Origin of the sequence: Pantoea anthophila (assembly GCF_006494375.1) — a bacterium.
Taxonomy (GTDB): Bacteria; Pseudomonadota; Gammaproteobacteria; order Enterobacterales; family Enterobacteriaceae; genus Pantoea; species Pantoea anthophila.
This window is the reverse complement of record NZ_VHIZ01000037.1, coordinates 1-398,993: the sequence shown is the minus strand read 5'-3', so window position 1 is coordinate 398,993 and position 398,993 is coordinate 1. Positions and strand designations below refer to the sequence as shown.

The 398,993-nt window shown below is 55.9% G+C and carries 379 protein-coding genes, 7 pseudogenes and 2 riboswitches; of the genes and pseudogenes, 185 read left to right on the top strand and 201 right to left on the bottom strand.

What is annotated here, in order from left to right; all coding sequences use genetic code 11:
• Both FJW00_RS09035 and FJW00_RS09030 read right to left on the bottom strand, forming a co-directional pair.
• Positions 1–371, bottom strand: a 371-nt coding sequence (locus tag FJW00_RS09035) for a toll/interleukin-1 receptor domain-containing protein (protein WP_140923684.1), incomplete at its 3' end; no start/stop codon positions are given.
• A 77-nt stretch (positions 372–448) separates the two neighbouring features.
• Positions 449–864: pseudogene (locus FJW00_RS09030) on the bottom strand (phage virion morphogenesis protein).
• Between the two features lie 671 nt (positions 865–1,535).
• Between FJW00_RS09030 and FJW00_RS09025 the strand changes: the two are divergent.
• Complete coding sequence (locus FJW00_RS09025) at positions 1,536–1,805, top strand: hypothetical protein (RefSeq protein WP_140923681.1); 270 nt, start codon at positions 1,536–1,538, stop codon at positions 1,803–1,805.
• A 301-nt stretch (positions 1,806–2,106) separates the two neighbouring features.
• The gene (locus FJW00_RS09020) at positions 2,107–2,403 is read left to right on the top strand and encodes a hypothetical protein (RefSeq protein WP_046102796.1); all 297 of its coding nucleotides are present in this window, start codon (positions 2,107–2,109) and stop codon (positions 2,401–2,403) included.
• A gap of 107 nt (positions 2,404–2,510) precedes the next feature.
• Here the strand turns inward: FJW00_RS09020 and FJW00_RS09015 are convergent, their stop codons facing one another.
• The 4 genes from FJW00_RS09015 to FJW00_RS09000 all read right to left on the bottom strand — a co-directional run bounded on the left by FJW00_RS09015 (position 2,511) and on the right by FJW00_RS09000 (position 5,328).
• Entirely contained in the window at positions 2,511–3,077 is a 567-nt protein-coding gene (locus FJW00_RS09015; RefSeq protein ID WP_140923679.1) for a GNAT family N-acetyltransferase, read from the bottom strand.
• Between the two features lie 159 nt (positions 3,078–3,236).
• Positions 3,237–3,662 (bottom strand): glutaredoxin-dependent arsenate reductase, encoded by a 426-nt coding sequence (gene arsC, locus FJW00_RS09010; RefSeq protein WP_140923677.1) that lies wholly within the window; start codon positions 3,660–3,662, stop codon positions 3,237–3,239.
• Positions 3,663–3,674: 12 nt separating this feature from the next.
• Positions 3,675–4,964, bottom strand: a complete 1,290-nt coding sequence (locus FJW00_RS09005) for an arsenic transporter (protein ID WP_140923675.1) — start codon at positions 4,962–4,964, stop codon at positions 3,675–3,677.
• A 43-nt stretch (positions 4,965–5,007) separates the two neighbouring features.
• Positions 5,008–5,328 (bottom strand): transcriptional regulator, encoded by a 321-nt coding sequence (locus tag FJW00_RS09000; protein ID WP_009092791.1) that lies wholly within the window; start codon positions 5,326–5,328, stop codon positions 5,008–5,010.
• Positions 5,329–5,897: 569 nt separating this feature from the next.
• Here FJW00_RS09000 and FJW00_RS08990 point away from each other — a divergent pair.
• The gene (locus FJW00_RS08990; RefSeq protein WP_140923673.1) at positions 5,898–6,716 is read left to right on the top strand and encodes a helix-turn-helix transcriptional regulator; all 819 of its coding nucleotides are present in this window, start codon (positions 5,898–5,900) and stop codon (positions 6,714–6,716) included.
• Here FJW00_RS08990 and FJW00_RS08985 read toward each other — a convergent pair.
• Positions 6,687–7,325: a LysE family transporter gene (locus FJW00_RS08985; protein ID WP_058957053.1), complete on the bottom strand. Its 639-nt coding sequence runs from the start codon at positions 7,323–7,325 to the stop codon at positions 6,687–6,689. The two genes, FJW00_RS08990 and FJW00_RS08985, sit on opposite strands and share 30 nt — an antisense overlap.
• A gap of 344 nt (positions 7,326–7,669) precedes the next feature.
• On the opposite strand from FJW00_RS08985, the gene FJW00_RS08980 reads away from it, so the two are divergent.
• Positions 7,670–8,689 (top strand): alpha/beta hydrolase, encoded by a 1,020-nt coding sequence (locus FJW00_RS08980; RefSeq protein WP_140923671.1) that lies wholly within the window; start codon positions 7,670–7,672, stop codon positions 8,687–8,689.
• 395 nt (positions 8,690–9,084) lie between these two features.
• On the opposite strand, the gene FJW00_RS08975 is transcribed toward FJW00_RS08980, so the two are convergent.
• The gene (locus FJW00_RS08975) at positions 9,085–9,546 is read right to left on the bottom strand and encodes a GNAT family N-acetyltransferase (RefSeq protein WP_309147967.1); all 462 of its coding nucleotides are present in this window, start codon (positions 9,544–9,546) and stop codon (positions 9,085–9,087) included.
• Positions 9,547–9,855: 309 nt separating this feature from the next.
• Here FJW00_RS08975 and FJW00_RS08970 point away from each other — a divergent pair, with 309 nt between their 5' ends.
• Entirely contained in the window at positions 9,856–10,119 is a 264-nt protein-coding gene (locus FJW00_RS08970) for a hypothetical protein (RefSeq protein WP_140923669.1), read from the top strand.
• Positions 10,120–10,300: 181 nt separating this feature from the next.
• Here the strand turns inward: FJW00_RS08970 and FJW00_RS08965 are convergent, their stop codons facing one another.
• Positions 10,301–11,551 carry an MFS transporter gene (locus FJW00_RS08965; protein WP_140923667.1) on the bottom strand — a complete coding sequence of 417 codons (1,251 nt, stop codon included), beginning with the start codon at positions 11,549–11,551 and terminating at the stop codon, positions 10,301–10,303.
• 316 nt (positions 11,552–11,867) lie between these two features.
• Here FJW00_RS08965 and FJW00_RS08960 point away from each other — a divergent pair, with 316 nt between their 5' ends.
• The 5 genes from FJW00_RS08960 to FJW00_RS08940 all read left to right on the top strand — a co-directional run bounded on the left by FJW00_RS08960 (position 11,868) and on the right by FJW00_RS08940 (position 21,015).
• Positions 11,868–12,293: a VOC family protein gene (locus FJW00_RS08960; protein ID WP_140923665.1), complete on the top strand. Its 426-nt coding sequence runs from the start codon at positions 11,868–11,870 to the stop codon at positions 12,291–12,293.
• A 498-nt stretch (positions 12,294–12,791) separates the two neighbouring features.
• Positions 12,792–16,823, top strand: a complete 4,032-nt coding sequence (locus FJW00_RS08955) for an Ig-like domain-containing protein (RefSeq protein ID WP_140923663.1) — start codon at positions 12,792–12,794, stop codon at positions 16,821–16,823.
• A gap of 404 nt (positions 16,824–17,227) precedes the next feature.
• Positions 17,228–17,932, top strand: coding sequence for a gluconate 2-dehydrogenase subunit 3 family protein (locus FJW00_RS08950; RefSeq protein ID WP_140923660.1), 705 nt, complete (start codon positions 17,228–17,230; stop codon positions 17,930–17,932).
• Positions 17,929–19,704, top strand: coding sequence for a GMC family oxidoreductase (locus tag FJW00_RS08945; RefSeq protein WP_046102809.1), 1,776 nt, complete (start codon positions 17,929–17,931; stop codon positions 19,702–19,704). The genes FJW00_RS08950 and FJW00_RS08945 overlap by 4 nt, the downstream gene beginning before the upstream one ends.
• A gap of 12 nt (positions 19,705–19,716) precedes the next feature.
• Positions 19,717–21,015 carry a c-type cytochrome gene (locus FJW00_RS08940; protein WP_140923658.1) on the top strand — a complete coding sequence of 433 codons (1,299 nt, stop codon included), beginning with the start codon at positions 19,717–19,719 and terminating at the stop codon, positions 21,013–21,015.
• 133 nt (positions 21,016–21,148) lie between these two features.
• On the opposite strand, the gene FJW00_RS08935 is transcribed toward FJW00_RS08940, so the two are convergent.
• Genes FJW00_RS08935 through FJW00_RS08920 form a run of 4 tightly spaced genes read right to left on the bottom strand, consistent with a single transcriptional unit; the run spans position 21,149 to position 24,598 of the window.
• Positions 21,149–22,009 carry a metal ABC transporter permease gene (locus FJW00_RS08935; protein WP_140923656.1) on the bottom strand — a complete coding sequence of 287 codons (861 nt, stop codon included), beginning with the start codon at positions 22,007–22,009 and terminating at the stop codon, positions 21,149–21,151.
• Positions 22,009–22,869 (bottom strand): iron/manganese ABC transporter permease subunit SitC, encoded by an 861-nt coding sequence (sitC, locus tag FJW00_RS08930; protein ID WP_140923654.1) that lies wholly within the window; start codon positions 22,867–22,869, stop codon positions 22,009–22,011. The genes FJW00_RS08935 and sitC overlap by 1 nt, the downstream gene beginning before the upstream one ends.
• A gap of 2 nt (positions 22,870–22,871) precedes the next feature.
• Positions 22,872–23,687, bottom strand: coding sequence for a manganese/iron ABC transporter ATP-binding protein (locus tag FJW00_RS08925; protein ID WP_140923652.1), 816 nt, complete (start codon positions 23,685–23,687; stop codon positions 22,872–22,874).
• Positions 23,684–24,598: a metal ABC transporter substrate-binding protein gene (locus FJW00_RS08920; protein ID WP_140923650.1), complete on the bottom strand. Its 915-nt coding sequence runs from the start codon at positions 24,596–24,598 to the stop codon at positions 23,684–23,686. Before FJW00_RS08920 ends, FJW00_RS08925 begins: the two co-directional genes overlap by 4 nt.
• A 458-nt stretch (positions 24,599–25,056) precedes the next feature.
• Here FJW00_RS08920 and FJW00_RS08915 point away from each other — a divergent pair, with 458 nt between their 5' ends.
• From FJW00_RS08915 to FJW00_RS08900, 4 genes are all read left to right on the top strand, one after another.
• Positions 25,057–25,350 (top strand): hypothetical protein, encoded by a 294-nt coding sequence (locus FJW00_RS08915; RefSeq protein ID WP_009092773.1) that lies wholly within the window; start codon positions 25,057–25,059, stop codon positions 25,348–25,350.
• A 245-nt stretch (positions 25,351–25,595) separates the two neighbouring features.
• The gene (gene ycgZ, locus FJW00_RS08910) at positions 25,596–25,841 is read left to right on the top strand and encodes a regulatory protein YcgZ (RefSeq protein WP_009092772.1); all 246 of its coding nucleotides are present in this window, start codon (positions 25,596–25,598) and stop codon (positions 25,839–25,841) included.
• Between the two features lie 176 nt (positions 25,842–26,017).
• Positions 26,018–26,314 (top strand): hypothetical protein, encoded by a 297-nt coding sequence (locus tag FJW00_RS08905; protein WP_009092771.1) that lies wholly within the window; start codon positions 26,018–26,020, stop codon positions 26,312–26,314.
• A 162-nt stretch (positions 26,315–26,476) separates the two neighbouring features.
• Entirely contained in the window at positions 26,477–26,731 is a 255-nt protein-coding gene (locus FJW00_RS08900; RefSeq protein WP_009092770.1) for a biofilm/acid-resistance regulator YmgB/AriR, read from the top strand.
• A 431-nt stretch (positions 26,732–27,162) separates the two neighbouring features.
• On the opposite strand, the gene FJW00_RS08895 is transcribed toward FJW00_RS08900, so the two are convergent.
• A complete protein-coding gene (locus tag FJW00_RS08895; protein WP_140923648.1) occupies positions 27,163–27,357 on the bottom strand; it encodes a glycogen/starch/alpha-glucan phosphorylase in 195 nt (64 codons plus the stop codon).
• Between the two features lie 367 nt (positions 27,358–27,724).
• On the opposite strand from FJW00_RS08895, the gene FJW00_RS08890 reads away from it, so the two are divergent.
• Positions 27,725–28,741: a substrate-binding domain-containing protein gene (locus FJW00_RS08890; protein ID WP_140029295.1), complete on the top strand. Its 1,017-nt coding sequence runs from the start codon at positions 27,725–27,727 to the stop codon at positions 28,739–28,741.
• Positions 28,742–28,764: 23 nt separating this feature from the next.
• Here FJW00_RS08890 and FJW00_RS08885 read toward each other — a convergent pair whose 3' ends face one another.
• On the bottom strand, positions 28,765–29,676 hold the full coding sequence (locus FJW00_RS08885; protein WP_140923646.1) for a LysR family transcriptional regulator: 912 nt from the start codon (positions 29,674–29,676) through the stop codon (positions 28,765–28,767).
• A 99-nt stretch (positions 29,677–29,775) separates the two neighbouring features.
• Here FJW00_RS08885 and FJW00_RS08880 point away from each other — a divergent pair, with 99 nt between their 5' ends.
• Complete coding sequence (locus FJW00_RS08880) at positions 29,776–30,501, top strand: SDR family oxidoreductase (RefSeq protein WP_140923644.1); 726 nt, start codon at positions 29,776–29,778, stop codon at positions 30,499–30,501.
• A 47-nt stretch (positions 30,502–30,548) separates the two neighbouring features.
• Here the strand turns inward: FJW00_RS08880 and FJW00_RS08875 are convergent, their stop codons facing one another.
• The 4 genes from FJW00_RS08875 to FJW00_RS08860 all read right to left on the bottom strand — a co-directional run bounded on the left by FJW00_RS08875 (position 30,549) and on the right by FJW00_RS08860 (position 33,744).
• Positions 30,549–31,289 carry a YoaK family protein gene (locus tag FJW00_RS08875; RefSeq protein ID WP_009092765.1) on the bottom strand — a complete coding sequence of 247 codons (741 nt, stop codon included), beginning with the start codon at positions 31,287–31,289 and terminating at the stop codon, positions 30,549–30,551.
• A gap of 187 nt (positions 31,290–31,476) precedes the next feature.
• Positions 31,477–31,806: a DHCW motif cupin fold protein gene (locus FJW00_RS08870; protein ID WP_140923642.1), complete on the bottom strand. Its 330-nt coding sequence runs from the start codon at positions 31,804–31,806 to the stop codon at positions 31,477–31,479.
• Positions 31,807–31,824: 18 nt separating this feature from the next.
• Positions 31,825–32,517 (bottom strand): aspartate/glutamate racemase family protein, encoded by a 693-nt coding sequence (locus FJW00_RS08865; protein WP_009092763.1) that lies wholly within the window; start codon positions 32,515–32,517, stop codon positions 31,825–31,827.
• Positions 32,518–32,568: 51 nt separating this feature from the next.
• Positions 32,569–33,744, bottom strand: a complete 1,176-nt coding sequence (locus tag FJW00_RS08860; protein WP_140923640.1) for an MFS transporter — start codon at positions 33,742–33,744, stop codon at positions 32,569–32,571.
• 135 nt (positions 33,745–33,879) lie between these two features.
• On the opposite strand from FJW00_RS08860, the gene FJW00_RS08855 reads away from it, so the two are divergent.
• From FJW00_RS08855 to FJW00_RS08845, 3 genes are all read left to right on the top strand, one after another.
• Positions 33,880–34,380, top strand: coding sequence for a MarR family winged helix-turn-helix transcriptional regulator (locus tag FJW00_RS08855; protein WP_140923638.1), 501 nt, complete (start codon positions 33,880–33,882; stop codon positions 34,378–34,380).
• Between the two features lie 194 nt (positions 34,381–34,574).
• The gene (locus FJW00_RS08850; protein WP_140923635.1) at positions 34,575–34,895 is read left to right on the top strand and encodes a hypothetical protein; all 321 of its coding nucleotides are present in this window, start codon (positions 34,575–34,577) and stop codon (positions 34,893–34,895) included.
• A gap of 49 nt (positions 34,896–34,944) precedes the next feature.
• A complete protein-coding gene (locus tag FJW00_RS08845; RefSeq protein WP_046102823.1) occupies positions 34,945–35,322 on the top strand; it encodes a RidA family protein in 378 nt (125 codons plus the stop codon).
• A 20-nt stretch (positions 35,323–35,342) separates the two neighbouring features.
• On the opposite strand, the gene FJW00_RS08840 is transcribed toward FJW00_RS08845, so the two are convergent.
• Genes FJW00_RS08840 through FJW00_RS08830 form a run of 3 tightly spaced genes read right to left on the bottom strand, consistent with a single transcriptional unit; the run spans position 35,343 to position 36,564 of the window.
• Positions 35,343–35,870, bottom strand: coding sequence for a DUF4865 family protein (locus FJW00_RS08840; RefSeq protein ID WP_140923633.1), 528 nt, complete (start codon positions 35,868–35,870; stop codon positions 35,343–35,345).
• A complete protein-coding gene (locus FJW00_RS08835; RefSeq protein ID WP_046102825.1) occupies positions 35,867–36,259 on the bottom strand; it encodes a tautomerase family protein in 393 nt (130 codons plus the stop codon). Before FJW00_RS08835 ends, FJW00_RS08840 begins: the two co-directional genes overlap by 4 nt.
• On the bottom strand, positions 36,259–36,564 hold the full coding sequence (locus FJW00_RS08830) for a carboxymuconolactone decarboxylase family protein (protein ID WP_046102826.1): 306 nt from the start codon (positions 36,562–36,564) through the stop codon (positions 36,259–36,261). The genes FJW00_RS08835 and FJW00_RS08830 overlap by 1 nt, the downstream gene beginning before the upstream one ends.
• Before the next feature lie 96 nt (positions 36,565–36,660).
• Between FJW00_RS08830 and FJW00_RS08825 the strand changes: the two genes are divergently transcribed.
• Positions 36,661–37,542, top strand: coding sequence for a LysR substrate-binding domain-containing protein (locus FJW00_RS08825; RefSeq protein ID WP_058957262.1), 882 nt, complete (start codon positions 36,661–36,663; stop codon positions 37,540–37,542).
• Between the two features lie 7 nt (positions 37,543–37,549).
• Here FJW00_RS08825 and FJW00_RS08820 read toward each other — a convergent pair whose 3' ends face one another.
• Entirely contained in the window at positions 37,550–38,095 is a 546-nt protein-coding gene (locus FJW00_RS08820; RefSeq protein ID WP_009092756.1) for a TetR/AcrR family transcriptional regulator, read from the bottom strand.
• 98 nt (positions 38,096–38,193) lie between these two features.
• Positions 38,194–38,757 carry a GNAT family N-acetyltransferase gene (locus FJW00_RS08815; RefSeq protein ID WP_046102828.1) on the bottom strand — a complete coding sequence of 188 codons (564 nt, stop codon included), beginning with the start codon at positions 38,755–38,757 and terminating at the stop codon, positions 38,194–38,196.
• A 273-nt stretch (positions 38,758–39,030) separates the two neighbouring features.
• On the opposite strand from FJW00_RS08815, the gene FJW00_RS08810 reads away from it, so the two are divergent.
• Positions 39,031–39,648 (top strand): pyridoxamine 5'-phosphate oxidase family protein, encoded by a 618-nt coding sequence (locus FJW00_RS08810; protein ID WP_009092754.1) that lies wholly within the window; start codon positions 39,031–39,033, stop codon positions 39,646–39,648.
• Positions 39,649–39,716: 68 nt separating this feature from the next.
• Here the strand turns inward: FJW00_RS08810 and FJW00_RS08805 are convergent, their stop codons facing one another.
• Positions 39,717–40,109, bottom strand: coding sequence for a VOC family protein (locus FJW00_RS08805; RefSeq protein ID WP_140923631.1), 393 nt, complete (start codon positions 40,107–40,109; stop codon positions 39,717–39,719).
• Between the two features lie 214 nt (positions 40,110–40,323).
• Here FJW00_RS08805 and FJW00_RS08800 point away from each other — a divergent pair, with 214 nt between their 5' ends.
• The 3 genes from FJW00_RS08800 to FJW00_RS08790 all read left to right on the top strand — a co-directional run bounded on the left by FJW00_RS08800 (position 40,324) and on the right by FJW00_RS08790 (position 47,075).
• Positions 40,324–41,517: an MFS transporter gene (locus FJW00_RS08800; RefSeq protein ID WP_140923629.1), complete on the top strand. Its 1,194-nt coding sequence runs from the start codon at positions 40,324–40,326 to the stop codon at positions 41,515–41,517.
• Positions 41,518–41,627: 110 nt separating this feature from the next.
• Positions 41,628–46,160 (top strand): ATP-dependent helicase, encoded by a 4,533-nt coding sequence (locus FJW00_RS08795; protein WP_140923627.1) that lies wholly within the window; start codon positions 41,628–41,630, stop codon positions 46,158–46,160.
• A 60-nt stretch (positions 46,161–46,220) separates the two neighbouring features.
• Complete coding sequence (locus tag FJW00_RS08790; RefSeq protein WP_140923625.1) at positions 46,221–47,075, top strand: aldo/keto reductase family oxidoreductase; 855 nt, start codon at positions 46,221–46,223, stop codon at positions 47,073–47,075.
• Between the two features lie 40 nt (positions 47,076–47,115).
• Here the strand turns inward: FJW00_RS08790 and FJW00_RS08785 are convergent, their stop codons facing one another.
• From FJW00_RS08785 to FJW00_RS08765, 5 genes are all read right to left on the bottom strand, one after another.
• Complete coding sequence (locus tag FJW00_RS08785) at positions 47,116–48,615, bottom strand: alpha/beta hydrolase (RefSeq protein WP_140923623.1); 1,500 nt, start codon at positions 48,613–48,615, stop codon at positions 47,116–47,118.
• A 476-nt stretch (positions 48,616–49,091) separates the two neighbouring features.
• Positions 49,092–50,540: a sugar porter family MFS transporter gene (locus FJW00_RS08780; protein ID WP_140923621.1), complete on the bottom strand. Its 1,449-nt coding sequence runs from the start codon at positions 50,538–50,540 to the stop codon at positions 49,092–49,094.
• Between the two features lie 1,211 nt (positions 50,541–51,751).
• Entirely contained in the window at positions 51,752–52,723 is a 972-nt protein-coding gene (locus FJW00_RS08775; RefSeq protein ID WP_140029285.1) for a ParB family protein, read from the bottom strand.
• Positions 52,724–52,730: 7 nt separating this feature from the next.
• Complete coding sequence (locus FJW00_RS08770) at positions 52,731–53,930, bottom strand: AAA family ATPase (protein ID WP_009092746.1); 1,200 nt, start codon at positions 53,928–53,930, stop codon at positions 52,731–52,733.
• 1,611 nt (positions 53,931–55,541) lie between these two features.
• On the bottom strand, positions 55,542–56,471 hold the full coding sequence (locus FJW00_RS08765) for a RepB family plasmid replication initiator protein (RefSeq protein WP_009092744.1): 930 nt from the start codon (positions 56,469–56,471) through the stop codon (positions 55,542–55,544).
• A 459-nt stretch (positions 56,472–56,930) separates the two neighbouring features.
• Between FJW00_RS08765 and FJW00_RS08760 the strand changes: the two genes are divergently transcribed.
• Positions 56,931–58,301: an aldehyde dehydrogenase family protein gene (locus FJW00_RS08760; RefSeq protein WP_140923618.1), complete on the top strand. Its 1,371-nt coding sequence runs from the start codon at positions 56,931–56,933 to the stop codon at positions 58,299–58,301.
• 3 nt (positions 58,302–58,304) lie between these two features.
• Here the strand turns inward: FJW00_RS08760 and FJW00_RS08755 are convergent, their stop codons facing one another.
• Both FJW00_RS08755 and zigA read right to left on the bottom strand, forming a co-directional pair.
• Positions 58,305–59,483, bottom strand: coding sequence for an NAD(P)/FAD-dependent oxidoreductase (locus tag FJW00_RS08755; RefSeq protein WP_140923616.1), 1,179 nt, complete (start codon positions 59,481–59,483; stop codon positions 58,305–58,307).
• A gap of 93 nt (positions 59,484–59,576) precedes the next feature.
• A complete protein-coding gene (gene zigA, locus FJW00_RS08750; RefSeq protein WP_058957251.1) occupies positions 59,577–60,806 on the bottom strand; it encodes a zinc metallochaperone GTPase ZigA in 1,230 nt (409 codons plus the stop codon).
• Between the two features lie 90 nt (positions 60,807–60,896).
• Here zigA and FJW00_RS08745 point away from each other — a divergent pair, with 90 nt between their 5' ends.
• Complete coding sequence (locus tag FJW00_RS08745; protein ID WP_046102837.1) at positions 60,897–61,235, top strand: ASCH domain-containing protein; 339 nt, start codon at positions 60,897–60,899, stop codon at positions 61,233–61,235.
• Here the strand turns inward: FJW00_RS08745 and FJW00_RS08740 are convergent, their stop codons facing one another.
• Entirely contained in the window at positions 61,236–61,784 is a 549-nt protein-coding gene (locus tag FJW00_RS08740) for a helix-turn-helix domain-containing protein (RefSeq protein ID WP_046102838.1), read from the bottom strand. It lies immediately after the preceding gene.
• Between the two features lie 111 nt (positions 61,785–61,895).
• On the opposite strand from FJW00_RS08740, the gene FJW00_RS08735 reads away from it, so the two are divergent.
• The 3 genes from FJW00_RS08735 (at position 61,896) to FJW00_RS08725 (ending at position 63,712) form a co-directional block, all read left to right on the top strand.
• Positions 61,896–62,564 carry an AzlC family ABC transporter permease gene (locus FJW00_RS08735; protein ID WP_181161934.1) on the top strand — a complete coding sequence of 223 codons (669 nt, stop codon included), beginning with the start codon at positions 61,896–61,898 and terminating at the stop codon, positions 62,562–62,564.
• Positions 62,561–62,884, top strand: coding sequence for an AzlD domain-containing protein (locus FJW00_RS08730; RefSeq protein WP_009092737.1), 324 nt, complete (start codon positions 62,561–62,563; stop codon positions 62,882–62,884). Before FJW00_RS08735 ends, FJW00_RS08730 begins: the two co-directional genes overlap by 4 nt.
• A 99-nt stretch (positions 62,885–62,983) precedes the next feature.
• Positions 62,984–63,712: a DJ-1/PfpI family protein gene (locus FJW00_RS08725; protein WP_140923614.1), complete on the top strand. Its 729-nt coding sequence runs from the start codon at positions 62,984–62,986 to the stop codon at positions 63,710–63,712.
• Here FJW00_RS08725 and FJW00_RS08720 read toward each other — a convergent pair.
• Genes FJW00_RS08720 through FJW00_RS08710 form a run of 3 tightly spaced genes read right to left on the bottom strand, consistent with a single transcriptional unit; the run spans position 63,662 to position 68,731 of the window.
• Positions 63,662–64,627, bottom strand: a complete 966-nt coding sequence (locus FJW00_RS08720) for an acyltransferase family protein (RefSeq protein WP_140923612.1) — start codon at positions 64,625–64,627, stop codon at positions 63,662–63,664. The genes FJW00_RS08725 and FJW00_RS08720 overlap by 51 nt on opposite strands.
• Positions 64,620–67,688 carry an efflux RND transporter permease subunit gene (locus FJW00_RS08715; RefSeq protein WP_140923610.1) on the bottom strand — a complete coding sequence of 1,023 codons (3,069 nt, stop codon included), beginning with the start codon at positions 67,686–67,688 and terminating at the stop codon, positions 64,620–64,622. The genes FJW00_RS08720 and FJW00_RS08715 overlap by 8 nt, the downstream gene beginning before the upstream one ends.
• Entirely contained in the window at positions 67,688–68,731 is a 1,044-nt protein-coding gene (locus FJW00_RS08710; RefSeq protein ID WP_258317026.1) for an efflux RND transporter periplasmic adaptor subunit, read from the bottom strand. Before FJW00_RS08710 ends, FJW00_RS08715 begins: the two co-directional genes overlap by 1 nt.
• Here FJW00_RS08710 and FJW00_RS22335 point away from each other — a divergent pair.
• Together FJW00_RS22335 and FJW00_RS08705 are read left to right on the top strand one after the other, a co-directional pair.
• A complete protein-coding gene (locus FJW00_RS22335; protein WP_258317028.1) occupies positions 68,652–69,059 on the top strand; it encodes a hypothetical protein in 408 nt (135 codons plus the stop codon). The two genes, FJW00_RS08710 and FJW00_RS22335, sit on opposite strands and share 80 nt — an antisense overlap.
• Before the next feature lie 227 nt (positions 69,060–69,286).
• Positions 69,287–72,007 carry a cation-transporting P-type ATPase gene (locus tag FJW00_RS08705; RefSeq protein WP_140923605.1) on the top strand — a complete coding sequence of 907 codons (2,721 nt, stop codon included), beginning with the start codon at positions 69,287–69,289 and terminating at the stop codon, positions 72,005–72,007.
• On the opposite strand, the gene FJW00_RS08700 is transcribed toward FJW00_RS08705, so the two are convergent.
• A complete protein-coding gene (locus FJW00_RS08700; protein WP_140923603.1) occupies positions 71,996–73,027 on the bottom strand; it encodes an AI-2E family transporter in 1,032 nt (343 codons plus the stop codon). The genes FJW00_RS08705 and FJW00_RS08700 overlap by 12 nt on opposite strands.
• Positions 73,028–73,197: 170 nt before the next feature.
• On the opposite strand from FJW00_RS08700, the gene FJW00_RS08695 reads away from it, so the two are divergent.
• The 7 genes from FJW00_RS08695 to FJW00_RS08665 all read left to right on the top strand — a co-directional run bounded on the left by FJW00_RS08695 (position 73,198) and on the right by FJW00_RS08665 (position 79,267).
• The gene (locus FJW00_RS08695) at positions 73,198–73,812 is read left to right on the top strand and encodes a TetR/AcrR family transcriptional regulator (protein WP_140923601.1); all 615 of its coding nucleotides are present in this window, start codon (positions 73,198–73,200) and stop codon (positions 73,810–73,812) included.
• 51 nt (positions 73,813–73,863) lie between these two features.
• Positions 73,864–74,760: an alpha/beta fold hydrolase gene (locus FJW00_RS08690; RefSeq protein ID WP_140923599.1), complete on the top strand. Its 897-nt coding sequence runs from the start codon at positions 73,864–73,866 to the stop codon at positions 74,758–74,760.
• A gap of 241 nt (positions 74,761–75,001) precedes the next feature.
• Positions 75,002–76,192: a M20 metallopeptidase family protein gene (locus FJW00_RS08685; RefSeq protein ID WP_140923596.1), complete on the top strand. Its 1,191-nt coding sequence runs from the start codon at positions 75,002–75,004 to the stop codon at positions 76,190–76,192.
• A 13-nt stretch (positions 76,193–76,205) separates the two neighbouring features.
• Complete coding sequence (locus FJW00_RS08680) at positions 76,206–77,054, top strand: ABC transporter substrate-binding protein (protein WP_181405368.1); 849 nt, start codon at positions 76,206–76,208, stop codon at positions 77,052–77,054.
• 6 nt (positions 77,055–77,060) lie between these two features.
• Positions 77,061–77,786, top strand: coding sequence for an ABC transporter permease (locus FJW00_RS08675; RefSeq protein WP_181405367.1), 726 nt, complete (start codon positions 77,061–77,063; stop codon positions 77,784–77,786).
• Positions 77,787–77,795: 9 nt separating this feature from the next.
• On the top strand, positions 77,796–78,482 hold the full coding sequence (locus FJW00_RS08670) for an ABC transporter permease (protein WP_140923592.1): 687 nt from the start codon (positions 77,796–77,798) through the stop codon (positions 78,480–78,482).
• Entirely contained in the window at positions 78,479–79,267 is a 789-nt protein-coding gene (locus FJW00_RS08665) for an ABC transporter ATP-binding protein (RefSeq protein ID WP_058957239.1), read from the top strand. Before FJW00_RS08670 ends, FJW00_RS08665 begins: the two co-directional genes overlap by 4 nt.
• A gap of 135 nt (positions 79,268–79,402) precedes the next feature.
• Here FJW00_RS08665 and FJW00_RS08660 read toward each other — a convergent pair whose 3' ends face one another.
• Positions 79,403–80,065, bottom strand: a complete 663-nt coding sequence (locus FJW00_RS08660) for a glutathione S-transferase (RefSeq protein ID WP_140923590.1) — start codon at positions 80,063–80,065, stop codon at positions 79,403–79,405.
• Between the two features lie 181 nt (positions 80,066–80,246).
• On the opposite strand from FJW00_RS08660, the gene FJW00_RS08655 reads away from it, so the two are divergent.
• Positions 80,247–80,822, top strand: coding sequence for a TetR/AcrR family transcriptional regulator (locus FJW00_RS08655; RefSeq protein ID WP_140923588.1), 576 nt, complete (start codon positions 80,247–80,249; stop codon positions 80,820–80,822).
• A 76-nt stretch (positions 80,823–80,898) separates the two neighbouring features.
• Here the strand turns inward: FJW00_RS08655 and FJW00_RS08650 are convergent, their stop codons facing one another.
• Entirely contained in the window at positions 80,899–81,498 is a 600-nt protein-coding gene (locus FJW00_RS08650) for a TetR/AcrR family transcriptional regulator (protein WP_140923585.1), read from the bottom strand.
• 141 nt (positions 81,499–81,639) lie between these two features.
• Here FJW00_RS08650 and FJW00_RS08645 point away from each other — a divergent pair, with 141 nt between their 5' ends.
• Positions 81,640–82,032 (top strand): RidA family protein, encoded by a 393-nt coding sequence (locus FJW00_RS08645; protein WP_046102853.1) that lies wholly within the window; start codon positions 81,640–81,642, stop codon positions 82,030–82,032.
• 367 nt (positions 82,033–82,399) lie between these two features.
• On the opposite strand, the gene FJW00_RS08640 is transcribed toward FJW00_RS08645, so the two are convergent.
• From FJW00_RS08640 to FJW00_RS08625, 4 genes are all read right to left on the bottom strand, one after another.
• Positions 82,400–83,332 carry an arginase family protein gene (locus tag FJW00_RS08640; protein WP_140923583.1) on the bottom strand — a complete coding sequence of 311 codons (933 nt, stop codon included), beginning with the start codon at positions 83,330–83,332 and terminating at the stop codon, positions 82,400–82,402.
• A 226-nt stretch (positions 83,333–83,558) separates the two neighbouring features.
• Positions 83,559–84,872 carry an NAD(P)/FAD-dependent oxidoreductase gene (locus FJW00_RS08635; protein WP_140923581.1) on the bottom strand — a complete coding sequence of 438 codons (1,314 nt, stop codon included), beginning with the start codon at positions 84,870–84,872 and terminating at the stop codon, positions 83,559–83,561.
• A gap of 156 nt (positions 84,873–85,028) precedes the next feature.
• Positions 85,029–85,715 (bottom strand): dTMP kinase, encoded by a 687-nt coding sequence (locus FJW00_RS08630; RefSeq protein ID WP_373682546.1) that lies wholly within the window; start codon positions 85,713–85,715, stop codon positions 85,029–85,031.
• A 13-nt stretch (positions 85,716–85,728) separates the two neighbouring features.
• The gene (locus tag FJW00_RS08625; protein WP_140923576.1) at positions 85,729–86,412 is read right to left on the bottom strand and encodes a hypothetical protein; all 684 of its coding nucleotides are present in this window, start codon (positions 86,410–86,412) and stop codon (positions 85,729–85,731) included.
• Positions 86,413–86,691: 279 nt separating this feature from the next.
• Between FJW00_RS08625 and FJW00_RS08620 the strand changes: the two genes are divergently transcribed.
• Positions 86,692–87,003 (top strand): cupin domain-containing protein, encoded by a 312-nt coding sequence (locus FJW00_RS08620; RefSeq protein ID WP_046102857.1) that lies wholly within the window; start codon positions 86,692–86,694, stop codon positions 87,001–87,003.
• Between the two features lie 110 nt (positions 87,004–87,113).
• Here FJW00_RS08620 and FJW00_RS08615 read toward each other — a convergent pair whose 3' ends face one another.
• Positions 87,114–88,232: an ABC transporter ATP-binding protein gene (locus FJW00_RS08615; protein ID WP_046102858.1), complete on the bottom strand. Its 1,119-nt coding sequence runs from the start codon at positions 88,230–88,232 to the stop codon at positions 87,114–87,116.
• Positions 88,233–88,554: 322 nt separating this feature from the next.
• Here FJW00_RS08615 and FJW00_RS08610 point away from each other — a divergent pair, with 322 nt between their 5' ends.
• From FJW00_RS08610 to FJW00_RS08585, 6 genes are all read left to right on the top strand, one after another.
• Positions 88,555–89,775 carry an extracellular solute-binding protein gene (locus tag FJW00_RS08610; protein ID WP_111207195.1) on the top strand — a complete coding sequence of 407 codons (1,221 nt, stop codon included), beginning with the start codon at positions 88,555–88,557 and terminating at the stop codon, positions 89,773–89,775.
• Between the two features lie 41 nt (positions 89,776–89,816).
• Positions 89,817–91,124 (top strand): carbohydrate ABC transporter permease, encoded by a 1,308-nt coding sequence (locus FJW00_RS08605; protein ID WP_140923574.1) that lies wholly within the window; start codon positions 89,817–89,819, stop codon positions 91,122–91,124.
• Positions 91,125–91,134: 10 nt separating this feature from the next.
• A complete protein-coding gene (locus FJW00_RS08600) occupies positions 91,135–91,986 on the top strand; it encodes a sugar ABC transporter permease (RefSeq protein ID WP_046102861.1) in 852 nt (283 codons plus the stop codon).
• A gap of 3 nt (positions 91,987–91,989) precedes the next feature.
• The gene (locus FJW00_RS08595) at positions 91,990–93,183 is read left to right on the top strand and encodes a glycoside hydrolase family 53 protein (protein WP_140923572.1); all 1,194 of its coding nucleotides are present in this window, start codon (positions 91,990–91,992) and stop codon (positions 93,181–93,183) included.
• Positions 93,184–93,224: 41 nt separating this feature from the next.
• Positions 93,225–95,285, top strand: coding sequence for a beta-galactosidase (locus FJW00_RS08590; RefSeq protein WP_058957227.1), 2,061 nt, complete (start codon positions 93,225–93,227; stop codon positions 95,283–95,285).
• A gap of 226 nt (positions 95,286–95,511) precedes the next feature.
• Entirely contained in the window at positions 95,512–95,826 is a 315-nt protein-coding gene (locus FJW00_RS08585; RefSeq protein ID WP_046102864.1) for a PTS sugar transporter subunit IIB, read from the top strand.
• A gap of 105 nt (positions 95,827–95,931) precedes the next feature.
• Here the strand turns inward: FJW00_RS08585 and FJW00_RS08580 are convergent, their stop codons facing one another.
• Positions 95,932–97,194, bottom strand: coding sequence for a maltoporin (locus tag FJW00_RS08580; protein ID WP_046102865.1), 1,263 nt, complete (start codon positions 97,192–97,194; stop codon positions 95,932–95,934).
• A 265-nt stretch (positions 97,195–97,459) separates the two neighbouring features.
• On the opposite strand from FJW00_RS08580, the gene FJW00_RS08575 reads away from it, so the two are divergent.
• The gene (locus FJW00_RS08575; protein WP_140923570.1) at positions 97,460–98,530 is read left to right on the top strand and encodes a LacI family DNA-binding transcriptional regulator; all 1,071 of its coding nucleotides are present in this window, start codon (positions 97,460–97,462) and stop codon (positions 98,528–98,530) included.
• Between the two features lie 124 nt (positions 98,531–98,654).
• Here the strand turns inward: FJW00_RS08575 and FJW00_RS08570 are convergent, their stop codons facing one another.
• Entirely contained in the window at positions 98,655–99,428 is a 774-nt protein-coding gene (locus tag FJW00_RS08570; RefSeq protein ID WP_140029265.1) for a COG4705 family protein, read from the bottom strand.
• 393 nt (positions 99,429–99,821) lie between these two features.
• Here FJW00_RS08570 and FJW00_RS08565 point away from each other — a divergent pair, with 393 nt between their 5' ends.
• Positions 99,822–101,069: a sensor domain-containing diguanylate cyclase gene (locus tag FJW00_RS08565; protein ID WP_009092713.1), complete on the top strand. Its 1,248-nt coding sequence runs from the start codon at positions 99,822–99,824 to the stop codon at positions 101,067–101,069.
• Between the two features lie 71 nt (positions 101,070–101,140).
• Here FJW00_RS08565 and FJW00_RS08560 read toward each other — a convergent pair whose 3' ends face one another.
• Positions 101,141–101,521, bottom strand: a complete 381-nt coding sequence (locus tag FJW00_RS08560) for a winged helix-turn-helix transcriptional regulator (RefSeq protein ID WP_140029264.1) — start codon at positions 101,519–101,521, stop codon at positions 101,141–101,143.
• Positions 101,522–101,619: 98 nt separating this feature from the next.
• Between FJW00_RS08560 and FJW00_RS08555 the strand changes: the two genes are divergently transcribed.
• A complete protein-coding gene (locus FJW00_RS08555) occupies positions 101,620–102,348 on the top strand; it encodes an SDR family NAD(P)-dependent oxidoreductase (protein ID WP_140923567.1) in 729 nt (242 codons plus the stop codon).
• A 77-nt stretch (positions 102,349–102,425) separates the two neighbouring features.
• Here the strand turns inward: FJW00_RS08555 and bla are convergent, their stop codons facing one another.
• Complete coding sequence (gene bla / locus FJW00_RS08550; protein ID WP_140923565.1) at positions 102,426–103,322, bottom strand: class A beta-lactamase; 897 nt, start codon at positions 103,320–103,322, stop codon at positions 102,426–102,428.
• 160 nt (positions 103,323–103,482) lie between these two features.
• On the opposite strand from bla, the gene FJW00_RS08545 reads away from it, so the two are divergent.
• Positions 103,483–104,352, top strand: coding sequence for a LysR substrate-binding domain-containing protein (locus FJW00_RS08545; RefSeq protein ID WP_111207188.1), 870 nt, complete (start codon positions 103,483–103,485; stop codon positions 104,350–104,352).
• 72 nt (positions 104,353–104,424) lie between these two features.
• On the opposite strand, the gene FJW00_RS08540 is transcribed toward FJW00_RS08545, so the two are convergent.
• Together FJW00_RS08540 and FJW00_RS08535 are read right to left on the bottom strand one after the other, a co-directional pair.
• On the bottom strand, positions 104,425–104,910 hold the full coding sequence (locus FJW00_RS08540) for a glutathione peroxidase (RefSeq protein ID WP_140923563.1): 486 nt from the start codon (positions 104,908–104,910) through the stop codon (positions 104,425–104,427).
• 184 nt (positions 104,911–105,094) lie between these two features.
• The gene (locus FJW00_RS08535; RefSeq protein ID WP_140923561.1) at positions 105,095–105,895 is read right to left on the bottom strand and encodes an SDR family oxidoreductase; all 801 of its coding nucleotides are present in this window, start codon (positions 105,893–105,895) and stop codon (positions 105,095–105,097) included.
• A gap of 355 nt (positions 105,896–106,250) precedes the next feature.
• On the opposite strand from FJW00_RS08535, the gene FJW00_RS08530 reads away from it, so the two are divergent.
• Positions 106,251–106,715: a GNAT family N-acetyltransferase gene (locus tag FJW00_RS08530; RefSeq protein WP_181405371.1), complete on the top strand. Its 465-nt coding sequence runs from the start codon at positions 106,251–106,253 to the stop codon at positions 106,713–106,715.
• Positions 106,716–106,779: 64 nt separating this feature from the next.
• Here the strand turns inward: FJW00_RS08530 and FJW00_RS08525 are convergent, their stop codons facing one another.
• Positions 106,780–107,250, bottom strand: coding sequence for a DUF1203 domain-containing protein (locus tag FJW00_RS08525; protein ID WP_140923718.1), 471 nt, complete (start codon positions 107,248–107,250; stop codon positions 106,780–106,782).
• 138 nt (positions 107,251–107,388) lie between these two features.
• Positions 107,389–107,871, bottom strand: coding sequence for a DUF2938 domain-containing protein (locus tag FJW00_RS08520; protein ID WP_140923557.1), 483 nt, complete (start codon positions 107,869–107,871; stop codon positions 107,389–107,391).
• A 73-nt stretch (positions 107,872–107,944) separates the two neighbouring features.
• Between FJW00_RS08520 and FJW00_RS08515 the strand changes: the two genes are divergently transcribed.
• Positions 107,945–108,343: a MerR family transcriptional regulator gene (locus tag FJW00_RS08515; RefSeq protein WP_140923716.1), complete on the top strand. Its 399-nt coding sequence runs from the start codon at positions 107,945–107,947 to the stop codon at positions 108,341–108,343.
• Between the two features lie 338 nt (positions 108,344–108,681).
• A complete protein-coding gene (locus FJW00_RS08510; protein WP_033736842.1) occupies positions 108,682–110,022 on the top strand; it encodes an MFS transporter in 1,341 nt (446 codons plus the stop codon).
• A gap of 551 nt (positions 110,023–110,573) precedes the next feature.
• Here FJW00_RS08510 and FJW00_RS08505 read toward each other — a convergent pair.
• Entirely contained in the window at positions 110,574–111,524 is a 951-nt protein-coding gene (locus tag FJW00_RS08505) for a hydroxyacid dehydrogenase (RefSeq protein ID WP_140923555.1), read from the bottom strand.
• Positions 111,524–112,216: an RraA family protein gene (locus FJW00_RS08500; RefSeq protein ID WP_046102875.1), complete on the bottom strand. Its 693-nt coding sequence runs from the start codon at positions 112,214–112,216 to the stop codon at positions 111,524–111,526. The genes FJW00_RS08505 and FJW00_RS08500 overlap by 1 nt, the downstream gene beginning before the upstream one ends.
• 172 nt (positions 112,217–112,388) lie before the next feature.
• Between FJW00_RS08500 and FJW00_RS08495 the strand changes: the two genes are divergently transcribed.
• From FJW00_RS08495 to FJW00_RS08475, 5 genes are all read left to right on the top strand, one after another.
• The gene (locus FJW00_RS08495; protein WP_009093107.1) at positions 112,389–113,099 is read left to right on the top strand and encodes an IclR family transcriptional regulator; all 711 of its coding nucleotides are present in this window, start codon (positions 112,389–112,391) and stop codon (positions 113,097–113,099) included.
• Between the two features lie 338 nt (positions 113,100–113,437).
• Entirely contained in the window at positions 113,438–114,421 is a 984-nt protein-coding gene (locus tag FJW00_RS08490) for a DUF1852 domain-containing protein (protein WP_140923553.1), read from the top strand.
• Positions 114,422–114,444: 23 nt separating this feature from the next.
• Complete coding sequence (locus FJW00_RS08485) at positions 114,445–115,476, top strand: methionine synthase (protein WP_009093105.1); 1,032 nt, start codon at positions 114,445–114,447, stop codon at positions 115,474–115,476.
• A 306-nt stretch (positions 115,477–115,782) separates the two neighbouring features.
• Positions 115,783–116,412: a LysE family translocator gene (locus FJW00_RS08480; RefSeq protein ID WP_009093104.1), complete on the top strand. Its 630-nt coding sequence runs from the start codon at positions 115,783–115,785 to the stop codon at positions 116,410–116,412.
• A gap of 141 nt (positions 116,413–116,553) precedes the next feature.
• On the top strand, positions 116,554–116,991 hold the full coding sequence (locus tag FJW00_RS08475; protein WP_140923551.1) for a GFA family protein: 438 nt from the start codon (positions 116,554–116,556) through the stop codon (positions 116,989–116,991).
• Between the two features lie 42 nt (positions 116,992–117,033).
• Here FJW00_RS08475 and FJW00_RS22680 read toward each other — a convergent pair whose 3' ends face one another.
• On the bottom strand, positions 117,034–117,363 hold the full coding sequence (locus FJW00_RS22680) for a DNA topology modulation protein FlaR (protein ID WP_309147966.1): 330 nt from the start codon (positions 117,361–117,363) through the stop codon (positions 117,034–117,036).
• 441 nt (positions 117,364–117,804) lie between these two features.
• Here FJW00_RS22680 and FJW00_RS08465 point away from each other — a divergent pair, with 441 nt between their 5' ends.
• From FJW00_RS08465 to FJW00_RS08440, 6 genes are all read left to right on the top strand, one after another.
• Positions 117,805–118,923: an alkene reductase gene (locus FJW00_RS08465; protein ID WP_140923547.1), complete on the top strand. Its 1,119-nt coding sequence runs from the start codon at positions 117,805–117,807 to the stop codon at positions 118,921–118,923.
• A 16-nt stretch (positions 118,924–118,939) separates the two neighbouring features.
• Positions 118,940–119,257 carry an ArsR/SmtB family transcription factor gene (locus tag FJW00_RS08460; RefSeq protein WP_009093099.1) on the top strand — a complete coding sequence of 106 codons (318 nt, stop codon included), beginning with the start codon at positions 118,940–118,942 and terminating at the stop codon, positions 119,255–119,257.
• Positions 119,258–119,364: 107 nt separating this feature from the next.
• Positions 119,365–119,485, top strand: a riboswitch (TPP riboswitch).
• Between the two features lie 84 nt (positions 119,486–119,569).
• The gene (locus FJW00_RS08455) at positions 119,570–120,553 is read left to right on the top strand and encodes an FAD-dependent oxidoreductase (protein ID WP_181405366.1); all 984 of its coding nucleotides are present in this window, start codon (positions 119,570–119,572) and stop codon (positions 120,551–120,553) included.
• Positions 120,543–120,740 carry a sulfur carrier protein ThiS gene (gene thiS / locus FJW00_RS08450; protein WP_140923545.1) on the top strand — a complete coding sequence of 66 codons (198 nt, stop codon included), beginning with the start codon at positions 120,543–120,545 and terminating at the stop codon, positions 120,738–120,740. The genes FJW00_RS08455 and thiS overlap by 11 nt, the downstream gene beginning before the upstream one ends.
• Positions 120,741–120,742: 2 nt before the next feature.
• On the top strand, positions 120,743–121,501 hold the full coding sequence (locus tag FJW00_RS08445; protein WP_140923543.1) for a thiazole synthase: 759 nt from the start codon (positions 120,743–120,745) through the stop codon (positions 121,499–121,501).
• Between the two features lie 9 nt (positions 121,502–121,510).
• Positions 121,511–122,479 carry a HesA/MoeB/ThiF family protein gene (locus tag FJW00_RS08440; protein WP_140923541.1) on the top strand — a complete coding sequence of 323 codons (969 nt, stop codon included), beginning with the start codon at positions 121,511–121,513 and terminating at the stop codon, positions 122,477–122,479.
• 8 nt (positions 122,480–122,487) lie between these two features.
• Here the strand turns inward: FJW00_RS08440 and FJW00_RS08435 are convergent, their stop codons facing one another.
• Positions 122,488–122,901, bottom strand: coding sequence for an ASCH domain-containing protein (locus FJW00_RS08435; RefSeq protein ID WP_009093094.1), 414 nt, complete (start codon positions 122,899–122,901; stop codon positions 122,488–122,490).
• 237 nt (positions 122,902–123,138) lie between these two features.
• The gene (locus tag FJW00_RS08430; protein ID WP_140923539.1) at positions 123,139–123,681 is read right to left on the bottom strand and encodes a DsbA family protein; all 543 of its coding nucleotides are present in this window, start codon (positions 123,679–123,681) and stop codon (positions 123,139–123,141) included.
• Between the two features lie 318 nt (positions 123,682–123,999).
• Here FJW00_RS08430 and FJW00_RS08425 point away from each other — a divergent pair, with 318 nt between their 5' ends.
• The 6 genes from FJW00_RS08425 (at position 124,000) to FJW00_RS08400 (ending at position 130,467) form a co-directional block, all read left to right on the top strand.
• Positions 124,000–124,269, top strand: coding sequence for a hypothetical protein (locus FJW00_RS08425; protein ID WP_046102883.1), 270 nt, complete (start codon positions 124,000–124,002; stop codon positions 124,267–124,269).
• 454 nt (positions 124,270–124,723) lie between these two features.
• Positions 124,724–125,314 (top strand): fimbrial protein, encoded by a 591-nt coding sequence (locus tag FJW00_RS08420; RefSeq protein ID WP_009093091.1) that lies wholly within the window; start codon positions 124,724–124,726, stop codon positions 125,312–125,314.
• Between the two features lie 54 nt (positions 125,315–125,368).
• Positions 125,369–126,037, top strand: a complete 669-nt coding sequence (locus tag FJW00_RS08415; RefSeq protein ID WP_033736783.1) for a fimbrial biogenesis chaperone — start codon at positions 125,369–125,371, stop codon at positions 126,035–126,037.
• 141 nt (positions 126,038–126,178) lie between these two features.
• A complete protein-coding gene (locus FJW00_RS08410; protein ID WP_140923712.1) occupies positions 126,179–128,623 on the top strand; it encodes a fimbria/pilus outer membrane usher protein in 2,445 nt (814 codons plus the stop codon).
• A gap of 16 nt (positions 128,624–128,639) precedes the next feature.
• Complete coding sequence (locus FJW00_RS08405) at positions 128,640–129,749, top strand: fimbrial protein (protein ID WP_140923537.1); 1,110 nt, start codon at positions 128,640–128,642, stop codon at positions 129,747–129,749.
• A 190-nt stretch (positions 129,750–129,939) separates the two neighbouring features.
• On the top strand, positions 129,940–130,467 hold the full coding sequence (locus tag FJW00_RS08400; RefSeq protein ID WP_009093087.1) for a sterol desaturase family protein: 528 nt from the start codon (positions 129,940–129,942) through the stop codon (positions 130,465–130,467).
• On the opposite strand, the gene crtB is transcribed toward FJW00_RS08400, so the two are convergent.
• The 6 genes from crtB to FJW00_RS08370 all read right to left on the bottom strand — a co-directional run bounded on the left by crtB (position 130,406) and on the right by FJW00_RS08370 (position 136,915).
• Positions 130,406–131,335, bottom strand: coding sequence for a 15-cis-phytoene synthase CrtB (gene crtB, locus FJW00_RS08395; protein WP_046102888.1), 930 nt, complete (start codon positions 131,333–131,335; stop codon positions 130,406–130,408). The two genes, FJW00_RS08400 and crtB, sit on opposite strands and share 62 nt — an antisense overlap.
• On the bottom strand, positions 131,332–132,810 hold the full coding sequence (locus tag FJW00_RS08390) for a phytoene desaturase (protein ID WP_058957209.1): 1,479 nt from the start codon (positions 132,808–132,810) through the stop codon (positions 131,332–131,334). Before FJW00_RS08390 ends, crtB begins: the two co-directional genes overlap by 4 nt.
• Complete coding sequence (gene crtY, locus FJW00_RS08385) at positions 132,807–133,967, bottom strand: lycopene beta-cyclase CrtY (protein WP_140923535.1); 1,161 nt, start codon at positions 133,965–133,967, stop codon at positions 132,807–132,809. The genes FJW00_RS08390 and crtY overlap by 4 nt, the downstream gene beginning before the upstream one ends.
• Entirely contained in the window at positions 133,954–135,246 is a 1,293-nt protein-coding gene (locus tag FJW00_RS08380; protein ID WP_140923533.1) for a glycosyltransferase, read from the bottom strand. The genes crtY and FJW00_RS08380 overlap by 14 nt, the downstream gene beginning before the upstream one ends.
• Positions 135,247–135,255: 9 nt before the next feature.
• On the bottom strand, positions 135,256–136,164 hold the full coding sequence (locus FJW00_RS08375) for a polyprenyl synthetase family protein (protein WP_140923531.1): 909 nt from the start codon (positions 136,162–136,164) through the stop codon (positions 135,256–135,258).
• A 220-nt stretch (positions 136,165–136,384) separates the two neighbouring features.
• The gene (locus FJW00_RS08370) at positions 136,385–136,915 is read right to left on the bottom strand and encodes a YtfJ family protein (RefSeq protein WP_009093080.1); all 531 of its coding nucleotides are present in this window, start codon (positions 136,913–136,915) and stop codon (positions 136,385–136,387) included.
• A 171-nt stretch (positions 136,916–137,086) separates the two neighbouring features.
• Between FJW00_RS08370 and FJW00_RS08365 the strand changes: the two genes are divergently transcribed.
• On the top strand, positions 137,087–137,314 hold the full coding sequence (locus tag FJW00_RS08365) for a hypothetical protein (RefSeq protein WP_009093079.1): 228 nt from the start codon (positions 137,087–137,089) through the stop codon (positions 137,312–137,314).
• Positions 137,315–137,408: 94 nt separating this feature from the next.
• On the opposite strand, the gene FJW00_RS08360 is transcribed toward FJW00_RS08365, so the two are convergent.
• The 3 genes from FJW00_RS08360 to FJW00_RS08350 all read right to left on the bottom strand — a co-directional run bounded on the left by FJW00_RS08360 (position 137,409) and on the right by FJW00_RS08350 (position 140,405).
• Positions 137,409–138,086 (bottom strand): pirin family protein, encoded by a 678-nt coding sequence (locus FJW00_RS08360; RefSeq protein WP_140923529.1) that lies wholly within the window; start codon positions 138,084–138,086, stop codon positions 137,409–137,411.
• A gap of 126 nt (positions 138,087–138,212) precedes the next feature.
• The gene (locus FJW00_RS08355) at positions 138,213–139,943 is read right to left on the bottom strand and encodes a DUF2534 family protein (protein WP_140923527.1); all 1,731 of its coding nucleotides are present in this window, start codon (positions 139,941–139,943) and stop codon (positions 138,213–138,215) included.
• A gap of 69 nt (positions 139,944–140,012) precedes the next feature.
• On the bottom strand, positions 140,013–140,405 hold the full coding sequence (locus tag FJW00_RS08350; protein ID WP_140923525.1) for a DUF2946 domain-containing protein: 393 nt from the start codon (positions 140,403–140,405) through the stop codon (positions 140,013–140,015).
• Between the two features lie 221 nt (positions 140,406–140,626).
• Here FJW00_RS08350 and FJW00_RS08345 point away from each other — a divergent pair, with 221 nt between their 5' ends.
• Positions 140,627–141,565 carry a D-2-hydroxyacid dehydrogenase gene (locus tag FJW00_RS08345; protein WP_140923523.1) on the top strand — a complete coding sequence of 313 codons (939 nt, stop codon included), beginning with the start codon at positions 140,627–140,629 and terminating at the stop codon, positions 141,563–141,565.
• A 28-nt stretch (positions 141,566–141,593) separates the two neighbouring features.
• On the top strand, positions 141,594–141,707 hold the full coding sequence (locus FJW00_RS22845) for an Rpn/YhgA-type helix-turn-helix domain-containing protein (protein ID WP_502172355.1): 114 nt from the start codon (positions 141,594–141,596) through the stop codon (positions 141,705–141,707).
• Between the two features lie 121 nt (positions 141,708–141,828).
• On the opposite strand, the gene glsB is transcribed toward FJW00_RS22845, so the two are convergent.
• The 5 genes from glsB to fucO form a co-directional block, all read right to left on the bottom strand.
• Positions 141,829–142,794 carry a glutaminase B gene (gene glsB, locus FJW00_RS08340; protein WP_140923710.1) on the bottom strand — a complete coding sequence of 322 codons (966 nt, stop codon included), beginning with the start codon at positions 142,792–142,794 and terminating at the stop codon, positions 141,829–141,831.
• A gap of 52 nt (positions 142,795–142,846) precedes the next feature.
• On the bottom strand, positions 142,847–144,046 hold the full coding sequence (locus tag FJW00_RS08335; RefSeq protein ID WP_140923521.1) for a CynX/NimT family MFS transporter: 1,200 nt from the start codon (positions 144,044–144,046) through the stop codon (positions 142,847–142,849).
• A 170-nt stretch (positions 144,047–144,216) separates the two neighbouring features.
• Positions 144,217–144,387 carry a YdgH/BhsA/McbA family protein gene (locus tag FJW00_RS22330; protein ID WP_009093072.1) on the bottom strand — a complete coding sequence of 57 codons (171 nt, stop codon included), beginning with the start codon at positions 144,385–144,387 and terminating at the stop codon, positions 144,217–144,219.
• A gap of 103 nt (positions 144,388–144,490) precedes the next feature.
• Entirely contained in the window at positions 144,491–144,664 is a 174-nt protein-coding gene (locus FJW00_RS08330; RefSeq protein ID WP_009093071.1) for a GhoT/OrtT family toxin, read from the bottom strand.
• 303 nt (positions 144,665–144,967) lie between these two features.
• Complete coding sequence (gene fucO, locus FJW00_RS08325) at positions 144,968–146,116, bottom strand: lactaldehyde reductase (protein WP_140923519.1); 1,149 nt, start codon at positions 146,114–146,116, stop codon at positions 144,968–144,970.
• 264 nt (positions 146,117–146,380) lie between these two features.
• Here fucO and FJW00_RS08320 point away from each other — a divergent pair, with 264 nt between their 5' ends.
• The gene (locus FJW00_RS08320; RefSeq protein ID WP_140923517.1) at positions 146,381–148,021 is read left to right on the top strand and encodes a dihydroxyacetone kinase subunit DhaK; all 1,641 of its coding nucleotides are present in this window, start codon (positions 146,381–146,383) and stop codon (positions 148,019–148,021) included.
• A 110-nt stretch (positions 148,022–148,131) separates the two neighbouring features.
• Positions 148,132–148,680, top strand: coding sequence for a YbhB/YbcL family Raf kinase inhibitor-like protein (locus tag FJW00_RS08315; protein WP_140923515.1), 549 nt, complete (start codon positions 148,132–148,134; stop codon positions 148,678–148,680).
• A gap of 51 nt (positions 148,681–148,731) precedes the next feature.
• Here the strand turns inward: FJW00_RS08315 and FJW00_RS08310 are convergent, their stop codons facing one another.
• Positions 148,732–149,598 carry an alpha/beta fold hydrolase gene (locus FJW00_RS08310; protein ID WP_140923513.1) on the bottom strand — a complete coding sequence of 289 codons (867 nt, stop codon included), beginning with the start codon at positions 149,596–149,598 and terminating at the stop codon, positions 148,732–148,734.
• A 178-nt stretch (positions 149,599–149,776) separates the two neighbouring features.
• Here FJW00_RS08310 and FJW00_RS08305 point away from each other — a divergent pair, with 178 nt between their 5' ends.
• On the top strand, positions 149,777–150,367 hold the full coding sequence (locus tag FJW00_RS08305) for a CGNR zinc finger domain-containing protein (protein ID WP_140029233.1): 591 nt from the start codon (positions 149,777–149,779) through the stop codon (positions 150,365–150,367).
• 85 nt (positions 150,368–150,452) lie between these two features.
• Here FJW00_RS08305 and proP read toward each other — a convergent pair whose 3' ends face one another.
• Positions 150,453–151,919 (bottom strand): glycine betaine/L-proline transporter ProP, encoded by a 1,467-nt coding sequence (proP, locus tag FJW00_RS08300; protein WP_046102904.1) that lies wholly within the window; start codon positions 151,917–151,919, stop codon positions 150,453–150,455.
• A 464-nt stretch (positions 151,920–152,383) separates the two neighbouring features.
• Between proP and FJW00_RS08295 the strand changes: the two genes are divergently transcribed.
• From FJW00_RS08295 to FJW00_RS08270, 6 genes are all read left to right on the top strand, one after another.
• Positions 152,384–153,403 carry an isopenicillin N synthase family dioxygenase gene (locus FJW00_RS08295; protein WP_140923511.1) on the top strand — a complete coding sequence of 340 codons (1,020 nt, stop codon included), beginning with the start codon at positions 152,384–152,386 and terminating at the stop codon, positions 153,401–153,403.
• Positions 153,404–153,424: 21 nt separating this feature from the next.
• Positions 153,425–154,228 carry a MetQ/NlpA family ABC transporter substrate-binding protein gene (locus tag FJW00_RS08290; RefSeq protein ID WP_033736835.1) on the top strand — a complete coding sequence of 268 codons (804 nt, stop codon included), beginning with the start codon at positions 153,425–153,427 and terminating at the stop codon, positions 154,226–154,228.
• Positions 154,221–155,009, top strand: coding sequence for a methionine ABC transporter ATP-binding protein (locus tag FJW00_RS08285; RefSeq protein ID WP_140923509.1), 789 nt, complete (start codon positions 154,221–154,223; stop codon positions 155,007–155,009). Before FJW00_RS08290 ends, FJW00_RS08285 begins: the two co-directional genes overlap by 8 nt.
• Positions 154,997–155,665: a methionine ABC transporter permease gene (locus FJW00_RS08280; RefSeq protein ID WP_033736777.1), complete on the top strand. Its 669-nt coding sequence runs from the start codon at positions 154,997–154,999 to the stop codon at positions 155,663–155,665. The genes FJW00_RS08285 and FJW00_RS08280 overlap by 13 nt, the downstream gene beginning before the upstream one ends.
• A 136-nt stretch (positions 155,666–155,801) precedes the next feature.
• A complete protein-coding gene (locus tag FJW00_RS08275; protein ID WP_058957798.1) occupies positions 155,802–156,398 on the top strand; it encodes an NAD(P)H-dependent oxidoreductase in 597 nt (198 codons plus the stop codon).
• The gene (locus tag FJW00_RS08270) at positions 156,395–157,006 is read left to right on the top strand and encodes a TetR/AcrR family transcriptional regulator (protein WP_140923507.1); all 612 of its coding nucleotides are present in this window, start codon (positions 156,395–156,397) and stop codon (positions 157,004–157,006) included. The genes FJW00_RS08275 and FJW00_RS08270 overlap by 4 nt, the downstream gene beginning before the upstream one ends.
• An 81-nt stretch (positions 157,007–157,087) precedes the next feature.
• On the opposite strand, the gene malG is transcribed toward FJW00_RS08270, so the two are convergent.
• The 3 genes from malG to malE all read right to left on the bottom strand — a co-directional run bounded on the left by malG (position 157,088) and on the right by malE (position 160,858).
• Positions 157,088–157,978: a maltose ABC transporter permease MalG gene (malG, locus tag FJW00_RS08265; protein ID WP_009093054.1), complete on the bottom strand. Its 891-nt coding sequence runs from the start codon at positions 157,976–157,978 to the stop codon at positions 157,088–157,090.
• Positions 157,979–158,084: 106 nt separating this feature from the next.
• Positions 158,085–159,611 carry a maltose ABC transporter permease MalF gene (malF, locus tag FJW00_RS08260; RefSeq protein WP_140923504.1) on the bottom strand — a complete coding sequence of 509 codons (1,527 nt, stop codon included), beginning with the start codon at positions 159,609–159,611 and terminating at the stop codon, positions 158,085–158,087.
• A 56-nt stretch (positions 159,612–159,667) separates the two neighbouring features.
• A complete protein-coding gene (malE, locus tag FJW00_RS08255; protein WP_009093050.1) occupies positions 159,668–160,858 on the bottom strand; it encodes a maltose/maltodextrin ABC transporter substrate-binding protein MalE in 1,191 nt (396 codons plus the stop codon).
• A gap of 362 nt (positions 160,859–161,220) precedes the next feature.
• Between malE and malK the strand changes: the two genes are divergently transcribed.
• From malK to malM, 3 genes are all read left to right on the top strand, one after another.
• Positions 161,221–162,330, top strand: a complete 1,110-nt coding sequence (gene malK / locus FJW00_RS08250; RefSeq protein ID WP_009093048.1) for a maltose/maltodextrin ABC transporter ATP-binding protein MalK — start codon at positions 161,221–161,223, stop codon at positions 162,328–162,330.
• Positions 162,331–162,372: 42 nt separating this feature from the next.
• Positions 162,373–163,680: a maltoporin gene (locus FJW00_RS08245; protein WP_140923502.1), complete on the top strand. Its 1,308-nt coding sequence runs from the start codon at positions 162,373–162,375 to the stop codon at positions 163,678–163,680.
• 104 nt (positions 163,681–163,784) lie between these two features.
• Positions 163,785–164,726: a maltose operon protein MalM gene (malM, locus tag FJW00_RS08240; protein WP_140923500.1), complete on the top strand. Its 942-nt coding sequence runs from the start codon at positions 163,785–163,787 to the stop codon at positions 164,724–164,726.
• 218 nt (positions 164,727–164,944) lie between these two features.
• Here malM and malQ read toward each other — a convergent pair whose 3' ends face one another.
• Positions 164,945–167,014 carry a 4-alpha-glucanotransferase gene (malQ, locus tag FJW00_RS08235; RefSeq protein WP_140923498.1) on the bottom strand — a complete coding sequence of 690 codons (2,070 nt, stop codon included), beginning with the start codon at positions 167,012–167,014 and terminating at the stop codon, positions 164,945–164,947.
• A gap of 8 nt (positions 167,015–167,022) precedes the next feature.
• A complete protein-coding gene (gene malP / locus FJW00_RS08230; RefSeq protein ID WP_140923496.1) occupies positions 167,023–169,428 on the bottom strand; it encodes a maltodextrin phosphorylase in 2,406 nt (801 codons plus the stop codon).
• A 283-nt stretch (positions 169,429–169,711) separates the two neighbouring features.
• Between malP and malT the strand changes: the two genes are divergently transcribed.
• The 4 genes from malT (at position 169,712) to yfiB (ending at position 174,842) form a co-directional block, all read left to right on the top strand.
• Positions 169,712–172,414 carry an HTH-type transcriptional regulator MalT gene (gene malT, locus FJW00_RS08225; protein ID WP_140923494.1) on the top strand — a complete coding sequence of 901 codons (2,703 nt, stop codon included), beginning with the start codon at positions 169,712–169,714 and terminating at the stop codon, positions 172,412–172,414.
• Positions 172,415–172,595: 181 nt separating this feature from the next.
• The gene (gene yfiR / locus FJW00_RS08220; protein WP_140923492.1) at positions 172,596–173,156 is read left to right on the top strand and encodes a regulatory sequestration protein YfiR; all 561 of its coding nucleotides are present in this window, start codon (positions 172,596–172,598) and stop codon (positions 173,154–173,156) included.
• Between the two features lies 1 nt (position 173,157).
• On the top strand, positions 173,158–174,372 hold the full coding sequence (gene dgcN, locus FJW00_RS08215) for a diguanylate cyclase DgcN/YfiN (protein ID WP_058957810.1): 1,215 nt from the start codon (positions 173,158–173,160) through the stop codon (positions 174,370–174,372).
• Positions 174,369–174,842, top strand: coding sequence for an outer membrane lipoprotein YfiB (yfiB, locus tag FJW00_RS08210; protein WP_140923490.1), 474 nt, complete (start codon positions 174,369–174,371; stop codon positions 174,840–174,842). The genes dgcN and yfiB overlap by 4 nt, the downstream gene beginning before the upstream one ends.
• Positions 174,843–174,928: 86 nt before the next feature.
• Here yfiB and FJW00_RS08205 read toward each other — a convergent pair whose 3' ends face one another.
• A complete protein-coding gene (locus FJW00_RS08205) occupies positions 174,929–175,831 on the bottom strand; it encodes a LysR family transcriptional regulator (protein WP_009093037.1) in 903 nt (300 codons plus the stop codon).
• Positions 175,832–175,931: 100 nt separating this feature from the next.
• On the opposite strand from FJW00_RS08205, the gene FJW00_RS08200 reads away from it, so the two are divergent.
• Positions 175,932–176,999 (top strand): SDR family oxidoreductase, encoded by a 1,068-nt coding sequence (locus tag FJW00_RS08200; RefSeq protein ID WP_046102918.1) that lies wholly within the window; start codon positions 175,932–175,934, stop codon positions 176,997–176,999.
• 75 nt (positions 177,000–177,074) lie between these two features.
• Positions 177,075–177,731 carry an SDR family oxidoreductase gene (locus FJW00_RS08195; RefSeq protein WP_140923488.1) on the top strand — a complete coding sequence of 219 codons (657 nt, stop codon included), beginning with the start codon at positions 177,075–177,077 and terminating at the stop codon, positions 177,729–177,731.
• A 270-nt stretch (positions 177,732–178,001) separates the two neighbouring features.
• On the opposite strand, the gene fumA is transcribed toward FJW00_RS08195, so the two are convergent.
• Both fumA and FJW00_RS08185 read right to left on the bottom strand, forming a co-directional pair.
• Positions 178,002–179,648: a class I fumarate hydratase FumA gene (fumA, locus tag FJW00_RS08190; RefSeq protein ID WP_009093034.1), complete on the bottom strand. Its 1,647-nt coding sequence runs from the start codon at positions 179,646–179,648 to the stop codon at positions 178,002–178,004.
• Positions 179,649–179,804: 156 nt separating this feature from the next.
• Entirely contained in the window at positions 179,805–181,313 is a 1,509-nt protein-coding gene (locus tag FJW00_RS08185; protein WP_033736769.1) for a DASS family sodium-coupled anion symporter, read from the bottom strand.
• Between the two features lie 589 nt (positions 181,314–181,902).
• On the opposite strand from FJW00_RS08185, the gene FJW00_RS08180 reads away from it, so the two are divergent.
• Together FJW00_RS08180 and FJW00_RS08175 are read left to right on the top strand one after the other, a co-directional pair.
• Positions 181,903–184,683 carry a flavocytochrome c gene (locus FJW00_RS08180; RefSeq protein ID WP_140923486.1) on the top strand — a complete coding sequence of 927 codons (2,781 nt, stop codon included), beginning with the start codon at positions 181,903–181,905 and terminating at the stop codon, positions 184,681–184,683.
• A 63-nt stretch (positions 184,684–184,746) separates the two neighbouring features.
• Entirely contained in the window at positions 184,747–185,709 is a 963-nt protein-coding gene (locus tag FJW00_RS08175; RefSeq protein WP_140923484.1) for an FAD:protein FMN transferase, read from the top strand.
• Here FJW00_RS08175 and dcuR read toward each other — a convergent pair.
• A complete protein-coding gene (gene dcuR / locus FJW00_RS08170) occupies positions 185,703–186,422 on the bottom strand; it encodes a two-component system response regulator DcuR (protein WP_009093030.1) in 720 nt (239 codons plus the stop codon). The two genes, FJW00_RS08175 and dcuR, sit on opposite strands and share 7 nt — an antisense overlap.
• Positions 186,419–188,053, bottom strand: a complete 1,635-nt coding sequence (locus FJW00_RS08165; protein WP_140923482.1) for a sensor histidine kinase — start codon at positions 188,051–188,053, stop codon at positions 186,419–186,421. Before FJW00_RS08165 ends, dcuR begins: the two co-directional genes overlap by 4 nt.
• A 304-nt stretch (positions 188,054–188,357) precedes the next feature.
• Here FJW00_RS08165 and mqo point away from each other — a divergent pair, with 304 nt between their 5' ends.
• From mqo to FJW00_RS08150, 3 genes are all read left to right on the top strand, one after another.
• Positions 188,358–190,007 carry a malate dehydrogenase (quinone) gene (gene mqo, locus FJW00_RS08160; RefSeq protein WP_140923480.1) on the top strand — a complete coding sequence of 550 codons (1,650 nt, stop codon included), beginning with the start codon at positions 188,358–188,360 and terminating at the stop codon, positions 190,005–190,007.
• A gap of 313 nt (positions 190,008–190,320) precedes the next feature.
• On the top strand, positions 190,321–190,737 hold the full coding sequence (locus FJW00_RS08155) for a GNAT family N-acetyltransferase (RefSeq protein WP_140923478.1): 417 nt from the start codon (positions 190,321–190,323) through the stop codon (positions 190,735–190,737).
• Between the two features lie 149 nt (positions 190,738–190,886).
• Positions 190,887–191,198, top strand: coding sequence for an antibiotic biosynthesis monooxygenase (locus FJW00_RS08150; RefSeq protein ID WP_140923475.1), 312 nt, complete (start codon positions 190,887–190,889; stop codon positions 191,196–191,198).
• Positions 191,199–191,341: 143 nt separating this feature from the next.
• Here FJW00_RS08150 and FJW00_RS08145 read toward each other — a convergent pair whose 3' ends face one another.
• The 5 genes from FJW00_RS08145 to FJW00_RS08125 all read right to left on the bottom strand — a co-directional run bounded on the left by FJW00_RS08145 (position 191,342) and on the right by FJW00_RS08125 (position 195,016).
• Positions 191,342–191,944 (bottom strand): site-specific integrase, encoded by a 603-nt coding sequence (locus FJW00_RS08145; protein WP_118891880.1) that lies wholly within the window; start codon positions 191,942–191,944, stop codon positions 191,342–191,344.
• Positions 191,945–192,124: 180 nt separating this feature from the next.
• Positions 192,125–192,472, bottom strand: coding sequence for a hypothetical protein (locus FJW00_RS08140; RefSeq protein ID WP_004114521.1), 348 nt, complete (start codon positions 192,470–192,472; stop codon positions 192,125–192,127).
• 23 nt (positions 192,473–192,495) lie between these two features.
• Positions 192,496–192,723 carry a type II toxin-antitoxin system Phd/YefM family antitoxin gene (locus tag FJW00_RS08135; RefSeq protein WP_004114519.1) on the bottom strand — a complete coding sequence of 76 codons (228 nt, stop codon included), beginning with the start codon at positions 192,721–192,723 and terminating at the stop codon, positions 192,496–192,498.
• 461 nt (positions 192,724–193,184) lie between these two features.
• Entirely contained in the window at positions 193,185–193,787 is a 603-nt protein-coding gene (locus FJW00_RS08130; protein ID WP_140923473.1) for a cysteine hydrolase family protein, read from the bottom strand.
• 17 nt (positions 193,788–193,804) lie between these two features.
• Positions 193,805–195,016 carry an MFS transporter gene (locus FJW00_RS08125; RefSeq protein WP_140923471.1) on the bottom strand — a complete coding sequence of 404 codons (1,212 nt, stop codon included), beginning with the start codon at positions 195,014–195,016 and terminating at the stop codon, positions 193,805–193,807.
• Between FJW00_RS08125 and FJW00_RS08120 the strand changes: the two genes are divergently transcribed.
• A complete protein-coding gene (locus FJW00_RS08120) occupies positions 194,987–195,757 on the top strand; it encodes a GntR family transcriptional regulator (protein WP_258317024.1) in 771 nt (256 codons plus the stop codon). The genes FJW00_RS08125 and FJW00_RS08120 overlap by 30 nt on opposite strands.
• A gap of 267 nt (positions 195,758–196,024) precedes the next feature.
• Here FJW00_RS08120 and FJW00_RS08115 read toward each other — a convergent pair whose 3' ends face one another.
• Together FJW00_RS08115 and FJW00_RS08110 are read right to left on the bottom strand one after the other, a co-directional pair.
• Complete coding sequence (locus FJW00_RS08115; RefSeq protein WP_140029212.1) at positions 196,025–196,774, bottom strand: HD domain-containing protein; 750 nt, start codon at positions 196,772–196,774, stop codon at positions 196,025–196,027.
• Between the two features lie 27 nt (positions 196,775–196,801).
• The gene (locus tag FJW00_RS08110) at positions 196,802–197,500 is read right to left on the bottom strand and encodes a DJ-1/PfpI family protein (protein WP_140923469.1); all 699 of its coding nucleotides are present in this window, start codon (positions 197,498–197,500) and stop codon (positions 196,802–196,804) included.
• 89 nt (positions 197,501–197,589) lie between these two features.
• On the opposite strand from FJW00_RS08110, the gene FJW00_RS08105 reads away from it, so the two are divergent.
• Together FJW00_RS08105 and FJW00_RS22560 are read left to right on the top strand one after the other, a co-directional pair.
• Positions 197,590–198,519 carry a GlxA family transcriptional regulator gene (locus FJW00_RS08105; RefSeq protein WP_140923467.1) on the top strand — a complete coding sequence of 310 codons (930 nt, stop codon included), beginning with the start codon at positions 197,590–197,592 and terminating at the stop codon, positions 198,517–198,519.
• A 6-nt stretch (positions 198,520–198,525) separates the two neighbouring features.
• Positions 198,526–198,645, top strand: a pseudogene (locus tag FJW00_RS22560) (GNAT family N-acetyltransferase); the annotation flags it as partial.
• A gap of 149 nt (positions 198,646–198,794) precedes the next feature.
• On the opposite strand, the gene FJW00_RS08095 reads toward FJW00_RS22560, so the two are convergent.
• Positions 198,795–199,469 carry a DUF2625 domain-containing protein gene (locus tag FJW00_RS08095; protein WP_140923465.1) on the bottom strand — a complete coding sequence of 225 codons (675 nt, stop codon included), beginning with the start codon at positions 199,467–199,469 and terminating at the stop codon, positions 198,795–198,797.
• Positions 199,470–199,799: 330 nt separating this feature from the next.
• Here FJW00_RS08095 and FJW00_RS08090 point away from each other — a divergent pair, with 330 nt between their 5' ends.
• The 3 genes from FJW00_RS08090 to FJW00_RS08080 are packed head-to-tail and all read left to right on the top strand — an operon-like array spanning position 199,800 to position 201,995.
• Complete coding sequence (locus FJW00_RS08090) at positions 199,800–200,606, top strand: DcrB-related protein (protein WP_046102947.1); 807 nt, start codon at positions 199,800–199,802, stop codon at positions 200,604–200,606.
• Positions 200,603–201,766, top strand: a complete 1,164-nt coding sequence (locus FJW00_RS08085; protein WP_140923463.1) for a PAAR domain-containing protein — start codon at positions 200,603–200,605, stop codon at positions 201,764–201,766. Before FJW00_RS08090 ends, FJW00_RS08085 begins: the two co-directional genes overlap by 4 nt.
• A gap of 1 nt (position 201,767) precedes the next feature.
• Complete coding sequence (locus tag FJW00_RS08080) at positions 201,768–201,995, top strand: Imm74 family immunity protein (RefSeq protein ID WP_111207136.1); 228 nt, start codon at positions 201,768–201,770, stop codon at positions 201,993–201,995.
• 372 nt (positions 201,996–202,367) lie between these two features.
• Here the strand turns inward: FJW00_RS08080 and FJW00_RS08075 are convergent, their stop codons facing one another.
• Positions 202,368–203,042 (bottom strand): GntR family transcriptional regulator, encoded by a 675-nt coding sequence (locus FJW00_RS08075; protein ID WP_140923705.1) that lies wholly within the window; start codon positions 203,040–203,042, stop codon positions 202,368–202,370.
• A 114-nt stretch (positions 203,043–203,156) separates the two neighbouring features.
• On the opposite strand from FJW00_RS08075, the gene FJW00_RS08070 reads away from it, so the two are divergent.
• The 4 genes from FJW00_RS08070 to FJW00_RS08055 are packed head-to-tail and all read left to right on the top strand — an operon-like array spanning position 203,157 to position 207,118.
• A complete protein-coding gene (locus FJW00_RS08070; protein WP_140923461.1) occupies positions 203,157–203,837 on the top strand; it encodes a DUF2848 domain-containing protein in 681 nt (226 codons plus the stop codon).
• A gap of 11 nt (positions 203,838–203,848) precedes the next feature.
• A complete protein-coding gene (locus FJW00_RS08065; protein ID WP_140923459.1) occupies positions 203,849–205,180 on the top strand; it encodes an amidase in 1,332 nt (443 codons plus the stop codon).
• The gene (locus FJW00_RS08060) at positions 205,180–205,815 is read left to right on the top strand and encodes a DUF4286 family protein (RefSeq protein ID WP_181405364.1); all 636 of its coding nucleotides are present in this window, start codon (positions 205,180–205,182) and stop codon (positions 205,813–205,815) included. The genes FJW00_RS08065 and FJW00_RS08060 overlap by 1 nt, the downstream gene beginning before the upstream one ends.
• Entirely contained in the window at positions 205,808–207,118 is a 1,311-nt protein-coding gene (locus FJW00_RS08055; RefSeq protein ID WP_009093021.1) for an MFS transporter, read from the top strand. The genes FJW00_RS08060 and FJW00_RS08055 overlap by 8 nt, the downstream gene beginning before the upstream one ends.
• Before the next feature lie 187 nt (positions 207,119–207,305).
• Here the strand turns inward: FJW00_RS08055 and FJW00_RS08050 are convergent.
• Positions 207,306–207,518 (bottom strand): annotated as a pseudogene (locus FJW00_RS08050) (VF530 family protein); the annotation flags it as partial.
• Between the two features lie 205 nt (positions 207,519–207,723).
• Between FJW00_RS08050 and FJW00_RS08045 the strand changes: the two are divergent.
• Positions 207,724–209,028, top strand: coding sequence for an MFS transporter (locus FJW00_RS08045; protein WP_140029203.1), 1,305 nt, complete (start codon positions 207,724–207,726; stop codon positions 209,026–209,028).
• A 356-nt stretch (positions 209,029–209,384) separates the two neighbouring features.
• On the opposite strand, the gene FJW00_RS08040 is transcribed toward FJW00_RS08045, so the two are convergent.
• From FJW00_RS08040 to FJW00_RS08030, 3 genes are all read right to left on the bottom strand, one after another.
• Entirely contained in the window at positions 209,385–210,851 is a 1,467-nt protein-coding gene (locus FJW00_RS08040; protein WP_058957822.1) for a pyridoxal phosphate-dependent decarboxylase family protein, read from the bottom strand.
• A 14-nt stretch (positions 210,852–210,865) separates the two neighbouring features.
• Positions 210,866–212,251 (bottom strand): diaminobutyrate--2-oxoglutarate transaminase, encoded by a 1,386-nt coding sequence (locus FJW00_RS08035; RefSeq protein ID WP_140923457.1) that lies wholly within the window; start codon positions 212,249–212,251, stop codon positions 210,866–210,868.
• A 474-nt stretch (positions 212,252–212,725) separates the two neighbouring features.
• On the bottom strand, positions 212,726–213,301 hold the full coding sequence (locus FJW00_RS08030) for a TetR/AcrR family transcriptional regulator (protein ID WP_058957823.1): 576 nt from the start codon (positions 213,299–213,301) through the stop codon (positions 212,726–212,728).
• A gap of 95 nt (positions 213,302–213,396) precedes the next feature.
• Between FJW00_RS08030 and FJW00_RS08025 the strand changes: the two genes are divergently transcribed.
• The 7 genes from FJW00_RS08025 (at position 213,397) to FJW00_RS07995 (ending at position 220,982) form a co-directional block, all read left to right on the top strand.
• Positions 213,397–214,290, top strand: a complete 894-nt coding sequence (locus FJW00_RS08025) for an ABC transporter six-transmembrane domain-containing protein (protein WP_140923455.1) — start codon at positions 213,397–213,399, stop codon at positions 214,288–214,290.
• 156 nt (positions 214,291–214,446) lie between these two features.
• Positions 214,447–215,643 carry an MFS transporter gene (locus FJW00_RS08020; RefSeq protein ID WP_140923454.1) on the top strand — a complete coding sequence of 399 codons (1,197 nt, stop codon included), beginning with the start codon at positions 214,447–214,449 and terminating at the stop codon, positions 215,641–215,643.
• Between the two features lie 423 nt (positions 215,644–216,066).
• The gene (cspE, locus tag FJW00_RS08015; protein ID WP_003855207.1) at positions 216,067–216,279 is read left to right on the top strand and encodes a transcription antiterminator/RNA stability regulator CspE; all 213 of its coding nucleotides are present in this window, start codon (positions 216,067–216,069) and stop codon (positions 216,277–216,279) included.
• A gap of 301 nt (positions 216,280–216,580) precedes the next feature.
• The gene (locus FJW00_RS08010) at positions 216,581–217,492 is read left to right on the top strand and encodes a DMT family transporter (RefSeq protein ID WP_140029199.1); all 912 of its coding nucleotides are present in this window, start codon (positions 216,581–216,583) and stop codon (positions 217,490–217,492) included.
• 142 nt (positions 217,493–217,634) lie between these two features.
• Positions 217,635–218,864 carry an MFS transporter gene (locus FJW00_RS08005; RefSeq protein WP_111207127.1) on the top strand — a complete coding sequence of 410 codons (1,230 nt, stop codon included), beginning with the start codon at positions 217,635–217,637 and terminating at the stop codon, positions 218,862–218,864.
• 26 nt (positions 218,865–218,890) lie between these two features.
• A complete protein-coding gene (locus FJW00_RS08000; protein ID WP_140923453.1) occupies positions 218,891–219,955 on the top strand; it encodes a sugar phosphate isomerase/epimerase family protein in 1,065 nt (354 codons plus the stop codon).
• 46 nt (positions 219,956–220,001) lie between these two features.
• Positions 220,002–220,982 carry a LacI family DNA-binding transcriptional regulator gene (locus FJW00_RS07995; RefSeq protein WP_140923452.1) on the top strand — a complete coding sequence of 327 codons (981 nt, stop codon included), beginning with the start codon at positions 220,002–220,004 and terminating at the stop codon, positions 220,980–220,982.
• A 129-nt stretch (positions 220,983–221,111) separates the two neighbouring features.
• Here FJW00_RS07995 and FJW00_RS07990 read toward each other — a convergent pair whose 3' ends face one another.
• Genes FJW00_RS07990 through FJW00_RS07975 form a run of 4 tightly spaced genes read right to left on the bottom strand, consistent with a single transcriptional unit; the run spans position 221,112 to position 225,901 of the window.
• Positions 221,112–221,933 (bottom strand): alpha/beta fold hydrolase, encoded by an 822-nt coding sequence (locus FJW00_RS07990; RefSeq protein ID WP_046102644.1) that lies wholly within the window; start codon positions 221,931–221,933, stop codon positions 221,112–221,114.
• Positions 221,934–221,983: 50 nt separating this feature from the next.
• Positions 221,984–223,612: an MFS transporter gene (locus tag FJW00_RS07985; RefSeq protein WP_140923451.1), complete on the bottom strand. Its 1,629-nt coding sequence runs from the start codon at positions 223,610–223,612 to the stop codon at positions 221,984–221,986.
• Positions 223,599–224,021, bottom strand: coding sequence for a DoxX family protein (locus tag FJW00_RS07980; protein WP_033736826.1), 423 nt, complete (start codon positions 224,019–224,021; stop codon positions 223,599–223,601). Before FJW00_RS07980 ends, FJW00_RS07985 begins: the two co-directional genes overlap by 14 nt.
• A 2-nt stretch (positions 224,022–224,023) precedes the next feature.
• The gene (locus FJW00_RS07975; RefSeq protein WP_009093004.1) at positions 224,024–225,901 is read right to left on the bottom strand and encodes an amidohydrolase; all 1,878 of its coding nucleotides are present in this window, start codon (positions 225,899–225,901) and stop codon (positions 224,024–224,026) included.
• Positions 225,902–226,188: 287 nt separating this feature from the next.
• On the opposite strand from FJW00_RS07975, the gene FJW00_RS07970 reads away from it, so the two are divergent.
• The 5 genes from FJW00_RS07970 to FJW00_RS07950 all read left to right on the top strand — a co-directional run bounded on the left by FJW00_RS07970 (position 226,189) and on the right by FJW00_RS07950 (position 233,386).
• Positions 226,189–226,881, top strand: a complete 693-nt coding sequence (locus tag FJW00_RS07970) for a hydrolase (protein WP_010670331.1) — start codon at positions 226,189–226,191, stop codon at positions 226,879–226,881.
• 63 nt (positions 226,882–226,944) lie between these two features.
• Entirely contained in the window at positions 226,945–227,163 is a 219-nt protein-coding gene (locus FJW00_RS07965; protein ID WP_140923450.1) for a DUF1427 family protein, read from the top strand.
• A 7-nt stretch (positions 227,164–227,170) separates the two neighbouring features.
• Entirely contained in the window at positions 227,171–227,425 is a 255-nt protein-coding gene (locus tag FJW00_RS07960; RefSeq protein ID WP_009093001.1) for a XapX domain-containing protein, read from the top strand.
• Between the two features lie 43 nt (positions 227,426–227,468).
• On the top strand, positions 227,469–227,852 hold the full coding sequence (locus FJW00_RS07955) for a response regulator transcription factor (protein WP_009093000.1): 384 nt from the start codon (positions 227,469–227,471) through the stop codon (positions 227,850–227,852).
• Positions 227,852–233,386, top strand: a complete 5,535-nt coding sequence (locus FJW00_RS07950) for an ATP-binding sensor histidine kinase (RefSeq protein WP_140923449.1) — start codon at positions 227,852–227,854, stop codon at positions 233,384–233,386. Before FJW00_RS07955 ends, FJW00_RS07950 begins: the two co-directional genes overlap by 1 nt.
• Before the next feature lie 25 nt (positions 233,387–233,411).
• Here FJW00_RS07950 and FJW00_RS07945 read toward each other — a convergent pair whose 3' ends face one another.
• Positions 233,412–234,032: a response regulator transcription factor gene (locus FJW00_RS07945; protein ID WP_140923448.1), complete on the bottom strand. Its 621-nt coding sequence runs from the start codon at positions 234,030–234,032 to the stop codon at positions 233,412–233,414.
• Between the two features lie 833 nt (positions 234,033–234,865).
• Between FJW00_RS07945 and fdhF the strand changes: the two genes are divergently transcribed.
• Both fdhF and FJW00_RS07935 read left to right on the top strand, forming a co-directional pair.
• Positions 234,866–237,838, top strand: coding sequence for a formate dehydrogenase subunit alpha (gene fdhF / locus FJW00_RS07940; RefSeq protein WP_140923447.1), 2,973 nt, complete (start codon positions 234,866–234,868; stop codon positions 237,836–237,838).
• The gene (locus tag FJW00_RS07935; RefSeq protein ID WP_140923446.1) at positions 237,838–238,323 is read left to right on the top strand and encodes a helical membrane plugin domain-containing protein; all 486 of its coding nucleotides are present in this window, start codon (positions 237,838–237,840) and stop codon (positions 238,321–238,323) included. The genes fdhF and FJW00_RS07935 overlap by 1 nt, the downstream gene beginning before the upstream one ends.
• 15 nt (positions 238,324–238,338) lie before the next feature.
• Here the strand turns inward: FJW00_RS07935 and FJW00_RS07930 are convergent, their stop codons facing one another.
• The 5 genes from FJW00_RS07930 to FJW00_RS07910 form a co-directional block, all read right to left on the bottom strand.
• On the bottom strand, positions 238,339–238,746 hold the full coding sequence (locus FJW00_RS07930; RefSeq protein WP_140923445.1) for a GFA family protein: 408 nt from the start codon (positions 238,744–238,746) through the stop codon (positions 238,339–238,341).
• 150 nt (positions 238,747–238,896) lie between these two features.
• On the bottom strand, positions 238,897–239,538 hold the full coding sequence (locus FJW00_RS07925; RefSeq protein ID WP_140923444.1) for a DUF1109 family protein: 642 nt from the start codon (positions 239,536–239,538) through the stop codon (positions 238,897–238,899).
• Positions 239,525–240,079, bottom strand: coding sequence for a sigma-70 family RNA polymerase sigma factor (locus tag FJW00_RS07920; protein ID WP_140923443.1), 555 nt, complete (start codon positions 240,077–240,079; stop codon positions 239,525–239,527). Before FJW00_RS07920 ends, FJW00_RS07925 begins: the two co-directional genes overlap by 14 nt.
• Before the next feature lie 47 nt (positions 240,080–240,126).
• Positions 240,127–241,368, bottom strand: coding sequence for a protein-disulfide reductase DsbD family protein (locus FJW00_RS07915; RefSeq protein ID WP_140923442.1), 1,242 nt, complete (start codon positions 241,366–241,368; stop codon positions 240,127–240,129).
• Positions 241,369–241,392: 24 nt separating this feature from the next.
• On the bottom strand, positions 241,393–241,950 hold the full coding sequence (locus tag FJW00_RS07910; RefSeq protein ID WP_009092991.1) for a peroxiredoxin: 558 nt from the start codon (positions 241,948–241,950) through the stop codon (positions 241,393–241,395).
• Positions 241,951–242,315: 365 nt separating this feature from the next.
• Here FJW00_RS07910 and FJW00_RS07905 point away from each other — a divergent pair, with 365 nt between their 5' ends.
• Both FJW00_RS07905 and FJW00_RS07900 read left to right on the top strand, forming a co-directional pair.
• Entirely contained in the window at positions 242,316–243,524 is a 1,209-nt protein-coding gene (locus tag FJW00_RS07905) for an aldose 1-epimerase family protein (RefSeq protein WP_009092990.1), read from the top strand.
• Positions 243,525–243,728: 204 nt separating this feature from the next.
• The gene (locus tag FJW00_RS07900; protein ID WP_140923441.1) at positions 243,729–244,814 is read left to right on the top strand and encodes an alpha/beta hydrolase family protein; all 1,086 of its coding nucleotides are present in this window, start codon (positions 243,729–243,731) and stop codon (positions 244,812–244,814) included.
• Here FJW00_RS07900 and FJW00_RS07895 read toward each other — a convergent pair.
• The 4 genes from FJW00_RS07895 to FJW00_RS07880 all read right to left on the bottom strand — a co-directional run bounded on the left by FJW00_RS07895 (position 244,720) and on the right by FJW00_RS07880 (position 248,232).
• Positions 244,720–245,751: a helix-turn-helix domain-containing protein gene (locus FJW00_RS07895; protein ID WP_140923440.1), complete on the bottom strand. Its 1,032-nt coding sequence runs from the start codon at positions 245,749–245,751 to the stop codon at positions 244,720–244,722. The genes FJW00_RS07900 and FJW00_RS07895 overlap by 95 nt on opposite strands.
• Positions 245,752–245,872: 121 nt before the next feature.
• Complete coding sequence (locus FJW00_RS07890) at positions 245,873–246,391, bottom strand: GrpB family protein (protein ID WP_140923439.1); 519 nt, start codon at positions 246,389–246,391, stop codon at positions 245,873–245,875.
• A 68-nt stretch (positions 246,392–246,459) separates the two neighbouring features.
• The gene (locus FJW00_RS07885) at positions 246,460–246,855 is read right to left on the bottom strand and encodes a DUF4440 domain-containing protein (protein ID WP_140923438.1); all 396 of its coding nucleotides are present in this window, start codon (positions 246,853–246,855) and stop codon (positions 246,460–246,462) included.
• Positions 246,856–246,858: 3 nt separating this feature from the next.
• The gene (locus FJW00_RS07880; RefSeq protein WP_140923437.1) at positions 246,859–248,232 is read right to left on the bottom strand and encodes an MFS transporter; all 1,374 of its coding nucleotides are present in this window, start codon (positions 248,230–248,232) and stop codon (positions 246,859–246,861) included.
• 124 nt (positions 248,233–248,356) lie between these two features.
• Here FJW00_RS07880 and FJW00_RS07875 point away from each other — a divergent pair, with 124 nt between their 5' ends.
• The 3 genes from FJW00_RS07875 to FJW00_RS07865 all read left to right on the top strand — a co-directional run bounded on the left by FJW00_RS07875 (position 248,357) and on the right by FJW00_RS07865 (position 251,341).
• Positions 248,357–249,265, top strand: coding sequence for a LysR family transcriptional regulator (locus tag FJW00_RS07875; RefSeq protein ID WP_140923436.1), 909 nt, complete (start codon positions 248,357–248,359; stop codon positions 249,263–249,265).
• Positions 249,266–249,431: 166 nt separating this feature from the next.
• Positions 249,432–250,202 carry an ABC transporter substrate-binding protein gene (locus FJW00_RS07870; protein WP_058958086.1) on the top strand — a complete coding sequence of 257 codons (771 nt, stop codon included), beginning with the start codon at positions 249,432–249,434 and terminating at the stop codon, positions 250,200–250,202.
• Between the two features lie 35 nt (positions 250,203–250,237).
• Positions 250,238–251,341 (top strand): DUF2817 domain-containing protein, encoded by a 1,104-nt coding sequence (locus FJW00_RS07865; protein ID WP_140923435.1) that lies wholly within the window; start codon positions 250,238–250,240, stop codon positions 251,339–251,341.
• Here FJW00_RS07865 and FJW00_RS07860 read toward each other — a convergent pair.
• Positions 251,300–252,073, bottom strand: a complete 774-nt coding sequence (locus tag FJW00_RS07860) for a HalD/BesD family halogenase (RefSeq protein ID WP_140923434.1) — start codon at positions 252,071–252,073, stop codon at positions 251,300–251,302. The genes FJW00_RS07865 and FJW00_RS07860 overlap by 42 nt on opposite strands.
• 100 nt (positions 252,074–252,173) lie before the next feature.
• Between FJW00_RS07860 and FJW00_RS07855 the strand changes: the two genes are divergently transcribed.
• Positions 252,174–253,076, top strand: coding sequence for a LysR substrate-binding domain-containing protein (locus tag FJW00_RS07855; protein ID WP_140029179.1), 903 nt, complete (start codon positions 252,174–252,176; stop codon positions 253,074–253,076).
• Between the two features lie 41 nt (positions 253,077–253,117).
• On the opposite strand, the gene uca is transcribed toward FJW00_RS07855, so the two are convergent.
• The 7 genes from uca to FJW00_RS07820 all read right to left on the bottom strand — a co-directional run bounded on the left by uca (position 253,118) and on the right by FJW00_RS07820 (position 261,837).
• A complete protein-coding gene (gene uca, locus FJW00_RS07850; protein ID WP_140923433.1) occupies positions 253,118–256,723 on the bottom strand; it encodes an urea carboxylase in 3,606 nt (1,201 codons plus the stop codon).
• A gap of 164 nt (positions 256,724–256,887) precedes the next feature.
• Positions 256,888–257,523, bottom strand: coding sequence for an urea amidolyase associated protein UAAP2 (locus FJW00_RS07845; RefSeq protein ID WP_140923432.1), 636 nt, complete (start codon positions 257,521–257,523; stop codon positions 256,888–256,890).
• Between the two features lie 10 nt (positions 257,524–257,533).
• Positions 257,534–258,262, bottom strand: a complete 729-nt coding sequence (locus tag FJW00_RS07840) for an urea amidolyase associated protein UAAP1 (protein ID WP_140029177.1) — start codon at positions 258,260–258,262, stop codon at positions 257,534–257,536.
• Positions 258,259–259,044 carry an ABC transporter ATP-binding protein gene (locus FJW00_RS07835; RefSeq protein ID WP_111208723.1) on the bottom strand — a complete coding sequence of 262 codons (786 nt, stop codon included), beginning with the start codon at positions 259,042–259,044 and terminating at the stop codon, positions 258,259–258,261. The genes FJW00_RS07840 and FJW00_RS07835 overlap by 4 nt, the downstream gene beginning before the upstream one ends.
• Positions 259,041–259,856, bottom strand: a complete 816-nt coding sequence (locus tag FJW00_RS07830; protein WP_009092975.1) for an ABC transporter permease — start codon at positions 259,854–259,856, stop codon at positions 259,041–259,043. The genes FJW00_RS07835 and FJW00_RS07830 overlap by 4 nt, the downstream gene beginning before the upstream one ends.
• Before the next feature lie 24 nt (positions 259,857–259,880).
• Entirely contained in the window at positions 259,881–260,939 is a 1,059-nt protein-coding gene (locus FJW00_RS07825; protein ID WP_140923431.1) for a putative urea ABC transporter substrate-binding protein, read from the bottom strand.
• 60 nt (positions 260,940–260,999) lie between these two features.
• Positions 261,000–261,098: riboswitch (guanidine-I (ykkC/yxkD leader) on the bottom strand.
• Positions 261,099–261,450: 352 nt separating this feature from the next.
• Positions 261,451–261,837, bottom strand: coding sequence for a cupin domain-containing protein (locus tag FJW00_RS07820; protein WP_140923430.1), 387 nt, complete (start codon positions 261,835–261,837; stop codon positions 261,451–261,453).
• A 290-nt stretch (positions 261,838–262,127) separates the two neighbouring features.
• Between FJW00_RS07820 and FJW00_RS07815 the strand changes: the two genes are divergently transcribed.
• Positions 262,128–262,925 carry a MetQ/NlpA family ABC transporter substrate-binding protein gene (locus FJW00_RS07815; RefSeq protein ID WP_009092972.1) on the top strand — a complete coding sequence of 266 codons (798 nt, stop codon included), beginning with the start codon at positions 262,128–262,130 and terminating at the stop codon, positions 262,923–262,925.
• Positions 262,926–263,076: 151 nt separating this feature from the next.
• Here FJW00_RS07815 and FJW00_RS07810 read toward each other — a convergent pair whose 3' ends face one another.
• The gene (locus tag FJW00_RS07810; protein ID WP_009092970.1) at positions 263,077–263,784 is read right to left on the bottom strand and encodes a phage antirepressor KilAC domain-containing protein; all 708 of its coding nucleotides are present in this window, start codon (positions 263,782–263,784) and stop codon (positions 263,077–263,079) included.
• A 377-nt stretch (positions 263,785–264,161) separates the two neighbouring features.
• Here FJW00_RS07810 and FJW00_RS07805 point away from each other — a divergent pair, with 377 nt between their 5' ends.
• Complete coding sequence (locus FJW00_RS07805; protein ID WP_009092969.1) at positions 264,162–264,596, top strand: 6,7-dimethyl-8-ribityllumazine synthase; 435 nt, start codon at positions 264,162–264,164, stop codon at positions 264,594–264,596.
• Between the two features lie 63 nt (positions 264,597–264,659).
• Positions 264,660–265,133 carry a nuclear transport factor 2 family protein gene (locus FJW00_RS07800; RefSeq protein WP_009092968.1) on the top strand — a complete coding sequence of 158 codons (474 nt, stop codon included), beginning with the start codon at positions 264,660–264,662 and terminating at the stop codon, positions 265,131–265,133.
• A gap of 44 nt (positions 265,134–265,177) precedes the next feature.
• Here the strand turns inward: FJW00_RS07800 and FJW00_RS07795 are convergent, their stop codons facing one another.
• Positions 265,178–265,573 carry a hypothetical protein gene (locus FJW00_RS07795; protein WP_140923429.1) on the bottom strand — a complete coding sequence of 132 codons (396 nt, stop codon included), beginning with the start codon at positions 265,571–265,573 and terminating at the stop codon, positions 265,178–265,180.
• Between the two features lie 362 nt (positions 265,574–265,935).
• Here FJW00_RS07795 and FJW00_RS07790 point away from each other — a divergent pair, with 362 nt between their 5' ends.
• The 3 genes from FJW00_RS07790 to FJW00_RS07780 all read left to right on the top strand — a co-directional run bounded on the left by FJW00_RS07790 (position 265,936) and on the right by FJW00_RS07780 (position 268,950).
• Positions 265,936–266,706, top strand: a complete 771-nt coding sequence (locus tag FJW00_RS07790) for a MerR family transcriptional regulator (protein WP_140923428.1) — start codon at positions 265,936–265,938, stop codon at positions 266,704–266,706.
• 124 nt (positions 266,707–266,830) lie between these two features.
• Positions 266,831–267,220 carry a DUF1090 domain-containing protein gene (locus FJW00_RS07785; protein ID WP_009092965.1) on the top strand — a complete coding sequence of 130 codons (390 nt, stop codon included), beginning with the start codon at positions 266,831–266,833 and terminating at the stop codon, positions 267,218–267,220.
• A gap of 455 nt (positions 267,221–267,675) precedes the next feature.
• The gene (locus FJW00_RS07780) at positions 267,676–268,950 is read left to right on the top strand and encodes a Glu/Leu/Phe/Val family dehydrogenase (RefSeq protein WP_009092964.1); all 1,275 of its coding nucleotides are present in this window, start codon (positions 267,676–267,678) and stop codon (positions 268,948–268,950) included.
• A 40-nt stretch (positions 268,951–268,990) separates the two neighbouring features.
• Here the strand turns inward: FJW00_RS07780 and FJW00_RS07775 are convergent, their stop codons facing one another.
• Complete coding sequence (locus tag FJW00_RS07775; protein WP_009092963.1) at positions 268,991–270,160, bottom strand: ROK family transcriptional regulator; 1,170 nt, start codon at positions 270,158–270,160, stop codon at positions 268,991–268,993.
• A gap of 293 nt (positions 270,161–270,453) precedes the next feature.
• Between FJW00_RS07775 and FJW00_RS07770 the strand changes: the two genes are divergently transcribed.
• The 5 genes from FJW00_RS07770 to FJW00_RS07750 are packed head-to-tail and all read left to right on the top strand — an operon-like array spanning position 270,454 to position 275,483.
• Positions 270,454–271,701 (top strand): extracellular solute-binding protein, encoded by a 1,248-nt coding sequence (locus FJW00_RS07770; protein ID WP_009092962.1) that lies wholly within the window; start codon positions 270,454–270,456, stop codon positions 271,699–271,701.
• 9 nt (positions 271,702–271,710) lie between these two features.
• A complete protein-coding gene (locus FJW00_RS07765) occupies positions 271,711–272,619 on the top strand; it encodes a carbohydrate ABC transporter permease (protein WP_009092961.1) in 909 nt (302 codons plus the stop codon).
• Entirely contained in the window at positions 272,609–273,448 is an 840-nt protein-coding gene (locus tag FJW00_RS07760) for a carbohydrate ABC transporter permease (protein WP_046102671.1), read from the top strand. Before FJW00_RS07765 ends, FJW00_RS07760 begins: the two co-directional genes overlap by 11 nt.
• A 2-nt stretch (positions 273,449–273,450) precedes the next feature.
• Entirely contained in the window at positions 273,451–274,398 is a 948-nt protein-coding gene (locus tag FJW00_RS07755) for a carbohydrate kinase family protein (RefSeq protein WP_140923427.1), read from the top strand.
• A gap of 2 nt (positions 274,399–274,400) precedes the next feature.
• The gene (locus FJW00_RS07750) at positions 274,401–275,483 is read left to right on the top strand and encodes an ABC transporter ATP-binding protein (protein WP_140923426.1); all 1,083 of its coding nucleotides are present in this window, start codon (positions 274,401–274,403) and stop codon (positions 275,481–275,483) included.
• A gap of 121 nt (positions 275,484–275,604) precedes the next feature.
• On the opposite strand, the gene FJW00_RS07745 is transcribed toward FJW00_RS07750, so the two are convergent.
• Positions 275,605–277,545, bottom strand: a complete 1,941-nt coding sequence (locus tag FJW00_RS07745) for a methyl-accepting chemotaxis protein (RefSeq protein WP_140923425.1) — start codon at positions 277,543–277,545, stop codon at positions 275,605–275,607.
• Between the two features lie 519 nt (positions 277,546–278,064).
• On the opposite strand from FJW00_RS07745, the gene FJW00_RS07740 reads away from it, so the two are divergent.
• A complete protein-coding gene (locus FJW00_RS07740; protein WP_140923424.1) occupies positions 278,065–279,192 on the top strand; it encodes a Fic family protein in 1,128 nt (375 codons plus the stop codon).
• 65 nt (positions 279,193–279,257) lie between these two features.
• Here FJW00_RS07740 and FJW00_RS07735 read toward each other — a convergent pair whose 3' ends face one another.
• From FJW00_RS07735 to FJW00_RS22455, 4 genes and pseudogenes are all read right to left on the bottom strand, one after another.
• Positions 279,258–280,652: a glycoside hydrolase family 1 protein gene (locus tag FJW00_RS07735; protein ID WP_140923423.1), complete on the bottom strand. Its 1,395-nt coding sequence runs from the start codon at positions 280,650–280,652 to the stop codon at positions 279,258–279,260.
• 12 nt (positions 280,653–280,664) lie between these two features.
• On the bottom strand, positions 280,665–282,527 hold the full coding sequence (gene bglF, locus FJW00_RS07730) for a PTS beta-glucoside transporter subunit IIABC (RefSeq protein ID WP_140923422.1): 1,863 nt from the start codon (positions 282,525–282,527) through the stop codon (positions 280,665–280,667).
• Between the two features lie 136 nt (positions 282,528–282,663).
• Positions 282,664–283,497, bottom strand: coding sequence for a BglG family transcription antiterminator LicT (licT, locus tag FJW00_RS07725; RefSeq protein WP_009092953.1), 834 nt, complete (start codon positions 283,495–283,497; stop codon positions 282,664–282,666).
• Between the two features lie 162 nt (positions 283,498–283,659).
• Positions 283,660–283,776, bottom strand: a pseudogene (locus FJW00_RS22455) (hypothetical protein); the annotation flags it as partial.
• A 413-nt stretch (positions 283,777–284,189) separates the two neighbouring features.
• On the opposite strand from FJW00_RS22455, the gene FJW00_RS07715 reads away from it, so the two are divergent.
• The gene (locus tag FJW00_RS07715; RefSeq protein WP_009092952.1) at positions 284,190–284,465 is read left to right on the top strand and encodes a hypothetical protein; all 276 of its coding nucleotides are present in this window, start codon (positions 284,190–284,192) and stop codon (positions 284,463–284,465) included.
• A 64-nt stretch (positions 284,466–284,529) separates the two neighbouring features.
• Here the strand turns inward: FJW00_RS07715 and FJW00_RS07710 are convergent, their stop codons facing one another.
• The 15 genes from FJW00_RS07710 to FJW00_RS07640 form a co-directional block, all read right to left on the bottom strand.
• Entirely contained in the window at positions 284,530–286,155 is a 1,626-nt protein-coding gene (locus FJW00_RS07710; protein ID WP_140923421.1) for a cholesterol oxidase substrate-binding domain-containing protein, read from the bottom strand.
• 28 nt (positions 286,156–286,183) lie between these two features.
• A complete protein-coding gene (locus tag FJW00_RS22740; RefSeq protein ID WP_369750608.1) occupies positions 286,184–286,414 on the bottom strand; it encodes a phage holin family protein in 231 nt (76 codons plus the stop codon).
• 1,032 nt (positions 286,415–287,446) lie between these two features.
• Entirely contained in the window at positions 287,447–287,773 is a 327-nt protein-coding gene (locus tag FJW00_RS07700; protein WP_046102677.1) for a YebG family protein, read from the bottom strand.
• Positions 287,774–287,890: 117 nt separating this feature from the next.
• Positions 287,891–288,307, bottom strand: coding sequence for a hypothetical protein (locus FJW00_RS07695; protein WP_140923420.1), 417 nt, complete (start codon positions 288,305–288,307; stop codon positions 287,891–287,893).
• A gap of 23 nt (positions 288,308–288,330) precedes the next feature.
• The gene (locus FJW00_RS07690) at positions 288,331–289,125 is read right to left on the bottom strand and encodes an SIR2 family protein (RefSeq protein ID WP_140923419.1); all 795 of its coding nucleotides are present in this window, start codon (positions 289,123–289,125) and stop codon (positions 288,331–288,333) included.
• Positions 289,122–289,682: a non-canonical purine NTP pyrophosphatase gene (locus FJW00_RS07685; RefSeq protein WP_009092945.1), complete on the bottom strand. Its 561-nt coding sequence runs from the start codon at positions 289,680–289,682 to the stop codon at positions 289,122–289,124. The genes FJW00_RS07690 and FJW00_RS07685 overlap by 4 nt, the downstream gene beginning before the upstream one ends.
• A 156-nt stretch (positions 289,683–289,838) precedes the next feature.
• Positions 289,839–290,690 carry an ABC transporter substrate-binding protein gene (locus tag FJW00_RS07680; protein ID WP_369750607.1) on the bottom strand — a complete coding sequence of 284 codons (852 nt, stop codon included), beginning with the start codon at positions 290,688–290,690 and terminating at the stop codon, positions 289,839–289,841.
• A gap of 53 nt (positions 290,691–290,743) precedes the next feature.
• Positions 290,744–291,538 (bottom strand): amino acid ABC transporter ATP-binding protein, encoded by a 795-nt coding sequence (locus FJW00_RS07675; RefSeq protein ID WP_009092943.1) that lies wholly within the window; start codon positions 291,536–291,538, stop codon positions 290,744–290,746.
• The gene (locus FJW00_RS07670) at positions 291,522–292,454 is read right to left on the bottom strand and encodes an amino acid ABC transporter permease (protein ID WP_046102680.1); all 933 of its coding nucleotides are present in this window, start codon (positions 292,452–292,454) and stop codon (positions 291,522–291,524) included. The genes FJW00_RS07675 and FJW00_RS07670 overlap by 17 nt, the downstream gene beginning before the upstream one ends.
• A gap of 9 nt (positions 292,455–292,463) precedes the next feature.
• Positions 292,464–292,976 (bottom strand): GNAT family N-acetyltransferase, encoded by a 513-nt coding sequence (locus tag FJW00_RS07665; RefSeq protein ID WP_009092941.1) that lies wholly within the window; start codon positions 292,974–292,976, stop codon positions 292,464–292,466.
• Positions 292,977–292,985: 9 nt separating this feature from the next.
• Positions 292,986–293,927 carry an ABC transporter substrate-binding protein gene (locus FJW00_RS07660; protein WP_140923417.1) on the bottom strand — a complete coding sequence of 314 codons (942 nt, stop codon included), beginning with the start codon at positions 293,925–293,927 and terminating at the stop codon, positions 292,986–292,988.
• An 11-nt stretch (positions 293,928–293,938) separates the two neighbouring features.
• Entirely contained in the window at positions 293,939–295,252 is a 1,314-nt protein-coding gene (locus FJW00_RS07655; RefSeq protein ID WP_140923416.1) for an LLM class flavin-dependent oxidoreductase, read from the bottom strand.
• Between the two features lie 84 nt (positions 295,253–295,336).
• Positions 295,337–296,488 (bottom strand): amidohydrolase, encoded by a 1,152-nt coding sequence (locus tag FJW00_RS07650; protein WP_140923415.1) that lies wholly within the window; start codon positions 296,486–296,488, stop codon positions 295,337–295,339.
• Between the two features lie 23 nt (positions 296,489–296,511).
• A complete protein-coding gene (locus tag FJW00_RS07645; protein WP_140923414.1) occupies positions 296,512–297,510 on the bottom strand; it encodes an MsnO8 family LLM class oxidoreductase in 999 nt (332 codons plus the stop codon).
• 260 nt (positions 297,511–297,770) lie between these two features.
• The gene (locus FJW00_RS07640) at positions 297,771–298,505 is read right to left on the bottom strand and encodes a GntR family transcriptional regulator (protein ID WP_009092935.1); all 735 of its coding nucleotides are present in this window, start codon (positions 298,503–298,505) and stop codon (positions 297,771–297,773) included.
• A 418-nt stretch (positions 298,506–298,923) separates the two neighbouring features.
• On the opposite strand from FJW00_RS07640, the gene FJW00_RS07635 reads away from it, so the two are divergent.
• From FJW00_RS07635 to FJW00_RS07605, 7 genes are all read left to right on the top strand, one after another.
• The gene (locus tag FJW00_RS07635; RefSeq protein ID WP_046102686.1) at positions 298,924–299,373 is read left to right on the top strand and encodes a PTS sugar transporter subunit IIA; all 450 of its coding nucleotides are present in this window, start codon (positions 298,924–298,926) and stop codon (positions 299,371–299,373) included.
• Positions 299,374–299,421: 48 nt separating this feature from the next.
• Entirely contained in the window at positions 299,422–299,703 is a 282-nt protein-coding gene (locus FJW00_RS07630) for a PTS sugar transporter subunit IIB (RefSeq protein WP_009092933.1), read from the top strand.
• A 29-nt stretch (positions 299,704–299,732) separates the two neighbouring features.
• Positions 299,733–301,106: a PTS ascorbate transporter subunit IIC gene (ulaA, locus tag FJW00_RS07625; protein ID WP_140923413.1), complete on the top strand. Its 1,374-nt coding sequence runs from the start codon at positions 299,733–299,735 to the stop codon at positions 301,104–301,106.
• A gap of 510 nt (positions 301,107–301,616) precedes the next feature.
• Positions 301,617–303,179 (top strand): pyridoxal phosphate-dependent decarboxylase family protein, encoded by a 1,563-nt coding sequence (locus FJW00_RS07620; protein WP_009092931.1) that lies wholly within the window; start codon positions 301,617–301,619, stop codon positions 303,177–303,179.
• Between the two features lies 1 nt (position 303,180).
• Positions 303,181–304,473, top strand: coding sequence for a lysine N(6)-hydroxylase/L-ornithine N(5)-oxygenase family protein (locus tag FJW00_RS07615; protein ID WP_046102688.1), 1,293 nt, complete (start codon positions 303,181–303,183; stop codon positions 304,471–304,473).
• A gap of 1 nt (position 304,474) precedes the next feature.
• Positions 304,475–306,829, top strand: coding sequence for a GNAT family N-acetyltransferase (locus FJW00_RS07610; protein WP_140923412.1), 2,355 nt, complete (start codon positions 304,475–304,477; stop codon positions 306,827–306,829).
• 79 nt (positions 306,830–306,908) lie between these two features.
• The gene (locus FJW00_RS07605; RefSeq protein WP_009092928.1) at positions 306,909–308,144 is read left to right on the top strand and encodes an MFS transporter; all 1,236 of its coding nucleotides are present in this window, start codon (positions 306,909–306,911) and stop codon (positions 308,142–308,144) included.
• 71 nt (positions 308,145–308,215) lie between these two features.
• Here FJW00_RS07605 and FJW00_RS07600 read toward each other — a convergent pair whose 3' ends face one another.
• A complete protein-coding gene (locus FJW00_RS07600) occupies positions 308,216–309,646 on the bottom strand; it encodes an FAD/NAD(P)-binding protein (RefSeq protein WP_140923411.1) in 1,431 nt (476 codons plus the stop codon).
• A 358-nt stretch (positions 309,647–310,004) separates the two neighbouring features.
• Here FJW00_RS07600 and FJW00_RS07595 point away from each other — a divergent pair, with 358 nt between their 5' ends.
• Both FJW00_RS07595 and FJW00_RS07590 read left to right on the top strand, forming a co-directional pair.
• Positions 310,005–311,144 (top strand): amidohydrolase, encoded by a 1,140-nt coding sequence (locus tag FJW00_RS07595; RefSeq protein WP_140923410.1) that lies wholly within the window; start codon positions 310,005–310,007, stop codon positions 311,142–311,144.
• Positions 311,141–312,010, top strand: coding sequence for a VOC family protein (locus tag FJW00_RS07590; RefSeq protein ID WP_507236334.1), 870 nt, complete (start codon positions 311,141–311,143; stop codon positions 312,008–312,010). Before FJW00_RS07595 ends, FJW00_RS07590 begins: the two co-directional genes overlap by 4 nt.
• A 55-nt stretch (positions 312,011–312,065) precedes the next feature.
• On the opposite strand, the gene fhuE is transcribed toward FJW00_RS07590, so the two are convergent.
• The gene (gene fhuE / locus FJW00_RS07585) at positions 312,066–314,288 is read right to left on the bottom strand and encodes a ferric-rhodotorulic acid/ferric-coprogen receptor FhuE (RefSeq protein WP_140923409.1); all 2,223 of its coding nucleotides are present in this window, start codon (positions 314,286–314,288) and stop codon (positions 312,066–312,068) included.
• A gap of 434 nt (positions 314,289–314,722) precedes the next feature.
• Here fhuE and pagP point away from each other — a divergent pair, with 434 nt between their 5' ends.
• A complete protein-coding gene (gene pagP / locus FJW00_RS07580; protein ID WP_258317023.1) occupies positions 314,723–315,301 on the top strand; it encodes a lipid IV(A) palmitoyltransferase PagP in 579 nt (192 codons plus the stop codon).
• An 8-nt stretch (positions 315,302–315,309) separates the two neighbouring features.
• Here the strand turns inward: pagP and FJW00_RS07575 are convergent, their stop codons facing one another.
• A complete protein-coding gene (locus FJW00_RS07575; protein WP_140923696.1) occupies positions 315,310–316,359 on the bottom strand; it encodes a tyrosine-type recombinase/integrase in 1,050 nt (349 codons plus the stop codon).
• A gap of 371 nt (positions 316,360–316,730) precedes the next feature.
• Between FJW00_RS07575 and FJW00_RS07570 the strand changes: the two genes are divergently transcribed.
• Complete coding sequence (locus tag FJW00_RS07570; RefSeq protein WP_181405363.1) at positions 316,731–318,905, top strand: TonB-dependent siderophore receptor; 2,175 nt, start codon at positions 316,731–316,733, stop codon at positions 318,903–318,905.
• An 87-nt stretch (positions 318,906–318,992) separates the two neighbouring features.
• On the opposite strand, the gene FJW00_RS07565 is transcribed toward FJW00_RS07570, so the two are convergent.
• Positions 318,993–320,102 carry an SDR family oxidoreductase gene (locus FJW00_RS07565; RefSeq protein WP_140029146.1) on the bottom strand — a complete coding sequence of 370 codons (1,110 nt, stop codon included), beginning with the start codon at positions 320,100–320,102 and terminating at the stop codon, positions 318,993–318,995.
• A gap of 571 nt (positions 320,103–320,673) precedes the next feature.
• Here FJW00_RS07565 and FJW00_RS07560 point away from each other — a divergent pair.
• Together FJW00_RS07560 and FJW00_RS07555 are read left to right on the top strand one after the other, a co-directional pair.
• Positions 320,674–320,895, top strand: coding sequence for a hypothetical protein (locus FJW00_RS07560; protein ID WP_009092919.1), 222 nt, complete (start codon positions 320,674–320,676; stop codon positions 320,893–320,895).
• 378 nt (positions 320,896–321,273) lie between these two features.
• Positions 321,274–321,630: a hypothetical protein gene (locus tag FJW00_RS07555; RefSeq protein ID WP_140923407.1), complete on the top strand. Its 357-nt coding sequence runs from the start codon at positions 321,274–321,276 to the stop codon at positions 321,628–321,630.
• A 54-nt stretch (positions 321,631–321,684) separates the two neighbouring features.
• Here the strand turns inward: FJW00_RS07555 and FJW00_RS07550 are convergent, their stop codons facing one another.
• Positions 321,685–322,302 (bottom strand): TetR/AcrR family transcriptional regulator, encoded by a 618-nt coding sequence (locus FJW00_RS07550; RefSeq protein ID WP_111208755.1) that lies wholly within the window; start codon positions 322,300–322,302, stop codon positions 321,685–321,687.
• Positions 322,303–322,467: 165 nt separating this feature from the next.
• Between FJW00_RS07550 and FJW00_RS07545 the strand changes: the two genes are divergently transcribed.
• The 3 genes from FJW00_RS07545 to FJW00_RS07535 all read left to right on the top strand — a co-directional run bounded on the left by FJW00_RS07545 (position 322,468) and on the right by FJW00_RS07535 (position 325,895).
• Positions 322,468–323,667 (top strand): MFS transporter, encoded by a 1,200-nt coding sequence (locus tag FJW00_RS07545; protein ID WP_140923406.1) that lies wholly within the window; start codon positions 322,468–322,470, stop codon positions 323,665–323,667.
• 711 nt (positions 323,668–324,378) lie between these two features.
• Positions 324,379–325,089 carry a bacteriorhodopsin gene (locus FJW00_RS07540; protein ID WP_058957156.1) on the top strand — a complete coding sequence of 237 codons (711 nt, stop codon included), beginning with the start codon at positions 324,379–324,381 and terminating at the stop codon, positions 325,087–325,089.
• Positions 325,090–325,112: 23 nt separating this feature from the next.
• Positions 325,113–325,895 (top strand): Brp/Blh family beta-carotene 15,15'-dioxygenase, encoded by a 783-nt coding sequence (locus tag FJW00_RS07535; RefSeq protein ID WP_140923405.1) that lies wholly within the window; start codon positions 325,113–325,115, stop codon positions 325,893–325,895.
• A gap of 7 nt (positions 325,896–325,902) precedes the next feature.
• Here FJW00_RS07535 and FJW00_RS07530 read toward each other — a convergent pair whose 3' ends face one another.
• A complete protein-coding gene (locus FJW00_RS07530) occupies positions 325,903–326,793 on the bottom strand; it encodes a LysR family transcriptional regulator (RefSeq protein WP_140923404.1) in 891 nt (296 codons plus the stop codon).
• Between the two features lie 116 nt (positions 326,794–326,909).
• On the opposite strand from FJW00_RS07530, the gene FJW00_RS07525 reads away from it, so the two are divergent.
• Positions 326,910–328,442 carry an MFS transporter gene (locus tag FJW00_RS07525; protein ID WP_140923403.1) on the top strand — a complete coding sequence of 511 codons (1,533 nt, stop codon included), beginning with the start codon at positions 326,910–326,912 and terminating at the stop codon, positions 328,440–328,442.
• Positions 328,443–328,445: 3 nt separating this feature from the next.
• Positions 328,446–329,147: an O-methyltransferase gene (locus tag FJW00_RS07520; RefSeq protein WP_058957138.1), complete on the top strand. Its 702-nt coding sequence runs from the start codon at positions 328,446–328,448 to the stop codon at positions 329,145–329,147.
• Here FJW00_RS07520 and FJW00_RS07515 read toward each other — a convergent pair.
• Positions 329,134–330,159 (bottom strand): zinc-dependent alcohol dehydrogenase family protein, encoded by a 1,026-nt coding sequence (locus FJW00_RS07515; RefSeq protein WP_058957137.1) that lies wholly within the window; start codon positions 330,157–330,159, stop codon positions 329,134–329,136. The two genes, FJW00_RS07520 and FJW00_RS07515, sit on opposite strands and share 14 nt — an antisense overlap.
• A gap of 105 nt (positions 330,160–330,264) precedes the next feature.
• Here FJW00_RS07515 and FJW00_RS07510 point away from each other — a divergent pair, with 105 nt between their 5' ends.
• Both FJW00_RS07510 and FJW00_RS07505 read left to right on the top strand, forming a co-directional pair.
• Positions 330,265–331,185 carry a LysR family transcriptional regulator gene (locus FJW00_RS07510; RefSeq protein ID WP_140923402.1) on the top strand — a complete coding sequence of 307 codons (921 nt, stop codon included), beginning with the start codon at positions 330,265–330,267 and terminating at the stop codon, positions 331,183–331,185.
• Between the two features lie 439 nt (positions 331,186–331,624).
• Entirely contained in the window at positions 331,625–332,245 is a 621-nt protein-coding gene (locus FJW00_RS07505) for a protein phosphatase CheZ (protein WP_009092907.1), read from the top strand.
• A gap of 54 nt (positions 332,246–332,299) precedes the next feature.
• Here the strand turns inward: FJW00_RS07505 and FJW00_RS07500 are convergent, their stop codons facing one another.
• From FJW00_RS07500 to copM, 4 genes are all read right to left on the bottom strand, one after another.
• On the bottom strand, positions 332,300–332,788 hold the full coding sequence (locus FJW00_RS07500; RefSeq protein ID WP_140923401.1) for a DinB family protein: 489 nt from the start codon (positions 332,786–332,788) through the stop codon (positions 332,300–332,302).
• A 129-nt stretch (positions 332,789–332,917) separates the two neighbouring features.
• The gene (locus FJW00_RS07495) at positions 332,918–333,430 is read right to left on the bottom strand and encodes an anti-virulence regulator CigR family protein (protein WP_140923400.1); all 513 of its coding nucleotides are present in this window, start codon (positions 333,428–333,430) and stop codon (positions 332,918–332,920) included.
• 288 nt (positions 333,431–333,718) lie between these two features.
• A complete protein-coding gene (locus tag FJW00_RS07490) occupies positions 333,719–334,069 on the bottom strand; it encodes a DUF3147 family protein (protein ID WP_009092904.1) in 351 nt (116 codons plus the stop codon).
• Between the two features lie 132 nt (positions 334,070–334,201).
• Positions 334,202–334,537, bottom strand: coding sequence for a CopM family metallochaperone (gene copM / locus FJW00_RS07485; RefSeq protein ID WP_370462009.1), 336 nt, complete (start codon positions 334,535–334,537; stop codon positions 334,202–334,204).
• A 175-nt stretch (positions 334,538–334,712) separates the two neighbouring features.
• Between copM and FJW00_RS07480 the strand changes: the two genes are divergently transcribed.
• On the top strand, positions 334,713–335,096 hold the full coding sequence (locus tag FJW00_RS07480; RefSeq protein WP_140923399.1) for a Rid family hydrolase: 384 nt from the start codon (positions 334,713–334,715) through the stop codon (positions 335,094–335,096).
• A 13-nt stretch (positions 335,097–335,109) separates the two neighbouring features.
• On the opposite strand, the gene FJW00_RS07475 is transcribed toward FJW00_RS07480, so the two are convergent.
• Positions 335,110–336,030 (bottom strand): AraC family transcriptional regulator, encoded by a 921-nt coding sequence (locus tag FJW00_RS07475; protein ID WP_140923398.1) that lies wholly within the window; start codon positions 336,028–336,030, stop codon positions 335,110–335,112.
• A 105-nt stretch (positions 336,031–336,135) separates the two neighbouring features.
• Here FJW00_RS07475 and FJW00_RS07470 point away from each other — a divergent pair, with 105 nt between their 5' ends.
• Positions 336,136–336,969 (top strand): oxidoreductase, encoded by an 834-nt coding sequence (locus FJW00_RS07470; RefSeq protein ID WP_140923397.1) that lies wholly within the window; start codon positions 336,136–336,138, stop codon positions 336,967–336,969.
• On the opposite strand, the gene FJW00_RS07465 is transcribed toward FJW00_RS07470, so the two are convergent.
• Positions 336,966–338,444: an MFS transporter gene (locus FJW00_RS07465; RefSeq protein WP_140923396.1), complete on the bottom strand. Its 1,479-nt coding sequence runs from the start codon at positions 338,442–338,444 to the stop codon at positions 336,966–336,968. The two genes, FJW00_RS07470 and FJW00_RS07465, sit on opposite strands and share 4 nt — an antisense overlap.
• Before the next feature lie 97 nt (positions 338,445–338,541).
• Positions 338,542–339,288 (bottom strand): SDR family NAD(P)-dependent oxidoreductase, encoded by a 747-nt coding sequence (locus FJW00_RS07460; RefSeq protein WP_140923395.1) that lies wholly within the window; start codon positions 339,286–339,288, stop codon positions 338,542–338,544.
• A 124-nt stretch (positions 339,289–339,412) separates the two neighbouring features.
• Here FJW00_RS07460 and FJW00_RS07455 point away from each other — a divergent pair, with 124 nt between their 5' ends.
• Positions 339,413–340,273, top strand: a complete 861-nt coding sequence (locus FJW00_RS07455) for a LysR family transcriptional regulator (RefSeq protein WP_058957126.1) — start codon at positions 339,413–339,415, stop codon at positions 340,271–340,273.
• Positions 340,274–340,297: 24 nt separating this feature from the next.
• Here the strand turns inward: FJW00_RS07455 and FJW00_RS07450 are convergent, their stop codons facing one another.
• From FJW00_RS07450 to FJW00_RS07415, 8 genes are all read right to left on the bottom strand, one after another.
• Entirely contained in the window at positions 340,298–340,915 is a 618-nt protein-coding gene (locus FJW00_RS07450; protein WP_258317022.1) for a DUF308 domain-containing protein, read from the bottom strand.
• A gap of 29 nt (positions 340,916–340,944) precedes the next feature.
• Positions 340,945–341,577, bottom strand: a complete 633-nt coding sequence (locus FJW00_RS07445; protein WP_140923394.1) for a hypothetical protein — start codon at positions 341,575–341,577, stop codon at positions 340,945–340,947.
• Between the two features lie 150 nt (positions 341,578–341,727).
• Positions 341,728–342,318 (bottom strand): TetR/AcrR family transcriptional regulator, encoded by a 591-nt coding sequence (locus tag FJW00_RS07440; RefSeq protein ID WP_140923393.1) that lies wholly within the window; start codon positions 342,316–342,318, stop codon positions 341,728–341,730.
• A gap of 54 nt (positions 342,319–342,372) precedes the next feature.
• Positions 342,373–342,954, bottom strand: coding sequence for a cytochrome b (locus tag FJW00_RS07435; protein WP_140923392.1), 582 nt, complete (start codon positions 342,952–342,954; stop codon positions 342,373–342,375).
• Positions 342,954–343,997 (bottom strand): catalase family peroxidase, encoded by a 1,044-nt coding sequence (locus FJW00_RS07430; RefSeq protein ID WP_140923391.1) that lies wholly within the window; start codon positions 343,995–343,997, stop codon positions 342,954–342,956. Before FJW00_RS07430 ends, FJW00_RS07435 begins: the two co-directional genes overlap by 1 nt.
• A gap of 312 nt (positions 343,998–344,309) precedes the next feature.
• The gene (locus tag FJW00_RS07425; protein WP_140923390.1) at positions 344,310–344,879 is read right to left on the bottom strand and encodes a DUF4142 domain-containing protein; all 570 of its coding nucleotides are present in this window, start codon (positions 344,877–344,879) and stop codon (positions 344,310–344,312) included.
• A gap of 93 nt (positions 344,880–344,972) precedes the next feature.
• Positions 344,973–345,158 carry a con-10 family general stress protein gene (locus FJW00_RS07420; RefSeq protein ID WP_072215481.1) on the bottom strand — a complete coding sequence of 62 codons (186 nt, stop codon included), beginning with the start codon at positions 345,156–345,158 and terminating at the stop codon, positions 344,973–344,975.
• A 599-nt stretch (positions 345,159–345,757) separates the two neighbouring features.
• Positions 345,758–346,450: an SOS response-associated peptidase family protein gene (locus tag FJW00_RS07415; RefSeq protein WP_140029123.1), complete on the bottom strand. Its 693-nt coding sequence runs from the start codon at positions 346,448–346,450 to the stop codon at positions 345,758–345,760.
• A gap of 135 nt (positions 346,451–346,585) precedes the next feature.
• Between FJW00_RS07415 and FJW00_RS07410 the strand changes: the two genes are divergently transcribed.
• A complete protein-coding gene (locus FJW00_RS07410; RefSeq protein WP_140923389.1) occupies positions 346,586–346,789 on the top strand; it encodes a hypothetical protein in 204 nt (67 codons plus the stop codon).
• 98 nt (positions 346,790–346,887) lie between these two features.
• Here the strand turns inward: FJW00_RS07410 and FJW00_RS07405 are convergent, their stop codons facing one another.
• From FJW00_RS07405 to FJW00_RS07370, 8 genes are all read right to left on the bottom strand, one after another.
• Positions 346,888–347,580, bottom strand: a complete 693-nt coding sequence (locus tag FJW00_RS07405) for an amino acid ABC transporter permease (protein ID WP_140923388.1) — start codon at positions 347,578–347,580, stop codon at positions 346,888–346,890.
• A gap of 16 nt (positions 347,581–347,596) precedes the next feature.
• The gene (locus tag FJW00_RS07400; protein WP_009092884.1) at positions 347,597–348,286 is read right to left on the bottom strand and encodes an amino acid ABC transporter permease; all 690 of its coding nucleotides are present in this window, start codon (positions 348,284–348,286) and stop codon (positions 347,597–347,599) included.
• 79 nt (positions 348,287–348,365) lie between these two features.
• Positions 348,366–349,181, bottom strand: a complete 816-nt coding sequence (locus FJW00_RS07395) for a transporter substrate-binding domain-containing protein (protein WP_058957115.1) — start codon at positions 349,179–349,181, stop codon at positions 348,366–348,368.
• 20 nt (positions 349,182–349,201) lie between these two features.
• Entirely contained in the window at positions 349,202–349,939 is a 738-nt protein-coding gene (locus FJW00_RS07390; protein WP_009092882.1) for an amino acid ABC transporter ATP-binding protein, read from the bottom strand.
• A gap of 12 nt (positions 349,940–349,951) precedes the next feature.
• Positions 349,952–350,518 (bottom strand): peroxidase-related enzyme, encoded by a 567-nt coding sequence (locus FJW00_RS07385; RefSeq protein WP_140029120.1) that lies wholly within the window; start codon positions 350,516–350,518, stop codon positions 349,952–349,954.
• Entirely contained in the window at positions 350,515–350,997 is a 483-nt protein-coding gene (locus FJW00_RS07380; RefSeq protein ID WP_009092880.1) for a CMD domain-containing protein, read from the bottom strand. The genes FJW00_RS07385 and FJW00_RS07380 overlap by 4 nt, the downstream gene beginning before the upstream one ends.
• Complete coding sequence (locus FJW00_RS07375; protein WP_140923387.1) at positions 350,994–352,448, bottom strand: NAD(P)-binding domain-containing protein; 1,455 nt, start codon at positions 352,446–352,448, stop codon at positions 350,994–350,996. The genes FJW00_RS07380 and FJW00_RS07375 overlap by 4 nt, the downstream gene beginning before the upstream one ends.
• A gap of 346 nt (positions 352,449–352,794) precedes the next feature.
• Positions 352,795–353,754 carry a LysR family transcriptional regulator gene (locus FJW00_RS07370; protein ID WP_046102728.1) on the bottom strand — a complete coding sequence of 320 codons (960 nt, stop codon included), beginning with the start codon at positions 353,752–353,754 and terminating at the stop codon, positions 352,795–352,797.
• Between the two features lie 246 nt (positions 353,755–354,000).
• Between FJW00_RS07370 and FJW00_RS07365 the strand changes: the two genes are divergently transcribed.
• Positions 354,001–354,720 (top strand): aspartate/glutamate racemase family protein, encoded by a 720-nt coding sequence (locus FJW00_RS07365; protein ID WP_140923386.1) that lies wholly within the window; start codon positions 354,001–354,003, stop codon positions 354,718–354,720.
• Between the two features lie 74 nt (positions 354,721–354,794).
• On the opposite strand, the gene FJW00_RS07360 is transcribed toward FJW00_RS07365, so the two are convergent.
• On the bottom strand, positions 354,795–356,273 hold the full coding sequence (locus tag FJW00_RS07360) for a SulP family inorganic anion transporter (protein WP_140923385.1): 1,479 nt from the start codon (positions 356,271–356,273) through the stop codon (positions 354,795–354,797).
• Between the two features lie 520 nt (positions 356,274–356,793).
• Here FJW00_RS07360 and FJW00_RS07355 point away from each other — a divergent pair.
• Positions 356,794–358,077, top strand: coding sequence for a DUF2254 domain-containing protein (locus tag FJW00_RS07355; RefSeq protein ID WP_373682543.1), 1,284 nt, complete (start codon positions 356,794–356,796; stop codon positions 358,075–358,077).
• A gap of 173 nt (positions 358,078–358,250) precedes the next feature.
• On the opposite strand, the gene FJW00_RS07350 is transcribed toward FJW00_RS07355, so the two are convergent.
• Positions 358,251–358,430 (bottom strand): con-10 family general stress protein, encoded by a 180-nt coding sequence (locus FJW00_RS07350; protein ID WP_009092874.1) that lies wholly within the window; start codon positions 358,428–358,430, stop codon positions 358,251–358,253.
• Positions 358,431–359,559: 1,129 nt separating this feature from the next.
• Between FJW00_RS07350 and FJW00_RS22325 the strand changes: the two genes are divergently transcribed.
• The 5 genes from FJW00_RS22325 (at position 359,560) to FJW00_RS07325 (ending at position 362,225) form a co-directional block, all read left to right on the top strand.
• Positions 359,560–359,928, top strand: coding sequence for a hypothetical protein (locus FJW00_RS22325; protein WP_158000260.1), 369 nt, complete (start codon positions 359,560–359,562; stop codon positions 359,926–359,928).
• Between the two features lie 64 nt (positions 359,929–359,992).
• Positions 359,993–360,286: a hypothetical protein gene (locus FJW00_RS07340; RefSeq protein WP_071987830.1), complete on the top strand. Its 294-nt coding sequence runs from the start codon at positions 359,993–359,995 to the stop codon at positions 360,284–360,286.
• Entirely contained in the window at positions 360,283–360,591 is a 309-nt protein-coding gene (locus FJW00_RS07335; protein ID WP_140923382.1) for a hypothetical protein, read from the top strand. The genes FJW00_RS07340 and FJW00_RS07335 overlap by 4 nt, the downstream gene beginning before the upstream one ends.
• A gap of 149 nt (positions 360,592–360,740) precedes the next feature.
• The gene (locus FJW00_RS22320) at positions 360,741–360,968 is read left to right on the top strand and encodes a hypothetical protein (protein WP_181405362.1); all 228 of its coding nucleotides are present in this window, start codon (positions 360,741–360,743) and stop codon (positions 360,966–360,968) included.
• A gap of 360 nt (positions 360,969–361,328) precedes the next feature.
• A complete protein-coding gene (locus FJW00_RS07325) occupies positions 361,329–362,225 on the top strand; it encodes a hypothetical protein (RefSeq protein ID WP_140923381.1) in 897 nt (298 codons plus the stop codon).
• Positions 362,226–362,434: 209 nt separating this feature from the next.
• Here the strand turns inward: FJW00_RS07325 and FJW00_RS07320 are convergent, their stop codons facing one another.
• Together FJW00_RS07320 and FJW00_RS07315 are read right to left on the bottom strand one after the other, a co-directional pair.
• A complete protein-coding gene (locus FJW00_RS07320; protein ID WP_373682545.1) occupies positions 362,435–364,492 on the bottom strand; it encodes a pyrroloquinoline quinone-dependent dehydrogenase in 2,058 nt (685 codons plus the stop codon).
• 49 nt (positions 364,493–364,541) lie between these two features.
• Positions 364,542–364,907, bottom strand: coding sequence for a hypothetical protein (locus FJW00_RS07315; protein WP_046102734.1), 366 nt, complete (start codon positions 364,905–364,907; stop codon positions 364,542–364,544).
• 340 nt (positions 364,908–365,247) lie between these two features.
• Here FJW00_RS07315 and FJW00_RS07310 point away from each other — a divergent pair, with 340 nt between their 5' ends.
• Positions 365,248–365,574 (top strand): four-helix bundle copper-binding protein, encoded by a 327-nt coding sequence (locus tag FJW00_RS07310; protein WP_140029438.1) that lies wholly within the window; start codon positions 365,248–365,250, stop codon positions 365,572–365,574.
• Positions 365,575–365,673: 99 nt separating this feature from the next.
• Here FJW00_RS07310 and FJW00_RS22735 read toward each other — a convergent pair whose 3' ends face one another.
• Positions 365,674–366,444, bottom strand: a complete 771-nt coding sequence (locus FJW00_RS22735) for an AraC family transcriptional regulator (protein WP_258317021.1) — start codon at positions 366,442–366,444, stop codon at positions 365,674–365,676.
• A 99-nt stretch (positions 366,445–366,543) separates the two neighbouring features.
• Between FJW00_RS22735 and FJW00_RS07300 the strand changes: the two genes are divergently transcribed.
• Positions 366,544–366,930, top strand: coding sequence for a nuclear transport factor 2 family protein (locus FJW00_RS07300; RefSeq protein ID WP_167428710.1), 387 nt, complete (start codon positions 366,544–366,546; stop codon positions 366,928–366,930).
• A gap of 128 nt (positions 366,931–367,058) precedes the next feature.
• Here FJW00_RS07300 and FJW00_RS22555 read toward each other — a convergent pair.
• The 3 genes and pseudogenes from FJW00_RS22555 to FJW00_RS07285 all read right to left on the bottom strand — a co-directional run.
• Positions 367,059–367,268, bottom strand: a pseudogene (locus tag FJW00_RS22555) (hypothetical protein); the annotation flags it as partial.
• Positions 367,269–368,274: 1,006 nt separating this feature from the next.
• Complete coding sequence (gene umuC, locus FJW00_RS07290) at positions 368,275–369,537, bottom strand: translesion error-prone DNA polymerase V subunit UmuC (protein ID WP_140923378.1); 1,263 nt, start codon at positions 369,535–369,537, stop codon at positions 368,275–368,277.
• Positions 369,538–369,539: 2 nt separating this feature from the next.
• The gene (locus FJW00_RS07285) at positions 369,540–369,917 is read right to left on the bottom strand and encodes a peptidase (protein ID WP_009092864.1); all 378 of its coding nucleotides are present in this window, start codon (positions 369,915–369,917) and stop codon (positions 369,540–369,542) included.
• A gap of 266 nt (positions 369,918–370,183) precedes the next feature.
• On the opposite strand from FJW00_RS07285, the gene FJW00_RS07280 reads away from it, so the two are divergent.
• Both FJW00_RS07280 and FJW00_RS07270 read left to right on the top strand, forming a co-directional pair.
• Positions 370,184–370,822, top strand: coding sequence for a TetR/AcrR family transcriptional regulator (locus FJW00_RS07280; protein WP_140923689.1), 639 nt, complete (start codon positions 370,184–370,186; stop codon positions 370,820–370,822).
• A 499-nt stretch (positions 370,823–371,321) separates the two neighbouring features.
• A pseudogene (locus FJW00_RS07270) lies at positions 371,322–371,585 on the top strand (DDE-type integrase/transposase/recombinase); the annotation flags it as partial.
• On the opposite strand, the gene FJW00_RS22550 reads toward FJW00_RS07270, so the two are convergent.
• Entirely contained in the window at positions 371,493–371,906 is a 414-nt protein-coding gene (locus tag FJW00_RS22550; RefSeq protein WP_258317020.1) for a hypothetical protein, read from the bottom strand. The pseudogene FJW00_RS07270 and the gene FJW00_RS22550 sit on opposite strands and share 93 nt — an antisense overlap.
• 115 nt (positions 371,907–372,021) lie before the next feature.
• On the opposite strand from FJW00_RS22550, the gene FJW00_RS07265 reads away from it, so the two are divergent.
• From FJW00_RS07265 to FJW00_RS07250, 3 genes are all read left to right on the top strand, one after another.
• Positions 372,022–373,950, top strand: coding sequence for a methyl-accepting chemotaxis protein (locus tag FJW00_RS07265; RefSeq protein WP_140923375.1), 1,929 nt, complete (start codon positions 372,022–372,024; stop codon positions 373,948–373,950).
• A 659-nt stretch (positions 373,951–374,609) separates the two neighbouring features.
• Complete coding sequence (locus tag FJW00_RS07255; protein ID WP_140923374.1) at positions 374,610–374,870, top strand: hypothetical protein; 261 nt, start codon at positions 374,610–374,612, stop codon at positions 374,868–374,870.
• Between the two features lie 74 nt (positions 374,871–374,944).
• Complete coding sequence (locus FJW00_RS07250) at positions 374,945–375,136, top strand: hypothetical protein (protein ID WP_140923373.1); 192 nt, start codon at positions 374,945–374,947, stop codon at positions 375,134–375,136.
• A gap of 56 nt (positions 375,137–375,192) precedes the next feature.
• Here the strand turns inward: FJW00_RS07250 and FJW00_RS07245 are convergent, their stop codons facing one another.
• The gene (locus FJW00_RS07245) at positions 375,193–375,402 is read right to left on the bottom strand and encodes a hypothetical protein (RefSeq protein WP_140923372.1); all 210 of its coding nucleotides are present in this window, start codon (positions 375,400–375,402) and stop codon (positions 375,193–375,195) included.
• Positions 375,403–375,846: 444 nt separating this feature from the next.
• Here FJW00_RS07245 and FJW00_RS07240 point away from each other — a divergent pair, with 444 nt between their 5' ends.
• The 4 genes from FJW00_RS07240 (at position 375,847) to FJW00_RS07225 (ending at position 378,046) form a co-directional block, all read left to right on the top strand.
• Positions 375,847–376,227: a SecDF P1 head subdomain-containing protein gene (locus FJW00_RS07240; RefSeq protein ID WP_140923371.1), complete on the top strand. Its 381-nt coding sequence runs from the start codon at positions 375,847–375,849 to the stop codon at positions 376,225–376,227.
• Positions 376,228–376,399: 172 nt separating this feature from the next.
• Positions 376,400–376,693, top strand: coding sequence for a hypothetical protein (locus FJW00_RS07235; protein ID WP_140923370.1), 294 nt, complete (start codon positions 376,400–376,402; stop codon positions 376,691–376,693).
• Positions 376,694–376,965: 272 nt separating this feature from the next.
• Positions 376,966–377,112 (top strand): excisionase, encoded by a 147-nt coding sequence (locus FJW00_RS07230; RefSeq protein ID WP_140923369.1) that lies wholly within the window; start codon positions 376,966–376,968, stop codon positions 377,110–377,112.
• A 199-nt stretch (positions 377,113–377,311) separates the two neighbouring features.
• Positions 377,312–378,046, top strand: coding sequence for a tyrosine-type recombinase/integrase (locus FJW00_RS07225; protein ID WP_140923368.1), 735 nt, complete (start codon positions 377,312–377,314; stop codon positions 378,044–378,046).
• A gap of 639 nt (positions 378,047–378,685) precedes the next feature.
• On the opposite strand, the gene FJW00_RS07220 is transcribed toward FJW00_RS07225, so the two are convergent.
• Genes FJW00_RS07220 through FJW00_RS07190 form a run of 8 tightly spaced genes read right to left on the bottom strand, consistent with a single transcriptional unit; the run spans position 378,686 to position 385,651 of the window.
• A complete protein-coding gene (locus FJW00_RS07220) occupies positions 378,686–379,795 on the bottom strand; it encodes an iron-containing alcohol dehydrogenase family protein (protein ID WP_140923367.1) in 1,110 nt (369 codons plus the stop codon).
• A 42-nt stretch (positions 379,796–379,837) separates the two neighbouring features.
• On the bottom strand, positions 379,838–382,183 hold the full coding sequence (locus FJW00_RS07215; protein WP_140923366.1) for a molybdopterin-dependent oxidoreductase: 2,346 nt from the start codon (positions 382,181–382,183) through the stop codon (positions 379,838–379,840).
• Between the two features lie 16 nt (positions 382,184–382,199).
• Positions 382,200–382,283, bottom strand: coding sequence for a hypothetical protein (locus tag FJW00_RS22730; RefSeq protein ID WP_373682544.1), 84 nt, complete (start codon positions 382,281–382,283; stop codon positions 382,200–382,202).
• Between the two features lie 55 nt (positions 382,284–382,338).
• Positions 382,339–382,674, bottom strand: coding sequence for an SDR family NAD(P)-dependent oxidoreductase (locus tag FJW00_RS07210; RefSeq protein WP_181405360.1), 336 nt, complete (start codon positions 382,672–382,674; stop codon positions 382,339–382,341).
• A complete protein-coding gene (locus FJW00_RS07205) occupies positions 382,674–383,138 on the bottom strand; it encodes an S-ribosylhomocysteine lyase (protein WP_140923365.1) in 465 nt (154 codons plus the stop codon). Before FJW00_RS07205 ends, FJW00_RS07210 begins: the two co-directional genes overlap by 1 nt.
• A 17-nt stretch (positions 383,139–383,155) precedes the next feature.
• On the bottom strand, positions 383,156–383,824 hold the full coding sequence (locus FJW00_RS07200; protein ID WP_140923364.1) for a methionine ABC transporter permease: 669 nt from the start codon (positions 383,822–383,824) through the stop codon (positions 383,156–383,158).
• Positions 383,817–384,842 (bottom strand): methionine ABC transporter ATP-binding protein, encoded by a 1,026-nt coding sequence (locus FJW00_RS07195; protein ID WP_140923363.1) that lies wholly within the window; start codon positions 384,840–384,842, stop codon positions 383,817–383,819. Before FJW00_RS07195 ends, FJW00_RS07200 begins: the two co-directional genes overlap by 8 nt.
• Positions 384,839–385,651 (bottom strand): MetQ/NlpA family ABC transporter substrate-binding protein, encoded by an 813-nt coding sequence (locus FJW00_RS07190; RefSeq protein WP_140923686.1) that lies wholly within the window; start codon positions 385,649–385,651, stop codon positions 384,839–384,841. The genes FJW00_RS07195 and FJW00_RS07190 overlap by 4 nt, the downstream gene beginning before the upstream one ends.
• Before the next feature lie 240 nt (positions 385,652–385,891).
• Here FJW00_RS07190 and FJW00_RS07185 point away from each other — a divergent pair, with 240 nt between their 5' ends.
• Positions 385,892–387,070 carry an aminotransferase class I/II-fold pyridoxal phosphate-dependent enzyme gene (locus FJW00_RS07185; RefSeq protein ID WP_140923362.1) on the top strand — a complete coding sequence of 393 codons (1,179 nt, stop codon included), beginning with the start codon at positions 385,892–385,894 and terminating at the stop codon, positions 387,068–387,070.
• Between the two features lie 343 nt (positions 387,071–387,413).
• On the opposite strand, the pseudogene FJW00_RS07180 reads toward FJW00_RS07185, so the two are convergent.
• Positions 387,414–387,571: pseudogene (locus FJW00_RS07180) on the bottom strand (ASCH domain-containing protein); the annotation flags it as partial.
• 59 nt (positions 387,572–387,630) lie between these two features.
• On the opposite strand from FJW00_RS07180, the gene FJW00_RS07175 reads away from it, so the two are divergent.
• The gene (locus FJW00_RS07175) at positions 387,631–388,278 is read left to right on the top strand and encodes an Ail/Lom family outer membrane beta-barrel protein (protein WP_140923361.1); all 648 of its coding nucleotides are present in this window, start codon (positions 387,631–387,633) and stop codon (positions 388,276–388,278) included.
• A 35-nt stretch (positions 388,279–388,313) separates the two neighbouring features.
• On the opposite strand, the gene FJW00_RS07170 is transcribed toward FJW00_RS07175, so the two are convergent.
• The 11 genes from FJW00_RS07170 to FJW00_RS07120 form a co-directional block, all read right to left on the bottom strand.
• The gene (locus tag FJW00_RS07170) at positions 388,314–388,739 is read right to left on the bottom strand and encodes a tail fiber assembly protein (protein ID WP_140923360.1); all 426 of its coding nucleotides are present in this window, start codon (positions 388,737–388,739) and stop codon (positions 388,314–388,316) included.
• A 2-nt stretch (positions 388,740–388,741) separates the two neighbouring features.
• On the bottom strand, positions 388,742–390,160 hold the full coding sequence (locus tag FJW00_RS07165; protein WP_140923359.1) for a gp53-like domain-containing protein: 1,419 nt from the start codon (positions 390,158–390,160) through the stop codon (positions 388,742–388,744).
• A gap of 49 nt (positions 390,161–390,209) precedes the next feature.
• Positions 390,210–390,872, bottom strand: coding sequence for a UCP028438 family phage-derived protein (locus FJW00_RS07160; protein ID WP_140923358.1), 663 nt, complete (start codon positions 390,870–390,872; stop codon positions 390,210–390,212).
• Positions 390,873–391,982, bottom strand: coding sequence for a baseplate J/gp47 family protein (locus FJW00_RS07155; protein ID WP_140923357.1), 1,110 nt, complete (start codon positions 391,980–391,982; stop codon positions 390,873–390,875). It lies immediately after the preceding gene.
• 4 nt (positions 391,983–391,986) lie between these two features.
• Positions 391,987–392,352, bottom strand: a complete 366-nt coding sequence (locus FJW00_RS07150; protein WP_140923356.1) for a phage tail protein — start codon at positions 392,350–392,352, stop codon at positions 391,987–391,989.
• A 3-nt stretch (positions 392,353–392,355) separates the two neighbouring features.
• Positions 392,356–392,967: a phage baseplate assembly protein V gene (locus tag FJW00_RS07145; protein ID WP_140923355.1), complete on the bottom strand. Its 612-nt coding sequence runs from the start codon at positions 392,965–392,967 to the stop codon at positions 392,356–392,358.
• A complete protein-coding gene (locus tag FJW00_RS07140; protein WP_258317019.1) occupies positions 392,964–393,911 on the bottom strand; it encodes a phage late control D family protein in 948 nt (315 codons plus the stop codon). The genes FJW00_RS07145 and FJW00_RS07140 overlap by 4 nt, the downstream gene beginning before the upstream one ends.
• Positions 393,912–394,081: 170 nt before the next feature.
• A complete protein-coding gene (locus FJW00_RS07135; protein WP_140923353.1) occupies positions 394,082–395,071 on the bottom strand; it encodes a LysM peptidoglycan-binding domain-containing protein in 990 nt (329 codons plus the stop codon).
• Positions 395,072–395,213: 142 nt separating this feature from the next.
• Complete coding sequence (locus FJW00_RS07130; RefSeq protein ID WP_140923352.1) at positions 395,214–395,906, bottom strand: thioredoxin domain-containing protein; 693 nt, start codon at positions 395,904–395,906, stop codon at positions 395,214–395,216.
• Between the two features lie 169 nt (positions 395,907–396,075).
• Complete coding sequence (locus FJW00_RS07125; protein ID WP_140923351.1) at positions 396,076–398,355, bottom strand: hypothetical protein; 2,280 nt, start codon at positions 398,353–398,355, stop codon at positions 396,076–396,078.
• A 140-nt stretch (positions 398,356–398,495) separates the two neighbouring features.
• Complete coding sequence (locus FJW00_RS07120; protein ID WP_140923350.1) at positions 398,496–398,768, bottom strand: zinc ribbon domain-containing protein; 273 nt, start codon at positions 398,766–398,768, stop codon at positions 398,496–398,498.
• Positions 398,769–398,993: the final 225 nt, after the last annotated feature.

The window sequence follows — 398,993 nt, the reverse complement described above, 5'->3', positions numbered from 1 at the left end:
GAATTCAGGTTACACATCGGTTGTGGCAATGCACTGGGATGGATTCCTGAATGACAAAAAGGCATGGCTGGAATTTCCTCATTACCGCTGTCTTCGCTAATAGCACTGCGAGACCAGACAGCACCTAATTCAAAATTTATCCATGGTCTCTTAACGGATTTAGGGCTAATCAGATAAATTGCAGCAATAGACTTTGTTAATCCTTTTCTAATCGCATTCAGGAAGTTACTACCGATTGGTATGGATGAACCATCTGATGAAACAAATACCGTTACGAATCCAGAAAACTCATTTTCAATTGTCTCTTGCAATAAGATTGCAAGCTCCTTCTCCTCGTGAATATGGGAAAGGAATATCATTTTTTCTGCCATATTTAGTCAATCTCCAGTGAAATGTCAATTTTCTAACATCACTGAATTTAATGTTTTTCTTAATATTTATCCACTGACTAGCCCAAAATCCAACGAAGCAGAGTTTCACGCACCGTGCTTTCCACATCACCGTTCACGCCCAGCAGCGGACGTTCTGCATATTTCACTATCGGGCCGCGACGGCTTACCCGGTCCCGCAGGCCGTAGTGATGGACGCGGGCCAGCTTCTGCACTCTCGGAACAAAGGCAACTTCAGCAGCGTCTAAACCCGCCTGCGCCTTCAGATACTTTGTAGTTTTCAGCTTCGCAAACATGCCGCGACGGATGCGCCCCTTTTTGCTTCGGGCGGTTACGCGGCACGGCTCCCATGCGGTGCCTTCCGGGGAACGCTGCGCAGTGATGTTTGCCTGCTGAATCCGGCGCACGTCGCATGCCACCTCGCGCAAAATTTATCTGGGGCCGCTGGTTCCAGCTTCGACAGCCAAAGAGACACCTTTTCGTTAGTGCTATTTCAGTCGACAAGCCGTGTGGAAAAGGTTTGAAAGTATGCCCAACATTTTTCCATGACGGCACGGCATAATAAGAAAATAGCTTTATTCGAGTTTGTACATGATGACAAAAAATTCACTGAGTGGATGCTATGCTTGTTAAATATTAAGCAGCTAATTATTATCAGATTATTGATATGAGACTTTATTTTTTACCGCTGATTTAGTCGCTGACTGTCATTTAAGCATCATGGTTGTGTTTCATGTAACACCCTGAAATAACGCTACACGATATAAAAAAGAATGAAACATCAAACTCAGCTTTTGTGAGTATATTTCCAAACGTGACTTACGGTAGTTTAAGTCACAATGACTTAATACCTGCTTTACGCAATGCGTTTCCGGTTCTGTTAATGCGCTCAGGATTATTCTGAAAAAGGAAGGTGCCCGCTTTGTCAGTGATGACCCTGACCGCGCCGCGCCAGTCATATAATCTGAATAACCATACACTGTAAGTGACTTAATAAAATTTCATGGCAGACATGCTTATTAACCGGCTCCTGCCTGCTATGGCTTATATCGCGTGTTCTGCGCTCAGATTTATGATTTTTTTCCCACGCGCTGCGCTCAACTCAGAGCTGACAGCGTCCCATTACTCAAGCTAAGAGGATTTATTATGTCGGCATCTGTGATTAAAAACGCGCTTAAAACGACAGCTTTAGCAGCAGTCGTCATGGCCGGTATACAGGGCGCTTCGTTTGCCAAAGAGCAGCCTTCTCAGATAACCCCTGATTCAGCTTCAGCCGGAAGCGTTTCTGTAAAAAAACCGGGGGCTTCTGTTGATGCAAGCGCGGTAAAACTGGCCGCCTGGCATCACCATCTGGAGATTAACAAAAGCTGTGACGATCCGTCACTGGGTGTGGGTTGCGGAGATGGCGACGCATAACGTCTGAAAAGTGCAGACACCTTGCAGAGGTGTCTGCACTGATGTGCATCAGATAAAACATTCTGCCTTCGGCCCCTTCGCCTCACTCCATCATTTACGCCGGCCTTGTCAGCATCTTAAATTCGTACTGAGTGTTATTTCAGAGGTGCTCAGAGAAGAAACGTATCCGCGAATTTAAAAAAATCCTCGCTATAAATGTCATAGCCTGGCGAAAAGTGGTCTTTTGCTAATTTACTAAAAATAAAGTGAGTATGCTTTGGCGGGTCGTTTTTATGAAAACTACCACAACAGGATGGATGAGATGAAACAGGTCAGGATTTACACACTCAAAGACAGACAGTCAGCAGAAATTTATTTCCGTACACACTGGCCCCGGCATATGATTTCTCTTCCCGCTTTTAATATATATGTCAATCATGTCTATCTGAGTGATGAGTGTCAGGTCATTGCCACCGTGACCTATCAGGAGGGAGCCGACATACAGGCTATAAATCAGGAGTATATGACCAGCGAGGCCTTCAGGTCTGACATGAAAGGTTTCGACATGTCCTCAATCCTTCGGGTAGAGGAAATCAGCATTAAAGAAGCCCTTTTCTGACTTCGCGATTTTCTCAGCCAGCATACATACACACCCCTGGCCGTGAATGCTTACCCAGGCAGCGTGCAGGCGACTGGCCCGCTTCTGGCACTCCGGACCCGACATCACTATTCCGCAGGTCCCTCTGCCCTGCTCGCAGGCCAAATCGGTGCGACAGCCTGACCGGCAGAGTCGCCAGACAGTGCCGGACTGCCGGAAGCCAGTTCACTGAGGAGGTGACCATGAAGATAATAATTCACGATATCGCTATTTATTTTGCCCCCTAATGACTGATAAAAACCGTTTGCTTCAGCGTTTGATTTCTCGGCATTCCAGCTGAGGCTACGACACTCATGCTTCAGAGCGAGTTTCGCCATAAAACGCATGAGGGATTTACCCGTGCCCTTACCTCTCTCACGCCGGGAGACATACAGCTCTTTAATGTGCATTTCGCCACTGTACCGCGGCGAGGGATAGAGAATAGTGCAACACGCCAGCCCAGTGACTTCAGCATCGCGACGCGCCCTGAGCACCAGCGTAGCGGAGAGCGGACTGAAGAGTCGGTTACTGAGATAATGCTTCAACAGTGCTTCCTGAATAATGCCCTTACCATAGTAGTGCTCTTCCATCTCGGTAAAAATTTTCACCATGGATTCCCATTCATCTGGCGGACATATTTCTACTGTTACTTCCATGTTTACTCCCTGTCACTGAAAAAATGCCACAGTCGAGCCGGGGTTTAGCCCAACCACAGCCCTTAACTCTTTGGCCCCATATATAAATGAGCTTAGCCTTGAGCGAAAAGCGGACGCCCTATAGCGTCACCAGGCGTCCGTTCACCTGAAGTGGACGGATTACTTTACCCGCTTCCCCGTTTCGTCAATAACCTTCTCGCCATCCTCTTTTGTAAACGCGCCTTTCTGACCTTCCGGCAGAATATCCAGCACGATCTCTGAAGGGCGGCAAAGACGAGTGCCCAGCGGCGAAACCACTATCGGTCGATTAATCAGAAGCGGATATTGAAGCATGAAATTAATCAACTGCTCATCACTGAATGTCTCTTCATCAAGACCCAGACGTTCATAAGGCTCAACGTTTTTACGCAGCAAGGCGCGCACCGTAATCCTCATATCTGCAATAAGTTTGACCAGCTCATCACGGGCCGGGGGCGTGTCGAGATAATAAATTATTGCAGGTTCGTTGCCGCTGTTGCGGATCATTTCCAGCGTGTTGCGTGAGGTGCCACAGGCTGGATTGTGATAGATGGTTATGTTGCTCATATCAGTATCTCATTACAAAGTGACAGAGAGCCGCCACGCCAGCGCCGCCAGAGTGACAAACAGGACGGGCACAGTCATGACAATGCCGGTTCGCACGTAATATCCCCAGGTAATCGTGATATTTTTCCGGGCAAGCACGTGCAGCCACAGCAGGGTAGCCAGACTGCCAATCGGGGTGATTTTCGGCCCTAAATCGCAGCCAATCACGTTGGCATAAATCATTGCCTCTTTGACGACACCGGTCGCCGTGCTGCTGTCAATCGACAGCGCGCCAATCAGAACTGTCGGCATATTGTTCATCACTGATGAGAGAAACGCCGTCAGGAAGCCGGTACCGAACGCCGCTGTCCATAAACCCTTGTCTGCCAGCAGATCCAGCACGCCAGACAGGGTCTCCGTAAGCCCTGCATTGCGCAGGCCATAGACGACCAGATACATGCCAAGCGAGAAAATAACGATCTGCCAGGGTGCACCGCGCAGGACTTTCCCGGTGTTAATGGCATGACCTCTTTTCGCCACCACAAACAGCACTGCTGCGCCAGCCGCTGCTATCGCACTGACCGGGATCCCCAACGGTTCCAGAACAAAGAAACCGACAAGCAACAATAACAGGACGATCCAGCCCGCCCTGAAGGTTGCCAGATCTTTTATCGCACTGGCTGGCGTCTTCAGCAGCGAAACGTCATAGGTCGCCGGAATATCCCTGCGGAAGAAGAGATGCAGCATGACCAGCGTGGCCACAATCGCTGCCAGATTCACGGGCACCATAACGGCGGCGTACTGCGTAAAGCCCAGGTCAAAGAAGTCTGCCGAGACGATATTGACCAGGTTAGAAACAATGAGCGGCAGACTGGCCGTATCTGCAATAAATCCTGCCGCCATGATAAAGGCCAGTGTTGTGCCCTGGCTGAATCCCAGCGCGAGCAGCATCGCAATAACAATTGGCGTCAGGATCAGCGCGGCACCGTCATTGGCAAACAATGCAGCAACAGCGGCACCCAGCAGGACTATCCAGGTAAACAAAAGGCGGCCACGTCCGTTACCCCAGCGGGAGACATGCAGAGCGGCCCATTCAAAGAAGCCGGACTCATCGAGCAGCAGGCTGATGATGATGACCGCAATGAATGCCGCTGTCGCATTCCAGACGATATTCCAGACGACGGGAATATCAGCGATATGGATGACGCCGGTTCCGAGCGCCAGCGCAGCTCCAATACTTGCGCTCCAGCCAATACTCAGCCCTCTGGGTTGCCAGATCACCAGTATCAGCGTCAGTAGAAATATCCCTCCAGCCAGTAACATTTCAGACTCCATTACATATGATTACGTGAATATGTTTCCAGCCTCAGCAGGAGGTGCAGGCCGATTTTGCCAGCCATTCTCGCACCTCCTCCCGCAGGCACTGCCAGGACGTCGTGATTGTCTCAGCGGCCCACGCCGGTATATGCGGTGACAGACGATAGTGGACCCACTTACCTTCACGACGATCAAGCACAAGCTTCGCCTCGCGAAGAAGCGCCATATGGCGTGATATTTTGGGCTGTGATTCGGCCGTGGCTGCACAGATATCGCATACGCACAGTTCTCCGGATTCCCGCAGAAGCATCACGATGGCGAGCCGTGTTTCATCCGACAGGATTTTAAAAAGCTGAACAGGCTGTAGCATTTTCCACTCCGCGCCTTCGAAAACATATATGTTAGTTCATATGTGTTGAGTTTAAAATCACCCAATTCCTCAGCAGAAGAAAATGGAACAATTTTCAGCCTGGACACTGAATGCTTTGATCAGCGCATTGCTGAAGCGGGAGCCACCATCAATCCTGATCTTTTATGGCTCAGCTATGCCACAGAGTAAGCCGGTCGTCTGCTGACGGCATGGGCGCGATGGTGGAAATCCTGAATCCCTCTGATTTACCCCTGCCTGATGATGCGCCGGAATCGCAACCCAACGTTACCGGGGTGCGCAGTCTGGTCAGGTGGTTAAAGCATGGCAAAAGTTCGACAAAAAGGACGAATGAGACCTTCTTCATGGCATGACCTCATCGTCGATGCATTAAACATTCTCCCATCCCAGACTGACTATCGACAGACGTATCTAATTCTGGGCAGTCGTCCAGAGCTGGCAATCTCCTGACACCAGTGGACCGTGCCTGAAGGAATTACATCTATTGATAAGGCACTCAGTAAATGGTTTTATCAATAACTATTCCTGAATGCTGAATAAGGCCAGAAGCATTGTCATTAGAATCCGCAGAGTGGTTTAGCCGGAATGGCATAGAGTGTTCACGGGTCAGAGCCCGTAACTCTGGCTTTCCGAAACATCTCCACGATGAATATGTCATCAGTGCAAACCTGACGGGGGTAGAGGAAATCTGGCTGGCGGGAAAAACCGCTTATGTCAAAAGTGGACAGGTTACCTTATACAATCCGGGAACGATTCAGGCTTCACGTTTTGATACTCACGCAGTTGAATTTGTCAGCGTACACATACCTCAGGCTCTGATAAAAAAGCTGGCTGAGGAGGAGAATTTCAATAGCGCTCACGAAGCCCCGGTTCTGCGCGAAGGCATAATCAACAACACCCGCCTGTTTGACGCGCTGACCCGTTTTGCATCATCGGCCCGGCTTGGTCGGGGCATGGATGAGGAGCAGGAACTGATTTTACTTTGTGGTGAACTGCTTGAGTCGCCAGCTCTTATTCAGCAGGGGGACGAGCAGAAAATCAACCTTGTTATTGGCTACCTGCGGGAGCATCTTAGCGTAAGACCGCAGCTGGAGATGCTCGCTCAGCTGGCAGGTCTGAGTAAATATCATCTCGTTCGCGCCTTCACCCGGCACACAGGTATGCCGCCTCTGCAATATCACATGCAGCTTCGTCTGCACCATGCCCGCGACCTGCTTCGCAGAAATGTGCATCCGCTTGATGCAGCTCTCAGGCTGGGATTTTACGATCAGAGTCATTTCATTAATGCATTTCGCAAAGTGATGGGAATTACCCCCCATCACTATGCTTCGCAGGTCAGATCAGGCCACTATAAATTCCCGGTACCCTGAGACAATCACGTAAAGCGCAAAATAGCTGAATATGATCGCCGAGGCGATAAAGGAATATTTAAGCAGGCGTTGACCCAGCAGTTTGCCGCCAAAACTTCCCACCAGGCACAGGACACACGTCCAGAACATGCCCGCAATGAAAAATCCTCCCAGAAACCAGGAGGTAGCGGCAACATTGTGCGGACCCATCCGGGAGATCAGCGCACCGCCCACGGTCGCAAACCAGAGAATGGCCGAGGGAGACGACATGGCGAGCACTACACCGCGCCCGAATTCACGTATGAGCGGGCGGGAGTGATGCGTTTCGCTCACGTCAGGCTCCGAAGCGTTTCTGAAAGCAGCTATCAGCATTTTGCCTGCGAACCAGAGAAGCATCGCGCCACCCCCGATCCACAGTATCCAGCGCACGACTTCATACTGAAGCAGTACGGCCATGCCCGCCAGCGCCAGTAGTGCATATGCCAGATCACCCACACACGTCCCCATTCCCAGCCAGAAACCATGAAAATATCCGCGTTGCATGGCAAGGGTGATCATCGCAATATTGGCAATCCCGATATCAAGACACAATGAAAGGCTCAGTAAGAAGCCATTCGAAAACTCGATCATAATGTAAAGCCTCTAATCGTCTTAACATCCCCGTTTACCCGACCAGTTAAGCAGCCGATCGGTAATTCGTATTGGAAGAAATTGCGCGAAGAGGCAGAACGAAGGACACATTGTATCCTTAATCAACAAATTAGCTGAGCCGTAAAGTTTAACCGGTCCGCATGTCTGGTCGCGCCCCTCTCCTGTCTTGTCCGGACGGGAATCAGTCCGAAGTGTTCCTTCTGTTGCGATAACATCACCATCTACATCGCTCGCTATTTAATAGTTTACAACAAGGTCATTTGCTGTCAGTGTAGCCAAAGTAAATAGCACACTACTTAATAGCAAACATAAGAAAAGCCGTCATGAAAGTGAAAATTACCGCAGGTGCTTTATTGTTAGCCAGTCAGATGACGTCAGCCTGGGCAGATTCTGCTGAAAACGTGCCGCAACCTACCGCTGGCGTGGCGACGTTCCTCAGCGCACTGAACAGCAGTGGCGGAAAGCCCATGGAGACCTTATCCCCTGAAGAGGCCCGCGCAGTACTGACCGGGGCGCAGAAAGGTGCCCCACTGCCGCCCGCCCGGATCGCTGAAAAAACCATCACGGTGATGGGTAAACCGCTGACGCTGACGATAGTGAAACCTGCCAGTGCCTCTGGCGAGTTACCGGTGTTCATGTTTTTCCACGGCGGTGGCTGGGTACTGGGTGACTTTCCTACACACGAGCGTCTGGTTCGCGATCTCGTTAATGAGTCCGGTGCAGCGGCGGTATTTGTGAACTACACACCTTCACCTGAAGCCCGTTATCCGGTTGCGATTACGCAGGCTTACGAGGCAACAAAATGGGTGGCCGAACATGGCAGTGAAATTGGCGTGGACGGTAAGCGTCTGGCACTGGTGGGGAACAGCGTGGGCGGAAATATGGTTGCTGCCGTCGCGTTACAGGCTAAACAACATAAATCACCGGCAATTCGCTACGACGTGATGCTGTGGCCTGTTACCGATGCTCATTTCGATGATGCCTCTTACCAGCAATTCGCCAACGGCTATTTTCTGACGCGAAACATGATGAAGTGGTTCTGGGACAACTACACCACCTCAGAAAAGGAGAGGAGTAACATTCTGGCCTCGCCGCTGCGCGCAACCAAAGCCGAGCTGGCGGGTTTACCGCCAACGCTGATTCAGACTGCCGAGCTGGATGTACTGCGTGATGAAGGGGAAGCATTTGGCCGAAAACTGGATGCTGCTGGTGTGCCGGTAACCGTCACGCGCTATAACGGCATGATCCATGACTTTGGTTTGCTGAATGCCCTGAGTAAAGAGCCAACGGTGCGAACGGCGATTAGCCAGGCGTCAGCAGAGCTGAAGGAACATCTTAAATAAACGACGTGATTCATTCGTTGTAAAAGGGCGAATCAGCCGGCCAGCGCCGGCTGACTTCTCAGGCTTCAATGCAGTCAGGCATCAGCGACTTATGACTCGTCTCTGTGCAACCTGAATAAGCGGCATACTCTGGCTTTGTAGTCGTGTAAGGGTTAATGCCCAGAATAGCCCGGTTGTCACTGTCATCGCGCTGGTTCAATGGAATAAATGCGAGTACACATGCGCGTTAGCGGCTACTCGAGGAATCTCGCTTAAGAAATATATTAAGAAGTCCGCTTCTGGCACAAAATGGCATTCTTATAGGTTGAAGGTCCGCTATAAGTGAAAAGCGAACGTCATAAACTCGACGTCAGATTATTACCACCACATTGAAAGATTACAACCCGGCTGCGAACTCAGATAGGCATCCCCATTATCTTTAGCGTGCTCTGTTGGGAAGCTGTGCTGAGAACTGTGTCTTTGACATGTAGCATCCCCTGTTTTTCATAGAATCTGTAAGCACGCTCATTCTGCTCAAGTACTTCCAACCACAGGTACTTTTTTCCACGGTTTTGCGCAATTGCTATGAATCTTTCAAACATCATCTTTCCGTAGTTCTTACCCGTCTCTGTGGGTATCAGATATAGCTTATTAAGTAAGACACCTGAAATAGAAGTCTCTGGTATACAGCTTTCCCAGGTGATCTTTGCAAAGCCGATAGGGTGATGTGCTTCTGCCAGATACCACGATGTGCTGGGATCTTGCAGACTTTTTTCAAGCGCAGGATACGAGTACTCAGCATCTAGAAATACATTCATTTCGGATTCTGAAATCCACATGTGGCTTAGGAGAGCAATAAATGTTGTAGCCGAGCTCATTCAATATTCCTGAATCCGTCAGATCCGCATCCCGTATGTTAAATATCATGAATTAAATCCCCTGTTTAACGTTTGCTCTTAAATCCCTGAACTGCGGGAGCATTTTGGAATATGTCAGGTTCTGTACGTTGGGTTTAACATAAAATTGCTGTCAGGCTGTCCTCTGCAGCCTGCCCGAACTCAAATCCCTGTGCATAACCGCAATAGGGTTCTCAATTTACACCAGGTCTTATCCTTGCTATATCTTATCTCAAATCAGCTGGCACCCTGTCCTCTCAGTCAGACCATGCGTTTATAGGGGGTATCGAAATGAATCAGACCCACACCGTTCCGGAAATTTATAATCCTGAAGTGCCGTACGCAGTGAAGTGCGAGATCGTGACCCAGTTGTGCCGGGCACTGGCTGCCCATAAAAACATGACCCCGGACGATCTGAGGAAGTATCTTCTGGATAAGCTTCATGTGGATTTCGAAAATCTGGATGATAATCCGGTAGGAATGCTGCTCTTATACGAGTACCTCTATTCTCAGCGTCCCCCGGCCTGTGCCGAAGTGAAAAAAAACCTCCACTAAGAATAACCTCTGGCGGGGAATTTATTTACCGCACCACCCCGCCTGCGAACGCGCCTGTCAGCAATAAAAAACCTCACCCGATGCCGAACGTGGCCGGTTATTTCACTCTGATCAGAAGATACTGCCCCACTGCGCTTCTGCATAACCCGGGCGCCCCCCGGGCCGCCAACGCCTGTTGAGATCACTCCGTCAGACGCGCCAGCATTTTACCTCTGTAAGTATAAATAATTGCGCATATCAGCAGGCTAAGCAAAGCCGTGCAGATGAAGACACCCGCGCCAGTCATCGCCAGCATTACCCCACCGATTAACGGCCCGACAGAAATTCCCAGAGACGACAGCATTGAGGCACCCAGATAAGCCCCCCGATGCGCTGCCGGTGCCAGTTGATCAAGCAGGATGTTCAGGTTCGGCATCAGGATCGCTTCTCCGACACTGAACAAACTGGTCACTGTCAGCCAGAGCCAGATCTCCGTCGAACGCGTACAGAAAAAGCAGATTTGCGAAAGTGCGAAAATTACCCCGCCCAGAAGAATGCGTTTTGGCAGGGAAACCGGTGCCAGAAACCGCATGATAAACGTCTGAAAGAGCAGCACGGTGCAGGCATTCGTCACCAGTATCAGAGTTACCAGTTTTATGGCGGCGTCCCCATCCAGTAAAAGGAGATACTGGGGCAGGATGGCTTCGTAATGGATGAATACAATACTGCACAAAATGCTGCACAGCAGCGCGGCAATATAGATTTTGTCCCTGGCAATAATACGTACGACCTGATGCAGTTTTAATGAAACCTCACTGCCAGCCTGTGGCGCTTTCAGCAATTTGCCCGCGGGCACAAATAGCAGGACGTAAACGAAAAAAGGGATATACGACAAACCCGTAATCAGGAATGTGCCCTTCTGAGAGGTAAGCCCGAACGCAATTCCGGTCAGCGGACCAAATACCGCGGCGACGTTGATAAGGTAGTAGCGCATTTGCAGGGCAAGCGCTCTGCGGCGGCGGTCCACCAGCAAATCACTCATGAGTGCGCGCAGAGGAGGGTCAACCCAGGCAAAGGAAATGCCGATGATCATCAGGCCAATGAAAAACAGCCCGATGCCTGCGGCCTGAGCAAGAATGATATAGCCCAGCGCAGAAAAACCACAGCCCATGAGGAGAATGACGCGTCGACCCAGCCTGTCTGAGATCTGCTCGCCATACATACCCAGCACCACTGAAAACAGTGCGCTGCTGGTCATCGCCACGCCAATCGCAATCGGTGACATATGATAATGCTGTGCCATGATCACGGAGATAAAAGGCCAGGCCATGAAATAGCTGAAGCGGATGACCAGCGTAAAAAAGAGCAGTGCATGAACTGTTGCCGGAAAAGATTTCAGCGTCTGAATTAATCCTGGCGCCGCGCCCTCCTCTGCGACGGGTTTAGTTGTCATAAATCTCCTTATTCTGTTTTATGAATGCATCCCGCGCGCAGCAGCGCATAAGTGATTAAATAGTAATAAAATTATTTCACATGTCGTGCAATACAAATGTTAAAGAAAGGTTTTATTCGCCATCTTATAAAGCAAAGACTCTTTATCTGAGAGCAATGTAAGGGAATGCGCAAAGCAGATAACAGAAAGCCGACGTTACTGCTGATATCAGGTCAGCCCTCACCCCAAACCGTTAACAGGCATATCAGAGGAAATTATTGGTTGCTACTCTGAAAGGTAAAAGGTCTGCTCACAACCGGTAACAGGAGGCAAGAAAATGCTGGCTTATATCACGACAGGAACCAATAACTTTCAGCGCTCCGTTGACTTCTATAACGCTCTGTTCGACGTCCTGGGCTATGAACGGCAGCCTGCCTGGACAGAAGGCTGGGCAATGTGGGGGAAAGGAAATAATCCGGATGAAGGATTCAGCTTCTGCCTCTGTCCTACCTTTGACGGTCAGCCCGCAACGGCGGGAAACGGAACAATGTTCGCTTTCAGCGCCGATAACGCCGACACTGTCAGACGGTTTCATGCCGCTGGCCTCCTTGCGGGAGGAAAGAATGAAGGCGAGCCAGGAACACGATCCGCGTACGGACCCGATTTCTATGTTGCCTATCTGCGCGATCCTGACGGACATAAGCTGGCATGCGTTTATCAGTACTATTCTCCTGAAAAAGATAACCCTGCAGCGGAAGAATAGTCACAGGACGGATAAGATTTTATGGTTTTAACGTCCGGGAAATTCAGCCGTGAAATGAAAAGCTTCCGGCTAATTTTTCAAAGAATATTTAAACCACCCTGAAGCATTAACGCAAAACGGGAAAATTCCAGATTTTCCCTAATAGCCACGCATGCAGACGGGGATTAGTTTATCTCTACCCAGCGTCAACCGTTCACGTTTTTAATGACGAGAAGTCGTTAAAGTCTATAAAGCTTAAATGAGCCGACGCCCGACCTCTTGCAATGAGTGGTGCTATTTTATCTTGCCAGCAGATAAATTCTCTCTTCCAAACGGAATAGTTAATCTGGCTCTGATTTTAACCCTTATCCTTGCTGCGGATGATGTCTGATCCGTTGAGTACCGGGCCCGGCTCTATAACTTTATTGGGCGCTGGCCGTTGCGTGCCTGAAATAAATAAAGTCGCGCTTTATTTTAAAGGCACCGCCTACTCACAACCTGGTATATACGGAGATTTCCATGGCATTTTCAGGCACGGGCCGCGTCACGGTTGTTTCGCTGACAAACGGTCAGACACTGTCTCAGTTTACTGCAGACAAATTACACTCTGTTCTGAATGAACCCGCGATTATTACGCTTCAGGGCCCGCCGTCTCAGGTTTCCTCTTATCAGAAACAGGGGCAGGACCTCATTCTCAACCTGCAGGAAAGCGACTCGCTTCGCTATCAGAACTTCTTCACTGATTTTGCAGGCCAGCAGAGTACGCTGCGTTTTCAGGAGGGAAATTTACTGCATCAGGCGCAATTTGGCCGGGATGTCACAGCCGATACGCAGAGTGTCGCCACGCTTACACCAGAGTGGCATTCTTCTGACCATGCGAAATCCTTAACGCCCCTCCCGACCCAGCCTGTGGCAGAGCCTGAGCCCGCCTTATCAACGGTGGAAACCACAGAAAGCCTCTACCTGGCTCCGACAGATCCGGCGTTAAACGGTGCAACTGTCACTCCGGGGGTTAGCAGCAGCGAAAAAAACGCAACCTTAACGCTGGCGTCCGCTGCTGAAATTTCCACTTTAAGCGCGCACGCTGCGTCTGATGACGTGAAGGCAACCACTGCCGCTATCCCGTTACCGGCGCTGACACTGGATCCCGTTACCGGCGACAATGCAGTGAGTTACCAGGAGGGGATCTACGGCATTCTCTTCACCGGCACCGCCGCGCACCTTGCCTCCGGCACTCCGATTGAACTGACGCTGGACGGCAGAACCTGGCAGGGCAGTGTCTATCAGGATAAGTGGCAGGTTCAGCTTTCTGACAGCGACGTCAGGACTATCCAGGACGGCAACCACCTTATAAAAGTCAGCGCAACGGACCCGGAGGGTAACAGTACCAGCCTGAGTCAGAATCTGCTGCTGATCACCCACTACAATGGCAGCAATCCAAAAGTCACCGTTAATAACATCACGCTGGCGGATGCGGTACAGCATGACGGAGACACCTGGTATCTCCTTAGCGGCACCCTAAAAACATCGCTGCCGCTCAAAACCTTTGCGGTGCAGGTTGATGATACCTTCCACTGGAATTATGCGGTGATCCAGCCGGATGGCAGCTGGCGGGCGGAAATCAGCGCGTCGGAGCTGTCTCAGGGTGGCAACAGCCTGTCGTTTGGCGTGCTGGATGGTGCGGGAAACTGGTTTGAACAGAGTGGTTATGTCACAGCTGACCTCACCACGCCGGTTGAGGGCGGGGGTGGCGTTCCGCCGATAACCGACGACAATCCAGCGGATGGCGGCAATACTCCACCAGCCGACGGTGGCACGCCGGTTCCGCCCGTGAGTGCCCCGCCATCTTTAACCATTAACAGCTTTACCGGTGACGGCGTATTAAGCGCCGAAGAGAAACTCACATCACAAACGTTCAGCGGCACCACAGAAAATCTTGCCGCAGAGAGCACGCTGACCATTATGCTGAATGGTCAGTCCTATACGACAACCCTGGCAGCGGATGGCAGCTGGAGCGTCATCCTGCCGGCTGCCGATCTGCAGGCGCTGCCGGTCGGATCTAACCGCATCAGCGTCACCTTTGAAAACAGCGCTGGCGGTACGACTACCGCCAGCAAAGCGATCACCGTCGAGCCGTCAGTTCCGCCGTCTGATGCAACCCCGCCTCAGCCGACCATCGACACGCCGTTTGGCGATGGACTGATGAACGCCAGTGAGCGCTTTGAGCCCGTAACGCTGAGCGGCTCTACCGGCGTGACCGGGGCGGGCCAGAAGATCACCCTTGACGTGGATGGGGTTAACTATGCGGGCACCGTGGACAGCCTGGGCAACTGGTCAGTCTCGCTCTCTGCCCTCCAGCTGGCCGACGCAGAGTTAGCAGAGGGGAACCATACCATCACGGTGACCGCCACCGATCGCTGGGGCCAGTCTGGAACCAGTGAGGCAACCTTTATTACCGATACGCAGGATCCGCTTGTCAGGATTGATCCGCTGGCCGGGGATGGAGTGATCGATAGTCAGGAAATCAACAGCGCGCTGGTGATCGCCGGGAGCAGTGAGGCGGGCAGCACGATTGAGGTTACCTTTGGCGCCCTGCACTGGAGTGGCATCGTCGATCAGAACGGTCAATGGCAGTTCCCGGTGCCTGCAGAAACGCTGCAGGGGATGGAGGAAGGCAGTTACTCTGTCGTGGCCAAAGCAACCGATGAAGCGGGTAACAGCCGCTCTGCCTCAGCAGGCGTGCAAATCTATGCGTCTGATGCGTTACCGCAGCTGACGCTGGATCCGGTCACCGGCGACAATGCGGTGAGTTATCAGGAGGGGATGTACGGCATTATCTTCTCCGGTACGGCTGCCCATCTCCCCTCCGGTACCCCGGTTGAACTGATCCTGGACGGCAGAACCTGGCAGGGCAGCGTCTATCAGGATAAGTGGCAGGTTCAGCTCTCTGACAGCGACGTCAGGACTATCCAGGACGGGAACTACCTCATTAACGTCAGCGCAACGGATCAGAATGGTAACAGTACCAGCCTCAGCCAGGATCTGCTGCTGATTACGCATTACAACAGCAGCAACCCAAAGGTGACGGTCAACGACATCACTCAGGCAAATCAGACAGAGCATGACGGTGAGACCTGGTACGTCATCAGCGGCACGCTTGAAGCGCCGCTGCCGCTCCAGACCTTTGCGGTACAGGTTGATGATACCTTTCACTGGAATTATGCGGTGATCCAGCCTGATGGCAGCTGGCGGGCAGAAATCAGCGCGTCAGAGCTCTCTCAGGGCGGCAACAGCCTGTCGTTTGGCGTGCTGGATGGCGCGGGAAACTGGTTTGAACAGGGTGGCTACGTTACGGTCGACATGACTTCACCGGTCAGTGACAACAGCGGCGACCCGGTGCCGTCAGTGCCCGATAATCCCACCGACGGCGGCAGTACCCCGCCCGTGGTGGATCACCCCGGCGAGCCTGACCCTGTCATTGATACCCCATTTGGTGACGGCTGGCTCAATCGTGCAGAGAAAAAAGAGGGCGCAACGCTGACCGGCACTACTGGCGTAACCGGTAGTGGTCAGACGGTCACCGTGATGACTGGCGGCAAACATCACCTTGCTGAAGTCAGTGACGACGGTCACTGGAACCTGTCCCTGACGCCGGAGACAATGAAAAAAGGGTTCGGTCATGGTCAGCACGACATTGTCGTGACCGCGACTGACGCAACAGGCCACACGGCTACGATAACCACGACCTATCAGGCAGATGCCTGCGCCCCCAGAATCGCTTTTACCCATCTGACAGAAGGACAGAAAATCGATCTTAATGCTGGCAGCCTGCAGCAGCGGATATCTGGCACAGGTGAAGCGGGCGATATCGTCACAGTCAGTCTGGGTGACCACCAGTGGCAAACCACCGTTACCAGCAAAGGCAAATGGTCCGTTCAGCCTGAGGCGCTGAATACGCACACCGCTGAACCGGGCGAGTATATGCTTACCGCAAGCATTCGCGATGCGGCAGGTAACGTTAACCACGTTTCGCACGTCGTCGAGCTTTATACGTCCGATCCACAGCCAGCACTTGCGCGCGCGATGGATAGCACTTCCTTTCATCACAACAGTGATGGCCATAGCGACACACCAGAGACACCAAGCGGTGAAACGCCCTCGTCTTCTCTGTTAAATCTGCTTACCCATCTGGACAGCGTTGCCGGTCACGACACCCTGATGCCAAACGGCTCGCACGAGGCGCTGGACTTTGCCTCGCTCGGGCTGTCAGTCATCAATAGCGGGGTCATCGACCTGAATGCCTTCAGCAGCAACAGCGTTACGCCGGAGCAAAAAGAGCAGTTACCGCTGACTGGCGATACCCGTGAGTTGATGACGATAAAAGAGGCAGAGGGCAATCCGGTCACGCTCAGTACCACCGAAGGCGGTGTCTGGAGTGAGGATGGGCAGCGAAACATTGAAGGCCATCAATACGATCTTTATCACACCCCCTCTGCCAGCCATGAGGGTTCGCTGGCTGATCTCCTCATTCAGCATAATCTGTACGCTTAACTGATCTGATCCAGCAGGCCAGGGTGGATTTACTGCCCTGGCCTTTTGCTGTCAGGCGGCTGGTGGTGTTGTGAAAAATCCCGCCTGTCGTCAAGCCTCCGCAACAAACTGACAACATTAATAACAAAAAAACATCCTTGTTAAACTTATGTATAACAAAACTCACCTGTTTCACTAGGCGAAACGGTGTTTTACTGGATAAAATCAATGGAAACAGCAGGGATTCATTTTTATGTCCGCCAGGAAGGCTCAGACACAATCTGAAGTTGATGATTGCACAACAAAAATTACGCAACGTTATTAATTATGTCCTTTTTCAGATAAGGGCGAGCAAAGGAAACGGGTACAGAAAGGAATATCTCTGTGCTCAGGAAGAATCGGTATAAATTTTAAAAGAGCGCCAGATGAAGTCATCCAGACGATCATTTCTTCGGAAAACATTTTCACTCATTCCCATTGCCGCGGTCGCGGGAACAACAGCAGTCAGCGCGGTCGCATCGGCCAAAGAAAAAGGGGAAACGTTTCATTACGTCCCGGTATTTTTTAATAATGACGAGTGGCGGTTCATTTTAGCGGCTACCGACCTGCTGATCCCTGAGGATGAGTTCGGCCCCGGGGCGGTAAGTGAAGGTGTCCCGGTCTACATCGACAGACAGATGGAACTCCCCTACGGTCATGGCTACCTGTGGTATATGAGCCCCCCTTTTCAGGAGTCGATTCCGGAAATGGGCTACCAGACTAATCTGGTGCCGCGCGATATTTACCGCAGAGGGATCGCCAGCCTGAATAAATATTGCCGCGATAATTTCCAGCATAATTTTGCCGATTTAGCCAGAGACAAACAGGAAACCATTTTACATGACCTGGATGCCGGCAAATTAAGCCTCGACGCTCTCTCCGGAAAACTCTTTTTCTCTCAGTTATTACAAAACACGAAAGAGGGCTATTTAGCCGATCCCGTACATGGCGGTAATCAGACCATGGCATCCTGGAAACTGATCGGTTTTCCGGGCGCACGCGCGGATTTTATTCAGGTGATGGAGAATCCAGACAAACCTTATCCCTTAGGTCCGGTCAGTATTTCTGGTAAGTATGGTGCATTAAAATGACGATTAAAAAAGAACCGGTTGATGTAGTCATTGTTGGCTTTGGCTGGGCGGGCTCGCTGATGGCGATGGAACTGGCGTCAACGGGATTGAAGATTGTCGCGCTTGAACGGGGTGAGCAACGGGACACTTATCCAGATTTCGCCTATCCGCGCATCGTTGATGAGTTAACCTACGGCGTAAGACTTAAACTCTTTCAGAACATTTCAAAAGAGAGTGTCACGGTCAGGCACACCACTAAAGATACGGCTCTGCCCTATCGCCGTATGGGCTCTTTCCTGCCGGGCGATGGTGTCGGCGGAGCGGGCGTTCACTGGAATGGATTATTGTGGCGTCCTCTGGAAGCCGATCTCAGACTGAAAACGGTCGTCACTGAGAAATATGGTGCCAGCTTTATTCCGGGGGATATGACCCTTCAGGATTACCCTTTCACCTACAGTGAAATGGAACCCTATTTCGATAAGTTTGAGCGGATCTGCGGGGCTTCAGGCCAGGCCGGAAATCTTAATGGAGAGCGCATTGACGGCGGTAACCCGTTCGAAGCGCAGCGTGCGAATCCTTTCCCGACTAAACCGCTGCTTTATCAGTACTCCGCCATGCTGTTTGAAAAAACTGCGAAAGAGATGGGATATAACCCCTTCCCCGGCCCGGCGGCGATATGCACCGAAGCCTACACCAACCCCTATGGTGTCGCACTCGGCGTCTGCAACTATTGCGGTTTTTGTGAAAAATTTGGCTGCTACAACTACTCAAAAGCGTCACCGCAAACCACGATTATTCCGGCGCTCAGGCAGTACGACAACTTTGAGCTGCGCTGTAAATCGCATGTGTTACGCGTCAACAAAGACAGTTCGGGCAAACTGGCCACCGGCGTCACCTATATCGATGAAAATGGCCGTGAGGTCGAGCAGCCCGCGTCCGTGGTCATTCTCAGTGCCTTCCAGCTCCATAACGTCCGGCTGCTTTTGCTCTCTAAGATTGGCCAACCCTACAATCCGGAAACCGGCGAAGGCGTGGTTGGAAAGAATTATGCCTATCAGATGCTGGGTGGCGCCAAACTCTTCTTCAATGAAAAGACGTGGTTTAACCACTTTGCCGCTACCGGTGCCTCAGGGGCCTATATAGACAATTACAACAGTGAAAACTTCGATCACGCCGGAGTGGGCTTTATCGGCGGCAGCACCGTCTCTGCCCATGTGACCGGTGGCCGCCCGATTGAACAGACGGTCACGCCGAAGAGCGCGCCCAAATGGGGAACGGGCTGGAAAAAGGCCATCCGGGACAGCTATTTACATAACATGAGCATTGGCGTCAGCTCCTCCGTTATGCCTTACAAACAGTGTTACCTCGACCTCGATCCGACCTACAAAGATGGTTACGGACTGCCGCTGTTAAGGATGACCTTTGACTGGCAGCAGAATGAACTCAGGATGACCCAGTTCATGGCGGGCAAAACGGAAAATATCGTCAAAGCGATCGGACCTGACTCTTACGATATGGGGTTCAAGTCCCTCTCTGCCCACTACGACGTTCGCCCTTATCAGTCCACTCACACCACAGGCGGCGCCATCATGGGAGACAGCCCGGCGACCAGCGTGGTGAATAAATATCTTCAGTGCTGGGACGTTTCCAACGTTTTCGTGGCTGGCGCAAGCTGCTTCCCGCAAAACCATGCCTATAACCCAACCGGAATCGTCGGCGCGACCACGCTCTTTTCAGCGAACGCCATAAAAACGATCTACCTGAAGAACCCCGGCCCGATGGTTCAGGCTTAAAGGAATAAGACGATGAAGATAACCTGTGTAAAGTTACTGCCCTTATTAACTTTATTGTTTAGCTTCGCCTCTGCTGCGGAAGAGACTGCGCCGGATAACATCAGCAAGGGGAAATATATTGCTACAGCGGGCGACTGCGTTGCCTGTCACTCCATTGCGGGCAGGGCGAGCTTTACCGGGGGGCTGAAGATGTCGACGCCAATTGGCGCGATCTACTCAACCAATATCACCCCCGATAAAGAGACCGGCATCGGTGACTATTCCTACGACGATTTTGCCAAAGCCTTACGCGAGGGCATTGCGAAAGATGGACGTCATCTTTATCCGGCGATGCCCTACACGGCCTATGCCAAAATCAATGATGAGGATATGCATGCGTTATATGACTATATGATGCATGGCGTTCAACCCGTACACCAGCAGAACATAAAAAGCGACATTCCCTGGCCGCTGAATATGCGCTGGCCTCTGGCCATATGGAACAGCGTTTTTCACGACGATAAGGTTTACGCGCCTGACACCACGAAAAGCGACGCGTGGAACCGGGGTGCCTACCTTGTCCAGGGATTGGGTCACTGTGGCACCTGCCATACGCCGCGCGGCATTGCTTTTCAGGAGAAAGCGCTGGATCAGCAGGGAAAAAGTTATCTGACCGGCGGAACACTGGAAGGCTGGCACGCGCCCGATCTGACGGGAAATGTTAAGTCGGGACTGGGCGGCTGGTCGAACGAGGATATCGCGCTATTCCTGAGAACAGGTCGCACCAACACCTCGGCTGCTTTTGGTTCAATGACCGACGTGATTGAGCACAGTACGCAATACTGGAGCCAGTCCGATCTCAATGCGGTTGCAACCTATCTGAAATCAATCGGCTCATCGGCGTCGGAAACGCCTCCTGCACCCCGCAAAGATGCGACAACCGCCGCACTCATCAGGGGCGATGTCAGCATGCCGGGCTCCAGACTCTATATGGATAACTGTTCTGGTTGCCACCGTCTCGATGGCAAGGGGTATGCAAAAACCTTCCCTTCCCTTGCCGGTAACTCTGCGGTCCTGAGTGATGACCCTTCGTCGGTTATCAGCATTGTGCTGCGAGGAGGCAAAATGGCGGTTACAAAGGATGCGGTGACCGGGCTGGCGATGCCAGATTTTGCCTGGCGTCTCAGCGACCAGGAGGTGGCTGACCTGGTGACGTTTGTCCGCAATAGCTGGGGTAATCAGGCTCCTCCAGTGAAAGCGGAACAGGTCGAAAAACTACGTAAAGAGTTGCCCGAACCGACAAAGCCCACCCCTGAAAACCGGAATCAGTAAGCAGCAATAAAAAAACGTCGCGTCCCCTCCGGGCGCGACGTTTTTGTTCACAGGCACCTGCACTGATCTGCTGCCGTCTGCAACCGACAACGCTCCCGAACAGATTCGCGCCCGGATGATGGCCGGTTCGGCTTCAGCCCGTTTCCGCATCGCTGCCGTGATGATGACCTTTAAGACGCTCGCGCTGCCGTGTTTTTCGGCCTGTCACGACCATCGCCACGATAAATACCGCGGCAAACAGCACCACAATGGTCGGCGCGGGCGCGCTGTCGATGAAGAACGAGAGATAAACCCCGCTCAGCGACACCAGCACGGATACCCCGGTTGCCACCAGCAGGGCATGTGAAAAGCGTCGGGTCAGCAGAATCGCGATCGCGCCGGGCGCAATCAATAGCGAGATCGACAGAATAATCCCCACCGCTTTCAGGGTAGCGACGATGGTCAGCGAGACCATACACAGTAAGCCGTAATGCAGCCAGCGCACGGGCAGACCGCTTACCTGTGCCTGCTGCGGGTCGAAGCTGAACAGCATAAAATCACGCCATTTCACCACAATCACCAGCACGATAAGCACGGCGATAATCAGCGTCTGAATGAGGTCCGCTCTGTTAATACCGAGCATGTCCCCGAACAGAATATGGTCGAGATGCACCTCTGGTTTCACCGCGACATAAAGAATCAGCCCCACCGCAAACATGCCTGAGAACACAATCCCCAGCACCGTATCCTGCTTTATACGACTGTTATCCTGCAAAAAGCCGCTGGCGACAGCACAGAACAGCCCCGCCACAAACGCGCCTGCCGCCAGCGGTGCCCCCACCATCCAGGCCAGCACAATACCGGGAAAGACCGCATGACTCATGGCATCACCCATCAGCGCCCAGCCTTTCAGCACCAGAAACACCGACAGCAACGCGCAGGGTATGGATACCACCAGCGCGATGAGTAGCGCATTGTTCATAAATGCGAACTGAAAAGGTTCAGCTATCCACATCAGCCTGCCTCCTTTTTAGCCTGATGCCGGCCACGACGCCGGTTAGCCAGCAGACCATGTCGCGGTGCAAAGATGAATGCCAGCAGAAAGAGCAGCGTCTGGGCGACCACAATAATGCCGCCCGTCGCGCCATCCAGGTAGTAACTCGCCCATGCGCCGAGGAAACTGGTAAGGCTGCCAATCGCCACCGCAATGACCAGCAGACGCGGGAAGCGGTCGGTCAGCAGCCAGGCCGTTGCCCCCGGCGTCACCACCAGACAGATCACCAGAAACGCGCCGACCGTCTGCAGTGCCGCCACGGTTGAGACCGCCAGCAGGATAAAGAAAAGGATTTTCAGCCGTTCAGGCTGCAGACCAATCGCCCGGGCGTGCTGCTCATCAAAGAAGGTCACCATCAGATCCTTCCATTTAACCAGCAGAACCGCGATCGAGATGCCGCCAATCAGCGCCAGCTGCAGGATATCCGCAGGCGCAATGGCCAGAATATTGCCCAGCACAATGGTCTGAATGTTTACCGCTGTCGGGTTGAGCGACACCATAAACAGGCCAAGACCAAAAAAGGAGGAGAAGATCAGACCGATGATCGCATCCTCCTTCAGGCGGGTGCGCTGATTCAGCAACAGCATGCTGCCCGCCGCCAGGCCACCGGAGAGAAACGCCCCCAGTGCGAAGGGCAGGCCCAGCATATAAGCGCCCGCCACACCAGGGACAATGGAGTGTGACAGCGCATCACCGATCAGCGACCAGCCTTTCAGCATCAGATAACAGGAGAGAAAAGCGCAGAGTCCCCCGACCATGGCGGAGATCCACATCGCATTGAGCATATAGTGGTAACTGAAGGGCTCCAGCAACAGTTCCATGGTCAGCGCCCCTCCTGGTGTGCACCGCGCGGCGCAATAAAGGGACGCTCATCGTCGGTGATGATCTGATCATCCAGCCCTTTCACCATAACGTGACGCAGCACGCCGCTGAATGCGCGTTCGAGGTTAGCAGCCGTGAACGTCGTCTCCGTTGGACCGCTGGCCAGAATGGTGCCTTTTACCATCACGGTGTAGTCGCAGAATGCGGTCACCGACCCCAGATTATGCGTGGAAACCAGCATGGTCTTGCCTTCATGGCGCAGTTCGCCCAGCAGGCTGATGATTCTGGCCTCGGTCTGAACATCCACGCCGGTAAAAGGCTCGTCCAGAAGGATCACACTGCCCTGCTGGGCAATAGCGCGCGCCAGAAAGACCCGCTTCTTCTGGCCACCGGAAAGTTCACCAATCTGGCGATGCCGGTATTCGAGCATATCCACCCGCGCCAGCGCCTCCGTCACACTCTGCCGGTCGTGCGCTCTGGGGCGACGCAGCAGGCCCATGTGACCGTAACGCCCCATCATCACCACATCCTCTACCAGCACCGGAAAAGACCAGTCCACCTCTTCCGACTGCGGCACATAGGCCACCAGACTCTGACGCAGCGCCTGGCGGGTAGGCATGCCCAGAATCGAGATGCGGCCGCTGGCGAGCCGGACAAATCCCATCAGCGCTTTGAACAGGGTGGATTTCCCCGAGCCATTCACACCCACCAGCGCCGCAATCGATCCACCCGGCACGCTGAAGCTGGCATCCCGCAGCGCGGTATGGCCGTTGCGCCAGGTGACGGTAACATCGGACACCACGATAGCCTCTTTCATTGCGCGGACTCCCCGGCTTTAAGGCCTTTCACCAGCGTCTCCGTCGTCACGCTGAGCAGATCCAGATAGGTTGGCACCGGCCCCTGAGTCTGACTCAGGGAGTCAACGTAAAGCACCCCACCATAATGTGCGCCGGTTTCTCTGGCGACCTGACGGGCAGGCTTGTCGGAGACGGTACTCTCACTGAACACTGCGGGGATGCCCTGCTTCCTGACCTGATCGATCACTTTTCTGACCTGCTGCGGCGTCCCCTGCTGGTCAGAATTGACCGGCCACAGGTAGAGCTCTTTCATCCCCAGATCGCGAGCCAGGTAAGAAAAGGCCCCTTCGCTGGTCACCATCCAGCGTTTGTTCTCCGGGATCCCGGCTATCTGCTGGCGCAGAGGCGCGATCGCAGCACTGATTTTCTGCTTATAGGCGGCGGCATTCTGGCGATAGGTTTCCGCGTTCGCCGGATCATATTTCACCAGCGCATCGCGAATGTTATCGACGTAAATCAGCGCATTGTCCGGTGACATCCAGGCGTGTGGATTCGGTTTACCGTTATAAGGCCCCTCGCCGATCCCGATTGGCGTGATGCCGGCAGAAACAATCACCTCCGGCACCCCCTCCAGGTGCTGATAAAACCGCTCAAACCAGCGCTCCAGATTGAGGCCGTTCGCCATGATGAGCTGTGCGCCCTGCGCGCGTTTTATATCGCCCGGGGTTGGCTGATACTCATGTATCTCAGCCCCCGGTTTAGTGATTGAGGTCACCTCCGCAGCGTCACCCGCCACGTTCTTCGCCATATCCGCGATGACAGTGAACGTCGTCACGACCTTAAATTTTTCTGCAGCATTACTGCTGGTGGCCATCAGTGTGGTCAGCAGCGCACTCAGTAATATCGCGGTGATTTTTTTGAATGGGGCCATACGGCACTCTCCGGAGGTGATTAAAAACAGAACACAAATAGCCTGAGCTATTTTTTATAGCACAGGCTATACCTGTGCGAAAGCTCACCTGTGTGAAGTTTCTTCAGCGGCGGGTGTCAGATGTGAAGTTATGTAAATACCATGATTAAGATAATGAAAAAGAATGCTTTATTTCTGCACCCCGGGGGCAGTCAGTGAGAATGATGCTGGCAGAAAACAGGCTGTTTATGCCGTTTCGCTTTAAATGGAGAGCGGGTTAAGCGAATCGGCAAAAATAAGTTGATTCGGAAAAGGCAATTCAGCCGGATATCGCCCGTCATGGCACGAGCGTCAGAACGCTTTATCCGTTCAGGAAATGGACAATTAATATTATCTTATCGATAGGCTGAATTGATTAAGTTTCTTAATTTTTTTTGCTACAGTTAAAGTTACTTACCGCAATCACCCAGGAGGATATTGTGTATTTTTCCAGCGATGAAAAAGCAAATGTCATCATTGGCGAAGCTGCAATGAACCTGTTTACTGCCGGTCAGGAAGTCAACGTTGAACTGCTGATAAATGAGCTACAGGTCATGGCTAACTCGGAAGTTAATGAGATTCGCCTTGAAAAACTGAAATGTGCGCGTCAGTGGCTGATGGGCTTTAAAACCATCGGTTCGCGCGGCAATGCCCCGGCAAACTGGCTTTCCCGATCGTTCGGTAAAGAGTCAGCCATTCCCGCACCGGCGGATGACATCGTCATTAAACACTGAGCATCGTACTTATCTCCCTGCCGACCTGCTTGTACAGGTCGGAGCGTCCGGGGGTGATATCGATACAAAATTCTGGTACAATTTTTACCTCGCCTGACATCCTCGTAACATGCTGTTTTAAAAGCGATAGCATTTTTTGCACAAAAAAATTAACGCTAAAAATTCAAAATCCTGTACAAGTTTTGGAAAGGTGTATAATTTGCATATCCAGAGCGTGGCATTTTTAATCACTCGAGGACATCAACATGCGTCAGAACGGTCAAAGCCCGGAAACGATCAGCGATATTGCCCGTTACTTCAATCAGGCCAGCTCACCTTCCCAACAGGAGACGCTAGGATCGGTTGTCGTTGAAATTCTGCGCGCAGGCCAAAGCCTCAGTCGCAAAGCGATCTGTAGCAAGCTTCTGCGTCGCCTCGAGTTCGCCGCCACACCGGAACAAGAGAATCATTTGCATGAATTGATCGCGATGCTTTTTCGCCGCGAAGATTAATGCCCTACCACGGCCCGCAGAGTAACTCAGGACGTCTGCTTTCAGCCCTCGTTCAGGAAGATTCAGTTTAGTTAAGAAGCCCAGCACTGCCTCCCCGTATCAGGTGCCCGCAATCGCACCTCCTGACGGATACGGGCCCGCAGCATGGCCATTGATTCGTAATCAGAGAAGCCAGTATGTACAGAAGTGAAGACGAGAAACTGACAGATGTCATGATCGGCGAAGCCGTTCTGACATTACTTAAGTCAGACAAACCGGTATCCAGCAATGCCCTGATCGCACAGCTTGAAGTGATGGCCGCTGCTGCCAATGATGATGCCGCGAAGGTTTCGATTATTCGCAAAGCTATCATCGAAGTCCGTAACGGTATGGTTGCAGCACGCAAACGTGTGAAGGGTGACGTTACCGAACGTGAAAATACTGCACATCGTATGAACAGTGACGGGCCGCCTGACGGCTCCAAAAAACACTGATTGAAAAATGTTGCGTATTTGATGTGCGCGGCTGACTTTAAGCGAAGCGGCAGCCACATTAAAAAAATTTTAGGCCGGCTGGGCAAAACGAAAACAGCGTCTACACTCGTTTTTGACTTCAACCATTGCGTCTGACTCCTTTTCTTTAGAGAAAGAATAACCATGCAACACTCTTCAACAGATTCATCCATCATTGAGTATTTCCGTAGTGAAGGCGATCTGCTTGCTCAGGAAACTGAACTTTTGGGCGCAATCATTCGCGACATTGTGGCTGACCAGGGACGCGTAACAAATAAAGCCATCATCCTCTATCTGATTGCAGAGCTGGAATGCACTTCTGACGTAGTCAGGGGTGATGTGTTGCGTAAGACACTGGAAATTGTGGTAGGCCGCACACCTGACGATGCGGGCATCTGACAGGCGGCCCTGCGCTGCATCGGTAGCGCAGGGTATCTCATTCTCCCCCATCGCTGATTATTGATTATTCCTGGCTTTTGATTATTACTCCCTTTGACGGCATGTCAGAGCGGATGACTTTATGAAAATACAATTGATATTAATTATCGTATCGCTTTCGCCTATCGTGTGAAGCCGGTAAGGCAGAATGAATGATTATGAGCGCTGCAAATATAATGATGCAGAGAACAGGTAGCCTGAAATAGAGCCTCTCTCCGGCAAAAGTTACCGCAGCGTGATAATCAGATATCTAATAACAGGCGAGAACGGTCAGACAGCCCTTTCAGATTAATCGCTGAATACTTTGCCGGATATTCTCAGGCCAGGTGAAGGTGGCGGGGTCAGAATAGAAATGAGGCTGGAGATGGCACCCCTGACTGGTGCCATCAGCCTTAATGCATTTTGCGGGTAAAGAAGCTGATTGCTTCCAGACACAGTGCTTTCAGCCGCCTGTCACGCGTCTCTTCGCTCAGGCGAAACAGCGCGTCCGTGATGTCGTGAAAATTAACCGGCTCTCCCGCCTTGATTAAATCACTGACTACCGCGCCAACCAGTGCACGGATCTCGCTATCGTTGTCGTACTTCACACGACCTCCCAACGGTGTATGAATGTACAGTCTATCATTAGCGAGAAGTAAAAAACAAAAAAGCCGTTACAGCGGAAATATAAGCGAAGCGGCAGAATGTCTATTATTTAGCCAACATCAGAATCCTCCCGGGCATTATTTCCGGCTAAGATAACAACGGCGTTTTGAATAGCAAAGGCGGCACAAGGGTTAGCGCTTTGCTTATATTCAGGCGATAAAGCCCTGGCTGAACAGCTTATTTACACGTTTCCGGCTTATTCATTTCCCTGCCAGCCTGCACCACCTCTCATACTTCAACATAACCCATTCGGGTAATATCATGCAGTATGATAAAACAGACTTTATTCTCCGGCTAACGGGCGGGCACATGGCAAAATTCACCCTGAAACAGATCGCTGCCCAGTCGGGACTGAGTCTGGCAACCATCGATCGCGCGCTGCATCAGCGCGGCAACGTGCATGCCCGCACAGAACATCGTATTCAGCAGGCAATAGCCGACCTGGAACTGATGCACAAAGCGGGACTGGCCAGAGGGCGAACGATCTATTTTGACGTCATCATGCATACTCCTGACCGGTTCCAGCCTCTAATCCGTGAGGCTCTCAGCAGCCAGATCGCCAGCTTTGCCGCGTTTAAACTTCAGCTGCGTTTTCACCTCGGGGCAAATCTCACAACAGAGGGGATTAACGCGCTGCTGAATAAAAATGCGCTTCACAGTCACGGGGTCATTCTTAAAGCCGCCTGCGCTGAAGCGCTCTACCCTACCCTTGAAGCCCTGCTGAAACAGCGTGTGCCGGTGGTCACCATGATGAGCGATCTGCCCGGCAGCGCGCGCCTGCGCTACATCGGTATGGATAATTTTGATGCCGGAAAGGTGGCGGCCTTTCTGATGTCAAAATGGCTGCGGGTGACCCGTTCGCACATCCTGGCAGTGACCGGCAGCCATGACTTCATCGGTGAAAGGGAGCGAATCGACGGTTTTCAGCGTGCAATAGCGCAGTTTGCTCCTCAGCATCAGGTGAGCGTGGTCGCTGGCGGATATGGGATTGATGACCGGATGCATCAGTCGGTGACGCGCTTTTTGCAGCAGCATCCGGATGCAGATGCGGTCTATACCGTGGGCGGCGGGAATCCCGGCATTCTGCGCGCTTTTGCCGGAGAGAAGCGCACGCTGAACGCCTTTATCGGGCACGATCTTGATCGCGAGAACTGTGCGCTACTGCATCAGGGTAAAATCGATGCCCTGATCGAGCATAATTTACAGCTCGATGCGCTGCACGCCTTCAGAACCCTGCTGGCGTTTCATGGATTCCTGCCGGCATCTGAGCCACCCGCGCCCTACTCCAGAATCAACATCATCACCCGTTACAACATGACGGCCTGAAAAGCCTCCTCCCGGATAAAAAATCAGCGCTGAACCGGGGCCGGCTGGGGTGACAGCCTGACGTGGTCAATCAGCGCCCGCAGCTTGGGAGCCAGATTTTTGCGGCTCGGAAAGTAGAGATAGAAACCGGCAAACGTGGGCAGCCATTCGTCGAGTAACGTCACCAGCTCGCCCCGATCGATGTAGGGCCGGAAAGTTTCCTCCATCCCAAAACTGATGCCGCCGCCAGCGCAGGCGGTGCGGATCATCACGCCCATATCATTGGTCGTCAGTTGCGGATTGACGGCAACATCAAACTCGCGCCCCTGCTCAGCAAACTCCCAGCGGTATGGGGCCAGGCCCGGTTCCTTGCGCCAGCCGATGCAGCGATGATGCACCAGTTCCTGCGGATGTTGCGGCGTCCCTGCACGCGCCAGATAGTGCGGTGACGCCACGGCAACCTGACGCTGAGCAACCGAGACCGGCACCGCAAACATATCCTGAGCAATCACCTCCCCCAGTCGCACCCCCGCATCATAACCCTGCCCGACAATATCAAACTCTTCATCGGTCACGGTGATGTCCAGCTCAACGTGTGGATAGGCGGTGATGAAGCTCGCCAGTAGCTCGCCCCCCAGCATGCGTTCCGCGATAGAGGAGATCGCCAGCCTCAGCTGTCCTCGTGGCTCTGCCGCCAGTTCTGCAATGTCGTTAACGGCGCGATTCAGCGCGCTGATGGCCGGGGCCACCTCGGCATAGAGTCGCTGTCCCGCTTCCGTCAGCTGAACCGACCGCGTCGTGCGCTGCATCAGCGTGATATTGAGCCGGTCCTCCAGCCGCCGCAGACTCTGACTGATGGCCGGACGCGTGACGCCCAGCTGTTCTGCCGCCAGCCGGAAGTTGCGCGTCTGTGCCACGATAACAAAAATTTCGAGCGCATTTTTATCACTGTTCATTAGTTAGTTTCAGTTACCAGTCTGTAAAGCGGTTGGTGGATTATCTTTATAATCGACCCGTCGTAAGATTGCCACTCACAACCTGAGTGGAGAAAAAAGATGACGCAGAAAGTGATTTTAATTACCGGAGCATCCAGCGGTATCGGTGCAGGCATTGCACGCGAACTGGCGAAGAGCGATGCCATTCTGCTGCTGGGTGCACGTCGTGAAAGTCGTCTGGCTGCCCTGGCGGAAGAGCTGCGCTTTAATGGTTCTGAGGTGGCAATTAAAGCGCTGGATGTGACACGCCGCGATGACGTCACGCAGTTCGTTGACTATGCGCTGGAGAAATGGGGCCGGGTGGATGTGATGATCAACAACGCCGGCATTATGCCGCTGTCGCCGATGGCGTCGCTGCGGGTGGAAGAGTGGGATCAGATGATCGACGTCAATATCAAAGGCGTGCTGTATGGCATTGCGGCGGTACTGCCGTCCATGCTGACCCGCCAGTGTGGTCACATCATTAACATCGCATCCATCGGCGCGCTGGCGGTGTCGCCGACCGCGGCAGTCTACTGTGCCACGAAGTTTGCAGTGCGGGCGATTTCCGATGGGTTGCGGCAGGAGAACAGCGAGCTGCGCGTCACCTGTGTTCACCCCGGCGTGGTCGAAAGTGAGCTGGCATCAACAATCACCGATCCGGTAGCGGCGGAGGCGATGCAGCAGTATCGCGCCATCGCGCTGCAGCCGGACGCCATTGGTCGCGCCGTGCGTTATGCGATTGAGCAGCCGCAAGAGGTGGATGTGAACGAAATTGTGGTGCGGCCAACCCGAACCCGGCAGTAAGCAACCGGCCCGATGCACAGAGGACACCGGGCCGGCGCTTTTTTCTGTCAGTAGAGTACTCTGCGGGTACGCTGTACGGTGACGGCGATCGCCGTCAGCGCTACCAGCATCAGGAAAACCCCAAGGCCAACCATGGCATTAAATCCATAGGCCTTGAAGAGCAGCAGTCCGGCGATACAGCCGCTTAAGAAGGAGAAGACCGTGGTCAGATGGGTATGCAGCACCTTCTGGAAAAAGCGACGGTCGTCCGTCTCAAGATGTACAGCATGTGAAGTGTGAGCAAAAATCCATGAACCCAGCGCAATACCCGCATCGGTCAGCGTCCCGGTAATGTGGGTCGATCTGACACGTCCGTTGGAGAGCTGCGTCGAGGTGGCGTTGTGAATCCCCATCAGGAAGCCCAGCACGATCAGGATCTCTCCGTTGTAACTGGGCCGATAGTACATCAGCTCGAAGATCGAGGCCGCCGTCAGTGCCAGCCCCTCCGCCAGAATGATCAGACAGAAAATAGTGCGTAACCGGTATTTATGCCCCACCACCACTGCCAGCCGCGCAACGGTACAGCCAAAAACGAAGGCAATAATCAGTGCCATCAGAAACAGCATGGTGTGGAGATCGCTGGTGGTAACTTCGGCAGAGATCTGCGAGGTGTTGCCGCTCATGTGCGAGGGGAAAAACCCAAACGCCCCCAGCGCCATGGCATTAAGGATACCGGCGGTGGTGGCAAGCACCAGCGCCAGCAGTCGATCTTCGGTATGCGAACGCACTTTCTTCTTTTTTATCAGCACAGGCTACCCCACATCAGGTGATTGCAATAAATCCATAAAACCTAAAGCATACAGCCTGATACGAATAATTCCTGTCAGAACCAGATAACTCTGATGAAATAAGCCATTAATTTTGCTGATTTTTATAAAGCAGATTCAGTTTACTTTTAAAAGTGTCAACGACGCGATGAAACACCGGAGCGCAATCTCAGTCTACGATAAAGAGCTGCGCGCCAGCTGACGTAAAGGAACGGTGCGGTTCAGCGTCATCTGCCACCTGATAACTGACACCCGGCGTCAGAACGAAACGGCGGCCATCGGCCAGTTCGGTGTGCAGCTCACCCGACAGGCAGAGCAGAATATGCCCTTTGGTGCACCAGTGATCGGCGATATAGCCCGGTGAATAGTCCACCATCCGCACCCGGATATCGTTGAACTTCACGGTTCGCCAGCTCGCATGCCCCTGCTCGCCGGGATGGATCGTCTCTTCAATCTGATCCCACTGGGTCAGACCAAAGGGCAGATTTTCAATTTTCATCTGTTTTCCTCGCTGACGTCAGGCCAGTGCCTGAATGACCGCCTCTTCAGCGTGGATGAGCGTAGTATCGAACAACGGGACGCTGGCATCGGTGGCATCCACCAGCAGGGTGATTTCGGTACAGCCCAGAATAATGGCCTCCGCCCCCTGCCCGACCAGCCGTGCCATGATCTCTCTGTAACGGCGACGCGAAGCGGGATTGATCTCGCCCAGACAGAGCTCGTGGTAAATGACCTCATGCACAAAGTGACGATCCTCTTCATCCGGCGTGATCACCGTCAGATCGAATTGTTCCTGAAGCCGCCCGCGATAGAACGCCTGCTCCATGGTGAATCGTGTCGCCAGTAAACCGACCTTACGCAACCCCGCCTGCCGGATACGGCGTCCCGTGGCGTCAGCGATATGCAGCAGCGGTATCGTTGTTGCCGCACTGATTTGCGCGGCCACTTTATGCATGGTGTTGGTACAGAGTACGATGAATTGCGCACCGGCCCGTTCCAGATTGCGCGCCGCGTCGGCCAGTATCTCACCCGCCTGCTGCCATTCTCCCGCCGCCTGCAGCTGCTCAATGCGCTGAAAATCGACGCTGTAGAGCACCAGCTCTGCCGAGTGCAGGCCGCCCAGCCGTTCTTTAACCTGCTGATTGAGTATGCGGTAATAGAGCGCGGTAGATTCCCACGACATACCGCCTAACAGACCGATGACTTTCACGATGCTCTCCAGATTCAGGGATGAATTCTCAGCATGCCAGATCGGCGGGGTTCAGCAATCGGTTTGTTCAGATGCAGCATTCAGCGGCCTGAAACGCCAGGCCATGATCATCAGCATCACGACGCCCGCGCTCATGATCAACCATGCCAGGGAGAGCGATGCGCCGCTGTCGCGCACCCCGCCCGCCACCAGCGGCATCAGGGCCGCAATCAGATATCCGCCCCCCTGCACACGTGACAGCAGAATAGCCGCCTCTCTGGCGTCACGGGCATGATCCAGCGTAACAATCAGCGACAGCGGGAAGAGCGCACCGATACCCGCTCCCAGCAGCAGCGTCGGGATCAGCGGCAGCCTGTCCGGACAGAACACCAGAGTCAGCAGTCCTGCCAGCAGCAGGGCCAGCACACCGAGCAGCAGCGGTCGGCGATCGGTAAAGCGATGTAACATTGCCGACACGATAAAGCCTGCAGCCACTTCGGTTAATGTCAGGATGGCGAGCAGATAGCCGCTATGACGCGCACTCCAGCCCTGCTGAATATAAAAGGGAGGCAGCCAGGCCAGCACCAGCGTATAGGCCCCAGTGCCAATACCGAAAAAGATCGTCAGCAGCCCGATCCGCCTGACAGGCAGGTGTCCGGGTTTTGTCGCCGACACACTCGTTTGTGGCGCACGCCTGACAACCCCCTGCCAGATGAGCAGCGTCACCAGCGCCATGCCGCCGGAGAGCGCCAGCGCAGGCTGCAAACCAAGCCAGGAATAGAGCGGTTCGGCAGTCGCGGCGGTCAGCGCCGCCCCCGCCATGATGCCGGTGCTGAATAGCGCCATCAGCGTTGTTGCAGCGTCAGCAAAGCGTTGCCGGATCAGCGCCGGCATCAGCGCCTGAATCACACCAATCCCTGCCCCGCCCGCCAGCGCGGTAAAGATCAGCTGAGGTACACTCAGGCTAAAACCCCGCCACAGGCAGGCCACCGCCAGACAGAGTAAACCGGCGGCGATGCCCGATACCGGCCCGAGCCGGGCGATCAGCCAGGGACCGGAGAGCGCAGCCACCCCCATCATCGCCACGGGCAACGTGGTCAGCAGACTGAAGGTCGTCGCTGACAGCCCGGCCTGCAGTTGCAACGCCGGAAACAGCGGACCGATAATAGCCAGCATCGGTCGCAGGTTGAGTCCGATAAGAAAGGCAATGGCGGCAAACAAAATGGGAAACAGTGTTGTATTTTTCATCATTGAGGCCCTGAGAGGATTCACAATGACAGCCGCAGGCCGCCATGATTTATCTTAACGTTAAGATAAATCATGGCCGGTTTTAAGCCGTAGCGCACAACCCGACAACATAACCTCAGCAACTACAGGTGATTCATGCAGGACCATATTGATTTCGTTGTCAGCCAGTGGGACAGCGCGATGCCCGAACTCGACGCCTCTTCTATGCAGATTTTCGGCAGGATGCTGCGTCTGATGAAACATCTGGCGAAGGCGCGCAGTCAGGCGCTGGCGCCTTTTGGCTTTCAGGAAGGTGAATTTGATGTGCTGGCTACCCTGCGCCGGGCGGGTTCACCCTGGCGTCTGTCGCCAACCCAACTCTATCAGTCCCTGCTGGTCACCTCCGGGGCGATGACGAATCGTCTGAACCGGCTGGAACAGCAGAATCTTATTGAGCGTGTGGCTGCCGCAGGGGATAAGCGTAGCCTGCTGGTCGGGCTGACACCCCACGGGCAGCAGCAGATTGAACGCGCACTGGCAATCCACACCGCCACGCAGGAGGCCGTGCTGGCACCGCTGACAGCGAAAGATCGCGCTGAGCTGGAAAGGCTGCTGAAAAGCTTACTGCTGGCGTTTCCCGGCGAAGCGATGAATTAAAAATGTCTGGCAATGCCTGCGTGCCGTTCACAGTGAACATGACCTTTTGCGCTCGCAGGCGCGGGTACGATGCTCAGCAGGCCAGGCATAAATTTTGCCGAACGGCGTGACCCGTGCGCAGACTCTGTGGCAGGATACGCGGCCTGCGTCCTGCCCTATCCGGCAGACTGATTTTCACCCAACGCGTGACTGACATGACAAAAATAAAATTCATTCTTCCCCTCCTGCTGATTCTGGCCGCCGCGGCCTGGTGGCTGATGCCGCATGAGAGTGATGAAGAGACGGCCTATTACATCGCCGTGTTCTGCGCCATCAGTCATAAAGATGAACAGCAGCTGGCGCCGCAGATGCAAAAGGTAATCGAGGGCAGTAATTCTGACTATGCGCTGCAGAAAAACAGTTATAAACCCGCGCTGGGCAGCAGCGTGATCGGTCGCTGGCAACAGCTGACGCCTGATGCAAAACAGCGCGCCGCAGAGGACAGCGCGGCCTGTCAGGAATTATTAAAGCGCTAAGCCATAGCGGGCGTTATTATCAGATCATTCAGATAACGAGGGATCGATGATGACACAGCCAGAACGAAAAAATTATCCGCAGCTGGGCGAAGTGAAAGCGCCCTATGTGCATGCTGTGAAGCATGCGTCCACACTTTACGTGTCAGGACTGACGGCATTCGGTACAGCGGCTCAGAATGGAACGATTGATGAACAGGCGGACGCCATTTTCGCTCAGCTTAAGGTGATAGCCGCCGCTGAGCAGACGTCGCTTGCCGCGCTAATCAAGGTCACCCTGTTTATCACCTCTTTCGCAGAGATCACCGCCTTGCGGGAAGTGCTCTATCGCCATTATGGTGAGCATCTCCCCGCCAGCTCGCTGGTGCAGGTCAGCGGCCTTTTCTCGCCTGACCTGCGGGTTGAGATTGAAGCCATTTTCGCGCTGTAGAGACTGCCCCCTCTCTCTCGCTAAAGCAACATTTCTGCCGCGGCAGCCCCGCGTGCGAGATAGCCAATGCGATAGCTCTCCTGCCCGTCTGCTGGAGGCTGAACGCTGGCCGAGATCTCCACGCCCTGCCAGCGGCTGATGTCCCAGGCATTAAAGTCCTCCCTGACCGGCAGTGCCGCCAGGTCGGAGTGGGGAGCGATCGTCCAGCGCTTCAGCGTCATAAACCGCGCGTCGGTCAGATGCCTGACCACAGAGTGCCCCTCTAACGCCAGCCAGCTTTCGATGATCGGCCAGCCAAAGTCACTGACCAGGGCGGCAAAACCGGGACTTTGCAGGAAGCGCTGCATCGCACTGGCCTCCTGCCAGAAATAGAGCGGTGCATAGCGATTTTCATGCAGCGTGCCTTCACTCTGACAGCTGTAAAGAAACGCCTTTGCCACCAGCCCCGGAAATCCATCCAGCCGGGCGCCATTCTGTCTGATGCGCTCTTTGATGATCGCCATGTCATAATCCGCTGGCAGGGTAAACCGGTAGTGCATCGCAATCATCGCGCCTCCTCCTCTGCCAGCATCCGGCCACCGCTAAAGCTCCACTCCTCGGTGCTGTTGAACTGAAGAATGATCATCACATCGTCAGGGTCGATGGCCATCTCCGCCTGAAGCGCCGTGCAGAGCGCGCGATAAAAGCTCTGCTTCTGATGCCGGGTGCGTGGCCTGCCCGCCAACACCTGAAACAGCACAAACCTGTCACTCCGTCCGCCGCTCAGGTAGTGCCGGTCAAAGACCCGCTGACTGGCCGGCAGCCTTTCTGTCACCTGAAAGCAGTCACGTTCAGGCACATCAAATTCTGCAACCAGCGCCTGCTGAAGGAGGATAGAGAGTTGCGTCAGCGCGGTGTCGCTGTAACTCTCACCTAAGGTAATCCGGGTAAATGGCATCAGGCATTCTCCTCCAGATAGCTCAGGGCGGTAACCGCGGCGGGCCAGCCGGCATAAAAGGCCAGATGGGTGAAGCTCTCAATCAGTTCCTCCTGCGACAGCCCGTTTTGCCGGGCGAAATCGAGGTGCCAGGGCAACTGCTGCACACGTCCCAGCGCCGTCAGCGTGGCCAGCGTCAGCAGGCTGCGCTCTCGCGGAGACAGCACGCCGCGCTGCCAGATATCCCCAAACAGCACCTGCTGCGTCAGTTCAGCCAGTTTTGGCGCGCGCTGCGCCAGGGTTTCCCGATCCAGTGAATTTTTCATTGCGCTCTCCTGTGTTGTCAGCGAGAGTGTCGCCTGAGGATATCATCCTGAAAATCAAATTAATCCGCACTTACCATCCACGTTAACAGGACAGTCATGAATAAAGTGCCCGAGTGTCTCGATATGGATGCGCTGCGCAGTTTCGTGGCGGGCATTGACGCAGGCAGTTTTGCCTCCGCGGCGCAGCACCTGTGCCGATCGACGTCCGCCATCAGCGCACAGCTTAAAAAACTGGAGCAGCAATGCGGAACAGCACTGGTGATGAAAAAAGGGCGACACCTGCAGCTGACCCGCAGCGGTGAGCAGCTGATGAGCTACGCCAGACGCCTGCTGTCACTGAATGATGAAACCTTGCGGGCCGTGCGAGGCGAAGCATTGCAGGGTGAAATACGCATCGGTATGCAGGAGGATTTTGGCGAGGCGCTGATGCCCGCGATTCTGGGCGCCTTTAACCGGCAGCACCCGGAGGTGATGCTGACCGCCCGCGTCGACAGAAATCTGCCACTGCTTACGGCGCTGGCGCGTCATGAACTGGATCTTGCCCTGCTCTGGCAGGCGGAACCGCAGGCTGGCACGCCGCTGATCGGTCAGTGTCCGTTAGCCTGGATTTACCATCCGGACGTTGACCTGGCGGGCATGTTACAGCGCGGCGAGCCTTTGCCGCTGGTGGTGTTTGATGCGCCGTGTGTGATGCGTTCGCGAGCCATCGACGCGCTGGACGCAGCCGCTATTCCGTGGCGGGTGGTATTTACCAGTCACAGTCTTAGCGGGATCTGGGCAGCGTTGCAGGCCGGTCTTGGCGTGACGCTCCGCACCCGCGCCGGTATGCCCGACAGGCTGGTGACGGAATCACAGCGGCTGCCTCCGCCTGGCACACTGGGCATCGCGCTCGCCCGCGCAGATCGGGGCGAAGATCCGGCGCGCACGCTGTTGCAGCAGCTGATCGCTGAAGCTGCTCTGCCGTTTGTTCAGCGCTGACCCGCCGTCAGAATGCCCGCGTAATCAGTGAAGCACAGTACTCCGCAGAGACGTCACGATCGCCGAACAGAATATGGTACATGACGGGCGCCACCACCACATCCATGACGCGATCGATGTCAAAGCCCGCTTCGCCACGCGCGACAGCACGGTTGTGCAGGGTTTCGAGATGCTGATAGGTAAACCCGCAACATTTCTGGCTGGCCTCCTCCGCATGACTGTTCATCACGTCGGCCAGCATGTCGCGGCCGACTTTTGACGACATCTCTTCCGCATACTGCTGGATAAACAGGGTAAGATCGCCGGTCATCGACCCGGTATCTTCCGGCTCAGCAATGGGCCGCATCCGCGCCACTGCCACGTCGGCCAGCAGCTGCGTCAGATCGCCCCAGCGCCGGTAAATCGTGGAGGGCGTCACGCCTGCCTGTTCGGCTATCATCGGCACCGTAATCGCGGAGCGGTCAAGTGTCTCAAGCAGCCGGTTCACGGTGTTGTGCACTTCCGCCTGAATACGCGCACTGCGCCCGCCCTGTCGGACCATCTCCCTCGCCATCTTTTCCTCCTGGCTCATCAGCTTCAGATGTAAAATTAAAGCAACGAAATTGCATTAACGGATTATCGCAGTGTACCGCATCTGAAATTTTACAGGCGTTAAAGCGTGCTACCGGGAGAGGAAGGCGCGTTGCCTGCCCTGAGCCAGTCGCTGCGGGTCAGGGTAAACATCAGGCTCGGCGAGAAGCCCTCCAGATCGTTGACCTTTTTCAGGAAGGTTAATCCGGCCTTCTCCAGCACCCGTCGCGAAGCGAGATGATTTTCGCGCACCACACCCGTAATGACGCTGAGTTCAGCTTCTTCAAAGCCATAACGTATGGCCCGGCGGGAGAGTTCGGTGGCATAACCTTTTCCCCAGGCGGCTGGCTCAAAACGATAGCCGAGATTATTGGTCTGACGGCCATCGAACTGGCTTCTGAAGACGCCGCCAAAGCCGATAATTTTTTCCGGGTTCGCTTTTTCAAATATCGTCCAGTCGCCAAACCCCTGTTCCCGGTACCCCTGCAGGATGCGCTCCATGGACTGCAGAGCATACGATCTGTCGGGCCACGGGCCGCGCGGATTAAATCTGTGTGTTTCAGGGTCGCTGTAGATTCTGAAGAGGTCGTCAATATCTTCCTGGCGGGTAAATCTGTAGAGCAACCGCTCTGATTCCCAATACATTTTCTGCTCCTTGTGGGGACGGAATACGCCGCGGCTTACTTTTATATCAGCAATGTCTTTGGTAACCAACACCGCGCAGGTCAGCCTCCTCTCAGGAGAGAGCAGCGGAATGCCTTCAGCGCTTTACAGACGGGCCGGTATCACAAATGACAACATAGCTGTTCTGACGCTGCGGTTATTAGTGTTAAATTTCTGTTTCATCTGACGCGCCCGGACGTTGGCGTGTCGCCACGGCATCATGGACATTCTGACTGATGAGGAGGATGGAGCAACATGACGGAACAGAGCAGCGTCATCACTGAACTTACTGAACTAGAACGTCTTTACGGCACGGTAGCCCGGCCGTCGATCGCTAAGGTGACGGATCATATCCACCCCGCCTATCGTCCGTTTATCGACGCTTCGCCGTTTGTTGCCCTGGCCACATCGGGACCTGACGGGCTGGATGTGTCACCGCGCGGCGATCCGGCCGGCTTTATCGACATTGAGGATGACAGAACACTTCTGCTGCCAGACCGGCGCGGCAACAACCGCATCGACAGTCTGCGCAACATTCTGTATGACAATCGGGTGGCGCTGCTGTTTCTGGTCCCCGGTATTGGCGAGACGTTGCGGGTAAACGGCACAGCCGCAATCAGCACCGATCCGGCGCTGCTGGAACGTTTTGCCGTCAACAACCAGCTGCCAAAGACGGTGCTGCGTATCGCCGTCGACACTGTTTTCTTTCAGTGCAGCCGGGCGATTCTCCGCGCCGGACTCTGGGATGTGACAACGCAGATCCCGCGGCAGAGCCTGCCCAGCACCGGCTCCATTCTCCGGCAGATTGCGGAAATTGATGGTGACGCTTATGACAAAGCGCTGCCAGAGCGCCTGAAGAACTCGCTCTATTGATCCTTCGTGCCTGCCGATCGCGTTTCAGGGATCAGCAGGCTCATTGCTGAGAGCAGGAAGGGATAGCGTCAGGCGAAGCGCGCCAGAATGCTCTTTGCCTGACTGTAGTCGTAAGAGGTGACTTCAATCTTATTTTCGCTGGGGTCGTTGAAATAGACCGACATCGACACCTCATGGTCACTGATGCTGAACGGGATGCTGTTCTCTCTCAGGACGGGAATCAGCGTGCTGAACGCCGGGGCGGCCACGCTGAACGCGACCGTATGGCCGGGAGGCTGGGTGGTTCTGAGGAAGAGAGAGAGTGATGCTCTGTTATTCCTGATAACCCGCGGCCCACCCTGTTCAGCCCAGAAACCGAGCGAAACATCGCGTGAAAAGCCCAGCACTGCGTTATACCACTGTTCGGCCTGTGCAATATCTTCAACGTACAAATGAATATGATCGATCTCCGCTATTTTCATGTTCAGGCCTCCTCAAACCCGGTTTCCGGGATACTCACTTAGATTGATTTAATAACATTTCCCCCGCCTCTGGCCGTCTCAGCGTCAGATGATCAACGCGACGGAGAGGCGTGTCATTCAGACAGCAGGATTCGTTAAAGCAAAGATATTGCATTAAGCTCTGAGTGGGCGTATACCTCTTTTAAAGCTAATATTTTGCATTAAGGGACTTATCATGACCCATGCTCTGACGCCTCAGGCCGCAACCCGCACCACGATCTTCAGCTTTACCAGCGCCGCGCTGATCTCCGCCACCAGCAGTGCGCCCACACCGCTCTATCCCCTTTACCGGACGCTTTTTCACCTGACGCCAACGATGCTGACGCTGATTTTTGGTGCCTATGCTTTCGCGCTGCTGGCGGCGCTGCTGACGGTAGGGAAAGTGTCCGACTATACCGGGCGACGTCCGCTGATGTTGCTGGCGCTGGCGCTCAACGCCATTGCCCTGGTGATCTTTATGACCGCCGGGTCGGCGGCAACCCTGATTGCAGCCCGTCTGGTGCAGGGATTTGCCACAGGAGTAGCGTTACCGACATTCGGTGCCAGCCTGCTGGATGCCAGCAAAACACGCGGGCCGCTGCTCAACTCGTTTACCGCGTTTCTGGGGATGACGCTGGGCACCCTCGCGGGCGGCATTCTGGTGAGTCTGGCCCCCTATCCTACCGTAACGCTGTACGCACTCCTGTTGTTACTGATGCTGATTGCCATGACACTGCTGCCACTTATCCCTGAAACCATTTCGCCTCAGCCGGGCGTGCTGGCCGCTCTGCGCCCTCAGGTCAGCATACCGCGCCGTGCGCTCGGCCCGTTATTAAAAGTGGCACCGGTGAATATCGCCACCTGGATGCTCGGCGGTTTCTACCTCTCTCTGATGCCCACGATGGTGGCAAACGCCACCGGACTCACCTCGCCCTTCATCGGCGGATCGGTTGTTGCGACGCTGATGCTGAGCGCAACGGCAGCGGTCTTTCTTTTTCGTCCGCTGCCGCCCGCCCGCGCACTGGTCATCGGGACGCTGATGCTGATGACCGGCGTGAGTGTGACGCTGACCGGCCTTTCGCTGCATAGCGTGGCCTGGCTTTATATCGGCACCGCCCTTGCGGGCCAGGGGTTTGGTTCTATTTTCGCTAACGTGCTGAAGATCATCATGCAGTTAGCGGAAAGTCATGAACGCGCGGGCCTCTTCTCCGCCTTTCTGATCAAAAGTTATCTCGCGTTTGCCCTGCCCGCGATTGCCGCCGGTATTGTCGCGCCGCATCTCGGACTGACCCGGACGGCCTGGTGCTACGGGATGACCATCCTGGTGCTGGCGATGGTGTCGCTGCTGGCAGTAAGAGGCCGTGCGCTGGCGGGCGCAGCCGGTTCCTGATCCCTGGATGACGCGGCCGGTTAGCAGCCGCGTCATCCACAATCGGCGATTTTCACTTACACTCAACGCATTAATGTCTGGTGCAGTTGCTGTGCGATGCCGTGAGAATGATGCCGAAATCCCAATCCGTTCCGGTCCTGGACCGCTTTTCCCCTGCTACCCGGCGCTGGTTTTCTGCCGCCTTTAAAGCCCCGACCCCGGTACAGCAGGCGGCATGGCAGGCCATCGCCAGCGGAGCGCATGCGCTGGTGATTGCCCCTACCGGCTCAGGAAAAACGCTGGCCGCCTTTCTGACCGCCATTGATGCCCTGTTTCAGATCCGGGCAGAACAGCCCGCACCCTCACGTGAAACCACGACCCGTGTGCTCTACATTTCGCCGGTCAAAGCGCTGGCGGCGGATGTGCAGCGCAACCTGACGCTTCCACTTGCCGGTGTCTGTGCTGAGCGGCAGGCGCTGGATGAGCCCGCGATCACCCTGACTGTCGGAATGCGTTCCGGCGATACGTCGAGTGCAGAGCGCGCCCGGCTGCTGCGCCGCCCACCCGATATTCTGATCACCACCCCGGAATCGCTGTTTCTGATGCTCACCTCAAAAGCGCGTACGACGCTGCAGGGTGTCACCACGGTTATTGTTGATGAAGTGCATGCTGTAGCGGGTTCAAAACGCGGCTCTCAGCTCGCCCTGAGTCTGGAGCGGCTGGATGCACTGCTGCCGCGGCCCGCTCAGCGCGTGGGGCTCTCCGCCACGGTGCGACCGGTTGAGCGTATTGCTGCATTCCTGGGAGGCAGCCAGCCCGTCCAGGTGGTTAACCCCTCCTCCGATCGCACCCTGCACCTGACTATCGAAGTGCCGGTGCCGGATATGACGGACATCGCCAGTGACAGCGACCTCAGCGGCGAAATGCCGTCAGCCAGCGGATCGATCTGGCCGCATATCGAAGCACGCATTCTGCAGCAGGTGATGGCCCACCGCGCCACGCTGGTGTTTGTTAATTCGCGAGGGCTGGCTGAAAAACTTACTGCCCGTCTCAATGCGCGTTTTTTTGAAAGGCAGGCGGCGGCGGAAGATCCGGATACCGCAAGCAGCGACAGACGTGCTGACCCTATCGCCCGCTCGCATCACGGTTCCGTTTCCAAAGAGCAGCGCGCCGGGATCGAATCGGCACTCAAGGAGGGCAGCCTGCGCTGCGTGGTCGCCACCTCCAGCCTTGAACTTGGCATCGATATGGGGCCGGTGGATCTGGTGATTCAGGTAGGCGCTCCGCTGTCGGTCGCCAGCGCTCTGCAGCGCGTGGGGCGAGCCGGACATCAGGTTGGCGGCACGTCAACCGGCATCCTGTTTCCCCGGACGCGACACGATCTGCTGGATGCCGCTGTCACCTTACAGTCGATGCGTGCCGGCCAGCTCGATGCGCTTAGCCCGCCCCTTAATCCGCTGGATATTCTGGCGCAGCAGACGCTGGCAGCCGTTGCCATGGACTCCCTTCAGGCCGAGGCATGGTACAGCCTCGTCTGCAGGGCCGACCCGTTTCGCGGGCTGTCGCGCCGCCTGTTTGACGCCACGCTGGATATGCTGGCCGGGAAATATCCCTCGGAGGGTTTCGCGCAGCTACGGCCACAGCTGATCTGGGATCGAGAGAGCGGTCTGCTGAGCGCGCGTCCCGGCGCTCAGCACCTGGCCGTGACCAGTGGCGGCACCATTCCCGATCGCGGCATGTTCAGCGTGATGCTGCCGGAAGGCGAAGAGCAGGCTGGCTCGCGTCGCGTCGGGGAGCTGGATGAAGAGATGGTGTATGAGTCGCGCATCAATGACATCATCACTCTGGGCGCCTCCTCCTGGCGGATTCAGCAGATCACGCACGACCAGGTGGTGGTGGTGCCTGCTCCGGGCCGTCAGGCTCGTTTGCCCTTCTGGCGGGGAGAAGGGGTTGGCCGGTCGGCCGATGCCGGAGCCAGCCTCGGGCTGTTTCTGCGCCAGCTGAATAACGTCTCCCCGGCTGAGGCGGAGAAACAGCTGCTGTCACTGGGCCTGAATCCCCATGCAGTGACCAATCTGCTGGCCCTGCTGGCGGATCAACGCACCGCAACCGGCGTCATCCCGGACGACCGTACGCTGCTGATCGAACGCTGCCGTGATGAACTGGGTGACTGGCGGGTCATTCTCCATTCGCCGTGGGGAAAGCGGGTCAATGCTCCCTGGGCACTGGCCATTGCTGCACGTATTGAGCACCGGATGGGCCTGGATGCCTCTGTGGCGGCCAGCGATGATGGCATCGTCGCCCGCTTCCCCGCCAGCGAGGAGGAGCCACCGGGCGCGGAACTCTTTGTCTTCGGGAGTGACAGGCTCACGCAGATCGTTACGGAGAGTGTGGGTCACTCTGCGCTGTTCGCCGCCCGCTTTCGTGAGTGTGCCTCGCGCGCGCTGCTGCTGCCCAGGCGCAATCCTGGCAAGCGTTCCCCGCTCTGGCAGCAGCGGCTGCGCGCCGGTCAGTTGCTGGCGGTTGCCAGCGCGCATGATGACTTTCCGATCCTGATCGAGACCGCACGCGAATGTCTGCAGGATGTTTATGACCTGCCTGCCCTGCACCATTTAATGGAGCAGATTGCGCAGGGCGAGGTGCAGTTCAGCGAAGTCACCACCGGACAGCCCTCCCCTTTCGCCGCTCCGCTGCTGTTCGGTTATGTCGCTGAATTTATCTATGCCAGCGATGCCCCTCAGGCGGAACGTCGTGCCTCTCTGCTGTCACTCGACAGCAACCTGCTGGGTGAACTGCTTGGTCAGACCCGCAAGCGTGACCTGCTGGAACCCGCTGTCGTCGCCGGGGTTGAACAGGCGTTACAGCGCCGTGATCCCCGCTATCAGGCACAGCACGCCGAAGGCATCATCGATCTGCTGCGCGATCTCGGTCCGCTCTCCGTAACGGAGATACGGGCACGCTTCAGCGGGGATGCACAGCAGGTCACCGGGGCGTTAACGCAGTTTGCGGCTGCGCGGCGCATTATTCCGGTCATTATCGCGGGTGAAGATCGCTGGGCCGTCATTGAAGATGCTGCCCGGCTGCGCGATGCGCTGGCGGTAGCGTTACCTGATGACCTGCCAGCAACATTTCTGTTACCACCCGCTGCCCCGCTGCATGATCTGATCGGCCAGTATGCACGCACCCATACGCTGTTCACCACCCGGTCACTGGCAGCCCGCTATGGTCTGGGTGTCGCCGTGGTGAATGAGGTACTGCTGACCCTGCTCCAGCAGGGCAGCCTGCTGAATATGGGATCGGCAGCAGGCGAATCGGAACCGGCGTGGGTTGCCGCCGATATCTTCTCGCGGCTGCGACTGCGTTCACTGCAATCAGCACGTGAAGCCACGCGCCCTGTTCCGCCCGCTGTCTGGGTCACTCTGTTGCTGGAGCGCCACGGCGTGCTGAATGAACGGCGTCAGGAGCAGGAGGGTGCCGAGGGCGTGTTGCGGGTCATTGAGCAGCTCGCCGGCGTGCCGTTACCCGCCTCGCTCTGGGAGTCGCAGATCCTGCGCGCCAGAGTGGCCGACTATCAACCCGCCATGCTTGATGAACTGCTCAGCCGTGGCGAGGTGATCTGGTGTGGTCATAAGGCGCTGGGCCACAACGATGGGCTGATCTCGCTGCACCTGACGGAATGTGCCGCGGAGACGCTGCCGGTCATTGACACCACCCAGCCTGTCACACCGCTGCAGCAGCAGATTATTGACGCACTCAGCCGGGGTGGCGCCTGGTTTGTTCATGAGATCATGGCGCAGCAGGGGGAGGCAGAGTTGCCGTCTGACAGCCTCTGTGAAGCGCTGTGGCAACTGGTGTGGCAGGGTTATGTCACCGCAGACAGCTGGATTGCGGTGCGGGGCCTGCTCACGACACCCGGTGCATCCCGTGCGCGTCCGGCACGTACCCTGCGCACGCGTTTTGGCCAGCGCTTTACACCTGGCGCGCTGACGGCCCGCAGACCGGCGGTCAACACTCTGGCCGGACGCTGGTCGCGGCTCCCGCGTCAGCCGGTTGCGCCTGCCCGACTGGCCCTGTCGCTGGCGGAGAACCTGCTTGACCGCTATGGCGTGATCACCCGCGGCAGCGCGGTTGCTGAACAGATCCCGGGAGGGTTTCCGGCTCTGCAGCCGGTGTTGCGCAGTATGGAAGATGCCGGCCGGCTGTTACGCGGACGTTTTGTCGACGGTGCGGGCGGTGCACAGTTTGCCGATCAGCAGACGATTGAACGACTGCGCAAACTGGCAGAGAACCCGGTCGCTGAGGCTGACGCCGTCGTACTGGCGGCACCCGATCCGGCTAATCCGTTTGGCGCGATGCTGAGCTGGCCGGTTCATGGCAGCGGTACACGCCCCACCCGTCGTCCGGGCGGACGCGTGGTGATTGCCGGTGGCGCACTGCTGCTCTACCTGACCCCCGGCGGTAAAGAGTTACTGACCTTTACCGACGATCCCGCACGGCAACAGGCGGCGGTGGCGGCGCTGGGTGCGGCGCTGCAACGGGAAAACTCCGCCATGTTTACGCTGGAGCGGGCAGATGGCAAACCGGTAACCCAGTCTCCCCTGCTTAACGCTTTACGCCACGCCGGTTTTTCGCGGGTGCCACAGGGTCTCAGCTGGTATAGCTGAACACCTGCTGGATCGCTGAATCACCATTACACTTAATCGACATCCACGCAGGAGGTTTTCATGTCAGATACCACCATGACTTTCAAGTTAGGCGATCGCGAAGTTAACCGTCTTGGCTATGGCGCTATGCAACTGGCCGGGCCTGGCGTGTTTGGCCCGGTTAAAGATGAAGCGCGCGCGATACAGGTTTTACGTGACGCCATTAAGGCTGGCGTCAACCACATCGACACCAGCGATTTTTACGGTCCGCACGAAACCAACAAATTAATCAGGAAGGCGCTCCATCCCTATCCGGAGGATCTCTGTATTGTCACCAAAGTGGGGGCACGTCGTGATGCCAGAGGCGGCTGGCAGGCGGCGATGGAGCCGGAGGCGCTGACTCAGGCCGTAGAAGATAATCTCCGCCACCTTGGCCTGGACGTTCTTGAGGTGGTGAATCTGCGCAGTATGCTGCATCCGGCTAAACCCAAAGAGGGCTCTCTTGCCCCTCAACTGGAGGCACTGCTGGCGTTGCAGGCACGCGGGCTGATTCGCCACATCGGTCTGAGTAATGTCACGGCTACGCAGATCGCAGAGGCCAGGGCGATGACGCCGATTGTCTGCGTACAGAACATGTATAACCTCGCGCATCGGCAGGATGATGAGCTGGTGGATCAGCTTGCTCAGCAGGGCATCGCCTGGGTGCCTTTCTTCCCGCTGGGCGGTTTTTCTCCCCTGCAGTCGGAGCAACTTAATGAGGTGGCTGCGTCCCTGAACGCCACCCCTATGCAGGTCGCCCTGGCCTGGCTGCTGCGACGTTCGCCCAATATTCTGCTGATACCGGGCACCTCCTCCCCCGCGCATCTGCAGGAGAACCTTGCCAGCCGCAGCCTGGTGCTGTCAGACGAGGTGATGGCAAAACTGAATACGCTATAAATCCCGGCCTGCACGCTGCAGGCCGGTTGTGATCCTGCATTCAGAAGTCACTGAGGCAGGCTGCCAGTGGGGGCCTGTCACTGCAGTCAATGTGATGCGTGATGCGCGTGATCATGTAAGGATAGAACGGGTTAGAGGTCGCACGCATAATCGAGTCCAGCCCCACGATCAGCACGGCACTCTCACCGCGCAGCGACAGCGTGCCAAAACTGATGCCGAATTCATTTTTCCTTTCAGGCGCACTGCCATACAGCCCATCCTCCGCCGGAAACGGAATAGCGACATGTGACAGAGAGTAGAGGCCGGCAGGATAGTCGATCGCCAGTGGCGCCCTCTTCTCCTGCGTCTCTCCCGCAGGCACGCTTCGGGTCACCATTTTGAGCGAGGTGGGTGATGCGTTAGTGATGAGGGTCGTGGCGTAATCCCGACGCGCCTCTGGCAACAGCTGACTGACCGCGGTGTAGGAGGAGCGGCGGAATAACGGACTAACGCTGACCGCCTGATTGATATCAAACAGCACCAGCTGACTGCCATTTTCCGGCAGGTAGTGATAGAGCGATCGGATGACCGAAGGCGTACTCACGGTCGAGTCCATCACGGACTGAAAGGTCAGCACCGGCGGGAAATCTGACAATCGCTGGTCACGGGCATGCTGCTGAATCTCCTTCTGCAGCGCCTGCGTCAGCAGCCAGGTCTGGCGGGCTGCGTGTATCGGGAAGGAGTTATATTTAAACGGGTTAAACTCCGGCACGATGTTCAGCCAGGCCGTTTTCGAAAAGGCCGGTAACACAGAGGGCAGACCGGCCATGCCCGCGAAGCGGGCAAAACGGGTTACGCCGATCATCGGCGATAACAGAATCAGCTGCTGCGGCTGACGCAGCGTGGGATCATTCTGGCTGTCGAGGGCATATTTTACGGCCAGCGCCCCGCCGTTCGAGAATCCCACCAGATGCAGAGGCGTCTGCTTGCCTGCCAGCCGCGTCGCCTCTCTTACCGCCAGACGTGTCGCAGCCATCCAGTCCTGCCAGTCAACATCGGTCAGCCCTGCGGGCACCGTACCGTGACCCGGTAACCTTATTGCGACCGCCACATAGCCCTGCTGACGATACACTTCTGCAACGTGCCGCAGGCTATAGGGACTGTCGGTCAGCCCATGCAACAGGACAACGCTTCCACGGGGTTTGCCGGTCGGGTGCAGAATATAGGAGCGGTTCCAGTCCCGAGTAAAATGGCCCGGATAGATCATGCTGTCGGCAGAGTAGCGGTTGAGCGGGGTTTTCTCATCATCGCTGAGCTGGTCAGTGACCTGCTGCTTCATCTCATCGAACAGCCGGTTCTCTGCTCTGAGATAGTCGGCATAGCTCGCCTTGTCGAGCGCTTCAACGGTCAGCTCATGCGGGACCCAGGTATGCCAGCGCTGTAGCTCAGGTCCGCGTTCTGCTTCATAGATACGAAAAATCAGTAACAGAAGTATCAGCCCCCCAGCCACCAGGATGACATGCCATAGCCTGCGGGAAATGGTTTTCAGCTTCCGGGTCATAGTTCCTTTCCAGAAAAATCAGAATGTACAGCGAACCCTGCGAACGGCACATTGCCGTTACTGTGATGGCCGGGAGTATGAGTAAACGGCCCGTTCAGCGCCTGAGACTCTCTGAATAAAAGCGAGCCAGAACAGCAGCGTTTTCTGAGCCCTCCGCACGGTGAACCCCTTACGGTTGGTATGCAGAGCAGATGACAAGGGAGTATAGCGCAGCGCCTCAGGCAATCTTTGTCTGCGGTCATGCTTCATCTGACTGACCGTTTCTGTAATAGCTACCGGGAGTGTAATGCGTTGTTTTCTGGCGATTTCAGCCTGAAATCGCCAGAGCGGTATAAAAAAAGACCACACCTCTGAGCTGATTACAGTGAACGTCTGTTCTGATGACGTATCAGCCGGAGGAAGAAAAAGACAGATTGAGGGGAATGCGGAGAGGAAAACCGGATTCGGCGCGTGTGCCGAATCCGGGGGTGGAATTATCAGGCTTCAGCCGCTTTCTGCTTTTCGCCAAACTTCTCTTTCATGTGCGATTCGATTTCTTCCAGACTCTTTCCGCGCGTTTCCGGCACCATCGCCATCACGAAGATAAGCGATCCGACGTTGATCGCGGCAAAGATAAAGAAGGTGGTGCTGCCGGCATATTCCATGATCGGCGGGAAGCCAAACGCGACTACCGCGTTGAAAATCCACTGAAGTGACACTGCACCGCCCGTCAGGACGCCGCGCAGCTGCATCGGGAACAGCTCCGACATCATCAGCCAGTAGACCGGCGAGATGCACATCTGCATGCAGAACAGGAACAGCAGAATACAGGCCAGCGCCAGATAACTCTGCATCAGGCTGGTGCTCATAAAGGTCAGCACGCTCCCCAGCAGAATCTGCGCGGTGACAACCAGGCAAAGACCGGTGATCAGCATGGTGCGACGCGGGAAGCGACTGATAGCCCAGATGCCGACAAAGGTGGCCAGTACCGATACCACGCCGTTACCGATGGTAGCGGCGATCGAGGCACTGGTGCCCAGACCGGTCGACTTCAGGATAATAGGCGTGTAGTACATAAACCCGTTAACGCCGGTAAACTGCGCGACGAAGCCCAGACCGACGCCGATGATCATCAGCCGGATGACCCATTTCTCACGGATCAGGGTTTTTGCATCAGGACCCCGCTCTGCCGCCTTCGCCTGCTTCTTCATCTGCGCCATCTCATGGCGCACCTCACGCGGCGTCTCGCGCAGGTACTTCAGGATCTTTTTCGCCTCTTTCAGTCGACCTTCCGCCACCAGCCAGTGTGGTGATGCAGGCACAAAGAAGGTGCCGATAAACAGCAGAAGCCCCGGCACCATCGCAATCGCCAGCATATAGCGCCACAGGTGCTCATCATGCAGCAGATAGCTCAGCAGCGTACTGGCAACGTAGGCGACCAGCTGCCCGGTCACGATCATCAGCTCGTTACGGCTGACCAGTGGCGCACGCAGGCGCGGCCCGGCAATCTCGGCGATAAACACCGGCACAGTCGACGAGCCACCGCCGACAGCGATACCCAGCAGGAAGCGCATTGCCACCATGACGTTGACCGAAGGCGCCAGCGCAGTTCCCAGTGAACCCAGCACGAAAATCACCGCCAGTGAACGTAACGTAATACGGCGACCAAAGCGGTCAGAGAAGAAACCACTGAGGAAAGAACCGATCGCGGCCCCGAATACCAGCGAAGAGGCGACCAGTCCTTCAGTGAAGGAGTTGAGCCCCAGCCCGCCCTGAGCAGGCGGGGACGTCATATAAGGTAATGCACCTGAGATAATCCCGGTGTCGTAACCAAAAGCCAGCGCACCCATCGTCGCCACCAGCACCACCAGAAAAATACGCTGGCGAACCGTATCGGCTGGCGCGTGGTCGCCCGTATCACCCGAGTCTGAAGTATTAATACTCATCATATCCCTGTCATAAAAGTTAAGCGGCCCGCCTGATTAAATTTCATACGGACCAGAAATGGAACATTCGCACCAATTGTGTAAAGAAGTGTAGACGGTATTCTGGAGTTAGCTCTTGCAAAGCACTTTTTATAAAGCGTGACTTTTAAACAGGTTAATCAGCGTGATAGTCGCGCTGACTGACTAATCCTCTGCCGGTGTGATGACATCGCTCATGGTGATGCTGTCCGGCGGATACCGCGTCAGCTGGCTGGCAGAAATGTGCATTTTCCGATCTTATCCTGACAACCCGGAATGACACCTGAACGGCCTTTTACTGATTGCAGTGGACAGTGCAGGTGGAATATCGACGCACTATCGTTATGAACAGATCGGATGATTGCGCTACCTTCTCGACGCCAGTGTCCAGGGGCGAAGTGTGGCGGTAAGTGCAAAGGGACAGCCGTGGGAAGGAGGGCGTAAAGTCTGTCGTTGCAGTCCCCGGAACCGTTGACTTCCCGATTCACTGTAAACAGTAGCAGGCTTATTGCCGGAGAAAAAAGTTATCCACTTTTTCTGTGGATAACTGAGGGATATTTTCTGAGTATCTTTTCATACTGGCTGACCTTCATCCGGCTATGACTAAGACAGGCTTCGTTTCTCCTCCTTTCTGTTCGTTTGTAAACACCACGCTGGTGATGGGGTAGTGGCGCAAATGGCGATTTCAGGCTGAAATTCTCAGTACATAAAGATTAAATACAACGGGTTAAAGTCAGAATCACCACGCAGACAAGCGCACTTTAACTGAAGGTTCGCCTGGCGGCGCTGAATAATTCTGAGCTAAGGCACAATGACTCAAAATCAGTCAGGCCGGGCTGGTCACTAATGAAGCACCTTAGCGACAGCAGTATGCCGTTACGCTGACCAGGCGGCCCGAACCGGAGCAATAAAAAGTTAAAGCAGAGAAAGGCGAGGTTATGCCCTCAGCGTAAACCAGGCGGCAACGAAGCGCGCGTCAAAGGGGCTGATGACGTGGCGATTTCATGACGGTTGAAAGCAGACAATTCATCAATAAATACATGCTATTCAACAGGTTAATTATCACACACACGCTGAAATTATGGCGATTTCAGCCTGAAATTCGGCTTTAAGTCGTCTGTCAGACGGCGTATGCAGGGATAACCATAAAAAAAAGCCAGCCCCGAAGGCTGGCTGATGAGAAAAGCATGAACTCAGCGGTTGAGATATTTTTTTAGCGTCTCGGCGATGACTTTATCCAGTTCTTCCTGCAGCTCTTTCGACTGACGGTTAAACTCATAGCTGAACATCCGGCCACGCACCTTTTTGCGGGCAAAGCGATCTTTGTCTGCAAATGACCAGAGCGCCACAGAGTGCGTTTTATCTTTCTCCGGTTCCTTAATCAGCGTCTGGCTCCCCTGACGAATCAGTCGCAGGATGTGATTTTTAATCTCATCCTCCGCCAGACCTTCGCGAGCGCACACCACATCAATTTCCATCGAGATGGCTTCAATCAGCGCCTCTGTGCTTTGTCCTGACTCGTTCAGCTTCTCCGCTGCCTGTAATAACGCCTTATAGTCCGGATAGGTGAGTTCAGCCTGATTAGGGAATAGCGAAATCAGATCGGCAGGCACGCTGGCAGCCTGAAGCGCACGCGTGACTTTTGCCTGAGACAGCCCCTGATTTTCGGCAATCTCTTTTTGTGATAATCCGCCATCCTTCAGCGTCAGCAGTCGCATCCCCACTTCACGCAGGTTATGCTCCCGGGCCGTCTGAATATCCTGCGCCAGTCTGCGCGCCTCATCGGCGGTGACAGGCGATTCGGTTATCAGGACATCCAGACCGGTCTTGCAGTAAAGCGCAGCGGCACGGCGACGTGAGCCGTCAAGGATCTCAATGCGTCCGTCACGCATCACACCAATCGCAGGGAAAAACTGCTGCAGTTTAATGGTGCGGATAATGTCACGCAGGGAATCAGGTGTCAGTCCTGCCTGATCGCGTCCGTTGGTTTCCATCGTGACAAAGGTTTTGCTTTCAACATCGCCTGCGGCAATGCGTTCAAAACGAAACTGCGCACGCTTGCCGGTGGCCAGCACGAAAGTCTGGCTGTGCTGGCTGTCAGGTGCATCATTTTCCAGTGGCGTCTGGCTGAAGGTTCTGCCAATCGTAATTCTTTTTGCGCTCATACAAACCTCAGTTCAGGCGAATAAATTCGATACGGTCGAAAACGGCTTTTGCAAAATCCTCTGCGGCGGAGCGCGCATTTTTCAGGGCTTCGCTGCTGCCAACATAGGTCGACGGGTTCGCGGAAATGACCGTATCAAAGGATTCACCACAACGTTCAAAACCATCCAGGCGGGGAAGGGCTGCATCAAGCATATCGCCACCAAAAATCTCTTTTGCCAGGCTGTGGCAGAGTTTATGGTCTGCTTTATTTGAGAGCTTGGACATAAAGCCGATGTTGCCCTGTAAGCGGCAGGTTGCGCCGGAATCTTCAATAATCGCGATCAGCTCTGGCAGGCGAGTCAGATATTTAAGCGTTGAGTGGAAGTCAACCTGGGCCGGAGGAACCGGCGTCATCAGCAGGTCAGAAGCTGCGATGGCGTTCTTGAGAAACGCATCCAGATGCGGCCCGCTGTCGACAAAGATAAAGTCATAATCTTTTTTCAGCTTAGCGATAACGTTGTCATACAGCACGGCGTGAACGTTCTGCTGTGGCAGATGCTCAGCGCAAAGCTCATCCCAGCGCGAAGCGATAAAGGCATCGTCAATCGAGGCTGGGAGCACATCAACGCCGGGAATGATTGAAGGAACGATAAATTCGTTAACCAGCTCATCCCGCGAGACATTCTGCAGCATCGCCTGTGCAGCCGTCGCCTCTACCAGCCCCACTGAGCGCTCGTGGTTCAGAAACATCGTGGCTGAGGACTGCGGATCGAGGTCAATAACCAGGATACGCAAGTCTTCAAACAGCAGATGGGGGTGGGCGCGCAGCGCGTGCGCCAGGGAAACGGTAGAAACGGTTTTGGAAACGCCGCCCTTCAGATTGCCGACAAAGAGGGTGTAGGCTTCACCATGGCGGTCGCGATACTTCGGCACGCCACGATGATGATAAATATCGATAATATTCTGGATCGACATGGCGTACTTAACAGACGTCCCTGCGGCGCGTTTATCAAACTGATAGCCACTCTCTTCCATCTCATTGACGGCATAATCGACGCTGGCTCGGGTCAGTTTAGGCAACTTGGCTAACGCCGCCTTGGCGTAGACCTGATAATAGGTATTTTCATGCAGTTCCTGCTTCTGCGCCTGAATCTGCTCGGTGAGGCTGAGCAGCATGCGTTCTGAACGCTGTGCAACCTTCATCACCTGCTTGTCGTCGTTAGCCATAGTTGCTCCAGATATGTAGGATTTACGACTTTATACAGAAATCCTGCACATGAGGCAATAAATTATCTTCTCAACATAATCTGCGTTTTTATGTAACAGCACGGGTTATAGTGAGCTTCATCACACTATTGCTGCAGAGCGGAACGATATCGCGCGCTCAGAACCGGAACATTCACTGTAATCAGCACAACGTTCACTGTAATGAGTGAACCGCTTAAGGGTAAGCAGTGCATCATTGCAATGACAGACAAGAGGGAAAAACAGCAGGCACAGGAAGATAAGCGGAAAACATTCACTGTAATCAGCAGCAGCCTAATCATAATGCCGATAGCGATCGGCAGGATGGTTCGCCAGATCAGAATTGTGCAACCTGCAGATATCTGCCTTTAGCGGGAAGAAGTCGCTTTCGTGGCTCAGCCAGCAAAAAGCAAAACGTTCACTGTAATCAGTAGCGTTCAGTCTGCCGACGATGACCAGTCTGATGTTCACTGTAATCAGCAGGGGGATGTTATACGCCAGGTCAGGCAGAAAGGGCAAGGCAAAGATTCACTGTAATCAGCAATAGTCTGCTGACCTTCTTCGCGGAGGGCAAACATGGCGCGGAACAGCAGATAAAAGGTGAAACTGTCACTTCACCGGCGGATAGCTAACTGCGTGTGGCTGGTAACGTTTACTGTAATCAGTCGCGCCCACTGTGGGATACTATTCACTGTAGTCGGTAAGTGAACAAAGTCCAGGCTGACATTCACTGTAATCAGCAGAAATGTCAGATCCGGTTTGGCCGCTGTAAGGATTAATCAGGGCCCTGCCTGACGCAGTAACTGACAACGTCCTGCAGGGTATCTCTGATTCCCTGCTAACGTTCACTGTAATCAGCAAACAGGAGCAGCAGTTGTTCGTTAACTGCCAGGCATTCACTGTAATCAGTACAACATTCACTGTAGTCAGTATAACGCTTCCGCTCGTCTCCTGATCAGCATGCAAGCTTCAGGCAGGCGTCAGAAACATTCACTGTAATCAGTACAACATTCACTGTAGTCAGTATAACGCTTCCGCTCGTCTCCTGATCAGCATGCAAGCTTCAGGCAGGCGTCAGAAACATTCACTGTAATCAGTAGCGGTCACGCAGCAATCCGCCACCCTGTATAACGGCAGCCTTAGCCTGTTACTGTTCACTGTAATCAGTAACGCAACCCCGCTGTTCTGACCCTGGCGGCAGAGGATCATAGCGCGCTGAACCGGTGCATCATCATCACGCTGCTTTAAAGCAGGGAGAGATTGCTGCATTCACTGTAATCAGCAACAGGGGATAAGAGGACGGCCCGGAACGTTCACTGTAATCAGTAAACGTCAGCGCAGAGAAGATGACGAGAAATGTATGTGAGTACACACTTTCGTTAAAGCCCTGAAACGGTGGCATCTGCAGGAAAAGGATTATCGCTGTTATCGTTCTGAGAGATAAAAGGCTACTGATTACAGTGAACGTTGCTGAATACAGTGAATGGGTGGTGGTGACTGATTACAGTGAATGGTGAGGAGAGGCTCGCTTCCCACAGGCAGCGGGAAAGTGACACTGCCACGCGGTCTGCTGATTACAGTGAACGCGAGCCGTTAGTCATCAAATTCGATGTCATCCAGGGAGTCGATACTCTCCAGATTGCTGATGCCATCCAGCTTTGGCGTACGGCTGTGGATAATGAAAAAGACTGAGCGACCACGCTTTACTTCTGAATAGTCCAGATAACCAATCTCTTTCAGCTGCTCCATCGCACGTCGTACCACGTGGTTCTGCGTCGTGGTCTTGGAGCCCAGATTCAGGCGCATGCGCAGGCGTGCCAGTGAGATAGGGGCAGGATTGGTGGGCAGACTCTCCAGGAAGGTATAGAGCGCCTGAGCAGACTCCTTGCGCTTCAGACGGGATATCGCACGCAGCTGAAGCAGGACTTTATGATCAAAGTTATAGAGTTCGAACAGCTTTGGGTCAGCCTGAATACGCACGATATCCTTTTCGCGATCGTAATAAGCAGACTGAACAAGGTGGGTGTGATACGCCTTGCCATTGCCTTCAAAGGAGAGGGTATTGGTCGCGATACGGCGTAACGACGCGTCCAGGCGCTTACGCAGTGCGGCTGAAGAGTTTGCCGAGGGAATGCCGCACATCTTCACAAAGTCGATAAAGGGGAGTGTGACGGTATCGCCTTTGGTGGGATAGCGGGAGAACGACTGAATGATGCCCGCCCAGGTTTTGAAATCGTTATCCATATCCAGCCGCGCGCCGGTAATGGTAATCTTTTCGTACCCTTCGGCTTTCACCAGCGTCAGGTTCTTCAGCTCTTTAGTCGCATCCGTTGAGGCCATCGCACCGGATTTACCGCGTGCCGTCGATTTCAGGGTCGGCACGAACAGTCCCAGACGCATTAAGGCGACCGGCTGAACGGTATTATTCTTGTTGGGATGAAGCTGAATAACTTCACCACTGTTTTTGGTCACTGACAGAAAAGGTTCTAGCAACGCTTTGTTTTCATTGTCTTTATCTGCCATGGCGTAGGATCTTCATTCTGTGGATGAAAGGGATCGTTTTCTGACTACAGTGAACATTAGCACTGTTTACAGTGAACATGCTACCTGGTACAGTGAATAAAGTACTGATTACAGTGAACACTTTACTGATTATAGTGAACGCGATCACCCTTTCAGCCCTTGGTGGGTGCGGCCTGCGACGATCGGGGATCTCTTAGGATCTCTATATGATCTATTAAGGATCGTTTTTTAGGATCGGGTCACTGTATAAGTGGATAACTTCCTCATTCGCTTATGCTTCAGAAGCGTTTATGCTGCATCTCGTCTCTCTCTGTACATTTCGCGCCGGAAGCCGCTTCGCAGCAATCCTGCCACCTGCATTCTCGAAAAATAAACAACTTCCTCACTATTATTCATTTTTCATCATCAACTTCAGCGCGTATCGTCTTTTCATCACTGAAAGAATAAGGAAAGGGCACCATGACTGAACATGTACTCTCACGCAATCCGGCAACCGGCGAAATTCTGGCTCGTTATCCTCTTCAGAGCCCTGCAGAACTTGAACAGGCACTGACAAAAAGCGCCTCTGCCTTTGCCCTGTGGCAGCGCAGCAGCATGGACGATCGCGTTCATGTCCTGCGTCAGCTGGGCGAACAGATCCGACTGCGGGAAAACGATCTCTCCCGCACCATTACCCTCGAGATGGGCAAACCGATTGCTCAGGCGCGCGCAGAGGTTCTGAAATGCGCGAACCTGTGCGACTGGTATGCTGAACATGGCCCGGCTATGCTGGCCGATCAGCCGACGCAGGTTGCCGATGCCTGGCAGCGGTTTCGTCCTCTGGGCGTCATCCTGGCGGTGATGCCGTGGAATTTCCCGCTGTGGCAGGTTCTGCGCGGTGCAGTAAGCATGCTGCTGGCCGGGAACACCTACCTGCTGAAACACGCGCCAAACGTCATGGGAAGCGCCACGCTGATGGCGGAACTCTTTGAAGCAACCGATCTGCCAGCTGGTGGCTTTAACCTGATTAACGTCGACAATGATGGGGTCTCCGTCGCCATCAAGGATGACCGGATTGCCGCTGTTGCGGTGACTGGCAGCGTTCGGGCAGGTGCCGCCATTGCCGCACAGGCGGGCGCAGCACTGAAAAAGACCGTGCTGGAACTGGGCGGATCCGATCCCTTCATCGTACTGGCAGACGCCGATCTTGATGAAGCCGTGAAATCAGCCGTCATCGGACGTTTCCAGAACACCGGACAGGTCTGTATGGCTGCCAAGCGCTTTATTGTGGAAGCCCCAATCGCAGAAGCGTTTGAAAAACGCTTCACCGCAGCCGTGCAGGCCCTGACGATGGGCGATCCGCTGGACGAAAAGACGTTCCTCGGCCCGATGGCACGCGCCGATCTGCGCGATGAACTGGATGGTCAGGTTAAGGCGACACTGCGTGAAGGCGCCCGTCTGGTACTGGGCGGCGAGAAGGTAGCAGGGGAGGGGAATTATTATGCTCCGACTATTCTTGCCGATGTTACGCCTGCCATGACCGCTTTCAGAGAGGAGCTGTTCGGCCCCGTCGCCGCCATTGCGGTCGCACGCGATCCACAACATGCACTGGAGATCGCCAACGACAGCGACTTTGGCCTCAGCGCCACCGTCTGGAGCGGCAACGAAGCGATCGCCGATCAGCTGGCGCTGCAGCTGGAAGTCGGGGCCGTCTTTGTGAATGGCAACGGCGCGTCCGATCCGCGTGTCACCATCGGCGGCGTGAAAAAAAGCGGCTACGGCCGTGAACTGTCACATTTCGGCGTACATGAGTTCTGTAACGTCCAGACCGTGTGGAAGAATCGCCGCTAAGCGTTACTGAGCAGCCGGAAGATAGGCAGGTGCGGGTCTGGAACCCGCACTGAGCGGACGCAGCAGCCGATGCGGAGCAAAAGCACTCAGCATCGGTGAAGCTGTTCCGCTCAGCATCGCCTCTGCCACCAGCCTGCCCAGCAACGGGGCAAGGGTCATCCCGCTATGGCTGACCATCAGGTAGACACGTGAAGCATCACTGATATACCCCAGCGCAGGCAGTCCATCGGACGGCCGCGACCGCTGTCCCGTTTCTATCCGCTCAATCCTCGCGCCCTCGCACTGCCTGAAAAGCCGCTGCAGGCGTCGCAGCATCTCTTTTCCAATCAGCCCATCAGGAGAAGCCAGACGGGCCGGATCGGCGTGCTGATCCAGATCCAGTGCCTGCAGCATCAGACGACCCGCGCCATCCGGGCGCACATTAAGTTCCGGCGTAATCAGATTGCAGTTGAGTGAGACGGGTAACGGCTGCGTCTGTGCCAGAAAACTGCAGGCAACAGGATCGGCCCGGTTCGCATCGGTCATCGCCAGTTGCAGCCCGCACTGGCTCATCAGTTCCGGGGCCCAGCGGCCGGAGGCCAGCACCAGCTGATCCCCCTGCCAGGTTTCACCGCTGGCCAGGGTCAGCTGAACATCGCGGTCTGATTCGGTCAGCGTGGTCACCTCATTGTTGCAGACCAGCTGGCCACCACTGGCCCGCAGGTCGGCTATCAGAGAGGCGATAAACAGGCTCGGATAGAGCAGGCATTCCGAAGGAAAAAACCATCCCTGCTGAACGCGGGGATCGAGCCGAAGCTCCGGCAGTGCGCTCAGCAGCGCGGCACGATCGCGGGTTACGACGGGATAGTGCAGGGCGGAGAGTTTCGCGGCTCGCTGTTCCAGCTGACGCTGAGTGGCTTCATCGCTCGCCCACTCCAGCGTACCGGTTTCCAGCAGCCACTGTGGCGATGACGGGTGTGCAGCCTGCCAGCGCTTGTGTTCGTCAATCGCAGCGGCATTAAGCTCATGGTAACGGGCGGGATCTTTGCCGTTGGCGTTAACCCAGGCATAGCTGATCTGGCTGGTGCCGCAGCCGGGAAGGTTTTTATCAAAGACCGTCACCTGCGCGCCGCGGCGGGAGAGCGACTGCGCAACGGCTAAACCCAGCACGCCGGCACCGATAACGGCAATACGTTGTGGCATAGTTGGCTTCCCCGGAATGAAGATCGGCGGGCGAGGGTCGCCCGCCGGGTCAGTTCACTATTACGGAGCCCGGAAGTGCCGTCAACTCACCTGTCAGGCCGTCACCTCATCAAACCAGGCGGGCACCGGATCGGGCAGGGTGACCCACTGCTCCGGTCCCATCGCCATCTCCTCAGGAGTCAGCAGCGCCTGTTCCAGCGCGTCCCGTATATGTGCCTCGTCCATCTCAATACCGATAAAGACCAGCTCCTGACGTGCATCCCCGACGCCTTCCTGCCACTGTTCAGCGATGAAGTTAAGGGTGTCCGCATCCTGCGGCCAGTCGGATCGTGGCACGCTGGCCCACCAGCGTCCGGCGTAACCCTGGCGCGCTACCGCGCCCGCCTGTGACCAGAGCGCCGCATAACCCGGCCGGCTGGCGAGCCAGAAATACCCTTTAGAGCGGATCACGCCCTCCAGCTGGTGATTGACCACCTGCCAGAAGCGCGCCGGATGAAAAGGACGACGGGCACGCCAGGCAAAACTGCGAATACCGTACTCTTCTGATTCCGGCTGATGCTCACCGCGCAGCGTCTGCAGCCAGCCGGGAGCCTGCGCGGCCCGGTCGAAATCGAACCGGCCGGTGCTGAGCAGCGTCGCCAGCGGAACCTGCCCGAATTCGCTGTTTACGATGCGGGCATGGGGATTGAGGGCCCGCAGCATGCCCTGCAGCTGATGCAGCTCCGCCGGGCTGAGCAGATCCGTTTTGTTCAGCACCAGCAGATCACAGAACTCGATCTGATCCACCAGCAAATCCACCACCGCGCGCTCATCCTGCGCGCCCAGCGACTCACCGCGCGACTGCAGATCGTCCACCGAACGGTAGTCGCGCAGGAAGTTAAAGCCATCCACTACGGTGATCATACTGTCCAGCCGGGCATAGGCGGAGAGGCTTTCACCCTCTTCATCCTCAAACGTAAAGGTTTCCGCCACGGGCAGCGGCTCCGAAATACCGGTGGATTCAATCACCAGATGGTCAAAACGTCCCGCCTGAGCCAGCCTTTTTACCTCTACCAGCAGATCTTCACGCAGCGTGCAGCAGATGCAGCCGTTGCTCATTTCAACCAGTTTTTCATCGGTGCGCGACAGCTGCGCACCGCCGTTACGCACCAGGGCCGCGTCAATATTCACTTCAGACATATCATTGACGATGACCGCGATGCGGCGTCCTTCCCGGTTGTTGAGAATATGGTTAAGCAGGGTGGTTTTACCGGCACCGAGAAAGCCGGAGAGAACCGCAACGGGGAGACGCGGATCTTCTGATGTCAGGGTGGAAAGTGGCATAGTATTACCTGTAATGAGTGACCAATTGATATGTTATAACATAACATTTATGGCGCTCTTTTCAACCGGGACGCCAAAAAAGGAGAGGTCATGCAACAACTCACACTCGTTCCGCGTCTGATGCCTGACGTCAGGCGTGGTGAAAAAACCTCGACGGTGCGCTGGCAGGAGGGCGAGATCGTCACCGGTCCGTTGAGGCTGGTCAATCAGCAGAATGCGGCGGACTCGGTGGTGGTGTGGGTGACGCGGATCGATACCCTGCGGTTATCCGATGTCGCCGCCGCACTGGGAAAAGAGGCAGAGTGGCCGGATGCGGTGCTGCTGGCGGGGATGCGTGAGCACTATCCGGCCATCACGCTGGCGTGTCAGGTGCAGCTGATTACCCACCTGACGCCCGAACAGAGTCAGTCTCTCCTGACCGGAGGGTGATCAGTGATTCTCAATAATCATCATCGCCAGCGTATCCGCTTCCAGTGCGCGGAAAAGATGAGGTTCGTCACCCGGATAGGTAATGTAATCCCCGACGTTCAGTTCGACCGCCGTGTCGACCGGCCCGACCAGCGCCCGGCCGCGGGCAATAATAATATGCTCGACCGTATTGGGATTATGCGGATGTGAAACGCGCTCGCTGCCAGGCTGAACCTCCAGCAGGTAGATATCACGCCGGGCACCGGGAGGACAGGAAGCCAGTAAAATGGCCTGATAATCGGCCAGCTCAGCGGTCACCGACAGGCCTTCTCCTCGGCGGATCACCTGCAGCTGACGGGTGTCCGGCTCCATCAGGCGCGAAAAGGGGATGTTCAGCGTCACGCAGAGTGACCACAACGTTTCAATGCCGGGATTGCCCACACCGGCCTCCAGCTGTGACAGGGTCGATTTGGCAATCCCGGCACGGCGTGCCACTTCGGCCAGCGACAGGCCTGCCCGCTGACGTTCCCGCACTAATGCACTGGCGATAATGCTGATAGGGGTATTCACTTGCACTCCTGACAGATGCACTGTTTTTTATATCGAACGAAACGTTCGACTTGTAAATCGATTATAACGTGTTCATTATATCGGATTATATGTTCATTATGAGAGGGAGTGATGCTTTTTCCGCACATGCAGGTTCTGGACAAGGGGGTGATCAAAGCGATCTTTCTTGTCTGCGTCGCTGACGGTATTGTCGGTTTATCCTATGGCTCGCTGGCGTCTGCCGACGGATTCCCGCTCTGGGTGCCGCTGGCCCTCTCAACGCTGGTGCTGGCGGGGGCGTCAGAATTTCTGTTTATCGGCATCGTAGCTGGCGGAGGCAGTCCCTTTACCGCCGCCGCGGCGGGCCTGCTGGTGAACGCGCGTCACCTGCCGTTTGGCATCGCGGTCAAGGATCTGGTGGGTCAGGGACCACGGGGCTGGTTTGGCTGTCACATCATGAACGATGAAAGCGTGGTCTTTGGCATCTCTCAGCCGCAGCTGGCTCAGCGGCGCTGCGCATTCTGGCTGTGCGGCATCGGTATCGGGCTGATCTGGCCGATCACCGTGATGACCGGGGCGATGATTGGTCAGTTCATCCCCGATATTTCGGTCATCGGGCTGGATGCGGTGTTTCCTGCGATTCTTATCGCTCTGATTTTCCCGGCGCTGCGGCAGCGACGCACCCGGATCCCCGCCACCGTTGGCGCGCTGCTGTCACTGGTGGCGACGCCGCTGGTACCGGCAGGCATGCCGGTGCTGTTTTCGCTGCTGGGCCTGCTGACATGGAGATCGCGCAAATGATGCATCAGGGAACCCTCATCGCAGGCATCGCCCTGCTGGCCGCCGGCACCTGGCTGATGCGGTTTGCCGGTGTCAGGCTGGGCAACCGTCTTCCTATCAGTGAGCGCTCACAGCAGATGCTCTCCGATGCTGCAACCATCCTGCTGCTGGCGGTGGCGGCGACCACGACGCTGTTTGAAGGTCACCATTTTGCCGGGGTGGCCCGGGTAGCCGGAGTCGGCTTTGCCCTGCTGCTGGCCTGGCGTCGGGCACCGCTGATTATGATTATTCTCGGAGCGGCGGCGATGACGGCGCTGCTGCGGTTTCTCGGTGTGCCCTGACGACGCGGGACTCCTCAGACCGAAAAAAGGGGCGGGGCGTTGTATTCGGATCTGGGATCACGGCATGATGATCCTTTACCTCCTGACAGGAAGTGTTCCATGCCTCGTCCGTTACAGATAGGTCTGCTGCTGTTCCCTGAACTCACCCAGCTTGATTTGACCGGTCCCTGGGAAGTCTTTGCGCGCACGCCCGGCGTGGCGTGCCATCTGATCTGGAAGGATACTCAGCCGGTGCGATCCGATCGGGGCCTGTCGATTGTACCGACCACCACCTTTGAAGCCTGCCCGCCACTGGATGTGATCTTTGTGCCCGGCGGGCCGGGCCAGATTGCGTTGATGTCGGACACGGAAACGCTGGACTTCCTCCGGCAGCGAGCCGGTGAGGCGCAGTGGGTCACCTCGGTCTGCACCGGTTCGCTGGTGCTGGGGGCCGCCGGATTGTTACAGGGTTACCGGGCCACCTCACACTGGGGTTCCCTGGATCAGCTGGCTCTGCTGGGTGCGCAGCCGGTGAGTGAGCGGGTGGTCCGGGACCGCAATCGCATCACCGGAGCGGGCGTGACCTCCGGCATCGATTTTGCCCTGACGCTGGTGGCGGAGATAGCGGATGACGCGACAGCCAGAGCGATTCAGTTGCAGATGGAATACGATCCCGCTCCGCCCTACAACAGCGGTTCTCCGCAGAGTGCGCCCCCTCAGGAAGTCGAAGCAGCCCGGGCGAAGATGGCAGCGTTTATCGTCACGCGCCGTGCGGCAACCGAAGCGGCAGCAGCGCGGCTACAGGCTGATCAGTTTGCGCACGCCGGGGATACGCAGCAGCAGCAGTGACACTGTCATACTGAATATCAGGGTCAGGGCGATAACCAGCAGCTTATCGCCCAGCGTCTCGATGCGGATCGCTGCGGCCAGCAGTCCAAAAATCAGATAGTGCAGGATGTAAACACCCGTCATGGTCTTTCCCAGCGTGGTCAGCAGCGGCGTCACCCACCGGGCGCGCGCCGGCAGCCGGATGGCGTTGATGCTGATGACGATCAGCACCACCAGCAGATAAACCTGTGAACCGGTCAGCAGCACCTCGTTGCTGGTCGCCAGGAAGCGCGCAATAAAGTAATACCGCTCGTAGAGCCAGGTAAACAGGTAGACCGCAGGCAGCAGCAGCAGGCTGGTTTTTATCACCCGCGGTGAGGTGAAAAAGGGCATGACCGCCGGTGCGGCCATCAGCCGGCCCGACAGGTAGTAGAGCACCCATGTCCAGATGCGATACTGCGGCGGCAGTGAAAACAACCGCCTCTCCAGAGAGAGACTGGCAAGCAGATCGTAGGTAAACGCGAAAATCAGCAGCAGAAAAATGAGCAATGCCATGACGCCCGGCCGCCGGACCAGCCGATCGATCAGGGGATGCGACGCATAAATCACGATCAGCGCGATCACAAACCACGGCTGAATCAGATACCCCTTGTGATGCATCCCGGTAAGCCAGAAAAAGCTGAACCAGAAGAGAAAGATCAGCAGAATGCGGCGAATCCTGCCGAGCTGCCACGCAGGGGTAGGCTGCTCACCCGCATCCATATAGCCGCTGAGCAGAAAATAGAGCGGCGTGGCGATGGTGGAGACGAAGCTCAGCACGTTGAGCGTCAGGCTGACATCGTAGTAGTAACGATCGTAACTCTGATAAAGCGTAAAAAACGACACTGCCGCGATGCAGGCCAGCGTCTTCAGCATCGCCAGCCCGCTCTTATTCACCCTGCGCCTCCTGCTCCCGACCGTGGAAGCAGCGATACAATACCGGCAGCACCAGCAGCGTCAGCACGGTGGCGAACCCCAGGCCGAAGATAATCACCACCGCCATACTCTGGAAAAAAACGTCGCGCAGCAGCGGCAGCAGACCCAGCACCGTAGTGAAGGCGGTCAGCAGGATAGGGCGCAGACGTGACGTCGCGGCATCAGTAATCGCCTGCTGCAAAGGTTTCTCCTGGCGGAACAGCCGGATCTCTTCAATCAGCACGATCCCGTTGCGGATCAGCATACCCGACAGACTCAGCAGGCCAATCAGCGCCATAAAGCCAAACGGAATGCCGGTGAGGAGAAAGCCACAGGTCACGCCAATCAAAGCCAGCGGCACCGTAATCCAGATAGCCACGGCGTCGCGCAGCGAGTTGAACATCAGCACGGTAATGATGAACATCGCCAGGAAGCCCACCGGCAGCGAACTGAGCAGGCCGCTCTGCGCTTCACGTGAGCTCTCCAGCTCGCCACCCCATTCCAGCCGGTAGCCTGCGGGCAGTCTGAGCTGATCGATCTGTGGCTGAACCCGGGCCACCACCTGCGCGGCGGTCAGCCCCGAAGCCGGATCGGGATCGGTCTGCACGGTCAGCACGCGCGTCCGATCGCGACGCATAATCAGCGGATTTTCCCACGCCAGCCGGAAGTCAGCGATCACATTGCTCATCGGCACAAAGTGCTGGAGAGCGCTGCTCCAGAGCTGGATATTCTCAATATGATCGACGCTCTGCCGCTCCTCATCGGCGGGGTAGAGCATCACCGGCATCAACCGCGAACCGTCACGGAAAAGGCCTACCGCGTCACCGCTGAAATTCATCCTCAGCGCCTGGTCAATATCCCGCTTATCAATGCCCAGCTCCTGCCCGCGCAGCGCCGAATAGAGCGGGCGGAGCACCTTGCTGCGCTCCTGCCAGTCGTTACGCGCCGGGAAGGCTGAGCCATCAGCCAGGAAAATCGCATCCAGCTGGCTGCCGATATGACGCAGGACTTCAGGATCGGGGCCGATAACCCGCAGTGCAATCGCGCTGTCGCTGGCGCTGCCGAACTGAATGCGCTTAATGCGTGGCCTGACCTGCGGATAGTTCTGCTGGATAAACCTCTCGGTTTTCAGCGACAGGGCCTCCATCTGCCTGCCATCCTTCACCCGCACCATAATCTGGGCGAAGTTACTGTACTGACGTGCAGCGTCATAGGTAAGCGTAAAGCGCAGCGCGCCCTGACCGACCGTTGTCACCGTCGCCGCGACGCCCGGCTCCTGATTGATGAAGCGCGCAATGTCCTCTGCCGTCCCGGCGGTGTAGTGAATATCGGTGCCGTAGGGTAGCCAGAGATCGGTAAAAAAGATCGGTGTACCGGAGGAAGGAAAGAAGTTCTGCTTCACCTGGGTAAAGCCATACAGCGACAGGGCTAACAGTGCCACCATCACCGTCAGCGTCGTCAGGCGAAAACGCAACAGACCACCCAGCACCTGACGATAGAGCCGGAAAACCACCCCCTGGTAAGGCGCTGAGGCGGCGTTCTGCTCAGGCTGAATCGCACCCCGTCGCCGTTCACTCCAGTGGATAAACGCCGGCGTCAGGGTGAGGGCGGTTATCCAGCTCAGCATCAGGGAGATCAGCAGCACCTGAAACAGCGATTTGCAATATTCACCGGTGGAATCCTGCGACAGTCCAATCGGCGCAAAGGCAAGAATCGCGATGACCGTGGCACCCAGCAGCGGCAGGGCACTGCGACGCACCATGCGGGCAATGGCCTGTTGCAGAGGGCGGCCGCGCTGATGATCGATCTTTATCCCTTCCACCACCACGATGGCGTTATCCACCAGCATGCTGAGTGAAATAATCAGCGCACCCAGCGACACCCGCTGCAGCTCGAGGTTAAAAAGAAACATGATCAGAAGCGACCCGAGCACGTTAAGTGCCAGCGAGGCGGCAATCACCATGCCGCTGCGCAGGCCCATAAATAGCAGCAGCGTGCCCACCACGATGGCCAGCGCCATCAGAAAGTTGAGGATAAAGCCATCGACCGACTGCCTGACTTCGTGCGCCTGGTTATAGAAAACCTTCAGGCTGATCCCCACGGGGGTGTCCTGCTGATCCTGCTCCAGCTTCGCGGTGAGGGCATTGCCGACGTCGATCACATTGACGCCTGGCGCAAACGAAACGCCAATTGCCAGCGCCGCTTCCCCGTCAGCAAAGTAGAGGTTGGCCGGATTATCGGTCACGCCGCGTGTCAGGGTCGCGATATCACGCAGATGGAGATTCTGCGGACTGCCAGCGGGCAGAAGGGGCAGATCAGCCAGATCGTCAGGCGTCACCAGCTCGCCGGTGGGATGAAAGCGGATCGACTCGCTCTCAACCCGCAGCGCACCGGCACTGGCAACGCCATTGTTGCGGCTCAGCAGGTCGGCCACGCGCTGCGGCGTTATGCCGTAAGCGGTCATTTTGCTGGTGGAGAGCGCGATGCGGATCTCCTCCTGCTCAACGCCTGCCACCGCCACTTTCGCCACACCGGGTACCCGCACCAGATCGCGGCGCAGCTGATCGGCATAGTTGCGCAGCTCACTGTTGGTAAAATCTTTGCCGTGAATGACGAAGAAGTAGCCATAGACGTCGCCAAAGTCGTCGTTGACCAGCGGTGCCTGCACGCCAGGGGGAAACTGCCGGGCCGCATCGCCGACCCGGCGGCGCAGCTCATCCCAGATTTGCGGCAGCTGATCGGCCAGATAGCGGGGGTGAATATTCACGGTAATCTGCGACAGGCCGTTGCCTGAAATGGAGGTGACGTTGTCCAGATAAGGCAGGCGTTGCAGCGCATTTTCCAGCGGCAGCGTCACTTCCTCCTCCACCTGCTGCGCGGATGCGCCGGGATAGTGGGTGACAATCACCGCCGACTTAATGGTAAACAGCGGATCTTCGAGACGGCCGATGTTCAGCAGGGCATAGAGACCGCCCACGCCCAGCAGCAGAATGACCAGCCAGATGCGGACGGGCTTATCAAGAAAATGCGCCTGAATCCCCATTATAACCCCCGCTCACGTTGCCAGATGCGCACCGCTTCACCCTGGCGCAGCTCCCCCACACCGGCGGCGACAATACGGTCGCCCGGCTTCAGCCCGCTCAGGATCTCGATGCCCTGAGCGGTGAGGCGGCCCGTGGTGACCGGCCTGTCAGTGACGCGTAAGCCGTCGCCCGCTTCGTCGACCAGCCAGACGTGCGGTTGATTAGTCGGGCTGCGGTCCGGGTTGAACACGGCGGCCACCGGCACCACCAGCCGCGGCTGGGCGGCGGCATTCGGCAGATTATGCAGCCTGACGCGAACCGAGCCGCTGAGGCCGCTGACGCCCGGAAGATCGGCCGGACGCGGCATGGTCAGCACCACCTGCCAGGTCAGCGTCGCGGCGTTGGTCTGGCTGGTGTGCTCTTTGTACTGCGCGGTAAAAATGCGGCCCGGCAGGGCGTTAAACTGCACTTCGGGCTGATAGTGACGGTTCTGAACGTCCAGCGCGGAGAAGAGGGTTTCCGGCACGGTAAAGATAACGTCCAGCAGATCGGATCGCGTCAGCAGCGCAATGGGTTGCCCGGCGGCCACCACCTGATGATTTCGCGCCTGCACTTTTGCTATCACCCCGTCGAACGGCGCGCGCAGGGTAAGAAACTGCAGCTCTTCCTGCGCGATTTTCAGGGCCGTCGCGGCGGTGTCGCGGTTCGCTCGCTGTACGTCCATCTCTGACTTCGACACGGCGCTGCGCTGCTCCAGCGTGCGGAAACGCTGAAACTGCCGCTCCGCCAGTTGCAGCGCCGTCTGCCGGTCCCGCACCCGCAGCTTCGCATCGGCATCGTTCAGGCTGGCAAGAACCTGTCCCGCTTTCACCGCGGTGCCATCCCGGATATCGAGCTGAATTAACTGGCCCGGCCGTTTAAAGGCGAGATCGGTATTATCTCCGGCCTGAATACGCGCAGGAAAGACCCGGATATTTTGCGCCATGTCCGATTCAAGCGTAAAAACTTTAACGACGCGGGGCGGCGGCGCTTCCGGTTCTTTTTTTTCATCGCACGCTGTCATAAAAAAACAGCAGAGAAAAACAGAGATAACTTTGCGTTTAATCATTGTCTTCGCCTTAGCTGCAGATATTTCACGGCGGCACGATAAACATGAAGGCGTAATTCGCCCTGATGCTTTTCGCAACCGGGATAAAATAAAATTTAATATTCGTTGTCTGCGTCTGCCGCAACGGCAACAGGTTTGTGAATCCGTTTTATGCCGCCAGCTGCCTCACCACAAGCCAGGTCAGGAGGCCTGTCAGCGTCGTGGCGGTGACCGCGAAAATAACGAAACCGCAAAGCATGATAATGCTCTGTTTTTTCATCAGCGTTTCCTTTTTCAAGGCTGAATATAAGCCGAAGCACACTGCCTCAGATGACTTAAACCGTAGTTAAACGAAAAGCATCTTGTCATTCTCATAATATAAGTCAGATTTAATTTTGCCCGTTTATGTTATCCATCGGACGTTTCTTACCTAAATATGATATCGGTCATAACCGACGTGCAAGACTTCCCGCAAAATGCGTGCCTTTAATTGCGCCTTTAATTCATCGCTAAATGGCACGAGGTTTATATATGCTAAATAATGATAAGCAGGATAAAGCGTCAGCTTTATCTGAGCGCCCCTGGTATCAGCGCAGTGTGACAGAGATATTTTCTGATCTGAAAAGCTCGCCCGCCGGATTATCGACTGCCGAAGCACAGGAACGTCTGCGGAAGCAGGGCCCGAACGCGCTGCCGCAAAAGGCTGACCACTCTGCGCTGCTCAAATTCATCGCCCATTTTAAAGATGTGCTGATCTATATCCTGCTGGCGGCGGCGGTGATCACCGCGATGATGGGGCACTGGGTGGATACCTTTGTCATTATTGGCGTGGCCATGATTAACGCCCTCATCGGCTTTGTTCAGGAGAACAATGCCGAGAAATCACTGAAAAGCATCCAGAATATGCTCGCCAGCGAAGCGATGCTGATTCGGGATGGCAAACAGGTTACGGTGCCGACGCGCGATATCGTGGTGGGTGACGTGGTCATGCTGCGGCCCGGCGATAAAATTCCGGCCGACCTGAGACTGTATGAAGTGAATAATCTGCGGGTTGAAGAAGCAATTCTCACCGGCGAATCGACCGTGGTCTCAAAAAACAGCGATACGCTCAGCGGCGAAAAATCGCTGGGCGACCGACTGAATCTGGCCTTCTCCGGCACCACCGTCAGTTCCGGTACCGCATCAGGCGTGGTCATTGCCAGCGGCGGCGACACCGAACTGGGCCATATCAACGCGATGATCAGCGGCATCAGAGAAGCGAAAACCCCGCTGCTGGTGCAGATTGATAAACTTGGTAAGGCGATTTTTCTCATCATCCTGGCGATGATGGTGGTGCTGTTTATCTTTGGCTATCTGCTGCGGGATATCCCGCTGGGCGAACTGCTGCTCTCCGTGATCAGCCTCGCCGTCGCTACTGTGCCGGAAGGTCTGCCCGCCATTATCTCGATCATCCTGTCGCTGGGCGTCCAGTCGATGGCGCGATCCAATGCGATTATCCGGAAATTGCCGACCGTGGAAACGCTGGGCGCCATGTCCGTGATCTGCTCCGATAAAACCGGCACGCTGACCATGAATGAGATGACCGTGAAAGCGGTGGTGCTGGCGAAGAGCCGCTGGCGCGTCAGCGGCAACAGCTACGAACCCAAAGGGGAGATCGTGGCGGAGCAGGGCAGTGTGAATGCGGCGCAGGACCCCCTGTTCCAGCAGTTCCTGCAGGCGATCGATATCTGTAACGAGAGCCAGCTGCGTCAGGACAGTCAGGGACACTGGACCATCGTCGGTGGCCCGACCGAAGGGGCGCTCAAGGTGCTGGCGGCTAAAGGCCTGATGACCCCGCAGCCGGTGGAGGTGATCAGCAAACTGCCGTTTGATTCCCTCTACAAATATATGTCCGTCAGCTGTGTGATTAATGGCGAATCCTGGGTGCTGCTGACCGGCGCGCCAGATGTCCTGCTGACGCTGTGCCAGCAGCAGCAGACCCCGGACGGCCCGGAACCGATTGATCGGGCATACTGGGATGCGGCCATCACCACCTACGCCAGCGAAGGGCTGCGCACCGTCGCTGCCGCCTGGAAGAAAACCGCCGCTCCCGTGACGTCGCTGGATCACGCCGATCTGAAAAGTGAGATGGTTCTGCTGGGGCTGGCCTGCATGATGGACCCGCCACGTCCGGAAGCCATTGCGGCCATTGATGAGTGCCAGAAAGCAGGCATCCGCGTCAAAATGATCACCGGCGACCATCAGGAAACGGCGATGGCGATTGGTCAGATGCTGGGGATCGGTAACAGCCAGGCCGCCATTACCGGTTATGAGCTTGAGCATATGAGCGACGCCGAACTGGCCACGGCCGCGAAAACCTATGACATTTTTGCCCGCACCAGCCCGGAACATAAGCTGCGTCTGGTAAAAGCGCTGGAGGCGAGTGGGGAGATCGTCGGGATGACCGGCGACGGCGTGAACGATGCCCCCGCCCTGAAACAGGCTAACGTGGGCATTGCGATGGGCATCAAAGGCACGGAGGTCACCAAAGAGGCGGCCGATATGATTCTGGCTGACGATAACTTCGCCACCATCGCGGCGGCGATCAAAGAAGGGCGTCGGGTTTATGACAACCTGAAAAAGACCATTCTGTTTGTCATGCCAACCTGTATGGCACAGGGGCTGCTGATTATCATCGCGATTCTGATGGGCAATCTGCTGCCGTTAACGCCGGTTCAGATTCTGTGGATGAACATGGCGACCTCGGCCACGCTGTCGTTTGGTCTGGCGTTTGAGCCTGCCGAAGCTAACGTGATGCGCCGGCCACCGCGCAATGTTAAGGCCCACGTTATGGATGTCTACGCCATCTGGCGCGTGGTCTTTGTCAGCCTGCTGATCGCGGTCAGTGCCTTTGTGCTGGAAGCCTGGCTGCAGCCGCGCGGCTATACCCCGGAGTTTATCCGCACCGTGCTGCTGCAGATGCTGGTGACGGCGCAGTGGGTCTATATGCTGAACTGCCGTAACACCGATGGCTTCTCGCTGGATCGCGGTCTGCTGAAAAACCGGGGCCTCTGGCTCGTCACGCTGGTGCTGATTATCCTGCAGGCGATCATCATTTATGTGCCTCTGATGAACACGCTGTTTGGTACCCGCCCGCTGCCGATCAACTACTGGCTGATTTCGCTGCTGGTCGGCATCGCTATCTTTGCCGTGGTAGAGATTGAAAAACGTCTCACCCGCAGCTGGCGGGTGAAAACGCCGTCACTGCGTTAACTCAGAAATCGGGTCCTGCCGGGGATAACTCGCCAGCAGGACTTTTTTGATCAGAAAGGTCAACGGAATGGCCAGTATCCCGCCGGTAATCCCCAGCAGCGACTGCCAGAACAGGAAGGCCAGCAGCTGCGTGGTCAGTGCCAGATTCAGTCGCTTGCCAATCAGCAGCGGTTCAATCACCGAACTCAGACAGAGATTCAGCACCACAAAGAAAAGGGCTACCGCCAGCGCGACCTGCAGATCGAACAGGAGATAGCTCTGGATGACGGGCGGAATGGCCGCCAGAAACGAACCCAGCACCGGCACGTAGTTAAAAATGAACATCAGCACGCCCCAGAAAAAGGCAAACTTCAGCCCGATCAGATGTGCGCCAACACCCACGACCACCCCACCCAGAATGCTGGTCAGCGTTTTCACCCGGGCATAAACAATAACGCTCTGAATCCCCTCATGTAACGCCAGATAAAAGGCCCGTTGTTCTCCCTGCATACGCCGTTGCAGCGCATTTTTCAGCAGCGGCATCTCATAGAGCATAAACAGCAGCATCAGGAACACCATAATCCACCAGGAGATCACCCCCGGGATCTGCGTCAGAAAGGCGGTGACGATACGTACTATCGCCCCCGCATCCACAAAGGCCAGTAATCTGTCGGGGGTGACGGCAATATCCAGCCGGGCAAAAGCCAGCGTCAGCTGATCCAGTCGGGCGGCCAGCAGCACCGGCGCCTGACGACTGAGCTGCATCAAATCCGGTGTCAGCACCGAGAGTTTCAGGGTAGTGATGACCATGATAAACAGCATCAGGCTGATCACCAGCAGTGACGAGACGATGCGGGGGATGCGCTTTTTATCCAGCCGGGTAATCAACGGGTCAAGCATGATAGCCAGCAGCATCGCCAGCAGAACCTGGTTGATGAGCGGAGCGGCCAGATAGAGGCCTGTCAGAATAAGGGTCAGGCAGGCGAGCATAAACAGCACGCGTGCCAGCGGTGACCCGGGAGTGAACCAGCGTAGTCCCATGATGGGGCTCCTTCAGCTAACAGAAGCAGCAGTATAGATGAGGCGTCAGCCTGACTGCTTTGCGTCAGGTCAGGGGTGAGAGGCCCTCCACAGGCGGATGAGAAAGGGTGTTAAAAAAGCTTTGCCCGCCAGGTTAAAACGGCTATCTTAAAGGAAATGATCATTTCCTAATGGAATCGACGATGAATAACAACCCCCATCACGAGCGGGGACGACCCCGGGCGTTCGATACGGATGCCGCACTGGACAGGGCGATGCTGCTGTTCCGGCAGAAGGGGTATCACGCGACATCAGTCGGCGATCTCGGGCAGGTGATGCAGCTGACCACCGGCAGCATCTATAAGGCCTTTACCGACAAGCGCACGCTGTTTGCAACCGTCTTTGCCCGCTATCTCTCACTGCGGAACAGCAGTCTGGCCGCGCGGCTGGCCGAATGTGAAACGGGCCGGGAGAAGCTGGCGGCGCTGCTGCGTTTTTATGTCGATTCCGTGCGCGACGTTGAAGGTGAACGCGGCTGTCTGGTCGCGGTCAGTGCCGTTGAGCTGCACACCCTGGATGAGGAACTGGCTGATGCGGTCAGCGCCGCCCTGCTGCGTAATCAGCAAAATCTGCAGCAGCTTATCCGACTGGGTCAGCAGGATGGCTCAGTCAACCCGTCACTGGAGTGTGACGCCACTGCCTCACTGCTGCTCTGCCTGGTGCTGGGCATACGGGTGGCGGGCAAAGTAGCGGCCACCCGGCCCGATGCCAGCATCATTCCGCTGGCGCTGAAAATTGTCGACTGAATTTTTTTGCTCATTAAGGAAATGATCGTTTCCTTATTATCAGGAGGTTTTATGCACGCTTTTGCTCCCTATCAGCACCATTTTGTCCGAACAGATTCACAGCGGCTGCACTACCTTAGCGCAGGCCATGCGCAGGCAGAAACCGTGGTGCTGCTCGCCGGTTTTCCGCAGAGCAGCTTCGCCTGGCGGGAGGTGATCCCTCGTCTGGCGAGCCGTTTTCAGGTGATTGCACCTGACCTGCCTGGCCAGGGGGATTCAGACTTCCCGCCCGATGGCTATGACACCGACAGCGTGGCGCAGCATATCGTGGCGCTGCTGGATCAGCTGGGCATCCGGCGCTTTCATCTGGTCGGGCATGATATTGGTGCCTGGGTCGCGTGGGCGCTGGCGGCGGGCTTCAGGGAAAGGGTCAGCTCTCTTGCGCTGCTGGATGGCGGCATACCCGGTGTTACCCTGCCGGATTCATTGCCTGTCACGGGTGAAAACGCCGCTAAAATCTGGCACTTCGCCTTTCATGGCCTGAATGATCTGCCGGAAGCGCTGATTGCGGGCAGAGAGGCCATCTACCTGGAGTGGTTTTTTAACCGTAAGGCCGCGAATCCGCATCATATTAATGCGGCGGCGCGTCGTGAATATCTGCGCATCTTCCAGCAGCCCGGCGCGCTGCGCGCCGGACTGGCTTTCTACCGTTCGTTTGAGCGCTCTGCAGAGCAGAATCGCCAGCGCGCGCAAAAAGGGAAACTGGAGATACCGCTGCTGGCAGTCAGTGCCGATCAGGGGTCTATACCGGATATGGCCACACCGTTACGCGCGGTGGCGCAGCCGGTTTACAGTGAAAGTATTCTCAACTGTGGCCACTTTATTCCCGACGAACAGCCGGAGAAATTAGCGGAAATACTCTCACTCTTTTTTATGCGGCATCCGGATAAGCCGGAACGGATAAATTAACATCAGGGAAAGTAATGTTGCGAAGTGGATTATTAATATTATTACTTATCCACGACTCACTCATACGGCTTTCCAATAAATAGTTCTATCTTATTGATTTATATTAATTCCTGAAGGCGCATTACGCGTTGCTTTCTGTCACGTGCTGTGAATAAATAAATGGTCATCACCATCCTGTATCAGGATGAAATAAAAATAAGGACCGGCATAGGCATGCCGGTCTGCTATTGCCGGGGCGGCTATGAATCAGGAAAAAGCACGACTGGCCGGGGAAATAAAAGCCAGAGTCAATGAACTTGAATCGCAGTTGGTTGCGATTCGCCGTGATATCCATGCGCATCCGGAATTAGGATTTGATACGCTGCGCACCGCCCAGGTGGTGACCGACTACCTGCGGGCTCAGGGGCTGGACCCGCAAACCGGCGTCGGCCGCAGCGGCGTTGTTGTGGATATTGTGGGTGCAGAGCCCGGAAAGACGCTGCTGTTGCGCGCCGACATGGATGCGCTGCCCATCCATGAGCAGACGGGTCTGCCGTTTGCCAGCCGCTATCCCGGCAGGATGCACGCCTGTGGTCACGATATTCACACCGCGACGATGCTGGGTGTGGCCACACTCCTGCCGCACTATCGACAGCAACTGAAAGGCCGCGTCCGGCTGATCTTCCAGCCCGCAGAAGAGACGCCTGAGAGCGGTGCCGCAGCGATGATCGCCGATGGCGCAGCAGACGGCGTCGACTGGGCGATAACCCTGCATAACAAGCCTGAACTGACCGCGGGTGAGATTGCGCTGACCCGCGGCGCCAGCACCGCCTCCAGTGACGAGTTTGATGTCACGGTGCAGGGCGTTTCGACCCACGCGGCGCGTCCGCACATGGGCACCGATCCGATCATCGCCACCGTGCATCTCATCAGCCAGTTACAGAGCATCATTTCGCGTGAACGCGATCCGGCGCACTCTGCCGTGTTAACCATCGGACACATTGAGGGCGGCACCACCCACAACATCATTCCTGACAGCTGCCTGTTCCAGGGCACCATCCGGACCAAATCTCCGAAGGTGCGTGCTGCGATGGAAGCCTCGTTTAAACGGATGTGTGAAGGCGTGGCGCTGGCGCAGAATGTGCGGGTTGAGGTGAATTTCCAGCGGGGTGTTCCGCCCCTGATGAATGACGATCGCCTGATTGACGCCCTGGAAGAGATTTTGTCTCATCAGTTCGGTAAAGCCATCATCGCTCAGCCGAGCGCCAGCTTTGGCGCCGAAGATTTTTCACTGTTTACGGAACGGGTACCGGGATGTCAGATCCATATCGGTTCGGCAACCCCGGGCCGTGACGATCACCTGCATAACTCCGACTATCAGCCGGATGAACGCAGTATTGCCGCCGGGACGCAGGCGCTGACCCGCCTTGCCATTGATTTACTCTCCGAATAATAAATGAGGTTTTATGATGATGCGTAACCGTCTGTTCACGGCTTCTATGACCGTGGCCCTGCTTGCCACGTCTGCATTCAGCCAGGCAAAAGATTTTGGCACCCTGAAGTTTGCTACCGAAGCGGCTTATCCGCCGTTTAATCAGACCACCCCGAGCGGAAAAATCGTCGGCTATGAGCCCGATATGGTGGCGGAGCTGGCTAAGCGGGCAGGTTTCAAATATGAAATCATTGCCCAGAAATGGTCAGGCATGATCCCGGGCCTGATCGACGGCAAATATGACGCGGTGGTTGATGCGGTGACCGTGACGCCGAAACGGGCTGAGGCGATTGACTTCACCCATCAGTACACCGTCAGCGTCTCCAGCTTTGTCACCGCCAAAAACAGCCCGCTGGCTACGCTGCCAGGCAGTGGCACGGTGGTCACGGCCGATGATGACGCGGGCATGAAAAAAGCGATCGACGATCTGAAAACCACCTTCAAAGGCAAGACCATCGCGGTACAGGTCGCCACCATTCAGGCCGATTTCCTGCAGAAATACCTCGGCGATGTGGCCACCATCCGGACCTATCAGGCCGGCCCTGAAACCTTTGCTGACCTGATGAACGGGCGCGTTGACGCGGTAATGGCGTCCCGCACCAACCTCAACGCCTTTGTGAAAAAGCATGCGGATGCGATCAGCAGCAGCGGCTACGGCTTCTCGGGTGGCGTACTGGGCGCGGGCTCGGCGATTGGCCTGCGCAAAGGCAACAGCGAGCTGCAGCAGGTGCTGAATCAGGCGCTGGAGTCGATGATCAAAGATGGCACGCTGAGCAAACTCTCAATCAAGTGGTTTGGCGAAGACGTCGCGCCAAAAGCGTAACCGCGGATGCTGATGAACATTGACTGGCAGATGCTGGGTTTTGGGGACGAGGGCTGGGGCGGCGTGCTGCTTAACGCCGCCGCCGTCACTGTCAGCGTTTCACTCTGCGCCTGGCTGCTGGGTGCGCTGCTCGGCAGCGTCCTCTGCTGGATGCAGATCGCCGGTGCGCGCTGGCAGCAGCGGCTGGCAGCCGGTTACATCACGCTGTTTCGTGGCGTGCCGGAACTGCTGGTGATCTATCTGTTCTACTTCGGCGGACGCCAGGTGGTTTCCGCCGTCGGTACCGCGCTGGGTTTGCAGGGGCCGTTCGATGTGAACGGTTTCGTGGCGGGAGCGATTGCCATCGGGCTGATCTCGGGTGCCTATCAGAGCGGCGTATTCCGGGGGGCCTTCTACGCTATTCCGGGTGGAACGCTGGAAGCGGCAACCGTCACCGGGATGGGGCGACTGATGATATTCCGTCGCATTATCGTCCCGCAGGCGCTGCGCACGGCGCTGCCCGGTATGGGCAACCAGTGGCAATCGGTGATCAAAGAGTCGGCGCTGGTGTCGGTGACCGGACTGGTTGAAACCATGAATCAGGTCTCAACGGCGGCCAACTCGACCCAGATGTCCTTTTTCTTCTACAGCGTGGGTGCCGTGATCTATCTGATTATTACCACCTGCTCCGATATGGTGTTCCGCTACGTGGAGAAATTTGCGATGCGCGGTCAACAGCGCGTGAAAAGCTAGGGAGTCCACGTGGATATCAACTTTTTACAGCAGACGCTGCTGGCGCTGCTGAAGGGATTGCCGCTGACCATCAACCTGGCGCTGATGTCGCTGCTGGGAGGGGGCGTGCTGGCGCTGCTGCTTAATCTGCTGCGCATGACGCGAGTCGGCAGCCTGTTCTGCCGCTTTTATGTCTGGCTGTTTCGCGGCACGCCGTTGCTGATCCAGATCTTTATGGTCTACTACGGACTCGGCAGTTTACCGGCGGTGCGGGAGAGCCTGTTCTGGCCGCTGCTGCGCGATCCTTACTGGTGCGGCTTGCTGGCGCTGATCCTCAATGATGCCGCCTATACCTCGGAGATCCTGCGCGGCGGGTTGCGGGCTGTCAGCTCGCAGTCACTGGAAGCCGCCAGAGTGTCGGGCATGTCGTCGTACAAAATCTTTACCCGCATCACCCTGCCGATTGCGATCCGTCAGGCGCTTCCGGCTTACAGCAATGAAATCATCTCTATGATCAAAGCGACCTCGCTGGTCAGCACCATCAGCCTGATGGAGATGACCGGCATTGCGGATTCCATCGTCTCTTCCACGTTCCGGGCGCTGGAGGTATTCCTGAGCGCGGCGGTGATCTACCTGATACTGACCATGCTGGTCAGCAAAGGCGTATCAATGCTGGAACGACGCCTGTCACCTTACTATTTTGGAGCACGCTCATGACGGCCCCCACGATTATGCTGAGCCATCTCAGAAAGAGTTATGCGGGACACGAAGTGCTGCACGACATCAGTCTGACTGCCCAGGATGGCGACGTGATTTCGCTGATTGGAGCCAGCGGATCGGGCAAAAGTACGCTGTTGCGCTGCATCCCGTTTCTTGAAGTGCCTCAGGCCGGTGAGATAGCGGTAGGCGAAGTCAGCGTCACGCTGGATAATGCCGATGAAAAACTGAACCGGGAGCAGCGTCGGCGCATTAAGCTGATGCGCATGCAGCTCGGCTTTGTGTTTCAGAGCTTTAATCTGTGGCCGCATAAAACCGTGATGCAGAACATTATTGAAGCCCCGGTTCATGTGCAGAAGCGCAGCCACCGCGAGGCTGTCGAAGAGGCGGAAGCGCTGCTGCACAAGGTCGGGCTGTATGCAAAGCGCGACGCCTGGCCCTCTCAGCTCTCCGGCGGACAGCAGCAGCGTGTGGCCATTGCGCGGGCGCTGGCGCAGCAGCCGAAAGCGATTCTGTTCGATGAGCCGACCTCGGCGCTGGATCCGGAGCTGGTGGGCGAAGTCCTGCGGGTGATCCGCGGCCTGGCGGAAGAGGGGCGCACCATGATTATCGTCACGCATGAGATGGGTTTTGCGCGAGACGTGTCGAACAAGGCGGTGTTTCTGCATCAGGGGATCATTGAGGAGTCAGGTTCGCCGGAACAGGTGTTCCTCGATCCCATTTCGCCACGCTGCCGCGCCTTTGTGAACAGTCACTTTGAGCGTAACACCGGCCAGGCAGGCTGAAGCAGGCAGGGCCGCGCAGCGCGAATGACACCTTAAGAATGTCAGCAATCCCCGGGCGAACGCCGGGGATTTTTACAGCAGCGAGCGGGAAGGTTTCATTCAGACAAACCGCTCCCGCCACGATCTGACCCGGGACTACGCTTTTGCGCCGGGACGGCCTGCGTCTACCATGGCCTGCCACTGCTGATAGCTGGGACGCTGCTGGATCTTCAGGTACCACGCTTTCAGCGCCTCACACTCCTCCGGAATAGCCAGATTCACCAGGGCGGCGAATATCATTCCACCGGTGACGGCGATATCGGCCATTGAGAAGGTGTTGCCCGCCACATAGGGCTGTGAGCGTAAAACGCGGTCAAAGTAGTGCATGCCCCTGAGCGCTTTTTCGCCCATCTTCGCACCCCATTCCGGATTCTGATAAAGCTCAACCTCGGGTCCCAGACCTGCGGTGGCATGATGGAAATAGACGCTTACCGCATCCAGAAATTCAATCTCGGCCCGTTTAGTCATCATATGAATCACCCCCTGTTCCAGCGGGGTCACACCCGTCAGAAGGGGATGTTGATCCTGCCGATCCAGATATTGCGTGATTGCCGTACACTCCGCGATCAGCGTCCCATCACTCAGTTCTAACACCGGCAGTGTGCCTGAGTAGTTGATGGCTAAAAAATCCGCCTTTTTATGTTCCCCTTTCCAGAGATTGACCGGAATAAATTCGACCTGAGAAAGCAGCCCTTTTTCCGCCAGGGCTATTCTGACCCGGGCAGGATAGGGGCCGTCATACCAGTCGTAGATTTTCATCGAAGGTTGAGTTGAAACGTGTGATATAGCGTCTGAAGAAGTCATGATTTATTTACCTACCTGTCAAATGGTAGGTGAATTGTGGCCAGGGAAATTCGGCCTGTCAACATCTGTCTACCAGTTGGCAGGTAAAAATTTTTTCCCTATACTTCCTCCTCACGTTTCAGAGGAAAACAGCGTTATGAGCTTGAATGCGCGTGAGGCCATCCTGGCAGCCGCAAAGCGTGCTGCGCAGAATCATGGTTACAACGGGATAAATTTCCGCACCATTGCTGACGAAGTCGGCATCAAAAATGCCAGTATCTATTATCACTTCGCCAGTAAGGCAGACCTTGGCGCGGCTGTGGCAAATCGCTACTGGCAGGATACTGCACAGGCGTTACAGACCATCCGGGATCAAAGTGCCTCTCCCGCTGAAGCCCTGAAGCACTATCCGCAAATTTTCCGGCGTTCTCTGGCTGACGCCAACAGGCTCTGTTTATCCAGCTTTATGGCGGCTGAATATGATGATTTGCCTGAAGAAGTGAAGCATGAGGTGCAGTGTTTCGTCGACGCGAACGTGGCATGGTTACATCAGGTGCTGAATGAAATGACGCCCGATGACGCACAAAAAAACGCGCAGCGTGCGCTGGCAATCTATACCGCGGTTGCCGGTGCGCAGTTAATTGCCCGCACGCGGCAGAATATTACCCTGTTCGATCATCTGATGGCGACCTATGAGGAGAGCGGCCTGATTCCGCAGCCGACGCAAGCCTGAATATCCCCGCCGGAACGCGTTGTTCAGCGACGGGCGGCAGCCGCTGAGCAGGATTCGCGTCACGACGGATAACGCCTCAGGTCTTAACCGCCGGATGGCGCAGGCCGCCTGCCAGTAGCGTGAAGGCTTCAAGCATCTCTGGCAGCGCCTTTTCCGGGTTGCTGCTGGCTGCAACCCAGAGTGCAGCATTGAGGGCGCTGCTGTTAAGCAGATGTGCGGCGGCGTCGGCATCGACCGGCTTAACCGCACCGTTTTCAATCAGCCTGACGAGACGTTCCCGTGTAGCCGCCAGGCAGCTGTTCTGGCTGGGCCACTGCGCAGGATCGCCCAGGAAAGCCGGGCCATCCCGCAACACGATGCGCTGGACTTCGGCATCCATCGCCAGACGAATGTAGGCGATCCCTTCGGCGATCAGCCTTTCCCACTCATCCGTTACCGAAGCGGCCGCCGCCTGAGCCCGCTGCGCCATTTCCCCATCGACCTGCGCCACCACCGCTGCCAGCAGCCCTGTTTTGTCGCCAAAATTGTGATAGAGCGCGCCGCGCGTCAGCCCGACGCTCGCCGTCAGTTCATCCATTGAGGCCCCGGCAAAGCCCTTTTCAGCAAAGGCTTTCCGTGCTGCTGCGATCAGTTTTGCACGGTTTGCTTCCATCGTTTCAGCGCGACTGGCTGCCATAAACTCCTCCAGCTCACATACGCCGCGTATATTATTTGACATACGGCGCGTATGTATTATTAATGTGACATACGCGGCGTATATTAAATCATTCCGGTTTGTGCCGCATCCTGCATTCATTCCCTAACCCGAGGAAACACGATGATCACGCGCGAACCCATTTTTCCCGCTCACCGGCACGCACTTTATCAGCAGCATGGCTATTCCGCGGCAATCCGCTCAGGCGATCTGTTGTTTGTCTCCGGTCAGGTCGGCAGCCGGGCAGACGGCACGCCGGAACCTGATTTCGCGGCCCAGGTCGCCCTCGCATTTGACAATCTGGCGGCGACGCTGGCGGCGGCAGGATGCACCTTTGATGATTTGATCGACGTCACCACATTTCACACCGATCCTGAAAATCAGTTTGCGACGATAATGCAGGTCAAAGCGTCCATCTTTCCGCAACCGCCTTATCCCAACTGGACCGCTGTCGGCGTGACCTGGTTGGCGGGGTTCGATTTTGAGATCAAGGTCATTGCCCGCATTCCCGGATAGCGAAAGGTATCCTCTGAAGCAGTAGGATGCACTGGATATATATTGCCGGAATGGCTGGGCAGAAATCGATAACGCATGTACAGGTACGAAGGGGTTTTCCGTGATTTCACCGCCGAGTTATGTATAGACGACGCAGGAATTATCGAAAACTATCCAGGCCTGTTCCGAAGGCTCAGGGGTTGGTTATAAAACTATGAGCAGAGAGGGGGCTGACAATAAGCTTAATCACTGTAGTGTTCACTGTATCACCCTCAGTTTTCTCAGCCCAATCAATTCAGATGCTTATCGATAAGCTCCCCGGTGAATCTCTTGATTTTTCACTGTCTTAAAATAACCGTCAGGTAGTGTCTTATTAAATCGATACGGCTTAGATGACACTTTTGCAGATATCGCCGGTTATCTTTCCTACGATGTCTGACACCAGTACCGCTGTGGTTCCTTCCGGGTCAAGATCAGGATCATAAATCGTAACTGTAATGCCACAGCAGCGGGTACTCATGAAAAGCACACGGCAGATATTTACGAGTTTTGAAGAGGAAAAACCTGGCGTTCCGGGGCAATCTGCAGCCGCCATTTCCGAGCTGTCCAGGGCATCCAAATCAAGGTGGATCCAGTAGGGTATTGCAGTAAAACGATTAAGGCGCGCTGAGATCATGTCAGTAAGCTGCTTATCCGATAGTTTTAAAGCCTCGAAAATAGTAATACGCAGGATTTCTGTGCTGGCAATGTCTGGCCATTCATAATCCTCATTGAACGATTCGCGCTCCCCGAGTTGAATTACAGCTTCGTCTGTAACCAGTGGTCCTTCAATTCCCGGCCATTCAGTAAGTAGCCGTTCTCCCCGCCCGGTTGCAAGTGCAAGATCCATTCCTGCAGCCGCTCCCGGCCGGGCACCCGGTTCTCGATTCCAGTTTCCAGGATGACGGAAATCACTGTGGCCATCAATATGCACAAGAGCAATATCTCCTAACCTACGTCTGCTGCCAAGTAAGGCACCCGGGAGTATGCCGCAGTCACCCCCGATAACAACAGGTCGCAGATTACAGCAATGTGCAGCTTCAACTTCATCTGCCAGTTTCAGGTTGAGATGTCTGAGTTTATGGCCATTCAGAATATCCGTACCCGGTTCAGGTTCAGGACTGTAGTCAGGACATGGGACAGTAACGATGTCGTAGGCGGAAAACATTTCATTCAGACCGTGCTGCATAAGGACTGAAGGAGCACGAAATGTTCCCGGGATATGACCTTCATAGAGTGGGTTTAGCCCCAGATTCGACGGCACAAGAATTATTTTTTTCATCAAAAAAACCTTTATTTAATTGATTTAGTAGCACTTATTACCCCGAATCCCTGATATGGTCCCCATTGCTACAGACAGGCTCATTTATAACAAAAAGAGGAGTTAAGAACTTAAAAAATCCTGGCTGACACTTTAAAAAGCGCCGCAATTCTCTGATGTCAACACGGTACCTATGTGACGCTTACCACCATCCTGCCAGCGACACAGGCGTTCAGCGGGGCTGTGATCATTTCTCTTTACGTCCCAGGAAACGCTCTTTCATCAGCGAAAGGGCAATGCCGATATCCAGCACGGGCGAGGGCGGCATGAAACTGGCCTGGCCCAGCGACAGCATATCCGCAAGGTGCGGGTTATCCTGCTTCAGCATGAAGTCAGCCAGCAGCGAGCCCGCCACGGTCTGTTTCGATACGCCCGCGCCGTTACAGCCGCCCGCCGTGCAGATAAATCGGTTCAACGCACCCCATTGCGGTGCGCCGTTGCGTGTGACGCTCAGGGTGCCGGACCAGGTATGAGTGATCTTCACGCTTTTCAGGGTGGGATAGAGTTTGCTGAACAGGCGCTGATGGTGTTGCGTCGCCTGATGGGTTTGTGCCGCAGTGACCTGTCCCCGAAGCGCGGGAATAACATGCTGGCGAATCAGAAAACGGCGGTCGGAGGTGAAACGAAAGGTGGCACCGGCAATGGCATTCACCGGCGTGACGCCCCAGCTCTGCATCGGGGGCAGCGTCGCCAGTTGCGCGTCTGTCAGCGGTTCGGTGATGCTGGCGAAGGTGGCCATAGCGGCCTGACGGGCCAGGCCAGGGCGCAGTTCTGGCGATAACGCGTTGGTCGCCAGCATGACCTGAGCTGTTCTGATTGTGCCAAAAGGGGTCACCACCTCCGCCAGACTGCCGGTACGAATCCCCAGTACGGGTGTATTTTCGAAGCGCTGAACATTTTCCGGTAAATGATGGTGCAGGCCGGCAATCAGCTGCGCCGGATTAACCAGCACACAGCCCGGCGTGAAGATCCCTTTGCTGTAAAAGCGGGTACCGAGTTTATGGTACAACTCATCGCTGTAAGCCAGCGTCCAGGGTTCACCCATGAGATCGAGATGGCGGCTGTATTCATTTAAAATACGATCGTTGCCCCGTTCCGCCTGACAGTGATATTTCCCCACCTTCTGCCAGTCGCATTGAAGGTTATGCTGCGAAATCTCCTGCTCCAGCTGCCGGATGCCTTCCTGGAGCAGATTCCGGTAAGCATGTGCCTTTTTTAACTCCGCCGTGGAGCTGCCAATATTGTGGGGCAGTCCGATAACAAACCCTGAGTTGCGCGCCGATGCGCTCTCCCTTGTGGTAAAGGCATCGACGATAACGATTTTCAGCTCGGGTTTAATTTCTGCCAGGCGGCGCGCAAAAGCGACACCGGCGAACCCCGCGCCGACGATAACCCAGTCTGCCGTGATATCGCCTCGCAGAGCCGGTTGCGGCGCATAAGCGTGCCCGCCCGCAGGCCAGCCCGGTTCATTATGATTAAAAGGTAGTGATGCGTAGCGCAATTCCCTGTGCCCTATAGAAAAATAAAGGAATTTTATAAGGGAAAGCAGGATCGCAGTGCCAGCGGTAACCTGACGAAGATTGATTTCAGACAAATTTCGCGGGCAGAGGTCGCTATTCTCTTTACCGCCTTGCCAGCAGGCGATAAGGATTTCAGATTAAATCACTCTGATTATCTCAGCCGTGACCTGCATGGCGGCTTCATCCAGCGAGCCTTCATTACGGCATAAAACCCAGCCGGTGCGGGCAATTTCACGCTCGAACGCCCGCGTGCATTCGGCATGCTCTTCCAGCCTGTGAAGGACCGTGCTTCCCAGCCCGCGGGAGCGTGCTGCGGCCCGTGACCATGAAATCTCAGGCGCCGTGACCACGCCGACATGCAGGTCCGGTATGCGCACGTCCTGCGCGTGGTTCATCTGCAAAATCTCTGCAAACGGGATCCGCCGGCGAAAGGCCGCGTCGGAGGGATACCAGCGATCCATCAGGATAATGCTGTCGGGCGGCTGGCGGGTCAGCACGTTGCGGGAAATCCACGCCCGGCTGGCCGCTAAGCGCTCACAAACTTCCCGTTCCAGATCCAGAGAGGGATCTCTGGCGAGCCGGTTAACCAGCGCCATGGTCTGCGCTCTGTCAGGATCGCTTTTTTTCTCGCAAAGCCGGATCACCTTTCGGTTGTCTGCCCTTAACCGTGCCGTGATCGCTTCCAGCAGGGTCGTTTTACCGGCACCTTTGGGGCCATCCAGAGAAACAAACAGCTGACGATTCATGGTCTGACTGACGGGTGAGAGGGGATGTGGGTGAAATCTTTCTTTGCCAGAGACATCTTCTTTCCTGAATGAGCTGATTCTGATCGCGCAATTAATCCTGCAAAGGATAACAGGTTGTCCAGTTGTAGTTGACCTCTGCCAGCATCAGTTCGCCTTCTACCTTCCCGTAATTGAGGGTCTGGCGTGCCAGAAAGAACTGCCGCAGCGGCGCGGGTAAATAAGCCGCGCCGTAGCGCAGCAGGGTCGTGTGCCAGAAGGGGGCCGGCAGAGCGCTGCCGGTGTGACGCATCAGCAACTCTTCTTTCCAGCGGGAGTTGAGAACCTCTTCACAGAAGGCGTGACGCAGGTCTGTTGCCGGCGCGTCGGGGATGCCCGCCAGCAACAGCTGTCCCGGCAACGCGACTAAACGAAGATCTCTGATAACAATGTTTTGCGCGTGAAAACCGGACCAGAGCGCCCTGAGTTCAGCTATTTTTTCCGGCAAAGGTGCGTGCTCAATATAGAGCGGCAGGGTCAGAGGTAAAAAGGTAAAGTGCAGACCCTGCTCCGGCAAGGTATCGGCCAGAGGGTCATCCCGGGTAAGCTGTTTCAGTTCATCCAGCAGCCGTGAAACCGCGGGGGGAACGGCGGGCTGAATGCCGGTTGCCAGGGCCAGCTTCAGCGGGTCGTAATAACTCTCTTTCTTAATCTCCCCAATCCCCGCGTTTTTCGCCCACATTGCGAGCGTTTTCTCACTGGCAGCGTGATAGAGGTTTTGCAGGGTTGCTGAATTCATGACACTCCTTCTGACAGTCGGGGGAAACAGAGACGCAACGTCAATATTATCCCTGCCATCGCGTTCGGGCCAGGCGATTCATTCAGTGATCATTCGGGAAGCGGTTAAGCCTCACCACATACCGGGCTTTATCGGGGCTACCGGATCTCCTGATAACGCCTTAACCGGACAACATCGGGACAGATCGGGACAAGCGCGGGCATGAGTCTGGAATCCATGTTGTTGCTCTGCTATTCATGAGGCCGATGACGAAAACGTATGTCTGTTACCGGAGATAAAATGAATTTTTACCGCAGCACAGAATTTACCGGTTCGAAGGCCTGGGACGCTCAGCACATCGCGAGCTTCGGCAATACCAGCGTGAAACTTCACTGGACCGATCGGCCCTATAAGTGGCACATCAACGATGGGCAGGAGGTTTTTGCGGTGATGGATGGGTGTGTTGAAATGCAATATAAAGAACAGGGTGAGATTAAAAGCAGGGTTCTGAATACAGGCGATATTTTCTATGCCAGTGAAGGAACAGAGCATATCGCGCGTCCCCAGGGCGTTGCCCGCGTGCTGGTCATCGAGAAAGAGGGATCGGTTTAAGTGGTAACCTGTTCCGCCGGGTCAGGAGGCGCATCAGACTGACCGGATAGGCCGCTCCGGCAGTAAAGGCCGTTTCCGGCCTTTTTTCCCGGACATATCAGTCAGCGATCTCAGGCTGCGCGCACCTGTGGCATCTCAATATCTGCGCTGATACGTGCTCCGTCAGCATCAAACACCATGCAGTGCTGCGGATGGAAAGTGGGACGCAGGGTCTGGTAGGGATGGAAGTGCACGTCCCCGGGGAGCAGCATTTTGAAACCATCATAACCGTGGCTCTGCCCAAACAGACAGGTGTTGTTGCCCAGACGTTCCACGACCTCGCAGTGAAAGTGGATGCTGAGTGGCGCATCACCGTTGATCTGAAGCTGTTCCGGTCGGATGCCCAGCGTGATTTCATCGCCAGGTTGCAGCTGGCGCAGAGGTAAAGGAAGCTGCAACCGGTGTTCCCCATCATTGATCAACGCGACCAGCCCCGCCGGGCCACACTGTTCCACGCGGGCGGGCAGAAAGTTCATCCTGGGTGAGCCGATGAAACCCGCCACAAAACGGTTAATCGGATTGTAATAGAGTTCCATCGGTGGGCCGACCTGTTCCACCTTGCCATCGTTCAACACCACAATCCTGTCGGCCAGCGTCATCGCTTCGGTCTGATCATGCGTGACATAGACCATCGTGGTTTTCAGCTCCTGATGCAGTTTTGCAATGTGCAGCCGCATATCGATGCGCAGCTCCGCATCCAGATTCGACAAAGGCTCATCAAACATAAATACCCCGGGATTACGCACAATGGCACGACCAATGGCCACGCGCTGACGCTGGCCGCCGGAAAGCTGCCGGGGTTTGCGATCCAGCAGGTGCGCAAGCTGAAGCGTCTTTGCAACGGTTGCGACCTGATGCTCAATCTGTGCCTTTGGCAGCCCATTCACTTTCAGGCCATAGCCAATATTTTCTGCCACCGTCATATGGGGATAGAGCGCGTAGGACTGAAACACCATTGCCACGCCGCGATGTGAGGGGGCGACATCATTCATCACCTCCTCACCGATCAGGATCTCCCCGTCACTGATCTCTTCAAGCCCGGCAATCAGCCGCAGCAGGGTGGATTTACCGCAGCCTGAGGGACCCACGAAGACCGCAAACTCTCCGGCTTCAATATCAAGCGCGATGTTTTTCAGCGTTTCTGTTTTACCAAAGCGTTTGGTCACATTTCTCAATCTGATGCTGGACATGCTGATCCTCATGGTATGGTTCTGGTGGCTTAAATGTAATACGTATACCAGGTGGTCGCTTTACATGTCAGCCGTGATGCTACCTGCCATGACTATAACGTTACGCCAGGAGGCGCCCTACCGCTGTTTTTGATTTCTGTAATAGCGATCACACATTGGCACGAAGGGGCTGGAGCGTTTCTGATGTTCCGCGTAGCGTAAGCGAAATTGCGATACGTTAATCACGTTGAATTTGCCTGACAACTCCCTGCTATCTGCAAAATTGTCAGGTTTAGATCAGCGGAAATAACTTTAAATGTAATACCTTCACATGAGGCCAGTAATGAAAATCAAAACCAGCGTGACGCTACTTCTGTCAGCATTGATGCTGAATCAATCCGTCTGGGCCGCTCAGCAACTCACAGTCTGGGAAGATATTAAGAAAGCGGATGGCATCAAAGCAGCGGTCGCTGATTTCCAGAAGCAGTTCAATGTTGATGTGAAAGTACAGGAGATGCCTTTTGCACAGCAGATTGAAAAGCTGCGCCTGGACGGGCCGGCCGGAATCGGCCCTGATGTTCTGGTCATTCCTAACGATCAGCTTGGCAGCGCGGTCGTGCAGGGATTACTGGCCCCACTGAAGATTGACGCAGCAGAGCAGGGCGCTTACACCCCTTCGGCGATGGCGGCCTTCACGCAGAATAAGGTGGTCTATGGCATACCCAAAGCCGTAGAAACGCTGGTGCTGATTTACAACAAAGATCTGCTGCCCGCGCCGCTGAAAACCCTGGATGAGTATCGCGCGTTCTCGCAGAAGCAGCGCGAGGCAAAACAGTATGGCCTGCTGGCGAAGTTCGACCAGATTTACTACAGCTGGGGCGTGATGGCTCCGATGGGCGCTTACATCTTTGGTAAAAATGCACAGGGTGCCATCAACACTCAGGATATCGGACTGAACACGCCGGGCAGTGTGGAGGCCGTGACCTATCTCAGGCGCTTCTTCAGCGAAGGATTGTTGCCTGGCGGCATCATGGGCGACAACGGCCTTAACGCAATCGACTCGCTGTTTACCGAGAAGAAAGCGGCGGCGGTGATCAACGGGCCGTGGGCGTTCCAGCCTTATCAGGCGGCCGGGATCAACTATGGCGTGGCACCACTGCCGCTACTGCCAAACGGCAAGCCGATGAGCTCCTTCCTGGGCGTTAAAGGCTATGTGGTATCGACCTGGAGCAAAGATCAGGCGCTGGCACAGCAGTTCCTCTCCTTTATCAACCAGCCGCAGTACGTGAAAGCGCGCTATCAGAAAACCCAGGAGATCCCGCCGGTGACTGCGCTGATGAACGATCCGATGATTAAAGATGATGAGAAAGCCAACGCGGTCGCGGTGCAGTCAGCGCGCGCGTCAGCCATGCCAGGCGTGCCGGAGATGCAGGAAGTGTGGGGGCCGGCTAATGCGGCGCTGGAACTGAGCGTTTCCGGCAAGCAGGCGCCAAAAGCCGCGCTGGATAACGCGGTGAAACAGATCACCATGCAGATTGAAGCGATGCAGGCCAGTAATCAGTAAGGCCGGTTCACGGGATTACCCTACAGGATAAGGATCAGAGAGTGGCTATATCTTCCGAGGAACATCTGGTGACGGCCAGGCGTCCGCGTCGTCATGCGACGACCGGTGCACTGCTGGCACTGCTGCCTGGCTTCGGCCAGTTTTACCACCGCCAGTGGGCGAAAGGCGTCTGCTTTCTGATTCTGCTCAGCAGCTTTGCCGGCATCTTCCATGATTTTCTGCGAGAAGGATTCTGGGGTCTCTACACGCTGGGTGAAGCGGTGCCGCGTGATAACTCCATTTTCCTGCTGGCGGAGGGAATTATCAGTGTGCTGATAGCCGCTTTCGGCGTGGCGATCTGGGGGTTGTCGGTGCGCGACGCATGGATCAATGGCGTTAAGCGCGACAGGGGAGAGCCACTTAACAGTGTGCGTCAGCAGTATCAGCTGCTGCTGCGTGACGGCTTCCCCTACCTGATGATCTCGCCGGGCTTTATTCTGCTGGTGTTTGTGGTGGTGTTTCTCATTCTGTTTGGATTCGCCATCGCCTTCACCAACTACAACCTCTATCACACGCCACCGGCGAAGCTGGTGGACTGGGTGGGTTTCAAAAACTTCATCAACATTTTTACGCTGTCAATCTGGCGCTCCACCTTCTTCGATGTGCTGCAATGGACCGTGGTCTGGACGCTGCTGGCGACCACGCTGCAGTGCACCGTCGGCGTGATGCTGGCGATTCTGGTCAATCAGAAGGACCTGCGCTTTAAGCCGCTGATCCGCACTCTCTTTATCCTGCCCTGGGCGGTGCCGGGCTTTGTCACCATTCTGGTATTTGCCGGGATGTTTAATGACAGCTTTGGCGTAATCAACAATGCGATTCTCGACTTCTTTGGCATCGCACCTAAAGCCTGGATGACCGACCCGTTCTGGACTAAAACCGCGCTGATCATGATGCAGACCTGGCTCGGCTTCCCGTTTGTTTTTGCGATGACGACCGGAGTGCTGCAGGCGATCCCTGAAGATCTCTATGAGGCGGCAATCATGGATGGGGCCAGCGCCTGGACACGACTGAAAACCATCACGCTGCCGCTGGTGCTCTACGCCATTGCGCCGATCATCATCACACAATACACCTTCAACTTTAATAATTTCAACATCATCTACCTGTTTAACAATGGTGGTCCGGCGGTGGCGGGATCGAATGCCGGCGGCACCGATATCCTGGTGTCTTGGATCTACAAGCTCACCATGTCGTCGTCGCAATATGCCATCGCCGCCACGATCACCATTCTGCTGTCGATTTTCGTGGTAGGTCTGGCGCTCTGGCAGTTCCGCGCGACCCGGTCGTTTAAACAAGATGAGATGGTGTAAGGGAGCAGTTATGGCGAAGTCCGGCAGTATTAAACGCGAAAGGTGGATACGCCTGTCGCTGACCTGGCTGGTGGTGCTGGCCGTCTCGACCATCATTATCTATCCGCTGGTCTGGACGGTAGGCGCATCACTGAATGCGGGCAACAGTCTGCTCAGCAGCGCGATCATTCCGGAGAATGCGTCGCTGCAGCACTACCGCGACCTGTTCAACGGCACGGTCCCTTATCTGACCTGGTACTGGAACTCGATGAAAATCAGCTTTCTGACCATGGTACTGACGTTAATCAGCGTCAGCTGTACCGCCTACGCCTTTTCCCGCTTTCGTTTTAAAGGGCGGCAGAATGGCCTGATGCTGTTTCTGCTGCTGCAGATGATCCCGCAGTTTTCGGCGCTTATCGCGATTTTCGTCCTGTCGCAGCTGCTGGGATTAATCAACAGCCATCTGGCGCTGGTGCTGATCTATGTTGGCGGGATGATCCCGATGAACACCTGGCTGATGAAGGGCTACCTCGACTCGATTCCCAAAGATCTGGATGAGTCGGCACGTATGGATGGTGCAGGCAATCTCCGCATCTTTGCAGAGATCATCATGCCGCTGTCGAAGCCGATTCTGGCGGTGGTCGCGCTGTTCTCCTTTACCGGACCGCTGGGCGATTTCATCCTCTCCAGTACCATTCTGCGCACGCCGGAGCAGTACACGCTGCCGATTGGCCTCTACAACCTGGTGTCGCAAAAAATGGGTGCCAGCTACACCACCTATGCGGCCGGTGCCGTACTGATCGCCTTGCCGGTCGCGGTGTTCTATCTGGCCCTGCAGAAATACTTTGTCTCCGGCCTCGCCTCAGGCAGTACAAAAGGATAAATCATGTCACCAAAACGATTATTTCTCGCCCTGGCGCTGGCCTGGGCGACGCCGCTGCTCGCCGCCGGACAGCCAGACATCGCCTCTGCCGGACCGTGGCCTGCCGATTTTATCAGAGGGGCGGACATCTCTTCGCTGGCAGAACTGGAGAAGCAGGGCGCGAAATTCTATAACGCTGCGAATCAACAGCAGGATGCTATCGCCATTCTGAAAGCCAGCGGTATCAACACTATCCGGCTGCGGTTGTGGGTCGATCCTAACGACGACAACGGTCACACCTATGGCGGTGGCGGTAACGATCTGCCGACCACGCTGGCGCTGGCGAAGCGTGTCAAAGCGGCAGGTCTGAAGCTGTTACTCGACATACATTACAGCGACTTCTGGACCGACCCCGGCAAGCAGTTCAAGCCTAAAGCCTGGCAGTCGCTGACCTTTCCCCAGCTGGAAGTAAAGGTGCATGACTACACGCGCGACACCCTCGCCCGCTTCAAAGCAGAAGGCGTGATGCCGGATATTGTGCAGATTGGCAATGAGCTTAATGGCGGCATGCTCTGGCCGGAAGGCAAAAGCTGGGGCCAGAACGGCGGTGAGTTTGGTCGGCTGGCGGGCCTGCTCAAGGCAGGCATCAGCGGGCTGCGTGAAAACCTCAGCGATCCGCATCAGGTGAAGATCATGCTGCATCTGGCTGAGGGCACCAAAAACGATATGTTCCGCTGGTGGTTCGACGAAATTGTTAAGCGCGATGTGCCGTTCGATGTGATCGGACTGTCGATGTACACCTACTGGAACGGCCCCATCAGTGCACTGAAAGCAAACATGGATGACATCTCCCGGCGCTACGACAAAGACGTGATGGTGGTGGAAGCCGCCTATGGCTACACGCTGGAAAACTGCGATAGCGCTGAGAACAGTTTCCAGGCCAGAGAGGCGCAGGCAGGCGGTTATCCGGGCACGGTCGCAGGGCAGGCGGCTTATCTGCATGACCTGATCACAGCGGTACTGGCGGTGCCGGATCATCGCGGTAAGGGCGTGGTGTACTGGGAACCGGCGTGGATCCCCGCGCCGGGTAATACCTGGGCCACGCCCGCAGGCATGAAATATATCCACGACGAATGGAAACAGGGTAACGCCCGCGAGAACCAGGCGCTGTTTGACTGTCACGGCAAGGCCCTGCCTTCGCTACAGGTTTTCAATTAACTATCAGCGTTGACGCTGATCTCTTCCTCTGAGGAACAGGTATGAATAAATTTCCCCCGCTCAGCGCCCGGGTTAACCGGCTGCTGCATGGTGCTGACTACAATCCGGAGCAGTGGATGCACCAGCCGGGCATTATTGATGACGATGTCGCGATGATGAAGCAGGCGAACTGTAACGTCATGTCGGTGGGTATCTTCAGCTGGGCTAAGCTGGAGCCGGAAGAGGGACGCTATGAATTTGGCTGGCTGGATGAAGTGATCGATTCGCTCTGGCTGGAGGGAATATCTGTGTTTCTTGCCACGCCCAGCGGAGCGCGCCCGGCCTGGATGTCGCAGGCTTATCCGGAGGTACTGCGTGTGGGGCGCGATCGCATACCCGCCCTGCATGGCGGCCGTCATAACCACTGTATGACCTCACCGGTGTATCGTCAGAAGGTGCAGGCGATAAACAGCAGACTGGCGGCGCGCTATGCGCATCATCCTGCGGTGATCGGCTGGCATGTCTCTAACGAGTATGGCGGGGAGTGTCACTGCGACCGCTGTCAGCAGGCCTTTCGCGGCTGGCTGCAGCGCCGCTATGAGACGCTGGATAATCTGAATCTCGCCTGGTGGAGTGATTTCTGGAGTCATACCTACAGTGACTGGTCACAGATTGTGTCGCCAGCGCCGCAGGGTGAAATGTCGATCCACGGTCTGAATCTGGACTGGCGTCGGTTTATGACCGATCAGGTGACGGACTTCTGTCGTGAGGAGATTAAACCGCTCAGACAGGCGAATCCTGACCTGCCCGCGACCACCAATTTCATGGAGTATTTCTACGACTACGATTACTGGAAGCTGGCATCAGCACTCGATTTTATCTCCTGGGATAGCTATCCGATGTGGCACAACGTCAGGGATGAGACCACGCTTGCCTGTTATACCGCGATGTACCACGACTTGATGCGCACCCTGAAACAGGGCAAGCCCTTTGTATTAATGGAGTCGACGCCAGGCGCAACGAACTGGCAGCCGACCAGTAAGCTGAAGAAGCCGGGGATGCATATTCTCTCTTCCCTGCAGGCAGTGGCGCATGGTGCGGACGCGGTGCAGTATTTCCAGTGGCGCAAGAGTCGGGGTTCAGTTGAGAAGTTTCATGGTGCGGTGGTCGATCATGTCGGTCATCTTGATACCCGCACCGGGCGTGAAGTCAGAGAGCTGGGCCGGATGCTGGCAGCGATGACGCCGGTCATGGGCAGTCGGGTTGAAGCGCGCGTCGCGATCATTTTTGACTGGGAGAGTCGCTGGGCGATGGATAATGCGCAGGGACCACGCAATCTGGGCCTGCATTATGAGCGCACGGTGAACGAACACTATCGTGCCTTCTGGGAGCAGGGAGTGGCGGTGGATGTGATTAATGGTGATAGCGAGCTCAGCGGCTACGATCTGGTAATTGCGCCGATGCTCTATATGCTGCGTGATGGTTTTGCAGCACGGGCCAGGCAGCATGTGGAGCGCGGCGGCCATTTTGTCGCCAGTTACTGGAGCGGCATCGTGAATGAGAGCGATCTCTGTTACCTCGGAGGATTCCCGGGTCCGCTGCGGCCATTACTCGGCATCTGGTCAGAAGAGATCGATAGTCTGACGGATGAGGAGTTCAACGGCGTGCGCGGGATACGTGGCAATGAGCTGGGGCTGAGCGGACCTTATCAGGCGCGCGAGCTTTGCGAGCATATTCATCTGGAAGGGGCGACGGCGCTGGCCAGTTACGAGAGTGATTTTTATGCCGGAACGCCAGCGGTGACCGTAAATCGGGTAGGTCAGGGTAAAGCGTGGTATATCGCGTCGCGTAATGATCTGTCGTTCCATCGGGATTTTTACGGTGCACTGATTAAGCAGCTGGAATTACCGCGCGCACTGCCGATTGAGCTGCCACCTGGGGTGGTCGTTCAGCGGCGTACCGATGGTGAACAGGCGTTTCTGTTTGTGCAGAACTTTACTGGCCAGACGCAGCAGGTGTTATTGCCTGCCGGGCTGAGCGATTTGATTGATGGCACACCCATGACAGGATCGCTGATGCTGGCAGCGTGGGGATGCCGTGTGTTGAGCCGACCGCTGGAATAGGGAGAGCACAGGCTCAGGGGGCCTATGCCCCCCATCACTTTAAGAGATGGCATTCTCTGCAGGAAGAGCGGGGTTTTTGCTGTTGATGCAGGGCTGGTTTTTTAGAGGCCGAGGACAGAAAAAGGCTATCTTCTGCGGGCAGTCACGGCATGGCCCGCTCGTTTTCGTGTATCAGTCGTGAGTGGCGGGCAGCAGCCCGCCTTTTTATCCTCTGAAGGAGAACAACATGGTAAGTCTGAAATCGTTTAAGCAATATTTCAGCCGGCAGCCGATTACGGCACAGGAGGTTGAAATAGACAACGCGCTACTCGAGCGGCTTGTCGAGTGCTTTGGCGGGCGTGACAATATTCAGCAGGTGGACGCCTGTATAACCCGGCTGCGGGTGAAGGTGACCTCACTGAAGGCGGTGGATACGGCCGGATTACAGAAGGCAGGGGCAATTGGTGTGGTCATTCTGGGACAGGAAGTCCATGCGATTTTTGGCAGGCAGTCCGACCCGTTGCGTCAGTTGCTGGAAGAGCGTTTCTTTCAGCCGGAATGAGGCACTGGTCTGAATCCGGAACAAAAAAATGGATAACCGTCGCCGGTTATCCATAAAGCCCCTGCATAAGAGCTTAACAATGACTCCAGGGAGGCGATGGCGCGGTTACCACCAGGCTTCGACCTGTACGCCGAAGTTCCAGGTGTTATTACTGGTGTTGTCTTTAAAGCTGTGTCCATCTTCTGAGTCATTCAGATAAGAGGCAAACAGGCGCAGTTCCGGACGAGACATAAATTCGGGACCGGCTGCCAGACCCAGTGCCAGCGTATATTTCTGTCCTGCTGCTTTGTAGTCGCTGCCCACTTTGTTTTCATCTTTCTGCCAGAAGCTACCCACTTCGCCGATGCCGCGGACATATTGCGTAAACTGATACTGACCGCGACCCACCAGCGACAGCAGGGTACTTTTACTCGTCTGGGCGGTGATATCGTCTGCTGATCCCCAGGTAAAGACCTGGTTCAGGGAAAATTTGTCGGTGACCGGCAGCAGACCGGTATTGATCACGCGGTAGCCGCTGGCGTTGCGGGTATCGTTATACATGTCATACCAGCCGCCGCCCTGCGAAATCATGTTCTGCGCCAGACCTTTATTGGCGTACTGGAACACCAGTTTCTGGTAGCCGCCCCACATGTCCTGGCTGATTTCACTGGTGAGCATGACGCCATTATCCGCGTCATAAAGACCCCCATATTCCTTCTGTTTGTTGGTGGTGTTTGGCATGGCGTAATCAATACCAAACTCGGTCCAGGCTCCACTCCAGGGTTTCCAGCCGGCATAGCGCAGATCCAGGTAGTTAATGTTGACGTCGTTGTCGCCATCGACGCGGTAATCCACATCATTGGCATCGCCGCGAATCCAGGCAAAAGAGACAGCACCCGGACCCAGCGTGTAGTTTTCGATACCGGCACCTGAACCAGAGATATTCCAGTACTTTGTATCAATAATGTGCAGGTCATGACGCTGATAGTAGCGTTTACCGCCCCAGATCACGGCATCTTTGTCACCCGGCACCAGTCCTTTGATCTGCAGATTAAGCTGGCGCAGGCCAAACTGAGCATCGTCACCGAAGGTGGTTTCGTTATCATTTGAGCCGTCGGAGAACATACTGACCATGGTGTCGACATAAAAACTGACATCATCCTTCTTGTAAACCTCACTGCCCAGTTCGACCTCGCCGTAAGTATCCGCTTCGTTGCCGAGACGGCCGACTTTGTTCTTTTGATACTCTTCAATACCGCCATCCTGCGATACGCCCACCCCACCACGGAGATAGCCATGGAAATCAATGTTGTCGATAGCGGCATAGAGCGTCGGGGAAGTCAGGGCCGCAGCAAGCGCCACGGCAGCAGTACGTAACCTTGTTTCCATGTTATCCTCAGTTTTATTTGTAATACGTTCACATGACAGCGGCAGTAAACGCTTTTTGTCAGATGAGTGACAAATAAAATCGCGATAATGTGTGAGTTACTGCAAATAAAGCGGCGCTATTTGTAACGATTAGTGAATCAGATCACCAAATCTCAATATGTGAAGGTATTACTTTTACTTTTTATTCATGCAATGTGACAGCGGTGGGCTGGCTGACACCACGGCTGTGATACCATTCCGCCATTGGTCATCAGGGATGCGAATTATGAAATCAAAAAATGCCACCTTAGAGGATGTCGCCCGCCACGCTGGCGTCTCGTATCAGACGGTTTCGCGGGTTTTGAATAAGTCGGCAAACGTTTCGGAATCAACGCGGAGCAAGGTGGAACACGCTATTGAAACGCTGCGCTATGTACCTAACAGGCTGGCACAGCAACTGGTGGGTAAGCAGAGCACCACGCTGGGTCTGGTGACCACCTCGCTGGCGTTGCATGCCCCCTCGCAGGTGGCCGCTGCGGTTAAACGTTATGCTAATGCTGCTGAATACCAGGTGCTAATCGCCATGATTGATGAGAACGTCAATCAAAGCCTCCAGGATTGCATCAATGAGCTGAAGTCTCAGCGGGTGGACAAGGTGATCATCAACGTCCCGCTGGAGAGCCACGATGCTGAGCAAATCGTGCAGGAGAATGACGATATCCTTTGTCTGTTTCTGGATGTCGATCCTTACAGCGCGGTGTTTAACGTTTCGTTTAACCCGGCTGACGGCACCCGTGCCAGCGTTAAATATCTCTATGAGCAGGGCCATCGCGAGTTCGCCCTGCTGGCCGGACCCGAGCAGTCGGTTTCAGCAAATCTGCGTCTGAAAAGCTGGCTGGATACGCTGGAGAGTTACCGTCTGAAGCCCGTCAGCATCAGCCACGGTAACTGGGACGCACAGAGTGGTTACAACGGTGTACTGCAGCTGCTGCGGGAAGCGCCCGGATTCAGCGCACTGCTGGTGGGCAACGATCAGATGGCGCTGGGTGTGCTGAGCGCGCTGCATCAGCGCGGCGTGGCGGTGCCGGGCCAGATCTCTGTGATTGGTTATGACGACACCTATGAAAGTGCGTTTTTTCATCCGGCGCTGACTACGGTGTCGCTGGACCTCGATTTGCAGGGCAAAGAGGCGGTTGCAAGGCTGTTGCTGGCCAGCGAACAGGATGAGCAGCGTTCTTCCTCGATTCTGCCGGCTAAACTGGTGGTGCGCAGTTCGACCGGTATGGCCGGACAGCAGCAGCGGGATTTAAAGCAGATAGCAGAACAACTGCGCCTCATCGCCAGCCGGCTTGAGTAGCCAGCCGGCATATTCTGTAGCCAGAGCAGGTACACCTGTTAACGGCAAATCCAGAAAAGCCGCCGGTGCAGGCGGCTCTGCCAGGGACTGAAGCAGGCGTGTGCCCGTTTTCCCGTTCGCGCGGTTAATGCGCGGTGGCGGTTTTCGCGGCCGGGCGCTGGGGCAGCAGCACCAGCAGCGCGATGATGATCAGGCCCAGCGTCAGCGAGGCACCGTAGCGACTCAGCGCGAGCCCGCCCGAGGCAAGCGGTTTATCCAGAAAATCGCCCACCACTGCACCCAGAGGCCGCGTGAGTATAAAGGCCGCCCAGAACAGCGCCGTGCGCGAAAGCGAGGTAAAGCGACTCGCCGCCCAGATAAGCGCCAGCGCACCCGCAAACAGCAGAATACCGCCATCGTAACCCAGCCCTTCACTGTCTGCCGCCCAGTCACCTAATGCCGTGCCCAGCGTCTGGGAAAACATGATGGTCACCCAGTAGAAGGTTTCAGTGACGCCATTGTTCACTGAACTGACCGCCACCGTGCCGCAGGTTATTTTCCAGAGAAACAGAGAGAGGGTCAGCAGCGTGATCAGCAGCAGAGTGCCACCCGGATAGCCAATATTCAGGGAGCGGTCGGCAAAATCTGCCAGCGTGGTGCCCACCGTGGTGGTCGCCACCACGGTAAACCAGTAAATCCATTTATTGAAACCGGGACGGTTAATCTGCACCACCACCGCGACCAGAAAGATAATGGCGAAAATCAGCGTTCCGGTCAGATATCCCAGATTCATTGACATGGTTACCGCATCGCCGCCGGTTTCACCCAGGGTTGTCGCCGCGATTTTGGTTAACCAGAATGCCGCGGTTACGGCAGGCACTTTACTCAGAGAAAGCGATGCTGTGTTGTTATTTTGCATAGGGTCACGCTCCGGAAAAAGCCCAATATGAGCTAACAGAGCAGGGATGTTATAAGAGTATTCTTAAGGAAAGATGAAGCGCCGGAAAGTGGGGCAGTTAACGCGACAGGGCTAAAGATTCCGGCCTGATGAGCCGATAAACAGGAGCTGATACCTCAGAGACTGCACCCTGTCATAAACGTTCTGCGCACATCCCTGTAAGGATCGCGGCCTCAGAAACAACGGCCAGCCAGGTCCGGGCGCCCGCCATGCGCGATGGCCGGTTTCGCCACAGGCTCACCCAGTGACTGTCGCCTCCTGCCGCGTCAGACGGACATTTACGGTTATAATCAGGTCTGTAGCGACGAGTATTGAGCTTGTTTAGTATCGTCAGCAACATCGGAGTCGGCCGCCATGAACTTAATGATTAAACCCTCTTTCACTGCCGTCTGGTCTACAGACGCGCAGGGTATCTGCGTTGCCAGTCAGGAAACACCGGCTGGCCTGATGCCTGCTCTGAAGGGGGTGACGCTGAGTTCCTGGCTGGAACTGGCGCAGGCTGACGATGATGCAAAGATCGCGCTGCAGCTGACCGCGGCGCTGGAATATCTGACCCCTTTCTACTTTGAAGTGCCTATCCACTGTCTGGACGGTGAAACACGCCGCGTCGTGGTTTCCGGCCTGCCGGACAGTCTGCCTGGCACCTCCCACCAGAAGTACAACGGCTTCATCCTGGATGTGACTGCGCAGCGTAAAGCGCTGGAGGATGCGGTGCGCACGGCGGCGGAATATCGCCTGCTGATCGAGAACAGTACCGATCTGATTGCCCATTGTGATGCGAATGGCAGATACGTCTCGATCTCGCCCTCCTACAGCGAAATGATAGGCTGGAGACCTGAAGAGGTGGTTGGTCAGTTGGTGGTCGATTTCCTGCATCCTGACGATCGCGAATCTGCCTCGGCAGCGCTGGCACATATCTTCAGCGGCGGAATGCTGCCGGATGTGGTTGAAGTACGTAAACGGCATCGTGACGGCCACTACCTCACGCTGGGCACTAAAGCCTGTGGCGTCAGCAATCCCTCTTCAGGCAAAAATATCGGTGCCGTGCTGGTTTCGCGTGACATCACGCGTGACAAGGAAAGGATGCGCAATCTCGAAGAGCTGGCGACCCGCGACCCGCTGACCGGGCTGCCTAATCGCGCCTGGATTAACGAGCAGATTGGCCGAATGCTGGCGGAGACAGAGGACCCGGCTTTCACCACGGTGATGTTTATCGATCTCAATGGATTCAAGGCAGTGAATGATCTTATGGGCCATGCGACAGGGGATGCCTTACTGCAGCAGGTCGGTGAACGGCTGCAGCGCTGCATGCGCCCGGGCGACTCGGTGGCCCGGATGGGCGGCGATGAGTTTATTGTGGCCGCAAAGTGCAGTCATCGCGGGGTGGCATCGGCCATCGCCCTGCGCATTATTGACAGCCTGGAGGCCCCCTTCGTCATCGATAACATGGACGTGCGCATCGGTGCAGCGATTGGCATCAGCCTGGCCCGCTTCGGAACGGCAACGGCGAAAATGCTGTTCGAGCGCGCCGACAAAGCGATGTATCAGGCTAAAGCCCGCCGCGATGGCTCCTATCAGTTTTTTGAGCAGGCAGCCCTGTGATCACTGGCTGTACAAATCCTGTCGGCCGCTGCGCTTAGCGCCATCTCACTCCTGTCTCCCGCACCCGAAGATCACGTCTGCTGTCCCGGCTCACGCTCATCATACTCCTCCTGAGCCTGCTGCATGGTTTCGCCATGTTGCTTCGCCCAGTTGACCAGCGCGACAAACGGGTCCTGCAGGGTTCTGCCCAGAGGCGTGATCGCATACTCCACTGCGACAGGTGAGGAGGCGATCACGTGCCGGCTTATGAGTCCGTTTCGCTCCAGACGGCGTAATGCCTCAGTCAGTGATTTGTGGGTAATGGGATCGAGCCTGCGCTTAATGGCATTAAATCGCGACGGCTGTGAGCACAACACGGTCAGGATTAACACCGACCATTTGTTGGCAACCTGTTCCAGGATCGGGCGGGTACTGTTGATCTCTGCCAGCAGAGCGGTGATATCGGTGGCCATGCGGTTTCCTCAAGGATATCTGGTGTACATCAGGTGCGTAATTGACACTAAATATACGAAATGTATCATCCATCGTTCAACCTCTTTACGGAGTGGCAATGATGAAACTGAGTGGAAAAGTGGTTCTGGTGACCGGTGGCAGCAGTGGTATCGGTCTTGCCATCGCTCGCCGTTTTGTGCAGGAAGGCGCACGGGTTTTTATTACCGCCCGACGCGAAGCTCAGCTGGCAGAGGCGGTTACGCTAACCGGCGGTCAGGCTGAAGCGATAGCGGGTGACCTGACGGATGCCAGCGATCTCGTACGTTTGTTCGGGACGATTCAGGCCAGAGCCGGTCGCCTCGATATCCTGGTTAATGCTTCAGGTGTGGCTGTACCGGCAAACCTGGATGAGACCTCAGCAGAGCATATTGACCTTATTTTTGGCCTGAACGTGCGTGCCATGGTGCTGACGGTACAGCATGCTGTCAGGCTCATGGAGGAGGGAGGGGCCATTCTGCTGATCGGTTCCATCGCGGGGGGAATCGCCAATCCGGGTTATGGAACCTATTCTGCCAGTAAGGCCGCCGTGCGCGCTTATGCCCGCACCTGGAACAGCGAGCTGGCACCGCGCGGTATCAGGGTCAACACACTCAGTCCGGGCCCGACGGATACGCCGATGTTCGACCAGGCCAGCGATGAGCTAAGGCAGGCACTGAGCGCGCGAATACCGGCAGGGCGGCTGGGCGATCCGGATGAAGTGGCTGCAGCGGCCCTGTTCCTGGTCTCGGACGAAAGCCGTTACATTTGCGGCAGCGAACTGGTGATTGATGGTGGCATGACGGCCTGACGGCCCTGTGCTGAAACCGGTAAACCGGCCGGCCAGGGCCGGTTTTGCTCACAGAACAGCTCTGAACCTGTCCGTCTTTATTGCTGGACAGCGTCCGCAATCACTCTGGCTGCGCTGGCGAGCACATCTTTACGCGCGGCGGCGCTTTTATCGTGCTGCGTAAAGTAGGTGGTCAGGACGATGGGGGCATGATTTTTCGGCCAGATAACAGCGATGTCATTGGTGGTGCCGTAGTCGCCACTGCCGGTTTTATCGGCCACTATCCAGTCTGCCGGAAGGCCCGCTTTAATACTGGCTGCCCCCGTGGTATTGCCCTTCATCCAGGCTGTCAGTGTGGCTTTCTGATCGTCTTTAAGCGCAGAACCTAAAATAAGTTTGTTAAGACTCGCTGCCATCGCTGAAGGGGTAGTGGTATCGCGAGGATCACCCGGAATCGCGGTGTTGAGGCCTGGCTCGTTTCTGTCCAGCCGGAACGTCGTATCACCAAGGGTTCGCGCAAACTGCGTGGCATGCTGCGGGCCGCCCAGATACGCCAGCAGCTTGTTCATCGCCGCGTTATCGCTGTATTGCAGGGCCGCCGCGCTCAGCTCCGCGAGGCTCATTGCCGAACCGATATGCTTCATGGTGACAGGATTGTAATTCACCATATCGCGCTGACTTATATGAATTTTCTTATTAAGTAAAGTATCAGCATTTTTATTTTTTTTTAACCCTTCGCTCTTTTTTAATATCGCAGCAACGGCCATCACCTTACTGGTACTGCACAGTGGAAATCTTTCGTTGCCGCGCCAGGAATATTGCGTGCTATCAGACGTATCAATGACGGCCAGGCCGAGCCGGCCTCCGGATTGACGTTCAAGTTTCTCAAACTGATTGTTCAGGGATTGCTGATCGAAAGCCGCATGTGCTGACGCTGAACATCCTGCTGCGGCGAATAACACTATTCCGGCCAGGCGGTTTTTAAATTTATTCATTATTAAACGTTCCCTATACAAAAGTTAATTAAATCTGAATTGTCACAAGGCCGTGACTGAATATCGTTCCCCTTAATTACGGGCTCCAAAATAAATCAGTTTTCCGGCGAGTCAAAACGGTATAAATTGATGCCAGTCATAACTTTTTCTGGGGGCTATAGTGAAAGGGGATATTCCGCTTAACGCTCTGCGTGCATTTGAAGCCTCTGCCCGCCACCTCAACTTTACCCGGGCAGGCATGGAACTGTTCGTTTCGCAGGCGGCGGTCAGCCAGCAGGTCAGGCTGCTTGAAGAGAGGTTAGGGATCACATTATTCAGAAGGCTTTCGCGTGGTCTTGAAATGACCGATGAGGCGCGACTGCTCTTTTCTGAGATTTCTGATGCCTTTCATCGGATTGAGAAAGCCTATCGTCAGTTTGAAGGGGGAGAAGTCAGGGAGGCGCTCACGCTCTCCTGTGTCGGCACCTTTGCACTGGGCTGGCTTCTGCCGAAAATTGACGATTTCCGGCAACGCCATCCCGCAATCGAACTGAGTATTCAGACCAATAACAATGTGGTGAGCATCGCCGGTGAAGGTGTCGATTTTGCTATAAGATATGGTTCTGGCAACTGGTCGGCATCACATAATCAACTGCTGTTTGACGCTCCGCTGACGCTATTATGCCGGCCAGATACGGCGAAAAGACTTAACCGGCCTGAGGATATTACGGGCGAAAATTTATTGCGCTCTTATCGTCATGAAGAGTGGGAAAACTGGTTTGCTGCGGCGGGCATTCCCCCCTTCAGAATTAACGGGCCTGTTCTGGATTCATCGCGTCTGATTATTGATGCCGTATTGATTACCGGGGGCGTTGCGCTGGCACCGGAAATTATGTTTGAACCCGAAATAAAAGGCGGGCTGCTCGTCAGGCCTTTTGATATTTATTCCGGCAATGACGGATACTGGCTGACCTGGCAAAGAGCCCGGAAAATGACGCCGTCGATGCAAATATTCCGTGAGTGGATTATTCAGACCATTATCAGACAGTAGCGCGCCTGATATCGCTGCGCTTCAGAACAGGGCAGAAGCCTGTCGGCAGGCTTCAATTTTCAGAAGGCGCGCTCATCGCGCTGGCAGCGCAGCGACAATGGCCGACTCCATCTTCTCCGGGGCGGTGATGGGGGCAAATCGCTTTAGCGGTGTGCCGTCGTGTCCAATCAGGAATTTCGTGAAGTTCCACTTGATTCGGCCACCCGGAATGCCGGGTAACGCCTCTTTCAGGTAACGAAACAGCGGGTGTGCCGCGGCCCCGTTGACCTCCACTTTGCCGAACATCGGGAAACTTACGCCGTAGTTGATATGGCATGTCTGTGCGATATCGTCAGCACTGCCGGGCTCCTGCCTGCCGAACTGATTGCAGGGGAAACCCAGTATCACCAGTCCCTGATCGGCGTATTTGCGATAAAGGGTTTCCAGGCCAGCATACTGCGGTGTGAACCCACAGCGGCTGGCGGTGTTGACTACCAGCACCGTCCTGCCTGCGTAGTCTGCCATGGAGGCCGTCTGACCGTTCAGAAGCGGGGCCGTGAATTGATAAAAGGACGTCATGTCGGAAACCTCAGAACAAAATCGTGTAAGGCGTGATTGTCGCATGGCGCGGTGGGCGGATCATCTGCTGAGCGGCAGCCACCGCAGAGACAAACGCCCGAAGAACGCACTGCTTCGGGCGCCGGTCACTGCCAGGGTGGCGGTTAAAACCTGCCGCCCTGATCCTCTGCGCGAGGCAGAGGAATCAGCCGTTGTCGCGGAATCCGGGATAAAGACTCATGCCGCCATCTATAAAGAGCGTCGTGCCATGAACGTAATCGGAAAGATCGCTGGCAAGCCAGACTACCGCATTCGCCACATCTTCAGCCGCACCGATGCGGCCATAGGGGATCAGTTTTAACAATGCTTTGCCCGCCTCACCCTGGGTGGTCTCCTCATTGATGGCGGTCGCGATAGCGCCAGGCGCAACCGAGTTAACGCGGATACGCGCCTCACCCACCTCCTGCGCCAGCGTTTTCATCAGCAGGTCTACGCCGCCTTTGGAGGCGGCATAGTTAACGTGTCCGGCCCAGGGAATGAGCTGATGAACAGAACTCATATGAATAATCTTCCCTGCCGCTCTGCTGATTTCCGGACTGTGTCCCTGATCGCGGAACTGGCGCAGCGCAGCCCGCGCACACAAAAACTGCCCGGTCAGGTTTACATCCAGAACGGTATTCCACTCCTCCAGCGTCATTTCGATAGAGGGGGCATCTTTCTGCAGGCCTGAGTTAGCCACCAGAATGTCCAGTCTGCCAAACTCAGCAAGGGTCTGCGCAAAGAGATTATCGACATCTGCCTCTTTCGACACATCACCTTTCACTGCGATGGCACGACCGCCACCGGCCCGGATTTTTTCTGCCAGCTCTTCGGCAGGCTCGGCCTGACTGTGATAGTTAATGACCACAGCGGCCTCTTCCCTTGCGAGGGCTTCTGCACAGGCATAGCCGAGGCCTGAACTGGCACCGGTCACCAGCGCAACCTGATTTTTGAGAGATAGATTCATGAGGCTTCCTTATTCATTAAAGAGTCAATTTATGTTGTGACCGGCCGTTCTGTTCTGTGCGTCACTCAGCGGGAGCTGCGCCGTAAGAGGCTGGGGCACTCAGCTGTTTTTTGCCGCCAGTCTCTGCGTGAGGCGGAACCGCGACCTCTCGCTGCCACGATTAAAAAGGGCGCAGGGTGATGAATCACTGAATTATAGATGCGAAGTAGAGGCTTAGCCGTGAATGCGCGACGAGCCCTCATCCGGGCATTGTGAGACGGGTCCAGTCTTATTTATCCCGTCCATGAGTGCCAGGGGGATGTCGCTGACCGGGTTTCGTTTTATTCTGACGGTTAAAAGAAAAACGGAGGCTGGCATGATTAGGGTAGAAAAAGCCGATCCCTGCGCCCCGGAGTCGCAACGGCTGATAAATGCGCTTTCAGCCGAGCTCGCGGCGATAACCGGCGATGATGGCAGGCGACACTTTGCAATGGCTGCTATGGATGAGGCGAGGGCGCTCTGGGTGGTGGCCAGAAATCATCAGGGTGTGGCTGTCGGCTGCGGCGCTATCCGACCGCTTACAGAGACGGTTGCCGAACTGAAGAGAATGTATTCAGACCGCAGTGACGCCGGGATCGGCAGGGCATTACTGACCTTCCTCGAAGAGTCGGCTCCGGGAATGGGATACACGGAAATCTGGCTCGAAACCCGTGCTGTGAACCATAAGGCTGTCCGTTTTTATCAGAACAGCGGATATAACCGCATCGCAAATTATGGGCCCTACATAAACCGGGAAGAGGCGGTGTGCTTTGCTAAGGTACTGAGAGATGAGCGGGAATAACGTTCAATCTATGGCGGCTATGCTGATGAAGATTTCAGGATAGCGCCACGTGAGCGTTGGTTCTTCATTCACATCTTTCAGCGCAGCAGGAATAGCATCCGCGTTTTGCATTGTGTATCTGGATATAGCTTACCTGAGGATCGTTAAAAAATTGCGCAATGAGATCTTCAGCCCCTTTTCCCTCCACAATATCCGCCAGTTGTAAAAAATGTTTTTCGTCATAGGCCCGTAATGACAGTGTTCTGTTGCGCATGACTTCGGGTAATTCGTTAAGGTAAATGCCCTGTCGGGTGCACCCCTCCCAGATATAGATCGCATGGGTGCCAAAATAGGGTGAGTCTGCAGGCTGATAAATATGATTGATCAACAAAGCGGTTTCACCGACGGGGATGTCGCACAATGAAATTCTGTCGGGATAACCAGGATAGCACTCTACCGTTTGTCGAATTGCATTATGCTTTTTCAGATAACTTTCGCTCTGTCCATAAAGATGAGTAAACGGCTCTGCTTTCAGGCCTGAAATCCTGTAGTTCATCCTGTCCTCTCTGGTTGTCATCATTACACCCTCAGTCATGACTTTAACGAAAACTTTCAGGAGCCACTCGCCGTTTTCGGTCAGGAGAATGCAGTTACATCAAATGCAGCGCGTTTCAGGCAGAGCCTCCATCCGACGCTAATAAATAAGCAAGGTTGTGATTGAGAGTCCGCATCCATACGCTATATGCGTAAGAAGGCTAAGCAGTCGGGCTCGCCAGGGTCGGGGCGTCCGCGATGCCGCGAAGCCAAAACCCAGCGCGGGCTGAAGCACGATAAAGGGAGCGAATAGCGTCAACAGACCAGTCAGCAGAGCCGTCCTGAATGAGGGATCATGAAACCAGGTCGATCCATCCAGAATAAGCGGTATAAAAGCAAAAAGTATTCCTGTCAGATAATGAAATAACCAGCCAGTGACACGTTCTCCCTGCACCGGAGCTGTTGAGATGATCGTGTTATGCCGGAACTTTCCTTTTGGTATCCACAGAATCCAGCGGCCTGCCAGCGCATAATTTAAAGGGGCAATTTTAATAATGTACTTCTGGAAGAGTGACCAGAGATCCATAACAACCGTTGCGCCGACACCGCTGATAAGGGTCTGAAAAAAAGTCATGCTGTCCATATTTGGTATCCTTGCTGTCTGGAATGATAAGCTGGTTGGCAGTGTGCAACTTAAAGTCAGGTTTAAGTCAACGATGGAAGAACTGGATATACGGGATGTCGCAGACCTTTCAGGTGTGCCACCTTCAGCCTTACGTTTTTATGAGAAGAAAGGGCTAATCAGGGCTGTGGGTCGCAACGGTCTCAGAAGGCAGTACCACAGCAATGTTCTGGTTAAACTGGAGCTGATTGCGCTGGGAAAGGCTGCCGGATTTACTCTTGATGAAATAGCCACGATGCTGAATGAGCAAGGCTGTATAGCTATCGACCGGGAGCTTCTTCTTCTTCGAGCCAGAGAAATTGATAGCACCCTTCGCCAGTTAAAGCGGCTAAGTCGGGGGCTTAAGCATGTTGCCCGCTGTCAGGAACAGGAACATATGCAATGTGAAACGTTCCGGGATATCGTGCAAAGAGGGCTCAGACTCCTCCGCTAGTCGCTTCTGAACTGCACCACACCTCTGTCAGACAGGGATTCGGGGTAATCTTCGACAATTATCCCTGGATGACGCCCTTTGTTCTCATTACTCTCTCCCGTCGCACCAGCCCCGCAAAAAATCTGTCCGGTCTTTATCCTGGTAACGACTTGCTCGTCACATAAACCAGATGTGCTGAATACTTTTTTGTGACAAATAACACAACCTGATTACATCTTCCGGCGGAGACGCTTTTTTATCGTGATAATGGTTTTACTGAGTACATTAATGTTTTACAGAGTACAACAATGCGTTTTGCGTATCACGCGCAAAACGATGACAAAAATGTGAGGATCATCATGTCTGAAAAACAGCACATCACGACTTTCTCTGCCGATATCGAGCAGCAGACCGTAAAAAAGGTGGTCTGGCGCATTTTGCCATTTCTGATTGTCTGTTATCTGATTGCCATTATTGACCGCGGCAACATAGGCATGGCTTCATTGCAGATGAACGAAGATCTGGGGTTGTCGAAAGCGGTGTTTGGCCTGGCGAGCAGCCTGTTTTTCGTCGGCTACTTCCTGTTTGAAGTCCCCAGCAACCTTGCGATGCAGAAGATTGGTGCAAAGATCTGGATCTCGCGCATCATGGTCTCCTGGGGCATCATCTCGGTCTGTACGGCCTTCGTCGAAAGCGCCAATACGCTCTATGTTCTGCGCTTCTTACTGGGTGCCGCTGAGGCAGGATTTTTCCCGGGCGTCATTCTTTATCTGACCTACTGGATCCCTGGCAAATACCGTGCACGCGTCATCGCGACCTTCATGGTGGCTATCCCTGCCGCGAACTTTATCGGCTCACCTATCTCAGGTCTGATTCTGTCACTCGATGGCTGGCTGGGCATGCGCGGCTGGCACTGGCTGTTCATCCTGGAAGGCATTCCGGCCGTGGTGCTGGGTGTGGCCGCTTTCTTCATGCTGAGCAACCGCCCCTCTGATGCCAGCTGGCTGAATCAGGAGCAGAAAGCCTGGCTGAATACCACGCTGGAAGCGGAAAACGCGAAGAAAAAAGCGATTGGTCATATCTCCCTGTGGAAGCTGCTGCGCCATAAACATATCTGGGTAATGGCGCTGATTTATGCAGGTGCCTCGGCGGCAGGTTCAACGCTGAGCGTCTGGTCTCCGCAGTTGCTGAAATCTTTCGGTCTGGACAACTTCACGACCGGTTTAGTAAATGCGATCCCTTACGGTCTGGCTTCTGTTCTGATGATTGTCTGGGGCAGAAGCTCTGACCGCAGCGGCGAACGTCGCTGGCACACCGCGCTGACGCTGTTTTTAATCGCAGGCGGTCTGCTCTCTGCATTCCTGACCAACACGCTGACCGGCAGCGTCGTGATTCTGTCGCTGGTGCTGATTGGTGCTTACTCAATGAAAGGTCCTTTCTGGGCGCTGGCTTCGGGCTGGATGTCATCCACGACGGCTGCGGCGGGTCTTGCTGCTATCGGGGCGATGGCTAACCTGATTGGCGGAGGATTGATGGTTAACGTTTACGGCATCATCAATCAGGCCACCGGCAGTCACACCCTGGCAATGCTGCCACTGGCTGTGCTGTGCAGCGTCGGCGGCATCGCCGTGCTGGTTATGGGACGCACCAAAAAATTAAACATTGAAGTTGAGAATACCGCTTCACCCGTCAGTAAATAACGTTGTCAGCCCGGTGACGCTGCTCGCCGCGTCTCCGGGCTTCTCCCTTCACTCATCCTCCTGCTGCCTCTTTTTCCTGATCGATCTCTTTGTGTGCAACACCCCCTCGCTTACTCAACAGCCATGTTAACTCGCCCATCTTTTCACTGAGCCACGCCTGGCGCTCCTGTAAGCCTGTGGCGGGTTGTCATCCCCTTTGAATGCCATCTGACGAAAGCGGGCCGTATGCAGGAACTCATTCTCGGCTGGAGGAAGAGTGGTGTAAGGAGCGGTTGTTCAGCCAGAAGGGAGGTGCTGACAATGACTCTGACCCTGCAGGGACAGGTGACGCTATCTGCGGGTGTTTAAAGCTGGAGTGGCGTGATGTGGCATCTGAATGCTGAGCGCGTCTGTCAGTGTATGGCAGGCCACAGAGAGGGCAGAGAGGAAGTTTCATAGGCCAGGGCGGTAAAGCGGCAAGGGCATAGCCTGAAAGCCAGGCAAAAGAGAGAACGCATAAAAAAACCGGCTAAACGGCCCAGGCGCCTGTTTAGCCGGTCAGAAAAAGCCGATCAGGAAACCGGACTTTCGTCTTTCACCGGTTCTGCCAGCACGTTCAGCACGTTTGTGGCTGCCACGGTGCCCATCTTCACGTAGGAGTTATCACTGACGCCACCAATGTGTGGCGACAGAACCACGTTGTCGACATTCTGCCAGATATGCGGGGCGGTCAGCGGTTCTGTGGCAAAGCTGTCCAGCGCCGCCGAGGCGATCGTGCCGTCATTCAGTGCCGCGATCAGGGCTTCATCATCGATCAGCCCCCCGCGAGCCGTATTCACCAGAATGGCGCCTTTTTTACACAACGCCAGCGACTCTGCGTTGATCATCTTTTGGGTCTGTTCTGTCAGCGGGCAGTGCAATGAAATCACATCTGACTGCCGCAGCAGATCGTCCAGCGAAGAGGAGACACACTCATCCGGGAAAGTGCGCGCATAGGGATCATAGGCCAGAACGTTCATGCCAAAAGCGCGGCCGATACGGGCCACGCGACCCCCTATCGCCCCCAGACCCACCAGCCCGAGGGTTCTGCCCTCCAGCTCCACGGATTTGTGGGTCGATTTATCCCAGTGTCCCTGACGCATGCGTTGATCAAGGGGGATTACCGATTTAGCGCAGGCCAGGATCAGCGCCCAGGCGTGCTCTGACACGGCAGCCGCGTTGGCACCCGGGGCCGACTGAACACTGATATGACGCTCAGCGGCGGCTTTCTGATCGATGACATCGATGCCACTGCCGTGTTTGGAGATAACGCGCAGAGCGGGGGCGGCGTCCATGATGCGGGCGTTAATCTTGCCATAGCGGACGATGATCCCCACCGGGTTGTGCTGCTGGCAGAGCTGAACCAGAGTCTCTTCGCCCGGTTGTTTGCCTGCATACACAATCGTGAAATCGTCGAGCAGGCTCACTGCCTGCGGTGCCAGATCGCTGGCGGTGACCAGAATGACAGGAGAAGAGGTCGTCATTACAGCACCTCCCCGTCAACCAGCATGCCAGCCGTAAGCAGCGCTTTCTCTAACCAGGGCGCGCGGAGATCGCCATCGCGAATGGCGGCGATGCGGCTGGTTTCGAAATCCAGTTTTTTCTGCGCCAGTTCGATCAGGGCCGGAACGGCTTCACGAGGCAGCACAACCACGCCATCGATATCGCCAATCACCAGATCGCCCGGCTGAATCGCTGCGCCTGCTACTGAAACAGGGAAGTTAACCCGTCCCGCAACCGATTTGGTCGGGCCGCACGGGTTCAGGCCCGCGGCAAATACCGGGAAGCCATTGGTGCTCAGTGCATCGGCATCACGAACCGCGCCATCGATAATAATCCCGGCAATGCCAGAGGCCTGCGCCTGAGTAGACATAATTTCGCCGATTAATGCGCAGCTGATGTCGCCTTTGCCATCAACCACAATCACATCGCCCGGCTGGGCAATAGCCAGTGCGGCGTGGATAGCGAGGTTGTCACCCGGTCTGACTTCAACGGTGATAGCGGGACCGGCAACTTTCATGGTGTGGGAAAGCGGTTTTACGCGTCCGTGCAGCGTTCCGCGTCGCCCGGCAACATCTGCCAGTATCGCGGCCTGAAACTGAGCAGCCTGTTTTACGAGCTCTGGCGCGATACGGGTAATGTCGCGATTGATGAAGGTATTATCTGCATGTGGCATAGATCATCCTCTTTCGTTTTACCAGGTACAACTTTGTTGTACAATATAAAACTACTATATCTATGTTAATTTGGATCACACCAGTGTTAAGCATTCATTTGTGATGTAAATACGATGTGAATCACAAATTACAGGGTAAACTGCCTGCCGTCGCAAACAGGAGAACCTGCTAATGGGGAATGAAGGCGTAATTGCCGTAGAAAAAGCGCTGGCGCTACTGGATTGTTTCAGGCCTGGCGAAGAGTCACTCACGCTGACCGCGCTGGCCCAGCTTTCCGGGTATCACAAAACGACGGTTTATCGCCTGATGAACTCACTGGAACGCATGAATTACGTCATCCGGCGCGACAACGGGGTTTATACCCTGGGACCGAGACTGCTCTATCTGGGCAAGCTCTATGAACAATCCTTTCATCTTGCCACTATCGTCCAGCCTGAGCTACATGCCCTGGCGACGGCCACGGGTGAAAGCGCCACCTGGTATGTCATCGAGAAGGATCAGCGACTCTGTCTGTTCCGCGCGGAACCGTCAGAAGGCTTGCGGGAAACGCGTCTGCCCGGAACGTTTCTGCCGCTGGACAATTCAGCCATCGGAAAGGTGCTTCGCTGCTGGGGACGCAGAGAACCGCTGTTTGAGACTCAGCCGGAACTTCCGTTGTTTACCTCTGGTATCCGCGATCCGCATATCGCCTCATTATCACTTCCGGTGTTTGGTGAGGGCGACAATATGCTCGCGGCCCTGGCCCTGACCGGACCCGCCTCACGCCTGACAGAGGCGAAGCGCGACGGCGGTCTGGGTAAACTGATGAAAGAGGCGGCGCACAGGCTTTCCCTGAAATCGGGTGCGCGAAAAGCATTCTGCGATGATTTTTATAAGATTTAGCGCAGCGCACCAGCGGTAAGGTTACCGCTGGTGAGATAAGCCCGGCACCCGTGCAGATTTGCCGCGACGCCGGGTTCTGTGCGAAGGTGACAGGCCCGCGTACGGGTGCGGGTAAATGAATGTCCCGCCCGATCGTGAAAAATCCCCCCGCTTTCGCGTCTCTACATGAATTTCCTTCATGTTCGTTGAAATTTAATCACTTTTTTTCACCCGCCCGTTGAGGCATAAAGTAAGAATTGTTAATAACTTTGAGAAATATGAATGCTTGTTAAGGGATAGCAAAGCTGCATAACCCTCTCAGCAACAATTCATATCAGCGACCAGGATACCCGATAGCGATGAACAACGATTTTGCCTTTACCATCAAGCGTATTCGTTTCGACGAAAACTATAACCCTTCAAAAAATACGCGCGCGACGACGAACTTTGCGAATTTAGCGCGTGGCGAAAAGCGTCAGGAAAATCTGCGCAACGCCCTGGTGATGATCGATAATCGTTTTAACTCGCTGGCGCACTGGGACAATCCAAAGGCTGACCGCTATTCCGTTGAACTGGAGATCATTTCTGCGGAGCTGAATCTTCAGGGTGGCGCTGACGGCGAAGCGTTTCCGGCTATCGAAATTTTAAAAACTTATATCGTGGATCATCACACCGGTGAGCGCAGCGAGGGCATTGTGGGAAATAATTTCTCATCCTACGTGCGCGATTATGATTTCAGCGTGGTGCTGGCAGATTTTAATAAAGGGCAGACTGAATTCAGCACGCCCGCTGATTTTGGCCAGCTGCACGGCAACATTTTTAAAAGCTTCGTTAACTCAGCGGTCTATAAAGATAATTTCAGCAAATCACCGGTTATCTGCCTGAGCGTGTCCAGCAAAAACACCTATGTGCGTACCGGCAATCAGCATCCCATCCTGGGCATTGAATATCAGCAGGATGCGCCCTCACTGACCGATTTCTACTTCGGGAAAATGGGCCTGAAAGTGCGTTTCTTTATGCCGCAGGGCAGCGTTGCGCCGCTGGCGTTCTATTTCCACGGTGATCTGCTCAGCGATTACACCGACCTTGAGCTGATCGGCACTATCAGCACTATGGAAACGTTCCAGAAGATCTATCGCCCTGAAATCTATAACGCGAATTCCGCTGCCGGTCACTGCTATCAGCCGACGCTGCAGCATCAGGATTACTCTTTAACCCGGATTGTTTACGATCGTGAAGAGCGCAGCCGGCTGGCTGTTGAGCAGGGGAAATTTACTGAGGCCCATTTCATTAAGCCTAACCAGACCCTGCTGGCGCAATGGTCCGCTGAATCCGTTCTTTAATTAAAATTAAAAGGTCACCTGTTATGAAAACCTTATTACCGACATCCACTGCTGGCAGCCTGCCAAAACCCTCCTGGATCGCACAGCCAGAGGTGCTCTGGTCACCCTGGAAACTGCAGGATGATGAGTTAGTGGCGGGTAAATTAGATGCGCTGCGTCTCTGCCTGGACGATCAGGTGCGGGCTGGGATCGATATCGTCAGTGATGGTGAGCAAACCCGTCAGCACTTCGTCACGACCTTTATCGAACACCTCAGCGGCGTGGATTTTGAAAAGCGCGAAGTGGTGCGTATCCGCAATCGTTATGATGCCAGCGTCCCGACCGTGGTGGGTGAAGTCTCGCGCCAGAAGCCGGTCTTTGTCGAAGATGCAAAGGTTTTACGTAAGCTGACCGATCGTCCGATTAAATGGGCGCTGCCGGGGCCGATGACCATGATCGATACCCTCTACGACAACCACTACAAAAGTCGCGAAAAACTGGCGTGGGAATTTGCAAAAATCCTCAACCAGGAAGCAAAAGAGCTGGAAGCCGCAGGCGTGGATATTATTCAGTTTGATGAGCCGGCTTTTAACGTCTTTTTCGACGAGGTTAACGACTGGGGTATTGCGGCACTAGAGCGCGCTGTCGAAGGGCTGAAGTGTGAAACCGCGGTGCATATCTGCTATGGCTATGGCATCAAAGCGAACACCGACTGGAAGAAAACGCTGGGAACCGAGTGGCGCCAGTATGAAGAGGTCTTCCCGAAACTGCAGCGCTCATCGATCGATATCGTCTCGCTGGAGTGCCAGAACTCGCGGGTGCCGATGGATTTGATCGAGCTGATTCGCGGTAAAAAAGTGATGGTCGGCGCCATCGATGTGGCAACCCATAATATTGAGACGCCGGAAGAGGTCGCCAGTACGCTGCGCAAGGCGTTGCAGTTTGTGGATGCCGAAAATCTCTACCCTTCGACCAACTGCGGCATGATCCCGCTGCCGCGTCATGTTGCCAATGGCAAGCTCAACGCATTGAGCGCAGGCGCAGAGATTGTCCGCAGAGAAATTCTGGGCAAATAAGCGCTTCCTGAGCCCGTTCAGTCCGGCGAATGATTTCATTTTCACAATGCGATCGGCCGGACTGACTCTTAATCCTGCTTTTGCCCGTCTCATTTCCCGCTAAACCTCTTCAGCACTGCGCCCGTGCGCGATGACAAATGCGCATATAAACCGCTCAACCTGCCGGATTTCATCCGGACTCTCATCCGACCTGATCTTTATCCCCGCTGAATGAGATTCCGCCCATCAGGTGGACGACAGCATCACTGGTAAATGTTCGCCACAACCGATATAACAGATTGATAACAATCAATCTCAGAGGCAGTTATGGCGCTTTCGCATGAATTACTCCTGATTTTCACCACCTACTTTGTCGCCACGGCCAGCCCGGGTCCCAGCAATATGGCGATAATGGGAACGGCGATGAAAAAGGGCAGGGGAGCCGCCCTGGCGCTGGCAGCAGGTGTGGTGAGCGGCTCCATGATCTGGGCGCTGCTGGCCGCCTGTGGCGTGCTGACGGTGCTGGCCACCTTCGCAAAGTTGCTGATTGTATTGAAGGTTGGCGGCGGGTTATATCTGCTCTGGCTGGCATTTAAAGCGGGTAAATCGGCCCTGCGCCGCACGGAAGCGACAGACATTGATGCCAGCACTGAGCGGGTCGCCTGGGGCAGACTGTTTCGCCAGGGAATACTCATGCATGTCGGCAATCCCAAGGCGATTCTCACCTGGGTGGCGATCATGTCTTTTGCCCTGAAGCCCGATATGGCTGCCTCCACGGTACCGCTGATCATCGCTGGCTGTGCAACGATCTGTCTGCTGGTGTTCGGCGGATATGCGCTGCTCTTCTCGACGGCGGTGATGAGCGCGTTCTATCGCCGCATCCGTCGCGGACTGGAGGCGCTGTTAGCCTGCTGCTTTGCGCTGGCGGGGCTGAAACTGGTGTTCAGTCGCCACTAAGTCGGGGATGGCCGTTCGCGACTTCTGCATGAAAATGGCACACCCTGTGCTGATGCAAACAACGGTTTCGCCAGGGTGTCACTGCAATCAGGGGGGCATCCGCAGCGGTGGCCTCTGTCATTACATCAACAAGGCGGTGAAATGAAAGGCTCGTGCTTATGTGAAACGGTGGTTTTTGAGCTGGCAGCGCCACCCACGCTTTACTACCGTTGTCACTGTTCGCTGTGCAGAAAGCAGAGCGGAACCGGTTATAACCTGGCGACGCTGGTGAAAGCGGGGGAGTTCCGCTGGACTGGCGGAGAAGATCACCTGGCGTCATGGCAAAAAGCCAGCGGTTATCGCAACGATTTCTGCACCCGCTGTGGCTCCACCGTGCCCAACCCGCTGCGGGGCAGGCCTTATGTCTGGGTTCCGGTGGGTTTACTCAATGAGGCGGTTGATATGCAGTGTGTCGGCGACTTCTGCACCGATGATGCGATGCCCTGGGACACGACCCGCTCAGCAACCACCCATGCCGGACCGGTGCCGTCGCTGACGGCGCTGCTGACCCATCTGAAACTTGCTGATGAATCGCCATAGTTTCTCTGACGGTTTCTGTCTGCATTCCTGGCCGTTGGCTGGTTATGCTCCAGAGTGTTTTAGCTGAAGTCCCCACTCTTCCGCGCAGAGATTCATGGCGCGAGGAGAACTGAGCAGCAGTTTTGGCAGCGTGAGCGAGTCATAGAGCTGCCTGTGCCGCTTCCGGTTCTGAGGGGCGATGCGGGCAATGTAATTTATCATCGCCAGGCTTACCGGCTCTCTGTGAGTCCTGAGTCCCCCGATCCGCGGCGTGGAGGAGTAGCATCGCCGGACATAGCGCAGCAGCGCTAAAGGCACGCTGACATCCAGAAGAATCAGTCCGGTGGCCCGGGCGAGCCGTGCTTCAATACACTTTGTGTAGTTGCCTTCCATGATCCATCTCTCCTGACTGACTGCTTCGGCGTGTAAACGAAGGAACACGTCCGGCTCCCTGGGCACCCACTGACTGCCTGGAATATGATGCAACTGATCCAGGTGCACCACAGGCAGACCTGTTTTGCGTGACAGGGCCTCAGCCAGCGTGGATTTTCCGCTGTTAGAAGGCCCGAGAATACAGATGCGTGGTCCCAGCGCGTCTGACGAGATTAGCCTGTTCACAGATAGCTCCCTGTTAAATCCGGTAAATGCGCTATGAGGGTAATTGCGTCTGCATCCGGAACAGCAATCCTACCCCACGGGTTCATCGCCTGGCGATAAGTCTCTCATAACCTGATGAAATCAGGCACAGGGAAAATAAAAAGCCTGCAAACACATTTACAAATTTAAATGTGTAAATATAATGTCGCCTCTTCAAACACCAGAGGATTTTTTGTCATGCCATCACTTTTTACCCCCCTGAGCCTGGGCGACCTTCAGCTCCGTAACCGCATCGTTCTGCCGCCGCTGACCCGCTGCCGCAGTGAGCAGCCGGGCAATGTTCCCGGTCCGATGATGGTGGAATATTATCGCCAGCGCGCCAGCGCCGGACTGATGATCACTGAAGGCACCCAGATTGAGCCTCGCGGGCAGGGCTATGCATGGACGCCGGGGATACACAGTGACGCGCAGATTGCGGGGTGGAAAAAAGTCACCGAAGCAGTGCATCAGGAAGGTGCCACTCTTTTTTGCCAGCTCTGGCACGTGGGGCGGGTGTCCCATAATGAACTTCAGCCAGGAAAAGAGGCCCCGGTTGCGCCGTCAGCGATAGCCGCCGATAACGTCCGGGTCTTTATTGAAACCGGACCGGGTGCCGGAATGTTAACCGCGCCCAGCGAGCCGCGGGCGCTGACGAACGCGGAAGTGAAAGAGATTGTGGCGCTTTACCGGCGGGCGGCGGAAAATGCCAAAGTGGCCGGGTTCGATGGCGTTGAGCTTCACTCCGCCAACGGCTATCTGATTAATCAGTTTATTTCTGAGCACACCAACTTCCGTACGGATGAATATGGTGGCTCGCCTGAGAATCGTCTGCGTTTTCTGCGTGAAGTGGTTGAAGCAGTAAGTTCGGTCTTTGGCAGTCATCGTGTCGGCGTCCGGTTTGCCCCGCTTTTCAGCAGCACGGACGAAGATCGCGTCTATCTGGGCCTGGTCGAACGCGATCCGCATGCGACTTATATCCGCGCTGCGCAGCTGCTCAATGAGCTGGAAATTGGTTATCTCTCTATCGCCGAGGCGGACTGGGATAACAGTCCTGACCTGCCGGAGAGTTTCCGGATTGCGCTGCGGGAAACCTTCCGCTCGCCCATTATCTACTCAGGCCGTTACACCGCCGAAAAAGCACAGCGGATGCTGGATAAAGGCTGGGGTGACCTGTTTGGTTTTGGCCGCACCTTTATCGCCAACCCCGATCTGCCCGCGCGGATTAAAGCAGGCAATCCGCTGAATCCGGTGGACCACACCTCCCTGTATGGCGGAACGGAGAAAGGGTATACTGACTACCCTGTTTATCCATCCTGATGTTTTGTGAGGCGGCATGTCACCCGAAGAGGCCCTGAAGTTACTGGCCAATCCCACCAGAATGGCCGTGCTGATGTGGCTCAAAAACCCTGACGAAGCGTTTGCGGGCTATGCCCAGCTCTATCCCTTCGACCAGTATGGCGTCTGTGCCAGTCTCATCCAGGACAAGGCGGGCTTATCACAGCCCGCCACCTCGTTATGCCTGAAAGCCCTGCAGAGTGCCGGACTGGTGGAAACCAGCAAAGTGGGTAAATGGACCTACTATCGCCGTGCCGAACCGCGTATTCGGGAAGTCACCGACGCGGTGACGCACTCCCTGCAGGCGCTGCTATAGACGTCGCCGCGCACCTCTGATCCGGTAGCGACATCTTTCCTTGTCTCTCTCTTTCTGCGTCGCGCTCCTGCACACTGCTTGACGAAGCTGTTCGCTTCACTTACAACTAAACCCGTCAGGGGAGTCTCGCCGGAGAGACTGAGAGGCTGATAGCGCACCCGCGCGGCTCAGCGACCCTTAGAACCTGACCCAGTTGATACTGGCGTAGGAAGACGGGTATCGCATCAGATACTTGCCGCAGGAGCGCATTCGCGTCGCTTCTGCCTATTCCCTCTGTATCACGGGTCTTCGTTAACGGATAACGAGGCGAATGTGACCCACTCAATCCTGAATCTCTCTTCTTCTGTGGCGGGCAGCCAGGGCCGCTGGTCGGTGCTGGGCAGCGGCGTCGCCGGACTCTGTGTCGCCACCCTGCTGGCGGAACGGGGAGAAGCTGTCGAAATTATTACTCAGCCTGACTGCCGGGCAGCCTCGCACTGGGCGGGCGGCATGCTCGCGCCCTGGTGCGAGGCAGAAAGTGCACCGCCAGAGGTGATCGAATGGGGCCAGCATGCCGCGGGCTGGTGGGCAAAGCGTGTGGATGGTGTGGTGCAGCAGGGCACGCTGGTGGTTGCACCGCCGCGTGACAGCCGTGAGCTGACGCGTTTTGCCAGCATGACGCAGCAGCATCAGTGGGTGGCCCCCGGCGACGTTGAACCGGCGCTGGAAAACCGCTTCGCTCGCGGCCTTTTCTTCGCCCGGGAAGCGCATCTCGACCCGCGTCGGGCGCTGCAGCAGCTGCAGGATACGCTCAAAGAAGCGGGCGTGCCGTTTCACAGCGGTCAGCCCGGCGGAAAGATTATCGACTGTCGCGGCATCCATGCCGCCGATCAGCAGCCCGCGTTGCGTGCCGTGCGCGGCGAAATGGTGATCCTCCATACCCCCGATATTTGCCTCTCCCGTCCCGTCCGGCTGCTCCATCCGCGCTTTCCCTGCTATCTGGTGCCTCGTGCCAATGGGCACTTCATGCTGGGTGCCACCATGGTCGAAAGCCATGACAGCAGCCCGATTAGCGCGAAAGCGATGATGGAGCTGCTGAGCGCCGCTTACAGCCTGCATCCGGCGCTGGCTGAAGCACGGATCGTCGAGAGCGGTACCGGGTTGCGTCCTGCTTACCGGCAGAATCTGCCGGAGGTGCGCTACGAAAATGGCCGCTTCTCGCTCAACGGCCTCTACCGACACGGCTTTTTACTGGCCCCGATAATGGCTGAAAACCTTATGCGGCGACTGACTCAGGAGATACCCCATGCGAATTGAACTCAACGGACGCGCGATTGAAACCGACGCAACGACCCTGGCGGAGCTGATGCAGGAGCAGCAGATCGATCCGCGCACCGTCGCCACCGCCCTGAACGGTGAGTTTGTGCCGCGCACCCGGTACGCCAGCCAGCGACTTGAGGCCGGGAATCAGCTGGAAATTCTGTCCCCGATGCAGGGAGGTTAATCATGTTCTATCAGTTTGCACCGACATCCCGTTTTCTGCTCGGCACCGCCGGTTATCCCTCGCCGGAGATTCTGCATCAGGCGATCGACGCGTCAGGCGCGGAGATCATTACCGTCAGCCTGCGACGGGAGGGGCAGGAAGGCGCGGCCTTTCGCACGCTGCTGCAACAGCTCAACAAACGCATTCTGCCGAATACGGCCGGCTGCCATTCGGTAAAGGAGGCGGTCACCACGGCGCAGATGGCGCGTGAACTGTTTGATACCCCCTGGATCAAGCTGGAGGTGATTGGTCATGCCGATACGCTGCAACCCGACCCCTTTGCGCTGGTGGAAGCCGCCCGCATTCTCTGCGCTGACGGATTTCAGGTGTTTCCCTACACCACGGAAGATCTCATTGTTGGTGAAAAACTGCTGGAAGCCGGCTGTGAAGTGCTGATGCCCTGGGGGGCGCCGATTGGCTCCGGCCAGGGACTGCGCAATATTGAGGGGCTGCGCGCCATGCGTGCCTGGTTTAAGGATATTCCGCTGATTATTGATGCGGGGATCGGCGCGCCGGGCCAGGCGGCTCAGGCGATGGAGATGGGCTTTGATGGCGTGTTGCTCAACACGGCCGTAGCAAAAGCTCGCGATCCGGTCCGGATGGCCGGTGCCTTTGCCGCCGCGATCCATGGGGGACATGAGGCGTTTCAGGCCGGGCTGATGGAGCAGCGCGATATGGCGTCGGCCTCCACGCCCCTGTTTGGTCTGGCACAGTTCAGTTAAGGAGCGACAATGGATCGTTATCAGCGACAGACGATGTTACCGGAAATTGGTGATACGGGGCAGCAGCGACTGAGCAGGGCGCGGGTGCTGGTTGTGGGCGCGGGCGGTCTCAGTGCCACGCTGCTGCCCCTGCTGGCAGGTGCCGGGGTAGGGTTCATTCGTCTTTACGACGGCGATCGGGTTGAACTGCACAACCTTCACCGGCAGACGCTGTTTGGCGTGGACGATGTCGGGCAGCCAAAAGCGCGCTGCGCGCAGCGGGCACTGGCGCAGCGAAACCCTGAGTGTGAAGTCGACGCGCATCCGCAGTCACTGAGCGCCAGTCTGCTGCCGCAGGCACTGGCGGAGATTGATGTGGTGGTGGATGCGGCGGATAACTTTGCCATTACCTATCAGCTTTCGGACGCCTGTTATCCGCGCGGCCTGCCGCTGATCTGCGCCTCAGTGCTGGGGCGTAAAGGCTATGTCGGCGGATTCTGCGGCGGTGCGCCCGGCTATCGCGCGCTGTTTCCGCACTTGCCCACTGCATCGGCTGACTGTAACACCGCGGGCGTTATGGGGCCTGCGGTGGCCACGCTGGGGGCCATGCAGGCACAGATGGTGCTCACGGTATTGCTGAAACTGACGCCTTCACCGCTGGGTTGTATGATCCACTGCGACCTGGCCTCGTGGCATATGCGACAGTTCCGCTTTGACGATGCCCCGGAACCGGAGGCGCCGGGCACGCCGTTCATCGACCAGGCCATGCTCACCGGTGAGGACTGCATTGTGGAGTTGCGCAGCGCCGAAGAGGCCCCGGTCAGCGTGGCGGAAGGGGCGTTGCGCATTCTGCCAGAGCAGATCGCCGGCTGGCAGCCGCCTGCCGATCGACGCGTGGTCCTGGTGTGCGCCAGCGGAATGCGGGCCGCGCGTGCGGCTGAAAATCTTGCCGCACGCGGGGTCACGCGTCTGGCGCTGATGGCGGCAAAGGCGCTGTAACTGCCGGTTCAGATCACCTCGACCAGCTGGAACGTTTCGAAAATCAGCTCCATCTCAGGGTGAAAAGAGCCTTCCCGCTGAAAGTATCGCTGATGTTCCTGACGCCAGTAGTCGAGGCTGAGATCGCCTTCACCTTCAAGCATCGCCATCTCCGGCGTCACCCGGTCAAAGCGCGTCAGGAACAGCCCGGTGGTGCGGATCACGCAGACGGGCTGCTGTTCACCGTTGAGAACAATGCTGTAACCGCCCGGCTGGGGCAGTTTTTCCTGATCCTGCCAGTTGGCTGCCGACCCACAGGTGGCCACTTTTTTACCCGCAATAATCAGCGTACTTAACGCGTTCGCCAGCTCGGGTGAATCACCAAATGCATCGACCATCGCATCCGGATATTTTTCCTGCAGTTGTTCCAGCGTCATCGCCATCAGCAAATCCTTATGAAAGTGGGTGCGTGCCTGCCTGCATCATTGCAGAGGCACCGAAAAGGTGTGCAGCCGTTCTCTCTGCAACAGCGTTATCTGCGGAGCAGGCTGCTTGTCGCCGAACAGCTTACCCGGCATTCCGGCAGGAAAACAGGCGAATCTCCGGGATAAGCCGTTTCGCCCGCCGATGTCGTGCACAAGCGTCGCTGTCAGGCAAAGCAGTGACTCAGGAGAGACGAACTAGCGTTTCAGGAAGCTCGCCCACTGCTCAATGTCATCACCGCTGCTAATATCAGGCTGTACCAGGCCGTTGACCATAAAGGTAGGAGAGACGTGAATGCCATTCTGGCGGGCGTATTTGCAGTGCCACTTGATGGCATTCTGCAAATCGGGCCGATCAAATGCCGCCATGGCGTCGACGCCACTGTAGGTTTTCAGGCGTTCCAGAATCTGATTCGGGGTGGCATCGCGGTTCGGACCGGTGCAGTGGTCGGTAAATTCAAACTCTTCGCGGTGATCGGCAACGGCCTGCATCACCTGTCTGGCGGCCGTTTTACTTTCGCAGGCCGCGGCGAGGATATAGCGCACAATGAGACCCGAATAGAGGTGCCACGGCTGGGATTGCAGACGGATCTTCAGAGTGATGTTCTCTTCGCCTGCGTGCGCCAGTAAGGCGTCGAATTTATTGAAAGCGCGAACGGAAAACGGACAGGTAGGTTCCAGAAAGACTTCGAAGACCGCAGGACCCTGACCCCAGACCAGAACATCAGCGTGCTGATTCATTAACCACTCCTTAAGTTTAAACGTAACGGGAAGTCGTTTTACTCTGGCAAATCTGCGGCACAGCAGCCAGTTAAGAATGGGGCTCAATTGTTACAAAAATCGGCAATCAGAAGCGGAGCCGCAGGTAACAGGCGACAGGCAGGCCTCTGAATCGTTAGAATTATCCGTTCTGGCAATCTTCGCCGCGGGTTCTGGACGGCCGCTGGCGAGTCGCTATAGTTAATCAGCAGCGTTCATTCGCCTGAATGAGAAGATCCTTTCTGTGACTTCCCTGTCGGGGATACACGGGAAGCGGATACGTGTTAGAAGAGGCTAAATTTGTATACCGATCTCACCTGGAAAACACTCTATCGCATTATTAACCAGACGATCGCAGACATGCTGGATGAACAGCAGACCCTGGATGTCCTGTCACTGCGCGCCCGTCTGCTTGAACGGGCGGAAAAAGAGGAGGATGAGGTGATGGTGCTCTGCTACTGGCAGGCCTGCAAAATACTGAGGCGTTTACCTGCCACCGTGACTGCCAGCCAGTTAATGCTGGCTGCCCGCCATGCTTTTCGTGCGCCGCTGGATAACGATCTGCCCTGAGTGAAGCGGACTGGTGCGCTTCAGCCGTGAACATAACAGAAAGGGCGACGCCTGAACCGGAGAGAGGTCCCTGCGGGTCATAGCGCAGAGCGCCCATTCATACCTGATTTAACGATGGACTGCTTAAAGATCCCCATTCTGGAATTCATAAATATTTTTTGAAAATATAATGGGTAATTAAAGTGATCATATTATTCATCACATCCTGTCTTTTATTTTCCGACTATTTAAGTCGGGATTGCTGGAATTGATCCTGCTCAATTAACCTCCTCAATATTAAATCTCAGCCCCGGATAAATCTGCTCGTTTAAGTTTCGTCTACCTTTGTTTAATTAATATACCCGCAACATAATAAACAGCGCGTTATTATGTTGGCGCATTATTATCGATGCATATTTATCCATCTGGTGGTTGGTTGCGGCCACTTTGCATGTTCTGAAAAGAGAAACAGTTGATGAATATCAGAAAACGTATTCTGCCAGTGGCGCTGGCGGGCCTTATGATTTCCGGATCAGCATTCGCCACCCCGACTGACGGCCCATCCCCTATTAATACGAATCCGGGAACGGCAGCGGGAACGCAGGGAGCCGGTGGTGAAGTTAAATTTACCGGTGAAATTACCGATGTATCCTGCAACGTGACAACCGCCAGTAGTAAGCAGAGTATTGATTTAGGTAAATGGGCCAAATCCTATTTCGAAAGCCGTACGGAAACCACTGAAACGCCGTTCACTATTTCAGTCACAGACTGCCCGACATCCGTCAAAAAAGTGGCGGTGTTGTTCGATGGCGATAAAGACAGTGGCGACAGTACCCTGCTTAAAGTTGCCAGCGGCGGGGCGTCCGGTGTCGGCGTGAAACTTTATGAAGCTGACCGTCAGACTCAGGTGGCTATCGGCGCCGTCTCCAAAAACGTTGATGTAGTGGCAGCCAGCACGGGGGGGCACGCCGATTTAAAATTCTATGCTGATTACAAAAGTGACGGTGCCGCTATTAATGTGGGCGCGGCCAATGCCGTATCAAATTTTGTGATGGTTTATAACTGATTCATAGCAGGGGCAACCCTGCTTTCCCTCCGTAATTCAATGGCGTAACGCTCTATGATTAAGGTAATAAGAATTATTTCGCTCATTTCGGCGTGTCTGCTTCATCTCGCGGCGCATGCAGGTGTGGTGATGGGAGGGACCCGGGTTATTTTTGCTGAAGGAAAAAAGGAAGCCACGCTGTCGGTAACAAACCAGGATAAGACGACACCCTATCTGATCGAATCCTGGATCGAGAATGCCGATAAAAATAATCACACCCGCGTCCCTTTTATTGTGACGCCCCCGCTGTTTCGCCTGGATGCCAATAAAGAGAACCTGCTCAGGATTAATTATCTGGGCATGCCACTGCCGAAAGATCGGGAGTCTGTTTTCTGGCTGAATGTCAAATCGATTTCACCCACACCGCGCGATAAAAGCAATCAGCTGCAGGTCAATATTAAATCGAAATTCAAACTCTTTTTCCGGCCAAAAGGGCTGGCGGGAAATCCGGCTGACGCCTGGCAGGACATCGCGTTTCGCCAGCAGGGAAACCAGCTGATTGCGCATAACCCGACGCCCTATTTCGTCTCCTTTTATACGCTGAGCGTGAATCATCAGGCGATCAACGATCCCGGCATGATTGGTCCGGGTGAAGATCGTCACTGGACGGTCAGCCATGCCGGCCCGGTGAGCTGGTCTGCCATCAATGACTATGGCGGCGTTACTGAAGAACGTACACGCTGATGGATTTTGTTGTGGTTTTACTGATCTGATGCCGGGGCCTTAACCGTGAAAGTGACGCAGCACGTGCAGTTAAAGAAGAGAAAATATGCAAAGACGAAGCATGCCTCTTCATGGCTGGCGGGTGTACCCGGAGTGATACTGATGGTGTTCTGCCCGTTGCGGGCTGCCCGCGCCGACGACTACTTTAATCCGGCGGCGCTGGAGTTTTCATCCGATCAACACACGGCCGCCGATCTGCACTATTTCGCCCGTGAGGGCGGCCAGCAGCCCGGCACCTATCATGTCTCGCTGTTGCTCAACAACAAAGTGATCGATAGCCGTGATGTCTCTTTTGTTGAGGGCAAAAACGGGCTGATTCCACAGCTGACGGTAGCCGATCTCTCCGCGATGGGGGTAAACGTTGAGGGTTTCTCTGCATTCAGCCACCTGAAGAAAGATGAGGCGATTGCTGAGCTGGGCGATTACATTCCCGATGCCTCAAGTGACTTTGATTTTGCGCACCAGCAGTTAAACCTTTCCATTCCCCAGATTGCCCTGAAGATGAAAGATCGTGACTATGTCGATCCCGCCAGCTGGGATGAGGGTGTATCAGCGGCTTTCGTTGACTATAACCTCTCTGGCAGCAGCGGCCGCAATCAGAATGACCGCTGGAACTCGACGCTGCTGAGCCTGCGCAGCGGGGCTAATCTTGGCGCATGGCGTCTGCGTAACACGTCCAGCTGGCGTTACGATCTGGTCAGTCACTGGCAGTCTCAGACGACCTGGCTGGAGCGGGATCTTAAGACGCTGAAAAGCCAGTTCCGGGTCGGTGATACCTACACCTCGGGTGACGTATTTGACAGCGTGCAGTTTCGGGGGGTGCAGATGATGTCTGATGACACCATGCTTCCCGAAAGTCAGCGCGGCTTTGCCCCGGTGATCCATGGCATCGCCCACAGTAATGCGCGGGTGACGGTGAGTCAGCATGGTTATGTGATTTATGAAACCGTGGTCGCACCGGGTGCTTTCGAGATTAAAGATCTCTATCCCACCGCTCAGAGCGGCGATCTTGATATCACTATCCATGAAAGCGATGGTTCGGTGCGCACCTTCACCCAGCCTTACTCTGCGGTGCCTTATATGCTGCGTCAGGGACATCTGAAATATAGCGTCAGCGGTGGTCGTTATCACTATTCAGGCAGTCACAATCTGCGCTCACCTGAATTTGTCCAGTCCACGCTGTTTTACGGACTGCCGCATGACTTTACCGCCTTTGGTGGCGTACAGCTCGCGCAAAACTATCATGCTGTGGCGGCGGGGCTGGGCAAGAGTCTGGGTGATTTCGGCTCGCTGGGAATGGATGTGACCTTCGCCAGCACCCGGTTACCGCAGGGGCTGAGCCGAAGTGGTCAGTCAGTGCGCGCGCAGTATCAGAAAAATTTTGCCTCCACCAATACCACTTTCAGCATGGCCAGCTATCGCTACTCCTCCAGCGGATTTTATGCTTTCAGCGAAGCCAATGCGCTCACCAGCCCGGCGAGCTATGTCGATAATAAGCGCAGTCGTTCAGAAATTGCCGTCTCCCAGGGTATCGGTGACGTGGGCAGTCTCAGTGCGTCTGCCTATATGCAGCGCTACTGGCGATCAAACAGAAACGATCGCACCCTGCATCTGGGTTTCTACAGCAATTATAAAACCATCTCCTGGGGCGTGGCCTGGTTTTACACCGACTCGACCCAGGCCCGGAAAGCTGACCGCGCTATCTCCTTCAATATTTCGGTTCCACTGAGTGCCTTACTGCCGGACAGTTCGGTCAGTTACAGCATGAATGCCAGCAATCGCGGGGATGTCTCGCAGCAGGTCGGCCTGTCAGGCAGTGCATTGCAGAACAATAACCTGCACTACACCCTGCAGCAGGGCCACGACAGTCAGGGGCAGAACGTGAACAGTAGCGGCTCGCTGGACTATCGCGGCAGTCAGGGCAGCGTCAGTGCCGGAGTTGGTCATGATCGTCACAGTACGCAGTACAGCTATGGCCTCTCGGGCGGGATCGTGGCCCATGCGCACGGCGTGACGCTAAGCCAGCCGCTGGGGGATACCTTCGCGATTGTCCGGGTTCCGGATACCGCCAATGTGGGCATCCAGAGCGGCAGCAATGTGTTCACGGACGGCCGCGGCTATGCAATTGTGCCTTCACTCTCGCCGTATCATGAAAATGCCATCGAGCTGGAAACTGAAACGCTGCCCGACAATGTAGACGTGGAACTGGATGGGCAAACGGCTATCCCGACCCGCGGGGCGATTGTGCTGGCTGACTACGCGACCCATGTGGGGAACCGGGTGCTGTTCACGCTTACCTGGCAGCATACCTTCCCGCCTTTTGGTGCCACAGGGCAGATTGCAATCCATGCCGGGGGGAATCAGAGCAGCACAAGCGGCATTGTCGCAGAAAAGGGCGAACTCTATCTGAGCGGTGTGCCCGCTCAGGGGACGGTTGAAGTGAAGTGGCAGGAGGAGGGGAAACAGAAAAGCTGTCGCGCGCCGTTCCGCCTGTCTGACGCCAGCGGCACGAATCCGGTCAGACTGGTCTCTGCGGTTTGCCAGTAATTCACAGGAGTTTCAGATGAAATCAGTTCAGCGTGTCATTAAAGGGATCGTGCTGCTCATCCCGGCACTGGTCTGCTGGCCCTCTCTGGCCCAGGAGTCGTGTCAGGGGGTGAGCCAGGTGGTCGTGCAGGTGCATAACGTCAATTATGTGCCGGGCGCCGCTGACGGCACCCCCATCTCTGCGCAGATGCCCGTGCAAAGTACCAATGCGTTTACCTGCAATAAAAACAGCGGTGAGCAGGGCTATGCCTGGAAAGACATGGGGTTTCAGATTAATGCTGAAGAGTCGGGATTACAGACCTCAATTGCGGGAGGGCACACGACGCCAATCTATCGCGTACCGGGTGTTGAGAGCATCGGATTCGCGATTGGATTTAAAGAGCCTTCATATTGCAACAGCGGCTTTTTCGACACCACCGGCAAAGGCAAAACCAGTTCGATCTGTAACTCGCAGGTCAGTCCACAGTTCAACGCGGCACACGACATTAAACTGCAGTCCTATGTGGTGTTTTACAAAATTCCGGGGCAGCGTTCACCGCTGAATCCAGGCAACCAACCCGCGAATGTCGGTGAGGTAAATATCGGTAATGCCAGCTTAAAGGTGGGGAACAGTGCGGCCAGCAGCCAGCCGATCAACGACAGGCCGCAGCTCTTTCTCTCCAGCTTCACGGTGCAATATGGCAGCTGTGCCGTTGTCACATCCCAGTCTGCGATTAACGTGGAGATGGGAAAAGTGAGTAAGGCGGAGTTCACCGGCATCGGCAGCCGGGCGGGAAGCGAAAAAAGTTTCCGGATTCAGGTGATGTGCGAACACAGCGCCGCAGTCAAAGTGGGCTTTTTTGGCATGGCGACCGCTGGCGACAAAAATGCCATCAGCCTGACACCACAGAGTAACGCCGCGTCAGGGGTGGGCATTGCCCTGACCTATGGGCCCGGTCTGCAGGTCGCAGAAGGCCAGCGCGTGCCGCTGAATGTGCCGACCGATCAGCTGCCGGTGCTGACTACCGTCTCCTCACCCGATCAGGCGAAGTCGATGTCGTTTAACGCCCAATATATTCAGACCGACAGCCAGGTGATGGCGGGTAAAGCGGACGGGACCGTCACCTTTAATCTGGTGTATAACTGAGCCGTTGCCGCTGACGCGGATTCACCGGTTATGGCGACCGGTTTCCCTTCCGGGTCCGGCTACCTGGGTTATCCGCTTTATCATCTGCAGTAATTGTTAAAACCCGCCAAACCCGCCCGGCTGTTTTGGCCAATCTCTGTTAAAATTGAACCTCTGCGCCACTTTGCAGGATGCATGTTCGGGAGAAGCTATGTTGTGGATTTGGAATGCCCTGATTGTTCTGGTCACCGTGATCGGCATGGAGATTACGGCTGCGCTGGCGCACAAATATATTATGCATGGCTGGGGCTGGGGCTGGCATCTGTCGCATCATGAGCCGCATAAGGGCTGGTTCGAGGTTAACGATCTTTATGCGGTGGTGTTCGCGGGGCTGTCGATTTTACTGATCTGGCTGGGCAGCACGGGCGTCTGGCCGTTGCAGTGGATCGGTGCCGGGATGACGCTCTATGGCCTGCTCTACTTTATTGTTCATGACGGCCTGGTTCACCAGCGCTGGCCCTTCCGCTATGTTCCGCGTCGGGGTTACTTACGTCGGCTCTATATGGCGCACCGGATGCATCACGCGGTGCGCGGAAAAGAGGGGTGTGTCTCGTTTGGCTTCCTCTATGCGCCACCGCTGTCAAAACTGCAGGCGACGCTGCGTGAACGTCACGGCGTTAAACGGGGCGCTGCCAGAGGTGAGCGGGGCGTGGAGCAGGACGCGCCATCCGGGAAGTAACCGCCTGACCTGACGCCGCCATCAGCATAACCAGTTTCTCGGGTGTGCTGGTGGACAGGCGCTGATCCCACGCCGCTGGCCCTGCCTGAATCACCTTCATGCCGATTTTACGATAGACCTGCTTCGCGGTTGCGATTGCCCATGCCGATCGCAGCGGCAGGCCTGGCAGACCTGCCGTGGCCGAGTGATAGTAGGGCTCCGCCGTTTCAACCAGGCGACGGGCGACGCGGCTCAGCGCCTGACGATGTTGTGGCGCGGCCAGAGTTTCCCGTGTAAGCCCCTCTTCAGCCAGCCACGCTTCAGGCAGATAACAGCGGTCTGCGGCCGCATCTTCGACGATGTCGCGGGCAATGTTGGTCAGCTGAAACGCCAGACCGAGATCGCAGGCGCGATCCAGCGTGGCCCTGTCGCGCACCCCCATGATCTGCGCCATCATCAGACCGACCACGCCCGCCACGTGATAACAGTAGCGCAGCGTGTCGTCCAGGGTCTGATAGCGCGTCTCACGCACATCCATCGCAAAACCGGCCAGATGAGCAAAGGCGTAGTCAGGCAGAATATCGTGCGCCATTGCCACCTCCTGAAAGGCCGCAAAGGCAGGCTCATGCATCTGCAACCCGGCATAAGCCTGGCGGGTTTTTGTCTCCAGCTGCGCCAGACGCTGTTCGGCAGAGAGTCGCGACGGCGTATCGTTGCTGAAGCCCAGCACCTGATCGTCAATCACATCATCACAGTGACGGCACCAAGCGTAGAGCATCAGCACACTGCGTCGGGTTTTGGCATCGAACAGTTTCGATGCCGTGGCAAAACTTTTTGAACCCACTTCCATGGTTTCTACAGCATGATCGAGCAGTGACGGACTGTTCAAGCCAGATCCTCCAGCATCAATCCTGCCGTGGCTTTCGCCGAGCCCACCACGCCGGGAATGCCTGCGCCAGGATGCGTGCCTGCGCCGACCAGGTAGAGATTACTGAGGTGTTTATCGCGGTTATGTGGCCGGAACCAGGCGCTCTGGGTCAGGATGGGTTCAACCGAGAAGGCGGAGCCCTGATAGGCGTTCAGCTCATCGCGGAAATCGAACGGCGTAAAGATGCGGTGCGTCACCAGTTGACTGCGCAGGCCCGGCATGTAGTGCTGTTCCAGATAGTCAAAAATACGGTCGCGCAGGCGCGGACCTTCAACCGCCCAGTCGATATCAGCCGTGCCGAGATGCGGTACCGGGGCCAGCACGTAGTAGCTGCCGCAGCCTTCCGGAGCCAGCGAGGGATCGGTGACGCAGGGGGCATGCAGGTAGAGCGAGAAGTCCTCGGCCAGGCCATCACGATTGAAGATCTCATCGATCAGTTCACGATAGCGCGGGCCGAAGCAGACGGTATGGTGAGCCAGCTGGTCATGATGATGATTCAGGCCAAAATAGAGCACAAACAGGGAGTTGCTCATGCGCTTGTTCTGCAGTGTCTTTCCCTGAGCCACAGAAGGGGAATGCTGACGCAGCAGATCATGATAGGTGTGTACCACGTCTGCGTTGGAGGCGACGGCGCGGGTCGGGAGTACCCGACCATCTTCGAGATGGACGGCCGTAATCCGGTTTTCCTGCGTTTCCAGCCGGGCCACGCTGGCATTCAGTTCCACTTCGCCACCCAGATCCTCGAACAGTTTCACCATGCCCTGCACCAGTGCGCCCGTGCCGCCGCGCGGGAACCAGACTCCCCATTCACGTTCCAGCGCATGAATCAGCGTGTAGATGGAGGAGGTGGCAAAGGGATTGCCGCCGACCAGCAGCGAGTGAAAGGAGAACGCCTGACGCAGGTGTTCATCCTCAATGTAGCTTGCCACCTTGCTGTAAACACTGCGCCAGGCCTGCAGTTTTGCCAGCTGCGGCGCGGCGCGCAGCATGTCGCGGAACGAGAGAAACGGCACGGTGCCCAGTTTCAGATAGCCTTCGGCGAACACAGCGCGGGAGTAAGCCAGAAAACGGCGATAGCCTTCGACATCACGCGGATTAAAGGCGGCGATCTGCGCTTCCAGTTCGGGCTGGTCGTTGTCATAACTGAACACCCTGCCTGACTCCCAGCAGAGACGATAAAAGGGCCTGACCGGCAGCAGCTCAACATAGTCAGCGAGCTTTTTACCCGCCAGCGTAAATAACTCTTCAATCGCGCTGGGATCGGTGATCACCGTCGGGCCGGCATCAAAGGTGTAGCCCTGATCCTGATAAACATACGCCCGGCCGCCTGGCTTATCGCGCTTCTCCAGCAGTCGGGTGGGAATGCCTGACGCCTGAAGGCGAATCGCCAGCGCCAGACCACCAAAGCCTGCGCCAATTACTGTCGTTCTGTTCATTGCATCGCCTGTTGACGGTGAGGAGTCATGATAGCCTGTAACGCCGCCAGTACGGGGACCGGGGGCTTGCCGCTTAAAATACGCAGCCGATCAGGCAAAGTAAGTTTTCCCGCATAAAAACGGGCGATCAGACCTTCGGGAAGGCCATAAAAACGTTGCATCACCTGCCAGCGCTGCCCGGCCGGCCCCGCCAGAAACAGCATCCGGTTCAGCATGCGAAAGAAGCGCTGCTGCTGCCAGGCCTGGGAGGCCACCTGTCTGATAGTGGTGTTGAGTGAGGCCGATGTCATTGCGGGCATCTCCGCCAGCCGGTCAGCCAGCGCCACTGCCAGCGGCAGGGAGTAGCCGGTGGTGGGATGAAACAGCCCGGCGCGTAAGCCGCTGCACGGCAGGTCACGCTTCTGCCAGAATGCGTCAACGTCGCCTGTCAGCGTGATGGGCAGGGCACCCTGTTCTTCGCGCAGCAAACGGGCCAGCTGCCAGCCCTGCTGCGCCGCGTAGTCACGAATATTCTGGCGGGCGCGTTCACCGTCCAGCGTGGCGCGGTCGATATAATGGGTGTCTTCAATCAGCAGCGTATCGGCCGAAAAGGGCAGGCTGTAGACAAAGCGATAGCCGGCCTGCTGGTCAACCGTGGCATCCATAATAATTGGCGCGGTCAGCCCGTGTGGAGCACTCAGCTGCCACTCCTGTCCGACAAACGACTGAAAGCCCATGCGCAGCGCGCCATCGGGCTGGTAGCCCCGGCCATCAATCACGGCATCCGCTTCCACTACCCGCCCATCCTCCAGCGTAACCGAGTGTGAATCGAGCATTGCAACACGCGTGTTCAGCAGCAGGTCAGCGGCAAAGTGATCGCGCATGACCTGAGCGAAGCGCTCTGCGGTGACACAAAAATAGCCACTGTTCAGATGGCGCTGACGTTGCGGAAAGCGCACCTCATAACCGGGCCAGTGATGCACCACCAGCGGGGCGATCCAGCGGTGCTGCGCTTCAGTCAGGTCGTCTGCATGAAAGGACCAGGTGTGATGGGCGCCAGGCTGACTCTCCGCGTCAATCAGCAGGATGCGCAGCGACGGCCGCTGCTGGCGGAGGCGCAGCGCAATCAGCCCGTTGGCCAGACCCGCGCCCACCAGAATCAGATCATACCGTGGCATAGGCACTCCCGTTCAGCACGGGCTGGCGGGTCAGCATCGCCTGCTCGACGATGTCCGCTGCCAGCGAGGCGCCACCCGCCTGACGAAGCGCGGCGCGCAGGGGCTTCATCTGCTCAGCATAGTGCGTATCCGTCAGTAAGGTCTGCAGCTGGCGGGCCATGGCGTGACTGGTGGTAAAGCGTGAGGCGCGGCGGCCGATACCGTGCCAGACCACCCTGGCTGCCACGCCCGGCTGATCAAAGGCCAGCGGGATTGTCAGCAGAGGCGTCAGATGGTTAATCGCATCCAGCACCGTGTTCATGCCGCCGTGGGTAATGGCCAGGTCGGCCTGGGCCAGCGCGGCGGCCTGGTCAGCAAAATCGACAACCTGAACATGGCTGGCCTGCGCCAGTTTCTCTGCCTGAAACGGCGACAGGCGGCCACAGTGGGCCAGCAGTAACTGCGCGTCGATCTCCTGACAGGCGCGGACGATCGTTTTAAACAGGCCGTAACGGTGTCCCTGCAGGGTGCCGAGGGAAGCAAAAATGCGCGGCCTGTTGCCATGCGGAAAATAGCGCGGCTGTGTGGCCTGGGGCGCGTCCGGGGCACGCAGCGGGCCAACAGCATGAAAATGGTCGGGCAGCGCATGACGGGGAAAATCCAGCGCCGGGATCAGCTGGCTGATCTGTGCCAGCGGAGAAAAACAGTGGTGCAGCTTTTCCCGCGGTGACAGCCCCATTGCATGGGCGTTACGGGCGATTACCCTGTCGTGGCGGCGCATCAGCCAGTCGTAGATTTTTTCACTGGCACGATAACGTTCGCGCGCCTGGTCGCTGGTGCCATAGTCAAACGGCATCACTGCCAGCGGGAAATCCGCTTCACGGTTAAGTGGCAGGGCACAGGCCACCGAAACATAGGGCAGATCGAGCGCCTCAGCGGCCAGCGCGCCGGCCGGCTCCATCTGATCGACAATCACGCCATCCACTGCCAGCGTATTCAGCACCACCGGCAGTTCGCGACAGAGCATATCGCTGCTGCGCGCCATCTCACTGATCAGTTTCAGCATCGACGGGCCAAGGGGGTGTGCAGCCAGCTGCAGGGTATGCGCCAGACTCCCGGTAGGATGCGAAGTTAAGCCCAGCGGAAAAAAGCCGATGCGGCGGTCGGTGAGCAGTGCGCTGACGTCCGTCTGCTGAATAAAGGTGATACGGTGTCCGCGTGCTATCAGGGCCTGGCTGAGATGCTGAAGCGCCTGCACATGGCTATAGAAGGGCGGTGCAATAACCGCAAAGTGGCTCATGCAGCATCCTTAACTGACGGCAGCGAGTTTTTTCTCAAACCAGGCCTGAACAAAATGATGGGTGGCGTAACCGTCGCGGCAGGCGGACAACAGGTGTTCTCCGGCGCAGCGCAGATGGTCGCGCAGTTGCGATTCCACCGCTTTTGCGCCGAGAAGGTTCACCAGCGTCGATTTTCCCTCATCCTGATGGGCATCTTTACCGGTGTCACTCATTCCGTCAGTGAGATCGTCCAGCAGCTGAAACGCCTGACCGAGATTCAGCGAAAAGCGGTGCAGCTGTTCGCGGGCTTCTTTGGGGGCTTCCGCGACGATAGAGGCCATCTGCATGGAGGCGCAGAACAGGGTGCTGGTTTTGAAGTGATTGGTCATCAGAATGGCGTCGGCGCTGCGGGGTTTATCTCCCTCCGAGAGATCCTTGAACTGCCCCTGCACCAGCCCCTGCATCCCAATCGCCTGAGACAGCTCTGCAACCGCGTCCGTTCTGGCGCTGGCGGTTAAGCCCTCTGCCACGGCGACCAGACCAAAGGCCTTACTCAGCAGGGCCACGGCAGCGAGGATGGCGACATGCTCACCATACTGACAGTGGATGGTGGGGCGTCCGCGCCGCAGCTGCGCATCATCCATGCAGGGCATATCGTCCAGGATCAGCGAAGCGGCGTGCACCATCTCAACCGCGCAGGCGAGGTCAAGCAGACCGGCTGCGCTGGCATTGCACCCCAGATCGCGCGCGGTCAGCAGCAGCAGCAGCGGACGAATCCGTTTTCCCGGCGCCAGCGCGCCGTCGCGCATTGCCGCGCCGACCAGGTCACGTTCACTGTCGACCGGTAAAAGCTGATCGAGCCGTTGCTCAATATCGTTCAACAGAATCGCTGCATCGCTGTGTATGACATTGACGTGTTTTTCTGCGCAGACCGTCATCAGGGCTGTCCTTATCTACAGAGGAAGTCACAGCAGGTCGAAATGATTCGATGCCATCTTCAATCATCGTCCCCGGCTGCCCCGGCATAGTGGGCAGGTTTTCAAAGAACGGCGGGTAAATCCATTACAACTAAGCGTAGCCTACGGTAATAAAAAATGTCGGGAAATTCAGGAGCATTCCGCGATTTGCGGCGTCAGCCGGGTGAAAACTAAGCGGCCATCAGCCCAGCAATGCCCGTAACTGTTTCATCACGCTGGCGACGTTGTCAGCAGATAATGCGCCATCTTTAGCGAAGCGCACGATACCTTGCTGATCCACTACCACGACGGCTGCGCTTTCTGGCTGAAGATGCCAGCTATGCGCCGTTACGCCGCTACTGTCGATGATGAACTGCTGCCAGGGAGCGGCTTTTTTGCTGGAGGCAATGCTGCGCACCACAAAAATGGCGCTGCCGGGCAGGGCGTCGTCGGTATTCACGATGGTGGTGGTCTGAAAGCGATCGCGCGGCAGACTGGCCTGCTGAACGGCCTCAATCAGGGCAGCACTCTGCTCTTTGGCTGAAAGACGGCCCGCGACATGGATCACCAGTCGCACTTTGCCGGTCAGCGCCTGACTGTTCCAGCGCTGGTAGCCGATATCGCCCTGATTCAGCACCATTTCGCCTTTATCGGCCACAAAGACCGGCGGAACCGGCTGGCCGGGTGTCAGGGTGTGGGCGGACGCAACGCCGGAAAACAGCAGGGCTATCATCAATCCATAATGGCGCACAGGTTCCTCACTTCTTTCTCGGTTTGCGGTGGGCGAGGCGAGCTTTCTCATCAGCAGGCAGAAGATTAGTACCACATCCATGTTTCAGATCAATAAAAGCAGTAAAGAATTAGCCTGAGAATGCAGAGGAAAGTTAATTGCCGGAGGTGGAAGATGAGTGCTGCACTGATGACGTTGCCTGAATTTGCCCGTTACATTGGTATTGCCACGCCGACCCTGGCGCGCGCCTTTTGCTGTCGGGGTTCACTGGATGGGGTGCCGCTGCCGCAGGCACTGGATGATGCGCCGCTGACGCAGCGCCACTGGTTACTCGACGATGTGCGTCAGTTTGACCACGTTTATAAACGGGTTCAGGCGAAGCAGCCCCGTAACCGGGAGTAAGGACAAAGATCGCCGCACGGGAATCGTCCCGCGCGGCGTTTTTTATTGAACCGTGGCGCTGCCCGCGACCTCACCGGGAAAGGCAGCGCGTTTTTTATACAGCGTTATCGGGCTTGATCAGGAAGCAGACCAGATTGGCATCCCGGTCACCCGTGATTTCACTCCCGGCCGCCAGCCCGCTGACCGCATCACCCCGAACCAGTCGCGCCTCGCCGATACGAATGCTGCCTTCCAGCACGACGAGATAAGCCACAAAGCCCGGCAGAGCGGGCACGTCCAGCGTGTGGTTGCGCTCCAGCAGGGTGTCATAGATATAGGCTGCCTGACGCAGTTCCAGCGGGGCGTCTGACTCCTCCGGCCCGGCCAGTTCGGTCCAGCCATTACTCATAATGCCCTGATCGCGCTCCAGCACCTGGGTCATCGCTTCACCCCCAGGCTGGGCGGGACGGATAACCGCCTGTAACAGTTCCGCTTCAAACAGAGGCACCGACTCTTCGTACTGAACGCCGTCACCTGCATTGACCACCATCACCCGCTTAGCCGAGAGCTGGGTCCGCTCGCCGTTACTGTCCTGATGCTGCATCGATCCCCGCCACAGATAGGTAAAAACCTCTTCATTCCAGTGCTGCTGCATCGGGATCCGGGCATCCAGCTTCAGCGACATCAGGTCAACGCTGACCAGCGGGCTTAGCGCCTCGCCAGGTCGCTGACGGCGGACGGTAAAGGGGCCGTACTCAAACAGCTGTTCAGGATTAGCACGCAGGATGTTCATGATTTGCCTTTAAACAGAAGGGTCAGTGACAACGATCATAGCCTTTAGTGAGAGAATGAAAAGCCGGGAAATTTGCCCGGCTTCGTCAGTTATGTTGAAGGAGAGACAGCCAGCAAAAGCGACAGCCTATTTGCCCTGCTCATCGCTTTCACCCAGGAAGAAATACCAGAGTGGAATCGACAGCAGTCCGGTAAAGACCGTGGAGTAGAGCAGAATCATCATCGCCTGCGTGATATACATCGTCAGCGACCAGTGGCTGAAGGGGATCTGATACTGATCAATCACGCCGCCTATCATCGCATTCGCCATCACCGAAATCACAATCAGCGCCAGAACCGTCACGCTGCGCAGAAAATAGCGCATCTCTTTGCGCTTCACGGCGAAGCGGGACTGCACGATCGCCAGCGGCGACTGCTTGTCGGGTGCAATCTCGGTGCGGGCCTGGCTGCGACGCCGGGCGCTGCGCCAGCGCTGAATATCCAGCAGCAGAAACAGCAGCAGGCTGATGCCCATGACCGGCAGGGCATAACCGAGCGCCAGCATCACAATCAGGCTGGTGCCCTGCGCATAGCGTGGCAGCGCCAGCCAGGCGGTTAACAGCGTCTGTGAAGGGTTAATCTGCGGAACCGCCGGACGACGAATCCACCACATGCGGTAGCCCAGCACAATCATCGTGCAGAGTCCGAAGCCAAAGAGGGCCAGAATCAGCTGATTAGGCAGGCCGAACAGCACACCCATGTGCGCATCGACGCCCCAGCGGGTCAGTTTTGCCACCAGCGGGAAGCTGGCGAACGCCACTTTGTCGACCACGGTAAAGTCGGCCGGATTAAGTGAAACGGCATCCACCTGGCTTGGCCAACTGCGGTCAATCTCCGAAACCGTCCATGCCTGTCCGGCGTTTTTAGGCTGGCGCAGTTCGAGTTTTGCCGCCTTCAGTCCTGCCTGACGGGCGGCAGACAGGGCCTGATCCCAGCGGGCATCCGGCTGATTAGGAATGACCCGCGCGGGAGTCTTAGCGGGCATCGTCATGCCCGACATGGTCATCCCTTCCATTGCGCCGCGATGCTCTGCGTGGGGATCGGCAGATTCAGCCGGGGCGTCACCGTTCAGCGCGGTATTCACCTGCGGCGTTTTCCAGTTCAGGTCGCTGCGCATCTTTTCAATGTTGCTGCCCGCCCACTGCGACCAGGTCAGCCCGGTCACCGAAAAGAAGATCAGGCCCAGGGCCAGCAGCAGTCCCAGCGTGACGTGCCAGTGACGCAAGGCAGCAAACCCGCTGCGGACGTTCTTTCGGGTACGGGGAGGGCGGGTACCGGCCCACAGGATGAGCCCGCCCAGCGCGGCGACCCAGAGCCAGGACGCGGCCAGTTCACTGTAATTACGGCCGAAATCGCCCAGTAACAAGCCACGATGCAGCTGATCCAGCCACATGCGCAGCGGCAGCACGCCGCTGGTGCCATATACGGTCATATCTCCCCTGACCTGCAGGGTATAGGGATCGATAAACACCGAGCGTGACTCAGAGGGACCCGCATCAGCGGCAGTGAACTGCACCCGCGTCGTATCCCCGGGACCCGGCGCGGGACGTACGGCGTAGATGTGCGCTGACTGGCCTGCCCAGGCACGTGCAGCGGCAACCTGCGCGGAGAGCGGCTGCGGCTCGCCCTGCGCACGGGTCGTCAGGGCATCGTGATAGATCGCCTGTTCCAGCTGCGGAGTCAGAACGTAGAGCGTTCCGGTGAGGGCCGCGATGAAAATGAACGGCGCAATAAACAGACCAATATAAAAATGCAGGCGGCGTAGCAGATTGAACAGCGTGCCGCGTGGTGCAGGGGATGTTTCCTGATAAGAGGACATAGCATTCCACACTTTTCAAAAGACAGGGGCGTTCGGGTGACGTTGTCACGCAATCGAAATGTTATGGTGTCAGTGTGATGCGTAACAGGGCGGTGCCCGGGGGCGATGAAGGCGCAGCGTTCGCCGCCGCCGGAGCGGCGTGACCGCACGGGGCGGCGGGGCGCGACTGATGAGGCACATCCACCAGATGAACGGGACAAAGTTCCAGAGTATCAGGGGCACATGCACCAGTAAATCACAGTATCCGCAGGCAAAGCCTGCATCGGACATCATCACAGGGTCCATCATGTACATCTCGCCGTGATGATGCATCATCGGCATCTCTGTGCTCATGCTGACGTGCTGCATCCTGGCATGATCTGCCGCAAGGTTTTTAGAGACCATCGGTGCAACAAACAACAGCAGCACGGCCAGTATCGCAATACCGGCTGTGAGTCGTTGTCTGAATAAGCATTTCGGCATCATTTACACAGGCACAATGGGACAAATTTCCGGGCGGCAGTGTAACGCGAAGGGAATAAAAGGGTTAAATAAAGTGGCTGCTGAAACAAAGAAATTCGCACTCTTTGAACATATTCACTTTAATTTCAGCTTCATTTAACTTAGTTGTTACCCACTGAACACATACAGGTAACATCACGGCTGAGCCTGTGGATGACACTCTGAGCAATTAAGGACAGATAATGAAAATAGTTATGCTGGATGGCGATACGCTGCCGCTCTCACTGCCGATCGAACAGCTCCAGGGTGAGTGGGAGATCCGCACACACACGCCGGTTAATGAGATCGTGTCTGCCCTGCAGCGGGCGACTATCGCGATCACCAATAAAGTTCCGTTACGCGCCGCTACACTCAGGCAACTGCCGGATCTGCGCTTTGTCTGTGTTGCCGCAACCGGCTATGACTGTATCGATCTCGACGCCTGTCGCGAACGCGGGATCACCGTCAGCAATGTGCCCGGCTACTCCACGCAGAGCGTCTCCGAGGCGGTAATTGCAGCCCTTTTCGCGCTGCGCCGGCAGTTATTTGACTATGCCAGCACCACGCGCCGGGACTGGCCGCAGGCGCAACACTTCTGTCTGCATCGTCGGCCGATTCAGGATATCGGCGGGGCCATGCTGGGTATCGCGGGCCGGGGCGAAATCGGTCAGGCGGTAGGAAGGCTGGCGCAGGCGCTGGGGATGCAGGTCCAGTTCGCCGAGCGCAAAGGGAGTCAGACTGTGCGTGACGGCTATGTCAGCTTTGAGCAGATGCTGGCCACCAGCGATGTGATTTCACTGCACTGTCCGTTAAGCGATCAGACCCGACAGATGATTGACCGTGAGGCGCTGGCTAAGATGAAACCGCAGGCGCTGCTGATCAATACCGCGCGTGGCGGATTAATCAATGAAGCCGATCTGGCGGCTGCCCTGGCGCAGGGCGTTATCGGCGGAGCGGCGCTGGATGTGCTGAGTAGCGAACCGCCTGCTGCCGATAATCCGCTGCTGGCGGATCTGCCGGGTCTGCTGCTGACGCCGCACATTGCCTGGGCAAGCCGCAGTGGCGCAGAGAATCTGGTGAAAGGCGTGATGAAAAATATCGCCGCCTCTCTTCAGGGCGAGCCGATTAACGTGGTGAGCTGAACCCGGTCTGAGTGGGGGCAGTTTCGGCATGGGGCGGCGCAAGACGCTTTCTGCACTGCAAAGCGGTATGGACCGCCATACCATTCTGCAAATGACCGGGCTGAGCGAAGCGGAACTGGCGGATATCCGTCAAACAGACTGAGACATGCTCTCAGTCTGTTATGCAGACTATGATCCCACTCCCCGGCGTCCGGAGTCGTCGTGCCTGTTCATCATCAAACCGCTCAGCACAGATGACTACTCTACTTCGTCGGGTTCCAAGGTCAGAAAATAGAGCGACCCAGCTTTTCCGTCAGTAACTCCAGCACCGCCGTGCCCGCCAGGGAATTGCCTGCACCATCGAGTCCGGGTGACCAGACGGCGATGCTCATCTCTCCGGGGATAATGGCAATGATCCCGCCACCTACCCCTGACTTTGCCGGCATGCCGACCCGCCAGGCAAATTCGCCCGCGCCATCGTACATCCCGCTGGTGATCATCAGCGCGTTAATCTGGCGCGCCTGACGCGCGGTAATCATCTGGCTGCCATCCAGCGTCCGGCCCTGATTCGCCAGATAGATAAACGTACGTGCCAGTTCAACGCAGCTCATTGACAGTGAGCAGTAGTGAAAATAGGTCTGCATCACGCTGGTCACGTCGTTATCGAAATTCCCGAACGACTTCATCAGCCAGGCAATCGCCGCGTTGCGGGCCGAGTGTTCATACTCGGAGCGGGCAACGTGGCGGTCATAGTTGATGTCCGGCTGCTGACTCAGCTGCCGGACAATCTCCAGCATACGCTGACGCGGCGCGGTCAGCCGGGTTTCCAGCAGGTCGCAGATCACCAGGGCACCCGCATTAATAAAGGGATTACGCGGTTTACCCTGTTCCAGTTCGAGCTGCACCAGCGAATTAAAAGGCTGACCCGACGGCTCTTTTCCGACCCGCTGCCAGATTTCGCTATCGTCATAGCGGGTCAGCGCCACGGTCAGCGACAGCGCTTTAGAGATCGACTGAATCGAAAAGCGCGTTTGGGCATCGCCCGCCTGAAAGAGGGTGCCGTCAGGCAGGCAGACAGCGATAGCCAGCCGGTCTGCGGCCACATCGGCCAGCGCGGGGATATAGTCCGCCACTTTTCCCTGATGAACCAGCGGACGCACCTCATCCAGGATCGCCTGCAACAGCGCATTATTCAGTTCAGACACACTCGCTTCTCCTGTCGCTTCCCGCCGGTCGCTGATGCTGTGCATCAGCGACCGACAGATCATATTGTTAAGGTCCGATGGCGGCATGGCCGCACGTTCAGCTGATGGGTTTTGACTGTGCTGCCAGAGGGGCCAGCAGCATCTGAAGCAGGCTCAGCAGCACCAGTACGCTGAAGGGGATCGTCCAGTTTCCGCTCTGCTCATGGAGCACGCCAAACAACAAAGGACCGAGCGCGGCCAGCGCATAGCCGACGCACTGGGCCATACCGGAGAGCTGTGAAGCCTGACGATGATTGCTGGCCCGCAGATTAAAGAGGGAGAGGCAGAGCACCAGTGAGGCGCCTGCGCCCAGACCGGCTAGGGTCAGCCAGATCGCCGCCCACAGCGGGTTAAGCAGAAGCCCCAGCATGCCGAGAAAGATAGCCGACGAGGCGATGAAGGCGGTGAGGCGGGCATCCTTCACCCGCTTCAGCGCCATCATGCAGCCAAGATTGGCGACAATTGCGATGGCCTGATACCAGAACAGCAGCCAGCCCGCCGTGGCCTGACTGAAACCCTGGTCATGGGCGAACAGCGTAAACCAGTCTATCAGGGTATAAAACGCCAGCGACTGCAGCGCCATAAACAGGGCAATCTGCCAGCCGCCTGCCGAGCGCCACGGATGGCGATGGAGGACTGTCGTCTCGCCGGATGCCTGCTTTAACGGACGCTGGCGTAGCAGTGGCAGCCAGGCCAGCAGCGCAATCAGCCCTGGGATCGCCCAGACCACCAGCGACAGTCGCCAGCCTGCGGAGGAGAGCTGGCTCAGCGGAACGGCAATCCCGGAGGCCAGGCTGGCAGTAATCGACATGGTGGCGGCGTAAAGCCCGATATAGCGGGCAGTATGGGCGGTAAAATCGCGTTTAATCAGCGGGGGCAGCAGGACGTTGGCGGCAGCAATCCCGGCGCTGAGCAGCAGGGTCCCGCCCCATAACGCCGCCTCCACAGGCAGCCAGCGCAACAGGGAACCCGCGGTCATTAAGCAGAGTGCGCCCCACAGGCTGCGTTCGAGTCCGATGCGATTGCCGAGCCAGGCGGCTGGTGGCGCAAGCAGGGCAAAGAGGATCAGGGGAATAAAGTTGAACAGACCCGCTTCACCGGCGCTCAGTCCAAAGGTCTGACGGATATCCTGCAGAACCGGGCCGACCACAGTCACCGGTGCGCGAAGGTTGGCCGCGGTCAGCAGCAGCACAAATAAAAAAAATGAGGCGCCGGAGAGCGCAGCATGAGGTTTAACACTAAGTTGCAGAGGCTTCATGGCAGGGATCATCACAGGCAGCAGCGCTGCGGGGGCGTTGGTTGACGTTAACGCTTACGCATCAGAAATGATGTCTGGGCGCTACTTTACTGACCGGCCATCGGCGTGTAAAGCCTTGTTATGCGATGAAATAGCGCAAATGCGATCCCGTAACACACTGTGCGGGTGTGTCAGTGAAATTCCGGTTCGGGAAAGTGACCGCAGTCATTCTGGCTGGGATTGGTGCCAGGCTGGCAGGTCTGCTGACGGGTTTCTGCCGCCGGGACCGGTTTTTCGGCGCCCCAGGGTCCGCTGCAGGCACTGAGAAGGGAAATCAGAATCGCCACACCGATTACGCGCATAACCGCTCCTTATATGAGTGATGAGCAAGCCGACATCAGCGATCGGCGCAGAGCGGGTCAGTGACGTCTAATCTGAGTGTGGTCGGTAAGGCGAAAATGTCAATTAAAACAGCGCGAACATCAGCGCGACGGGAAAACTCATCGGCCAGGTGGCACCCACCAGAAAGGCGCTGAGCAGTTTAATGCTGAGCTTATCTTTGGCGATGAAGAAGGTGATCAGCGTAGCGAACAGTGCAACAACGGCATAAAAAATCAGCATACCCTGGTACAGTGTCATCAATATCTCCGCAGCATCGTAAAGGTTTTCGCTGCGCATGATGCGGATTTTTGTGATCCAGATCAAGTGACTCAGGGTTTAGCATCTAAAGAAATCATCCGGTCAGGTGGCGCATGCACCGCAACCTGCAGAAAACTCGCGGGCGATTTCAGGCTGAAACGGGCATCAGAAAATCGAGAAAACCCCGGCCGTCACCGCGCTGACTGGCTTTATCCGCCGTGGCGAATCGCGACAGATCCAGCGCGATAAAAAGCCCGCTGGCGTGAGCGGGCCTGACGTCAGCGGCGGATAAGCTGGCGCGCTTTAACTCTGACGGTAGAGCGCCATCACCGCCTCAAGATCGGGCGTGCGCGGGTTGCCACCGGTACAGACATCATCCAGCGCGGCCTGCGCCAGGGCCGGGATATCAGCCTGCTGTAAACCCACTTCACGTAAGGAACGCGGGATGCCCATATCCCGACAGAGCTGACGAACGGCATCAACCGCGGCCTCCCGCGCCTGCTCCAGCGAGAGGGTGTCGACCTGCTTCACGCCCATTACGCGCGCAATGTCGCGATACTTTTCGCCGGTCCAGGCGGCATTCCACGCCATCACCTGCGGCAGCAGAATGGCGTTAGCAATGCCGTGTGGCACATCATAAAAGGCGCCCAGCGGATGAGCCATGCCATGAACCAGCCCGAGTCCGACACTGGAGAAACCCATCCCGGCGACATACTGTCCCAGCGCCATCTGCTCCACCGCGTCGGGATCCCCCGCCACCGACTTGCGCAGTGACTGGCTGATAATCTCAATGGCTTTGAGATGCAGCATATCGGTCAGCGTCCAGGCGCCACGCGTGATATAGCCCTCAATCGCGTGGGTCAGTGCATCAATACCGGTTGCGGCTTTCAGTGAGGCGGGCATACTCGCCATCATTTCCGCATCAACAATCGCGACTTTCGGAATGGCATGCGGATCGACACAGACAAACTTACGGCGTTTCTCTTCATCGGTAATAACGTAGTTGATGGTGACTTCTGCGGCGGTGCCTGCGGTGGTCGGGATAGCGATAATCGGAACGCAGGGATGGCGGGTGGGGGCCACGCCCTCCAGGCTGCGCACATCTTCAAATTCGGGATTATTGATAATCATACCGATCGCCTTGCTGGTATCCTGAGGTGAACCGCCCCCGATCGCTATCAGATAATCTGCGCCCGATGCCCTGAAGGCCGCCACGCCCTGCTGCACCACCCGAATGGTGGGATTGGGCACCACCTCATCGTACACCGCCCAAGCAAGCTGGTGGCTGGCCAGCCGATCGGTCACCCGCTTCAGCGCACCCGCTGCCACCAGTGCACGGTCAGTAACAATCAGGGCTTTGCGCATTCCACGACGCTCTACCTCTTCCGGCAGATGGCGTAACGCGCCGGCACCAAACCAGGCCGTTTCATTCAGAATCATACGTTGAGTCATAAAAACATCCTCTGTTTGTGAATGCGCTCTAACTTCCGCCATTCCCTATCAGGGTTCTGCGCAAAACCTCTCAGTTTCGGATAAAAATATTTGATGGAAATCAATAAATTAGCCCGTAATGGCGCGATGCCTTTGCCAGATGCCGCGCCAGGCGCTGAACGAGACGGGATGATACGCCGGGTTTCGCAGTGGATTTCTCCCCGTATGGCGGTTATGTGCAACACTTGTTTACTTCCCCTTCGCACGCCCATGAGGAATGAAGAGATGACCCGATTTGTACTGAATAACAAGGACGACCTCGTCGACAGCGCGTTAGATGGTATGATTTACGCCAGCCCGTGGCGCAATCTGGTGCGGCTACAGGTCGCGCCGCGAATCCGCATTGTCATGCGCAGGGACTGGCAGAAACAGCAGGTGGCGCTGATCTCCGGCGGGGGAGCCGGACATGAACCGGCGCATGTCGGATTTATCGGTAAGGGGATGCTGACGGCCGCCGTTTGTGGCGATCTCTTTGCTTCACCCAGCGTAGACGCGGTGTATCACGCCATCGTCAATCTTACCGGGGAAGCCGGATGCCTGCTGATTGTAAAAAATTACACCGGCGATCGGCTTAACTTTGGCCTGGCGGCAGAAAAGGCGCGTAAGGCGGGATACAGCGTCAACATGGTGATTGTCGGTGATGATGTGGCCCTGCCGGAGAATCCTCAGCCGCGCGGGTTGGCCGGTACCCTGCTGGTGCACAAGGTAGCGGGCTTCGTCGCCGAACGGGGCGATGACCTGGCGGCGGTCACCGCGGCCGCGCAGGCGGCCAGCCAGGCCATCGCGTCGATGGACGTGGCGCTCTCCGGCTGCCATCTGCCGGATGAGCCGGTCAGCCAGCGGGTGCCGGAAGGCAGTGTCGAAATGGGACTGGGCATTCACGGAGAACCGGGCGTTGAGGTGATGCAGAGCCAGAACAGTCAGCAGATTGTTCAGCAGCTGCTGGAGAAGGTGATGCCGGAGAATGAGGAACCCTGCGCGCTGCTGGTGAATAATCTGGGCGGTATGTCCGCGCTGGAGATGAGTCTGGTGACGCGGGATCTGATTGCGTCGCCGCTCAGCCGGGGCAGTAACTATCTGATGGGGCCTGCGCCGCTGATGACCGCACTGGACATGAAAGGCTTTTCCGTGACCTGCATGAGGCTGACTCCGCTCTTCGAAGAGGCCCTCTGCGCGCCGGTTGAGGTCACCGGCTGGGTAACCCCGGTGAGAATCGGCCCACTGGAACCGGTAAGTGCCGCCACTCCGGCCTCAGCCCACCCGGTCCAGCCCTCTGCAAACCCCCAGGTTGCCGCTTACGTGAACACTATCTGTGAAACCCTGATGGCCTGCGAAAGTGAGCTGAACCGGCTGGATGCGCAGGTCGGGGACGGTGATACCGGTTCGACCTTTGCCGCGGGCGCGCGTCAGATCCAGCGCGAATGTGCCGATAATCAGCTGCCACTGAATGCTCTTCCCGAGCTGCTCGCGGTCACGGGAGAGCGGCTGGCGACGGTGATGGGCGGCTCCAGCGGCGTGCTGATGGCGATCTTTTTTACCGCTGCCGCCCAGCAACTGGCGGAGGGCGATACCCTGCCTGTTGCCCTGCAGCAGGGGCTGGAGAAGATGAAGGAGTATGGCGGGGCAAAGCCGGGCGACCGGACATTGATCGATGCACTGCAACCGGCCATTGAGGCGCTGGTGGCGGGTCAGTCACTGGAGGCGGCAGCAGAAGCGGCGCAGCAGGGCAGTGAGGCGACGGCCACCATGGGAACTGCAAAAGCGGGTCGCTCCTCCTATCTGAACAGCACAAACCTCAATGGCGTGCCCGATCCGGGGGCCGTCGCGGTCGCACGCGTCTTTGCGGCCCTGAAAAAGGCGAAGTGAAAATGCTGACGCTGCTGTGCGGCCTCTGTCGCGCAGCCGTCAGAGTAAGCAGGCAATGACAAAATGTAGCGGGACAATTTTCTCAGGTGCTATCTGATAAGGAGTGACGGTTGAAAAAATTACTCTGCGCGGCGGCGCTGGCCGTTCTGCCCATGACCACGCTGGCGGCATCCGTATTTACGTTGCAATCCCGGGACTTCAGCGACAATGCGCTGCTGGACAAAAAGTTTGCCGGTGCCAATAAAAGTAATCCTTCCTGTACCGGTGAGAATGTCTCTCCTGAACTCAACTGGTCGGCTATTCCGGCGGGCACCCGCAGTCTGGCGCTGCTGATGACCGATCCGGTGGGGGCCAGGGGGCTTGGCGTCACCCACATGGTGGCTTACAACATTGCCCCCACGCGTTCATCGTTTGCTCAGGGCGCTCTGACGGAGGGGAAAGGCTATACCGGCGGAAAGAATACGCCGGGAACCACACACTATTATGGCCCCTGTCCGCCAGCGGGTAGCGGTCTGCACCACTATAACTTTGTGCTGATCGCCACCGATTTGCAGCCGGGCCAGTTAAAAGCGGGTTTAACCCAGGCGGAACTGATTGCACAGCTGAAGGGGCATGCGCTGGGCGCGGCCAGTACGGTCGGCCGGTTCAGTAATGAATAAAGGAAGGGAGAGGCACAGAGGCGGTATCGGATAGCTTCTGTGCCCCTTTTGTCAGTCGCCGCTGAACATCTCCCGGATACGCGTTGCAATGTGCTGAGTATGGGTCTCCAGCGCGAAATGCCCGCTATCCAGCATCTCAACCACCGCCTGCGGATTGTCACGCTGCCAGGCTGCTGCCCCCGGCGGGATAAAGAAGGGATCGTGTTTCCCCCAGATCACCAGCGTCGGCAGCTGCTTTTGACGGAAAAAGGCCTGAAATTCCGGGTAGCGCTGCAAATTACTGGCGTAATCGAGAAACAGCGCCTGCTGAATCGCTTTATTACCGGGTCGCTCCATCAGCAGGGTGTCCAGCGTATACGTCTCCGGCGCAATTAACTGCGGATCGCTGACGCCATGCGTGTATTGCCACTTGATCGCTTCCGGCGTCAGGACGGTGTCGCGCACCACCTGACCCTTAGCTTCGCTGGGGTCGTCCCAGTAAGCACGCACCGGCGCCCAGGCTTCTCCCAGTCCCTCCAGATAGGCATTGCCGTTTTGCGATATCAGTCCGCTGACACGCTCAGGCCGGGCGAGGGCCAGACGCAGACCGGCAGGGGCACCATAGTCGAAAACATACAGGGCATAACGTTTCAGACCCAGCGCATCCACGAAAGCGGTCAGCGTCTGACCGAGTGCGTCGAAAGTCCAGCTGTAGTGACGCTCAGCGGGAACGTCAGTAAAGCCAAAGCCGGGCAGATCGGGCGCGATAAGGTGAAACCTGTCAGCCAGCAGAGGAATAAGGTGACGAAACTGATGTGACGAGGTGGGAAAGCCATGCAGCAGTAACAGTACCGGGTGGGAAGGATCGCCCGCTTCCCGATAGAAGATATTGACCCCATCGGCCTGCAGATAGCGATGTTGAATAGCGTGGGCGGTCATAGCTGACACTCCTGTAACTGGTAAATTCGTCTATTAGGGGTTACTGATGCTGATTATGCTGCCTTTTGGTAACCTGTCAATGATGATTTAAGTGGTTACATGGTCTGTTTGTAACTGTATAATGCGTCTTTTATCGGTGACACTGGTGCCAGGCGAGACTCCCAGGAGAGGCATTAACATGGCAGAAACACAATCATCCACCGCGCAGGGGCCGTGGTTTCTGGCCGATCATCCGGCGCTGGACTTCATTAATACCGTCGCCATCGTGGACGGTCAGCCGCACGATTTCTGGCAAACCGATGAGGATGTTGACGCATGGCTTCAGCAGGCCGGACTGGCTACAGACGGCCCGGCAGCGCACTCTGAAGCTGGCACGCTGTTGCAGGCTGCCCGTCAGCTGCGGGACAACATTCGCGACATGGTGCAGCAACAGAAGGCGGGTGAAGCGATAGATGTGCGGGTGCTGAATGCCTGGCTGGGCGAGGCGATCAGCCATATGCAGCTCGTCACAGAGCAGGGGACGTTGCAGATCCGCCGGATTTATCCTGCTCAGAGCGCAATGCAGCGACTGGGGCGGGTTGCAGAACAGGCTGCCAGCCTGCTGGCCCAGGCGGATTTCAGCCGGGTACGCGCTTGTGAACATCCCGCCTGTAACCTGTGGTTTTACGATCGTACCAAAGCGCATCGCCGTCGCTGGTGCAGCATGGCGCTGTGCGGTAATCGGGCGAAAGTGGCGCGTTTCCGGCAGGGCGTGAAGTCAGAGGGATGACGACTCCGGGCGCTGAGGTGATGCCGGAAAAAGAGGAAGAGGCGTCAGATAAAAAAACACCCTGCAGAGCAGGGTGTTTTCAGACTTAATGCGCGGCGGGCGCTGAAGATTTTGAGCGCTTACGCAGCTTATCAATCAGGCGATGCGCTTCCGCTTTGGTCGCCACCGCTGGCGATGAACCGGTCAGCGGCTGCCGGGCGGTTTCACGGACGGTCAGAATAGTCAGCAGACCGATGATACCCGCACCCATCATGTAGTAGGCCGGCATCATGGTGTTTTTACTGGTATCGACCAGCCACGCCGTGATCAGCGGGGTGGTTCCGCCAAACAGGGAGACCGACAGGTTAAAGCCAATGGCCAGCGCACTGTAACGGATATCGGTCGTGAACAGCGCAGGCAGCGTTGAAGGCATGGTGCCGCTGAAGCAGGTGTGCAGCACGCCCAGAATCAGCAGGCCGCCGAATACTGCCCACATGTTACCGGAACCGATCAGCATAAAGCTCGGAATCGCGAGCAGGATCAGACCCACCGCACCAAAGCCAATCACCGGCCGACGCCCGATGCGGTCCGTCCAGCGGCCCCACAGCAGCGTCAGCGGCATCATCACAAACATCGCCACCATCACCAGCAGCAGGCCACTCAGTTCAGGCAGACCCAGTACGCCGGTCAGATAACTAGGCATATAGGAGGTCAGCATGTAGTTAGAGACGTTAAACAGCAGCACCAGACCGATACATTTCAGCATTGGCGCACGGTATTTGCTCAGCATCTGCATCAGGGTCAGGCGCGGTTTGCTCTGCTCCAGCGCCTCCTGTTTTTCCATGTGCTGCTGGAAGGCCGGAGTCTCTTCCAGCTTCAGTCGCACATAGAGACCAAACAGACCCAGCGGCGCGGCGATAAAGAAGGGCACGCGCCAGCCCCAGGACATCATCGCCTCGTTTGACATCAGGGTGGTCATCACCGTCACCAGGCTGGCACCCAGCAGGTAACCACCAATGGTGCCGAACTCCAGGAAGCTGCCCATGAAGCCACGGCGTTTATCGGTGGAGTACTCCGCAATAAAGGTCGCTGCGCCGCCATACTCGCCGCCGGTCGAAAAGCCCTGGATCAGACGCGCCACCAGCAGCAGGATCGGTGCCATGATGCCAATGGAGGAATAGGCCGGGATCAGGCCGATGCAGAATGTGCCAATCGACATCATGATCATCGTCATCGCCAGCACTTTCTGTCGGCCGATACGGTCACCCAGTGGGCCAAACACCAGGCCGCCAATCGGGCGGACCAGGAAGGCCGCTGCGAACGTACCAAAGGTGGCGATGAGCTGCACGGCGTTGTTGGCGTCCGGGAAGAAGACCTTGCCGATGATAACGGCGAGGTAGCTGTAAACGCCGAAGTCGAACCATTCCATCGCATTACCTAACGCGGCTGCGCCAACGGCACGCTTCAGCATGTCGTTATCGATCACGGTAATGTCATCAACAGTCAGCTCTTTTTGCTTCCTGTTCCAGAAATGTTTCTTTGCATGGTCAGACGATCTGTTTCTGGTGTCCATAAACTCCTCAACTGCTGAATGAAGGAGTCTTATAGCTTTCGCAGCCGAAAATAAGGGTCAGAAGAAACCGTGGAAATGAAAGCTATAAGAAGCCGAATAAGTTTTAAGTGAAGCGGCAATTAACCGCAGGGGCAAACCTTAGACCACAATTGTAAGGTATTGCAAGTTTTCAGCGTAAATAACTACTTTTACTGACAAAGTCAGCATAGTAATCTTATTCATCTCTGCTTACGGCCATAAACATTTCGTAACATCCGGCGCAGGATGATTCCGGCCAGCAGGCGTCGGCAAGCCTGACGCGCACCAGAATGTCTCATCCGGCAACCAGAGTAATCTGCGGATCTTTTGACTGGGGTGCAGCGCGATATTTCCGTTCGCCGCATATCCATAGCAGGATTAGTTGGTAGTTAACGCATAAATGCAGTGGCAGTGTACTGCTATTCCAGACCAACAGAGTGTTAAACATGGGCGCGTTAACATCAGCAGAATTACCGGTTATTGATTTCGCACTGTTATCGGGAGATCAACAGCAGCAGCAACAGTCACGCGAGAAACTCAGCCAGGCGGCGCGTGAGGTAGGTTTCTTCTATCTGATCAACCACGGGATCGACCGCGCGTTATCCGATGAGGTTCAGCAGGTCGCACGCCAGTTTTTTGCCCTGCCACAGGCGGACAAAAGTGCCGTCAGGATGGCCAATTCGCCTCATTTTCGCGGTTATAACCTGGCCGGCGTGGAGATAACCCGCAGCCAGCCCGATTTTCGCGAGCAGTTTGACATTGGTGCTGAACGCGAAGCGCTGCCTGTAACCGCCGACTCGCCCACCTGGCAACGGATGCAGGGCCCCAATCAGTGGCCTGAAGCCCTGCCGGAACTGCAGACCGTCGTCACCCGCTGGCAGCAGCAGATGACCGCCGTTGCGCTGGAGCTGCTGCGCGCCTTTGCCGAAGCGCTCCATCTGCCGCGCAACGCCTTTGACAATCTCTATGGCGACTATCCCAACGAACATATCAAGCTTATCCGCTACCCCGGCCGTAGCGAGGGCGAATCCCGCCAGGGCGTCGGCGCGCACAAAGATTCCGGCTTCCTGACGATGCTGCTGCAGGACGATCAGCCGGGTCTTCAGGTGGAAGTGACGCCGGACAACTGGATCGATGCCTTACCCAAACCGGGCGCGTTTGTGGTGAACATTGGCGAGCTGCTGGAGCTGGCGACCAATGGCTATCTGCGCGCCACCGTTCATCGGGTGGTATCGCCCCCGCAAAGCCGCGAGCGCCTCTCTATCGCCTTTTTCCTCGGTGCGCAGCTCGATGCCGTTGTGCCGATCTACCCGCTGCCCCCGCAACTGGCCGGGCTGGCTCAGGGACCGGCCAGCGATCCGCTCAACCCGCTGCTGCGTGAAGTCGGCTGGAATTACCTCAAAGGCCGGCTGCGTTCGCATCCGGAAGTTGCAGAGCGTTTTTATCCTGAACACACCTCCCACTAAAACCATAAGAGATAAATGATGATGATTAAAAAGCGCGTTCTGGCTCTGGCCGGTCTTTCACTGCTGATTGCTCAAAGTCTGCAGGCTGCGCCGCTGCGTGTGGCTGCGGATCCGGTGCCACATGCCGAAATTCTGGAGTACGTTAAAACGCTGGATCCCAAACTCGACATCAGGATCGTGGAGCTGAGCGGTGGGGTAAACGCCAATGAACTGCTCGCCTCCGGGGATGTGGATGCGAACTACTTCCAGCATCTGCCCTACCTGAAAGATCAGGAAAAGGCGCTGGGTAAGACCTTTGCCGTCGTCGCCAGTGTGCACATTGAGCCACTGGGGATCTACTCGCGCAAAGTGAAGTCGCTGGCGGCGTTGCCAGAGGGTGCCAGCATTGCGGTACCCAACAACACCACCAACCTGAGCCGTGCGCTGTGGCTCTTGCAGGATAAAGGGGTCATTAAACTCCGGGCGCAGGGTGAAGCGGGCTCCACGCTGGTGACGCCGAAAGATATCAGCGAAAACCCGAAGAAAATCAAAATCATCGAGATTGAATCGCCTCAGTTGCCACGCTCGCTGGATGATGTTGATGCCGCGATCATCAACGGCAACTATGCGCTGGAAGCGGGGCTGAATCCGGCCAAAGATGCGCTGGGTCTGGAGTCCGCTGCGCATAACCCGTATGCCAACCTGCTGGTCACCACCCCGGCACTGGAAAAAGATCCCCGCGTCGTGCAGCTGGCAAAGGATCTGCGTTCGCCGCAGGTAGCTGCATTTATCCGGAAAAACTACCAGGGCTCCGTGATTCCGGTCGCGGATAATCAGCATGATTAATATCCGTCACCTCAGCAAACACTATGCTGGCGCACCCGCGCCAGCGTTAGACGATATCTCTCTCACCATCAGTGAAGGGTCGATCTTCGGCATACTGGGGCGAAGCGGGGCGGGTAAAAGCACGCTGCTGCGCTGCCTGAACCGGCTGGAGAGTCCCTCCAGCGGTCTGATTGAGATCGATGGGGAAGATATCTCCCGACTGAGTCTGGCGCAGCTCCGCCAGCAACGGCAGCAGATGGGGATGATCTTTCAGCACTTTAATCTGCTCCATTCCCGCAACGTGCGGGACAATATTGACCTGGCGCTGGAGATTGCCGGGATACCCAGGGCCGAACGCCACGCCCGCGTGACCTCGCTGCTGGATCTGGTGGGACTGACAGCCTTTGCAACGGCCTGGCCATCACAGCTCTCCGGGGGACAGAAACAGCGTGTCGGCATCGCCCGCGCGCTGGCGGCCCGTCCCCGCTATCTGCTGTGCGATGAGGCGACCAGCGCACTGGACCCGGAAACCACCCTCTCCATTCTTGATCTGCTGGCAGATATTCAGCAGCAGCTGAATATCACCATCGTCCTGATCACGCATGAGATGGCGGTAGTGAAGCGTATCTGTGACGGTGCCGCGCTGCTGGAGAAGGGGCAGCTGGTGGAAAGCGGCACCCTCAGCCAGATCATGGGACGCGAAGAGGGTCGTCTCCGCACGATGCTGCTGAAGGATGGCGAGGCGGACAGGGCGTTTATCGAAAAATATCAGCGGGAGGCTCTTACCCGATGCGTAGCATGACCCGCGATCGTTTTCAGGAACTGCTGCTGAATGCCACAGGCGAAACGCTCTATATGGTGCTGCTGGCAGCGCTTTTTACCGTCGCTATCGGATTGCCGGTGGGCGTCCTGCTGTTTCTGACCCGCCCACAGGGTATTCTGCCCAATCGCGCTATCTCTCTCCTGCTGAACACGCTGGTGAATACCGGACGCGCGCTGCCGTTTGTCGTGCTCCTGATCGCGCTTATCCCCTTTACCCGCCTGCTGGTTGGCACCACGCTGGGCAGTACCGCTGCGATCGTACCGATTACCCTGGGGGCGTTTCCCTTCTTTGCGCGCATCGTGGAGAACGCGCTGGATGAAGTCGATCGCGGCCGCATTGAGGCGGTGGTGTCGATGGGGGGCAATCTGTGGCATATCGTCAGCCGCGTGCTGCTGCCGGAGGCGTTGCCTGCGCTGGTGGCAGGGATCACCCTGACGATTGTGATGCTGATTGGCTTCTCGGCGATGGCCGGCGTGGTCGGCGGCGGCGGACTGGGGGATCTGGCGATTCGTTACGGCTATCAGCGCTTCGATAATCAGATCATGGCAGCGACCATTGTCGTGCTGCTGGCGCTGGTGATGCTGATTCAGAAACTGGGCGACTGGCTGGTGCGCTCGCTGGCTTATCGTCGTTAACGGCTGGCCGTAGGGGGATGAGCAGGTTTAACCCTGAATGCGGTCAGCCGAATCTCTGCATACGTTACCGCTTGCTAACCTACTAACCGTAACCTACCTTTAGTAACTTAATAGCTAATCAGGTAAGGTGACGACGATGCATGCACTCATAGTAACTGCCCATCCCAATCATGATGCTCACACCCATCGCATTGCGGACCAGCTTGCGCAGGGGGTTCTGGCGTCAGGCCACCATACGGTTGAACAGGCCGATCTCGCCGCTGAGGGGTTCGACCCGCGTTTTACGCTCAGCGATCACCAACGTTTCAATGGTGAGGCTGCAACTCCGCCGGATGTGCTGGCCGAGCAGCAGCGGCTGGATCGTGCTGATGCGCTGGTGCTGGTCTACCCGATTTACTGGTGGTCATTTCCGGCGCAGCTCAAGGGCTGGATCGATCGGGTCTTTATTGCAGGCTGGGCCTTCGACGAGCAGGATGACCGGATAGTGAAGCGCCTCGGACATCTTCCCGTGCATCTGATCGCGCTGGGTGCAGCCGATACGCGAACTTTCATGCGCCGCGGCTATTTCGGCAGCATGCGGAATCTGATCGATCATGGCATCTTTGATTATTGTGGCGCGCCGGTGGTTACCAGCGAGTTGCTACTGACCAGCGACGAGGGATTTCCTGAGTCACACTATCAGCGGGCGCAGCAATGGGGGCAACGGATTTTTGCCCGAGAGGAAAGCGCATGACCGCGAAAAAGCCTTCCCCTAAACGTCTGTCACGCGAGGCGCGTCGCCGACAGCTGTCAGAAGTCGCCTGGCAGATCATGCAGGCCGAGGGCAGCGAGGCGCTGACGCTGGCCCGGGTGGGTGAGGCAGCGGGCGTCAGTAAGCCCGTCGTTTACGATCACTTCACGACCCGTCATGGTCTGCTGGCGGCATTGTATGACGATTTCGACCGCCGCCAGACCGATCGGATGGAAGCGGCCATGGAGGCTGCGCCGATGCAGATGCAGCAAAAAGCGGCCGTGCTCGCGGCCTGTTACGTGGATTGTGTGATGACGGAAGGACGTGAAATTCCTGAACTGCTGTCCGCGCTCAGCACCACGCCTGAACTCGCTGCGGTAAAACGTCACTATCAGCTCGACTTTATTGCCCGCTGTCAGCGCTGGTTTGCTCCGTTTACGGGCAGCAGCGGAATGGCCGAAGCAGGCATGTGGGGCTTGCTGGGGGGCGCGGATGCTATCGCAGGCGCGGTGGCACGGGGCGATATCGATAAACAGGCAGGCGAGCAGGCGATCACCGCGCTTGTCGTGGCGCTGGTGGCAGGCAGTCGTACACCGGCAGAGGAAGCGTAAAAAAAGGCGGCCCGCAGGCCGCCGAATCCTTCAACCACAACAGAGGTTGTGTAAGCAGTGGCAACGTACAATGATGATCGTTTAGCCTTTCACCCCGCCCGCGGTTAAGCCGCTGACCAGCCAGCGCTGGGCCAGCAGGAAGACCAGGGTAATCGGAATCGCAGAGAGCACTGCGGCGGCGGCAAAGTCGCCCCACAGATAGTTCTGCGGATTGAGATACTGCTGCATCCCGACCGCAAGGGTGTAGCTGTTAACATCGCGCAGCAGCAGCGAGGCGACCGGCACCTCTGTCACCGCCGCGATAAAGGCAAGAATAAACACCACCGCCAGAATCGGCACCGACAGCGGCAGCAGCACCAGCCGGAACGCCTGCCACGGGGTGGCACCATCCAGCGCCGCCGCCTCTTCCAGCGAGCCGTCGATGGTTTCGAAATAGCCTTTTATCGTCCAGACATGCAGCGCAATGCCGCCAAGATAGGCGAAGATCACGCCGCCATGGGTATTCAGCCCGATGAACGGGAGATACTGGCCGAGACGATCAAACAGCGCATAGAGCGCCACCAGCGACAGCACCGCCGGGAACATCTGGAAAATCAGCATCCCCTTCAGCAGGCTGGCACGGCCGGTAAAGCGCATGCGGGCAAACGCATAGGCGCAGGTGGTGGAGAGCGCCACGATGCCCAGCGCACTGATGGCCGCGATCTTAACCGAGTTCCATAACCAGAGCAGCACCGGGAAGGGCGGCGGTGTGACCCGTCCATCCGCATGTTCCACGCTGAAACCCAGCGCCAGACGCCAGTGCTCCCATGAGATCTGCTCCGGGATGAGGCTGCCGGTGGCGAAATTACCGGCGCGCAGCGAAATCGCCACCACCATCAGCAGCGGAAAGAGAATCGCCGCGATAAATAACAGCAGCAGCAGATGCGTGGTCAGCAGACGCAGCCGTTGCGATTTGGGTTGTACCATAGCCATAACAGCTCCTTAAACCTGGTCCATCAGGCAATTTGATTTGTCAGTCTGAACCCGGACCGTGCTTACCATCCTCACGGTCCGGGTCTGCGCCTGTCGGGCCAGACGCTTAGTCGAATTTCATCCGCGAGGCTTTCAGGTTGATCACCGCCAGCGCACCCACCAGCAGGAAGATCAGGGTGGCAATCGCCGCCGCCAGACCAAAGTCCTGCCCGCCGCCGCCTTCAAAGGCGATACGCCAGGTGTAGTTCACCAGCAGATCCGTATACCCGGCTGGCGTGGTGGTACCGAGACGATCGGGCCCGCCGTTGGTCAGTAACTGCACCAGCACAAAGTTATTAAAGTTGAAGGCAAAGCTGGCAATCATCAGCGGCATCAGCGGTTTCAGCAGCAGCGGCAGGGTAATCAGGAAAAAGTTCTGCAATGGGCCAGCGCCATCCATCGCCGAGGCTTCATAGAGATCGTCCGGAATCGCCTTCAGCAGCCCCATGCAGAGGATCATCATGTAGGGGTAGCCCAGCCAGGTATTCACAATGATCAGCATGGTGCGCGCCAGCGTCGGATCGCTGAACCAGGCGGGTTTCACACCAAACAGCGCGCTGAGCATCACGTTGATCTCACCGAAGCTCTGGTTAAACAGCCCCTTGAAAATCAGAATCGAGATAAACGCGGGCACGGCATAGGGCAGGATCAGCATCACCCGGTAAACGGCTTTGCCGCGCAGCGCCTCCCACTGCACCAGACAGGCGAGCACCATGCCGACGGCGACGGTGAGCACCACGGTGATCAGCGAGAAGAAGAGCGTCCAGCCAAAAATCGCCAGGAACGGTTTCTGAATCCCTTCGTCGGTAAAGACCCGCAGGAAGTTTTTCCAGCCGGTATTCACGGTGAAGCCGGGGCTCAGCGTTTCGTTGTCCCATTTGTTCGCGGCGTTGACGGCCTGATAAAAACCGGTCTGCGGATTGGCGCGGTAGTGCACGCCACTCTGCTGATTGATTAGCTCATCCGGCGCGCCCACCCGGTAGAGCGGCTGAGTTCCGGAGAACTGGCGCAGCGAACTCATCCGCAGCTGACGGCCATCCGGCAGCTCAGCATGGATCTGGCTCAGCGCCTGGCGATGGGTGGTGATGACCCTCAGGGTCGCCCGCTCACCCGCTGGTGGCGTCGCGGGGGCCATTTTCAGCGTCTGTTCAGCGCCAAACTGAAACGGCGGCGAGACAAAGTCTGCTTTGCCATCGTTCAGCACCAGCTGCCAGCGGTCGCCAGCCGGGAAGAGTGCGAAACTGACGGCGTCCCCCGACTGGAAGGTGCGGCTCAGCAGTACCTGTTGCGCGCGCTCAAAGGTCAGCTGATTGGTGCTGCTGTAGTTGGTGAACGCAATGGCCACGGTGCAGGCGAGGGGGAACAGGACAAACAGCGCCATCCCGGCCACGCCGGGATAGACATAACGCCACGCATAGGCGCGACGGTTGGCGTAAATCCACAGCCCGGTCGCACTGAGGATCAGCGTCAGCAGCGCAAACAGATATTCGCCCTGCGCGTACATCAGCACCAGCAGATAGCCGACCAGCAGACAGCCCATTCCGATGAGAACGCCCTTTAACAGCAGACTGTGCGTTTTCGGTTTTCCTGACATGATGCGGTTTTCCTTAACGGTCACTCAGGCCGGGTTGCCCCGGCGGCAGGGAAAAATTATTTCTTCAGACGCGCCTGGGCATCTTTCAGTGCGGCGTCAACACTCTGACGACCGCCCAGGGCATTCAGCGTGGCGGTGCGCATCGCGTACCAGAATGCAGCCATCTGCGGGATATTCGGCATGATGTCACCCTGACGGGCGTTGGTCATGGTGGCGGCGATACGGGAATCTTTCTCCAGCGTCTGCTGGAACGATTTCAGCGCCACCGCGCCCAGCGGCTTATCTTTATTGACCGCATCCAGGCCGGCATCGGTCAGCAGGTAGTTCTCCAGAAACTCTTTCGCAAGCTCTTTATTCGGACTGGCGGCGTTGATCCCGGCACTCAGCACACCAACAAACGCCTTAGAGGGTTTACCGTTCAGCGTTGGCAGCGTGGTCACGCCATAATCGATCCCGCTCTTGTCGATGTTGCTCCATGCCCAGGGGCCGTTGATCGTCATCGCGGTTTCCCCTTTGTTAAAGGCCGCCTCGGCAATCGAATAATCGGTATCCGCATTCAGGGTTTTAGCTTTGACCTGATCGACCAGGAACTGCATCCCGGCTTTCGCGCCCGCGTTATCCACGCCGACATCTTTCACGTCATAGCGCCCGTCGGTCAGCTTAAAGGCGTAGGCTCCGCCAGCGGCCAGCAGTGGCCAGGTGAAGTAGGGTTCCTGCAGGTTGAACATAATGGCGCTTTTGCCCTTAGCGCGCAGTTGCTTATCGAGACCGGCCATCTCTTCCCAGGTTTTTGGCGGATTGGGCAGCAGCTTTTTGTTGTAGATCAGCGAGAGTGACTCCACCGAGATCGGGTAGCCAATCAGCTTGCCGTCAAAGCGAACCGCATCCCAGGTGAAGGGGAAAATCTTCTGCTGGAAGCTGGCGTCCGGGCTGATTTCCGCCAGCAGGCCCGACTGCGCATAGCCGCCAAACCGATCGTGCGCCCAGAAGATAATGTCGGGACCATCGCCCGTCGCCGCTACCTGCGGATACTTCTCTTCCATTTTGTCAGGATGTTCAACGGTGACTTTGATGCCGGTCTCCTGCTCGAATTTCTTACCCACTTCAGCAAGACCGTTATAGCCCTTGTCACCGTTGATCCAGATGACCAGTTTACCTTCCTCAATCTTTGCCATCGCGCTGGCCGAAAAGAGCACGGCAGAGAGGGCCGAGAGGGCCAGAATTCTTGCTCCGGTTTTCATCGTCATAAATTCATCCTGTTAGCGGAAGTGGTGAAGACTCTGTCGGCATCATTGTGCGTATCCACACCGGCATCTCATCCTCCTCTGCTCTACGCCCCGCCGCCCATCACTGTGATCGCGCTGGCAAAAAGCGTCCGGAGCGGGAGATGGCGCGGCAAAAAATCGTGCAGGTCTGCGTGAACGATCACAAAAAACCGCGGCGGCGCGCTGGCTGCCTCGTCTGCCACGGTTTCTCCTCCTCCCGTCTCCTCCCCCAGTGGATTGCGCTGCGGTGGAGGATGTGACCGCCGGTTTCCTCTCGCATAGTGAGCCCCGGAACCCGTCTGCCGCTGAGCAGACACGAATGTGCAGCTAAGAGGGAAGGGATCATGGCGAGCGTTGTGCTACGCAATGTCACAAAAGCCTGGGGCGAAACGGTGGTGTCGAAAGAGATCGATCTCACCATTCGTGAAGGGGAATTTGTTGTTTTCGTCGGCCCGTCGGGCTGTGGCAAATCGACGCTGCTGCGCATGATTGCCGGACTGGAAACCATCACCAGCGGCGAGCTGCTCATTGGCGACCGGCGCATGAATGAGGTGCCGCCTGCCGAGCGCGGCATCGGCATGGTGTTTCAGTCTTATGCGCTCTATCCGCACCTGTCCGTAGCGGAAAACATGTCTTTTGGCCTGAAACTGGCCGGGGTAAAAAAGGCCGAAATCCATCAGCGGGTCAATCAGGTGGCCGAAATTCTGCAGCTGGCGCACCTGCTCGATCGCCGGCCAAAAGCCCTCTCAGGGGGGCAGCGTCAGCGCGTCGCCATCGGCCGCACGCTGGTGGCGGAACCGCGCGTCTTCCTGCTGGATGAACCGCTGTCCAACCTTGACGCAGCCCTGCGCGTTCAGATGCGCATTGAGATCTCTCGTCTGCATAAGCGCCTGAAGCGCACCATGATTTACGTGACCCACGATCAGATTGAAGCGATGACGCTGGCTGACAAAATTGTGGTGCTCGATGCCGGGCGCATCGCGCAGGTCGGCAAGCCGCTGGAGCTCTATCACTATCCCGCCAACCGCTTTGTCGCCGGATTTATCGGCTCACCCAAAATGAATTTCCTGCCGGTCAAAGTGACCGCCACCGCCCTCGATCAGGTTCAGGTCCGTCTGCCGAATCAGCAGCTGGTCTGGCTGCCGGTTGACAGCGCCGGCGTACTGGTCGGCAGCAATATGTCACTGGGCATTCGCCCGGAACATCTGCTCTCCAGCGATATCGCCGACGTCACCCTTGAAGGGGAAGTGCAGGTGGTGGAACAGCTGGGGCATGAAACACAGATCCACATCGAGATTCCCGCAATCCGTCAGAACCTGGTCTACCGCCAGGAGGACGTCGTGCTGGTAAAAGAGGGCGCGATCCTGGCGATTGGCCTGCCGCCCGAGCGTTGTCACCTGTTCCGCGAGGACGGGAGCGCATGCCGCAGGCTGTACCAGGAGCCGGGTGTGTAGCCCTGCCAAAACAATAAAAGCCATGACCTCAGGAGATAGAAAATGTTAACTCTGCGCAAACTTCCCCTTGCCGTTGCCGTTGCCGTCGCGGTGGGCACGCTCTCCGCCCCGACGATGGCGGTCGATTTCACCGGCTATGCCCGATCCGGCATCGGCTGGACAGGCAGCGGTGGTGAACAGCAATGTTTTCAGGCCACCGGTGCTCAAAGTAAATACCGTCTGGGTAACGAATGTGAAACCTACGCCGAACTGAAGTTAGGCCAGGAAGTGTGGAAAGAGGGCGACAAAAGCTTCTATTTCGACACCAACGTGGCTTACTCCGTAGCGCAGCAGAACGACTGGGAAGCCACCTCACCGGCATTCCGTGAAGCCAATGTGAAAGGAAAAAACCTGATCGATGCGCTGCCAGGATCGACCCTCTGGGCCGGTAAGCGTTTCTATCAGCGTCATGACGTTCATATGATCGACTTCTACTACTGGGATATCTCCGGACCGGGTGCCGGTCTGGAAGATGTCGATCTCGGCTTCGGTAAGCTCTCCTTCGCGGCAACCCGCTCCTCGGAAGCGGGCGGTTCTTACACCTTCTCCAGCGATCGTATCCGTGACTTCGCCACCAGCACCGCGAATGACGTGTTTGATGTGCGCCTGGCGGGTCTGGAAACCAACCCGGATGGCGTGCTGGAGCTGGGGGTCGATTACGGTCGTGCCAATGCCCGTGACGACTACCGTCTGGAAGATGGCGCCTCAAAAGATGGCTGGATGTTCACCGCCGAACATACCCAGAGCATGTTCAAGGGCTACAACAAATTTGTACTGCAGTACGCCACCGACGCGATGACCTCGCAGGGCAAAGGGGTGCCGCAGGGCACCAGTCTCAATAACAACGGTGACATGTACCGCATCCTCGACCACGGGGCCATCTCGCTGGCAGAGCGCTGGGATCTGATGTATGTCGCCATGTATCAGAACATCGATCTGGATAACGACCGTGGCACCGAGTGGTACACCGTCGGCGTACGTCCGATGTACAAATGGACGCCGATCATGAGTACGTTGCTGGAACTGGGCTATGACAATGTGAAGTCACAGCAGGCCAGCGAGCGCAACGGCCAGTACAAAGTGACGCTGGCACAGCAGTGGCAGGCGGGTGACAGCATCTGGTCACGTCCGGCGCTGCGTCTGTTCGCTACCTATGCCAAATGGGATGAGAAGTGGGGCTACAACAAAGACAGCGCCGGCGATCTCACCACCTTCGCCTCGGCTGACTCAACCGGCAACGGCATCCTGACCAACAGCCGCGGTAATAACGACGAATTTACCTTCGGCGCGCAGATGGAAATCTGGTGGTAAACCCGCACCGTTTCTGACGGGCGTGCCTGCACGCCTGATGAATCTCTCTGGTCGCGGTGTGCCATTGCCTGGTGCATGCCGCGACCTGTAATAAGGTACGCATAATGAAAATGAAAAAGACGCTGACCGCACTCTGCCTGAGTGCAACATTACTGGCCGGACAGAGCCTGCCCGCCCTGGCGGACGTCAACCTGGTGCCGCAGGATCTCACCTCCGCCCCGGTTGTCCCTGCTGAAACCCTGCAACACCTGAGCTGGCAGCCGCTGGCCGCCTCACAGACCCAGACGACAAAACTCGCCAGCAGCGGGCAGACGCTCAACGCGCCGCACATTGCCGGACCGGTGGCGGCCTACAGCCTGCCAGCGAATATCGGCGAACTGACGCTGACGCTGAGCAGTGAAGTGGCCAACGGGCAGGTTTTTGCGCCTAACGTGCTGGTACTGGATGAAACTCTGCGGCCCGCCGCCTGGTTCCCGAGCCGCTACTTTACCTACCAGAAGCCGGGCGTGATGGCGGCAGACCGGCTGGAAGGGGTGATGAAACTGACCCCGGCGCTGGGCCAGCAAAAAATTTACCTGCTGGTGTTCACCACCGACAGCGATCTGACCCAGACCACCACCCTGCTCGATCCGGCTAAAGCCTACGCGCAGGGCACCGGCCATGCTGTGCCGGACATCCCCGACCCTATCGCCAGCCACAGCCGGGAGGGCACCCTCAAACTGAAAATGCAGACCAGTTCCGGCTCCTCCATTCTGGTCGGGCCGCTGTTTGGATCGTCCGGTCCCGGCCCGGTCACCGTCGGTAACACCGCGCCTGCGCCCGCTTATCGTTCAACCCCTGCCGCCACGGCCGCGCCTTTGCCAGCGACGAAAACAGCGGCAGAACCGATCATGAGTGACACTGAGCGCTACTTTAATCAGCAGATCACCCAGGCGATTAACAGCGGCAATATCGACAAAGCGCTGAAGCTGCTGAATGAAGCTGAACGGCTGGGTTCCATCTCCGCCCGGCAAACCTTTATCCGTGGTGTTAAAGGCAAGGGGTGAAACTGCCCCGACACCAGGGATGTTGTCCCATCTGGTGCGCTCCGGCGCACCTTTTTTTGAATTGAAATAATGTTGAATGAGGGGAGATATGACCTGTGAGCGGACTCACTAATAGAAATGTCAGGAGAAAGAGCCGTTGTCTGCCATTAAGGTTAAAGCGTTATTCATGCAATACAGCGCGGCCATCCCTGATCCGCGCTGATTTCATCTCCCCTGATTCATGCTGACCGCTTCCGTCGCGCCGTCAGATCCCGCAACAGTGCACGGATTTCCGCATCACTGAACAGCGCCTCCAGCGTGACGCTCAGCTTGCGTCGCCAGTTCGGGTATTCATCGCTGGTGCCGGGGATATTGACCGGCGTAGCCATATCCAGCCAGTCCTCCGGTTGCAGACCCAGCAGGGCGCTGTGACTGTCCGCCAGATAGCGCTGCATCGCCCGGTTCAGCGCCTTGCTCATCCCGGTACGTCCGGCAGACCGTCCAGCCCGTTTCGGCAGGGCGCCCACCTGATGCAGGCTGTTGAGCAGCGCCTGCTTTGCCCGCAGCCGATCCTGATACAGCCCGGCCAGCACCACCTTGTCCGGGTAGAGGCCCAGCCGGGCACCCGTGGTCAGATCGTCGCTTTGCCACCAGCCGCGCAGCGTCGGGAGATCGTGGGTGGTCGCGACGGCCATCGCCTGCCGCGGCCAGGCGGCGGGTGGACGGAATCCCGACGGGGAGGTCTGTTCAAACCAGAGCACTTTATAGGAGTAAACACCGCCATCCCGCAGCTTATCGACAATCGCCTCCGGCACCGTGCCGAGATCTTCCCCAATCACCATGCAGCGATGCCGCTGGCTCTCCAGCGCCAGAATCGCCAGCAGATCGTCGATGGGATAGTGAACATAGGCTCCGTGCATCGCCGGTTCCCCGGCCGGTATCCACCAGAGTCGCATCAGCGCCATCACATGATCGATGCGCAGTGCGCCACAGTGGCGCATATTCGCGCGCAGCAGGGCAATCCACGGCTCCCAGGCGCGCTGCTGCATCACCTGCGGGTCCATCGGCGGCAGTCCCCAGTCCTGACCGCGCGGGCCGAGGATATCGGGCGGGGCACCGATACTGGCCTCCATGCAGTAGAGGTCGCGATCGCTCCACGTCTCGGCTCCTCCTTTGGCCACCCCGACCGCCAGATCGCGGTAGAGGCCGATGGGCATTGCCTGCTGCTGGCAGCCGTGCCAGCACTCCGCAAACTGCTGCGCGGCCAGCCACTGCAGCCAGAGCCAGAAACGCACCTGATCGGCATGCTGCTGCAGAAAGGTCTTCACCGCCGGGCTGGCAGGGTCCTGCAACGCCTCCGGCCATACCGGCCAGCCCCAGCGCTGGCTATCCTGCGCAATCTGATCGGCGTGCAGGGCATCAAACAGCGCCTGATGCTGCAGACTGACGCCACCCTCTTTGATAAAGGCGTGGAATGCCTGCACCTCAGGATCGCTGGCCTCACGCTGGCTGAACTGCGGCCATGCCAGGCTCAGCGCCGTGATTTTCAGGCGGGTGACCGCCGCATAGTCGACCCACTCCGCGGCGCGCGCCTGCGTCAGCGCCTGCTGTGTCTCCGGCTGCTGCCACCAGGCCTGAGCGGCGCTGCTCTGCCGGAAGTCACTGACCGCATTCACATCGATATAGAGGACATTGAGCCAGCGCCGGGAGGAGGGGCTGTAGGGACTGGCACTCTCCGGGCTGGAGGGAAACAGCGCGTGAATGGGATTCAGCCCGATAAACGCGCCGCCGCGTGCCGCGACAGCGGGCAGTATCCGGCGCAGATCGCCAAAGTCGCCAATACCCCAGTTCTCCGCCGAACGTAATGTATAGAGCTGCACACAGGCTCCCCACAGCGATTCCCCCGCCTGCAACGCTGGCGGCTCATAGCAGCGGGGCGGAGCAATGATGATCCGGCACAACCACTGCCGGGCACCCTGCTGCAGCGTCAGCTGATGGTAGCCCTCCGCCAGCGGCGGCAGATGCAGCGGCTGAGCGGGATGACAGCGACCCGAAGTGACTTCTCCCGCCTCACGGGTGAGTTGCCACTGCGCATCCTGCGTCAGCTGAGGGGACAGGCTCAGCAGATCGCCGCTGCGAAAGATCACCACCGGCGGCAGCGGCGTGCTCTGCTGACGCGGTGGCTGCATCACCGCCAGCAGACGCTGGCGGGTCAGGGCCGGGATCGCCTGCGGTCTGCCGTGGGCGTTAATATATTCCGCAGCGATACCCGCCACGGAAAAATCATCCTTAACCGGATTCGTTTTCATGGCGTTCCTCAGCGTTTCGCTTGCCAGATGCGCTGCTGGTAATCGCGGATAGCGCGGTCGGCGCTGAACATCCCGCAGCGCGCGGTATTCAGGATAGTGGCACGGGTCCAGGCGTCCTGATCGCTCCAGAGCGCTTCCACCTGCGCCTGGGCCTCCAGATAGGGCTGGAAGTCGGCCAGCACCAGATAGGGGTCACCACCCTCCGGGCCAAGACTGTGCAGCATCGCGTCAAAGGCGTGACGATCGCCCTGGCTGAAGGTGCCATCCTCCAGCGCCTGCAGTACCTGGTTAAGCTGCGGATCTTTTTTACGCCACTGAGCGGGATCATATCCGCCAGCTTTTAAGGCCACGACCTGTTCAACGGTATGCCCAAAGATAAAGATGTTGTCACTGCCAACCTGTTCAGCGATCTCAACGTTTGCGCCGTCAAGGGTGCCGATGGTCAGGGCACCGTTCAGCGCCAGTTTCATGTTACCGGTGCCGGAAGCCTCTTTGCCGGCGGTCGAGATCTGCTCGGAGAGATCGGCGGCCGGGATCAGCCGTTCCGCGACGGAGACGTTGTAGTCGGGGATAAAGACCACCTTCAGACGGTTGCCGATGCGGGGATCGTGATTGATCACCTCAGCCACTTTATTGATGGCATAGATGATGTTCTTCGCCAGGGCGTAACCCGGCGCGGCTTTGGCGCCAAACAGCACCACGCGCGGCACACGATTCGCCTGCGGATCGATCACCAGCGTCTGCCACAGGGCGATGATATGCAGCAGGCTCAGATGCTGGCGTTTGTACTCATGCAGGCGCTTAATCTGCACGTCGAACAGCGCCGTGGGGTCGATCGCAATGCCGGTGCGGTTTTTGACCCAGCCGACCAGCGCCTGCTTGTTCTGCTGCTTGATGGCGTGGTATTCGGCGCGGAACGCGGCGTCATCCGCAAAGGCTTCCAGCCCCTGCAGCGCATCGAGATCGTTCAGCCAGGGCGTGTTGAGGGTTCGGGTGATCAGGGCACTCAGCGCCGGGTTGCACTGATTGATCCAGCGACGCGGGGTAATACCGTTGGTCACGTTGTGAAATTTCTCCGGCCAGAGCTGGTGATACTCCGGGAAGAGATCCTGCACCACCAGTTTCGAATGCAGCGCGGCCACCCCGTTTACCGCAAAACCACTGGTGACGCAGAGGTTCGCCATCCGCAGCTGATTATTGTGAACCAGCGCCAGCTTCGCCCATTTCGCCTCATCCTCCGGCCAGCGTGCTGAGACCACGGCTTTCAGCCGGGCGTTGAGCGTGTTAATGATCATCATATGGCGCGGCAGCAGGCTGCGCACCAGCCGGACATCCCAGCACTCCAGCGCTTCCGGCATCAGCGTGTGGTTGGTGTAGGCAAAGGTGTGGCGGGTAATCTGCCAGGCCTGATCCCAGCTCAGCTGGTGCTCATCCAGCAGCAGACGCATCAGCTCCGGGATCGCCAGCGTAGGGTGGGTATCATTCAGCTGAATAACTTCATGATCGGGCAGGGTTTCAATCGACCGTCCGGCCTGATGATGGCGGCGCAGAATGTCCGCCAGCGCACAGGCGCACTGAAAATATTGCTGCATCAGACGCAGTTTTTTACCGTTCTGATGATTGTCATTGGGATAGAGCACCTTCGTCAGTTTTTCAGCGTCGATGCCCTGCTGCTCTGCGCGCAGAAAGTCGCCGTCGTTGAAGCGATTGAGGTTAAACGGCTCAGCGTGTTTCGCCTGCCACAAACGCAGCGGCTGGGTGATGCCATTCCGGTAGCCAACGACCGGTAAATCCCAGGCCTCACCCACCAGTTCAAACGCCGGTTGCCACTGAGGCTGCCCCTCTGTGGTGACCACTTTGCCGCCGAGTCCGACCCGAACGTTAAGCGCCGCATTATGATTGAACCAGGGGTAACGATCGCGCTGCCACTCATCCGGCGTTTCGTGCTGCGCCCCCTGTTCGAAGCGCTGGCGGAACAGGCCATATTGATAGTTGAGTCCATAGCCGGTTGCAGGCTGGCCCACACTGGCCATAGAGTCGAGAAAACAGGCGGCCAGCCGACCCAGTCCGCCGTTACCCAGCGCCGGATCGGTCTCATTTTCCAGCACGTCAGTCAGCGAAATATGCCACGCAGAGAGCGCGTCATTGACCGCGTCATACCAGCCCAGATTCAGCAGGTTGTTCCCGGTCAGACGGCCAATCAGAAACTCCATCGACAGATAGTTAACGTGGCGCTGTGTGGCGGGTGCAGGGGCGCCTGGCTGTGCGGCCAGCATATCCGCCAGCGCACCGCTGAGCGCCTGCCACCACTGTGATGGGGTCATCTCCTGCGCTTCGCGCAGGCCAAAACGCTGCCACTGACGGGTCAGGGCGGCATTGAACTGAATCGGGTTAAATTCGGGCTGTGTCGTCATGGTTGATCTCCTGGAAAAACAGAAAAAGGGGTCAATATGGCGACAGTGTGCCCGCGCGAAAGCTGGCGCTCCTCCTCCTGAACAGAATTAGCGCAGGAGGATAGGGAGGGTGGAGAGGATGAGGCTAATCCGAAATCGGTTCAGGAGTGTGATAGCGCACACTTTTGTAAAGTTTAATTAATGGGTTTGCTTGCATTCATCTGACGAAATGCTGAACCTGTGTAAGGAATAATTACGAAGCGTAAAATAATGCTGCGCTCGACAAACGGAGATACGCGCGCCCATGTTAATACCCGCTAAACTCAGCCGCCCGGTGCGTCTTGATGGCACCGTCATCCGTGAGCGCCTGCTGCAAAAGCTCACCGCAGCCGGAAACTATCGTCTGGTGCTGGTCACCAGTCCGGCGGGCTACGGCAAAACCACGCTGGTGTCACAGTGGGCGGCGGGGAAAAGCGATCTGGGCTGGGTCTCTCTGGATGAGGGCGACAACCAGCCGGAGCGTTTTGCCGATTACCTGATTGCGGCCCTGCAGCAGGCCACCCACGGTGGCTGTCCGCGCAGCGAACAGCTGGCGCAGAAACGGCAGTATGTCAATCTTAACGCCCTGTTTTCACAGCTCTTTATCGAGCTGGTGGAGTGGCAGCAGCCGCTGTGGCTGATCGTCGATGATTACCACCTCATCACCAATCCGGTGATCCACGATGCGATGCGTTTTTTCCTGCGTCACCAGCCTGAAAATCTGACGCTGATCCTGATGTCGCGCAATCTGCCCCAGTTGGGTATTGCCAATTTACGGGTGCGCGAGCAACTGATTGAACTGGGCAGTCAGCAGCTGGCGTTTACCCATCAGGAGGCGCGGCAATTCTTCGACTGTCGTCTGGCGGCCCCGCTGGAGAGCGAAGAGAGCAGCCGGTTATGTGACGATGTGGCGGGCTGGGCGACCGCGCTGCAGCTGATTGTGCTGTCGGCGCGGCAGGGAGCCAGTTCGGCTCAGCATTCGGCCCGCCGTCTCTCCGGCATCAATGCCAGCCACCTCTCTGACTATCTGGTGGAGGAGGTCCTGGATCATGTCGATCTCCCCACCCGCCATTTCCTGCTGAAAACCGCGCTGCTGCGCTCCATGAATGATGAACTCATTGCGCGGGTTACCTGCGAAGAGAACGGCCAGATGCGGCTTGAAGAGATCGAGCGTCAGGGGCTGTTCCTGCAGCGCATGGATGATTCCGGCTGCTGGTTCAGTTACCACCCGCTGTTCGGTAATTTCCTGCGGCAGCGCTGTCAGTGGGAGCTGGCGGCGGAGCTGCCCGCGCTGCACCGGGCGGCGGCTGAGAGCTGGATGGCGCAGGGTTTCCCTGGCGAGGCGATTCATCATGCGCTGGCGTCCGGCGACGCCAGCATGCTGCGCGACGTGCTGCTGGAGCACGCCTGGACACTGTTCAATCAGAGTGAGCTGCCGCTGCTGGAGAACTCCCTCAGGGCGCTGCCGTGGGAAATGATGCTGGACAACCCGATGCTGGTGCTGCTGCAGGCCTGGCTGATGCAGACTCAGCATCGCTTTTCCGAGGTGGACAGCCTGCTGGCACGCTTTGAACATGCCAGCCGCTGCGAGATTGACGCGGCGCTGCGCGGCGAATTTAATTCATTACGCGCTCAGGTAGCGATTAACGACGGCAACATTGACGAAGCGGAGCGACTGGCAAAAGTGGCGCTCGACACGCTGCCCGGCAATCGTCACTACAGCCGTATTGTGGCGATGTCGGTGCATGGCGAAGTGATGCATTGCAAAGGCGAGCTGGAGGATTCCCTCAAGCTGATGCGTCAGACCGAGCAGCTGGCGCGCCGCGATGAGGTGTGGCACTACGCCCTCTGGAGCCTGATTCAGCAGAGCGAAATTCTGTTTGCGCAGGGCTTTTTGCAGGCAGCCTACGAAATCCAGAGTCGCGCCTTTGTGCTGGTGGAAGAGCAGCATCTGGCGCAGTTCCCGCTGCATGAGTTTTTGCTGCGCATTCGGGCTCAGTTGCTGTGGGCCTGGGGGCGGCTGGAAGAGGCGGAACAGGCCGCCCGCGACGGCATCAGCGTACTGAACGGTTTTCAGCCGCAGCAGCAGATCCAGTGTCTGGGCCTGCTGGTGCAGTGCTCGCTGGCGCGGGGCAATCTGGATAATGCCCGCAGCTATCTTAACCGGCTGGAAAACCTGCTGAACAACGGCAACTGGCACAGCGACTGGATTGCCAATGCCGATAAGGTCCGGGTGATCTACTGGCAGATGACCGGCGACAGTCAGAACGCACGCGACTGGATGCGCCAGACGCCAAAACCTGCCTTTGCCAACAACCATTTTCTGCAGGGGCAGTGGCGCAACATTGCCCGTGCGCAGATCCTGCTGGGCGATGTCAGCCAGGCGGAAGTAGTGCTGGAAGAGCTGAACGAGAATGCCCGCGCCCTGCGCCTGATGAGCGATCTGAACCGCAACCTGCTGCTGCTGAATCAGATCTACTGGCAGACTGGACGCAAAGCGGAGGCGCAGCGTGTGCTGATCGAGGCGCTGAAGCTGGCGCGCAGTACCGGTTTTATCAGTCACTTTGTGATTGAAGGCGAGATGATGGCACAACAGCTGCGGCAGTTGATTCAGCTGAATACCCTGAATGAGCTGGACAGCCATCGCGCCCGCCGCATCCTGCTGGAGATCAATAAATATCACCGTCACAAGTTTGCCCATTTCGATGAGGGGTTTGTCAGCCGGTTGCTCAACCATCCTGACGTGCCGGAGCTGATCCGCACCAGCCCGCTGACACAGCGTGAATGGCAGGTGCTGGGGCTTATCTATTCGGGCTACAGCAACGATCAGATTGCCGGGGAGCTGGCTGTGGCCTCCACCACCATCAAGACCCATATCCGCAATCTCTATCAGAAGCTGGGCGTTTCTCACCGCAGTGAAGCGATGAACCAGGTGCAGTCGCTGCTGAAAATGATGGGCTATGTCTGACGTCTGGCGCGATGTCCGTCTCCCGGTCAGCATCGCGTCACAGTCCCGGTGACAGAAAGACAATATAGTTTTCCGCCACCCTGTTTAATTATTCATCCGGTACAATTCTTATTAACGCTGTGTTAATATTCCGGCGCTTATTCAGGCGTCCTGCCGAGCGATCTATTTCCGGGAACGCAGTATGACCGTAAAATATCCTTTTTATCTGAATGCCTGTTTGCTGCATTCCCTGCGCCCTGTCTGCAGAAGCGTCCTGACACTCATTATTCTGCTGCTGCTCATTCCTCATCTGGCTTATGGCGAAATACGGGATGGCAAAGCCAATCGTATCGTCAGCGGAATTATCAGCTTCAGCCACTGGCCCGGCCTGAACAGTCCGCCCCAGTTATGTGTCTTTTCATCGGCACGGCATCTCTCCCTGCCGGAAAATATCACTTCGCCTGCTGCAACCTTTACCGTTGTCTATATAACGACTGTCAGCCAGCTTGCGACGCGCCGGTGCGATGCACTCTATTTTGGCGCGGAAACCTCGCAGCAGCAGGCAAAAACTATTCAGCAGCTACAGGGCAGAGCGGTGCTTACCCTTGCAGAGAGTAGCCCGGAGTGCACCGTGGGGGCCGCTTTTTGCCTGATATTTCAACCGGACCGAACGCTTTTTTCCGTTAACCTTGACTCGCTTGCCAGAAGTGGCGTCAGGGTGAGTCCGGATGTGCTTTTGCTCTCCCGCCAGAGAGTCGAATAATATGAAATTCGATAAAGTAAGAAACGACAAATCATCAATACGTAATAAGCTGCAGAAAATAAGCACAATCAATGCGGCGGTAATATTACTGTTGTGCTGGCTGCTGCTCTCCTCGACTTCGCTGCTCTTCATTAAAAATTATGAGAAATGTAATCTTGAACTGATCGGCTCCACGCTCAGCACGACGCTGACCGCCGCGACCGTTTTTGCCGACAGTTACGATGCGCGTAATAAAATTGAACAGCTCGGTGAGCAGGGCCTTTATGCCTCTGCAAAGCTCGTCACCCGGGATAATATTGAACTGGTCCGCTGGCATGCGCAGCAGGAACCGACGGGCTGGTATTCACGCTGGTTACGCGAGTGGATGTATAGCAAACCGCTTAATGTCGCCATCAATCACGCTGACGTCACGGTCGGCACACTGACGCTGGAAGGGACCGTGACCGGCGCGATGCGATTTATTCGCTACTCCTTCCTGATCCTGACCAGCGGAATGCTGTGTGTGCTGATTGTCTCGCTGATGCTGAGCGCCTTCCTGCATCGGGGGATCGTCGCGACGCTGCGCAACATTACCAGTTCCATTCACTATGTGATTCATTCGGGTGATTTTTCCCTGCGCATACCCGGCAGCCCGACGAGTGAGTTTCAGCTGTTCTCCGATGATCTCAATTCGCTGCTGAAGGAGATGCAGTCGCTGAAGGCTTCGCTGATCCGTGACAATCGCTCGCTGGCGGCCAAAGCGCTGGAAGATCCGCTGACCGGACTGGCCAATCGCAGCGCCTTTACGGCGCATCTCGCCCGGCTTCTGGATCGACAGCAGGAGAAGGGGCGCTTTGCTCTGCTGTTTCTGGATGGCGACCGTTTCAAGAGCATCAACGACAGCTGGGGTCATGCCGCAGGCGATGACGTTTTAAAAGCGATAGGCTCACGCCTCCTGTCTCTGGCGGCCGATCAGGATCTGGTTGCCCGCTTAGGGGGAGATGAGTTTGCCATGCTGGTGAGCAGTCGCGTCAGTGAGGAGGAGCTTCAGCGTCTGGTGCAGTGCATTCATGAGGTTATCACGCAGGCGATCACGCTTGCCGGGGATACGCAGATAACGACCTCGGTGACCGTTGGCTATGCCTGGTCACAGCAGGGTGACACGGTCGCGGCCATTCTCGAACGTGCCGATATGAACATGTACAGGAATAAACGAGCAGGTAAGGCGAAAAGATGAGAATGAAATTTTCCCTGGTATTACTTGTGATGGCGCTGGCGGGCTGTCAGTCGACTTCGCGCTTCAGTGAGGCGCAGATCGCTGCGATGAAAAGCGCCGGCTTTACGCAGAACATGGAGGGCTGGGGATTGGGCCTCTCCGATAAAATCCTGTTTGGTATCAACGAATCCGAACTGACCCCTGCCAGCAAAACGACCATTCAGACGATGGCGAGAAACCTGGCCTCGACCGGTATTGCGCATGTGCGCATTGACGGGCACACCGACAACTATGGCAAACCGGATTACAACCAGCAGCTGTCACTGAAAAGGGCAAACGCGGTCGCGGCGCAGTGGGCGCAGGGCGCGGCGATCCCCCCTGAGAATATCATCACACGCGGGTTAGGCATGAGCGCCCCGGTGGCCAGCAACAGCACTCCTCAGGGGCGGGCGCAGAACCGCCGTGTGGCCATCGTGATCACGGCGCCGTAATCCTCCCGGCAGGCCGGACGCAGGGTTCCGGCCTCGCTATGACACGCGACGCTGGCAGCGTGGCGCACCAGCCGCACGAAGAGAGATTAGCGGATGGTCAGTTCATTCAGCGCCGACAGCAGCGCATCCACTTTGGGCAGAAACTGTTTGCGCCGTGGCCATACCACGCTCAGCGTCAGCCCGTCAGGCTGCAGTTCCGGCAGAATAATGTCGAGTTCACCCGCGTCCACGGCGCGCTGGATCAGCCAGGATGGCATCTGTGCCACACCCAGCCCGGCGATAACCGCCTGCAACTGCGCATCAACGTCCCCGACAGCCAGCCGCCAGGGCACCTCCCGCCAGTGCGCCTGCCCATCCTGGGTAGTAAACAGCCAGGGTTTGGTGCTGCCATCCACCCGCTCATAAAGGATGGCGGGGTGATTCAGCAGCGCCGCCTCATCTTCAGGGCGTCCCTCACGTGCCAGATAAGCGGGTGACGCACAGAACTGCATCTTCTCGCGACCCATATTGCGCCAGCCCAGAGAGGCAGGCAGGTCAGGCGCCCCGCCAATCCGTACCGCCACATCCACCCCCTCTTCAAACAGGTCAACAAAGCGATCGGACAGACTCAGACTCAGCGCCAGTTCGGGGTGCTGCTGACAAAAGGGCATCAGCAGCGGCATGACGTTAAGGCGGCCATAGGTGGTGGGCACAGCCAGCCGCAGGCGGCCGGAAGGAATGGTGCGCTGCGCCGCCAGCACCGCTTCTGCTTCGGCCAGATCCTCCAGCACCCGCAGGCAGGTCTGGTAATAGGCGCTGCCCGCGTCGGTCAGCTGCAGACTGCGCGTCGTGCGTTCCAGCAGGCGCGAGCCTAAGCGTGTTTCCAGCCGGCTGAGGCTTTTACTGACCGCCGAGCCGGTGACATGCAAACGTTCGGCCGCCGCGGTGAAACTGCCGCATTCGACGCTGGCAACAAACGGCAGGATGTCTTTCAGGCGATGATCGTGCATCGATTCGTGAACTCAGGTTGAGAATGATGTGAATAAATGACAGAGATAAGAACTGAATTCTCTATTAGGCTTAGCATTACGCAAATTGAGGAGAAATCAAATGAAAAAGCACGCTTTGATTGTGGGCATCAGCGGCGTAATCGGTCGCGCACTGGCAGACAAATTACAGCAGGAAGGCTGGCAGGTCAGCGGCCTGTCACGCGGCCGTGGTGCCGTGCCAGCGGGTGCGACCAGCCTGACCGCCGATCTGACCGACGCCGATGCGGTGCGTGACGCGCTGAAATCGGTCAAACCGGATGCGCTGTTTTTCAGCGTCTGGGCGCGTCAGGAGAATGAAAAAGAGAATATCCGCGTCAACGGCGGCATGGTGCGCAACGTGATTGAAGCACTGGGCGATCGCCTGCAGGGTTCTCACGTGGCGCTGGTCACCGGACTGAAGCACTATCTGGGCCCGTTTGAAGCCTACGGTAAAGGTGCGGTGCCGGTTACGCCATTCCGCGAAGAGCAGGGCCGTCAGCCGGTTGATAACTTCTACTACGCGCAGGAAGATGAACTGTTCGCTGGCGCTGAGAAGTATGACTATCGCTGGAGCGTGCATCGTCCGCACACCATCATCGGCTATGCGGTAGGCAATGCGATGAACATGGGGCAGACGCTGGCCGTTTACGCCACCCTGTGTAAAGAGAAGGGCTGGCCGTTTATCTTCCCGGGTTCGCCTGAGCAGTGGAACGGTGTGGCGGATATGACCGATGCGGGTCTGCTGGCTGAGCAGCTGCTCTGGGCTGCTACCTCGCCTAATGCCGCTAATCAGGACTTTAACGCCGTAAACGGCGATGTCTTCCGCTGGAACTGGATGTGGCCGAAACTGGCAGAATACTTTGGTATCGAGGCGGCGGACTATCCGGCGCAGATGATGCCGCTGGAAGGGCGGATGGATGAGGCCGCCAGCGCATGGCAGGCGATTGCAGAGAAGCATCAGCTGCGTGAGGCGGATATCAATAAACTCGCCTCCTGGTGGCATACCGATGCCGATCTGGGACGTCCGATGGAAGCCTTTACCGACATGAGTAAGAGCCGCAAAGCGGGCTTTACCGGCTATCGCAGCACGCTGGACTCCTTTACCCAGCTGTTCGATAAGCTGAAAGCGGAAAAAGTGATTCCTGAGTAAAAAACCTGCAGGCGCCCTATCCGGCGCCTGTTTCGTTTCCGGCATATTTGATCATTCAGTGGAGGTTCAGAACCCATGGCGAGATGTTTCATTATCGGGGCTGCGGGCAAGGTGGGTCAGCAGCTGACCCGTCAGCTGAGCAGCAAGGGGCACAGGGTAACGGCACTGCACCGTAAACCGGAGCAGGCTGAGACGTTGCAGGCGGCAGGCGCAACGGCTGTGTCAGGCGACCTTCAGCAACTGAGCGCGGCGGAACTGGCACAGCTGATGGCTGAGCATGATGTCGTGGTGTTTACGGCGGGGGCCGGTGGTGCCGGGATCGCGCTGACCAATGCCATTGATGGTGAGGGGCTGACACTGGCCGTGGCAGCAGCAGAGCAGGCAGATGTTCCACGCTTTATGCTGGTTTCGGCTTTTCCCGATGCAGGTCGCGGCAAAACCCCTTCAGAGGGTTTTGAGAACTACATGCGGGTCAAACGACAGGCTGATGCTGAGCTGGTGGCGAGCCGCCTGGAGTGGGTGATCCTGCGCCCTGGCACGCTGACTGACGAAGCGGGCAGCGGACGGATTCATGCCGACCTGGCGATCCCCTATGGCGTGGTGCCGCGGGCAGATGTGGCGGCAACCCTGGTCGGGCTGATCGAACAGCCATCCATTAAATATCAGATCATTGAACTGACTCAGGGCGACAGCCCGATCGATGAGGCGTTGCAGCGGTTGCAGCGTGGCTAAAAAGGATTCGATAGCCTTTATTGCAGACCGACGCTGAAGACAAAGCAGGGTGAATCTGACAGCAGTAAATTTACTCAGGGCGCGGGGAACGGGGTCAGAGGAGGAAAGCGTCCCGCGCCAGGACGGCGCGGGCCGAGCGTGTCATGGATGACGGCTTTTGCGTCTTTCCGATCTGACCCCGTTCCCTGCGCAGGCTCGCTACCACAGCCAGATTTTCCTTTGAGATCTTCAAAAAAAAGCCCCCGAAATCGGGGGCTTTTACCGCATCTCTTACTTCACACATTTCGCGCAGTGCGCGCGCTCAATATGCTGGAAGAAGTCGTTACCTTTATCATCGACCAGGATAAAGGCCGGGAAGTTTTCGACCTCAATCTTCCAGATCGCTTCCATCCCCAGCTCCGGATACTCCACGCACTCCAGACTCTTAATACTCTGCTGCGCCAGCACCGCTGCCGGGCCGCCAATGCTGCCGAGATAGAAGCCGCCATGCTTGTGACAGGCATCCGTCACCTGCTGGCTGCGGTTGCCTTTTGCCAGCATGATCTTACTGCCGCCGTGTGCCTGCAGCAGATCCACGTAGGAGTCCATGCGTCCGGCGGTGGTCGGGCCGAGTGAACCGGAGGCGTAACCTTCAGGCGTTTTGGCCGGGCCAGCATAATAGACCGGGTGATCCTTAATGTACTGCGGCAACCCTTCACCATTATCGATACGCTCTTTGAGCTTCGCGTGCGCAATATCACGCGCCACAATAATGGTGCCGGTCAGAGACAGACGGGTAGAGACCGGGTAGGCAGAGAGCTGCGCCAGAATCTGCTCCATCGGACGGTTCAGATCAACCTGTAAGACTTCACCTTCACCCTGCTGACGCAGCGCTTCCGGGATCAGTCGGCCCGGGTTGGCTTCCAGTTTCTCAATCCAGATGCCTTCGCGGTTGATCTTCGCCTTGATGTTACGGTCAGCGGAGCAGGAGACGCCCATGCCGACCGGGCAGGAGGCACCGTGGCGCGGCAGGCGAATCACGCGAATGTCGTGCGCAAAATATTTGCCGCCAAACTGTGCGCCCAGACCCAGCTTCTGCGCGGCTTCCAGCAGTTCCTGCTCCAGCTGCACATCACGGAATGCCTGACCATGTTCGTTGCCTTCGGTCGGCAGACCATCGTAGTAGTGGGTCGAGGCGAGCTTAACCGTCTTCAGCGTGCTTTCCGCTGAGGTGCCACCGATAACAAATGCGATATGGTACGGCGGACATGCGGCCGTGCCCAGGGTGCGCATCTTATCCACCAGGTAATTTTTCAGCTTGCCGGGACTCAGCAGCGCTTTGGTCTCCTGATAGAGATAAGTCTTGTTGGCAGAACCGCCTCCTTTGGCAATACAGAGGAATTTGTACTCGTCGCCATCCACGCTGTAGAGGTCAATCTGCGCAGGCAGGTTGGTGCCGGTGTTCACCTCTTTGTACATATCCAGTGCGGCGTTCTGGGAGTAGCGCAGGTTATCTTCGATGTAAGTGTTATAGATACCCTGCGACAGCGCGGCCTCATCCCCGCCGCCGGTCCAGACGCGCTGACCCTTTTTACCCATGATGATAGCGGTGCCGGTATCCTGACAGGTTGGCAGCACGCCTTTGGCGGCAATCTCAGAGTTGCGTAAAAACTGCAGGGCAACATATCTGTCGTTGTCGCTGGCTTCCGGGTCAGCAAGGATTGAGGCAACCTGCTGCTGGTGAGCCGGACGCAACATAAAAGAGGCGTCGTGGAAGGCCTGCTGAGCCAGCAGCGTCAGCGCCTGCGGGTCAACTTTCAGGATCTCCTGACCTTCAAATTCGGCGACTGAGACATGCTCACGGCTCAGCAGATAGTATTCGGTTTCTTCGTGGGACAGCGGAAAAGGGTTCTGATAGACAAAAGGTTTGTTCGACATTTTTTCTCACTTAATGACCGGCTGAACCACCGCGAGCAGGCTGCGGGGCGCAACATCATAGGCGAATTAATCGTTTATTATGCTTCCCCGCCGCGGGTGCAGCGGGGAAGTGCAGGAATGGTATCTTATAACGCGTTGATCTGCATGTTGTATCCGTCAGAACATCCACACCATCCACGGATAGGCAATCACCATCATGGAGACCAGGAAGATAGCGCCGAAGATGGTACCCAGACGCCAGTAGTCTTTAGTCGGCAGATAACCGCTGCCGTAGTAAATCGGACTTGGGCCGGTGCCGTAAGGGGTGATGATGCCCATCACACCCAGAGAGGTACAGAGCATCAGGCAGAAGACCGGCATATTGATGCCAGGAATCGAGGCGGCAATGGTCAGCATGGCCGGTAACAGCGCGGTGGTGTGCGCGGTGGTACTGGCAAACAGGTAGTGCAGCAGGAAGAAGGCGATTAACAGGACGACGGCTGAAATCTGCGGGTCATAGCCCTGCAGCAGCATGCCACCTTCTTTACCTAACCAGGTGATGAAACCGACGCGAGCCAGACCGTCCGCCAGCGCCACCAGGGTAGCGAACCAGGCAAAGGTGTTCCAGGCGGGTTTATTGCTGGTGATATCGTTCCAGCTGAGCACTCCTGTCCACAACATCAGGACCACGACCAGCAGTGCCGCCAGGGCTGGCTCAATCCACGAGGTCGCGAAGATCCACATCAGCAGGGCGCAGACCACGAACACCAGCAGCAGGATCTCATTGCGGGTCAGTCTGCCCAGTTTCTCCAGTTCAGCCATTGCCCATTTTGGCACTTCATCGTTGATTTTGACTTCAGGCGGATAGAACCAGTAAGCCAGCAGCGGCATGGTCAGAATCAGCAGCAGACCCAGCGGCAGGAAGGCCAGGAACCACATGCCCCAGGAGATATCAAAACCGATGATGCTTTTCACCAGCGCCAGGGCCAGCAGGTTGGGTGCCAGTGCAGAGAGGAACATCGAGCTGGTGATACAGGCGGCGGTAATGGCGACCCACATCAGATAGGAACCGATTTTGCGGGCGCTTGGGTCATTCGGTTTAGAGCCGTAGAGCGGAGGCAGGTTGGCGATAATCGGATAGATGGTGCCGCCACTGCGCGCGGTGTTCGACGGAGTAAAGGGTGCCAGCAACAGGTCAGCAAAGGTGATGGCATAACCCAGCGTCAGGCTGCGGCGACCCAGATATTTGACCAGGATCAGCGCCAGGCGACGACCAAACTGCGTTTTGTCATACCCTGCGGCGAACATAAAGGCACCGAAGATCAGCCAGACCGTGGAGTTACCGAAACCGCTGACCGCCCACTTAAAGGATTCACTGGCGACTTTGAATTTCGGATTAGCCAGCTCTGCCGGGCTGAAAAGCAGGAACTGACTGAACAGCGCGATGACGACAACGCCCGTCAGGCCGATCACGGCGCCGGGCAGAGGTTCAAAGATCAGGCCGACGATGACGCCGACGAAGATGGCGAAGAAGTGCCAGGCGTAGGGTTCAAGGCCCGCAGGTGTCGGCACCAGCAACAGCAGCACGGCCACCAGCACCGGCAGAGCCAGCATGATCGCTTTCTTTTTCCCCGCACCCGCAGGTGCGGCTTTTGGGGGTTCAGTTACAGCTGAGAGTGTTTTCATAGTGTTTTATCTGCAAGTTAAGAAGAATACGATTTGCGCCCCGGACCTTCACTGATGAATTTCGTTCTTATTCTTGATAGTGAGAATAAACCGCGATGCACTGATTTTTTAATCCGCTGCCTGAGGATTGAGCAGCATTTTTAAAAGCCTGTAAATATGATGCGATTTCTGCAAATATAAATTTTGATCCAGATCAAAGAAATTAATTCATTATTCGCGATTTTTTAACATTTATTTTCTATTTATATTTCTGCCACCGGCATTCTGACACTTTTGTGAAGCGGGTCAACAAGTGAGCAGGGCTGAAAAGCAGGAAGATATCACATAACTTTATGATAATGAATGGTTTTATTTCAATGTAAACAAATGGTTGATTTTTGGTTACCCTTGATTAACAATAAATATAACTTTAGTTCCGCCATTCAGCAAATAAAAACTCCAGATGCTTTAAAAGTTAAATAAGTAAATTTATCGCTTACGTAAGCAAAGAAAGGCGTATATTAACAGCATGACATCGGACCACTTAATTAAGCGATAATTTGCGTCCGCTAAAAAATTTCCAGACTTTTAAATCTTGGAGTTTATCGCAATGAATACACTCACTCCCATCCTTAATCCACTGACCCTGCCAAATGGCGCCGTGTTAAAAAACCGACTGGTGATGGCCCCGATGACCACCTGTACCGGTTTCTATGACGGCACGGTCACCAGTGAACTGGTTGAATACTATCGCGCACGGGCAGGCAGCATCGGAACCGTGATTGTCGAGTGCTGCTTTATCGATAACCGCGGCCCGGCCTTTCCGGGTGCCATTGCCATCGACAGCGACAATAAAATCCCCGGTCTGAAACGTATTGCGGACGCGATCAAATCTGAAGGTTCTACCGCCATTTTACAGATCTATCACGGCGGCCGTATGGTCGAGCCGGAGCTGATTGGCGGGAAAACCCCGGTTGCGCCGAGCGCCATCGCGGCGCCGCGAGAAGGTGCCACCAAACCGCTGGCGCTCAGCGCAGAAGAAGTCGATACCATGATCACCAAATTTGGTGATGCGGTGAACCGTGCGATCAAGGCGGGTTTCGATGGCGTGGAAATTCATGGCGCTAATACCTATCTGATCCAGCAGTTCTATTCACCCAACTCTAACCAGCGCGATGACAAGTGGGGCGGCAGCCGCGACAACCGCGCCCGCTTCCCGCTGGAAGTGCTGGAAATCACCCACAAGATGGCGGAACGCTTCGCCCACAACTCCTTCATCATCGGCTATCGCTTCTCGCCTGAAGAGATCGAAGTGCCCGGCATTCGCTTTGACGACACCCTCTATCTGCTGGAAAAACTGGCCGCGCGTGGCCTGGATTATGTCCACTTCTCTGTGGGCCAGCTACTGCGTCCGTCGATTGTGGATACCCAGGACCCGACGCCGCTGATCGAGAAGTACCTCGCCATGCGGTCGCCTGAACTGGCAAAAGTGCCGGTGATTGGCGTCGGCGGCGTTGTAAACCGGGCCGATGCCGAGATGGCGCTGGAAAAAGGCTACGATCTGGTGGCGATTGGTAAAGCCTGTATCGCCTACCCGAACTGGGCTGACCGGATCATCAACAACGAGCACCTTGAACTCTATATCGACAGCAACAAACGCGAAGAGCTGCAGATCCCGGAACCGCTGTGGCGCTTCTCGCTGGTCGACGCGATGATCCGCGACATGAGCGAATCGGGCCGTAAATACAAAGCGGGCGTTTATCAGGAAAAAGTGGAAGCAGAAGCGCTGAAGCTGAAAATCAACGTGACGCTCGACACGGACCGTATCACCGACATTTCACTGGTGCCGGATGACACCCTGGATGTCGATTTCACCACCACGTTTGAAAGCCTGCGTAACCGCATTCTGGTAGCAAACAGCCCGCACGTTGACGCCATTACCGGCGCAACCACCCAGAGTGAGGCGCTGAAAAAAGCGGTTTCACGCGCCATGACCACCTCCAGTAAAGCGCATGTGATTGAAGAGGGGGGCAACCCGAATGCACCGCAGAATTACGATGTGGTGATTGTCGGCAGTGGCGGGGCAGGTCTGGCTGCGGCGATTCAGGCGCACGACGAGGGCGCTCGCGTCGTCATCATCGAGAAGATGCCGACCATCGGGGGTAACACCATCAAGGCGTCGGTCGGTATGAATGCTGCCGAAACCCGCTTCCAGAAACTCAAAGGTATCGAGGACAGCAAAGAGCTGTTCTATGAAGAGACGCTGAAGGGCGGTCAGTTCAAAAATAACCCGGTGCTGCTGCGTGAGTTTGTGGATCTGGCGCCGGAAGCGATCGAATGGCTGGCTAACCACGGCATCGAACTCAACGACATTACCATTACCGGCGGGATGAGCATTGACCGGACGCACCGTCCGGCTGACCGTTCCGCGGTGGGGGGCTTCCTGATCAGCGGTCTGGTGAAAAACATCAACAGCCGTAACATCGAAGTTCTGCTGGAGACCTCAGTCGCAGAAATCCTGTATGAAAATGGCGCGGTCACCAGTGTGAAGGTGGTCGATGAATACAACGACAGCCGCATCCTCTACGCAAAAAGCGTGATTGTGGCGACCGGCGGATTCAGTGCCAACCGCGAGCTGGTGGTGAAATACCGTCCTGAACTCGATGGCTTTGTCACCACTAACCACAAAGGCGCTACCGGCAGCGGGATTGCGATGCTGGAGAAAATCGGCGCGGGCACGGTGGATATGGGTGAGATCCAGATTCACCCAACGGTGGAGCAGACCACCTCTTACCTGGTCTCTGAATCCATTCGCGGCGGCGGGGCTATCCTGGTCAGCCAGGCGGGTAAGCGCTTTTATAATGAAATGGAAACCCGCGACAAAGTCTCGGCACAGATTATCGCCCTGCCTGAGAAGAGCGCCTGGATTGTGTTTGACGAACAGGTGCGGATGAATAACAAAGCGGCCGACGAGTATATCGCTAAAGGCTTTGTCATCAGCGCGCCTACCGTGGCGGAGCTGGCGGTGAAACTTAACATGGGCGAACATCACACCCTGGAAGCGACACTGGCCCGTTACAACAACTTTGTTATCCAGCAGAAAGATGAAGATTTCGGTCGTCAGACCGCGCTGCGTCACCCGCTGAGTGAAGGTCCCTTCTACGCGATTCGTATCGCACCGGGTGTTCACCACACTATGGGGGGCGTGACCATCGACACCACGACAGCGGTGCTGGACACTCAGAAACAGGTAATCAACGGTGCCTGGGCCTGTGGTGAAGTGGTTGGCGGTATCCACGGCGCGAACCGTATCGGCGGGAACGCCGTCGCCGATATCATCATCTTCGGTATTCTGGCCGGTGGTAACGCCGCCGCTTACGCCCGACGTTAACGGTCCTCTCCGGCATCCGCCTCTGGCGGGTGCCGGTTTTCCCTTTCTGAAGCAGAGTCGCCTATGTTACCTGAAGCGCGTGTCTATGCTTACTCCGCCGTCCTGATGGGGTCACCCATCCTGCTCAAACTCTTCGAAGACAATCAGACCCTGGCCGCACAGGTTTTCCGGCTCATCAGACAGCAGGAGAATCTCTTCACCGTGAACCGCGCCGCCTCTGAGGTGATGGCGATCAACCATGCGGCAGGGCAGCATCCGGTGGTGGTCAGCCAGCCGGTGTTCGATCTTATCGCCTGCGCGCATGCGGTGAGCCTGCTGCCCGACAGCCTGTTTAATCTGGCGATCGGTCCACTGGTGAAGTGCTGGAAAATCGGTTTTCAGGGGCACAGCGTGCCGTCACCAGCGGAGCTTCAGGCTCGCAAGGCGCTCATCGATCCCCATGAGGTCATTCTTGACGCCGATGCCCGCAGCGTAATGCTGGCCAGACCGGGCATGGAGATTGACCTGGGGGCTATCGCCAAAGGCTATATCGCCGATCTTGTGCAGGCCTTTCTGCGCCAGCAGCAGGTCAGCCATGCGCTGATCAATCTGGGTGGCAACGTGCAGACCGTGGGGGCACCCCCTGATGAACAGGGCTGGGCAATCGGACTGAAAAAACCGTTTGGCGCAGCCGACGAGCTGATCGGCGTGATTGGCGTGAACAATTGCTCCGTGGTGACATCCGGCATCTATGAACGTTACTTCGAGCTGAACGGGATCTGTTATCACCACATTCTGGACCCGCGCACAGGGTATCCGCTGGATAACGAACTGCTGAGCGTTACCGTGATTTCTGACCGGTCGCTGGATGGCGATATCTACACCACGCTGCTGTATGGTCTGGGCGTGGAACAGGGCATTGCCTGTCTGGCGGACAAACCGGGTATTGAAGCCCTGTTTGTGACCCGCGACAGGCGGGTCATCTGTTCGTCACAACGTCACTTTTCGTTTCAGCTGCTGGATGACGATTACCGGCTGGTTCACTGACAGTACTGTTTAAGCAGGGTGTGATATTCCGGCTGCAGGCGGTAGCGGTAGACCGGGCGACCGGTGACGCCATAGTGAATGCTGGTGAACAGAATATTGATCTGCGCCAGCCAGATGAGGTATTTGCGGCAGGAGACGCGGGAGATATTCACCTCGGTTGCCAGCTCGTCGGTCGAGAACTCGGTCCCCGGATGGGCGTCGATCCACAGGCAGAGCGTCCGCAGCGTCTGCGGCGTCAGTCCCTTCGGCAGGCGTTTCTGTTCGCTTGCCCCCGGCGGGTTGCCATGCAGAAGCTGGTCCACGTCTGACTGCTGGTAAAACTGATGATTATCCATCAGCGACTTCTTCTGTCGCCAACCGGTGAGCGCCTCTTCAAACCGGGCAAACTGGAAAGGTTTGATCAGGTAATCGACCACCCCGTAGTTAAGTGAGGTTTTGATGGTGGCGGCATCGGCAGCGGACGAGATAATAATCACGTCAACCGGACGGCCTGCGCTGCGCAGCTCCGGGAGCAGGTCGAGGCCGTTTTCCTGCTGCATATAGATATCCAGCAGAATCAGATCCACCTGCGGCTCGGCCTGGGCCAGCCGCTCTTTTGCCTGCTGTAACGTCGAGGCCGTTCCGCAGCAGGTAAATCCCGGGATCTGCCCGATGTAGCAGCGGTTCAGCTCCGCGACCATGGCGTCATCATCGACAACTAACACATTAATCATTGGGTAATCATTCCTCTCTCCCACGGAAGTTGTACTAAGAATTGGGTAAAGACGCCGGGTTCTGACTCGACGCTGACGCTACCCCCCAGGCTTTCAGTCTGCTGTCTGACCAGAAACAGTCCGACACCGCGATCCTTACCCTTTGTGGAGACGCCCCGTTCAAAGATGGTGTTCAGCTGCGCGGCATCAATGCCGGGACCATCATCACTCACTTCGCAGGCTAACCAGCCATTCTGATAGTGCAGCATGAGGTGGATTTCACCCTCGGTCTCCGGATCCAGCGCCTCAAGCGCATTCTCAATTAAATTGCCCAGCACCGTAATCAGTACCGCGCTCTGCTCCTCACTGCCGCAGTCGGGCAAAAAACTGGCCTCATCGATAATCAGCTGATGGCCCTCATCGGTAACCCGGTTGATTTTACTGAGCAGGAAACCGGCAATGATCGGCGATTTGATCTTCTGCAGCAGCGAACCGATCTCCGTCTGATAGGCGTTGGCAGTTTTGAGAATGTACTCTTCCATCTGCGCATAGTTCTTCATATGCAGCAGGCCCAGAATGACATGCAGCTTATTCATGAATTCATGGGACCGCTCACGCAACGCATCCACATAGTTTACCATGCCGTCCAGACGCTGCATCAGCTGGCTGATCTCGGTTTTGTCCCTGAAGGTGGTCACCGCCCCGATAATCCGGTCACGGCTGCGCACCGGCACGGTGTTGGTGATCAGGATGCGATTTCCCAGCGTCAGCTCTTCATCATACCAGGCTTTCCCCGCATGCAGCGCATCCTGCTGGTGGCGGTGCATCACGCTCTCTTCAGCAATCAGATCGCCGCTGGCTGGCGTTTTCTGTGTGGTCTCATGCAGCAGTTGCTGCGCGGCCTGATTGATCAGGCTGACGCGGGAGTGATCGTCTACCGCGATCACCCCCTCTTTGATGGAGTTAAGAATGGCCTGGCGCTGCTCAAACAGGCTGGAAATCTCGTGTGGCTCCAGACCCAGCAGGATGGTTTTCAGTCGCCGGACCAGAATCAGGATACCCAGCAGCCCGACCACGCCGCCAAACAGGCTGGTCCAGACGATGTTCCAGCGGCTTTTCGCAATCTGCGCCGCCACATCATTCAGCGCAATGCCGATCGCCACCACGCCGATCTGCTGATGCTGCGCGTTAAACACCGGCGTAAAGACCCGCAACGCTTCCACCAGCACACCATGATTGACCGCCACATTCTCCCGACCGCTCAGGGTGGGATAGATATCGTTACCGACAAAGTGCTTGCCGATCACCGCAGCATTGGGATGCGAAAAGCGAATGCCGCGCATATCCGTCACCACCACAAACAGCAGGCTGTTGCGTTTACGCGCCGCCTCGGCCAGCGGCTGGATCTGGCTGCTGCCGTCAGGCAACAGCAATCCCCGCTGAATTTCCGGGCTGTCCGCCAGCGTTCGGGCGACCGCCATCGCCTTATCTTTCAGGTGCGACTGGGCAAAGTTATCGATCTGAACGAAATAGAGCAGATGGACAGCCAGCAGTACGGTGAAGATAACCGCGGTCATCATCAGTGTGGTCAGGGTACTGAGTTTCATGGGTCGTTTCGTCACGGCGTGTCGGTTCTGTGGTTGGCTTGTCATAGGCTTTCAGTACGGATGGGAGATCGCCGGGAAACATACGCTAACTCGCCGCATCAGTACAGTTTTAGCGGCCTGACCGCCGTCGGTTTCAGTAAGAATATTTGTGTTAGGGGATTGTATAATTCAAAGGACACCCTTAATGTGTGGTTAAAATAATCGATCAATAAAGTAAGCCTTTTGTAATTAAATTAAGGCTAAATTGCTATTTTTAATTTTATAACTAATTTCGCATTAACTCGTAAATAACATTATTTTAAACTTTGAGGACTTTTTTTAACCAGTACGGTCCGAGCTGTAGATTAAAATGATGAATTCACAAAAAGTTATTCCCGCGCTGTCTCTTGCGGCCCTGTTAGTTTCATCCGCACTTCACGCTGAAACCTCACCAGAAAAAACCGATGTTCTGTTAATTGGCGGCGGTATCATGAGCGCCTCCATGGGCACCATGCTGGAAGAGCTGCAGCCTAGCTGGAAACAGATCATGGTTGAGAAGCTGGATGGCGTGGCGCTGGAATCCTCAAACGGCTGGAACAACGCCGGTACTGGTCACTCTGCCAACATGGAGCTGAACTACACGCCTGAGCGTAAAGATGGCTCTATCGACGTGTCCAAAGCGCTGGAAATTAACGAAGCCTTTATGGTTTCACGCCAGTTCTGGACCGCACAGGTCAAAGAGGGCGTGATGCACGATCCGCGCTCTTTCATCAACTCTACACCACACATGAGCTTCGTCTGGGGCGACAACGTCGACTTCCTGACCAAGCGCTATGCTGCACTGCAGAAAACCGCGCTGTTCCAGGGCATGAAATTCTCCACCGATCACAAGCAGATCGAACAGTGGGCGCCGCTGGTCATGGAAGGTCGTGATCCGCAGCAGAAAGTCGCGGCAACCTGGACCCCGGTCGGCACCGATGTTAACTACGGTGAAATTACCCGTCAGCTGATCGGCAGCCTGAAGAAGAATAACAACTTCCGTCTGGAAACCTCATCTGAAGTCACCGAGTTCAAGCGCAACGGCGACAATTCCTGGCACGTCACCATCAAAGATGTCAAAAATGGCAGCGAGCGCGCGGTCGATGCGAAATATGTCTTTATCGGTGCCGGTGGCGGCGCGCTGAAGTTACTGCAGAAAACCGGCATCCCGGAAGCGGACAACTATGCGGGCTTCCCGGTTGGCGGCTCGTTCCTCGTGACCGAAAACAGCGCGATTGCGAATCGTCACCTGGCGAAAGTCTATGGTCAGGCTTCCACCGGTGCACCACCGATGTCTGTTCCGCATCTGGATACCCGTTATCTGGATGGCAAGCGCGTCGTGCTGTTCGGACCGTTTGCGACCTTCTCTACCAAGTTCCTGAAAAACGGCTCGCTGTTTGACCTGCTGAGCACCACCACGACCCACAACATCGTGCCAATGACCGATGTCGGTATCGATAACTTTGACCTGGTGAAATACCTGATCGGTCAGGTGATGCTGAGTGATGAAGATCGCTTCGACGCGCTGAGAGAGTACTATCCGGACGCGAAGAAAGAGGACTGGAAACTGATTCAGGCCGGTCAGCGTGTTCAGATCATCAAGAAAGATGCTGAGAAAGGCGGCGTGCTGAAACTGGGTACAGAAATTGTGACCGATCAGCAGAAAACTGTCGCAGCCCTGCTGGGTGCGTCGCCGGGCGCGTCAACCGCTGCTCCTATCGCGTTAAGCGTGATGCAGAAACTGTTCCCGGAAGAGTTTAAGTCAGCAGAGTGGCAGGCCAAGATCCACAAAATGATCCCTGGTTATGGCCAGAAGCTGAACGACAACGTGCCGTTGCTGCAGCAGGTTTGGAATGACACTGCGGCAACCCTGCAGCTGACCACGCCGCCTGTGATCAACATGGATGGCAAATCAGCACCGGCGCCAGCGGCTCAGCCTGAGCAGGCAGCGCCTTCAGCCAAACACGACATGGCGCTGTAATCGCGTCCTGATGTGAAAAGCCCGCGCGGGTCACCCTGCGCGGGCTTTTTTATTGCGTGCTGTTCAGTGCCTCAGGCTGACGGCTTGCCAAGTCACGGCTTCCCGGCAGGCGAGCAGTTGCGTTTAGTGTCAACTAAAGCGGGTGTTTTAAGGCTTGTGGTGGTTTCAGGTGACGAAAGTCTGCTTTGAGCGAAGAGCGGACGTTTAACTGATGACGACTGAGTTTGTTCACTCTGCTGAACATAGCATCTCTGTTGCGAATCATGCCTTATAGGCTTATAAAATCAGAAACCTATATGGAAATGAGGGCACTATGAACATCTCAATCAGAAAATTACTGCCGCTTGAATGGGATCATGCTTACAGTCTGATTTCACAGCTACGGAATATCTCCAAAGAGAAATTTATCGAAAGCGTCAGAATTCAGACCATGAACGGTTATGAGCTTGTTGGCGCATTTGATAATGAGAAAATGCTTGGCCTGATGGGCTTCCGTCCCGTTCATACTCTGGCCAGAGGATTACATCTCCATATTGATGATTTGGTCGTAGATGAGGCATCAAGAAGCACGGGGATAGGGAAAAAACTGCTGGATTTTGCCACTACTGAATCAGAAAGCAGGAATATGAACTTCGTGTTCCTCGATGCCCGACAGCAGGCGATACCCTTTTATGAACGGAATGGTTTTGTGACTCACGCATCACCTTCAATGAAAAAGCCTCTCCGATAAAACCAGAGAGTCTGTTCCCACGCATTTTCCAGTATCGCTATCCATAATGCTCGGATACTCTGATTTGACATAAGACTACGATCACGAATCACATCTCCTTCCACACATATGTTATGTTAAAAATTCCTACAAAACATTAGGATAGAAACATGATTGTAAGAACATGGCACGGATGCGTACCGGTCAAGCATGCAGAAGGCTTTGCAAACCATTTGCAAAAAACCGGGGTTGAACATTCAGAGAGGACACCAGGAAATCTTGGGGCATACGTACGCAGAGAGATGCAGGGTGAATGGGAGCATTTCTTCCTGGCAACATTCTGGAAAGATCTTGAGGCAGTGAAAGCATTCGCAGGCGAACAGTACCAGATTGCAGTTACCTATCCGGACGACGAGCAATTTGAGCTGCTATCCGATCCTTACGTCTTCCAGCATGACGTCCAAACCGTATCCCCTTTGTAGTAATTAGCTGGCTGCTACCATGAGGTGGCTTCTTCCTCTTCGGGGTATGTCCAGCACTTATATTTAACATAACAGTGTAGGTGTCTATAGTCGTTGTTAACGTCTGCTTCTGGCACAGGGCTGCTGTTGCAGCCCTGACAACCTTAGACTTCAATCGATTCAGAGATCTCTAACGCATCATCGACTTCAATGCCCAGATAACGGACTGTGCTTTCCAGTTTCTTATGACCCAACAGAAGTTGGATCACCCTGAGATTCTTGGTTTTCTTGTAGATCAGGTAAGGTTTTGTTCTTCTCATGGAATGTGTGCTGTAAAGTGAATCTTCGAGACCAAGCTTTTCTATCCACCCATGAAAGATTCGGTTGTATTGGCGGGTTGAAATGTGCTGGTTAGTTCCGACCCTAGATCGAAACAAGAAGTCTTTACTATGCAAATTGCCAAGCTTTATCAATGCAGCAACAGCTTCTCTTGTCCCTTTGGTTATCTCAAACTGCACAGGGCTACCGGTTTTCTGTTGCAACACCGTAGCTCTGCTTGAAACAGAGCTACCATATGCAACATCAGATACTTTGAGTTTGACCAGATCACAGCCTCGTAGCTTACTGTCCAAGGCCATATTGAATAGAGCTAAATCGCGCGTTTTACCTTCCAGTTCAAGCCGGATTCGGATCCCCCAGATATGAGATATCTGAAGTGGTCTTTTTTGGCCTATGATACGGTCTTTGTTCCACGGTGACGTGTTCATACCCAAATCTCCTGCAATGTGGGAGATTTGAGTATGGTTGTCCCTTATGAGCGAAATCCGTCTACCAATGCGGAGCGGCATGACGAATCACCCGATAGAAGGTCTACTCAAGTTAACAATCGGCTGGTAAAAAATCGCAGATAAAATTAAAGCCACTAAAGTGGCTTCATTCATCTGCTTTTACAAAGCGATTAGTCTCTCGAAAAGACACTGAAGGACTGACTGTCGCTTGCCAAGAATGACATGGGCAGTTAGTTCCTCCTGTTCTGTATCGTAGGAGTAAAGGATGCGATAACCATCCCTGGTAATACATTCACGATAACGGTCACAGCCTAATTCAAGCAAGTCAGGTGAAAACTGACAGCTCTCAGGGAAAACATCAACTTTCTTTTCAAATTCATCGAGTTGTTTATTAAGTACTTCTTTTGGCTCTTCAACACTGGTCGAAAGAAAATTCAAAAGATTGCGAGCAGTGAGTTTGAACGTTTCGGTGTAAATAACACCTTTTTTTGTGTTGCTTTTAGGCATGTGCCCTCCAGTCATAGCAAGTATTAAAGACTTGCCATTAACTGGTCACGACTATACGTGCGTCCCTCGCTTTTGTCCTTTTCAGAGATAGTTAAGAGTTTCAGCAATGCGATTGCATTATCTCTTTTCAAGCGCTCTTCATACGACTCAACAACATAAGCGGGCACACCGTTTTGTGTGACCAATAATGGCTCTGCAAGATCAAGCACCGCGGCGTGCTTTTTCAGATAACTAATGGTTTCGACTCTCATAGTCTTTCCTCTTAATAAACCTCTATTTAACGAAGCAACTCATTTCATTTGAGTATCATTTAACTCCGTGCTGACGCTAAGTGGTCAACAAATCATCGGCACTTAAGCCGCTTTTAGTTTAATCATCATATTGTGACCCCATCCGCATGGGGTTACCCGAAGGTGGTCTTAATTTAGACCTAATTTAGACCAATGTCAACCACTTAGCATGTTTTATTTTAGTGGGCAAGTTTTTTATGGTTTTACGAAACCAAAATGTGGGGCATTCACCTTCACTACTACGAAGGTTATCAGTTAACATCTGCACGTTTTAACATCCTCTGAACACTGGTGAGGATGTGGGTAGATGCCTATGATTCCTATAACGATGAAGGGCTAAGCCCCAAATATAAAGGACCTCAATGAGCGAGAAGCGGACATTGCTATAAATGATGACCAGCTGACCGGCAACTGATCAGCTATCAGTTCTTACCGGTACTCATTCTCTCTATCAGTTTATCTGCAGTCTGCACTTCAGCATGCTGCGGCAGTATGTTGTTGATCAGAACTGAATGGATGTCTTCGTCGGCATCTGCACAGCAGTCGGCCGCAACTATCAGGTTGAAATCCAGATCGAAGGCCTGTCGGACGCTGCTGAGCACTACGCCGCTCGTCGTCAGGCCTGCCATTATCAGCGTCTGGATTTCGTTAGCTTTAAGGATCATATCCAGATCCGTAAAGCTAAAGGCGCCAATACGGTGCTTGATAATGACCGTTTCGCCTGGATGTGGCGAAACGTCCGGGTGGATCGCACTTTCAGTGGCGCCCGTTACTAAAAGCCCGTTTTCCCGAATGGCTGAAAACAGGGCATTTTTGCTGCTGATTTCCGGATGTCCCTCGCGAAAGCCAACTGTGACATAAATCACCTTAATCTCTGCCTCACGAGCTGCATCAGCCAGGGCGGCAGTTCTGGCCAGTACGTCCGCTGCGGTTTTCTCGCTTAGATAATTTTCCAGAATCAGATTCTGATAATCCATTATCAGGAGCACACTTTTAACGGGTTCAAATTTTTTAATAGTAGACATTTAAATCTCCAGAGAAATTATTTAAGCGATCTGGCATTGCGTTCCAGCAGAACGCGCCAGTTGAGGACGGCGCCAGCCAGCATGAGCAGGCTGGTAACCAGAAAGACAAAACGCATGCCGAGATGGGCACCCGTAAATCCGCCTAATAGCGGACCGGTAAACTGTCCGATAAACTGGGCGGAAACGGAGTAACCCATTATCCCCCCGACGCGCTCTTCAGGTACGCGGCTGCGGATAACGGCTGCGATGCAGGGCAGTAGCCCCCCCAGCGCGATCCCCATGAGGAAACGCAGAAAAATAAGCTGCCAGCCCGCCGTTACAAATGCCTGCGGTATCAGGAGCAGTCCCGCCGCTGTCAGGGCACCGGTAATTATCCGGACGTGCCCGATCCGGTCTGCCAGCCGGCCCAGCCAGGAAGCAGATATAACGCTGCCAAGCGCGGCGGCAGACATAACAAGCCCTGCGGTATGGGTGACCGTCGCCGCATCTGACGTGATAGTGCGGATAAATACCGTGATAATGGGCTCAATCGACATGTTTGCCAGCATAAGAAGCAGGCCCGTCAGCAGCATGCAGATGACAGCGGCCCTGCCGGGAAGCTGTGACCAGCTCACAGGTTCCTTATTTGTTTCTTTGCCGGAGGATTTAACCGGCTCCCGGATAAGCAGCATTGTGAGCAGAAACGCAATGAAAATAAGCGCGCCGGCGAGCCAGAAGGTGGTACGGATGCCGATTAGCGGCGGAAGCCAGCCTCCTGCAAGCGGTCCGGCCAGATTTCCCGCCATGACGCCGGAGGCAATCATACCCAGCGCCCATCCGGAACGTTTTGCGGGGGCCTGTACGGCGATAAGGATTGTAGCGCCGGAAGAGTATCCGCCCGCCAGCCCGACCAGAAGCCGCAGGATCAGCAGATGCCATATATTCGTGGCAAACCCCATCAGTGAAACCATAAGCGCCATACCGAAACTCGCCCTGACAAGCATGGCTTTGCGGCCATAGCGATCGCCCAGACGACCCCAGATGGGCGCAATGAGCCCGGCTGACAGAAACGTTGCGCTGTAGGCAATACCAGACCATTGCACAATGGCCGCGTGCCCGGAAACGCCCAATTGCTCAACGAACAGGGGCAGAAAAGGCAGCATAAGAGTCATGGCAAATACGGTAGAAAACGATCCCACCATGCAGACAATGAGATTGCGATGCCAGAATGGACTGCCCGTTTCAGACATAAATCAACCTTGGAATTTGTTTGGGATACCAAAATGGGATACCATACAGATCTGAGCTCAGTGATGTCAATCAAAGATGGGACTAGAGATATGTCGCAGCAGACAGAGGTTGAAAACCGGCTAAGAGAAATGATCTTGAATCTGGATATCAGTCCAGGTGAACGCATCACAGAAAGGTGGGCTGAAGCTGCTTTGGGCGCATCCAGGACGCCGGTCAGGGCCGCTTTCATAAGGCTGGCAAATGAGGGACTTCTGCGTCGTGAGGGACGTGGCTGGATGACGGCACCAGTGGAGCCGGAAGAAATTCGACAGTTGTTTGATTATCGCGAAGCGCTTGAGATATCTGCACTCCGTATGGCGGAAGGAAAAATTACGGATGACCAATTGCAGTCACTTGTCGGTATTCTGGAAACTGACAAAACTCTTGCGTCTAAAGAGGAGATGAGCCGTGCCGGTACGGAGTTTCATCTTGCTCTGGCAAACCTGGCCGCGAATAAGTTTCTTACTGAGAGCCTGAAAGATGTTCTTCAGCAACTGTCACGGGCCCGCTGGCTGGACAGTGGAAGCGAACAGGCTGCATGGGAAGAACATCACATATTAGTGAATGCCCTGAAGCAGGATGACATTAAAACCGCGTGCTCTCTTGTAAGCACGCACATTCGTTCAAGTCGGGACAGAACGATTGATGCGTTGACCCTAAATCAGAGAACACTGCGCGCTCGCGGCATTAAATTAGCCTGACTTATGTCGTTCTGTATTATAAGTTCTTCATTACCAGTGCTATCGCAATGTCCGCCTTTGGCACGAAGCGGACGCTGGGCGCTAAAGTTCCGCTCTGAGCGAAAAACGGACAATGACGATTGTTATCACACAAAGCTGCATAGGATAAAAAGCCAACAGATCAGCGTCTAAAGTCAGCGCTCCTGGTCAAAAGTGTTATATGTACTCCCTTGCATAAGGGAGTAAGTAAAATCTGTCCCAGGCGCTATGATTTAACAGGAAAGATTTTTATCTGTTAAAAGGATACTTTGGCTTTATATCGCAATAATTTATTGCAGGAAATCCCTGCACCATTTTTATTCCGATGTCTTTTTCGAATGAAAGATAGGCTGTGTGTGGCTTTTTTCTCAAAACGTTGGCAACCAGCTCCATAAAATGAGCTTTATTCCCATTTTGTGGAAATCGCTCAAATATTTCTTCAAAAAAGCTCATTGGGAACATATTTGCATTCATCCCACCATCCATAAATGCGCCTAAGTGAACAAGCGCAATTTCTGGTCGTTTTCGTTCTGGCAACTCCATAGTCGCGTGTAAAGATATCGCATCCCATATAACATCTGCTTTTTCTTCAGAGAAATTATTATCAACCAGGTATTGTCGTGCTGCATCGGCTCCATCTAATTCAAACCTGGCATCTTTAATAAATCTTTCCGTGAGGCCCAGATCATGCATTATACAACCCAAATAAAGCATTTCCTCATCGAAAATTTTGCCAAGTTTTTTTCCAATAGAAGCACCAAACAAATAAGTTCTTACGACATGGTTAAAAAGTGGAGCTGTTGAGCAGGATGCCACAAGTTCGGTTGCTCCATCAGCGAAACGCGTATGCGGTATAGTTATTCCAGCCAGTGTAGCAGGTAGCTTTCCATTAATTTTTGACATAGGCAGAGTGGGTGAACTCTTACCAATGGCTTTAAAGACAGGTGCAGAAGCGCATAGAACACAGCAATATGAAGAAATAAAATCTCTTCTGTTCATATTTCACCTTTATAATTTTTTAGGCAATCAGCCCTGTAAAAGATTAGGAATATTTTTCGCTGCCTTTTCCAGAATATGCATCCGCTCATACACGCGTTCTATGGCAGATGCTTTCATTTCCGCAGCTATCCAGGCTGGAGCAGTCTCAGGACGCCCAGCGTCATAAGGAGGTTGTGGAGCATATTCCAGCCCTAACTGGACTCGCATCGCTACATCATCACCGCAGAGCTCACCAATTAAAGCCAGAGAAAAGTCAATACCCGCTGTTACTCCTCCACCTGTAATGATATTTCCATCTTTGACCACACGCCCTTCATCCGGAATTGCGCCAAACAGGTTAAGCTGGTTGCGCCATGCCCAATGGCAGGCAGCCTTTTTACCTATGAGTAAACCAGCAGCGCCGAGTATTAATGAGCCAGAACAAACAGAAGTTATGTATGAGGCAGTGTGAGCCAGCGCTACTATAGATTTCATAAACCTCTCGTTCTCAATAGCATTTGTACATCCACTGCCCCCAGGCACACACAGTACGTCACATTCTTTCTCAAGCAAGAGATCGCTAAGCCCCGTGAAATGCATTCCATCCGCATGAATATCCTCACCGCCTACAGACGCAAGGATCGTTTCAAACTGAGGCGTACGGGCGAAGAACTGGTAGGGACCAGTAAAATCAAGCTGCGTTACGCCGTTATAAATTGGCATCAAAACTCTGAAGCGGTTAGTCATGGGATTTTCCTTAAATTGAAATGGTCAGAAATCAGCTTACCATCTACAATGTTGGCAAAAATGACATTAATCATTCAAAAAAGGACATCATGAACATTGGCTTTTACATATTTGATGATTTTCAACTGCTTGATCTAAGTGGGCCTTTAGCTGCTTTTCAGATGGTAAAATTCACAGGCCATCCTGTTTTTTATAAGCTACAAGTATGTTCTCACAAGGGAGGTATGATTAATTGCACAGCAGGATTTTCTGTTGAATCTCAAAGGCTTGATCCAGCTGAAAAATTCGATTTACTTTTGATTGTTGGAGGAAAGGGTAGTAGAAGTATTCTGAAAGACAGCCGTGAAGGTACGGCACTCAGAACTGCATGCCTGAACAGTAAACAATATGGCAGTATCTGCACGGGGGCCTTTGTTCTCGCTGAGCTAGGATTGCTGAATGGTAAAAAAGTCACTACACATTGGAAACACAAGAATGCTTTTAAAAAATTATATCCTGAGGTTACGCTAAATACTGATGACTTATTTGTAAAAGATGGAAGTGTCTGGACATCAGCTGGAATATCCAGCGGTATCGATCTCGCACTTGCAATAATTGAAGATCAACTTGGCTTTGCTGTGTCATTACAGGTAGCTCAGGAACTTGTTGTAGCACAACGGCGCACAGGGGGACAAACGCAATTTTCCCCTCTTTTACATTTAGAAGCTGAGTCGTCGAAAATTAAAAAAGTTTTAAATTATATTCATGCGCATTTAAATCAGGATTTACGAATCGAAATTCTTGCTGAAATAGCATGTCTTAGCCCAAGACAGCTCAGCAGGCTTTTTATTAAAGAAACAGACACAACAATTGCGAAATTAGTTGAAAGAATTCGGTTAGATTCAGCAAAAGCTATGCTGGAAAACTCAGGCCTTTCTGTCGAGAAAGTAGCAAAGCACTGCGGTTTTGGCAATTCATCAAGAATGAGGAGAGCTTTTGTTAAATATTATAATAAAACCCCTCAGGCTTTTAAAGGGTAAGTATTTGCCTGGCTGGAAACAGATAAAAACAGCCGTGCGGCCAAATCCTACATGCAACTCGGCTGGGGTAATAAGACAACATTTGATGGCGCTTTTATTCGATTAGAGAAGCATCGTGGTCGTTGACCTTACAGCTCTTATAGAGCTCCGCTTTTGGCAGGCAGCAGCCATTGGACCGGCATGTCTGCTATGAGCGAGAAGCGGAGGTTAGCTATTGCTCTTAAAATGTTCAGAGTATTACTTATATCCTGGTGTCTTAATCTACACGAAGGAGGTCAGTCGCTGCGCATATTGTTTAATTGATGTTGTAAATTCATGCAAAATGACCAGTGCTCCTCAACAGACACAACAGCTCGTGAACGCTGCTCTACAGGCAATTGTGGCTCGGTCCATAGGAAAGGATAAAAGGAGTAAACCGCGTCCCCCTTTATTTCAGATGTTTCTTCACGCCAGCCTGTCCAGCGTACGCTTTGATAGAATCGATCCAAATTGCCACAGAGAACCCAGAGCAGAAAACCTGAATAGTTGATATCAAGGCTTTCCCATTCCAGAGAGTCCGGTGCGAGATAATATACACCGCCTCGATCTTCACCGAATTCACCACCGTTAAGTGCAAAAAAGCCCCCCGATACATCATCAGCAACTAAGAGCGCCTGTAATGTCTGGCCTGTTGTTACCGATCGCGTCCAGGAAGCAGGAGCTCGCGACAGCCTGGGATGACCGGAGCCTAAAACCCGCAACCAGCCATTATCAATCAGGATGCCTCCCGTTTCGTAAACCACAGCGCCAAGCGGGGAGAGCGTTGTTACCTGAAGCTGATGTAACGCAGATCTTGCGAGAGTCGGATTACAGGGAAGCACTTCATAGTGATTGCTCGCTTCTTTCAACCATTGCTGCACCATAAGCCAGCCAGAGCTTTGCTGATCAATTAATTCAGTCAGTTCCCTCATGCATCATCCTTTATCGCACTTCGCATCTTTAGCTTATATATCGGACGACTAGCCGATAACATAAACATGGTCACCATATATTTCTTTAGATATACATAGCATCAGGTAGCAACTTCCGCTTATGGCACAAAGAGGACGTTGTGCAGGCCAATGTCCACTAAGAGCGAAAAGCGGACATTGATAACAGCCTTCTGTGTGAATTATCAGGTAGCAGGTCAGAAGGTGTAAAGAACACCTTTGAATTAGATCAAACTTAAATCAGTATTACCTGGGGATCATTTAATAAACGTTGATATTCTGGTCCGGACTCACGGACCGGAGAAGCTTTACATGTCTGAATATACCTTGCAGGACTGCAACATTACGGTGCCTGACGTATTTCGCGATCGCACCATGAACCTCTTTACCCTAAGCCATACGAATGCCAATGAATTCACCTTTGTGATTTCACGTGCAACCGCTGCTGCAGAAGACACGCTTCAGTCAGTATCCCAGAGACTGTCTTCCGAACTGCAGGCGACTTTGCAGGATCTCTCACTCAATCATGCCCGGCTCACTGAACTGAATGGCAGGCAGGCCCTGGAACTGTTTTACAGTTTCAAATCTGGCGAAAGAATCATCTTTCAGAAGCAGAGGGTGGTACTGACATCTGAAAATAATACGGGAAAAAAGCTGCTCTGTTTCATTGGCACCTGCCCGGATGCGTTTGACGATTACCATGGCCGTATCTATGACAACATCACGGACAGCATTACCTTTCCGGACGATGCACCAGATTCTACCGCAAGGGGGAGCCAGATCCCCGCCGACAGCCAGGAACTCTTCTTTAGCTTTGACCGTGATAGCCGCGAACTGAATGTGTTCCCTTCAATTTCTGACCTCTACTCATCGATTGATCTCAGCCGGGCCAGGAACGGCAACTATCTGTTCTTTGACGCTGTCGGTGAACCACTGATGTTGTCTCCGATACCTGATGGCGAGCATGCTGGCCGCTTTGCGCTGTGGGAGATGGCAGGTACCAGGAGACCTGGACTGATATCAAGTTTGCTTCTGGCCAGAACTGTCCGGGGTATTGACGGCCTTGATACCACTGAAGTCGTTGAGGCTTACCTCCGCCAGCGGATAAATGAAAAATGAGTGGTGCCGCTGAAGCTTTTTCCGCTGCACGCGTGGGGGACGGCATAGAACACTCCGCCTCTAAAGGCTGGCTGGTGCTCGGTCTGATAGGCGGGGCCATTGCCGGTGCGGCGTTCACGCTGGCCACGGGGGGCGTCGGAACAGTAGTCCTGGCCGCGACGGTCGCAGGCGCAGCTGGCGGCGGCGGACTGGGAGAAGTTCTCGGCAGTATGTCATGGGCACCCCACCACGAAACCGGCCATCTGGTTACTGGTTCATCAAACGTATTCATCAACGGAAGACCGGCGGTGATGTCGCATATGTCTGTAGGTGACTGTGACGAGCATGGCCCGGCTTTACAGCGGGTGGCAGAAGGATCTTCACGCGTCTGTATCAACGGACTGCCCGCTGCCAGGATGGGGGACCGCCTGACTTGCAGTGGGGTCATCAGCGGCGGATCTACTAACGTCATTATTGGTGGCATTAAAGAGCAGACTGACGTAATCAGTCCTGAAATTCCTGACTGGGTGGACAGAGTACTGCTGGGCGTGGGCCTTGCGGCCACGACCGTTCTGGCAGGACCGGCGATAGCCCTGCTGGGTTTTGCGGGAGGTCTTGGTGGAGGTTATGGCGGCGCTTACATAGGCGGGAAATTATGGGGAGAAGGCTCTGATGGTCAGAAGTGGCTTTCATTAGGCGGTGCGTTTGCAGGCGGCCTTGCAGGTGCAAAAGGAGGCGCAGCCTTTAATGCGTGGCGTAACACGCCTAAGAGCCTCATCAACCTTAAAGAAATAGAACCCCAACTGGCCACTGATCCGGACAGTGCCTTTTTCTGGTCAGGACGTACTGAAGGTGTCGGCGGTCCTGACGTCGCAGAAGCCATCGCGAAGTCCCGGGGCGGTGTCACGCTCGAATCCACAATCAAAGATAAAAATATTAAAATGCCTGAATGGGATTTCGATAACCCGCAGAGCATCAAGGCCTGGGAGGATGTCTCCGCGTCTTATGCAAAACAGGTCTCTGGAGAAGTCAGGGCCGTAGTGGGGCAGTCCCTGCGTGAAGGTAATATATGGGAAAACGTTGAGTTACCGCGCCTGATGGGCAATGATAATGTCACGAAAATCAGTACAATCGATCCGATATCACAGACGGAAAAAGTCATTTTTGTAAGGGATAACTGATATGAAAATTACAGGCACAAGTTCATATGTGATGCTTGATATCGAGGGCAAAAAAATCAGGGCAGAAGGTGAAATGGTCGTGGGTGGTTTTGTGGCTGAAAAAAGCACCATGAAACAGTTTGAACCCCCCTATGAAAGTGAACCTGTGACTGATGCTGTTCGCCAGCATTATATTGATGAAGCAGTCAAAAAAACCCAGGGATCTCATATGGTCCTGAAATTTGTTTAAATCTGTACGGTGAAGGTAGCCTGCTAATTACTTTCACATATTACTTCCGCCACAGTATTGAGACAGGTGGTGCGGGAGGATGATCCGTTTTGACCAGCCCTCCGTAAACTAACATACCATGTCGCAAGCATCGTCCGCTTCTGGCACCAGGCGAATATGCCCCCGCTTCAACGCGATTGCCCCAGGCTAAACAGCGAACCGGCAACACTCCCCAACGGACATATCATGTTCGCGAAAGCCGCTGATCCCCTGAAAACGATATCAGCCGCCAGCCATCATTAGCGCGCCGCTCGCAGCAACCGGGTCTTGCATAAACTGAAATCAATCAGGTGCTGTTAAAAAGGGAACTGGCGACGGCACGCGGCCTGGTCTTTAAGCGGAAAGTAGGGCGCGCTTAAATGAGAAAATATGCGCACGTGCGGCTTCGGCTGCACGTTGCGTATCGCCTGACTCCAGCGCGGCAATGATTTCATTATGCTCAGCGATCACTTCATCCATATGCGCCACGTTGGAAAGGGTGGTGGCCCAGAAGCGCTGCGCCTGTGCATGAATCACGCTAAGGATATCGGCCAGATGACGATTACCGGCTATCTCGGCCAGGACCTGATGAAACTCGCGATCCAGCAGCATCATCTGTTCGCGGCTGCGTAACTGGCTCGCCTCATCAATTTGCTGATTAAGATGACGCAGACGCTCAAGCTGCGCATCCGTTACCTTCTGGCTGCCAAGCTCAACACAGAGCGTTTCATTTACCAGCCGTACTTCAATCAACTCCAGTGCGTCATCAATTGATAATGGCGCCACCATAACGCCTTTACGCGGGATAATTTGCAGTAAACCTTCAGTTGCGAGGCGATGAACCGCCTGATTAACCGGTGTACGGCCTATCGCCAGATCATCCATCACCTGAGCAGTATTAAGGTATTCGCCAGGTTTGTAACGCAACGTTATGAGCTTGTGCCTGAAAGCCAGATAGGCTTGTTCGTTAAGAGAAAGGCTTTTATCTGCGCTGCCTGGGTTCACATTTTGCGCTACTGATTCACTCATCACCACGTTCCTTTTTTTACCTGTAAGACATCTTACACAAAAATCTGGCATGAAAATCGCTAGTTTAAAATTACTGTGAAATTTCACTGTGATTTTTCAACCGGAGGTTTTCTCATGCAGTTGCGATTCTCTACGTGCGACAAAGCCGCGACCACACTGAACGTGGACATTACGCATTTCATTATTGCTGGCTGGGCCGGCCGCGATAAGGAAGCCGTGTTGCACCATATTCGTGAATTAGAAGCCCTCGGCGTGCCCGCACCCGGTGCAGTTCCGCTTTTTTACCGGGTTGCGGTTAATCAGCTCAGCCAGCAATCAGAGCTTGAAGTGGTAGGCGAGCAGACCTCCGGCGAAGCCGAACCCTTCGTTTTCTCGCATCGCGGCGAATTATGGGTGTCCCTCACGTCTGATCATACCGACCGCCATCTGGAAACCTTCAGCGTTGCGCTATCTAAGCAGGCGTGCATCAAGCCGGTTGCCAGCGCCGCGTGGCGCATGAGCGACGTTACCGAACACTGGGATGTGCTTGAACTCAGCTCATGGATTAAAGAGCAGGGTAAATGGGTCATCTATCAACAGGGCACGCTAGCCTCACTGCTGACACCACAGGATTTGCTCGCGCGCTATTTTGCTGGCGGTGTCGTGGAAGAGGGCGTTGCTATGTCCTGCGGCACGCTGGGCGCCATTGGCGGCATCCGGCCATCCAGCCAGTTCCGCATGGCACTGCACGACCCGGTGCTTAATCGCACGCTGGAACACACTTACACCACCGGCGCGCTGCCGGTGGTGGCATGAGGAGAGCGCCGATGACCACACTCTGGCAAGCCAGTCAGCAGTTGCAGAGCGGCGATGCTCTGCCCGAAGCCTTTACTGAATCCGCGTTGCAGGCCGCGCAGGATCCTGAACAACAGGGGGCACTGGTGTTCACGCAACGCTACGCCGCGTCTTGTAGCGCAGCAAACGCCCGCTGGCAGGCAAAGCAGGCGCTAAGTCCCATCGATGGACTGCCTGTCAGCATTAAAGATCTGTTCGATGTCCAGGGAGAGGTGACCACGGCCGGTTCACGCTTACTGGCCGATGCGCCCGTGGCGGCTGCCAATGCCAGCGTCGTCGATAAGCTGCTGCTGGCGGGCGCCGCCATCGTCGGTAAAACCACGATGACGGAGTTCGCTTTTTCTGGCTTAGGCATCAATCCCCATTACGGCACGCCAGTCAATCCGTGGCAGCGCGAACAGCAGCGTATCCCCGGCGGATCGTCCTCTGGCGCGGCCGTGGCGGTTGCTGAGGGCATGTGTCTGGCTGCCGTTGGCACCGATACCGGCGGTTCGGTGCGGATCCCTGCTGCACTCTGTGGCCTGACCGGCTTCAAACCCACGGCAAAGCGCATCAACCAGCGGGGAACGTTACCGCTCTCGACCTCACTCGACAGCATCGGGGTGATCGCGGACGACGTGCGCAGCTGCTGGCTGCTGGATAGCGTCATTGCCGATCGGCCGCTGGCGTTACAGTCGCTGGATCTGCGAAACGCGCGCTTTGCCGTGCCACAAACGCGCGTACTGGATGGTCTGGATCAGCATGTGGCGCAGGCCTGGCAGCGAGCCATCACGCTTCTGAAGCAGGCGGGTGCGACAGTTACCGACATCACGTTGCCTGAGCTGGATGAGCTGAATGCTATGAATGCGCGTGGCGGCATTACGGCTTATGAAGCCTGGCAATGGCATAAAAAAAGCGCGCAGGCACACCCTGAAGCTTACGATCCCCAGGTGCTGGTGCGCATCCAGCGCGGCAGCCATCTCACCGTGCAGGATGCCACTGAGCTTTACCAGCAGCGTGCTGCATGGCAACAGCGCATCAACGCAGCGCTAGGGGATTTTGATGCGTTACTCATGCCAACCGTTCCGCTTGTCGCGCCCACTATCGCGTCACTCAGTGATGCCCAGCGCTATATGGAGATCAACGCGCTGATGCTGCGCAACCCCAGCATTATCAACATGCTGGACGGCTGTGCGCTCTCTTTACCCTGCCACCAACCGGGTTCTGCTCCGGTTGGCCTGAGCCTTGCTTCGATTCATGGTGATGACGCCCGCTTAATCAGCTGGTCGCTTGCCGTGGAAACTGCCCTTAACCGGAGATCCTGATGATGACTCAACCCCACGGCATGCTGTATGTCGCCACCAACATTGGCGCTGAAGATGAGGCTGACTTTAACCAGTGGTATGACCATGAACACGTAGAGGAGCGTGTAGCCATTGCGGGATTCCTGAGCGGTACACGCTATCAGGCAGTTAACGCTGAGTATCAGTATCTCGGTTTATATGAAACCGACTCGCTGGACGCCTTTACCAGCGCCGATTATCACGCCGCATTCACGCACCAGACGGCATGGTCGGTACAGAATCTGCAAAAAATGGTTAACCCCATGCGCCGGGTGAGCACGGTCGTGCACAAGCATGGCAAAGGCACGGGCAATCAGTTAGCGGTGTTAACGCTGCAGGCGATCGATGGCAGTGCGCTAAGCGCCTGGCAGCAACAAATAAGCCAGACGCCGGGCTACATCTCCTCCTGCGTGCTGATGCCAGACAGCGTCCTGAGTTCGCCGTTACCGAAGGAAAGCCAGGATCAGCGGAAAATGCAGCCGATGCTGCTGATTCATTGCAGCGATGCACGGAGCTGCGATCGCCTCGCTGCGGCCGCGGCACAGCTGTTTGCGGGAGAGATACAGCGTTATGCCCTCAACTGGCAGTTAACAAAACAGGAGCTGACCCATGGCTGATACCGATTCTCTGCAACATGCAGCAGGCGCCGTGCGCACCAAATCGAAGACCGGGCGTCTGGCTGCTGCCAGTTCGATTGGCACCGCGCTTGAGTGGTACGACTTTACCGTTTACAACATTATGGCCGCGCTGGTGTTTAACCATATCTTTTTCCCCAGCTTCGATCCGCTGGTCGGCACCATTCTGGCGTTTTCGACCTACGCGGTAGGCTATATTTCACGTCCGCTGGGGGGCTTCGTGTTCGGCCACCTTGGCGATGTCGCGGGGCGTAAAGCGGTGTTGATCATCACGCTGGTGATAATGGGCGTGACCACGGCGTTAATGGGCCTGCTGCCGGGCTATGCGGTCTGGGGCATCTGGAGCCCGGTTCTGTTAGTCGCGCTGAGGTTTGTGCAGGGCATCGCGCTGGGCGGAGAATGGGCAGGAGCCGTATTGTTATCGATGGAGCATGGCGACGCGAATAAACGCGGGCGTAACGCCTCCTTTGCGCAGGTTGGTCCATCCTGCGGCACGCTGATCGGCACGGGCTTTATTACGCTGGTTACGGTGATGATGAGCGCCGATCAGTTTCAGGCGTGGGGCTGGCGCATTCCGTTCCTGCTAAGCCTGGTACTGGTGATATTTGGCCTGTGGCTGCGTCGCGGTGTGGAAGAGACACCCACCTTTGTCGCAATGCAGGAACAGGAGAAAACCACGCACACCCCGTTAAAAGAGGTTTTCGTAAACTATCCGAAACAGCTATTCATTGCCGGGGGATCGCGCATCGGCTCTGATGTCCTTTACGCGCTGGTGGTCGTTTTTACGCTGACCTACGTCACCACCGTGCTGCAATTACCGCGACCGCTGGCGTTGATGGCTACAATGCTGGGCGCAATAGTTAACGCGATTACGGTGCCGATGTTTGGTGCGCTTTCAGACAGGTGGGGACGACGCCCTGTTTACATTACCGGCGCGCTGCTGGCGATTGTATGGTCATTTCTGTTCTTTGTGCTGCTTGATAGCGCGCATCCGGTGTTGATCGTGCTGGCGGTGATTGGCGGTTTGCTGATCCATGCGATGATGTACGGGCCGCAGGCCGCGTTTGTCACTGAGCAGTTTCCGGGACATGTGCGTTACGCGGGTTCATCCCTGGCCTATACCCTGGCGGGCATTGTCGGCGGGGGCTTTGCGCCCCTGATCATCACCACGTTATTTAAAGAAATGGGCAGCACGCTGTGGGTCTCTTTGTACGTCAGTCTGGCATTGGCGATTACGCTATTCGCGTTGTGGAAAGCCAGAGAGACTGCTCATCGTCAGGATTAAGATTGTCAGGGCGAAGGATTGCCCTTGTCCCGGCTATCGCTGAAAGCGATGCTGCGCATAATGTTCACCCGCGGGCGTGTTCATGCCGGGATGTGCAGCATCAGTAACAACAGAGGATAAGCTCAGACTTACCCCGGCTCTGTTTCATAGAGACAAGGGGGCCGCGTCCTCTGCCGGGTTACGCTTTTAGCGAGGCGAGATAGAGCGCTTCCACTTCCGCCCGCGCCCAGGGGGTGCGACGCAGAAACTTCAGGCTCGATTTCACGCTGGGATCGTTTTTAAAGCAGTTGATGTTGACCCGATTTCCCAGCTCCGCCCAGCCATACTGCGCGACTAAATGGTTGATCTGCATCTCCAGAGTGACGCCGTGCAGAGGATCTTTTGAGGTGTGCGCGTTCATTATCTTTTCGCCTGATTCAGTCAATGGCGCACATCCTGACAACGGTAAAGCGGATGTGCAAGGGCTGAGGATGAAAAAGGTCTGTCACACCGTGCTATCACCCTTTTTTCTGTGTCCGCGCTAACGTGACGGGCAGAAGCGTGCGCAGCCGTGCAGCGATTGTGCTAATCATAAGCGACCCATGATTGACTGAGGATCGCCTGCCATGTCCGCTTCCGATACTGATCTGCTGAGCTCCCCCCGCCGCAAACGTGCCCTGATTGCCGGTTCGGTCGGAAATTTCATTGAATGGTATGAGTTTGCCGTTTATGGCTTCCTGGCTACCCTGATTGCGGAGAACTTCTTCCGGCTTCAGGGCGAATCCGCGCTGACCGGTATTCTGCTGACCTACGCCTCTTTTGCCATCGCCTTTTTCTTCCGTCCGCTTGGCGCCGTGCTGTTTGGCCGGATGGGCGACAGGATTGGGCGCAAGCCCACCCTGATTTTTGTGCTGATCATGATGACGCTGGCCACTGCGGCTATCGGCCTGGTGCCGACCTATGCCCAGCTGGGCGTGCTGGCTCCCCTGATCGTTACCGGGCTGCGTATTCTGCAGGGGCTGTTTGCCGGAGGCGAGTATGGCGGGGCGGTGTCGCTGATGACCGAATTTGCTCCGCCCGGCAGGCGTGGCCTGTATGGTGCCTGGCAATCCTTTACCGTTGCGCTGGGATTGCTGGCGGGTGCAGCGATTGTTGCGCTGCTTTCGCGGCTGCTGACGCCGGAAGAGATGCAGAGCTGGGGCTGGCGCATCCCGTTCTTTGTTGCCCTGCCGCTGGGGGGTATCGCGCTCTGGCTGCGGGCTGGCATGGAGGAGACCCCGGCGTTTATCCGGCAGCAGGCGCAGCCCCGCGAAAAAGTGACCGCCAGCCTGAGTGACACCCTGAAAACGATTCTGCTCGGTATCTGCCGGCTGATGGTGTGGTCGGCGGCCGGGTACACCTGGCTGGTGATTATGCCGACCTACCTGCAGGCCTCACTGCACACCGGCTTTAATGAGGCGCTGCTGATTGCGGTGATTTCGAACCTCGGTTTTGCCGTCACGATTATTCCGGCGGGAATGCTGAGCGACAGGATAGGCCGCCGGACGGTGATGGTGTCTGCGGCGATCCTGCTGCTGGTGCTCTCTCTGCCGCTGCTCAACCTGTTGCAGGCTGAGAACACCGCAACCGGGCTGAAAGGGCTGGTGGTCTTTATCGCAGGGGGTGTAGTGGGCCTGCTGGCCGGGCCGGGACCGGCGATGCTGTCAGAGATGTTTCCGACGCGGGTGCGTTATACCGGTCTGGGCCTGGCCTATTCACTCTCTAACGCGCTCTTCTCCGGCTGTGCCGGTCTGATCATCACCGGGCTGATTAAAGAGACGGGCAATCCCGATATTCCCGCCTGGTATGTCATGGCGACCGCACTGGTCAGTATTGTGGCGCTGATGACGCTGAACAAAGACGATCATAAGCGAGCGCTGGATGAGGGGTGACCGCAGGATCAGCGCCCGGAGGGGGCATTCAGGCTGAAAATCTGATCGCGGTTGTGAACCTTGGTCCCGTGACTATCGGCGATTAGGATGATGGCGGCCATCGCTAACGCCAGAAGGAGGATGAAAATTTTACGCATGATAGTAAATGTGTATTCCTGACAGTTCAGTGAGGTCTGATACCGGGGCCGTAACGGCTGGCCAGCTCGGCTTTAATTACAACACCCATAGAGAGTGCCTGATGGCGGGATCGCATTCTTTGATCCTGATACTGAATTGACCGGAAAGCGGGAAAAGAGAGAAACAGCGGCATAAAAAAAGGGCGCCTTCAGGCGCCCTCCAGAGTTTTAGCAGAACCGTTAAACCAGCTGCTGAGCCGTAGTTTCTACCAGCGTCAGCAGGATTTTAATGTCTTCCAGCGTCACGGTCGGGTTGAGCAGCGTCATCTTCAGACAGGTCACGCCATCGTGCTCGGTCACGCCGACGTTAGCACGGCCCGACTCCAGCAGGGCATCACCGATACGCTGGTTCAGCAGCGCGATATCCGCGTCGCTGAGGTGCGCCAGATGCGCCGGACGGTAGCGGAACAGCACGCTCGCCAGCTGCGGCTTCATTACCAGCTCCAGCGCCGGCTGCGCATCAACATACGCTGCCACGTGCTGTGCCAGCGTCACACCGTGGTCGATGATGGCGGCATACTGTTTCTGACCCAGGGCTTCCAGACCCATCCACAGTTTCAGTGCATCAAAACGGCGGGTGGTCTGCAGGGATTTCGACACCAGATTCGGTACGCCCTGCGCTTCGTCAAACTCAGAGTTCAGATACGCAGCCTGGTAACGCATCAGCTCGTAGTGACGTGCTTCCTTCAGCAGGAAAGCGCCACAGCTGATGGTCTGGAAGAACTGCTTGTGGAAGTCCAGCGTAATGGAGTCCACCAGCTCAATGCCGTCCAGATAGTCGCGATACAGCTCGGAGAGCAGCAGTGCGCCGCCCCACGCCGCATCCACGTGAACCCAGATGTTCTCTTCAGCCGCCAGCGTGGCAATTTCACGCAGCGGATCGATCGCACCGGCATCGGTGGTGCCTGCGGTGGCAACAATCGCCAGAATATGCTCGCCGTTGGCTTTGGCTGCGGCCAGCTTGTGACGCAGGTCATCCATATCCATGCGGGCAAAGCTATCGGTTTTCACCTGCGTGACGGACTGATAACCCAGACCCAGCAGCGCCATGTTCTTCTGAACGGAGAAGTGCGCATTTTCTGAACAGAAGACTTTCATCTTCTTCAGGTCACCGGTTAAGCCATCCTGCTGAACAGAATGACCCTGACGGGCATACCACGCGTCGCGCGCCAGCATCAGGCCCATCAGGTTGCTCTGGGTGCCGCCGCTGGTGAAGACACCGGCATCGCCCGGCTGATAACCCACCTGGGTACGCAGCCATTCGATCAGCTTCATCTCAATCAGGGTTGCAGAGGGCGCCTGATCCCAGGAGTCCATACTCTGGTTGGTGGCGTTGATCAGCACTTCCGCCGCCTGGCTGATCACCAGGCTAGGGCAGTGCAGGTGCGCCACGCACTGTGGGTGATGCACCGACAGGCTGTCTTTCAGGAAGTACTCAATGGCACGTTCAATCGCAGCCTGGTTGCCCAGGCCGTCAGGATTGAAGTCCAGCGTAATACGCTCGCGCAGCTCTGCGACGGTTTTTCCCTGATACATCTCAGGTTGTTCCAGCCACTTAACGACCGCCGCGCTACTCTGGGCGATCGCCTGCTGGTAGGCCTCGGTACTCTGAGATGAGGCCGCCAGGATTGGGTTTAACCGGGACATTGCATTCACTCCACTTATACTGGTTTCACGCCAGCTGACAGCAGGGCGTTTTCAAATTTATCCATAAACACGTCAAGTTCAGCATCGGTGATCAGCAGGGAAGGCAGCAGGCGCAATACGCTACCGTGACGTCCGCCGCGCTCCAGGATCAGGCCGTTCTCGAAACATTTCTTCTGTACCAGCGCAGAGAGCTCGCCGTCAGCCGGGAAGCTGCCCATGTGATCAGCGGCTTCGTCAGGTTTCACCAGCTCGATACCGATCATCAGACCCAGGCCACGGACGTTGCCAATCACCGGGTAGCGCTGCTGCAGTTCGTTCAGTTTGCCTTTCAGCAGTTCGCCCTGTGCCGCGACTTTATCTGCGATGTTGTTCTCTTTCAGCAGTTTCAGTGTGGTCAGGCCGGTTGCCATCGCCAGCTGGTTTCCGCGGAAGGTGCCGGTGTGGTGACCCGGTGACCAGGCATCGAACTCTTTCTTAATGCCCAGCACGGCCAGTGGCAGACCGCCACCCACAGCTTTGGACATCACGATGATGTCTGGCTCAATACCCGCGTGCTCGAAGGCGAAGAATTTACCGGTACGGGCAAAGCCTGCCTGAACTTCGTCGAGGATCAGCAGGATGCCGTGCTCCTGGGTGACTTTACGGATGCTCTGCAGCCATTCCGCCGGAGCCGGGTTCACGCCGCCTTCACCCTGAACGGCTTCCAGAATGACCGCCGCAGGTTTACGCACACCGCTCTCAACGTCGTTGATCAGGTTTTCAAAATAGTAGGTCAGCGCTTTCACGCCCGCTTCGCCGCCAATGCCCAGCGGGCAGCGGTAGAGGTGCGGATAAGGCATGAACTGCACTTCCGGCATCATGCCGTCAACGGCTTCTTTCGGTGACAGGTTACCGGTCACTGACAGCGCGCCATGGGTCATACCGTGGTAGGCACCGGAGAAGCTGATAACACCGGAACGGCCGGTGTGCTTTTTCGCCAGCTTCAGCGCTGCTTCCACGGCATCGGCGCCGGACGGGCCGGTAAACTGCAGGCAGTAATCCTTGCCCTGGCCTGGTAACAGGGAGAGCAGGTACTCAGAAAACGCGTCTTTTAACGGCGTGGTTAAATCCAGAGTATGTAACGGCAAGCCGCTGGTAATGACATTTTGAATGCTCTGCAGAACGTCTGGGTGGTTATGGCCCAATGCCAGCGTTCCGGCACCCGCAAGACAATCAAGATACTGATTGTTCTCGACGTCGGTGATCCAGACACCCTGTGCTTTCGCAATAGCGAACGGCAATTTGCGCGGATAACTTCGAACGTTAGATTCAAATTCGGCCTGACGGGCTAAATAGGTCTCATTGGTTGCGTTTAATGTCTGTGCATTCGAACTGTCAATACGGACTTTATCCGTCATCATATCTCTCCTACAACCGCGACGGGAGTAACGTCTCAGTTGAATAAATGAATTAAAAAAGTCATGGGTATGTTTAAAGCGCGGCCAATATAGGGGTTTTTAAGGTCCGACTCAATGATTAATTTGATCAGAAAAAAAGTGCTTCTTTACTATAGTTATCAACCAGTTGTTGAGATTGTGACCGCATGCTTTACTGCCGCTTCGCTAATGGTTAAATAATAAATGGCGAAAAAACACCGGCTTACAGCTCACAGCCTGTGCTAAGTCAATGATAATAATCTGTGTAAACAGCTGTTTCGGAGCCGAAACGCTATCAAAAAGGGCACTTTTCAGACAGAAAAAGCATAAGTCAGTTTAATTAGCGAAGCTGCATATATCCCGCTACAGATGTAATGACCAATTAAAATAATAAACCTTTTTTTAACATTTAATTAAAAACGTCCCGTTGCAGCGTAGTCAGTGCGCGGTTTATTCGCTTTATCCCAGCACACAATCTATAAACTGGTTTAAATCCGCCAGCGCTTCACGCGCCTTCGCTTCTGAGGGATTAACCGTCAGTAAGTCGGCATAACCGTTAAGCATGGCGCTGATCTGTCTGGCGGTGCGGGCGATATCGGCGCAGCGCAGTGTCCCGTCAGTGACGCCGTCACGGATAATGGTTTCCATCAGTTCCTGCCACTCTGCCGTCATCGTCTCTGCCAGCCCGGCATAGGGCTGATAGTGTGCCGCACTCTGCCAGAAGGAGGCATAGAGCTGCCAGGTGGCATCCGGTGCGGCGGGCAGATGGCTTTCAAAGAGGCGCAGCAGTTTCTGACGCGGCATGAGGCCGGACAGGGAATCTGCGAAGGCTTCATAATCCTGCCGCATGAAGCGCTCCAGTGCGGCCAGACAGAGGCTCTGCCAGTTACTGAAGTAGTGATAAATGTGGCTGCGTGAAATGCCCACCGACTCGGTCAGCTCGCGGGTGGTGACCTTTTCTATCCCTTTCTCAATAAATAATGCTATCGCGGCATCCAGGATTTTTGTCTTCAGTGCTTCTGCTGACGCTTTCATCATGACTCTCACATTGACTTTGAGCAAATGCTCAAATAGACTCTTTTTCATACTTGAGCAACCGCTCAAGGATAACACTATCAGAAACAGAAACGATGTCTTCCTCTAAACTTATCTTTCCCGTTACGGCTCCCCGCAGCGCTATTCTGACACTGAAAGCGCTCGGCCGTCGCCATCGCCGCAAGCTCTTCTTTACGCTGCTGCTGGTGGTCGCGGAAAATGTCATGTATCTGCTTTATCCGCTGCTGGCGGGCTTTGCTATCAATGCCATCCTCTCCGGCAGAACCTGGCAGGCGATACTCTATGCGGCGATGGTGTTTACTATGTGGGCGATTGGCGCAGCCCGGCGCAGCGTCGACACCCACACCTTTGCCCGCATCTATGCGGAGCTGGCGGTGCCAGTGATTGTGGCGCAGCGCAGCGAAAATCAGAGCGCGTCGACGATTGCGGCAAGGGTGGCGTTATCACGCGAGTTTGTCGATTTCTTTGAGAAGCATCTGCCGGTGCTGATTACCTCGCTGGCGTCGATGACCGGGGCGGCGGTGATGCTGCTGGCCATTGAGTTCTGGACTGGCGCAGGGTGCCTGGCGATCCTGCTGTTTTTCGCCTGTTTTCTGCCAGGCTTTACCCGCAAAAATGATGCGTTGTTTAATCGACTTAACAACCGGCTGGAGAAAGAGGTGAATTTCGTTACCCATGCGAACGCCGCTTCACTCAGCCGTCATTATGGGGTTTTAGCCAGCCTGCGTATCCGTCTCTCTAATCGGGAAGCCTGCGGTTATCTGGCCATCGGCAGCATGGCCGCGCTGCTGTTTGCTGGCACCATCGCGTTAATGGCGGGCCGGGGTGGCACCAGCGCGGGTCACATCTATTCGGTGATGACCTATATGTGGATGTTTGCCATGAGCCTCGATGATGGCCCTCAGCTGCTGGAGAAGTATTCCCAGCTGAAAGACATCGGCCGTCGGGTGAATACCGGCATGCCATAGTCGCCTGTGCGGATGGAATGTGCGCCAGATCACAAAATGGGTTGCCATGCGCGGCCTGACTTTTTATAGTCTGGCCGCTTCATCCGGACGGAACACGCTCTGCTTCCTTCCTCCGGCTCACTTCAGTTTTTCAGCTCAGGCCATTGGGAATCCATTTTGTTAAGAAAAGATCATAAAACCGACGATGCCGGTTTTGTCCGCTGGGCATTGCTGGCCCTTGCACTGGGCGGCTTCGGCATCGGAACCGGCGAATTCATCATGATGGGCCTGCTGCCGGACGTGTCGCGCTCGCTCGCCATCACCGAACCGCAGGCGGGCAACGCTATCGCCAGTTATGCGCTGGGGGTGGTGGTTGGCGCGCCATTTATTGCGGTGCTGGCGGCGCGGATGGCGCGTAAATCGCTGCTGCTCATCCTGATGGCACTGTTCAGTATCGGCAACGTCGCCAGCGCGATGGCCGACAGTTACCACGGCCTGATTGTGGCGCGTTTTCTGACCGGCCTGCCGCACGGCGCTTACTTTGGCGTGGCCTCTCTGGTCGCGGCGTCACTGGTGTCGCCGGCGCGGCGGGGCCGTGCGCTGGCCTCGCTGATGCTGGGACTGACGGTGGCCACCCTGATCGGAGTGCCGCTCGGCTCCTGGATAGGTCAGCTGTTCAGCTGGCACGTGGTCTTCACCTTTGTCGGCGCGATTGGTCTGCTGACCTGTCTGCTGATTGGCCGCTATGTGCCTTATACACCTGGCGATACAGAGGCTCATCCGCTGCGTGAACTGGGTGCGCTGAAAAACGCGCAGGTGCTGCTGACTCTGCTGGTGGGCGCCGTCGGTTTTGGCGGCATGTTTGCGATCTTCAGCTATATCGCGCCGACGCTGATCAATATTGCGGGTATCTCTCCCTCGCTGATCCCGTGGGCGATGGTGGCGTTCGGGCTGGGGATGATCATCGGTAATCTGGTCGGTGGCCGTCTGGCGGATGGGCCGGTGTTGAACATTATCGGCTGGACACTGCTCTGGAACGTGCTGGTGATGCTGGCCTTCCCGGTGCTGGTCCAGCATGTGGCAACCGGCCTGCTGGCGACCTTCCTGATCGGTACCTGTTCAGTGCTGCTGCCATCACTGCAGATCCGCCTGATGGATGTTGCCAATGAGTCACAGACCCTGGCAGCCGCGATGAACCATTCGGCGCTGAATATCGCCAATGCGATGGGCGCCTATCTCGGTGGCCTGACGGTGTCGCTGGGTTATGGCTGGCTGTCAACGGCGTGGGTTGGCGTGGCGCTGGGGGTCGGCGGCCTGATGGTCTTTGTGATGACGGCGCGGCATGCCGCCCGCCAGCAGGCTGAACTGGCCTGATAGCCGCCGGGCAGGGCGCAGCGGCAGCCGGGGTTGTCGCTGCGCGGGGCTGGCTGAAACCCGTGGGAAACGGGGTGCAGCCAGCCTCAGAACCGGGTTGCGGCTTTAAAGATTCAGCGTTCGTTATCTTTTCCGCAATCCCGGAAATAAAAAAGGCCAGACAAATCAGTAAAGATGCTTGGCCGTCTGGATGTTAAAATTAAATTAAAATAATGTTTGCTAATGTCGGTCAGGCATGACTTAATAGCGTCATCGGTTTGGAACACAGACCTTATCAAAGCAGTTTTAGTCAAGCAGTCCTCAGTGCAAGCGATATCTCAAGATACCCCTTCTTCGTGAGTCTCCTCCTAAAATCCTGGTAAGTTTATTTCTGGAAGACAGGCCATCTCTGCCACCTTGTGGCTCATTATTAAGGAAGTATCGATGTCGAATAAAATGACTGGTTTAGTAAAATGGTTTGATGCGGGCAAAGGTTTTGGTTTTATCTCCCCGCAGGATGGCAGCAAAGATGTATTCGTTCATTTCTCTGCCATTCAGAGCAACGATTATAAAACCCTCGATGAAGGTCAGCAGGTCGAATTCACCATTGAAAACGGCGCTAAAGGCCCATCAGCGGCAAACGTTGTCCCGATGTAACATCTGATGATCAATGCGGCTTACGATAGCGATGACGGCAACAGCCTGAGCAGTTAAGCGAGCATTGATGATTGAAAAAACCCGCCCTGTGCGGGTTTTTTGCGTTCTGAAGCCAGCCATTAAGCCACTCCCTCCTGACAGCGGATGAGCCGCTGACCTCTTCATGCCGTAAAACGGTGAGAAAAAAAGATAAAATGCCGTCAGCAGGCTTATCGCGGCAGATAGCCGTTTATCGCTGTGCGACTATAGAGGCAAAGAACTTCTCCTGCTGACGTTTACCACCCGGAAGGTTATCTGCTCTATGAACGCCTCTGCTGGCATCGCAATGAAGGTCATGGCTGCGCTGAGCTCCACGCTGATGCTGGCCTGTGTAAAACAACTGGATGGGGCGATACCGGTTGGCGAAGTGATCTTTTTTCGCTCGCTGCTGGCGCTGGTGCCGCTGCTCATCTGGCTGCGTATCCAGGGCAGCGTGCTGGACGGCATCCGCACCCGTAACATTCGCGGCCACGTTGTGCGTGGGCTGGCGGGGACCGGTGGGCTCTATTTCAGCTATCTTTCGCTGCTTTATATCTCACTGACCGATGCCACCGCGATCAACTATGCCGCGCCGCTGTTTACCGTGCTGCTGGCGGCGCTGCTGCTGCGTGAAAAAGTCCGTCATCACCGCTGGGTTGCCGTGTTTATGGGATTCACCGGCATTCTGGTCATGTTCTCCGGGCATCTCTCGCTGACGCAGCAGGGCAGCTTCTCGCTCTCCGCGTCGGCCGGGATCCTGCTGGCGTTAATGGCGGCCTTCTGTACCGCCTGCGCACTGGTTCAGATCCGCTTTCTTAACGGCAAAGAGAAACCGGGCGCTATTGCTTTCTGGTTCGCCATCACCACTGCATTAACGTCGCTGATTACGCTGCCTGCCGGATGGAAGGTGCCGCAGGGCAATCAACTGGCGTTGCTGGTGGGCTGCGGGTTGCTGGGCGGCATCACCCAGATTCTGATGACGCTGAGTCTGCGCTACGCCGAGGCCTCACTACTGGCCCCGTTTGACTACACCACCCTGATATGGTCGGTGGCGGTGGGCTATCTGCTGCTGGGCAGCCTGCCGGACTCGGCCACCGTGGTCGGTGCGATCCTGGTGGTAACAGGCGGTCTCTACGCCGTGCTCTATGAGCGTTACCGTTTCCGCAAAACGCAGATGGCGAATGTCAGCTCATGATCTGCAGCGTCCGGCGCGTGTGTAAAGCGCGTAATGATAACGCAGCGTTAATAATTTGTGATCCCGGCGAGAGAAGCTCATTTTGTAATCGATTACTTTTACACTCAGACAAGGTAATCGATGACTCACGGGTGAGGTTCCTATGATTGCAACGGTGCAGGAGAGTGCAGGCCAGCGGGTGCAGCATAAGCTGCTGGTTCCGCGCCTCTCTCTGATGATGTTTATGCAGTTCTTTATCTGGGGCAGCTGGTCGGTGACGCTGGGCCTGGTCATGACCCGCCACAACATGCCGTTGCTGATCGGGGATGCCTTCTCTGCCGGGCCTATCGCCTCGATTCTGTCACCGTTTGTGCTCGGCATGCTGGTGGATCGCTTTTTCCCTTCCCAGAAGGTGATGGCGGTGATGAATCTGGCCGGTGCGATGATTCTCTGGTTTGTGCCACAGGCACTTATGGCAGAGAACGGGGCGCTGCTGATCGCGCTGTTATTTGGCTACACGCTCTGCTTTATGCCGACGCTGGCGCTCGCAAACAACATCGCTTTTCACAGCCTCGCCAGCAGTGAGAAGAGTTTTCCCATCGTCAGGGTTTTCGGCACTATCGGCTGGATTGCGGCGGGGATCTTTATTGGCGTCGCCGCGATTGCCGACAGTGTGGCCGTGTTCCAGCTGGCCGCACTCTGTTCCGTGTTGCTCGCTCTTTACAGCCTGACGCTGCCGCACACGCCAGCGCCGGCTAAAGGTCTGCCGTTGAAAGTCCGCGATCTCTTCTGCGCGGATGCCTTTGCCCTGCTTAAACAGCGTCATTTCTTTGTCTTCGCGCTGTGCGCCACCCTGATCTCGATTCCGCTGGGCACCTACTACGCCTTCACCGCCTCCTGGCTGGCGGATGCCGGTGTCCGCAACGTCAGCACACTGATGTCACTGGGCCAGATGTCTGAAATTCTCTTCATGCTGATCATCCCGCTGCTGTTTCGCCGCCTTGGCGTGAAGGCGATGCTGCTGATTGGCATGTCAGCGTGGTTTGTGCGTTATGCCCTGTTTGCACTGGGCATGAGTGATGAGACGCGCACCCTGATCTACCTCGGCATTCTGCTGCATGGCGTCTGCTACGACTTCTTTTTTGTGGTGGGTTTTATCTACACCGATCGCATCGCCGGTGAAAAGGTCAAGGGACAGGCACAGAGCATGGTGGTGATGTTCACCTATGGCATCGGCATGCTGCTGGGTTCGCAAATCTCCGGCGCGCTCTACAACCATCTGGTTGCGGGTCAGGTGAGTGCGCAGAACTGGGCGCTGTTCTGGTGGATCCCGGCGGGCGCCGCCGCGCTGATCGCGATTATCTTCTTCTTCTCATTCCGATACCGTGAATAAGCGCTGGCGGCGCGCAGGAGCGACAGATGAAAACAGTTAAAGGGCCGGGACTCTTCCTGTCACAGTTCATTACCTCTCAGCCTCCGTTCAACTCGCTGGCCGGACTGGCGGAATGGGCGGCGGGACTGGGATACCGGGCGCTGCAGATCCCCTGCCATCAGCCCGCCATTTTTGACCTCGAACAGGCGGCGGTGAGCCAGACTTACTGCGATGATGTGCGGGGGGTGCTGGCCGATTCTGGCCTCGAAATCAGCGAACTGTCGACGCATCTCGAAGGGCAGCTGATTGCCGTCAATCCCGTCTTCGATAGCGCCTTCGATAATTTTGCACCGGCAACGCTGCGTGGCGATCCTGCCAGGCGCACGGAGTGGGCGATGACCACACTCAGACGTGCCGCAGCCGCGTCGGAAAGGCTCGGCCTGCGCGCTCACGCCACCTTCTCCGGCTCGCTTGCCTGGCCCTGGTTCTATCCCTGGCCGCCCCACAATGCCGCGCTGTTTGCAGAAGCCTTTGCCGAACTGGCGCGCCGCTGGTTGCCGCTGCTGGACGTTTTTGACCAGCACGGTGTTGATCTCTGTTATGAGATCCATCCCGGCGAAGATCTGCATGACGGTGTCACGTTTGAACGTTTTCTGGCTGAGGTCAATCATCATCCCCGCTGCAATATCCTGTTCGATCCCAGCCATCTTCACCTGCAACACATCGATTATCTGCAGTTCATCGACCACTACCATTCACGCATCAAAGCCTTTCACGTCAAGGACGCGGAGTATCAGATTAACGGGCGTAGCGGGGTCTATGGCGGCTATCAGCCCTGGCTGACGCGCGCCGGGCGTTTTCGCTCGCCAGGCGACGGCCAGATAGACTTCGGCGGCATCTTCAGTAAGCTGGCGCAGTATGACTATGACGGCTGGGCGGTACTGGAGTGGGAGTGTTGCCTGAAGGGGGGTGAGACGGGCGCGCGGGAAGGTGCGGCGTTTATCCAGCGTCATATTATTCCGGTGGCCGATCGCGCCTTTGATGATTTTGCCGCGTCCGGTGAAAACCGCCCGTCAGTGCGTCAGCAACTGGGGCTGGATCGCGACGCGTGATGTGCGCGGATAACCGGAACCGCACAGGATTAAAACAGGGAGCGCTATGTCTGTTCAGAAAATCGCCCGGATGGCCGGGGTGTCCGTCGCCACGGTTTCCAGAGTGCTGAATAACAGCGACCGGGTTAAACCGGCCAACCGGGAGAAAGTGCTGGCGGCGATAGAAGAGAGCCGCTATCAGCCCAATCTGCTGGCGCGACAGCTGCGCACCGCCCGCAGCTCGATGATTCTGGTGCTGGTCTCCGATATCTCTAACCCCTTCTGCGCTGAAGTGGTGAAAGGCATTGAGGCGCAGGCGGAGCAACAGGGGTATCGCATTCTGCTCTGTAATTCGGGGGCCGATATCGCCCGATCCCGTTCCAGTCTGCAACTGCTTTCCGGCAAGATGGTGGATGGCATCATCACCATGGACGCTTTCAGTAAGCTGCCGGAGCTGAGTCAGCTGATTGGCGCTGCGCCCTGGGTGCAGTGCGCCGAACACGATGATGAGGGGCGGGTCTCCTGCGTCGGCATTGACGATCAGCGTGCCGCGCAGGCTGTGGTGCGACATCTGGCCGCCCAGGGACGCCAGCGTATTGCGCTGATCAATCATGATCTGAGCTACAAATATGCCCGGCTGCGGCAGCAGGGCTACCTCCGGCAACTGGAAGAGGAGCAGCGGGAATGGCAGACCATCATCTGCGCCAGCGCGTTGAGTTTCAGCGCCGGTAAAGCGGCGATGCTTGCGCTGCTGGCCGGGGAGACGCGGCCCGATGCGGTGTTTGCCGTGTCTGACACGCTGGCGGCAGGGGCGATGGCGGCGATCCAGCAGGCGGGCCTGCGGATCCCGCAGGATATTGCCGTGGTGGGGTTCGATGGCAGCGACCTGGCGGAGATGGTGTCACCCCCGTTAACGACCCTGGCACAGCCTTCAGGCGTGATGGGGCGCCGGGCCTGCGAGCTGCTGCTGCAAAAAATTGCCCAGCCCGATGTGCCGCCGCAGCGGGTAGTGATGCCGGCTGAGCTGGTGGTGCGGGCCAGTGGTTAAAGATGCGGATTCCGGCACAATGACGGGAGGTGAAGCGACAGCGGGGGACAATCCGGCATGAACCGGCTGCCGCTGGCAAGGCGCGCAGGCGGGTGAAAAGGGCGCAGTTGCGGTTGCGCCCTGTGTGGGTCAGAGTGCGTTCAGGAAGGCCAGCAGATCCTGATTCAGCTGATCCTGATGCGTCACCGCAAAACCGTGTGGCGCATTGTCATAAACCTTCAGTTCCGCCCCCTCAATCATCTCCGCCGCCACTTTACCGGTAGACTCAAACGGAACGACCTGATCGTTGCTGCCATGAATCACCAGCGTCGGCACCTTCACCTTCGCCACGTCTGCACGGAAATCGGTTTCGGCAAAAGCCGTCACGCAATCCACGGTGCTTTTCAGCGAGGCCAGCAGGGCAATGTTCAGCGTCTGCGTCAGAACGCCCTCGGAAACGGTCTGCCCGGCATTGGTGCCATAGAAGGGGGTGGCAAACTCTTTAATAAACTGGGCGCGATCCTTAAGCAGGCCGTCGCGGATACCTTCAAAGACCGACATATCCACACCCTGCGGATAGTCTGCCGTTTTACCGAAGATAGGTGTGACGGCACCCAGCAGCACCAGCGCCGCCACGCGATCGCTGCCATACTGGCCGATGTAGCGCGTCACGTCGCCGCCACCCATAGAAAAACCGACCAGCGTCACCTGCTGCAGATCCAGATGGGTGATGAGATCGTTGATATCTGAGGCAAAGGTGTCGTAATTATTGCCGTTCCAGGGTTGATCGGAGCGACCAAAACCGCGGCGGTCAAAGGCAATCACGCGATAACCGCGCCCGGCCAGGAAGTTCATCTGGCTATCCCACATATCCGCGTCCAGCGGCCAGCCGTGACTGAATAAAACAGGCTTGCCGGTGCCCCAGTCCTTGAAATAGATTTGCGTGCCGTCGGTTGCTTTAAACGTGCTCATGATATTGCCCTCTGTCTGACGTGATGGATGATATGTCGGTGATGCGCCCGTTAAACCGGGGCCACCAGATAGCGAACTTCAGGGGCGGTTTCACCCTGATGAAAGGCGAAAACCCGCCGCTCAATCTTTTTATCGTTCATGGTGTAGCGCGCCTTCTGCCGCAGATGTTCGACCCAGGAGCCCACCACAAACGTTTCCACGAAAATGCCGGGCTGCAGAATATCTTCATAAAGAGACCAGCTGATGGCGCCGCCGCGACGCCTCACCCGCCGCATATCCTGCATGCAGATCGTAAAGGCGTGTACATCATCAAGCGTAACCCGATATTCGTAATTCACCATCACCGGTCCGCGTTCATGCCGGATATCCAGTGCGGGGGGTGTGACGCCATCCCCGATTATGTCGAGATTGAGATCGGGGTCCTGATCGAGCCGCCAGCGCCAGACGGTCGCGCTGGCGATGACCATCCCTGCCGCGGCGATGCAGAGTGACAGTGGAATGCTGAAGCGGGAGGCGAGCTGTCCCCAGATTGCGCTGCCTGCGGTCATAGAACCGAAGAAGAGCGTCAGATAGACCGCCAGCGCACGCGCTTTCACCCACTTCGCGGCACTGCGCTGTGCGCCGAGATTCAGCGTCGACAGCACCGTAATCCAGGCCAGCCCGGTGAAGAACTCACACGCATTCAGCAGCCAGAAGTGGCGCACAAAGGCGAGTGCCAGCAGGGTCAGGGCGAAGATCAGGCTGGCGATGACCATCAGGCGATCGGAACTGAAATGACGCCGCAGACGCGGCAGCAGCACCGCGCCGGTAATCGCGCCGACACCAATGCAGGCCAGCATGATGCCGTAGCCGCCGGGGCCGAGGCCGAGTTCACGCCGCGCCACCAGCGGCAGCAGTGCCCAGCCCGCACTGCCAAACAGAAAGAATGCCAGGGTGCGAACCAGGACGTTTCGCAACACCGGTGCAGCGTGAACATAACGCAGACCGGCGCGCACCGCCGAAAAGAAGTGCTCAGGGGGCAGACGCTGAATGGCCGGCTCCGCTTTCCAGCGCCAGAGCACCCAGGTGACACCCAGCACCGACAGCGCATTGAGCAGAAAGACCATCCACGGGCCGGTAAACGACAGGATCAGGCCGCCCAGCGCCGGACCTATCGCGCGGCTGATATTGATACCCAGCGAGTTAAGGGCAATCGCGGCACCCAGCTCCTTTTTTGCGACCAGATCCGGCACGATTGCCTGGAAGGGGGGCGAACTCATGGCAGCCCCGGCGCTCAGTAAAAAGGCGGCGGCCAGCAGGTATTCCGGTGTCACCTGTCCGGTCCAGGCGAGCAGCGTCAGGCCGGCGGCGGCAATAAATGTCCAGAGCTGAGAAAAGAGCAGGTATTTACGACGGTCAATGATATCGGCCATGACGCCGGAAGGCAGCGCGAACAGAAACATCGGCAGGCTGCTGGCCGCCTGAACCAGCGCGACGGCCAGCGGGTCAGCACTCAGCGTCAGCATGCTCCAGTTGACCCCCACATCGTTCATCCATGACCCGATATTGGAAACCACGGTCGCAATCCAGAGCATGCGGAACACCGGCTGGCGCAGTGGCGCTAAGGGCGACACCTCGCCAGCGGGCTGTTCACCAGGCAGGGCCTGTTCAGACAGCTGAATATCCTTAGCCTGCGCCATGACGAACCTCCCGGGGTTTTGCCGCGCCCAGCCGCCAGTCGCCCGGCCCGGTCAGTGCCAGCGTGGTAAAGATGATCAGCAACAGCCAGCCGAACTGGCCCTCCGCCAGTGACCAGTCCGGATGCACCACCAGCATCGCGACCAGCAGAACCCCGATGATGGGCAGGCAGGCAATCCGACTCCCCCAGCCGAAGATAATGAGGATCGGGCAGATAACTTCCGCCAGAATGGCCGGCAGCAGGCTCATCATCGGGCCCAGCCCAAACGGGTCCTCGATACGCGTCAGTTCTTCGCTGAAATGCAGAATTTTCGGCACGCCATGCACCTGTAGCAGCAGCAGGCTGCCGGTCAGGCGCAGGAAGAACAGCCCCGCATTAAGACGGGGCGAGTAAGCAGATACGTTCTTCATCATCAGAATGCAAAGCAGCTGCAGCCCAGCGCCCCCCAGAAGGCGTTATCCTCAGCGACCGGCACGCCGGCACCACGGGCAATTTCGTGCGAATGGCGATGGACACCGCACGGGCCACTGCAATGGTGCGCGGCAGGCATCATCCCGGCACGGCTCTGTGCCACCGGCGGCGCGCTGCGATAGTGGCCGGGAACCCTGACCACCGGCGACCACTCTGGCAGAACCGGAATGGCGGGCGGTGCCTCCGTGCTGAATGCACCGGCGGCATAGACGATATTGCCATCCACCACGGTTAGCACGGACTCGATGCCCTTGATCTCCTCTTCCGGCACGCCGAAGTAGTCTTTGCTCAGCACCGCCAGATCCGCCAGCTGTCCGACCTGGATCTGACCTTTTTTGCCCTGCTCACTGGAGAACCAGGCGCTGCCCTGGGTCCAGAGCATCAGCGCCGTGTCGCGGTCAAGGCGGGCATTGACGTCATACATCTGCATGCCGCCCACGGTGCGGCCGGAAACCAGCCAGTAGAGCGCGGTCCAGGGGTTATAGCTGGCCACGCGGGTCGCATCGGTGCCGAGTCCGACCGGAACGCCGGTTTCCAGCATTTTATGCACCGGCGGCGTATGGCGGGTCGCCTCAATGCCGTAACGCTCCGCAAAATATTCCCCCTGGAAGGCCATGCGGTGCTGCACGGCAATGCCGCCGCCCAGCGCTTTGATACGGTCGATATTTCGCTGCGTGATCGTCTCCGCGTGATCGAAGAACCAGTGCAGCCCGTTGAACGGAATGTCACGGTCGACCTTCTCGAATACATCCAGCATCCGGCTAATCGATTCGTCATAAGTCGCATGCAGGCGGAAAGGCCAGCGATGTTCCACCAGATGACGCACCACGCGCTCCAGCTCATCCTCCATGCCGGGGGCCAGGTCGGGTCGCGGCTCCAGAAAGTCTTCAAAGTCGGCGGCTGAGAAGACCAGCATTTCACCTGCGCCGTTGTGACGGAAATAGTCGCTGCCCTGACCTGGCGTCAGCATGTCAGTCCACTTTTCGAAGTCCTCCAGCTCATGGCCCGGACGCTGGGTAAAAAGGTTATAGGCGATGCGCACCGTCATCTGCTTTTTCTGATGCAGCTCTGCAATCACCTCGTAATCTTCGGGATAGTTCTGGAAGCCGCCGCCCGCATCAATGGCGCTGGTCAGCCCCAGGCGATTCAGCTCACGCATAAACTGCCGGGTTGAGTTGACCTGCTGCTCCAGTGGCAGCGTCGGGCCTTTCGCCAGCGTGGCGTAAAGGATCATGGCGTTGGGACGGGCGATCAGCAGGCCGGTAGGATTACCGTTGCTGTCGCGCTGGATTTCTCCCCCCGGCGGGTTGGGCGTCTCTCTGGTGTAGCCGACCGCTTTCAGCGCGGCGCGGTTGAGCAGGGCGCGGTCATAGAGGTGCAGCAGGAAGACCGGTGTGTCGGGCGCTGCTTCATTGATCTCATCCAGCGTCGGCATGCGCCGCTCGGCAAACTGAAATTCCGTCCAGCCGCCCACGACCCGTACCCACTGAGGCGTCGGGGTTCGCAGTGCCTGATCTCTCAGCATCCTCAGCGCATCCGCGACAGAGGGAACGCCCTCCCAGCGCAGCTCAAGGTTGTAGTTCAGGCCACCGCGGATCAGGTGCAGGTGAGAGTCATTAAGACCAGGCACGGCGGTGTGACCTTTAAGATCGATCACCCTGGTGCCGTCGCAATGAAACGCCATCGCGTCGGCAAGCGTTCCCACCGCAACGAATTTTCCGTCACGAATCGCAACGGCTTCTGCCACCGGATTGCTGCGGTCAACAGTATGAAATTTGCCATGGGTCAGTATCAGTTCAGCTTTACCCAGCGTAACCATAGATCCTCCTCAACGGGGTTGTCCGGCATCGCGCCGGACAGGAAGTGCCGCAGACAGGCGGCCACGAATCAGGCGGATTATGGTGAGCGGGCTGAGGGCGCGTCTAGTTATACAGAGGGATACCTATACCTTCGTATAGTTATACGCAGAGATAATAGTTTGCCGTGAAAGCTCACCCTAAACTGGGTTCAGACAGCCAGCTGCGGGGTCTTAACCCGGCACAGGCTGCTCCTTTTGCTCCGCGCCGGTTGGCGGAATTCCGTTACTTAACCTCTATGGGTGAACGCATGTCCAACGCTAAGCTTGAAGTCCTTACGCCACATAACAGCCAGATTATTTTTATCGACCAGCAGCCGCAGATGGCTTTTGGTGTGCAGTCCATTGACCGTCAGGTGCTGAAAAACAACACGGTCGCCCTGGCGAAGGCGGCGAAAGTCTTCAATATCCCCACCATCATCACGACGGTCGAAACGGAAAGTTTCTCCGGTCATACCTATCCGGAGCTGCTGGATGTATTCCCGGGACAGGATATTCTGGAGCGCAGCTCAATGAACTCCTGGGATGACCAGAAAGTGCGTGACGCGCTGGCGGCAAACGGAAAGAAAAAGGTGGTGGTGTCAGGCCTCTGGACGGAAGTGTGCAATAACAGCTTTGCGCTGTGCGCGATGCTGGAAGGGGATTACGAGATCTACATGGTGGCGGATGCTTCTGGCGGCACCACCAAAGAAGCGCACGACTACGCCATGCAACGCATGATTCAGGCGGGCGTGGTGCCGGTCACCTGGCAGCAGGTAATGCTGGAGTGGCAGCGTGACTGGGCCAACCGTGACACTTACGATGCGGTGATGAACATTGCCAAAGAACACTCGGGAGCCTACGGCATTGGTGTGGATTACGCCTATACCATGGTGCACAAAGCGCCATCCCGTCAGAAGAGTGAACACCGTACCCTGGCTCCGGTGCACGCACCCGTCCGCTAAGTCGCGTGCTGCTGATCGGTGCCCCTGTTCCGGTCAGCAGCGTGGCAAAACAGGAGTCCGGTGATGAATCCTTTTCTTCTTTCCCTGGCGGCAGGGAGTGTAATCGGTGTGCTTTATGGCCTGCTTAAGGTGCGTTCGCCCGCTCCGCCAGCGATTGCGCTGGTGGGACTGCTGGGGATGCTGCTGGGCGGGGCGCTGATTCATGCGATCCTGCCTGCTGAGCAGCCTGCCACTATTCAGCAGCAGAGTTTTGCGCGGCCTGTGACAGCCACAACGGGATAAGCCGATCATGTTGAAATCCTACATTATTTCTCTCGCGGTGGGTCTGCTGGCTGGGGTAATCTATGCCCTGATCAACGTCAATTCACCGGCACCGCCTGTCATGGCGCTGCTGGGACTCTTTGGCATGCTGGTGGGGGAGCAGCTGGTTCCGCTGGCGACGCGTCTGTGCCGCCGCCAGCCCGTCACGCTGAGGTGGTTTCGCCATGAATGTGTGCCAAAAATCAGTGGCACACCGCCGCCCGACGGCGATAAAACGCCCTAAGTCCTCGCCTGCCACAGGGTGAGGCGTTCCAGAGGATATCTTCATGACGCTGTCACAGCGTATTATCATTGTTGATGATGAACGCGCGGTCCGCAGTGGACTGAGCAATCTGTTGCATTCAGACGGCTACGCCACCCGATTATTTGAGTCCGGTGAGGCGCTGCTGAACGATGATGATGCGCTGGCCGGGGCGGCGATGCTGATTATTGATATCGGACTTAAGGGGATGTCCGGTTTTGAGCTGTTTACGCTTCTGAAACAGCGGCCCGGCCTGCCGCCGGTCATTTTTATCTCGGCCGATCAGGAAGAGACAACGCTCTGGTATGCCGTGGCACTGGGTGCCGTGACCTTTTTGCGCAAGCCCATTGATGTTGATACGCTGCTGACGCTGATCCGTTGTGCGTTATCTCAGGGAGAAGCGCGCTGATGAGTACTCTTTCACTCACTGTTCATGAGGGTGACGACGCGGGCTCCACCCCTGACGAAACCGACACGCTGACCACGCTGGCGCAGGATGGCTGCCTGTGCTGGATAGCGGTTCAGCGTCCTTCCGGCGACGCATTCATCATCGCGACGCCTCAAAGTGACGAGGTCACGTATCAGGCCACGCAGCGGCTTAAGAATGAACGGGCGCTGGCGGGATATCTTTCGCCACGCTGGGCCATCACCGCCACAGGCTCCACCCGCTACCAGAATCGTTATGCGCTCGTTTATCCTGCCTTTCCCTTTCAGACCCTGGCGCACAGGCTGGCGCATCCTCCTGGCACCCTGGCGGATTTCCTCGAGGTGGCACTGCGACTCTGCGCCACGCTCAGTCAGGCGCATCATCAGGGCATCGTCCATGGGGATATCAAGCCAGACCATTTCTTCATCGGTGACGATGACCGCTTTCTGCTGGGTAATTTCGGGCTCGCCACCCTGGCGGGGCAGTCGGCGGAGGGTCTGCGCGCCTCTGGCGGGACCCTGGCCTACATGTCACCTGAACATACCGGGCGGACACCCCATCCGGTCAGCACGCTCAGCGATCTCTACAGCCTGGGCGTGGTGCTCTATCAATACCTGACCGGCAGGCTTCCTTTTGGCTCTCCCTGTGCGGGTGAGGCGGAGTGGATCCACCATCACATTGCCACCGCTCCCCGGCCTGCCGATCAGGTCAGAGAGGCTGTGCCAGCCATTCTCTCTGCCATTCTGCTGCGCCTGCTGGCCAAATCACCCGCTGAGCGATACCAGACGGCTCAGGGCGTGATGGCTGACTTACGCCGCTGTCAGGCGACGCTGACAGCAGAGAACACCATCGAACCGTTCACGCCCGGCCTGCAGGAACCGTTTATCGCCGGGTTTCGCGCCACGGGTCTGTTTATGCAGCATCCGCAGGCGCATCAGTTGCTGAGAACGCTGGATGACGTCAGCCGCAGCGGTACGCAGCGCCTGGTCATGCTGAGCGGCGCGCCCGGTTCAGGCAAATCGGCCCTTATCGCCTCTGCTCTGAAAAACCTGCAGCGCCGACAGGTACTGCTGGCGGCCAGCAAGGCCGACCCGCTTTCGCCGATGGCCCCTTATGCCCCGCTCGCCTCCGCGCTGCGCAGCGTAACGCTTTACCTGTCAGGACTGTCCGCTCCGGAGGTCAGCCAATGGCGAATTCGCCTGCGGCAACGCCTGAGCGGCTATGCCGATCTGGCCATTGAACTGGTGCCGGAGCTGAAACAGCTGCTCAACCTCCGGGCGGTGCAGCCGGTGGTGCGCCCTGCCCAGGAGGCCCGCGAGCAGTTCAATCTGATGGTTTCTGCGCTTATTGACGCTTTTGCCACGCCTGAGCGGCCGCTGGTGTTGCTGATTGATGATGTTCACTGGGCAGACAATGCCACGCTGCATTTGCTGGAGCATCTGGTCACCCGTAATGCCCATCTGCCCTGGATGCTGGTGCTGGCCTTCCGGGAGGGAGACGCGATGCCCTGTCCGATGGTGGCCGGATTTCTGCTGCGGATCAGAGCCTCCGCGGCGCGGGTGGTGGTGCTGACGCCCCAGCCGCTCAGCGTTAAAGGCATCGCCCGCTGGCTGGCTGACATGCTGCATTCCCGCCCCTGCGGCCATCGCGAACTGGCACATATCCTCTATGAGAAAACCGGCGGCAATCCGCTTTCTGTTCAGACCTTCTTTCGGCAGGCGGTAGAGGATGGGGTGATTGCGGTGCGTCAGAGCCCGCTGAAGTGGCATTACGACCGCGCGCAGCTAATTGCGCGACAGTACACTGACAATGTCGCCGGTCTGGTCCTCGATCAGCTGGCGCAGCTCCCGGCGATCACCCGCCAGCTGCTGGGATCGCTGGCCTGTCTGGGTGCCAGTGGTGAACTCGCCCTGATCGCTCATATCAGCGCGCATCCTGTGACGCAAATTATCGAATGGCTTGAACCGGCCGTCAGCGGTCGCTTCATTACCCTGGAGGGCGGGGAGTACGCCTTTACCCATGACCGGGTCCATCACGCGGCGTTTTTACTGCTCGATCTCCGCCAGCAACAGCATCTTCATCAGCAGGCCGCGGCCTGGCTGACAGCCGCCGCCGTTACCGCTGAAAGTCATGAGGCGCTCTTCAGAACGGTTTATCACGTGGACAGAATTGCTGAACTGCCGCTCTGCGCCACCGACTGCGAGCGTTATTATCCGCTCTGCCTGCGTGCCGCACAGGCGGCGAAACGCGCCGGGGACTATCTTTCAGCGTTGCGCTATCTGCGCACTGCGCAACGGCTGGGTCAGCAGGGCGTCAGCGGGCGTGATTTTATGCTGCGTATCGATGAGGCGGAGTGCGAGTTTTTACAGGGCAATCTTGCCACCGCGCAAATGCTCTGTAGCCAGCTGCTGAGCAAACCGGGCACGCTCAGTGAGAAATCGCTGGCAGCCTGTCTGGCTACCGAAATCCATATGCGGCAGTCTGACAACCATCTCGCACTGGAAACCGCACTCGCCTGGCTGGCAGTTTCCGGCGTGCACTTCAGGCGTGACCCGGATGAGTCGGAGATTGACGCCGCCTGGCAGGCGCTCAGGGCGAGAATGGGTGACTCGCCGCATGCCACCTTTTCCCGCCTGCCGCTGAACGAGAATCGTGACATTGAAGCGGTGCTCGATCTGATGGCCAGCACCATTTATGTCTCCGCCTACGACTGTCCGCAACTGCATCTGTTACTGGTCTGCCGTATGCTGGAGATGACGCTGGATCACGGCATGACCGGCGCTTCTGCGTTCAGCCTGGCCTGGCTGAGCGTGCTGATTGGCGAACGCTATCAGGCGTGGCAGTTTGCCTATGCCTGTGGCCGGGTGGCCCGTGAACTGGTGGAGCAGCATGATTTTGCCCGCTATAAAGCGCGCACGATGCTGCCGCTGGATCAGGTCGGGATCTGGACGCAGCCCATTGACGTTGCGGTGGAATCTGCCCGGGAGAGCTTCCGTGTTGCGGTGCAGCATGGCGATCGCTCCTTTGCCTGCCTTGCGCTGCGTCATCAGATTATGAACATGCTGACGCGGGGCGATCATCTTGAGTCGGTGCAGACCTCCATTGAGCGGGGCCTCGCCTTTACGCGTGAAACGCATTATCCCGATGTCGAAAACGTGCTGGTGATGCAGAAGCACCTGGTGGTGCAGTTGCGTGACCGCAATGGGTTCAGGGCCGGGGATCGCGCAGATTCTCTGCCGCTGGTGGCGGGCAGTGAACCGGGCCCGGTCGCTGGCCCTAAAGCGATGGTGCGCTTCTGGGCCGGTCTCTATCAGGGAATGGCGCATTTTTATGCCACTGAATATGATGACGCACTGCGCTGTTTTGCGGAGATTCGCCCACTGATCAGCGCGGTTCCGGCTTATATCTACCTGATGGATCTGCATTTTTACAGCGCCTTATCACTGTGTCAGCAGCGCCGGTCAGCAGACCGCGCGGCGCTGGATCACCATCTGGAGACGTTTTCGGGCTGGGCTCGCCTCAACCCGGGACTGTTTGCTGACAAAGTTGCCCTGCTGCGGGCAGAGCGCGCGCGCCTCAGGCAGGAGACGGGTGATGCGCTGACGCTGTATGAGGAGGCGATCCGGCTCTCACGCCAGGCGGGTTATCTGCACATTCATGCGCTGGCGAATCAGCTGGCGGGCCGCTGCTGCAAAGCCCTGCAGCTTGATACCGCCGCGGACGCCTATCTTAAAGCGGCGATGGCGAGCTGGGAAAACTGGGGTGCGCAGGCGCTGGTGCACCAGCTGGAGCAGCACGTTCCGCATCAGACTGTGCCAGTGCCGGAGAGTGCACTGACCACCATCCCCTTTATGCAGAATGCCTCTTTTTACGATCTGGAGAGCATGCTGACGGCCGTGCGTGCCCTGACCGAGGAGATCAATCTGGATCGGCTGGTGCATACCCTGATGCGTATGCTGCTGGAACGCGCCGGGGCCCAGCGTTGCAGGCTCATCCGGGTTCTGGAGGGCAGCCTTCCGGAGACGCAGGCCTGGGCCGAAAGTACGGCCGATGGCGTGCGGGTGCAGATAGTCAAAGAGCGACCGGTCGCGACCGATCTCCCTTTGTCGGTTCTCTCTGCCGTCATCCGCACCGGTCAGGAGATCCGCACCGGCAAACCGGAAGCGTTCAGCCCCTTCAGTCAGGACCCCTATCTGGTGGCGTCGGGTGCCGCCGTATTGTGTGTGCCGATGTTCAGGCAGGCGACGCTGGTTGGCGTGCTCTATCTGGAAAATCGCCTGATGCCCGACGCGTTTACCGCTGAACACTCGCACATTGTCAAAACCCTGAGTGCGCAGGCAGCCGTCTCGCTGGAGACGGCACGACTCTACGCCGAGTTGCTGGAGGAGAACAACCACCGGCGACGGGTAGAGAAACAGCTGCGCGCCAGTAAAACTTCGCTGATGCTTGGCGAGAAGATCAGCCATACCGGCACCTGGCGCTGGGAGGTCACTGAGGACATGATGCGGGTATCCGATGAGTATGGCCGCATTATGGGCCTGCCCGCCGGCCAGAAAAGATTGTCGATGGCTGACTTTCTGACCCGGGTGCATCCCGATGACCACACCTGTATCAGCGAACTCGTCACGCACAGCGTCAGTCAGGGACGCAGTATGCAGGCTGAGTTCCGCGTGCTCAGACCGGACGGTGAGTGTCGCTATATCAAAGGCATCGGCGAACCGGTAGAAAACTACCCCGACGTTAAAGAGTACTTCGGCACGATTACGGATATCACCTCACAGCGCGCGGCTGAAGATAGTGCGCGAATGGCGCAGGCCGATCTGGCGCGGGTAACACGCGCTAACACGGTCGGGCAACTCACTGCGTCCATCGCGCACGAAATTAATCAGCCGCTGATGTCGATAGTCGCCAACGCCGGAGCCAGCCTGCGCTGGTTAAAGCGGGAACCGCTAATGCTGCAAAATGTTACCAGCGGCCTTAATGAGATTATCAATGAGGGTAAGCGAGCCGGGGAGATTATTCGTGGTCTGCAGGCGCTGACCCGCAACAACGAATCGAACTTCGCCTCTGAGAATCTGCATCTGATCGCCCGGGATATACTGGCGCTCTCCAGGATTGAACTGGAGCGACGGGGGATCTCCCTGGAGCTGAAGTTCAGGGCCGTAAAAGCGGATATTTTCTGCGATCGCGTGCAGATTCAGCAGGTGCTGCTGAATCTGGTGATCAATGCTATCGATGCCATGTCCGATGAATTACCCCGCGCAGCCCTGCTGCGTCTCACCTCCGAAAACCCGACGCCGGAAACGCTGCGGTTTGAGGTGCAGGATAGCGGCTGCGGCTTACCGGATGAGGTGCGTGAGCGGATCTTTGAGTCGTTCTACACCACGAAAAAAAGCGGCATGGGGATGGGGCTGACCATCAGCAAAGGGATCATCAAAAAGCATCACGGTGAGTTAGGTGCGGAAAACCGGGCGGAAGGCGGCAGTCGCTTCTGGTTCACGCTTCCGCTGGGATAAGGGTGCAGCGTCGCTGCGCAGGCACTCAGCGACGCCGGGTATGATCGATGTTGAGCCGTTCTGCCGCCCGGACCAGATCGGTCAGCGAACGCGCATTCATCTTCTCCATCACCCGCCGCTTGTGGACTTTTGCCGTGATTTCACTGACACCCATCTCGGCGGCAATCTGCTTGTTCAGCAGGCCACTGATTGCCAGCAGCATCACCTCACTTTCACGCGGGGTCAGCGTCTGATGTCGCTGCAGTAACTCTCGCCGCTCCTCGGAGGAAGCCATATTCTGCTCAGCGATGCGTAAGGCTTCCGAGACCGCCTGCAATATACGGTCGGGATCGACCGGTTTAGTCAGAAACTCATACGCGCCGGTTTTCATCGCCCGCACCGTGACCGGAATCGTGCCGAAGCCGGTCAGAAAGATGGTGGGAATGGCATATCCGCGATCGATTAACGACCGGGCGATATCAAACCCATCTGCGTCCGGCAGATTAATATCCAGAATCAGGCAACAGGGCAGGGACGTCAGCGTGTGCGCCAGAAACGCTTGCGCAGAAGAAAAAGCGATGACCGTGTAATTGTCAGCAATAAAGAGATTGCACAATGCAGAGGTCACTGCTGCGTCGTCGTCAACGATATATACGATGGGATTCATTGGAACCTCATTCCAGCCAGTTATTTACTGGTCAGTTAATTAATCATGACGTACCAGAAGGCCCTGATGAGAAGTCACGGGCAGGGTTAACAGGATATTACCATAACAATTATCATTATCATCCTTTTATTGCAGGGGCGCACTGATTCGGATAAATGGCTGATTGGTATGGCTAAATGATGAGCGCCCACGCCTGATGTGAGCGCGAATTTCACGGTGGGCAATATCGGGACAGGCTCAGTTCATCCTCCTGTTTATAACAGGCTGAGAGGAGTGACCAGCGGACAGGAGAATAGGGCTGTTGCGGCATCATAATAATCCATAGAGCGGCCGAGACGATAAAATCGTTTCAGCCTTATTTCGTCTGAAATAATGAAGTGACGGTGCGTTATTATACTCAGTTAATAAGCGGTAAGGTAAACCGGCACCTGTCAGATAAACACGGAGACGTTTTCTGCCGAAAAAAGCGTTATGCAAGGCAGGATAAAACGCGCGTGACGTTTCAGATAAATGGCTTCTCACTTTTTCATAGTTACAACATACCTGATAAGAGGCCTGAACACCCTTCTTCAGCAGCGGCATAAATGTCGCTTAGCAGCGGAACCCCATTGAGCCGGGCATCGTCCGACGCCTGCCTCATCAGGCGCGCTGATTTTGGCTGGTAAAAAGTCATTACATTTAAAAAAAGCCTTAACTGTCAGCGATTAACCCGGATAAGCGTAGCCGTACAGATGGCGTAGTGGCTAATCCTCACTAAGCTTGTGAGGCAACCCTATAAATTCAGGGGTATTTTTCCAGCCGGAAGCTATTCGCAATGTCGCCATGGGGCTTATATGAGTGAAAATTACTGCACTATTGTTTTCAATGGTGAACGGATGCAGGGCCTGGCCGACCAGCCGCTGATCGATTTTCTGGATGCCCAGGGAAAAAAATTGCCTCATGTCTGTTACCATCCGGCGCTGTCGCCCTTACAGAGCTGTGATGTCTGCTGGGTGGAAGCCAACGGTGAGCGGGTGCGGGGCTGTACGCTGCGAACCGAAGAGGGCTTAACGGTGCAGAGTGAAGGCCAGGTGCTGGAGGCGATGCAGCAGGAGGGGATGGATCGCCTGCTTAACCGTCATGAGCTCTACTGCACCGTCTGCGAACACAATACCGGGGACTGCACGCTGCATAACGCCGTGGCCGATATGCATATTCCGATTCAGTACTATCCTCATCAGCCCAAGCCCTACGCGAAAGATCACTCTAATCCGTTTTACACCTACGACCCTGACCAGTGCATCCTGTGCGGTCGCTGTGTTGAAGCGTGCCAGAATGTCGAGGTTAACGAGACGCTCTCCATTGACTACACTCAGGCCCACCCGCGTGTGCTGTGGGATGGCGGCACCGAAATCGCCGGTTCCAGCTGCGTCAGCTGTGGTCACTGCGTCACCGTCTGCCCCTGCAATGCACTGCTGGAAAAAACCATGCAGCCCGATGCGGGACCTTTTACGGCGATGGATGAAGGGCTGAAGCGCCCGCTTATCGACTTCGTCAAAGCGCTGGAGAACAGCATCGGCATGGAGCCGATCACCGGCGTTTCAAAAATTGATGTGGCACTGCGGCAGTCGGAAATCAAACGGACTAAAACGGTCTGTACTTACTGCGGCGTCGGATGCAGTTTTGAAATCTGGACCCGCGATCGCCACATCCTGAAAATTCAGCCGGTGGCAGAGGCCCCCGCCAACGGTATTTCGACCTGCGTGAAAGGCAAATTCGGCTGGGACTTCGTGAACAGTCCTGAAAGACTGACCACCCCGCTGATCCGTGAGAACGGACGTTTCCGGCCCGCCAGCTGGGATGAGGCGCTGCAAAGGGTGGCGGAGGGGTTGCAGGCCGTGGCGCGGCGTCACGGCGGGGATGCGATTGGCTTTATCGGCTCCAGTAAAGCCAGCAACGAAGAAGCCTATCTGACGCAGAAAATTGCCCGGCTGATCTTCGGCACTAACAACGTCGACAACTCCTCCCGTTACTGCCAGAACCCGGCGACAGAGGGACTGTTTCGCACCGTGGGTTATGGCGGTGACGCCGGAACGATTGCAGACCTGCAGCAGACGGAACTGATAGTCCTGGTAGGCAGTAACCTCTCTGAAAACCACCCGGTTATCGCCTCTCACATCAAACAGAGTCACAAACATCGCGGTCAGAAGCTGCTGGTTGTCGATCCGCGCCGTCATGAAATGGCAGAGCGTGCCGATTGCTATCTGCGCATCCGTCCCGGCACCGATCTGGTGTGGGCCTCAGCGATGGCGAAATATATGTTTGACCACGGTTATGCCGATGAGTCATTTCTGGCGCAGCGGGTTAATCAGGTGGAGGCGTACCGGGCTTCACTGGCTCCCTTTACCCTGGCTTTTGCCAGCGAGATTTGTGGCCTGAGCGAACCGGCGCTGATCGAAGCCGCAGAGATGATCGGCCAGGCGGGCAGTGCCTGTATTTTATGGGCGATGGGCATCACGCAGCACAGCCACGGCGCAGACACCAGCACGGCACTGTCGAATCTGCTGCTGGTCACCGGCAACTATGGCCGGCCCGGCACCGGTGGCTATCCGATGCGGGGCCATAACAATGTGCAGGGCGCCAGTGACTTTGGCTGTCTGAGTAATCTCTACCCTGGCTATGAGAAAGTGACCGATCCGGCAATGCGTGAAAAATGGGCGCATGCCTGGGGCGTGGCACCGGAAGCGCTCTCCGACAAAGCGGGGGCCGATAACTTTAAAATGGTGAAAGAGGCCGGTGAGGGCACGATTCGCGCAATGTACATCACCGGGGAGGATACGGCCTTTGCCGATGCCGATTCCGCGTCGGTGCACGCTGCCTTCAGTAAACTGGAATTTATGGTGGTGCAGGACATCTTTATGTCGCGCACCGCTGAATTTGCCGATGTCGTCTTACCCGGCTGCCCGAGCGTCGAAAAAGAGGGCACCTATGTCAACACCGAGCGGCGTATCCAGCACTTCTCTCCGGCGATGAAACCCCTGGGTGACAGCCGACCTGACTGGCAGATTTTTACCGAACTCGCCGCCCGTCTGGGCCACCCGTGGCACTATCCGAATCCCGGTGCGATCATGGCGGAAGCGGCAGGGATTGCAGAAATCTTTGCGGGCGTCAGCTATGAACAGCTGGTCGGCTGGCAGTCCCAGCTCTGGCCGGTGAGCGCGGCAGGCGAAAGTACTCCGCGGCTCTATACCGAGCGGTTTAACTTCCCGGATGGCAAAGCCCGGCTCTATCCGCTGAGCTGGCAGCCTCCCGCCGAGCAGGAGGATGCGGAATATAATCTGCTGCTGAATAACGGCCGGATGCTGGAGCATTTTCAGTCGATGAATCAGACCGGGCAGGGCGGACGCATGCTGTCACTCTCGCCCAACGCCTTTGTGGAGATCTCACCTGAGCTGGCGGCGTCGCGCAGCCTGACCGAAGGGGAGTGGGTGCGTATCACCTCGCGGCGCGGTTCGGTCGATGTGCCCGTTGTCATTACCGAACGCGTGGCCGGTCATATTCTCTTTATGCCAATCCACCACGGAAAGGATGGCGTTAATGCCCTGACCGGGGAACATCACGATCCTGATGTCAACACACCCGCCTATAAAGAGATTGCCGTCAATATGAAGCGCATTGACCGCCGGCCGCAGCCCGATCCGATGCCGCTTCACAACTTCCGGCACGGCAGCCGGACCCCACTCGATCATCTGCCCATTGAGCAAAAGTGGCAGCAGGCCGGCTATCGTGAGCCACCTGAACATGTTGAAAAACCGGAGAAATTTTAATGGCTGAACGGATAACATATCAGGTCACGCCTGCGCGAACCGAACCGACCGCCAGAGAGGCGATGGATGAGCTGATTGAAAATCTCCACCAGCACGGTTTTCTGCGCCTGGCGAACGATCTGGTGAAGTCGAATAGCGAGGTGGGTAAGATTCTGGTATCGGGTCTTAATCAGCCCGGCACGCAGAATGCCCTTCAGAACATTTCGCTGCTGATGATGACGCTGGGCAGCGTACCGCCCGAGCGGTTCAATCATCTTTTGCAGGCAGTGCGTGAGGCGGCAATGGCCGTCAAACCGGCGCGGGAAGAGGCCCGTCAGGAAAAAGCCGCGCCGGGCATTCGCGGCATCATCCGTCTGCTCAATGATGAGGAGCTGTGGCGCGGCCTGCGTCCTCTCCTGACGGCGCTGGATGTCTTCTCTCAGCAGATCGACAGGGAAGAGGAGAAGCCGATCACCCGTTTCAGCGGCAAACCGAGCCGGGATTAGTGCTTCCCGGCTGGCTCAGCGGGTCGTCGTGTAAACCAGATGACCCGCGATCCCACCGGCGCCGCCATCTTTGGGGTGATTCATGCCATCGGAGACCGGCACGTCGGTGAAATCAAAGGGCGAAACCCCGTCCAGGCAGGCGACGTTCACGCCGAACTGATCGGGTTGCGAGCGGCTCTGATGGAAGGTGTAGATGCCGCAGACCGAGCAGAAGTAGTGTCCCACCTGTTTGCTGTTAAAGCGATATTCGGTGAGCTGCGCCTCACCCTGCGTTAACGCCACGTGGGTGGCAAATACCACGACTGCGCCGCGCATCCGGCAAAATGAGCAGTTGCAGCGGCGCACCGTGTTAAACCCATCTTTCAGCGTCACCCTGAATGCCACTGCGCCACAGTGGCATTGAGCCGTTAGTTCTTCGTGCATTGCCTTCTCCCGTGTCGTAATTCCAGCCAGCTTTCAGCCTACGCCAAAGCCTGAGTTTTGACAGCCTCCGCGCCGGATTTGTTGCTAACACGGAGAGCGGGGGTGGTCAGCGCGGGGTAAAGCGGCTGCAGAGTGTGAACGCCGTCGCGGTTACCTCTCCAGCCTGACCCAGCGGCGGCCCGCCAGCACCGTCAGAGCCACGATGGTCAGGCCTGCGGCCAGATGCATGGAGAAGTCGATGGCATGCAGGTGGGTTTCATGGCATAGCGACAGCAGCATAGATGAGGTGAATGCGCTGCTGCAGCCGGTCAGGGCCAGACTGCGCGCCGGATGGAGTGATCGGGTGCGCTGCAGGGCAACCACAGAGATCAGCATCATCGGCATACTGGCAGAGAGCATAAACAGATAGCAGTGTATCCCTTCACCAAACCGGCCTGCTGCCGCTGGCGGTTCCGACGATGACATATTGATCAGATTCAGCGCCAGCCAGATTGCCGTCAGCACCGCCGAACCGCGCAGGCTGAGGGGTTTCCTGCCCGCAATGCTCAGTGTAAAGGCCGCCGCCAGCATGTTGCCCGCGATGATAAGTGACAGCACCAGGCCGGCAAGCGCCAGTAACGCGCCGGGCTGCGACCAGTCTGTCAGCCTGGTGTGAAATGCCCAGCTGCTCAGCGCACCGCACGGCAGGGCCAGCGCGATCCAGCCCGCCACCCGCCAGGGTGTTGGCCACACCCGCCGTACCGGCTGCGCAGAGGCGCTGAGCTGATTGATTAACTGGTCATGATTTTTCATGATGACCCCGTCCATATTTACGAAGATTAACCATTGCGCGATGCAACAGGGATTTAACCGCAGAGAGCGACTGATGCGTTTCAGCGGCCGCCTGCGCCAGGCTCTGCTCACGCAGATGTACGGATTCAACAATTTCCCGCTGGCGCAGCGGAAGGGTGTCCAGATAACCCGAGAGGATATCGGCATCGGCGGCGGTGTCAGCCCCGGCAGCAGGCTGGCGTTGCAGCACCTCCTCATCCTGGACTTCCTGACGTCGGCCATGCTGACGCAGCGCATCAATGGTCCGGGCAGCGGTGATAGCCGCTACCCAGGGGAGGATAGGCCGCTGCGGATCGTAGGTATGCCGCACCCGGTGGATCGCCAGCAGCGTCTCCTGAATCACATCCTCAGCCAGGGCCTCGTCGCGGATTTTTTTGCACACCAGCGCCCGGATGGCCGGAACCATCGCTTTCAGTAACTGGTTATAGGCCGCTCTGTCGCCCGCCTGTGCGCGTGCCATCAGCGCTGGCCACTGCTGTGCGCGCCGATCAGTTTCTGGCATCGGACATCAGCCGGTCAGCGCCCCAGGCGCATGTTGGTTCAGTCGTTTCAGGTTTTCTTTCCTTTTTCCGTCGCCTTATCCAGCGCTGAAATGACAATCCCCGGCGTCAGCACCTGTGGCAGCACTTCCGGTTTCCCCCCGTCAGCCGGGTAGACCACGTAGAGCGGGAGTCCGCCACGACCGAAGTCGCTGAGTGCCTGTTCCACATCAGGATTGTACTGGGTGGAGTCCGCCACCATGTAGATCGTACTGGTGCGCGCCATCGCGGCTTTTACCGCCTGCGTCGACAGCGAAGTGCGGTCGTTGACCTGACAGGTGATACACCAGGAGGCCGTGAAGTTCACTAAAATGGGCTTGCCCTGGCCTTTGATCGCGTCAACGTTTTGCGGTGACCAGGCAACGGCAGCGGCCGCCTGTGAGGCGCTATCTGTGTCGGCAGGTGCGGCGGCAAAACTGTTGAGGTTCATCAAAGGCACCACGACCAGCGCGAGGAAAAACGCGGTGGCAACATGCAGCATCCCGTGATGCTGACCCATCATACGGCGTTTCTGCGCCATGCCATACAGCCACGCTGCAAAACTCAGCAGCAGGCAGCAGGCCAGGATCGCGGCCAGAGCGGCTGAGCCTGCCTGACGTTCCAGTACCCAGATCAACCAGCCCACCGCGCCGAGCATCGGGAAGGCCAGGCCCTGTTTGAGTGTGTTCATCCAGGCGCCCGGTTTTGGCAGAATCCGCGCCAGCACCGGGAAAAAGGAGATCAGGGTGAAGGGGGCAGCGAAGCCCAGCGCCAGCGCGATAAAGATCACCAGGCTGACCAGCGGGGGCTGCGTCAGCGCGTAGCCTACTGCGCTCGCCATAAAAGGTGCGCTACAGGGCGTGGCGACGATAATAGCCAGCGCGCCGGTCAGTGCCGACCCCACCAGACCACCGCGGTCGCTTCCCACGCCGCCAACCCGCTGTATCGACAGCCCGACTTCAAACAGTCCGAGCAGGTTCAGCGCCGAACCCAGCATCACCAGAATCAGGGCAGCAATGACCAGTGGCGATTGCAGCTGAAAGCCCCAGCCCACCGATGCACCGCCTGCCCGTGCCAGCAGCAGCACCGCCGTCAGGGCGACCATGGTCACCACGACGCCGAGCAGAAACGCCACGCCCTCCGCTCTGGCGTGCGAAGGGGTAGCGTGATGGCGGATCAGGCTCAGCGCTTTCAGTGAAATCACCGGAAACACGCAGGGCATGAGGTTCAGAATAATGCCGCCCAGAAAGGCGGCTGCAATCGCAGTCAGCATGATTTACCTGCTCAGATGATGAAGTTATGCCGGGTTGGCCTGACGATATTTCTTAACGGCATCCATGGCTTTCTGGATATGCGCGTCAGGGTTTTTATCGGTGTAGCTCAGCAGGATTTTTCCATCGGGCGCGATGACGTAAGAGGTGCGGTCTGACACCTTCTGCCCCTTCATCTCCATCGTGCTCTTATACTCTGCGGCAACTTTCGCACCCGGATCGGCGGCAACGGTAAACTTGTCACGGCACTCAAGCTGAGAGAACTTCGCAATCTGATCGGTGTTACCCGCGGTCACGCCAATGACGGTCGCACCCAGTTTACTGAACTCGTCGGTCGCTTCAGCAAAATCATGCGCTTCCAGCGTGCAGCCCGCACTGAAGGCCGCAGGGAAAAAGTAGAGCACAACCGGGCCTTTTTTCAGGGCCTGTTGCAGTGAAAAGGTGGTGGATTTACCCGCCAGGGCCGCATCCAGTTTAAAATCTGGCGCTTTCTCTCCAGCCTGTAATGCCGCAAAGGCGGAGGTTGCCGGAACACTCAGGGCCAGCAGCGTCGCGACAGCCAGGGTTTTCAGGGTCTTTTTCATTGGCTTTACTCTCTCCATTGACGATCAGACGGGGTTGTCTGACGTCCCTGTTAACAGGTTCGTTTAAAACTGGAAAAAGTTGCGGCGTCTGAAAGTTTTTTTATCGTTTTTTTAATCCACTGTTATCTGCCGGTTATGAGAACAGTGCGTGTCACAGGCTGAATCGAGTAAAGCCAGACATGTTCAGTTTCACAAAATCCGTCGTGATTATTCATTTCCGGACGCTTTTATGTGATTCAGCCCGCATTACTGTCGCTAAAACAGAGCCATTTCACGTCAGGTGAGCATCGTCACGTTTCTTTTAACCTTCAGTCAGTAAATTTTACTTATGTTATGAAAAAACGATTCAGCTAACGGAGCGATGAATGAAGATTAAACTGGCGTTAACAGTACTGGCGGTGCTGGTTTCAGGTTCTGCTGCGGCAAAAACCTGGGTGCTGACGAGTGCTGAACAAGGCACGGAGCAGGGAAACTGGCAGATTTCCAGCGGTGAGCTGAAGTTGCAGGGTAAACCGTTCAGCATCGAACAGAAAGTGCTCCACGGCGGTAAGCAGGAGGGCAGTAAGATCCTGACGATTCGCAGTCAGGATGGCCTGACCATTACGCTGAGTCCGACCCGCGGGATGAATCTGTTGCGCGTGGAAGGTTTTGGTTCCCGTATGGGCTGGGATTCTCCCGTGAAAGAGGTGGTCAACCCGGCTTACATCAATCTTGAAAGCCGTAATGGCCTGGGCTGGCTGGATGGCTTTAATGAGATGATGGTGCGCTGCGGCTATGAATGGACCGGTCATCCGGTGACGGACGAAGGGCGCATCTATACGCTGCACGGCAAAGCCGGTAACACACCTGTCTCTCAGCTGGAGGTTGAAGTGGCTGATGCGGCACCCCATGAGATCCGCATTCGGGGTCTGATTAAAGAGAGCACCTTTAAGAAAGCCGATTTGCAGACCCTGACCGAACTGCGCTATGTGCCGGGCAGTAACAGCTTCAGCCTGCATGATGTGCTGACCAACCATGCTGACTATCCGCATGACTATCAGATCATCTATCACAGCAACTTCGGCACGCCGATTCTGGAAGAGGGCGCACGCTTCCTGGCACCGATGTCCGGTATCAGTCCGTTCAACGACTATGCCAAAGCCGGATTAAAAGAGTGGCAGACCTATAAAGGTCCGACCAAAGATTTTGATGAGATGGTGTTTAACATCAAGCCGCTGTCGGACAGCAATCACCAGACCGTTGCCGCAGTCATCAATAAAGCCGGGACGGGCGGTGCCTCAATCCAGTTTGATACCCGCCAGCTGCCGCTGCTGACCCTGTGGAAAAATACCGACACCCTGAAACAGGGTTATGTCACCGGTATTGAACCCGGTACCAGTTATGCCTATCCGGTGACGATTGAACGTGAGCAGAAGCGCGTAAAGCAGCTGCAGCCGGGTGCAAGCACCGCGTTTGATCTGACTTACACCCTGCTGCACAGCAGCGAGCAGGTCAGTGATGTAGAGAAACGCATCAGGAGCATTCAGGGCGAGACGAAGATTGACGAGAGCGAGACGCCGATCGCGAAAGAGTAACGCCCCCTGCTGTCCCGACGCTGCCGATGGGCACGTCGGGATCTTCCTTCTGAACCGGGTCACGTCATGAGGCTATTGAGGGTCTGAAAGCGCGAAAAACCACGCAGCCGGTAAAAATCAGGACCTGGATCGTGTTTGAGGACGCGCTGAAACCCTGCAGCGGATTATTACTGTGCCTTCACTCATTACAGCAGGGCATCACTCATGGTCAGAACACGCCTTATCGCGTTATCCCTTTTATTTTTCTGTGCAGGAGGACAGGCAGCGCCGGGATTCCGGCAGGTGGAGTTATCAGACTCGGCGGGAAGTCCTCTCAGTGTGGCCATCTGGTATCCGGCAATCCAGCAAGGGAAGAGAGAAACGGTCGGAGAAAATGCCGCTTTTGTCGGGGTCAGCGTGATCCCTGATGCCTCCCCGATACCTGGCAGGCATCCTCTCGTTGTGATTTCGCATGGCTACAACGGAAGCTGGAGAAACCTCTCCTGGCTGGCAGCCGCCCTGGCCGCGCAGGGATACATTGTCGCCGCTCCCGATCATCCCGGTACGACGACGTTCGATCAGAATCCTGACGCGGCCAAAAAACTGTGGCGGCGCCCCCGTGAACTCTCGCGGGTGATTGATTTCATCAGCCTCCATTCCGATCTTGCTGGCGCTGCGGACACCACACGAATCGCGGCTATCGGGCACTCGCTTGGCGGATGGACGGTGCTTTCACTGGCCGGAGCGCGTTTCGACCCTTCGCTTTTCCTGAGCAGCTGTCAGCGATTTCCGCGTCGTGGTGACTGCAGGCTGACAAATAAGCTGGGAATGAATGAGGTGGCCGCACAGGATCGCTTCTCTGATCTTCGTGATAGCAGGATCGGTGCCGTGGTTTCACTCGATGCGGGTTTAGCGCCGGGTTTTACTTCCCAAAGTCTCACCCGAATGACGCTGCCTATTCTTATCCTGGCGGCGGGTAATGACAGCCTGGGAGAGCTGCCTGCGGCGCAGGAGTCTGCCTATATTGCGGATAACCTGCCTGCATCCCTGCACCATTACCGCATCGTTAAGGGCGCTACGCATTTCAGTTTTATGCAGTTATGCAAACCGGGTGGCGAGAAGCTTATAGATGAAGCTTCTCCCGGCGACGGCATCGTGTGTCAGGATGATCGGGGCGCTGACCGCGGAGCACTGCATCAGCAACTGACGAGCCAAATCACGCTTTTTCTGCAGTCAGCCCTGAATTATCCCGCGCCTGCTGACGATACGCCCCCGGCGACGTTCCGGAAAGCCGCAGGAATTCACGATTAAAATTAGACTTCGTCATAAAGCCTGATTCCATCATGATGTGCGTCACGGGCAGAGCGGTGTTAATCAGCAACGCTTTTGCCCGTTCAACCCTGAATCCATTAATCCACTGTGAAACATTGCACTGTCTGACCGAGTTAACGGCGGCAGAAACATGGCGGGCAGGTATGCCGGTTTTCCTCGCCAGCAGCGCCAGTGTCACATCCGGATTCAGGTAGAGTTCATCCTCACGAACCTGCTTTTCCAGCTTACTGTATAAGGCGGTCAACTCAGCCGTCCCGGCTCTCTCTTTATCTCTGTTCTGCTCCTGACCGGGGGCTGACCCGATGAGCGTGGGCGGATTGATGAGTCTGAAGATAAGCGTTCCCACCAGAGGCAGCAGCGCAAATTGCGTAACTGCCACGATCGAGGTGGCATATTTCCCCCCGCTGAAGCTGAAGTCGACAGCAATCAGAAGGTCAGTCAGCGAAGAGGAGCAGAGAAAGAAACCCGCAAACAGCGCGAGCCTGTCAGAGTGAGAAATCTCACCCGGTCGCAGAGAACGGAAAGGGGGTTTTCCCGTCGCTCTGAAAAGAGCCACGCCATAACTGAAAAACAGTATGCCCAGCACGACATCTGTCGCCGGCGCCCACAGCAGTCGGATCAGTAGTGACAAAACGACGGGTACAAACAGCATCAGCACATAGCGCTTCTGCCTGTGCTCGCCGGGCGGCACGAAACTGCTCCATGCAATAGCGGGCAGAAAAATGGCCATGACTGACTGCAGGTTTCTCAGTAGATCGGAGTGAAACTCCCAGCGCAGCGTATTGATTAATATCAGGATGAAGCTGGCAAAAAGGAAGCGCAGTGCGCCGTTATGGCGCGCGCCTGCTATGCAGAGGGCCGCGATCAGCAAAAGCAGAGCAATCAGCGTAATGACGGGAAAGGGCACCGAGAGCATAGAGGTATAACCAGAACAGGAATTTTACTGAATGATTACATAAATGTCAGAGGGTTGTCTTCTCTGCCGGAAGTCCGTCGCGGAAATGAAAAGGCGCATGCTCATTTAACATAACGGCGCGTCACGACTGACTGTTCATGGCACGCAGCGCCATCCGCAGATGGTGTTCTATAAAATCGGTCTTGAGCGCGCTGTAACGCTGGCTGTCATTGCGGCACAGTGAAGCTGCCGCCTGTTTAAGCTCAGCGTAATCATCAGCAACCCGTCTGTTTTCTCTCAGGTAATCACGAAAGGCAAGATGCCGCAAAATCTCTTTATCTCCCGCCGCGAACGCATGCAGATGATGACTGCGCTGATCGCCTCCCTTAGTGAAATATCTGCGTCCGGCAATGCCCGATTCACCGCGCGCAAGATATCCGGCGCGGCTCAATGCAGGGGAGCAGGTATCCAGTGCATTGATGTCAGTTACTTCCAGCAGGATATCAATGATGGGTTTGGCCGCAAGTCCGGGTACTGACGTACTGCCGATATGATGAAGGACGATAACCGCGCCATTCAGTAATGTTTTTAGCATGACACTTTCGGCCGCAAACAGTGCAGGCCATTGATTATCGTAGGGCACAACAACAACGGTTCGCATAGCAGCATGCTCTCTGAAACACTTATTTAACATAAGATAGATTATGCGCATTTAGCAGCCATCTGATTTTATGCCTGCGGCAACGCTGTCTCGTGCAGATGGCGCCATCGTATATTGCCATCATCCTCTGATTCAAACACCACCGTAGAAAAACGGAGCGTGGCGCTTTGTCCGGGAAGCTGCTGCCACTCTTTATAGACGACGGTGGCAGATTTTTCGCCTTCAGCAATGACCTGCATATCGCCGATATCAATGTTCAGACCCGGTCTTGCCCCACGCTGCGTGCGGAAAAAAGTGTTCAGAGCAGCAAAGTCCAGCACGGTGCCGCCCGGTGTCACCATGGAGAACGCAGGACTAAAACGGCCCAGCAGTTTCTCGCAAACGTCATCGTGAGCCGTTTCATCGCCGAGCCAGCGGCTGATCAGCGTATGGGCATCCAGAACTTCCTGACAGTAACGGTTCATTTTTCACTCCTCATTAAGGGTACTAACAACCTTTTGATTTGAAATACGAAAACAGCACAGCACAGGAACGACAGCGCTGCATGCCGCTATAACAAAACAGAGATGATAAGCGCGCATCACCGGGAAGCCTGTATTCACCAGCAGGTTAAACAGCAGGCTGACCAGTGTGACACCCAGGCAAAAACTGAGTTGCCGGTTGATATTCCATATGGCACTGGCATCAGCCAGATCGTTATGGGTGATTTGAATAAATGCAGAACTCTGAGCCGTGCTGCTACACAAGCTGCCACCCAATCCCATCAACGTGAATGCGATGACAAAAACAACGGCATCTGCTGTCTGGTCTGTCATTGCCAGCATACCAATGCCTGCAGCCTGCACCAGACATCCAGCGATAAACAGCGGGCGCGGTCCCCAGAGGTTAAATCGCCTGCCGGTCAGACTGATGGCGGCAAAGGAAGCCAGTGACCATGGCAGCATCAGTGCGCCCGCAAAGCCTGCGTGCATAGCAAGCTGGTTTTGCAGATAGAGCATGGTGAGCATACTGACCCCGGTGAACACCCCGGGTATGAACTGATAAATCAGCATGGCGGTCTGCAGAAGCGGCTCCCTGACAAGGTGCAGGTTAATCAGGGGATGGCGCTTTCCCAGCGCGTTCTTCACGTAGCCAGCCAGCGTTATCACACCCATAAGCAGCATCCCTGCCCCCAGAGCAAAGCGGTCAGCTTCACCCAGCGCGGTCAGCCCGAGAAGGATTAGCGTGAGCGCGGTACAGCTGCTGATTAAACCCACCAGGTCCAGAGCTTCAGATGATTCCTGCGCCCTCTCTGCTTTCAGCCAGCATGCCGCCAGAACAAACGCCACACCCGCGAGTGGCAGGCTGCTCAGGAACACCCAACGCCAGTTCAGACTCTCCACCAGCACACCCCCCAACAGAGGCGAAAGTGCAGGTGCGAGCAAAGCTACCAGCATGACGGCAGACGATAACTTTGCGCGTTCACTGCGCCTGTAGAGCTGATAAGTCATCGTCTGACCCAGGGGGATCAACAGTCCGCCGCCGAGACCCTGGATGAAACGCCACAGGATGAGCTGAGCCATTGAGGTTGATGCGCCTGTGCCACAGGTGCCAGCCATAAAAACCAGCAGTGAAAGCATAAACAGGCGTCTGGACCCTATACGCCTGGCCAGCCAGCCACTCAGCGGGATGACCAGTGTCAGACCCAGGATGTAACCATTACTTATCCACGCCAGCTGGCTCACCGGTGCATCAAACTGTCTGCCGATCTCAGGGTATGCCACATTGGCGATAAACATATTCACTAAGTCGACGAAAAAACCCAGCAGATAAAGGCTGGCCACGCGCCCGCGATAACTCATATTTTTTCCGGCGTAGAGAACAGGAGGCACGCAGTATAGGGGGAGCCAGTATGGGGATAAATTCACCCCCGCTTGTTACACTGTCAAAATTATTTTGACAATGGTCTCACCCAAAGGAAGCACAATGATCAATATGCAGCGGCTAGGAATCTTCGTCGCCGTCGTCGGGGCTGGCAGTTTTACCGGGGCCGCTCAGACGCTCGGACTTACCCGGGCCGTCGTGAGCTTCAACATCAAACAGCTTGAAGAAGAGCTGGGTGTCTCGTTACTCGTCAGAAGCACCCGACGTGTTTCAGCCACCGATACCGGCGAACGATTTTATCATCGCTGCCTTCAGCTGCTTCAGGATGCGGAAAGCGTGCTGGAGGATGTTCGCGGCGATCACACAGGATTAAGCGGCTCACTCAGGATTACGACTACCCCTGAGTATGGTGCGCGCGTCATCGTGCCAGCCCTGGCTGCGTTTGCGGAAAAACACCCTCAGCTGCGGATACAGCATGTGTCATCGTCTCAGACCGATGACCTTATTGCCGGGCGCTTTGATGTGGCGATACGTCTGGGTCATCTTGCCGATTCGACTCATCATGCGCGACGCCTCGATCAATTTGCGATTTATGCGGTTGCAGCGCCCTCTTACCTCAACACCCTGGCTCACTCCGCCATCAAGAATCCCGAACAGCTCGCGTCAGCAACATGGATAGCGCACAGTCGTCTGTCGACGCCCTTAAGCTGGCAGATAGTGACCCCGGACGGAGAGAGTGTGCTTCTGAGCGCCCGTCACCCCGCCAGGATTGTCGCCGACAGCGCTTCATCTTTACGGGCTTTTGCGTTATCAGGGGCAGGCGTGGCGATCCTGCCTGAGTGGCTTGTTGCAGATGACATTGCGAATGGCGGATTAGTTCGCTTGCTGCCCGATCATCACTTTCCGCAGCAGGGGATTTATGCGCTTTACCCCAATACGCGCCATGTGCCTGAGAAAGTCCGATCGTTTATCGATTTCCTGCATCAGCGGCTCACGTCCCTCAGAGGGTAATGGTCCGTCATTAAGCAAAAGTCAATACCGCATAAAAACCCGCTAACCCCTTTATTACTATAAGATTTTGCTCTGGTTCAGTGCGGTTATTCGCTGGTGATGAGAGAACCCCCATGCTATTAAATCTTAGGTCACTATGACATTCACCTGACTCCGGGAAATAAACATGAAAAAGAACGTCTCTCTCGCGTTACTGTTTTCGCTCACCGCTTTCTCACAGGTGGCTCTGGCGCAGCAGACGCTGCGCTTCGGGGTTGACCCGACATTCCCCCCTTTTGAATCTAAGGCGGCAGATGGGTCGCTGCAGGGTTTTGACATCGATATTGGTAATGCCATCTGTGCGCAGGCAAAGGTGAAGTGTCAGTGGGTGCAGATGGGGTTCGACAGCAGCATCCCTGCCCTTCAGGCGAAGAAATTTGATGCCATCCTGTCAGCGATGTCGATGACCGATAAGCGTCGCCAGCAGGTGGCTTTCAGTGACATGCTCTACAACACCCCCAGTGCGTTACTGGCACCGGCGGCCAGTAATCTGACGACCGACGTTGCCTCATTGCGCGGCAAGACGATCGGGGTGGCTCAGGGCACCATTCAGGAAACGTACGCCAAAACTAAATGGGAAGGCCAGGGCGTGAAAGTCATCTCTTACCCTAATCAGATGGAGGTCTATCCCGATCTGGTTGCCGGGCGTCTCGATGGCAGCCTGGCCAACGCGGTTTCCGCTGAGCAGGGATTTCTCACTACTCAGGAAGGCAAGCCTTACGCCATTAAAGGCACCCTGGTGGATAAAGCGATATTTGGCGATGGTGTGGGTATCGCGTTACGCAAGGGCGATGATGCTAACCTGAAGATGATCAACGCGGCGCTGGCGGAGCTTCATCACAACGGCACCTACGACCAGCTGACCAGAAAGTACTTCAGATTCAGGGTTTACCCGTGACGGTCCCGCGCGACGATTGCAGGCGTCTGGAAACTATGGCCTTGCCCGACTATCAGGTTCAGCGCGCACGCTTTCTGGTGGCTGCAGAGCGCACAGGTGCGGTGGTGACCTCTTACCGCCATCCCCTGCCTGGCCCGCAGGGCGAGGCGCTCTATACGGATGTGGCCCGACGGGGTCCTGCCGACGCGTCACGCGTGATGCTGGTTATCTCCGGCATACACGGCGTCGAAGGTTATTATGGCTCGGATTGCCAGATAGCCTGGCTGGAGACGCGCGACGAAAACGCGCTCCCTGCTGACACGGCGCTGGTGCTGGTGCATCTGCTTAATCCCTGGGGCGCGGCCCATCTGCGGCGCGTCAATGAAGATAATATCGATCTTAACCGTCATTTTATTGACTTCAGCCAGCCGCTGCCCGCTAACCCCGCCTACGCCGGGTTACACTCCCTTTATCATGGCGACCGTGACAGCGCTGATCGGCAGCTGACCGAAGTCCTGCGTGACACCGGCTGGCAGGCAGTTAAACGCATTGCAGAAGCGGGACAGTATACGTCTGCTGAAGGCTTTTTCTTTGGCGGAACACAGCCCGCCTGGTCCTTTAACACGATGGCGGAGATCGTTGCGCAGCATCTCTCCGTGGCGAAAACCATCATCAGCTTCGATCTCCACACCGGAGCCGGAGCCTGGGGCCATCCCATGCTGCTCTCCATTGCAGAGCAGCATTATGCCGCCCATGAGTGGGGCAAAGACATTTATGGCGAGTGGCTGACGCTGCTCTATACCGGTGCCGGGCGGGAAAGCGCCACCGGCATTACGGCAACCGCAACAGGCTATCTGTCACAGTATCTGCTGACCTCCCTTGCCGGCACGCTGATTTTACCGCTGGTGGTCGAATGCGGAACTTATGAAGGGGAAGAGATGCATCGGCGGGTGCGGGACGATCACTGGCTTCATCTCTCTGGCGACCCCGCCAGTGCAGAGGGCCAGAGGATCAAAGCAAACCTTGTCGAAGGATTCTGGCCCTGCGATGCAGACTGGCGGTCGTTAGTGGCTTTCCGCACGCAGCAAATCTTTGAGCGCGGCTGGCGTGCCCTGATTTCACAGTCTGCCGTAAAAAGTCATCCGCGCGGTTTCGGATAGCGCAATGCCGGGCTGCGTGTTGTAAGCCAGCACCGCCAGCATGCGGGTCACCTCACCTTCGGTCGGGGTCACGCGGTGCAGGGCGTTGCGCCCGCGAAACAGCACCAGATCGCCGGGCTCAATCGCCAAGGCCTCGACCGGCAGCCGTTCATCCAGCACCGCCGCGACGCCTGCATAATTCATCTCACCGGCATCGGCATCCCGCAGATCCTTCACATACTGAAACACCCCGCCCGCCTGCGGTTTTTGCACCAGCAGGGTGATAGCAAAAGAGGAGTTGTCAAAGTGCCAGCCCAGCTCCTGGCCGTGAGGCGCATAATGCAGGTTGATCGACGAAAGCGGATCGGCATAGGGATAGAGCGCGTCCTCTCCCAGCACGTCGCACAGGAACTGTTTGAACAGCTCATCCGTATAAAGCTGACGCAGCGGGGAGTCGGTCGCGATAGCGTCATCGGTAATGCAGCCTTTGGTGCTGATCACGTCACGATTGCGCGGATGATCGGCACTGAAGTCCGCATCAGGTTTCATCAGATAAACGTTATGTTTGCTGAGCGTGTGGTAAGCCAGGTGACGCTGCGCGTTGCCCTCCTGAACTATCGCTTCCAGAGCGGCGGTCTGTAAGAACTGACGCAGGACCAGCGCGCCAGCGTGGTTCAATTGTTCACGACAGCGGTGACGCCAGCCACGATCGGCCAGCGGATGAAGATCAAGACGAACCAGGGAGTCAGTCATAGCAACAGTTCTCATCATGAGCAGGAGTGATGCTACTCTACCTGTCGCCTGCTAAGCCTGTGTAACGATAAAAACTTAATACCCTGATAAGGAAGCGTTAATGCCTGCCCACTCACCCCGGTTGCCTAAAATCAGTGTTATCCAGTCCTTTAAAGTGGCCGCCGAACTGGGCAGCCTGGCGAAAGCGGCGGCCCAGCTGGCATTGACGCCGGCGGCGGTGAGCCAGCAGATTCGTCAGCTGGAGGAGCAGCTCGGCAGTGCGCTCTTTTTACGCACCCAGAGCGGCGTGATGCTGACTGACACCGGCAAGGCCTATCTGCGTTACGTCACCGAAGCCTTTGATATCCTGCACCTGGGTCAGCAGAACATTCGCCATGCGGCGAAAGCGCCGACACTCACGCTCTATGCCTTACCCGCGCTGGCGTCCAAATGGCTGTTGCCCCGGCTGGCGAGCTGGCGCGCCTGTTGCCCCGATAGCGATCTGTCGTTACACGGCACGCACGCGCAGGTTGATTTCACAGCGATGCCTGCAGACTTCGTCATCTGCTTTGGCGAAGATCGCTATCCGCAGCTGGACAAACAGTGGTTATTCCATGATGAGGTGCTGCCGGTTGCCAGCCCCGCCTTACTCCAGCGCTATACGCCAGAAACGATCTTCCGTCAGGCTCCTTTGATTCACCTCGACTGGGGCAATGAGGGCCGGTTCCTGCCGGACTGGCGAAGCTGGTTTCAGGCCAGAGGCGTGGACGAACCGGCTCCGCAGCCCGCATTCAGTTTCAATCTGACCTCGCTGGCAATTGATGCTGCCGTGGCGGGGGCCGGTCTGCTGCTGGGGCAGCGCCGCCTGATCGCGGCGGAGCTGGCGCGGGGCGAACTGGTGATCGTCGACGATTTCAGTCTGCCGCTGAGCAAACCCTATTATCTTGCCTGGCCGCAGCGCACGCTGAGTCAGCCGGGCAGCGAGGCGCTGATTACCTGGCTGCGTGAAGCGGGCGCAGGCTAAGAAGTGTTCTGCATGACAGGTGACCCTGTCACGCAGGGCTGTTAAGACCGATCTTCAAGAATAATGGCCACCCGCTGTCCTGCCCGCACGGCGCTGCCCGGCTGCACGCTGACCTGCTGAATCACCCCGTCACAGGGGGCCAGCAGCGGAATCTCCATTTTCATCGATTCCAGCACCACCAGCGTATCGCCCGCCTTCACGCGGCATCCCGCTGCGGTCTGAACCTGCCACAGGTTGCCGGAAACCGGACTTTCGACGCCCTGCTCCCCGTCCTGAAGCGGCGCGTCTCCCGTTTCCGCCACCTCACTCTCCTGCGTGGTGTAATGTGCCTGTCCGCTGGCTATCCAGCGGTCACGCTCAGCATTGAAGGCCTGTTGCTGATGTTGACGAAACGCGCTGATGCTCCTGGCTTCACGGTCGAGGAAATGCTGATATTCCGCCAGCCGCAGCGTGCCCTGTTCTATGCGCAGCGGATAGCGTCCTACGGGAAAATCGCGACGGATCTGCAGCAGCTCATCAGCCGAAACCGGATAGAAACGAATCTGGTCGAAAAAGCGCAGCAGCCAGGGCTTACCGCCAAAATCGGCGACATCCCGATAGCGATTCCACATCTGCAGCGTGCGGCCAACAAACTGATAGCCGCCAGGCCCTTCCATGCCGTAGACACAGAGATAAGCCCCGCCAATCCCCACCGAGTTTTCTGCCGTCCAGGTGCGTGCCGGATTATATTTCGTCGTGACCAGACGATGGCGGGGATCCAGCGGTGTGGCGACGGGCGCGCCGAGATAGACGTCGCCCAGCCCCATCACCAGATAGCGGGCATCAAACACCGTCTGCCATACTGCCTGCTTATCCGGCAGATCGTTGATCCGGCGGATGAACTCCAGATTGTCCGGGCACCAGGGGGCGTCCTGCCGCACGGTGGTCATATATTTCCCGACCGCTTTCTGACAGGCGGGATCGTCCCAGGAGAGCGGCAGATGCACCACACGTGTCGGCACCTGAAGGTCATCACTTGTGCAGACCCCCTCCCACGCCTCCCGCACCCACGCCAGCAGCGCCTCCGGGGTCAGGGTTTCCGGCTGGAAATGGATCTGCAGGGAGCGGATGCCGGGCGTGATATCAACGACACCCGGACGGGATTGCGCTTCCATCGCCTGCATCAGCGCGTGGATGCGAAAACGCAGCACCAGATCCAGTTCCGGCTCGCCAGCTTCCAGCAGCAGATGCGTATCGCCTGAGAGACGCGCCACCAGACGCTTATCCTCTTTGCCGCAGGTCATCACGACAGGCGACGTGAGCGGTGCCGGCTGCCAGGCGATCGTCTGTGGCTGAAGCGTTGCCAGCTCGGCACGTCCTCCTGCGGCCAGTCGGCGGGCGGTGGGAATGTCCACCGCCACAAACTGCACCTTATCACCGGCTTTAAGCTGCCCCAGCTGCCAGAGATCCGCTTCGATGACCGTCACCGGGCAGACGAAGCCGCCCAGGCTGGGGCCATCGGGACCGAGAATGACCGGCATGTCGCCGGTGAAATCCACTGCGCCAATCGCGTAAGGATTATCATGAATGTTGGAAGGATGCAGTCCCGCCTCACCCCCGCTCTCGCGGGCCCAGATCGGCTTCGGTCCAATCAGGCGAACACCGGTACGGCTGGAGTTGAAGTGCACTTCCCATTCGGTGGCAAAAAAAGTCCCGATATAGTCGGGCGTAAAAAACTCCGGCGCGCCGTGGGGGCCATAAATTACCCTCAGCGTGCGCACCGCGGCCAGCCCCGTGCAGAGCGAGGCGGGCAGTGCTGTGCCCGTCACGTCTGCCGGGCGCGGTGCCAGGTGAAGCACATCGCCGCTGCGCAGCGCCCGGCCTCCGTGTCCCCCGAACTGGCCGAGCGTAAAGGTGCTTTTGCTGCCCAGATAATCCGGCACCTGAATCCCGCCGCTCAGGCAGAGGTAGCTTCTGACGCCTGAACCTGCGATCGCGCCCAGCTTCAGCGTTGAGCCTGCCGGAACAGCAAAGACGGTATTCATCGGCTGATCGACCCCCTCCAGCGTGACGGGGAGCGGCGCTCCGCAGACCACCGCCTGCACATCGGTATTCAGTTTCAGGGTCGGGCCGTTAAGGGTGATCTCCAGCGCGGCGTCGCCCTCAGCGTTGCCCAGCAGGCGGTTGCCGAAGCGCAGCGCGCGGTCATCCATCGGTCCCGAAGGCGGCACCCCCACCGCCCAGTAGCCCAGACGGCCGGGATAGTCCTGCACGCTGGTCTGGGTTCCGGCACTCAGCACCTCCAGCGTAGCCGCCTGATAACTGAGCTGCTCCAGACAGCGGGTCCAGGGTTCCCCTGTGGTGAATGGCGCAAAAGCCAGTATCTGCAGCAGATAGAGGCGATTGGTCTCGACGCCATATAACCGGGTTTCCGCCAGCGCCTGAGCGAGCGTGGCAATGGCTTCGTCGCGAGTGGGACAGCAGGCGATGGTTTTCGCCAGCATCGGATCGAAAAAGGGCGGTACTTCACTGCCCGCCTCCACCCAGCGGTCGATACGCAGCGTCTTTCCTCCGGCTGGCGGGAAAAAAACATCGGTCAGCAGACCGGGTGATGGCTGAAACTGCCGTCCCGGATCTTCCGCGTAGATCCGGGCCTGAATGGCGTGGCCCTGTGGTTTCAGCGTGGCGGCTAAACGATCCAGTGGCGGGAGCTCCCCGGCGGCCAGTTCGATCATCCACTGCACCAGGTCAACCCCCCACACCTGCTCCGTGACCCCATGTTCGACCTGAAGGCGGGTGTTCACTTCCAGAAAATAGAAGTGCTGCGCCGCGCTGTCATAGACAAATTCGACCGTTCCGGCACTGCGATAGTTCACTGCTTTGCCCAGGGCGATGGCGGCGGAACAGAGCGCCTCTGCCATGCCGTCAGGCAGATTGGGTGCAGGTGTCTCTTCAATAACTTTCTGATTACGACGCTGAACCGAGCAGTCACGCACGCCGAGCGCGATCACTCCGCCTTTGCCATCACCGAAAATCTGTACCTCAAGATGACGGGCGCGTTCGATATATTTTTCGAGAAAGACCCCGGCATCGCTGAAGTTGTTCTGGCCAAGACGCTGCACCGTGTCAAACGCGTCGGCGAGTTCATCCTCATCGCGGCAGACGCGCATACCGATGCCGCCGCCGCCTGCGGTGCTTTTCAGCATGACCGGATAGCCGACCTGGGCCGCTGCCCGGCGGGCTTCATGGCGGTCCGCCAGCAGTTCACTTCCCTCCAGCAGCGGAACGCCTTCGGCTTTTGCCAGCGCGCGTGCCGTGTGTTTCAGGCCGAAAGTACGCAGCTGCTGCGGCGTGGGGCCGACAAAAATCAGGCCCGCCGCCTCGCACGCCTCGGCAAAGTCGGCATTTTCCGAGAGGAAACCGTAGCCGGGGTGGATCGCTTTCGCCCCGCTCTGCCGTGCGGCGGCGATGATCTTCTCCGCCACCAGATAGGTTTGCGCGGCGGGCCCGTCGCCCAGGCTGATCGCGCTATCCGCCTCACGGATATGCAGGCTGCTCAGGTCAGCCTCAGAGTAAACGGCGACGCCTTTCACCTGCATGGCGTGCAGGGTACGCAGAATGCGGCAGGCGATCGCGCCACGATTGGCAATCAGTAACGTATCAAACATAGGTGATGCTCACAGGGAGGCGGGTCGTCCCGCAGAATTTGCTATTCCCTGGGGCCGTCCCCGGGGATGACCGGCACCTGAACAGTGCAGCGGCGGTAGAGGCAGACAGGCGATCGATCAGAGCGGGAATGTCAGGCCCGGCTGTCGCGCTGTCGGATGCAGATTCAGTTCCACACCAGCACCTCTGCAGGCGTCGGGTTCCAGCCGTTGCAGGGGTTATTGAGCTGGGGGCAGTTCGAGATCAGCACCATCACGTCACACGCCGCAATCAGATCAACATATTTGCCGGGGGCTGACAGTCCATCTTCAAAGGTCAGCCCCCCTTCCGGCGTCACCGGAACGTTCATAAAAAAGTTGATATTGGCGCCGATGTCGCGCTTGTGAAGGCGGCCATCATGCAGGCAGGCGCAGAGAAAGTTATCCCGGCAGCTATGCATGTAGCGCTTATCGTGGGCATAGCGCACCGTGTTGCTCTCCTGGGAGCAGGCCCCGCCCAGGGTGTCGTGGCGTCCGCAGGTATCGGCAACCAGGGTCAGCAGCGGATTACCGAGATTGGAGTAGAGCACGCTGCCGGTAGTCAGATAGACCTTTCCCTGACGACGCAGGGTGCGCTGGGGATCGTAGCGCTCGCGGGGGTTATCGGCTCGATAGAACAGGGTATCGATCGCCTGGTTACCTTCGAGATCGAGCAGCCGCAGCCGCTGCCCTTTTTTGACCTCGAACAGACAGGGCTCCCCGGCCGGGATCACATGACGCCAGACTGCCGTTTCAGGATGATAATCAGAGGTAATCGCTGTCATCATAGCCTCCTTACAGGGAAAAGTGTTGGGTGTTTTGCATGGCGCGCTGATTTTCATCGCGGGTGAAAATGGCGTCGCTAAGGGCCTGACCCGCATCGGCCTGATACCAGTTCAGCTGAATCGGGCGCGGCAGATACTCAGTGGCGGGATCCTGAGGGTGAGGCAGCGCGGTCAGGACGATCAGCACGTCCATCGGCGCATACAGCTCAACGAAATCGCCGGGCTGACTGTTGCCTGAAATGAAGGCAAAGCGCCCCGCCTCATCCACCGTGACTTTGCTGAAAAAGTTCACCACCATCAGCAGGTCTTGCAGGCCGAGATCCCATTTACCCATCTCCACCAGCAGGTTATCGACGCCGTTACGGTAGAAACCGTTGCGCAGTTCCTGATAGCGTCCGCTGCCGTACTTGTCGTGCGTCTCGGCGGCGTTAAGGACGCCGCCGAACGGGTCATGCCAGCCGCAGCTGTCCGCCACGATAGCCGCCAGGACGCGACCCATATCAGAGTAAAAACAGTGGCCGGTGGTCAGCCGCGCGGTGTGCTGACCCTTGAGGGTGTCGGGCAGGTTCAGCCGTTCACTTTTTTCGTGCGGATTGAGCATCATGGCGCTGACGTTAGCCCCGCCGTCGATATCGGTCAGGCGCAGGATCCCGCCCTTACGCAGGATCAGCGAGGTATGCGCGCCGCCAGGAATCTGCTCTTCGCGCAGGCTGGGGCCGGAGTGAAAAAGTGCAGTCATTGAGCGATCTCCTTTAAGGGGTAAATGTTGTCTTTACGGCCGGTCGCCAGCTGGGACAGCCGCGTCTCGTTGAGCGGAATGTCATAGGTGATACGCGCTCCCCACGCATTGGGTGCCTGGGGATCGAGGCGCACCTTGTCAAAAACCAGCAGCCGGGTGCCCAGGTTGAACCCTTCGGCAAGGTCGTGCGTGACCATAAAGACGTTCATGCGGGTTTCGCTCCAGAGCTGAAGCAGCAGGGCGTGCATATCTTTGCGGATGCCGGGGTCAAGTGCGCCAAAGGGCTCATCCAGCAGCAGCACCCGTGGCTGCATGACAAACGCCTGGGCAATCGCCAGCCGCTGCTGCATCCCGCCCGACAGCTGCGCCGGATATTTGTCGAGCGCATGGCTCAGCCCCACTCGCTCCAGCATCTCTCTGGCCTGCTGACGCGCCTGACGTTTTCGGGCGCCCAGCAGCCGGCCCCACAGCGGTGACGCCGGCAGTTCCAGACCGATGGTGACGTTATCCAGCACGTTGAGATGAGGAAAAACCGAGTAGCGCTGAAAGACCACGCCGCGACTGCGATCGGGCTCCGCCGGCAGCGGCTCACCATCGAGCGTGATGGTGCCGCGCGTTGGTTGCTCCTGACCGAGCAGCAGTCGTAAGAAGGTCGATTTCCCGCAGCCGGAGGCGCCCACCAGCGAGCAGAACTCCCCTTCCCTGACCTGCAGATTGATGCGCTCCAGCACCACGTGGTCGCCATATTCCTGCCAGATGTTTTTGATATCGATAAAACTCATTCCCGGCCTCCTTCCGCCCACGGGAAACAGGCTTTGTGCAGCTGACGCAGCGCCAGATCCATCAGCCAGGCCAGCAGGGTTATCCAGATGACATAAGGAATAATGACGTCCATCGCCATGTAGCGGCGGACGAGGAAGATGCGGTAACCCAGCCCGGCGGTGGCAGAGATGGCTTCGGCGGAGATCAGGAACAGCCACGCCGAACCCAGCAGCAGGCGCAGCGAGGTAATGAGTCGCGACAGCAGCTGGGGCAGCACTACCCGCAATACCACCGTCCAGCTGTTCGCGCCCAGCGTCTGGGCTTTGATGAAAAGCTCGATGGGGATCTCCCGCGCCCGCTGTTCCAGGTCGCGGGCCAGCATCGGGGTGATGCCGATGACGATGAGCATCACTTTTGACAGCTCATCCAGCCCGAAGACGATAAATAGCATCGGCAGCAGCGCCAGCGGCGGGATCATCGACACGACGGTCATAAACGGCGACAGCGCCGCGCGGGTCATGGGAAACACCCCGGCGGCAATACCGATGCCCAGGCCGATCAGCGCAGAGATCATCAGGCCCGTCAGCAGACGGGTGAGACTGATCAGCGTATCCGCCCAAAGCAGAAACTCACCGCTGCGTTTATCGGGCGTGAACGCCATCCGGTCAACCGCGGCGATCATCTGCGACAGACCGGGCAGCAGTTTATCCTGCGGGTTTGCTTCCAGCCGCACCGCCGAGCTGATAAACCAGGCGGCGATCAGCAAGACAAACGGCAACAGCATCAGCGTCAGGCGCATTCCCTGCCGGGGATAACGGTTAATGTGGCGCATGGCGTAAGCTCCTCAGCCCGGAATTCAGAGCTGGCCTGCCGCGGCCATCTTCAGATAGCTGTCGTCAAAGCGCAGTCTGATGTTGGCTTTGTCGCCGAGGGTCTGGTTGCCGGGAAAGGCCATACCGATAAAGTCAGCGCTTTGCGCACCCTCGCCGAGCAGACCCTTATCAAAAGAGAACGCGGCCACGCGCTGCATGGTTTTTGCCAGGTCGGGCGAGGCGACAAAGGCCTCTGTGGCGGAGGGAGTCGGGAACAGATGGGTGGTTTTGAGCTGTGCCTGATAACCGGCGAGGTCAGTGCCGGAATCCGCGGCCATCGCACTCAGCGCCTGAGTATCGCCCGCCTGCATTTTTGCCATCATCTCAAACCACGCACCGGTCAGCGCTTTGCCCAGTGCGGGGTTATCGTGGAGGGTTGCTGTGTTCACGACCATCATATCGATCAGCTCGCCCGGCACGGCGGAGGAGCTGAACACTTCTGTGGTCTGCGGACTCTTTTTGATGACGGAAAGCTGCGGGTTCCAGGCCACTGCGGCTTTGACACCGCTGGTGCCGAAGGCGGAGACGATATCGGCATCAGAGGTGTTCACGACCTTAACATCCTTCTCCTGCAGTCCGGCCTTTTCCAGACCGCGCACCAGCAGATAGTGCGATACGGACAGCGCGGGCAGATAAACCGACATGCCTTTCAGGTCGCTGAGTTTTTTATTCACGCCTTTCAGAACGATGCCGTCGTTACCCTCGGAGTAGCTGCCGGTGATCAGCGCCGTGGAATCGACGCCGCCCGCGGCGGGAATGGTCAGGGCATCCATATTTGTCATGGTGCAGCCGTCGAACTGCCCTGCGGTGTACTGGTTGATCGATTCGATATAGTCATTCAGCTGGACGATATTAATTTTAATGCCATATTTGCTGGCCCACTTATCGATGATTTTTTCATTAGCGATCGTGCCCCAGGGCATCCAGCCCGCATAGATGGTCCAGCAGACGTTGAACTCTTTTTTAACTGCGGCGAAAGAAGGCCCACTGGCCAGCAGTGCCAGGGAGAGAATGAGCGTGCGGAGAAGGGAAAATGTCTTCATGGTTGACCTCTGGTTGGCACAAAAAAACGGGAGCAGCGCAAGACACCAGATGGTGCCGCTGTCTCCCGGGCTTTTGTCCCGCCGTGTAACCTCGCAGAGGTCGCCAGCTCTCGGACCAGACATTCACCTGCGTGAACCGGAACCCTAGCCAGCTATTCAGTATCAGTTGTGTAGTGCGCTGCTTACTGAACGGGTTATTGCAATTGGCGTACCAGAATTTAAATTCTATTTAATCATGCACTTATAAAGGCTGTAAAACGGCAGGCCCCGTGATGGTGAGTCAGCAGCGTGCGTTGCACATAATCAGTGCCGGGATTCACTCCTCTTCACGATGCCATTTCTGAGCGCACGTGAACTCAGCTGTGACGCGCCTCGCCTGTCGCTAAAACAGCGGTTTCAGGATGTGGATATGCAGGCTCTGGCGAATCGCTTATCAGGGAAGTGAATAGCGGCGGCGCTGCGGGCGGGATGAATAACGGCAGCGCGCTGCACCGCCGTTTTTGCAAGGGTGTCAGAACTCTTCGGGTTCCCCCGGCAGTGGCTCGGTCAGCGCCTGTCCTTTGACCCCGGCATAGGTAATTACCAGCTCGGCGGGCTCCTCCAGGGTGTAGCCGCGGTGCGCACTGTTAACCGTCTTATTCAGCGCCTCTCCGGCGTGGAAGGTACGCTGCTCCCCGCTCGCTTTGTCTTCCACAATCAGGGTGCCTGAAAGGATAAACGCCGCATTCGGCATCGGATGCGTGTGCCACGGCAATGACGTATGGGCAGGCAGTGACAGGCGCATTACGGTCAGTTCCGGCTCGCCCTGCGGATAGGATTCAATGACCTCTCCGTTCCAGGCCTCCCCGCTGCGCATGACTTCAACCGCTTCGATCCCGTTCTCTTCATCTTTTGACATCAGTATTCCCTGTTAACAATCAATGCAATGCTGCGAACCGCAGGCTTTAAGCGTAGAAGAGAATGCGCGTACTGGCTGAGGGGATGTTGACCGGATGAGTGCGCCAGAGGAATAAAACCGCCCGGACAGCCGTGAATGGCATCGGTTAATTCACGGGCATAAGCCGCCAGCCCGATGAATTAATGAACAATATCCGGTATATGGTTATAAGATATATCCCTCCGTCAGTTCGCAACCTGACATTTCTGTATTATCTTTGAAGCCATCAATTCTCTGAGGGATTTCTGATAATGAAAGGTTTGTTTGCCGCATTACTGGCCAGTTCTGTTTTATTATTATCCGCCTGCTCTAAAGATGACGATAACAAAGTCAAAGTGGCGATTAATACCGGGCCGGACGAAGCGATCTGGCAGGTGGTGAAACAGGTTGCAAAAGATAAATATCAGCTCGATGTCGAAGTGCTGAACTTCAATGACTATGTACTGCCGAACGAAGCGCTGAATAACAAGGAAGTCGACGCCAACGCTTTCCAGAGCCTGCCTTATCTGGAAGATCAGTCTAAAGAGCGCGGCTATAAATTTGCGGTAGTTGGCAAGACGTTCGTCTTCCCGATTGCTGCCTATTCGCACAAAATCAAGAACATCAGTGAGCTGCAGAATGGTGCGACAGTGACCATCTCTAACGAAGCTACCACCCTGGGACGCAGCCTGCTGCTGCTGCAGGCGCAGGGCCTGATTAAGCTGAAAGAGGGTGTGGGTTATTTACCCACCTCACTGGATATCATCGAAAATCCTAAAAACCTGAAACTGGTTGAAGTGGATACGCCGCAGCTGACCCGCACGCTGGATGATCCGAACGTGGCGTTCTCGATCATTAATACGAACTTCTCGGCTCAGGCAGGATTATCCGCTCACCGCGATGGTTTATTTATGGAGAGCGCCTCTTCGCCTTACGTCAATGCCCTGGTTTCACGCGAAGACAATAAAGACAGCGATAAAATTCAGAAGCTGAAAGCGGCGCTGCAGTCGCCTGAAGTCGCGGCTAAAGCGGAAGAAGTTTATAAAGGCGATGCAATTAAAGGCTGGTAATCGCCAGCAACGCATCCCTGGGATCAGGAAAATCAAAAAAGGCCGCATTCCGATGCGGCCTTTTTTATGTCAGCACAGTATGTATGAGCGGATGCCTGCGCCTTAACCTCTGCCAGTCACGCCGCGCCAGCCCGCCAGGCCAGAGGCACCGCTACGCAGCGGCCCCTTTTGGCTGAGCGGAAAGATGCGCTGCCCACAGGCTTGCCACCCATTTCACCCCTTTTGCAGTAAAACGCGCCTGTGAGAAGGCGTGCTGGTTTTCGCCGGTGCCGGTGTGCAGCGTAAAGTAGCCGGCCTGCAGATGGTAATGCTGCGGCGTCAGGGTACCTTTGGCGCGGTACATGATATTGCGCTCCAGCAGAAACTGACGAAACTCCGGCTCTTTCGCTTTCAGCATTTTGCAGAGCTGACGAAAGCCCAGCGAGTCATCCACCTGAACGAAGTTATCAAAGAAGGCGGCCTTAGGCGCGGAGAGAGCCAGCTGCTGCTCCGCCGCCTGACGCTGTTCAAACTGTTCAGCCCAGGCACGTGCAGCCTCAGCCGGGTTGGTAAAGTCCGGCAGATGGGTGGTTCTTTCCCGGTCCTGCCAGCGATCCAGCACTTCGGCCGTAAAGCCTGGCGACAGGCGTGCCACGGCCAGCAGGGAGTCACGCTTGCTCAGGCGGTACTCCTGACGCACCTCCCCTTCGCGCTCATAGTCATTCACTTTGAGCGGCTGAGAAAGACGCTGAGCCGTTTCCAGACTTTTGATTAACCGCTTCACTTCTCCATGTGTAATACCGGTCATCTGAGCCAGCTCACGGCTGCTCATTGTGACCGATTGTTCCAGAGATTTGAGGCTTTCAGTCGAAATCATCATGGGTTCACCCCTCGCTAACGCTACCAATACCCGGCGGGCAGTCCATTTATTATACAAAATACTGTTCAGATATCCAGTATTTTATTTAAGCAGTTTCATAACCGGAAGCTGTTACGCAAACCGGGCGGTGAAAGGGATTTTGCGGGCAGGATCAGACGTCTGAACGGCTCTGGCGGCTGTCTGACAGGGTTTAATCCCCGCAAAGGGAGGAAAGGTTATTCACACATAATGACAATGGTGGACACAGACTGTTTACATTACAGTATAGTGATGAGAGTCAGCAGGTTACCGGCCTGTCCGGCTTAACGTTTCATCCGGGGTTCAGGGACGTCATCGCGCTCATTACCACGGGATATTACCTTTTACTGGAGTAAGTCATGCAGCCGTTGAAAGTCGCCTTTATTAAAGCTAACTGGCATAGCGAAATCGTTTCTCAGGTTCTGACCGGATTTGAACAGGAGCTGGAGAGCCGGGGAACCTCCTATGAGATCAAAACCTGGGATGTGCCAGGCGCATTTGAGATGCCGCTGCTGGCACAGCGTCTGGCGCAGACCGGCAACTTTGATGCGATTGTCTGCGCGGCGCTGGTCGTGGATGGCGGCATCTATCGCCATGACTTTGTGGCTCAGGCGGTGGTGAGTGGTCTGATGCAGGCCCAGCTGGCCACCAACGTGCCGGTCTTCTCGGTCTCCCTGACGCCGCATAACTTCCAGCCTTCGGCGGAGTTTATCGACTTCTACACCCAGCACTTCGTGAAAAAAGGTCAGGAAGCGGCCCGTGCCGTCTGCCAGATCCACGCGCTTGAACTTTAATATGGACGTAACTCAGCCCGGTTAGCGATAACATCCGGGCCTTTGCGCCGTTAAGGAGAAATATTGGAAACTTCACGTCCGCCCTTACCCCCTTTTACCCGGCCTGAAGAGGCGGCAGAGAAAGTGCGTCTGGCTGAGGATGGCTGGAACAGCCGCGATGCCGGGCGGGTAGCCCTGGCCTATTCTGTGGACAGCCAGTGGCGCAACCGCGATACCTTCCTGACCGGCCGCAGTGAGATCATCGCCTTTCTGGAGCAAAAATGGCAGCGGGAGCAGCAGTACCGGCTGATTAAGGAGCTGTGGAGTTTCGATCAAAACCGGATAGCGGTGCGCTTTGCCTATGAATGGCACGATGAGCGGCGGCAGTGGTATCGCTCTTACGGCAATGAGAACTGGGCGTTTGACGAGCAGGGTCTGATGAAGCAGCGCTTTGCCAGCATTAACGATCTGAAAATCAGCGAAGCGCAGCGGCTTTTCCACTGGCCGCAGGGACGCCGGCCTGACGATCACCCTTCCCTGAGTGAACTCGGCTTATAACGCGGCGCGTTCAGCGGAAAGCGTTGCTCTCCGCTGTCCTCTGCTCAGCCCTGCTCGTCCTTATTCTCGACAAAGGTGGCTTTGTTACGGGTGACCGTATAGGCCACTTTTTTGACGTCCTGAGGTGACGTGGTCACTTCCACCGGTGCGATGGTGACGCGCCCCATCCCGAACAGCGTCGGTACATAACCGCCAATCTGGTGTTTTCCGGCCGGAACGTGCAGCAGCATGCTTTCGCCATTCGGTAATTTACCGGCATCTTTGCCATCTACCGTCAGGAAGACGCTTGAACCATCATCGGCACGGGTTTTAACGTGTGAAACATCAATCTGCGTCGGACCCGCAGCAAATTCATCTGGCGTATCGCTGGGCGTCTGTTTCGCACAGCCGGTTAATAACGCAGTAACCGTCAACGCGGCGAAGGTAAAACGATAAGGCATTGGGCACTCTTTCTCCTGATCATCAGAACCCCATATTTTAGTCGTTTGCCTGGCAGATAAAAGAGGAGGAGAGATCGGTATCCTCTTAAAAAAGTTAAAATATCCCTGGTTTGCCTGGTATAGTTGCGTAAAGAATTTTTACTGAATAAATAAACAGTCTTTTTTTTCACGGGCCGCAGATTTTTTAACCTGCTGATCAGCCTCAATTTACCCGGCTGCTCACGACGAATAAGCGCAGCGTCACGCCGCGTGGCTGCTGTTTTTCCTCCGGAGCCCCCCTGTTCATTAGCGGTTATCAGGTTCATAGTAGACGTTCATCCCCGGTTAACCCCGGCGGCCATTCCCTCAACAGAGGGCACGATATGCTTTTTCATACAACGGAAACGGTCTGTGCAATAACCGGCACGCATCCTGCGAACCTGAAGCGCTGGGTGAAGCAGGGGTTACTGACACCCAGACAACACGCTGAACACTGGAGTGATGCACAGCTCAGTGAAATCCGCACGCTGGTTGACTTAACTGCCACGGGCGCGACGCCTGAGGAGATCAGACAGGGTCAGCAGACCGCCACCTCGATCATGACCCACGGCTGGGCGGCGCGTAAAGGTGACATGCTCTGGCAGCTTGAGTTCGGGACACCCCTGTCGCTTTCGCGCCAGATGAACAATATGTCCGGTAACTACAGCGGTGATGACTTCATTATTAATCTGCTGCGCCCTCTGAGTGTCTGGCTTCACGCAGACCGGCGTCAGGGGGCCACACGCCGTCTTGCCCGGTTTGAAAAAACGGTGCAGCAGCAGGCTGACCTGATGATGCGTGACGCGGCGCGAAACCACGCCTCTGTTCCGCTGTTTCTCGAAGCCGTAAGCGTCATGGACAAAACCGAAATCTGGCTGGAAGCCATTCGTCTGACCGCGATGGGTTTTACTGTCGAGGTGGATGCCAGTGCCAGCGGACAACCGGCGTTTAACACCGGACGCCATGCGCATCATGTCATGTGGTGTGGTGCCGGCATCAGTCAGGTGATGCAGGACTATTTCAGACAGCAGAGTCAGCAGGGGTATCCCGTCATGCTCAGTGGTCCTGATTGCCGCCTTAGCCTTTCCCGGTCAACCGCCTCAAGCGCTGCCTGACAGCAGGCAGCCTTTCCCCCTCTCCGCTTTTTCCGCGCCAGTGAATATTTTTTTCTGTTAAGAACCGCTTAAGGCGGCTTCGTATACTGTTGTCTCCACCTCCTGACTCACAGATGAGACGACAATGAAAAAGACCTTACTGGCCCTCAGCCTTTGCCTGCTGCCCCTGACCTTCACGGCGGCGCATGCCGACTCTGCGTTAACCGGTTGTGCAGCGAAAAAGCAGGAGATTGAGACGCAGCTCTCCTTTGCCCGACAGCACAATAATTCTCACCAGATTGCCGGGCTGGAAAAAGCGCGGCGTGAAGTTGAAGAGCACTGCACCGAAAGCGGCCTGCTGAAGCAGCGTCAGGAAAAAGTGGCCGAAAAGCGCAGCAAGGTTCAGGAGCGCGAACAGGAACTGGCTCAGGCTAAAGCCGAAGAACGCAGTGCCAGCAAAATCCGCAAGCGTGAAGAGAAGCTTGCTGAGGCGCGTCAGGATCTGAAGGAAGCGGAACAGGCGCTGACTCACTAATCTGATAAGGCCAGCCAGCAGCGCTGGCCTCTTATTTTTTAACTTTTCCCGGCTGTTTCCTAACCTGCTGAATAATCACCGCTATTCACCTTTTATCCATTACTTAATGTAATCGGTTGATTACTTATTCTCATGCACTTAATTGGTGCAATAAAGTCAATATCGCGTCGATCAATTCTTTAACTTTTTGAACGCCTTCAAAGAATTGAAAGATAGCGAGTTTTCTCACGCTATGCACAAAATACGCACTTCGTGCGCATCATTATTCGCCCCGCAGGGGGTGTAATCAGCAAACTATTCACTTTTTCTGCCCCGGAATGGGGCATAACCTGGTCAGGACCGGGCGCCTGCCACATCTTATTTGTTTCAGGAGTGTTAGATTATGACGGCGCAAAACAATGCGCGCGTCATCCACGGCTCCACACAATAAATAACTTCATTAAGAAAGGTTTTTTATGGATAAGTTATCTTATGCGTCTGAAAGCAGCACATCTGCCTGGTCAACCTACCTGCAGCAAATCGACCGGGTTGCGCCCTATCTGGGCGATCTTTCACGTTGGATAGATACTTTACGTCATCCCAAGCGGGCACTGATTGTCGACATTCCCCTGCAGATGGATGATGGCTCAATTCGCCATTTTGAAGGGTATCGCGTTCAGCACAACCTTTCACGCGGTCCCGGCAAAGGGGGCATTCGCTATCATCCGGATGTCGACCTTAACGAAGTCATGGCGCTTTCCGCCTGGATGACCATCAAGTGTGCGGCCGTCAACCTGCCCTACGGTGGCGCTAAAGGGGGCATCCGCGTCGATCCTTTTAAACTTTCTGAGGGCGAGCTGGAGCGTCTGACACGCCGGTATACCAGTGAGATTGGCATCATCATCGGGCCGCAGAAAGATATCCCGGCTCCGGATGTCGGCACCAACGGTAAAGTGATGGCGTGGATGATGGACACCTACTCCATGAACCTCGGCACCACCGTCACCGGCGTCGTCACCGGTAAACCCATTCATCTGGGCGGCTCGCTGGGCCGTGAGAAAGCCACCGGCCGCGGGGTGTTTATCACCGGACGCGAAGTGGCGCGTCGCGCAGACATTGAAATAGAAGGTGCCCGCGTGGCGGTTCAGGGGTTTGGTAATGTCGGCAGTGAAGCGGCCCGACTGTTTGATGAGGCGGGCGCGCGCGTGGTGGTGATTCAGGATCACACGGCCACCCTGTTCAATGCCGACGGTATCGACATGGCAGCCCTGACGGAATGGCAGATTGCGCACAAGCAGATCGCCGGTTTCCCGGGCGCGCAGAGCATCGAGAAAGAGGCGTTCTGGACGACGGAGATGGACATTCTGATCCCGGCGGCGCTGGAAGGTCAGATTACGCGTGAGCGTGCTGAGGTGCTGAGCTGCAAAATCGTGCTGGAAGGCGCGAACGGCCCCACCTACCCTGACGCCGACGACATGCTCGCTTCACGCGGCATTATCGTGGTGCCGGATGTGGTCTGCAATGCGGGCGGCGTAACCGTCAGCTACTTCGAATGGGTGCAGGACATGGCCAGCTTCTTCTGGAGTGAAGATGAGATCAATCGTCGCTCAGACAAGATCATGACAGAAGCGATGGTTCACGTCTGGGACAAGTCGAAAGAGAAAGCTTGCTCGCTGCGCACCGCGGCCTACATCGTGGCGTGTGAGCGTATCCTGATGGCGCGTAAAGATCGCGGGATCTATCCGGGCTGATCCCGGTGGCGCTGTTGTCTGCAACAGCGCCATTTCCTCTCTACTTCATCAGCACCTGAAACTGCGGGTTAAACTCATCGAAGATGGGCAGCGCGGCGGCACCCAGCGCGGCGGTATCGCTGCCGGTCATGCCGGTCTTCAGTCGCATCGCATTCAGATAGCGTCCGCGTACCGACTGATAGAGCGGCGGTAACTGCGCGACCATCTGCTCCAGCAACGGCGCGGGCATCATCCCGCCGATAATCACCGCTTCTGCATCAAACACCGACTCCAGAATATTGATTGCCTGGCGCAGTGGCGTCTTTATGCTTTCAATCCAGGCACTGAAACGCGCAGGATCAATCTGCAGCAGGTCGTCAGGCAGCGCCCGCATCGGATCGAGGCCGCAGAACTCATAGGCAGCCTGTAACGAGACATAACGCTCAAGACAGCCCTGATTGCCGCAATAGCAGTCGCGCCCGCCCGGCTCGACCACGATGTGGCCGATCTCCCCCGCGTTATGGGCATGGCCGGTGTAGATGTGGCCATCGGTGAAGATCCCTGCGCCCAGGCCGGTGCCGATATAGAGATAGATAAAGGAGTTAAGCTGACGGGCGATGCCATGAAACCGTTCACCAATGGCGGCCACGGTGGCGTCATTCTCCAGCGTCACCGGCAGGCCACTGATCGCGCCAAGTTCAGCTTCAATATCGACCTGCTCCCAGCCGTTCAGGGTGGTCGGCCCCACCGATGAGATGCCCTCTACGCCAAACGGTCCCGGCATCACCACGCCTATGCCTAACACTTTCTGCCACTGCGCGCCGAGAAAGGCCCGCATCTCCGTCAGCACGTCAGCAATGCACGCCAGGGTAGCAGCAGGCTGGGGCTTCTGCACCAGCAGGAGGCGGCGGAAGTGGACTTCGCCGCTGAGATCGACCAGAACCAGCAGCAGGGTCTGGTGATCGAGGTGAATCCCTATCGACCAGGCACTGGTCGGATTCAGCGTGACCGGAATGGAGGGCTGACCACGCCCGCTGCGGCGTGGCTGGCGGCTGGTCAGCAGTTCAGCCTGCTCCAGCTCTGCCACGATGTTGGAGACGGTCTGCGGCGTCAGCGCCGTCAGCCGTGCCAGTTCGGCACGGGTCAGCTCACCATGCAGACGAATCGCTTCAATCACCACACGGCGGTTATGCGCCCGCGCATGTTCAAGGTTGGTGCCCGAGGTTCTCATGTTGTTTTCCCTTACAGCGCGACCTCACAGTATTGGTATGCGGAGGAATGGAGGCAAACAATATCTTTGATCGTGTACGCAATTTCTGCGGTTCAGGATAGGCAAGGCGGCGATAAAAGCGCAGGCTGGGCGCCAGCGTTGTTACGACGTTGTTACTGTTACCGCCCTTTACTGGCACGTCCTTTGCTTAATTCCTGACAGGTCAGCCTGCCCGCTGACCATTACGCCTCTGATTAAATCAATCAAATTGATTTAATTAACCGACAGCCTGTTGCTGCATAGTGGAGAAGACCATGTCACAGCGTTATACCCCCCGACTCAAAGCCGGCTTTGCCGCCTTACTGATGTTAAGCGCAGGCAGCGCAGCGGCGGCCACGCAGATTAATGCCCTGTTTATGACGCAGGCCGCCTACAGCGAAAATGATATCCGCGCCATGACGCAGAACTTTCAGAAAGCGCATCCGGATGTCAGCGTCAATCTGGAGTTTGTTCCCTATGAAGCCCTGCATGACAAGATCGTGGCGGCGCGCGGTGCGGGCGGCAATGGTTATGACGTGGTGCTGTTCGATGCCATCTGGCCGGCAGAATTCAGCCGTTTCGATCTGCTGCAGGATGTCTCATCACGCATTACCCCCGACGAAAAAGAGAAGGTTTTCCCGGGTGCGATGAACACGGTGGTCTTCAAAGGCAAAACGCTCGGCATGCCGTGGATCCTCGACACCAAGTACCTCTATTACAACAAAGCGATGCTGGCGAAAGCGGGCATTACGACGCTGCCAGAGACCTGGCAGCAGGTGCTGGATGACGCGAAAATCATTAAAGAGAAAAAGATCGTCACCTATCCGCTCGTCTGGAGCTGGTCTCAGGCGGAAGCGCTGGTGTGTGATTACACCACGCTGGTCTCCGGCTTTGGCGGCCAGTTTTATCAGAACGGCAAGCTCAGCTTTTCCAGCCCGGCCTCTCTGAAGGCGCTGGCGCTGATGAAAAGCTCACTCGATCAGGGGCTGAGCAATCCGGCGTCGCGTGAATATCTGGAAGAGGATGTGCGTAAATCGTTCTCCAATGGCGATGCGGCGTTCGCGCTGAACTGGACCTACATGTACAACATGGCCAACGATCCAAAGCAGAGCAAAGTGGCGGGTGAGGTGGGCATCATGCCTGCGCCGGGGGATGCACCGGGCAAAGTGGGTGCGGTCAACGGCTCAATGGGGCTGGGTATCACCAAAGGCAGCAGCCATGCGGATGAAGCGTGGCAGTACATCCGCTATATGACCTCTCAGCCGGTGCAGAATCAGTATGCGAAACTCAGCCTGCCGATCTGGAAATCGTCTTATCAGGATGAGGCGGTGAAAAAAGGTCAGGAGAGTCTGATCGCCGCGGCGGATAAATCGCTTAACGTGATGCTGTCACGTCCTGAGACGGCCGACTACTCGCGCCTGTCGAACCAGCTCCAGCAGCAGTTGCAGCAGGTGTTACTGGGCAAAACGTCGGCTCAGGATGCGATGGCGACGGTCGATAAAAGCGCCGCCCGGCTGCGTTAAGGAGTGATGATGCTGAGTCTGCGTCAACGCGAACAGCGTCAGGCATGGGTGCTGCTGGCACCCATGCTGCTGGTAATGCTGCTGCTGACCGCCTGGCCCCTGGTGCGCACAATCTGGCTCAGCTTTACCGATGCTGCGCTGATTGGCAGCGGGGAAACGCCAGGCTGGGTCGGGCTGGAAAACTACCTCTATGCGCTGAGCGATCCCGATTTCCGGGCTTCGATCTGGCGTACCCTCTATTTCACCGTGGTTTCTGTCATCTGTGAAGGGATCATCGGCGTGCTGGTGGCGCTGCTGCTGAATCAGCGATTCCACGGACGCAACGTACTGCGGGTGCTGGTGATCCTGCCGTGGGCGCTGCCTACGATTGTCAACGCCATGATGTGGCGGCTGAACTTCAACCCCGACTACGGCAGCATCAACGCCCTGCTCACCCAGTTGGGCATTATTGACGGCTATCGCAGCTGGCTGGGGTCGCCGGATGCCGCGCTGAATGCGGTGATGTTTGCAGACATCTGGAAAAACTATCCGCTGGTGACCCTGCTGGTGCTGGCTGCGCTGCAGTCGATCCCCGACGATCTGTTTGAGGCGGCGCGACTGGATGGGGCCTCCGCCTGGCGTCGTTTCCGGGCGATCACCTTCCCGGCGATTGTCGCGCCGCTGGGCGTGGCGCTGGTGTTGCGCACCATCGATGCCTTTAAAATTTTTGACATCATCTATGTGATGACGCGCGGCGGGCCGGTGGACAGCACCAAAACCCTGAGCTTCTTCGTCTATCAGGAGTCGTTCAGCTACCTGCGCGCGGGCAGCGGCGCTGCCTACGCGATCCTGATGACCCTGATGTGCGCCCTGCTGATCACGCTCTATCTGCTGATGTTATGGCATCAGCGCCGCCGGAGTTCCGCCTATGAAAACTAAACTGCGCCAGGGGCTGCGTTACGGGGCTGCGCTGCTGGTCGCCCTCAGCATTCTCGCCCCGATGGGCTGGCTGTTTCTGATGAGCGTCAGTTCCGCCAGCGATCTCTCCCGGGTGCCGTTAGAATGGCTGCCGCGCCAGTGGGATTTCAGCCGCTATCAGGGGCTGATTTCGCTGGCACCTGGCCAGCCGGGCGCGATTTTCCTGCATGCGCTGGGAAACAGCCTGCTGGTCGCGTCGGTCGCCACGGCGATCTCCCTGCTGCTGGCGATCCCGGCGGCGTTCAGCTTCTCACGCTACAGCGGTCGCGATGCCTGGCTTTCCGGCGCCCTGGCGATCTATATGGTGCCGCCCGTGGCCTTTGTACTGCCGCTCTACTTCCTGCTGCAACAGCTGGGTCTGCTCAACACCCGTCCCGGTCTGGTGATGGTCTACTGCTCGCTGATCCTGCCGTTTCTGACCTGGATGCTGAAGAATCAGTTCGACGCCCTGCCCCGTGATATCGAACAGGCAGCCCGGCTGGATGGCCTGCGCTTCTGGCAGGTTCTGCTGCGCATCACGCTGCCGCTGGCAAAACCGGTGCTGGGTGCCGCTGCCCTGTTTGGCTGGCTGCTCGCCTGGGATGAGTTTTTTTACGCGCTGCTGTTCACCAGCAATCTGTCGGCCCAGACCCTGCCGGTCGCCATCGCCGGTTTTACCGCCGGACGGGCGACAGATGACGGGCTGATCGCCGCCATTGGCATTCTGGCATCGGTACCGCCTCTGTTTATCGCCATCTGGCTGCAGAAAACGCTGGTCAGTGGCCTCACCAGCGGGGGAAGTAAGGGATAACTATGAACCATTCCACTGTCGCCACCCTCTATGTGGTGGGCAATATCAACGTCGATTTAATCATGAGTACGCTCAGTGACTGGCCGCAGCGCGGCACCGAAGTGATGCTGCAGCACAGTGAGCTTCGGCCCGGCGGCTCGGCCGGAAACTGCGCGCTGGCGCTGGAGGCGATGCAGGTGCCGCATCGCGCTATCGCCAACCAGGGTAATGATGGTCTGAGTCACTGGCTGGCCAGCCATTTTCCGCACAGCGCGAAGCAGTGGCCGCGCTACGCCTGCGAGACGTCACTGACGGTGGGCGTGACTCACCCCGATAACGAACGCTCCTTTCTCAGCAACTACGGGCACATCACCCTGCTGACCGTCGACGATGTGCTGGCTCAGCTGCCGCCGCAGGCCATCCCGGGTGACATCGTGCTGCTGTGTGGCACCTTTCTCTGCCTGGAACTTTATGCACACTATCCCGCGCTGCTGGCCACCTTACAGCAGCGTGGTTTTTGTGTGGCGGTGGACACCGGCTGGCCGCCAGCGGGCTGGAGCGATGCCCTTCGCTTACAGATTGCGGCATGGTTAGCGGACTGCGACTGGCTGCTGCTGAATGAGGTGGAGGCGCTGGGTCTGGCGGGCGCAGAGCTGCTGGAGCAGAGCGGCAAACAGCTGTCAGCCCGGCTCAGCGGCCGCGGCGGATGTGTGATCAAGTGCGGCGCGGAGGGCGCACGCCTCTGGTCTGCCGCCTCTGTGCAATTCGCCGCCGCACAACCGGTGACGGTGGTCGACACCATCGGTGCGGGGGACAGTTTCAATGCCGGTTTTCTCACGGCTCTGCTCTATCAGCACTCCTCTCATACCGCCCTGCGCTGGGGCATTGACGTGGCGTCACAGGCAATCAGTAGCTCACCGCGCCGCTATCCCAGCTGGCAACAACTCCAACTTTCAAATGAGGTGCGCTGACCATGGCCAGTGTTGAACTTGTACAGGTGGCGAAGCGCTACGGTAAACAGAACGTACTGCAGCCGCTGGATTTAACCATTCCTGACGGCACTTTTACCGTGCTGGTCGGTCCCTCCGGCTGCGGTAAATCCACCCTGCTGCGGCTGCTTGCCGGTCTGGATAGCGTCTCTGACGGCGACATCCTGCTCGACAAAAAGCGCATCAACGATCTCGACCCCGCCGACCGGGATATCGCGATGGTGTTTCAGAGCTACGCGCTCTATCCGCACCTGACCGTCGCTGAGAACCTGGCGTTTCATATGCAGGTGAAAAAGGTGAAGCGCGAGGAGCAGAAGAGCAAAATCGCCCGCATTGCGGGCATTCTCGGCATCGATCAGCTGTTGCAGCGCTATCCCCGGGCTTTATCGGGCGGACAGCGGCAGCGCGTGGCGATGGGCCGGGCGATGGTGCGCAACCCGCAGGTATTTTTGTTCGATGAGCCGCTCTCAAACCTGGATGCGCAGTTGCGGATGGAGCTGCGCGCCGAAATCAAATCGCTTCATCAGCGTTTTAAAACCACCATGGTTTATGTCACCCACGATCAGGTCGAAGCGATGACCCTGGCCGATCAGATCGTGGTGATGAAGGATGGCGTTATCGTGCAGCAGGGTGCGCCGCTGGCGATTTATGATCGCCCGGTTAACACCTTCGTGGCGCGGTTTATCGGCTCACCGCCGATGAATCTGCTGGATGCCCGCTTTGAAGTACGGGACGCCGTGCCTGGCGTCTGCTGTGGTGAGCAGTGGCTGCGGCTCCCTTCCCGCTGGCACCGTGCCGCACAGCAGCAGGCGGGTCAGCCGGTCACGCTGGGCGTGCGCCCTCACGATCTGATCACCGATGTCAGCGGGCAACCGGCGACGGTGAATATCGTTGAGATTACGGGGGAGTCGACGCTGTTACATCTGACGTGGCAGGGATTTTTGCTGCATATGCAGCTGAGCGGCCGCAGTGATGCCGTGCCGGGTGGCACGCTGCCGGTAACGGTTAATCCGGACAGGATGCACCTGTTTGATGCCATCAGCGGTGAGCGCCTGACAGAGGCGTAATGAATCTGCATCAGACAGCCCACACAGAGGGCTAACCCGCCAGGGATGGCGGGTGTTGCGACTTTGCGGAAGAGGTCTGCGCCATCGCCCTGTCCCGCAGCGACGGCGTTGTCAGTGCGTTTTATGCCAGGTGAAACTGCTCCACCGTCTGCGCCAGCTGCTGCGCCTGATCCTCCAGTGAACTGGCGGCGGCGGACATCTGCTGCACCAGCGCGGCGTTCTGCTGGGTGGTACCATCCATCTCGTTGACGGCAATAGTGACCTGACTGATGCCACGCGCCTGCTCGTCAGAGGCAGTGACAATCTCACCGATAATCCCCTGCACCGAGTTCACCGCCTGCATCATCTCCTGCATGGTCTTACCGGCATCGTTCACCAGCCGGACGCCGCTTTCGACCCGCACGCTTGACTCTTCGATCAGCGCGCCAATCTCTTTCACAGCGTTGGCACTGCGCTGGGCCAGATTACGCACCTCACTGGCGACCACGGCGAAGCCGCGTCCCTGTTCACCAGCACGCGCCGCTTCCACTGCCGCATTCAGCGCCAGAATATTGGTCTGGAAAGCGATGCTGTTGATCATCGTGGTGATATCGCCAATTTTCTTCGAGCTGTCATCAATCTGCGCCATGGTCTGCACGACCTCACCGACCAGCGTGGCACCGCGGCTGGCGATGTGCGTGGCGTTTTCGGTCAGGCTGGTCGCCTGCTGTGCGTTGTCGGCGTTCAGACGAATCGTGGCGCTAATCTGCTCCATGCTGGCGGCGGTCTGCTCCAGCGCAGCAGCCTGCTCCTCGGTGCGCGACGCCAGGTTGAGGTTGCCGCTGGCAATTTCCCCTGCTCCCTGACGCACTGATTCGCTGGCATCTTTAATCTGTCCGACAATCTGTCGCAGCTGGGTCTGCATGGTCTCAAGGGCAAAGAACAGGCTGCTGCGATCGCCCTTCTGCACGGCAATCGCGTTATCCAGTTTGCCATCGGCTACCGCCAGCGCGATCTGAGCCGCTTCAATCGGCTCGCCGCCAATCGGACGCAGCACCTTACGGCTGAACAGCATACCCAGCACCGTACCGACCAGCAGAATGCTCACCACCATCAGGATCACCGCCCACATCAGCTGGCGGTTGGCGGCGGCCATCACCTGGCTGACCGGCGCGACCACACCCAGATACCAGGGCTTATCGCTGTTGCCGATCACGACCGGCTGCCAGGTGACCAGCGCCTCTTCACCCAGTACCCCATCAAAATGCTGCACCACCTTCGAGGTAAAGTTATCGGTTTGGCCTTTCCAGGGTTTTCCGGCCTCCTCTTTAACCGGCGATGAGACCACATTGCCGCCATTGGAGAGCAGCAGCGCATAGCCGGTGCCCTGCCAGGGTTTAATCTGGTTCACTTTCGCTTGCAGCGAGGCCAGCGAAATATCTGACGTGACGACCGCTTTCAGCGTGCCCTGATCCATAATCACCGCAGCAACAGAGGTGAGTAATGTCGGCACGCCGTTATAGGCGTAGCTATAGGGTTCGGTAAGCGTATCTTTTTGAGACTTTTGCGGGATGAGATAGTAGTCGCCCTGTCCCGGCGTGAGGTAAGAAAGCAGAGGATGCATGGCGTAATGGCCTGAGGCATCACGGTCAACAAACCAGGCATAGCGGCCCTGTGGCGCCTGACCCTGCTGGGTGGCGAACTCCGCATCGCGGCCATCGAACGCATTCTGTTCGAATATCACTGACATCGACAGATACTCAGGATTGGCGCGCAGCGCATATTCCATCACTTTGTCCGCTGCCTTGCGATCGGTAATGCCTGCATGCGGTAAAGCGATCAGACTTTGTCCAAGATGACTGGCCACATCGCGTGCATGTGTCAGCTCCTGCTGCACCTGCAGACCCCGGCTCTGGGCAATCTGCTGCAGATACTTCTCTGCCAGCGCTTTCTGCTCTTTACCGGACTGCCAGCTGAGGACACCAATGGTGACGGTAAAGCCCAGCGTGATGGTTAAACCGCCCATGAGCAGCATCTGCGCACGGGTACTCATTTTTTTATTTTTTAGTAACGAACTGGACATAATTTTTTCCCCTGGAAATGATCCTGCTCTTTACCTCCTTGTGGTTATAGTGCTCCTGAGATCATCTATCGGCGGCGTTTTTTTGAACTTTACCCTGCGCTCAGCCTGCGGCACGCAGAACGCCGCCTGATTATTTCGGGGAAATTGATCGCTAAGGGATTATGTCGTGAATGATGAACGGGATTTTTTTGATCTGCGACAATACAGCCGCTCTCCACAACTGTCAGTTTATGTAAAACATTGCTGCAGACCCTTATCACTGTGGAGAGAAATCAATGATTGGTAAATTCGGTTTAACAGGTGGGTTAATTATCTGGCTGGCTTATGTTGCCTGGATTGTACATTACTACTCAGACACCTTTATTCAGTTCTCCCGCTAAACAGACAGGGCCTTCGGGCCCTTTTTCTTTCTTCAGGTCCGCCAGCGTATTCTGTGAGCCGAATGTTTGCTATTATCGACTCATTCTATGAGCCGAATAAGATGCGTGATTCGGCTCATTCCCTGACCCTGAGCTGACGATGAACATCCACTGGATCTGGCAACAGGCCGACTGGCCCCACTTTCACTGGCAGGATGCCGTGCTGTTACCGCGCCTGCGCCATCTGCAGCAGCAGCGAGGCCTGCTGCTGGGCCGCGCCAGTCTGCACCCCGACAGCGAAAGCCAGACGCTGGATACCCTGCTCAGTAATATCCTCTCCTCATCGGCCATTGAAGAGGAGCGGGTTAACGTGCAGTCGGTCCGCTCGTCGCTGGCGCGGCGGCTGGGCGTCACGGAAGAGCAGCCCTGGCCGGTCTCTGACCGCTCAGAGGGCCTGGCGGCGATGATGCTGGACGCGATCAACAATCGCAGCCAGCCGCTGACGATGGAGCGACTGTATCAGTGGCATCACTGGCTGTTTCCGGCAGATGAATGGACGGTGCAGCGTCTGAGCGTCGGGATGTTGCGTGGCAGCGAGCCGATGCAGGTGGTCTCAGGGCGTATCGACCGGCCTACTGTCCATTTTGAAGCCCCGCCGCGTGACGGACTGGAGCCGCAGCTGGCGCAGTTTATAGCGTGGTTTAACCAGAGCCAGCAGGACGTCATGCTCGACCCGTTGCTGCGGGCCGCGATCTGTCACCTCTGGTTTGTGACCCTGCATCCCTTTGATGACGGCAACGGCCGCATCACGCGGGCACTTACCGACCTGGCACTGGCGCAGGCCGACAGTCAGAGTATCCGTCTCTACGCCATGTCTCCCGCCATTCTGGCGCACCGTGCGGACTATTACCGCATTCTGGAACAGACGCAAAAAGGTGACACCGACATCACCCGCTGGCTGGTGTGGTTTCTGGATATCCTTGATGAGAGCCTGCAACAGGCGATGAGCGTGATTGACCGCACGCAGATTAAGGCGCGATTCTGGCTGCGCTATCAGGGAACGGGACTGAGTCAGGAGCAGGTTAAAGTGCTGAACCGGCTGCTGGATGGCGGCGAGCAGGGATTTGAACAGGGGATCAGCGCCAGTCAGTATCAGAAGGTGGCAAAAGTCAGTAAAGCGACTGCAACCCGACATCTGGCGGATCTGGTCGAAAAAGGGTGCCTTTACCGTCTGGAAGGCGGCGGCAGGAGCACCCGCTATCAGGTTAATACCGGCGAGACACCCTGACTCAGCCGGTTTTGCACGGAGGGAAAAGAGATCGCAGGCAGCGCGATGTCGCTTTCCCGCGGCGATCACCCTTTCAGCGATCCTCCACGGGTGGCGATGACCTCTTTATACCAGTAGAAGCTTTTCTTGCGGCTGCGCGCCAGTGAACCCTCACCGTTGTCATCGCGATCGACGTAGATAAATCCGTAGCGTTTAGAGAGTTCGGCTTTCGATGCGCTGACCAGATCGATCGGGCCCCAGCTGGTATAGCCCATAACCTCCACGCCATCTTCAATCGCCTCACGGACCTGCACCAGATGATCGTTGAGGTAGCTGATGCGGTAGTCATCCTGCACGACCCCGGTGGCATCGGGTTTATCTTTCGCGCCTAGCCCATTCTCAACGATAAACAGCGGCTTCTGATAGCGATCCCACAGCAGATTGAGCAGCGTGCGCAAGCCGATTGGATCAATCTGCCAGCCCCATTCAGACGCGGGCAGATGGGGGTTCGGTACCATACTCAGGATATTGCCCCGCAGCTGCTGATTCAGCGCGGCATCGGCGGTGACGCAGCCGGTCATGTAGTAGCTGAAAGAGATGAAATCGACGGTCGATTTCAGCGCTTCACGGTCGGCGTCGGTGATTTCCAGGGCAATATGGTTGTCGCGGAAGAAGCGCAACATGTAGCCCGGATAAGCGCCACGGCACTGAACGTCGCCAAAGAATTGCCATGTCCGGTTCTCCTGCAGCGCTTCGAGAACATCTTCGGGTTTGCAGCTCAATGGATAGACCAGCCCACCCAGCAGCATGTTGCCGATTTGGGCGTCAGGGATAATTTCATGGCAGGCTTTTACCGCCAGCGCGCTGGCGACCAGCTGATGATGAATCGCCTGATACACCTCCCCTTTGCTGGCGGTTTCCGGCAGACCCACCCCGGTCAGCGGAGCATGCAGCGACATGTTAATCTCATTAAAGGTCAGCCAGAGTCTGACTTTATGCCGGTAACGGGTAAATACCGTGCGGGCGTAGTGACTGAAGAAATCAATTACCCGCCGATTGCCCCAGCCCCCATACTGCCTCACCAGCCCCCAGGGCATTTCATAGTGTGACAGTGTCACAAGTGGCGTGATGTTGTGCGCGGCCAGCTCGTCAAACAGCCGGTCATAATAAGCCAGACCCGCCTCTTCAGGCTGCTGCTCATCACCCTGCGGAAAGATGCGTGTCCACGCAATTGAGACCCGCAGGCAGCTGAAACCCATCTCGGCAAACAGGCGGATATCCTCCGGATAGCGGTGGTAAAAATCAATCGCCACATCCTTGAGGCTTTGACTGCCTGGGCCCCGCTCGCATACCGGACCAAAAATCCCCTGCGGCTGAAGGTCGGAGGTCGAAAGGCCTTTACCCGCCTCACGCCAGGCCCCTTCCACCTGATTTGCGGCAACGGCGCCGCCCCATAAAAATGAATCCGGGAAAGTTTTCATGCTGTTCTCCTGTTATTGATGGCTGAGGCTGAGTAACGGTTGTCCGGCCGTCACGGTGCTGGCTGCAGCCGTGATGACATCAGCGTAGTCATCGCTGTTACTGATAATGATGGGGGTGGTCAGGTCATAGCCGGCATCAAGGATCGCCTGACGATCAAATTCCAGCAGCAGATCGCCCGGTTGAATTTTGTCGCCTGCGCTGACGTGTGCGATAAACGGCTTGCCGTCGAGCTTCACCGTATCGATGCCGACGTGGATCAACAGCTCGACGCCGCTATCACTCAGTAAGCCGATGGCGTGCCGGGTCTGGAACAGCGAGGCGACCTCACCGCCAAACGGCGCGATGACTTTGTTATCAAGCGGAATAATGGCGACACCGCGTCCCAGCAGGCCACTGGCGAACGTGGCGTCCGGCACCTTATCGAGCGCCAGCACGGTGCCAGACAGCGGGGAAAGGATCGCGTTTTCGTCTGAGGAGAGGGGTGTCGCCGCCACAGGGGGGGCGGCTTTGGGCATACCGGCAAGCAGGGTCATGCCGCAGCTCAGAAACAGCGCCAGCACTGTTCCGGCAATCCCGCCCCATAACGTGGCATCGACCCCGCCGGGCGGGATCATCTGAGCAATCGTGAAGATGTTGGCAAAGCCAAAGGAGTAAACGTGTGTGTGGCTGAAGCCGACAATCGCCCCGCCGATAGCACCCGCCACGCAGCCAAAAATAAAGGGACGACGCAGCGGCAGATTGACACCATACACAGCCGGTTCGGTAATTCCAAAAATCCCTGCCGTCACGGACGAGCCAGCCAGCACCTTCTGCCGGGCATCACGGCTGCGCAGGAAAATCCCCAGCGCGGCGCCAACCTGACCCATGACGGCGGGTAGCAGCATCGGCAGCATTGAGTCGTGCCCCAGCACCGCCAGGTTGTTGATCATGAGAGGCACCAGCCCCCAGTGCAGACCAAAGATCACACAGACCTGCCACAGCGCACCCATGGCGGCGCCAGCCAGCCAGGGGGCCAGCGCATAAATCCACTGGTAGCCGTTGGCCAGCATCATGCTCAGCCAGGTGGCCACGGGGCCAATCACCAGAAAAGTGAGCGGCACGGTAACGCCCAGGCAGATCAGGGGCGTAAAAAAGTTCTTCATTGAGGCAGGAAGCCGCCTGTTGCTCTGTTTTTCCAGCCAGCAGCTCACCCACGCGGCAAGAATCACCGGAATGACCGACGCACTGTAGTTGAACCAGGTGACAGGGATACCCAGAAACGCGTCCGCCATTGCGCCGGTCTGCTGGCTGGCATTAAAGGCGGCGATCATGGTCGGATGGGTGAGTGCCCCGCCGATCACCATGGTGATGAAGGGATTGCCACCAAACTTCTTACCGGCGGTGTAACCCAGCACCAGCGGGAAAAAGAAGAACAGCGCATCACTGGCAGCAAACCAGATTTTATAGGTGCCGCTCTCAACGGAAAGCCAGCCGCAGACCACAGCCAGGGCCAGCAGGCCTTTAAGAATGCCCGAAGCGGCCAGAATGCCGATAAAAGGGGTGAAAATACCTGAAATAATGTCGATAAGCCGGCTGAAGAGATTACCGCCACTGGCGTTTTCATCCGTTGCGACAGGGGCGTCATCGCGCAGTCCCGCTTCAGCGCGAACCGCCTGCCAGACCGCATGCACATGGTTGCCGATGACGACCTGGAACTGACCGCCGCTTTCAACCACCATAATCACACCCGGGTTTTTCTTCAGTGCCTCCGCATCCGCCTTCTGACTCTCTTTCAGTCTGAAACGAAGCCGGGTGGCGCAATGCTCCAGGCTGACGATGTTCGCTTTACCACCCACATGGCTGAGGATCTCCTGCGCCAGTTTCTGATATTCCATCTCTCTTTCCTTACAAGCGATGTCCGCAGACATCCGTTGAGGGAGCCAAAAATAAAAAAACCTGAGAACGACCTCTTTTCAGAGGCCGCGCTCAGGTTTTGCCTGCACTACGCAGTAACAATCCAGGTTCAGGGGGTTAACGCCCCTCTTTTCTCACCCGTTCGATATGAATGGCGAGAAACATCATCTCTTCCGCTGTCAGATCGCGCTGATAGCTTTGCTGCAGATGCTGCGCGATCTTCACCGCGCATTTCCACGCTTTGGGATAGTTCTCTTTGACCGCGGTATGGAGTGACACATCATCGTCATCAACGACGGTTCGTGTCAGCATCCGCTGGGCAAAAAACTTCAGATGGGTGACGAACCGCTGGTAACTCAGCGATGACTCGTCATAGTCCAGCTGCAGCTGATACTTCACCAGTTGCAGAACGTCCTGCATCACCCGCGTCACATCCATCACTTCCGGCATTTCGTTGTTGAGCTGAGCCGTTACCAGATGAAGCGCGATAAATCCGGCTTCATCCTCAGGCAGTTCCACATTCAGACGACGGGCAATGATGGCGCGGGCTTCCTGACCCAGCTCAAACTCCCGGGGATAGAGTCGCCTGATATCCCAGAGCAGCACGTTTTTTATCGCCAGCCCCTTCTTCTGCCGCTCGATGGCAAAGAAACAGTGATCCGTTAATGTGATGTAGAGACTCTCCTGCAGTTTCCCTAATCGCTGTGCTGCCAGGTTGATAATGCGGTCGCAGGTCGTCATGACCTCAGCGGGGATCTGGTTCAGTAACTCCTCAAGACGGCGCACCAGAAGATCGCTTTGCAGCGCGAATACTTTCTCAATCTGCGCGGTATCAAGACTGTCCCCGACACGCTTCTGAAAAGCCAGTCCGCGTCCCATCACGACCTGCTCACGTCCCTGTTCGTCCTGAACCACCACCACATTGTTATTAAGCACTTTGGCGATTTTCATCCAGACCCCAAAAACAAAAAACCTGACCTCCGGCTGACGCCAGAAATCAGGTTTTGCCTGCCTGAGCAGTAACAATCCAGTACGCGCACTCTACCATTTTTAAGGCGGACCTCAATCTGCCTCAGTGAAAAGCGTGACGGCGATCCTGCTCCACAGGGAAACTTAAAATGTCACCACGGTTTTACGTTCCGTCACCCAGGCATCCTGAGTGCGGGCGATACCCGCCGGGCGATGCCAGTACTGAATGCCGGGCTGCAGTTCCAGCCAGCTGAAGGGACGAGCAAGGCAAAAAAAACCTGAGCGCCTCACAGTGGCAGAAACCGTGAAACGCTCAGGTTTTTCCTGTTAACCAGTAATAACCCTTTGCAGATGATGGGGCCACACTAATATCGAACGTGGGCAGTGAAAAGCCGGGGAATTTCTGTTTCAGAAAAAGCGTGAGCGAATTAACATGCCACCGATACTGAGATCGCGACGGCACAATAAAAAACCGGAAATAGACATCCTGAATAATGACAAATAATTTAAACGACTCCTTCCGGATATCAGGCTGGAGAAGATTTATTATTTTATCATGAAAAGAGGTTGGCTTCCGGATTATTGACAGCCTGTCTGGCTTATGCAACCATCAATTGAAGGCGGAATTATTTTGTAATAAATTTGCCATTTATTATTGTGATAAGGAAATTTCAATGCGTGAACTTACTATAAGCGAAGTAAACTCAGTCTCAGGTGGCAACGTTGGTGAAATTATTGTTGGTGGTGTAAAGCTGATTAACGACTTATTCAATACCCCCCTGCTCTCTTTTCCAGGGAGACTTTTGGATGCCATCGGCTTAGGAAGCATTCATCACGCCCTTGACTCGATTGGCTTTGCTATATTTACAACGATTGCTTCATTAGGCAGTGCGCTGGGTGGCGATGCCAGTCAGATTAACTACCATTTCAATGAGGAATGGGGTGATTAAAAATAAGCTATCCGGATATGAAGCCACCGTTTAGGTGGCTTCATTCATAGCGACCGAATGATGACTACAGGGTCGCTTTAAAAAGCCTCATGGTTAAAGGTGAAGAGTAGAGGTAGTGAGGGTCATACTTATCGAGCGTCGCTTTTGCAAAACGCCAGTCATACCCATCGGTGATACCCTGAGTTAAGCTATCAGGAATAAGGGTGTCGATAACCGTCTCATTATCCCAGGCATCTTTTTCTGAATATCCCCAGCCTTTGCTCCACTCAACGCGTACCGTTGCATAATCGCCAGAATAGTGATTGAACACCCACTCTTCCAACTCTCTGAAAAACTTCAGTGAGTCAGGAGTACCAGGCATTGTCAGATTATCCAGCCAGATTGCAACATCCCATTCAGGGTGAGCATCAACAGGCCGGGCTGCGGAGAGTGCAGGAGGAACAGCACCAGCAATATCGGTATCAGCTGGATTATCTAAACCGGTCACACGAATTTCAATCGGACCATTCATGGGATAAGCGTTAGATTTTTTGTAGATATCCACCATGCTCTCATATTTCGCCTTAAATTCACTGAGTATCTTTTGAATGTTCTCTCTGCGGGTGATGATGACATAGCCGTTAGCCGTCACCCGAAGCGTGTCTGGCTTGATATACATCAAGACATCTTTGCTCCACCCCCACAGGTCGCTACTGATTGTCGCACCAAGTCCGATATTGACCAGATTGAACATCAGGTTTCCTAATGAAGGTGTGAGTTCCGGAAAGCCATTGTGAATCTTCCTGACCAAATCGGAAACCTGAACAGGAATATTATCCGAAAAAGGATAGTTAAAGGGAGAATGGACGGGTTTAGATATCCTGTTGTAGGCTGGAGACTCTGTCCAGATTTTTAACCATGGTGTGGTAGTAAACGGAAACCAGATGATCTCAGCACGCCCGCATTTATCCAGATAGGAGGTATAGGTTCTGATACCTTCACCCTCCTGACCAAATAATTCGACGGCGGGAACATTGACAAAACTTTGGCAGCGTAAACGCTTGTTGCGCGGCACCTGAAGTTTAACTTCATAAATAAATGCTCTCCCGACATGCACCATAAAGGCTGATATCTCCGGGTTGGTTCTTTCGAACGTTTTCAACACGTACTGCTTAAGCTTGTCATCCCACACAATGGCTTTGAGTTCGACAATGTTATTGCTGACGGTTCCCCAGCTCCCCCCTGCGGGGCGTTCTTCATTGACAGAGGCGATGCCGGTTCCATGTCCTCCTATTGCGAGGACACCGCCAAGCGTCAGATCGCCTGGTGCAGGCATGCTATAAAAGCCCAATTTCTTTTTCTCAAGCAGAGTAACAAGAGCTTCCATCTGAATGCCGGTCTGAGCCGTGACATAGCCGTAATCACCATGTTTAACTATCGTTGCAGCATTAAGATGTTTCGTCATGTCAACCAGGACAACATCACTGTTGTCAGCATTATTATCAATAGTCAATCTTGACCAGTTATGCTGAATACCTACCGGGCGAACTTTGAATTTATTATCAACAGCCCAGTTAATGACATCGAGTAATTCAGCACTGGTTTTAGGTGAACATGAGAGAATGTTTTTTCCGGATGTCTCTTTTGACCAGTTTAAAAAATCAGTGCGGAACGTTTTTAACGGGAATGCAGTTGCAATCTGGTTGCTCATAGAATGTCCTTATTTAACCTCTTCAGATTTAACGGTAAACACATCCACCACAGAAAAATGAGACAGACCCACTTATAACAATGGCTTCATACAGACTTAATCCATAATTAACACATATAATACCTCCAAGAAGTCCCCAGAAAATTGAGATGGTCAGCGCAGATAAAAGTGTTTGTATCGTTGGCGCTGCTCTTCCTGCGTAAGCACTTAACAGATATCTTGTTACGCCCCCGAAAAAGGATATCAGCAAGAAGATCATCAGCCAGATTGTTTCAGGTTCATTTCTCATATATCTCCCCTGACATGTTAACGCCTCCTGTCGTAACTGGAGTGGATATAGTGATAATGAAGATCAGCGCAATGCTCAAATAAAAAAAAGAGTGCGACGTGTAAATTTCCTGAACCAGGTCATTTTCTTTTGTAAAAAGAAGTAGAGCTTTTCATTACAGATGATAAAAACGAGGCTTTTGGGTATAAAAAACTGAACGCCTTTGCTTTTTGAGTAAGTCAGATTCAAAAGGGGGTCTATTATCTGAACTTTTTTTCACAACAGATAGAAAAGCTGAGAGATATTATTAGCAGAGATGGATTTATATCTTGCTTCCCATACCTGTAAAATTAAATCGGCAACATCAATCTCCCTTGCCTTCCTGCTTTTGATCATAAAAATAAAAAGTGTGAATTCGTTCCTGCTCAGGGAAATTACCTTTCCTTTACAAAACAGGCTTCTGGTTTTTTTATTCACAAGTATAATCAAAATTGAACCTCCTCTCCTTTTTTATGATTTCTATACATGACAGGCGGTAGATGTTAATTAAAAAAAAGTCCAATATGATAATTTTTTTGGAAAGCGCGTTTTTAACGTACAGGTTCATAAAAGAATTAAAAAATTCAGTAGCATCTTCCTGGTCAATGGCTGGGGAAGGGTTTCACATTTACTTTCCGGACTTAAGCAGGATTTACTCTGTTTCAGGATGCCTTATTTACTGCCAGGAGAGATTAATAGAGGCGGAACAGGCATGCTGACCCTGTCTGAGCCCGACCGTCATCACTGATGAATCGCACAGAATGGCAGAGGGAGAGTGCGGGCAAAGAATTTTGATGAGTTTATATTTTTCAGAAAAGAATTTTAATGTGCATTACCCCCGCCTGTACTGTCAGAATCAGAGCGCTCAGGAATAACGATGAACGATGGGGCTCATTTAATGAGCTAATACGGATGAGACGGGAAGAGAATCTTAAGTCAGAAACAGCAACGCCGGAAGGTTCGCTTCCGGCGTTGAGGTGAAGATTAGGCCGCTTTTACTGCGCGCACTTTCTTAGCCGCAGGCTCATCAGCCTGGTTGTCAGCATCGTCTGAGCGGGAAGCGTGGGTCGTCGCCTCCGGCAGTTTGCTGGTGCGAAGGATATGCTGTACCGACTCTTTCTGCTCAGCAATCAGCAGGCCCAGCGTTTCCGCCTGTGCTTCGTCCATCGCGGGCTGATGCTGTAACAGCCAGTCGGTGAAGGCTTCGGCCATATCGAGCATTTTGTCGTAGGCATCGGCCTCTTTCTTATTGGCAAACGTCATCTTCTCTTCACCCTTTCTGACTACTACAAATTTTGTTTCAACAGCCATCTTTTCGCCCTCAGGTACTGTGTATACATACAGTATATCATGCTCGGTTTGCTTTGCCAGCAGAGAATGGAGTTTAACGGGAACAGGCAGTCAGACCTTGTTATTGCGCAGGGTTTGCTAATCTGACGCAAACTCAACGGTGAGTTTGCCGCAATCCAGCATGCCGTACTGCTTTCTGCCCGTAATGCGTTCTGCATAAAAAGGGACCAGCCATTGCTCAGCCGGGCCGCTTATCTCTGCGTCAATGAACCGTATGCCCTTCTGGCGGGCGACTTCGGCTGCTTCATGCCAGTTTTGCCAGTCGTTGGGCTGTCTCAGCCAGGCACTCAGCACGGTCTGTTTTGCCTGCTCAACCGTGTAATGTTTGCACGCCGCAAGGTTTTCCTCACTGTAGTACTGGTCACCCGTTTTCAGATAGATCAGCGTTCCTGTCCCTGTCAGGGCCAGCAGAACAAGCCCCGTAAAACCGATCACTGTACCCTTCACAACACTTCTGATCATAACGCCACGCATTGATTGATTGTAAGCAGCCACTCTCTGAGCAGGCGATACGGGCATTACACCAGCAACTCTTCCAGGAACTGTGCCAGCGCTTTACGCGGATCATCCTCTTCCGAGACGATCACCTCGATCCCCCACTGCCCCAGCACCTCTTTTGCCACCGGGTTGTTGCGGTTGGTAAACAGGTACGATTTTGGCCGGGCCGTTGCCAGCCCGGTGCGGCCCCACATTTTCGTCAGGCGGTAAAAGAGCAGGCGAATGTTGAAGTCACTGATGCTGTAGCCGACAAACAGCACCGAATTGCCCATCACGTCGTGGGTGAGTTTGATATCGAGCGGCGAGTCGAAATAGAGACGTTCAAAATAGCTGCTCTCATCCAGCACGATGGAGGTATCGTCGTCGAAATCGCCGTGAAGTTTGATGATGTGTCGCTTCTCTTCGGTCAGCGACACCAGATCGGCGGCATTCGCCACTTTATAATAGGGAACCCCGTGCGCCTCATGCGCCGCTTCCAGCCAGCGATCGTAGTTAGTGGTGTAGATACGGGAGAAATTACCCTGCGTAATCATGGTGTGAATTTCAGAAGAGCGGACATCAATATCGGGCCGGTGCCATTCGCGATCCATCCAGCTGCGCAGCGGGCCCAGCGAGCCTTTTTTCTGTTTGTAATACTCCGCCAGCGACAGGTGCGTGCCGTAAGTATTGAAGATTTTAGGATCGTAGCCCAGTTCATGCGCGAGGTGAGCAATCAGCTCATGCCACTCCGGCAGGCCGAAATTGCGTGAGATACCGGCACCGGCAAACAGGATCAGTTTGCCGGAATCATAGGCGCGTTTGAGTTCAGGTTTCATGCCACTCCCCGGGCGGTTTTCAAAAAGGTGGCGAAGCGATCCAGCGCGATACGCCGCATGGAGATCTCATTCTTGAGTTCACCCATTTCGGCAAAGGTCTGCTCATAGCCTTCGGGAATAAAGACGCAGTCCCACTGAAAGCCGCGCGTGCCGGCGGGTTTTGCCGCGATGGTGCCGCGCAGCTCGCCTGAAAACTGATACATCTTGCGGCCGTCACAGTAACCCAGCACCGTTTTGGCCGTGACGGCCTGGCTGTCGAGTCCCTGCACCAGCGCCGTAAAGCGCTCAGCGTCGAGGCGATTCCAGAAGATGCGGGTCAGACCCGCGGGCAACCCATTCAAGCCATCCAGATAGAGGCCGGTGTGCTCAACAAACAGCGGCCGCCCGATCAGCGCGAAAGCTTTGGTCAGCTTGTCACGCACCAGGTCAAGCTCGTTTTCTGTCTGTATTTCTTCGATGCGACGGGCGATGGGCAGCACTTCGACCCCGACAGGTTCGAGTATCTTGCGCACCTCCGCCAGCTTTTGCTCATTGGCAGAAAGGAATCTGATTTTCATGGGCTTCCAGGGCTGGTACTCCGCCACACAACAGAATTTTTTATGAGTTTGAGGGGGCAGGATAAAACAGTCACGCCGGAGAGTGTAGTGCAATTATCGGGTTATCAGCATGCCGTGCACCAGACCGGTTAGCGCAGAGCAACCGGTCTGGCGGTGTCAGTAAACGATACCCGGCGGGTTTATCAGGGAGTGGTCGACGGCCTCATCCTGTTCACCCCAGCGGGCCAGCACCTGCTGATACTGGCCGCCCGCGATGGTGCCATCCAGCGCAGTCTGGAGAGCCGGGGCCAGGCCATTGCCCTTTTTGGTGGTGACGGCGACCCAGGCACGGAACGGCCCGTTGCCTACCAGTCGGGTCTGGCCGCGCGAGGCGGCTTTCCAGGCGGCCATGGAGTGCGGGCCAAACAGGGCGTCGGCCCGACCCGACAGCAGCGTCAGCGTCGCAGAGGCATCATCGGTCAGATAGATTGGCGTCACGGCAGGCAGGCCTTTTGCCCGGTTCTGCGCATCCCAGCTCAGCAGAATCCGCTCCTGATTGGTGCCCGACGACACGATAATGCGCTTCCCGGCAATGTCAGCAGGGGCACTGATCTGTCTGATCGGACTCTCCTTTTTCACCGCAAAAGCATGGTTGTCAGCACGATAGGTGGCAAAGTCGAACTTCTTCTTACGCTCTTCGGTGACGGCAATATTAAACATCGCCACATCATAGCGTCCGGCGCTGATCCCCAGCGGCCAGTCCTCCCATGAGGCCGGCACCAGCTTCAGCTTTAACCCCAGACTGTCAGCCAGCAGCCTGGCGATGTCGGGATCGCTGCCGATGCGGGTCACGTTGTCAGAGGCCAGCAGCGCCAGCGGCGGCGAGTTTGTGGCTGAGGTCGCTACGGTCAGGGTGCCCGGCTCGATAAAGTGATAGTTCGCCGGAATTTTAGCGATCGCCAGCGGATTAGCCGGAGCATGGATGGGCGTTTCGTTGCGGCGGATGTCGGGCTTTTCCGGGGCGGCCATGGAGAGCGCCGGGATCAGCCCCGCGAAAGCCAGCGCCAGGGGCGTCAGGCGCCTCATAAAACGCGCGCCAGGAAGCGACGGGTGCGCTCGTGACGCGGATTGCTGAGCACCTGCTGGGTCGTGCCCTGCTCCACAATCCGGCCATCCACCATAAAGACCACATGGTCAGCCACTTCGCGGGCAAACCCGATCTCGTGCGTCACAATGACCAGCGTGGTGCCGGAGCGCGCCAGCTTCTTGATCACATCGAGCACTTCGCCGACCAGTTCCGGGTCCAGCGCCGAGGTGGGTTCATCGAACAGCATCACCCTGGGATTGAGCATCAGCGCCCGCGCGATAGCGATGCGCTGCTGCTGCCCGCCTGACAGGTGGCGCGGCCAGGCATCGGCTTTGTGGCGCAGGCCGACAATGTCCAGCAGTTCACCGGCCCGCTGAATCGCCGCCTGCCGGGAGAGCTGGCGATGCGCAATCGGTGCTTCAATCAGGTTATCCAGCACGCTCAGGTGCGGGAACAGGTTAAAGTTCTGGAAGACGTAGCCGACGTTTATGCGCTGCCGCAGAATCGCCTGCTCCTTCAGCTCATAGAGCTTGTTGCCGCGCTGCTGATAGCCGATATAGTCGCCATCAATCTGAATAAAGCCTTCATCGACCCGCTCCAGATGATTGATGGTGCGCAGCAGGGTGGATTTACCGGAGCCGGAGGGGCCGAGGATCACCGTGACCGAGCCAGGCGGCAGGGAGAGCGAGACATTATCCAGCGCTTTATGTTTGCCAAAACGTTTGCTGACGCCGGTGATGCTGATGGCCCCGCTGGTGTGAGAAAGGCGATAATCAATGGCTTCGGACATGGCTGATCTCCTCGGTCGGTTGAAGTGGCGAGACGCGGTTGCGCCATTGACGCCAGCGAGAGGGTTGCGGTTCACGCGTTACGCTGCGGGCCATCCAGCGTTCTGCGTTGTACTGAATGACGGAGAGCACGGTGGTGATAATCAGATACCACGCGGCACCCACCATCAGCAGCGGGATGACCTCCTGATTGCGGTTATAGATCATCTGAATGGTGTAAAAGAGCTCCGGCATGGCCAGCACATAAACCATCGCCGTGCCTTTCGCCAGGCTGATGATCTCGTTGAACGTGGTCGGAATAATGGTGCGCAGCGCCTGCGGCAGAATGATGCGGAAGGTGCGGCGCGTGGCAGAGAGGCCGAGCGCAGAAGCCGCCTCCACCTGCCCCTGATCGACACCGAGAATGCCGCCGCGAATGATCTCCGCGCTGTAGGCCGCCTGCACCAGTGTCAGGCCGATGACCGCGGCCGGAAACTGTCCCAGCACATTGATGGTCTGAAACGCGCCCCACGACAGGCCGGTAAACGGAATCCCTATCGAGAGCGTTTCATAGAGATAGGAGAAGTTATAAAGAATAATCAGCACGACGATCAGCGGCAGTGAACGAAACAGCCAGATGTAGCCCCATGCCAGCGTGCTCAGCAGCCAGGAGGAGGAGAGGCGCGCCAGAGCCAGCAGACCGCCAGCCAGCAGGCTGAAGATCGTCCCCAGCAGGGTGAGCAGCAGCGTCTGTCCCAGACCGTGCAGGATCACCGGATCAAAGAACCAGCGTGCAAACACCCCCCACTCCCAGCGCGGATTAAAGGCCACCGACTGCACGACGCCTGCCAGAATAAACAGCGCAACGATCGCGCCAGCGGTGCGTGCCGGATAACGGGCCGGCACCACCTGTAACTGTTGATGCTGAGGTTTACTCATCGTCGATCCTTAACTCGCTTCCGCGACGTTATACACGCCAATCACTTTAATAAAACGCAGTCGCCCGTCGTGGGGCGGCTGACCGTAACGCTCCAGATCGCCGCTGAGATCGAACTGAGGCTGATAACCGTGACCGGTGTAGAGCCGGACGGCCTCAGGCTGACGGAAGCCGGTGGTGAGAAACAGCCGCTGGTAGCCCGCCTGCAGGGCCCGACGCTCCAGCTCCTGCAGGACCACCAGCGCCAGACCCTGACGGCGCAGATCGCTGCGGGTCCAGATGCGCTTCAGCTCGGCGGTCTGCAGGTCATAAGGTTTGTAGGCACCCATCGCGATGATCTCGCCGTCGCGCTCCAGCACAATAAACAGCCCCTGCGGCGGCAGATACCACTCTGTCAGCTCCTGCTCCTTAAGCCGGGCAAAGTAGTCGCCATAGCGAGCGGCATATTCACCGAACAGGCCGCCCAGGATCGGTTGCAGCTCTGGCGCCTCAGGTGACACCTCGCGAAACGTTAATTCACTCATCTCAGCTCCTTAATCGCCCAGTCCGGCGGGATTAACTTCAGAATGACCAATCTGCTCAACGCCTTCGCCCCAGCGGTTAAGCACCTTCTGATAGTCGCCATTGCCGATCACGCCATTCAGCGCCGTGCTGATCGGCTCGGCCAGACCGCTGCCTTTTTTCACCGTCACCGCAATGTGAGCCGCTTTTGGCCAGCCCCCATCCACACTCCCCACCAGCCGGGTTTTCCCGGTCAGAGCCGCCTTCCAGGCCCCGATCACATTCGGCCCGAAATAGGCGTCTGCCCGACCCGACTGGAGCGCCAGCGTCTGGGCGGCATCATCTTTGGCATAGATCGGCGTAAAGGGTTTCAGGCCCTTAGCCTGATTCTCTTTATCCCACGCCAGCAGGATCGCCTCCTGATTGGTGCCGGATCCCACGATGATCCGCAGCCCGGCAATCTCCTCCGCTTTGGTCAGCGACTGAATCGGGCTGCCGGTCCGGACATAAAAGCCCAGCGAGTCCTTGCGATAGGTCGCGAAGTCGAACTTCTCTTTGCGTGGCTTCGTCACGGTGATGTTCGAGATTGCCGCGTCATACTTGCCCGAGGCGACGCCGAGCGGCCAGTCCTCCCAGGAGGTCGGGACAACATTCAGCTTCAGTCCCAGGCTGTCGGCGACCAGCCGGGCGATATCCACCTCGCTGCCGAGCAGGGTTTTGTTGTCGTCAGAAAAGACCGTAAGCGGCGGAGAGTTAAGCGCGGCCACCGCCACGGTGAACGCGCCCGGCACCACAAAATGGTGACCGGCGGGCAGCTGCGCGATGGCCTCCGCATTTTTCGCGGTGTTGATCGGCGTTTTATTGGCTTCCACGCTGACACGCTGGCCGTTGTAGGAGACGCTGGTGCCCTCTGCCAGAGCGTGGCTGCTGACGGCCAGCATAAGCAGAGCGATGAGACGTAAGGGTTTTTGCATGATCCGGACTCTTATTGTGAGGTGAACTGATTAACGGGGGATTGCAGGGCGAAGCTGTCGCGCAGGGTGGTGCCCGGATAGTCACGGCGCGTCAGGCCGCGAGCCTGCAGAATCGGCACCACCCGATCGACAAAGCGTTCAAAGGTGTCAGGCGTGCCGCCATTGATGATAAAGCCGTCAGTGGCGTGGGTTTCAAACCAGAGCTGCAGGCCATCCGCCACCTCTTCAGGCGTGCCGTGAAACAGGGGGCGCGGGGTGGCCGCTTCCAGTGCCGCCTGACGCAGGGTGTGACCCTGCTCTTTCGCTTTGCGTTTGATCTCGTCGGTGGTGCTGCGGAAGCTGTTCTGTCCGATGTCACCGATATCGGGGAACGGCTGATCCAGCGGGTACTGCGAAAAGTCGTGATGGTCAAAGAAGCGGCCGAGGTAGTTCAGCGCATCAGTCACCGAAACCAGCGCCGCAGTGGTCTGATATTGCTGTTCGACGTCATCGGCGTTATCGCCCACAATCACGCTGACACCCTGAAAGATGTGCAGATCTTCCGGCTGACGGCCATTGGCTACCAGTTGCTGCTTCACATCCTGATAGAAGGCCTGCGCCTCTTCGCGCGTCGGCTGATGGGTAAAGATGGCGTCGGCATGGCGCGCCGCCAGCTTTTTGCCATCTTCGGATGCGCCCGCCTGGAAGATAATCGGACGCCCCTGCGGCGTACGGCCGATATTCAGCGGTCCCTGCACCTGGAAGAAGTCACCGTGATGATCCAGGGTGTGCAGCTTCGCCGGATCGAAAAACTGCCCGCTCGCCTTGTCCCGCACAAACGCATCCTGCTCCCACGAATCCCACAACCCTTTCACCACCTGCAGATACTCATCGGCAATGCGGTAGCGCAGCGCATGTTCCGGATGCTGCTGACGGGAGAAGTTTTTTGCCGATCCTTCCAGCGGTGACGTCACCACGTTCCAGCCTGCGCGCCCGCCGCTGAGATGATCGAGGCTGGCGAACTGACGCGCCACGGTAAACGGCTCGCTGTAGGAGGTGGAGACGGTGCCGACCAGCCCCAGATGCTCCGTGACACCGGCCAGCGCCGAGAGCAGCGTCAGCGGCTCAAAGCGGTTGAGAAAGTGGGGAATCGATTTCTCGTTGATAAACAACCCGTCGGCGACAAACAGAAAATCGAGTTTGCCCTGCTCCGCCTTACGGGCGATTTTTTTGGCGTAATCCAGGCTGATGCTGGCATCGGCCTGGGCCGCCGGATGGCGCCAGGCGGACATGTTGCCTGAGGCGCCATGCAGAATGGTGCCCAGCCGAAGTTGTCTTGTGGTCATGATGTTCTCTCTTTTTTAATCGTCGCGGTGCCTGACGACGCTGTTCAGCACCGTCGTGCGGTTACGGCAGCAGATAAATGCTATTCAGAGTGGAAGGGACGCCTGACATCGCGCACTGAGATGTTGCAGCGCCTGGCGGGCCAGTTGAGCGAAGTAGCCAGCGGCGGGCGCAATCAGCGCCTCGTCGGGGGTAAAGCTGGCGTGATGCAGGCCAAACTCGCTGGCGCTGCCGATGCTGACAAAGGCGCCGGGCACCTGCTGCAGATAAAAAGCAAAGTCTTCACCCAGCAGATGCAGTTCGGCGGTCTGCACCCGGTAACCCGCCTGGCGGGCCACATCGCTGCAGAATCCTGCCCAGTGGGGATCGTTGATCAGCACCGGCGGGCCAGGCTGCCAGGTCAGGGTCGCCTGCGCGCCATTGGCCGCGGCAAACTGCTCAACCAGGGTACGCACCCGCTGCTCCAGGTCGGCGCGCACCTGCAGGTCGTGCGTACGTGCCGTGCCGCCAAACTCCACCCCGCCCGGCAACACATTCCAGCTTTTGCCGCCGTCGATGCGGGTGATGCTGAGCACCAGGCTGTCGAAGGCGTTAAAACTGCGGCTGGTGAGCCCCTGCAGTGCCTGAATAATCTGGCTGGCCGTCACGATGCTGTCGACGCCCTGCTCCGGGTAGGCAGCATGCGCACCTTTGCCGGTCACGCGGATGATGAATTTGTCGGCATTGGCGTAGAACGCGCCGCTGCGGGTGGCAAACGTACCAAGCGGCAGCGAAGGTTCGTTGTGCATCCCGAAGATAGCCTGCACCTCATCCAGCACGCCCGCCCCGATGAACTGCCGGGCACCACGCGCAATCTCCTCGGCGGGCTGAAACAGGATGCGCACCCGTCCGGGCAGGGTGTCGGCCTGAGCCTGAAGCTGCAGGGCCGCGCCCAGCATCACCGCGCTGTGCAGGTCGTGACCGCAGGCGTGCATCACGCCGGGATGACGGGAGTGAAAACGCACCCCGCTCGCCTCATGGATCGGCAGCGCGTCAATGTCGGCGCGCAGAGCAATCACCGTTTCACCCTGGCCGATTTCAGCGACCACACCGGTTTCCAGCGGGTAATCGCGCAGCCGGATGCCTGCGGCCTGCAGCCAGCCGCGCAGCCGTGCGGTCGTCGCAAACTCCTGACCGGACAGCTCCGGCCAGGTATGCAGTTCGCGTCGCCATTCAATCAGTTGTGATTCAGGGTACATGATGACTCTCCGCTGGCTGGGGTTCAGGCAGCAACCAGATGATGGGTGGCCAGCAGTTCCAGCGAGCGCTGGCGGGCAACCGGATCGGTGACGGGCGTATCGATGACGAACTCGTCGATAGCAAAGTGATGATGCAGGGCGTCCAGCTGAGCATGCACCTGCGCCGCCGTGCCTTTCAGCAGTGACGGGGTGCGAGGTTCAATCTGATAGTCGCGATAGCCCCCCTGACGCACGAAGCGCTCCGCCTGCTCCAGGCTGGCGACGTTGACACCCGGGCCCCCTTTCACCGCCACATGATAGTGGCGCAGAGAGGCAACCAGCAGGTCAGCTTCGGCGGGCGAGTCAGCCACCACCACCTGAACCGCAACCAGCGCGCGCTGACCGTGACTCAGGCGGGTGTAGGTACTCAGCGCATGCTCAAGCAACGCGCGGTCACCATTCAGATGCGCCGCAAAGACAAACTGCCAGCCCAGCGAGGCAGCCAGCCGTGCACTCTCTTCGCTGGCCCCCAGCAGAAAACGGCTAGCCGGACGCGCAGGCAGCGGTGTCGCCGCCAGCCCCTCTTCATCCGGTTTCGGCTGATCCGGTTTCAGCCAGCTATCCAGCAGCTGAAGCTGTTCGGCAAAGCTGCCTTTACTGGCGGCATCAACACCCCGCTGCAGCGCCTGGGTGGAGAGCGGTAACCCGCCTGGCGCTTTCCCGACGCCGAGATCGATGCGCCCCGGCGCCAGCGAGGCGAGCAGGTTGAAGTTTTCGGCCACTTTATAGGGGCTGTAGTGCTGCAACATCACGCCGCCCGATCCGACCCGGATATGGCGGGTCTGTGCAATGATCCAGGCGATCAGAAGCTCCGGTGAAGGGCTGGCAAGTTGTGCAGTGTTGTGATGTTCCGCCAGCCAGAAGCGGTGATAGCCCCACGCTTCTGCCCGCTGCGCCAGTTGCAGCGTGCGCTGAAGCGCCGCCGCAGGCGTCTCGCCCTGCAGGATGGGCGCTTTGTCTAACAGACTTAATTGATATGCCATTCACCTGGTCCTTATTGATTCCGGTTGCTGACCAGTGTGCTGCGCAGGCGATTATTGGTAAAACATCATATTGTTTTATGCTTTATTGAATTCGTCATATTGGCGGGGCGCGGCGAAATAAAAGACAAATAAGCGACGAAAGCCCCGAGGCCGGGCCTGTTATCGCCTTATCAGGGCGGGTTCAGAGTGAATAAAACATGCAGAGTGGCAAAGGATTGCACAAAATCGTCTTATGTGAAGCGCTGAATTACCCGCTTTATTCAGGGGCGCTGAGAGTTCTGCTTCAGTGGAAAAAAGCGGGTGTTGATAATCGCCACATTAACCTCGCAGGGGACGCCATCATCGAGAAAAACCGTCTCATTAATCTGGATAACCGCATCCCCTGCCCCTAATTTCAGTAATGCCAGCGTCTCAGCCTGCGTCAGGTTAATGGCCGTTAAATGCTGGTCGCGCAGCTGCACTTTTTTTCCGGTCACTTCCTCGATATAGGCATATTTCGACACTTCCAGCTTGCTGAACTCCATGCTGTTAAACATATTCACCGGCAGATGAATATGTTCCAGCGCCACCGGCGTCTCATCGAAGCACATCAGTCGTAATATTTTGTAGATCGGATCGCTGGTTTTAATTCGCAGCGCCTGCGCCATCTCTGCCGATGGCACCCGGATAATGCTGGCAGAGATAATTTTACGGACGCCTTTGTGTCCGTTTCTCTGCGCCTGATAATCAAACGGGGAAAGCACGTGATATCGGTGAGCCTGGCTACTGATCTCCGTCGCACCGACAAATATCCCCGATCCCTTCACCCGATAAATACGCTGCTGCTCCACCAGAATTCGGGTCGCTTCACGCACCGTTGTGCGGGTAATACCGAGGCACTTTGCGATAGCTATTTCCGTATCCAGCTTTTCGCCGGGTTGAAGGCCGTCATCTTTAATCCGCGTGAGGATATAATCGACCACCTCTTTCTGCTTTTCAGTCATGCCATCAGCCATCGACGTTCTTCCCATTTGCGTGAAGGAGAGACTCCCTGTATCCGTGCCACTCCCTTTCTGCCTGACATTGCCGGAGAAGTACTACTCCGGTCAGGTGAATATGTGACCAACCTATCAAATTGGCACAGATGTTAAGCCTGTGTAGCCATATTTTAATTTTAGCGGTTGTGTCCCTACACGTCGAAGGACATCATCAGGATGACTAGACATCTTTAACCTGTACAGATGTGTTGCCGGGTCACTCATCCACCGGCTGGCCCCCTCACAGCGGGAAGTCATCAGGGCGAATCTCTGGAAAGTGTCTGTACAGGTTCAGGGAGAGTTAACGAACGCAGCTGTGCCGAAGAGCGCGGCGACGCGCAAACGGCATCTGCGTGGCGTTAACTTTGAACGCGCAACGAGAGACAGGATTACAGCGATGTCACATCTGGCGGATTGGTTGAATAGCGAGCGAATTCAGTACGTGGAGCGCGTGGCTGACTGGCAGGAAGCGATTGTGCTGGCAGGGCGTCCTCTGCTCAGCGAAGGCGTCATCTCACAGGCTTACATTGATGCCATCATCCAGCAAAAAAAGGCGATCGGCCCCTTTTTTGTTATCGCTCCGCAGATTGCCATGCCTCACGCTCGTCCTGAACAGGGCGCGCTCGGACTGGGGCTGTCGGTGCTGCTGCTGGGAACGGCGGTGAAATTTGATTCTGAAGAGAACGATCCGGTGAAAGTGCTTTTTATGTTTGCCGCACCGGACAGTAACAGCCATATCGAAATGATTTCCCAGCTGGCGGAAGTCCTCTCCGATGAGAACATCATGGCGCAGGTTTTTAATGCAGACAGCCATGAAGCGCTGCTGGCAATTTTGTCAGGCGTCTGATGTACCCGTTAACACGTTAATTTTGATCACCAGAGAATGAGGTCGGATATGAAGATGATGGCAGTGTGTGGTTCAGGTCTGGGCAGCAGTTTCATGATGGAAATGAACATCAAAAAAGTGCTGAAGACATTAGGGGTGGAGGCTGAGGTTGAACATTCCGATCTCGGCTCGGTAACGCCCGACGTGGCGGATATTTTTGTGATGGCAAAAGATATTGCCTACAGCGCCAATCTTCCGGAAGAGAAAATCATCATCATCAATAACATCATTGACCTGAAAGAGATTGAGCAAAAAATACGAGACTATTTTGAGAAAAACGGACAGTTATAACCCGATAAACACTTACCCTCGAGGTTAATATGTTTACTCAAAATCTTTTGCAGTTCGTCGTCGACGTACTGAAAGTGCCCTCTATATTAGTCGGACTGGTGGCATTTTTCGGCCTGGTTGCGCAGAAGAAACCCTTCCCGGATGTGATTAAGGGCACGGTAAAAACGATTCTGGGCTTCCTGGTGCTGGCCGGTGGCGCGACCGTTCTGGTCGGTTCCCTGACGCCGCTTGGCGACATTTTTAAACATGCGTTCAATGTTCAGGGCATTATCCCGAATAATGAGGCGATGGTCTCGATTGCACTGGCAAAATATGGTGCGCCGACCACGATGATTATGGCCTTTGGTATGGTCGCCAATATCCTCGTCGCCCGGTTCACCCGGCTTAAATATATTTACCTGTCAGGGCATGTGACCTTTTATATGGCCTGCATGATCGCGATCATATTATCGGTCGCGGGTTTTGAAGGCATTCAGCTCATCTATACCGGTTCGCTGGCACTGGGGATGCTGATGGCCACGTTTCCGGCCATCGCTCAGCCCTATATGCGGAAGATCATTGGCGGTGACCAGGTGGCGCTGGCGCACACCGGCACCATCGGTTATGTCCTGTCGGGCTGGATCGGCTCTCTGGTAGGCAAAGGCTCGCGCTCGACCGAAGAGATGAACATGCCAAAAAACCTGAGTTTTTTGCGCGACAGTACCATCTCCATCTCACTGACGATGATGATTATCTACTTAATCCTGTCGATCTCGGCCGGTAAAGCCTATGTGGAATCCACCTTCAGCAATGGTCAGAACTACCTCGTTTACTCGTTTATTCAGGCTATTACCTTTGCTGCAGGCGTCTTCATCATTCTGCAGGGGGTTCGCTTAATCCTGGCTGAAATTGTCCCGGCCTTTACCGGCTTTTCAGAAAAACTGGTGCCGGAAGCCCGCCCGGCGCTGGATTGCCCGATTGTCTTCCCCTATGCCCCGAACGCGGTTCTGGTTGGCTTCATCTCCAGCTTTGCCGGCGGTCTGGTGGGGCTGTTTGTCCTCGGCCAGCTGCACTGGGTTTTGATTCTGCCGGGTGTGGTTCCTCACTTCTTCTGCGGTGCCACCGCGGGAGTGTTTGGTAATGCGACCGGCGGCAAACGCGGGGCGATTTGCGGTGCCTTTGCACATGGGCTGTTAATCACCTTCCTGCCGGTGGCGCTGCTGCCCGTGCTTGGACAGATTGGGTTGACCAACACCACCTTCTCGGACACCGACTTCGGCGTTACAGGCATTCTGCTGGGCAACATGGCTCGTTTTATGGATAAGGGCACCATTACCCTGATCGTTACCGGTATTTTCGCCCTGTTAGTGCTCTATAACTTCACCGCCAGAAAGAAAGTGCCTGCCGAAACCGATGCCGGTTAGTTTCCATTTTTGATCCCAACCAGAAAGGGCAGGCGTGACTTTCTGGTTGTTCCTTTTCAGGTGAATGCCGCCCTTCTCAGACCCGTCAGACGCCCCTTTTTCGTCCCCTCTCCGTTCTCTTCTGCTCCGCCTGCAGTCGCTATTTTGCCTGTTTCACTGCCTACTGCTGGCCCTGAAAGCCGCAAAAAAAGGACTATTCCGATTCAGAAAAGTGATCTGAGTCACACTTTCAACATTAGATGCGCTAATAAATAAAATTTAACAACAAAACATTTGAATGATAATGATTAACATTTACACTCTCATCCGCATATAACAACGCGATAAACGCGGCCTAATCCACAAAAAATATGCGGTATTTACCTGTTTCAGGATGAAAACCCTGGTCCCCAGGATTGTCAGGGCTTTTATCTGGTTAGTCATTTTTATGTTTACTGGAGTTTTGAGCGGATATCCCACGCTGCTGATTCAGGTCGGCAGGGTTATGGTTTTAACGCACAGGAACTGAACATGCTTTTACGCTCATCTATTCAATCGGCACAGGACTTCGAACCGGCCTCCACTGCCTGCACGGCCGAAACGGCGATTTTCAACGATCGGCAACTGGCTGCCTGGTCGCAGCAGACGCAGGAGGTGCTGGCGCTGATGACCCGCACCGTCACCGGTGTTGAGAAGCCGTTCAGCGGCATCCTGCCTCATGAACTGGCGGCGGAATTCAGCGATGTCGATCTTGACCGTCCTCTGGGTAACAACGATGACGCTCTGGCGGAGCTGAGTCAGCTCTATCTGCGTGACGCCGTCTGGTTCCATCACCCGAAATATCTGGCGCACCTCAACTGCCCTGTAGTGCTGCCTTCGCTGATGGCTGAACAGATCATGGCGGCGGTGAACAGCTCAGTGGACACCTGGGATCAGAGCGCAGGCGGCACCCTCATTGAGCAGAAGGTGATCGACTGGACGCTGGGCCGCATCGGCCTGCCCGCCGGATCAGACGGGATCTTCACCAGTGGTGGCACCCAGTCGAATCTGATGGCGATGCTGCTGGCGCGTGACAGCTGGTGCGCGGCGCATCATCCCGGTCACCTGATCAAGCAGCGCGGCCTGCCAGAGACCGCACCGAAGTGGCGCGTCTTTACGTCGAAGCTCAGCCACTTCAGCATCCAGAAATCGATGGCGATCCTGGGGCTGGGTTACGATGCGGTGATCGCTATCGATCACGACGAGCAGTTCCGCATGGACCCGGCCCTGCTGGCGCAGGAGATTGAGCGCTGCCGCAGCGAAGGGCTGATCCCGATTGCGGTTGTCGCTACCAGCGGCACCACCGATTTTGGCAGCATCGATCCGCTGCCGGAAATCGCCCGTCTCTGTGACGATTACGGTTTATGGATGCACGTTGACGCCGCCTATGGCTGCGGGCTGCTGGTCTCTGAGCAGCATCGCTCACGTCTGAACGGCATTGAGCGGGCGGATTCCGTCACCGTCGATTATCACAAATCCTTCTTCCAGACTGTCAGCTGCGGGGCCTTCTTCGTCCGGGATAGTCAGAACCTGAAGCATGTCACCCACCATGCCGACTACCTGAATCCGCTCAGCGCCCAGCAGGAAGGGACGCCAAATCTGGTCAACAAGAGCATTCAGACCACCCGCCGTTTTGATGCCCTGAAAATGTGGCTGACGCTGCGCGTCATGGGGCCGGCGGCGCTGGGTGAGGCCTTCGATACCCTGATCGCGCTGACGCAGACGGCGCATCAACTGCTGAGCGATCACCCGTCTATCGAAGTGCTGCACGCCCCGGAGCTGACCACCCAGATTTTCCGTTACGTGCCGGGCAAACACGCCAGTGATGCGCAGATCGACGAAATCAACGCCGCGATCCGCAAAGCGCTGTTCCGCTCCGGAAATGCTGTGATTGCCGGCACCAAAGTCGACGGCCGTCAGTACCTGAAATTTACCCTGCTAAATCCGACCACGACCCCTGCCGACCTCGAAGATGTGCTGAGCCTGATTGCGCACTATGGCCGCGAGCAGGTCCGGGCGTCTGCGCTGCGCGCGGCGAACCAGGGAGAGATGTGAAATGAAGAGTCCTGTTTACGATTTTATTGGCATCGGCATCGGCCCTTTTAACCTGAGTCTCGCCTGCCTGAGTGAGCCGGTTGAGGGTCTGAACGGTCTTTTCCTGGATGAGAATCCGGGATTTGACTGGCACACCGGCATGATGCTGGAAAGCGCCCATCTGCAGACCCCGTTCATGGCTGACCTGGTGACGCTGGCCGATCCGACCAGCCCGTACAGCCTGCTTAATTACATGAAGGAGAAGGGGAAACTCTACTCGTTCTACATCCGGGAAGACTTCTTCCTGATGCGCAAGGAGTACAACCAGTATTGCCAGTGGGCCAGCTCAAAGCTGTCGAATCTGCGCTGGAACAGCCACGTCGAGTATGTCAGCTACGATGAGGCCTCCGGCCTCTATCAGCTGGAGGTCAGGGAGACCCGCAGCGGCGAGAAACAGCGTTATCAGGCGCGCCATCTGATTCTCGGCACCGGCCCGGTGGCCTGGATGCCGGAATGCAGCCAGCCGCATCGTCAGCGCCTGACCCACTCCAGTCACTATCTGGCGAACAAAGCCGCGTTGCAGCAGAAGCGGTCGATAACCGTGCTGGGCAGCGGTCAGAGTGCAGCGGAGATCTACTATGACCTGCTGACCGATATCGATCGCTTTGGTTATCAGCTCAACTGGATCACCCGAGCGCCGCGCTTTTACCCGCTGGAGTACACCAAGCTGACGCTGGAGATGACCTCGCCGGAGTGGGTGGACTACTTCCACGCCCTGCCTGCCAGCACCCGCGACGAACTCAATGCCCGTCATAAGAACCTCTACAAGGGGATCAACAGCAGCCTGATTAATGACATTTACGATCTGATGTACGTTAAACAGCTCGATGGCGATCTGAACGTCAATCTCTTCACCCACTCGGCCCTGACCGCGATGCGCTGGCTGCCGGAGGGGGAATTTGAGCTGACGCTGCATCAGGAGGAGCAGGACTGTACCTTTACCCGCCGCACCGAAGGGCTGGTGATGGCAACCGGCTATCACTATCGGCCACCGATGTTTCTGGAGGGGATCACCGCGCGTCTGCGCTGGGATGAGAAAGGCCGTTACGACGTGCAGCGCAACTACAGCATTGACCATCACAATCAGGTCTTTGTCCAAAACGCCGAGCTACACACCCACGGCTTTGTCACCCCGGATCTGGGGATGGCCTGCTACCGCAACTCGGTGCTGCTGCGCGAACTGACCGGACGCGAGGTTTACCCGATCGAGCGTCAGATCGCCTTCCAGACCTTCCCGGCTAAAACGGAGCGCTGAAATGAGTTCATCTATCCTGTTCAGCGCCCGCCGTCCCGCGGGTCTGTTCACCCTTCGTCCGATGCAGGCCAGCGATGCGCCGCTCATCCACAGCTGGGTCACCCGCGACTATGCGCGCTTCTGGGGCATGCAGCAGCAGAGCCTGGAGCAGGTTGCGGCGTTCTATCAGACACTGACGGCAAAGGATCCCAAAGCGGCACTGATTGGCTGCTGCAACGATCAGCCGATCTGTCTGATTGAGTGTTATCGCGCCTGTGATGATGAGATTGGAAAATTTTACCCGGCTGCGCCCGATGACTACGGCATGCACATCCTGATTGCCCCGGCCAGCAAGCCGATCCGCGCGTTCAGCTGGCAGGTCTTTTCGCTGGTGATGGACTATATGTTCAGCCGTCCCGAAGTGAACCGCGTGGTGGTCGAGCCGGACGTGCGCAACGAGAAGATCCACGTTCTGAACAGGCGTGCCGGTTTCCGCTATCAGCATACCCTCGACCTGGGCCATAAAACCGCCTGGCTGGCCTTCTGCCAGCGGGAAGATTATCAACACGCGTTACTGCAGGAGTCGCAGACTATGACCACCCCCTCTTCACTGATGAACGGCACGCATCTGACGGGCGACAACTGGGCGCAGGCAAACCGCATGCTGATCCGCAAAGCGATTGCCGAGTTTGCGCATGAAAAAATCATCGCGCCGCAGGAATCCGGCAACGGCAGCTATCAGCTGGCGGTGCCGGGTGGCGAGGCGAGCTACCATTTCCGCGCGGCGCGGCTGGCGCTGGATCACTGGGAGATTGACGCGGGTTCGCTCCGTAAGCAGGAGAATGGCCATGATCTGCCGCTGGATGCGCTGAAGTTTATCGTGGAGTTCAACGGGGAGATCGGCATTCCCCAGGCGCTGCTGGCTACCTACATGGAAGAGATCAGCAGCACCCTCTGTAGCGCTGTCTATAAGCTGCAGAAGCACAATCCGGACAGTCAGGCACTGGTCTCCGCGGATTTCCAGACCGTTGAGGCGGCCATGACCGAAGGTCATCCCTGCTTTGTCGCGAACAACGGCCGCATCGGCTTTGATGCGCAGGACTACCTGGCCTATGCACCCGAAGCCGCCGCGCCGGTTCACCTTATCTGGGTCGCGGTCCATCGCCGCAATGCGCATTTCGCCAGCCTGAGCGAGCTGAGTTACGAGCAGCTGCTGCGTGATGAGCTGGGCCAGAACACCGTTGAGCAGTTTAATGCGCAGCTGGAGCAAAAAGGGCTGGCGGTTGAGGAGTATATCCTGATGCCGGTGCACCCGTGGCAGTGGCAGAACAAACTGCTGACGGTTTTCGCCGCGGACATCGCGAATCACGATATTGTCTGGCTCGGCACGGGCGACGACGCCTATCAGGCGCAGCAGTCCATCCGCACCTTCTATAACCGCAGTCAGCCGGAAAAGCGCTACGTGAAAACCGCGCTTTCGGTGCTGAACATGGGCTTTATGCGCGGTCTGTCGCCCTACTACATGGCGACCACACCAGCCATCAACGGCTGGCTGGAGCAGCTGGTGACAGGCGATGCCTGGCTGAAGAAGTGCGATTTCCGCATCCTGCGCGAAGTTGCTTCGGTCGGCTATCACAACCGCTATTACGAGCAGGCGATTAAAGGCGACTCCGCTTACAAGAAGATGTTTGCCGCCCTGTGGCGCGATAATCCGGCGGCCAGCCTGCAACCCGGTCAGCGTCTGATGACCATGGCCTCGTTCCTGCACGTCGATCACCATCAGCAGGCATTGCTGCCCGCGCTGATTGCCGATTCCGGTTTACCCGCGAAGCAGTGGATTGATCGCTATCTGACCTGCTACCTCAGTCCGCTGCTGCACTGCTTCTATCAGCATGACCTGGTCTTTATGCCGCACGGCGAAAACCTGATTATGCTGCTGGAAAACAACGTACCGGTCAGCGCCTATATGAAGGATATCGGCGAGGAGATCGCGGTGATGAACCCGGATGCCGTGCTGCCGGAAGGTGTGCAGCGACTGGCGGTGGATGTGCCGGAGGAGCTTAAACTGCTGTCGATCTTCACCGACGTCTTTGACTGCATTTTCCGCTTTATCAGCGCGATCCTCGACCAGTCAGGCACACTGCCTGAGGAGCAGTTCTGGCAGTCGGTAGCGGAATGCGTGAAGGATTATCAGCAGGCGCATCCGCAGCTGGCGACGAAGTTTGCGCGCTATGACATGTTTGCGCCAGAGTTCACCCGCTCCTGCCTTAACCGCCTGCAGCTGGCCAACAACCAGCAGATGATCAACCTCACCGACCCGGCGGAGAACCTGAAATTTGCCGGCACCCTGGTCAACCCGATCGCGCGCTGGCGCTAAGCGTTACCCTGTCACGTAATGGTCAGGCGGTCACCTGGGTGGCCGCCTTTTTTTTAATGAGTTATCGCAGGAATCTGTAATGTCCTCTTTTATTCCGGTCGCAAAGCTGACCCGGCGGCATCTGATCTTTCCCCTGTCGCTGGTGCTGTTTGAGTTTGCGACCTATATCGCCCATGACATGATCCAGCCCGGTATGCTGCTGGTGACTCAGGAGTTTAAGGTGGGGCCGGAGTGGGTCTCCACCTCCCTGACTGCTTACCTGGCCGGTGGCATCCTGCTGCAGTGGCTGCTTGGCCCGCTCTCGGACCGCATCGGACGGCGTCCGGTGCTGATCGGTGGCGTGACCTTCTTTATGCTCTCCTGCATCGCAACGCACTGGGTACAAAGCATTGAGCAGTTCGTTCTGCTGCGCTTCCTGCAGGGGATCAGCCTCTGTTTCATCGGTGCAGTGGGTTATGCAGCGATCCAGGAGGCGTTTACCGAGTCGCTCAGCATCAAAATGATGGCGCTGATGGCCAACGTCGCCCTGCTGGCTCCGCTGGCCGGGCCGCTGGCGGGCGCGGCGTTTCTGACCGTGGGAGAATGGCGCACGCTGTTCTGGCTGATTGGCGCTGTTGCGGCGCTGGCGCTGGCCGGGCTCTGGTATGCCATGCCTGAAACGGCGGGCGATCGTCAAAAAGCGCTGTCGCTGCGATCGATTATCAGCGGTTACGCGGCGTTGCTGAAGGATCGTCAGGTGATGCGCGGTTCACTGGCTATCGGACTGGTCAGCGTCCCCTGCATTGCCTGGGTGGCGCTTTCACCCGTCATCCTGATCCACGGCGCGCAACTGAGCCGCATCGACTATGCCCTGCTTCAGCTGCCGGTCTTTGCCGCGATGATTGCGGGCAACCTGACGCTGGGCCGTTTATCCAGCCGTCTGCCGATTGAACAGCCGGTAAAGCTGGGTGCCTGGCCAGTAGTCTGCGGACTGACCGTTGCGGTGGTCGCCACCCTGCTGAATCCGCAAAGCTATCTGTGGCTCACGGCCGGAATGAGTCTTTACGGCTTCGGCACCGGGCTGATTAACGCCGGACTTTATCGTATGACGCTCTTTTCCAGCAGCGCCGGAAAAGGCAGCGTCGCGGCACTGCTGGGCATGGTGAGCATCCTGATTATTGCGCTGGGCATTGAAGCCGCGAAAACGGCTTATTTCAGCTTCGGCACCGGCGGCTTTAGCCTGGTGAATCTGACCTGCGGTCTGCTGTGGCTCGTTCTGGTCAGCGCGTTTCTGCGCGAAAGTCAGTGTCGCCAGCAGGCACTCTGTACTGAGTAGCGTCTCGTCAGGGTAAGGGGCCGGACGCAGGCCTCTTGCTCTGACGGCATCACAACGCGATCACTCAATCCTTATAATCTTTTGATTTGTTGTGCAATTCTGTTCACCTGTTCGACCGCGACAAACAGCGCATTCACCACCGGGACGGACAGATGCGTTGATATGCCTGCCAGCCAGACAGATTCAGGCGACACCCTGTGGGCCAGATGCAGCTGCAAATGGTTATTCAGCCGGGGCGGTGCGGCTGAAGCGTCACGCGCATCCGCGAGGAGCAGCCCATTATGGGTCATCGAATGTGTGGGCGGTGCGTAGCCGGTGGCACAGACAAGGGCGTCAAAGTGTGTGATTTCGCCCTGCGGGTTGCTGAGGGTCCAGCCCGAATCTGATTTCTGCAGAGAGTCAGCCCTCAGTTTTTCAACGCTTAATAACCCGCTATCAACATAACCAAGCAATTTTTCGGCATTCTTTAAGGGCATCGCGCTGATATAGCGTCCCGTTGCCCGCAGAAAGGCGCTCAGGGAGTGCTTAACCGCCTCGGGGAGTGTGTGCGAATGCTGATTGATCGCGTTAATCATTCCGACAATCCTGTACTGCCATTCCGTTTTGTCCTGACGCGCCAGTTCACTCTCTTCCCGCAGTCGCTGGATACTCTCCGCCTCTGCGACAAACTGCTCTCTGAGGGAGGTCGCCGAGGCGTGAGCCAGCAGCCGGATCACCCATTTTCTGATGTCCGGCCTGACCTGTTCACTGATTACCGCGCTGTCTGTAAGCCAGGCGAGTCGCGAAGCCTGAATGGGTCTGAGCATGACGGCAGAGCGCACCGCCGGCAGGTCGCCGGAGGGAGAAACCAGGCTGACCCGGCAACCCTGTCGGCAAAGAACTAATGCCGCATCTATCGCGGAGAGCCGTGTTCCCACGATGAGGACATGACTATCCGGCCGGATCTTTTCCAGCATCAGTTTTTCCGGATAGGGTGAAGCGAAAAACAGAGGATCGCCCTGATAGGATGACAGGGCCTCAGGAATCGCGGGATGCGTGTAACCGGTGCAGACGATTACCGCATCGGCTGTAATGGTGCCGCTCTGCCGGGTTTCGATCAGATAATCACCGCCCGGCTGACGCATAACCTGTTTCCCCGCATCCCTGATAAAGGAGACGCTTATGCCCTGCTGATAAGCCAGGGAGAGATAACGGGTATATCGATCCTGAATATAATCTCCGATGATTTTACGGGAAACAAAATCTGCCAGCGTAATCCCGTTATTTGTATGCTCATGCAGGTAATGAAGTAAATCGTGATAGTGCGGCGGTAACAGAGACATTAATTCAACAGAGGTATTACAGAGGAGTTCCGGATGCTGACTGGCATAAACCTGCCCGATGGCGGGCCCCGACGCATCCAGCAGTGTAATGCGTTTGCAGGCCCCCTGTCGGACAAGGGCAATAAATGCGGCCACGCCGGTTGCGCCAGCACCAATAATAGCAACATGCAGATTATTCATAGAAACTCCATCGGGATAGGGTTATCTGTTAGCTACGAACAAAATATGCACAATTATAACCGCTATCATAGAGAGTGGCGGATGATTCGACTGGTATGAGAAGCTGACAGCAATCCGCATTTATTTTTTTCAGATAAGCTTTGACCAATTCGTTTCTTTATCTGCGCCCTGCGTCATTCGATGATGATTCCGCCTGCTGAGGCAATTAATAACAAAGGAATTTATCATGAAGACGTTATTTCACCCTGCGCCATGCTCTCCCTGCCCGCTCTGATTCATGCCCAACCTTTTTTGCCTGGACCAGCCGCCTGATGCTGACGCCGGGCGAGCCTTTTCTGCCGGAAACACAGGGATAACCATGACATTGCCTTTAACCGAACAGCTGGTGCAGTGGCGGCGTGAACTGCACGAGCATCCTGAACTCTCGAATCATGAATTTGCCACCACGGAACGCCTGAGCCGCTGGCTGACCGAGGCCGGGATACGGCTGTTGCCGCTGGGGCTGAAAACGGGCGTGGTGGCAGAAATGGGTCACGGTGAAGCGCTCATCGCCCTGCGTGCTGACATAGATGCGCTACCGATTGAGGAGATCATCGACCGCCCGTGGCGATCCCGTCAGCCGGGTGTGATGCACGCCTGCGGCCATGACGTTCACAGCGCCGTCATGCTGGGCGTTGCCCTGCAGCTGAAGCAGCAGGAAAGCACGCTGCCAGGCCGGGTGCGGATTCTGTTTCAGCCTGCTGAGGAGACCTTCGATGGTGCGCAGCAGCTGATCGCGGCGGGTGCGCTGGAGGGCGTGAAGGCGATATTTGGCCTGCATAATGCCCCCGACCTGCCGCTGGGCACCCTGCGCAGCCGCCCGGGCGCGTTTTATGCCAATGTGGATCGCTTTGTGATCCGCGTTGCGGGCAAAGGCGCGCATGCTGCCCGCCCCCAGGAGGGCATCGATTCTATTGTGGTGGCCAGCCATATTGTGACGGCCCTGCAGACCCTGCCGAGTCGGGTGTTCAGCTCGCTGGAAACCGTCGTGCTGAGCGTCACGCGCTTTACCGCCGGGAATACCTGGAATGTGCTGCCCCAGACCGTCGAACTGGAGGGAACCGTGCGTACCCACAACAGCGCGATCCGCGAGCAGATCCCGCATCGCATCCGGGCACTGATTCAGGGTATTGCTGGAGGATTTGGCGCGACCGCGGAACTGGCATGGACGGCTGGTCCGCCTGCGCTGATCAATACCCCGCCGTGGGTGGAGGTGGCGCTGGACGTCGCCCGCGAGAGCGGCTATCTCGCTGAACAGGCGGAGACGCCACAGATGGGTGGCGAAGATTTTGCTTTCTACCTGCAACAGGTGCCGGGCGCCTTTGTCAGCATCGGCAGTGCCAGCGAGTATGGTTTGCATCACGCCGCTTTCGATCCGGATGAGGCGCTGATAGGCCCGGCCGTAGCGTATTTTACCCGGCTGGTGCCGCGCGCGCTGCAGAGAGTGGTAGCGCAATGACGAAAAAAAAGCGTACGACGATCGCTGTTCCGGTGCCGCAACCGGTTCTCGACCACGCGGTCATTAATGTGGCCGACCAGCTGGATAACGCCAGCGCCCGCTTCCGGCGGCTCGGCTTTCAGCTCACCGAGCGGGGCCACCACTCGCTGGGATCGAGCAATCATCTGGCTATTTTTGGCGAAAATTATCTGGAACTGCTCGGCTATGAGCCCGGCAAAGGCAGCCAGCGTGCCGACCTGTGGAATTCACCGCTGGGACTAAGCGGACTGGTGTGGAAAAGCAGCGATGCAGAGAGTGAGTTTCTGCACCTGGAAAGACAGGATCTGGATGGCGACCCGCCTGCCGCCTTCTGGCGGCCGGTGACCCTGCCGGATGGCTCGGTCAGTGAAGCGCACTTCCGGACCGTGCGGCTGCGTGCCTCACTGATCCCCAATGGACGATCCTTTTTCTGCGAGCATCTGACGCCGGACACGGTGTGGCAGCCCGCCTGGCAGCGCCATCCCAATGGGGTGCAAAATATCAGTGAGTTTGTCATCGTCGCTCAGGACCCGGCGCACGCGGCGCAGGTCTACAGCCGGCTTTTTGGTGCCGCAAAGGTTCTCGCCTGTCCGGAAGGCGCTTTCGTGCTGCGCGCCGGGGCTGCCACGGTACGCTTTGCCTCCGCTGACTATGCGCAACAGCGCTTCGGCCCGTTGCCGGAGGATTATGATGGCAGCGCCCGGATGGTGGCGCTGGGGTTTGTCACAACCGATCTCGCCCTGGTGAAAAACGCGTTGCTGGCAGGGAATATTCTGTTCCACGAGCAGGCTGAGGCGATTGTCGTGGCGTCCGGAGAGGGCTTTAATCTGGCGCTGCGTTTTGCCTGAAGGCGGCATGATCCGAAAAAAAACGCCCCGTCTGAGGCGTTTTCATGGAGTGCGATCAGAAGGTGTAGCTGGCGGTGACCGAGAAATTACGCGGCTCGCCGTAGACCACCGAACTGGCGACGCTGGTGTCATACGCCTTGTCGAACAGGTTATTCAGGTTACCCTGCAGCGACAGATTTTTATTCACCTGATAGCGGGCAAAGAGATCAACCAGCGCGTAGCTGCCCTGACGCGCCCGCCAGGTGCCATTGCCTTCCGGTGCACCGACATCGTTCCAGATGTGCGTCTGCCAGTTGACGCCGCCGCCCAGCGTCAGCGCCTGCAGAGCAGGCAGACGGTAGCTGGTGAAGAGGTTGAAGCTGGTCTGTGGCAGTTGCGGATTGAACGTCGTGCCATCGCGGTTTTCTGCGATGTAGCGCGTGCCGCCAAAGGTCATCTGCCAGTCATCGGTTAATGCGCCGTTGACCTCAAACTCCACGCCGCGACTTACCACGCCTTTGCGGCCAATATAGGCCACATCGCCGGAACCCTGAACGATCTGCGTGGTGGCTTCACCGACATTATCCAGTTCGGTGCGGAACACGGAAAGTGAGATGGTGAAGCGGCTATTCATCCAGTCTGATTTCAGACCGGCCTCATAGTTTTTGCCGATCACCGGCGACAGGTACGCCCCGCTGACATCGCGATAATCCTGCGGCTGGAATACCGAGGTGTAGCTGGCGTAGGCAGACCAGTTTTCGGCGAAGTCATAAATCAGACCGCCATACGGCGTGGTGTTGTTCTTCTCCATCTCACCGCCGGGTGTTTCGCGATTCCAGTTGGTGTAACGGGCGCCGAGGATCAGATGCAGCGGATCGGCCAGCGACAGGCGGGTCGCCATATAGGTCGACTTCTGGTGCACCAGCTGGGTATCGCTGGCCGGCAGGCGCGGTGTCCAGGCCGATTCCGGATACTGGCCGTTAAAATCGTTGAAGTTGCCCAGCGATTCAGGGGAGATGTTCTCAAACGTACTGAAATATTTATTATCCTGACGGCTGTAACTGACGCCTACCATCAGCTCATGCTGACGTCCCAGCAGCTCATAAGGGCCGCTGGCAAAGGCATCGACCGCATCCACCTTGCGTTTTCCGGTGTTGTAACCGGTCCCGCCCACCACCGGGTAGTTGGCATAGGAGGAGACACCCGCGCCGCTGTTGCGATCGAAGAAGCCATCGAGATAGATCTGCTTACTGTCCAGACGCATCTCATTGTGCGTGCCGTTCAGCGTCAGGTTCCAGCCGTTAGCGAAGTCCTGTTTCAGGTTGACGAAGAGCTTGCGGTTCTCTTTGTCGTTGTAGGCCCAGTCAGGCGCGGTGTTATAGCCGCGACGGGCGTGGATCTGCGTTCCGTCGGTATACCAGCGCGGCGCGCCCCCCCACATCGTGGAATCGGTGTTAACCTGGCTGAACTCATACCCGACCGAGAGCGTGGCAGAGTCGGTCAGGTCGGCATCAACCACGCCATAGATAAACTGTTTTTTAGCGCCGTAGCGCTCAATGAAACTGTTGTTATCCTGCCAGCCCGCGATCAGCCGGCCACGGACATTGCCGCTGTCACTGAGCGGTGCCGAGAGATCGGCCACATAACGCTGTTTGTTCCAGCTGCCGTAGCTGGCGGAGACGGTGCCGCCGAACGTTTTGCTGTCCGCATGTTTGCGCACCATGTTAATGGCGGCCGAGGGATTGCCCGGACCGGTCAGCAGACCGGTTGCCCCGCGCACCACTTCAACACGCTCATAGAGCGCCATGTCGGTCTGCGCGTCACCCAGATTCCAGCGCTCGGCAAATGCGGTCGGAATACCATCGACCATATAGTTGTCGATCAAAAAGCCGCGGGAGTAGTAGCTGGTGCGATCCATATCGACACTGACGCCGCGGATACCGGTGGTGTTAGCCAGAACGTCATCCAGCGACTGCAGTTGCTGGTCAGCCATCCGTTGCGAACTGACGATGCTGACAGACTGTGGCACATCCCGCACGGTACCGAGCATTTTTGTCCCTGCACGGGTAACCGGTACGCTGTAATCGGTGGCAGGTGACGTTGTCACGCCGTCATCGGCAGAGGCGCTGACGGTGAGGGTCTGCTCATCGCTGACGGCGGGTGCCGCGCTTTCTGCGGCACGGGCCACGTTCTGTCCCAGTGAGGTGGCAACCAGGGCAGCCAGCAGGGAGAGGCGGAACAGGCGGTGCGAAGCCGTCGCGCCCGTTTCCCCGGCACGCTGAAATTCAAATGCGTTCATTTATTCCTCAGTTATCTTTATGATTTTTATCTGCCACTGTCACGACCGTGCATCCTGCGGACATCGCTGCCCTGATTTTGGTTTGAGGAACCAGAAACGTTTTCCCTGTGCGCCTGAGGCGGGTGTGATAAATCTTTAAAGCAAATGAGAAATATACGCATTGCGATTTTCATTGCAAGATTTTGTTAACAGATGATGCCGGTTTTTTCAGGAAATGATCGGTGCCGGAGAAGCCGGGACGAGGGAGATGGGAAAAGCTGCCCGATAAATCCCGGCGGCTTTATCAGAAAAATTCGGGTGCCGTTTCGCTTACCGTCACTATAATATCCCGTAAGGGCCGTTCATTGACCTGAAGTTGTCACTCTTCATGCCACAATACCCGCCTTAACCCTTTTATTACCTTATTAAACACCAGAGATTGCAGGAATTCGCACATGCGCAAAACATCCCTTTTCAATGCGCTGATGACGACGACCGTTTTGAGTCTGTTTTCAGCCCATTCTGCCTGGTCTGCCACACTGGTGCAGAATGTCAGTGCTGGCTGGAACACCTTCAGCAATAACGTTGCCACAACCTGGCAGCAGCCACAGGGTATCGATTTTTACCTGCCCGCTATCACGTGGCACAACCGTGCGACCTACGACCGGGAACATATTGATAGATATAATGAAAGGCCCTGGGGCGCCGGTGGCGGTATCTCCCGCTACGATGAGAAAGGCAACTGGAACGGTATCTACTTAATGGCGTTCAAGGACTCCTTTAATAAGTGGGAGCCCTTTGGCGGCTACGGCTGGGTGGCGACGTGGCGTCCGCTGGCCGATCAGAATTTCCACTGGGGCGCGGGTTATACCGCCGGTGTGACGGCCCGTCACAACTGGGATTACATCCCGGTGCCGGCGATACTGCCGCTTGCCGCCATCGGCTATGGCGATCTCGATTTCCAGATGACCTACATCCCCGGCACGCACAATAACGGCAACGTCTACTTTGCATGGCTGCGTTACCACTTCTGACGGTCCTGTCAGGGCGCCATCGCCATGATAGCCCGCTCGTCGAGTAACAGGGTTTCACCCTCATAGCGGTGTTGCAGCTGATGATAACTTTCGCAGGCGATGATCAGCTCAACGGCAGCAGAAAAACGGTTCATGGCGATGCGCATCTGGCTCAGGTAGTCGTGCGTGTCATAAACCCGATCGATCCCTTCCAGCGCATGGTTCATGATTTTGCGGGCAACGTCGTTGGGCGTGTCGAGCGCAGAGAGTTTGGATCGCGCGGTGCGGCGCAGGTCGCGCGGCGTGAAGGCTTCCAGTCCCAGCCCGCGCGGGGCGCGGATCATCCGGCGCAGCGCCTGATTGAGCGCGCCTTTAGAGAGCGGCTGCTGCGGATCGCGGGGTGCGGGCACCAGCCAGGGGGAGTCCGGATCGGCGGCCTGTAGCAGAGCCTCGATGCACTGACGCATCAGCGGTGAGATTGGCAGCACATGCTCCCGCTGCGATTTATTACGGGTGCCCTGCTTCCAGAGTTCCAGTTGCAGATCAAACTCCGCTTTCTGCGCCTGCACAATCTCATCCGGTCGCCGGGCGCTGACCAGACACAACCGCAGCGCCCAGCGCGCCTGTTGCGACAGTGCCCAGTTATCCAGCCCGTGCCAGAAAACCCAGATCTCCGCATCGCTCAGCTGGCGACTGCGCGGCGGTGATGCCCGGCCCGCCACATCGCGCTTTTTCATTGAGGCAATCGGGGAGTGATCGAGATAGCCCTGCATCTCGGCCCAGGCCAGAAACTGTTTCGTCAGTGCAAAGACCCGCCGCGCCTCCTCCTTTTTCCCTTCCGCAATCAGGATGTTATAGAGACGGTTGAGACGCAGACGCGTCAGGTTTTTCAGCGGCTGAGAACCGATACCGGGCAGAACATGTTTCAGCAGGGAAGAAACGGCAATCTCCGGACGGCGGCGGCTGATCAGCAGCGACAGTTTGACCCAGACCTTCATGACCTGCTCTACGGTTCCTTCATCCCCGAAGTTATCCAGCTCACCTAACGAGGCGGCCTTAACCTGCTCCAGCCAGATCATGACGTGCTGGCCGACATGCGCGGAGCGCACCGGGCTGGATGTCCGATCGATCACATGACTCTCCCGTTCACTCTACAGGCGGGCCATTCTACTGACTCAGTCGCTGTGACTCCAGACCTATTAAGTCTGGAGTCACAGAAACGCATTCTGATGAAATCTGAGAATTAAAACGGGCCATGACACAGAACCCGATGCCTCTCGCCTGTACGCTTTCTGCACGAATTTGCCGCTCTCTGAGGCGACAGCACGATCGCGAATGCGGGAATGTAAAGATGCCCTGCTGCGATATACAATGCGAACTATTATCATTATCATACGCATTTGCTTACATACATTAACGATTCAGGGAGAACTTCTAAGTGAATGTAACCATGCGTGTCCATAAACGCCCTGCTGCGCTGCTGCTGGCTGGCGTATTAAGTACTTCTGCCAATGGGGCGAGTCAGGAAGAGACGGAGAAGCTGGCCGACGATCAGACCATGCTGGTCACCGCCGAAGAGGAGTTAAAGCAGCAGCCGGGGGTATCGGTGATCACCGCGCAGGACATCAGAAAGAATCCGCCGGTCAATGACCTCTCCGATATTATCCGCAAAATGCCGGGTGTTAATCTTACCGGCAACAGTGCTAACGGTGTGCGCGGCAATAATCGCCAGATCGACATTCGCGGCATGGGGCCGGAAAACACCCTGATTCTGATCGATGGCGTTCCTGCCACGTCACGCAATTCGGTTCGATACAGCTGGCGCGGCGAGCGTGACTCCCGCGGTGACTCTAACTGGGTGCCACCCGAAATGGTCGAGCGGATTGAAGTCATTCGCGGACCGGCGGCAGCCCGCTATGGTTCCGGCGCGGCCGGCGGTGTGGTGAACATCATTACCAAACGTCCCACCGATCACTGGAGCGGTTCGCTGTCGCTCTACACCAACCAGCCGGAAGATAATAAAGAGGGTGCAACGCGCCGCGCCAACTTCAATCTGAGCGGGCCACTGGCAGGCGATGCGCTGACCATGCGTCTCTATGGCAATATCAACAAAACCGACAGTGATGCCTTCGATATTAACCAGTCGCAGAACGGCTCGGCTGCCGCCGGTCGTGAAGGTGTACGCAACAAAGACATTAACAGCGTGCTCTCCTGGAAGATCACGCCGCTTCAGGTGCTGGATTTCAGTTACGGCTATAGCCGCCAGGGCAATATCTATGCCGGTGATACGCAGTACAGCAACGGGGCCGGTAATGCGCTGATCGAATCGCTCGATGGCGCGGAGACCAACCGGCTCTACCGTCAGACCTGGGGGCTTGCCCACAATGGGATCTGGGACTGGGGACAGTCGAAACTCACCTTCAACTATGAAAAAACCAACAATACCCGCCTGAACGAAGGCACAGCCGGTTCAGGTGAAGGCCGGATCAACAGCAGAACCTTTTCGACCAGCCGTTTCGACAGTTATCGTGCTGGCGGAGAGATCAGCTTCCCCAAGGAGCTGCTGCGTGAGCAGACCGTGACGCTGGGCGCCGAGTGGAACCGGGATGAGCTGAACGATCCCAACTCCATGAACGGCACCCGTGCGCCAGGCGTTTCGATCAATGGAGTCAGTGGTGACCCCGGCAGTCGTAACAGTAAAAACAGCGCCACGCTCAGCTCCCTCTACGTTGAAGATAACATCGCCCTGACGGACAGCACTGAAGTGATCCCCGGATTGCGCTTTGATTATCACGATACGTTCGGCGCTAACTGGAGTCCGTCGCTGAATATCTCGCAGGGACTGGGCGACAGTTTTACGCTGAAGGCGGGTATTGCCCGTGCTTTTAAAGCCCCCAACCTCTATCAGTCCAGTGAAGGCTATTTACTGGCGACCCGGGGCAACGGCTGTCCGGTCAATGTTGCGCGCGGCAGCTGCTATCTGCTGGGTAATGAAAATCTTGATCCTGAAGTCAGCGTTAATAAAGAGCTGGGTATTGAGTACAGCGAGCAGGGATATATTGCGGGGATCACCTGGTTCCGCAATGACTATAAAAACAAAATCGTCTCCGGTACCGAGGTGCTGGGCTACGCCTCCAATGGCAATAATATTCTGCAATGGAGTAACGGCGGCAAAGCGGTGGTTGAGGGGCTGGAGGGTAACGTCACGATCCCGCTGGTACGGGACACACTGGAGTGGCGCACTAATGCCACCTATATGATCGAGTCTAAGGATAAGGAGACCGGAAACCCGCTGTCGATCATCCCGAAATATACCATTAATACCCTGCTCGACTGGCAGGTTACGCAGGATTTCTCGACTGACCTGAACTGGACGATGTATGGGCGTCAGAAACCGCGCCGCCATGCCGAGTCGCGGACGGAAAATGGATCGATGTCTGATCGTGAAGTAGGTGCTTATTCTGTCTTTGGCATTAACTTTAATTATGATATTACAAAAAACCTGCGCGCCAATGCCGGGATTAATAATCTGCTGGATAAACAGCTGTATCGCGAAGCTGACGGGGCTTCAACGTATAATGAACCGGGTCGTGCCTATTATGCCGGTCTGACGTTCACCTTCTGAAAATAACGCGCTTCCCTCCGGAAGCGCTTTTTCATTTTCACATCAACTCCTGAGCTCAATACCCCAGCCATCCACGCCCGGACTCTGCTATTTAAAGTCCACCTGCATCAGTTCTGCAATCGTGGAATTGCGCGTCGTCACCACACAGCGATCCAGATAATCGGTGAAGCGTGAAGGCCTGCTCATTCCCAGCTGCAGTAATTTTGAATTATCAAAGACCACATTCAGATTGGAAAAATGACCATATAAATTCATGGCTCGCAGCATGATGCGTTCGTTACAGGGCCCGAACAGATCTTTAAAGGTTCTTCTGCTCTCCGCCAGGTGTTTATAGGAGACCTTCTGATAATCCGGTCCCAGGGCTTTTTCACCGGATGCTCTGGCCATCGCCTCGTCAATTTCCGCGAAGGTGACACTGCTCTGCGCCCCGGCAGAAATGTGAATGACCTCGTTGATCACCGCTTCCGCATCAAGCAGCAGTACCAGTGCCTCTGCGCAGTAATCAACCGGCACCACATCAATCCGATCGCCAAGTTCGCAGGTGAATTTACCCAGCGCCAGCACCATCCGGAACACCCAGAAAATGCTGGCTGATGGCAGACAACCCTGATCGGAATGGCCCACGACAATCGAAGGACGCGCGATAACCAGCGGCAGCCCGGGCAGCTTTTCCGTCATCAGTTTTTCAATTGAGGCCTTACTCCAGGTGTACTCGACAACGTGCTGATCGCGGCTGGAGTCCAGCTCGCTCTCGGTCACCAGCGATCCCGGTTCCGGGGCGCAGGACATGGCCGTACCCACGTGGATAAACTTCTTCAGCCCCGCAACGCGGCTCATGCGCTCGGCAAACTGAAACGTGCCCTCAACATTCACTTTCCAGATAAAGGGGTTATTGCCAAAGGATGCGACGGCGGCGCAGTTAATCACGTGCGTCACGTCGTCAAGGCGCGTGTCGTGGATAAAGTTTTCCGTGAAGGCGAGGTCGCCCAGAATGATATTTTCACTCTCTATCGTGCTGATTAATGACTCATCTAACCCAAAGTTTTTTAGGTTTGTTTTAACGCGGTTTACCCCCTCCTCAACATTTTCGCCTCTGACAAGGAGCAGCAGTCTGTCCCTGGGACTGTTCTGCAATAAACGGGCGACGACAGCGCCGCCTAAAAAACCTGTTGACCCGGTAATGAGTATATTTTTCATGATAGTGTCATTCGTTCTGGTTAATCACAGGAAAGCATTAAAGAATGTTTTCCAGAACAGGAGTGAAATTCAGTTCAGTGAACTCCCCTGCATGGCGTTAAATAATTTCACCGTGCTCATCTATTTAGATTTTGTTTATCTTTCAGCTGAGAAAGCTAAACAATAATTAAATAGCCGCCGGCTGAACCTGCCGCCTGATTTCAACAATCTTTGCCATATGGGATCAACTCATTTTTTAATTTTTTTTCGCTGAACTAATAAACATTTTCAGGAATGAAAATAAAAACGGACTATTTATTTTTTTTGCTTCATTACAGCCTTCAATATTCTCATCGCCGGTTAAACAGAGAGAAAAGAGATGAACGCATTCTGCTTTCGTTTATCTGTCGTTTAATTTCGATCCAGTATGACACCCGCTGAAATAAATCACGCATTGAGGTGAAGAACGACAAAAGCGTAACGACCGGTAACTAACTTCGCGATAACTCTGACCGGGCCAGCCTGAAGTGAAAAAAAGCGGCTATGCTCTGTCGGCATGAACATACAACCACGAACACCAGGACAGGAAGAGATGAAAAAATTATCAGTTATCGTTATGGCTACCGGTCTGTTTTTGTCCGTCAACCTGCAGGCTAACGCTGCCGGATGTCTGAAGGGTGCCGTAGCAGGCGGCGTGGCAGGTCATCTTGCCCATCATGGTGTGGCTGGCGCCGCAGCCGGATGCGCAGTCGGTCATCATATGGCGAAGAAAAAACAGAAAGAGGCTGAGCAAAACACCCAGGCACAAAAATAAACTGACCGCACGCCGCGTAATCAGGACGTCGCGCACAACAAAAGTTAATGCGTTGAGATAGCGATTATTCTTAATCTTATCCTAATATTTCTCCTGTACGATGGCGGAAGCAGACAAATATCAGATTGTGTGCATACATTCTGCTGGAACGATTAGCCTGCCTCGTGCAGGCTTTTTATTAACCCAAATCCGCCCCCGCCAGGCCTCCTCTTTTCGCGCTTCGCTTTCTGGTAGTGCCAGCCAGAACTGGAATAAAAATCACGGACGTTACAGTATCCTTAGATATCTATATTTCTCATTAAAAAACAGTAACTTCTCCTCTGGTTACAGTTCACCTATGCTGGGGGCTCACACCGTTCCGCGTCAGAGGGATCTGTTATGTTTGATATGCCATTATCCTACAGTGCAAAGACAGTTCAGGGCCTTTATGAGGTGCTTCATACTTTCAACCTTAACGGCGCACGCTGCCATGTCATCTATGACGGAAAAGCCACCCGCGCAGCCGTGATAGAGGCTAAATCGAGCGTTAAAGGGGGAGAGATGCGGCATCAGGTGCTTGCCGTGCTGGAGATGGAGCGCGTCGCCAGGATCAACACCACACTGCGTATTAAATCGTTCTGGGCTGATCCCGACGGCGAGCAGTCGGAATGTGGCGTGGTGGAAGCTGACCGTCTGGCTAAAGCGCTGTATGAAACGCTGACCGCCCGGAAACGCATTACGCTGGTCGGCCTGTAGACGTATTCAGCCCGCCCGGTGCGGGCTTTATGATGAAACGTCTATGGCTTCAGGCTATGCCGCCTTCGTTGTAAACCTCTCCCAGACTTTCAGCGCAGCCGTCACGGCTGCATCCAGTTCCTCTCCCGTTGCCCCATCCCGCGCTTCCGTCGAAAGTCCTGTCTCAAAACTGTGAAAGGTCTGTGCCAGCGCACGCGCATCGGTGTCGGCAGCCAGCTCGCCCGCCTCTTTGGCTCTGACGACACAGCGCAAAAACCCCGACCGGGTGCGCTGGCGTTGCGTTGCCAGTAAGGTGCGGATGTGCTCGTTTGAAGGGGAACAGGTATTTACGGACAAGGCGATCAGACAGCCGCTGGGATGCCCCGGATCGGTCTGCATCTTTGCGGAAGCGCGCAATGCCTGTTCTATGGCATCAAACGGCCTGAGCTCGTCGTCCCAGAGACAGTCGTTAACCTGACCGTATGAGGAGAGATAACAGTCGACAACCTCTTCAAACAGCGCCTCTTTTGAGCCAAATGCGGCGTAGAAACTCGGTGCGGTAATGCCGTTGCCGAGACTGGCCTTGAGCAGAGCAAGCGAGGTGGACTCGAAGCCATGCTGCCAGAAAAGAAACATTGCCTGACGAATCGCCTCGTCCCGGTCAAACGAACGTGGACGTCCCATCTGAGCCATAGCCCCTCCTGTTCATGCCTGTGAGACTTAAATACTAATCGATACATATGTGCTTGACAAGTGACGACCCGATCTCTAGTTTCGATAAACATACCAATCGGTACAGATGTTACGAAGTCCGCTGTCAGCGGCTTCTTTCCTTTAGTGAGATTAAAAGAGGTTAACGTGTCCGCCCATATTGAACCCCGTGAAGTCACCGCTCAGGCGGGTCTGCCGCTCGCCTCCCTGCTGGCCTTTGCCATGACCGGCTTTATCGCCATTCTGACCGAAACCCTGCCGGCCGGTCTGCTGCCGGACATCAGTCAGGGACTCGGCGTCTCTCAGGTGATGGCAGGACAGTTAGTGAGTCTCTATGCTCTGGGGTCACTGCTGGCGGCGATCCCGCTGACCGTGCTGACCAGCGGCTGGCGCCGCAAAAAAGTCCTGCTGCTCGCTATCGGGATCTTTGTGATTTTCAACACCATCACCACCTTTTCTGCCAGCTACTGGCTCACGCTGGCGGCCCGTTTTATGTCCGGTGTGGCGGCCGGGCTGGCCTGGGGAATGCTGGCGGGCTATGCGCGGCGTCTTGTTTCGCCAGATTTACAGGGTCGCGCCCTGGCCATTGCGATGGTCGGCATTCCGGTTGCGTTATCCCTGGGCACACCCGCAGGCTCCTGGCTGGGAAACATGCTGGGATGGCGGGTCGCCTTTGGCGTGATGGCTGCCCTGGCGATTGTGCTGTTTATCTGGGCATGGGTTGCCGTTCCTGATCTGCCGGGACAGAAGGCAGACTGCCGTCTGCCCGTCTGGCAGGTTTTCAGGATGCCGGGTGTTCGCCCGGTGCTGGCGGTCATCTTTCTCTGGATGACGGCCCATAACATTCTTTATACCTTTATCGGGCCCTTTCTGGCGCTGTCGGGCATGAGTAACGCTGTCGGTCTTATCCTGCTGGTGTTCGGACTGGCCGCATTAACCGGGATTGGGATAACCGGCATCTGGGTCGATCGCCACCTGCGCAGGCTGGTGCTGCTCAGCCTGGCGGCACTGGCTGCGGTCTCTGTGGTGCTGGCTATGGGCATGCGGGAACAGGTTGTTATCTTCCTTGCGGTTATCGTCTGGGGATGGTCATTCGGTGGGGCATCAACCCAGATGCAGACGGCCGCCGCTGATTCGGCTGGCAACCATGTGGATGTGGTTCAGGCGATGGTGACAACCGCGTGGAATCTGGCGATCGCCAGTGGCGGCATTCTCGGCGGACTGTTGCTCAATCGTGCCGGTGCCGCTTCATTTCCGTGGGCGCTGATGGCGCTGATGGCAGTGGCGTTTGTGATTGCCTTGCTGGCTAAACAGCAGGCTTTCCGCCCTGGTGCCAGACATCACTGACCGGTTGCAGCGTTCACGCAGGCATAATCATGGCGCAGAGAGCAAAACAGATGCGGTCTGCGCAACACGCAGCGGTGAACCGAAAGACTAAAGCAGATAAACGAATGACGATGCGGGTCTGACTATTTCCGTCCTCTTCCCGCACTTATTACCGCCCTCGCCTCAGCCCGCGACGATCGTTTACAGGATATTTCCCTTTTCTGTCGGGTCACTATTCAGCACGCCGTTTCGGGTTTACTGATTATCCTGGTGGGCAATAAGAGGTGCTGACTTCTGTTATTTCACTCATCGCTGACCTGAATCCTGATGTCGTCACGGGATTGACTTAGTACAGCGTGTTCATTTTTCCAGATAAAAATATTTTCCTTGTACTTTCTCTTTTTTGGGTGAAACAGAAACTCCGTTTCTCAACGCATTCAGGTAATTGAATTTTAAGAATAAAATAACCAGTAAGCCTGACGGCAACCCGACAACCGATCGGAAAACGAAACGCTAAGAAACAGAACGTAACATCACCGTTCTTTTTTAAATCAGATAACGAGGGCTTTTCACCCTCTTTATTTTAACCCGCAGGCGGAAATCGTCCTGACAATGAGCAGGCTGCTGAAATCGCCATATACTGAATGCATATTCTTTTCGGAATATAAACGCATTCAATTTATGGCAACGCAGCAGGCGGCATTTCCGCGCTACTGCTCAGGAGAGATTAACATGGATCAAACCGCATTTTTGATCGGGTTTTCGGTCATGGCAATTGCGTCACTGGTTATTTACGCCACCGGCGGCAAAACATTTCCTTCCCGTCATCATACCCTCATGCATGCATCCGTCCCTTTTATCGCCGCCACCGCCTATCTGGCCATGGCATTCGGGTTCGGTAATCTGACGCTGGACAGCGGCAGCACCGTCTATCTGGCGCGTTACGCTGACTGGTCGATTACGACGCCGATTTTACTGGCAGGACTGGTCATGCTCGCCTTCCATGAACACGGTAAACCCGGTGAAATGGGCGGTTTTCTCACTGCCATCATCGTGCTGGATGTCATGATGATTATCACCGGTCTGGTTTCGTCACTGGCTGAAACGGCGGCGGCGAAATGGGTCTGGTACCTCTGGTCCTGTGCCGCGTTTCTGGGTGTGGTTTACCTGCTGTGGGGACCGCTTCGCACCATGGCGGCCAATCGCGGCAGTGCACTGGCGGGTGCCTACAATAAAAATGTCGCGCTGCTGACCGTCGTCTGGTTCATCTATCCGATTGTGTTCCTCGTCGGTCCGGAAGGCCTGAAAATCATTACCGACCCCTCATCGGTCTGGGCATTTTTAGTGCTGGATATCATCGCGAAGGTCTTCTATGCCTTTTACGCGGCGGCTAATCTGGAAAAAGCGCTCGACCATACCCGCCGCACGGGTACCGTGAAGTGATAACACGATCAGGGGCCGGATGGATGGCTCTGTGGGGGGCAGCCCTGGCTGCCTCCTTCTGCCCGCTGTCCGTACAGGTGCTGTTTGCGGTTATCGCTATCGGGATTATCGGCATGGCGCATGGCGCCAGCGATCTGGACGTGGTTCAGCGTCGCCGCCGGCTGCCGTTTCTGGCCCTGTATGGCGCAGTGATTGCGCTCTGTCTGCTCTGGTGGTACCGCGCGCCAGGGCTGGCGTTGCCCGGTTTTCTGGTCGCCTCAGCTGTCCATTTTGCTCTTGAGGATGCACCGCACGGCGGACTGACAGAACGTCTGGCGCGGGGGATTACGATGATAGCGGCCCCGGCCACCCTTCATCTGCCCGCGTTCAGGTCTATCCTGCATCAGGCCGGGCTGGCTTCCGTGATGCCGGGGTCTGTGACGGCGGCCCTTGCGATCCTCGGTGGCATCGGTGCGCTGGGGCTGACTTTCACCGGGCTTCTTCGGCGGGATGGACATCTTATCGCGGGCATACTGGCGCTGCTGCTGCTGCCGCCTTTCGTCGGCTTTTCGATGGGATTTTTGATTCTGCACGCGCTGCCGCAAACCCGACTGCGTCGTGACCAGCTGGGCTTTACCACGTACGCGGGCTATCTCCATCTGACCTGGCCGATATTGACCGCGGCCATAGTGCTGGCCTCGCTGATCATTTATATGATGTTACCCGGTGACGTTGCGGGCATCCGGTCGCTGTTTGCCGCCCTTGCCGCGCTCGCCCTTCCGCATATGCTGGTGACACCCTGGTTTGAACCGCCGCAGCAGGCGTGACGCGGTCTTAGAGGGCCAGTCCCGATTCAGCAATAAAATCGATAAAGCAGCGGACCCGGGCGGAGAGGTAGCGGCCGGAGGGCCACACGGCGGAGAAGTGCCCCTGCTGTGTACAGCAACCCTGCATCACTTCTTTCAGTTGTCCCTCAGCCAGCGCGTCGCGAACGGCGAAGTCGGGCAGATAGCTGATACCCATTCCCGATAAGCTCAGGCCAATCGCCGCTTCAATGTTATTTACCGTCAACACCGATGCCGCTCTGGGTTCAGCACCGGGCCGCAGCCCCTGAAGCTCCCACGTCTGTAGCAAGCCGGTGGCGGGCAGGCGGAAAAAAATGCACCTGTGCTCAGCCAGATCATCCGCTGACGCCGGAACCCCGGAATTGTTCAGATAAGCGGGACTGGCACAGAGGAGGAAGCGGAAATGACCCAGCTTCTTTGCCGTCAGCCTGGAATCAGCTAACTCGCCGCTGCGGATAGCCACGTCAAATCCTTCGTCGATGATATTCACCAGCCGATCGCTGAAATCCAGATCCAGTTCGATCTGAGGATAACGGCGGGTAAACGCGGGGAGTGCAGGAAGCAGTAATCTGTAGCCCGCGGCGGGGAGTGAGACCCGGAGTCTGCCTGCGGGTTCTGCGACACTGCTCGCCAGTGCTGACTCAGCTTCCTGAAGCTGTTCCAGGATCGCTTTGCATCGGGTCAGGAGTGCCGCCCCTTCCGTCGTCAGGCTCACATTTCTTGTGCTGCGGTTAAAAAGCCGCACGCCCAGTTTTTGTTCAAGTCTGGCGACGTTCTTACCAACTGCTGACGCTGAAATTCCCAGCAGTCGCGCAGCCTGAACAAAGCTCAGCGTCTCGGCTGTCCGTACAAAGGAGGTGAGAGAAGTCAGGCTGTCCATCGATTATCAACTTTATCTCCATTGAGACCGTCCATCCAGTCTATTTATCCGCTCAGATGTCCGCAATAACATCGCAGCAGTTTCACTCATTCGCTGTCAGGATAAAAGGTCTTGTTATGTCATACAGAGCCCGCGCGCTTTTTCGCCACACCAGAACCCCAGCCGCCCTTACCGTTTTTATGGCGGCGCTGCTTTTACCGTTGAGTTTCACCGGCGGTGTGGTTACCACGCCTGCCATCCAGCACATGCTGGGCGGTTCCCCTGCCGAGCTGTCATGGCTGACGAACGGATTTATGCTGACGTTTGGCAGTTTTCTGCTGACAGCAGGCATTGCTGCAGACGCCCTCGGCAGAAAACCTGTTTTTATCGCTGGCGCAGCGCTGTTCTGTCTCAGCAGTCTCATCATCGGCGTGATGAACAACCTGATAATGCAGGGCCTGCTCAGGTCCCTGCAGGGGCTGGCCGCGGCCATGCTCTTAGCCAGCGGCAGCGCGCTGCTGGCCGGGATCTATGAGGGCACAGACCGGACGCGGATGTTCAGTCTGCTCGGCACCCTCTTCGGCGCTGGCTTAGCGTTTGGACCGCTGGCGGTGGGCTTTATTACCGATACCCTCGGCTGGCGCTGGGTCTATACCCTGTTTGCGCTGCTTTCAGGCGGCGTGCTGCTCGCCGGCAGAGCATACCTGCCGCTATCGGCGCTGAACGCCTCTCATCCGGCAGATAAAGCCGGGCTGACGCTGTTTACGGGGGCGCTGATTCTGTTTACCACTGCGATGATGCTGTTACCCACGTTCGGGTTTTTATCCCCTCTGCCGCTGGTGCTGTTCCTCTGCTCCATACTGTTTCTGGGTGCATTTATTGTGCGTTGTCAGCGCATTGCCCATCCTGTGCTCGATATTTCCCTGCTGCGCAGCCCGCGCTTCGCCGGGATTCTGCTGCTGCCGGTGGCAACCTGCTACTGCTACGTTGTGCTGTTGATCATCGTTCCGCTGCACTTTATGGGGGGCAATGGATTCAGTGAGTCGCGAAGTGCGCTTTTCCTTATGGCCCTGACTGCACCGATGCTGGTTCTTCCCGCCTGCGCCGCCGTGCTGACGCGCTGGTTTTCACCGTCCGTGGTGTCAGCATCCGGGCTGATGATCGCGGCAGCCGGGTTACTTTTCCTCGGGCAGGCGTTACAGGGTCACAGCACCCTGCTGCTTATCGTCGCATTGCTGATAACCGGTGCAGGCGCGGCGCTGCCGTGGGGGCTGATGGATGGACTTGCCCTCTCTGCGGTTCCGGTTGAAAAAGCCGGGATGGCGGCCGGCCTGTTCAACACCGTTCGTGTAGCGGGAGAAGGCATCGCGCTGGCGATGGTTTCCGCCTTTCTTACCAGAATGAACGCTGTGAACCTCAGCAAAAGCGTTCAGGGGCTGACATCAGCGGAGATGCACCAGGCGGCAGCCTGGCTGGGAGGCGGCAATCTTAAGCAGGCAATAACACTTTTACCCGGCGTTTCCCGCGCAGTGGTCCAGAATAGTTATGACAGCGCCTATCTGTGCCTTTTCCGGGTGCTGGCAGCCATCACACTGTGTTGCGCGCTGGCTGTCCTGGCCCTGTCGGGCCAGCCGCGCCGGGAAAACACCTTTTCTGAGGAGAGTGAATAACCTATGCGAATCCCTGACTATCCCTCGACAGATTCAGATAAGTGGGCACAGGTGGATGCCTGGTTTTCTGAAAAGCTTGCGCCCGAAGATGCTGAATTAAATTTCGCGCTCTCTAACAACGCAAAGCAGGGCTTACCTGCTCATGATGTGTCTGCTTTGCAGGGAAAAATGTTGTCACTGTTCGTACGGATGTCGCAGGCCGTCCGGGTTCTTGAAATCGGTACGCTTGGCGGATACAGCACGATCTGGATGGCCAGAGCGCTTCCTCAGCATGGAAGCGTGACCACTATCGAATACAGTGAGCATCATGCAGAGGTCGCCCGCCAGAATATCCATCAAGCCGGGCTGACGCACTGCGTTACGCTGCACACTGGCGCAGCGCTTGATATCCTGCCTGACCTGGAGGCGCCCTTTGATCTGATTTTTATTGATGCCGACAAGGTGAACAATCCATGTTATCTGGAATGGGCCATCAGACTTTCTCGCCCGGGCACGGTTATCGTCGGTGATAACACGGTGCGTGGCGGACAGGTGCTTGATGCGGAAAGTCACGATCCTAATGTCCGGGGCCTGCGGGAGTTTGTCCGGATGATTGCTGAGGATGAGCGGCTTGACGCCACCGCCATTCAGACGGTGGGTGAGAAGGGATGGGATGGTTTTGTGCTGGCCCTGGTTAAGGCCGGGCGCGCTGTCAGTCCAGGCTGATAACAATCTTCCCGAATGCGCCCCGGTCAAGATGCGCCAGTGCCGCAGGCAGTTCATCGAACCGGTAGGCTTTATCGATGACCGGCTTCAGGTTTATGACATCCACCGCCCGGACCAGATCCTCCAGCGCCCGCCGGTGCCCCACGCCGATGCCCTGAACCGTCGGAGATTTGAGCAACAGCAGTCCGCCAGAGGCTGACGTATCGTGCGTGTCCATCATCCCGATCAGGGAGATGCGGCCATGTGAGGCGACAGCGCGGACAGAATCGGCGAAGTTACGCCCGCCGACGGTGTCTATCACATGGTCAATACCCCTATCGTGCGTCAGGCGGTAAACGGCTTCGACCCACTCTTCCTTTTGACGGTTAATGCCATGGGTTGCCCCCAGCGCGGTTGCTGCCGTCAGCTTCTCATCACTGGAGGAGGTGATAAAGACCTCTGCACCCATCGCACGGGCGATCTGAAGTGCAAACAGAGCCACCCCGCCGGTTCCCTGCACCAGAACGCTTTCGCCCGCTTTAAGGCCGCCGCGTTCAATCAGTGCAAACCAGGCGGTCAGCCCCGCACAGACCAGGGTGCAGGCTTCCGCATCGTTCAGCGTTTGCGGCGCGTTGACCAGCCACGCTTCGTTCATCACCACATATTCTGCCAGCACGCCCTGCAAGGCGTAGCCGAGGGTGTTGTAATGCGGATTTCTGGCGTTGTTAACCGCCTTTCCCTCGATCCAGTCTGCGTTGAACGAGGAGATGACGCGATCACCCTGTTTAAAACGAGATGTGCCCGGACCGACAGCCTCAACCACGCCGGCCATATCGGAACCTGGCGTAAAGGGCATCGGCATTCCTTTTCCCATCCCACCTTCAATAATGACCTTATCCCGGAAGTTAAGGGCAACGGCACTTACCCGGACCAGCACTTCGCCCGGCCCCGGCTGCGGGATGGCTGTCTCGGTGAGTGTCAGATGCTGACGGCCAATCTCATTCAGTGTCCAGCGTTTCATGGTGTGATTCATCGCGATTCCTGTAGGGGTTAAGAGCAGAGATCAGAATCGTAACATTGCCTTTTAAGATACGACGGCGATACTATTTCTCGTCATTGATTCCGCTGAGGCGACAATATGAAAAGCGAAATGAACACCATTCCGGTATTTGTGGCCGTGGCTGAATCCATGAGTTTCTCTCAGGCAGCTGAGCGGCTGCACGTTACGCGCTCTGCCGTCGCAAAAACCATCGCCCGTATCGAAGAGAGACTTGGCGTCACGCTGTTTAACCGCACCACCCGCAAACAGAGTCTTACCGATGAAGGCGCGCTCTATTATGAATATTGCCGCCGGGCGATGAACGAACTCAAGGCTGCCGAGGATCTGCTGGAGAGCGGCAAGCTGCAGGCCAGCGGTAAACTTCGCGTATCGGTGCCGGTGCTGCTGGGGCACCTCTGTGTCTCGCCTGTCTTCTCCGCGCTGGCGAAAGCGCACCCGAAGCTGGAACTGGAGATATCTTTCAGCGATCGTCAGGTCGATTTGTCCGGGGAGGGTTTCGATCTGGCAGTCAGGATTGGCGCGCTGGCTGACAGTAGCAGCCTGATAGCCCGGCGGCTGGCTTATCACAGGATGGTCTTCTGCGCGTCACCGGACTATCTCAGCCAGGCTGGCGAACCGGCTTCCCCGGATGAACTCCGGCACCATGCGGCAGTGGCCTACATCCGTGGCGGACAGGTGCTGAAGTGGCAGGTTAAAAATGAACGGGGTGACGCGGTGGAGATTTCGCCGCCTGCCCGATTCACCCTGGATGATATGCAGGCGGTAAAAGATATGACGCTGACGGGGGCGGGTATCGCCTGGTTACCTTACTGGCTGGTGCGGGACGACCTCATCAGCGGCAGCCTGAAACAGATACTGAAAGAACATACCTCCGGAAGCTGGCCGGTTTCTGTCGTCTGGCTGCGCACGCCGCATCAGTCGCTGAAAGTCAGGCTGGCTATTCAGGCGCTGTTCAGCGCCCTGCCAGCGATGATGGACGCTGCTGAAGCGCAGGTCTGATGGCGTGCCATAAACATCAGACACAAACCTGATGCGTAATGACAGCGCCGGGGCTGTAGTGCTGTAGGTTAGGGGCTTTATGTCCTGGCGAGTCATTGAGCTGAGCAGACCGAAGAGATCCAGCCCAAAAAAAAGCCCTGACAGGATTGCCAGGGCTGAATAAAAAATCTCTCGAGGGTCATCTACCCATCGTTAAAGCCAATCTACCACAAAAAATGCCAAAGTAAATAGCAAGCGATAAAATCGCTGATTTATTTATAGCTTGCTATTCACATAGCCGCATAACCGCTTTTCTCAGACACGACGCCGACGTTTCTTCATGCTGTTTCAGCCGCCTTACCATCCCCCCTCCCCCGCCGTCACAAGGAAAAAATCAAATTCCGCCGGGAACTGCCGATAACAGCAGATAGCGACATTGCCTACGCAGGAGAAAGCACCCATGTCATTACCCGATACCCATAGTGAGCAACAGGAAATCACCGAGATCACGGCGCGTGCGGGCGCTATCCTGCGGACGCTTCGGGACAGTCTGCAACAGCTGGGACTGGATAAAACCATTGCCGAGGTTGCGGGAAGCATCCCCAACGCGCGTGAAAGGCTGGGCTACGTGGTCACACTGACCCGTGAAGCCGCAGATGAGGTTATTAACAGCGTTGAAATAACCCAGCCGGTACAGACTCAGCTGACAGAAAAGGCCGATCGATTACTGCAGCGCTGGAATGCCACGTCAGCAGAGCCCCTGACGAAAGAGCAAACACATCTGCTAGCAGCAGATACCGTAGCCCTGCTGGACGATGTCCCTCATGCCACGAATCTGACACGTCAGCATCTGCACGCCATTATGATGGCGCAGGGATTCCAGGATATTACCGGGCAGATCGTGCAGGCGATGATGGCGGTGCTGAATCAGGCAGAGCAGCAGTTAATTCAGGTGATCCGCGATAAATCAGCCTCGCCAGCCAGCGCCGCGCGCGCTACGCCGCCGGCACCTGCGTTCTCAGCTGAACCAGCCGCCAGTCAGGATGATGTGGATGATCTGCTGGCCAGTCTGGGGATATAAAACGGCTGCGTGAAGACGTATGGCGGCCATCAACGCCGCCAAAGGTATTTCCTGTCAGTGATTGTGATCCCGCAGAAAAACGGTCAGCACATCTTTTGGCGGAACACCGCCGCACTCCGAGATTAACCAGCCTGTCGCGCCGCGGTGGTAGCTTCCATGCAAAAGCATGTGATTCAGCATATCAACGGCCCTCATTCTGCCCTCGCCTCCATCGACAAAACGGAATGTAATCATTTCGTCTAAATCGGCGGGAGAGAGTGCGCTGACATATTCAATATAGCCGTTGGTACAGGCGGCCATTTTAACTTCAAGCTCTTCTGCTGTGGGTGTTTCAGGCGTGTTCAGGGCCGTATAGCCGTGCGGCTTGCCCGAAATATTGGCGCTGAAAATCATGTCTGTCACATATATGTGGTTCATCAGCCTTAACATCAGATGACGTTTATGTGCATCAGCATTGTCGCTGAGGCCTTTAATCGTTTTAAGGGTTTCGGCATCAATCCAGCGTTTGAATTTTAAAAGTGTAACCAGTGTGTCCCTGTCCATGCTTTTTCCTGATTAGCCTGTTCTGATAGCCTGACAATAATACACAACTTATCGCAGCGTTTAATCTCTCAGGTATTACCTGCCCCTGATAAGACTCCGCCAGCGTTGAGCGGAGTCTCTGTTACGGGGTTAATCAAACACACCGTTGATGACGGCGGTCACGATTGCCGTACTCAGGGCAATCAGCACTAAATCGTCGCCCACGGCTCGCCACTCGTAGCCCGGGTAGTAAGGCAGATCGTTTAGCATGGAAGCGGGCAACGCTTTTTTCGCAATGCCGGGCGGTAACGGTTTACCGCGTGCCACTTTCTTCGCGATGCCCGGTGGCAGGGACTGATAGCCGACCAGGCCATAGTTGACGGCAAGGCTCCGTGCACGAGAGAAGTTGATGTCGGCGTCTACGCGATCGGGTTTCCCGGCATTTTTACGATGTCCATGTTCGTTTTTTGATTTTGCGTTACCCGGCCCTTTATTGCCGTGCGCGCCATTGTTCCCGTGATTCCCGTTACCCTGACCTCCGCCGTGACCGTTGCCATTGCCATTGCCATTGCCATTGCCAGGATTTGCATAAACCGGTGCAGCACAGACGGCCAAACCTATAACCAGCGCAACGGCTGCTTTAAGAGTACGTTGCTTAAGCATGATAGAATTCCTTAATATCGATTGCGTCTCTGAAATATTAGCTAACGTGGCAAAGTTAACAATCTCACGATCTCTTAAAGCCGCGTTTCCTGCTTTAAGAAAAAGATTATTTTAATGATCGGACAGACATTGAAGAAATGGTGTTTTAACGCAAACTGGCCGCATAAAATAGTGATTCTGATTCTGTCTGAGGATTTAATTCACCGCCACTTCATGGTGACAGATGCCGGTATTAAGGCAGCAAGTCGAATCGCCTTTTTCAGCGCTTATTAACGCATGCAGACTTATTCAGAGAAGAATGATTCCAAATCGCTTCAGTAATATTGCCCAGAGGGCAAAGAGCACGACGGTTATCGCGCAGGCGATGAGCAGTGTCAGCCAGAAGCCAGCACGCGGGTAAATAAAGGGGAACAGGATAAACATCGGCAGTGTCGGCACCACGTACCAGAAGGTATACCAGGCGTGAGCGGCAATTTTTTCCTGTGCCTGCCCTTCGAGCTTCATCCAGATAAGCACCAGCAGGGTCACCAGCGGCAGGGCCGCGAGCAGGCCGCCGAGCCGGTCGCTGCGCTTTGCCACTTCTGAGATCAGTACCACCATAAAGGCCGTTATCGCATATTTTGTCACGAGCCAGATCATCACACTCTCCTGAATCTTAAACCCACAAGTCAGCCCTGTGGGTTTAATAAAGCACCAGCAACGGCAGCAATATTCCCTGGCGGTAACGTTGTGAAGATCATCACGTGAATGCGCTTCACGCCATCGCAGCCATTATTTCTGCAGCCATTTTTCCAGCTGTTCGATTTCACCCTTCTGCGCTTTAATGATCTCCTGCGCCATCTTTCTCATTTCAGGATCTTTACCATATTTCAGCTCCGTTTCAGCCATGGCAATCGCTCCTTTGTGATGCTCGGCCATGCCGCTGGCAAAGGCTCTGTCAGGATCCTGCTCCTTCATTGCCGCCATCATGTTGTGATGCATCTTCTGCATGCCCGCCATGTACTCTTTTGATGCGGGAGAATCCGGCATGTCGTGCGTCATGTTCATCTCTGCTTTCTGCGCCATGGCCGTCACCGGCATAACCACCAGCAGTGATAGCAGGGCCATCTGTGACTTTTTCATGTTCTCTTCCTTTTGCGGGTTAAGAATTCTGAGTGTAGCTGACGGCAACCTGCATTTGCGCTAACCTGGTGATTAAGCCGGTCTGATCCGATTTGACCTCTGAGCAGAGATCGGGATGCAGAACAGATCTGAACCATTAAGCTCATCAGCGTGAGAGATCATGAAAAAACCCATCGTCCCTGAAGACTTCAAACACTATTACCATGACTGGCACTTCTCTCCGGTTATCGAATCCGATGGCACATTCTATCTCTCAGGGGTTACCGCTGCGCGTAAGGACAAACCGATAAGCACAGATCCTGGCGAGCAATTTCATGATGCGTTTTATAAGCTGGGCGTTTACCTGAACGCTGCCGGTCTAACCTATGACAACATTGTGGAGATGACCACTTTTCATATCGACCTGAAAAAACATATCGCCCTGTTTTCCAGCGTGAAAGATGCCTATATCAAGGCCCCCTATCCGGCATGGTCTGCGATCGGCGTGTCGGAATTTATTCCGGAGAATGCGCTGGTGGAAATGAGGATTGTGGCCAGAAAATAGTGTCAGCCCGGCGTCAGTGTGAAGAAACGAAAACTGAGGCGTCCTGCGCAGGCGGAACAGCAAAGTGTTTCTGCATGCGTTTGATCTCCTCTGCCGGAGGCAGACCAAACAAGCGTTTAAATTCACGATTGAACTGCGAAGGGCTCTCATAGCCCACGGCGAAACTGGCAGAGGCCGCGGTCATCTGCTGACGAACCATCAGCATTCGCGCCTGGTGGAGGCGTACCGATTTCACATACTGCATCGGTGGCAAGCGGGTGATCGCTTTAAAATGAAGATGAAAGGTCGGCACGCTCATGCCCGCTTCATGAGCCAGCTCAGTCAGCGTCACGGATTCTGCATAGGTGGCATGGATGCGCTGCAATACTTTTCCTATCCTGCTGAACTGCCCCTGTAACGCCAGCGCGGCTCGCATGGCATTACCCTGCGCACCGGTCAGTACGCGGAAATAGAGCTCCCGCAATCGCGCCTGGCCAAGAATCTCAGCTTCAAGCGGATTGTTCAGGACCTTAAGCAACCCCTCCACAGCTGACCTCACCGGCTCATCCATCGGGCTGGAGATCATGCTCTGTGGCGCGGTTGCTGGGTGCAGCGCCTCATGCTGATCGATCTGCAACATAAGCTCAGCGGCCAGCTGAAAATCCAGATGCAGATAAATGGCCAGCAGGGGATGCGCTGCTGACGCGTCGGTTTCCATCGTAAACGGAACCGGCACGGACACCGCCAGATAGTGCTGCTCATCATAGATGTAGGTCTGCTGGCCAAAATAACCGCGTTTGCTGCCCTGACAGACAATCACGATCCCGGGGTCGTACAGCACCGGCGTTCTGGCCAGCGGGCGATCGGACCGCAAAATGCGCACACCCGATAACGCAGTCAGGTTGTAGCCCTCCTGCGGGGCAAGGGCTTTTATCAGGTTGATCATGTCGGACATCGCTGCACCTCATAAGATCAGGCAATAAAACGAGAAGAAAGGGCCTGAAAATCCGGCTCCACAGAGAATACCATGCAATTCCGACAATTCATGGAGGTTCTGATTATGACAACGGCAAAAACAATCTTAATCACAGGTGTCAGCAGCGGGTTTGGTCTTGCTCTGGCACAGGAGGCACTCAGGGCCGGGCATCGGGTCATCGGCACGGTGCGTAACCGTGCAGCGCTGGAGGCATTTGAGGCGCTGGATCCTGCGCGTGCGGCAGGCCGTCTGCTGGATGTGACAGAGGCTGAGCGTATTGATGAGGTGGTCAGGGAGATTGAGTCTACCTTCGGTGAAGTTGATGTGCTGGTAAACAACGCCGGTTACGGCCACGAAGGCATCATGGAGGAGTCTTCTCTGGAAGAGATGCGCCACCAGTTTGACGTTAATGTCTTTGGCGCGGTCGCGATGATAAAGGTTCTGCTGCCGGGCATGCGTCAGCGCCGTCGCGGCCATATCATTAACATCACCTCGATGGGCGGTTTTATCACCCTGCCCGGCATCAGCTACTACTGCGGCAGCAAGTTTGCATTAGAGGGCATTTCAGAAACCTTAGGCAAGGAACTGGCACCCTTTAATATCGCGGTTACCGCTGTGGCCCCCGGCTCATTCCGCACAGACTGGGCGGGGCGTTCGATGGTAAGAAGCGCGCGCACGATTCCGGACTATGACGCATTATTCGACCCCATCCGTCAGGCCCGTGAAGAAAAGAGCGGAAAGCAACGCGGTAACCCCGCAAAGGCTGCCCGGGCCATACTGGCACTGATTGAAAGCCACAATCCACCCGCTCATCTGTTGCTGGGCAGTGATGCCCTGGACTTAGTGCGCCAGAAGCTGACGGCACTCAGTGCGGAGATCGATCGCTGGGAAACGGTTACGCGCTCGACGGATGACTAACCGGTTCCGCGACGGCGGGATGGAAGGGAAACGCTGGCTGAGACGTCCGTGCGCCCGGAGGTGCGCCGGATTAAGCGGATACTCAGCCCTGCTCCCACCGCCAGGCAGCCAGCCATCGTCAAAAGCGCAACGATAAACGCCTGCGAAATCCCGGCTGCACTTTTATCACTGCCGAGCAGGCTGTAGAAAAGTCCGCCGATGACGGCCACGCTGAGCGCCGTGCTGATTTGTAACGCGGCGCTGGTGACGCCCGCAATCATCCCTGAAAACGGCGCCGCAACCTGGCCTGTCACCATCCGCACCAGCGTTGGCATGGCCAGCCCCTGACCCAGCCCCGTCAGGAAAAGGAGCGCCGCGAGCGGCAGCATGGCGGGAGAGTGGCCTGTCTGCGTCGTGGCGATCAGCCATGCCAGCCCCGCCAGTCCCGCGGTCTCGCATCCCATCCCGATGGCGCTGAGCAGATTGCCGACAAAGCGTCTCAGGTAAGGGGTGAGCAATGGCCCGATCAGAAATCCCAGACCAAAGGGCAGAAAAAGCGTGCCTGCTGTCAGCGCGTTCAGATGCAGCGCGCCCTGCAGATACACAGAAAAGAGCAGAAAGAAGGTCCCAATCGAATAGAACAGCAGAACGATGACCAGTCCCTGCCCCAGGCCCGGCGCGCGCAACACAGTCGGATTCAGCAGTGGCGTTCCGCCCTTCAGGCTGAGGTGATGCTCATAACGCCATAATGCCGAGGCCAGCAGCGGGACCGTCACAAAGAGCAGCCACGTCCACCAGGGCCACCCTGCCTCCCTGCCTTCAATCAGTGGAACAATCAGCGCGCTCAGCGTCAGCGTTGCCAGCAGTGTGCCAACAGGATCGAGTCGCTGAGCGGTGGGGGCCCGCGTTTCCTTCAGCAGCGGCAGGCCAAAAAGAACAACCAGCAGCGCTACCGGCAGGTTAACCAGAAAAATTGCCCGCCATCCGAGATGAAACAGATCGGCCTGAATCAGAATGCCCCCCAGCACCTGTCCGATAACAGAAGCCAGCCCAAACACGGCACCATAAATACTCAGCGCCAGCGGTCTCTCCGCTTCAGGAAAAATAGCCTGAACGGAGGCCAGCGCCTGCGGGGCCATAATGGCGGCTGTCACCCCCTGCAGTAGGCGTCCGGCAATCAGAACCCAGGGTGACCAGGCAAAACCACACAGCACAGAGGCAGCGGCAAAACCGATCAGCCCCAGAAAGAACATTTTTCCACGACCATAAATATCACCCAGACGCCCTCCGGTAATCAGCGTCACCGCATACATCGCGGCATAAGAGGAGATCACCAGCTGCTCCGCCGAGGATGACGTACCCAGGTCATGCTGAATCGCGGGCAGTGCCACGTTGACGATAAAGAAATCGAGCGGCGGCAGGAAAGCGCCGACAAGTAAAATGATAAACATGGCCCAGCGACGTGGCTCGGCCTGCGGGATGTGATGTATGGACATTAATCACTCCTTAGAAAATGGAAACGTCCCCCGTCAGGGACATGAGGCGAGGGATCGGAAGGGGCGTGTCGCCTCTGTCAGCCCAGCGGCGCGACAATCAGCGCATACCGCCGGAGGCCAGTATCACTTCACCGTTAATCCAGCCCGCTTCCTCTGAAGCGAGAAAAGAGACGATCGGTGCAACATCGTCCACCTGACCGATACGGCCGAGCGGCGTCTGCGCTTCATTCCACGTCCGGAACGCTGAATTCATTGCGCCAGCGCTGTGACTTCCTTCTGTTTCGATCAGACCGGGATTGACCGCATTTACCCGGATGCCGCGCGGGCCGAGCTCTTTTGAAAGAACCCCTGTGATGGCATCTATCGCGCCTTTAGCCCCGCTGTAGATGGCGCTTTCGGCGATGAAGACGCGGGTGACAAACGAACTGATGTTGATGATGCTGCCTCCCCTGCCCATGTAAGGGACGGCCGCCGCGGTGACTAACAACGGCCCCAGAACATTGATGTCGAACTGGCGGCGATAGAGCGCTTCGGTGCTCTCCTCAATGGCAGCAAACTGATAAACACCGGCGTTGTTCACCACAATATCCAGCTGTCCGTAATGCGCGAGCGTGGTGCTGACCAGAGCTTCAACGCCGGCCTGGCTGGTGACATCGGCCGCCACAGCCAGCGCCTCACCCGCGGCCGCGTCGATAGCGGCGACCACCTGCTCAGCCCCCTCTCTGTCTGAGAGGTAACTGACAACCACTTTCGCCCCCTCGGCGGCCAGCTGACGGGCTATTGCGGCTCCGATACCTTTTGAACCACCGGTAACAAGAGCGACTTTGTCTTTTAATCTCTTCATAGTTAGCTTCCTGATAAAGAGGCCTGCGGCGACCCGATGAAAGCTATGTTGATACCTTCAAAGTTGTTTGAGAACTGACACTTTTGTATATTCGATGTTCATTTTTGTACGGAGGGGCGCGGCTGTGGAGTGGAGTGATGTTCAGGTATTTCTGGCCGTCATGCGTAACGGCTCTTACGGGAAAGCGGCCCTGAGTCTGGGCGTGAGTCATCCGACGGTAGGACGCCGCATAAAGGCCCTGGAGGATGAGGCGCAGCAGGCACTGTTTCGCCGGACACAGGATGGCCTGGTGCTGACCGATGCCGGTGACGGCGTGATGAAACTGGCCGAAGCGATGGAAAATTCGGCGCTGGCGATGGAGCGACGCCTCGCCGGAAATCATGAACGCCTTGAAGGGATATTACGTATCTCAGCGGCAGAGTGGTTTACTAACTACGTGCTCGCACCGGTTCTGAGCGAACTGACGCGCCGTCATCCGGCGATCGTGCCGGAGGTGATCGCCAGCTTTCGCCTGCTCGATCTGTCGCGCCGCGATGCCGACGTCGCATTTCGAATTGTGCCTTTTACCGATCCCGACATCGTTCAGCGACGTCTGATGAGCGTGCCTTATGCCCTTTACGGGACGCCAGAGAAGGCGGAGGCGCTGTTAAGCGCCCCCTCGTCGGTGGGGCTAATCCTGATGAACAGCGCACAGTCACACTTTCCTGACGTTTCCTGGCTTCTGGAACGGTTTCCGCAGTCGGCCCCGGCATTCAAAAGCACCAGCCGGGCTGTTCAGGCGCAGATGTGCCTGCGCGGGATGGGCGTCGCCGTGCTGCCTCAGCCACTGGGCGACGCCACGCCGGGCCTGCAGCGCATTGCCACGCCAGATATGCCGCCTTCAAGGGATATCTGGGCAGGCTATCATCAGGACCTCCGTCATATGGACCGGCTGCGTGCCCTGCTTGATCTTGCAGAAACGATGCTGGCCCCGAAACCCGACTGACAGTGCATGACGGAATCAGGTGGCTTAGACCGTCACTTTACGCCTGCGACCATTTTTAAGAGTCAGCGTGATGGCGGAAATCAGGAAATAGAAGACGCCAAACGCCGCGTAGGGGGCAACCGTGGTGACATCCAGATGCATATCACTGCTCGCCTGCCTGAACATAAAAATGCCCGCCAGCGCAGATTGCGCACCACTTAAAATCATCGCCCATTGCCCATTGGAAGATTTCCAGCGGCGGAGGGACGCTGAAAGCTGAAGCAGGCCCGAAAATATTGCCCAGATACCAAAGACTTTGATGGTCGCATTTATGCTGACGGAGAGTGACCAGATAATGGCCGCCGCGACCATCAGGCTCACAATCAGATTAAACTTCTGCGGTGGATTTACCGCTAATCCGCCTGACTTACTGGCATCTAAATAATTTGCCAGGGCATCCCAGGCCGGATAGAGAATAAAGAGAACGGCTCCGATGCCGGGATGGTCTTTACCAATCAACACCGCGAGTAAAATCCAGATAACAGATGCGGTCGCACGGATATAGTAATAAGACTGAAGCCATTGGTTCTGGGCGTGCGTAATAGATGGTTGAGGGGTCTGCATAATAACTCTCCGGTTTGATCTGAAGGTAAATATTTTCACAGGCGCTGACTGACTCAGTGCCCGGCGTTTCAGTGAGACGGGGCAATATCATTCAGGTCGTTTTCGCTAATTTCTCTCCGGCGATAACCGGCTTTGTTTATCAGACGAATGCTGAGTATTCGCAATGGCCCTCCTCTGGGGCTCAAAGCAGGGAACCGGACGATCTCAGGCGCAGTCCAGATAACAATCGGTGTTAACGGGCTCACACTTCCTGGCGGGTAAGGTGGCGGGCAGACAAACGGCACGTCCGGGATCAGTGAATAAACGTCAGCGTCACATCTCAACGCGAGTTCATTTTTATTCATCAGCTGGCACGGCAATGAAGCAGATTCACGATGCTCATCCGCATGGCAGACGGCCTCTGAGACTCGCTTTCTGTCCGCCAATAGTTGCGCAAGCAGTGCATCAATGTGCGTCCGCTGGGGAGTGGCAGCGACCGCTATTTTTTGCCCGGCGGGCAGCGGGACCTTTTGAGCCAGTGAAAGCCGGACCTGATTCTGCAACTGCGTCTGAAAACCGGCTGCAATGGCGTCAGGCTGGTTACTCATTCTTAAACAGAATGAAGAGAGAACAGGTAATGATGGCAGAGCACGAACTGTCGTCATAAATAACTTCCTCGTGTTTGCTGAGACAAAAGCGATCTGTTCCGCCAGCGGATGCATGGCAGAGATTCCGGATGATGTAATTACCGGAGATAATTAACCGTTCTTCTGGATAGCCCGCAATAAAATTCAGCAGCAGCGCGCTGAATTTAAATGAAAGCTGAAAAATAGTAACAGGTGCCGCAAAAGCGGCTGTTTACCCGGACTCGCTTAGTGATTTTTCAGTAATCGTTTTATTACCGGTTCGACAATTTGCAGGAATATGTCGGGATTATTAAAAGCGCGTGCAGCAATAATCGCACCATGTACCGTCGCCATTACCGATTTCGCTTCTGCTGCTGCACTTTCCTGCAGGTTAAACACATGGCTCTTATTTCCCCTGTCGAGCACGGCGGTCAGCCATTCCGTGAGATCGCTGAAATGTCCGGTCACTTCCTGAGCGACCTCTTCAGGTAAAACCGGTAACTCCACAGCCAGCATCACACAGATACAGAAAGGCGAGTTGTTCTCTTTTATGCAGGTGGCCCAGAAGTTCACATAGCTGTTAATCTCCCCCAGGGCATCTCCGGCGAAGTGCTGACTGATTGCCGACATGCCTGTCTGTGCCTGCTGACGATAATCACTCACCACCGCCTGCACCAGATCCGCTTTGGCGGGGAAATGGTGATGAATACTGGATTTGCGGATTTTTACCCGTTCAGCCAGATCGGCATAGCTGAAGCTGTTATATCCGCCGGAGGTGAGCAGCATTCGGGTATGGTGCATTATTTCTTCGGCTTTCTGTGAACGTTCGGTACTCATGCATGCTCCGACAGTTGAGATCATTTAGCGGCAAATCGGTAAACGGCCCTGAACCTACTGACCGCCATGCGGGTTGTCAAGCGAGCCTGGCGCGCCTCCTTTACGCTTACTCAGGCCAGCCATACTGCTGAACACCCCATCACGGCGTATCAACCCATGGAACAGGGCAGCGGCAAGATGCAACATCACCGTCATGAAAAGGGCCAAAGCAACCCAGCTGTGAAGCGGCCGCAGCAGAGCATAGGCGTCGTTGCTGACAGGAAAAATGGCCGGCAGCACCCGGTTACCCAGGGTAATGGGATAACCAGCGGCCGACTGCATCGCCCAGCCGATGAGTGGCTGAGCCAGCATCATGGCATACAGCGCCCAGTGGGACAGATGCGCTAACCCCTTCTGCCAGCCCGGTAGCGTGGCCGGCAGCGCAGGTTTAGCGGTGGTGAAGCGCAGCCAGAGCCGCACAATCACCAGCAACAGAATCATCAGGCCCAGCGGTTTATGTATGGCCACCAGCAGGCTGTGCCATGACGACACCGTGGAGACCATGGCGACACCCATAAACAGCATTGCCATGATGGCCGCGGCCATCAGCCAGTGGATGATGCGCAGTGCCGGGTGAAAAGTGTTTTTCTGTTTCATCAGTGAGCCCCGGCCTGTTCGTGGGTGCGAGCATTATAAGATTTGGCATACGCAGATGAACGCGCATTCAGAAGCGGGTCATCCGAAGCTGCAATGCCATCCGGTAAAATCAGCGGATCGTAATTGATGTCGTTACACGCGCCATCCAGCTGAGCCGTCATCGTATGGATGGTGAGGGTTCCGGCAGTGATTTTCCTGCGGTCTTCTGGCCACGCCACCGACGCATCATTGCCTTTATCCCCTGCATCCGCCTCGGTGATGATCAGGTCCCAATGCTGCGGCCCCTGTGCCAGTCGCTGCTGCAAATCGTTCCGTAAGAAGTCAGCGTCCCCCTTCTCTTTTACCGCTATCGGCTGATAGTCAGCGTGCGGCACCATACTCCAGCGCACCAGATGGGAATGGCCTGCGGCATCGATAAAATTAAAGGCGTTCAGGCTGTTAAAGCGATCGCTTACCCAGCTGGAAGAAGGCACTGCCTGCTTTGCCCAGCCAAAAAAGCGTTTGATCTCCGGGTGCTGCTGCACAAAAGCCTGAACTTTAGCGGGATCGGGTTTACCCGTTCGGGCATCCGGCAGCGTAGCGGCCTGCAGATCGTAAAAACCCTCCACGCTCTGGACCGGAAAGAACGGCATCGCATTCATGCCGGTTCGCCACTGTTCACCATTTTTCTGATAAAAGGCCAGCGCCATGCTGCGCACCGGCACCGTATAGTCAGGCGCATGGGGATTGCCGCCTGCAATTGCCAGACGACCCACCACAGGCGTCACCCCTGGCGCGAAGAGCGCGGCGCGCGACAGGGCACTGGCGTTACCGTTTGACGAAAAGTCGCCCAGAATACAGACGCCTTTAGCATGATTGCGGCGAAAGCCTGGATGCCTGCCGCCCGACTTTTCTAAAGCCGTGACCAGCTTATCCGATGTCAGCCGCGACCTGTCCAGCCAGCCACCCGCCCACAGTAAGAGCGCAATCAGCAGTAACGGTATGACAGCGATTATCGCCAGACGCGCTAATTTCTGACGGTCAGAAAGAGAAGATTTATTCATTAATACACTCAACATTGCAGAAATTAACGTCAACGCTCATCCGCGCGTCATCCTTCACGTTTTGCCTCTGACAGAACGATGAACCCGTAAATCGCGCCGGGCCTGCAATGAATCTACTAGTAGGTAGGCTGAGGTGTCAAACGACTTTGCGTCTTTCTTTTAATCATCTGTGCTTTAGAGAGGAAGCTGGATGGGGCGCATCAGGAGTTGCAAACAGCGTCTTGCCGGCCGGTACATCGCGACAAATGGCGTCCACTCTTCCGGACGCCCTGCCCACCCGGCACGCTGTTTACTCAGTAAACCCTGAGCCGGTTACTGCGACATCTGTTGGGCAGATTTCAGATGCTCCCCGACAACCGGGGTATGCGCGTCGGCCAGCGCTTTTACATCCGGATCTTTTATCGTCTTAGCATCACTTTCCAGCGTTGACAGCACCATTTTATGGTCTTTCAGGCCGGCATTTTCCATATACATTTTGTCAAATGCCCCGCCGCTCTGCTTTTCCAGTTCCAGGGCCATCGCCTTATGGGTGGCATCCGGCTCAGTGGGTAACGCGACCCCTTTTTGCTGAGCGACCGTCTGCACTTTGGTCAGGGCAGCGCCGTGATCGGCAACCATCTTCTGAGCGAAGGCCTTAACGTCAGCGCTTTGCGACTTACTGAGCGCGATTTTTGCGGCGGCAATTTCATTGATATTGGCCTGCGCCATCTCTTTAACCGCTTTCTGGTCGCCGGCGCTGAGTTTTCCGTTCGATGCGGAGGAGGCGGGATTACCGCTTTGCGGTGTGTTTGTCTGCGTCTGAGCCTGCACGCTGGCAGTAGAGAACAGGGTCACCACTGCTGAGACAGCCAGCAGCCCTTTCACCGATTTTGTATATTGCATTGTGTACTCCTGAACAGGGCGGGAGAAAATGAACTCTGCACGGCACAAAGTTCCGGACAAAATAGATCTGAATACCGTGCAGAAATAGCGGAGTCAGGCACGGGTTTCCTGCGTTTTACCGCGACGGCTCACTGAACCCCCTTTACGTCCCGCTTCAACGGCCCGTTCAGGGTTATTTTTAAAATTCCCACTACTGGCTTTTCCGCCAATCCGTCCCGCTTCTGAAGCCCGCTGGGGATTTTCTGCGAAATTACCCGATCCGCCTCTGTGCTTGTTCATATTCAACTCACTTTTAATGTTAATGACTTAACAAGCGTGGTTTGAATGGTGTTTAAACACAACTTTTTATTATTAATTTCTTCAGGAAATAATCGCACTGATTATTCCCGTTTCGATTAAAAATAAATATATAGTCTTTATAAGCAATAGCTTCACCCTGATATCTGTACCGGGCCGAAATTCACTGTATAGTTTCTTCCATGAGCTTTTAAGACGATTCTTAGCCCCGTCAATAACTCAGATAACCTGCTGACTGATCAGGATGTTAAATAATCTTACGAGCATGATGCTACGCATAAAATCAGCAAGAGTGGCCCTAAAAGAAGAAAATCACAGGCTGCTTTTCAGAAATAAAGCGTAAGCGGCAAAAAATAAAAATCATGACCGAGATAAAAACGTCAGGCTGGAATTTTCATTAGACGTTTCCTGAATCCGGGCTAGCAGTTGTTATGAATCGCAGATAAATGAACTGTGCCAGCAAAGTACCGCTTCCCTTAAAATGCGGCAATCTGTCAGAGGGCCAGGAGCAATCCCGAATCGATGAAATTACATTTTACTGAATTTGTGCCAGCGGCGCGGGACGCAATCCGGAAATGAATTCAATCTGCGTTTCCGACTGAGTCAGGTTCAATCGCCTCAATCAGGGATTTACCCTGATTATGAATGTTGCCGACTTTGCGGGTAACAGGATGCCAGGTAAAGGCCGTCTCAGGTAAGGCTGCGTCACGTGCGATCTCCTGCGCACGTTCTGGCGTGGTTTCTGCACTCAGCCATTCGCGTACTGCATCGGCACGCAAAACCAGCGGGCGACGGTCATGAATATCGACCATGCCTTGATTGCTCGCGGCCGTTACGATGACAAACCCCTCGCGCCCGTGATCCCTGCCGTAAGGCGCCCTGCCAATCGCAGCAAAGAACAGCGGCTCCTGCTTTTTGTGGCAGATAAAATAGGGCTGTTTTGCTTTGCCGTCCCGCTTCCACTCAAACCAGCCATCTGCCGGAACAATGGCGCGTCCATGCTCCCAGAGAGGTTTAAACATACGCCCTGTGGCAGCCGTCTCACCCCGCGCATTGATGAGTGGCTGCTTGTGCCACCACTCCGGACCATAACCCCAGTTGACCGGGTCAAAGTGGATCTCCTCCTCCCGCTCATTGAGCAGCAGGACGTTTGTTCCAGGCGCAACGTTGTAGCGCCCTATCGGTTCCGGATCGTAAATGACCTCATCGGGCGTCAGCCCCAGTGCGTCAAAGTATTCATCTCTGCTGTTGTACTGCGCAAACCGTCCACACATAGTCACCTCCTCTGCAAAGGATAGTGTGTTACGGGCAGGCCGCTCAGGCTATTTTCAGGATGCGCTACTCTTATTCTGGTCAGCGTCAGCGAATACTGAGGTCACGACGCAGCTCATCAGAAAGAGGACGCGAAAATGAAAATTACGGTGGTTTTTGAAGATACAGGCGTGGAAGAAGAGCATGACTTTGAAGCGAAACCCCGCGCAGGCGATTTAATTACGTTGCCGCGCGACGGAAAAGGAGAGGATTTTATCGTGCTGATTGAGCCCGATCCTGATCACACGCATGACGATGACCGCGATGGACATCCCACTAAGGCCAGGGTCCGGCCTGCGTAGTGCCCCATTTGATCAAAATCGGCGAACCTGCGTTTAACCGATCCTGGCCGCCCGGCATATGCCACACCGGGCGGCCCTTAATGACAACGCAATAACCATCAGGTGCGCACGCGCAGTGCGGCCTCAATCCTGTCGGCAATTTTCGTGACCACATAGGCAATCACCATGTAGAACGCTGCCGCAATCAGGAAGGCTTCGAGATAGTAGAAGTTCAGGGCTGCCGTTAACTGGGCCTGAGCAAAAATATCCACCACTTCGATGGCAAACGCCAGCGACAGGGCTTTCATGATCACCATAAATGCATTTGCCAGGTCGGGGATTGCTGCCACGATGATCTGTGGAAACATCACCCGACGGAACAGCTGTCCGCCGCTGTAGCCGAGCGATAAGGCGGCATCCGACTGACCGCTGTCGAACGAATTCAGCGCGCCTTTCCACACTTCAGCCTGGAACGCCGCTACGCAGGCACTGAGCGCCACAATGATGATGACCCAGTTCGGCAGCGAGTGAGCATTAACCGCTATTCCGGACAGCGTGGCGACAAAGTGGAGCGCCGGGGGCAGACCGTAGTAGGCGAGGAAAATCACCACCACCATCGGCACACCTTTGAAGGCAATTTTGTAGGCGATGACCAGCTGCCGCAGCACCGGGATGCGCTGATGCTCAATAAAGGCAAACAGTCCGCCCAGCAGCGTCGAACAGATGAATATCGTCACTGCCATCAGCAGCGTTACCGGCACCGCATCCAGAATGCTCCAGAAGTCCGGCAGTAACACCTCAGCATCAAACATAGTTTTTCTCCCCTGCTCAGACGCTGGTGGTGAACTTCACGCGCGGTGCAGACTTAGCGCTGTACTTCGCATGACGTTGTTCGAAGAAGCGGATAACCAGCCACGCCACACCGCACAGCAGTGAATAGAGCACGGCCAGCACCAGATAGGTGCCGAACTGATACTGGTTGTAATCGCGCTCCATAATCAGGTGTGCGGTCGCCATCACATCAGCTGCACCGATGTACATCACCAGCGCCACGTTATGAATCAGATAGATAATGGCATTGCCGTAGCCCGGCAGCGCAAAGTGCACCGCCTGCGGGCCGATGACACGCAGCATTTTCTGGCGGAAGCTGTAGCCCAGGCTGTCGGTGGCATCGTGCTGACCACGCTCAACCGCAAGATAGGCCGGGCGCATCACTTCCGACAGGTAACCTCCGTGATAGAGGCTCAGGCCGATCATCGCCGCCACGTTGGCGGTGAAAAAGTCGCGAAAACCGAAGTTATCGGTAATCAGTGGCATGCCGTAGAAGGCGACAAAAAGCTGCAGCACCACGGGCACGCTGCGCGCGTAAGAGACATAGAGATCGGCCAGCTGGCTGATCACGGGAAGACGGCGCACGCGGAAAAACGTGGCGATAAGCGCCAGAAAGAACCCGATAATCATCGCCACAAACATGATGCCGAGCGTCAGAGGCAGCGCCGACAGCAGTTCTGGGATCATGGAGGATAGATTCACGGTGAAACACTCCTGCTAAAAAGGACAGCCTGCGCCCGATCTGACACCGGGCGCAGTGAATCTGTTACTTCATGTACTTCGTCACGTCTTCGCCAAACCACTTCTGCGCCAGCTTATCCAGCGTGCCATCCGCTTTCAGCGCCTTTAACGATTGAGCGATGTCATCACTCAGCGCCTGGTTCTCAGCGGAGCGGTGGATCAGCACATAGGTGTTGTTAATCACCACCGGCTCACTGGCTTTGATCGCCAGCTTCTGGTTGTCGATGACCGTCTGCTCACCCAGATTTGACGGCAGGATCAGCGCGTCATATTTCCCGTTCTGCACCTCTTTCAGGCGATCCGGGTAAGGCACACCCGCGCTGGACGCTTTGATGGTGATTTTGTCGTTCGGGTTATCCTGCTGCCACTGGGTGACAAACTTATAGACGCCGCCGCCTGCGGTCACCGGCACGATATTCTTACCGACCAGATCTTTCATGCCGTTAATGTTGCTGTCGCTGCGACTGTAGATCTTCATCAGGCTGGCACCGATCGGTGCATCCGGGATCAGGAACTGTTTACTGCGGGCAGGCGCTTTATAATATCCGCCCGTCGCCATGTCATATTTGCCGGTCACCAGACCGGTTTCCTGGGCGATATCCGCCGCGCCTTCCATCACAAATTTATACTGCGGCAGTTTCGCGTTGATCGCTCTCAGCACGTCCGGCTCGTAGCCCTGTGGCTCATGGCCGATTGCGCCCCATGACAGGGGTTTGGACTCTGCTGCGGTAGCGATCTTAATGGTGCGAACGGCATCCGCAAAGCTGTTACCGCTGATCAGGGCCAGTGCGATGATGCCAGGCGCGGCTAGGCGACGTAATGTGGTTTTGATTGCAGGCATGTCTCTGACTCCTGTGTTTATTAGAATACTTTTTCTGAGTTGAGGAACTGGGCAAGGCGCGGCAGCGTGGGGTTATCAAACATCTCTGCTGGCGTCCCCTGCGCAGCCACCACACCCTGATCCATAAACACGATGCGGTTTGAAATGCTCTTCGCAAACTGCATTTCGTGCGTCACCAGCAGCGAGGTAATGCCGGATGACGCCACATCTTTGATCACTTTAAGTACTTCCCCCACCAGCTCGGGATCGAGCGATGAGGTCGGTTCATCAAACAGCATCACGTCTGGACGGACTGCCAGCGCCCGGGCGATACCGGTACGCTGTAACTGCCCGCCAGACAGCTGTGACGGATAGTGATGGTGCTTCGCCCCCAGGCCTACGCGCTCCAGCTCCTGCACAGCGATGTCGCGCGCCTGCTGTCGGGTTTTACGCTGGATGACGATCAACGGGTCCATCACGTTCTCCAGCACCGTCATATTCTTGAAGACGTTAAACTGCTGAAACACCATGGCGGTACGCAGACGGATCGCCTGAATCGCCGCTTTGTCGGGTGACTGATAATCCATGCGGATCTGATCGAGCTGAATCGTCCCCGCGGAGGGCTTCGCCAGATAGTTGATGCAGCGCAGCAGCGTGGTTTTCCCGGTGCCGCTTGGCCCGATGATCGACACCACATCGCCACGTTTGACCGACAGGTCGACGCCTTTAAGAATCGGGTTGCTGCCGTAAGCGAGCGTAATATTGTTGAGTTCTAACATCCGGTGCAGCCCTTATTTGTTCAGGTCAGCATGGCCGAGCACATGCATCAGACGGTTGGCCCAGCCAAAGATGGCGATGGCGTGGATGAGATCGAGGATCTCCTGATCGTTCATGCCGACAGCGCGCAGAGCGGCCACATCGTCCGGCGTCGCCTCAGAGGGCGTGACCGATAAACGACGGGCAAAGTGATAGATCGCCGCGTCGCGTTCACCTAATACATCGGCCCTGTCGAAGTAGACCGCACTGACCACCGCGTCATTCCCGGCCAGCTGGGCATGACGGCGCGCATGCACCACCGCACAGTAGCGACAACCGTTGACGATGGATGCACCGAGCGCGCCCAGCTCTCGATCCGCGCGGTCCAGTCCCCCTTCAACATACATAATGGCGTTGAACAGGCCGGTGCGGGCGGTGTAACTTTCGGGATCGTGCACCAGCGTGCGCACGTACTCTGAGATTTTCTTGTTGGAGGGCGTCACCTTCATCGCATCAAGCTGTGCCGGTGTCGCCTGTTCAACCTCGACCGGCGTGATATAGGGATGCCAGTGCAGTGGTTTGAGGTTAACTGACGGAATCATGCGGACCTCATCAGGCGTAAGCCAGCCGCGACGCGCGTCTGGAAGTTAACAAAGGCGATCAGTTCCGAGAGCGCGACGATTTGCGGATTGCTTAACCCGGCCTGCTCAAGCAGCCGGATATGCTGTTCGGTCGCCTGAATGGGTTGCTGCGTCACCAGATCGGCATGGCGCACAATCGTTGCCAGCGGCTCTTCACTCACCCCACCGCCCGCGGCCAGGGTCAGCAGCACGTCAGACGGATTTAACGCCGCCAGCTGAGCCTGGTAATCCCGTTGCAGCGCGGCATCGTCGTTCTGGTGTGCCATGCGCTGGGCCAGCGCCAGACGCAGATCCGCCGGTAAACCCTGTTCATCTTCGGGCGCCAGCACGGACAGACGGCACGCTTCTGCACCCTCAACAAATTCGGGGCGCAGGCGGCGCGTCTGATACAACGCCTCATCGGGGGTTAATCCGGCTGCCTGATCAATAACGTCGATCACAACGCGTTCTCCTGTTTTAGTTGCGGGGTTGAATCCACCCATTCATCGCCCTGCAATTCAGGGGTGTCATAAGCCTGTAAACTGGCGAAGTGCTGTTCGACATCCTCGGCAAACAGCGAGGCCGTTATGCCGCGCACCAGACGATCGGCCCCCGCACTCACGGCCGGAATATCGCCGGAGACTTTGCCGTGCGTCAGCATCGCGGCATCGTTAAAGCAGTGGATGTGTGCCAGCATCGGGCAGGCCCCCGGCGTCACTTCGCGAAACTCAAAGGAAGGCCCCAGATCCGGCGCGTCCAGCAGGTTCTGACGTGCTGGCCCCATCTCTGGCTGATAACGGCCGTCGGCCCAGCTGCGGATATGCGGCGCGATGGCAGCAAACTCAGGCCGGCCGTTGAAATCGTTGGTGAAACCGGTGGCGGCGATCAGGAAGTCGTAGCGCAGTGCGCCCTGGGTGGTTTCAATCACCAGGCCCTCTGCTTCCTGCCTGACGGCGTTAATAGCACAGTCGAGAAAGAAACGCGCATTGTCATGGCGGGAGACGCGCAGGGTTGACGCGCGCGGCGGCGGCGTTTGTGTCGCGGCGGTGTAGTCGACAAACTTCCATTTCCACGCATCTGGCAGAGAGTGCATGCCGTGTATCACCCCCTGGCTGCCGATGCCGGTCATCTTGTTGATACGCGGCATCGCCTTGCGCCGGATCAGCAGATCGACCGCTGCGGCACCCTGCTCCAGTGCGGTGGCGGCGTTATCCATCGACGACGCGCCTGCTCCAATCACCGCCACGCGTTTGCCCTGTAACGCCGCAAAATCGATCTCATCGGCGGAGTGTGCCCAGAACCGGCGATCAATACCCTGCAGGAAATCCGGAACGGCAAACCCGCCCAGTCCTGAACGTCCGGTAGCCAGCACCAGACGACGTGTGTAAACACGGCCGGTTTCGGCGCCGTCCAGATCCAGCGCAATGACATCTCCGGCCTGTGCGATAGTGCAGACCCGCACGTTGTTCTGCACCGGCAGATTCAGCACCCTGCGATACCAGATCAGATAATCCATCCACTGCGCTTTAGGGATTTTATCCAGCGCCTGCCAGGCTTCCTTGCCCCACTGCGCCGTAAACCATGCGCGGAAGGTCAGCGGTGCAAGACCCAGTGCCGGGCCCTGCAGCGTTTTCGGCGAGCGCAGGGTTTCCATGCGTGCAAAGGTCACCCAGGGGCCTTCCCGCCCTGCCGGTGCGGCGTCATACGCCACCACATTGCTGATGCCGGTGAGCTGTAATTTAGCGAGCGCAGCCAGACCGCACATACCGGCACCGATGACCACGACATCGCGAACCGGCGCCCCCTGCCAGGTGCGCTCCGGCACCCAGGATTTGGCGGGCAGTTCCAGACATTCCAGATCCTGCTGCAGCTGAGCTTCAAGCGCGGCAAGGCCTTTGGCGGCATACGTCATATAAAGATTTCCCTGGTGTCAGCGATCGCCGGATAGCGGGCGAAAACGATTAAAACGCGCCGATGACCCTGCTTTTTATTATCTTAAAAACACATAGTAAGCGGATAAGAATCATCATAACGCATAGTAAGAACTCAGCTTTCGCATATTCCTCTTGCCCCAAATCGGAGTCAAGAAGCACGCTCACCCATTGACCAATGGATTTCTTATATCTTATGCCGTATAAGTTATAAGTATTGAAATTACAGGGATTATTCAGAAGCCTGCGCCCGGCTAACCCTGACGGGTATCTGTTAATTTTGGCAGGACGAGAGGTCACCCTGCCGGGTGACCGGGAGAGGGGGTGTTAATTCTGGTTGATAATACGCATGATGCGGGGATGTTCACTGGCTGTCAGACGTTCAAACCCCGGCAACAGGTGTGCGGCAGCATCGGCCAGCGCCTCCACCAGCGCCTGGGCCGCACTGGAAATCTGGCGGCCCTGCGGGGTGATGACGCCAAAGAAGTATGGAATATCTTCCTGAATCGGGCGGATTGCCACACCGGCCAGCGGCATGCCCCAGCCCGTTACCGGTTCGAGGATCGCCACACCTAATCCAGCCCGCACGCAGCCCAGGATATTGGCCGAGGAGTTGGTTTCAATGGTTTCCAGCAGCGGGGCTCTGACCTTTTTCAGCGCTTTTTCATAGCGTCCGCGTAAGCGCTGCGGGCTGAAGGGAGCGATCAGCCGGCGGCCTGCCAGCTGGCTCAGCGAAAGCTCCCGGTTCGCCGCCAGCTCATCCTCTTCCGGCAGGGCCACGACGCACTGCGACTGTCCAATCCAGTGCAGCTCAACCGCGTGATGTTCCAGCGGCAGACTGCATAAACCGATGTCAGCCTCTGCCGTGATCACCGCGTGCGCCGTCTGGACGGCAGATTCACTGATGATCTGGACTTTGTTCTGCAGGTTCAGTGCGGCCAGCGCCTGCGGTAGTAACCCGGCCGCCAGCGCAGGGGTCGCGGCAATACTGAGCGGGCGATGCTGCTGATGCGCGATCTCCTGGGCGCGTAAGCGGATCTGCTGCAAAGAGAGCAGCGCTTTTTGCACATACTGATGCAGCTGTAACGCCTCTTCAGAGGGATGAATGCGTGGGCCGTTGCGGATAAACAGGGGGTAGCCCAGCGACTGCTCCAGCTCCTGAATCAGACGGGAAACAGCGGGCTGCGAGCGGTTCAGTGCTTTGGCTGCCGCCGTGACGCTGCCCGCAGAAATTACCGCCGAGAAGGCTTCCAGCTGGCGCAGATCGAGGTCATTTAACATGGTCATCGCGAGGATACTTCCCTGAGTCGTTGATCGTTCCCGACAGAGAGTCGGGAAAAAGTCATCATAGAGAGAGTGGGCTGAATTAGCCACCACGAGCAATCTGCGGGGCAGCGCAGTCCGTCATCCGCCATCACCCTGCTGCGTGTGAACGCTGGTAAAGAGATCACGGAAATGTCACCCTTCAATGATGCTGATTACTCAGGAAGGTCCGGGTATCCGGAAAGAGAATTAAGGAAAGGAGACGCTGGTGTGACGATTTCTATAGGTGTACTTGCAGGTATGGGACCCCGTTCTACGGCCCCGTTCATTGATATGCTGGTGACAGAGTGCCAGCTGGGCTATGGTGCAAAATATGATCTGGATTTTCCTAAAATGCATATCATCTCTTTGCCGACCCCGTTCTGGCCCGGCAGGGACATTGACGATCACGCTATGGTTACCGCCCTGCAGGAGGGCATTGCCGACCTTGTTAAGGCCAGAGTCAGCCTGATAGCCGTTCCCTGTAATCTTGCACACTGCTATTTCGCCGAAATGAAAAAGGCCTGTGGAGATATTCCCCTTCTTCATATTGCAGAGAGTGCCCTGGCGTCGCTACCCGCAGAAGCCAGCAGAATCGCAGTACTGGCGACAGAACCTACCCTCGAAGCCGGTTTCTATCAGGCACGCATAAAAGCGTCTGGCCGCGAGATGATTGATTCACAGCGGCTTCGTGAAATGACCACAGCTTTAATCGGGCAAGTGAAAGCAAAAGGCTTCCACGATGCTGAGGTGCAGGCAGGATGGAAGACGTTAGTCGCTGAAGTGGAAAGGCTTGAGGCAGAGGCCCTTCTGATTGCCTGTACCGATCTCAGCCCCCTGATAAAGGATCACTCTTACCGCTTTACCATTGCCGATACTGCAGCAACGCTGTCCAGGGCAACTATCCAGACCTTCAGGCTGCTAAGTGGTTACAATCCAATGCCGTGGTGATCGCCACGGCATTCTGCTTTTAAGTGATGACACGGCTGGAAGCCGATCCTGTATCACCATAAATCATCAATGAATTAGTGGCCGCTCATCAGCTTTTTTACCTCTTCAGGTTTGTCATGCACGCCGAACCGGTCAACCAGCGTCCGGGTCGCGTCGTTCATTCCCCTGATGTCGACATCGGTGCCCTCACGGCGAAACTTAATCACAATGCGGTCCAGCGCATTGACTGCGGTGATATCCCAGAAATGGGCGTGCGTCACGTCGATCACCACACGATCCAGCTTCTCGCGAAAATCGAAATAGCGGGTAAACCGGTCAGCTGAGGCAAAGAAGAGTTGTCCGCTCACGGTATAGGTGCGGGAATTGCCCTCCACGGCAGAGGAAACGGCCATAAAGTGGGCCACCTTAGTAGCAAAGTTCAGTGATGCAATCAGTACCCCGGTCAGCACGCCAAAGGCCAGATTATGGGTCGCGACCACCACGGCCACGGTCGCCAGCATCACGACGCTGCTTGAAAGCGGGTGGGTGCGCAGGTTCGCAAGGGATAGCCATGAAAAGGTGCCGATGGAAACCATAATCATCACCGCAACCAGCGCCGCCATGGGTATCTGCGACACCCAGTCGCGCAGGAACACCACCATCAACAGCAGCACCACGCCTGCCGTAAGCGTGGAAAGCCGTCCCCGCCCACCCGATTTAACATTGATTACCGACTGGCCAATCATGGCACAGCCCGCCATCCCGCCAATAAACGAAGTGCAGATATTGGCAATACCCTGTGCTTTGCACTCGCGGTTCTTATCACTCGCTGTGTCGGTCATATCATCCACAATCGTGGCGGTCATCATGGATTCCAGCAGCCCTACCACGGCCAGCCCCGCCGAGTACGGCAGAATGATCAGCAGGGTCTCAAAGTTAAGCGGGATATCCGGAATGAGAAACACCGGCAGGCTGTCAGGCAGTTTGCCCATATCGCCCACCGTGCGAACGTCCAGGTGCAGCCAGACAGAGATAGCGGTCAGCACGATGATGCAGACCAGGGGGGAAGGAATCGTTTTATTCAGGTACGGGAAGAGATAAATAATGCCGAGCCCGGCAGCGGTGAGCGCATAGACGTGCCAGGTGACATGCGTCAGCTCCGGTAACTGCGCCATAAATATCAGTATCGCCAGTGCGTTCACGAAGCCGGTCACCACCGAGCGCGAAACGTAGCGCATCAGGCTGCCGAGCTTGAGGTATCCGGCTATCAGCTGGAACACGCCCGTCAGCACAGAGGCCGCAAGCAGATATTGCAGTCCGTGGTCTTTAACCAGCGTGACCATCAGCAGTGCCATCGCACCGGTTGAGGAGGAGATCATCGCCGGGCGGCCACCAAAGAAGGCCATGACGATGGGGATACAGAAGGCGGAATAGAGGCCGACCTGGGGATCGACACCAGCAATGATGGAAAAAGCGATCGCTTCCGGAATAAGCGCGAGCGCGACAACAATACCGGCAAGGACGTCACCACGGACGTTACCCAGCCAGTCCTTACGCGTCGAGGACAGCAGCATAATAATTTCTCAGATTTTGAATAAAGTCAGCCCGCAGGGGCAATAATTTTCAGATACGAAAAGATCCATCCGCAGACGGGATGTTCAGGGCGCGCAGCTGAGCGGGCTCAGTGCGACAGAGGAGGGGTAAGACTCAGGGTGGCGTAAGACGCATGATTTCAGGTTCTCCTTTACGGCAGCAGCGTGCCTTCAGGACGGAAGTCATCCCGCGCAATGCTGTTCTGAACGCGGGCCGTGATATCTGATCAGAGTGAAAAGCTGACCAGACAGACCCGTTACTATAAACGAATGTCATGACCGATCAACCCCGGTTGCAACAGGTCAGCGCCTTTCCGCGCAGGGCGCGCGGGTGTCAATGCGCCAATCCGTGGCTATTCTTACCTTGCAACCAGCGAGCTCTGTAAGCGAGGCGTCTGCCCGGTCCATTGGTCAGATAAGAGAGGCGACAGAGTGGTTTTGTAAGGACAGCGGACGAAGGCCTGATGCGAAGCCGCGACGATAAACTGATTAAAAAGGTGACATGATGTCTAAAACGCGGTGGCTTCTTCTGCGGCTGACCCGACAGCTCTGGTTTCGCAGTTCATTATTCGCGCTGCTGGCGATTATCACTGCCCTTGTCGCTATCGCCCTTAAACCCTTTATACCGGTTTCGGTATCAGGGATTGTGGGCAGTGACGCGGTCGATAAGATCCTGACGATACTCGCCTCAAGTATGCTGGCCGTCACCACCTTCTCGCTCAATATCGTGGTTACGGCTTATAACTCTGCCAGCAGCAGCGTGACGCCACGCGCTACGGTGCTGCTGCTTGAAGATGGCACAACGCAGAATGTGCTGGCGACCTTTATTGGCTCCTTTCTTTACAGCCTGGTGGGCATCATTGCCCTTGGCATGGGCGCCTATGGCACCCAGGGGCGGGTGATTCTCTTTTTTGTCACCCTGGTGGTCATTGCCACGATTGTCGTGACGCTGCTGCGCTGGATACAGCATCTGGCCCAGTTTGGCTGCATGTCTGACACATCCCATCGCGTCGAAGAAGCCACCACGGCAGCCCTCCACGATCGCCTCCGGCAACCCTGTATGGGCTGCTCTGCCTGGAACGGTGTTCTGCCGGAGAATAGCGCCCCGCAGAGCATCTTTCATCCGCAGACCGGCTATCTGCAACATGTTGACCTGCAACATCTTTCCGACTTCGCTCAGGAGAACGACTGTCATCTTTATCTTGCCGCTCAGCCGGGCAGTTTTATTCATCATGGCGCCCCGCTGCTCTGGTGCGATCGGCCACTGGAAGAGGATGAGATGCAGAGAGTGTGTCATGCCTTCACCCTGGGTGAGCAGCGTTCCTTTGAACAGGACCCCCGCTTTGGGCTGTGTGTCCTGTCCGAAATCGCCTCACGCGCGCTATCTCCGGCGGTTAACGATCCGGGCACTGCGATCGATATTATCGGCCGGGCGGTCAGGTTGTTTACCCTGCCCGCCTCTGCAGACTCTGCCACCACGCACTACCCGCGGCTCTTTATGCAGCCCGTACAAATCTGCGACATGTTTGACGATATTTTCACCGGGATTGCGCGAGATGGTGCCGCACTGGTCGAAGTTCAGTTGCGCCTGCAGAAAGCGCTGCACTCGCTGGCGGTGATTTCACCTCAACGTTATGCCGCAGAGGCGCAGCGCCATGCCTTGCTTGCGCTGACGCGTGCCAGTCACGCGATGCATTGTGAGGCAGATAAAAAGGCAGTTAAACGTGCTTATGGCTGGCACTATTTAAACGGGACGGGAATAAGTGAAGAAGAGAGCCTGATATAAAGCAATATCGGCTGACAGAGAAAGGATTTAATAAACATTGCCAGTAACACTGCGGCAGCGCTTATTTATTGACAATGGTTTCGTAAATTAACCCTCATCTCTCAATGTATTAAAACTGAAAGCCCCGGCAGGAATGCCGGGGCCTGAGGCTAAATCAGCATTAACATCTCTGATTATTCAGACTTACGTCCGCCCCCGTGGCTATTCTGGCCACCTTTTTTGCCCGCTTCTGAAGCTTTTTCACGGTCATTGGCGAAGTTACCGCCACTGTTTTGCCCGCCTTTTTTACCCGCTTCAGATGCTTTCTCAGGGTTTTCTGCAAAATTACCTGAACCACCACGATGTTCGGCCATATTATCCTCCTGGATAACTTTTCTAAAAATAGATGGTAACCGGCATGATAAATATCGCCAGCCGTATTCGTGTTGCACTGTTTATTCTAGAGGGGGCAAGGATGTTTGCAAGCGGACCCGTTTAAACTCTGCGGGGAAAAAGCATAAGCGAGACGCACGCCAGGCGAAATAAGCCAGACGACAGGGATGAAAATTTTAAAATTAAAACAAATTCTTATGACACTGAGTTGAAAGTTATATTTTCCGCACCCCGTTAATAAAATATTACCTTTGTTAAAATTTATAAAAACAGAGCACTGTGACGCTGTGCTGAAGCATGCTTGTTCAATCGAAAAGAGTTCAGGTGGGTTCTGACTCACTCATGCTGCAGAAAGAGTGGCAGATAAGCGTAACCGAGTCTGTAAAAGCCCGTATGATTTTACTCAGTTCCAGGTTCAGAAAAACACCAGGTGCAGTTTGTTAGCAGCCTGATGGATCTGCAGCGCGGCTTGGGGCGCCTGGCCATCCGCCGGAAACACACCTTAAGGATTCAGCCCTTTCAGTGGCTATCTCACAATAATTTACGCTGGCAAACAGTCTGTTTTAGTCAGAATCAGCAGGCGTTTTGACTCCTTTCTGATGTGCGATCCGCTTAACCCAGCTCCTCTGGATTCGTAGTGTATCTTCAGCGCGCCTGTTGAAGAGCCCTCCAGCCTCGCCGTGCCAGTTTGTCCTGAATGCAACAGATCTGCTCTTAAACAGTTTCTGCATTAATCATTAAATAATCAGAATTAAAGAGGTTACAACCTTCTGAAATGCAATTTTTTCATTACCTATCCAATTTTTTAGATAAACATAAAATTAATGCTTAATAAAAATGTAATAGGTTTCAGCCTGTAAAAGCTGTTACCGTGAACTGTATATCACTTTCAGAGCTGGCCTGACAAAACAGCACCCGCCAGAAAGATACATTAAAGATCTAACAAACCTACCTGCTACTTTACACACAACAGTTAATCACCAGACACTTCTTATTACATCTGCATCCCTTCTCTTTTCATGCTTTTTTTAATTTACTTCAGGCAACCCCACGGCGGGGTTATCAGCAACGTGTTTTTTACTCATGTATTTCTTACTTTAAGGATGGACTATGAGACTCAATAAAATCACTTTTGCGTTAGGAGTTTTGCTAATTATGTCATCCCGGCTATCAGTCGCAGCGCTGTTGGACAGTGAGGCTATTAAATCCGACTCTGCGAAGCCCTATGTGTTAATCGGCGATGCGAATGGCGCTGCAGGTGCTGCAGGAGGTAATGGGGGGAATGGTGGGAATGATAATTCACCGGGAGCGCCAGGCGGGGATGGCGGCAATGGTGGTAATGGTGGTAATGCCGATAGTGGGAATGGCAGCAGCAATGGTAATGACAGTGGAGATAATAACGGTACCGGTAATGGTGACGGAAGCGATAATGGCGGCGGAGATGGCGGAGGAGATAATGGTGGTGATGGTGGTTCATAACAGGCTGCTTTAATTTTAATACGCGGCGAATGATTTCTCCGCGTTTAATTTATGGAGATATAAAATGAAAGTTCGCTCATTAACCATCAATATAGTTATCCTTTCAACTATTTTAGTCAGTGCTTTGAATGCTCAGGCCTCAAACAGGCATCATCATAAACATAATGACTGCTCATATCTGAATGGGAAAGATGGCGGCACGACTAAAAGCGGTGACGCTAATGGTGAGAATGGCAGGCAAGGTGTGTCGGGAACCCCATGTATCAATGGCGGCAATGGCGGTAATGGCGGTAACACGCCTGATGGAAACGCAAATGGCGGAAACGGTGCGCCCGGAGCTAATGGAGCTAATGGATGAATAACAAAATAAATACATTTTTCTCGTTAAGCCTGTTTAGCGTAGTAATTCTCAACTCAATGACCAATGCCTGGGCAAACAAGGAGAAAAAAATTGTAATACCGGCTTCTCATTTGTTTCATCTGACAGCTGATGGCGGCAATGGTGGTGATGGGGGTAACAGTGGTAACAACGGGCACGGAGGTGAAGGCGCGGCCGGGGGAAATGGCGCTGATGGTGGAGATGGAGGTGATGGGGGCAGTAATAATTCACCTGGCGGAAATGGCGGTGACGGTGGAGATGGCGGGGATGGGGGGAACACATAATCAGATAATGTAACAAGTTCATTTAAGGAGAGTCTGAATGCAATATTTTAGTTTGCGCGTCTTTTTAAAGTCATCAGTCATAATAACTCTCATAACACTTCGGGTATTAATTTTTTGCACACCTTCTATTCTGTTACCGGCATTAACTTTTGCCATTAGCTTTAATGCTACCGCAGACGATGGAGATGGAGGTGATGGAGGTGATGGCTCCGGCAATGGTGACGGCGGTAACGGCGGAAATGCCGGAGCCGGGTCTGATGGAAACGGAGGTAATGGGGGAAGTGGTGGCGAAGATGGAGGTAACGGTGGAAATGGTGGTAATGGTGATGGTTCAGGTAACGGTGGAAATGGAGGTGATGCGGGCCCCGGGGGGTTAGGTGGTCAGGGTGGTCAGGGTGGTACCAATGGAGGTCACGATGGTTCTCCGGGGATGAGCGGTGCCAGAGCGTCTAAGTAGACAGACTTTTCGTAATGAATCTCTTTCAGTCAGGTTGATGTAATTAAGGTATTAAAACCTGATATCGCTCTGGCTGAACGTCTGACTTTTCACAAGGTCCGCTTTGTACCAGAAGCGGCCTCTTTGCTTAAATCTGTAAAGAACAGAGCGTTTGCTTTTTTGACTGGAGACCTTAAATGAATCATTTCATCTAAAGTTTTATGTCGCTCTGTCGTTACTTAAAAAAACCATCGATATTTATCACGGACTGAGTGTTGTTCAGGATGGAGAGGCATTGGCAATGAACATCAATACGTTAAACAATATTTACAGGCAGAATCCATCTGTATCAGTTAAAACCCCTGAAAGCTCCAGCCTCTACCCTGCCAGCGAGAGCAACGCTACAGTCGTGCAGCCTGTCTCGTCAGGCCAGTCTACGATAAGTGGACGAGGACTGATGATGTCTCGTCTTTTTGGTAAGGTAAGCACCTTACCTGAAATGCAGACTCAGCTTACCAAAAATAACCAGGGAATGGATGCCTCTGTTTTTCTGACGAAGAGCGATTTGGGCGCACTTTCACATCTCTATGATCAGGCACAGACACAGGGAGCTGACTTACGATATGTTGATGATATAGCACGCGATTTAGGTAATTACCGTAAGTTCGGAAGCGTGTCAGGTAGTTATAATACAGGGAATAGTCACGATACGACTGGTCGGGTTCAGACGGTATCATTTACAGATAAAGATGCTGCAACAGCATCCCGTATTCTGAGCGGTGATAACTTTGCAAACTCTGGCCTCGACCCTGCTTTTATCAGATATGAACTCGACCCTGGGTATTCTTTCAGTCATACCGCGAGTTTTGACTATCTGGAATCCATCATGAAAACTACCGGTTCTGATGCGACATCGAAAAGCCAATTCATGGCATCTCCGTTCGCAACTTATGTAAGTCAGGGACAGAATAACTACATAATAAATACGGCCAGCGAAGCCACACTGAAAATTGAAGAACCTGATGTCATCAGCAAAGATGGTGTATTTACTGTCACCGAAGCCGGCAAGAAGCATGGATTCAGATTAGAAGGCAATGATGTCATACAGGATAAAAACACAGGCATAAATGACACTCAGTATGGAGAGCGCTGGGACAAAACGTTAATGGACTACTTTCTGAACCTGAAGAATACATAAGATATTAATTCTGAAAATTCAGAAGCCAGAACTGTTTGATCTGCTTAGTCAGTAACTTTTATCAATAACGCCTTTCAGTTCTATCTGCAGTCGACGGCTCTCAGACTGGGCATGAGATTGCTTTTAGGAGAATGATCGTTTGGTCAGAATCACAAAGAAAATGGGGCCCCAGAGGCCCCATACATTCTTCACGGAATCTTCAGCAACCGCTATTCAGGTAAAGCGTAAACCACCACCTGGTCGCCCACCTGATCCTTGAGGATGGTATTACCGCCGGCGACAAACGCCACGTACTGGCGGCCTTTATACTCATAGACCGAGGGATTGGCTACCGCGGGGGCTTCTGCCTGATCGGACCACAGCTCCTCGCCACTCTCCACGGAATAGGCGCGAACCTTAGCATCCATTGACGCACCAATAAATATCACGCCGCCCGCAGTGACTGCCGGGCCGCCGATGGTCGGTGAGCCCCAGCTTTCTGGCATAAAGAAGCCATACTGCTGAGATGCGCCAACAGGACGACGCCATTTGACGTCACCGGTGTGCATATCAATCGCCACGATTTCACCAAAGGGTGGCTGCCAGCACGGCATGCCCAGCCAGTTATTGGCAACCATGAGACGCATGCCGTAAGGCGCGCCTTCCTGTGGTGCAAAACCACTCTCATTGCCCGCGCCATTATCCGCTTTTTCATAATCTTCGCGGCTGTAGAGCTTCACGTACTGCACGATATGGGAGGTATTAACGATCGCGATCTGCTTTTGAGGATCGAACGCGACGCCGCCCCACTGCACGCCACCCGCACTGTCCGGATACGTCAGTGTGCCTTCGCCTTTGGTGACAGGCGGCGTGTACATGCCTTCGTAGGTCAGCTTATCCCATAACCTTGAACACTGACCTGCCCCCACCATATCCGCCAGTTTCCAGATCGCTGGCTTTTTCGACTGGTCAAGCAGCGGTGCAGGTTTCGTCGGGAATGGCTGCGTGGGTGAAAGAACTTCACCCTGAACCGAGCCATCACCCTGCGGCACAGGTCGCTCTTCAATCGGCCAGACATCCTCACCGGTCAGCCGATTCACCACAAACAAAAAGCCCTGCTTGGTTGCCTGAATCAGTGCCGGGATCGGTTTGCCATTGACCGTGATATCCATCAGTGTCGGCGCCGAGTTGATGTCATAGTCCCACACATCGTGGTGCACCCACTGACGGGACCAGACCACTTTACCGGTGTTCACATCCAGTGCAGTGGTTGAGGTACCCAGTGGGATAGGTGCAGTGCGGTTACCTCCCCAGTAGTTAGGAGACGGCGATGAGACCGGCAGATACACCAGTCCATGCGCCTCATCAGCTGACATATGTGTCCAGACGTTAGCCGTACCGGTCCGTTTGCGGACCGCTTCCGGAATAGCGTCAAACGTCCATTCGCGTTTGCCGGTCTGCGCATTCACGGCGAAAACCGTGCCCGGAGGCGCTTCAGCATAGGCCCAGTCCTTGCCCGCCCAGCCAATCAGCAGGCGGTTACCCACGACCGTTGGCGGCTGCAGAACTGAAAGCGGGTATTTGGCGTTAATCGTGTTCCACTGATTGAGATCGAGAACGCCATTATCAGCAAAGTCGCTGCATGGCTTACCGGAATCGGCATCCAGCGCAAAGAGCTTGCCATCAACCGTACCCATATAGACGATTTTCTGACACGCCTGTCCGGCGACGGGGGTTTTTGCCTGCCAGTAAGAGACGCCCCGGTTTTTCAGAACGGGCTGGGTCAGAGCTTTACGCGGGGATTTGGTGTCGTAGTGCCATTTCTCTTTCCCCGTACCGGGATCGAGGGCAATCAGGCGATCGAAAGGCGTACCGATATACAGGGTCTGATTGGCAAAAATAGGGGTGGCTGACCAGACGGTCGCGGGCGTGTCACCCTTGCCGTCCGAGACATCACCGGTATGAAATTCCCAGATCTTCTTTAACCGGCTGACGTTGTCTGTATTGATCTGCTTCAGCGGGCTGTATTTCTGCGCGTTAAGCTGACCGTGGAAGCTGTCCCAGGTCGCACCCGATGGCACCAGCGAAGTCGGGGGATTGTCTGCCGTTGCGACCTTATCTCCATCACGCTTGCCGGTTGAGGCATCGTCTGTGGTATTAGTGGTACCGGGAGATTGGTGATCAGCCGCATCCGGACTGACCTTCTCCCGCGCGCCCATAGAGGCCTCTGCAGCGTTATCCTGCGCATGGAGTGCCAGTGGGGTAAGCAGCAGCGCCAGCGCCGTCATGCCGACTTTCATTACCGGAGTCGTTTTATTGTTCTTCACGAAGGTTTCCTCAGGCTTTAACGCGATGGTCAGGACGAGCGGGGTTTCTGCAGAGCGTAATCAGACCAATAAGGCCTGCAACCATCGCTGCCGTAATGATGTACTGATGCAGCAAAGCGGCGGCAAAAGCAGTACCGAATAACACGAACAGGGTCAGAACAATTACTGTCGCACGTGCACCGCGACCGGATGCACTACGCAGAATAAATGTCAGTATCGCCAGAATAACGCTGGCGATAGCCACACCTAATGCGCCGATTGTACCGGTCACACCGGTCAGTGGCGTCAGCCACGCATACAAAGCCACCGCGAAACCGATCGCTGCCGCGATCAGCAGCAGTAAGCCGCCCAGACGTGAAGATTGAGGTTGCAACATAACAGGAAGTCCCATGGTGTTTGATTAATCATTAAATATGGCGCACTGGCAGGTTTATGCGGCTGTTTTTCGCCGGAAAATGATAAAAAAAACCTGCCATCTTTAGCTGACTGAACAACCAATGTATTCAGATCACCGGTTAATGCGTGAGCTTCCTCAGGCCTGGAAGGAAAACGGAATTACGCAAGCCGGGATGTGTTGCGGGCAAAAAGTATTTTTGAATAGAAGAGGCGATGTTATGAAGTGTGTGAAACCCCGGAAAGGCTATTAACTAATACCAGAATTGCATAATCAGTTATCTCATCCATGCTTAATCTGTAACTTTAGCTGAGGAGATATCATGTCAGACGAATATAAAAAATGCATCGAATCCTGTTACCTGTGCGCAGCTGCATGTGATAACTGCGCGGCTTCATGTCTCGAAGAAGAGAATCTTGAAATGATGCGCGAATGCATAAAGCTGGATATGCAATGTGCAAATATCTGCCGTCTCGCAGCTCAATTCATGACACTAAATAGCGACTCAGCACAGGCGCTCTGCCGTCTTTGCGCTGACGTTTGTCAGAAGTGCGGCGATGAATGTGGAAAGCATGAACATGACCATTGTCAGGAGTGCTCCAGAGCTTGTCATCACTGTGCTGAACAATGCCGAAAGATGGCAGCCTGAGAATGAATTAAATTTGCTAAACCCGCTTCGGCGGGTTATTTATTCCTGGTGGTAAGCCCGCTTGTGCCAGAAGCGGACGCTTAATGCAGGCCTGGATATTTAAATTTTAAACCGCGCGGGCGTCGTACCAAATACTCTGCGAAACAGGGCGATGAAGGCACTCACATTGTTGTACCCAAGTTCCAGTGCAACTGTTGTCACTTGCTTGCCTGAAGCCAAAAGCTCAAGAGCCTTGAGTAGCCGTATGCGCTGTCGCCATTCATTAAAGGTAAAACCAGTTTCAGCGTTAAACCGACGAGACAGTGTGCGCGAAGATATTCCTGCCCAGACCGCCCATTCCTTAAGTCCGCGATCGTCGTTCGGGTTGTCAGATAGTGCCTGAGCAATTCTGACGAGCCGGACATCCTGCGGCATGGGCAGCCCAAGATCGACCTCAGGAAGGGAGCCTATTTCATCCAGAATAACGCCAGCTAAACGTTTTTGAGGCGCATTTAATTCTGCATTTTCCCATGAGGCTGCCCGTGTTATTGCCTCACGCAACAAATTTGTAATTGAGAGAACAGCAGGTTTATCAGTTAGTTCACTGCATAGGGTGGCAGACACATAGATACTCCAGCCTGAATAAGGGCCGTGCGAGCGTAGTCCATGCGAAACATCTGGAGGTATCCATACGGCATGCGTTGCCGGTACGACCCACCGATAATCTCCGGCATCGACCGTAAGCAGCCCATCCTCAGCTCCGAGTAATTGTCCACAGGAGTGATGGTGGCGAGCCGTTTCCCTTATTGCATCAGACTGGCTGACTGTGACAATCAATGGGGGGCCATCTGGAGCTAAAGTCCGGGTGAACGAAATCAATGGTTCAGTCATATTGGCGCGTCTGAGGTATTTGATGTCTTTTATACCGTACCGAAGCCATCGAGTCGATTGTAAAGTACGCCTGACTTTTACTGAGGGCAGACCATGAAAATGATTTCTATTACTGACGTACTGGATGAGATTCTTAACCAACAGCAGATGCCACTCGATGTGATAATTAATCGCTATTTTAGTCCCGGTTATCGGCAGCGTACTGATAACGCGTGGGAGGACTTAGATGGATTTACTCAACATGCACGTAAACTTCGCGAGATCATTGCTTCCGGCATAATTGAGATGCACGACGAGTTACGGGATGGAAATCGCTATGCTTCAAGGCATCGTGTTTTGTGTTTTAAGCGTGATGGTGAAGAGGCAGATATGGAAGTGTATATGTTCGCTGAAACAGATGATTCTGGACGATTTATTCGTATCGAAGAAGCCACACTGATGATTAAAGGTCTGGAAAGTGACCGAGACTTAGGAAGCGCCAGATAATCAGGTTTTTATATCTGCTGTTCGCTCACAGGCGGCAACCCGAATCACATCTCCTGACCCGATTGAGATTGAACATGACAACATCATCCTGCAATAAAAGCCACATTCCTGGTCAGAAGCAGTCATTTTCAGCGCCCAAAAAGACAGAGGAAGTGGTTGTGGCCTGATGTGCAAATCTGCTTGAGCAGATTTGCACACAGGATGATACCCAGCATTATCATAATCATCACCGGGCCTACCGTTTCAGACAGCAGCGTTGCCGAAATTGCGAGACCCAGGAACGGCTGCAGCAACTGTAACTGTCCTTAGGAGGCGATGCCGCCAGCGGCCAGCCCTCTGGCCATGTCTCCATAGAGGCACTCAACATCAGCGGCAGCGGAATAAGCATTGCCCGGCAGATCACCGGTTACTGAGACAGAACCCGCTCAGCTGATGCTGTAAGGTCTTCTGCCTGCCATAAATGGCAACCTGCCTGGGCACTTCAAACTCATAAACGCGAAGTCGCCCAGCATCAGCCGGGTAATGTTTGTTCACATCAATAATGTGCTGTGCATGGGCGTTTTGACACCACTGCTCATTTCAGCAACCGGAAAAATAGAAATATGGCTTAGCGACGCCAGCGTTATCAGCATGCCTCAGGCCTTTTGCCCCCACAGTTCAGGGAGATTACAGCGGCGCAGTTGGCTGACTATCAGTAGCTCCCAGGTGGCATTCACTGAGACGCACGAATCAAGAGCTGCACCAACAGCTTACTGAGCCTGCAAGCCTTAATGTCTTCAAAGAACAGCTGGCTTAGTCCTGCAGCCGGTGGCGATAATGTTTCAGGACAACGTGTGTCACGATCTGACCGTAAATAAAGCCGCCCAGCCCGCCACATATTACGGCGCCGGTTAGGTCGCCAAAGTACGCTCCCGCGCCACCGAGGGCCCCGCAGAGCATGAGTCCCACCCAGGTCTGCCAGTGCCGGAAGGCCGATTTGTATGCTCTACGCCAACGACTTCCCCGCTCCCGAAAAGATAGGTCTTTTAGTTCGGGAATACTCTTTTGGGTCCAGTAGATTTTCACGATAGTGTCCTTGTTACGATTGCTAAGTGAAGAAAAACATAAAGTACTGGCCCAGAAAAGGTTTATCCGCCCGGCGCTTTTCGATCATCACGGAAGCTGACCTGACGTCAGTCCGCTTTGTTTCAGAAGCAAACGTTGAAGCCGTAATACCATTTTTGCAACATTACAGGTATGAGGCATTTGTATTTTTATGGCAGCCTTCGGATAAGGCTATTCTTCCCTGAAACCTCTTTAATCCAGACAGGATCTCGCGATCTGCCTTCACATTATCAGGTGAAATTATTTTATTCCCGGAATATCTTTCAGCCGCGTTGTATAGCGTGGCGACAACCTTTCACGCTTCATCTGCCATGAGCTGTCGCGCGCTCCCTGCCCCGCAAACCAGACCTTGCCTTTCCCTGAACGATTAATGCCGTCCAGTGCCGCCATTAAAGCATCTGCGTTTGCACGGGGCTGCTGCTCACTGAACAGGTCAAACTGCGTCATGCCGGACGGGTAAAAATCTCCCAACATCACCCCAGCTTTGGCATAGCGGAAGCCCTCCCGCCAGATAGTTCCAAGACCGCGAAGCGCTGATTCTATAATGTCCCGCGTATCACTGGTCGGATAATCGCACATGCAGGATGCCGTGTTGGAATATCGCGGCTCATCGCCATGTCTGCCGGTGGCAACTGAGACACTGATATGCCTGCAGCGTGAATTCTGCTCCCTGAGCTTTTCTGCCGCACGCGTGGCATACAGCACGATTGCCTGCTGCATGTCTTCCAGTTTTGTGACTCTTTCACCAAACGACCGCGAGTTCAGTATGTGCTCTTTTGGCGGCGGTGCATCCTCAAGCGCAATGCAGGACTCACCATTCAGCTCACGGGTGATACGCTCAACGATGACGTCAAAATTTTTCCGTATCATGCTGATGTTGCTGTCTGCCAGCTGCAGAGCCGTTGTTATTCCCATCTGATTCATGCGTTTGCTGATGCGCTGACCAATGCCCCAGATATCGCTGACGTCGGTCAGGTGCAGGAGCTTTCGCTGCCGGTGTCTGTCGGACAGGTCCACGACGCCATTAGTCTGTGTCCATTTCTTGGCCGCATGGTTGGCCAGTTTCGCCAGCGTTTTTGTCGGCGCAAACCCCACGCCAATGATGAGTCCGGTTTCCCTGCGGATACGCTCGCGCATCTGCTGTCCGAAGGTCTCAAGCGGGATAAGGCTGTTAATCCCTGTAACGTCCAGAAAACACTCGTCAATTGAGTAAACTTCCTGCCCCGCAGCCATCTCCCCCAGTATCGCCATCATGCGTGCCGACATGTCGCCATACAGCTCGTAGTTGGAGCTGAATACGTATACCCCGTTCTCCCTGAAGAAACGCTCATTCTTAAACAGCGGGGCCGCCATTTTTATGCCCATTCGCTTTGCTTCAGCCGAGCGGGCAATAACGCAGCCATCGTTATTCGACACAACCACAATGGGTTTTCCGCGCAGGTCGGGTCGGAATACCGTTTCACAGGAGGCGTAAAAATTATTGGCATCGGCCAGCGCAAACATCCCTACTCTCCTGCCGGCCCGTTGAATCCCACCCCGGCCACATCAGTGAGCGCATAGGCAACCACACCCCAGACGGGCAGCGTCTGGTTCACATCCAGCACTGTTACCGTTTCGTCCTCGTCCAGCGCCTGCAGGGCGGGAACCGGATTGAGCAGCAGTCGTCTCAGCGTCAGCTCCCCGTCAACCTCAGCAACGATTAGCTGGCGGTGTACAGGCGTCAGTGCACGATCGATAGCCAGCACGGATCCTTTCACAATACCGGCATCGGGGCAGTCGCTTTCGCTGCGCATCAAATAGGTTGAGTAAGGGGAAAGATGAACGAGATCGCCCAGGTTAAGGCGCGTTTCGGTGTAGTTCTGAGCGGGATTCTGAAAGGCCATTAAAATGCTCCATTCTGACCAGCATTGCTGCCTGTCTGCATCCAACAGGCATACACATTTATGACTCCTGTGATGAGTATAAGTCGTTACAGCCGGCAATGCGCATGTGTGTACGCCGGTGTCTGCTACAGGCGAAAAGCGGACATGCTATCGCCGCAGACAGCACAAAAATGGGCAAGCAGGCGAGTTTTGAAGTCGGAGATGTACAGGAGCTTTCAATTGTAGATTGTTCGAACTACAATCAATTATCAACACAGGGGGATGAAATGAAATCATCTGCTGGCAGACCTCGAGAATTCGATCCACAGGACTTCCTGAACACTGCGCTGGACTGTTTCTGGCAAAAAGGATATCGGGCAACTTCAATGTCCGATCTGATGAAAGCATCAGGGTTAGCCAGCGCCAGTATCTATAAGCTCTATCCGGATAAGCGAGCTATCTATCTGGCGGCGCTACATCAATATATGGATGAAGGCGTTTCCAGAGCAGCCAAACGCGAGGTAGAGTTATCGCCAGAAGCTGCATTGCGCGATACGCTCGAATTTGTGGCGCTTTTATCATCCTCTCCTGATGGAGAGAAAGGGTGTTTCACAATTGCCGCTGCCAGTGAACTTTTACCGGGTGACGAAGAGGTAAAAAAAAGGGTTCACCATAAATTCAATTCAATAATCAATCGTTTGGAAAACATACTATCCACTGGTCAGGCTCAGCAGGTCTTTCGGCGCGATGAAAACGCAAGAGTCATGGCGCTGAGCATTTTTATGATGCTGGAAGGGATGCGGATATACGGAAAAATTCAGCCTGACAGTGAGGAGCTTAAAAAATGTAATGATTTTGTTGTCAGATCCGTGCTCATGAGCAGCAATGTTAATGATGAAGATCATTCAGGAAAGGCTTCAATATGACAGGGGTGGGCACAATTGTTCGGCGTCGGAAAAGAAAACAAACAATGGTTGTGCTGGAATGTGAAGACGGTATGGCGTTGTGCGGTTGGATCATTAAAGGAAGGTTTTTCAAAAGGCGCTTTCCACTGTCTCAGTTAAAGATATGTGTGCCTTATTCCTCCTTCTCGCCTCTGACTTAACGCGCTATGCTCTCCCTTGCAGGCTGCCTGATACAGATGTCCGCTTCTGACTCAAAGCGAACTGATGCGCAAGCCCTTGTCTGTTAAGCGCGAGAAACGGATGCGGTTCGTTCATATCGTGACGATTGTTAGGTTGACCCGCCCAGACGTATATCATTCATTCAGCGACTCATGGGTATGCCCGGAGGTTGCATCTGTTGATCCATAACGTTTTTGAGCGGCATTTTAGTGCTCAGCGTGAGGATGATCGGTGACTGGTATTTCGTGCAGACCTGTCAGAGATAAAGTTTTCTCGGCTCTATGACGTCTCAATCCTGGACGATATGACAGATGATGAGATTACTGGCTGGTCAATGTAACCGCAGATGGACAAGCAGAGTGTCCTGAACGCATTGCTGATGGCTGTACGGCGGCATACCCCCCAAAACAGGCGCGGGTTCTCTGATCAGGGCAGTCAGTACACATGTCATGAGTGGCAGTCGTTCCTGAAATCACATGGACTTGAAGTCAGCATGAGCCATCGCGGTAACTGCCACGATAATGTAGTTGCAGAAAGCTTTTTTCAGTTGCTGAAGCAAAGAAAAAGAACTACGAATCGCGTGAACAGCCCGCAGCGCCAAATCCCCCTCCCTGCACCATTCAATGAACTCATCCGGTAACGGCCAGAACAGTGAAACGCTGTCCTGCGAGCAACTGCTGTACGTTCTGTGCTCATTGCCCGACTGCGTCTGATGACACCCTGCCTGCCCGTTAATTTGCATCAGAGACTGACATTTCTGAGGCACCACTGGATCTCCGGAAGTTATCGATGTCCTCACAATCAGCGCTTTTTCGTGCCAGAAGCAGACAGGGCAAATACCGGGGAACGGGCAGCTCTCCTCTGACCAGCTAAATAAGCTGGACATTTTCTGAACATCCGCAGGCGCCTGCCGATAATCAATAAGGGGTATATCACCAGGTTGCTTTCCACAGAAAGCTCGTCACATAAAGAAAATAATTTCCTGATAAATAAGGATAAATATGTTTCCTGCACGTATTGCTACAAAAATGACATTGGGTGGCGTCCTGCTGTTAGGCGTGACGACCGCAATTGTCTGTCTTGTACTGTTGTTACGTGGTCAGCCACGCATTATTGAAGCCAGCAATAAATTAATTGAGCAAGCCGGTGGAAACCTGGTCAGCAGGCTGGACCAGCAGCTGGCGGGCATTCAGGGAGAGGCAGTCAGCATGGCGCGTCTGGCAGAGGTGCTGCCCCACGATGTTTTGCTGTGGCAGAACAGTTTTCCGCAAATGATCGACAGTAATGGTAATCATACTATCGCCGGTGGAGGCATCTGGCCTGAGCCGGATGCGTTTGTTGCAGGCACTGCACTGCGCAGCTTCTTCTGGGCGCGTGAAGAGAGTGGCAAACTCGCTTACTCTGACGGATATAATCAGCCTGCTACCGGCGATTATCACAAGGAAAGCTGGTATACCCAGGCTCGCAATGCGCCACGCGATCGCTGTACCTGGTCCGATGTTTATCAGGATCAGGTTTCAGGCGTCAAAATGGTGACCTGCAGCGTACCCTACTATGCCGGTGATCGTTTCGCGGGTGTCGCTACACTGGATGTGATGCTGGATAACCTGGCACAGTTTGTGAAAACTCAGGGTAATGTGACGGGGGGGTATGCCCTTGCGGCAGACAAGACCGGTACGCTGCTCTACTACCCTGGCGTGGATACCAAAGTGCTGAATACCTTATCCACTGTTGCTCAGAAAGAGAGCTGGCTGCAGCCCGTTGTGTCAAAATTAAAAAGCCTCGGGCCTGATGCAACCCTGACCACAGTCGATCGTATTAATGATGCACACCTGAATCAATCCGCACAGGTTACCCTGTTCCGCATGCCGGGAACTGGCTGGATCATAGGTCTGGTTACGCCGGAGAAAGTGGTCAGTGGCATGGCCCGCACGATCATGTGGGATATTTTCATATTCCTTGTGCCTGCCATGATTATTCTGCTTATTCTCACCTGGTGGTTTACACAACGTATTGGTCAGCGCCTGCGTCATACCTATGATGCTCTGAACGAGATTGCGACAGGAGATGGCGATCTGACGCGCCGTCTTGAGCGTAATGGTCACGACGAACTTGCCGACATTGCCGGAGCCTTCAACATTTTCGTCGATAAGATTGCGGGTGTAATCACGCGTGTTCAAGGCAGCAGCGAAACGGTAGCGCTCAATGCATCGGGGCTGGCTCAAAGCAATCAGTCATTTTCAGACAAGATTGCGGAGCAGGCCGCTGCGCTTGAGCAGAGTGCTGCTGCGATGGAAGAGCTTAACGCAACAGTACAGCAGAACGCTGAAAACACCCGGCTGGCAGATACGGTCGCGGAAAAAACTTCGCAGATTGCGCAGACCAGTTCAGGAACAATGGAGGAAATGGTGCAAACTATGGCAGCCATACAGAACTCCTCACAACGCGTAGCTGAAATACTGGGACTGATTGACAGCATTGCCTTCCAGACCAATATACTGGCGCTGAATGCAGCAGTGGAAGCGGCGCGCGCCGGTGAGCAGGGAAAAGGATTTGCCGTTGTAGCAGCAGAAGTCCGTGCGCTGGCGCAGCGTAGCGCAAACGCAGCACAGGAAATCAAACTCCTCATTTCCGATTCCGACAGCACGGTCATTGCTGGCAGCAAGCTGGTGAAAGGTGCTGGTGAGCAACTGAAACAACTGGTTAACGACGTACATCGCGTCAGACAGGTTGTTGGGGAGATGCGGGTCGCCGGTGATGAGCAGAGCAAAGGCATTTCTGAAATGACGCTGGCGGTTACACAGATGGAGCGCGGTATTCAGCAAAACCTGTCACTGATCAACCAGACTGCAGAAAACACTCAGGTTCTGCGTGACGAGGCAGCACAGCTTGCACAGGAAATATCCGTATTCAAAGTGGTTAACGGATAGTGCAAATCAGGGTTTGGCTGCGATGAGCCCGTAAACTGATCCAGCATTACTGCCCGGGCCAGCTATCTGGCGCCGGGCGAATCAGTGACCTGCAAGCATGGCTGCAGCTGAAAGTTGTACGCAGGAAGCGGGGAATGAAACACCGAAAGGACACATCGGGACATTTTTTCAAGCTCTTCACGGCAGGCCCTGCGTAACCCGGCCTCTGCCAGACAGTCCTTAAGGTGAAGGCAGAACAACCCTCCCCCAGGGTTGCCAAATCCACCGCAGCTCCCTTTTCCGGCACCCGCCGCCAGTGGCGCATGCCGGGAGGCACGGTTGATGCGCTGCGTCTGGTCAGCTGTCTCACAGATGGCACCGGCATATTCATGAGCCCCGCGGGATGCGCCATAAACTCATTAAGCAGAGAACGATTAAGTGCCTGCAGCGCGGATGTCGCATCACGGCTGACCTGCTGCAGGTTGCGCGTAATCTAATCATCCAGCGCTACCCGCACGGCCACGTGGTAAGCCTGAACATTCATGGGAACCTTAATCTAAGGACATAATAAACCAGCCTTAACTGGTCTGGTTTAGGTGAGAAATGTTGAAAAAAATGCTGCAGTTTGACACGACAGTGACGATAAACTTCTCAAATCTAAAAAAACAAGAGCTTCTGTTATGGATAAACTTAGCCGCCTGTTTAAAAGGAAACGGTCTGCTCAATTGATGTACATACGCACATCAGAAGATGAGCTTTCACAGATCGCCAGAAGTTGTAATCGGGATGAAGTGGCTTCAATACACATTAGATTAAAGCAATTTTGCTCTGAATTAGCAGCCTGCCCCGAATGGGACGGTGACACTCAGGACCAGATATGGGATGCGATCGAGACACATAAGCGTCTGCTTGTGCAGATTGATTTGCTAAAGAAACCATGAACAGTACTCATTCTCACTGAATAATCAAGGCTGACTGCCGATACCAAAGGCATATAACTTAAGGAGAACGCTCAATGGAACAACCAAACCCCCTCGCAGCCCTGTCTTTGATCATCTGGTTTTTCACTTTTATCCCATGCTTCCGCATGGCTCAGAAAGCTGGTTTCGGATGGAAGATGGCGTTACTGCTTTCCTGCCCGGGCATACATTTCGTCATGCTCTACGTCTTCGCTTACAAGAAGTGGCCGAACGCGCCTTATCGATAAGCACCTATCATCTGTCAGGATATGGCAATCAGACCTATCCGTGTATCTTTGCCTGATTAATCGACGCATGGATGAGCATAACGTTGGATTCTCCTAAAATCAGCGTCATAGAATTTATCAGGCACATAAATGAAGGCAGTACTAAGCCCATTCTTTGTTGATGCGATGAAGGCAAAAATATATCGTAAAATCAATTCCTTTAATGCCGCCCAGTCATCTTCTTGCAGAATTTTTTTCTGCTTGCCTGGCTTTTCATCAGTCAGCACTGGTTAATGGATCCGGAGTTCTGCGCTAGTTGTTTGCGGCGGTCGCCTTGGCTTTATCGTCCTCGTATTTCGACCTGGCGCACAGGCAGGCACTGACCACTCTGAGGCCGCTTTTGCCCAGGATAGCGAGCATGCCTTCAATCTGCTTCGGGTTTCACGGCAGCGGGTATTCCTCGCCGTCGATATCGGTCACCGCCGCCGCCGGAAAGGCATATATGTTCATGTTCATGTACATCACATTTGACGCAGGACACATTCATGACGACGGAGGTGCCGGTATTAAATAAAAGCCTACGCCCGCCAGCATAAGGCTGTGGAAGACTGAATCAGCTGTCTTATCTGGCCGCTTTGTAGTGCTTTATATCAGCCAGGATGCATCACAGTGTGCACAGTCAGCCTGATTGTTTTATGATTACTATTTAATACTTGAAATATGGATATTGCATGCTTAAGACCACGCTAATTCTCGCTGCGCTTCTCTTTCCTTTTTTCTCTGTCGCCGAGCCCGGTAGTTTCATATTTGAAGTAAATGGCACGAAGAAAACATACTCAAAGGAATGTATAAAATCAATAAGTTACCTGCCAAGTGATGAGATCGATTCTGAAAATGTAAATTTTTCATTGAGTGATGAGTGTGGGAAAGCACTCTATAAAACTACAAAGCAGAACATTGGTAAGAAGTTGTTTATTTATTACAAAGGCAATCTGCTTTCCAGCGCGAATATTGTCTCTGTACTCAGGAATACTTTCAGACTCTCCGGTAAAGAGATGCCACGCATAGTTCTGATGCAGCTTCTTTATGACTATGGGGTTAAGCATAATTAGAGGAAAGATAGTGGAATTAAGCATGGACGAACGCGACAGGATTAACTTAGATTTAGTCGTGTGATAAGTTTTACCGGAGCTTTGGGCTGCAGTATCCGGACGGCACTGGCACGATTAATTACAAGGAGAAAAAGCGGTGAGGTGGATCTTTTTATCTGGAATGTTATTTTCCATGACAGTCGTAGCAGAGGACGTGTCATTCGAAACGCCAGAGGTGAAATGCCTGAATGACCACACCATCCCATTCATAAAGTCGGAAATTCCGTCTAAAGAAATTGTTGATAAGGCCTATGTGCTCTGCAGGCCAGAACTGGATGAATGGAAGAAATCGCTGGAACCGTTGCCTGATGAAATGAAGCAGCACATGCGCAAAGAGCTTTATGACTTCTACATCAGGATGATTGAAAAACGACGAAATTATGAAGTCAGCAAAGCTGCAAAAGCTTTTCATCGAGACACTCTTTAACGTCTCCGCGACCTGGGTCCTGAAGTCATTGTTCGATGCCGTTTCCACGGAAATCAGAACTGATTTGATATAAGGAAGTTGAAAATAGCTTACAGACCGAGAACGTGTCCTTTCTGCAATTTCTGTGGACCACGAAAGCGTCCTGACGGGAAGTTTTCCTGCGATATGTGCGGGCTTGAATGGAAGCCTGAACAGGATAAGCGCGACAAAGATAAACAATGAAACCCCGCCTTGGCGGGGTTTTTTTATATACTGAAAACCGGAGGTAAATCATGGCTCAGCTGCTTAACCTGACAGAGTGGCTGAGCGAGACCTCTTCTCAGCCGCCTTCCCTGTCAACCCTGCGCCGCTGGGCGCGCGAAGGGCGAATCTACCCGTGCCCGGAACTACACGTCAAAGAGTACCGGCTTCATCCGTAAGCGGTTTATCTCAACCCCCGTAAACGCGTCAGAAATGCGAACGCTCTTTCGCATAGGGTAATCGGGCGTAATCTGCTGATGGAAATAGTGATATATGATCAAAAGGCCTGAATCTTATGATGCTAACCTCCCCCGTAATACCCTTCGGCTGCGTAAATACCAGCTGAACGCAATCCGGAAATCTTTGGATGACCTGGCGATGAATGCAGTCACGACCCGCGATATTGCCCTGTTTGTGGATGTCTGTGTCATCGAAAACAAACAGACAATGGCAGTCATTCTGCGCAGTGTCCTGAATGATGTGTTCCGTGAGGCGATTGTGGCGGGGGTGATTGAAAGAAATCCGGTTGAACCCACACGGGCAAAACAGCCGAGGGTTCAGAGGAGCCGGCTTTCAGTTGAGCAATTCCGGATGCTGCTGGAGGCCGTACCTGAATCCGAACCCTGGTTTTACCGGGCACTGCTGGTCGCCGTGGTTACTGCTCAGCGCCGGGAGGATATCACCCGCATGAGGTTCTTCGACGTTCGTGAAGGCAGACTGTTCATCACACAGAGTAAGAAAGGCAGTAAGTTAGCCATCCCCGTTGATCTGGCGCTGCCCGATATCGGCATGACACTGAACGACGTGAATGAGTTATGCCGGCGGAATAATCCTTCACCGCGTTTTATCTGTTCTGCTGCACGACGTCATGGACGCAGGCCCGGCCCGGTTCGCCCGGAAAACCTGACGCAGGCATTTACGCGCACGCGGGTCCACTGTGGTCTGGATACGCTGCCAGACCCGCCAACCTTTCACGAAATCTGCAGCCTGTCCGGGAGATTGTATGAGGCGCATTACGGTCAGGCGTTTACACAACGACTGCCGCGCTTCAGGAATCGCACACTGACTCAGAAGGAACTCCCTTCACGTGGCGATACGTATGTACTGATATGATGTCTATGTAATTACGGACATTTTCCTGAGCGCATAAATTTACCCTTGCAACCCATGCCATAACAGATATGCTATATACGAAACATGTTTGTCCTAAAGCCAACGATTAGTTAAGCTATTTCAACGAGATACGCGTATATTGCCCGCTCATTGTTGATAGCAATGCTTACCAATGCATCCCTTTATAATCAGAGAGTTAGCATTTTTCCCGACTCTGTTCGGACAGGTTTCGGATTAAAATGTTTTTGCCTGAAGCCTCTTTACTCCTCACCGACTCTCGCGATCTGCCTTGCATCATCAGGTTAAATCCTTTTATTCCCGGAATATCTTTCAGACTCGTTTATAGCGTGGAGACAATTTTTCGCGCTTCATCCGCCATGAGCTGTCGCGCGCTCACAGCCCCGCAAACCAGACCTTGCCTTTCCCTGAGCGATTAATGCTTTCAGTGCCGCCATCAAAGCATCTGAGTTTGCATGGGGCTGCTGCTGCCTGAACTGGGCAAGCCGCCCTACATTATTTTTGCTTGAGCATCTGGTAGCTTTTCGACTGCGCTTGTGGTTCATTTCAGCAGATAAGCCTACCCGTACATCATCACGCCTTCGAAGACTGTGCAGGAAATGGCAGATGCCTCACTTAAGTCTATTCTGCGAAGTCCTTTGCCTCAGTTGCCAGCAGCGCCCGATGCAGCGTTCCAACGGTGACGGCAAACGGCAGGCCGTTCAGGCTTTTCTGAGGGAAGCGGATATCGGCGGCAATCTGAGCAATGCGCGCCTCTCTGTCCCCCTCTAGCGCGGGCAGCCGAAGCGGGCTGCGGTAGATTTTTAGCAGGTTGAGCAGCTGCGCATTCGGCTGACCGTACTCCACCAGAGATTGAAGTAACAGGCTGAATCCGACTTTTTCGCCGTGCAGCCAGTCCTGCAGCTCCGGCTGATGAGTCAACGTATCGTGGATCACGTGCGCCAGCCCCGGCGTATCCAGTTCACCGCGCACGCTGTTGGCTAATCCGGCCAGCACGATATTGGCCTCAATCACCCTTTCCAGTGCCGGCGTCACCTGCTGCTTCTCATTTGCCACGATCGCCTTTTCGCCCCAGTGCAGGAGTGTATCGTAGGCCTGCCTGGCCGCCGACACTTTTACCTCCAGCGCCAGATGGTGCGGGTTATGCCGCTGCCAGGGATCAAATTCCACCCATTTCGCCAGCGCATCGACGATGCCGGAGCGCAAATAGCGCACGTCGGCGCGGGTGATGATTTCACTGTCGACCAGAATCAGTGCAGGCATGGCGTTCAATGCCAGGCTGTCGAGATGGCCGCCTTCTTCATTGTAGATAATCGCCAGCGGCGACCAGGCGGCGCAGGTTGCCGCCAGCGTCGGTAGCACAATAAGCTGGCGATCGCCCAGCGCATCGTTAACGGCTTTCGCGGTATCCAGCACGCGCCCGCCACCGATGGCCAGAATGCCTTCCGCGCCCTGCTTCAGCAGGTTATGGCGAAATCGGGCGATGGTCGCATCGGTGCATTCGCCGGTTAAATACTCCACCTGCCAGCGCACACCTTCCCGGTTCAGGCTCTCCTCCAGCGCCGGGTTCACCGCCTGCCAGGCCTGTGGCGACGTGAGAATGCGTAGATGATCGACCAGCGGACGGATGCGTTCACCGACCTGGTGGACAAGTCCCGCCTGCTGGATGTAGTTGCCCGGTGACTTGATTGCGAACTGCGCGGACGGTGATAGCGGTTGAACTGTACTCATGGCATCCTCCGATGACAACAAAATCTGTGACGGGCTACGTGACTACGGTTCCTGTATTGTCTCGCTGGTCCAGACCACAAACGTCGGCGGCAGCCAGGCCGTCACTTCCGGCAGCGGTTCGTTAAAGAGGACAATTTCCACGAAGCAGGTTTGTGCCGTACTGCCCTGGCCGAGCCGTGAACTGCCTATGTCGGTGGTTAACACGTTCGGGTTGCCGTGTTTATCCAGTGAGCGGTTTTCCTGTGCATTCAGCGGATCGTACCAGGCACCGGTGGAGATCTGCACCACACCGGGCCGGATATCCTCGGTGAGATGCACCCCAGCCAGCAGCGCGCCGCGATCGTTAAACACTTTCACGATATCGCGCTCGCCGATGCCGCGCGCGGCAGCGTCCTCCGGATGCATCCACAGCGGCTCGCGACCGTTAATTTTGGTCTGCTGGCTGACCGAACCGTGGTCGTACTGGCTGTGCAGCCGCGTGCGCGGCTGGCTAGACAACAGATGCAGCGGCCAGCGCTGGCGCAGTGCCTGTTGGGCATTTTGCTCATCTGTGTACCAGTAGGCGTAGCCCGGCGCTTCGCGGTAGCCAAAGGCTGCCACCGCCGCAGAAAAGAGCTCGATTTTACCCGACGGCGTAGACAGCGGCGCGGCCTCGGGATCGTCCCGGAAGGCCTTCAGAAGGATCTGCGGCACGTCTGGTACAGCGTATTCCAGCTTGCCCTGCCCCCAGAAATCCTCGAAGTCTGGCAGCTGAATGCCGTCCTCTGCGGCCCGCGGACGGGAATCCTGATAAATCTTTTCCAGCCAGCCTCGCGCGCTGTACCCTTCGGTAAACTGCGCGGCAAAATCCAGCTTTTCGGCCAGCGCGCTGAAGATGGCATAATCATCCCGCGCTTCCCCCTGCGGCGGCAGATGCTGGCGCATGGCGATCATAAAGCCGTCGTTGCTGGCGCTTCCGATATCTTCTCGCTCCAGTGACGTCGTAGCGGGCAGCACGATATCAGCGAATTTGGCCTGCGCGGTCCAGTACTGTTCATGGACGATTACCGTTTCCGGCCGCCGCCAACCATCGATCAGCCGGTTGAGATCCTGATGATGGTGGAAGCTGTTGCCGCCCGCCCAGTAAACGAGGCGGATATCGGGATAGGTTAGGGTCTGGCCATCGAATTCGTAGCTTTCTCCGGGATGCAGCAACATATCGGTGATACGCGCCACCGGAATACGCGTACTGACCGCGTTGCGGCCTGCTGGCATACGCGGACCGGAGAAGCGCCGCCGTTCGGCACCAGCCAGATTCGTCGAGGCATAGCCAAAACCGATGCCGCCGCCGGGGGTGCCAATTTGTCCTAGCAGCGCGGTGACCGCCACCAGCGCCCAGTAGGCCTGCTCACCCTGACGTGCACGCTGAACCGACCACGCCATATTGATCATCGTTTTCTTCTGCGCCATCTGTCGCGCCAGCTGGCGGATGGTATCCGCCGGCAGCCCGGTGATGGTCGCCGCCCACTCAGGCGTTTTTGCCTCGCCGTCATCCTCGCCCTGCAGGTAAGCAGCAAAGCGATCATAGCCAACCGTACAGCGGGAGATAAAATCATGATTAATAAGCAGCTCGGCAATCAGCACCTGACACACCGCCAGCAGCAGCGCGGTATCACTACCGGGCTGGATCGCCAGCCATTCTGCATCGTGGACAGCGGCCAGATCGTTGCGCACCGGGCTAACGTTAATAAAACGGCAGCCGTTGGCACGCAGGGTTTGCAGCCAGTAGTCCAGGGCATGATCGTTGGCTCCGCCGCCATTAACCTGGGCATTACGCAGCGGCAGGCCGCCGATGGCAACGAACAGTTCACAGTGTGCAGCCAATACCGGCCAGTGGGTGTGCTGACGCTGAAGATCGTCGAGATCGCCGAGAATATGCGGCAAAACGCGTTCTCCGGCGGCGATACTGTAGGTATTGGTACTGGCGGTATAGCCACCAAACAGATTGAGGAAGCGATGCAGCTGGCTTTGCGCATGATGGAAGCGCCCGGCGCTCGACCAGCCGTAGGAACCACCATAGATCGCCTGATTACTGTGGGTATCTTTTACCCGCCGCAACTCACCGGCCACCAGCGACAGCGCCTGCTCCCAACTCACTTCCACAAAGGGTTCTTTACCACGTCCCTCACGGTTGGCAGGCTTGCCCTGCAGGTAGCCGAGCCTCACCGCCGGCCGCCGTACGCGGCTGTTGCCCTGCACCGCACCCGGCATCGAGAAGCCAATCTTCGACGGATTGCGGTCCCACTCAACGGGCTCGACGGCAGTCAGTACTCCGTTATCAGTGGTCACCCGATAGGTGCCCCAGTGGGTCACGGTCAGTCGTTTTTCGGCTTCGGCCTGCTGGCTCATGGTGCACTCCGGGATGTTAATGCATGGTCATACCGCCAGTGACGTTAATCGCATGGCCGGCCATATAAGAGGACAGCGGACTGGCGAGAAACGGCACCACGCTGGCAACGTCTTCAGGCTGTGCGGTGCGCCCCAGCGGCACCTGTGAGCAGTCTTCAGCATAGGTAGTTAGTTAAACGAGTACCGCATGCCTTGAGGCGACATACTACCCAATCAGGCGATAGCTTTTTCCCCGCCTGCGAGGCGATATTGATAATACGTCCATAGCGCCGGGGCTTCATCACTGCAATCAACTCGCCTGCCTGTTCAGGCCGGGAGATATCAAAGGACAGCCACAGCCAGCGATCGCCGGTTTCACTCGCAGTGATGGCGATGTCGCCTACCACCACGCAGGCACCAGCCTGATGCAGCAGTTCGGCGATCGACCGTCCGATCCCCTGCAGTCCGCCGGTGACCACCGCCGTCTGCCCCCGAAGATCGATAGAAACCATTAAACCACCTGGCGGGAAAAGGCGTCGGTGCTGATCCCGGCCGCCAATATCTGGCGCGCATACTCTTTCGCCGAGAACAGCGAGTGGTCGCGATAGTTACCGCACTCCAGTGGCGTAACCGCCGGGACGTCGGTGGCATCAACGACACGCTCCAGAACACGGGTCAGCGCGGTAGCGATGGTTTTTGGGTCGCGATTATCCCACAGGATTAAATAGAAGCCGGTGCGGCAACCCATCGGGGAAATATCGATCACGCCCTCCAGCTCTTCACGCAGGCCGAAGGCCAGCAGGTGCTCCAGCGTATGCATTGCAGCTGTCGGGATAGCATCCACGTTCGGCTGCAGCAGGCGCAGGTCGTATTTTTCCACCACGCTTCCCAGCACGTGTTTTTCATTGCCGGCCACCCGCACATACGGGGCGATGACTTTGTTATGGTCGAGCGTAAAGCTCTCTACTGCTGGCATTCTGTTTCTCCTTACCATTATTCGCGACGTATCCGTCGCGCCAGACGCGTGCCGAAGGTCTGTAAAAGCTGCACGATTACGATCAGCACCAGCGCGGTGGTGAGCGTGGCGAAGGCATCAAAGCGCTGATATCCGTAGGTAATGGCCAGATCGCCGATGCCGCCGCCACCGACGGTGCCGGCCATCGCGGTGGCACCCAGTAGGCCGATCGTGGCGGTGGTGAGTGCCAGGATCAGCGATGATGCGGCTTCCGGCAGCATAAAGTACCAGATGGTTTGGATGGTACTGGCCCCCATGGCGTTGGCGGATTCAAGAATGCCGTCATCTACCTCCAGCAGAGAACTTTCCACCAGCCGGGCAATATAGGGAGCGATAAACACTACCAGCGGCACAATCGCGCCGGCGGTGCCGATGGTAGTGCCAACCAGCCAGCGGGTGACAGGAAGAATGCTGATTAGCAGGATGATAAACGGCAGGGAACGCAGGATATTGACCACGGGATTGAGGAGCTGGTGCAGCGCCACGTTGGGCAAAATGCCACCGGGGCGGCACAGTACCAGCACAATGCCAAGTGGGATACCAAGGAGCGCACCAAATCCCAGCGAGACGCTGACCATAATCAGCGTGTCGTACAGCGCCAGCAGAAACTGATCGCCGGTCACGGCGGTATCAATAAATTCAAACATCGCTGATTTTCACTCCTGCGTCATGGAGGTAGCGGATTGCCGCATCAATGTCCGCCGTTTCCCCGCCGATCTGCACGATCATAAAACCGAGAATGGTGTTCTGAATTTCTGACATGCTGGCAAACAGGATATTGACCTCCACCGGATACTCGCGGATCAGCCGGTTAACGATCGGCTGCTGCGCGGTCTGACCGACGAATTCCAGCCGCAGTGCCCGGCTCTGGCTTTGCTGCCTGATGCGCGCCACGGTCTGTTCCGGCAGGCGATCATGGATCACCGACTGTACAAAGCTGGCGGTGACCTCTTCCTTAGGCTGGCCAAACAGATCCAGTACGCTGCCCTGTTCAACTACCCGCCCCTGTGCCATCACCGCGACCTTGTGGCAGATTTTCTGTACCACGGACATTTCGTGGGTAATTAGCACAATGGTGATGCCGTAGCGGCGGTTGATTTCCTGCAGCAGCAGCAGGATCTGCACGGTGGTGTGCGGGTCCAGGGCCGAAGTCGCTTCATCACACAGCAGAATTGACGGATTGGTGGCCAGCGCGCGTGCAATCCCCACGCGCTGTTTTTGCCCACCGGAAAGCTCATCGGGATAACTTTCTGCTTTATCACTGAGGTTCACGAAAGCCAGGAGCTCGCTCACCCGCTCACGAATAAAGGCTTTATCGCGCCCCTGTAAGATCAGCGGTATCGCCACGTTGTGAAATACCGTGCGCGAGTTCAGCAGGTTAAAGTGCTGAAAGATCATGCCAATATCTTTCTTTAATTGGTTCAGCTGTTTCTTACTGATGCCCTGCAGCGACAGATTGTTAATCAGCACATCGCCCTGAGTAGGCGCTTCCAGATGGTTTATTAAGCGCAGCAGCGTACTTTTTCCCGCGCCGCTGGTACCGATTACGCCAAAGATATCACCCTGATTAATCGTCAGATTGACGTTATCCAGCGCAAGGAAGCTTTCTCCCTTGCGGGTAAACGTTTTGCTGACCGCGTTAAAGCGGATAACCGGCTGGCTCATTTGAAATAGCTGGGCTGCAGGTAGCCGTCGTACTGCGAATGGCTGGTGATATAGGTTTTAAACTCGGCGGAGTGGTAGCCTGCCACGATATCTTTAGCGAACTGCGCGTCTTCATTTTTCCCGGCTACCGTGACCACATTGATAAACTGGCTGGTTGGCGTTTCCAGTTTCAGCGCCGAGCTTAATTTCATTCCGCTGGAGACAGCAAAGTTCCCCTGAATCAGGCCGAAATCAACGTCCGGCAATGCGCGAACCTGCTGGGCGTTATCCATTTCTTTCAGCACGATTTTGTAGGGATTTTCGATGATCGCTTTCTGTGAGAAGGTCGCCGGGTCGATATCGGCCTTGAGCTTAACCCAGCCGAGGCTTTGCAGCACCAGCAGGGCGCGGTATTCATTAGGTGCCTGGTTCGGGACTGAAATCACCGTGCCCGGCTTTGGGGTGTTCAGCGTGTTGAGCTTGCCGGCATAGAGGCCCATTGGTGGGGTTGGCACCTGCACAATGCCGACGTTATCTATCCCCAGACGTTCGTTGACGGATTTTAAGTAAACCGGGTGCTGCATAATATTGGCTTCAATATTACCCCGCGCCACCGCATCATTAACCTGAATACCGTCGCTGAAATCTTTATACTCGACTTTATACCCCTTCTTGATCAAAAAGGGCGCAACGCCTTTTTGAAACTGTTCTTTATAAGGGCCGGGATTAAAACCCAAACGAATTAATTTATCATCGGCATGCGCTGTCGAAATAACTGCAGCAGAAGACAATAAGGCAACAACAATTCCGCTAATCAATGACCTGCGCATAGGAACATTCTCTCCGGTAACGTGTTGAATACAAAAATAATTGATTCCAATATACTCAGGATTTTGCAGCAAAAGTGAATTCCGCTCAATATCTTTATTGTGCTAACCTTAACTGTTTTTTGTTATTGCGATTTATTAATATCCTTATTAATTTTAATATTTTTCCTGCCGGATAATTTCATTTTATGAAATGACGGGCTATGCCATAGTCCAGGTATTATTTTTTTATCGGGATGTGTTATGCCGGTATTTTCTGCTTCACCCCTGCTTGATCAGTTAGAAGAGAATCTGTTTAGTGCGCTGGAAAAGATGGCGGCACAGATCGATACCTCACAGCGCCCGCTGATTGACCTGTCTTCCGGCAGTCCGCGCCAGCCTACGCCGGCAGCAGTGGTCGCCACGCTGCAATCCGCCGCTGCGCAGCCAGAAAACCACGATTATCCATCGTTCTGGGGCAAGCCCGCGCTGCGCCAGGCGATAGCCCGCTTTTATCAACGTCAGTACGGCACAGAGCTGGACCCGGATAGCGAAATTGCCGTTTTCCACGGCTCGCATATCGGCGTGACCGGCCTGCCGCGTGCGCTGCTCGCGCCCGGTCAGTATATGATTTCGACCGATCCGTGCTACCCCATTTACCGTTCGGCCGCCGCGCAGGCGCAGGCAAAGTTCTACGGTATTCCGCTGCACGCATCAAACCAGTTTCTGCCGGACTTTACCGAGGTGCCGAAAGCTGTCACTCAGCATGCCGGGCTGCTGATGCTGAACTATCCTCACAATCCCACCGGGGCGGTGGCCACCCCGCAGTTGTTTGACGATGCGCTGGCGTTCGTGCAGCGGCTGAACATTCCGCTTCTGCACGATTTCGCCTACTCGGCGATTGGCCGCCATCCGCAGGACGCGCCGCCGAGCCTGCTGTCGCAGCCGGAGGCTAAAGAGTGGAGCGTTGAGATCTATACGATGTCGAAAACCTTCCTGATGGCAGGCTGGCGCTTCGGCTTCGCCGTCGGCAATGCCTCGGTGATTAGCGCATTTAAAAAGCTGCACACCCACAGCTACAGCACAGTGTTTGGGGCGGTGCAGGATGCGGCAATTACCGCGCTGGGTCTGCCGGAGAGCGCGGTTGCGGAGTTTGCCACACTTTACCACCATCGTCGCGAGCGGGTTATCCGCGCGCTGGAAGCGATGCGCTGGCCGGTGGATGCCCGCCAGGGCACCTTCTTCCTCTGGCTACCGGTTCCAGCGGGATACAGCTCGCAGCTGTTCACCGAGCACCTGCTGCACGAGGCGCAGGTTCTGGTTGCTCCAGGGCACGGTTTTGGCGCTGGCGGCGAAGGGTTTATACGCCTGAGCCTGACCGCCAGCGACGAGGCACTGGATGAGTCGCTGAAGCGGATTGCGGCACTGAAACTCTTCAGTTGAACCCGACACTTTTTAGCAGGTGCGCACAGGAGCCTACAACCTGCAAGCAGCAGCCTGACGTGTAGTAGTCTGCATCATCGCTTCAGCATAAAACTCACCGGCTTAATAGCTGCGCGGAATAGTAGATCACTTCGAGGGAACTCACAGAGCCCGGGTCTCTCAGGCCTGGTTTTTGATGCTCCTAAATGGCCCAGCGCACCCGATGGTTATGTCAGCTTTTCGCTCATAGCGGGCCTTCAGAGCCGTCTGTCCGCCTTGTGCCAGAAGCGGACATTGTAATAAATCATAAGGTATGAAATGCCAGAATACCCGTTCAATCTTACAACGACTCAATCACCTCAAATTATTTTGCGATAATTTCCATATTGCCAGAAAAATATTCTGCACTGAGAAAAACCACTTATGCTCTTTCTGCCAGTATTCGAGACTTATATCGCCCTCGCCTTCTTTGCGGGCAAACCCCTCAGTAACATCACAAAAACGGACCAGTTTCATTAAAACTGTCTGTTTTCACTTTTCTGAACTTCACTCTGGATATAAATGGGTCTCCCTCAACGGGTATGCATGCCGAAATCAGCATCCCATGTTTAAAAGGAGTTCAGATGTTGTTCAGAAAATCATTATCAGGTCTCGTGATCGCTGTGATTACGTGCTCCGCCACGATGGCGTACGGGTCACAGGAAAGGCCGACCATGTCTTTAGGTTATGAACAGGGGCATATCAGAGATTTTGGAGATGTCAGAGGCGGGAACTTCAGGTTTCAGTATGAAAATGCGAAACCCTGGGGTGTGATGGGGTCGCTGACCGCGATGAAGAATAGCTGGCAGGATGAACTCTCCTCATGCAGACAGGCTGATAAAACCTGCAGAGAGAGTTACCGAAAAAAACATAACCTTGATAGCAAGGCTGAATATTACTCCGTAATGGCAGGGCCAACCTACCGGCTATCTGAGAATTTAAGCGTATTTGCTCTTGGGGGTATTTCTCATTCGAGAGTCGAATTCCCTGCCCGAAGCGTCAAGCCTGTTTCTGCTTCTGACAACCCGCACGGTCAGTCATCCAGTCAGTATGCATACAGCACCGGTATTACGCTTAATCCTGCTGATAATCTGGCGCTGACTGCAGGCTATGAAGGCTCGCGCGCCAGTTTTGATGATAAAAAACACCCGGTCAAAAGCGTTTTCATGGATGTTGGTTATCGCTTCTGAGTTTTTGTTTTATGGTCCACAGGATGTGGGCCATTTTATGCCTTGCCCGGCGCACGGGGCCAGTCAACCTTATCCTTACTGTTTATTTCCATCCTGTAGACATCCGCTAAATATTTTTTCCAGTCAGCGAGTTTTCCTTTTTCCTCAATACTCAGTCCATAAACGTCCTGAACAATTGTCAGCATGCGTATTTCTTCGACCGCCTTTTCCAGCAGGTCACTCTTTAATGCAAAACGCCGGTCTGCCTCCCTTTTTTCCCGATCAGGAATATCAACCCATTCAGGCATGCCGTTTTTTCCTGCACCTCGTGTTTTGCCTTCCGGTGGCTGACTGACAAACTGACGCCAGACGTCTTCCGTAACGGGAATAATATCATCCTGCCAGGTGCCACCTGCCCTGTAAGCCTCTTCATCATCCAGCAAAAAAAAAGCATTCACTTTTGCACTGTAACCAAACCGCATGATTAATATCCCATTGCCAGCCAGTAAAATGATGGTTCACCCTTGCCTGCATGCAAGGTGAATTTTTGGGTGCTTACATTGTCCACGAACGAATTGTCTTTACTCTGTCCTTTTTTACCTGACTGCGTGATTAATACGGTCAGACACTTACTGGGAAATGTGGTGAGAAATCCAATATCACCTGCACCTGAACGATGCCCACCCTGAATGATGAGGTGACTGACCGGATCTTTCCAGACCAGATAGTCATCTCCCTTCAGCAAAGATGCTGAGCGGTTTATCAGCCATTTCTGCAGACTTCCGCCCCAGGTTTTGCCCTTAATATCCCCTTCGGCAATTAATTCTGATTCACCGACCTTCAGTGCTTTCTCCGTACTCAGCGAACCTTCAACCGTCAAATCGCCGGTTATTTCTCCGCCGCTGATTGAGATAAAACGTTTGTTAAAATCATCCCAGTCGACTTGCTGCTGGTGATTACACAAGATCCACGCATTCAGCGTCGCATTCCACTCGACTTCGTTTTGATGACACATGCTGAGCGTGCCCTTGATGAGTTCTCTGGCGGCGTTGTCATATACGGGATATGCAGGCAAATCGCCAACACGAAGTTTACAGGGTCCTGTGTTGGTCACTGCTGTGCGGAAAAAGAGACGCATACCCTCTGCGAGGGTTGTGACGGGTGGCTGACAGATAAGATGATAGCTGTCGCCTTCGGTTTTAGTTTTGCAATTATTAAGACGTCCCTGCTGCACAGCACTAATGAAGCCGTTTTCCGGAAGAAATGGCGCATGATCAGCCATACGTATTGCTGCGCCTCCTATCGATAGCGCGCCGTTTTCCACGGTGATGACCCATGCTGGCGTATAACCTGGATCTGGTGCCGGGGACCTCTGCTCACCTGTACGGGCAGCAACACCCGCTTTCACTGACAGATGACATTGCCCTGATCTCACTGTGCTTTGTGCGTTGCCGCTGTTATGCGGCCCGCTGTAGGCAATTGCCGGGTCAGTCGCATTGTAATAGGGCAATACTGTCAGGCCTGTATCGATATCTGCGTAAGTCGCCTGAATCAGATAGTTAATGCTGTAGCCTTGCACAGCGGGTGCATCAAGCCTGAACAGGCACCGAGACATATTAAATCCCTGTTTAAGGAGGGTACTTCCGTTATCAGCAGCCAGTGAGGAATAAGGTGTAGCATCAGAAGGCTGGAGGGAGTAAATCTGCCCTTCGCCAACTTCGACATTCATGGAAGCTGGTACGGTAGGCTTGCAGTTCAGACCATGCAGGCAGGTACCCTCACCCAGAATGGCTGCGGCCAGTTTTGCCAGTCCTGTCATGGCGAATTTATTCGTGTTCAGCAGGTCAGTTTCGAGCGGTATGGCGCCCGGGTATACAATCTGACGATCCATAATGTTACCCATAAAAAAAGCCACCTGCAGGGTGGCCGTCGATTATTAACCTGGGTAGTAATTAATGTATTCTCACCCAGACAAGCGTGCCTTCCGGTTTAACGGATTCTATCGCGGCGTAAATCTGCGCATCGGATACACTGCCGGTGAACATTTCGCGGGAGGCGTACTGTGCGCACGACGGGGTATCGTATCCCGCGGTTGAGACGCCATAGCCTGCAATACGGGGAATGCCCTGCCCTCTGGGGCGACTGACGTCGACAAATGCCTGATAAGGCAGGCAGCAGGAACCATATCTGCCGGCTGTGCCATAACCTGTAACCGGTCCGCCGTATGACCCGGTATCCGCAGGACGCGACGGTTCAAATACGACCGGTTTATTCCCGGTCAGCATCTCAATAATGTCGGTTACCGCCTGCCGTGTTCCACGTTCCCGGAAAAGACTGAGTCGTATCTGGTGTCTGAACTTCTCATCAGATACACCTGCCTGCCTGATAAGCCGGCCCCCCAGAAAGTCATATGCAACGATATCAAGCCATCCATCGCTGGCTGAAGAGATTCGCGTCTGCTGACAGGCATAACGATAAAGTGTGTAGCACCAGGATAACGAGGTGGCACAGGCAGACAGCGTGCCTGTCAGAATCCGGCTGTTATCGTTGAACCAGCCTTGCGGCAGCAGCGCGGCAAGTCGCATGAGGAAGTCGTTCTGATCGCCTTTTGCCATTCAGCTCACCGTAATATCACCTTTTCGAATCACCTGCGCGGGGGAAGCAGCCAGATCAGCTTTTGCGCCATTGAGGCTGACAGAGGTCACATTCGTCACCAGGGGACTGGCAGCATACGCCACTCTAACAAGCTGGGTATAAGCCAGAAGCTGGCCTGGTTTGAGGCCCTGGATGTAGTCCTTTATTGCGTGTTCAATTAGTTCCGCAACCTTTGCATGGTCAGCGCCCTCGGCTGAAATAAAAGAAAGAATGACGTTGGCAATAATTTTATCCGGCGTAAAGACACCAAAAGTAAGAGTGAAGCCGCGAACGGCATCTATTGCCCTGTATGCCCTGTCAATGAGTTCAGCGGGTGGATTGCCACTCCCGTCGTCGACAATTGCATAGAAATACCCCGGCTTTGGCGTTCCATCCCGGGCCACATTTTCTGTCAGTGTAAAGCTCATCCCGTTCTGCACATTACTGAGCGCAAACGCAATCGCCGCTCTGGTAGCTTTTGATAATGAAGCGATCCACATTCTGAATCGCGCGCGGAAGTCGTCATCCGTCTCTGCATCCTTCCCACCGGTAAACGGCTCAGTATTGGTTACCTGATCAACATATAACAATGTGCTGGTAATAATGCTGAGGGTGCCTGCCCGCACATTCCCGCCCGCGCCGGCAATATTTGCCTGTACCGGAAGCTCCAAAGCCTTAACGCCAGCCGCTAAAGTGTATTCTGGCTGACCAGGCTTATCTGCGACGACTGTGAAGGTCTGAGTGCCGTCGATTGTGGTTATTTGCGTACCAACCGGAATTATTGCCTGACACGCTGGCGTAACCCTGGAGAACGTCACTTTTCCGATGGCCTGCACGGCAGAGCGACGAAAAAAGCCAAAGTCCGCCATCCAGCTATCAAGGTCTTCCCCGGAGCAGGTGGCCGCGCGGGTCCTGACCAGCAGTTTCACAATTAACTGCTGGATCCACATGGTCACACCCGCATTTGACTCTGCAAGTGAGCGCAGAATACTGCCAACAGAGAAGTCCACCAGCTTTGCTGAGCGCGCCTGAATGGATGTGACCTGCTCGCTGACAAGTTCAGTGAAGGATTTGACGTTAAGCGATGACATACACTTACCTCATGACATCGAAGTGAAGAGTTTCAGGCGTGCCGGTTATGGCATCGGTGTAGGCGATCGACACACTGATGCCCCCCTCAACAAGAGCCAGCTTCACAGCAGGGGGAGGTTGGCGGGATACAGCATCTTCCAGCAACATCTGACCGCGTATGAGTGCCCTCCACTCACCCGGCTTGAGTGTCTCACCCACTTTCTTTCCCAGCCCGGCACCGTATTCAGGGTGAAAAAGATAGTCCCCCGGATTGGTCAGCAGTCGGCGAAGAATGCGCTGCTTAGCATGTTCTCCTCCGACGGCAGTGCGTAAGTCACCTGTAGAAGAAGGGCCCAGATCTCCGCCGGTGAAGTGATAGAGGTCGTGCATAGATTACCGTTCCAGACTGCTGTCGATTTGCTGCTTCGGAGGGGCTGTAAAGTTGCCCTGTCCCTTCTCAAGATGAGTATGACCACCATAAACCGAGCGGATACGATGAACGGTGCCATAGCGGCCATTGTTGTCGCGAATGTCCCGGACGACAGTCAGATCCCCTTCCATCCGCACATCACCCCCCGTGAAGTGATGTGCCGGTGCATCATAGATAAGTTTTTCCTTCGCACTCAGCAGGACTTCCCCGCTGTTAAGAAACTTCAGCAATGACCCACTCTGATGCACCAGCCAGAACTCACCGGACGGCGGTCCCGGACAGCAGTCCGTATCGTTATAGAACTGCCCTTGTGCCATCCCTGCGCCCGGCAGACCGGAATCAAATCCCACTTCCGCTACTGCGCCGATCACCGGCCCTGCTGCCAGCCCCCAGCCATTACCCGCCCACGGCGTACTGAGCGGTATCCAGCCGGTTTCCTCACCGGTCGGCTGAATCTGAACCTTTACTGCATAATTGACCGGGTCATAGGCGGTGATGATGCCCTGACGGGTCCCGCTTACACCTGCAGCGGACTGGCGGGCTGTGGCGGCCATAACATTCAGCAGTGCTCTCACCGTTCAATGTCCAGTGCAGGGCTGTGGTTTTTGCCAGAGATGTGCATTCTGTAGCCTGTTTCCCAGTTCACCGTGCGCCGTATACGATCACAGTAATAAACCTGATCAAACGGGCTTTCGGTGCCCTCAATACGTATGTATGTACCGGGCATGAGCAGATTGTCGCCCGGTACAGAACCGCTGAACGTCATCTCATGCTGAATGATTTGCCTGTAGAGAGACCGGGCCAGCTCAAGAGCGGCTGTGGGAGTTAATCCGTTACGGATTACGCGATAGACCTGCTTTTCGGCTATGGCCTTACCCGGTAAGGTTCCATGGGCCGGTCCCGGATAAGTTGCGATAAACTGCCTGTTCTTCAGCTTTGCATTCCAGCTCAGAACTTCCACCATTACCCCTTTTGAAATGGTCAGTGCACGTGAAAATGACAAGTCATCAGAGACATTGCACCGCGGATACCCCTGCTCGCCAGGCGGTTGCCAGCGGATAATATAGTGTCCATCACTGGCAGGTGCTCGCTTCGGTTCGAAGTGAAGGTTTTCACCCTCTACATAAACTGAAAAGTTTTCAATCGCTGCGAGCCCGGTAATGAGGTCCCATTCACTCTGCTCGCCGGTCAGATGTGTTGAATCAATCTGATAATATTCGCCCACACGCTGCGTCGTCGCTGTCACAACCGGTGTCAGGCCGTGACGCTGCGCCAGCGTGGAGGCTATCTGTGAGCTGGTGAGGTTTTTAAAGCTCTCGCCGGGTGTCTTCGCATCAATCAGTTTCGCGGTGTAATCGCGCCCTTCTGCGGTGATTTCAAATCGCGCCGGTTCGTAATGCCAGGTATCAATATTGCCGGTAATGTGTTTTTTTTCATCAATGCCTGCCGGGGTCACGACTGAGATAAACAGCTCAACCCTGATGGTGGTCTGCACCGCCCACCAGCTGAGCAGCTGCATGGCGGGCAGCAGCGCTGAAATCGCCAGCGTCAGCTCAAACGTGCCCGCGCCGCGAAACGCATTGCTCTCAATGCTGAAGGATACAAATGGCACACTGTTGCCGTTTAAAAGACAGCGCCCGCTGACGTGCCGGGCACTGGATGCTGTTATGGGATGATTAACGTCCATCGCTATTGCCTCGGGCTGGCGGGTATCTTCAGCGTGTGAATGCCGCTCAGCTGCGGATCGGACAGGTCATTGGCATCAGCGACGCTGGTCCATAAAGAGGCGTCTCCATACTGCTCTGATGCCACCTGGTAAAGGTTGCCGCCCGACAGCGTAACAGCCTTTATTCCAGCGGCAGACTGCCCTGCCTTGACGTTTTTATGCAGCCTTCCCAGCACGTCCTGAAGGCGGTAGAGAGCAGGAATGCGGGTCACGTGGTCTGACTGAAGGAGCAGATTACTGACGGTTCTGGAGACGGGGTTGCCGGGTACCAGTCCGCCCAGTGAGGTGATGTTACGCGCTGCGGCTTCAAGCAGCGCCAGCTCATGGTGAATGATGTTCCGGGCAGTAATCATCGGCCTGACAACGGCCTGCACCTGCGCGACCGTGGCATGTGCAAAGTCGGTGACCTGCTTAACAGCCTGATGCAGGTCTTTAACGGTCTGCGTAACGGCATCAATATTAATCAGATCAGCCAGACCCAGTGCCCGGCCCAGGTCACTGTCAATCAGTTCCCGCAGTGCACCGGTAAGAGCATCCACTTTCTCCGGCGAACCCTCATTACGGACGACTGCGACTTCAATGGAGTACGGGCGACGCCAGATCAACTCATAGACCGGTCTGAAAGCCGTGATGACCACCGTGAAACGGTAGTCATCAAGCGTCAGCAGTACCGGGTGCCCGGCGTCCCGCATTCTTTCCAGCGCACCGACGCGTGCACCTGCCTGAGCTCCCGTAAAGATGCCGGACCAGGTGAGTGGCTCATATTCGGTGCCCAGCACATCAATGACCCGCCTGCCCCCAATCAGCTGATGCTGTACGGTCTTCTGCCTGCCATGAATGGCAACCTGCTCAGGCACTTCAAATTCCATAAACTCGAAGTCGCCGAGCAGCAGACGGGTTACAGTCGGATCGATACCCTGTGCGAACTGTGGCAGTGAATTAAGAAATGACATACCGGGTGTGCCTGTCTGAGGGCCACTGAAAGTAAGGGGAGTAACCTGCAGGCTCAGCTGTGTGCTCTGCAGGGGCCTGGCTCACGGGGAAGATATCCCCGGACATCCATTCAGCTGGAAAATGACGTGCTTACTTTAGTGGTTACTGTGTTCTGATTTTCTGCTTTTTCAGGACGGCGAGATGTTTCTCGTTCCTGATATCGTTCAGGGCAGTTTTGACCGCGTTTTCAAGGGCCTCATAACTCACCGGTCCCAGCAATGTTTTATCGCCGATGATGGTTGCCGGTGTGCCTGGCAGGTGCAGTACTTTCAGAAATTCTTTGTTCACATCGATGATGTGCTGGGTATCAGGCCGGTACATGCTCAGTTTCATGCCGGCGGCTCTGTAAGCAGAATAGATACGCACATCTTCAGCCATCCCCCTGTATGACATCAGCGCATGATGAAATGCATGGAATTTTTCGGGCTGCTCAATCCAGACCGAAAGTGCCCGGCGCGTGACAGCAGTAGATGATTCCGGGCCCCATGAAAGCAGCTTGTAGGTGACGGCGATACGGGGATAAGCCTTCAGCAGTTTTTCCAGATTACCGTCAACCTCTTTGCATTCCAGACAGTCATAGTTAGTGAAACTTACTACTGTCAGTTCCGGATACGCTGCACCCACTCTGGGCGACAGCGGGTCGTTCAGCAGCTTATTGTGAATCAGCACCTCTGTCTGTGGCGAACGCTGAGGCTTTACAGTTTCCACGCTGGCTCTGACCAGCGCAGGGGGTACCTCTGATGATGCCTGCCCTGTGCCCATGAGCATCAGCATTAAAAAATAATCTTCGAGCATATCCCCTCCTCCCGGATGACTTTATGGCAGCTGCTAAGGCTGAGAATGAGGAAGTAAGCATGCCCGGCGCGACATTCAGAATCCTGAAAACCAGCCGTCCTGAGAGCATCTGTTGCAGATCGGGCAGACAGTGCTGCCAGCCGCATGAAATGAACGAATCAGTATGCCGTCAGGGCAGTGAGAGGCTGCCAGCCTGACCGGGATACACCATCAGCATGGTCGGATCAAAGTTGCTGGTGGACGCAGGCGCTCTGGCGGCCTGTTTACTGATACCGCTCATGACGGTGGCCACCAGGACCTGGCGCCCTTCATGCGTCATGAGAAGGTTAACGGGCTGCAGTGACTGGCCGCCGGTCACAGGCGGTATTGGCGGGTACAGTCCGGTTTTACGATACGTCTGCTCACGCTGCTGCTGTGTGTCAAAGTCCAGCTGAGAAGGCATCCAGGGCTTATAAGCGACTCCGTTATCCCGCGCATTCTGCCGGGCCAGCCTGTCACGTTCGGCCATTTCACGGCTCTGCGAGACCGTGCTGCCCGGATACAGGGCGGCCATTGTTATGGCTGAGATAATGCCCGGCAGACCGGTAAGCGCGGCGGTGAGACCAGTCAGACCCGTGGTGGCACTTCTGCCAATCAGCAGATCAATGCCCCAGCCCGCCAGCTTCAGCGGTGTCAGCAGTGCCCCTGCCGCATGTTTAATTACCCATAAACCGCCACTGATGCCTGCAAGCCCGGTTACGGCCATTGCCGCCTGCCCCACAAACTTCGCCATCTCAGGATGCCGGTGTGCGATATCTGCCATCTGCTGCAGGGAGTGCGTGAGCGTGTCCAGCCCCTGCGTGAACGTGTCCAGCAGGCCGCCATCTTTCCCCATCACCCGCTGCAGGTTCTGCCATTTCTTGTGAAAGTCGATCGCTTTGCCGTTATAGGTGCCGCCGACCGCGACATAGGCATCATTCAGCCCGCGCGCGATGCCGTAGGCGTCGATACGGTGGTGGATGGTCTCAAGCTGTTTGTCGATCAGACTGAACATCTTGCCGCCGGTCCGCCCGAATATCAGGGCGTTCTCACGCTGCTTCTGTTCTTCGGTGTAGTGGTGCCTGCGGTAAAGCGGCAGGATGACATTTTCATAAAATTCGACAGGCGACTGGCTGAAGAGCTGCGCGTTGATAAGGGGATTGCCCCTGAAACGCTTCACCCCGCCCAGACTGTTAAGTTCAATCTTACTGGCATCCCAGATGCCCATCGTCATCAGGTCGTGCGTGACCTGATTGGGCAGCTTTATAATCCCGTTTAAACGGTTATAGGCCGTCATCAGCGCATCACCTGCTGCACTGCCCTTCAGCTCACCGATAATCGGCTCCAGCTCAGCAAACAGTGCTTTATTGCTCAGGTTGAAGGCGGAGGTGCCCGCTTTGGCCATGAACTGGCGGTACTGAGTGAAATCGACATTACCACCTGAAGACTGAATGGCGCGAAACGCTGCGTCCATCAGTTCATTAAAGCGCTCCGGGCTTTTCAGGCCGCCCGCCGTCTCGGTGAAGCGCAGCATGTCCATCTGCTTCACCGTAGTGGCCTCTCGCTGATGCTCATCCAGCCCGCGTGAGGCGAAGTTGATTCGCGCCAGCACCGGTGCTGCCAGTTTTGCCGCGCGCAGCTGCTCCTCCACAGACTTTCTGCCGGACTCGCTGAAGACACCCTGCGCTTCCACAAGATATTTCAGCATGTCAGTGGCTGAGGCGCCCCGGACCCGCGTGGTTTCGGCGAAACGCAGAGCTTCTTCAGTTGCCGGCTGACTCATGCCAAACTGCCTGAACTTCTCCGTCATGGTCTGGTAACGGGCCGCCTCATCAACAAAGCCTTTCAGCATTCTGAAACCCAGATAGCCGGTGGCCATATTGGTCATACCCTCTGAAAAGGAGCCTCCGCCAGGTTGTCGGCCATTACCGCCGTGACCAGAACCGCCGCCGCCCCAGCCGCCCGGGGGCACGCCATTATGCCAGCCATGCCACCAGCCACCCTGTCCTGAAGGCGGAGGCAGTGCAGATCTTCCGCCAGGGTTGCCATATCCACCGCTGCCGCCTGCAGCTGCGGCACCTGCTGCCAGAACGGGCAGCATCATGGCGGCACCAAAGCTTCCCGCCGCCAGTGGCGCATGCCGGGAGGCACGGTTGATGCGCTGCGTCTGGTCAGCTATCTCACGGATGGCACCGGCATATTCACGCGCTCCGCGGGATGCGCCGTTAAACTGATTGTTCAGGGAGCGATTAAGTGCCTGCAGCGCAGATGTCGCCTCGCGAGCCGCACTCGTCAGTGCTTTAATGTTCCGGGTGATGGTGACGAACTTCTTATTCAGCTCAATCGCATCGCGGCTTACCTGCAGCAGGTTGCGCGTAATCTGGTCATCGAGCGCCAGCCGCACGGCTACGCGGTAAGCCTGAACATCCATGCGATCCTCGTTTTAAAGATGTAAAAAAACCCAGCCAAGGCTGGGTTTAATTTAGGATAAAATAATCATAAATAACAAATGATTATATAAATTCAGTGTATTATGCCTTTATCAGATGTGCCAGCATCTAAGCAACTGTATTAAGTAGCTAAATTAATATCGCTGCCGCAGTGCTTACATTTTATGGCTTCTGGTTTAATCATCTCAGCACAATAAGGACATTTAACTAAACCTTCACTCATCTGGTCCATTTCGATTGACTTATGATCTTTTCGAATGCATAGCGAATGAATTAACGCAATTATAAAAAACAAAGCGCCATACAACCACCAGCCAAAGAATGACCGCCCTTTACTGCTTGCTATCGCAGCAGGAATACAGCCTATCAATGCACACAAAATCAGCAATTCCATATCCCTATCCCCATTAAAAGTATTCAGATAAATCCTAAAGGGAATCTGATGTAAAGGGAAGCAAATCTACCACTCTGTGAAACGGGTACCGTCCTCTATCGACTAAGCTCTTCCCTCGTAAATGTGATCAAGCCTTTGTTGTAATTCAGATTATGTATACACGTTTTTAAGTCATGGCTAATCATGTCATTCTTCCTTACCAAGTCTGCCGGATCAGACACATCA

Bases quoted from the DNA above. Each gene is read 5' to 3' on its own strand.
- FJW00_RS08030 (WP_058957823.1), bottom strand. From the start codon at position 213,301: ATGAAAGCGTCAGCAGAAGCACTGAAGACAAAAATCCTGGATGCCGCG.
- FJW00_RS07900 (WP_140923441.1), top strand. From the start codon at position 243,729: ATGGTCAGAACACGCCTTATCGCGTTATCCCTTTTATTTTTCTGTGCA.
- FJW00_RS07775 (WP_009092963.1), bottom strand. From the start codon at position 270,160: ATGAGAACCTCGGGCACCAACCTTGAACATGCGCGGGCGCATAACCGC.
- FJW00_RS07435 (WP_140923392.1), bottom strand. From the start codon at position 342,954: ATGAAACAGAAAAACACTTTTCACCCGGCACTGCGCATCATCCACTGG.
- FJW00_RS08815 (WP_046102828.1), bottom strand. From the start codon at position 38,757: ATGTATTGGGAATCAGAGCGGTTGCTCTACAGATTTACCCGCCAGGAA.
- FJW00_RS08650 (WP_140923585.1), bottom strand. From the start codon at position 81,498: ATGGCAGCCAGTCGCGCTGAAACGATGGAAGCAAACCGTGCAAAACTG.
- FJW00_RS07540 (WP_058957156.1), top strand. From the start codon at position 324,379: ATGGATCAAACCGCATTTTTGATCGGGTTTTCGGTCATGGCAATTGCG.
- proP (WP_046102904.1), bottom strand. From the start codon at position 151,919: ATGGACACCAGAAACAGATCGTCTGACCATGCAAAGAAACATTTCTGG.
- FJW00_RS08780 (WP_140923621.1), bottom strand. From the start codon at position 50,540: ATGAGTATTAATACTTCAGACTCGGGTGATACGGGCGACCACGCGCCA.
- FJW00_RS08965 (WP_140923667.1), bottom strand. From the start codon at position 11,551: ATGACAACTAAACCCGTCGCAGAGGAGGGCGCGGCGCCAGGATTAATT.
- FJW00_RS07815 (WP_009092972.1), top strand. From the start codon at position 262,128: ATGAAAGGTTTGTTTGCCGCATTACTGGCCAGTTCTGTTTTATTATTA.
- FJW00_RS08200 (WP_046102918.1), top strand. From the start codon at position 175,932: ATGAAAAAGCACGCTTTGATTGTGGGCATCAGCGGCGTAATCGGTCGC.
- FJW00_RS08980 (WP_140923671.1), top strand. From the start codon at position 7,670: ATGAAAGTGAAAATTACCGCAGGTGCTTTATTGTTAGCCAGTCAGATG.
- FJW00_RS08335 (WP_140923521.1), bottom strand. From the start codon at position 144,046: ATGAAGCCTCTGCAACTTAGTGTTAAACCTCATGCTGCGCTCTCCGGC.
- FJW00_RS07470 (WP_140923397.1), top strand. From the start codon at position 336,136: ATGACAACGGCAAAAACAATCTTAATCACAGGTGTCAGCAGCGGGTTT.
- FJW00_RS08705 (WP_140923605.1), top strand. From the start codon at position 69,287: ATGCTAAATAATGATAAGCAGGATAAAGCGTCAGCTTTATCTGAGCGC.
- FJW00_RS07395 (WP_058957115.1), bottom strand. From the start codon at position 349,181: ATGCCTGCAATCAAAACCACATTACGTCGCCTAGCCGCGCCTGGCATC.
- FJW00_RS22740 (WP_369750608.1), bottom strand. From the start codon at position 286,414: ATGATCTTCTTGCTGATATCCTTTTTCGGGGGCGTAACAAGATATCTG.
- FJW00_RS07575 (WP_140923696.1), bottom strand. From the start codon at position 316,359: ATGATCTGGCTGGAGCAGGTTAAGGCCGCCTCGTTAGGTGAGCTGGAT.
- FJW00_RS08795 (WP_140923627.1), top strand. From the start codon at position 41,628: ATGCCGAAATCCCAATCCGTTCCGGTCCTGGACCGCTTTTCCCCTGCT.
- cspE (WP_003855207.1), top strand. From the start codon at position 216,067: ATGTCGAATAAAATGACTGGTTTAGTAAAATGGTTTGATGCGGGCAAA.
- FJW00_RS07315 (WP_046102734.1), bottom strand. From the start codon at position 364,907: ATGTTGCAACCTCAATCTTCACGTCTGGGCGGCTTACTGCTGCTGATC.
- FJW00_RS07660 (WP_140923417.1), bottom strand. From the start codon at position 293,927: ATGCAAAAACCCTTACGTCTCATCGCTCTGCTTATGCTGGCCGTCAGC.
- FJW00_RS08600 (WP_046102861.1), top strand. From the start codon at position 91,135: ATGGCGAAGTCCGGCAGTATTAAACGCGAAAGGTGGATACGCCTGTCG.
- FJW00_RS07620 (WP_009092931.1), top strand. From the start codon at position 301,617: ATGCTTTTACGCTCATCTATTCAATCGGCACAGGACTTCGAACCGGCC.
- FJW00_RS07910 (WP_009092991.1), bottom strand. From the start codon at position 241,950: ATGAAAAAGACCCTGAAAACCCTGGCTGTCGCGACGCTGCTGGCCCTG.
- FJW00_RS08480 (WP_009093104.1), top strand. From the start codon at position 115,783: ATGGCGCTTTCGCATGAATTACTCCTGATTTTCACCACCTACTTTGTC.
- FJW00_RS08685 (WP_140923596.1), top strand. From the start codon at position 75,002: ATGAATCAGGAAAAAGCACGACTGGCCGGGGAAATAAAAGCCAGAGTC.
- FJW00_RS07535 (WP_140923405.1), top strand. From the start codon at position 325,113: ATGGCTCTGTGGGGGGCAGCCCTGGCTGCCTCCTTCTGCCCGCTGTCC.
- FJW00_RS07805 (WP_009092969.1), top strand. From the start codon at position 264,162: ATGCAGCCGTTGAAAGTCGCCTTTATTAAAGCTAACTGGCATAGCGAA.
- FJW00_RS08090 (WP_046102947.1), top strand. From the start codon at position 199,800: ATGTCTGAATATACCTTGCAGGACTGCAACATTACGGTGCCTGACGTA.
- FJW00_RS07970 (WP_010670331.1), top strand. From the start codon at position 226,189: ATGTCCAACGCTAAGCTTGAAGTCCTTACGCCACATAACAGCCAGATT.
- FJW00_RS08125 (WP_140923471.1), bottom strand. From the start codon at position 195,016: ATGTCTGAAACGGGCAGTCCATTCTGGCATCGCAATCTCATTGTCTGC.
- FJW00_RS08900 (WP_009092770.1), top strand. From the start codon at position 26,477: ATGCAACACTCTTCAACAGATTCATCCATCATTGAGTATTTCCGTAGT.
- FJW00_RS07785 (WP_009092965.1), top strand. From the start codon at position 266,831: ATGAAAAAGACCTTACTGGCCCTCAGCCTTTGCCTGCTGCCCCTGACC.
- FJW00_RS08845 (WP_046102823.1), top strand. From the start codon at position 34,945: ATGACACAGCCAGAACGAAAAAATTATCCGCAGCTGGGCGAAGTGAAA.
- FJW00_RS07240 (WP_140923371.1), top strand. From the start codon at position 375,847: ATGCTTAAGACCACGCTAATTCTCGCTGCGCTTCTCTTTCCTTTTTTC.
- FJW00_RS08745 (WP_046102837.1), top strand. From the start codon at position 60,897: ATGCAACAACTCACACTCGTTCCGCGTCTGATGCCTGACGTCAGGCGT.
- FJW00_RS07335 (WP_140923382.1), top strand. From the start codon at position 360,283: ATGAATAACAAAATAAATACATTTTTCTCGTTAAGCCTGTTTAGCGTA.
- FJW00_RS08850 (WP_140923635.1), top strand. From the start codon at position 34,575: ATGACAAAAATAAAATTCATTCTTCCCCTCCTGCTGATTCTGGCCGCC.
- FJW00_RS07285 (WP_009092864.1), bottom strand. From the start codon at position 369,917: ATGGCCTTTCAGAATCCCGCTCAGAACTACACCGAAACGCGCCTTAAC.
- bla (WP_140923565.1), bottom strand. From the start codon at position 103,322: ATGAATAAATTTAAAAACCGCCTGGCCGGAATAGTGTTATTCGCCGCA.
- fucO (WP_140923519.1), bottom strand. From the start codon at position 146,116: ATGACTCAACGTATGATTCTGAATGAAACGGCCTGGTTTGGTGCCGGC.
- licT (WP_009092953.1), bottom strand. From the start codon at position 283,497: ATGAAAATCGCCAAAGTGCTTAATAACAATGTGGTGGTGGTTCAGGAC.
- FJW00_RS08570 (WP_140029265.1), bottom strand. From the start codon at position 99,428: ATGCAAAATAACAACACAGCATCGCTTTCTCTGAGTAAAGTGCCTGCC.
- FJW00_RS08305 (WP_140029233.1), top strand. From the start codon at position 149,777: ATGGCAGAAACACAATCATCCACCGCGCAGGGGCCGTGGTTTCTGGCC.
- umuC (WP_140923378.1), bottom strand. From the start codon at position 369,537: ATGTTTGCGCTGGCCGATGCCAATAATTTTTACGCCTCCTGTGAAACG.
- FJW00_RS07595 (WP_140923410.1), top strand. From the start codon at position 310,005: ATGACATTGCCTTTAACCGAACAGCTGGTGCAGTGGCGGCGTGAACTG.
- FJW00_RS07835 (WP_111208723.1), bottom strand. From the start codon at position 259,044: ATGAGTTTTATCGATATCAAAAACATCTGGCAGGAATATGGCGACCAC.
- FJW00_RS07645 (WP_140923414.1), bottom strand. From the start codon at position 297,510: ATGGCATATCAATTAAGTCTGTTAGACAAAGCGCCCATCCTGCAGGGC.
- FJW00_RS07125 (WP_140923351.1), bottom strand. From the start codon at position 398,355: ATGGATGTTCAGGCTTACCGCGTAGCCGTGCGGCTGGCGCTCGATGAC.
- crtY (WP_140923535.1), bottom strand. From the start codon at position 133,967: ATGCCACGGTATGATCTGATTCTGGTGGGCGCGGGTCTGGCCAACGGG.
- glsB (WP_140923710.1), bottom strand. From the start codon at position 142,794: ATGCACAGCATCAGCGACCGGCGGGAAGCGACAGGAGAAGCGAGTGTG.
- FJW00_RS08380 (WP_140923533.1), bottom strand. From the start codon at position 135,246: ATGAGCCACTTTGCGGTTATTGCACCGCCCTTCTATAGCCATGTGCAG.
- FJW00_RS08445 (WP_140923543.1), top strand. From the start codon at position 120,743: ATGTTCTATCAGTTTGCACCGACATCCCGTTTTCTGCTCGGCACCGCC.
- FJW00_RS08365 (WP_009093079.1), top strand. From the start codon at position 137,087: ATGAGTGCTGCACTGATGACGTTGCCTGAATTTGCCCGTTACATTGGT.
- FJW00_RS07610 (WP_140923412.1), top strand. From the start codon at position 304,475: ATGAGTTCATCTATCCTGTTCAGCGCCCGCCGTCCCGCGGGTCTGTTC.
- FJW00_RS08595 (WP_140923572.1), top strand. From the start codon at position 91,990: ATGTCACCAAAACGATTATTTCTCGCCCTGGCGCTGGCCTGGGCGACG.
- FJW00_RS08800 (WP_140923629.1), top strand. From the start codon at position 40,324: ATGACCCATGCTCTGACGCCTCAGGCCGCAACCCGCACCACGATCTTC.
- mqo (WP_140923480.1), top strand. From the start codon at position 188,358: ATGATGAATTCACAAAAAGTTATTCCCGCGCTGTCTCTTGCGGCCCTG.
- FJW00_RS07860 (WP_140923434.1), bottom strand. From the start codon at position 252,073: ATGACTGACTCCCTGGTTCGTCTTGATCTTCATCCGCTGGCCGATCGT.
- FJW00_RS07385 (WP_140029120.1), bottom strand. From the start codon at position 350,518: ATGATTCCGTCAGTTAACCTCAAACCACTGCACTGGCATCCCTATATC.
- FJW00_RS07415 (WP_140029123.1), bottom strand. From the start codon at position 346,450: ATGTGTGGACGGTTTGCGCAGTACAACAGCAGAGATGAATACTTTGAC.
- FJW00_RS07975 (WP_009093004.1), bottom strand. From the start codon at position 225,901: ATGGTTACGCTGGGTAAAGCTGAACTGATACTGACCCATGGCAAATTT.
- FJW00_RS07175 (WP_140923361.1), top strand. From the start codon at position 387,631: ATGCATGCCGAAATCAGCATCCCATGTTTAAAAGGAGTTCAGATGTTG.
- FJW00_RS08350 (WP_140923525.1), bottom strand. From the start codon at position 140,405: ATGCCGAAATGCTTATTCAGACAACGACTCACAGCCGGTATTGCGATA.
- FJW00_RS08610 (WP_111207195.1), top strand. From the start codon at position 88,555: ATGAAAATCAAAACCAGCGTGACGCTACTTCTGTCAGCATTGATGCTG.
- FJW00_RS08715 (WP_140923610.1), bottom strand. From the start codon at position 67,688: ATGGGGATTCAGGCGCATTTTCTTGATAAGCCCGTCCGCATCTGGCTG.
- FJW00_RS07405 (WP_140923388.1), bottom strand. From the start codon at position 347,580: ATGTTTGATGCTGAGGTGTTACTGCCGGACTTCTGGAGCATTCTGGAT.
- FJW00_RS08485 (WP_009093105.1), top strand. From the start codon at position 114,445: ATGAAAACCTTATTACCGACATCCACTGCTGGCAGCCTGCCAAAACCC.
- FJW00_RS08430 (WP_140923539.1), bottom strand. From the start codon at position 123,681: ATGAATCAGCACGCTGATGTTCTGGTCTGGGGTCAGGGTCCTGCGGTC.
- yfiR (WP_140923492.1), top strand. From the start codon at position 172,596: ATGACCGTAAAATATCCTTTTTATCTGAATGCCTGTTTGCTGCATTCC.
- malM (WP_140923500.1), top strand. From the start codon at position 163,785: ATGAAAATGAAAAAGACGCTGACCGCACTCTGCCTGAGTGCAACATTA.
- FJW00_RS07770 (WP_009092962.1), top strand. From the start codon at position 270,454: ATGTCACAGCGTTATACCCCCCGACTCAAAGCCGGCTTTGCCGCCTTA.
- FJW00_RS08590 (WP_058957227.1), top strand. From the start codon at position 93,225: ATGAATAAATTTCCCCCGCTCAGCGCCCGGGTTAACCGGCTGCTGCAT.
- FJW00_RS07465 (WP_140923396.1), bottom strand. From the start codon at position 338,444: ATGTCCATACATCACATCCCGCAGGCCGAGCCACGTCGCTGGGCCATG.
- FJW00_RS07165 (WP_140923359.1), bottom strand. From the start codon at position 390,160: ATGGGTAACATTATGGATCGTCAGATTGTATACCCGGGCGCCATACCG.
- FJW00_RS07280 (WP_140923689.1), top strand. From the start codon at position 370,184: ATGAAATCATCTGCTGGCAGACCTCGAGAATTCGATCCACAGGACTTC.
- FJW00_RS08580 (WP_046102865.1), bottom strand. From the start codon at position 97,194: ATGGAAACAAGGTTACGTACTGCTGCCGTGGCGCTTGCTGCGGCCCTG.
- FJW00_RS08955 (WP_140923663.1), top strand. From the start codon at position 12,792: ATGGCATTTTCAGGCACGGGCCGCGTCACGGTTGTTTCGCTGACAAAC.
- FJW00_RS07235 (WP_140923370.1), top strand. From the start codon at position 376,400: ATGACAGTCGTAGCAGAGGACGTGTCATTCGAAACGCCAGAGGTGAAA.
- FJW00_RS08025 (WP_140923455.1), top strand. From the start codon at position 213,397: ATGTCTTCCTCTAAACTTATCTTTCCCGTTACGGCTCCCCGCAGCGCT.
- FJW00_RS07215 (WP_140923366.1), bottom strand. From the start codon at position 382,183: ATGAGCCAGCAGGCCGAAGCCGAAAAACGACTGACCGTGACCCACTGG.
- FJW00_RS08370 (WP_009093080.1), bottom strand. From the start codon at position 136,915: ATGATAGCCCTGCTGTTTTCCGGCGTTGCGTCCGCCCACACCCTGACA.
- FJW00_RS07135 (WP_140923353.1), bottom strand. From the start codon at position 395,071: ATGTCATTTCTTAATTCACTGCCACAGTTCGCACAGGGTATCGATCCG.
- FJW00_RS07410 (WP_140923389.1), top strand. From the start codon at position 346,586: ATGAAAATTACGGTGGTTTTTGAAGATACAGGCGTGGAAGAAGAGCAT.
- FJW00_RS08410 (WP_140923712.1), top strand. From the start codon at position 126,179: ATGGTGTTCTGCCCGTTGCGGGCTGCCCGCGCCGACGACTACTTTAAT.
- malG (WP_009093054.1), bottom strand. From the start codon at position 157,978: ATGGCTATGGTACAACCCAAATCGCAACGGCTGCGTCTGCTGACCACG.
- FJW00_RS07665 (WP_009092941.1), bottom strand. From the start codon at position 292,976: ATGAGTGAATTAACGTTTCGCGAGGTGTCACCTGAGGCGCCAGAGCTG.
- FJW00_RS07250 (WP_140923373.1), top strand. From the start codon at position 374,945: ATGGAACAACCAAACCCCCTCGCAGCCCTGTCTTTGATCATCTGGTTT.
- FJW00_RS22335 (WP_258317028.1), top strand. From the start codon at position 68,652: ATGTCCGATTCAAGCGTAAAAACTTTAACGACGCGGGGCGGCGGCGCT.
- FJW00_RS08390 (WP_058957209.1), bottom strand. From the start codon at position 132,810: ATGAACAGAACGACAGTAATTGGCGCAGGCTTTGGTGGTCTGGCGCTG.
- FJW00_RS07220 (WP_140923367.1), bottom strand. From the start codon at position 379,795: ATGAGTACAGTTCAACCGCTATCACCGTCCGCGCAGTTCGCAATCAAG.
- pagP (WP_258317023.1), top strand. From the start codon at position 314,723: ATGCGCAAAACATCCCTTTTCAATGCGCTGATGACGACGACCGTTTTG.
- FJW00_RS07225 (WP_140923368.1), top strand. From the start codon at position 377,312: ATGAATGCAGTCACGACCCGCGATATTGCCCTGTTTGTGGATGTCTGT.
- FJW00_RS07930 (WP_140923445.1), bottom strand. From the start codon at position 238,746: ATGCACGAAGAACTAACGGCTCAATGCCACTGTGGCGCAGTGGCATTC.
- FJW00_RS07530 (WP_140923404.1), bottom strand. From the start codon at position 326,793: ATGGACAGCCTGACTTCTCTCACCTCCTTTGTACGGACAGCCGAGACG.
- FJW00_RS08330 (WP_009093071.1), bottom strand. From the start codon at position 144,664: ATGACACTGTACCAGGGTATGCTGATTTTTTATGCCGTTGTTGCACTG.
- FJW00_RS07255 (WP_140923374.1), top strand. From the start codon at position 374,610: ATGGATAAACTTAGCCGCCTGTTTAAAAGGAAACGGTCTGCTCAATTG.
- FJW00_RS07425 (WP_140923390.1), bottom strand. From the start codon at position 344,879: ATGCAATATACAAAATCGGTGAAAGGGCTGCTGGCTGTCTCAGCAGTG.
- FJW00_RS08195 (WP_140923488.1), top strand. From the start codon at position 177,075: ATGGCGAGATGTTTCATTATCGGGGCTGCGGGCAAGGTGGGTCAGCAG.
- FJW00_RS08820 (WP_009092756.1), bottom strand. From the start codon at position 38,095: ATGGCGAGGGAGATGGTCCGACAGGGCGGGCGCAGTGCGCGTATTCAG.
- FJW00_RS08775 (WP_140029285.1), bottom strand. From the start codon at position 52,723: ATGAGCGCAAAAAGAATTACGATTGGCAGAACCTTCAGCCAGACGCCA.
- FJW00_RS08490 (WP_140923553.1), top strand. From the start codon at position 113,438: ATGAACAACGATTTTGCCTTTACCATCAAGCGTATTCGTTTCGACGAA.
- FJW00_RS08515 (WP_140923716.1), top strand. From the start codon at position 107,945: ATGGAAGAACTGGATATACGGGATGTCGCAGACCTTTCAGGTGTGCCA.
- FJW00_RS08790 (WP_140923625.1), top strand. From the start codon at position 46,221: ATGTCAGATACCACCATGACTTTCAAGTTAGGCGATCGCGAAGTTAAC.
- FJW00_RS07755 (WP_140923427.1), top strand. From the start codon at position 273,451: ATGAACCATTCCACTGTCGCCACCCTCTATGTGGTGGGCAATATCAAC.
- FJW00_RS08165 (WP_140923482.1), bottom strand. From the start codon at position 188,053: ATGACAAGCCAACCACAGAACCGACACGCCGTGACGAAACGACCCATG.
- FJW00_RS07300 (WP_167428710.1), top strand. From the start codon at position 366,544: ATGATTTCTATTACTGACGTACTGGATGAGATTCTTAACCAACAGCAG.
- FJW00_RS08070 (WP_140923461.1), top strand. From the start codon at position 203,157: ATGCAGTTGCGATTCTCTACGTGCGACAAAGCCGCGACCACACTGAAC.
- FJW00_RS09005 (WP_140923675.1), bottom strand. From the start codon at position 4,964: ATGTTACTGGCTGGAGGGATATTTCTACTGACGCTGATACTGGTGATC.
- FJW00_RS07565 (WP_140029146.1), bottom strand. From the start codon at position 320,102: ATGAAAAATATACTCATTACCGGGTCAACAGGTTTTTTAGGCGGCGCT.
- FJW00_RS08680 (WP_181405368.1), top strand. From the start codon at position 76,206: ATGATGATGCGTAACCGTCTGTTCACGGCTTCTATGACCGTGGCCCTG.
- FJW00_RS08770 (WP_009092746.1), bottom strand. From the start codon at position 53,930: ATGGCTAACGACGACAAGCAGGTGATGAAGGTTGCACAGCGTTCAGAA.
- FJW00_RS08245 (WP_140923502.1), top strand. From the start codon at position 162,373: ATGTTAACTCTGCGCAAACTTCCCCTTGCCGTTGCCGTTGCCGTCGCG.
- fhuE (WP_140923409.1), bottom strand. From the start codon at position 314,288: ATGAACGCATTTGAATTTCAGCGTGCCGGGGAAACGGGCGCGACGGCT.
- FJW00_RS08920 (WP_140923650.1), bottom strand. From the start codon at position 24,598: ATGGCCCCATTCAAAAAAATCACCGCGATATTACTGAGTGCGCTGCTG.
- FJW00_RS07750 (WP_140923426.1), top strand. From the start codon at position 274,401: ATGGCCAGTGTTGAACTTGTACAGGTGGCGAAGCGCTACGGTAAACAG.
- FJW00_RS07560 (WP_009092919.1), top strand. From the start codon at position 320,674: ATGAAAAAATTATCAGTTATCGTTATGGCTACCGGTCTGTTTTTGTCC.
- FJW00_RS07845 (WP_140923432.1), bottom strand. From the start codon at position 257,523: ATGACAGCGATTACCTCTGATTATCATCCTGAAACGGCAGTCTGGCGT.
- FJW00_RS07510 (WP_140923402.1), top strand. From the start codon at position 330,265: ATGAAAAGCGAAATGAACACCATTCCGGTATTTGTGGCCGTGGCTGAA.
- FJW00_RS08175 (WP_140923484.1), top strand. From the start codon at position 184,747: ATGTTACCTGAAGCGCGTGTCTATGCTTACTCCGCCGTCCTGATGGGG.
- FJW00_RS07155 (WP_140923357.1), bottom strand. From the start codon at position 391,982: ATGTCATCGCTTAACGTCAAATCCTTCACTGAACTTGTCAGCGAGCAG.
- FJW00_RS08700 (WP_140923603.1), bottom strand. From the start codon at position 73,027: ATGGGACTACGCTGGTTCACTCCCGGGTCACCGCTGGCACGCGTGCTG.
- FJW00_RS08355 (WP_140923527.1), bottom strand. From the start codon at position 139,943: ATGTCCTCTTATCAGGAAACATCCCCTGCACCACGCGGCACGCTGTTC.
- FJW00_RS07605 (WP_009092928.1), top strand. From the start codon at position 306,909: ATGTCCTCTTTTATTCCGGTCGCAAAGCTGACCCGGCGGCATCTGATC.
- FJW00_RS08985 (WP_058957053.1), bottom strand. From the start codon at position 7,325: ATGATCGAGTTTTCGAATGGCTTCTTACTGAGCCTTTCATTGTGTCTT.
- FJW00_RS08925 (WP_140923652.1), bottom strand. From the start codon at position 23,687: ATGAAAGAGGCTATCGTGGTGTCCGATGTTACCGTCACCTGGCGCAAC.
- FJW00_RS07890 (WP_140923439.1), bottom strand. From the start codon at position 246,391: ATGCGAACCGTTGTTGTTGTGCCCTACGATAATCAATGGCCTGCACTG.
- FJW00_RS07870 (WP_058958086.1), top strand. From the start codon at position 249,432: ATGAAAAAGAACGTCTCTCTCGCGTTACTGTTTTCGCTCACCGCTTTC.
- FJW00_RS07920 (WP_140923443.1), bottom strand. From the start codon at position 240,079: ATGCCAGAAACTGATCGGCGCGCACAGCAGTGGCCAGCGCTGATGGCA.
- FJW00_RS07710 (WP_140923421.1), bottom strand. From the start codon at position 286,155: ATGAGCAACCAGATTGCAACTGCATTCCCGTTAAAAACGTTCCGCACT.
- FJW00_RS08320 (WP_140923517.1), top strand. From the start codon at position 146,381: ATGACCCGATTTGTACTGAATAACAAGGACGACCTCGTCGACAGCGCG.
- FJW00_RS08935 (WP_140923656.1), bottom strand. From the start codon at position 22,009: ATGTGGATAGCTGAACCTTTTCAGTTCGCATTTATGAACAATGCGCTA.
- dcuR (WP_009093030.1), bottom strand. From the start codon at position 186,422: ATGATTAATGTGTTAGTTGTCGATGATGACGCCATGGTCGCGGAGCTG.
- FJW00_RS07905 (WP_009092990.1), top strand. From the start codon at position 242,316: ATGAAGATTAAACTGGCGTTAACAGTACTGGCGGTGCTGGTTTCAGGT.
- FJW00_RS08145 (WP_118891880.1), bottom strand. From the start codon at position 191,944: ATGAACACGTCACCGTGGAACAAAGACCGTATCATAGGCCAAAAAAGA.
- FJW00_RS07915 (WP_140923442.1), bottom strand. From the start codon at position 241,368: ATGCTGACTGCGATTGCAGCCGCCTTTCTGGGCGGCATTATTCTGAAC.
- FJW00_RS07195 (WP_140923363.1), bottom strand. From the start codon at position 384,842: ATGAGCCAGCCGGTTATCCGCTTTAACGCGGTCAGCAAAACGTTTACC.
- FJW00_RS22325 (WP_158000260.1), top strand. From the start codon at position 359,560: ATGAGACTCAATAAAATCACTTTTGCGTTAGGAGTTTTGCTAATTATG.
- FJW00_RS08440 (WP_140923541.1), top strand. From the start codon at position 121,511: ATGGATCGTTATCAGCGACAGACGATGTTACCGGAAATTGGTGATACG.
- FJW00_RS08035 (WP_140923457.1), bottom strand. From the start codon at position 212,251: ATGATGACGGATAAAGTCCGTATTGACAGTTCGAATGCACAGACATTA.
- FJW00_RS08860 (WP_140923640.1), bottom strand. From the start codon at position 33,744: ATGAAAAATACAACACTGTTTCCCATTTTGTTTGCCGCCATTGCCTTT.
- FJW00_RS07170 (WP_140923360.1), bottom strand. From the start codon at position 388,739: ATGCGGTTTGGTTACAGTGCAAAAGTGAATGCTTTTTTTTTGCTGGAT.
- dgcN (WP_058957810.1), top strand. From the start codon at position 173,158: ATGAAATTCGATAAAGTAAGAAACGACAAATCATCAATACGTAATAAG.
- FJW00_RS08885 (WP_140923646.1), bottom strand. From the start codon at position 29,676: ATGAACAGTGATAAAAATGCGCTCGAAATTTTTGTTATCGTGGCACAG.
- FJW00_RS07715 (WP_009092952.1), top strand. From the start codon at position 284,190: ATGCGTGAACTTACTATAAGCGAAGTAAACTCAGTCTCAGGTGGCAAC.
- FJW00_RS08465 (WP_140923547.1), top strand. From the start codon at position 117,805: ATGCCATCACTTTTTACCCCCCTGAGCCTGGGCGACCTTCAGCTCCGT.
- FJW00_RS07945 (WP_140923448.1), bottom strand. From the start codon at position 234,032: ATGAATCCCATCGTATATATCGTTGACGACGACGCAGCAGTGACCTCT.
- FJW00_RS07495 (WP_140923400.1), bottom strand. From the start codon at position 333,430: ATGCTTAAGCAACGTACTCTTAAAGCAGCCGTTGCGCTGGTTATAGGT.
- FJW00_RS07790 (WP_140923428.1), top strand. From the start codon at position 265,936: ATGCTTTTTCATACAACGGAAACGGTCTGTGCAATAACCGGCACGCAT.
- zigA (WP_058957251.1), bottom strand. From the start codon at position 60,806: ATGCCACTTTCCACCCTGACATCAGAAGATCCGCGTCTCCCCGTTGCG.
- FJW00_RS08040 (WP_058957822.1), bottom strand. From the start codon at position 210,851: ATGTCCCGGTTAAACCCAATCCTGGCGGCCTCATCTCAGAGTACCGAG.
- FJW00_RS07130 (WP_140923352.1), bottom strand. From the start codon at position 395,906: ATGCTCGAAGATTATTTTTTAATGCTGATGCTCATGGGCACAGGGCAG.
- FJW00_RS08565 (WP_009092713.1), top strand. From the start codon at position 99,822: ATGAACTTAATGATTAAACCCTCTTTCACTGCCGTCTGGTCTACAGAC.
- FJW00_RS07505 (WP_009092907.1), top strand. From the start codon at position 331,625: ATGTCATTACCCGATACCCATAGTGAGCAACAGGAAATCACCGAGATC.
- FJW00_RS08975 (WP_309147967.1), bottom strand. From the start codon at position 9,546: ATGAGCTCGGCTACAACATTTATTGCTCTCCTAAGCCACATGTGGATT.
- FJW00_RS08530 (WP_181405371.1), top strand. From the start codon at position 106,251: ATGATTAGGGTAGAAAAAGCCGATCCCTGCGCCCCGGAGTCGCAACGG.
- FJW00_RS07670 (WP_046102680.1), bottom strand. From the start codon at position 292,454: ATGAGTAAACCTCAGCATCAACAGTTACAGGTGGTGCCGGCCCGTTAT.
- malT (WP_140923494.1), top strand. From the start codon at position 169,712: ATGTTAATACCCGCTAAACTCAGCCGCCCGGTGCGTCTTGATGGCACC.
- FJW00_RS08495 (WP_009093107.1), top strand. From the start codon at position 112,389: ATGGGGAATGAAGGCGTAATTGCCGTAGAAAAAGCGCTGGCGCTACTG.
- FJW00_RS08840 (WP_140923633.1), bottom strand. From the start codon at position 35,870: ATGATTGCGATGCACTACCGGTTTACCCTGCCAGCGGATTATGACATG.
- FJW00_RS07650 (WP_140923415.1), bottom strand. From the start codon at position 296,488: ATGTACCCTGAATCACAACTGATTGAATGGCGACGCGAACTGCATACC.
- FJW00_RS09020 (WP_046102796.1), top strand. From the start codon at position 2,107: ATGAAACAGGTCAGGATTTACACACTCAAAGACAGACAGTCAGCAGAA.
- fumA (WP_009093034.1), bottom strand. From the start codon at position 179,648: ATGTCGAACAAACCTTTTGTCTATCAGAACCCTTTTCCGCTGTCCCAC.
- FJW00_RS07640 (WP_009092935.1), bottom strand. From the start codon at position 298,505: ATGGCTGATGGCATGACTGAAAAGCAGAAAGAGGTGGTCGATTATATC.
- FJW00_RS07995 (WP_140923452.1), top strand. From the start codon at position 220,002: ATGTCTGTTCAGAAAATCGCCCGGATGGCCGGGGTGTCCGTCGCCACG.
- FJW00_RS07925 (WP_140923444.1), bottom strand. From the start codon at position 239,538: ATGAAAAATCATGACCAGTTAATCAATCAGCTCAGCGCCTCTGCGCAG.
- FJW00_RS07685 (WP_009092945.1), bottom strand. From the start codon at position 289,682: ATGAAAATCAGATTCCTTTCTGCCAATGAGCAAAAGCTGGCGGAGGTG.
- FJW00_RS08690 (WP_140923599.1), top strand. From the start codon at position 73,864: ATGCACGCTTTTGCTCCCTATCAGCACCATTTTGTCCGAACAGATTCA.
- FJW00_RS07690 (WP_140923419.1), bottom strand. From the start codon at position 289,125: ATGAAACCTGAACTCAAACGCGCCTATGATTCCGGCAAACTGATCCTG.
- FJW00_RS08375 (WP_140923531.1), bottom strand. From the start codon at position 136,164: ATGACGGTCTGCGCAGAAAAACACGTCAATGTCATACACAGCGATGCA.
- FJW00_RS07875 (WP_140923436.1), top strand. From the start codon at position 248,357: ATGATCAATATGCAGCGGCTAGGAATCTTCGTCGCCGTCGTCGGGGCT.
- FJW00_RS07635 (WP_046102686.1), top strand. From the start codon at position 298,924: ATGTCACATCTGGCGGATTGGTTGAATAGCGAGCGAATTCAGTACGTG.
- FJW00_RS07570 (WP_181405363.1), top strand. From the start codon at position 316,731: ATGCGTGTCCATAAACGCCCTGCTGCGCTGCTGCTGGCTGGCGTATTA.
- FJW00_RS08080 (WP_111207136.1), top strand. From the start codon at position 201,768: ATGAAAATTACAGGCACAAGTTCATATGTGATGCTTGATATCGAGGGC.
- FJW00_RS08510 (WP_033736842.1), top strand. From the start codon at position 108,682: ATGTCTGAAAAACAGCACATCACGACTTTCTCTGCCGATATCGAGCAG.
- FJW00_RS07810 (WP_009092970.1), bottom strand. From the start codon at position 263,784: ATGATGATTTCGACTGAAAGCCTCAAATCTCTGGAACAATCGGTCACA.
- FJW00_RS08150 (WP_140923475.1), top strand. From the start codon at position 190,887: ATGATTGTAAGAACATGGCACGGATGCGTACCGGTCAAGCATGCAGAA.
- FJW00_RS08310 (WP_140923513.1), bottom strand. From the start codon at position 149,598: ATGACCGCCCACGCTATTCAACATCGCTATCTGCAGGCCGATGGGGTC.
- FJW00_RS08075 (WP_140923705.1), bottom strand. From the start codon at position 203,042: ATGAGTGAATCAGTAGCGCAAAATGTGAACCCAGGCAGCGCAGATAAA.
- FJW00_RS09015 (WP_140923679.1), bottom strand. From the start codon at position 3,077: ATGGAAGTAACAGTAGAAATATGTCCGCCAGATGAATGGGAATCCATG.
- FJW00_RS08005 (WP_111207127.1), top strand. From the start codon at position 217,635: ATGATTGCAACGGTGCAGGAGAGTGCAGGCCAGCGGGTGCAGCATAAG.
- FJW00_RS08730 (WP_009092737.1), top strand. From the start codon at position 62,561: ATGATGCATCAGGGAACCCTCATCGCAGGCATCGCCCTGCTGGCCGCC.
- FJW00_RS07150 (WP_140923356.1), bottom strand. From the start codon at position 392,352: ATGCACGACCTCTATCACTTCACCGGCGGAGATCTGGGCCCTTCTTCT.
- FJW00_RS22330 (WP_009093072.1), bottom strand. From the start codon at position 144,387: ATGCGCGTAATCGGTGTGGCGATTCTGATTTCCCTTCTCAGTGCCTGC.
- FJW00_RS07265 (WP_140923375.1), top strand. From the start codon at position 372,022: ATGTTTCCTGCACGTATTGCTACAAAAATGACATTGGGTGGCGTCCTG.
- FJW00_RS07700 (WP_046102677.1), bottom strand. From the start codon at position 287,773: ATGGCTGTTGAAACAAAATTTGTAGTAGTCAGAAAGGGTGAAGAGAAG.
- FJW00_RS08520 (WP_140923557.1), bottom strand. From the start codon at position 107,871: ATGGACAGCATGACTTTTTTTCAGACCCTTATCAGCGGTGTCGGCGCA.
- FJW00_RS08140 (WP_004114521.1), bottom strand. From the start codon at position 192,472: ATGCCTAAAAGCAACACAAAAAAAGGTGTTATTTACACCGAAACGTTC.
- FJW00_RS07675 (WP_009092943.1), bottom strand. From the start codon at position 291,538: ATGTCCGAAGCCATTGATTATCGCCTTTCTCACACCAGCGGGGCCATC.
- FJW00_RS07370 (WP_046102728.1), bottom strand. From the start codon at position 353,754: ATGACCATGTTAAATGACCTCGATCTGCGCCAGCTGGAAGCCTTCTCG.
- arsC (WP_140923677.1), bottom strand. From the start codon at position 3,662: ATGAGCAACATAACCATCTATCACAATCCAGCCTGTGGCACCTCACGC.
- FJW00_RS08950 (WP_140923660.1), top strand. From the start codon at position 17,228: ATGAAGTCATCCAGACGATCATTTCTTCGGAAAACATTTTCACTCATT.
- FJW00_RS07735 (WP_140923423.1), bottom strand. From the start codon at position 280,652: ATGAAAACTTTCCCGGATTCATTTTTATGGGGCGGCGCCGTTGCCGCA.
- FJW00_RS07475 (WP_140923398.1), bottom strand. From the start codon at position 336,030: ATGTCCGACATGATCAACCTGATAAAAGCCCTTGCCCCGCAGGAGGGC.
- FJW00_RS08755 (WP_140923616.1), bottom strand. From the start codon at position 59,483: ATGCCACAACGTATTGCCGTTATCGGTGCCGGCGTGCTGGGTTTAGCC.
- FJW00_RS08180 (WP_140923486.1), top strand. From the start codon at position 181,903: ATGAATACACTCACTCCCATCCTTAATCCACTGACCCTGCCAAATGGC.
- FJW00_RS07375 (WP_140923387.1), bottom strand. From the start codon at position 352,448: ATGACGTATGCCGCCAAAGGCCTTGCCGCGCTTGAAGCTCAGCTGCAG.
- FJW00_RS07400 (WP_009092884.1), bottom strand. From the start codon at position 348,286: ATGATCCCAGAACTGCTGTCGGCGCTGCCTCTGACGCTCGGCATCATG.
- FJW00_RS07840 (WP_140029177.1), bottom strand. From the start codon at position 258,262: ATGACTGCACTTTTTCACTCCGGCCCCAGCCTGCGCGAAGAGCAGATT.
- FJW00_RS07935 (WP_140923446.1), top strand. From the start codon at position 237,838: ATGGCTGAACGGATAACATATCAGGTCACGCCTGCGCGAACCGAACCG.
- FJW00_RS22680 (WP_309147966.1), bottom strand. From the start codon at position 117,363: ATGGAAGGCAACTACACAAAGTGTATTGAAGCACGGCTCGCCCGGGCC.
- FJW00_RS22550 (WP_258317020.1), bottom strand. From the start codon at position 371,906: ATGTCCAGCTTATTTAGCTGGTCAGAGGAGAGCTGCCCGTTCCCCGGT.
- FJW00_RS08835 (WP_046102825.1), bottom strand. From the start codon at position 36,259: ATGCCATTTACCCGGATTACCTTAGGTGAGAGTTACAGCGACACCGCG.
- FJW00_RS08660 (WP_140923590.1), bottom strand. From the start codon at position 80,065: ATGAAAATCTACGACTGGTATGACGGCCCCTATCCTGCCCGGGTCAGA.
- bglF (WP_140923422.1), bottom strand. From the start codon at position 282,527: ATGGAATATCAGAAACTGGCGCAGGAGATCCTCAGCCATGTGGGTGGT.
- FJW00_RS07990 (WP_046102644.1), bottom strand. From the start codon at position 221,933: ATGAGCACGTTTAAAGCAACCGACGGCACGCAAATCTATTTCAAGGAC.
- FJW00_RS08285 (WP_140923509.1), top strand. From the start codon at position 154,221: ATGATTAATATCCGTCACCTCAGCAAACACTATGCTGGCGCACCCGCG.
- FJW00_RS08525 (WP_140923718.1), bottom strand. From the start codon at position 107,250: ATGAACTACAGGATTTCAGGCCTGAAAGCAGAGCCGTTTACTCATCTT.
- FJW00_RS07200 (WP_140923364.1), bottom strand. From the start codon at position 383,824: ATGTTTGAATTTATTGATACCGCCGTGACCGGCGATCAGTTTCTGCTG.
- FJW00_RS07745 (WP_140923425.1), bottom strand. From the start codon at position 277,545: ATGTCCAGTTCGTTACTAAAAAATAAAAAAATGAGTACCCGTGCGCAG.
- FJW00_RS08810 (WP_009092754.1), top strand. From the start codon at position 39,031: ATGACGGAACAGAGCAGCGTCATCACTGAACTTACTGAACTAGAACGT.
- thiS (WP_140923545.1), top strand. From the start codon at position 120,543: ATGCGAATTGAACTCAACGGACGCGCGATTGAAACCGACGCAACGACC.
- FJW00_RS08640 (WP_140923583.1), bottom strand. From the start codon at position 83,332: ATGAAAAAAATAATTCTTGTGCCGTCGAATCTGGGGCTAAACCCACTC.
- FJW00_RS08460 (WP_009093099.1), top strand. From the start codon at position 118,940: ATGTCACCCGAAGAGGCCCTGAAGTTACTGGCCAATCCCACCAGAATG.
- FJW00_RS08940 (WP_140923658.1), top strand. From the start codon at position 19,717: ATGAAGATAACCTGTGTAAAGTTACTGCCCTTATTAACTTTATTGTTT.
- FJW00_RS07320 (WP_373682545.1), bottom strand. From the start codon at position 364,492: ATGACGGCGCTGGCGCTGCTGCTTACCCCACTGGCACTCCATGCGCAG.
- copM (WP_370462009.1), bottom strand. From the start codon at position 334,537: ATGGCCCTGCTATCACTGCTGGTGGTTATGCCGGTGACGGCCATGGCG.
- FJW00_RS09000 (WP_009092791.1), bottom strand. From the start codon at position 5,328: ATGCTACAGCCTGTTCAGCTTTTTAAAATCCTGTCGGATGAAACACGG.
- FJW00_RS07140 (WP_258317019.1), bottom strand. From the start codon at position 393,911: ATGCAGCTGCTCAGCTGGTGGGCGGTGCAGACCACCATCAGGGTTGAG.
- FJW00_RS07390 (WP_009092882.1), bottom strand. From the start codon at position 349,939: ATGTTAGAACTCAACAATATTACGCTCGCTTACGGCAGCAACCCGATT.
- FJW00_RS08065 (WP_140923459.1), top strand. From the start codon at position 203,849: ATGACCACACTCTGGCAAGCCAGTCAGCAGTTGCAGAGCGGCGATGCT.
- FJW00_RS07490 (WP_009092904.1), bottom strand. From the start codon at position 334,069: ATGATCTGGCTCGTGACAAAATATGCGATAACGGCCTTTATGGTGGTA.
- FJW00_RS07600 (WP_140923411.1), bottom strand. From the start codon at position 309,646: ATGAATAATCTGCATGTTGCTATTATTGGTGCTGGCGCAACCGGCGTG.
- FJW00_RS08620 (WP_046102857.1), top strand. From the start codon at position 86,692: ATGAATTTTTACCGCAGCACAGAATTTACCGGTTCGAAGGCCTGGGAC.
- FJW00_RS08435 (WP_009093094.1), bottom strand. From the start codon at position 122,901: ATGGCGATGACGCTGGAACAACTGCAGGAAAAATATCCGGATGCGATG.
- FJW00_RS08575 (WP_140923570.1), top strand. From the start codon at position 97,460: ATGAAATCAAAAAATGCCACCTTAGAGGATGTCGCCCGCCACGCTGGC.
- FJW00_RS07205 (WP_140923365.1), bottom strand. From the start codon at position 383,138: ATGCCAGCAGTAGAGAGCTTTACGCTCGACCATAACAAAGTCATCGCC.
- FJW00_RS07550 (WP_111208755.1), bottom strand. From the start codon at position 322,302: ATGGCTCAGATGGGACGTCCACGTTCGTTTGACCGGGACGAGGCGATT.
- FJW00_RS08560 (WP_140029264.1), bottom strand. From the start codon at position 101,521: ATGGCCACCGATATCACCGCTCTGCTGGCAGAGATCAACAGTACCCGC.
- FJW00_RS08905 (WP_009092771.1), top strand. From the start codon at position 26,018: ATGTACAGAAGTGAAGACGAGAAACTGACAGATGTCATGATCGGCGAA.
- FJW00_RS08880 (WP_140923644.1), top strand. From the start codon at position 29,776: ATGACGCAGAAAGTGATTTTAATTACCGGAGCATCCAGCGGTATCGGT.
- FJW00_RS07460 (WP_140923395.1), bottom strand. From the start codon at position 339,288: ATGAAGAGATTAAAAGACAAAGTCGCTCTTGTTACCGGTGGTTCAAAA.
- FJW00_RS08105 (WP_140923467.1), top strand. From the start codon at position 197,590: ATGAACATTGGCTTTTACATATTTGATGATTTTCAACTGCTTGATCTA.
- FJW00_RS08085 (WP_140923463.1), top strand. From the start codon at position 200,603: ATGAGTGGTGCCGCTGAAGCTTTTTCCGCTGCACGCGTGGGGGACGGC.
- FJW00_RS07780 (WP_009092964.1), top strand. From the start codon at position 267,676: ATGGATAAGTTATCTTATGCGTCTGAAAGCAGCACATCTGCCTGGTCA.
- FJW00_RS07440 (WP_140923393.1), bottom strand. From the start codon at position 342,318: ATGAGTACCGAACGTTCACAGAAAGCCGAAGAAATAATGCACCATACC.
- FJW00_RS08760 (WP_140923618.1), top strand. From the start codon at position 56,931: ATGACTGAACATGTACTCTCACGCAATCCGGCAACCGGCGAAATTCTG.
- malE (WP_009093050.1), bottom strand. From the start codon at position 160,858: ATGACGATGAAAACCGGAGCAAGAATTCTGGCCCTCTCGGCCCTCTCT.
- FJW00_RS09025 (WP_140923681.1), top strand. From the start codon at position 1,536: ATGTCGGCATCTGTGATTAAAAACGCGCTTAAAACGACAGCTTTAGCA.
- FJW00_RS07355 (WP_373682543.1), top strand. From the start codon at position 356,794: ATGATGTCTAAAACGCGGTGGCTTCTTCTGCGGCTGACCCGACAGCTC.
- FJW00_RS08785 (WP_140923623.1), bottom strand. From the start codon at position 48,615: ATGACCCGGAAGCTGAAAACCATTTCCCGCAGGCTATGGCATGTCATC.
- FJW00_RS08505 (WP_140923555.1), bottom strand. From the start codon at position 111,524: ATGACGACCTCTTCTCCTGTCATTCTGGTCACCGCCAGCGATCTGGCA.
- FJW00_RS22845 (WP_502172355.1), top strand. From the start codon at position 141,594: ATGGGGCGGCGCAAGACGCTTTCTGCACTGCAAAGCGGTATGGACCGC.
- FJW00_RS08725 (WP_140923614.1), top strand. From the start codon at position 62,984: ATGCCTCGTCCGTTACAGATAGGTCTGCTGCTGTTCCCTGAACTCACC.
- FJW00_RS07795 (WP_140923429.1), bottom strand. From the start codon at position 265,573: ATGCCTTATCGTTTTACCTTCGCCGCGTTGACGGTTACTGCGTTATTA.
- FJW00_RS07185 (WP_140923362.1), top strand. From the start codon at position 385,892: ATGCCGGTATTTTCTGCTTCACCCCTGCTTGATCAGTTAGAAGAGAAT.
- FJW00_RS08120 (WP_258317024.1), top strand. From the start codon at position 194,987: ATGCCAGAATGGACTGCCCGTTTCAGACATAAATCAACCTTGGAATTT.
- FJW00_RS07765 (WP_009092961.1), top strand. From the start codon at position 271,711: ATGCTGAGTCTGCGTCAACGCGAACAGCGTCAGGCATGGGTGCTGCTG.
- FJW00_RS08110 (WP_140923469.1), bottom strand. From the start codon at position 197,500: ATGACTAACCGCTTCAGAGTTTTGATGCCAATTTATAACGGCGTAACG.
- FJW00_RS07590 (WP_507236334.1), top strand. From the start codon at position 311,141: ATGACGAAAAAAAAGCGTACGACGATCGCTGTTCCGGTGCCGCAACCG.
- FJW00_RS08945 (WP_046102809.1), top strand. From the start codon at position 17,929: ATGACGATTAAAAAAGAACCGGTTGATGTAGTCATTGTTGGCTTTGGC.
- FJW00_RS07950 (WP_140923449.1), top strand. From the start codon at position 227,852: ATGAGTACTCTTTCACTCACTGTTCATGAGGGTGACGACGCGGGCTCC.
- FJW00_RS08825 (WP_058957262.1), top strand. From the start codon at position 36,661: ATGAATAAAGTGCCCGAGTGTCTCGATATGGATGCGCTGCGCAGTTTC.
- FJW00_RS08475 (WP_140923551.1), top strand. From the start codon at position 116,554: ATGAAAGGCTCGTGCTTATGTGAAACGGTGGTTTTTGAGCTGGCAGCG.
- FJW00_RS07230 (WP_140923369.1), top strand. From the start codon at position 376,966: ATGGCTCAGCTGCTTAACCTGACAGAGTGGCTGAGCGAGACCTCTTCT.
- FJW00_RS08890 (WP_140029295.1), top strand. From the start codon at position 27,725: ATGGCAAAATTCACCCTGAAACAGATCGCTGCCCAGTCGGGACTGAGT.
- sitC (WP_140923654.1), bottom strand. From the start codon at position 22,869: ATGGAACTGTTGCTGGAGCCCTTCAGTTACCACTATATGCTCAATGCG.
- FJW00_RS07680 (WP_369750607.1), bottom strand. From the start codon at position 290,690: ATGGCCGCCCCGGAAAAGCCCGACATCCGCCGCAACGAAACGCCCATC.
- FJW00_RS07760 (WP_046102671.1), top strand. From the start codon at position 272,609: ATGAAAACTAAACTGCGCCAGGGGCTGCGTTACGGGGCTGCGCTGCTG.
- FJW00_RS08010 (WP_140029199.1), top strand. From the start codon at position 216,581: ATGAACGCCTCTGCTGGCATCGCAATGAAGGTCATGGCTGCGCTGAGC.
- FJW00_RS08045 (WP_140029203.1), top strand. From the start codon at position 207,724: ATGTCCGCTTCCGATACTGATCTGCTGAGCTCCCCCCGCCGCAAACGT.
- FJW00_RS07190 (WP_140923686.1), bottom strand. From the start codon at position 385,651: ATGCGCAGGTCATTGATTAGCGGAATTGTTGTTGCCTTATTGTCTTCT.
- uca (WP_140923433.1), bottom strand. From the start codon at position 256,723: ATGTTTGATACGTTACTGATTGCCAATCGTGGCGCGATCGCCTGCCGC.
- FJW00_RS07740 (WP_140923424.1), top strand. From the start codon at position 278,065: ATGAACATCCACTGGATCTGGCAACAGGCCGACTGGCCCCACTTTCAC.
- FJW00_RS08405 (WP_140923537.1), top strand. From the start codon at position 128,640: ATGAAATCAGTTCAGCGTGTCATTAAAGGGATCGTGCTGCTCATCCCG.
- FJW00_RS08830 (WP_046102826.1), bottom strand. From the start codon at position 36,564: ATGAAAAATTCACTGGATCGGGAAACCCTGGCGCAGCGCGCGCCAAAA.
- FJW00_RS08280 (WP_033736777.1), top strand. From the start codon at position 154,997: ATGCGTAGCATGACCCGCGATCGTTTTCAGGAACTGCTGCTGAATGCC.
- FJW00_RS07420 (WP_072215481.1), bottom strand. From the start codon at position 345,158: ATGAACAAGCACAGAGGCGGATCGGGTAATTTCGCAGAAAATCCCCAG.
- FJW00_RS07855 (WP_140029179.1), top strand. From the start codon at position 252,174: ATGCCTGCCCACTCACCCCGGTTGCCTAAAATCAGTGTTATCCAGTCC.
- FJW00_RS07980 (WP_033736826.1), bottom strand. From the start codon at position 224,021: ATGAAGAACGTATCTGCTTACTCGCCCCGTCTTAATGCGGGGCTGTTC.
- FJW00_RS08270 (WP_140923507.1), top strand. From the start codon at position 156,395: ATGACCGCGAAAAAGCCTTCCCCTAAACGTCTGTCACGCGAGGCGCGT.
- FJW00_RS07325 (WP_140923381.1), top strand. From the start codon at position 361,329: ATGAACATCAATACGTTAAACAATATTTACAGGCAGAATCCATCTGTA.
- FJW00_RS08000 (WP_140923453.1), top strand. From the start codon at position 218,891: ATGAAAACAGTTAAAGGGCCGGGACTCTTCCTGTCACAGTTCATTACC.
- FJW00_RS08585 (WP_046102864.1), top strand. From the start codon at position 95,512: ATGGTAAGTCTGAAATCGTTTAAGCAATATTTCAGCCGGCAGCCGATT.
- malP (WP_140923496.1), bottom strand. From the start codon at position 169,428: ATGACGACACAGCCCGAATTTAACCCGATTCAGTTCAATGCCGCCCTG.
- FJW00_RS08155 (WP_140923478.1), top strand. From the start codon at position 190,321: ATGAACATCTCAATCAGAAAATTACTGCCGCTTGAATGGGATCATGCT.
- malF (WP_140923504.1), bottom strand. From the start codon at position 159,611: ATGTCAGGAAAACCGAAAACGCACAGTCTGCTGTTAAAGGGCGTTCTC.
- FJW00_RS07160 (WP_140923358.1), bottom strand. From the start codon at position 390,872: ATGGCAAAAGGCGATCAGAACGACTTCCTCATGCGACTTGCCGCGCTG.
- FJW00_RS08870 (WP_140923642.1), bottom strand. From the start codon at position 31,806: ATGAAAATTGAAAATCTGCCCTTTGGTCTGACCCAGTGGGATCAGATT.
- FJW00_RS07630 (WP_009092933.1), top strand. From the start codon at position 299,422: ATGAAGATGATGGCAGTGTGTGGTTCAGGTCTGGGCAGCAGTTTCATG.
- FJW00_RS07500 (WP_140923401.1), bottom strand. From the start codon at position 332,788: ATGGACAGGGACACACTGGTTACACTTTTAAAATTCAAACGCTGGATT.
- FJW00_RS08665 (WP_058957239.1), top strand. From the start codon at position 78,479: ATGACGGCCCCCACGATTATGCTGAGCCATCTCAGAAAGAGTTATGCG.
- ulaA (WP_140923413.1), top strand. From the start codon at position 299,733: ATGTTTACTCAAAATCTTTTGCAGTTCGTCGTCGACGTACTGAAAGTG.
- FJW00_RS08420 (WP_009093091.1), top strand. From the start codon at position 124,724: ATGAATATCAGAAAACGTATTCTGCCAGTGGCGCTGGCGGGCCTTATG.
- FJW00_RS08555 (WP_140923567.1), top strand. From the start codon at position 101,620: ATGATGAAACTGAGTGGAAAAGTGGTTCTGGTGACCGGTGGCAGCAGT.
- FJW00_RS08735 (WP_181161934.1), top strand. From the start codon at position 61,896: ATGCTTTTTCCGCACATGCAGGTTCTGGACAAGGGGGTGATCAAAGCG.
- FJW00_RS08055 (WP_009093021.1), top strand. From the start codon at position 205,808: ATGGCTGATACCGATTCTCTGCAACATGCAGCAGGCGCCGTGCGCACC.
- FJW00_RS22735 (WP_258317021.1), bottom strand. From the start codon at position 366,444: ATGACTGAACCATTGATTTCGTTCACCCGGACTTTAGCTCCAGATGGC.
- FJW00_RS08655 (WP_140923588.1), top strand. From the start codon at position 80,247: ATGAGCTTGAATGCGCGTGAGGCCATCCTGGCAGCCGCAAAGCGTGCT.
- FJW00_RS07820 (WP_140923430.1), bottom strand. From the start codon at position 261,837: ATGTCAAAAGATGAAGAGAACGGGATCGAAGCGGTTGAAGTCATGCGC.
- FJW00_RS08295 (WP_140923511.1), top strand. From the start codon at position 152,384: ATGGGCGCGTTAACATCAGCAGAATTACCGGTTATTGATTTCGCACTG.
- FJW00_RS08115 (WP_140029212.1), bottom strand. From the start codon at position 196,774: ATGAACAGAAGAGATTTTATTTCTTCATATTGCTGTGTTCTATGCGCT.
- FJW00_RS07340 (WP_071987830.1), top strand. From the start codon at position 359,993: ATGAAAGTTCGCTCATTAACCATCAATATAGTTATCCTTTCAACTATT.
- FJW00_RS07865 (WP_140923435.1), top strand. From the start codon at position 250,238: ATGGCCTTGCCCGACTATCAGGTTCAGCGCGCACGCTTTCTGGTGGCT.
- FJW00_RS08275 (WP_058957798.1), top strand. From the start codon at position 155,802: ATGCATGCACTCATAGTAACTGCCCATCCCAATCATGATGCTCACACC.
- FJW00_RS08130 (WP_140923473.1), bottom strand. From the start codon at position 193,787: ATGTCTACTATTAAAAAATTTGAACCCGTTAAAAGTGTGCTCCTGATA.
- FJW00_RS07965 (WP_140923450.1), top strand. From the start codon at position 226,945: ATGAATCCTTTTCTTCTTTCCCTGGCGGCAGGGAGTGTAATCGGTGTG.
- FJW00_RS07955 (WP_009093000.1), top strand. From the start codon at position 227,469: ATGACGCTGTCACAGCGTATTATCATTGTTGATGATGAACGCGCGGTC.
- FJW00_RS08625 (WP_140923576.1), bottom strand. From the start codon at position 86,412: ATGAATTCAGCAACCCTGCAAAACCTCTATCACGCTGCCAGTGAGAAA.
- FJW00_RS08290 (WP_033736835.1), top strand. From the start codon at position 153,425: ATGATTAAAAAGCGCGTTCTGGCTCTGGCCGGTCTTTCACTGCTGATT.
- fdhF (WP_140923447.1), top strand. From the start codon at position 234,866: ATGAGTGAAAATTACTGCACTATTGTTTTCAATGGTGAACGGATGCAG.
- FJW00_RS07895 (WP_140923440.1), bottom strand. From the start codon at position 245,751: ATGCTCTCGGTGCCCTTTCCCGTCATTACGCTGATTGCTCTGCTTTTG.
- FJW00_RS07615 (WP_046102688.1), top strand. From the start codon at position 303,181: ATGAAGAGTCCTGTTTACGATTTTATTGGCATCGGCATCGGCCCTTTT.
- yfiB (WP_140923490.1), top strand. From the start codon at position 174,369: ATGAGAATGAAATTTTCCCTGGTATTACTTGTGATGGCGCTGGCGGGC.
- FJW00_RS08205 (WP_009093037.1), bottom strand. From the start codon at position 175,831: ATGCACGATCATCGCCTGAAAGACATCCTGCCGTTTGTTGCCAGCGTC.
- FJW00_RS08695 (WP_140923601.1), top strand. From the start codon at position 73,198: ATGGAATCGACGATGAATAACAACCCCCATCACGAGCGGGGACGACCC.
- FJW00_RS07885 (WP_140923438.1), bottom strand. From the start codon at position 246,855: ATGAACCGTTACTGTCAGGAAGTTCTGGATGCCCATACGCTGATCAGC.
- FJW00_RS08415 (WP_033736783.1), top strand. From the start codon at position 125,369: ATGATTAAGGTAATAAGAATTATTTCGCTCATTTCGGCGTGTCTGCTT.
- FJW00_RS08645 (WP_046102853.1), top strand. From the start codon at position 81,640: ATGATCACGCGCGAACCCATTTTTCCCGCTCACCGGCACGCACTTTAT.
- FJW00_RS07520 (WP_058957138.1), top strand. From the start codon at position 328,446: ATGCGAATCCCTGACTATCCCTCGACAGATTCAGATAAGTGGGCACAG.
- FJW00_RS08535 (WP_140923561.1), bottom strand. From the start codon at position 105,895: ATGAATCTATCTCTCAAAAATCAGGTTGCGCTGGTGACCGGTGCCAGT.
- FJW00_RS07960 (WP_009093001.1), top strand. From the start codon at position 227,171: ATGTTGAAATCCTACATTATTTCTCTCGCGGTGGGTCTGCTGGCTGGG.
- FJW00_RS08360 (WP_140923529.1), bottom strand. From the start codon at position 138,086: ATGAACATCCTGCGTGCTAATCCTGAACAGCTGTTTGAGTACGGCCCC.
- FJW00_RS07825 (WP_140923431.1), bottom strand. From the start codon at position 260,939: ATGAAGACATTTTCCCTTCTCCGCACGCTCATTCTCTCCCTGGCACTG.
- malQ (WP_140923498.1), bottom strand. From the start codon at position 167,014: ATGAAAACGAATCCGGTTAAGGATGATTTTTCCGTGGCGGGTATCGCT.
- FJW00_RS07310 (WP_140029438.1), top strand. From the start codon at position 365,248: ATGTCAGACGAATATAAAAAATGCATCGAATCCTGTTACCTGTGCGCA.
- FJW00_RS07880 (WP_140923437.1), bottom strand. From the start codon at position 248,232: ATGAGTTATCGCGGGCGCGTGGCCAGCCTTTATCTGCTGGGTTTTTTC.
- FJW00_RS08765 (WP_009092744.1), bottom strand. From the start codon at position 56,471: ATGGCAGATAAAGACAATGAAAACAAAGCGTTGCTAGAACCTTTTCTG.
- FJW00_RS08345 (WP_140923523.1), top strand. From the start codon at position 140,627: ATGAAAATAGTTATGCTGGATGGCGATACGCTGCCGCTCTCACTGCCG.
- FJW00_RS07655 (WP_140923416.1), bottom strand. From the start codon at position 295,252: ATGACCACAAGACAACTTCGGCTGGGCACCATTCTGCATGGCGCCTCA.
- FJW00_RS08500 (WP_046102875.1), bottom strand. From the start codon at position 112,216: ATGCCACATGCAGATAATACCTTCATCAATCGCGACATTACCCGTATC.
- ycgZ (WP_009092772.1), top strand. From the start codon at position 25,596: ATGCGTCAGAACGGTCAAAGCCCGGAAACGATCAGCGATATTGCCCGT.
- malK (WP_009093048.1), top strand. From the start codon at position 161,221: ATGGCGAGCGTTGTGCTACGCAATGTCACAAAAGCCTGGGGCGAAACG.
- FJW00_RS07120 (WP_140923350.1), bottom strand. From the start codon at position 398,768: ATGGAATTGCTGATTTTGTGTGCATTGATAGGCTGTATTCCTGCTGCG.
- FJW00_RS08095 (WP_140923465.1), bottom strand. From the start codon at position 199,469: ATGAGGGAACTGACTGAATTAATTGATCAGCAAAGCTCTGGCTGGCTT.
- FJW00_RS08710 (WP_258317026.1), bottom strand. From the start codon at position 68,731: ATGACAGCGTGCGATGAAAAAAAAGAACCGGAAGCGCCGCCGCCCCGC.
- FJW00_RS08805 (WP_140923631.1), bottom strand. From the start codon at position 40,109: ATGAAAATAGCGGAGATCGATCATATTCATTTGTACGTTGAAGATATT.
- FJW00_RS08970 (WP_140923669.1), top strand. From the start codon at position 9,856: ATGAATCAGACCCACACCGTTCCGGAAATTTATAATCCTGAAGTGCCG.
- FJW00_RS08540 (WP_140923563.1), bottom strand. From the start codon at position 104,910: ATGACGTCCTTTTATCAATTCACGGCCCCGCTTCTGAACGGTCAGACG.
- FJW00_RS08855 (WP_140923638.1), top strand. From the start codon at position 33,880: ATGCAGGACCATATTGATTTCGTTGTCAGCCAGTGGGACAGCGCGATG.
- FJW00_RS08135 (WP_004114519.1), bottom strand. From the start codon at position 192,723: ATGAGAGTCGAAACCATTAGTTATCTGAAAAAGCACGCCGCGGTGCTT.
- FJW00_RS08675 (WP_181405367.1), top strand. From the start codon at position 77,061: ATGCTGATGAACATTGACTGGCAGATGCTGGGTTTTGGGGACGAGGGC.
- FJW00_RS07515 (WP_058957137.1), bottom strand. From the start codon at position 330,159: ATGAATCACACCATGAAACGCTGGACACTGAATGAGATTGGCCGTCAG.
- FJW00_RS07430 (WP_140923391.1), bottom strand. From the start codon at position 343,997: ATGAATAAATCTTCTCTTTCTGACCGTCAGAAATTAGCGCGTCTGGCG.
- FJW00_RS07360 (WP_140923385.1), bottom strand. From the start codon at position 356,273: ATGCTGCTGTCCTCGACGCGTAAGGACTGGCTGGGTAACGTCCGTGGT.
- FJW00_RS07985 (WP_140923451.1), bottom strand. From the start codon at position 223,612: ATGGCGCAGGCTAAGGATATTCAGCTGTCTGAACAGGCCCTGCCTGGT.
- FJW00_RS07830 (WP_009092975.1), bottom strand. From the start codon at position 259,856: ATGCGCCACATTAACCGTTATCCCCGGCAGGGAATGCGCCTGACGCTG.
- FJW00_RS07350 (WP_009092874.1), bottom strand. From the start codon at position 358,430: ATGGCCGAACATCGTGGTGGTTCAGGTAATTTTGCAGAAAACCCTGAG.
- FJW00_RS08060 (WP_181405364.1), top strand. From the start codon at position 205,180: ATGATGACTCAACCCCACGGCATGCTGTATGTCGCCACCAACATTGGC.
- FJW00_RS07445 (WP_140923394.1), bottom strand. From the start codon at position 341,577: ATGCATCCGCTGGCGGAACAGATCGCTTTTGTCTCAGCAAACACGAGG.
- FJW00_RS07555 (WP_140923407.1), top strand. From the start codon at position 321,274: ATGTTTGATATGCCATTATCCTACAGTGCAAAGACAGTTCAGGGCCTT.
- FJW00_RS08400 (WP_009093087.1), top strand. From the start codon at position 129,940: ATGTTGTGGATTTGGAATGCCCTGATTGTTCTGGTCACCGTGATCGGC.
- FJW00_RS07480 (WP_140923399.1), top strand. From the start codon at position 334,713: ATGAAAAAACCCATCGTCCCTGAAGACTTCAAACACTATTACCATGAC.
- FJW00_RS08960 (WP_140923665.1), top strand. From the start codon at position 11,868: ATGCTGGCTTATATCACGACAGGAACCAATAACTTTCAGCGCTCCGTT.
- FJW00_RS08615 (WP_046102858.1), bottom strand. From the start codon at position 88,232: ATGTCCAGCATCAGATTGAGAAATGTGACCAAACGCTTTGGTAAAACA.
- FJW00_RS07210 (WP_181405360.1), bottom strand. From the start codon at position 382,674: ATGGTTTCTATCGATCTTCGGGGGCAGACGGCGGTGGTCACCGGCGGA.
- FJW00_RS07525 (WP_140923403.1), top strand. From the start codon at position 326,910: ATGTCATACAGAGCCCGCGCGCTTTTTCGCCACACCAGAACCCCAGCC.
- FJW00_RS08185 (WP_033736769.1), bottom strand. From the start codon at position 181,313: ATGAAAACACTCTCAGCTGTAACTGAACCCCCAAAAGCCGCACCTGCG.